Source organism: Chitinophagaceae bacterium (assembly GCA_016717285.1).
Lineage (GTDB): Bacteria > Bacteroidota > Bacteroidia > Chitinophagales > UBA10324 > JACCZZ01.
In genome coordinates this window covers 461,371-805,231 of the sequence record JADKFU010000001.1, presented here as the reverse complement: position 1 = coordinate 805,231, position 343,861 = coordinate 461,371, and the positions used below count along the sequence as shown (strand labels likewise).

Genomic DNA, 343,861 nt, shown 5'->3' with positions numbered 1-343,861 from the left:
AACATTATCTGCACCATTTAATGTAACGTGATGGCTCCCACTGCTTGCCGGTAAGTGTAGTGGACCTGTTTAATGGTTAAGGTGTATGGACCTGCAGAGCAACCATTATAATTGATGGCGTTAAGTACAACAGCATTTGTTTCCGTTACGCTTGCATCAATAATATTGGCGTTACATTCCCTGACATGCCACTGGTATTAATTGCTAAAAACAGACTACTGGCCGCACCCGATAAACTGGTATAAGTTCCGGCTGCGCCAATGGTTACGGTTCCACTCAATCCTGCCGCCACAATCGTATAACTGCTGGGTGTACCTCCAATGGAAGTAACGCCCTGCGCTTATAAATCAACAGTGGCAGGTGTTGCTCCAACAAAAGATCCGGCATTAATACCAACGTTAGGTGTTGTGGCGCTATCTGAGGCTACAACAAAGTATTGAATCACATCAGCAGCAACTACTGCAGTCTGAAGCAATGCATAGTTAGTGGTGAAACTAAATGGGGATGTAGAATTGGTTGCTTCTACAAACTTCCAACCGTTATCGGACGAAGTGTTTCTACAAAAGCATTTGCATCACCTGATTTTTAAAATACAACCTTGGCTTGCTGCCGGCAGCAATTTTAACAGTGCTGGCATCGGTTATTGTCGAACTAAGTGTTCGGTCATTTCGCAGGAAGTGTTACCCAAAGTAGTGTACGAAATCGCAGGTGCAACAAGATCCAAACCTATTCCACATAATTCCCATGCTCCAACATCAGGAGCACTGCTAGCCGGAACACATGCAACATAGCTCGATTACCGAAAACGGATCGTGCCTGAATAGTCATCCGTCAAGGTTGTAAGATTTATTGCACCACTTTCCACTTGCTTAGCAGATGGAAACTTTGTATTTCAGGAAATCGGCACTTGAACCGGTTGTGCTTTGAAATTCAGGATTCTCAGAAAAGGAAGCTGCATCCCTGGGAGCTATAGTACCTGCTGTGAAAACACCGCTCTTATAAGCTGCCATAGTTTGTGCGGTGGAAGTTCCATCCGAATAAATAAGATTGGTTGCTGAAGGAGTACCTGCGTAAAAATCATTATTATTTGAAGTACCGGCATAGTTGGCAAGATTGTTTGCAGCACCACCGCTCCGGCGGTAAGCAACTGTTAATCCTGTTCCTGCCGGAGTTGAGGTATTAACAACAATATTATTTCTTAAATTAAGGTTGAAGTTGAGGAGGTGGTACTGACTGCTGCAAAAATTCCTGTCGTACCAAAGTTAGCGCCTGTGGAAGAAGCATTCAGGTTAATTGTATTATAATATACATTATGAGTAGTTGAAGTCGTCGTAGAAGTATTTATACCTCTGATGGCATCAGTAGAAGCTGCCGCCTGCTGTTAAATTGCCGATCAAATTATTATATATATTATTGGCATTGGTTGCCCCACCGCCTGAAATACGGATTCCACTGATAAATCGTAGTTGTACCGGTAGCAGTGTGGACAAACCATGAATCCTATTTTTGAACACATTAATACCGCTACCTCCTGAAATCAGAATTCCGTCAATAACAGGGCTGGCAGAACTAGTGGCCGCACCAATGGAAATATTTGTAATGGTATTATTAAAGATATTGGCAAGCGTACCAGCGGAAAGAGCAATTCCGCTTATCATTGGTGAACTTGTTACAATGCCCGTAAAATTCATGGCAGAGAACGAATTGTTAGTAACTGAGTGCGCTCCGCTTCCAGAAAGGGTTATACCCTGCATGGCAGTTGGTGAAACTGTTGAACTGGAAAGTGAGAAAGTGTTGCCACTAACTGTAGCTACTGTTGCGCTGGAAGTAAATCCGGTAACAGTTGGAGATGCACAGCTTATCGTAATTGAATTATTCTTAAAGTTGCCAAGGTTAGTAAAACTTGAAGTAATACCTATAGAGGTACCGCTATGAGTCCCTGTTACACTTATCGTATTGTTACAAATGCTCTTAGTACTTGATGAACCTCCGCCTGATGCGATCGTTGCAATTGACGAAGTACCTGATAATCCTGTAAAAGTTATGGTATTGGCGGAAACAGTATCTGCAACTTCGGAAGGGGTACCACTTGTAGTAGTGAATGATGCGGCCCTTGAGGCAGCTGTTCTGTTGATATTGCAAATATTGGACGGTAAATTAAACAAACCGATTGTGGCTTCCTGCCTAATCCTGATCAGAGTTCCAGTACTTAAAATAGCGCTGGAGGTTGTGTTTATCGTATTACCTGTTGCAGTGGATATACCAGAAGTGGTTCCGGTTACATAAAGGTAATTGCACCTGAACCAAAAGAACCGCCACCAGAGATGGATTGCTTAATTGTAATATTTGGGCTATTTGTAACATTGATATTTGTACAAGTGCCAGAGCAATTATACCTGTAACGGCACTTGTAGTTGCCCCTGCTGAATTACTTTGATTTATAATGACCGCATTTGCATTTGCTGTATTTGATGCAGCGCTATAATTTGCCTTAATACCTATTATTGCAGCAGAAACTGAAGCAGAAGCTGTTTGATTAACTGTAACACTATTGTTGCTTCCTACAATTGTTCCTGTACTGATACCATGACCGAAATCAATACCGGTCATTAATGCAATGCCTGTGCTTGTAATATTTACAGTATTGTCACTGATCGTTGAAGTATAAGTTACACCTGTTGGCGAAGAACCACTGCTTATTTGAATTCCATTAAGACCTAGAACCAACGTATGCAGCACTGTTAGAGGTTACCGTATTGAACCTGATCGAATTACCTGCTCCATTTCTGAAAACAATACCCGCTTGATTGGTAGAAGTGGAACGATTCCAAGGACCAGATGATGCCGTGGCATTTCCGTAAGTTATTGTGTTAGCGGTTCCAATTGCAGTTCCACCGATATCATTTGCTGTTTCAAAAATAGTGGCTGTAATAGGCGGGCAAATGAAATAAATACCATAAGCTACATTTGAAATAGTATTTCCATAAATTTTATTGTTTGAGTTTGTACCGCAGTTGATGTAGCATCTAAAGCTACATTTGCAGAAGAAGATGATGATGTTGAAAATATCCCTACACTATTTGTATAACTGGCATTTAAGGAAATGATACAATTCTGAATGGTATTGTTCTGAGCTCCGTCAGTTGCAGATCCATGAACCAACAAAACACCAAATTCTGTCATTGTATTTGTTCCACCAACAGTCAATACAGTATTGCTTGCATTTTCCTGCATTGTAAATCCATCAATTGTAATGTAGTCGCCGCCAACGATTTTGAAAATTGCATCAAATGATGCAGTAGCAGTTCCAGAAGCAACTTGTAATCCGGCAGTAATGATTGAAGCAGCACCTGCAGCTTTTACAAACTTGATTGCAAGTGTAGATGTGCCAGTTGCATTTATATTATAACCTGCGGGAGGTGCGGTTTCTGTATAACCTGCTGCAACATCAAACTGAACTGTACCTGTTCCTGAAACTCCATTTGTATTGATATAACTTACTGCTGAAGCTATGGTAGCAAAACATCCGGGAATAGCATAATTACCAACAGGCAATGCACCTGATAATGATCCACAGAAATTAAAAGTCGCTTTATAATTCGCTCCGCCATTATTAGAAAAGTAGTACCCGGAATACCATCTGCATCAGAAAAAACTTCCAATGTGTAATTACCCGCTACAGTTAAACTGCTGATGATATTTGTCGTACCACCTGTACCTTCCCATGTTTGATTGCCACCACAACCACCGGCATCATTTGATACAAACGACATATTCTCGGTATTAAATGAACCACCTGCTCCGGAGCTTGTAAGCCACACTCTCCACTTGAGATGACCATTGGTGATGTCACCGCCGTCGCATTTAAAGGTCTTGTTTTGCCCGCCTTTTACCACGATTGATTGCGCGGTAGTATAACTACCAAGGGACGCACCCTGGAAATCAGGGTTGCCTGTCGTTGCATTCATATCATAGAATGCATTGGCTCCACCGTTAAGACTCAGTATCGCATAACTTTCGAAAATGCCATTGGTCTGAGCAAATGAAACGGCTGAAAACAACACCAACAGCAAGCTAAAGCATGCCGCGCGCAGCGAGTAATTTTTTATCATAATCAGGAGGGTTTTATTGGTCTGGGAGGTTGTGGAATTGCAAACAGATGATGAATGGAGGGGAGTAAAAGTTTCCTTCATGAGCTATGGTTGTATGGTTGGGTTTGCTATGAGAAGTACGGCCTTTCAGGGGTCGTTGGTGTTTCTTAAAGCATTCAAACGTAAGTATCTTTTATTTAAAGAAAATTACAATTTAGGACAGTTTCTTACCTTTTGACTAAACAGGCGTTGATTACAATGTCACGGTTCTGCAATTTATCTATGAGAAAACAGAAAAAGTTATGAACATATTTATTTGCCGCGACCTATTTCAAAATGCCCAAACGCACACATCGCATATACTTTAATAAGTATTAAATATTTTTTATACTAACCCTTTCTATAAATTAAAGATTTCAAATAACCGCATTTGTTTTGATTTCCGGAGAAGGTAAAAAAGGTTGTGTAAATGTTGGTCTGAGAAACAATAGTTTGCGGTGGTGGTTGTCATTTGCAAGATGCAGAAAGCTTTTTTTTATTCCTTGAAAACGGTCGCAATGACTATTGCCGATGAATTTATTCAACGGCGAATTGATCCTACTCATTTATTTTTCACCCGATTAAAATCGGGTGCAATTGGATACCTGTGTAATGTTTTTGATCGCCTTTGCTTGCATTTTCTTTGTTTAGGCGTGCCATTTTTCATGAAGTCATTCAGGAGGAAACTCCTCTGCTGTGCGATGGGATTTATGCAATGCCATTTTTCATTCTTATAAAATGCAAACTACTCATTGCTTTTGAATAACCTATGCAATCATTTTGAAGGAGGTTCCTCCTGAATGACGGCATGGAATGGAAAGAATCGGCTTTACTTTGCAACAAACGACGAGAGAAAACTTTATTTATACGGTATTGAAATCAGTCACAATGAAAATTAGTAGTGTGTTCGTTATCTATTGCCGTTGAATTTATTCAACGGCGAATTGATCCTACTCATTTATTTTTCACCCGATTAAAATCGGGTGCAATAGATACCTGTTAATGTTTTTGATCGCCATTGCCATGTATGTTCCTTGTTTAGGCGCGCCATTTTTCATGGAGTCATTCAGGAGGAAACTCCTCTGCTGCGCGATGGGATTTATGCAATGCCCTTTTTCATTCGTATAAAATGCAGACTACTCATTGCTTTTGAATAACCTATGCAATCATTTTGAAGGAGGTTCCTCCTGAATGGCTGCCTGGAATGGAAAGGAAGCATCCATCGGATAGCTTGCCGGGCATTTGTGCGGAGTGCTATCCGGTGGATTCTTTGTTAGGCGCGCCATTTCTCATGAAGTCATTCAGGAGGAAACTCCTCTCCTGCGCGATGGGATTTATTCATTGCCATTTTTCATTCTTATAAAATGCAGACTACTCATTGCTTTTGAATAACCTATGCAATCATTTTGAAGGAGGTTCCTCCTGAATGACGGCATGGAATGGAAAGGAGCATCCATCGGATAGCTTGCCGGGCATTTGTGCGGAGTGCTATCCGATGGATTCTTTGTTAGGCGCGCCATTTCTCATGAAGTCATTCAGGAGGAAACTCCTCTGCTGCGCGATTGTATTTATGCAATGCCATTTTTCATTCTTATAAAATGCAGACTACTCATTGCTTTTGAATAACCTATGCAATCATTTTGAAGGAGGTTCCTCCTGAATGACGGCCTGGAATGGAAAGAATCGGCTTTACTTTGCAACAAACGACGAGTGAAAACTTTATTTATAAGGTATTGAAATCAGTCACAATGAAAATTAGTAGTGTGTTCGTTATCTATTGCCGTTGAATTTATTCAACGGCGAATTGATCCTACTCATTTATTTTTCACCCAATTGAAATCGGGTGCAATTGGATACCTGTTTAATGTTTTTGATCGCTTTTGCCTGCATGTTCTTTGTTTAGGCGCGCAATTTTTCATGGAGTCATTCAGGAGGAAACTCCTCTCCTGCCCGATTGTATTTATGCAATGCCCTTTTTCATTCTTATAAAATGCAGACTACTCATTGCTTTTGAATAACCTATGCAATCATTTTGAAGGAGGTTCCTCCTGAATGACGGCCTGGAATGGAAAGGAAGCATCCATCGGATAGCTTGCCGGGCATTTGTGCGGAGTGCTATCCGGTGGATTCTTTGTTAGGCGCGCCATTTCTCATGAAGTCATTCAGGAGGAAACTCCTCTGCTGCGCGATGGGATTTATGCAATGCTATTTTTCATTCTTATAAAATACATACTACTCATTGCTTTGAATAACCTATGCAATCATTTTGAAGGAGGTTCCTCCTGAATGACGGCCTGAAATGGAAAGGAAGCATCCATCGGGTAGCTTGCCGGGTATTTGTGTGGAGTGCTATCCGGTGGATCGGCTATACTTTGCAACAAACGTCTTTGCCCTTCTTTTTTCCCCCCGACGGGCGGCGGTTGTCTCCTTTGCGTTCTTTGTTAGGCGCGCCATTTTTCATGAAGTCATTCAGGAGGAAACTCCTCTGCTGCACGATGGGATTTATGCAATGCCATTTTTCATTCTTATAAAATGCAGACTACTCATTGCTTTTGAATAACCTATGCAATCATTTTGAAGGAGGTTCCTCCTGAATGACGGCCTGGAATGGAAGGAAGCATCCATCGGATAGCTTGCCGGGCATTTGTGCGGAGTGCTATACGATGGATTCTTTGTTAGGCGCGCCATTTCTCATGGAGTCATTCAGGAGGAAACTCCTCTGCTGCGCGATGGGATTTATGCAATGCCCTTTTTCATTCGTATAAAATGCAGACTACTCATTGCTTTTGAATAACCTATGCAATCATTTTGAAGGAGGTTCCTCCTGAATGACGGCCTGGAATGGATCGGCTTTACTTTGCAATGCAAACGACGAGAGAAAACTTTATTTATAAGGTATTGAAATCAGTCACAATGAAAATTAGTAGTGTGTTCGTTATCTATTGCCGTTGAATTTATTCAACGGCGAATTGATCCTACTCATTTATTTTTCACCCGATTAAAATCGGGTGCAATAGATACCTGTTGATGTTTTTGATCGCCTTTGCCATGCATGTTCTTTGTTTAGGCGCGCCATTTCTCATGAAGTCATTCAGGAGGAAACTCCTCTGCTGCGCGATGGGATTTATACAATGTGATTTTTCATTCTTATAAAATGCAGACTACTCATTGCTTTGAATAACCTATGCAATCATTTTGAAGGAGGTTCCTCCTGAATGACGGCATGGAATGGAAAGGATCGACTTTACTTTGCAACAAACGACGAGGAAACTTTTTAAGGTATTGAAATCAGTCACAATGAAAATTAGTAGTGTTCGTTATCCATTGCCGTTGAATTTATTCAACGGCGAATTGATCCTACTCATTTTTTTTTCACCCGATTAAAATCGAGTGCAATGGATACCAGTGTAACGTTTATGATCTCCTTTGCATGCATTTTCTTTGTTAGGCGCGCCATTTTTCATGAAGTCATTCAGGAGGAAACTCCTCTGCTGCGCGATGGGATTTATGCAATGCCATTTTTCATTCTTATAAAATGCAAACTACTCATTGCTTTTGAATAACCTATGCAATCATTTTGAAGGAGTTTCCTCCTGAATGACGGCCGGAATGGAAAGAATCGGCTTTACTTTGCAACGCAAACGACAAGAGAAAACTTTATTTATACGGTATTGAAATCAGTCACACTGAAAATTAGTAGTGTGTTCGTTATCTGTCTCATTAAACCACCCTACTCCCACCTATACCCCAGTTATACCCCACCTATACCCCACCTTACTCCATGGAATACCCTAAAATACTTAACCATAACAGCTAAAATCAATAAGCTAACGAATGAGCGAGAGTCTCTCCACGAGCCACAGAATGGCACAGGAGAAAGGCGCCCCTTGAGGGGCCATGGGGTGATCGCAATTAGCTTTTTTGCTCTCCTTATTTTTTTTGTTTTGCTTAAATATGGAGTTCATATTGAACTTCATGGAAATAAGAAACCGTCACCCCGGGGCCCCTCAAGGGGCACCTCACGCGGGTGCCTTTCTGTCGCTCTGATTGGACTGTGTGGAAACAACGACTATTGACTATTGACCCAACAGACGAATAGACGAATAGACGAATAGACGAATAGACGAAAAACTAACAAGCGAAGAACCAACAGCGCGAGCCTCACTTCACTTCCCGCTTCTTTACATAAAACAAATCCGTATTTACATCAAAGTTGGCGGCATCGAAATCATGAATCGTAAGTGTTTGCCAGCTATTAGTTGGGTAGATGCGTTCATATGTTTTTGAAACCACGCCGAAATTATATTGATAGCTGTCGGTTATTTCCAACGGCATGTTAAAGGGCTTTACATCTGTTCGCCAACGGTATTCGAGGCGCGTGTCTTTGCCTTTCTGACGGGTACGATATTCCAATACCGGCGGGGAAGGATAACGCAGGTACTGATCGAAGAAAAAAGTATAATTCTTTCCTGCCAGCTCATTAATATAGGCTATCAGTTCATGGGTAGAAATGTTTTGCAGCTTAAAATGAAGCTGAATATTTTTGAGGATATAAAAAAATAACGTGTCGTTATTCAATACGTTCCTGAAAGTGTGAAGCATCCAGCTTCCTTTGTCATACATGTCGTTGTCGTTTTCAGTACCCTGAAAATTAACTCCATACGGTCCAATGATGGGGTACTTGTCAGATATGCTCCAACGGTGATCAACAAGATACTTAACTGCCGCTTCTTTCCCCTGTGTACATTCAAGATAAAGTGGTTCGGAATACGCGGCAAAAGATTCATGGATCCATAGTTCCGCCACGTCGTTGCAGGTCACATTGTTGCCCCACCATTCATGTGCGCTTTCATGAATGATGATGTAATCAAAACCCTGCTTGTTGTTCTGGTAATTGTTTCCGTAAGCGATAGCGCCCTGGTGTTCCATTCCCCAGTAATTTGTTTCCACCAATGCATAGCCGTCTTTTGGAAAAGGATACGGACCAAAATAGTATTCAAAGCAGGCGAGCATCAGCTTCACCTGTTCAAAATGTGTTTTTGCTTGTGCTACATTATCAGCAAGCACATAATAATCAAGCGGTAAAGTGTCATTATCATGAACATAGACATCCTGCCAATGTGAATAATTCGCGAGGTTGAAAGTTACATTGTAATTGTTGATCGGATAACTGACAAACCACTTCCAGGTAACGGTGCCATCTGCATTCCTTTTATCACTGCGAAGTGTTCCATTGGCAACACACATCAATCCGTCAGGCACCGTAAAAGTTAAAGACATACTATCAGGCTCATCGCTCAGGTGATCTTTACAGGGCCACCAGAGAGAGGCGCCTGTTCCTTCGCATGAAACTCCCACCCAGTCAAGACCATGCGCATCTTTTTTCCAGACAAATCCGCCATCCCACGGTGGTGATTTCGCGATCATGGGCATGCCGGAATAATAACAGGTGATCGCTCCGCTTCCACCCTTTTTTTGCTGCTCCGGAAACTTTACCATCACAGCGTTAAACTCACGCCGGAATTTCAGTTCCATATTATTATACGTGATCTTCTCAATTTTCATTTTTGCAAAGAGGTCAATCTGCAACGAGTCAAAATCTTCCACCACGTTGTAGCTGATCGTATTTTTTCCGCTGATGGAATGCCTTTTAACATCCACCTTAATATCGAGATCATAAAAGCTGACATCATAACAACTTCGTAACGCTGACAGCATGCCGCGCAAAGTATCCGCTCGGGTGAATTTTTGTAGGACTATTGTTTGTGCAGTTACAGGAACACCTGCGGTTAGTAAAATCAAAACCGCTATTCCAAAAGTGAAAAGTGTACTCCTTTCTTGCCTAACTGATGCGGCGTAATACTTCACACCGTCAGGTATATTATCTATTAAAAAGTGATGATTCATTGATTGATCATTATTAAAATTCAGAAAGCAAACAACGCAATTTTATTGAGGTTCAGCATCCTTTTCAAATTAACAATTATTGATGAATTCGCGAAAAGCTCTCCTATAACCACAGCATACAGAGGAGAAAGGCGCCTCCCGGAGGCGCCATGGGGTGATCACGAGTAATCCTGGCATATGCTCGCCCCTAAGAGAAAATAAGCCTGCAAGCGCGACCGTATGGTAGCTAAAGATCACTATTAGAAATTAGCCCTGTAAGGGCGACATTATGGTAGGACAATATTCAATAAGGACCCAATCCAGCCCTGTAGGGGCGACATTATGGTAGAATTATAAAAGGTTAATTTAAAATAAAGCCCTGTAAGCGCGACCGAAAAGTCATTATTCCAATTTTTAGTTTCACAACAATAAATTATATAATCGAATTTCCACCACGAAAAATCCATTCCACCAAAATCAGACGTCTATTAAAATACATCGCCCCTTTTTCCGTCCCCATTAAAGACATTTGTCCGCATATTGATTTAGAACACTTAATGAACTCCTTTGATAATTGTGAATGATGTCGCAGAATTATTACTTCACGAATTTTTTAAAAAGATTAATTCCCCTTTCACCGCCTGAATTATGAGCCGATTTATTCCATTGCTGATTGCTGCAACCGTTTTGTTTTTGCTTGATCTCTATGCTTTCCAGGCGATCCGTCATTCCATACCGGGGTTATCGCCTGCCGTTAGGAGGGTAATCACAGTCAGTTACTGGCTGATCACCGCTGCCACCATCGGCAGCCTTTTCCTGTTTGCTTTTTACAGTCCGTTCGAACTTCCTCAAACGATCCGTGTAATCTGGTTTGGTGCCCTGATAATTTTCTACCTCCCTAAGATACTCTTGCTGCCCTTTCTCATTATTGACGATTCAGGCCGATTGATAAGATGGGTGGGTTCTCTCCTTTCGCCACCGGCAACGCCATCTACCGGCAAAGCAATCACGAGGTCAGATTTTTTAATGCAGGCCGGACTGTTGGTCTCCGGCTTATTCCTCAGCGGATTGGTTTACGGTGTTTTCCGGGGTGGCTATAATTATACAATACGTCGGGCAAAAGTGAAATTGCCGCACCTCCCCGATGCCTTCAACGGGCTGCGCATTGTACAGATTTCTGATATTCACAGTGGTAGTTTTACGGTAACACATCCTTTGAAAAATGCTGTCGAACTGATTAATGAGCAGCAGCCTGACCTCGTTTTTTTTACCGGCGATCTTGTAAATAGTCAGACCAATGAAATGTTGCCTTACATCGACATCTTTAAAAAGATCAATGCAAAAATGGGTGTCTATTCCATTTTCGGCAACCATGATTATGGTGATTATAACAGTTGGCCGGATGAAGCTGCCAAGCAAGCCAACCTGCAGCAGCTTGTTGAGGTACATCGTGAATTAGGTTGGAAATTATTAAGGAATGAAAATGTGATGCTTGGCGAAGAAGGGAGTCAACTTGCCATCATCGGTATGGAAAACTGGGGGACGCGTTTTCAGAAGTATGGTGACATGACAAAATCGTATGCCGGTGCGGAGAAAGCCGCGGTGAAACTGTTGCTCAGCCACGATCCTTCTCATTGGGACGCAGAGGTTACGTCAAAATTTAAAGAGGTGGACGTTACTTTCAGTGGTCATACACATGGAGCACAAATGGGCATTGAGATTCCGGGATTTCTCAAATGGAGTCCTTCACAATATTTATATAAGCAATGGGCAGGTTTATACCGGGAAGGGAAACAATTTTTATATGTGAACCGGGGATTGGGATTTCTAGCGTATCCCGGAAGATTGGGAATTTCGCCGGAGATTACGGTGATGGAGTTGGTGAAGGGGTGAGTGGTTGTGTGTTGGCTGTTGTGTGTTGACAGATAACTATTGTCTGTTGGATAGCCTGTTTGCGAGTTGTCAATGACAATTAACTATTAACTGATGGCTAACAACTCACAATTGTCAACTGTCCATTGTCAATTGTTCATTACCTACTTTCAACATCCTTCCAGCAAATCAACGCCTAAGAAAATAACTCCAAGCCAGAGCAATCCTTTTATGAGGAAAAAAAGAAAAGCACCTATTCCAATTTTTTTAAACCAGGATTTCATGCAGGAGTTACCGTTGAGCGGGCAAATATAGTAAGTGTATAGCAGGTCGAAAAGTGGGCAATTGTTGAATTCATATATATAAAGGTGATGCAAGTCCTATCATCCATAAATGACTAATGAATGAAACCCTTTACCCAAAGTCAATCTGAGTGATAAAAGAACTCGTATCATCGAAGCCATAGAAAGGTACAGGCGAAAGGCGCCCCTTTGAGCGGCCACGGAGTGATCAAGATTTTATTAAACCAGTTCTTCATCAATCTGACTTCTTGATAAAACGTCTCAACAATGCCACAGAAAGGTACAGGAGAAAGGTGCCCCTTTGAGGGGCCACGGGGTGATCTTGATTTTATTAAACAAGTTCTTCAACAATCTCACTTCTTGATAAAACGTCTCAACAATGCCACAGAAAGGTACAGGAGAAAGGTGCCCCTTTGAGGGGCCACGGGGTGATCATGATTTTATTAAACAAGTTCTTCATCAATCTCACTTCTTGATAAAACGTCTCAACAATGCCACAGAAAGGTACAGGAGAAAGGTGCCCCTTTGAGGGGCCACGGGGTGATCATGATTTTATTAAACAAGTTCTTCATCAATCTCACTTCTTGATAAAACGTCTCAACAATGCCACAGAAAGGTACAGGAGAAAGGTCCCCCTTTGAGGGGCCACGGGGTGATCGTGATTTTATTAAACAAGTTCTTCATCAATCTGAATTCTTGATAAAAAGTCTCAACAATGCCACAGAAAGGTACAGGAGAAAGGTGCCCCTTTGAGGGGCCACGGGGTGACAAGCATTGCTCTCATTGCCTCTTTTGCACCTCAATTTTCGCAATCGCAATCTCAATGATTCGCACAACATTTTCAATATTATCGAACAGGACCTGATCAGGAATCCGAAGAATAGTAAACCCAAGCGATCTTAATTTACTATCTCTCCTCTCGTCTTCTTTAACTTTATAATCATGGCTGTAGCCATCTAATTCAATAATCAACAAGAGCTCTTTACAAAAGAAATCCACGATATAGTTTTCGATTGGTCTCTGTCGCAGAAAACGGTAACCTTTCATCTTTTTGTTTTGCAGAATTTCATGCCATAGTATCCTTTCACCCTTTGTGAGATGCTTCCGAAGTAATCCAGAGAAAAATTTTAATGATTTGTTGTAATGGAAATTGGAGTGCATAATTGCTACATATAAATGAGGATAATAGAATAATATCCAGGCAATTTACTAAATTATGTTTCATAATCTGTCACCCCGTGGCCCCTCAAGGGGCGCCTCACGCCGGTACCTTTCTGTCGCTCCGACTGGACTGTATTGATTAATTAGAAGTGTATTTGTTTGACATGTTTTAATTTCTCTGCAAGAATAATATCACCCTGTGGCCCCTCAAGGGGCACCTCACGCGGGTGCCTTACTGTCGCTTCGACTGAACTGTATTGATTAATTAGAAGTGTATTTGTTTGACATGTTTTAATTTCTCTGCAAGAATAATATCACCCCGTGGCCCCTCAAGGGGCGCCTTTCTCCTGAACCTTTCTGTCGCCTTGTTTGAACGGTATTGCTTAATTTGAATTAATGTGTTTTGCTCCTTCTTGTTTCACCCGATTAAAATCGAGTGCAATGGATACCAGTGTAACGTTTTTGATCGCCTTTGCATGCATTTTCTTTGTTTAGGCGCGCAATTTTTCATGGAGTCATTCAGGAGGAAACTCCTCTGCTGTGCGATGGGATTTATGCAATGCCATTTTTCATTGTTCAAAAAACTCCGGCCAATGATTGTTTGAAATAAATCCTTTATAAGAAAGGTGCTGCGGTTTATTGAAAATCACATCTCCCCATCGCCCCTCAAGGGACTAAGTAATGCTAATGTAACTAGTTGTATATAAGCCGTTAGTGAGATAATAATTATAAAGGGGTAAACATAGGGTAAACATTCTCTATTGTGCATATATATACTTCTTTTAAGCACCCTATTTCACTTAGTATGTTTATAGTTCTCCCTTTTGCCTTTGTTTTCCTCGAGTTTTCGCCGTTTTTAAGTATTGAAAAAACACTATGCAATGTCCAACTCTATATCTTCGTATCAATATCTAAAACTGTTCCTATGATTGAAAATAAAAGTAAAGAACTTGCGAATGATCAAATTCGAGAAGTACCTCATCATACAATTGATACAGCCTCAATTTTCATAAATGAGATCCGCTTTAGAAGCGACCCAGAACATTTCAAGGGTAAAAAAGCTCCGGATGAAATAACACAAAATCTTGAATACATAATTCGAGAGCTTTTGGTCAAATATGCTGAACCTACAGTTGATTTTTCAGAAGAGAGGAAAGAGTATTTAATTGCCAATTCTGAAAAATTTAATCAGCCTGATTTCGGCGTTGAACCATTCCGAACGGATTTTTTTGTAACAGCTAAGGATAGGCGTAGGGATAAGAAAGGAAGCAACCCTCTTTTACTCACAGGAGATAACAACTATTATTTTTATAGCTACAACACACCGTTTGTGGTTAATAAGAGCAAAATAAAAGAATACCAGTTTGAACTTCTCTTTGCATTTGCCTTACGCCATTGCGATTTGATGCAAATACATTCATTCCTACACTTTCAATTACAGAACAATTTCGCAGGCGAGCCAAAACAATTTCACCAATATCTTGCCCAGATCAATAGAAAATTCGGAAACACGTTATTTACAACTGAGCTATCTGATTCAATCAATGATTGGATTTCAGATAATGAAATGAGCATAGTAAAATCTGACGGAGAGAAGATCAAAACTTATTTAACTGTAAAGCAACTTGCATTCCTTTTCCGAGCTCTAAAAGAATGTAAGTTAATCGAGGGCAGTAACGCGCAATTAGTAGGCAGAGTAATTAGTAAAGCTTTTGATTCAAAGGCAAAGGAAGATATAAGTGCGGGTAATCTAAGCAAGCATTTCTATGAGCTTTCCGAAGACGCCGTTGAATTTTGGCTGTTGCTGTTTCCAAAATTAATGGCTTTTGCAAAAGAACAACAAGAAATAAATCGTAAGTAACTTATTGAATATCAAACAATATAGTTAGGTAGCGCTACCCCGTGCTACTACCTCAGTTTCTTCCATAGTATCATTTTTACTCCATGTTCATTTCAAATAAATTGAAACAATCATGGAAGTAATCACAATGGAATCCCAGGCATTCAAAGAGCTGTTAAGTCAACTACAGCAAATCAAAGCCGGCTTAGAAGCCCAGAGAAAAAGCCCATCAGACCCATTGTTGGATAACAACGAGGTCTGCAAACTGCTCAAGGTCAGCAAGCGAACCTTGCAGAACTACAGGGATAATGGCGACCTCTCCTTTAGCCAGGTAGGTGCTAAACTATTGTACCGCACCAGCGACATTGACGACTTCCTGAAACGGAATTATAAAAAAGCCTTCCATGCAAAGCCGTGAAAATATATCTGGGCGCAGGTTTCAGAACAGTTTCAAGGAAAATCATCAATAAATCAAACCACATGGCAAAAGAAAAAGTGATCAATCTATACATTGACGCAGAATGGTATTTAAACCAGCGCATCTTCCTTATCGGTTATTCCTATGACCGTAAAAACTTCGGACAGCTTTATGGCAAGAAACTTACCGCAAAGAATTTCAAAAAATTATTTACCAAAGTTACCGGCAGCGTTTTTTGTTACGGACCTGATACCGGAATGCTGGAAAAATTCTTCAAATGGAAGTTCAGAGATAAATTCCGGTGTGTAAAACCTGATGAAGGTTTTCAAAGACCATATCAAAACCGGCAGCTTCAAACTAAAGGACCTGGAACATAAATTCAGCATCCGGCGCAAAGTGATGAAATACAAAACCAGCATCTTTCAGATTTGGGGTGATTGGCGAAATCCCAAGAAAAAGAAAGCAGTGCTTCATTACAATAGGGAAGATGTGGTTAATCTGGTGCGGCTTACTTTCAAGATTTTTAAGAAATACAACGTAAAGAGCAAATATCTTGATACCATAAGGCTGAAATAATTTCATCCCTAACCTGGTAAAGTTTATCTAATTTTCATGTCGAAATAAGCAAAATTCGGTATGAATTTGAATATTGAGCATCTTTCACATCGCAATCCCAGCAACGATTACAGCCAAAAAGATTACCATCCGGGCGGGATGGTAATGCCGGGAAGGGAATTTTCAAATTTCTCCTATGATTTCGGTTTCAACGGAAAATTGAAAGACGATGAAATTAAAGAAAGTGGAAACTCTTTAGACTTCGGAGAAAGAATGTACGATCCTCGGATTTCAATTTGGTTAAGAATTGATCCAAGAGCATCTGACATGCCTGGTTATTCTTCCTATTCTTTTGCGGTTGGAAATCCTATTCTTTATATGGATCCAGATGGGGAATATCCTATCAGTATACATTTAAGAAGCTTTGCTCCATTTGATTACTTCGGTCCGGGAGCACTATGGGGTGGTGATGGTGATAATAGACCGTTTTCTACAAGTTCCCAATTCAGCTCTCGCATTAGGATGGTCACCAATTATGAAACTGAAACTCAGGTGGGGCAAAGCGCTGCATTCGGTTCGGCTTCTCATAGCAAGTATGGTGCCTATGCCTATTCTGATGCTTATTTGAACGATGGCAAGCGTCAAATTACTACGCAAGGAAGCAGTTTTGATCTTCACTTATATGGCAAAAATGAAGCGTTGTTTCCTTCTTCAGTGGGACCTTCTCCGGGTGAAAGAATGAATCCTACTTATGATATAGATCTTCATAACAGACTATCGATTGATGCAATGGATGGAATGCTTTCAATATCAGGACAGATTAACGGAGATCAATTTCCCTCAACGGAATTATTCGTATCTGATGATTACGGCACTTCAATATTCTTAGGTACGGCACCTACTTCATACGGACCTATAGAAGGTCCGACTAAACAATTAAGGGGAGATAAGGACTTACCAATGATAAATGTGAACATTCGGATCTCAGTGGGTGAGAATGGAGCTTTTCAAGGCGTTTACAACCAGGATAATGACGGCAATGAAATTATCATCTCTCCAGATGCTTGGAATAAACAATATGAAAATCAATCACCAATAAGCGGGCAGGACCAATGAAAAATTTAGTTTTACTTGGATTTTACATACTGAGTTTGATTCAATGTAAGGGACAACCTCCAGAAAAAAGTATAGTTCTTTTACAGGAAGGATTTACAGGCCCCGTAGCAATTATTTTTAATCAGAAAGATGGCCTTGAGCCAAGTATTGAAGACGGGAAAAAAGTTTATGAAATACCTAAATCTGGAATTCTAAGGACAGTAATTGAAACGAACTTGCGAACAAACGGAAATGAATACTATTATGTAAACAAAAACGGAGAAAGAACCCTTATTAAATATCTACTTCCCAGAGGACTGGAAAATGTGGGCGGTACTTTATCAGACACCAGCTTAAATGAAAATGAAAATTATGTTGCGTGTGAAGAAATGAGCGGACTTAACGATGGCAGTTCCGTTCGATTGTTTATTGTAGGAAAGATTAATGAGATGGAAAAGCTTAATCGAGAAAAAGAAAAGTTGCTTTTTAAACTCAATTGAAAAATCGTGTGCCGCGTTCGTCTTGATTGCTAAGGCGCTGGTCAGGATTTATTCTAAACCCCAGGATGGTAATTACTTAGTCTTACAATCACCTGTTCAAACCATTTCAATTCCAATTCAAGAACTACTATTAAGTTTATATTAATGAAATTATATACAATATTAAATCTATATATTTAAATGTACTAACAACCTTAGCCTTTTATCCAACTTAGTGACAATTTTTTTCTGAAATTACTTTTTTATTTGTACTACTATCTGTTTCTAAAGAAATGGTTGACCCTGTGGCATCTCCATTTGACACATTCACAATTTTATAAAAGGAATTTGGTCCCAATTTAAATTCATTGATTGCGACATTTACCTTCCCCATCATTCCAATAATTTAACATCATACTCATAAGAACGGGATTAAAAATCCCTCAGTAGACACTGATTACAAATCCGCGTCAACTGGAACTGTCATAATTTTCAGCTATGACAACGATACACACTAGGAAGGATTACGATTTGACAAAACTATTCGGCACGTTCATCACTGACTCCGCTAAAGGGAAGAGAATTCAGAAGAATGGCAAGAAAATTAAAGCAGGAACAATTAATAATTATTACTACCTCAATAAACTCCTCGTCAACTTTCAGTTTACAAAAGGGGTTACACTTAGAATCCGAGACAGCTCTCGCCTGACACAACGGGAGCAGTCCTCAGAGAGAAACTATTGGAAAAAGTTTTACAAAAAATTTACTGACTATCTTTATAATGATCTCGGACTCTATGATAATTATGTAGGGAGCAATATGAAAATGTTACGGACATTTTTCAACTATTTAAACACCGAAAAAGGAATACAGGTCGGCAATTTTCATAAAATGTTCTATATCCGGTGTGAAGAAATTCCTATAGTTGTTCTTTCTCCGGAACAACTGAATTTTCTAATTTATGATAATCAGTTTGCATCAAGGTTGACCCCGAGGCTGAAACGTACCAAGGATATTTTTGTTTTTGGGTGCACGGTATCTTTACGGGTTTCCGATTTGCTAAACCTTAATAGTTCAAATATTGAAATTATTGGCGGCTGTTATTACCTGAAAGTGACTTCCAAAAAAACGCAAATTTTCACCAGGATCAAATTACCGGATTACGCTATAGAAATCATCAATAAATACAATTGCAGAAGACATACAAAATTATTACCGGTCATCAGTAACCAAAACCTTAACAAAAATATTAAGCTACTTATTGAAACTGCAGGGTGGACAGATATTGTTGCTAAAATTCGCAGCCAACGAGGAATATCTGTATCTATTGGGAAGCACTCGAAATGCAAAAAGAGTCTTCGTTTCTGTGATCTTGTAACTTCTCATACTATGCGCAGAACAGCTATAACTACAATGCTTTCTTTAGGTATGACAGAGTTTATGGTGAGAAAGATATCTGGTCATTCAGCCAATAGTAAGGAATTTTTCAAGTATGTTTCACTTGCTCAAGTTTTTATTGATAAGGAAACTGAAATGATTTTTCAAAGCCTTTCCGAAAGGAAATTCCTGATTGAGAAGATGGTAATGAATGCTTAAATATCTTGCGGGAAAAAGCAAGTCCCGTTCGTCCGGATTGAGCTACTACGCTGGTCGGGATTTATTTTAATCCCGACCGATTGAGCTTTGGATTTTTAAAATATCATACTCATTAGAGCGGGATTAAAAATCCCTCTGCTCAGTAGACAATCACAATCAACTGTTGTTTCTTGTTTAACATTCTTGCGTTTTTAGATTTCTAAATCTAGATTTGTTCCTGTCCCCTCTTTAGTATTCCAATCCAAATTTTGTTGTGAAACTTTTGCCTTTGAAAGAAATCGGAAAGGGGCTTCGGTTCCTGGCAATAAAGGTTTAGCTAAATATTTTCATAGAGGATTCAACAGACAAATGCATTCTCCATGCAATCGAGAATCGTTTATTTTTGCAAACGGCTAATGTAATTTGAAAACTAAAGTATCTTCAAAACCTTGATTTCTAGCAGATATTTTATAAATAAATCCCGGCTCTAAAGTACAAACTTCAACACTGTTGTAGCCATCGTTTTGCTCAAACAAGCAAATATTTGGAGAACCCTTTTCATTAGGTGATTTAATAATAATTCTTTCGCAATTTAAACCCCCGAGACTGTCAATCTTACTAATTACTACCTGTCTAAGTATTCCGCCATTTTTATCCGTAATGCAATAATTTCTCATATCTAAATGAAGCTCAATTGGATTGCTACAACCAAAAAAATAAAGCAATACCAGTAATATAAGGAGATAACTACTATTTTTTTTCTTCATCCTTCTCTAAATTGGTTTTATAATCTTTGGCCAAATTTATTAGCGATCTATATGCCGCACTGTATTCTTTTTTGTTCTCATCATGCTTAGCTTGTTCTACTTGACTCAAGAGATCAACAACCCTGTTACCATAAGAACCATCTTCTTTTTTATAATATTGAGCATTAAAAAAGTTATTAAAAAGATATTCCTTTTCGTTTGCGCCCTTCTCAATTTCTATTTTATCATGAAGTATATCCGCATCAAAACTCATACTTCCTGCTACTTTTACAGCAACGTCTAAACCATAAGAAAACATCCAGCCTGCGACTGCCTCTTTGTATTCACTCTCGTTTTCATAGTCCTTACCAAATGTTTCGATAAACTGATTCACATGAACGATTTCATGTGATGTTTCTAGAAGCCAACCTACACCGCTCTCACCTTCAAAATCTTTAGTATAGTTTATATCAAAACCAAGAGTGATTGCTCCTGATCTATATCCTGTTATTCTATCGTGTAGGTTTTGATTAATTTTAATGTTTGCTTTCGCCCCTGCCAACCAGTATTGCTTCCCATATAGTTCAGCAAATAGTCCTATAACTGGAAGAGTGAGTTTTGTTTCTCCACTATTATTCTTTTTAGCAAAATAGCTTGGTTCTAATCCTTCAAGATCAATAAAAGCTATAGGGCTGTTTCCTGCGAAATGATATGGACTATAGAACGGGTATTGCTTTTCGAATGGGTCAATTGATTTGAAACGCCCTATTCTTGAATCATAATCTCTAAATTCATAGGTGTAAGAATTTCCTATACCATTTATTTCATTATCCATTTCCTGATTTTCGAATCCGAATCGATAATTTTCGTGGGAGAAATTTCTGTCTGGCATTACCATCCCGCCCGGATGGTAATCTTTTTGGCTGTAATCGTTGCTGGGATTGCGATGTGAAAGATGCTCAATATTCAAATTCATACCGAATTTTGCTTATTTCGACATGAAAATTAGATAAACTTTACCAGGTTAGGGATGAAATTATTTCAGCCTTATGGTATCAAGATATTTGCTCTTTACGTTGTATTTCTTAAAAATCTTGAAAGTAAGCCGCACCAGATTAACCACATCTTCCCTATTGTAATGAAGCACTGCTTTCTTTTTCTTGGGATTTCGCCAATCACCCCAAATCTGAAAGATGCTGGTTTTGTATTTCATCACTTTGCGCCGGATGCTGAATTTATGTTCCAGGTCCTTTAGTTTGAAGCTGCCGGTTTTGATATGGTCTTTGAAAACCTTCATCAGGTTTACACCGGAATTTATCTCTGAACTTCCATTTGAAGAATTTTTCCAGCATTCCGGTATCAGGTCCGTAACAAAAAACGCTGCCGGTAACTTTGGTAAATAATTTTTTGAAATTCTTTGCGGTAAGTTTCTTGCCATAAAGCTGTCCGAAGTTTTTACGGTCATAGGAATAACCGATAAGGAAGATGCGCTGGTTTAAATACCATTCTGCGTCAATGTATAGATTGATCACTTTTTCTTTTGCCATGTGGTTTGATTTATTGATGATTTTCCTTGAAACTGTTCTGAAACCTGCGCCCAGATATATTTTCACGGCTTTGCATGGAAGGCTTTTTTATAATTCCGTTTCAGGAAGTCGTCAATGTCGCTGGTGCGGTACAATAGTTTAGCACCTACCTGGCTAAAGGAGAGGTCGCCATTATCCCTGTAGTTCTGCAAGGTTCGCTTGCTGACCTTGAGCAGTTGCAGACCTCGTTGTTATCCAACAATGGGTCTGATGGGCTTTTCTCTGGGCTTCTAAGCCGGCTTTGATTTGCTGTAGTTGACTTAACAGCTCTTTGAATGCCTGGGATTCCATTGTGATTACTTCCATGATTGTTTCAATTTATTTGAAATGAACATGGAGTAAAAATGATACTATGGAAGAAACTGAGGTAGTAGCACGGGGTAGCGCTACCTAACTATATTGTTTGATATTCAATAAGTTACTTACGATTTATTTCTTGTTGTTCTTTTGCAAAAGCCATTAATTTTGGAAACAGCAACAGCCAAAATTCAACGGCGTCTTCGGAAAGCTCATAGAAATGCTTGCTTAGATTACCCGCACTTATATCTTCCTTTGCCTTTGAATCAAAAGCTTTACTAATTACTCTGCCTACTAATTGCGCGTTACTGCCCTCGATTAACTTACATTCTTTTAGAGCTCGGAAAAGGAATGCAAGTTGCTTTACAGTTAAATAAGTTTTGATCTTCTCTCCGTCAGATTTTACTATGCTCATTTCATTATCTGAAATCCAATCATTGATTGAATCAGATAGCTCAGTTGTAAATAACGTGTTTCCGAATTTTCTATTGATCTGGGCAAGATATTGGTGAAATTGTTTTGGCTCGCCTGCGAAATTGTTCTGTAATTGAAAGTGTAGGAATGAATGTATTTGCATCAAATCGCAATGGCGTAAGGCAAATGCAAAGAGAAGTTCAAACTGGTATTCTTTTATTTTGCTCTTATTAACCACAAACGGTGTGTTGTAGCTATAAAAATAATAGTTGTTATCTCCTGTGAGTAAAAGAGGGTTGCTTCCTTTCTTATCCCTACGCCTATCCTTAGCTGTTACAAAAAAATCCGTTCGGAATGGTTCAACGCCGAAATCAGGCTGATTAAATTTTTCAGAATTGGCAATTAAATACTCTTTCCTCTCTTCTGAAAAATCAACTGTAGGTTCAGCATATTTGACCAAAAGCTCTCGAATTATGTATTCAAGATTTTGTGTTATTTCATCCGGAGCTTTTTTACCCTTGAAATGTTCTGGGTCGCTTCTAAAGCGGATCTCATTTATGAAAATTGAGGCTGTATCAATTGTATGATGAGGTACTTCTCGAATTTGATCATTCGCAAGTTCTTTACTTTTATTTTCAATCATAGGAACAGTTTTAGATATTGATACGAAGATATAGAGTTGGACATTGCATAGTGTTTTTTCAATACTTAAAAACGGCGAAAACTCGAGGAAAACAAAGGCAAAAGGGAGAACTATAAACATACTAAGTGAAATAGGGTGCTTAAAAGAAGTATATATATGCACAATAGAGAATGTTTACCCTATGTTTACCCCTTTATAATTATTATCTCACTAACGGCTTATATACAACTAGTTACATTAGCATTACTTAGTCCCTTGAGGGGCCATGGGGTGATCGCAATTAGCTTTTTTGCTCTCCTTATTTTTTTGTTTTGCTTAAATATGGAGTTCATATTGAACTTCATGGAAATAAGAAACTGTCACCCCGGGGCCCCTCAAGGGGCACCTCACGCCGGTGCCTTTCTGTCGCTCCGACTGGACTGTATTGATTAATTAGAAGTGTATTTATTTGACATGGGCGTGATCGCGAAACCGTCATCAACAAAAACGGTTGTGCCGACTTTCATCAACACAACCGCATCTCAAAATATTTAAACGGCTAAAACTCCAACGCCAATCCGGCAGAGGCAGGATACACTACCGGGCCGGTACCGCTTTCAAAAAATTCCGACAAACTATAATTCACAAATAAGCTGGCCCAACCGTAACCGATTCTTCCGGTAATGCCATAACGGAAACGATTCAGGTTAAAGTCATCGTGCTGTTTGATTTTATCATTGCTGGTGGATTTGGTTTTGGTGTGTGAACCAATCAGGTATTCACCAAAACCGCCGGCCGCAACATGAAATGAATGATTGAGATTCGACCTATTGGATTCATACCGTAACATGAGCGGAATGCCAATATAGGTGCACGACAATTTATTCTTTTTTAAAGCAGATTCACTGGATTGAAAGGCCACTGAATCAATCCTTGGAATCATAGTTTCTTCACTGTTATATTTATAGGAATTGAATTCAAAGTAAGCACCGTAGGAAAACCAGAGGTGATGATCGATGAGGTTGATCCGCTGATTGAACAGATGCAAATTAACCACCCACGACTTGCCCGGGTTAGGTTCTAAAGGACCATAAGGTTCAGGAAAATTGGAACTCAGTCCGGATGCAAAATAATTATTGAGACCAATGTCGAACAAAAGAAATTTGGTTTGAATATTTTTAAGTTCTTTCATGTTATCTTCATCACAACAGTTTTCATCACGGTAAAACTTTACATGGTCGTTCCCGCCTTCACCTTCATCCACTGATAATTTCCACTTACCCAGTCGTACTTCCGTGCTGTCATCTCCCGCGTAAATTTCCATGGTGCTGTTTTCATCGCCCATCATTCCGGGTGGCGGTGGAATGGGTGGAACAGCGAAATTCCACATCATAGTATCCGGTTGCGACCAATCACCATCCTTCATTTGTGATTCCATCTGCGCAAGCGAGTCGCGAAGTTGACTCATCTCTTTATCCATCTGTGATTTAAAATCATCCATTTCTCTTTTAAACTGATCCTTCTGCTCCGGTGTCCAGCTATTTTGTTGCGCAAAACCTATTATCGGGGCAATTAGCAACCACAACTGAATTATAATTTTTTTCATGACGTAACTGGTATTTTAAAAAAAGTGATTTTGTTAACTTTTAAAAAACTGGTAAAAAGGAAGCATCTCTAAAATTTGTTGATGGCGCTTTTCGTGATGGCCAGGGTAACTGTATCGATCTCTCCATTCCTCTTCCATCTGCAAATGCTCCATCTGATTTTCTAATTCCTGTAAGCGGGGAGCATCTTCCGGGAACGGGACTTCAGGCGGTTCCGGACCTTCAAAACGGAAATGGAAATCTTTGAACTCATCGAGTGCCTTGCCCCATCCTTCTTCCAGTTCCGGTATAGCCGGCATTTCAAACCGGAAATCCCTTTCTCTCCATTCTTCAAGCGCGTTATCCAATGCCTCCTGCAAATCAGGAAGGGGTGGAACAGGTGGTAAATCAGGAAGTGGCGGCAGGTTCCACTCCGGCTTTGTATCATTGAAACCTTCGTGAAAGGCTCCTTTCAAATCTCGTGCAGCGGCAGACTCGCTGAAACGACGGCTCAATGCTGCAACAGAATCCTGCAACACTTTCATTTGCTGCTTTAATTGTTGTTGCATGGTTTCCATCTCCTTGCTGAATGTTTCCTTTTGCGGAGGCTGCGGCGGTTGCGGCGGTAAAGGCGCATCAGGTTGTTGCGCCATTAGCAGTTGTGGAAGCATGATGACAAATAGTCCAAAAAACAAATGTTTCATAAGCTGTTAGTTTTTAGTGGATGCATTATTTTTATTCAGGAACTTATGGTAGAAAGAAAATTTCCTGGTTTGAATGGAAAGCGTCACCGGTTCCTTTTTCTTTGGCTGCTCTGCGACGTCAGATGACGCTTTAACCAGATCACCGCGACCGCTTAACTTCAGAATTTCTGTGCCCACCACAGAAGCTATGGAAAGCCATCCTCCCACTGTATTATTGTTACTGTTCGCAGCGGTTTGTTGCGGTGCCGCTACCTCTTCATACACAGGCACCAGGTAAGGTGCTTTTGATGTTCGGCGATTTTCAGGTAAAGCACCGGGCATCCCAACCTCCATTGGCTCCATTACTGAAGCAATCGCTGCATATTTGATTTCCTGATCTGCTGAAGGAATAACAGATTTTTTAACGGTCTTTACTTTTGACTGACTACTGTTTGAAGGTGTTGAAACAGCAGGCTGCCCGGTCGAACCAGGAAGTGTTGCAAGTGCATCAGGAGAATTATTTTCCGTTAGATCTGAATCAACTGATGGAACAACAGCAGGATCCACGGTTTCATTTTGAGCCACCTGAACATCCGATGATCCCGGCATCCGTTGTATTCCTTTTACGAAGAACAACAGAAGTAACCCGGCGGCAACAGCGGCGGATAAAATGTAACGGGCATACATTGGAATTACTTTACGCGGTTGTTCTTTCTTTAATGCTTTCTTATCAGGAAAAACAATCGTAGTATCTGCCACCAGCCTGGTTGCCTTGTATGCATCCAGTTGTCTTGTGAAAGAAGGGTTTTGCTGCAGGAAAATATTTACTTCAGCAGTTTCTTCCGCAGAAAGATCCTGTTCTACATAACGCGCAAAATAGTCCTCATAATTGCCGGCATGAACAGATCGTTTCAGCATTGCCTTAGCAGGAAAAACAAAAGTATCATCGGGCTGAAGTACAGTGGAACGAAAGGCATCAAGGTCGTTATTCAACTCAGGATGCTGTTGCAGAAAGCGTTGCACTTCTTCCACTTCCGTTTTCGACAAGTCGTTGTCGATGTAACGGACAAAGTACGATTCATAATTCTGCAGATTGATCTTCATATCAGATCGCATTTTCAGGTGTAACTAAAAAATTCTTTAAAGCAGTGCGTGCACGAAAGATGTACACTTTCACCTGCGATTCATTCAATCCTGTGATTTCTCCAATCTCCTCATAACTGTACCCTTCATAATCTCTCAACAGTACAACAGACTTTTGCATTTCGGGCAACTTTGACAATCCCAATTCCAAAGCGTCTTTAGCACCTGTAAACTGGCTGCTTCTCCCCTGCACCTGCGTATGTTCATCCGTTAAATCCGCATCATTCTTCCGCTTCCTGAACTGATCGATCATGTTGTGATAAGCCACCGTGAACAGGTACGACCTGCTCTTGGCATAATCTACATGCTCGTGATTCTTCCACATAATCTCAAAAGCATTTTGCACCACATCCTGTGCATCATCGCTGTTGCGTATATTTTTTAGAATGAAACGATATACGCGATCAGCATACTGATCAACAGCTTTGTTGTATTCCTGCGGTGTCATCCGGTGGTACGGCGGTTTGGTTTCCGAAAAGTTACAGTTTATAGGGAAATTTCCGAATAATGCACCTCCTCAAATCGCCAACACCCCTTCTCACACTGGTAATCGTTTCCCCTATTCCCCTTAAAATTAATTACAGTTTACAAGTGCTGTTCTCTTTCTTCGCCTTCCGCACCGCTTTATTATTTCTACCATCCTGCAGTTTCTGATCAATCAAACGTGCAAGGGAAACCAAAGGCGCAGGTGTTATGGCCAGCATCAACTCTTCCGTTTCCTGTTGCATCTTGTCCAAAACAGCACTATGCTGCTTGCCCACCGTTGTTTGTGTAGCCCAAACATAATCCACTGTTTTAGAATTTTGTGACCCTAAACTTTGAGCACTCACTAATTGATTGCCGAGTAACACTGCAAAAGTTGTTATTAGAATAATTTTTTTCATGGTTATTGCTTTTGTTGGTTTGACAGTAGGACGGCGACATCTTCTTAAAAGTTACAAGCACTTCAAAAAATTCATTCGGACGCCGTTCTTACTCCGGATATTCATTGTCCGGCTGGTATTAACCCAAAGTGCTGACATATACTATTTGAATGATCGTTGCGTTTTTCATTCTTTTTCAAACTCCCCTTCCAGGTTTGATGCTTTGTAAACTGCCTGATTATTCAAGTAACAAATTGACGTTGCAGACGCTATAGCACTATTCTACACTCATCAAACCATGTTGCATGAAACAAACTGCTTATCAGTTCCTGATCTGGTGCGCCGGCTCCAACCCTGACGTTCTTTCAAAATGTCCACGATCCGAACACATCAAGCACGCGGGCTACGGCACGTTAATTCTTATTCCTGCTGTGCTTGCTCTGTTTACGATGACCTATGCCATTTCTACATTTACAGAACATTGGTATGAATTTATTCCGGCGGGTATTTGCTGGGCTGTTATCATTTTCTTTGCTGACCGCTTTTTGGTTTCTTCATTCCGGAAGGCTAATAACCTGCGCAAACCCGGTTCACAGCAACGCGACATTGAAGTAAAAAACCTGTTGCATGATTTTTTCTCCTTTGCTTTTCTGAGCCGCTTTGTACTTGCAGCATTTATCGGTGTTGGTATCGCACATCCGTTTACGCTGCTCTACTTTCATAAAGATATTGAACAGGTAATGGCAGCCAACAAAGTACAGGCCGAGCAAATAATCCGAAATGACCATGATGCAAAAGCAGCTGAACTCAAAGAAGTGATTGCAGCGAAGGAAGCCGATGTACAATGTCTGCGCAAATTGTTGATCTATGAACAATCGGATGTAAAAATTAACACCGACTGCGGATCCACATCAGGAATTCCAGGTTATCAGAAAAGAGCGGCTACTATTAATCAGCAACTCGCACAAACCGAGCATGAATTAAATGTGCTCTATGCTCATGACAGCACCAACAAAGCAACCGCAGCATTACTGAAACAGGAAGCGCTTACGAAATATGCAAACACTTTCAGCAATGGTTATATAGCGAGAGAAAACGCACTTGTACAACTGGAAAGCATGCCCGGCTCCAATGCAAAATCCGTGAGATATTTCCTGATTGCTTTCCTCGTATTGATTGACACCCTTGCTGTTTCCTGGAAGGCTTTTGCGAAACGTGGTCCTTATGATGATTATCAGCATGTGCAGGAAGATGCCGTTACCGTAGAAACGCAATTGCAACTGATGAAAAACCAATCGGAGCTGGAAAGCAAGGCTCAACTCCTTTGGAAGCAGCCCGTATAATTCAGCATAAAATAATCAGGAAGGTATTCCGGAACAAAACTTCAACGCGACTTTTCAATTATAAAAAGCTGTTTGGATACAACATGGAAGCAGATGCAAAAAAGTTTGTGCTACCGCTCAATTTATGAATGCTCCTTTTGCTTGTCTTCTTCCTGCTTTTTAAATACGCGGAACTCTTTGATCATTCGCAGGCCTGCAGGAATGGTAACGATAACGATAATGGCGATCACAATCCAGGTGAGATAATCTTTTAAGAATGGAAGGCTACCCAGATAGTATCCGGGAAGCACCATGGCGAGAATCCAAAGCGCAGAACCAAAAAAAGTGAGCAACAGAAACCGTCCGAAATGCACTTTGATGAGTCCAGCAATAATGGGCGCAAAAGTGCGGATGACCGGAAAAAATAGTCCGATGGTTAATGCAAGCACGCCATACTTTTTATAAAAAGCTTCCGCAATTGCGAGGTGTTGTTTTTTGAAAAACGCAGAGTCTCTTCGTTGATAAAGCAGCGGACCTGTAGTGCGTCCGAACCAATAACCCGTTATTGTTCCTGAAAACGAAGCGGCAATTAAAGCAGCACTTATTGTAAAAATATCCTGATGCAACACACCGGAAGCAGCCATCACGCCGGTTGTAAACAGCAGCGATCCGCCAGGTAAAAAGAAACAGAAGAACAATCCCGTCTGTGCAAATACTAAAAGCATGATCAGCAGCAATCCACCATTGCGAATGAGCGACTCAGGATTGAGTTGTCCGGTAATGCTCTGGGTTAGGGTTTGAATTTCAGCAAGTAATATCATGGTTGTTATCCTTTTTTTTCTAATGGAAAACATGGAAACACAAATTATGTTGCCACGTAAACCAGGATGTATACGGATTTTTTTGAAAAACGAAAATTATAATGAATTGGAATCAATTGTCTTCTAAGCTATAATAATGCCATGGAAGCGAGGTAGAGCACGGAATTTATTTTGAAAAAAGAAAATTTCATTGACCGTGATTTTTTTTGACTTATGAGCTATACTAATTTTACTACGGAAGCACGGATGAATACGCAAAATATTTTTGATGCTTGCCGGGCTTTCGTGTCAATCATTTTCAAAGCAGTTTCATTACCTGAAAATATACTATAGAATTCTGCGGCACGTTCAATATTTCATGTTTATTCAAAAGTCAAAATTCCTGCTTTTTGTTTTCCTGCTATCAGGTACTATTATGATATCGGGTTGCGCAAGCACGAAGAAAGACTGCAGGGGTCATACAAAATATAAACAGGAAAACGGAATCTGGTTTTAGAATTTTCCAACTATATCACTGATAAACTCTTTTCCTGCAAAACAATAATGATCATACAGAACGCATCACCATCTGATTATTCTATCAAAACTGTATTGGCACCGTAGGTTACTTGAAAGGAAGGCATGATTTTATTTCTTTTCCTGGTTTCCACATTTCCATTTACCATCACAAGTCCCTGCTCAATCGCTGCATTAGCTTCAGCTCCTGAACTACACCATCCCATGAGTTTCAAGAGTTGATTCAATTTAATGAAGTCGCCTTTTATTTTAAAGGAATCCACGCTATCTGTACATTGATTTTAGAAGCTGAAAAAAATATTGTTATCCTAATCCAAAACGATCCGGAACAATGGCTCCTTTCTTTACAACCACAATTCCATCTTTCACGGTAAGAATATTGGTTTCCATATCTGGAAGGTGACTGCCGCCTTTAATGTGTACATCGTTGCCGATATAACAATCTTTATCGATGATGGTATTCTGTATGTAACACCGGTCACCGATTCCAATAATGGGAATGCCTTTACGAATCGATTCTTTGATGGATTCGAGTGTCTGAAAGGAATCATTACCTATTATATAGCTGCTTACAATCACACTCCCTTCACCAATCCTTGAACGTATACCGATTATAGAACGGTCGATTTTGGCAGCTCTTACAATGCTGCCCTCCGCTACGATGGACGCATTTAACGTGGTACCCGAAATTTTTGCAGGTGGCAGCATTCGTGCATGCGTATAAATCACATTTCTGTTATCGAATAAATTGAAATCCGGAATTTCATCGGTGAGTGCAAGGTTGGCTTCAAAATAAGAACGTATATTCCCAATGTCCGTCCAATAACCTTCATGCTGATAACTGAGTATTTTATGGTTACCGATCGACTGCGGAATTATTTCTTTTCCAAAATCTGTTGCATCAATCTTTTCTTCGAGCAGATCAATAAGGGTTTTTTTGTTGAATACATAAATGCCCATCGACGCAAGATATTCTCTTCCCTGCGCCTTCATTGAATCACTTACTTCTGATGTCCATGCCGGCAACAATTCCTTCTTTGGCTTTTCAATAAATGATTCAATAAATCCTTCCGCAGTAGTTTTCATAATGCCATATTCCGGTGCGTCCCTTCCATTAACCGGAATGGTAGCAATAGAAATTTCGGCTCCCATTTTTTCATGATAATCCAACAGGTCCATAAAATTCATCTGGTACAATTGGTCACCTGAAAGGATCAATACATATTCATAATCATTGTTGTTGAGGTGATGCAATGATTGGCGTACCGCATCAGCCGTTCCCATAAACCACCTTGGATTATCGGGCGTTTGCTCCGCGGCAAGAATATCTACAAAAGCTTTGCTGAAAGCACTGAAGTGATAGGTATTCTTGATGTGCTTGTTCAAGGATGCTGAATTGAATTGAGTGAGCACAAACATTCGTTGTATACCCGAGTTGATACAGTTGGAAACAGGTATATCCACCAGCCGGTACTTTCCGGCAATCGGTACCGCGGGCTTTGAACGTGATGCGGTAAGCGGCGATAAACGCGTTCCGGCTCCACCGCCGAGAATAACTGCCAACACTTTTTCCTGTTGCATAATATTTTTATTTCCGTTTGATTAAAAAAATTTAAGCCACTCTGATCTGAACCTTCAACTTAAGCATTTGCAAATGAATGTTCATTGCATTGACCGGTATAATTCCATGTAAACTTCTGCAGCATGATCCCATGAATGATCAAACTTCATTATTTTCTCTTTAACGCCTGACATTGACTGCTTGTCGTGATACAATGTCAATGCTCTTTCCACCGCTACATCAATAGCCGCAACCGTAATCTGTTCGAACCGGATTCCAAATCCATCTTTTTCAGCAATGTCAGTTACCGTATCCTTCAAGCCTCCGGTGCTTCTTACTATTGGCACTGTTCCATACCGCATAGCGTATAACTGATTGAGTCCGCAGGGTTCTACACGCGAAGGCATGAGTAGAAAGTCTGCACCTGCATACATCAGGTGCGCGAGCTTTTCATGATAACCAATGTAACAATTGAAATTATCAGGCAAATCTGATTTTAAAGCATTGAGTGCATTTTCATATTCATTCACCCCACTGCCAAGCACCAAAAAATTCACGCCTCTGTTTTGTCGTATTACAGTTTGCCGGATGCTGTCGGCTAATAAGTCGCCGCCCTTCTCTCCCACCAATCGTCCGATAAAGGCGACCAAAGGAAGTTCATGATTCAATTTAAAAGAATAACACAGCGACTTTTTGTTCACTGATTTTCCATCGTTTACTGTTGCCACATTGTAGGTTGTTTCAATCCATGTATCCATCTCAGGATTCCATACATCAGCGTCAATTCCATTCAGAATTCCCTGCGACTTCTGCTGCTCATCCCTTATAAGTTTTTCAATACCCAGCGCATTTTGCCTGAGTTCCACAAGGTAGCCGGGCGAAACAGTTGTAAACCTCCAGCAACATTTTATAGCACATGCCATTGGATTAATGTTATTGTTCCACTCCAGCATACCGCGTTTCCATTCATCAAAAGCCGGAAGCAGGTTGATCTTATCCATTCCAATCTGACCTTGATACTGCGCGCTGTGAATAGTGAATACTGTTTTTATTTCTTTCAGGTGATGGTAACTGTTGCCATAATTCATCATAAACGGAATAAGTCCCGTTGGATGATCATGACAATGAACAACATCAGGTCTTTCCTGCCGGTTGCTCAACCAATCCACTACGCAAATCTGAAAGCCGAGGTGACGTTGCAGATCGTTTTCATAACCGTAAGGAAGTTCTTCATTCAGCAGACCTTCAATTTCCGTAATGAAAAGTTCAAAACCCAATGCATCAGTAGCTTCTTTCCTGATCTTGTATTTGTATTCCACCGCTCCTAGTTTAAACGCACCTTCAGCTACATTGTTCCAGCTATGATCGTGATAAAATTTATTATAATAATGTGGCATCACCAAGCTGGCGGTGGCACCTGCTCTGTTAAGGTATTTAGGTAGTGCACCGGCCACGTCACCCAGGCCACCTACTTTAGCGGCAGGATAACATTCAGCACTAACATGTAATATCTGCATGAGTGGAACGGCGTTTTGTTGAATTTACAATGATACTAAAAAGATTATACGCAAGCAATGATGATGACAAGTGTTAACTTATAGCTTGTTTAAAAATCATTTTATCAGTTTTTGAGGTGTTACTGTAGCTGGTGGTGAAGACTTAACCACCAGTAAAACCGCCAATGCCTGCACCTTCAAAAGGCCCGGGATAAACTCCGGCACTATTTTAATCCAACGCTAGTCGTTCAACAGTTAATTAGTTCCGGAAATCTTTCTTGTAGAAAAATCAAGGCGGCATTTTAAATCATGAATTAAGGAATTGGTATACTCACAGGATGCGATCCTTTATAGGTAAAATAGATTTTGTTGCGCATCTTTACTTCCAGTTTTTTTTGCTGAATGAACACTGCTCTTTTAAGATTACTGAATATCAAACCATCGGAAGCCTGGCTGGTACGCAACCTGTTTTTTTGCAGTTGTTCCAGAGTATAGGTATTGCGATGCTGTTAACTTTATCCAATGCGTTATTTCTTGCCGAATTCAATGTAGATGAGCTTCCTAAGGTATACATGATATCCGGCCTTATATTGCTGGTGGTAAATTATGTATATGCAAAACTTGAACACAAGCTGCCGATTCAGCGGTTGATCCTGTACATTCTCATTACATCTGCCGTTTCAATTTTGATCATCCGCATCCTGATTTATTCGGTGGAATACCGGTATGCACCGGTTGTTTTACTGATCTGGTACCAGGTAATTTATTTGTTATGCAGTAATTCTTTCTGGGGCCTTGCTTCGCAGGTTTTTGATGTGCGTGAAAGTAAACGGACGTTCAGCATTCTGAGTGCAGGTGATACACCTGCTAAACTGTTAGGTTACCTCTCCATTTCCGCGTTTGCAGGTACGTTGGGAATCAGCAATTTCCTTTTTATATCCGTGTTATGTTTTATCATTTCTTATCTTTTTATGCTATGGATTATTCGTACCAAAAAGGTGGATTTCAAAAAGATTGCGCATCATGTTGTTCACAAAGAGACGATTCATGCCGTTAAAACTCCCGGCCCCATTGAAGTCGTTAAAAGTTTTTTCGGAAACAATCTCATTCTGCTTATCTCCATTCTGTCCTTTATTGTGGTGGCTTCTCTCAACGTAATCGATTTTACCTTTTTAAGCGATGTGAAACTGCAATTTCATGATGATGTGGCATTGCTGACTTTTCTGGGTCAGTTTTTAGCTGCCGGAAGAGTGTTTGCGATTCTTGCAAAGATCACGCTTACGAGCAGGATTGAACGGCAACTGGGCATCAAAAAATCATTGCTCATTCTGCCGGTGTTGTTGATAGGGTTTACCATTTTCGTTTTAGTGAGCAAACGCCTGGAAGGAAATGTAACCTTTTACCTGTATGCTTTCGGCAGCATGGTGGTAATTACAGAAGTATTGAAATCAGTGTTGCAGGACCCACTGCTACTTGTTCTTTTTCAACCTTTGACTCCCTTGCTCCGGTTGAAGGGACACCTGATATCAAAAGGTATTCTGGCTCCACTTGGACTCCTGGCGGCCGGCGCATTTATCTTCACAAGCATTCAACTAAGTGGTTCGCTAAACATCACTACCACCTGTTATCTGCTGCTGCTGATGTGTGCAGCATGGATAGTAGTGGTGTACCTTCTCGATCGCCAGTATATTAATACGCTAATTGAATCTCTGAAGACAGGTTTCTTCCGTGGAAATTTTTTGCTGTCTAATGATTCTGCTGTCAAGCAACTGTTGTTTGAAAAAATGAAAAGCAAACGGCCGCTGGAAGTGATTTATGCAGCCGATACACTGGAAAAACTTGACAAGTCGGCCCTGAATGAAATTGTAAGTGTATTGCTGCATCATGAAGAAGAGGCCGTAAAAAAGTTTGCGCTAAAAAAAGCCTGCGAGAGCAGGATCGTTTCCGTTATACCTATTGTGCAATCTTTGTTGAATGAGGAGGTGTCTGATGACTTGCGGATCGAATGCCTGATTACATTGTCAGGGCTGCATGAAGATCAAACCGACTTCCTGCTCAACTACCTGGATCATCCAAACATTCAATTGCAACAACAAGCGATGATTGCCCTTTTCACCAGTGGTGACATTAATTCAATTATTGTAGCAGGCACCAAGCTCATGGGCTGGATGAATCATAAAGAGGAACAGTTTCGCATACTGGCCGCCGCGACTATTGGCAAGGCCGCCGACAAAAATTTTTATAATTCACTCTCCAAATTGCTCAATGATCCGTCGCCGGCTGTTCAAAAAAGAGCGATTGAAGCAGCCGGTGAAATTAAGAGCAACAGGCTGATACCTCTTATTTTTGAAAAACTGGAAGATCCTGCCACTACGAGCACAGCTATAGGAGCATTGGTTTCCTGCGGTGATGAAGTGTTCCGTTTTTTTCCTTCACCGGAACATTTGCTTCAGACGAGTTTAAAATCTGTACAGCGCTATATTAAAATTGCAGAACGCATCCCCGGAGTAAAAGCAGGGACGTTTCTGGAATCCATTTTACTTACGGACACCAGAGTGAAAACGATGGTGATTACGGCGATGAAAGAAATGAGTTATGCTGCGCCTCCGCATATGACCGGGAACATTCAAAAATTAATTTATACTGAGCTTGATGCGGCCGGTGGTATTATCAGTTACCTGAGTGTATTAGGAAAAGGTGCTGAGTTTGAACTGCTTTGCAACGCCCTTATTACGGAACTTAAAACCTGTGAGTCCAATATTTTTCACCTGCTCTCCTTTATTTTTGACAGGGCAAAATTACTGAGAGCATTTGAACACCTCCGTTCGGGAAGAAAAGAAACCTTTGCGAACGCCATTGAAATTATTGACCTCGGTGTCACTAAAAAAATCGGCAGCAAGTTCATTCCGGTCATTGAGTATTTACATCTGCAACAAGAGGCAGTTGAATCAACATCGGTTAACGCAGGTGAAATATTGTCGTTAATAAAAAAGATCATCGCTAACTCTCCCGTGCTGTTAAGTTCCTGGACGAATGCCGCGGCTATCTATGTAATGAATCAGATTAATCATGCTGAAAGTGTTTCCTACCTTTCTACCTTTGAAACCAATGGCGATTACCTTGTAGAAGAGACGAGAAATTTTGTGCTGGCTAAATAACCATGTGTTATGCTGTTAATTGAAAAAGTTCTTATACTAAAATCGCTAAGTATTTTCGAAGAAACGCCGGAGCCGTTATTGGTGGAGGTGGCATCTATACTGGAAGAGTTGCAGCCCGATCCGGAAACCACATTATTCAAAAAGGGTGAAACGGGCAATTGCCTTTACATTATTTACAAGGGCGAAGTAAGGATACACAGCAATGAACATACGCTTGCTATATTGAAGGAAGGAGAATTTTTTGGTGAGTTATCGTTGCTCGATACTGAATCACGTTCAGCTTCAGCTACTACGTTAAATAATTCTTTTTTATTAAAACTTGATCAGGAACCCTTCTATGAGTTAATGTCGAATCGTGTGGAAGTGGTAAAGGGTGTTTTGAAAATACTTTGTAAAAGGCTGAGAGAACAGAATGAGCTTAATGCCGCATTAAAAGCAAAACTCTCCACCGCCATAAATTAAGCTCCAACCGACTTCCGGATTTCTGCAAGATGCAGGGCTTTAACATCTTCCCGGAGACTATTTGAAGACTTGGTAAAGTAATGATGGGTTTCGAGAAACTGAATCTGTTTCTGGTGAAAGTCATCTTCATCCCTTACAAAACGGTAGGCCCGCCATTCGAGGTACAAACTTTTACCGGTGGTATAAAAATCATGGCGACCGAGATAATCAAGATCTGCATCACAGATAATTTCTTCCAGAATATTTTTCGGACGCTGCGGAAGTTTTGTAGCCATGATCAGGCTGCAAATTTTTTTAAGTTGCTCAGTATTCAATCCAAAAGCCGGCAGAAATTCAAGTGCTATTTTACAACTTCGTTCTTCATGATCACGGTAGATATAGAGAAATCCTGTATCATGAAATAATGCCGCGATGTGCAACAATAATAAATCTTCCGTATCCGATATTTTTTCTTCTGAAGCAATGCGCAATGCTTCATTTGTTACATCAATTGTATGATGAACGCCATGATAAGTCAGACGCGGATCGAGTCCGCGGCGCAACTTCTCAATAATGAATGTTTCTATTTTTTTCAGGTCGATCAAACAGGATAACTGATAACAAAAGTATTTAAATTCATCACTTTCAGATATTTCTTGCTGATTTTTTTATTAGCGCTGAATTTTCAGTTCACGCAGTATTTTTCGTTTGAAAAATCCCGTCCGGCATCCTTTCTGAATGATTAAGCATGGAGCGGCATTATCATTCTCGTCCATATTCCTTAAATAAAAAATCCCTTTCGGTTGAATGAAAGGGATTCTGAATGCTATTAACCTGTAACTGCGCTACTATTCGGATATCACCTCAAATGCTACCTCCACATTCACATCTTTATGAAGATTGATGTTTGCCTTGTATTCTCCGAGCGTGCTTATATCGTCAGGTAATGTGATTTTTTTACGATCAACCGGAAGATTGGATTGTTTCTTAATGGCATGTGACAATTGAATGGTAGTTACACTGCCGAATATCTTACCACTGGTACCTGTTTTGGCGCCAATCATGTACTTTGTATTCTTTAATACTTCCACCACACTGTTGATCTGTTTGAGCAACTTTTCTTCACGCCTGGTCTCCTGCTTCATACGCTCTTCCAACATTTTCTTTTGCCCTTCGTCAGCCACTACAGCCAGTCTTTGGGGAATAAGAAAATTACGTGCAAAGCCGGGGCGAACCTTTACCAGTTCATTCTCCCTGCCCAATTTATCTACGTCTTGTAATAAGATGAGTTCCATAATTCGGTTACTTTAAAAGATCAGTTACATAAGGCATCAAAGCCAATTGGCGGGCGCGCTTTACGGCTTCAGCCATCTTGCGTTGGTATTTAAGTGAATTACCACTTAATCTGCGTGGCAATAACTTACCCTGCTCGTTTACAAACTTCAATAGAAACTCCGTCTCTTTGTAGTCTATGTATTTGATTCCGTTTTTCTTGAAACGGCAATATTTCTTTTGCCGTTTAACGATTTTAGGAGCGGTGAGATATTTAATCTCCTTGTTTCCGCCACCCATCGTTCTGCGTTTAGGCTTGGGCTGAAACGCTGTTGAGTTCTTTTTCATCTTTTGGGTCCTTCTTTTTTCCAACTAAACCTTTACGACGGCGGTCATTGTAGTCCATGCCGTATTTGTCCAGTTTCACGGTGAGGAAACGGATGATATTCTCATCCCGTTTGTATTCCACTTCCAGCTTACTGATAAGCGTAGAAGGGCCGGCAAATTCCATGATATAGTAAATACCATTGGACTTACCCTGGATTGGATATGCCAGCTGACGAAGACCCCAGTTACGTTCTTCGACAATGGTTGCGCCGGCATCAGTTACCGTTTTGGTAATCTTAGCAATCTCCCTCTTCACATCTTCTTCTGAAAGAAGAGGTGAGAAAATGACTACCGTTTCATAGTTATTAGGCATTGTGTATGCTAAATGATTTTAAAATTCGGGACGGCAAAGATAGACAATGACATTGGAAAAACAAAGGGAACCACAAATTTTGCCAACAAGGCGGTTCTGATGCGCATTATAGCAGTATATCCGCTTTATTTAAAACACTGTGGAAAACATCACGATCATTATGGCATGCAGGAAGCGTTAGCCTTTGCCCGGCGCGATAACTCTCACCAGGCGCACATTACTTAATTGGGTTTCAATGGCCACTTCAGTGCATTCACCATTTATATAAGTGTAGTGATTTACATTCCCATCCGGCAGTTTTAATTCATAAGTGCCTTTGTTGCTTTTCGATAAAGGTACCTGCTGCAGGAAAGCCTCCGAAAAAGCGGTTGCCTTGTTAACCGGCTCTTCGAAATAGAGCTGAGACACACAATAATTGATCGTCCCTTTGTAAAAAGTGGTATCACGGTCCTTATTCACCATTTGATAGCGGACGTCCTGTTTTAAAATGGAGTTATTCACTTTCACTGTTCCATTTAAAACCCGTTTCGCATAAGCGTCTGTCAATACATTATTCATAAAAGTATTGCGGACTACAATATCTGCCTTAAATGAGAAAACCACACGCACATCAACATGGGTTTCAATCCGGTACATTTGTTTTGCACCATCGGCTATACTGATGGCCACAACCGTTCCTATTTTATCCTGGCCGCGGAAAATTTCAAACACAATTGCTTTTTCCTGGTATTGACCAACAGCCTGAAGCGGGAAGATCAGCAACAATACTGCTGATAAACAATTCAGGAAGAATTTTCCGCTGTTAAATAAATTCTGATTCAAAAAGGTTTTCATAAAAAAGCAAAGTACATAAAAAGTTTCCGGAATACTTCGTACAGTTAAATCAGTTCCTCGTTGGAAAGCGCTGAATATTTTTCTCTTAAAAATCAAAATACCAGTGTGGAATTACCAGACGCCATCTAAAAAAGGCAAAAGAGCAGTGTCATTCCGAACTTGTTTTCCGAAGGATCCTTTGGAAAATAAATTCAGCAGGACGCATCAATTTTGAGATGGCTTCTAATCAAAGAGTGAAGTAAATCCGAACTTACTTCCATCAAATAATCCTTTATCGCTCAACTTTAATTGCGGTATTACCAATAATGCCATGAACGATAAAGTCATAAATGGTGCCGACAGCCGGGAACCAAGTTTCTTTGCCTCGGCATCCATATTTTCATACGCTGCCGCCACTTCAAATGCATCTGCATTGGTCATAATTCCCGCAACGGGAAGCGGCAATATGAAGGTTTCCTTTTCTGAAACAACTGCTAATCCTCCTTTCGAATCAATGATCGCATTTACAGCCTTACAAATCATCTCATCCGAAACACCTGCTGCCAATATGTTATGACTGTCGTGGCCTACACAGGATGCGATGGCACCGCTTTGTAATCCTATGTTTTTTATAAATGCGACTGAAGGCTTTGCATTTGCATAACGATTGACAACAGAAAATTTAAGAATATCGTTGGCGACATCCGGCATTAGTTCATTTGCTGAATTGATAAGTTTGGAAAGTGGATGAAGGAAGGTTTGCGTGATAAGCTGGCCGTCGGATGCTTCGATTACTTTTATGGATGGTTCACGACTTGAGAGTCCTGGTACTGGTGGAAATTCTTCCCCGTAGAAAATTTTAAAATCATCCGGTTGTTTTTTATTGCAATTAAAATTATTGATGGTTGTTGTTGTTACTTTTTCAATCAGGCTTTTTCCATTTTCAGCCACTAGAATTCCTTTGATATAGGTTTGAAGCACCTTCAGTTCATTCAGGTTATTTACAACAATAAAATCCGCTGAATCGCCTTCGCGAAGCAAGCCACTTTTCAATTGGTAATGATTGACCGGATTAGAGGTTGCGGCGCGAAATACTTTCCAGAAATCAATTTTATGAGACAATGCACGAATCACGAGTTGATTGATATGCCCACGCATCAGGTCGTTGGGATGCTTATCATCAGAACAGAACATGATCATTTCCGGATAATCATTCAGCAATGGTATCAATGCATCGAAATTTTTAGCGGCGCTTCCTTCCCTGATCAGCACCTTCATGCCGTGTTGAATTTTGAACAGGCCTTCCTGGTAAGTGAAGCATTCGTGATCTGTGCTGATTCCTCTCGCAATATATTTCAACACTGCATCACCGGTTAAACCCGGAGCGTGTCCGTCAACCGGCTTACCTTTTTTTTTAGCTGCCGAAATTTTTTTGAGCACTTCCTCATCACCTGCAATAGCGCCGGGATAATTCATCATTTCAGAGAGATACCTGATCTCATTTATTTCGAGCAATTTTTCAATTTCTGTCGAATCCATTATTGCTCCTGCTGTTTCAAACATCGTAGCCGGCACACAAGACGGCGCTCCGAAATTGAAATGAAACGGCACCTTGCTTCCATTTTCAAGCATATACTCCACGCCTGCTGTTCCCATCACATTGGCAATTTCATGCGGATCGGAAACGGTAGCCACTGTGCCATGAATTACAGCCAACCGTGCAAACTCTGATGGAATCAACATGGAACTTTCTATATGAACATGTGCATCCACAAATCCAGGCAGAATATAATTGTCAAATTGCAATTCATACAGCGGATTAATTTCCTGAATGAAACCATTCAGAACAGTAACTTCTCCCGGGAAAATTTTTTCTGCATACAGATCTGCTATGTTGCCTCTGATTTTCATATTCGTACATTTCCTTTTACTGTGTTAACAAAGCGGTTTAACACCATTCCATAAATATCACCCCTGCTAAATACAAAATTCCACTTTAATCATTATAACTTATCAGGAAGTTAATTTCACGTTGACTTTTCTCTCTGTAAACTATGGAGATTATATTTGTTCAAACTTGCTAATGATGAAATGGATTACGCGTGAAAAACCGAAGATTGACCGAATAGCATGTCCGTGGCTGATCAGAAACTTCATTGATAAGAATGCTGAGTTTATCTATGTCCCGTTTAAAGAAGTAAAACTCAAAGCAAAAAAACTGAATTCCATTCCTTTTGATATTCCGGATGTGGAGTTCACGCATTATGGCGCTTATTGTACGTTTGATTATTTTGTAAAGAAATACAAGATAAAAGATCCGGCTGTACACGCAATGGCCGTTATCATTCGCGGCGCTGACACTGACCGGTTTGACCTTGCACCTCAGAGTGCGGGCTTGTGGGCGATTTCAGCAGGACTTGCCCACACTTTTAAAAATGATCATGACCTTCTTGAAAAAGGAATGCTGCTTTATGATGCTTTGTACAACTGGGCAAAATATTTACAGAAAGAAAAGCATTCATGGCAGCCTGATGAAAATCTGTTGTTGGAGGTAATAAATAAATTCATGCATCAGAAGCCAGGCTCTCAAAAAAAGATTCCTGCATGGGCGCGTGAGTTGAAAGAAATTATCCAGGATAAAATTGATACTGATTTAAGTTTAAGCTTGAAAGAGCTTTCCAGAACTTTAGATGTGCATCCGGCCTATCTCAGCAGGGAATTTTCAAAATATTTCGACAACCTGTCATTTGGCGATTATATCCGCAAATTGCGCATTGACAAAGCCATTCAATTATTGGAAACTCAACAATACAGCCTTACACAAATTGCTTACCTCACCGGATTTTCTGACCAGAGTCATTTTACAAGAATCTTTAAAAAGCATACTGGAACCAACCCTTCGGCTTTCAGAAAAAAGGTCTCAAAAAGTAAAGCAAATACAAAAAGTTAATTCCATCCTATTCTATTGATTGAGCATTTGATAGCATTGCATCATTTATTTGCAAATAATTCTCATGGAAAAAAAATCATACACTTTACAATCTATCGTCCTCTATTTTCTAAAACTCGGTTACATGGGATTTGGCGGTCCCGTTGCATTAGTGGGTTATATGCACCGCGATCTGGTAGAAGAAAAAAAGTGGATCACAGAAGAGGAGTATAAGGAAGGCATGGCACTGGCACAACTTTCACCTGGTCCACTGGCGGCACAACTTGGAATCTATCTTGGCTTTGTTGATTATGGAATATGGGGAGCCACGCTCGTTGGTATTGCATTCGTATTACCTTCCTTCCTGATGGTGCTTGCTATCGGTATCGCGTATAAAATATATGGAGGATTACCATGGATGCAGGCTGTTTTTTACGGTGTGGGAGCCTGTGTGATTGGTATTATTTGTTTGAGCGCTTACAAACTCACCATCAAATCAATCAGTAAACTTAATGCAGCAGCCATGCAAAAAAACTGGTTGCTATGGTTCTTTTATTTCTTTGCCGGAATATTTACGGTCATCTCACAATCTGAACCGGTGAGTCTGTTTATTGCAGCGGGACTGCTTTATATGCTGATCAAAGCACCTCCGGATTTCTTGAAACGTAACCTGACGTCCTGGGTATTTTTTCTTTCTGCACCCGCCTTTATTTTTTTAGATCACCGCGAACGACTTCTTGACATTGCTTTGTTTTTTACAAAAGCCGGTGCATTTGTGTTCGGCAGCGGATTGGCCATTGTTCCGTTTTTACATGGTGGCGTAGTGAATGAATTTCACTGGCTGAATGAAAAAGAATTTCTCGATGCTGTGGCTGTTGCCATGATCACGCCCGGGCCTGTAGTGATTACCGTTGGATTTATTGGATATCTCGCTTCCGGGTTTGTCGGTGCAGGTGTGGCTGCCCTGGCAACATTTCTTCCCTGCTATTTACTTACAGTTATTCCTGCACCTTATTTTAAAAAGATCTCTAAGAACACTTCTATCAAAGCATTTGTAGATGGCATTACAGCTGCGGTTATTGGCGCATTGGCTGGTGCAGTGATCATTATTGCCGTCAATACGTTTACACAGAATCATTCAGTCGTGATTGATATTCCATCTGTATTGATTGCGATTATTACTGTTTTCGCATTGCTAAAAGTTAAAAAACTCACCGAACCCATTTTAATTTTAATTGCTGCTATGCTTGGATTGGGATTGAAATTATTTCTGCTTTAATTTTTTTATCACAGCACAACCAGTAGCACAGTTTGCAAACGTGAAACGAATGAGGGATGTTTTATAGATAATTTTAAACAACTGTTTTTTTGCAGCAACAGCTAATGCTGAGTTTCCTTTGTAGTTTCATTGTTAATTTAGCATGCATTTTTAAAAACATGTTTTTTTGAATAATGATGGGCTTTTGTTTTCCACAACTGCTGTTTATTTTACTCTACCTTTTTTCCAGCCCGGCTAATTTGTCAGCTCCGGCGAGTAAAAAGGAAGCATCACTCATGACTCCGTTTGCTCCCGGCAATAAAATTAACGGAGCAAGCATTGTCGGTTCATCCAGCCCAATGGATGAATCAGAATTCAACCGGCTCGACTCTCTGCATGTTAATTATGTATGCCTGCTCCCGTTTGCTTTTGTGGAGGAAGGAAAGCCAAAAGTTTATTACAATACAGGATTTCAATGGTGGGGTGAAAGGCCCGAAGGAATTGCTTCGTGCATTCGCATGGCACATGCTCATGGCATGCGGGTGATGGTGAAGCCACAATTGTGGGTGAGCCATGGAAAATTTACCGGTGAACTTACTTTTAAAAGTGAGGCCGAATGGAAACAGTTTGAAGAGAGCTATTCGAGTTATCTTTTTCAATTGTTGGAGGTGGCAGATTCATTACATGCAGAATATTTTTGCCTGGGCACTGAACTCAATTATTTTGTGAGGGCAAGAAGCTCCTACTGGTCGTTACTGATAGATGCTGCAAGAAAACGTTACAGCGGCCAACTTACCTATGCAGAAAACTGGGATTGTTACGAGGATTTTCCATACTGGAATAAGGTAGATGCGATTGGTGTAAACGCTTATTTTCCACTTTCCGATTCTAGCACACCGCCTGTTGAGGAGTTATTGAATAAATGGGATCCACATTTTCAAAAAATGAAATCCTTAGCAACGAAAACAGGAAAACAGATTCTTTTTACGGAATATGGTTACCGAAGTATTGATTATGCTGCGCAACGACCCTGGGAATCTTATACCGACGGCATCATGAACCTGCAGGCACAACAAAACGGATATGAAGCGCTGTTTGAAAAATTCTGGCAGGAGCCGTGGATGGCAGGCGGTTTTTTCTGGAAATGGTTTGATGCACATACTGATGCTGATATACCTGTGAATCTTGATTTTACGCCTCAAGAAAAACCTGCAATAAAAGTGATTCAACAATGGTATAGCAAGCACCAATAATTTATTCAGATAATACATGTAATTGCAACTTTATTCATTGTTGCGCAAATTTCTTTCGCCCGATTCATGTCCTCTCTTTTCGCTTTCTTTGCACCTCGCGCTACGGGTTACTAGATGAAAGATATTACGATAAAGATGAGTCTGGGCATGCTTTGTTTGTGCTGCACCTTTTTTGCAGCAGCCCAACCTGTTGCTTCATTTTTAATCAACGCACCGTCTTCCACTTGTACTCCTGCAACCTTTTCATTTTCTAATCTATCATCAGGTGAAGGTGCCCTGAACTTTGACTGGCAGTTTGGAGACAACACAGCTACAGATACTTCGACAAATCCTTTCCATACTTACCAGGAATGCGGAAGTTTTGAAGTTATATTATCTGTCACAGACACTACAGGACAAATAGCCGCAGACACGCAACAAGTAATAATTAATTGTACACCGATTGCTGCGTTTAATTTTTCTCCAACTGTTATTTGTGATTCTGCAATGGTTCATTTTACTGACCTCAGCGTGCCTGCCGATTCCATAGTTGCATGGCAATGGAACTTTGGTGATCCTGTATCCGGTGCAGCTGATACTTCTTTAATAAAGAATCCGACCCACTATTATCATACGCCGGGTTTATTTAATATTTCTCTTTCTGTTACTTCTATTGCCGGTTGCTTATCAGTCGCAACAGATAGCATTCTGGTAATCCAGCCTCAAGCTTATTATGCACTAATGAATTCAGCCTGCGTAAATGATTCAACTTTTTTTATTGATCTCTCAACATCACAGGATGCGATAGTAAGTTGGTTTTGGAATTTTGATGATCCCGCCAGTGGGAATAACACTTCCAACGTACAGTATCCTGCTCATGTTTTTTCGCAAGCCGGCGATTATAATGTACGCCTTACCATTTCCACTGAAACTGGCTGCACCAATGTATGGCAAAAATATATTCATGTATATGGCTTGCCCTTAGTAAATGCAGGAAGTGATCAGTCAATGTGTGCTTTTGATTCGGTTCAGCTTGAAGCCTCCGGTGCTCTTGTTTATGAATGGCAACCTGAATCACTGTTGAGCAACGCCCTTGTTCCCAATCCATTTGCTTTCCCTTTGAACACACAGGATTTTTTTGTAACAGGCACTGATGAAAACGGATGCTCAGCACAAGACACAGTAAAGGTTACAGTACTTGCACTTCCTCAAGCGAGTGCAGGAAATGATACTGCAATTTGTGAGGGGACTTCTGTTTTGTTAAATGGATCCGGTGGAATTTCATTTCAGTGGTCTCCTGCCAATACGCTGGATAATGATACGATTGCTCAACCTCTCGCAACACCTGACAGTAACACAACCTATATTGTAACCGTCAAAGATGAATCAGGTTGTTCGGCAAGTGATTCAGTTACTGTTCAGGTTTCGCCTTTTCCTGTTGTAAGTATTTTCGGAATTAATGCTCAGTATTGTTCCAATGGAGACAGTGTTGAATTGAATGCACTTCCTTCAGGCGGACTTTTTTCAGGTGATGGCGTGATGAATAATTTCCTTCATCCTGCGATGCTATCGGCAGGAGGTCCTTACTCAATTGTTTATTCATTCACCAATGAAACAGGTTGCACAGCAGATGACACTGCATTATTTTTTATTGTTGCTCCAATGCCAATCACCATTTCAACCACTGATTCGCTATTGTGTCTGAACAGTACTGCAATCTCATTCGAACTCTTTCCTGAAGGAGGAATTTTGTCCGGCAACGGTATTAATAATAATCTTTTTGATCCATCGCTTGCCGGAGCAGGCTTGCACCAGGTTTATTATCAAGTAACAGACACAAATAATTGTAAGGCCTTTGATTCCCTGAAAATAACAGTGTTTGAATTACCTGCAGTGTCTGCAGGAAATGATACAGTGATTTGTTCGGGTGATTCAATTGAATTACAGGCAACCGGCGGATTGAATTATTCCTGGTCACCGGCAGCTTCGTTAACTGATTCGGCCATCAGCAATCCTGTAGCATTTCCTCTTGTCGCCACTCAATATGAAGTAATGGTGGTTGATAGTAATGGATGCAGTAACAAGGACTCAGTATTGATTACCGTTTTCAGCATAGCAAATGTTGATGCAGGAATGAATGACACTATTTGTAAAGGCGACACTATTCCGTTAACCGCAACCGGCGGTGCAGCTTATGCATGGTCGCCTTCCGAAGGATTGAGTGCTACCAATATTTCCAATCCATACGCTTTCCCGGAAGTTACTACTATGTACACTGTAACTGTAAACTCAGGAAGTTCATGTCCGGGATTAGATTCTGTATTAATTACCGTCAATGCATTACCTGCAGTAAATGCAGGCAACGATCAATCATTGTGCAATGGAGATTCCGTTCAGCTAGCTGCATCAGGCGCTACAAACTACACCTGGCAACCTTCCATTAATTTGAGCAATAGCGAAGTGGCAGACCCATTTGCATTTCCTGAAACTTCAACTTACTACACAGTTGCCGGAACCGACACCAATGGGTGTTCTGCTATTGATAGCGTATTGATCAATGTATTATCATTGCCAGTAATTGATGCCGGCAATGATACTTCTATTTGTGCTGGTGATACCTTACAATTGTCTGCTAATGGAGGAATCAGTTATCAATGGACGCCAGGGATTTTTTTGAGTGACGACAGCATTTATAATCCTTTGGCTTTTCCGGATACGAATACAATTTTTATCGTAACCGGAAGCAATGCCGCTGCATGTTCCAACACTGATTCTATTCATGTATTTGTGTTGACTTCAAGCCAGGTTGACGCAGGAAATGATACGGCTATTTGCAAAGGTGACAGTGTAACACTTCATGCCAGCGGCGGACTTTATTTTTCATGGTCACCTTCAGAAGGATTAAGTAATGATACTGTTGCTGACCCTGTTGCATATCCGATCAATACAACAACTTATACTGTTACTGTAAGTGCCGGGTCGGATTGCACATTTTCAGATACCGTCAAAATTTTTGTGAATGAACTGCCGGTGGTAGATGCTGGAATAGATTCTGCAGTTTGTCCGGGTGATTCATTGCAGTTGCTGGCAAGTGGTGCGCTAATTTATATTTGGAATCCTTCTGCATCATTGAGTGATCCGGATATTTCAAATCCATGGGCATCACCAACTGTTGCAACCGCTTATTTTGTAACCGGAACAGATGGCAATGGATGTAAAAATTCGGATTCAGTCACCATCAATTTGCTGAATGCACCCGTTGCAGATGCCGGAGTTGATACTGCAATATGTGCCGGCGACAGCATCCTGTTACAGGCCAGTGGCGGAATAACTTATTCATGGCAACCTGCTTTAAGTTTAAGCAATGCGTTTATTTCAAACCCTGTTGCGAAGCCAACAAATACAACCGCTTATATTGTAGCTGTAAATGATGGTGGTGCATGTTCCGGATACGATACTGTAATTATTACAGTATATCCATTGCCTGTTGCAAATGCAGGTGATGATCAGACAGTTTGCGCAGGAGATACTGTTCATCTGAATGCGACAGGTGGTGATGCCTATTTCTGGACGCCTGCAACAGGTCTTTCTTCAGATGTTATCAATAATCCTTCGGTAATTGTGAACACGAGTATTACCTATCAGGTAACAGTAACCGATCAAAACAATTGCAGTTCAAAGGATACTATTCACCTTGAAGTGGTGCCACCACTTATGACTTCCGTAAGTAACGACACATCCATTTGCGTTGGCAGTTCAGTACATTTATTTGCGGGCGGAGGCACATATTACAGTTGGTTCCCTGCTTCAGAATTAAATGATCCGATTTCCGCATCGCCAATAGCAACTCCTTCGGAAACAACTGCTTTCACGGTGGTAATCTCAGATGGAATTTGTGATATGGACACCTTGCAAGTGATGGTGTTGGTATCCACTCCAATAATTAATGCAGGGAATGATGTAACTATCACGGCGGGAACTCCCTATCAATTAAATGTGTCAGCTTCTGCAGGTGACTATTTATGGTTGCCGTCGGAAAGTCTGAATTGCAGCAATTGTATTAATCCGGTTGCAACACCATTGGTTACTACCACTTACACTGTTTCTGTAACTGACTCAATTGGCTGCATTGCAAGCGACGATATTACTTTAACGGTAGGTTGCGATGCAGCGGAGATTTTTATTCCGAATGCCTTTACACCAGATAACAATGGACACAATGATGTGTTGTTTGTACGAAGCACGGGAATTATAACTGTAAATTACTTTCGCATCTTCGACCGTTGGGGAAAAATAATTTTTGAATCGAATGACATTAATGAGGGTTGGGACGGAACGTATAAAAATCAACTGATGCCTCCGGGAGTTTACTTGTATACTTTGAAAGCAACATGTGGTAATGATGAAGTGATTGAGAAACAGGGAAATGTTACTTTGATAAATTAAGAATTGAGAATTAAGAATCAGGAATTAAAAATGATGCTAACCAAATGCCCAATGACTAATGACTAATGCCAACTAACAACTGACAACTGACAACTGACAACTGACAACTTGCTACTCACAATTTCCATAAAAACAAAAACCCTCCTCCTTGCAACAATCTTCCTGATTGCAACTACGGCAGTTTTTGCGCAGGACAGTCATTTTTCGCAGGTGTATGAAATGCCGATATTACTCAACCCCGCACGTACCGGATTTTTCAAAGACAATTACCGGCTCTCAGGCATTTATCGCAGTCAATGGAAAGATATTACACAACCCTATAAAACATTATCAGGCGCACTGGACCTGAATGTGCCCGTTGGAAAAAATAAAAACAACCTCTTCGGATTTGCCATCATGGACTTTGCGGATAAAGCGGGCGATGCGGATTACAGTACCAACTATATTGAAGCGGCACTGTCTTTCCACAAAAATTTCGGATCGGATTTCTCCCACTACCTCGGGTTTGGATTGATGGGAGGTTTTGCCAGCACCAGTTTTGACATTTCGAAATTAACCTTCGATGAAGATTTTAACGGAGGCACCAATATGGATCTACCAACTGATAACAATGCCACTTATTCAGATTTATCAATTGGCGTCGAGTATAATTACCTGAATGAAAATACCCACTTTAATATCGGCTGCTCAGTGTTTCATCTGAATCAACCCCGCATCACTTATTTCAACAACGATCTTTCTGTGATACACCGGAAGTTTGCAGTGAACGCAGGGCTTGCAAAAACGCTTTCAGACCTGCTTGAAATTGAGCCGCGCATCGCGTTTTTTCAACAGGGAAAAAATACGGAGTTACTGCTGGGTGCAGATCTCAAGATTGTACTTTCGAAGAGCAGCAATTCAAATTATGCACTTTATCTTGGCGGATACTACAGAGTGGGTGATGCCCTGATTCCCAAACTCAAGATCGATATGGGTGATCTTGCCTTTGGTTTGAGCTATGACTTCAACATGAGCGGCTTGTCTGAAATAAATCAGCTTGCAGGAGGACCGGAGCTTTCAATCTCCTTCACCGGAAGTGTTAAAGGCGTTTCTGCAGGAAGAATTTACAATCCAAGATTTTGATGCAAACAGTTCAAAGCGGAATTCGAATCAGAACCTGAACCAGATAAACTTTCTCTTTTTCTTCTCTCCTTTCAATGGTGATTTCGCATATCCCGGAATATTTTCAGGACGTAAAACCGGTGGAGAAATGAAATCACTCAAACCATAAGAACTCAACAGGTAGTTATTGGTATTATCAGCAAGAAACTGCTGTTGTTTTTCAATATCGAAATAAAATTTGCCAATGCCCTTCGCAAGATAACTTCCCTTTGTGAGCAGCTCATGCTCTATGATCATCACATACTGCTTCACTTTTTCCTTTGCACTTTCATAGTTGCAACTTTCTTCACTTGAAATATATTGTATCAGCAGTTCATCCTGCGCCGCTACATTCTTACTGAACGAAAGTGATTTGTGCGGCGGCTGAAACAAATGTTGTGTCGGATGAACTGTGGCCGGCGCATAAGCGGTCTCCAATGTACCAAAGCCGGGAATCACCACACAGTCTTGGTACAACAATAATTTACAGATGTAATCAGTAACTTCCATAAAGGCAAAAATCGGATCGTAAAAGTAATTATTTCATTGTGATGGTTTTTCTCATGTTAAGTTATGGTTAATTTCAATAAATTAGCCGCTTGCAAACCCGCTTTTCATCTTTACATTTTACCTGATATGAATCTACGCTTACTTTCTGTGTGCCTAATCCTCAGTTTTTATCGCCTTACTGCCCACAGCCAGCAGATCACCTTTTCTGAATTGAACTATAACTCAGATTCCACCATCAATTCGGGCAATTGGGTAGAACTATTTAATTATGGAAGTACCAATATTGATCTGGGTGGATGGTTTCTTAAAGATGATAACAATGTCAGTCTCTTCACTTTTCCAACAGGAACAAATCTCGCCGCGAATGCACGACTTGTTGTAGTGAATGATGTGGCAAAATTCACGGAGCAGTTTCCGCTCATCACTAATTACCTGGGTGAAATGAGTTTCAGTTTTGGAAACAGTGCTGATGAAGTGCGGCTCTTTGATAATAACGGTACATTAAAAGTCTTCATGAGTTATACCGATACACTTCCCTGGCCAAACGCGGCAGACGGCACAGGCCGCACACTCGAGTTGATTGATCCTTTAATTACACCTGACAATGCAGACAACTGGTTTGTCGGCTGCATGAAGGGTTCTCCGGGAAAAGCATTTTCAGCCTGCGATGATGCACTCGTATTTTCTGAAATCAATTATAATTCCGACACCTTATCAGATGCCGGTGACTGGATTGAGTTATACAACAAATCAACAAGTGGTGTCAATCTCACCGGCTGGAGCTTTAAAGACAGTAATGACGGTTCACCATATTTCTTTCCAACCAATACGCAGATTGCATCCGGTGCCCGTCTGGTGATTGTTCACGACCTCGTGAAGTTTCAGTCGAGACACCCTACCGTAACAAATTATGTGGGGCCCTTTACTTTCAATCTGAGTAACGATGGTGAATTAGTAAGACTCTTTAACTTTTCCGGTAAACTCGCCTTTTCTGTGGTGTATGATGATGACGGCGACTGGCCTGAAGGTGCTGATGGTGGCACTTATACACTTGAATTGCTCAGTCCCACAGGGAACATGAATAGTTTTGCAAATTGGTTTATCGGTTGTCCGGAAGGTTCACCAGGAAAAGAATATACACCCAATTGCAATGTGGGCATTCCGCCATCGATTCCTGCTTCTTTTGCAGTAACCACTTCTTTACAATATGATATAATGACTGTTCACTTTTCAGGAAATGAATCCGGAAATGAGAAGACAATCGCAATCTATAATATCTTAGGACAAGAGCTTTTCCATCAGCAATCTGCTGCGCAGCAAATTGATATCAGCACAGGGGATTTTTCAAAAGGTATTTATGTGCTTTCAGTCCGGTCAGCGGATGTTCAATGGTCACAAAAGTTCTTTATCCATTAAAATCATGGACACACGATTGAAAATTCATTACTCATTTTACTATGGTGTACTGCTTTTAGCCGGTATAACGTTCTTTTTCTATTCGTGTACAAAAGGTCCTGGCGAAGGAGGCACTTCCACCATCAAAGGAAAAATTTACATTCAGGATTACAATGGTGCCGGCCAACTGCAAGCGGAATATTATGCGCCGGAGGAAAGAGTGTACCTGATTTTCGGCGATGATGATTTTTACGGACTTGACACGAGAACCAGCTATGATGGTACCTATGAATTTAAATATCTGAAAAAAGGAAGCTACACCGTATTTGCTTATTCTGACTGTGATACCTGCGCTTCCTCCGTTACACCAGCTTCTATGCAGGTTGAAATTTCTGAAAACCATGCGACAGTAGAATTGGAAGATATTATTCTTATAAAATAACAACGACAAAATTCAGGAAAGAATTAAATCGACATGATGAAAAACTGCGGCTTCATTTTAATATTGATCAATATCGTTTCATTTCACAGCATGCAATTGTTTGCGCAGTCTAAAATGACACCAGGCAAAGTAAAATCAGTAACCGAAGTGGTGATTGAAACAAAAGGCGGTAAAGAAACAGAATCAACAAAATCTTTCCAGTCATTTGACCTGCGCGGAAATCTGCTGGAAGAAATTGAATATGATGATTACGGAAAAATTAAAACACATACCACAAGTGAATACAACGATCAGAATCAAAAGGTGAAGGAGACTTCATTACTTCCCGATGGAAAAACAGAAACAATCACCAATTACATTTATGACCATGAAGGCAACCGTATTTCAAAAATAGTGCTGGACAAAAACAACGAGGTGAAATCAAAGAAGCTATACAGATATGAATACCGTTAAGGTCAGCACATTCAGTGAGGAACTGATGTACATATTGCCGGCTTTCAGAACAATCAGTCTGAAAGAAATGGAGGCCGTTGAACTGATGAGCCGGTTCGACAGCAAATACATTTTTCATCGTTCACTGCTTCCTTCCTTTTTAAAGCAATTACAAATAAATTACAAGGTGCTGAGAGTTGATCATTCTCTGCTTTTCAGGTATGAGAACCTTTATTTCGATACCGCCGATCTTCAATCTTACGTCGAACATCACAACGGCAAATCCGGCAGGTTCAAAGTCCGGTTCAGAAAATATGTCAACAACAACCAAAGTTTTTTTGAAGTGAAACAAAAGACGAATAAAGGACTTACTCAAAAATCGCGGTTGAATGTTTCCGATTTCAGGAAAGAACTTTCTTCAAAACAACTCCAGTTTGTAAAAGAACAACTTCACGGAAAAGAGCCCCACCTGCTGCCACAACTTTCAAATGACTTTTCACGCATCACACTTGTTAATGAAGCAGACCATGAACGGGTGACCATTGACCTGCTGATTCATTTCGAAAATGGCGCATCAGAAAGATCGCTTGATGATCTCATTATCGCCGAAGTAAAACAAAACCATCCAACTTCCTTGTCAGTATTTAAGAAGCTGATGATGGCACACCGTATTTTTCCCACCAGTATCAGCAAATATTGTTTAGGTACCTTACTCACCCATCCGGGAATTAAATACAATCGCTTTAAACCAAAACTAACCATACTAAACAAAATCTGTGATGTTGCTTACTGATGTACTTTTTGCTGCTTCGAACTATGTATTTTGGGACTCCGCCGAACTGCTTGATCTATTGTTCAGGTTCGCCTTCAATTTTCTGATTGCCTACATTATCATCCGTTGGATCTATTATCCTACGCATAAGAACAAGGATTACCTGTTTACCTATTTTCTTTTCAATATCATCATTTTCATGTTGTGTTACATGATGCGCAATACACAACTGGAAATTGGGGTTGCCTTTGGGTTGTTCGCGGTTTTCTCCATTCTCCGTTACCGCACATTGAACGTAGGGGTAATGGACATGGCGTATTTATTTCTGATTATCAGTGTTGGTGTAATCAATTCGATGAGTAACGAAAATGTGAGCATAGCAGAAATTTTATTTGCCAACTTCCTGATCGTTTCTGTCATTTTTATTCTCGAAAAAATATGGTTGGTGCGCATTGCTGCCAACAAAGTGGTAGTGTATGAAAAGATCGAAAATATCCGTCCGGAAAATTACGACAAGCTAATTGCAGACCTTAAAGAGAGAACAGGACTGAATGTTCACCGGGTGGAAATTGGCCGCATAGATTTTATGCGTGATATCGCGAGAATCCGGATTTTTTATTTTGAATAAACCCTTGTGGAAAGACAGAACCGTGCCACGGTTCGTTTCAAATAAAGACGCTACTTTCAAATAACGATCAATAAATGAACTTAACCGCGGCACGGTTGCATTGTTTGTGGTACACCCTGTGAAATTCAACGTCTTCCTTCGCTTATCCCTTTATCTACTCATTGCGACATGCTTTTTCAAAAGCAAAATTGTGGTTGCGCAGGAATCAGATTTTCAAACCTGGACGAGTGCGGGCATGAAAAAGAAAATCAACAAAAAACTGGACTTCCAGCTTTCACAGGAACTACGGTTAAAGAACAATTCAACGCAGTTGAATTCTACATTCACTGATATAGGATTCAAATACAAATTATTAAAAAACCTCAGTGGAGGAATTTATTATCGTCTTATTATATCACCTGATGCCTTAGCACATCGCCCGTATGCAGATGTCAGTTACGAAATCGACATTGAAAAATGGTCGATCCAGCCGAGGCTACGCTTTCAGCACCAGGTACAACAAAATGAGCTTGCTAAAAACTACTTCCGGCCGAAAACTACAGTCAGCTACCAGGTCAAAAAAGAATGGAAACCATTTGTTGCAGCTGAAATCTTCTATCATGCATTCTATAACAAAGGCAATCAGTTTGATGAATACAGGCTAAGCACCGGTTTGGAATATGATTTTAAAAAACAACATTCAATCAAACTCTATTACCTCTTCGGCCAGCAATTCAATGTCAACAATCCGCTGCAACGGCACGTCGCGGGACTGGCGTATGAATATGATTTTTAAGATTTATTAATCAGCCCGGTAAAACCATATCAATGAATCGTGCTATATTTTTTTGGCATTAATTGCACAAAATTATTCGGACAACAGTACTCGTTTCTATTCTTTCACTGGTTTCATTTCATAACCTGACCAATAAATATTTCCATTAGGCAAAAGCTCCAGTGAGTTGCCTGCGCCCCGGTCAATGCCATCAGAAACAGCGATGTGATCATTAATAATATTGAATGAAATAATATCATCTTCTTCTTTCAATGGATCAGAACGGTGCAACAATAATTTATTTCCCGCGATCTTTATTTCATCGGGATACATTAACATATTTCCGGAACACAGGTTATCAATACTGTACTTTCCAACTTTTAACTTCCAGCTTTCAGGCATCACAATCTGATTATCCTTTACAGAAATGTATTCCGCGCTTTTCGATTTATTGTCGATCGCTTTCATATAAATTCTGTCATCAACCAGCCTGAAGCCAAATGAGGCCGCTTTCACTTTCACAGGAATAAATTTTAGCAACATGTATTTCACACTGTAAACACCTGCTTCATTTTTTTTCAAAACAAGCTTGGTTTTATCCTGTCTGAAAACCAGTTTCACATCATTCTTTCTAATCATCGTAACAAAATCTTCACCCCCACTTCCATAGGTACCTTCGATCATTGCATTGTTCAAATTATCAACCCTCAGAGCAGTGGCTGTGAAATCATTTTTCGTTCCTTTTTGTATTGCAATGCCTTTTACATCCCTGATGTATTCACGGGCAATCTGCAAAACAGCGCTTTTGGTAAATGCGCCTCCGCTTTCAGAATTCGTCAGCAATACAAAGCCAATATTCAGTGCAGGAAAAGTGACGACAATAGAATGAAACACCCGCGAATCACCGCCATGACCAATGTTCTTCCCGATCAAACTATCCTTATCCGATCCTAACTCATGAATGAAAAGACCATATCCGAATTCATCATCAGAAGCCAGCTTCACCTCCGAAATTTTATTCGTCATCATTTCCTGCAATGTAGCAGACGCTATTACCTGCTTTCCATTTACCCTACCCGCATCAAGCAGTAAACTACACAAATGCGTAAGATCGGAGGCTGAGGAATAAACTCCGCCCGCTGCAATATCGCGCAGCACCGGTTCATCAAAAAAGGTGCTGTCTGCTAAGTAGCCGGCTGCTGCATGTTGAATTATTTCGCCTGCTTTAAGAAATCCTGTGTGCGCCATTTGCATAGGACTGAAAAAATTATGTTCCAGGTAATCCGGAAATTTTTCTCCGGAAATTTTTTCAACCAAACAACCAAGCAGTGCATAACCGGTATTGGAGTAATTCATTTTTAATCCGGCAGGAATCGTGAGATATAATTTATTGGTTTCGGAAATAATAGATTCCTGATCCGGTGCATTGGCACACAAACTTCCGTTGTCGATGTTATCCGGCAAACCGGAAGTATGCGTTAATAGATCATGAATGGTGATGATTGGCAGACCCGGAGTGTACTGAAAGTGCAGCGCTTTTAGATAATTTTCAATGGGTGCATTCAAATCAATCTTTCCTTCATCCCGTAATTTCATCACCGCCATAGCAGTGAAAACTTTTGAGACAGAAGCAATTCTATAAACTGTGTTTTCAGATGCTGTAATTTTCCTTTCCAGGTTTTCATAGCCATAGTTCTTATAAATCACAGGTTCTTCAGCATCCACAACAGCCATTGAAAATCCAACCATTCCGTATTTTTTCATCATGGCAGGAATAAAAGAATCTGATTTCGCAAGAAACATTTCCATACCTGCTATCAACTCCTGCGATCTTACTTTACCCGGAACAATTGAAAAACATAGCGCGAAAAATAAAACGTAATAGTATTTAAGCATGACGCATCGATGAACACGAAGGCTGAGGTGGTGAGCACTATCGTCATTCCATAAATTCATAACCCTTCAGCAACTAATTCTGCAAGGTCTTTTAGTTTAGGTGCATCGTCGCCTGCCGCACTCTTCAATCCATCATCCAGCATGGTCATGCAGAACGGACAGGCAACAGCAATAATCTTCGCTCCTGTTGCAATAGCTTCTTCTGCACGTTCCATATTCACCCGTTTATTTCCGGCTTCTTCTTCTTTAAAAACCTGCGCTCCGCCGGCACCACAACACAATCCATTCGAACGGCAACGCTTCATTTCTTTCAGATCTGTTTTAAATGCTTCTAACACAGAACGCGGTGCTTCATAAATACCATTGCCCCGCCCGATATAACAGGAATCGTGGTAAGTGATGCTTGTATTGCGCATAGCATTGTCATCACGAATCATGATCTTTCCTTCCAGCAATAAATTTTGGAGGAAGGCAGTATGGTGCATCACTTCATACACTCCTCCCAATTCAGGATATTCATTTTTTATCGTGTTGAAACAATGCGGACAGGCTGTCACAATTTTCTTCACACCATAATTATTCATGTTTGTGATATTGGTGAAGGCCTGCATTTGAAATAAGAACTCATTACCGGTACGTTTTGCAGGATCACCGTTGCAGGTTTCTTCAATTCCCAGCACCGCAAATTTTATGTTCGCCGCTTTCAGGATTTTTGCAAAAGACCTTGTAACATTTTTATAACGGTCATCAAACGAACCTGCGCAACCCACCCAGAATAACACATCCACAGTTTCTCCACTTGCAGCAACGTCAGCCATCATTGGTATTTCCAAGCCATCGGCCCAGTTAAACCGGTCACTGGGAGAAAACTGCCACGGCGCACCGTTGTTTTCAATATTCGTATTCATCATCGCCAGTTCATTGGGCATTCTTGATTCCTCCATCACCAGGCTCTGCCTCAGATCCATAATAATTCCCATTGGAGAAATATTCACGGGGCATTCTTCAACACAAGCGTTACAGGTAGTGCAGGCCCACAATTCTTCTTCTGAAATATAATCGCCCAGTAAAGATTTGTTATCAGTGAAGCTCAAGCCATGCAAATCAATATTGTTTCCCACTTCTTCCATCCTGTCACGCGTCTTCATCATGATCAATCGCGGAGAAAGTTTTTTTCCGGTGATGCTTGCGGGACAAGCAGCAGTGCAGCGTCCGCATTCTGTGCAGGAGTAAGCTTCCATCAATTGTTTCCATGAAAGATCGGCAACATCCTTCGCTCCAAATCTCGTAACCGGTTGATCGCCCGCAGGAGGAACAGCATGCGGATCGAGCATCAGTTTAACTTCACGCGTAACAGCAGCTGAGTTTTTAATTTTTCCCTGCGGAAAAAGGTTGGAAAAATAAACGTTGGGAAAAGAAATGATGATGTGAAAATGTTTGGAGATCACGAGGTAGTTCAGAAAAATCAGGATGCCAATGATGTGCATCCACCAGGCGCCACGTTCTACCATCTCCAATGTTCCATCCGGCAGTGAAGAATAAACAGGCGCGAAAAAAAATGAGCTCACCGGAAACATTCCTGCCTGAATATAATGTCCGGCAACGCGTTGTTGCAACAAATGATCTGCACTGTTCATCGAAAGAAAAAAGAACATCAGCACCAACTCAAACAATAAGATGATAGTGGCATCTTTTCGTGGCCAACCATCAAGATCATGACTTGTAAAACGGGAAAGTTTCAACACATATCTTCTCCATAAAAAAACAATGGCAGCGATGATGGTACCCGCAGCAAGCAATTCATATACTATAATGATAAAGTTATAAAGTGGAGCAGGTAAAACAGTTGCAAAGATCCGGTGCGTTCCGAAAATGCCATCAATTATAATTTCCAGCACTTCCGTATTAATAATAATAAAGCCTGCATAAATGATTACATGAAAAAATCCGGCAATGGGCTTCTTCAGCATTTTCGATTGCCCTAAAGCAACACGTAATAATGTGAGCCACCGTTTTGCTGTGTTACCGTTTATTTTTTCGTCCCGGCCAAGGTGAATATTGCGAATGATCTTCTTTACATTTTTTGAAAAAATGAAAATGGCGATGGCCAGAGAGCATACAAAGAGTATTTGTGCAATCATCATTTATGCTTATTTTTAGAACAGATGCCACGAATGTGATTTAACTTGTCCATTCATTGTTGCATCTTGTTGCGAAAAATCAAAAGTTACCGTTTATGCTGCGAAAAATACAACTCATTTGCCTACTCTGTCTATTTCATGCAGTTGTTTTTTCTCAACCTAAAGCCAGGATGAACACCGGACTGGTTCAGGCACTGCTGAATGATCCATATGAGACAAGATCTATTTCACTGTTGGTTAAAGGGAATACAGAAACAATTACAGCAACAACAAAACAATTGGGCGGATCCTTTAAATACAAGGTGTCCGCTATTGTTGCCATTCGCCTGCCATTAAACAAAGTGGATGAACTCGCTTCCACGAAAGGAATCACCCATATAGAAGGTCTTCAGGGTAAAGGCCAATTGCTGGATGATATGACGCTGCTAAATGCAAATGTATCTCCTGTCCATTCCGGATTTCCACCGCTCACACAGGCTTATGATGGCAATGGCGTAGTGATGGCTGTGCTCGATGATGGCATCGATTTTTTACATCCCGATTTTCAACATGAAGATGGAACCACACGTATTAAGTATCTCTGGGATCAAACGAGTACCTATGGCGGTACATTTCCTGAACCCTATGAATACGGACAGGAATGGGATTCCGCTGCAATTGATGGCGGTTTTTGCACGCATGTTGAACCAGCTTATGAATTCGGTCATGGTTCAAATGTTGCAGGCATTGCAACAGGCAATGGTAAAGCGATAAATAATTTTATTGGCGTAGCGCCTGCCTGTGATATTATCTCTGTAGCTGTTAGTATGGATGAAAATTTCCTTAACAACATGGTGGACGCTACAAAATATGCCTTTGATAAAGCTTCAGCAATGAGTAAACCCTGCGTAATAAATGCAAGTCTGGGTACCTACTTCGGTTCGCATGATGGATATGACCTGGCAGCGCAACTGATAGATGAACTTATTGCGCAGCAAAATGGTCGCGCGTTTGTTTGCGCAGCCGGCAATGCCGGTAACATTCCTTTTCACCTTGGATATGAAACCGCTGCTGATTCTTCATTTACCTGGTTTAAATACAATGGAAATGTAAATGGCGTGTTTTACGAATGGTGGATTAACAAGTCTGAAGCAACCGCATTTAATTTTGCGATTGGTGCAGACAACAACTCGCCCTTTGAATGGCTGGACCAGTCAAAATATTTCAACTTGCTGAATGATTTTGATTTTTCAACGGGTTCCTTCACGATCAAAGATACTTTGTGGAATGGCACAACACGACTGGGCATTGCAACCATCACGGCTTTCGAATTCGACAGTACCTATGCTTGTGATGTTTTCATACAACCGGACTTCACAGGTTACTACTGGCGCTTTATCACCAATGGCAATGGTCGGTTTGATTTGTGGAGCGGCAACACTACTACCGGAACTTCAGACATGGTAACTGCTTTGCCATCGGCAGCAGATTTCCCAGATATTATTCGTTACAAATTGCCTAACACCGAACAAACTATTGTAAGCAGTTTTACCTGTTCCAAAAAAGTAATCACCATTGCAAACTATATCAACCGCAATCAGTACATCGATTATTATGGCGACCTGTTAGTTTATCCGCTGGACACCACGGGTGACCTTGCTGCTACTTCCAGTTTTGGACCTACCAGAGATGGACGTGTTAAACCAGACGCAGGAGCACCTGGAAACCGAACGCTTACTACCGGCCAACTCACGCAACTCACATCATTTATTCTTTCGCAAAATTATAAAGTGGCATTGGGAGGCATGCACAATGTGAATTCGGGCACTTCAATGGCATCACCCGTAGTGGCAGGCATTGCAGCGCTTTACCTTCAAAAAAATCCTTCCGCTTCTTACCAGGAATTAAAAGATGCCATCCTGCTTTCCTGCTTTAAAGATTCATTCACAGGTAACAATCTGCCTGATAATAAATGGGGCTATGGAAAGGTAGATGCGTTTGCAACGATGAACATCAACATCAGCTATGGTTGCACCAATCCCTTTTCCTTAAATTATAATCCTTCCGCAACAGTGGATGATGGAAGCTGCATTCCTGTTGTTTTTGGTTGTACGGATAACAACGCGGTCAACTACAATACATCAGCGAATATGGATAATGGTTCCTGCTTGTACAATGTTGGAATGGCTGAAACAAATTTCACCACCGCTTTCATACGTGCTTATCCGAATCCATCATACGGTTCTACAAATTTTTATTGTCAGTCTGCAAGCAATGAAAAGGGCAGTATTCTTATTTACGACCTATCGGGAAGTCTGCTCCATCAACTTTCATTTACCGGATCAAAAGAAATAGTAAACTTCTCACAGCATCTTGGAACGGGTTTGTATTTTTACCGGCTTGAAACCGGAACTATTTCCACAGCACCACAGAAGCTGGTGATTTATTAAAACGTAATTCCGTAATAAATTTAATGCAATGATCTTCGCAAATTTCCAGGTCATTCAAAAAACTAAAAATTCCCGTCTGATTAATTATGGATGAAATAAAGCGATCATTGATTCTTACTGCTGATGATATCAAAAGAAAAATTGAACGCATCAGTTATGAGATCATGGAAAATAATGATGAAGAACAGGAAATCGTGCTTGCAGGCATCAGACAAAAAGGATTTGTTTTTGCTCAGCGTCTTGAAGCCAAACTACGTCAAGCAGGCACTTTATCAGTAATCCTCACTGACATCCAATTACAGAAACACAATCCGGTTGTTTCTGAAATACTCATGGGTATTGACCCTTCATCTGTCAATAATAAAGTAGTGATTGTTTGTGATGATGTAGCTAACACCGGAAAAACATTGCTTTATGCGATGAAACCTTTTCTTGACTTTGCACCAAAGAGAATTCAGATTGCGGTTTTAATCGACAGGAAACACAAAGTGTATCCTGTAAGCCCTGATTATATTGGCTTGTCTCTTTCTACGAATATGCAGGAACACATCACTGTAGAAATCGGGAATGGGATTCAAGAGGCGGTTTATTTGAGTTGAGTGGTGAGTAGCGAGTAGTGAATGGTGAATAGTGAGTAGTAGATCGTTAAATCATCTTCATTCCTAATTCCTAATTCTTCAACGTATCAGTACCACGCTGCCTGATGTTTCATAACTCTGCTCTGCCCTTCCTTCAATTCTGTATCGCACCTCATAAACATACGTCGCTGTTTCTTCAGGCTTACCTTTAAAATTGCCATCCCAGCCATCAGTCTTACTGGAAAAAACAACCTGCCCCCAGCGATTAAATATTTTGAATGCCTCAATTATAACAAGGTCACCGTAAACAGGAAACAACACATCATTCAATCCATCATTGTTCGGAGAAAACGCACTTGGGACCAATACATAACCCGAAGGCAAAATAGTTACCGTTACATTGTCGCTTCCTTTACATCCGGTTACCGGATCTAATACCTCAACAATATAATCGGTTGTAACAAATGGAAAAGCGTAAGTTGACCACTCCAGACTATCCGACAGATTGTATGGTGGTCGCCACCGAAAATTAAAATCACCAAACCTATCCACCTGCGCATTCAGAATCGTTTTTTGTCCCAGCTCAATAGAGACATCCAAACCGGCATCTATAGCAAGATCAGGAAGTGCTTTTACATTTTCTGCAAGGTTGACATAACAACCGTTTGCATCGGTAACAAGCAATACAAAATAGGACGGTGAAAGATTATCCAACGAAGGTGTGTTCAATGCCGGATTGTTATTCCATTCATAGGTATACGGCGTGGTGCCGCCTTGCATCACTGCTACAATTCCACCATTATGTGCTGAAGGACAACTCGGAGCGGATATCACCAATTCACCAATTAGTGAATCTGGTTGTGTAACATAAAAGGTATCCAGTTCCTGGCATCCTAAAGCATCCGTTATCAATAGTGCATAAGGCCCGTCAATTAACCCGACAAGGTTTGCAGTTACCTGGTTCACATCCACCCAAAGATATTGGTAAGGTGCAACACCTTGAGTAACCACGGTGCTGATGGCGCCATCGCTAAATCCATAGCAGGTTACCGGAGTGATGGTGGGTGTGATTAATATTTGTGGCGGGCTTCCAATGGTGATTGTAGTATCACTCAAACAGCCTTTTGTATCGGTGGCGGTAACCGTGTAATTTCCGGCCATCAGATTACTAGCCGTAGCATTGTTTTGACCCGTTGGCTGCCAGTTAAAAAAATAAATGCCGCTTCCGCCTGTTGCACTTACCGTGGCCCAGCCATCATAACCACCGTAGCAGGACACGTCCTGAGACGTTGGTGTAAGATTAATTTTTGCCGGTGATGCTACTATAAATGTGTCAATTCTTGAGCAGTAGTTTGCATCTGTTATAGTTGTATAATAAGTACCGGCACAAAGCGCGCTGTCATACGCCGCTACGCCTCCCGTTTGCTGCCAGCTATAAGTGTAAGGAGCCATTCCATTGGCAGGAATCACATTGGATATTCCATCACAATATCCAAAGCAGGTTGCATCTACAATGTTTGTTGTAAATGTGACAGGATTATCGACGTCTAATTCGAATGAGTATGATGATATGCAATTTACACTATCGGTTACAGTTACCTGATAAGTACCTGACGGTAGTCCGTTAACAGAAGAAGTAGTCTGTCCACCCGGAGACCAGAGAAAAGAAACAGGACCTATATTTCCGGTAACGGTAAGTGCGATAGATCCATCATTGTTCAAACAGGAAGGTTGCGCTAAAACATTAGAAGCCGAAAGAAAACAAGCCATTGAAAAAGCATTGGAAAGATTGAATGCTGCACCAGGGCATGTGTTCGAAGTCCATGAACCTGCTGAACCATCACCTATTGCAGTGGCATCAACAGAAAGGCTTTGCCCATAAGAAGAAGTTGATACCATTATAGAAAAGCAAAAAGTCCATGTGTTGATTGCACAGTTATCGCCAAAATTATTTCCCGGATTGCCATCCAGCACATTACCAATAAATCCAAGCGGTGAGTCGTATGAAAAACAAGGACCGAATGACTGACCGGTGGAAGATGAGGTAACGCTGCTATAGAAATCCCAGTTACCCATGCCATCACAACTTACCGGCATACTGATCGGTGTAAGGGTTGTTAGATCCCAACCCGGACCAAAATTGAAATCAAGGGTATGAAACCAATTCGAATTGCATTGATTATAATTCTGAATGGTATAACAAAATGTTACAACGGTTCCTGCATTGTAAAATCCGTTGGTAGGCAACGGGTCAACGGTATATGATTGTGTACCTGCACAATCAGTAGGCAATCCATTACACTGGCTAAAGCCATTGTGTTTGAAAATGAGTGTAAGGAAAAAAGATAGAAGTAATGCTCTGTACATGTACCGTCAGCGAGGTAAATTTTCTGAAATGTACAAATTAATTGCAATTTTCTTTTAGGTAATAAGAAGTATTATGAACATGAAATCATTTTGTAAAACAGCGCGACCAGGAATGCTAAAAAAAACAGCAGCATAACTTCGGGATAAACCGGTTAATTATGCTGCTGTTAATAAATGGCAAGATTTTATTTGATCATAAAAAATGAGGTTGAATTACCTGATCACAATCATTTTTTGATTGAATGAAGCATTACCAGAGGTAGCATTTACCAGATAAGTACCTGAATTCAGCTTAGAAGTATTGATAGATATCGTATTTTCTCCCGCACTGAAATTTTTCTCCTTGAGATCTAACATTAATTCACCTTTCAGGTTATAGACTTTTATTTCTACCGTACTGCTTTTGGCAAGTGAAATTCTGATCGTTGCTGCATCCTGAACAGGATTAGGGAACAACATCATGTTGCTGATGTTTGAAGGCGCTTCATGAATGCCAACAAGGCTGCCTGATCTGTATACTCCACGGCCATATGTGCCAATATAAAGATAAGGCTTACCATAATATGGCACCTGTTTAATCACCATTACGGGAACTCTGGCCATGCCGCCATTTTCTTCCGACCAACCATCAGTATTTGATATATCGCGTCCATAAACACCTAGATCAGTTCCGATGATGATCCTGTTTGGATCTTCTTCATCTATCACGGCTGTCCAAACCGGCATCTTAGGTAGGTTATCGGTGATATCAGCAAAAGTCATTATTGAATCTAATGCATTAGTAGATCTCCATATATTCGCATCATTTCCATAACGAGCTCCTGTAACCACTACCTTGTTAGCATCAGTAGGATCCACTGCTATCCATCGAAGATACCTGCCACTGGAAATCGTTATTGATGAAACTGTGATACCACTGTCAACTGCATTCCATGAAGCTGCGGTAGAAGAAATAGAAGCATATTTAAATTTACCGGAGTCATCTACTGCAAGCAAATTAGAATATCTGTACACCACTCCATTGGAAGTGCCTGCAAATACGGTATTTCCATCTTTCGAAAAGGCAACGCAGGTTACCCAACCTGAAGTTGATGGGAAGCGGAACCAATCAGGATTTATTGCAAAATCCATGGCACCTTTAGTAAACCAAACATGTCCAAGACTACCTCCTACTCCACCCGCTCCGAGCACGTAAAACGCGCGCGCTGAATCCGGCTGCTCCCATAGTGCAAATGGAGTAAGCCAGTCTGCCCCCTCATCAACAGAACCATCACCGGTTACATCTATTCGATCATCATAAAAAAGATTGAAGCCGCCACCAGGACTTGAAGAACGGGTAACTGTTCCGGCAGGAAGTTCCGCAAAGAACGCATTGGGATTCACCCGTCCGATTTCTGTATTGCCACCGTCACCTCCTTGAATCTCATGGGAAGCCATCATTGTATTACCAAGAAAATCAATATAATTTGTACCATTATCCTGTGTTCCGAAAATCACTTCTCCGGTCGGCGCTGCCGAAACAGAATAAGCCTGCGTCACATTATAACTTCTGTTCAGATCAGAGAATGTCGGGTAAACATCAGCAGCATTCGCTGTTCGAAACAAACCACCATCACATCCCACAAGCATCTCATTCGTATTGAATGGATTAAATTCGATGGTGTGCATATCGGCATGAATATAAATATCAGGATCAAAAAAATCACCCAGCCAATTGCTCACCGTAAACCAACCCAGCGAGGGTGAATATTTCCACAGACTTAATTGTCCTCCGAAATAAATTAGCTCAGGATCAGTTGGCAACACACCAAGGCAGATATCATACGTCCCCTGTTGACCAGGAGGATTAAAATTTACACTTCCACCAGGACCAATCTGCGTCCAGTTAAGTCCACCATCCGTTGACTTGTAAACCCCTTGTAAATCTTCTGAACCACTGTTAATGCAAATCGCATAAACATACGATGCATTGGAAGGCGCAACAGCTAATTCAATTCTGCCAAGACCGGTGGCAGGAAAACCACCTTGTCCGGACCGTTGTTCAAAAGTGCTTCCGTCTGCAGTGGTGGAGCGATAATATTTGTTACCAACTACGGCATGTACAAAACCATCACTTCCCACCTGCACATCCCAGGAATAGGAAAGTATCGGCCCAACTGCATTCGACCATGAAGTACCCCCATCAGTAGAAATACGCAGTCCTTTATTAGTGGACGCATAAATTCTATTGGCATCAGAAGGACTTGTAGCTAACCGGCTTACATAGGCCCAATCTTCAGTAGTAGAATTTCCAGTAGGAGGAATAGTGGAGGTAAGATGGTTGAACGTATTGCCACCATCCGTTGATTTCCATACTCCTTTTCCCGGAAAACCAAATGCACTGAATCCTGTAGGATTATTAAGTCCAAAGCTGTAAAAAGCTTCACCTGTACCAAAATAAATATCACCATTTGAGGCTTGTGCAATAGTTGTAATAATAAGTGATTCGAATAAATCATTCACCTTTAACCACGATTGACCGCCATTGGTACTTTTCCACAATCCTCCTGAAACACCACCTGCAAACACAACTCCCTGGTGATCCTTGTCGAACAATATGCTGCGGGTCCTTCCGCCAACATTATCCGGCCCCATTTCTTCCCATTGAATTCCGAGGCTTCTTGTACCACCCATTGCTTCTGCCTGCTGCTCTGCCTCATTTATAGCAGCAAAATCCATTTCCCCTGTTTGCTCATTAGTCCGGACTGTTTTCCACCAATCCAATGCGCCTGATATACCATGTTCCTCACTTTCCTCTTCGCTTCCTTCTGACACTGCAGAATGAGAATAAGGATTCTGAAATGCAATTAATGCAAAAAAGACAACTGTGATTGATCCTGTAAGTAGCAGTAAACGTCTCATGTTTTGGTTCTTAGGTTATTGTTCCGCTAAAATAGAAAAGATTATGTCAAAGCGAAATAATATCGGAAAGCCGATAGTCATTGTTCTGTCAATTAAGCGGTTTATTTAAATGTGTTCTGACTTTATTCTGCATTATCCATTTGCAGAATCAGGAAGCGATTTCTTACAGAACTGTTTAATGGCCGCTTGCTTAAATGGTACAAATCATCTGAAAGATGAGAAGTACTCAAACAATTTAATTATTAATCCGTGCAACAATTGTTGCATCACTTCACATGTTTCTCCGCATGATAAGAAGATCTGACCAATGGAGCACTTTCAACAAACCTGAATCCTTTGGATAACCCAACTTCTTCATACTCTTTAAAAATGTCCGGATGAATCCATTCCATCACTTCCAGATGATTTCGTGTAGGTTGAAGATATTGTCCGATGGTCATTACATCACAACCTGCTTCCCGCAAATCATCCATTACCTGAAAAACTTCTTCTTTCGTTTCCCCTAATCCGGCCATGATGCCGGATTTTGTTCTGATGCCACCATCTTTCAATCTGCGAATTACAGCAAGACTGCGATCGTACTTTGCCTGCGGTCGTACCTTCTTATACAGGCGGCGAATGGTTTCCATATTATGTGATACTACTTCCGGCTTCACTTCAATCATCAGTTCAACACTTTCCATGTTTCCTTTGAAATCAGGAATCAATGTTTCCATAGTAGTTTCAGGATTCAACTCACGGACAGCTCTCACTGTTGCAGCCCAGATGCCGGCGCCGCCATCTTTCAATTCATCTCTGTTAACAGAAGTAAGCACCGCATGTTTCACACCCATTAATTTGATGGCCTCAGCCACTCTTTTAGGTTCATCCCAATCCAGTTCTGTGGGCATTCCGGTATATACTGCGCAAAATCCGCAAGAACGCGTGCAGACATTTCCTAGAATCATAAAGGTAGCAGTGCCAGCTCCCCAGCATTCTCCCATATTAGGACAATTACCACTTTCGCATATCGTATGCAATTTGTAATGATCCACTAAACCCCGGACATGACGGTAATTTTCGCCGGTTGGCAATTTTACCCTGAGCCAGTCAGGTTTTTTTAATCGCTGGGGTTTTTCAGGAAGGATATTCAGTTCAATCATATCACCACTTTTTGCCAAACTGCAAACTCAAAAATAAATTAGGATAAAATTGCTGGTTGTTTTCGATCAGCATTATCGGTATTTTTTTATAGTAGGCGTCAAAGCTTATTCCTACCTGTAACGTCTTGATAAAATCATCATAGCTTGCCCAGTCGAATGTAAGTCCCGTCTTAATATGCACACCCGGAATAAATTTAATCTGCCCGATCCCATAGCCAAAACCTGACCCTCCATAAATCGAAAACCAATCCAGAAACTTTGACGCATTTTCTTCTGAATATCGCTCTGAAAGAATGCGATAAGTGGTGGAATTATCTACAGGATACAACAAATCCAGATAGTAGGGTTTTAACAATCCAAGTGATAACCCGCCTATCACCTGCAGACCTACTTCAACTCCTTTATGTTCTGCACGCTCTGTCAACATGAACTGACGACCCATGGCGGCATTCAATAAGTAAAAATTATTTTGCTTACCATAAACAAAAGGCTTCGGCGAATTGATTCCGAAAAAAGAAAATCCAAAGTCAATGGTTTGCTTTACTTCTTTAGGATGATGAAGTTGTGTAAACTCAAACTCATAAATTGTTTTCTTCTTCAGTTCCTGCCGCTTGCCCACATCCATAAAAATGCCCCAGCCGGCGGTGTGAACAATGATCCCTCCGCTTAATTCATGGTTGTAAATAACACCTTTCAAATCGCCCGGCATCTGTGCAAAAGAGGTAGCACATAAACAAATCAATGCAGCTATGGAATAAAGGACTTTCACACTTCAATATTACTACTTTTTGCTTTTATAGAAAAGATTTGCAGCAAGCCACTGAAGTATGACAATGCCCCGATGTTTCGATGAGCCGATGTGCCCCGGACGCAATGCCCAATAATTGAAATTAAAAACCAAGACTAAGAACTTACTACTCACTACTCTTTCTCACAATTCAAATACAATACCGATGGAAGGCAAAACATTTCCCGAAACATCTTCCAAAAGATAGGTCTTGTATGATCCGGGATTAAGTGGATCAACCAATGGATTTCCGGCATTATCTCTTTTTACATCAAGGTAAGACGGCAACGTAGCTTTGAATGCATACACATTCTGCACATCCAGATACAGATTCAGGTTCCACTTTTTATAGAACCATTTTTTATCAATCCTCGCATCCAGCTGATGAAATACAGGCAATCTTTCACTATTCAGGTATTTGTAATCAGGTAGTCCCTCACCATATACATCCCAAACAGGAATTTGCGATGACAAAGGAATATTGTAAGGCGTATAAGGTGATCCACCTGACAATTTCCATTTCAGGCCTAACTCCCAGTTTTTGCCAAACTTTTTACCGGCTGTTAACGAAACAATGATCCTGCTATCCCAGGAGGAAGGAATATACATTTCATTTCTGTCTTTAAATTCACTCCTTACAAAAGTCACCGATGCCAGTCCGTAAAAACCTTTGAACAGCTTTTGTTGCAGCAGCAATTCAAGACCGTAACTTCTTCCCTGCGAGCTGGAATTTACTGCTGTATTTCCTATCACACCAAAGTCAGCACCCAGATTAGCGAGTGATATGGAATCACTAAGAATAAACGGATAGTTGTCGTAAGACTTGTAAAAAGCTTCAATGGAAATACGTCCATTACTTTGTGAATAATACTCAAAGCCTCCTACCAGGTGTTTACAGGAAATATAGGTTACTCCATTTTGTTCGTTCACCAGATTCCCCTCGCTGTCACGATAGCCCAAAACCGTATAAGGTGGTAATTGATAATAAATGCCGGTGCTGAAATTAAAATTAAAAGCGTCACTTATATTATAAGTTGCAGATACTCTTGGAGACAATTGCTTCAAAGGATTACTCATTTCTGCAGAATAATTGTTAAAGTCGGTGCGCAATCCTGCAGAGAGTATTAGGCGCCTTTCAAAAAACGGATAGCTTACCTGTCCAAACAAGGCGTACTTGCTGAATGAAATTTCAGAGCTGAAATCAACGGCATAAATATTTCCATCCGGATCTGTTTGCTTGTTGAATGTAGCATTGTTGTATTTCACAAACTCGTAGCCCGCTCCGTAATTGATCTTTAATCCATTTTTGTAATAGTTGTTTTCCAGCCTGAATTTATTTTCTATTTCCTGCGATTTATAGTTGAGTATCAGATTTTCAGGGTTGCTGTCATCGTTATCAAAATATTTCTCCGCTTCATTGTTCAGCATGTTTCTGCTGACAACTCCGGTAATAAAATTATTTTTCCCGAAATGCTTGTACACGGCTCCTATCGCGTAGTTCCACTGATCATTAGTGGGAAGATTGCCTAATAGATACTGCTGCAAAGCGCTGGTATCAGTAGTTCCAACATTCAACTTGAAATTATCCAAAGCCCCCAGTGAAATGATGCTCAATTCATTTTTTCTGTCGAATTTGAATTTATACTTCAATTGGTAATCATTATAAGTAGGAAGAAACGGTAAATCAAGCAGCTTGAAAAGAAGCTGCAGGTAAGATCTTCTGACAGAAAAAATAAATGTTGATTTCGGGCCAATCGGTCCTTCCAGTGTAAGACCAAGGTCCTGGGAACCAACCGTGCCTGAAATGCCGAGATGATCATTACGGCCATCCTTTTGCTTAAATTCAAACAAAGAACTGACGGCATTGCCTTTATTGGCAGGAAATGCACCGGAATAAAATTCGACCTCCTTAATAAAATCAACATTGATCAGTCCAACCGGTCCACCTGAACCACCTTGCGTTTGAAAGTGATTGATGTTCGGCACTTCAATTTCATCCAGGTAAAAACGATTTTCATTTGGCGCACCGCCACGTATAATAACATCATTTCTGAAAGTAACCGATTGCGCCACACCCGGAAATGATTGTATAACTTTAGAAATGTCGCGGTTTCCGCCAGGGTTTCGCTGAATTTCATTCACGCCAATAGTGCGCAAGGAAACCGGGCTTTCTTCTGACTTATTAAATGCATCAGCATTCACAGTAACTTCATCAAGTTCCTTTACAATCGATTCCAGTGGCACTTCCACCTGCGCGGGAATAGCAGTCGTAACCTGTATTTCAAAAATGGTTTTCGTTTTATAACCTACCGAGGAAACCTGGATGTTGTAAAGTCCGGGAGCAAGTCCGGTCACCTCATAGTTACCTGCACCATCTGTTCCCGCTCCCGTGTTTGCATTCTGCACAACGATGGTGGCAAATTCGATGGGTTGATTGTTAAATGCATCGAATACTTTTCCGCGAAGGATACCAGACTGCGCTGCCGAAAAGTGGCTTGATACTAATAAAAACACACTAAGGAAAAAATGCTTCATGGATCTCAAAAAAATTTCAGCGCTAAATACAAATAAGTAATGAAAATGTTCAAATGGTATCTTCGTGAACAAATCCGACATACCCTGTTATGCAAATCCCGTTTTAAAGGGCAATGTGAAATGAAATAACTTATCAGGAAAGCTCACATCAATTTACGTCATGCACAAAGGATATGTTTTATTCCATAATTGAACAATTAACTATTGACAGCCATTCCCAATTCTCCATTCTTAATTCCCAATTCTCCATATTCGCAACCGAATCCCAAAATGCAACATGAACGATTATTTTGAAGCCAACAAAAAAGTGTGGAACACGCGTACTCCTGTACATATCAACTCGGAGTTCTACAACATGGAGTGGTTTAAGAAGGGTGCAACCTCATTGAAACAAGTTGAACTGGAGGAACTCGGTGATGTAAAAAACAGGAAGTTGCTTCATCTGCAATGTCATTTTGGACAAGATACACTTTCATGGGCGCGTTTAGGCGCAAAAGCTACCGGCGTGGATTTTTCAACGGCCGCTATCGCGACAGCTAAAAATCTCTCTGATGAATTAAAGCTGGATGCCACTTTTATTTGCTCAGACATTTATGAGCTTGATAAAATCCTGCACGAATCATTTGATGTTGTTTTCACTTCGTACGGCGTAATCGGTTGGCTGCCTGATCTTGATAAATGGGCTTCCATTATTGCGCATTTTCTCCGTTGTGGCGGAACATTCTACATAGCCGAATTTCATCCTGTTGTCTGGATGTTTGACAATAACTTTGAGAAAATAATTTATCCGTATCATCAAACCGATGTGATTCAGGAAGAAGAATCAGGAACATATGCGGATCCTGATGCAACCATAAAAACAACTTCTTACACATGGAATCATGGTCTTGGAGAAGTAGTGACGGCATTAATCGCTCACGGACTTAAAATCGAATTCCTCCACGAATTTCCTTTCTCGCCATACAATTGTTTTCAAAATACCGTTGAGGGAACTGATGGAAATTTCAGAATAAGAAATTTAGAAAATTTAATTCCGATGATGTATTCCATCAAAGCCACCAAACAATAACAACTATTCAGCAAACATGATACAATTAAGAAGTATCAGAAAATCGTATGGGTCGCACACAGTTGTTGAGGTGTCCCACTATCAGCTCAACAACGGAATCTACTGGTTGAAAGGAATCAACGGTTCAGGCAAAACAACTTTAATGAAATTGATCGCCGGCCTGTTACCATTTGAAGGAGATGTGGTAATTGATGATACTATCAGCATAAAGAAAAACCGAAGCGGTTATTTACAACTCGTTAATTATGCAGAAGCGGAACCGTTGTATCCGCCTTTCCTATCGGGAAATGATTTGTTGCAACTATTCGCGAAAACAAAGCAAGCTCCCAAAGAACAGTCAGACGAACTGGTAAATGCATTGCAGGTAAGTTCGTTCATCCAAAATCCATTGGGCACTTATTCAAGTGGTATGATGAAGAAAATTTCTTTATTGCTTGCTTTCATCGGTCAGCCAAAACTGATCATGCTCGACGAACCCTTGGTAACAATAGATGATAAGACTGTGCCCATTATCAATAACCTCATTCGTGATTACCATGAAAAAAATGGCGTCACCTTTTTATTAACTTCTCACCAGGCATTTGAATCCAGCGCTTTTCCAATTACGCATCAACTCCAAATGGAAAACAACACTGTTAAAACTGTTGGATGATGCAACTCAGTCAACTATATAATCGTGTAATCGGTGTTCCGTTTTATCAACGCAATGCAGGATTGTTCCTGTTTATTTTTATCATCATGTTTGGTATTATTCCAGGGCCGTTATTGCTGAATTATCATCTAACGTTGATGTATGCCATGCTGGGATCATGGATTTTTATGCTGATTGTTTCCGGTGTATGGCTGTTGTATGCATTGAAATGTTTTCAGTTTACGATTAAAACAATCGCTGAACCGCGTCAACAGTTTTTGTACATCACTTCCGCAATACCAAAAAAAAATCAATTCAATGCTTTACTTCTCACGCAGCTTTTTATGTACCTGCCCGTGCTTGTTTATGGATGTATTGTTGCCCTTGTGGGAATTTATTCCGGTGAGTTTGCTGCTGCTGTTTATGTAATTGGTTTTCATTTGCTTGTTTGCCTTCTCAGCGTTTGGTATTATACAAGAAAAATCAATCGCCCGGATCCGGCACAGACTTTTTTCCTTGCTTCAATTTTAAGGATGCGGTTTAAACAACCATTCCCCATGTTTTTTATCTCACAACTGCTGAATGAGATGAAAGTGATTTTCGTGGTAACAAAATTTTTCTCTGCAATAATCATCATAGCTTTCCTGAATGGTTTCTTTATTGACTCGTATGATAGCCGGGTAGTCATGTTAGGTTTCATGGCCGGTCTCACCGCACATTGTGTGATGGTTTTTGAATTCAGAAAATTTGAAGAATCACTGGTTGGCTTTTATCGCAATCTTCCGGTAAAAACCGTTAACCGATGGTTGAATTTTGCGTTTGTCTATTTTCTGATCCTGTTACCTGAATGGATCATTTTTGGGTTTGCAATTCCCGACAGGTTGCATGTTGAAGATACCTGGTGGTTGCCTTTTTTCGGAACGGGCATGTTGATGGTGTATCATTGCCTGCTTTACAAACCGCCACTCGACATGGAAAAATACCTGCAATGGATATTCGGAATATTTGCGGTATTCTTTTTTCTGCTGCTATATAAATTATACCTCCTGATTATTTTGATGCTGCTTGCTTGCTCCTGCTATTATTTTTTTCGCTGGTATTACAGGTTTGAGCAAACCGAAGGTCAGTTGTAAGCGGATTTCAACTTTGTCATCAATGCTTTGCATCCGCGTCAACAACTTATTTCCGCCACTTCGGAAATGATTTTTAACTTTAGAACCTGACCTTCATCACTATGAAATTATTTTACAGGATTTCCTCTCTTTCACTTTCACTGTTACTGTTCATTCATTTGCTTTTTACCAGCAGTAATTCATTTTCCCAAATTCCTACAGAACAGGATTGTCTTGGTGCGATTCCGATCTGCGATTTTATCTGGACTACTGCCAGCTCAACTTTGGGAAGCGGTAATTATCTGAATGAAGTAAGTCCCGGAACCTGCCTTGTTTCAGGAGAATTGAACAGCACCTGGTTTACTTTTACCGTGATCAGTTCCGGCGATCTTGCTTTCGTGATAACGCCCATTGATCTCACTGCCGATTATGATTGGGCATTGTATAATCTCACGAATGCATCGTGCGAAGAAATTCCGACCAATGGTTCGTTGATGGCGAGTTGTAATTCGTCTGAATATGGTGTCACTGGTATTTCATCGGACGGTATTGGTAACTGGAATGGCCCGGGCCCGACGCTTGCATTTAATTATTTGTTGCCGGTAATTGCCGGAGAAACTTATGCATTGAACATTCACAACTGGAGCACTTCTAATGGAGGTTATTCCATCGACTTCTCTACCGCTACTGCCACCATCTTCGATACCGTGCCTCCCACTTTACAAATAGTTTCACCGATTGGATGCGATCCGACTTCACTCACCTTCACGTTTTCTGAAAACGTACTATGCAGCACCGTACAGGCTGGTGATTTTTCACTTTCAGGGCCAGGTGGACCTTTTGTAATCAGCAGTGTTTCAGGTGCGGCCTGCGCCAGTGGTGGTGTTCAGGAAAAAACTTTTACCATCAATTTCACACCTGCGTTAGAAAATGCCGCAACCTATACTTTCGGATTAACCGGCAATGCCGATTATGTAACGGATCTCTGCGGAAATGTTGCCGACACTTCTTCCATCCAGTTTACTGCACCCGGTCCTTTAATTGAGATCGACTCCATTCATCAGCCTATCTGTAGTGCCAACAGCGGAGCTATTTATGTTTCCGGAAATTCCGGAAACGAACCTTACTCCTATTCATTGAATAGCGGCACATCTCAATCAAGCGGAGCATTCGAAGGCCTTTCCACAGGCGCGTATTTAATGACCGTGAAAGACAGTACAGGATGCACAGACACAGCAACTGTGATATTAGTACCTGGTCCGGGCGGTGTAAGTGCCGGGATTCTTTCTTCCACCAATTTAAAATGTCCGAATGAATGTACAGGCAGCATTACCGCTACAGGAACAGGTGGCACATCACCCTACACATATTCCTGGTCGAATGGTGGTCCGCCGGTTTCCACCATTAATAATCTATGCGCCGGATTTTACACTGCTACGATCAGTGATGCTGCCGGTTGTTTTGATACGGCAAGTATTCAGTTGCAACAACCAGATACTTTTTCCATAACAACACAACAATTAATGCAACCTTCCTGCAATGGTTATGCAGATGGCCAGATCACGGTTTCTGTTACGGGTGGAACGCCGGGTTACACTTATCAATGGTCACCTTCCGGCGGAACCGGTTTAACAAGCACAGCCATTGCTGCAGGTTTATACACTTTCACGATAGTAGATGCCAATCAATGTGTATTCAACTATAGTATCGCACTTCCGCAACCTGCAGTAGTTTCCATTTCACCACCTGTCGATACCACGATTTGTGTGGGAACAACCGGAAATTTATTTGCACAGGTAGGCGGAGGCACAGCGCCTTACGCTGTTACCTGGGAAGATAATTTTACCGGGAATCCATTTCCAATCAATCCAACAAGCGATGCATCGTACACAGCAGTCGCAACTGACAGTCATGGTTGTTTCAGCGAACCACAATTATTTTCGGTAATCGTTGACCAGGTTCCGGTGTTTGAATTGGGAAATGACTCATTGCTTTGTATCGGTGATTCCTTGCAGTTATTTGCTGCTTTTCCAGGCGCTCAGTATAGCTGGCAGGATGGATCTACCGATGATAACTTTACCATTCATGTTCCGGGAATTTATTGGGTGAATGTTTACAACTCTTGTTTTACAACAAGTGATACGCTGAATGCTGATTACACTGATTGTTCAGCATGTGTGCATTACCCGTCAGGTTTTTCTCCTGATGGAAATCAACAGAATGATTTATTCCGGCCCGTGATTACCTGTCCGGTGAGTGATTACAACATGAAAATTTTTAACCGTTGGGGCCAGTTGATTTTTGAAACCAGCAATGTAAATGAGTCATGGAACGGCGAGTACAAAAATCAGCCTGCTGATGTTGGTGTGTATGTTTGGATGGTAGATTATACAGGACTGCGACGCGCAACTTACTTTACTGAAAAGCTGTCTGGTAACATAACTTTACTGCGTTGAGTTTGATAGTATTGAAATTTTGATTTCGCCTCATGGTAAATGATTGCTAAATTTGGGTTTCCCCGTTTTTGAATGAGCCACTTTTACAAGACATTATTGGGATTTCTCTTTGCAGCTTTCACCTGCTGCCTGATGATGCAATCCAGCCAATCCTTTTCCCAGGTTCCTACCTTTCAGGATTGCCTTGGTGCCACGCCGGTTTGTAACCAGGTGTATCAAACACCCAGTTCAACTTTCGGCACCGGTAACTATCCCAATGAACAAGGTCCGGGCAGCTGCCTGATTCCGGGTGAATACAACAGTAGCTGGTACACTTTTAATATCACCACCAGTGGAACCTTTGCATTTACCATTATACCGGGCTCTCCAAGCGCGGATTATGACTGGGCAATGTATAATCTTTCAAATGCCACCTGTGCAGAAATACAAACCAACGGATCGCTGATGGTGAGTTGTAATTCATCCCAATATGGATTTACCGGTATTTCGGCAACCGGCGTCGGAAACTGGAACGGAGCCGGTCCAACGAACGCATTCAATGCATTGCTGAACGTGACGGCCGGCGAAACATATGTACTGAATATTAATAACTGGAGTGGAACTAATGGAGGTTATACCGTTGACTTCAGTGCTTCCTCTGCTTCCATTTTCGATACTGTCAAGCCTTATATTGATACGGTTGAGCAAGTGATCTGCAACGACAATCAACTTACCTTTACTTTCTCTGAAAATATTTTGTGTGGCTCTGTGCAAGATGCAGATTTTATGCTCACAGGTCCTGGTGGTCCATACCTTCTCAGCAGTGTTACAGGAACTACCTGTGCTGCCGGCGGTAGCGCTGAAGTTACTTTTACCGCTTCAGTTTCTCCGGCTATTACAGTAGGCGGAAATTATTTTTTGCACATCACAGACTTATCAGGATCAGTTACCGATCTCTGTGGCCTGAATGCTGATACAGCGGCAACAGCATTTTTTGTAAGCGCTGTTCAGGCAGTTCTTGATTCTTTTGTTGAGCCCACTTGCGGAGGATATAATGGTGAAATATATGTGTCGGGAACAGTGGGAACGCCACCATACGAATTTTCTATGAATGGAAGTCTATATCAAAGTGCCGGTTCATTCACAGGGCTCGATAGTGGAATCTATTACATTACTGTAAAAGATGCTTTTGGATGTGTGGATACCGTTGCTGTTACTTTCCAAGGATCATCAGGTGCGGTAAACGCTACTAAAATATTTGCTAAGGATATCAACTGTTTTAATGCCTGTGATGGATCTATTTCTGTTTCGGGTTCCGGTGGAGTGCCCCCTTATGTTTATACCTGGACGAATGGTGCGCCGCCAAGTGCTAACGTCGGAGGACTTTGTCCGAATACTTATAAAGTCACGATCACAGATTCTTATAATTGTTTTGATACATTGAGTATTGAACTGAAGGAACCACCTGAAGTTCATTTTGATGTAACCAGCCTGAAAAATGCAGTTTGTTATGGTTATAAGGACGGAAGTGTTTCGTTGAATATTTCTGGCGGTAATCCACCATTCACCTATGTATGGACACCTTATGGCGGTGGAAGTAATGTTGCAAGTGGTTTAGGCGCAGGTGAATACAATCTGTTGCTTATTGACATTCATCAATGCAAATACGATACGATACTGACGATTAAGCAACCTGCACCTGTTGGCATCGTTTATCCCGGTGACACCACTATTTGTTTTGGAACGGAAGCAAGCCTTACAGCTCCTGCCGTGGGTGGTAATGCGGGTCAATATGGAGTGATCTGGGACAATGGAGCTTCAGTGGATGATCCATATATCGTTCAACCTTTTCAGGATGAAACTTATACCGCAGTTGCATTTGACGATAGCAGTTGCTTCAGTGCGCCTCAAACCTATCGTGTTTATGTGGCGCAAAAACCTTTGATTGAACTGGGCGAAGATTCTATACTGTGTTATGGTAATGTTTTCTTTAAAGATGTTTTCTTTCCCGGAGCAGAGTACTTGTGGCAGGATGGTTCCATTTATCATGATTACGCGATCCGCGAACCCGGTTTATATACTGTTGAGGCGTACAATAGCTGTTTTCACACCTACGATTCAATCTATGTCGGATTTGATGATTGCGGAAGTTGCCTGCATGTGCCAACCGCCTTCACACCAAACAACGACGGATTGAATGATGAATTCATTCCTGCTATCGGTTGTGAATTTACAGATTACGATTTCAAAGTATTCAACCGCTGGGGACAAATAGTGTTTTTTACAAGCGATCCCAATGCCGGCTGGAACGGACTAAACGGGGATCAACCTTCAGAGTTGGGAACTTATGTATGGACTATTAAATATGCAGGTACTGAACATGGTTTGAAACTCTCGGAGCAAATGAGTGGTGGAGTGGTTTTGATAAGATAGAGAGAATTAAGAATTAAGAATTATGAGTTATGAATTGTATGAGGCCTTTTATCTATAGTCATATCTTAAGTTTGCATCTTTAAAATTCTAAATCAAAACATTAATGGATTTCCCAACCATCATCGCATCGTTTGGCGTTAGCCTGCTGTTGATTGCTTTCTTTCTGAATATGTTTCATTTTTTGAATGAAAAAAGTCTCCTTTATATTTCACTGAATCTTATTGGCGCTGCCATCTCCTGCTATGCTTCTTACCTCATTCAGTTTATGCCCTTTGTAATTTTAGAAGGAACGTGGGGCGCAGTAGCACTTGGAGGATTGGTGAGGAAGATGTATGGGAAGCATGAAGTATGAGCAATGTTATGAGATTCAATGTGCCAATGAAATTGATGTGCCGATGAACTTAATGACTAATGTCCAATGACTAATTAAACCCACTAACGACTAAGGACTCACGACTAACGACTTTCTCACTACTCACTACTCAATCTCCACCACAAACGGCATTCTCGCCTGCACTCCATGCATCTGCGAAAGAAGTTGCATTTGTTCATATACTGAATAAAATGGACCTAGTTTTTCCCTGATGGCACTGTTTTCTTTTCCTTCACGAAACATGCTGATAAGTTCAAACATATCCTTGTCTACTTCGGGAAATTCAACAAGCCGGTAATTGGAAGATTTTGCAAGCCGGACTGCTACATTGATAGCATCTTCCAATCCACCCAGTGTATCCACTAATCCAAATGCAAGTGCCTGGCTGCCCGTCCATACGCGACCTTGTGCGATGGTATCTACCAATACTTCACTGATCTTTCTGCCTTTCACTACTGTTGCTTTGAAGTCATGATAAATAGAATCCACGCCTCGCTGAACAATTAATTTTTCGTCTTCCCGCATCGGACGTGAAGCATCTCCGAAATCCGAATACTTGCCGGTTTGCACACCATCGAAGTGGATACCTAATTTATCTTCAAACAGCTTTTGCATGTTCGGATAAATACCAAACACTCCAATAGATCCTGTGAGTGTATTGGGTTGTGCAACAATTTTTGTAGCATACGCTGAAATATAATAACCACCTGATGCAGCATAATCGCCCATGGAAACCACCACCGGTTTCTTAGCGGCTGCCAATTGCACTTCACGGGCGATAATGTCGGATGCCAAAGCACTTCCACCGGGAGAATTTACTCTGAAAACAATGGCTTTTACCTTATCATCTTCGCGTAATTTTCTGAGTTGCTTCACATATTTTTCAGAACCAATATTGTCATCATCACCTTTTCCATCCACAATATCTCCGTCAGCAAAAAGCAGGGCAATCTTATCGGTCTCTAAACTCACCTCTTCTTTTTTTCCGGGTACGGAAAGATATTTTACGAGGGAAACCATTTCAATCTTGTCCTTTTCATCCAGCTTCAATTGTTCTTTCAGGTAATCACGCACCTGATCATCAAACCAAACTTCATCTACGATGCCATATTTTTTTGCGTCTGATGCATTTTGCACCAGCAAGTTATTGTTGATGCTGTCTAATTGCCCAATTCCGATCTTCCTGCTCTCCGCAATATTCTTCATCACTTTGCCATGCACATCATTTAAAAGCGTTAGCGTCATCAGTTCATTCTCCTTACTCATCGAATCGAGCCGGAAAGGTTCGGTTGCCGATTTGAATTTGCCATCATAGAAAACCTGCGCCTGCACTCCTACTTTGTCAAGCAATCCTTTGAAGAACATATATTGTGCGCTCATGCCATTGAATTCAACAATACCCTTAGGATTCACAATTACTTTATCAGCAACGCTGCAGAGGTAATAAGCTTTTTCGGAGTACAGTTCTGAATAAGCCACGATAAACTTCCCTGATTTTTTGAAATCAATTAAGGCGTTTCTGATCTGATCAGTGTTCGCCATTCCCAAACCGATGTAACCGAAATTGAGGTAGATCCCTTTTATGGAAGGATCTGTTTTTGCTTTCTCAATATTCTTCATGATATCGTAAACACCGGGTGCAACAGCCGGTTTAAAATCAGAAAATGAAAAACCCTGAAAAGGGATGTACGTTGTTTGCTCAGGAATTTCGTAGCTGAGATCAAGGCTTAAAATACTGTTCGATTTAATACTGACCGTTTCAACCGAAGAAAATGATGTTGCAATTGCTGCAAAAAAAGCAATAATAATAAACAGCAGCAGGAACGTACCGATCACAAAAGCCAGTAAAGAACCAAAGAAAATTTTCCAGAAACTCATGTAGACAGTTTTTTTTAAAGTAGACGATAAGGCCGCAAATTTATGTTAAATATGTATGTTAACGCCGGAGTATTATCTTCCACACCGAAATGATGCGCTACAATTACATCACGGTTGAAGGCAATATCGGAGCAGGCAAAACCTCGCTTTCGAATATGCTGGCACGTGATTTCAACGGCAAGCTGATTCTCGAACAGTTCGCTGACAATCCGTTTCTGCCACTGTTCTATAAAAACCCAAGACAATACGCTTTTCCGCTGGAGTTATTTTTTCTTGCTGAACGATACCAGCAACTGAAAGACGTGGCAGCCACTCGGGATTTATTTTCTTCTTTTACTGTAACGGATTATCTCTTCGCGAAATCGCATCTTTTTGCCAGCATCAACCTGGTGGAAGAAGAATTCAAACTCTTCAAGCGTCTTTCTCAAATCGTTCAGGGTTCACTTCCGGATCCTGATTTATTGCTTTATCTCCACAGTCCCGTTCCTGTTATTCTTTCGAATATTGCAAGGCGCGGCAGACCTTACGAAAAAGACATTACGGGCGAATACCTTGGAAAAATCCAACAGGTTTATTTCGATTATTTTAAAACTCAACAGCAATTGCGCATTGTAATTCTTGATGTAGCTGACATCAATTTTATTGAAAATAAAAATGATTATAACAGGATTATTGATGTGCTGCAACAAGACTATCCTGCGGGCACTACAATGATTACTTTATAGTCGCGATTATGTAAAAAAAAACCTTTGTTAAATCAATACAATCCTTACTTTTGCGACGTTCGTGAAAAACGATTCATTATGGAAGAAACAAAAAAGACATCCAAAGGACTTTACTGGCTATTGTTTTTTATTTCCTTTTCTGCCCTCGTTTTATTACTCATCTTCCTTCCACAATGGTTTTGGGTAAGTCTTCCTTTTACAATTACCTTCCTTGCCGGAGCCATGGATGCATTGTAGGTGAATTGTTCCATTTAGTGGCCGTTTGATCAGTTACCTTACTGAATACGATTCATTCCGATTTCATATCTATTTCCAACTCTATAATTGAAAGTGAATGGCAATGCATGTCGCAGTAAGAAAGTGATTTACTTTCCTCTTAAAAGTTTACACAATCCTTCTACATTTGTTCGCATGGTGCGAAAGATTCTGTTTCTGATTTTTGCAGCAAGCTGTTTGCTGGTGCCTGCAACCATATTTGCGCAATCCGGTAGTATCGGAGGAAAAATAACGGACAAAAGCGACAACAGTGAACTGATCGGAGTAACCATTATGGTAACCGGAACGCGCTATGGCGCCGTAACCGATGAAAACGGAAAATATTCCATCAATCTGCCGGCTGGCATCTATACGCTCAACGTGAGTTACATTGGTTATGAGAAGACATTATACACTGGTATTGCGATTAAGCAGGACGAGCATAAAATACTGGACATTCAGCTTAATCCGACTGCAGTTACAATTGATCAGGAAATTGTGATTATTGGCGATCGACCTTTGATAGATGTGGAAGAGTCAAAAAGTTCTTCGCAGATCAGCAAAGATGTGATTGAAGCGGCACCTACACGCGCAGTGCAAGGCTTACTGAATACACAAACAGGTGTGGTGCTGAATCCGGAAGGCATTCATATTCGAGGAGGCAGAACCTATGAAACAGGATTTTATATCGATGATGTTTCTGCAACAGATCCACTGGCCGGAACCGGTTTTGGAATTGACATTGGCACCAATGCCATTGATAACATTGATGTGACAACCAGCGCTCCCGGAGTGGAATACGGAGATGCTACTTCCGGTATTGTAAATACAAAAACCAAAACCGGTGGTGATAAATTTGCACTAGCGCTTTCACTGAAACGGGATAATTTCGGATTCAACAGCGACAATAATTCCTGCTTTAATCAATCAACTTACGAAGCGGGATTTGGTGGTCCGGTAAAATTTAAAAAAGAAAAGCCCGCGAAACTTCATTATTTCAGTTCTATAAAATTTAATTTCACTGATACATATATTAAAGCGCCTGCCGGCCAGGTGGTCTCGTCCATCTATCCGGATGTTTTCTGGACCCCCTATGAAGACAATCGCTGGGCCGGCATGTTGAAATTGAATTATGATTTCAGCTCCTCAAAAAAATTATCGTTCTCTTACCTTCGCTCCATTACGGTGAACCAGGATTACAATATGTTGCGCATCACTGGAAATGATGTGGGATTTACACCAGGTTATCAGTTCAGTTTTGCATTGCAACCTGACAATGCCAATACTTATACCCATGATACTAATCTTGAAACAGTAAACTGGAACCATACGCCCAAACCAAACATTTCTTACAAGGTTTCGCTTTCACGGCTTTTTGTTCATCTGCGTGCCGACGCGAATGGTCGTGATTGGCGACCAGCCGAAGTAAGCAGTGAATTTGATCCTTCCTCCATCGTTGAATTTCCTACCACGTATTTTAATCCGGATGACTCGATTGTATTCGTAAATCCTGCACCCGGACTGTATAACAATGATGGTATTGCAACCTTGTGGCACGATCACTATGTAGAAGATTATACTACAAAAGCCACCGGCACTTTTTATTCAAAGAATACACTCAACCGGTTTTATTTCGGCACTGAATTCAAATGGGAAGAATTGCAATGGATAGATATTACACGACCATGGATTGGAGCACCTATTCAGTTACCTGACAGTCAGTACACACAATCATTCAGATTAGGAGATGTAAGTGATGTATGGAAAGTAAATCCAATCAAAGGCGCTTTTTTTGTTTCTGATAAGTATAAATTTCATGGACTGATTGCTGATGTTGGTTTGCGTCTTGAATATTGGATGCCCGGAAAATTTGTAGATGATGCAGTGTATAATCCCGAAACTTTAATAGCCGATGAAATTCGGGAGAGTTATCTTGATCACACGATCAATTTTATGGGGTTAAGAACAAAGGTTAGATTGTTGCCCAAGCTTGCTGCTTCATTTCCGATTAAGGAAAACCAGGTGATGTATTTCAATTACGGTCAAAGTACCATTTCACCGCACCCCTCTTATATCTACACCGGCCTCGATCCATATTATGCTGATCGTTCGACGTTGGGTTTCATCGGAAATCCCGACCTGAATCCTGAAGTGGATATTTCTTATGAGTTAGGATTAAAGTCGCAGATCTCACAGAATGACGCGTTGGATATTTCAGCGTACTGGAAAGACAAATACGATTTCATTACATCAAGTACTATATTATTGGAAGATGCTACCGGCCGTGAAGTGAGCCGTACGATTCGTATCAATGCAGATTACGCTCGTGTTCGCGGTGTAGAAGCCACTTATATTAAACGCATTCAAAAATGGTTTGAATCGAGTTTATCTTTTTCTTACAGCGTTGCCACCGGACAGAGTTCTTCTGCTTCGCAAGGACTTGAAGAAATTCTTGCCACGGGAAACAGTGTAAGTGCTAAAGAAACGTATCTCGCCTGGGATTCGCCGGTGGATGCCAAGGGTTATGTATTGCTGACGGCAAATAATGCCGATGGACTGTTTGGAAAAAAATGGATCAACTATTTCAGCTTTTATACGGAAGCGATATACAGAACTGGAAGAAGATACACACCGTACTTATATACAGGAACAGAACCGAGTTCCGGAAGACCCATTTATGAAGTGGATTCTGACCCTGATCATTTGTACAGCGATCTCTCCGTATCTTCCTTTTGGCTGAATGCATCTTTAAAAAAATGGTTTGTACTGAAGAAGGTACAGTTAGCGCTTACTTTTGAGCTGACCAACCTGTTAAACAATAAAAATACAGCGATTGTAAATCCGGTTACCGGAAGCGCTTATGAATATGGAGATGATGTGCCAACGGAATGGCGCGATCCACGATACATTGATCCACGCGATCCGCGTTCATCCAATATTCCACCTGATAATCCATCAAGGTATTATGAGCAGCGGCATTTTTTGTTTGGGGTTTCGATGAAGTTATGATCGTTTAAGAAAATAGATGGCCAATGATCTTTATCCAGTCATGAAAAGACCTCAACAAAGGAAAAATTGTATTGTTGAATTAAGACAGACTTGCATTTATTGAACAAACTGGCATCACTTCCGGAAAATCTGAAAAAGGAAGTGAAAGATTTCATTGAATATCTTCAAAACAAAACCAGGAAACCAATGAACAAGTCTAAGCGCGTTCCTGGATTAGCCAAAGGAATGATCAGGATGAGCGAAGATTTCGATGCACCGCTTGAAGATTTTAAAGAGTATATGTAATGGATATATTTAGCAGACCTGATCTGTTTTAGATTATTTCTCCAACCTTTCAGCGGGCCAGGACATTACCACTTGCTGATTATAGAATGTTTTATAAAAAATCACGCACGAAATTAAAAACAGCAGCCACGTAAAAACGGCTATAAGATTAAACATCACCACATACAATAACACAATAAACGAAAAGAAAACAACTGGCAGATACCTTTTCATCCTAAGTCCGCTCCAATATAAACTGCACCTGAAGAAAAGTGCAGTACCTATTCCAAAAAGAAGTGCCTGCATTCCCAACATTAAATGATACCTGCTGAACAACCATATGCATTCAGGCAGGATCAGTAACACATAAACAATGGCAAGTTGAATAAACAACACCAACCTGTTATAAGGCATGTTTCTGAAAAGACTCAATCTTGTTTCTTCAAAACGTTGCAATTGATAGAGGATATAACTGTGTGAGGTTGCAATAGCCAACATCGCAATACCGGCAACTCTTACATCCTGATAAGGAGTTTCGAATGACAACACCATGGTGGTGATGATACCATAAGACAAAACTTTCGTCAATAAATAACTGAGTTTCATGCGGTCCATCATCTGGTAAATACCGAGACTGAAATAAGGCTTGCTCCACCCCTGGACGATTCTCAATAAAAACGATTGCGTGTTTCCGTCCTGTAACCTGTTCACCGCATGCAGATACAAGAAGGCACTGGAGGTTGTAAGTATAAACACATATAAAAAAATGAGCGCAGGCAATAAATAATAATGGAATATCATTCCAAAAATTCCTGCAAACAATACATAGATGATTACTGGAAGGAGTATCATTAATTGCACAAGCATCCAGCTTTTAAACTGTCCGGCCTTTTTAAGGGAAGAAACACTGTAAAATATAAATGCATTATCACGCATCGCTAACTGCTTCACAACATAACTCCAGCTTTTTATGGTATACAACAACCAGATTACCGACATGATCATAGCAACCAGCGGACTACTAATGAAAGTCATGACGATGATAAAGTGGTAATATGTCAAAGTTTCTTCCGGCAGGAGTTTAACATCTCCTACCGTTTCCATAAAAAAACCATAGCTGATAGCGGTAACAAAAAAGAAAATCAGCATTCCTGCATTGGCGCGAAAAAATCCTTTCGCGAATATTTTCAAAAGAGGAATTGTTACGGGAGCATTCATTCAGCGATGAACTTTAATGTCTTGTCTTCGACGATGATTTCATTCGCATCAGCTAAAACTGTAAGATCTAAATCCTGGTGTGATGAGAGGAAAAAACCTGTTCCATTTTTCCTTTGAGCATTCTCAATCCATTCATAAATAATTTTCAGCGCAGCAGCATCCAGTGTAATGAGCGGCTCATCCAGTAAAATCAGTTTGGGTTGCCCAAGAAAAGCCAGCACCAACGATAATTTTTTTAACATGCCACTTGAATAGGTACCAAGTGGCCTGTCAATAAATGCCTGCATTTTTATTGATTCGATAAAATAATCTTCCTGTCCAGGCAGTGCATCCTTTGCCTTTGCAAATAAATTAATCATTTCTCTTCCCGTCAGAAATTCAGGAAACAGGGGTTCAGCTTCTGCAAAATTCACCAACCTCCTATAAACAACAGGATTCTTTTTAATAGTCATTTTTCCATTGAGCTGAATATCGCCTTCAAAAGACAAGATGCCTGCTATGGATTTCAGCAAGGTGGTTTTACCAGAACCATTAACACCTCTTATCCAATAAATGCCATTGCTTACCCCGAGATCGCCGATCTCCAGTGCTGCATAATTTCCATAAGACTTCTTAAAATTTATAAAACGAAGCATAATGATTTTACAACCGTGGATTATGTTTTACGTAATAAACGCAAGCTTACTTCATCAACTTATTCCATACATCCCACAACACAATTCCAACAGCAACACTGATATTGAATGAATGCTTTGTTCCAAATTGAGGAATTTCCACCACCTGATTGGCCAAATGAAGTAATTCACTTTGAATGCCTTCCACTTCATTGCCAAATACAAGTGTGTATTTTTTTTCCTTTCCCGGATTGAAATCCTGCAGCGAAATACTTTCCGTGGTATGTTCCGCTAAAACGATTTCGAAATCCTGCTGCTTCAATTCTTCCAATATTGTTTTCGTATCCGGAAAATGAAACCATGCAACCGATTCCGTGCTGCCCAGCGCCGTTTTCAATACCTCACGATTTGGCGGACAAGGTGTAATTCCACAGAGGTAAATGGTTGGAATACCAAAAGCATCGCAAGTTCTGAAAACGGAACCAACATTGTGTCCACTTCGCACATTGTCAAGCACCACTACCAACGGCATTCTTCCCGAAGCTTTATAAGCTTCAACGGTGAGCCGGTTCAATTCCTCCATTTTTAATTTTCGCATCAATGTAAAATCAGCAGCAAGTTAATGTAGTATTTTTCTGAACAGATGCAGAAGTAATAAAAATCATGACAGAATGCTTTTCTTTGTGGTGGCATTTGTCGTTAACTTGTTTATTTCTTTCTAAAATATTATAAGCAAAAGCCACACAAACGACACCGGTTATTTATAATTGTACAATTATTCGTCAAGCACCTGTTCTATCTTTCCATGGTAATATTACCTTGCAACCCTTATTTTTAGTTACCTCATTTTGAAAAAAAATTCTGAAATAAAAGAAACCCCGTTGATGGGGCAATACAAACAAATCAAGGCGAAATACCCTGATGCCATCCTGCTTTTCAGGGTGGGAGATTTTTATGAAACCTTCGATACAGATGCGGTAACAACCTCTCAGGTTCTTGGAATAGTATTAACCAAACGGGCTAACGGGGCTGCGACTTATACTGATCTTGCGGGATTTCCTTATCACGCGCTGGACACTTATTTACCCAAGCTCGTTCGTGCAGGTTATCGTGTCGCTATCTGTGACCAACTCGAAGACCCGAAGCTCACAAAAACCATTGTGAAAAGGGGCGTGACTGAACTGATAACACCCGGTGTTACAGACAATGATAAAATTCTGGATCACAAGAGCAATAACTTTCTCTGTTCACTGCATTTTGAAGGAGATTCACTTGGCATCGCTTTCCTTGATATATCTACCGGTGAATTTTATGCAGCACAAGGCAATGCTGATTACATCGATAAATTATTGCAGGGTTTCAAACCTACAGAAATTATTTTTTCCAAAACCAGACAAAAAGATTTCCGGCAATTATTCGGCACCAAGTATTACACCTATGCTATTGACGATTGGATATTTCAGTTTGATTTTACCAATGGATTGCTCACCAAACATTTTGAAACACAATCGCTAAAAGGTTTTGGGATCAGCGAATTAAAGCAAGCCATTGTTGCATGCGGTACAGCCTTACATTACCTGCAGGTTTCTGAACATCCCAATCTCGATCACTTAACAGGCATTTCACGCATTGAAGAAGAAAGATATGTGTGGCTCGACCGTTTTACCGTTCGCAATCTTGAAATACTTCATAGCAATAACGAAGGTGGAAAATCGCTGCTGCAGGTGCTGGATCAGACACTTTCTCCAATGGGCGCACGTATGCTTCGTAAATGGCTTGTGCTGCCACTTAAGGAAATCATACCCATTGAAGAAAGACTTCACTTTGTTGAACTGCTTATCAAAGATCCTGAATTGACGAAGCAACTGGCAGTGCTTATCCGTCAGATTGGAGACCTCGAACGGTTAATTGCAAAAGTTGCATTGGGAAAAATCAGTCCGCGTGAAATTATCCAGATCAGAAGAGCATTAATTGCCATCGGTCAGATCAAACAATTATTGGGTGAACGGAATGAAGCACCCTTCCTTAATTGCGCCGATCAACTCCATCCATGTGAATTAATCAAAGAACGCATTGGAAAAGAAATCAGGGAAGATGCACCACCGGTTGCTGCAAAAGGCGGCATCATCAGGGAAGAGGTTTCAGAAGCTTTAGACGAGCTGCGAAAGATTTCGCATTCGGGAAAAGATTACCTGCTGAGTATTCAGAAAACTGAACAGGAACGAACCGGAATTACTTCGCTGAAGATTTCTTTTAATAATGTTTTCGGATATTATCTTGAAGTTACGCATGCTCATAAAAGCAAGGTGCCGGAAGATTGGATCAGGAAGCAAACGTTGGTAAATGCCGAACGTTATATCACTCCGGAATTGAAAGAGTATGAAGAAAAAATTTTAGGTGCGGAAGAAAAAATTCTTCACCTCGAATTGAAATTGTTTAATGCACTGGTTACTTCACTAAAAGATTATGTGCCTCAGATTCAGTTAAATGCCCAAACGATCGGAAGGCTCGATTGCCTTTTTTCATTTTCACAAATTGCAATAAAAAACAATTATTGCAGACCGAAATTTCATGAAGGTTATGCGATGGAAATAAACAATGGTCGTCATCCTGTAATTGAACAGCAACTGGCACACGATCAAAATTATGTTCCGAATGATGTATTGCTGGATGATAAAACACAACAGATTATCATTATTACCGGTCCTAACATGGCGGGCAAATCTGCATTTATCAGACAAAATGCATTGATCGTTTTAATGGCGCAAATCGGAAGTTTCGTGCCGGCTTCCTCTGCTTCTATCGGAATAGTGGATAAAATATTTACACGTGTCGGAGCATCTGACAATCTCTCGTCCGGTGAATCTACGTTTATGGTGGAAATGACGGAGACAGCAAGTATCCTGAATAATCTTTCAGACCGGTCGTTGGTGATTCTTGATGAGATTGGTCGTGGTACGAGCACTTATGATGGCATTTCAATAGCCTGGGCGATCGCGGAATTTTTGCATGATTATCCGAAAGGAAAAGCAAAAACATTATTTGCAACACACTATCATGAATTGAATGAACTGGAGAATAAATTTGAGCGGATAAAAAATTTCAATGTATCCGTGAAAGAAGCCGGCAACAAAGTGATCTTCCTCCGCAAGTTGCAGCCTGGTGGCAGCCAACATAGTTTTGGCATTCATGTTGCAAAAATGGCCGGTATCCCATCACATGTGGTGAACCGCGCCAATGAAATACTGGAAGAGCTGGAAGAAAAAACAATTGCAAAAAACCTGCAGAACAAAGTGAAGAAAATGCCCGTGCGCGAAATGCAGTTAAGCATCTTCCAGCAGGAAGATCCTGAAATCGTGAAGCTGAAAGAATGGATGGAAAAAATAGATCCTAACGCGCTTACACCGATTGAAGCCCTGATGAAAATACATGAAATGAAAGATAAGCTTAAAAGAAAATGATCCGGATTTATCCCGGAAATATTTGTTGCCATATTTGCATGATGCGTCTTCCTGCTCTATCATTTTATATATAAAGCGAAATCTTTTCATAACAACGCTTACAGATTTCTGTAATCAATCAAGATCTCTTTCATTCGAAAATTTCAGAGATAATATCAGGCCTATCTAAAAAATAAAAGGGCTCCGAAGAGCCCTTTCATTTTCCTTTCGACTGGTATAGAATTATTCTTTAATGACTTTGATCATCTTTTCAGTAGTACCCTGACTAACTCTTACGAAATACACACCTGCTGAGAGAGATTCATTGATCTCGAACGGAGCTGATGTATCAACGCCTGTGTACTCATGAAGTGTTCTTCCGCTTAAGTCAACCAGACGAACATTGGCAAGTTCATTTGAACCTGATGCCATGTTGATCACAAATGATTGGTTGAATGGATTAGGATAAGCTTCAGCTGTGAAAATTTCAGTCAGACCTTCTTTACAGTCGTTCGTAACTTGTTTTTCTTTCACATCAATGCAATTGGTTTCAGTAACAGTAACTCTCACTTTATATTTAGCCGTTGTGGTTGAATTGTAAGTAGAGTTGGTCTGTCCGGCGATTTTCACACCATCCTTGTACCAATTGAAAGTAACACCAGTGTTAGGAGTACCTGTATAGGTCAGCAATTTCTTTCCAGAAACGCATGGGCCAATAGAGAAGTTAGCAACTGGTTTAGGTTTTACTGTTAAAGTAACAGTCTTGGAGCACTCACCGCCATCACCTGTAACGGTGTAAGTAGTGGTAACGCTACCGGTAGCAACAACAACAGCACCGGTTGTTACATTAAGACCGTCTGCAGGTGCCCAGGTGTAAGTAGAAGCGCCTGAAGCTGTAATAGTCTTGGTTTTGTTTTGGCAAACTGAAGGATTGCCGGGAGTAATATCCATGGTACAAAGTTCATGGCAGACAATAGGAAGAATCATCTGACTTACATATAGACCCCAGTCGCCAGGATACTCAGAGAATACGTGCCATGAATTATCAGAAAACTGATCTACAGAAGTTACAAGACCTTCGCAGCTTAGTCCGGTTCTGTCAAGAGTTGAAACCAAAGCTACAGTGTCATTCTTTTTGTAACCGAAGTTAATACCGATGTAGAAAAGACTGTCAGCAGGTATTGCAACCGGTGAATTGAATTGAACGTAAGTAAGGTCCGCATCGATGTTTACATCATCTGATATTGTCTGGTATGACACCAGTTTCTCAGAAAGGATAGTACCTGGAGCACCTGGATTACCATCTGCGAATGTTCCGTCATTGTCCCAAACGCGTACTTTTACTTTATCTACAGTATTTGCAGCTTTTGCAAATCCGAAATAGAGCAATACACCTTTGATGGTAGTTCCCGGAAGATAGAAAATATCAGCCTTGGAAACGTCGCCGTATTCATTTTGGCCACAAACATATCCGCCCGTTGTTGAATACAATACCAATTCGTCATCCACACAAAGATTAACGAAAGTGTCGCAATCTTCAATCCGTTGAGACGAACCCATCATTGATGGTTTTGCCTTGCCTAAATTTGTTTTGATTTGTGCTGTTCGCGCGGTTTGTGCGAAGGCATTGATTCCCATCAATGTTACGAGCACGAGTAGAATGGAAAGTCTTTTCATGTTTAGTTTTTTGTTTTTTGGTGAATAATTGAATTTGTGAAAGGAGCATCAAATATACCTTTTTATTGAAATTATACAACACAGAAAAAAGAAATTTTTCAGTTAAATAAAAAGTTATGATTGGTGATTTCATATTAAAAAAGATTGAGCGTGGTAGCATTTGATCGTGAATCCATAGAAAGCGACTTCGTTTTATTCGTTTTCCTCATTGTAATATTTTACGCTAAATTTGCAGTTCTAAAATCAAAAAAATCATGAACCACCTTAGATCACATTTTTCAACAACATTTGGATTTGCTTTAGCACTTGCTTTTTTCCTTTCAACTCAGGTAACATTTGCGCAAGAACCTACCAAGGAACAAAAGCAGCGAAACGAACAAAAAGCTGCCCAATCAACAACGGAGCAAAAACAGGAAAGAAGCAAACAGGAAGCTACTGATGCTAAAGAACCTACTGCTGAACAGCAACAGAAAAGAGCAGAGCAGCAAAAAGCGACTTCCGCTTCAACCATGTCTGATGCTGATATGAAAAAAACTTACGATGATCGCATCAAAAGGTATAATGAAAATTATGAAAATCTCAGTAAGAGAGCGGCCGCTACCAATAATCCTGAAATGAAAAAAGACATTACTGCTTTGCAAGCTCAAATGAATGAAGCTAAAACAGGGATGGATAATTTTATGAAGAATAAAGATACAATGACTCCGGAACAAAAAGATCGTGCGCAGGCTTCCCTCAGACAACAAGAAGAAGAGTTGAAGAAGAAATATGAAGAGCTGAAATCAAAATATGCTTCCTCCGGTTCAGGTAAATCAGCAGCTGACAAAGAGAGAACCACTCAGAAAAGAGCTGAGGCAGCTCCTGCAGAAACACCAAAACAATAATAGCGACCAGCATTTTTTTATAAAAATCCCCCGGAAATTTCCGGGGGATTTTTTTTTGCGGCCAAAGTAAAATCACTCCAGCCCTGAGAGTGGAAAATATTAATTGTTCCGTGTTAATTGCCTGATCAGGGCGTTAACATCTCTACGTTGTCTTCCTGTTCTTTATAGCGCATGATCATTTCAAGTACATCCGGTACTACATCAGAACAGATGGTAATGAAGGCGCCCCGTTGGCCGTTTTTTATTACATAATCAATCGCTTCAGGTTCACTTGGAATAATGGTGGTTTTTTTATTGCCACCAACGTCCTTAATTCCACGCATCATCAGGTCAATGATTTCATCTGAAGAACGACCACGTAAATTTTTATCCTGACGAATCACGATTTCATCAAATGAACGGGCTGCAACACGTCCCAGCTCAATAATGTCTTCATCGCGCCGGTCACCAACACCAGCGATAACGCCTACTTTTGGGGTACCGTCAACTTTATCTACAAATTTTGCAAGCTGTTCAAGGCCCGCATAGTTATGCGCATAATCTACCAACACCTGGAAATTCTTAAACTGGAAGAGATTCATACGTCCGGGCGTAGTGGCAGGTGACGGAATAAAAGTGTGCAATGCCGCACGAATGTCTTCAATCTTAAATCCCCGAAGGTGCACAGCTAATACAGCAGGCAATACGTTCTGGATATTGAAAATTGCTTTCCCTCCAAAAGTTAACGGAATGCTGTTGATTTTTTCCACTCTGATCTTCCAGCTCCCTTTACAAATGGTGACATATCCGTTTTCAGCCACTGCGGCGAGACCACCATTAGCGAGGTGTTCTCTGATACGCGGATTATTCTCATCCATGCTGAAGAAAGCAATCTTGCATTCGAGTGCCTCCCGCATTTTATAAACCAGATCATCATCTGCATTCAGAATCGCGTAACCATGAGGCCAAACACTTTCAGGAACGACTCCTTTCACCCGTGACAATTGTTCTATTGTTTCGATGCCCATCAATCCGAGATGATCAGGTTGCACGTTGGTAACAATTCCGATGTCGCAGTGGTCGAAGCCTAAGCCTGCGCGAAGAATTCCTCCCCGTGCAGTTTCTAACACTGCTAATTCGACAGTTGGATCTTTCAATACAAATTGTGCAGATACAGGACCTGTGCAATCACCCCGCATCATCATCTGGTTTTGAATATAGATACCATCAGTTGTAGTAAATCCAACTTTATAACCCACCTGTTTTACAATGTGGGCAATCAATCTTGTAGTGGTGGTTTTTCCATTGGTACCCGTAACAGCAATAATCGGAATGCGCGCAGAGCTTCCGGGTGGATACAGCATGTTGATAACAGGTTCAGCCACATTGCGCGGCAACCCGTCAGTTGGTGAAAGATGCATTCGAAAACCAGGCGCTGCATTAACTTCAAGGATAGCGCCACCTGCTTCATTGATAGGCTGACTTAAATCCGGTGTCATGATATCAATACCGCAGATATCAAGTCCGATAATACGCGCAATCCGCTCACACATAAATATATTATCGGGATGAACGAGATCTGTAATGTCTGTAGCAGTACCGCCTGTTGAAAGATTCGCAGTGGGTTTGAGCCACAATTCTTCTCCAACGGGCAATACTGAATCAAGTGTTAATTTCCGTTCGTCCAGAATATTCATCGTGAAGTCATCAATTTTGATGGCTGTCAATACATTTTCATGGCCATATCCTCTGCGGGAATCAGTATTTACAATATCAATCAGTTCGCGAATCGTTGAACTTCCGTTTCCAAGCACAGAGGCCGGCGTGCGCTTTGCCGCAGCCACAAATTTGTAATTGATCACCAGTATACGATGGTCATAACCCACAATATATTTTTCAATGATTACGGCTCGGCCATACTGTTTAGCCGCCACCAGGCCTTTTACAGCATCCTCCCAGTTTCGGAGATTTGTGGTAGCACCCTTTCCATGATTGCCATTTACTGGTTTCGTAACGATAGGATAACCTATTTTTTTGATTGCATCGCGAAGATCATCTTCATCGTAACCTATCACTCCTTTCGGAACAGGAATTTCAGCCTGTTCCAATAAGTTTTTTGTTTCTTCCTTATCACAAGCAATTTCTACAGCAATGCTGCTGGTGGTACTGGCTACCGTTGCCTGCACTCTTTTTTGGTTCACTCCATAACCTAACTGTACAAGTGAACGACGATTAAGACGAATGTATGGAATGCCGCGGCTAATCGCTTCTTCCACAATAGAGCCGGTGCTAGGTCCCAGCCGGTATTCTTCTCTTATTTCACGCAGATTTTGAATGTCTTCTGCCAGGTTATACTCCTTGCCATCCACGAGCGCCTGGGCTATCCTGACAGTTGCTTTTGCAGCATAGATGCCTGCTTCCGCTTCCATATAATTGAACACCACATTATATACACCCCGCTGACCTGTTTCCCGCGTACGACCGAATCCGACATCCATCCCTGCAAGTGTCTGAAGCTCCAGCGCCATGTGTTCTATTACGTGTCCCATCCACGTGCCTTCTTCAACACGTTGAAGAAAGCCACCTGGTTTTCCTTCAGAACAATGATGATCATATAACGATGGAAATAATTTCGCGAGCCTGTCTTTGAATCCCGGGATTTTGTTGGTAGGAAAATCTTCCAGTTCCTGAAGATCAAGTTTCATCACGATCAGTTTATGTCTTCGGATGGACCAGTAATTAGGACCGTTCATTGGACGGATGTTGAGTATTTCCATTGCTAACGATGAGTTTTGTTTGTTTTTGGTTTCAGGTGCAATGCTGCATAATCGTACAAATTATTGAAAAAATATTCAAAAAAATCAGGAAGGTTTATTAGCCTTTCATTATCAGTAATAAAAATTACAGATTCACGGAAAGATAATTCTTCAATAATTGATATATTCAAATAGAAAATAAGGAAGAATACAAATATTACCATTCAAAAATAAAAATGGTCATTGGAGATGCTGATGCAACCTATTGATGCATTAACAACTGATGTTGAAATCATTTTACGGTCAACTAATCTTATTTATGAAGATCAGTTAATTTTACGGCAATCATCCAAAGCCATTTATGAATCATCCTAAAGGAAAACTAATTGCCATTGGTGGAGCAGAAGACAAGGGAACCGACCTCGAATTAGGTGTTATCCATCGTAATAACCTTAATTTTTTTGAACTCGGAATTTTAAGAAGGATTGCCGTTGAAGCCGGTAACCCTGACGCAAGGATTGAAGTAATTACCACTGCTTCATCTTCCCCAAAAGAAGTGGGAGGAAACTATAAAAATGCATTTGAGAAAATCGGATATTTGAATGTTGGCCACATTTCCATCCGTAACCGTGATGATGCTGTTGATAAGGAATTTATTCAACGCGTGAAAAAAGCAAATGTGGTAATGTTTTCCGGAGGTAATCAATACCGGCTTACCTCTACATTTGGCGGCACAGAAATTCTTCAAATATTACATGATCGATATCAAAAAGAAGATTTTGTAGTTGCAGGTACCAGTGCGGGAGCAATGGGAATGTCAAATACTATGATCTACGAAGGCAATAGCGGACGTTCACATTTGAAAGGTGAAGTGAAAATCACCACCGGCCTTGGTTTTAATAAAGATGTAATCTTTGATTCTCACTTTGACAAACGTGGTCGCTTTGCACGACTTGTGCAGGCCATTGGTGCAAACCCTTCTTGCCTGGGTGTGGGTCTTGGAGAAGATACAGGCGCTATTATCACCGAAGGCAACCACCTTGAAATAATTGGTTCGGGTATGGTTACTATTATTGACGGTCACCAGATCCGGCATTCCAACATTGCTGATATTCCGGAGGGAACTCCTATTTCTATAGAAAACCTGATTGTTCATTTTTTAACTTCAGGTGATCGGTTTAATATTCTACATCGCAAGATGGAAGCGAAACCGGTGGAGGAAAATGTGGAAGATTGAGAATTGAGAATTGAGAATTAGGAATTGGGAATTGGGAATTCTTAGCAGATGAGAGCTAATGACTAATCAACCACTGATTAATAAGGATTCAAGATTGTATCCTGCCAAACCAGTTCAATACACAATTAATTTCTGAACAGGAAGATCGCTGTCCGGCACAGTTACCAGGTAAGTGCCGCTGTGTAATTTCTGAATATCGATAACAGTAATTTGCTTCGCACCATCAGCCCTCGTAACCGGCTTTTCCAATACTACTTTTCCTGTAATATCTGATATGCGGATGAAAGTATTTTCAGCAATCGTTAAAGTAACATTTATTTCATTGCTTGCGGGATTGGGATAAATGAAAATATCCCGGATAACTTTCTCATTTTCATCAACAGATTTTGTCAATGCAAATATTTTTTTGATGGAAAGATGATAGCAGATGTTAGAAAAGATATTTGCCTGAACAAATACTGCTACGTATACCTTACCCTTCATTGCTTTCTTAAGCGTAACCTCTTCATCGCCTGTACCTGCATGGTGCGAAATTTTAATAGGGTGAAAAAGTGAGTCATACAAAATGATGTCACAATTTTGAGCGAGGTTACTGAGATAAACCTTAACGGGCCAATCTGATGTCTTGGTAAAACTGTAAAAATCTCTATCCCCTGCATAATTTATGAGCGCATCAATGGAGGCAGGCTGCGTAATTACACCTAAAGGATACGATTTTTCAATCTGGTTGTTCGGTTCGTATTTATCAAGGCATCCCAAATCTATATTCACGAACAGCCCATCCAGTGTAGGTGTGGCAGTATTGGAGGGTGTATACGTATTAAGTGTTCCCAATCCGGGGCTGAAGGTACTAATTGCAAATGTGAGGAAACGGTTGTCATAAATATCCAATGAAGGTCCATATCCATCATCAAAAATTTCATCCTCTGTTCCACCGTAGTAAGTAGACCAAACCAATTGGCCCTTATCGGAGAACATCGCCAAAAATGCATCGCGTTTTCCGCTAATGACCGGCTGAATAGCATCAGGTGTACTGATAAGACTATCGCTGTCTGTAGTTCCTCCGATCATGATCAAACCGCCCGGCAACAATTTTATCGCCGAACCAATTTCATCTCCCGCTCCTCCGTAATAGGTTCCCCATTTCAAATGGCCTGCGGTGTCGAACTTCGCCAGATAAGCATCCTCATAAACGGTGGAGGAGGCTGGTCCACTCCCATTCAACTGTGTTTGGTAAACACCTGGTGTAGTCATACTTAGTCCGCTTGCGGTGGGTCCGGTGATATAACTGTTGCCATCACCGTCAGTCACAATCTCGCGACCACGTTCTGTTTTTAATCCACCATAATAGGTACACCATTTTTTAACACCGCTCTTTTTGTATTTCGCAACAAATACATCATTGTTGCCTCCTAATTCCGACTGATGCACATTGCCCAATGCGATTCCATCTTCACTTGGAGTGGTACCTGAAACCAACAGGTTTCCAAAATGATCGAGCACCACATCATGCGCGCGGTCCTGATCCGATCCTCCGAGATAAGTGGAAAAGAGGATGGCCCCGGAAGGTGAAAATGCCGAAATGAAAGCATCACCGGCGCCACCATATACAGTTTGCTGAGCACCGGCAGTAACAATATTGGTAGCACTTTCTGTATAACCCCCAACATACACTCCGGTCTGATCCGCAATGCAGGAGTAACACTGATCTTTTCCGGCACCTCCTAAAAAAGTGCTCCATATTAATACTCCTGAAGTATCAAATTTTGAAATATATGCATCAATCAATCCATTGTTGGTCACCTGATAAGCGCCTGTTGTTGACATAACAAGCAGACTCCTTGTTTGACCACATAAATACAGGTTGCCAAATCCATCGAGGCACATACCAAATGCAACTTCTTCTGCTTCTCCTCCAAAATATGTGCTCCATAGAATGGTGCCCGATTGATTCATTTTTGTGATGAAGTTGTCAGACACTCCTTGCTTTACCGTTTGATAAGCTCCTGTGGTAACCACTCCTGATGGAGAAAGCGTTTGGCCGCAGCTATAAATATTTCCAAAACCATCCGCTTCAACCCCTTCTATTAATTCGTCTTTTACGCCGCCAAAGTAACGGCTCCAGGTAATTTCAGGGTCAATCGTAAGTACTTCATGCTGATTGCCTTTTATGGCTTTAAATGTAACAGCAGATCCAAGCGTCTGGTAAGGGATATAAAAAGAATCTCTGGATGCTTCGTAATATGATAACGGTTTTGATTCCTTTATAAACCCCTTTCCAGGAAGTAACGTTAGCAACTCACCATTTTCGTTTACAACAGGAAGCGATGCTCCTGCATAATTCAACCTGATAGCCCGCATATCCGCTCCGGGCTGAATGACGAAATCATATTTTAAACGTGTTAGATTTGATTTTTTTTCATTTGATATGTAAAAAACCAGGTCGATGCCCTCGTATATATTCTGATACGTAATTTTTTGGTAATGATGAATATCATAGTAAGTACCGGAAGGCCGGATATAATTCCTGGTATCCTTTGATATTCCGGAGGCAACCAGTTTAACGTTTTTATTCGCGCCGGTTAATTTCACATCCGTTCTCTCATATTTTAACAAGATGGGTTTTATTAAAACCGGCTCATCGCTATCAACAAGCGCTTTGGTTTCATTTGTTGTTTCTTCAGATTTAAGTGCTGCACCATTGGTGGTTAATTGATAGGAAAAAAAATCTTTTCCCAAAGCGATGGTAAATCCATCCTGTTCAAACACATACAAAATATCTGATCTCTTTATTCCATCCTGATCTGTAACCTGCCCTTTATTTTCCCAAAATCCGGCAGCCTGAGAGTTACTTACAATGCCAACTGATACCGCCGGAAAACCCATAAGTAACGCGTTCATTAACAGGAATAAAAATGTGCAAAAGGTTTTCACAATAATCTGATCTGGTTAAATTGTCACATTTCTTTGCTGCCACCTTAAAAAAACCGAAGCAAAGAATCGCAAATTTGCTCTCAAATTCTGACATTACAAAAAGTGAATCTTACATTCAATTACATAGAGACATGATTTCCTGATAGCAGATGCGTGTTGATGTGGAATCATCAGAGGTTTTTCGTGCTTTTAAATTTCATTGCATGATGGTTGCAATTATTATTACAATAAATCCTCTACTTGTAAATTGCGATGAACGGTGCATCTCCGTTTCTGCGACATGCGCGGTACATTCCGTCGGAATTAAACGGCATTTCAATGTTGCCAAAACGATCGATGCTGATGAGGCCGCCTTCCGCTCCTAATTCTACCAGCTTCTTGTTTACCACATAGTCACAGGCTTCTTTAAGGAGCATGTCCTTATACTCCATGAGCGCGGAAATATCATATGCCACCACCGAACGAATAAAAAATTCACCATGACCTGTGCAGGAAACAGCGCACGTTTTGTTATTGGCATACGTACCGGCACCAATCATCGGACTATCTCCCACCCTGCCAAATCTTTTATTTGTTAATCCGCCAGTGGAAGTTGCAGCAGCAAGATTACTGTTCATGTCCAATGCCACTGCTCCTACTGTGCCGAATTTTTTTTCACTTCCATGATCAAGCTTTATTACGTTGTCAGCTATTGCACGCTGCAATTGCTCATACCTTTCCTGATTATAGAAATAGGATGCTTCCTCAAAAGGTATTTTCCTTTCCGCTGCAAATTCTTCGGCGCCCGTTCCACATAAAAAAACATGCTCGGAAAAGAGCATGATCTCTTTCGCCAATGATACCGGATTCTTAATCCTGCTCACTGCACATACAGCACCTGCTTTAAGATCCAACCCGTTCATAATAGAAGCATCCATCTCATGCGATCCTTCATGATTGAACACTGCACCTTTACCGGCATTGAAATAGGGGAAATCTTCCAGGTAATTCACGGCAGCTTCTACAGCATCGAGTGCCGACCCTTCGCTTTCAAGAACGCGGTAGCCTGCCTCCAGTGCATCCTTCAAACCATTTCTATAAATTGCTTCTTTCTCATGGGTCATTTCCTTTTCAAGAATGGTACCTGCGCCACCATGTATTGCTATTCCGAATTTTTTTGACATACTTTTTTTGTGGGTGACAAAAATAAACAAAGATGGACATAGGTCATTGGTTATTAATCAGTGGTTATTGGTGAAATTTTATCAGGAATTCTGACGAAAGGAATGCTTTGAAAGGGTGCATAGCATTCGATAAAATTAAAAGCTCCGCGCTTTATTTGAGGATCATACTCAAAGCTTTCAAACCATTAGCGGCATCTTGATGATTGGGATTTATTTGCAGGGTTTTTTGCCAGCATTCTTTCGCTTTGCCGAATTGACCTAAGGTGAAACAGGCACCACCTAAATTGTACCACGCGTCCGCATTTTTGGGGTCATATAGAACTGCTTTGTCAAGGTAACTGATGCAATTGGATAAATTTTTATTTCTTGCTTCTTCCATGCCGCGCTGATAATAGCTTTCTGCAAGATATTTATCATACAGTAAAAAATTGCTGTTACCCGGGTCTACATTACGGGCGCGACTCCAGACTTCTTCAGCAGCATCCACACTGTCGAGCCTGCTGTAAACAACACCCATGTTAAGCAACGTAGTGATGTAATCCTTTTTTATGGAATCAGCTATTTTAAAGTAAGCCAATGCTTGTTCAGCATACGATCTTTTCAAGGTATCATTTTTTGCCCCATCACTGAGTTTTATCATTGCCACTCCTGCATAAGTATTGGCACGCGCGCTTCCGGAAGCAACTTTCACATCGTGAAGAAATAATGTTTCATTGGATTGCCAGTCGGTGTTGCGATTGATTGTTGCATAGGAACTTACGATCGTGACAGGAATCAGCAGCAAAGCAACGGAGAGCATTTTGACTGTCTCAGCGGTTTTCCATCGGAGCCACAATCGTCTGCCAATTTCTGTCAGGAGAATGCTGAAAGGCACAGTGGCCTGAAATAAAAACCGTTCAGCCATTGGCGCTCCGATATTGATGAGCAGGTTCGAGATGATGAACATTCCTGATAAGTAAAAAAGCAGGCACCAACTCAGGAGGTCTTTCTTTCTCAGTCCGTAAATAATTATTACAATCATCAACAGATGCAACAGAACGGCAAACCAAACACCTATCGATGAAAAATCCTGATAAGGAATCTGCTTATAGGAATAATCATACGAGAGTGGATGCGGCCAGAATAACAATTGAACATAACGCAACAAAACGTACAACATGGTTGCATACTTATCAGCAAGAGATGCAAGCACGTAAGGGTTGTCCATTACTTCCGTTATTTCTTTATGATTAACTACCAGCACTGAACTCCGAAGCAGAAAGTAGAGAGCGGCAACTCCCCAATATGGAATACTTTGCAATGTGATTTCACTTACCCTTTTTAGTGAGAAAAAATAAAGTGTAACCGGAATAATTCCAATGAAAATGATTCCATTTTCTTTCGACAATAAGGCCAGCGCGAAAAAAACTACGGAAAGAAAAATATGAATTTGCTTTTTTGAAACCGTTATAAATTCCAGAAGATAATACAACGTAAGCAAGAGAAAAAACAGCGACATCACTTCATCCCTGCTTTTTATGTTGGCAACGGCTTCAGTATGAATGGGATGAACCGTGAACAAAAGTGCTGCAATGAATGCTGCAGCAGGATATTGCTTAAAAATAAATTTACGTAAGAACAATAACAGTACAATGCAGGTGCATACATAAAAAAGCAGGTTAAAAAAATGATGCACAAATGCATTGTTGCCAAAGAGCGTATTTTCAATAGCAAAGGCAATTAAGGAAAGCGGCCGGTATCTGCCGCCACTCAGATTTTTACTGTTGCCGATGGCTCCGTAAAAACTATCGTGTGTTATGATATCCGGAATACCGCTGATGCCCTGCGTTACGAATTTATTTTCAAGAATCACCATGCCATCATCCAAAGCATACTGGTTATATAAAGTGTTGCCATACAGCAACAACGCTATCAGCGAAATGATGATTAACTGAAAGTAACGATTCTCAAAAAAAAGCAGTTTTTTATCCACTTATGAATGGCAGTAATTTATTTTAACCCAAAACGATTTTAAACGTTTCAAACTTTTAAACTTTTCAAACATTTCAAATTTTTCAATCCCTTCAATCAATCTCAGGATAATCTTCCGGAAATGCTTCCCGCATCACACCATATACAATCTCAAAAACATCTTCAGTGTTGGGTTTACAGAAGTAGTCACCGTCGGTAGCATAAGCAGGACGATTGGGCGTTGCGGTAATAGTTACCGGTTTTGAATCAAGAAACCTGTAGCCATTCTGAATTTCCAGCACTTGCTGCATCATGTAAGCAGTTGCTCCGCCCGGAACATCCTCATCCAGAAATACAACACGGTTTGTCTTCTTTACGGATTCAACTATTGCATGATGAATATCAAATGGAAGCAACGTCTGTACATCAATCAATTCAACCGAAATACCAACGTCGTTTAATTTTTCAACAGCTTCCATTGCAATGCGACAAGAAGATCCATACGTGACTAAAGTAACATCGGTTCCGGCATGTAGTACTTCAGGAACACCTAACGGTAATGTCATTTCTCCAATATTGGACGGAAGTTTTTCTTTCAACCGGTAACCATTCAGACATTCGATGATCAATGCAGGATCATCAGACAACAACATGGTATTGTAGAAGCAGGCCGCCTGTACCATATTGCGCGGCACGAGCAGGTAAATACCACGGATGGAATTCAGGATCATTCCCATCGGTGAGCCGGAATGCCAGACTCCTTCAAGCCGGTGGCCCCTGGTGCGGATAATAACAGGCGCTTTTTGTCCACCTGCTGTTCTCCATTGCAAGGTCGCAAGGTCATCACTCATCAGTTGTAAAGCATAGAGGAGATAATCGAGGTATTGAATTTCTGCAATCGGACGAAGTCCGCGCATAGCCATTCCAATACCTTGACCAATGATCGTGGCTTCACGTATTCCAACATCAAAAACTCTTTCTATTCCATATTTTGCTTCCAGACCGGAAAAACCCTGGTTCACATCTCCAATCTTCCCAAGGTCTTCACCAAACGCAAAGAGTCGGGGTTCCCTTGCAAGGGCCGCATCGAAACAGTGGTTCATAATTTCGAAACCATTAATAGCTGCAGCATCCGTCGAATAAACCGGTTTTATTTCTTTCACCAGTAAGGCAGCCTGTGATGACTGGCTATGCAAATGGGAAGAATACAATTTACGTTGTGCCTTTTCATATTCATTTTTCCACTGCGACAATTGATCGCGCATCGGATGCTGCTCTTTACTTAAAATGCGCAACACGCTTTTTGCTGCAACCAAAACATCTTTTTTAATCGGGTCAATTGCTGATTGCAGCGCTTTACTGACTGCTAATATTTCTGCCGCATATTGAGAAGTACCGGCGATATTTTCCAGCATTGCACAAAGTGTTTCAATAGAATTCTTAATTGGATTGTTGAATTCATTCCAGGCTGCCTTGCGCTCATTACTTACAAATTCTTTTGCTTCCGCTTCAATAGCATCACATTCTTCTGCAGTAAGGATTGCATATTTAATGATCCACTCCCTCATTTTTTTATTGCAATCGAATTCACGTTCCCACTCCAGCCGTTCTTTGTCTTTATAACGTTCATGGGAACCCGAAGTGGAATGTCCCTGCGGCTGTGTAAGGTTTTTTATATGAAAAAGGGCGGGAATATGAGTTTCACGAACTTTAGCAATTCCCTTTTCATAAGTTTCAATCAACGAAACATAGTCCCAGCCATTTACCACATAAATATCGAGACCGTTTCCATTCTCATCCGCAGCAAAACCTGAAATCGCATCGGAAATACTTTGCTTCGTAGTTTGAAAGCTAATGGGAACTGAAATTCCATACCCATCGTCCCACACCGAAATTGCAAGCGGTACTTTTAAAACTCCTGCCGCATTCAAGGTTTCCCAGAAATGACCTTCTGACGTGCTGGCATCACCAATAGTAGCAAACACAACTTCATTACCCTTGTCTGAAAATTGCGTGAAGTCTTTCAGTGTATCCATCTCACGAAATTTTTTTGAAGCAAGCGCTAATCCAAGCGCTCGTGGCATTTGAGAAGCTGTAGGCGACGCATCCGCGGCAGAAATTTTCATAGCCGACAGATTTTTAAATTCACCATTTTCATCCAGCATACGGGTAATGTAATGGCCATTCATCTGGCGTCCGCCTGACATCGGTTCATTTTCAAGGTTTGTATCGGCATATAGTTGCGCAAAGAACTGTCGAACGGTGCACATGCCTGTTCCAAATGCAAGTGTCTGATCGCGATAGTATCCTGACCTGATATCTCCTTCTTTAAAAACTCTTGAAAGGGCAATTTGGGCTAGTTCCTTTCCATCGCCAAAGATGCCAAACTTGGCTTTGCCGCGTAACACTTCTTTGCGGCCCAGCAAACTTGCTTCCCTGCTAATCATCGCTAACCGATAATCATTAATTACCTGCTGCTTAAATTCCTCAAAAGTCAGTTGACCTTCGCCAGGTGATGAGCCGGCTAACAATTTGATTCCCGACATATTTTGATTTTTTTCAAAAATAGTAAAAAGCGCCTCTAATATATTGTAATGAAAACTTATCGTGCAAAGGTTATTTAAAAGCTATCAGCCATCTGACATTTTTACATCATTGCAGTCTGAAACCCTTATTAGTTTTTTCAATGCGATTCAATAACGGTTACCATTCTATTCACCGATTGAATTTATTCTTAAAAATTTGTTAAAAATCTTACCGCGCTCTTAATTAATTTGGAAGGTAACTCAACAAATGAATAGCTTTGGCCACATAAAAAAAAAACATGAAAAAATTCCTTTGGCTTTTCTGCTTTTTGCCGGTGGTTACCCTGGCACAATCCTCGAAGATTACTCCGATGAAAGCGCACCCTACCGTGAAAGCAACGCAAACTTCGGCGGTAGATTCTGCTATAGCAGCAAATCCCAATGCCCCTGTATTTAAATTCAAAGAAGAATCATGGGATTTCGGTCAGATTCCGCAAGGCACACCGGTAACACATGTTTTTACATTTGATAACAGTGGTAAAGAACCATTGATAGTTAGCCAGTCCACAGCATCCTGCGGTTGCACCACTCCTGAATGGACCAAGGAACCTGTGCTTTCCGGAAAGTCGGGAACGGTAAAAGTGACTTTCAACGCCGCTAAAGAAGGAGCTTTCAACAAAACAATAACTGTGTTGTCTAACACTGCAAGTCCGAAATACTTAACAATAAAAGGAACGGTTTTACCAAAACCACCTGCACCGGCTACAACACCTTCAAACGAACAAAAATAAACCTGAACCATACTATTAAAAACAGGCATCATCTACAAGAATTTTCATTTAACGTCACCTTTTAATTTTTAACCTTTTAAATTAAACAATCATGAAAAAAGTAATTTTCTCTTTCGCTTTGTTTTCTGTTTTTGCGTTGCACGGTTTTGCACAAAATGCAGCTCCTAATGCAACACCGGTTGCTAATCCGAATGCAGGTGATTTTACATTCACTGAAGAAACGCACGATTTCGGAAAGATTCCTAAAGGAACTCCGGTAAACTATGAATTTGCGTTTTCAAACAATGGAAAAGAGCCAATCGTAATCAGTAATGTGCAGGCTTCCTGCGGTTGTACGACTCCGAAATGGCCTAAAGAACCCATTCTTCCAGGTAAAACTTCTGTGATCAATGTTCAGTACAATGCAGCTAATCCGGGTGGATTTAACAAGTCTATCACGATCACTTCCAATGCAAAGACACCCACCAAAGTGCTTTACATTAAAGGAACTGTTGAGACACAAACTGAGCAAACAACTCCTGAAAAACAGCCGAATATGCTGACCACACCGAATAATTAATTTTTGAATTTTAAATAAAAAAACTCCGTGAATGATCTTCACGGAGTTTTTTTATTTAGCAGGATGAAAAGAACTTATTCAAAACGAGAGTTCTCAATAATGCGAAATACGAAATCTTTAATGCCGCGTTAAGTTTTAAGATAACTCCAACTTTTATTCGAAAAAAGCAATGATGCCACTCTAAATGAATCCTGCTGCTATTTCCTTAACAGCATGTTGAATTATATTCCCGTTGCAACTTCTTCAGAATACGCTTCGATCGGCGGGCATGTACAAACCAAATTACGGTCACCATAAGTATTGTTGATCCTGGCCACAGTTGCCCAAAATTTGTGCTGAACCAGGTAAGCAAGCGGATAAGCTGCTTTGGTTCTTGAATAAGCATGATTCCAATCATCAGCCGTTACTTCCCGAATGGTATGAGGCGCATTCTTTAAAACGTTGTCAACTTTATCAACCTCGCCATCAATTATTTCCTGAATCTCTTCCCGAATGGAAAGCAATGCATTACAGAACCTGTCAAGTTCTGCCCTGTCTTCACTTTCAGTTGGTTCAATCATCATGGTTCCCGGCACCGGAAATGAAACGGTTGGCGCATGAAATCCATAATCTATCAAGCGCTTTGCAATGTCTTCTACTTCAATACCATGTTTCTTAAATTCGCGCATATCAACAATCATCTCATGTGCGCATCTTCCCTTACTACCTTTATAAAGTATCGCATATTGTTTTTCAAGCCGCGACTTAATGTAGTTTGCATTGAAGATTGCAATTTTAGTAGCAAGTGTACAACCTTCGCTTCCCAACATTTTGATGTAACCATATGAAATAAGCAAAATGCTCGCGCTTCCCCAGGGAGCGGCTGAAACTGCAGTGATGCCCTTTTCACCACCCACCCGCACCACCGGATGTGACGGTAAGTATGGAGCAAGATGTTTGGCCACGCAAATAGGTCCCATGCCTGGTCCGCCTCCACCATGTGGAATACTGAAAGTTTTGTGCAGGTTTATATGATTCACATCTGCACCAATTGCAGCCGGACTTGTTAAACCAACCTGTGCATTCATATTGGCTCCGTCCATGTAAACCAGACCACCATTCTTATGAATAATATTGCAGATTTCCTTAATCCGTTCTTCAAAAACTCCATGTGTTGATGGATAGGTAATCAGCAAAGCTGCAAGCTCATTTTTGTGCTCGATCGCTTTGGCTTTTAAATCATTCACCTCCACATTGCCTTCTTCATCACACTTCACCACCACTACTTTCATACCTGCCATTACAGCGCTTGCAGGATTGGTTCCATGAGCAGAAGAGGGAATCAATGCTACATTTCGATGGCGGTCTCCTCTGTGATGATGATAGGCCATGATTACCATTAAACCTGCATACTCTCCCTGAGCACCGGAATTGGGTTGGAGTGAACAGGCGGGAAAACCTGTTATCCTGCAAAGATCCTTTTCAAGTTCTTTAATGATCTGTTGATAGCCGCTGGCCTGGTTGAGTGGAACGAACGGGTGCAACTGAGAAAATTCAGGAAAGCTAACCGGAATCATCTCGCTGGCAGCATTCAGCTTCATTGTACATGAACCCAATGAAATCATTGAGGTATTTAAAGATAAGTCTTTGTTTTCCAATGACTTCATGTACCTCATCAACTGACTTTCTGAATGATGCCTGTTGAAAACAGGATGCGTCAGATAGGTAGATTCGCGCACCAAATCAGGGTTGGTTCTCAGATTTAATTCCTCAGTAATTTCCATAGGCTGCTCCTTTCCTGCTGCCTTTGAAAAAACGCTTACAATAGCATCCACCTCTTTTGTACCAACGGTTTCATCGAGTGAAATTCCTATTTCACCTGCGTCAAAATACCTGAAATTGATACCTGCTTTTTCAGCTAGTCTCTTTATTTCATTTACCGGTATTGTATCAGTATCAAGTTTCAGCGTATCGAAATAAAAACTGTTTTCCTGGATGACTCCTAATTGTCCAAGTCGCTGCGCAAGCGATACAGTATGATTATGTATCGTCAATGCAATTTCCTTTAATCCTTCAGGGCCATGATATACAGCATACATAGCAGCCATGTTAGCCAGCAGCGCCTGAGCAGTGCAAATATTGGAAGTTGCCTTTTCCCGTTTGATATGTTGCTCACGCGTTTGAAGCGCCATTCTGAAAGCCTGATTGCCATCAGCATCAATCGAAACTCCGATGATGCGACCAGGCATTTGACGTTTATAGGCATCCCTGGTAGCAAAATATGCAGCATGCGGGCCGCCATAACCAAGTGGCACACCAAAGCGCTGTGCAGAACCAACTGCTACATCAGCACCTAATTCGCCGGGCGATTTCATCAAAGTCAAAGCCAGCAAGTCGGCCGCCATCACCACTCTTACACCGGACTGATGCGCTTCATGAATGAATGCTGAATAATCTGTTGCCTCACCATCTCCATCAGGATACTGAACGATTGCGCCGTAGAAGGGCTGATCCCATGAAATGGTTTCATGATCACCCACCAGCAATTTTATTCCAAGTGGAGCTGAGCGCGTTTTTAATAGGTCGATTGTTTGTGGAAATACTTTTTCAGATACAAAAAAAATGTTTTTATGCTCCTCATTTTTCTCCCGGTCATGAAAGAGCATGATCATGGCCTCTGCTGCTGCAGTACTCTCATCCAGCAAAGATGCATTGGCAACTTCCATTCCCGTAAGATCAATTACCATTGTTTGAAAGTTAAGCAATGATTCTAACCGGCCCTGGGCAATTTCCGCCTGGTAAGGTGTATACTGGGTGTACCAACCCGGATTTTCAAAAAGATTACGAAGTATGGCCGGAGGCGTGAACGTATTGTAGTAACCCATACCAATATAAGTCCGGAACAGTTTATTTTTTTTCGCGATTGCGCGGATTGACTCAAGATATTCCTGTTCAGAAACCGCGGATCCGATATTCAGGGCCTTTTTATTATTTATATTCTCTGGAACAACTTCAGCAATCAGCTCATCGAGTGAATCCGCGCCGATTACCTCTAGCATTTCTTTAATATCCGTGTCGTTTACTCCAATGTGGCGTGAAGCAAATCCTTTTGGAATGATGTAACCCATGTTACTTTTTGTTTTTGAGTGGGCAAAGTTAAGTGATAAGATTTGAAGATTTTAGATCAGATCAGATAGCAACTGATCGTGTGAATAACTTAAGTTTTAATCAAACATGTGAAAGTAGCGCTCAAAATATTTTTACTGATCATTTGAAATTCTATAATTATTGCCTAATTTTTCAGGCAAATTAGTGCTTATGCTTCCTGATTATTTTGCAATTCTGGGGATTCCAAAAGATGCCAGTGAGATGGAGATCAAGCGGGCATATCGTCAAAAAGCAAATGAATATCATCCGGCTATTAACCGTTCATCAAATTCACTTGATAATTTTATTCTGGTGAATGAGGCTTATGAAATACTGATACACAAGAATACACACGAGATCTACCTGGAAGATTATCAGACCACAAAAGATCCGCTTCAATATGAGGTATACTATTATTGGGTGAATGCAGCAAGAACAAGGGCTGCGCAGCATGCAGCATTATCTGCCAAAGAATTTTTCAACACAAAATTTTACAGGAATACTTATTTATACAGCTACCCTACTTTGATTGTGTTCATGATCATTGGTGCCATAATGCTCATCACTCCGTTTGTAACCATGGTGATGGCTAAACAAGGAGTAGGCATTTTTTTTATTCTCGCTGTCATTTTTATTGCCTGGCCTGTAGGATTGTATTTCTTTGTGCAGTCTGCTATTGGTTTCCAATCGATGAAGAAATACATGCATTGAATATAGGCCAATTTGCCGGACAACCGCCAACTTCTCCCTCATTGAGCACTCATTTTTGTAACCGCAAAAGAATTAAACGGCTGGATATTGTCCATCATAGATGAACGTTGTAGTCTTCAGCTCGACCTAATTTTTTATTATTGCCACGAAATCCCTTAGGTTTGAATCCTGAATGAAAAAACTTTTTTGCATTATCATCTCATTGCTGTCGATTATTGAATGTAAGCCGGTAATGGCACAAAGTCCCCGTCTGATTCAATACAGCGGTGTTGTGCTTTCCACCGATTCTGCCACCACACCGGTACCTTTTGCCAGTGTGTATAACCGAAGCATCCGGCTTGGTTCCATCGCCAACTTCCAGGGTTTTTTCACTTTTGCTTCCCGTGTGGGCGATACCATTGAAATTAGCTCGGTGGGTTATAAAAAGGGATTGGTGGTGGTACCTGATATTCCTGATAAGGAAAGTTATACTGCGCTGATTTTCCTCGAACCGGACGTAAGCATGCTTCCTGAAGCAAGAGTCTATCCCTGGTTTTCAAAAGATCAGTTCCGGGATGCCTTTGTGCATCTCAATATTCCTGATGATGACCTCGAACGCGCAAGAAAAAATCTGGATGCCAATAAACTCCAGGAGTTGGGGGAAACTTTGAAGGATGGAACACTCAGTGCAACACAATCTCTGCAAAATTATTCCAGCACTTATTACTATGCAGGACAGTATCGTCCGCAGGCCATTCTGAGCCCGAGCGCCTGGATGCAATTTTTTAATGCCTTGCAGAATGGCGCGTTTAAGAAAAAGTAATCGTACGGTATCTGTAATTATTTCTTTTGCGGAAATTTCATTTTGTAATCTACTTCCACCAGTCCTTTGGAAATATTTTCCATTTTCTTTTTCAGCATCCGCTTTTTGAGTGGCTTTAAGTGGTCGGTGAAAAGGATACCTTCAATGTGATCGTACTCATGTTGAATCACTCTTCCGGCCAGTCCGCTGAAAACCTTACGGTGGTGCTTGAAATTTTCATCCTGATATTCCAGTGTAATTTCATCCGGGCGTTCAACATCCTCCCTGATTTTCGGGATACTCAGACAACCTTCATTGTAACGCCATTCCTCACCATCTTTCTCAATCGCTTTGGCATTGATAAATACCTGCAGCAATCCTTTTTCACCTTTAAAATCATGCTCCGGATCTTCTTTATCCAGATTCTTAAGTACAGGAACTGTATCCACAATAAATAAACGGATAGAGTGACCAACCTGTGGAGCTGCAAGTCCAATACCGCTCGCAGCGTACATTGTTTCAAACATGTTTTCAATCAGCGAGGTTAATTGCGGATAATCGTTGTGGATGCCGGAAGCTTTTTTCCGCAACAATGGATCACCATAAGCTATTATCGGTAGTATCATTTTTGAATGGACGCTAAGTATGATTGTAAAATTATTACAGCGCTGACTTTATCAACTAAAGATTTGTCTCTTCGCGCCTTTTTGTTCTTTCCTGCAGCTAAAATTGTCTGACTCGCAATTTTCGAAGTAAATCGCTCATCTATTCTTTTTACAGGAACAGCCGGAAATTTTTGCTGAAAGGAAGCAATGAAATTATTGATGTCACCACTTATTTCTGAAGGTGTATTATTCATGTTTTTTGGTTCACCTACCACAATACATTCCACTGCTTCCCGAAGAAAATAGGAGTGCAGAAAGCTGAAAATCTGAGGAGTTTCAATGGTTTCTAAAGCAGTCGCAATAATCTGCAGTGGATCTGAAACAGCGATTCCGGTTCGCTTTTTTCCATAATCCAATGCAAGAATCCGGGCCAAGTGAGTGGGTTAAAAAATGTCGATCAAAACAAAGATGGCAAAAATAACACTTGCCACACCGTTCGTAGTGAAGAATGCGACATTCACTCTTGCGAGATCGTTGGGTTTCACAATGGAATGCTGATAAAAGAGCAATGCCGTGAAGATGATCCAGCCGGCCCAATACCAGCCACCGAAATGACCGAGCATTCCAACTGCAGTTAAAGCGACAATGCTTAAAAGATGAACAAGCGAGGATATCATTAATGCTTTTTTCTGCCCCATCCAAACAGGCACAGAATGCAGCGATTGCTCTTTGTCGAAGGAGACATCCTGTAATGCATAAATTATGTCGAAACCGCTCACCCAGCACAATACAGCAATACCCAGTAGAACAGGCAAGATGCTGAAGAAACCTGTAACCGCGAGATAAGCGCCAACGGGAGCAAGTGCCAATCCAAGACCTAAAACAAAATGTGAAAAATCTGTAAAACGCTTTGTATAACTGTATCCGAGAATTATGATCAGTGCTATTGGAGAAAGATAAAAGCAAAGTGGGTTAATAAAATAAGTGCAGCTTATAAATGCGATGATGCAAGCCACCGTAAAGATTGCTGCAGCAGACCGGGAAATGATGCCTGCCGGAATTTCACGTTGCGCTGTACGTGGATTTTTACGATCATATTGTTCATCAATCAGCCTGTTAAACGCCATGGCGGCACTTCTTGCAAATACCATACAGCCAAGCACCAACAGCAATTTCTGCCAACTGAATGGAAATCCCTCCAACCAAACCGCCAGAAAAAAACCAATCATCGCGAATGGAAGCGCAAAGACCGTATGACTGAATTTTATAAGAGATAAATAATTTTTCATTCTTTCTTATTCACGTTAGCTGTAATGGAGAGCACCGTTTGCCGTGGTTCCGTATTGGCTGTAACCGAAATACTTTTATTCTGTAAGCCTTCTTTTCCAGCACTGTTAAATTGAACTTCAATATTAGCTTCTGCACCAGGTGCGATGGGTTCTTTCGGATACGATGGAATAGTGCAACCGCAAGAACCATGGGCATTGGAAATAAGTAAAGGACTTGAACCCGTATTCTTAAACCTGAAAGAATAATTAACAACATCACCCTTCATCATATCGCCAAAATCGTGGCTCATTTCTTCAAAATGAATGGAAGTAATTGGCTGATCACCTAGTGGAGGAATAATGGAAGTTGATGATTCGGGTGGTGCCGGAGGAAATGAATTTGGGTCGGCAGCCGATGACGTATTCAAGGAGGTGTGCGCATCAAACTGCTCTGCGCGATCCTGCATCATATCCAATATGTCAATTACAGTCATTATGAATACACAAATGGTAATCACAACAAGTGAGAAAGTTTTTATGTTTTCGTTCATATAAAACTCATTTAATTTGCCAGGCGCAAAAATAAGTTCTTTTCCTTCGATTATAAGATTGTTCATTGCCATAATAATCCCGGAGATGGAGCCGCATCAAGTGGTACAAAGTCTTTAGCAAGAAATTTATACCAGGCAGCCATCGCAATCATGGCAGCATTATCAGTGCAATATTCTAATGAAGGAATGAAAATATTCCATCCGTTTTTTGCTGCAACTGCAGTAAGCTCAAGGCGAAGTCCGGAGTTTGCAGCTACACCACCGGCAATTGCCACTTCGTGAATGTTGTATTGATCAGCAGCCCGCGCCAGTTTATTAAGCAGAATGGTAACAATGCGGTACTGTACCGATGCACAGATATCAGTTAAATTTTTTTCAACAAAGAGCGGATCTTTATTCAATTGGTCACGAAGAAAATAAAGAATAGAAGTTTTTAATCCACTGAAGCTAAAATCAAGACCCGGAATATTCGGCTCCGGAAACTTGTAAGCAAGCTGATCACCTTGTGCTGCATATTTATCTATCAGCGGTCCGCCCGGATATGGGAGCTGCAACAACTTCGCTGTTTTATCAAAGGCCTCTCCTGCTGCATCATCAATCGTTTCACCAATAACATTCATTTGGGAATAACTCTTCACCAAAACAATCTGTGTATGACCACCTGAAACGGTCAGGCATAAAAACGGGAAGGTTGGTTTTGGGTCTTCAATAAAATGTGCCAAAACATGTGCATGCATGTGATGTACTGAAATAAGCGGGACATCAAGGGCAAGTGCAAGTGCCTTCGCAAAAGAGCTTCCAACCAACAAGGAACCCATCAGTCCGGGACCTGCAGTAAAGGCCACTGCAGACAACTGTTCTTTTTTTATTCCTGCACTTTGCAACGCTTCATGCACCACAGGAACGATGTTTACGATATGCGCACGGCTGGCAAGTTCAGGGACCACACCGCCATATTGTCCATGCACCGGCTGTGATGCAATGATATTCGACAATATTTTTCCATCGCATAATATGGCGGCCGATGTTTCATCGCAGGAAGATTCTATAGCAAGCAGGTAAACAGGCATCAGGCAGGCAGGATGTTTGCAAAAATAAGCCGTAATTTTGTCTATCAATGAGAGTGTGTTTAAAATTCATTTTGCAGATAATATCTGTTAAAAAAAGTAATTGCAAGCACGCTGCCAACGCTTAAGTTTTCATTTCATGTTCCGTACTCATCCCTGTTTCCATGACAAATTATTTTTTACAACGGAAACATGGATGAACACAGAAGCGTTTTTTAACAACGTCTGAAACACTTATCCCTCGCAGGTTTGAGCATTTTGCGCCAGTTTGGAAATATAGTAATGTTGGTGCTGGGTGTGTTCCTGGTGCTTACCGGAATACTGTCCGCAAAAATTGACAATCCGAAATTTCAAAGTTATGTCGGGGATAAGATCGTAAGCTATTTCTCCAATAAACTGCATACTGAAATCAGGATTGGCAGCGTCAACTTTCGAATGTTTGATCACCTGGTGCTGCATGATGTGCTGGTGAGAGACCTGAATAAAGACACATTGTTTGCTGCTCAAACCATTGATGTTACACTCGGATTAATTGATCTGCTGCAGAGAAAATATGTTATCAAAAAAATTGTGCTGGACAACGCAAATGTATTCCTCCACAATCCGAAAGACGGCGAAGCATTTAATTACCAGTTTATTGTTGATGCCTTCAGCACGAAAACTCCTTCGCCTATTGAAACGACTCCTCCTCAACTGGATCTTGGCGCGGTAATTCTTAGCCGGTTACACTTCCTGATGCTGGATGAATACAACGACATTCGACTGGATTTCAGACTGCCTGATTTAAAGATTGACGTTAAACAACTTGACTTAGCAACTTCTATAATTGCGGTGCATGACATCACCTTTAAAAATGCCGATTTAAAAATTGCCAAATTAGAACGGTTCATTGATCCAAACGATACGCTGTCCATTGATGATACAGCAATCGTTCACTTAAATACCAAGCCCCTTCAGTTTTTTGTATCAAGTTTCCGGTTTGTCGATTCTCAGTTTCAGTTTGACGATATGACTGAGCCGGTGATTAATGAACGGTTCGATGGTTTTCACCAGTTGTATAAACACCTGAACGTTGAATTCCAAAACGGATCGTTTGTGCTCGATACGATCAAGGCGAAAATCAATGACATCAGTTTTATTGAAAGATCAGGCTTCGTTGTTAAACACCTCGAAGGCCTTGCAACGGTAACGCCTTCAGCAGCCGTTGCTGATCAACTTAAAATTGAAACACCCAACAGCGCTATCAATAATTTCTTTTCGATGAGCTACACAAATTTTCATGCTTTCTTCGATTATAATTCAAGGGTAACAATGAAAGCGGTATTGAAGGAAGCAACCGTTTCCTTAAAAGACATTGCCTTCTTTATGCCGCAGGTAAATGCACTTTCAGGAACAGTTATTACAACCGGTAGTTTTCATGGACCACTTGACAATCTGAAAGGTAAAGACGTGAAACTGCAAACCGCTTCACTTTCGAGGTTTAACGGAAATATTGACATTAAGGGATTACCAGAGACAGACGCTACATTCATTGACCTGAAAGTAGATCAATTGGTCACCAGTGCCGGTGATGTGACTTCATTCGTTAAAGGACTGAATCTCCCGAAGGAATTCAACAAGTTAGGCACAGTTGATTTTACCGGTTCCTTCACCGGTTTCTTAAACGACTTTGTGGCCTATGGCGTGATGAATTCAAAGATCGGCCAGCTCAGCTCCGATCTGAATATGAAATTTAATGAGCACTATTCCAGTGCATCCTATTCAGGAAATATAGCTGCAACACAATTTGATATCGGCAATTATGCGAACGCGGATAGTTTGCTTGGCACTATCAGTTTCAACACAAAAGTGCAAGGAACCGGCTTGCGGATCGACCATCTTGATGCGGTGATGAATGGTGAAGTGCAGCAACTGCAATTCAACGGTTATAATTATCAGCACCTGATGGTTGATGGAACTTTCACCAAAAAACTTTTCACCGGGAAAGTGAAATTAAATGATGAGAACCTGAATCTTGATTTCACAGGCCTGGTTGACTTTAACGAAATAATGCCTGTTTATGATTTCCATGCCGCCATCAACAATGCCAGGCTGAATAATCTGCATATTACTGACAGCGCTTATGTTGTAAGCTCCCAGCTTGATATGAACATGAGAGGTGATAACATCGATAATTTTATCGGTTATGCGATAGCCATTAATACCACTTTTTCAAAACCCGGACAAACCTTAAACTTAGACTCTGTTTTTTTGAATATTAATGAAGCTGGTGGTAACAGGCACTTTCTGCTTAACGCAGATGCCGGCAGGGCAACCTTCGATGGAAAATTTGCGCTCACCAAATTACCGAATGCCTTTTTATCGATGATGGATCACTACTTTCCTTCTTTGCCACTTGATAGGGAATCACAACCGGTACTGCAGGATTTTGATTTTGATATCCAACTCAATGATGTTTCCGGCGAGCTCCGTTTCTTTTTTCCGCGTTGGAGTGGCTTAAGTGAAAGCATAGTTCACGGTCACTTTAATTCATTCAGCAATTCAATTGCTTTTGCAGGCACGATTCCATCTTTACATTTTCAAAGTCTTTTCATCGATACGTTAGCTATTGAAGCCAACACAGTGAACCAACAATTTCAGTTCAACGTAATTTCCAGCGACCTGCAAATTGGCGACAGCATGTCCATAATACATCCTGCATTTGAAGCAAAAGTTTCAGGTGATTCAGCGAATTTAAAACTTTCAGGTGCCAACCTTACCGGGAATACTTACATGGATCTGCATGCTTTAATTACGGGTGATACGGCTGGCTTTACCATGAAAGTGTTGCCATCAGACCTCGTATTAAATGCACAACAATGGAACGTTTCCCGTGACAATATCATCAGTTATTCCGACGAACGGTTACGGTTCAATCAGTTCACATTAAGTCACGACAGTCAATCAATCACCATCTCTAACGTCAACCTGAGACCGCGGGCAACCAATCTTCATTTTGACTTTTACAATTTACCGGTTGCAGATCTGTATCACTTTGTCAAGATACCTGACTTTGATATTGATGGAAAACTCTCCGGCAATCTCGAAGTGCTGAATGTATTTCACTCACCGCGTTTGCAAGCCAACACAGTGTTGCAGAAGTTTACGGTGAACGGAAGAAACATTGCTGAAGCCGCAATTAACATGGGGTATATTCCTGAAGATGACCAGGTAACCGCGCAACTTTTGATTACTGATGCTAACTATGATGTACGGGTGGATGGTTCTTACTTTCCACGCAAGCCGCTTGATAAAATGAACTTCAATCTTGACATCAGAAGGTTTGACCTGAGCTTCTTTGAAACACTTTTACCCGGTTTTTTTTCTAATACAAACGGTTCAACAGAAGGTGTGCTGCACTTATCAGGAACACCGGAAAATCCAGAGCTGACAGGCAAACTCGATATTCCATTTTTAACGCTCAAGGTGGATTATTTGCAAACGACTTATAAAACCTATAATGAAACGCTAACCTTTAATGCCAACAATATCGACATCGGGAAAATGAAATTGATGGACGCTAATGATGATGTAGCAAGTGCGCATGGTCAAATCATGCATGATCATCTGAGGGATTTTACGTTTGATCTCACCGTAAACACTGCCCGCATACAGGCATTAAAAACAACGGAGAAAGACAACAAGCTTTTTTATGGCACGGCCGAGGCCTCGGGCATCATTCAGTTTTTAGGTCCGGTTGAAAATATGGAAATCCGCGCAAGCGTAACGTCGATGCAGGGCACCGACATTTCTGTGCCGATTAATTCCGGGGCCACTATTGGCGATCGTTCATTCATCAGGTACATGAAACGCGGCAATGATACTATAAGCTATTCCGCTGCTGCTGGCGATCTGCTGCAGGGATTAACATTGAACTTTGATATGGACATTACACCTGCTGCCAAAATCAAAATCATCTTCGATCAAAAAGCAGGTGATATTATTTCAGGCACAGGCAATGGTAATATCAGAATGGAAATTGACCCAAAAGGTGATTTCAATATGTATGGCACTTATACCATTGAACAAGGTGATTACCTGTTTACGCTGCAGAATTTCTTCAATAAATTTTTTACGATTGATGAAGGTGGCACCATTTCCTGGACAGGCGATCCGTATGAAGCGCAAATTGATATCGATGCTATCTATTCTACAAAAGCTTCAGTGTATGATTTGGCTGTTGGTTCAGGTATTGCATTTTCCGACCAGGAAATAAAAGACCTTCAACGTCATGTGCCCGTGCGGGTTGCCCTGAAGCTGAGCGGATCGTTGCTGCTGCCTGATGTTACTTTTGACATCATGCTGCCGGATGAAACAGCGCTCAGCAGCGCCGCATATCAGCAGGTTCAAAAAGTAAAACAGGATGAAAGCGAGTTGAACAAACAAGTCTTCGGACTCCTTATTCTAAACCGCTTTTTGCCAACTACGGCAGGCTCAGGCAATCAAAGCATCGGCTCAGATGTAAATAACAGTGTGAGTGAATTTTTATTGAATCAGCTCAGCTACTGGACTTCTCAAATCCGTAACGACATTGATTTCAATTTCAATTATCAATCGTATGAAGCAAAGCTGAACTCCACAAATCCCAATGATCTTACAAAAAGAAATGAACTGGAAGTTGCGTTGACCAAGCGTTTTTTAAATGACCGTTTAGCACTCGAGGCCGGAGGCAATTTTGATTTTGCAGGCGCGAACAGCACAGCACCCACCAATGCAGGATCCACCAATGTGGCCGGAGATTTTTCCGTGGACTATAAGATTACGCCTGATGGAAGACTGAGTGGAAAAGCATTCAGCAAAAGCCAGTATGATGTGGTTGATGAGAAGTATAAGACCAAAAACGGTGTTGCACTTTCCTATAAGCGTGAATTCAATAAATTTAAAGACTTGTTTCAGAAAGATGAAGAGAGAGCAAAGCTGAAAGAGGAACGGCGCCGGATAAAAGAGCAACAGGAAATGGAAAAAAAAGAAGGTGCCGTATTATCGGTTCCGCCGGGGTAATATTTTTCCGTTGATTCGCAACTGGCGCAAGTCTTAGCAGCGTTTTGAGGCAAGGAAGACTTGTGCAGAAATCTAAGTTGTTCTATATTTAATGCGAATGTATAAGTGTATTGAATTATGAGCAGGAAATATAAATTCCGTAATCCTGAAGGATTGTACTTTGTATCCTTTGCCGTTGTAAACTGGATTGATGTATTTACCCGCCGGATTTACAAAGATATCCTGCTGGATGGTTTGCAATATTGCATTGATAATAAGGGCTTGAAGGTACATGCCTATGTGTTGATGACGAATCATGCTCACTTAATTATAAGTAAAACTGATCCGGGAAAAGCACTTCCATTTTTATTAGGAGATTTGAAAAAATTTACTGCGTTGAAATTGATTCATGTAATTAAAGACAATGCGGAAGAAAGCAGAAAGGAATGGTTGATACGTGGCTTTCGTAAGGCAGGCAGTGCAAATCCTAATAATAAAGAATTCCAATTCTGGCAGCAGGACAATCATCCTATTGAATTAACTTCAAGCGCAATGACCGAACAAAAAGTAGTCTATATTCATCAAAATCCTGTTGAAGCAGGCATTGTTTTCCGGGCCGAAGATTATCTATACAGCAGCGCGGCAGACTATGTTGGAGAAAAAGGGTTACTAAAAATTGATATGCTTTGGTAGTAATATTTGGCAGGCACAAGTCTTCCTTGCCTCAAGGCTTTACTAAGACTTGCGCCAGTCGGGGTTTAAGATTTTAGAATTAGACTCGAAAACATGAAATCTTCTTTACCACTGGTTTTTAAAAAATATATTCCTGAAGGATAATTAGTAAAGTTTATTATCACTGATCGTTGCTTATCAATGACCATTGAAAAAACCTGTTCCCCCAATGCATTATAAAGCATGATCACTCCTTCATGATCGTACTTAAATTCGATCGTTAGTAAGTCAAAAACAGGATTGGGAAAAATTCGAAGATCAGTCTCAAAAGCTACTTGCTGCACATCGCTTGCAAAATCACAAGGCAATGAATCTATTCCTCCGTTGGCAAACGTAGAATCTGTAGTAACACAAATATCATCAACGTAGTAGTAGCTAAGGTAATTCAGGCAAGAATCACAATTGTAATGCATTGTATCGGTATGTACATCATCATTAAAATTTCCTATAATTACATAGTCGTACGCTGAATCTGCAATAATGCTTCCTGAAATTCGATTCCAATTAACAGTATCATTAATAATGGGAGAAGCATGCAGATGAGCAAAATTATCTACGGGACAAGGGCTGGTTGGATTATAAGCAATTGTAGACAGCCTAATACCAATGCCATTTGATGGCATACCAAACTGATTGGATCCTAATATTTCTTCTCCCATAACTGTATGGAAAGAGATAAAATATTTCTCACCAATTGTGAGGGGTTGAGTTAGCTGAATCCCTGCATATTCTCGGTCATTGCTAGTTGGAGTAGCGAACGTTACGATCCCAATGTATGCATCACAGTTGCGATGTGCTTGTTGATACCCATTCCCGCTATAAGGAACATTAAAGAAACCTACAGGTGCACATGAATTATAATAGTCAGGAGTTGAAAGCAGATCACTAAATTTTGTCCATCCATTTGCCTTTTGAATTTCGTCCGGCTCGTCTGGGCATGTATCTAATTCTTCAAAGGAAAAATTGGGTACGAGATTTTGAGAATTAACTTTACCGGTTAGTGTAAAGTAGAAAAGAAGCGGTAAAAAAGATTTCATGGTAAGATGTTAAAGTTTGTAACTCATTGTAGCAAGTTACAAAATCCGCATGCCCCTTGCGTAAGGAAAAAATTCCTTTCTTATCTTCCTTTGGTTAAAGGTAGAGATGCGGGCAACATCGCTTATAGCGGCTGTTTCTCTTACTCCCTCTATGTGTCTCCCGGAGGGGACACAGAGGCATTCAGCTTCCGTCCATTATTTCGCGCATAAAAAAACCCGCCGCAAAATTGCCGGCGGGTTTTAATTTTTATTCGGGCTGTGAATTATTTCCCACGAAATTCTCCCCTGGTCCCGGACACAGAGGTTTCAGCCGCAAATCCTGAACAAACCATTTGCTCCTACTAATTTTCTTATTCTCTTTTATGCCTTTGAAATCCTTTCATTACTTATCAAGAACTTTACTTCTATTATAGCTTCCATCCATTATTTCGCGCATAAAAAAACCCGCCACAAAATTGCCGGCGGGTTTTAATTTTTATTCGGGCTGTGAATTATTTCCTCACAGAAAATTTACCTGAAACCAATGATTTATCATTTGCATCTTTCAACTGGTAAAAATATAATCCATCTACCAAAGATGACGTTGAAAACACAATGCTATTCGAAGTCACTTTTGATTGCTTCACTTTATTGCCTAATACATCAAACAATTCAACTGAAACGGCATCATGATTGTCCTTCAATTCAATCGTGAACCTGTCACGTGCAGGATTAGGATACGCGGCAATTACCTGGTCAACATTCTTTACTTCGTTTACGCCTGTATTGAATGTAAAATTCAGATCATCTATATACAAAACACTTCCTACCTGCGCAGTGAGAAAAGCTGAGGAAGTAAGTGTAAGCACAAACGCTGTATCCGGATTTTCAGCAGAAAGGTAAAGCACGTTGGTATAAAATTCCTGATAAGCACCGGCAGTGCCTTTTCCAAAATAAGGAGCAATACCAATGGTATCACGTTTTGTTCCATTCCATTTGGTAAACAGTGCAAGCATAATGCAGGAGTCATTGTTAACCGGAGCGTATTTGAACCATCCCGTAAATGCAACCGGACGTTGGGAATAAGGATAACCACCACTCAAAGTGAAAGTGGTAAGATTCACTTTTGCATTCGTACCGATGCCGCCGGGCACAGGAAAAACTCCGAGCCACGTGGTGCCTACCATTTTTGCGGCAAATGATCCGCCATGAGCATCTGTATCTTTCGTAACATTTACTGTTGGAAAGAAAAATGAATTGGTGGAGGTAAATGAAACAAGTGAATCATATCCTGCCACCGGAATCCATGTTTCCATGTCGCCATTCGGTATGTTTTGACCATAAGAATAAAATAAGGCTGTTGACACAAGTGTGAGTAAGAGTGTGATTTTTTTCATAGTGATTTTTTTATGAATTATGAGATCGTAAATAGATTTTTAGTTAAGTGCAAATTTATACGTATTAATTTAAAGCAGAAACAACCTCTTTCAGTTTTTGCATATCAGGATAATCGCCGGGCGATTTCAGAATTTCAATGTAGGCTACCTTACCAGCCGCATCAATCACAAAGGTGGAACGCTTCGTAACACCACGGTATTCAAAAGCAAAGGTATCAGCAAGTGAATCGTACAATGGAGCTACCTCTTTATTGAAATCAGATAGCAGGGGGAAGGTTAGTTTGTGCTCTTCCTTGAATTGCTTATTCGTAAAAAGAGAATCCACACTGATGCCAATTACTTCTGCATTCAGGTTTTCATAAAAAGAGTAATTCTCACCCATCTCGCACATTTCCCTGGTGCATACGCTGGAAAAAGCAAAGGGGAAAAACATCAGCACAACTTTCTTTCCGCGAAAATTACTAAGCGTTATTTTCCTTTTGTGCGTATCATACAATGCAAATTCAGGAGCATCTTGTCCTACAGTGATGGGCATTTTAAAAGATTAACAGGTGATTGAATTTTGGCCGAAATTAATCTTTTACAGCTAAACCCATAGCTGCTTTGAATTGAAAAATGCGGGATAGAAGGGTTTCGATTAAAAAAACATATTTTGTGACTACACAAAAAATCCAACCCATGAAAAAATTAGTTACAGAATTTATCGGAACGTTCTTTTTAGTATTTACCATTGGAGGTGCTGTCGCTTCAGGAAGCGCATTCGCACCAGTAGCAATAGGTGCTGCATTGATGGTAATGATATATGCCGGTGGTCATATCAGTGGTGCTCATTATAATCCTGCAGTCTCACTAGCTGTTTGGATACGTGGCAGAATTCAACCACTGGAAATGGTGCAATACTGGGCAGCACAATTAATCGGCGGTATACTGGGAGCCATTACCAGTCATATTGTAACCGACAATAACGCCGCTACAGAAATGGCACCTTCTATTGCAGGAACTACTACTATACCACTATTGGCTGAGTTGCTTGGCACTTTCGCCTTAGCTTATGTGGTATTGAATGTGGCCACTTCTAAAGCAACAGCCGGCAATTCATTTTATGGTTTAGCGATTGGATTTACTGTTATGTCAATGGCCATTGCAATAGGTGGAATTTCCGGTGGAGCATTTAATCCTGCAGTAGGTGTTGGAAGAGCACTCGGCAATTCCATTGTCGGAACAGGCCTAACACTCGGCAGCGCGTGGATTTATATCATCGGGCCTTTAGTCGGTGGTGGATTGGCAGGCTTGACGTTTAATTATTTAAACCCGGATGATAAGTAAGTCTGCAAATGATGCACATCATTTTGTTGTTGTTAGAAATTTAAATTCTTCACCGTTATACAAAAAAAAAGTCCCGACTCAAGGGACTTTTTTTATGCTTACCAGGAAAAAAATTCAACTACTTATATTATTCAATGAAAAAAACAATAAGTTTAAGAATCTGTTTTGAAATCAATTAATTTTTTTACAATGCTCTTTGGTTCGGCTTTGCCAGAAGCGCACCCTGAGCGCAGCCGAAGGGTAAGCGATGTAACAATTATATTGATTGATTTCAAAACTTCTAAGTTTGTAAGGTCCTTAAATTTCAAATAAGGTTTTCATCATTTATTTTTTTGCAGAACCAAATGCTGCTATTACATAGTCATTTGATGGAAGGAAGTAGTTTTGAAAAGCAGCTCACTTCTTAATCTTTACAAACTTCCCTACCCCTTCTTCCGCAATACCTGTCAGTTTAAAATAGTAGACGCCTTCCACTAAATCACCAACCGGAATATTTAAACGGCTGTGAGGCGCACAGTTACTTTTTGTGAAAACAACTTTTCCATTCACATCAAAAATGGTAAATGCTGCTTCCTTCGTATTCTTTATATCAAGAAATAACACATCCGAAACAGGATTGGGATAAACCTCCACCTGATTTACATGTTTAACCTGTAAAGCAATACCTGTGATGTTGCTGATATCAATGGTCCAGATGCTCCTCGCAAAAGTTCCTGCAATAAGTTTGTTAGTGACAGGATTAATTTCAATGTCGTAAACAGCAAGCATCGGCATGTTGTTTCCAAGTCGGTTCCAGTTGGTTCCACCGTTTTCTGTATAGTAAATACCGCCATCGGTAGCAACAAATATTTTTCCTTCATCACCCGGAACAATCAATACATCATTGATCGCCCATTGCGGCAGATCTCCGGAAATGTCACTCCAGTTTTGTCCATTGTTGATGCTCTTATGGATATGCGGAATAAAATCGTTGTACTTATAGCCGCTGTGCGTTACGTAAACTGTTGCTGCCTCATTAGGTGAAGCATGGATAGAAGTTACATAACGGTCGGGCAATGCGGAAGTGACATTATTCCAACTGCTGCCATTCAAAGAGTTCCAGACATTGCCGTCACTTGTTCCGGCATACAAATAATTTGCATTATCAGGTGATTGTGAAACAGCAGTAATTACATGAAAACGATCACCATATATTACACCATCAGTCAGATCAGCACTGATGGCAGACCAGGTTCCATTAGGTGCGTTTGTCATTTTATACATCCTGTAAGTTCCGCAAAAAAAAGTGGTGTGATTCGATGGTGACATTATGTAAGGCATGTCCCAGCTTCTGCGATCATTAAAATCAATTCCGTTGGTGAAATCATTATAACTCAAGCCACCGCTATTGGTATAAGCTAATCCGCCATTCTGCGTTTCAACATAAAACAAGTCACCGTTAACCGGATCAAAAATGGGCTGAAAACCATCTCCGCCATAGATGCGTGGCCAGGAATCAAGTATCGATACATCTCCGCCTGTAGTTCCATTATCCTGCGCTCCGCCGTATGATTGATTTGGGCTGAAGGGATTGAATGCCACACGATAAAACTGCGTGTTGGGAATATTCTCTGCATCATTCCAGGTTGAGCAGTTATCTGTGGTCTTATACATGCCACCATCCGTGGAATAAAAGAATGTATTTCCATCTACAAAATCAAGATAATGTCCGTCAGCATGCACTTCATAAGTCCACCACGGCGGTGTTGCGGATGACCAGTTATTTCCACCATCCAAAGATTGCTGCATATCGACACCAGGCACATAGACCTGATTATCGTTTACGGGATTCACATACACTTTGCCGAAATACCAGCCTTGTGTTCCAAATAAACCATTGTCAAAATTACCTGTTGCATTGGTCCAGGATGATCCGGCATTTACTGTTTTGTAAATCCCTTGCACAACAAATGTGGTATCAACAATTATGGCGTATAATTTTGACGCATTTTGCTGTGAGATAGCCAATCCAATTCTCGAAGTATAAAAAGATGGCAGGCCAGCAGTGAGCATCGTCCAGTTCTCACCGCTGTTGGTAGATTTATAAATATGCGCATCAGGGCCGTAAACAACTGACGATTGATTATTTCTGATCCGGTTCCAGCTTGCAGCGTATAACACCTGCGGATCGGAAGGGCTCATGACCATATCAATAATACCGGCATCTTCATCCACAAAAAGTTTCTGACTCCAGTTCAATCCTCCATCCGTTGATTTATACAAACCGCGATCTGCACTTTCAAAAAACGGAATGCCCATCGTGGCTGCATAAATGATATTGGAATTTACAGGATCTACAATAATTTTTGAAACAATACTTTGAGCAGTCAGTCCCATGTGAGTCCAGTTAATTCCGCCATCCGTGCTTTTATAAATGCCATCACCGATAAAAGGATAACCGCTGATATTTAAGTCTCCTGTTCCTACCCAAATAGTCTGATGATTGGATGGATCAATCGTGATAGCGCCAATGGCGAGATAAGGTTGTTCATCAAAAATGGGATTCCAGTTGATACCTCCATCAGTAGTTTTAAAAACTCCTCCGGAAGCATTTCCAACATACATTGTATTGGGATTTCCGGGCTCTATCGCTGTGCAATTAATTCTTCCGCCTATATTTCCAGGTCCTTCCACCAGCCAGCTTTTTTCTTCTCTTGTTGAGTTTTTTCTTGCAACAGCATCTTTCAGCACAGCTTCATAAGCGATGGGATCAACATAGGCATCAGGATATGAACGGAGGAGAAAGAAATCTTCGTTGGCTTCTTTTTCAGTTTCGTTCCCCTCTTTCTTCCACTCAGACGACACCTGTGCAGAAGATACTGATCCGGCCTGATTAAACAGGATATAAATTGCCGATACTGTTGAAACCGCCGTTAACAAAAGAATCAATTGTTTTTTCATACTCCCTTCAGCATTGAATTTCTAAAAATACAATTTTGATACAAAGAAAAATTGTTTCAATGTTCTATAATATTTTCCTGGTATGATTTGGCAGAACTTCTACTTTGCTTAATCTTACTTTTATGAGATTGATACGAATTGTTTTTAAGAATCAATTTTACTTGCTATGACTACAGATGAATTCAGAAGCAATGCACATCAATTAGTGGACTGGATGGCGGATTATTTAGGTAACCTGCAAGAATATCCCGTCAAGCCAGCCATTCGTCCGGGTGAAATAAAAAATAAACTTCCAAATGATGCACCTGAGTTTCCTGAATCATTCGAAAACATTTTCAATGATTTTAAAAACATCATCGTACCCGGAATAACGCATTGGCAGCATCCGCAGTTTTTTGCATACTTCCCGACAGGCGCAAGTGAACCTTCTATTCTTGCAGAAATGCTGACCGCAACAATGGGTGCTCAATGCATGGTCTGGCTTACCTCACCTGCCGCCGAAGAATTAGAAGAACGCATGATGGAATGGCTACGGGATATGAAAGGTTTGCCAAAGAATTTTACCGGTGTGATTCAGGACAGCAGTTCATCCGCAACATTGGTTGCATTGCTTACTGCCCGTGAAAGCAAAACAAACTATGCAGTGAACAAAAGCGGATTCAAGCAGGGTCAAACATTCAGAATTTATTCTTCTTCACAAGCGCATTCATCTGTAGATAAGGGAGTAAAAATTGCCTGCTTTGGAATTGATAATTTGGTAAAGATTGAGGTGGATGAAAACTTTGCAATGATTCCGGAAAAACTTGAAGCCGCTATTAAGGAGGATATTGTAAATGGACTAATTCCATTGTGCGTGGTTTCAACAATCGGCACTACAAGTTCCACTGCTATTGATCCAATAGAACAGATCGGTATGATTTGCAAAAAATACCAATGCTGGCACCACATTGATGCATCTTATGCAGGCACTGCACTGCTGCTTCCTGAAATGCGATGGATGAGTAAAGGAATTGAAATGGCAGACAGTTATGTTTTCAATCCACACAAATGGATGTTCACCAATTTTGATTGCTCCGCTTATTTTGTTCAGGACACGCAGGCGCTCATCAACACCTTCAGCATATTACCGGAATATCTGAAAACAGCAGAAGATAAATTGGTTAATAACTACCGTGACTGGGGCATTCCACTCGGCAGAAGATTTCGTGCATTAAAACTTTGGTTTGTGATCAGGAGTTATGGCTTATCAGGAATGCAGGAAATAATCCGCCAACACATCGAATACGGGCAATGGTTAAAGCATGAAATTGCTTCCACTCCTTTTTTTGAAGTGATGGCGCCTGTTCCGTTGAATCTTATATGTTTCAGAATAAAACCAAAAGGAATTGAAGACGAACCCACTCTGGAAAGCATCAATAAAGCACTGATAGAAAAACTCAATGCCAGTGGTAAGATACTTCTCACACAGACTAAATTAAATGATCGCTTTGTGCTCAGGTTTGTCGCAGGACAATCACATACGACGTTAAAAAATGTAGCCGATGGATGGGAAATGATAAAGAAGTTTGCAGCGGAATTTCTTGTATAACTGAATGAATATTATAACCCTTTTATCGCGCAAAGCATTAAGCTCGCAAAGAAAATAAATCCTTTGATAGCTTAACGCCTTCGCGAGAGCCGCATTTTATAACGCATCTATTTGCTTTCCGGCGCCCGCTTCCCACTCAACTCCGTAAAGTATTGGTAGAAATAAGGAATGGTTTCTATGCCTTTGTAAAAATTAAACAAACCATAATGCTCATTGGGTGAATGCAAAGCATCTGTATCCAATCCAAAACCCAACAGGATAGATTTCAGTCCGAGGATCGTTTCAAATGAAGCAACAACAGGAATGCTTCCACCTTCAAATGTTGGAATGGCTTTCTTTCCGAAAGTTTTCTCCATGGCTTTATTAGCCGCGGCAAATGCAACAGAATCCGTTGGTGTAACTACAGCTTCACCGCCATGAAAGGGAGTAACTTTTACTGAAACACCGGAAGGCGCGATGGAAAGAATATGCTTGCTGAATAATTCAGTAATTTTTTCTGAAGATTGGTTGGGAACAAGTCGCATCGATATTTTTGCAGTTGCTTTTGAAGGCAGCACAGTCTTTGCGCCTGCACCTGTGTAACCACCCCAAATACCATTGCAATCAAGACAAGGACGAATGGTTGCACGTTCAATAGTGGTGTATCCTTTTTCACCTTCAATATCTGAAATACCCAATTCATTTTTGTATTCATCAAGATTGAACGGACGCTTTGCCATCTCCGAACGTTCCGCCGCACTATAATCAATTACATCATCATAAAATCCCGGAATGGTAATCTTAAAATTTTCATCCTTCAGCGAAGTGATCATTCTTGCTAAAACATTAATAGGATTTGCAACGGCACCACCATAAACACCGGAATGCAAATCACGATTCGGACCGGTAACTTCCACTTCATTGTAACTCAATCCGCGCAAGCCAATCGTAATCGAAGGGCAATCATTCGCAATCATGGAAGTATCAGAAACCAGGACTACATCAGCTTTCAGCCGTTCCTTGTTTTTTTTCAGGAAGTCATTGAGGTGCGATGAACCTACCTCTTCTTCTCCTTCGATCATGAATTTGATATTGCAGGGAAGAGAATTTGTTTTCATCATAATTTCAAAAGCCTTCACGTGCATATACACCTGGCCTTTATCATCGCAGGAACCACGTGCATAAATGTTTTCGTCTCTGATCTCCGGTTCAAACGGTGGTGAATTCCACAATTCATATGGATCGGCCGGTTGCACGTCGTAATGACCGTATACTAAAACGGTTGGTAATTTCGCGTCAATGATCATATCACCATACACAACAGGAAAACCATCAGTTGGAATCAATTCCACATGGTCGGCACCGGCTTCTGTCAGCTTTTTCTTCATAAACTCAGCCGCTTTAAATACATCGTCGCTGAATTTTGGATCTGCACTTACAGAAGGAATGCGGAGTACTTCAAACAATTCATCCAGAAACCGTTGCTTGTTTTGATTCAGATAGGGTAATACGTCCATGAGGTTGATTTTTTTAGGAACAGCAAATATAGAATTTAGGAATGGAGAATTTGAGAATTAGGAATCAGGAATCAGGAATTAAAAATTGCAAAGGGATTGTACAACATAAACAATTCAAACGTTTCAAACCCTTTAAACTCTTCAATAAACCTTGTCCCCTTTTTTCAGCCAAATTCCCCACGTAACATCGTATGCGTGAACTTTCTCTGTAGGTTTACCTGAAAGGTCATAAACAGGATGGTCTTCATTAATCCATTCAAAAATTCCACCGTAAAGATTGGTAACATGGGAATAACCGGCGTTGACTAATTGTTCGGCCACCTTTTCACTTCTGTAACCAACAGAACAATAAACCACGATCCGCTGGTCCTTAGCAATGTTTTTAACCGTGGCAAGATTGAAATGATCATACCCGACAGCAACTGCATTATTTAAATGGCTGACATCGTATTCCTCTTTTTCACGCGCGTCAAGGAAAATCACATTCGATTGCTTGGCAGCAACTTCCTTCACTGAAATTTCCCTGACTGAATGTGCCAGCATTTTTTGCAATAGCAAATCATAGGCGGGATCCTGCACCTGTGCAATACCTCTCGTGGCACAAAACATCCATAAAAAAGTGAAACAAAAAATTCGTGATTTCATAATTAAAGCAAAAATACAATACACAAAATTCAACATTCTTGAAAGTTGCAACTGATCATCTATATTTGCGACCTCAATGGGGAATTAGCTCAGTTGGCTAGAGCGTTTGCATGGCATGCAAGAGGTCACCGGTTCGAGCCCGGTATTCTCCACTATCTAAAATGAAAATCAGGAGTTTGTTTGAACTGAAAAAAGTTTACACTTTCAGTTTGCTCGCCTGGAGTATCAGTTCTGCAGTATTTACAGAAGCACCCGATCGACCTAATTTTTCTTTCAATAACTCATAGCCCTTCAAAACAGAATCCCTCCTATTTTGATCGTAGAGCAACTCAGATAATTCTGTTATTAAATTAGAAGCAGTAAATTCCTGTTGAATTAATTCTTTTACCAGTGGCTGATTAAGAATAAGGTTTACGAGTGAAATATATTTCACGTCCACTAACTGTTTTCCAATCCAGAAAGAAACTGCACCGCCTTTATAACAAACTACTTCCGGTACATTGAACAATGCTGCTTCTAAAGTTGCTGTTCCTGAAGTAACCAGCGCTGCTTTCGATTGTGATAACAAAGCATAAGTCTGATTGAAAAGCAACTGCACATCAGCGTTGCCAATAATTTCACGATAGAAATTTTCATCAATTGAATTCACTCCGGCCAACACAAATTGAACATCCGGGAAGTGTGGAATGATGTCAAGCATTACCGGCAGGATGGTACCAATCTCCTGCTTCCTGGAACCGGGCAATAAAGCCACCACCGGTTTTTCCAATTGAAGATTGATGGGCTGATGAATGAATTTTTCTGTTGCGTCTAATAGCGGATGACCAACAAAGGTTACTTCATAATTCCACTTTTTATAAAACTCTTTTTCAAAAGGAAGTATCACAAAAAGATGATCTACATCGCGCTTTATCTTTCTCACCCGCGATGCCTTCCAGGCCCAAACCTGGGGCGAGATATAATAGAAGACTTTGAGATGCTTTTCTTTCGCAAATGATGCGATCCGGAGATTGAAACCAGGATAATCTACCAATATAACAGCATCAGGCTTCCAGGCTAATATGTCCTTCTTAGCAATTTCTATAAACCCGAGAATTTTTCGGAGGTTCTTAAAAACTTCCCAAAAACCCATGAAAGCAGTTTCCTTAAAATGCTTCACCAATTCCACTCCTTCCTGCTTCATCAGATCGCCGCCAATGCCACGAAAAAGTGATTCAGGCTGCAATTTGCTCATTGCTTTCACGAGGTTGGCGGCATGCAGATCTCCTGAGGCTTCGCCTGCTATGATATAAAACCTCATCAGAAGAATTTAAACAGTATGATAAACACGCCGTAAAAAATAGTGGCTCCAACGATTCCCTGCACAATCAGGAAACGTTTTGCTGACAGAAAATAAAAGAACACCGGCAGGTTGGTTACTATGGCAAGGCTAAGCGCTGCAGACATTTTTGAAGAGTTAAACAATTGGCTCCAATAGGCTTCCAGGCTCATCTGATCGGAAAAAGCAAAAACATAAAATAACAGGAAGCCAACGATCGGGAATGCCAATCCGAAGAAAGCCCCTAAATAAATATTATCACGGGGCCTTTGCGGTTTAATCCTTTTCTCCATTCAATTTCCAATTGCTGATGATGTAGGGTATAGCATGATAGGCAGTGAGATCAAACTGAACAGGCACAACTGATGCATAGCCATTTTCCAACGCATATTCATCCGTATCTTCACCAGGATCTTTATTTACAAAATTACCGGTCAGCCAATAATATTTTTTTTCCGCGGGGGTCAATTCGTTCCGTAAATTCTTCCTGCCATTTTGCAACTGCCTGCCTGCAAACTTTTATTCCTTTATAATGCGATTCAGAAACATCAGGGATATTCACATTTAGCAAAACATTTTTCGGTAATCCGTTCTTAATCACTTGAGGCGCCAATTCCCTGATTACTCTTCGGGGCAAACGCATATCCGCCTCAAATGAATAATTCAGGAATGAAAATCCGATGGCATCAATGCCTTCAATCGCGGCTTCCATTGCGGCTGACATGGTACCGGAATAAATGACATTAATGGAAGAGTTGGAACCATGGTTTATTCCGGATACACACAAATCAGGCTTGCCTTTAATTATCTTATCGACTGCCAGTTTCACACAGTCAACCGGTGTTCCTGTGCATTGATATGACTCAACATCTTCAAACATCTGAACATGTTCCATTCTCAATGGCTGATCGATGGTGATGGCGTGTCCCATGCCGGATTGAGGGCTGTCAGGTGCAACTACCACCACTTTCCCCAAGTGCCGCATTTCTTCTACCAATACCCGAATTCCCGGAGATGTGATACCGTCATCATTGGTCACCAGTATCGTGGGTTTTGAATTCTTTGTTGTCATAGCTTTAAAAACCTGCAAAATAGTTAATTAATACGGGGCAAGTCACGGGCGATTCTCAAAAAATAACAGAATAACAGAATGTTAATACCTTCCATAACACTGATGAGAAAGCCAAAATTACGAGTATCTTTGCAGCAACCATTTTTTATTCCTTCAATGGAAATTAAAATTAAAAATAAAGGTCAGGCAACTATGTTTCAGTCTAAATGGCTGGAAGGCATGACCAAGACCAGTCCACAGGTGATATTCAGTATTTACATTCCGATCATTGTGGCAATGTTGGCTTACGGCTATTTTTCCCTGCATATCAGTTGGTATTGGGTGATAGCCTATTATTTTGGCGGGATGTTTTTCTGGACGCTTTTTGAATACCTGATGCACCGGTTTGTATTTCACCACCATTCCGACAATCCGAAAGTGCAGAAATTCATGTATACAGCTCACGGTGTACACCATGAATTTCCCAGGGATAAAGAGCGATTGTTTATGCCTCCTGTTCCTTCTTTAATTCTCGCATCTATCATATTTTCTTCCTTTTACTTCTTCATGAGTCAGCAAGCTTTTGTTTTCTTCCCCGGATTTTTGACCGGATATCTTGCTTATGGATCCATGCACTATGCCATTCATGCCATGGCGCCACCGTTTAAGTTTATGAAAGCCTGGTGGAGATATCATCACTTGCATCATTACAAAGCGCCTGATAAAGGTTTTGGTGTTTCTTCACCAATGTGGGACCACGTTTTTAAATCCGTTCCGCACCATGAAGGGAAGTTCAACAATCCCGAAGAAAATTAAATTTTGAAACTGTTTCATAATCAGGAATCAGCATGCTCTTGCTGATAACTTCATCCAAAAGCAAGCCCCAATTATAAAGCATTAAAGTTCTTCAACCAAACTCATGACTAACGACTAGGGACTAGGGACTAACGACTTACGACTTTTACACGCTACTCTCTACTCACCTAAAAAAGTAACTATCGGAAGATCCCATGCACATTTAAAATGTTTCTCGGGACAGCTTTTATATCCATGCAATCCGCAAGGCCGGCAGTAGAGATGTTGCTTTTCTTCCAGCACATGACTTTCAGATGAAAGAGGTCCAAATCCGAATTGGGGAATTGTGGAACAAAATACTGCTGTCACTTTTGCATTCATAGCTGATGCAAAATGAAGTGGCGCTGAATCGTTCGTATAATTCATTGCAGCGTCATTCATGAGTGCCGCAGTTTGAAGAAAACTTAATTCGCCTGCAAGGTTGATCATATTCTTACCAGGAAATAAGTTTTTCATTTCCTCACAAAGCATAGAATCTCCCAAACCGCCAAGCAGGTAAACATTGTAAGATTCCGGAATCATGCTGCTTAACTCCATCCATCTTGCCGCGGGAAACTGTTTTGTATACCAGACAGAAGCCGGACAAATCGTGATGTACTTATTTGCCTTGAACTTCTTTACCGATTCGTAATCAACTATTGATGGATATAACTTAGGATTCACAGCAATGCTATCAGTGAGACGCGCAATCAATTGCTGGTTTCTTTCAATCTCATGAAGATAGGAAGCATCATTTTTCTTACCTATTACATGAGCGTATCTTTCTGAGAAGAACAATGAAAATGGATTTTTACTGTATCCAATTTTGCTTTTTGCTTTTGAAAAGACAGTGAGCAATCCAGAAGCTGTGAAGCGCTGACAATTTATCACCACATCAAATTCTTCAGCACGGATAGCAAATATTAATCTGAACAGATTCCGGTATTTGCTTTCCTTTTTATCCCACACCCAAATCTTTTTCAGATGAGGGTGCCCGGATAAAAGTCCCTCATTTCCTTTCCGCAATAAAAAATGAATGACTGCATCCGGATGATGTGAAGTCAACTTTTCTATCAATGACGTTGCCAACACCACATCCCCGATAAAAGCAGTTTGTATGATAAGTATTTTCAAATGCAGCAGGCTATTTCAACCGGTAAAGGTATTATTTTGAATGGCGGAAATTTTCAAAGGACTTTGTCTGGAACAAACGGAAGCTTCACAAAAAACGTAGTGCCTACATTTTTACCGGAAATAAAGTCGATAGTTCCTCCAAAGCTATCAACGTAATCTTTGCTGATAGCCAGTCCAAGTCCTGTACCCGAAGATTTGGTAGTGAAACTTGGAATGAAAACATGTTTTGCTTCTTCTTCGGAAATTCCAACTCCATTATCAGACACGGAGACCACCACTTCTCCGTTCAAATTTTCTGTAATAACCGTCACATTACCGGCACGATCTTCAGGAATAGATTGCGCTGCATTCAACAGCAGGTTATTAAAAACACTCAGCAACTGATTCTTATCGGCAAAAACGATACTGTTTTCAGCATGGTCATGCAAATGAATGGCAGCGCCTTCTCCTTCTTTGAGTAAATTACAGGCAGTCTGAACGACATCATTTACATCAATCAATTCAAATACAGGCCGTGGCATTTTTGCATAATTAGAGAATTCGTTTGCAATATTGCTCAGGTTATCAATTTGTTCAATTAACGTCCGCGAAACCTTGGTTACTAATTCAGGAAGATTGGGTGCATTCTGCTCGTAAGCACGTTGGAGATGCTGGATTCCAAGCTTCATGGGCGTAAGCGGATTTTTTATTTCATGCGCCACCTGCTTTGCCATCTCACGCCAGGCTAAATCTCTTTCAGATTTCGCGAGCTTTTCAGCGCTTTGTTCCAAATGACCAATCATTCTATTGTATTCATTAACAAGGTTTCCGATTTCATCACTGGCATGCCATTCAATCAATTCATTGCGTGATCCAATTTTCACCTGCTTAAACTTCTCTCCAATCAACGACAACTTTCTGGTGATTTGTCTGGAGATCAACGGTGCCAGCAAACCAGCAGAAATAATTGCAAGCACCAGGATATTAACCAGTGCCACAAAGAAAAATCCCACCTGTTCATTCAGATTTGTTTTGGAATTAAAGTAGGGTACGTGAACAAAAAGCACGGCCTCTCCTTCCGGATTCCTGATAAGGCGATAACCTGAATAAAATTTCAAAGTGCCAACCTGTTCTTCTTTTACCAGCACAGCCGGTCCTTCATTGGAAAGTTCCTTAAAAGCAAGCGGATTCATTTTTTTTGAAACGAGTCCCTTTTCAAAAAAGCTTCGTTGACTTGTTGCGATCAGGTTGCCTTGCAGGTCGAAATAATTAATGTCAATATCCTGAACTTCGGCAAACTGATTTATATTTTTTTTAAGCATTGACTGAAATGACTCCGTGTTTTTAACTCCTGCATTCTGATTATAGATTATCTGTACTGATTTAGTAACTCTACTCATCTTATCCACTACGGTCTGAATGGAAAGCTCTTTGAACTGGCTGATGAAAAACGAACCCGCTATGTATGCAATTACAAAGAGCATGGCAAGAATGAAAACCATAAAAAATCCATGTATCAGCATACGCAGTGATGCAATCCTGAAAAACTGCCTGATGGAGCGTAAATTTGGATTGATGCTGATCAGGTTAAATAACAAAACCAATAAGGTGATGTTGAAAAATACCACGAACAGGAATGAAAAATAAGAAGTGAAATAAGGAACCCAATTTGATTTTGAAGAAACAACAATCACCACGCCGTTTCCCCGGTTGTAAACCAGGTGGTGATATCCATGATAAGTTACATACCGGTATTCCCGGCTTTCATCCGGCGTCCATTTCAGATGATAGTCATAAGAATAGGATCCTTTCTGCTCTACGAGATGTTGATGGCTGTAAATCGCGAGTGAATAATTCATGAATTCATAAGGCAATTTATCTTTGTCTTCCAGCAATAATTCAGGATAAATCCCCGCATTTTTATAGGCATCAGCGGTAAGCTCCACAAATAATTTACCGAGCAATGAATCCCCGTCCTGAATTACATATTCAGCAAGATAACTGAAACTGCCTGATGGCGTTGACGAGTGATACAACTCATCTTTGATGATTTCTGACCTCAACGACTTCAGTCCCTTTTCTGTCACAAAACCAAAATATTCATCCTTGCCTGACAACAAATACCCCTTCGTATCTACAGGAAAATAACGGATACGGTATCTGCTGAATCCCTCCTGGAAATAGCGTTGCTGCAACTTTCCGGTAAGTTCAGTTCCCGAATCATCTTCAGATTTAAAAAACTGTATCAAAAAGGCATCTCTGGTAATCTTTCCCTGCAAGTCAGACAATAGAAACTCGGTAACTTTATCTTCCGTGTTAATTAATTTTCGTGCGAAATTGATTCTTGTATCCTGCTCCTTTTTCTCTCCATAAACAAGCAACAACATTGCGCCGGAAGCAGAAATAAAAACCAGTAGCAGGAACAACTGCGTGAAATTTACTCCATCCTGCCTGCGCTTGCTGAAGTAGGGAAGTATCAGGATAAGTGCATTGATCCATATCATTACCCACAGGCCGGATATTCCGGTATCATAAGCCAGGTAATACAAAAAAGCCAACGTTGTGCAGATAAGAAGCACAATTACGTTATCTACAATCTTTAATGGATTGCGTTGAAGCGTGGAAATAATTTTAAGTGACAATAAAAAAAGGCAGATGAAAATCAGCGCAATACAAACCACGCCAAGAATGCTGTAATAATCAGGCTGGAGCGGATTAAAAAAAACAAAGGCAATTTTAGAGTCCCGCACCAATGCACGTATCACATCCACCATATAAATACCAAGAAAAAAGATCGCAAAGTATCCAATCAGGTGCACGATGTAGTTGAGCATCGAAGCCTGTTCCATCTTTAATCGCAAGTGCACTTTATTGGTAACATAAATGCAGGCCCAAAAAAGAAACAGCAATTGAATAGCGAGACTTCCTAACGATGAAGCAACACCTTCAGATGCAAAAAGATCAGCATTAAATATCTTCCAGTTCTTTACACCGTCCGGAAGTATGGACTTATCACTTAGCAAAAAGTAGATCGTAAAGAACAGTATTCCTAAAATCAAAGGCCTTATCCAAACCATTCTGTTGGATGGCAACAGGTTCAACATCTGATTCAGGAACATCACAAACAAAACCAGTGATGCCATGAAAAGCAACAGCGCCAGTGCACTGGCCTTTCCTGAATAATCAGCAGCATCAATGCCGGCATAAAAGATGGTTTTACCTGACGCATCAGTTATCGGCAAATAAGAGTCTTTGGCAATTGCGGAGACCTGGAAATAATTGGCCACTTTAAAATTTTCACTGAAATGTGGTTTCAGGTAACTGTTGGATGTTTCGTATTCATATTTAACAGGAATCAATGCCAACGCGGAATAATGAGTGCTGTCGTCAAATACAGTTATATATTCTTTATGCGCGAGATAGTATCCATTGCTCAGTTTTAAAAAGCTGGTACCTTTTGAGAAGGTTGAAATGGACTGTGATGGAATCACTTGATTCTGGGTCCATAATAACAGAGAGTCGCTGCGATATAGGAGCAATTCGTATGGATACGTATTATATGTTGCAACCTTATTCCAGGCAGATCCCTCACGTATCATGCGTGCCAGATCAGCATCCGTGAACTGATTTTTAAATTCCAATTCAATTTTAGACAGCCCAGTGGTCAATTGCCGGGCTGCATATTTTAATTCTGATTGTTCAGAACTGATACTACCGGACTGGTAGGAAAGCGCCATCAGCGTTATAGAAAGCGCTAAAAAATGAAGTCCATATTTATTAATCAGCAACAAGGTCGTATCGTTGTTAGGCAGCGCAAATTACATTTTCGATTGGAGAACGAATGCAAGGAAATACGATGAGAATATTATCATTTGCACTGTAAGGCGGAGCCTTCAATGAAGTATAATCTCTGTGGCACCAAACGCGTACTTTGGATGATAATCGTTGTTAAATGATTTTACTTCCTTATAGGATTTCAGCAGATGATGTATCTCCTTTTTCAGTTTACCCTTTCCATTTCCATGTATAATATACAGCCGATCGACGCCGCCGGCAATAGCGCGGTCGAGCGTTTGCTGAAACTTTGCCAATTGAAGGTGAAGCATTTCAGCGTTGCTCATTTTTCCGGAATCAATGACAAGCTTTTCGATGTGAAGGTCAACTTCCCTATCAGCAACAACTACATCAGTATCTTTATTTACCGGGCTATCCATCATCATTTCTTTCAGCAGTGAGAGATCAAAAGCCACTCGTGGTTTTATTTCCTGTCGGGGAACGATCTTCTTTAAAGAAACAGTATTGATGTTGTAGATGTAAGCTTCATTACCTTTCAAAGGCATTGCGCCCGTCTTATTAAAAAAATTCTGCGGTTTAATTTTTTGTTGAAGATCGCCTTTCATCACCTCATTCATCTCATCCCGTACATGCAAATCAACTTCAGGCATTTCATTCAAAGCATCATAAGCAATTTCATGCAACAGGAAAACCTGGTAAGGCAGTGCAGTTTTATCCAGTTTAAAATGAATATTTCCTGATAAGAAAAAACGGTAACGAAACATGACAGAATAAACTGTATCATTTATAAGACTTACTTTAAATTGTCTGATATCTCCGGCCTGGTCCTTTTCAGGTTCAAATGAGAGAAATAGTCCACTGTCTTTTTTTTGCAATGGCAGCACTTGGTTATTAGTGACACTGGGATTCTGTGTTTTAACTGTTTCATGCTGCATTTTTTTTTGAGGTATATCCTTTGTGATATCAGTACAATAAACAGGAATCTCCATGTCACTCAATTGAACATACACCATTCCGGCACCATTCAACCGTGTAACAATACCTTCTTCCTGCAAATGGATGAGGAACACTTTATCGCCCGCTGAAAATTTTTCTTCCACAAATAACTATTGATCACAAAATTACGTTTCTCGTTCCAATGCCGGCAATTTATGAATACGCCCTATAGGATTTTACATAAAGACAGGTGCAGTTGAAAAACAAAATCTTTACATTTAATTAATGTTTCAAATGAAAAAATCCATCATTTCTGTATGCTTTCTGTTCTTAGCAGGAAACGCTTTTTGTCAAACCGTTATCAAAACTCCTTTGTTTAAAAATTCATTCGGCGTGGAGTTTATTAATGTTCCGGATTATATTCAAACATCTTTAAACACTGATTTTTATAAGCCTTACCCAAATTTTGCTTTAACAGGTGAATTTTTGATCAGTAAAAAAATATACCTTGATCTTGGTTTTCTACCTTTCGGTGATGGTGGCGGAACAATCCGGCAGTATGATAATCCTGACAACCCTTCCATCAATGTACATTATGCCGCTTACGCAGGAGCAGAGACAAAGCTCAAAATTGTAAAGGGACTTTACTTTACACCTTCTGCTTATTTTACTTTTTATCACTATAAGAACGTTTATGAAAAGCCTTCTTTCAGTTCTTACAACAATTTGTATTACGGTTTAGGAGGAACACTCGGATTCGAATACTTTATATCCGACCGAATCTCTCTAAACACCGATTTGCTCTCCATGGGATATGGATTTATTTATCGTGGTATTCAGAATCCGTTTTCTAATTATTATCCTAAAAATTATTTCTCTGAACATGTTCAGGCTCACGTCTATAAGACTTTAAGTCTTGGTATCCATTATAATTTTGGGAGGAAAAAATAGTAGTGCAGCAAAACGATAATGCATGTTGTTGTTCTCTGTTACTCATAACGCAACGCTTCAATCGGATCAAGTCGTGAAGCTTTTACTGCCGGATATAAACCGGAAACCAAGCCAACAATAAAACAAAAAATTATACCTGCAACAATCCACAGCCATGGAATAATGAAACTGGCTCCAAGCACGAGGGAGACAAGGTTACCTACCAATATCCCAAGTATAATTCCCAGTATGCCACCAAGCTGACAAATCACAATGGCTTCCGTAAGAAACTGTGCACGGATTTCTTTTCGCGTGGCACCTAACGCTTTGCTCACTCCTATTTCGCGTGTTCGTTCAGTTACGGAAACCAGCATGATATTCATTAATCCAATCGCCGCACCGAATAAGGTGATGATTCCGATTAACGTAGCAGCATACGTTACATATTGAATATTTCCAATTAACTCATTGGCCAGCTCATCGCTCTTCGATATTTTGAAGTCATCTTCCTCTCCTAACCTTAATCCCCGAATGTTGCGGAATAAACTGGTGGCTTCATCAATAGCAGGTTGCAACTGGTCAATAGAGCTCACATTCACATCCATATTTACGGAATTATTGTGACCCATAAAATTGCGGATCGCATTCAGAATGGGAATCAAAACCACATTATCGCCACGAGATACCATACTGGAACCTTTTGCACCCAGCACGCCAATCACCCTGTAACGCATTGCATACATAGAAACAAACTTGTTGACAGGATCTTCTTTGGTACCAAAAATTTTATCAACCACATCCTTCCCCAAAACGATCACCGGAGATCCTTCTTTCACTTCATCAAGTGTAAAGAAACGTCCCAATGCAACCTGGTTTCCGGTGGTCAACAAAAAGTTTTCATCCACTCCGGTAACCAACACATTAGGGTTGGTTTTTTTTGATTCATACTTAATTGTTGAAATGCCGGTAATGTTTTCAGAAACTGAAACCTGTGCAGGATAATTATACCGGTCTTTAAATAATACAGACTCGCGGTATAAAATAGGCGGGCCTGGTTTTTCATCTTCCCCTCCGCCACCTCCCCTCATATCATTCCACTTTCGCTCAATAGAAAATGAGTTGGAGCCCATGCTTGAGAAATTGCTTTTAATCGAACTCTCCAGGCTGTCGATAGCAGTCAAAATACCTACAAGTGCCATGATGCCAAAAGCAATGATGAGACAGGTAAGTACAGTGCGCATCAGGTTGCCGAAAATGGCGCGTAAAGCAAGTCGTATGTTTTCAATTAAGCTCATATCGTTTTACAGGCCGAATCAATTTAATTTTTTTAAAGAATATCCGAAGGACGCTCCAAGCCCGCCACCGGTAGCTGCTATCACAAAGCTAATCACATACAGTAACCAGGATGCAGGCAATGTAAAAAGCAATGCGATGCGGTCTGTCATCAGACTTCCTTCGGTGGAAGTGATCATCATTGCATACACCAGCCATACTAATCCACAGGCAACGAAACCCGATAGAAAAAGCTTGCTTGAAATTTTTCCCCATTAAAAAAGAAAGCACTGCGGCAGCAATCACCATGCTCCACCACGGAAACCAGATTTGTAAAGCCGCACTTGCTAAAGCAATTAAAAGAAATAGAAGCATTTGCTAATTTGAAAGGGTGATAGTTGAAACAATCCTCGAATCTTTTTCCTGCTCATCATGCAGGATCAACAATTCATTTTGCAAACCTTTGCTCCATGGATCAATCATGTTTTCGTAAAATGGTGATCCGGGATTTCCGGATTGTCCGCCCGGATAAATTCCGAATGCTTTGACTTTATTACCCAATTCAATAATCATTCTCCACGATGGGCCGTGATCGTAACCTGTGGCATTCACTATTCCTGAATTGCCCGGCGCGATTACAGGAATTCTGCTCAATGCCGGAATATGAAGCAGGTGATTCACATGCGTATTTTTTACCTGTGCCCACTGCCAGTCCTTTGTATCTGCTCCGTATTTTTTTTGAAGTGAATCAATTGCACTAAGATAAGATTGATTGATTAATTGCTGAAGCGTTTCGATTTCAGGTGTATTTACATTATCAATCCATCGCTTGTTGATATTGTATTTAACAGTTTGCAATGAAATATCCGTACTTGGATATTCCAATCCTTCTTTGCCTAATTCATCATCCCATATCACTGTCTTTAAATTAATCCACCATGCATTAAACACTGTTTGTTCAGTACTGTTGGTGTTTGCCATTAAATCCCAATTCTTCAATAATTGGAACTGTTGCTTTTGCAAATCATTCAATTTCGTTTCATCAACACCTGCTATCATTTCCGTTATCACAAAATCAGCCACCATATTTTTATTATCATACTGAAGAATACGCATTTCTTCCGAAGTAATTCCACTCATGCCGGAAAGTTGTTGGTTGATTCGATGAGCGCGCATTGGTGCATCCATTTGCCAATTGATATAATATGGATAAGTGGAATCGGTTGATAGCTGATTGGCAGAACTTACAAATCCTCTTTCTGGATTTTTAACATGAGGGTCCTGGTCATGAGGCACCCAACCCTGCCAGTCGTTCTCCGGCTTTGATCCATCGAGAAGAAACTTTCCCTGGTTTTTCCATTTCAGCGGAAATTTTCCATTCACCCAGATGGCAATGTTATTGGCAGCATCAGCATAAATAAAATTTTGTGCAGGGCATTCAAAGAAACTCATCGCATGTACATAATCATCATAATTTTTTGCACGATCCAGTAAAAGAAAGGTATTCAATTCAGCAGAATGGTCATGGCCCAGCCAACGCATCGCATATCCTACCGGGAAATTGGTTCGCATTAGTTTTTTATCCCCCATAGTTACAACCGGTCCGTGTTGTGTATAAAAAACTGTATCAACCACATCTTTCTCTCCGCGAACCTTAATCACTTCAATTCTTGCTGTAGTCTGCTTCCATTCGTTATTATAGAAATATTCTTTGTGTGTGTCATCTTTAAACTGCACACTGTACCAATCCAGAATATCAGCATCCACATTTGTCTCGCTCCATGCAATGCTGTCATTAAAACCTATGATAACTGTAGGCACTCCCGGAAGTGAAACTCCGGTAGCATTACAATCCGGACTCACCAACTGCATCTGATACCAGATGGAAGGGAGATTCAATCCAAGGTGCGGATCACCACAAAGTATCGGAGAACCACTCGCTGTTTTGCTTCCACTCACTGCCCAGTTATTACTCCCGTTATCCGGATTGGGTGTATGATCGGGTTTAACAGCAGGCACCTCACTTATCACCTGAAAGGGTGCAGCAGGAATGGGTAATGGCACAAAGTCCCATGTTGTGCCTGCAGGAATTATTGGTTCACTCAGATAGGCATGGCCGTTGAACAATGAATCAATGGCGGTTTGTCCGTATTGTTTCAATATATTACTTGTTGCAAGGTCACTGCTGGCACCTGCCAGATCGTAAGTCATATATTTCAGCAGCAAAGCGCATTTCAGCGTTGTCCATGGTTCAGGTTTATAATCCAATAGCTTGTATTCAACCGGAAGATCTTTTGAGCATAAATTTTTTATATACGCATTTACTCCTTCGGTATAAGCTGATCCTGCCTCCTTCATCATTGGGTCGGCCATCATATTTGATTCGGCATTTTCCGCCGCGTATACCATTCCGAAATTTCGTTGCTGACGGTCGTAAGGCAATGCCTTTGCGCCAATAATTTCTGAGATTCTGCCGGCTGCCGCATGGGTTTGAAATTCCATCTGCCACAAACGATATTTCGCATGTATATAACCTTGGGCAAGGTAGAGATCGTGGTTGTTTCTGGCGAAAATATGCGGCACCATGTTGTTGTCCATCACCACTTTTACCGGAGCTATCAATCCTGTTATTGTTAATTCTGTTTCAGCAATTTTTCCAGATTCATTATTCTGCCAAAACCCGTTGAATGGTGATAACAATTTACCTAACGGTGGAATATCTCCCATTTTGGTGTTCAATACATAGCAATAACAGATACACAGTAATGCGAGAAGGATGGATCTGAACCATTTCATAGTTAAGGGCGAAGCTAATAAGAAACCATGATGATGGAAATATCTTTCTGTAGAAACGCCAAGCATGGCGTCTCCACGGATATTCGATCCGTTAGACGCAAACATTGCGTCTCTACAACATTAAATATATGATTCCGTGTCGAGACGCAAGCATTGCGTCTCTACCATTTCATTTTCCTGCTATCGATTTTTTGATTTTTGCGTGAACCACTTTCCTTTCTTTTTAACTTTGCACCACATTTAATACTTTCTTCTTTCATAAATCTGTTTGAAAATGGCATTTGACCTTGAAATGATCCGGTCGGTTTACGACGCATTACCAGCTAAGATTTCTGCTGCACGCCAACTCCTCAACCGTCCGCTTACTTTGGCGGAGAAAATATTGTATTCACATTTATTCGGAACATTTCCGGTTACTGCTTTGAGCCGGAGCAAAGATTACGTTGATTTTGCCCCTGATCGCGTAGCTATGCAGGATGCCACGGCACAAATGGCTTTGTTGCAGTTTATGACAGCAGGTAAAGACAAAACCGCTGTTCCTTCCACTGTACACTGCGATCATTTGATTCAGGCGAAAGTTGGAGCAGCCGCGGATTTAAAAAGCGCACTTGATACCAATAAAGAAGTGTACGATTTCCTCGCTTCTGTTTCTAACCGGTATGGCATTGGATTCTGGAAGCCGGGTGCAGGAATTATTCACCAGGTAGTTTTAGAGAATTATGCTTTTCCGGGTGGCATGATGATCGGTACAGATTCCCATACGCCAAATGCAGGTGGATTGGGCATGATTGCTATTGGAGTGGGAGGCGCTGATGCTGTGGATGTGATGAGTGGCATGGCCTGGGAATTGAAATTCCCGAAGCTCATTGGTGTGCGCCTAACGGGAAAAATGAACGGTTGGACTTCAGCGAAAGATGTGATTTTGAAAGTGGCGGGAATCCTTACTGTGAAAGGCGGAACAGGTGCCATCCTCGAATATTTTGGTCCAGGTGCGGAGAATATTTCCTGCACAGGTAAAGGCACCATTTGTAATATGGGTGCGGAAATTGGTGCCACCACTTCTGTATTCGGCTACGATGCCAGGATGGAAGCTTATCTGAAAGCAACAGAACGCGGAGCAATTGCTGAACTCGCTAATTCGGTTGCCTCGCATTTAAGACCGGATGCTGAAGTATTAATCAACCCTGAAAAATATTATGATGAAGTGATTGAGATTGACCTTGATACACTTGAACCACACATCAATGGACCTTATACACCGGATCTTGCCTGGCCACTTTCAAAATTTAAAGCTGCTGTTGCTGAGAATGGCTGGCCTGATAAACTGGAAGTCGCACTTATCGGCTCCTGCACCAATTCTTCATATGAAGATATGTCACGTTCGGCTTCTATTGCGCAACAGGCAATTGATAAAAGACTGAAAGCAGTTTCAGAGTTTACGATTACGCCGGGTTCAGAGCAAATCCGTTATACCATTGAACGGGATGGAATGCTTTCAACTTTTGAATCCATAGGCGGAATGGTGCTCGCCAATGCCTGTGGTCCCTGTATCGGTCAATGGTCTCGTCACATCACCGACCCGACTAAAAAGAATTCCATATTGACATCTTATAACAGAAACTTCGCAAAACGCAACGATGGCAATGCAAGCACGCATGCCTTTGTAGCTTCTCCGGAAATTGTTACCGCTTTTGCACTTGCAGGTTCTCTATCTTTCAATCCGCTGACTGATGAGTTGATTAATGAAAAAGGTGAGCGTGTAAGACTTGATGAACCTCAAGGCATTGAACTTCCGGTTAAGGGATTTGCTGTGGAAGATGCAGGCTATCTGGCACCTGCTGCAGATGGAAAAAATGTGGTGATTGCCGTTGATCCGGCTTCAAACAGATTACAATTGCTTGATCCTTTTCCTGCATGGGAAGGTACTGATTTGAAAGGATTGCGCCTGCTGATTAAGGCCAAAGGAAAATGCACCACCGATCATATTTCGATGGCGGGTCCCTGGTTGAAATACCGTGGGCATCTTGATAATATTTCGAATAATATGTTGATTGGGGCCATGAACTTCTTTAATGAAAAGACGGATACGGTTAAGAATGGACTTACGGGAAAATATGATTCAGTTCCCAACGTGCAACGAGCTTACAAAGCTGCTGGAATAGGAACAGTTGTAATAGGTGATGAAAATTATGGCGAAGGGTCATCACGTGAACATGCCGCGATGGAACCACGACATCTGGGTGTTAGAGCCGTGATTGTAAAATCATTTGCCCGTATACATGAAACCAATTTAAAGAAACAAGGCATGTTGGGATTGACCTTTGCTGATAAAGCTGACTATGATAAAATTCAGGAAGATGATGTGATTGATATTCTTGGCCTCACCACTTTTGCACCTGATGTGCCATTAACTGTGCTGTTACACCATGCTGATGGAACTACCGATCAGTTTGCTGTAAACCAGACATTTAATGCTTCGCAAATTGAATGGTTTAAAGCCGGCAGCGCACTCAATCTGATTAAAGCAGCAAGCGAAAAAACAAAAATGAAATAAGATGATGAATCCTGAGCAGGTTTGATATTTCCGGAAATAATTTCAGAAAAGAAAAAAGAGATGCAGCATGTGCATCTCTTTTTTTTGTCTGGACTATCAATCGATATCCACCGTAACTATTGGAGAAATGCTTAACAAGTGTGAAAATCGTGAAGATTGATTTTCTATACGTCGTCCATTAATCACTTAATAAATAATTGAAGATGAAAAAGTATTTATTGTTTTTTGTTTGTCTTGAAATATTGTTTTTTTCCTGCAAAAAAGAAGAGGGTTTGGTGAATGCAAAAATAATTTTTGCAGGCGTTGTTGCTGCGGATGGCTGCGGATGGTTGCTGGAAACCGATAACGGACACTATAGTCCTGAGAATCTGGACAGCCTGTATATGATGAACGGGAAGGAAGTTCTGACTTCATTTGTATTAACCGGTGATACGTTTACCTGTGGTCTTTTTGCAAACCTGCATTATCCTTTTGTCACCATCACAGAAATGAAAACTCATTAAAAGAAATTGCAGTTAAAATCAGTAGGTTTAATATTATTCATTTTTAAAATACGGCTAACCATTTAGCTGCATTTAGAAAGAATTCAACTCATTTTACGTTTTTCAAAAGGATCCGGATGTTGCAAATTGTATAGATTTGTGAAACACTAAAAAGCTGATGCTTAAACCCAGTTTTGTAAAACTGCTGCTTATACTGATGCTTTGTCTTCAGACTTCCATGTTACGTTCTCAGGCTCTTGACATGGGCGTTGATGCAGGAGTTACCGGCTTTTTGGGCGACCTCGGTGGTGCAAATGCAATCGGACGACCATTCTTTTTCGACCTGGAAACGTCGCTTACAAAACCGGCTGCTTCCGTTCATTTCAGATATTATGTGGGCGGACTTTTTTCGATCAAGGGTTCCCTCAGTTATAGCAATGTTGCCGGAAATGATTCGCTCATTCAACCATCAGAAGACTTTTCACCTGAATGGTATAGATGGTATCGCAATCTCAGCTTTCAATCGCAACTTATAGAAGGCGCAATTACAGGAGAATTAAATCTGAAGCATTTTGAACCCGGCTCCATGCGATATAGATTTGCGCCGTATGTTTTAGCGGGAATCGGGATGATATATTTTAATCCTAAAGCATCCTACAATGGCGCATTGGTAGCACTGCAGCCCCTTCATACAGAAGGTCAGGGGTTTGACAGTGTAGATATTAAACCCTACTCACTCATTCAACCTGTTTTCCCGGTAGGCGTTGGCTTGAGATACAACATTTCGAAAAGCTTTGTTTTTGGTTTCGAATTCCGCAACTATTTCACGCTTACCGATTACATAGATGACGTCAGCACTTCCTATGTTTCACAAAATCAGTTCAGCAAGCACTTTTCTGATCAGGAAGTTGCTTCTTTAGCGTATGAGTTATCAATGAGGGCAGATGAAAAGGATCCGGAAGGCTTCTATCAGGATGTAACTGCACCTGGTCAACAACGCGGCGACGCTAATAAAGATCAGTATTTCACGACACAGTTTTCAATTTCATATATCCTCTTCAATAACAGATTTGGTTCTCAAGCCGGAAATAAATCCCATATATTTCCACACAAAGTGCATTCAACAAGTCAGATGTTTAAGCATAAAAAGCATAAGAAAGCCAAGCACCACTAACAAGCACTACGGCTTTTAAATCCTGAAATACTATTACGTACAAGTTACCCTGCAGATGCTCTAACACTTTCATTTTGTTCTTGCACCAGCTTATCTCCTAATGCATTGTGTAATAACATCAATTGTTTTTTTATGACTTGTCTTTAGATATTGCTTCATTTAGAATGCTCGTCATTATCTTACTGTTCCAAATTTTATACATTTGGCAAACACTTTCAATTGAAGATGAAAATTCCTGGTTTTGCCGGACTTATGGTAATTGTAATGCTCTGTCTGCATTCCACTTATACCAATGCGCAGGCGTTGGAAATCGGTATCGATGGCGGCGTCACCGGATTTTTGGGTGACCTTGGAGGTGCAAATTACATCGGAAGACCTTTTGTTTTCGACCTTGAAACTTCGCTGTTAAAGCCTGCTGCATCAATCCACTTCAGGTATTATGTTGGGGGTTTACTTACCATTAAAACTTCATTTACCTATACCGGTATAGCGGGAAATGATTCTCTCATTCAACCCACAGCGCAATTTTCACCGGAATGGTACCGGTGGTACAGAAACCTCAGCTTTCAGTCAACATTGATGGAAGGCGCAGTCACAGCAGAATTAAACTTCAAACATTTTGAGCCTGGATCAAAACGTTACCGGTTTGCCCCATATATTTTGGCCGGCGTTGGAGTGATGCATTTCAATCCTAAAACCATTTACAATGGCAACCTCATTGAATTACAACCGTTGCATACAGAAGGTCAGGGTTTTGATAGTCTTAATGTAAAACCCTATTCACTTATTCAGGCTGTTTTCCCGGTAGGATTTGGTTTTAGGTATAACCTGACACAAAGCGCAATCCTTGGTTTTGAATTTCGCAATTGTTTTACAATGACTGATTATATGGATGATGTGAGCACCTCATATGCTTCCCAGGATCAGTTCAATAATTATTTTTCAGACCCTGCAACTGCTTCATTGGCTTATGAAATTTCAAGAAGGTCGGATGAAAAAGATCCTGAAGAATTTTATGGATATATCACGGCTCCCGGTCAACAACGTGGCGATGCGAATAAGGATCAGTATTTTATGATGCAGTTTTCAATCTCGTATCTTCTTTTCAACAACAGCATGTCTTCATCCGGTTTTAGTGGTAAGCATGGTATTTACGCGCATAGAATAAAGGCAACTCATGAGATGTTTAATCATAGTAGGGGAAAGCAATATTATAAAAGGAAGAGTCACCGGTAACTCTCTTGCCAGATTTCATGTTGAATTGGCCTTACATTTTTTCGGGACTTGATTGGTTACACACCTGTTAAACCCTGTTTTTTCAAGCCTCCGGAAATCATTCACAATAAAAAGCTGGTTTTTAGGATTCTGGATGGCTGCAACAGCAACATTCATTTTGATAGTTCTTCCATGAAAGTGTCCTTAAAAAAAAATTGCTGTGCCTGACCAAGATGATGTATAGAAAAGAAAAAGGTGATTCCTGCTTTCGCAAGAACCACCTTTAAAATTGAAATAAGAGCATTTGCAATTACTAACTAATTAGCACTAACTACTCATGACTCTTAATAATCCATTCCACCCATTCCGCCAGGAGGCATTGCTGGAGCTTTATCTTCCTTAGGTTTATCAACGATTACACACTCCGTTGTAAGCAACATGGAAGCGATTGAAACCGCATTTTCCAATGCAACACGTGTAACCTTGGTAGGATCAATAACACCGGCAGCAAGCATTTTTTCATAGACTTCCGTGCGAGCGTTAAATCCAAAATCACCTTTGCCTTCTTTCACTTTTTGAACCACGATGCTTCCTTCCAATCCTGCGTTAGCGGCAATCTGGCGAAGAGGTTCTTCAAGCGAACGGCGAACAATCTGGATTCCGGTTTCTTCATCTTCATTGGCTGATTTTAACTTATCCAATGATTCGATAGCGCGGATATAGGCCACTCCACCACCCGGAACAATTCCTTCTTCCACAGCAGCGCGTGTAGCATGCAATGCATCGTCAACACGTGCCTTCTTCTCTTTCATTTCCATTTCAGAAGCAGCACCGATATACATTACAGCAACACCACCGCTAAGCTTTGCAAGACGTTCCTGCAATTTTTCTTTGTCATAATCGCTGGTAGTAGTTTCAATCTGCGCTTTGATCTGGTTAACACGTGCAAGTATGTCGGCTTTTTTACCGGCACCATTTACGATTGTCGTATTGTCTTTATCCACTACAATTTTTTCAGCTTTACCAAGATAAGCTACTGTAGCGCTTTCCAGTTTATATCCCTGTTCTTCGCTGATCACGATACCGCCGGTAAGTTTGGCAATGTCTTCCAGCATTTCTTTTCTGCGATCACCAAAGCCCGGAGCTTTCACAGCCGTTACTTTCAAGGTGCCGCGAATCTTATTGACAACGAGTGTTGCAAGAGCTTCGCCTTCGAGGTCTTCCGCTATAATCAATAAGGGCGCACCAGTCTGAGCTACCTTCTCCAAAATCGGAAGCAGGTCTTTCATGGAACTTATTTTCTTATCGTAAATAAGGATATATGGACGCTCTAAATCGGCTTCCATCTTATCAGGATTAGTTACGAAATACGGTGACAGGTAACCACGATCGAATTGCATTCCTTCCACAATCTCAACTGTTGTTTCTGTTCCTTTCGCTTCTTCAACGGTTATTACTCCTTCCTTCTTCACTTTGGCCATTGCTTCAGCAATCAGCTTTCCGATTTCACTGTCGTTATTGGCAGAAATGGTTGCAACCTGCTCAATCTTTTTATTGTCGTTGCCAACATTCTGAGATTGAGATTTCAGGTTATCAATCACTTTGCTTACAGCATTGTCCATACCGCGTTTCAGGTCCATAGGATTGGCACCTGCAGCAACATTCTTCAATCCTGCAGTAATCATTGCCTGAGCAAGCACCGTAGCAGTAGTAGTTCCATCACCTGCAATATCAGCAGTTTTTGAAGCTACTTCTTTCAGCATTTGTGCGCCCATGTTTTCGATGGGATCTTCGAGTTCAATTTCTTTGGCTACCGTAACACCATCTTTGGTGATCAGCGGTGCACCGTACTTCTTTTCAATAACTACATTACGTCCTTTAGGACCAAGGGTAACTTTCACAGCATCAGCCAGCGAGTCAACCCCTTTCTTAAGGCGGTCACGGGCATCCGTGGTATAGGTGATTATTTTTGACATAACTTTTAAAATTATTGGTTATTGGTTAATTATTAATTGTCGAAAACTCAAGTTAACCGATGCTCGTTTTCAATTAACGAATGACGATTAACTCCTAACTTTTTAAACGATAGCGAAGATGTCTGATTCACGCATGATCAGGTATTCATTGCTGTCAATGGTAATTTCTGTTCCGGCATACTTGCCATAAAGAACCGTATCGCCGGCTTTCACCGTCATGGGTTCGTCCTTTTTACCATTTCCGACAGCGATTACTTTCCCCTTCATGGGTTTTTCTTTCGCAGTATCAGGGATGATGATCCCACCTTTTGTTTTTTCTTCGGCATCCGCTGGTTTTACCAACACGCGGTCAGCCAAGGGCCTGAGGCTTACTTTTGACATAGTTATTGATTGATTTTAAGTTTAAAGTGATTTTTTTTGGACGGCGAAGGTACTAACATTTAGTATGCCATGGGAAAATTTTGGCACGAAATGGCAGATGGTGGAAAAATCTGCAAAAATGGAGCAGCTTGTTATGACAGGATTTCCGAAGCCTTATGGCTTAATGAATAGATGCCTGGATGGCTCAATGGCCTTACTACTGCTATCTTAATTTTTCAGGGAAGTAGTTAAAAAAAAATTCCAAAGAAGCTATAAAGAAACTTCTTTGGAATTTTGAAATTGTTTAATATCTCAATTACTATTTAGCTATCACCAATTTGGTAGCATAGCTGAAGCCATCTCCCTTTATATGAAGGAAATAAATGCCATTCAGTAGCGTGTTGGCTGCAATGTTTACCTGATTGAATCCTGACTTGTAATTACTATTTAATTGCTTTATCAGTTTACCCGAAACATCAACCAATTCAATAGTCAGGTTTTCAGCCTGTTTCAGATCGAATGCTACATCGAATTGATCAGTAGCCGGATTAGGATATAATTTCACTCCATTCAATTGATGGTGGGGATCATTTCCAATACCTGTTAATGTTTGATAGCCTTCGATGTCATTTTTGTTTCTTGGTAAAATTTTCCAATTGCTGAAACTGTAATACATGATGCCGTAGATATAGCCAAGATTTTGATTGAGCGACAATGAGTCCAAACCAAAATCAAAACCAATATCATTTGAATAATCATCACAACGCATTCCCAGGTTATCGGTGGTATTTGCATCAACTGACCATTCGCCAAATGTGCTGGGATTATCCGGATTTTGATTCACAACGTAAACAACATCAAAACCAACCAGCGATCCTTCATAAGGCTCGGTCTCATCAAAAACTCCCAAACGAACAGATTCTGTGCTGAGTCCTCCATAGGCATTATAAAGTGTATTGCCTGTTGAAACAACTGTATAAGTAGTGCTGTCGAGATAAGTGACATTAAAATTCTCATAGATTTTCGCTTTAGTCACCTTGATTTTGTCGCCACGCTGAAGCGTACTCAGATTTTGTCCACGCATAAATATTCCATGCCAGGGACCTTCTCCATCCTGGATCGTTACCAGGCCAAGATCAAGAAATCCTGTGGTTGACATGACAATTCCTTCCACATCAATATCACTTAAAGTTTTATTGGCATACACCGGAGTCCCATTTCCGGTGGGATTCCATTGTACATCTTTTATGGAATTGATACCACTGTTATTTACCCAGTAAAATGAACCTGTTGCCAATGAATCAGGATAGTTCGCATGATTGCCGCCATTGTCAAGAGCCTTGATCCAATAGTTGACATAAACACTGTCAGTAGTGATGGCAGGGATCGTACCGCTCCAGATTGAACCACTGCCTGACATTGCCACAGAAGAAAAAGTCGCGTTACCTAATCCAACGGAATAATATAAAGTAGCGCTTGTAACAGAACCATCTACATCAGTAATGTTTGCCGAAACTGTTTGTGTTTCCGAGGTTGATGGAACAGGATTACTCAGGTTCACATTGGTGATGATCGGTGGAGCTGCTGTAATTACACCAATGTCATTAAAATCCCTTGGTGAAACAGCATAATTACAACCACTCGTAGTAGAACAATACTCTACTATCTGGCCCTTGACAAATGAGATGGTTGCATTGGCATATGGAGCAACATCCCACGCTGTTGGCGTATTCGATCCTGATGAAGTACAGAAATTATCACTGGTATCATTTCTCATCCAACCTGACACGTCACGTATTTGTATCTTATTTCCGCTTTGATCCTGAATGCTCCAGAATACTCTTCCTGTACTGCTTCCTGTACCGTAAGAAATATCAACCACCTGCACATTGTTAAACTGTACATACGTTCCTTCCCACTGTTCACCGGTGGTGCGTTGGATAATTTGTCCGCCCGTTCCATCATTTTGGCTGAATTGATTGATGGTAAGTAATGGAGGTGTTGGCACAGCCTGCCCAATTCCGGTAATTGAAGAAGCTACCGGCAGAAGCAGAATCTGACTATTGCCTGGAACAGGAGCGCCTGTTAAGCCGAAGTTGCTAACAATTCCGGTGCACTTCACTTTGTTACCTACCTGAAAATTATCAATGAACTGCACATCATTATTTAATGTGTTTAAACCCGGTGTGTAACCGATAGCAGCGGCATCAATCAACACATGTACCCCATTGAACGCTCCGCCGGCGCCATCCTGCAACCACGTTCCAACACGGCCACCGGTAGTACTCAGTCCATAGTCACATGGATCAAAAGTTACTATTCCTTCCACTTGAACCGTGTCGAGATAGTAAATAGAGGTATCAACTCCTATAGCAAGACTTGGAGCATCAATGTATTGCAGGTCGTGGATGCTGACCAAAGGATATTGCGCAAAAGAGGAGGAAATGCACAATAATGAAAAAGCGCAACTGAGTAAAAAATTCTTCATGGTAGTTTAATTTTTGAAATGGAGGTTTAATGTTTTGTTGAAAAATATTATTGTTGAAATTACGATATTAACGATTCACTATTCACTTTTTACTATTCACAATCACTTTATCACCACAAACTGTCCTTCCTGAATAATGTTGCTGCTTAAATCCTTCACTGAAAACAAATAGATGCCCTGCGAAATGCTTTGCTTGCTTTCTGATAGAATATCCCAGGCATGTTCTCCGCCGGGTAGAATTCTTTGGTCTGTGCTTCCCGCATAGTTTGCATACCATTGAATGTCAGAACCATTATAATCTGCAGCATCATGATTGAGTGTCGCCACTATATCGCCGGCCAAAGTGTAAATCCTGATTTCGCATTGTTGCGGAAGGTTATAAAAATAAATCTTTTTTGTTTCTGAAGACGGGCCATCCCACGACGCAGAGACTTTATACGGATTCGGGTACACTCCTACTTTCGTTGACTGATTTTTCTCTTCAAAATTGTTTACAGCGGTACCTGACCAAACACGAAATGTATTCTCCACAAAAGACGATTCCAGTGAGGTAAGTGCCAGTGCCGGATCGCCCTGATCAAAAGCAGTAATGATAAAAACATATTGCCATCCGTTCAATAAATTATTCAATTCAAACTTGTATTGGTAGGCAGTCGTATCCCCTTCAAAATACATGGGAGATGGTAATCGAATGGCTTCAAATCCATTATTGTAGCCGATAGAATTACCAGGATTATCCCACTGGGCAATCTGATTCTGTGTGCTTATTTGTTGAACATCATCACCTGCATTCGAACGGTAAATCCGGTAGCCTTCAAAATCCATTTCTCTCGAAATCGGATCTATGGAATATTCTGCCCGGTTATCCCAATAAATCTTAACACTATTTGATGCAGGAATTATCTTCACCTTGGGCGTAGCGGGAGGTTCAGGTAATATATACCGGTCAAGTATTCCATTCGCAATCAGATCTTCTCCAGCATCCAGTTTACCGTTTTCGTTTGCATCTTCACCCAGATAAGTTCGTTTTGCCCAATCGAGATGATTAAACAATTCACTCTTTGCATATTCAGTATCCTTATCAGGACCTGAGGTGCCACCGGTTTCAAGTTGTTTTGCACACACCATAGCTATCACATACGTAAAAGACTCTCCGGGTAAAACTTGAACAATCGGTCCGGCGGAAATCAACTGTACGCGGTTGGAAGGATTCTGCAGAAAAGTTACGGTGCCGGGATCGGTAAAGTCAATACTTGTTTTCAACTTATCAAACCGCTGAATATCATCAATGGGCGCTCCATATTGTGATCCATCGAAAGTTTTGAAATTCCAGAAATTGCCATTCACCCGCGGCGCCGGGAATCCGGCAGCAGCCACATTCGCGGCGTTGTTTGGGTGAATGAATTGATCGCGCCATTCAATACCAAGGAATTGACTTGCGCCATAGGAGTTGGTATAACCAGGATCACCATTCACATCAAATGCATAAATGGCGGACAACGAATCAATAAATCCACCACCGCCTTTATTAAAAAAAGCAGAGCCATTATCTGTCGCAACATTCACATTTCTTATCACAAGATCCGTCCATGTGCCCATCCAAACCGAATCCCATGCATTGGTTGAATTATTAGTGATGGTATAATTAAGAATGACAAAGTAATCAGCATAAGAGTAGTTGTAAGCATAACATTCAAGATGTACATCTGCCGCTAAAGGAAAAGTATGATCAGCGATTGGAATGGTGGTGCCGGGAACAATCGTGTTTGCATCTGTGAAATCAATAATCATATCCTGGTGTGAGACAGCATCCACAGAAAAATAATCGCTGTAAGAAAGTGTAGACTTTTGTTGAATGAGGTTGCCGATGGCGGAAGTAAACTCAAATCCGGAAGCACCTGTGGTATAACCGCTTGGTGCATCAATGGCCGCAGTTGAAACTGCAGTTTGTCCGTTTACCAATGCGCCAATCCACAATCCACCTTCAAACAAATGCTCAATGCCGGAATTGATGGGATATTCCATGGAAGGTTCACCCTGGGGGTCATTCACCACATCGGGCCTTCCGATAGTTCCGGCATTGGTGACAGAAAAACCTATGTTACCGACATTGATCGTTTCGCGGTCAAAAGATGCCTGCGCCGTAGCAGACATATTGAAAAGAACCCTCAAAATAATGCAGGTAAGTATCCACTTCATGAGTTGGCGAAGGTAGAAAAATCTATTCGCGGCAGCACTGTTAGAAAATTGTATTTCTATGATAAAAAGAACGGATTCCTTACTGTTGATTTCCGAAATAGCTTTTTGCATCAGGTCCCTTGTTAAAAATCAAATCAATAATGCTTAATCCGGCAACGAAACCATGCTTATGTTGAAAAACCTGATAGTACGGAAGTAATTTTTCAGACGCATTGATTTTGATCGTCTTCTCAGAAAGGGTCTTTATGTGATTGGAGTCAGATACTAATTCAATTTCAACACCAAGGGCTAATATCCTGAAGCATGTTTGCATTAAATGCACATTTAAATCAATCAGGAACTCTGTTTTCCTTTCATAAAAGTGGCGGAACTGATCCTCATAAAACTGGAAGTACGAACTCTTGTTATAAGCTGAGCAGATACTGTTCCAGTGAATTTGTTGCCATCTTTCTTCATAACTGATTTTAACATCCCTGATATTTTTTTTCACCCCCCTGCCTCCTTGTAGTGGCACAGTTAGCAATTGAGTTCCGTTCGCACCCAGAATTTTACACCTGTTCTGATGCGTTGATTTTTTGAAGGGTTGTTGAATGTCAATCGAAACCATGGAACTTGAATGCAGCTCAACAAACCATGCAACGGGAGGCAAATAATTCGCCTCTATCAAAAAAGTAGTGGGTTGCCTGCCGGAATTCATCTTTGCACGTGATAAGAATGTCGAAGAAAGCAAATCTTTAACTGATAAAAATGTATTTTTAGTAACTCAACCATTTAAACCATGAAGCGGATTACTCTTTCATTCATCTCTTGCCTGTTGGTTATATGTGTATTTACGCAGCCTTCAATAGCTCAGCACCTTCGCGCTTCCATGCAAAACAGCGGATTCCTATCGCTGCAGACAGATACTCCTTATGCAGAAACTTATCTTTCCATTCCCGGTAAATCATTGCAGTATAAAAAAAATAACCACGGTAAATATGAAGGTGCTGTAGAAGTTACACTTCTCTACCTGCGCGATAGCAATCAGGTTGCAGCTTATGATAAGTATCTGTTGCGCAGTCCGGAAATTAATGATACCGTGAACATCACTTTCAACATGCTGGATTTGAGAAGGGTAACACTGCCTGACGGTGTATATGACGTGCAAATGGAAGTAAAGGATGCCAACCTGAAAGAAGAATCACTTCATCTTGCTCAGGCGCTGAATCTGAATTTCAGGCGGGATTCAATCGACTTCTCCAACATAGAACTTGTTGACAGCTATTCACCAACTGTTACCCAAAATGTATTTTCGAAAAATGGCTATGACATCAAGCCATATGTATTTAATTATTATCCCACCTCCATCAATAAAATTTCATTTTACAATGAAATTTACAACCTCGACAAGGTGGTGGGTAACGAAGATGTCATAATTACCTATGCCGTAAAACACTCCCAAAAAGACCAGGTAGCGAATGATTTGTTTCGTTTTTCAAAACAGAAAGCAGCGGCCATTAATGTGGTATTCTCTGAATTTGATATTACTGACCTGCCTTCGGGAAACTATGTTGTGCAGTTGCAGGTAAAAAACAAAAAGAACGAATTGCTTGGACAACAAAGCGTTTTTTTCCAGCGCTCCAATAAAAATTCTACTGGCGAATTAACCAACATCGGCTTGCTCGATGTAAGCAAAACATTTGTAATTCATATTGCTCCCGATTCGCTGGTGTATTATATGAAATCACTTTCTCCGACAGCGGAAATGTATGAACGCGATTATATTGCCAGCATCATTCAAAAGAATGACCTCACACTGATGCAGCAGTTTTTTTATAATTTCTGGAAGAAAAGAAACGCAGATGATCCCGAAAAAGAATGGGGCGTCTACCGCAACCTGGTTGCTGTAGTGGAGTACAATTATAAAACTGCCATTTACCACGGTTTTGAAACAGACAGAGGAAGGGTGTTTTTACAATATGGTGCTCCCAATCATATGGAAGGATCGGATAGAGAGCCAGGAGCTTATCCGTACGAGATCTGGCAGTATTATAAGTTGTTGAGCAACCAGTCTAATATTCACTTTGTATTTTGCAATGCTGACCTTGTGTCGAATGATTATAAACTTATTCATTCGGAGGCATTGGGTGAATTGTATGATCCGCGATGGAGATTTAAAGTCTACAATACCTTTAAAGATGGCAACGGCTACAGGGATTTTGACATCGAAGGCTTCCGGGATACCTGGGGTAGTCAGGTGGATTATAATTATAACCGGTAAAAGCGATAGCGTCCTGGTCATTAATGGTTAGTTATTAGCTGCTCGTCATCAGTCATAGGCACCTTTGGCACATCAAATCACCGGCACATCTTTTTAGTCATTAGGTCATTTGCTACAGCTACAACTTTCTTCAACAACCAATACCTTTGCGCCAACTTATTTTGAATGCGTGATAATTGGTCGAGGACCGCGGTAGTGATCTTGTGTTGGAATGGAAGAAAATTCCTGGAGGAATTTATTCCTTCACTACTCCAATTTCAAAGTGCTGATTCAGATATTGTGGTAGCGGACAATGCTTCCACCGATGACTCTGTTTCCTTTCTCCTTAAAAATTATCCATCGGTTAAAATTATACGCCTGGAAAAAAATTATGGCTTTGCAGAAGGATACAACCAGGCCATCCGGAAAATTGATTCGGAATTTATTGTAATGGTGAATCAGGATGTTGCTGTAACTGAAAACTGGTTGCCTCCGCTAATTTCCATAATGGACAGCGATCATCATATTGGAGCTGTGCATCCACGCATTCATGCCCGGCTTCAACCTGAGCATTTTGAATATGCCGGAGCCGCGGGCGGATGGATTGACAAATACGGATACACCTTTTGCCGCGGAAGAGTTTTTGATGCAACTGAAAAAGATCACAATCAGTATGCGCACACCGCTGAAGTATTCTGGGCTTCAGGCGCATGCATGTTGGTGAGGAAAAAAGTATTTGAACAGTTGAACGGTCTCGATGGTGATTTCTTCGCGCACATGGAAGAGATTGATTTTTGCTGGAGGTTGAAGAATGCCGGCTATAAAATAATGTATTGTCCGGACAGTGTTATTTATCATCTTGGAGGCGGCAGTTTGCCACATGGCAATCCGTTTAAAACTTACCTGAACTTCCGCAATAATTTAGTGATGATTGCGAAGAATCTTCCGGAAAAAAGAAAACGAATACTACTTGCAAGAATATTAATGGATCAGCTTGCAGCCATTCGTTTTTTACTTTCGTTTCATTTCAGCGATTTTCTGGCTGTGCAGAAAGCTCACTTATATTTCATAACACACTTGCAGCAGATTAAAAAAAAGAGTACCGCTTCCATCCTGCAATTCTCAAAAATGAAAGGTGTTTACAACGGTTCGATTGTTTGGGATTATTTTGTGAGAAGGAAAAAACTATTCTCTGAAATTGTTCTGGAAACTAACGCAGAATAATTTATTCAACAATACTTTTTATAGCCATTTCATAGCCCTTTAATCCGAATCCCGCAATAACTCCTTTACACTTACCGGCGATCAACGACTTTTGACGAAACTCCTCTCTTGCATATGGATTGGAAATGTGCACTTCGATTACAGGTGAATGAATGGCCGCAATTGCATCAGCGATTGCAACAGAAGTGTGTGTATAGCCACCGGCATTCAGAATGATTCCGTCTGTTGAAAATCCAGCTTCCTGCAATTTATTGATAATCTCGCCCTCGATATTGCTTTGATAGTAAGCCAACGTATGTTCCGGAAATTTCTTCTTTAAGTCAGAAAAATAACTTTCAAATGTCTGACTTCCATAAATTTCAGGTTCACGTGTACCCAGCAAATTCAGATTCGGTCCGTTAATGATCAGCATCTTCATTGTGGAAAAGGTTATAGGTTTGTTTGGTGTGGATGTTGGAATTTTGTAAAGATAACAGGAGAATCAGGAAATAGGAATGACTAATGTCTAATGTCTAAATGACAAATGAGCGTTGAAGTAACTGACAAGTAACTAGTAACAACTAATACTAATGGACTGGCAAAGTACAATAAAAGGCTTCAAAGCATATTTGCAACTGGAACGGTCGTTGTCAGCCAATTCAGTGGCAGCTTATATACATGACGTAGGATTATTGCGTCGTTTCTTTGAGCTGAAACAGTTATCTGTTCCACCTGAAGAAGTAGTACTTGAACAGTTGCATGAATTTATTTTCTTCATCAATGAACTTGGAATGGGTGACCAATCACAGGCACGTATACTTTCCGGTATCAGGGCTTTTTACAAATACATGATGATGGAAGACCTGATAAAAAATGATCCAACGCTATTACTTGAAGGCCCAAAATTAAAACGTAAGCTCCCTGATGTTTTACACCTTGAAGAAATAAATCAACTGCTTGCAGCTATTGATCACAGCAGAGCAGATGGCATCCGCAACAGAGCTATCCTCGAAGCATTGTATGGATGTGGCTTACGCGTAACAGAGTTGGTAGACCTTAAAATTTCCAACCTTTATTTTGATGTCGGCTTTATAAAAGTAATTGGCAAAGGAAATAAAGAACGTTTGATTCCGATTGGAGAAGAAGCCATCAAACACATCAACTTTTACCGTGATGGAGTTCGCAGTCACCTCGCTATTAAACAGGGTTTCGAAGATTTTCTGTTTTTAAACCGCAACGGTAAAAAACTGACACGTGTGTATGTTTTTGTGATGATAAAAGCACTGGCTGAAAAAATCGGTCTGAAAAAATCTATCAGCCCGCATACCTTCAGACATTCTTTTGCCACACACCTTGTTGAAGGTGGTGCTGACCTTCGTGCTGTACAGGAAATGCTTGGTCATGAATCAATCACTACTACAGAAATTTATACGCACCTCGACCGTGATTATCTCAGGGAGACCTTGTTACAATTTCATCCGAGATACAAATAGCTTTTCAGTTATAGGTGGAAGTCAACTATGTAAGCGTTTATAAAAAGCAACCATAATCAGTCGCGCATCAATAAATTTTCCGGCAGCTGCTTTCTTACACAGTGAATATGCCCCGGCAAACCATTACTTTTTATAATACTTCATCGCTTCCGGCAAAAACTTCTTAATGGCATCAATACGAGTTTGATCGCTTGGATGCGTGCTCATGAATTCAGGAACTGCTGATCCTGCTGACAATGCTTTCATTCGTTCCCACAACCCCACGGCTTCGTTAGGATCATAACCGGCGATAGCCATCAATACCAACCCAATCTTGTCTGCCTCAGATTCTTGCATTCTGGAGAAAGGAAGCACTGCTCCGTATTGCGTACCATATCCATAAGCTGCCTGGTAGATTTGTTGCGTCTCTGCAGGTTTCTGGGAGATAAAGGCGCCAAGTCCGATGCCACCTGCCTGTATGGCTAACTGTTCGGTCATTCGCTCATTTCCATGTTGTGCAATGGCATGACCTACTTCATGTCCCATGACTACAGCCAGTCCGGCTTCTGTTTTGGATACAGGAAGCAGACCGGAATAAACTGCAATTTTTCCACCAGGCAAACACCAGGCATTCACTTCTTTACTGTCCAGTAAATGGTATTCCCATGCATAACCCTTCAGCCGGTCCGACTGATTGTTTTGCTTCATCAACTCAACAGCAGCATCAGCTATTTTTTTGCCAACTGCATTCACCATGTTAGCATCGGAAGTTCCGTTGATGACCTTACTTTGCTGCAAAGCTTCCCCATACTGGGTGATGGACATCGAAATCAATTCTGATTCAGGAATTACGTGCACTTGCTTCCTGCCCGTTACCGGCACTTTCTGACAGGAAAAAATCAGTACTGACATCACCAACCATGCGATGTTTAATTTATGTTTCATGATTAATAGTTTAGTTCTTTTCAAAAATAATTTTACTCTCCTCTCCCTTCAGCAGCCGTTGAATATTTTTTCTGTGGGTGTAGATTATTATACATGGAATAAAGACTGAAAATAAAATTATCGGCCATTGTGTGATTTGATTATAAAAAATAATAACAATTGGAAAAACAACAGACGCAATTATAGACCCAAGTGAAACATACCGCGTTGTTAAAAACACCACCAGAAATACTGCAACACAAACCAAAGCGGCTACGGGAAAAACAGAAAGGCCAGCTCCAAATAAAGTCGCCACTCCTTTTCCGCCTTTAAAATTCAGGTAGACAGGAAAAATATGTCCTATCGCGGCAGTAATTCCCAATCCCAATTCGTAATAAATAAAGTTATCAGATTCAAAATGCAGGTTTCCCAGATAATAAGCAAGCGAAACAGCAATCGATCCTTTTACGATATCAAGAAACAAAACGATGATGCCAGCCTGTGTGCCCAATACCCGAAATGTATTGGTAGCCCCTGCGTTCCCACTTCCATACTTTCTTACGTCCTTATGATAAAACAACATTCCCGTCCATACTGAAAAAGGAATGGCTCCTATCAGATAAGCCAGTATAAATGCAACAATTATTTCGTAGTTCAATTATTGATTTTTTGATTTTCAACACTAACCAAATTGGGAGCGGATTTTCTAACCTGAATTGACGCATCACTTATGGAACGTTCTTACTGTTCTCCTGCTAAAAATTTCATCCGGTTTACAAATGTATTTTTTTTGTTCTCTGAGCCCGGATTGTATTGATAACTCTTACCATCTTTTGTCTCACTCCTGCGTTTATCAGGATTAATTTTTACCAACTCTTCATTAAACGATTGCTCGCCGGCTACAATCTGCATATTGCCGGCTGCGTAATAAAAATAATACCAAAAGTCTTCATCCCCGGCAGGTATGTATAGATTCATATAGTCACCGCTGCGTTTGAAACCAAGCTCAATGTAACCTGATACTACGCGGGCCATAGATTTATCGTCGATAAATGCAATGCTGAATGGTTTCACATTGTAGAAAGCCTTGCTCGTTTTATCCCATTTCAATTCTACATTCGAAAGGAATATGGTAAATGGTAAAGCATCACTGCGAACTATATTTCCGGAAGCATTAAAAGCATCATTAAATGCTTTTTCCTTTTTAGGATCTATAAATTCCGGCAACGCCTTCTGAAAAGACTCGGTTCCGTAATCTGCATCGGGCTCATCGTAATTGCCTTGCAGAATTGATTTGGTCATTAGCGCCAGCAGTTCCTTATCAATATCGAAATGAATTCCGAGTGCCACATTAAAAACGGGATTATTTTTATTTACATCTGTAGTAATCTCCCCGGCACTCATTACATCCACCATTCCGAAGTTAAACCCCAGGTTCATTTTGCCTTCTGCTTTCACCTTTCCTGTTGCATCATTATACCGCAGCACATTTCCACGGGTTGCTTCATTCAGAATTTTATCGGGATCTCCGGCGACGAATTCTTTTGCTTTCTCATCATAAAAAACAATGCCGTTGGCCACAAACAAATTTTTATCCCTGGAACTTTTCTTCGCATTAAAAAAGGAAGTATACAGATCTGAGGAATCCGCATCGAATACCATTCCCGCCGTCATCGGCTTATGCGATTCATTTTCAGGGTCTGTATATTTTACATATGCAGAATCCTTATTCATATAATCATCAATGGAAAACCATTCAGCTTTTACTTTTGGATTGCTGATATCCAGCTTTGCAAACCCATCAAACTGCACGCGTTCATCGTTAGATTTGATGTTTACTTTTCCTTTGTAAAACACTTTGGGTATTAAAGTAAAACGCTGAGCTGTATCCACGACTCCTTTTGCATACACATGATAATTTACTTTTGTTGAATCTGTGAATACGCCGATATCATCCATTTTAACTTTCTGACCTTTACCTGTTTTATTCACATATGAATAAATTCCGGAGGCCTTCAGGCTATTCCTCCCGTAAATATTTGCTGATACACTGTCGAACTTATGGTATTCATCCACTGAGTCCATCACAATCTTCGCGCGGTTGAGTGTCCGCATTCTTGCTTCAGCTTCAATCACCACTTTACCGCTATCGGGAAATATATGCGCATCTGCTACAGCGATATAGGGTACCTTATTGATCTTCAGAATATAATTCTGCATGTCGTAGGTGGCCGTTCCTCCGCTAAAAGTCAGCGAGTCCTGGTCAGGTTGAATGGAAGTAAACTCAGCTACCGTGCCGGCAGGCGCAGCAAAAGTCATTTTCTTCTTATCCATTTCCCATTTAAACTCATTGATGGAAGTGCGGTATTGATTGTACGGAAATAATGTAGAAATATCATCAGTGTTCGATTTGAATACACCCATCCGTTTGTCAAAATCTATAGTAGCGCTCACATCGCTTGTTTTCAGCGCGAATTTTTTAGGGTCAAGCGATTTGATGGTAAAATCTGCTGAGTCTGCTTTCATCTTGTTCTTCCCGAAATCAATATCCCGCGCTGAAAGTGTTGCGTCGTTCCAATCCACATTTCCGCTTCCCGAAAGGCCTGACGATTGCAAAACCAATGCGCCGCGAAGTGTAGTTTTTCCATCAAAAATTCTAAAAGGCACGGTATCCATTTTTACCACCATCGAATCGTTGTATGGAATCCAATGAATGAAATCCTTCCTTCCATCAACATTCGGATATTCAATACCATTCAATACAGTTGAGCTGATCGTGAATGAATCCGATTTTGCATTCAGAGAATCCGGATAAAAAATAATATCCCTGGAAGTGCTAATCGAGGCAAGAAATTTTATAGTTCCTTTTCCACGTAACCCTGTATTATCAAGCGATATCTGATTGGTATAACCGCCTTTGCCGCCGTATAAAGCAATATCTGTCTTCTTTGTTTTGAATCCAAGTGAAAGATCCTGTTGAATGCCAATACGATCATTCATGTCAGGAAAGATGCCGCCTGAAACCAATTTGCCATCAAACCCAACGGACAGCGTTTTAAATTTATTGAGTGAATCAAATACAAATGGATTCAGTTGGAAATAAAATTTGTCACGATCGTAAACGCCTCCAAGGGTTCTCGGATGATCATAGTATACGAATGAAGGTGCAGTGGTAGTGAGAATCGGATATTGCTTGTTTCGTGCACGCCCTGACCGGTTATTTTTTGCATCTATCTGAAGGTTACCGGTTACAGCTTCAATAATACTTTTGATAGGGCCCAATGTAGGTTGTCCGTGCTCGTCGGTCTTTCCGGTCGGAATATTGATCAGGACTGAATCAACAGTGGAAAGCTCGATCTTAAAATCATCGTAATCAAAACCAAAACCATCGCCTGACATATCTAACCTTCCGGCAAACATGGTTCCGCTGAAATCCATATCGCGGTTTTGCTTTACGGTTACATTCTTTTCTCTTGGAAAAACCACTACAAAATTTGAATCACTTAAAGCGATATCCCGAACGCCACGTAAATCCATGTCCATGCTGCGCATATCAATTTCAGCATTTACACTATCGGTTTTAGAATCAATTCTGATATTGTCGTAATCAGTTTTATTCTTTTTTGCGTCTACGTAGTGAAATGTTTTATACTTAATAGTTACCAATTCTTTTTGATCATCGTAATCAACAAAACCATCTTCCACTAATTTGTAAAGAATACCTTTTATGGTTTGCGCAGCATATTTAGGTCCTAATTTCTTCGCCAGGTCTTCTGTTGTAAATTCCTTTTGCCCGGTAGTTTCAACAATTGTTCTGAGCTTTTCAATAATATTATAATCCGCGATATTCTGGAATTTCTCCATTTTGCCCAATGAGTAATAATCGAACGATTCCAGCACGACCTCGCTTTCACCTGATTGTGAAATGTTGCGCAGATAAAGCGTTGGTTCATTCATGTCCCAAAAGATCACGTCCGGTGAAATTTCAAGACTGTGGTAATAATCGTAGAAAGCAGATTTTTCGATGCCGTTTTTTCCGCGAAACAAATACAACTCCCGTTTCTCACTATTGTATCTCAGGGTAACACCACCATGAAGAATCGAATCTTTTCCCAGCAATAATTTGACTTCTGCCTGCGAAGCATTGATTTCCTTTTCTTTGTTTATTTCAAAATTCACCGACTTCGCCACCACACCTAATAACTTGTCGTACCTGAATATTTTAATCATGGCCTTTTGATCAGCAGTTCCATTCGCATTCAGCTTTGCGCCCTGAAGTGTAATCCCGCCATAAAGTTTTACATGCGGGGCTATATTGTCGAACAACAAATCTTTACGGTATGATTCAAACCTCGGATAAGTGGTGGTTTCAGGATCAGTAAAAGACAACAGTCTGTCAGAAAACTTGCCGGTTATATTTTTTTTGTCGTATGCCTCATAAAACAAACGGGCAGAGTCGGCACTGTAATCCGATTGACGGCAATCGATGGTATAATTTTTAAAGGTTGCATAAACCTCATCGGCTCCAAAACCCACACGCGTCCAGTCAGCCCTTCCTTTATTTCCCTGCCATTTGCTTTCCATCGGAAAATAACTTCCACCTGTTCCTTCAATACGTAAAGAATCTTTCGAAGTGATTCCAATAATCGTACAATCATCCACTTTCAGCACAGGGTTATCATTCTCCATCACCAGCTCAAATGCATCTGTGTCGAGTTTCCAGGTTCGGCCCTCCGAAATGTACAATGCATGCCTGGAAAAAAGTGCGTAAGAAAAATCAAGGTATTGCTCATACTTTTTAAAACTTCCCTGGCGCTGACCGTTTATCACCGCAATGGTGACTTCTTTCCAGGAATCAAAAAAATCGTCACTCTGACTGCTTTGTCTGAAAGAAACAACCGCATTAAAGAACTTTTGGAAATATGGAGTCACCAGCATTTTTTTCTCCTTCATAATATTGGCCAACTCAATAATATCAGACTGTTGAGATCTTGAAAACTTCGGCCAGGTGTCTTGTAATTCCCTGGCGGTTTGCTGGCAATCGTCACGCTTTGTATCTGTGAGCAATTGTGTTGCTTCCTTCAGGAATACGGTGGGATCATTTGAAAAACTGTTGGATGTTTGCGCAAAAACATTCGTAATCAGCAATAAAAAAAATGATATAAGAAAGACAATCCGCTGCATTGTAGGGGTTACATTTTAGGAAAGCAACGAAATTAGGTAATAATAATTTTCATCGGAATGTACCATGGAACATAGTATCCACACACATGCAACGAGTGCACTAAATAAAATTCAAAGCAAGAGCGATCCAGTCGTCCTGTGTAAGTTGGTCCACCACTTTAAAACCGGCATTATGTGCTTCGGCAATCACTTGCAGTTCATCATTCTTCAAAAATCCACTAATCAGTAATCTACCATGCTTGTTGAGCGTGGCGGCAAACTGACTCATAGTATTTACAATAATTGAACGGTTGATATTTGCCAGAATAAGATCGAATTCCTGGTGCTTAAAGCAGGAAGCATCACCCAATAGCGCCGTTGCAGTAACAACATGGTTCAACTGAAAATTTTCTATTGCATTGCGATACGCCCACTCTTCATGATCAATGGAAAGTATGGTGTTTGCATTCAGCTTTGCGGCAAGAATAGAAAGAATGCCGGTACCACTTCCGAAGTCAAGAACCCTTTTCTGAGAAATATTTTCTTTCAGCATTAACCGCATCATCATTTCTGTAGTAGCGTGATGACCGGTGCCGAAAGACATTTTCGGATCAATAACAAGGTCATATTTAACTTCCGGAAACGAAGGATGAAAAGAAGCACGAACAGCTATTTCTGATCCAATAACGATAGGATTAAAACTCTTTTCCCATAATTCATTCCAGTTCTTATTCTCTACTATTGATTTGGAAAATGAAAAACCGTAGGCTTCCTGATAAGGCGTTATTGCCTGAATAAATGCTGATTCACTAAAACTACTTGTGGAAATATAAGCGTCCATCGCGTTTTCTCTTTCTTCATATCCTTCAAAACCAATGTCGTCAAGCGCCGCGATTATTAGCTCTTGCTGCCAGGATTCTTTTATCTGAAAGGTGAAGGAATAATAATCCACTTAGGAAGTAAGGACTCTGTTTAGAATAACTGTTGCTATCGGATGAACGAAGCTAAACACTCTTAATAATTCCCACGAAGTCAGCCGCAATTAACGACGCACCACCAATAAGTCCTCCATCCACATCAGGTTGTGTCATCAATCCTTTGGCATTGGACGGTTTCATGCTGCCGCCATATTGAATGGTAAGATTGTTTGCAGTTTCCTCATCGTACTGTTTACGGATCAGGCCGCGGATAAAAGCGTGCATTTCCTGCGCCTGCTCGTCACTCGCTACTTTTCCTGTTCCAATGGCCCAGACAGGTTCATAGGCAATCACTACACTTGCAAAATTTTCTTTGGTGAGATGAAAAAGCCCTTCCCTGATTTGTTGTTCAACCAATGTAAAATGCGCATTGGCTTCGCGAATCTCAAGCGGTTCTCCACAGCAATAAATTACCTGCATGCCTTCTCCGATTATTGCCGTTGCTTTCTTTGCAAGCTGTTCGTTTGTTTCCTTGAAATAGAGGCGTCTTTCAGAATGCCCAATGATAACGTAGGTAGCTCCTGTGGCTTTGATCATTGCCGGCGACACTTCGCCGGTAAATGCGCCTGATTTTTCCCAATGGCAATTCTGCGCTGCAACAAACACATTTTTATTTTCCTTAACCAGGGACGCTACACGTTCGAGAGACACAAAAGGTGGACAAAATATAACTACTGTTTCACCAATTGTTTCACCGGAGAGCAAGTGCAGTGTTTCTTCCACCAGTTGAGTGCTTTCTACAGGCGACTTGTTCATCTTCCAGTTTCCGGCAATTATATTTTTTCGCATCGATTCAGTTTTTATTTTTTTATACGGGCAAAAATCAATCAGCATTTTTTGCTGATTAATTCGGATCATCTTTTTGGCAGCTTGTAAATATGTTGCAGTATTTCCACATCTATATCGGTAAGTTGCTGATCTCTTCGCTTCATCACCAATTCAGCCACTTTAAGTGCTTTCTCCAATTTATAATCGGTAATGCCAGCGTGACCTCCCCAACTGAATGATGGTATGAAATTTCTAGGAAATCCGTCTCCAAAAAGATTGGCAAATACCCCTACAACAGTACCGGTATTAAACATAGTGTTGATACCACATTTTGAATGATCACCCATCATCACACCACAAAACTGCAACCCTGTATCTGCAAATTTCTGCTGCGGATAATTCCAGAGCTTAACATTACTGTAATCATTTTTCAGGTTTGAATTATTGGTATCAGCGCCCAGGTTGCACCACTCACCAATAACAGCGTTTCCAAGATAACCGTCGTGTGCCTTGTTAGAATTGCCAAACATTACTACATTATTTATTTCACCGCCCACTTTGCAAAAAGGTCCGATAGTGGTGGGGTAATAGATCTTACTGCCCATCTTAACCACACTTCCCTCACCCAAAGAAAATGGGCCGCGGATCATCGCACCTTCCATCACTTCAGCATTTTTACCGATGTAAATTGGTCCATTGGATGCATTCAAATAAGCATATTCAACATTGGCACCTTCTTCAATAAATATAGCATCACGGTGGCTGATATTATTTGATTCAGAAACAGTAACTGAACGACGTTGCCGTGTAATTAATTTAAAATCATCCCGCAATGCCTCTCCGTTCATCGAAAAGATATCTGTAAGTTTTCGAACGGAACGGATGGAGGAAGCCGGTGAAATTACTCTGCATTGCTGAATAATTGTATTGGAGTTGAGTATGCCATTCTCTATAGAAAAATCAGCTACGCAACAGGCAACGACTATCTCATTTTCAACTATTGCTTCATTCAATTGAAGTGAAACTACCTGCGCTACCAATCGTGGATCAGGCAAAACTGATCCATTGATAAGCCAATTAACTTCCTGCTTCTTCAGTGGATACTTCTTACTGAGATATTCCTGTGTAAGATAGCTTGGCTTCAGGTTCAGTGAGTACTCCCACTTCCCGGTTATGGTGAGTATACCCATCCGGATTTCACACACAGGCCTTGTAAAAGTGAAAGGCAGCAGTTGATCTCTGCATTCATCATCGAAAAGAATGAAATTTTTTTCTTGCATCTGCCGAAATTAAAAAGCCCTACTACTGCAGGGCTTTTATCTTGAAAGCAAATCGGATTAACTCTTCTTCGCGTATTTCTTTTTAAACTTATCGATACGACCGGCAGTGTCAATAAACTTCATCTTACCAGTGTAGTAAGGGTGTGACGTGTTGGAAATTTCAAGCTTAATCAACGGATATTCCTTTCCATCGTCCATGGTTATCACCTCCTTGGTAGATGCAGATGACCTTGAAATGAATGAAGTGTTGTTCGACATGTCTTTGAAAACTACGAATCGGTAATTTTCCGGGTGAATACCTTTTTTCATTGAATGAATGGAGCTTTTTGGGAGCACAAAGATATAGAAAAACTATTGAGATTGCCAAATGGGGCTGAAATGAAGTTGTGAATAGATAAATTGTTGATTTACAGGTGTAAAAACCTATTTTTGAAAAAACACCCACCCATGCTCTGGAGAAAATTCAACGGTGAAAAAATCAATATGCCGATAAAAAAAGCAGTTGAACAAGCAATTCGCTACGAGTCGAATCAAGGTAATAAGCTTAAAGTATGCATCGGTACCGATTCGCAGGTGCGTGGTAAGGTGACTGAATTTGCCACAGTCATTGTGTTTTTACGCGAAAAAAAAGGCGGTTTCATGTTCATCAACAATGAAAAGACCACTCACAAACTTACTATCAAGGAACGTATGCTTGATGAGGTTTCAAGATCGGTTCAAACCGCTTATGGACTTTGTGATTTGCTTGATGCCTATGATGTAGATCTTGAAGTGCATGCAGACATCAATACCAATCCGAACTTTCAATCAAATACTGCATTGAAAGAAGCCATGGGCTATATTCTGGGGATGGGATTCGCTTTTAAGGCGAAGCCGGAAGCATTTGCGAGTTCGAGTTGCGCGAATAAAGTAGTGTGAAAGCCGGAAGTCCTTAGTCGTTAGTTGATAGATTCTTCCTTCTTAAGAATGACAATTGTACTGCTCATTATTCACCACTCACGAATAGCGGTTAGTTAAAAAAGAAGCAGGCGACGGAGAAGTTTCTCTGGTCGCCTGTTTCATTTGGGGTTTTACAACGTTGAACAAAACCCTGGGTGTGTGAAAGCACCCATCTCTTTTATTATGTTTTGAATAAAATTGTTTCGGATGCTGTTATTTTTTTTGATGATTTAAATATACAACATCAGAAAAGCGATGTCAAGTTTTTGAGCATTTATTTTTCAAAATTATTCCAATCATCTATACAGCTTTTTGAGTGGCCGCTGCTGCAATAAATGACAGCACTTCTTCTTTGCCGGCTTTTGTAACAATAGAAGAAATAAAGGTCGGAGGAAGTGTAGACCAAAAAGGCTTGATGGCTTCATGAAACTTACTTACATGCTGACTCACCATTGATTTTCCCACCTTATCAGACTTGGTGAAAATAATAGCAAAGGGAATACGCCACTGCCCAAGTTGATTTACAAAGTCTACATCAGACTGTTGCGGATTAAGGCGCGCATCTACTAAAATAAAAACGCATTGTAAAGTCTTGCGCTGTTGCAAATACCTGCTGATCATATCGCTCCATTGATAACGCATGCTTCGTGAAACCTTTGCATAACCGTAACCGGGAAGATCTACAAAATAAAATTTTTGATTGATAAGAAAAAAATTCAGCGTTTGTGTTTTCCCCGGCGCCCGCGATACTTTCACGAGGTCCTTCCTGTTCACCAGCATATTGATGAGTGACGATTTTCCTACATTGGATCTGCCGATAAAAGCAAACTCCGTCAAAGATGTCTTCGGACAATCTTTTTCTGAAACAAAACTCCCCACAAAAGTTGCCGACTGTAACAACATCATCCAATCAATACTTTTTAAAATGCATTATTTGCAAAGAAACAGAAAGAAAACGTGCAATGTTACTGTTTACTTAACTTTGGTGCCGTTATGAAACAACAAGTGGTACCCTATGAAGAACTGAATCTGTCGAAAAAAGAACAGGTGACCATGATGTTTGACAGAATTGCCTTCCGGTACGATCTGATGAACAGACTGCTTTCATTTGGTATTGATGTGGGCTGGAGAAAACGAATGTTAAAAATTCTAAAACCGGTACAACCAAAAATGATCCTGGATGTAGCAACCGGGACAGCAGATGTTGCTATACAATTGGCGTCCCTTCATCCTGAACACATCACAGGAATTGATATCTCAGTGGAAATGCTCAGTAAAGGGCAAGTGAAGCTGAAGGAGAAAAGCCTGGAATCTCTTATCACCTTGCAACAAGCCGATGCTGAGAATCTTCCCTTCGCAGATAATAAATTTGATGCAATCACCGTTGCATTCGGCGTCAGAAATTTTGAGCACCTTGAAAAGGGATTACAGGAATTGAACAGGGTTTTGAAAAGTAACGGAACATTGATTGTGTTAGAGTTTTCAAAACCAAAACTATTTCCATTCAAGCAATTGTTTCATCTTTATTTCACATACATCTGCCCGATTCTTGGTCAATGGATCACCAATGATAAAATGGCCTATACTTACCTTCACCGGTCAGTGGCCGCATTTCCAGACGGAAAAGATTTTACCCAATTACTGAATAAAAACGGATTCGTATCAACTCAATGCACACCGCTCACTTTCGGAATCAGTTCCATCTATACCGCAAAGAAGCAATAGTTCTGCTGCTGATGGTATTGTTGTGCCGGCATTCATTTGCACAGGTCAATATTTACACTGACGACCAGGTGTATGACAGGAGGTTATTTCATTTTGGTATCTCCCTGGGTTTGAACAGGTCTAATTACAAGATTATCCTGGACTCCAACTACATTCATCAAAATGAAATTCTGGATGTACATGGCACGAGTAATCCTGGCTTTGCTTTAGGTATTCTTTCCGATCTTCACCTTTCAAGATCATTTGAACTACGATTCATCCCTGACCTGGCTTTTGCCGACAGAAGTATTCAATATTCCATGAGTACGACCGATACAATTCCCATTAAAAAAATCGAATCCGTTTACCTGGAGTTTCCTGTGCATCTGAAATACAGGTCGAGACCTTATAAAGATTTCCGGATGTATGTGTTAGGCGGATTCAAATACAGTATGGATATGCAGTCGAATGCTTCTGCACGGCTGGCAGAAAATTTAATAAAAGTATACAGGAATGATATCGCTCTTGAATATGGAATGGGTATGGAGTTTCATCTTCCATTGGTGATTATTTCTCCGGAGGTAAAAATATCCTATGGTCTTTTTAATATCCTGAAGCCGGATGACAACCTGATTTTTTCAAGCGTATTAGAAAAGCTAAGGGCACGTACGATTATGTTTACGCTGCATTTTGAGGGGTAAATTCGTGACTTGAAAGTCGCGGTACATCAACCTCCTATTTCCCCAATCTTATTTTTTTCGTATCCAGAGATTCGCGCACATCGAAAGGAAATGTTTTGTGAAAAATAAATTTTTTCACTGTTATGCTTCCATTCAGGTGAACGGGAATAGTAGCACCGGAAGTGAACAGGCTGATTCCGGCAGGGAGAAATTGAGATAGTTGCACGATAGATGTATTGATCTTCATAGGAACAGTGAATTCAGATTGTGCGCCCGCATGAGACACATCTGCCAATTGCGCGTCAGCCAACTTAACTCCATTCATTTCAAATCCTACACTGAAGTCCTTCAGTTTTGCGCCAACAGTATTTGGATTATAAAGTGAAAGATCAAATGTTAATTGAGGTGCGCTGCCAAGATTTGAAACATTGAAATTATCCAGGGAACGATACTCCAGTGGCTTGAGGGTTGAACACGAAGTGAGCGCAATAATCAGCAGCGAAAGAAGATAATAGTATTTCATCATAGTTTAAAAGGTGAATGAAATTTTCTAACGAAATCTTCTCACCATTTATTCTTCCACATCATAGACTCCAGCGGTTTCAATGTGCGCTTGCTGTATTTGGCGTTGCCTTTTTTGTTATAGGTGTTTTTAACAGTGCCTTCCACCACAAAATAAATTAATTGGCCAATGGGCATTCCCGGATAAATACGCACAGGTTGCTTCACCGAAATCTCCAGTGTCCAGGTGTTACAATAACCGACATCGCCTTTTCCGGCAGTGGCATGAATATCAATACCAAGACGTCCGACACTGGATTTACCTTCAAGAAAAGGTACGTGCGCATGCGTTTCAGTATACTCTTCTGTAACTCCGAGATAAAGCATGTCGGGGTAAAGAATAAATCCATCTTCAGGAAGTGTGATGGTATCGATCTGGTTATGTTTCCGTGCATCCAGAATGCGATCCTTATACGTTGCAATGTACTTACCGAGATGCACATCATAACTGTTAGAACCTAATCCTTCCGGCTTAAAAGGTTCAATCAGGATGGTTCCCTTTTCAATTTCTGCGAGTATCTGACGGTCTGATAAAATCATGTTAGTGAAATGTGGAGTGCGAAAATATCATTTGTAGGTGAATGTTGTGTACGCTAATTCATCTTGCACTCATGTTAACCGTTAAAATCATTTAAACGCAAATCAGATCAGGAAGAAAGGCAATAATTATTTTGTCAGGCGTGCTTCTAAACATTTGCTTTTGTGGGCGCAAAGTTCGCAAAGAAGCGTGGGCTGAAAAGGTGATGAAATTGAAAGGATCTCTCCTTGATCTCCTCTTCCAGAAACCAATTTCATTTAATCAATGAATTCTCCAGGCAATAACTGTTCTGTCGTCGCTCGCGGAAAGCAATACATTTTGTTCCGGCAGCCAAAGCAAACGGTTCACTGATTTGGTATGGCCTCCGCACTTAAGATGATCAAGTGATTTTAGCAATTCAAGTGAATGGCTGTTCCAGATACGAATGGTTTTATCACGAGATGCTGTTGCTATAAATTGGTCATTTGAAATAAGCTGCAGATGATTGATGGTATATAGATGTGCTTTGATTTGTTTTTCCAGTTGCAGATTATTCAAATCGTATTCATAAAGCTGTGCATCACGGGAACCTGCAAGCAATTTATTCAATGCAGGAATGAAGGAGACTGAGAATACTGAATTGGACGGACCTTGCAAGATTGCTTTTACTTTCCATTGAGACAGGTCAACTATATACACTTTATTGTCACTGGAAGCAATGGCCATTTCATTTTTCAATGGATTCAGGTCTATCATACGCAGGCTCAGATTGCTGATGGTCAATATACGTTGTAATGAAAAATCTACAGCGGACCAGACAGTCAATGTTCCATCTTTTGAAGCAACGAGCACTTGATCATTATATAGTTTTATGTCGAATATCGATTGCTGATGATAGGTGATGTAATGAATTTCACTTTTCAGAACCAGGTCAATCACATGAATTCCACCGGCCATGGTTCCAATTACCAGCAGTTTTTTTTCAGGGATATTTAAAAGCGCAAATACCTGGCTATTTACCCTGGCAAGCGCAACAGCATTGGAAGCATCGTTGATGTTCCATTCTACAACCAATCCTTCACTCCCGGCAGAGAGAAAAGAAGAAGCATCACTTCCTTGCGAAAGTGCATAGACTGAACCTTTGTGTAATGTGAACCTGGCAACCTGATCAACTTGCAAGAAAATGGAAATTAGTTGGCAAATATAAGTTCGTGTCCATTAATTACCAGATAACTTTCGAAACACAGATTAGAAACGGTGCATACCAAATCTTAGCAATGCTTATAGTCAATAGCAGTTAGACTATCTTGGTACATAGCAAAAATGAAAACTTTCATAAAATTTATTTTCGCGCTGAGGCGCAAAGTTCGCAAAGAAAAACTGACCAATATCAATTTTGGATTTTTTATTACAACATTTAAACTGTGCGGGTTGAAGCACTCAAGATCCGCTCGTTTCTATGAAGTTGAATTTACTGCATAAGTACTTCATCAATGACTTTCAAAAGTTATATTTACAGTAATGGCGCTGATCTATAAAAGAGAAATTGCAGCAGAAACACTTATTGGACTTTGGCACATTAGGGAAAGTGCTGAGTGGTTCCGGTCGCAATTGATGCTGGATGAAAAGGAAAACGCATTGATAGATTCCATCAAACATCCACAACGGAAATTACATTGGCTGTCGAGCCGGGTGTTACTGAGAAGCATGATGCAAACTGATCAGTTTATCCATCTTGAAAATGATTTAAACGGTAAACCCATCGTGAGAAATTTCCCGGTAGAAATCTCGCTCTCCCACTCTTCCGATCTTTCAGCACTGCTGTTAAGCAAAAAATATAAAGTGGGAATTGACATTGAAAAGATGGATCCCAAAGTGTTACGCATTCAGCATAAGTTTGTGAATGAAGCAGAGATGAAATGGGTTGCTGATGAAAACAGGATCGAACAATTATACGCCATCTGGTGTGCAAAAGAAGCGATGTATAAATTGTATGGGGAAAAGAAACTTGATTTCCGTCAGCATCTTTTGGTAGCACCATTTGAATTTTCCTTTAGTGGAAAAATCCAAGGTCAAATTTCAAAAGCCGACTATCAGTTGGAATTAAATATTCAATATGAGCAGTTCGAAAATTATATGACAGCTTATGTGTTGCAATAAAAGCTATTTGAAATAGGATACTGTGACCGTTCCAAGCGACTTTCCCAATTGCCGGATCCATTCATCCAATTTGATATTCACAATCATATAGTGATTCTCGTCTTCTTCATTGCCTTTCACCGTTTTCAACTGTTGTTGATTCTCGAGTTTCATGTTCATCAGCTTGTGCAGTTTAAAATGGTGCAGTGTGCTGACTACATGTTTTTTAAAATTCTTCTGCGGCGTATTGATAAATATCTCATGCCGTTTCTCCCAGTTTTCACTCAGGTTATAGGGAAATGAAATGATCTCAATGGCCAGATCGCGGAATTTTTTCTCCTCATGATTGATAAAAATGTGATGGTCAACTTTACCTCCTTTCTTCACCATCTCTTCCATCTCATGGATCATCAGTTGAAAGTCGTGATTGTATAATGGTGCTTCCTTTAATTCATCGAGCACCACATCCACTACTTTTTGTCCATCATCCAATAATTCTTCGCCATATTCAAGCAACAATCGCAAAATGCCCATTTCCTGGTAGAAATCTTTAGCTTGCTGATCCTGTTGCTGCTGTTGTGAATGATCTTCAGGAGCATTTTGATCGTTGTACAAAGCATCTGCTTCATAACCAGGTGCGCCTGTTTCCTTTTTGAACTGACGGCGTTTCACCTTGTTTACTTCGGTAATCAACACCTGTTCACCAACATCGAGTTGCCTGCTGCACTCTTTAATAAGTACCGATCTTTTTATTGGATCAGGAATCTTTGAAAGTGTTTCAACAATGTCTTTGATAACATCTGCCTTTTTTAATGGATCTGTTCCCGCTTCCGCAAGCAGCAACTCCATTTTAAACTGCAGAAAATGTTTCTTGCTCTTCGCTACAAATTCACGAAAGGCAGAGCTGCCGTTTTTGTGCAGGTAAGAATCAGGATCATCACCATCAGGCAATAAAACCACGCGAACGTTCACATCTTCTTCCGCCATCATTTCCAACCCACGCAATGCCGCCTTTATACCTGCTGCATCGCCATCATAAAGAATGGTGATATTATTAGTAAACCGTTTTATGAGTTTGATTTGCTCCGGAGTAAGTGAAGTTCCTGATGAAGCCACGACATTTTCAATGCCTGCCTGGTGCATGGAAATTACATCTGTGTACCCTTCCGTAAGAAAACATTCATCATCCTTACGAATGGCATTTCGTGCATGGTAAATGCCGTATACCAATTGGCTCTTGTGATAAATCTCCGTTTCAGGTGAGTTGATGTATTTCGGTGCGCGTTCATCTTTCACCATGATACGCCCGGCAAATGCAACCACTTTTCCTGATAAGTTAAGAATTGGAAAAATGACACGGTGGTGAAAAAAGTCAACATTTTTCTCTCCCTTTTCTTTGATCAATCCTGCCTGGCGAAGCAGGTCAGCCTGGTATCCGTTTTTCAATGCTGTTTTTGTGAAAGCCTCTGCATCGGACAAGGAATAGCCCAGCATAAATTTCTTCAGCATTTCATCCGTGAATCCTCTTTCTTTAAAATAAGACAGGCCAATATTTTTTCCTTCTGTTGTCTTTAATAAATTATCATGAAAGTACTGCTGCGCGAATTGGTTGATGATGAACAATGAATCTTTCACCATCTTATCTCCCTGCTCTTTGGCTACATCACCGGTTTCCTCCACTGCAAGATTATATTTCTGCGCCAGGTAACGCAGCGCTTCCGGATAGTTGAACTTTTCATGCTCCATTATAAAACTCACAGAGTCGCCACCTTTACCACAACCAAAGCATTTGTAAATACCTTTCGTTGGTGATACATGAAATGAAGGTGTTTTCTCCGTATGAAATGGACACAATCCGACGAAATTAGTGCCTCTCTTTTTCAGGTTCACGAAATCCCCAACCACATCCTCAATTCGGGCAGCGGCTAAAATATCGTCTTTGCTTCGGGCGGAGATCATGGCTGGATTCTAAGGGGCATCGAAGGTAAGGAAATTAGGGTGACGAAAGGTTGGATGGTTATATGGCTGAATGACTGAATGGTCAAATTGCTAAATTGTTTAATTGTTGTGGTTGCTTTGATTTTTACGTGGAAGGTTGATTGAAGAAATGGTCGAAGGGTTAAATGGTTAAATTGCTAAATCGTTGATGATTCGCAGCAATACCGACAAATAACAATCCCAACATTTAACCATGCAACATTCAAAAATAAACCGATACACTTCCTTTAAACGCAACCGGTGTTCCCGGCGTGAAGTTCAATTCAGAAACAGGTTTGGGTTCATCAAACAATCGTGATTCGGTATCAAACTGTGCCTCATTCCATTCTGTATTTGTGAGGTTTTCAATATTTAATCCTACCCGAAAATGCTCCCAGCGATAACCTACTGCTGCATCAAGCAACAAATATCCTTTCGCGGTTACTGTATTGGATTCATTCGCCGGCCTGTCGCCCATCAGACGGTAACGCAAAGCACCTTCCCATCCACGTGGTTTTATAATCGTTAATCCACCTGTTGATGTAAATTGGGGAGCGAGTGGAATGATATTGTCTTCACGAAGTTTCTCTCCGAAAAAATCTTCCAGCAAAAATCCTTTTGCATAATTCACATCCACATCGGCATACAACCATTTGAGAACCTGGTAGCGCGCGGAGAAATCAATTCCTTTACGACTGCTTGGACCATTGTTTTCCGTAGTTCCTTCATCTCCAATGTAAACAAGTTCATTTTCAAGCTGAATGGTCCATAATGCAACAGAGAATATCAGTGACCCCACGCGAATTTGTGTACCTATTTCGCCGCCGGCAGCCAATGGTAAGCGATGCGTTGCCGGATCCTGCACAACGGAACGTGCATCATTGGAATGATAGCCTATCCCTGAATTCAGGAACAAATGAATATTATCAGCTGGCGAATAGACAAGGTTTAATTTGGGTTGCGCCAGTGTTTGATAATTATATCCTGAAAGATCATCGTGGAATGAATCAATTGGAATCAAGTCATTTACATCGAATGTGAAATAATCAATACGCATTCCTAATTCCGCTTTAAACTGTGACGTAAAATTTATTTCTTCTTTGATCCATCCATTCATGCTGCGTTCAAAAATGATAGCGTTTGCAGTTACGGAAAGCCTTTCACGATCGGGCGAATGCAATAGCATAACGTTGGTTCGATCGGTACGAAATCCAAGTCCAAATGTGGTTTTCACGGAAAGTCCGCCCAGGTTTCCAGGTATGCTATAAGAACCATTGTATCCTCCGATGGTGCGATCATCCGTTTGTTCAATCATGTCGCCGTTGACAGGATCATTCAAGAAGAAAGTAAAATTTGAAAATAATTTGAATCGGTAATTGCAAAAATAAATCTGCGAATGAAAAATATTGTTACCGATTTTCGAATCCAGTTCCATGTTTAGATTATTCCTGGAAGTAGTTCCACCTTCTAATGTATCAATAGCGCCAAAGCGATCTATCAATCCACTTTCTACGGCTCGTGATGGAACTTGTCCTGAAGCATTCCAGGAAGAACCAAATCCATTGAACGAAACGATTGCTGTTGTTTTATTGCTGAGGCGGAAAGTATTTTTATTAAATAAAGTGAAGCGATGAAATTGCTGGCTTGCATCAAAATAAGATGGGTTGTATGTAAAATCTCCTGCTATGTAGGAGTTCACGTTTGCTGATTGAAAAGGCAATTGCATCATCAGCAAAGCGCGGCTGCCGCTGAAACCACGTTGGGTAGGAGCAGATGTGAAATCTGTTGTGAATGAGTTTTCATCCAACTGATCGAGTGTATTAAACCTGACTGTTGCACCGGTGGAGAAATTTCCATTCTGAGTGAAGTATGGACCTTTGGTGATGTCCATATTTTGCACCACTTCAGGAACCAGAAAATGAAGATCAGCATATCCCTGACCGTGACCATGTGAAGGCATGTTGACCGGAATGCCATCAACATAAGTTGCTACATCTGTTCCATGATCACAATCGAAACCACGCACAAAAATCTGTTCTGCTTTTCCACCTCCTGCATGTTGCGCAATAAATAAACCCGGCACCAGCCGCAGCATATCCTGCGCTGAATTTTTAGGACGCAATTGAAAGTCGATGATACTGAATACCTGTGAAGAAGCAGCAGAAACAGGAACATCACCGTTTACAACAAGATCCGGAAGACTAATAATACCTGGAGTAAGCGCGATGTCGAGTACAGTGCTTTTATTTTCAGAGATGCTGATTTTCATTTCCCTGGTTAAATAATCTTCCTTCCTGAAAGTAATGGTATAAAGCTTCACCGGAATATTATCAAATTGATAATAACCATTTGAATCTGTAACGGTACTCAAATGCTCTTCTTCCATTGAAACAATAAGACCTGTGATAGGAAAATTGCTAATGTTATCGGTGATTGTTCCTTGCAATGAGCCGTCATGCGCTTGCGCTGAAGTAAATACGGTGAGAAAAATTATGGTGAAATAAAAGGGTAGAAATTTCATGGTTGAAAGTTGATGGTGAACAGGATAAGTGCTTTCGAGCACCCATTGAATTTGGAAGCAATAGATATCGCCGTAACTACAAGTTGCTATTGGATTTAAATTATCCGAAACCGGGATAGCCTGTGCACGAATTAAAAATTGGCGGTTAAACAGGTTGAAAGAGATAAAGCAGCGCGATGATTTCCATCAGCATTACTATTGCTTACTTTATGAGGTTACAAATATTTGGGAGGTGGCAGGAGAATACCAGGAAAAAATTGTGTGTTCATGTTCTTTTCACCCCTGAAGAAACAAAAACAAATGAAACATATCGTTAAACCAAATACCATGAGCCATAAGATGGCAGGTGTAAATTGCGGGAGTGTAATAGGGAAAGAAGTTGCTGCGTCCATTACGTGAGCCGGTGCAACTTTGAAATTTAAATTGAGTGTGAATGGAGATTCGTTAATATGATGCTCCATAGAGGCATGATCCACGAATTCTGCAATTAACTTTAACGACGGCGAACTAGCAGGAGGATAATCTGTGATGAATATAAATGCATTGAAGGTTACCACCAGGACAAACCCAAAAATCCTTGATACAAGGAAGATTTTGCGCTTTACTTCATCGTATTTTACTTTGGCTTCCATTACCTTGATTCAATGATAACGGCATATACGAAGGTGAATTCGGGATGGATTTATCAAGTCTGAATGAAGAGGATAATTTGATATTTGATCATTAATTTACCAAACGGTTGCATGGCTAAATTGCTAAATGGTTGCGGCGAAGCCGAAGAGAAAGCTGATCAATCATGGCCGTCATTGTAAACATAAGATGACGAACTTGATTGATTCGTCACAATGCCCTCTGTCACCGAACAATTTAGCCATTCAAAAATTTAGCAATTCAACGATCTAACTCTATCGGGCAATCACCCGCAATCTTTCTTCCATCAACCGGATTTTTTCCTGTGCATCTTCGGCTTTTTTCTTCTCCTTGTCAATGATATCTGATGAAGCTTTTGCGACAAAATTCTGATTGTCAAGTTTCTTCATTACAGAAGTTAAAAAGCCACGTTGGTATTCGATGTCCTTTTCGAGCCTGGATTGTTCTTCTCCGGAGTCAAGTCCTTGAGGTGATTCAAGGAAAAATTTATCGGCGCCAATCAGAAAAGAAAATGATTGCTCCACGTCCTTTGCAGTTTCTTCAATCGCGCTAAGCATGGCCAGTCTCGAAATATTTTTTTTCATTCCGTCACCAAGTTCCATTCCCGTAGAAACATACAGTGTCAATTTATCCTTTTGCTTCAGCCCGTTGCGGTTGCGGATGTCACGAATTGTCGTGATGATCTGTTTCACTTTTTCACCATCAGCCATTATGAATGAATCAGGTTCAGGAACTTCAGGGAATTGTGAGATCATTACAAATTCGCTTTCTCCCCTTTCACGAATTTGCTGAAAGACTTCTTCAGTAATAAATGGCATGAAAGGATGAAGCAGTTGCATCAACCGTTCTAAAAATTCGATGGTCTTATTGAAGGAATAATCATCAATCGGCTGACCAAATTCAGGTTTGATCATTTCAAGGTACCACGAACAGAAATCATCCCATATCAACGAATAAATTTCCTTTAATGCCTGAGAAATATCAAACTGTTTGAATAATTTTTCAATCTGGTGTGCGGCACCGTTCAACCTGTTTTCAAACCACTCAGTCGCAAACAAATTAGCGGCACTCTCCGATTGATTTTTTGAAAGATCTTCTGCAACCTCCCACCCTTTCACCAGTCTTAATACGTTCCATATTTTATTGTTGAAATTTCTTCCCTGCTCTACCAGCTTTTCATCATACAAAATATCATTACCTGCAGGAGAAGAAATGAGCACTCCGAATCGCACTGCATCAGCACCATATTGATCAATCAAGCCCAGTAAGTCCGGCGAATTACCCAATGACTTCGACATTTTTCTTCCCTGTTTATCACGAACAATACCGGTAAAGTAAACCTGGTCGAAGGGCTTTTCCTTCATGTATTCAAAGCCACTCATGATCATTCGCGCCACCCAGAAAAAAATGATTTCAGGCGCTGTAACCAATGTTTGCGTTGGATAATAATATTTCATCTCTTCATTTCCGGGATTGCTCAATCCTTTGAACACTTCAAAAGGCCAGAGCCAACTGGAAAACCAGGTGTCGAGAACATCTTCGTCCTGTTTGAGATCGTGAATGGTGAGTGGTGAATGGTCAATTGTGAGAAGGGAATTGGTTGCTTTGGTTGTTGATTCCTGGTTCAAAATGTTTAATGCTTCTGCTACAGTTTCAGCTACCGCGAATCTTCCATCAGGTGCATACCAAACCGGAATTCTATGTCCCCACCAAAGTTGACGGCTGATGCACCAGTCGCGGATGCTTTCCATCCATAAACGATAGGTGTTTTTGAATTTTGAAGGATAGAATTTAATTTCTTCCTGCATCACCGCTTCCAAAGCAGGCTTTGCCATTTCCTTCATGTTACACCACCATTGCATAGAAATGCGTGGCTCCACCACGACATCTGTTCGCTCGGAAAATCCAATCTGGTTGGTGTACTCTTCTACTTTTACTAAATGTCCTTGCGCCTCTAAGTCCTTCACAATATTTTTTCTACACTCGAATCGATCCTGACCAATGTAAAGCTGTGCAGCTTTACTCATCGTTCCATCTTCGTTGAGGGTATCAATTACTTCCAAATGATGTTTCAGACCAAGGTTGTAATCATTCATGTCGTGCGCCGGTGTCACCTTTAATGCACCGGTTCCAAATTCGCGCTCCACATATTCATCTGCGATGATGGGAATACGTCGATTGATGAGCGGAACCAAAGCAAAACGACCTATGAGATTTTTGTACCGGTCATCCTCAGGATGCACACAAATTGCAGTGTCACCTAAAATAGTTTCGGGACGAACTGTGGCAATCGTGATCCATTCATCGCCATCACCTTCCAATTTATATCGGAGAAAATAAAGTTTTGACTTCACTTCTCTCTTAATCACTTCTTCATCGCTCAATGATGTTTTGGCTTTCGGATCCCAGTTGATCATTTTGTTACCACGATAAATGTGGCCTTTTTTATAGAGATCAATGAACACTTGAATTACCGCACGATAATAATCATCGTCCATCGTGAAAGTGGTCCGGTTCCAGTCGCAACTGCAACCCAGTTTGCGGATTTGTTTCAGGATGATGCCACCATATTTATCGCGCCATTCCCAGGCATATTTCAGAAACTCATCGCGCGAAAGTTCACGCTTCTCAATACCTTTTTCACGCAGCATCGCTACCACTTTTGCTTCTGTGGAAATAGAAGCATGATCTGTTCCCGGAACCCAGCATGCATTTTTTCCCTGCATGCGTGCGCGACGAATGCAGATATCCTGGATGGTATTGTTGAGTGCATGACCCATGTGCAATACACCTGTGACGTTGGGTGGAGGAATTACAATAGTATAAGGTTCCCTTTCGTCGGGTTTTGATTCGAACAGGCGTTGATCCATCCATCGCTGATACCAGCGATCGTCTAATCCGGTTGGGTCAAATGTTTTGGGCAATTCCATCTTCACAAAATTTGTGTCGCAAAAATAAACGGTATTTGGTGGAATTGCAGGATTAGTATGGGATGCCTGACTAATTTAATGCACGTACTTTAAAGTAAGTGCATAGTCTGAAACTAAGTCATAGTGTTTTTGCTGTTAATACTTGAGGATTGCTGCTCCCGCCGCAAAAAGCAGTGGGTTATAAAGTGCGTGGGCTTTACAAACATAGGATGACGGCCTTGAATGATCGGTCATCCTACGTTCCGGCTTTGCCGCTACCATTTAGCCATTTAACAATTTAACCACCTAATTCTTCAACGTCTCATCCAACCACCTGAAGAATTCCCTTTGCCACAGCAAGCTGTTTTGTGGTTTCAGTATCCAATGTCCTTCATCAGGAAAAACAAGCAACCGGCTTTTTATGCCTTTGAGTTGTGCATATTGGTAAGCTGCCAATCCTTGCGTGTAAGGAATGCGGTAATCGCGTTCTCCTTCAATCACCATAATCGGTGTTCGCCACCTGTCAATAAAATTGACAGGATTAGAAAGCATATAACTTTTCGGTTGGGGCTTCAACCAGAATGGTCCGCCGACATCCCAGTTTGCAAACCAGATTTCTTCTGTAGTTGCGTACCAACTGTTAAGATCAAATACACCGCAATGAGAAATCATCGATTTGAAACGCCCATTGCTCGCACCTTCCAGCATATACACTGAATATCCTCCATAGCTCGCACCAACCGCGCCTAATCTTGATTTATCAACGAAGCTCCAGGTGGCCGCAGAGTCGATAGCAGTGAGATAATCCTTAATGGCTTGTCCGCCCCAATCCTGGCTGATGTCTTCATTCCATTTTGTTCCGAAGCCAGGCAAACCACGTCGATTGGGTGCCACCACGATGTAACCATTTGCAGCCATCAACTGAAAATTCCATCGAAAAGAATAAAATTGGGAAACAGCAGATTGTGGTCCGCCCTGGCAATAAAGCAATGTCGGATACTTTTTAGTTGCATCGAAATCAGGTGGATAGATCACCCATGTCAGCATTTTTTGTCCGTCAGTTGTTTTCATCCACACTTTATCTACCCGGCTTAAGCTGATGCCTTCATAAGCAACTTTATTCACGGATGTAAGCACAGTTACTTCACCGGTTTTTAAATTCACGCGCACCAATTCATTTGCATGATTCATATCGCTCTTCGACGCAATGATCCAATCGCCAGACTGACCTACGATTGCATTCAAATCGAATGGTCCGTTGGTAACCTGCCGGATATTTGTTGCTGTATTTTTTTCAATGTCCTTTTGCAGGGAAATTTCAAACAGTTGCTCTGTTCCTTCTTTCACCGCAAGGAAATAAATTTTCGAACCGTCATTACTCCATCGAAAAGATTCAACTGTTTCGTCCCAGTCTTTAGTGAGGTTGTATTTTTTACTGGTTGCAATATTTAAAACAACCAGGTCATTTTTATCCGCTTCATATCCATCGCGCGCCATGCTTGTGAAAGCAAGCATGTTGGACTTGGGAGCCATCTGAGGTTGTGTATCATATCCCTTTCCATCCACTGTAATATTCACGGTAGTGCCGTTGGCAATGGAATAATACCAGATATCTGAGTTGGTGCTGACAGCCGCTTCTTTTCCACTTTTCTTTTTACAAACATAGAAAATGCCGGTTGCTGCAGCATCGAAGGTAAAATCTTCAGCACCGCCAAAAGGAGTTTGCGGACTGTCGTATGCTTCACCCTGCATAATATCTTTCGGATTCGTGATGCCAACAGCAGTGTAAGCTGCATAAAAAACGTGGTTGTAAGCGCCATCATCCCAACCATCCCAATGGCGGTACATGAGATCGTCAGCGCCATGCGCATTGGCTTTTTGCAAATCAGGATAGCGTTCGGTAACTGTATTTTGAATTTTTACTTCCTGTGAAAACAAAACATATTTTCCATCCGTTGAAAATTTTACATTGTCAATTCCTCCTTCAATAGTGGTTACTTGTTTTGCATCTGTTCCATCCCAATTTCCTTCCCACCATTGTCCATTGGAGAGGTAACCCATTTTTCCTGAAGGTGTTACCTGCACATTGTATTCTGTTCCGGCTGTTGTTGTAATCTGCTTTGCTCCGCCACCATTTACAGGAATAGAATAAAGATTTCGTTCACCTTTGTTCGCTTCCATGTCATAATTGGTAACACCATAAATCACATTCTTGCCATCAGGAGAAATATTCTCACCGGCCACTCTTCCGAGCTTCCACAAGAGATCAGGAGTCATTACATTTTGTGAGTGCGCAATGTTGTGGAAGGTAATTAAGAGGGAAAATGCGATGAAAAATCTGGTTGGCATGTGTTCGAAGATTAAGTTAAATTTTGTGGTTTTCAAGAAATGACTGAAGACTAAAGTCTAAAGACTAAAGACCAAGGACTCACTACTTTCCATCGGCTATAAACAATCAACCTAATAAAGCCTTCTTTGCTGTCTGTAACAATTCCGTCACCTCAGCTTTTGTAGGCGCTTCACCATAAACCCGCAGCAAAGGTTCTGTGCCTGATGCGCGTATCATGATCCATTCGTTATCACTGAAATGATATTTGAAACCGTCAATATCTTCGACGCGTTGCACCGTATATTTTCCAAAAGAAGTGTATTTATTTTCTTTGCAATTCTGGACGATCTGTTGTTTCAAAGCTTCATCAAGGTGCAGATCAAGACGGTCAAAGCTGAAAGACCCAACCACATCATACACTTCCTGGATAATCTGTTTCATCGTCTTGCCGGTTTTCGCCATAAACTCCAGTAAGATCAATCCATCCCAAATACCATCGCGCTCCGGAATATGTCCTTTCACTGCAATGCCACCGGATTCTTCTCCACCTACCAGCACATCTTCTTTCACCATTTTCTCGCTGATGTATTTGAAACCGATCTGGGTGACTTCAATAGGTAATCCATATTTCAGGCACATCTTCTTTACTTTATCAGAGACTGAGAATGCCACCACCACTTTGCCATTCATATTTTTATACTTGTGCAAATAGTGAATAAGCAGCAAGATGATGTGGTGTGCATCTACAAAATTTCCATCTTCATCGTACATCCCAATCCGGTCTGCATCACCATCAGTCGCCCATCCGCAGACATTTTGAGGAGAATTTTTAATGAGCGATGCAAGCTCTTGTAAATTGCGATCGAGCGGTTCAGGTGCCTGACCTTTGAAAGAAGGATTGTAATCGCAATGCAACAGGATCGGACTTTTCAAAACCTGCGGAATCACGTTTTGTCCTGCGCCATACATGGCATCATACGCAACTATTACATTGCTGTTGTTGATTCCATCCAGGTCAAAATTTTTACGCACTAAATCGACGTACAAAGTTTCAAGGTCAACGTATTCCAGTAATCCACCCGATTCATACGCTGTTAACGAAACAGTGGCCACTTCGATGGTATCAGGAATCATACGCTCTACTTCCGCAATAATAGCTGGTGAACTTGGTCCGCCTGCTTCACTCTTCAATTTAAATCCATTGTAAGAAGGGGGATTGTGGCTGGCGGTAATTACCACTCCCATGCCTGCTCCGAAATGTTTTGTACCCATAGAAACCATTGGCGTAGAAACAAACCCTTCGGCCAGAAATACTTTAACACCATTGGCGCACATCACTTTTGCTGTTGTTTCGGCAAACAACTGTCCGCCAAACCGGCAATCATAGCCGATAAGCACTTTGGGCTCCGGATAATTTTTTTTGATCCACAAAGCGGTTGCGTAAGCAACCCTGGTAACATTGTCAACCGTATAATCCTGTGCAATGATGGCGCGCCATCCGTCTGTTCCAAATTTTATGGGAGTCATGATAGAGTTGTATTGTGATTGAAGTACGGGTGAAGGTGACAAATATAAATACTACTTCGGTAAGATACATTATCATCGATCATGAACTTTATCGCAATGGAGCAAAAGTCCGCAAAGAATAGGTAGTTGGTTTTAAGAATTTTGAACATTGCTTCCTCTTTTAGTTATCGTTCCAATTGCTTTAATAGTTATTCGGATAATTTGTCGCATCCAAATTTCAGGTGCAAGCAATTCCATCGTGTTCCGATTATCTTTGCAAACAAATCAAGTCGAATAATATATTTCAGATGAACGAAGCAGATACTTTCCGTCATAAAGGCATGCGCAAAAAATTAGTGGAGGTTGTGAGAGCCAAAGGCATTCATGATGTGGAGGTTTTGCGTGCCATGGAAACGGTGCCACGTCATTTGTTTGCTTTTGAAAGCGCCTTTATAGAACGTGCTTATGAAGACACCGCTTTCCCGATAGGTGAAGGCCAAACTATTTCGCAACCTTACACAGTTGCTTATCAAACTCAATTGCTCGAACTGAAAAAGAGCGACAAATTATTGGAAGTAGGAACAGGTTCAGGTTACCAGGCCTGCATTCTCGCTGAAATGAAAGCGCGTATATTTACGATTGAGCGGATGAAAAAATTGTATGAAAAAACAAAAGCACTGCTACCAACACTTGGCTATTCGCAGGTAAAATGTTTCTATGGCGACGGTTATGAAGGACTTACTTCGTTTGCACCGTTTGATAAAATACTGGTGACTGCAGCAGCACCTTTTCTCCCTGAAAAATTATTGACACAATTAAAAACAGGTGGCATACTTGTGATTCCGGTTGGAAGCGGCGAAATGCAACTTATGAAACGATACACTAAAATTTCTGAAGCAGAAATTAAAGAAGAGGTGTTTGATACGTTTAAGTTTGTACCATTGCTGCCGGGAAAGAAGAGCTGATGAGATGGAAGGGTTTGAACGGTTTAGAAATTTCAGGAACAAATGTTAATTAAATGTTTGAATTGGTAACGCTTAAAAAATCTTAGTGATATGAAATTAAATTTTTCGAATACTTCTATCGGAAGGTTAAGGCTTGCAGGAATTACGGAAGGCATTTCTTTTTTAGTGCTGTTATTTATAGCAATGCCATTAAAATACATGGCAGATATTCCTGAAGCTGTGAAATATACCGGCTGGGTGCACGGACTGTTATTCATTTTCTATCTGTTTGCTCTGACGGTTGTGAAGATTACACAATCATGGTCGCTGAAAAAAACGGCCATCTCCTTTCTTGCTTCCTTAATTCCATTCGGCACATTTGTGATGGATCGTGAATGGAAGAAAGAAGAACAGGTGGTTTTAGCTTTGGCAAAGAAGAGCTAAATAGATTGAAAGGTCTATCAGGCTTCTATTACTTAAATGCATTCAACCCTGTAACATCCATTCCCGTAATCAACAGATGAATATCATGTGTTCCTTCATAAGTTACAACTGATTCAAGATTCATCATGTGTCGCATGATCGGATATTCGCCGGTAATGCCCATGCCGCCGTGTATCTGTCTTGCTTCCCGCGCAATGTTTAATGCGATTTCCACAGAATTTCTTTTCGCCATGGAAATTTGTCCGGGTGTTGCACGGTTTTCATTCATCAATACGCCCAATCGCCAAACCAATAGTTGTGCTTTGGTGATTTCTGTAATCATCTCAGCAAGTTTCTTTTGCGTGAGCTGAAACCCTCCTATCGGCCTGCCGAACTGAATGCGTTCCTGTGAATAACGCAACGCAGAATCATAACAATCCATCGCAGCACCTAATGCGCCCCATGCAATTCCGTAACGTGCTTTGCTCAAGCAACCCAATGGACCTTTCAGTCCTTTTACATTCGGAAGAATATTTTCCTTTGGAACCTGAACGTTATCGAAAACCAATTCTCCCGTAGCGGATGCCCGCAACGACCATTTACCATGTGTTTCAGGCGTGGTGAATCCTTTCATGCCGCGCTCTACAATCAATCCACGGATGACGCCTGCTTCGTCTTTTGCCCACACTACCGCAATATCTGCAAAAGGTGAATTGGAGATCCACATTTTTGCGCCATTTAAAATCACATGGTCGCCGGCATCTTTAATATTGGTGATCATGTCGGAAGGGTTGGAACCATAATCAGGCTCCGTCAATCCGAAACAACCCATCCATTCTCCGCTTGCCAGCTTCGGTAAATATTTTTTACGTTGCTCTTCACTTCCATACGCATAAATCGGATACATCACCAAAGAACCCTGTACAGAAGCCGTTGAACGAACACCTGAATCACCACGCTCAATTTCCTGCATCATCAGTCCATAAGAAATATGATCCAGGCCACCTCCGCCATATTCAACCGGAATGGTTGGACCAAAACAACCTTGCTCTGCCAACCCTTTGATCAACTGTTTGGGAAACTCAGCACGTTGTGCATAGTCCTCAATAATGGGAGAAACTTCCTTTTTTACCCATGCACGAACTGTATCTCGAATCAGTTTCTGCTCATCGGTTAATAATTCATCTACCTGGTAATAATCCGGTTGCTGGTAACGATCTATGGGCATAGGTTGCTTTTTTGTGGTGCAAATGTAGGGATTGAAGTTGGGGAAATAAAGAAGGAAAGGTTTAATGGGTTCAGGGGTTGAAAGATTTAGATGGTTCAGGTAGTGAAGGGCTTGAAGAGTTTGAAGGGTTTATAATGTTTAGAGGGTTTAGAGCGGTGTGGCACAATTCAGGCAGGTTCATCAGTTGATGGTGTTAAATAGCCATAATGCTTCATAGCAAAATCCCAACGCTTCAAGATCCTGTCAAGTTGCATCTTGTCAAATTCATGTTTATTTTTTTCAAACCGCTTTTGTGTATCCAGATAAGTAATGAAGTGAGGAAGCGCCATTTCAAAACCATTCAATTGCAAGGTTGAATAAATCAGCTTCAGATGTTCGACAGGGCTTTTCAGAAATTCTTCATATCGTATTTCAATAAGGTGGTGTGCTGGTATCAATGATTTTTGCAATTCATAATCTTTAATCAGTTTTTCATACAATTCAAAAATCATTTCTTCCATTTCTTCGTTTGTAAATTCCTGCAGTTGCAATGTTTCCATTACTGCGGAAAAAAAATTTAGGGTGGATTGAAAAACCATCAAGGGATTCCGGTAGATGTAAATGAATTTTGCGTTCGGAAACATTTCAAGAACCTGTTTAATGCTGCCTGTGTTCGCTGGATTCTTGGAAATAAATCCATCCCGTTTGTGTTCGATTAATGATTGCGCGATCAGCTTTTTGTATTGCCTGTTGCAGATTTGTTTCTTCTTTTCAGACATACCATTTCGCGAAACATATTCATCATAAAATATTTTCCATTGATGCGGGAAATACCAGTAATTGTAAAAGGAATAGGAATTTATGTTGCACAAAGCAAAACCTTCTTCCTGTGGGAAGTCAGGCGACAACAGCACATTATCCGAAGGTCGCTTTTCCGGCATCAGCCATTTCATTAACGATCTGAATAACCATCTGCTTGCAAAAAACTGGTTTACAAATACGCTTTGATAGGTTGTGACAAATGCAAATTGTTCGTCTTTGCAAAGTACGTTGTGCAGCAGCGTTGTTCCGCTGCGCCAGTGTCCTAAAATAAAAACAGGTGACTCCGGCATTGGAGTACGCGACAATTTGCGGGAATATAAAAGTTGCTCTATCCATCTAAATGGTTCCGACAATAAGCTCACCGCTCCTGCCAATAAGCCCCTTCCCAGGTATTTTTTGTCGACTGGATATTTTACAACCAGCTTAAAAAATATTCCGAATGATGCAGCCGCAATGGTACTGAATGCAACACGAAATTTCCTTTTGGCCATGATTCAAACTCTTACCTGTAATAGGATTAAAAAAATAGCGGAACTGAACAATTCTGAAACATCTCTTTCAATGTGGGTGTAAAATAGTGAAGTGCAAATAAGACAATGCATGACTTTTGAAAAATCCCGAAATAAATAGGGACGGACTTATTGCTGACCTGCTCATGACCACATTCATTCTCAATTATTGTTGTCATTCGTTTCTTTTTTAACAAACTGTTTCAATTGATTCTGCATGCCGTTAATATTTGCTGATATTTGACACTTCAACACATCTAATTATTTTTGAGAATGGCAGTGATTGCATTCGAAGGCATGAAGTTTCATGCGCACGTTGGTTATTATGAAGCAGAACAATTGCTTGGTAATGAAATAGAAGTTTCCATCAAAATGGCGGTCAACTTTACCGGGGGTTCAACCGGTGATGAATTAACCCGGACTGTTGACTACGAGGAAGTATATGAAACAGTTCGCAAAGTAATGCTCGAACCCATGCATCTGCTGGAAACTGCAGTTCAAAAAATTATCAGCGGTATATCAAATATCTATCCTTCGGTTTACAGTTTGAAGGTGAGAGTAGCCAAGCTGAATCCACCATTGCATGGCCGCGTTAAAAAAGTTTGGGTAGAAGACAATTGGGTAAGAAATATTCATAAATAGATATTGAAGGTCGCTTTATTCCATTTATTTTTGCGCTCTTTACGCTACTATGAAATTCAGCCAAATTACCTACGTGCGTCCTGATCTCGAAAATATCGGGACAAAGTTTAACACTTTACTTGAGCAGCTTAAAGAGTCAAAAGAACGCGACGTTCAGATTTCCATTATTGATCAGATTTATAAGTTACGTGCTCATTTTGAAACCATGAGCAACGTTGCCAGCATCAGGCATACTATTGATACGAGTGATGTTTTTTTTGAAGCAGAACAGGAATACTTCGACAACTCTTACCCTAACTATCTTGATCTTGTTTCCGAATTTTATAAAGTGTTGCTGTCTTCTTCCTGCAGACCTGAACTGGAAAAGCATTATGGACAACAGTTGTTTGATATTGCAAAAGTTACCCTTCAGACATTTTCTCCATCAATTATTGCAGACCTTCAGCGGGAGAATGAACTGACTACAGAATATACCAAACTGATTGCTACGGCACAGATTGAGTTTGATGGAAAAAAGCTGAACCTCAGCGGCATGGTTCCCTATAAACTTTCAACAGATCGTAACATCCGCCAAGCCGCTCATGAAAAGACTGATGAATTCTTTAAAGCAAATGCCGCAGCGCTCGACCGGATTTATGATGACCTGGTAAAAGTTCGTCATGACATAGCTTTAAAACTTGGCTTCGAAAATTTTGTGCAGGTCGGCTACCTCAGAATGTGCCGTACAGATTATGATGCTGCGATGGTAAAAGATTTTCGGAAAATGGTGGAAGTGAAAATTGTACCGCTCGTTTCTGAACTTAAAGAACGTCAACGCAAACGGCTCGGGCTTGATCAGCTAATTTACTTTGATGAACCGCTGGACTTTACCTCAGGAAATGCAACGCCGCATGGATCACCTGACTGGATTGTAGAGCATGCAAGACAGATGTATAATGAACTTTCACCGGAAACAGGAGAGTTTTTCAGTTATATGATTGACAACGAATTGATGGATCTTGTAAATAAGCCCAACAAGGCAAGCGGTGGATACTGCACCTTTCTCAGTGAAACAAGAAGCCCGTTTATTTTTTCAAATTTCAATGGTACTTCCGGTGACATTGATGTGCTGACCCATGAGGCCGGACATGCTTTTCAAACCTATTGCAGCAGGCATCTTGGAATGGAAGAATATTATTTTCCGACGAGCGAAGCAGCCGAAATACATTCTATGAGCATGGAATTTTTAACCTGGCCATGGATGCATTTATTTTTTAACGGTCAGACAGACAAATACAAGTTTGCACACCTGAGTCACTCACTTATTTTTCTTCCTTATGGTGTAGCGGTGGATGAATTCCAACATCACATGTATGAACATCCTGAACTCACGCCTGCAGAAAGAAACATTTACTGGCGCTCATTGGAAAAGAAATACCTGCCACACCGTTTGTATGAAAACAATGACTTCTTAGAGTCAGGAGGTTTCTGGCAACGTCAGGCTCATATTTACAAACACCCTTTTTATTACATTGATTATACACTGGCGCAATTATGTGCTTTTCAGTTTTGGGTAAAATCAAATGAGAACCCAAAAGCCGCTATCGAAGATTATATCAGATTATGCAGGGAAGGCGGCAGCAAATCATTTTTGAAACTCGTAGCAGTAGCGGGATTAAAATCTCCTTTTGATACGAAATCATCTTCCCAAACAATTACTGCTATTGAAAATTGGCTTAAGACTGTTGATGACAACGCGTTGAATTAATTAATAATATAAGTTCAAATTATTATTTATATTTATGCGTAAGCTTGATTTCTCCGTTCAGGTTTGGTTATAAACCGTTTAACTTTCCAATTCACCGTTTGAGTATTGTTGTTTGTGGGTTGTCGCAAGTACCACCGATTTTTGGTTGTAATCAATTCATCTTTTAACTAACCCAAAAATGAAAAACAAATTACTTTCCATTATGATTGCCTGTGTAGTTGCCACCGGAATCATAAGCGCCACGTTTATTACCGCAACAAGCTATCCCGACGGCGCTCCGTCAACAGTTACAGGTTCGCCCGGCGATGCAAACAAAACCTGCACGAAGAGCGGGTGTCATTCGGGAACTGCTACCACCATGCTGAATGCCATGACCTCAACGATTCCTGCTTCAGGTTATGTGCCGGGTACAACTTATACTGTTACGGCAAGTATAACAGATCCATCCATTGTACGGTTTGGATTTGAAATTTCACCGCAGAGCATCACCGGTACTCTTTTAGGTACAATGGCATTGACAAATACTGTGAAGACCAAGTTTACAAGCAGTAATAACAAATACATTACACACACTACTTCAGGAAACAGTTGGACCGGTCATACGGCTACGTGGTCATTTGACTGGACTGCACCAGCAGCAGGAACCGGTGCGGTAACATTTTATGGCGCATTTATGTATGCAAATAACAATGGAGGTACGAGCGGAGACATCGTAAAAACATCAACCTACACAGTGCAGGAAGCCGTTTCTGCGTGTAATGTTTCAGTTAGTCCGGCATCAGGAACCATTTGCAAAGGGAAAAAGCAAACACTTACTGCAAGCGGCGCCACTACTTATACCTGGGCTCCGGCTACCGGATTGGATGTAACCACTGGTGCTGTTGTTTCAGCGAAGCCTACCACCACTACTACCTACACTGTTACCGGTGATGGTGGCGCATGTAGCAAAACCGTTACGATAACCGTAAATGCTGCACCCACTGCCACTATATCAGCAGGTGCCTGTTCAGCAGGTAGTGTACTGTTGACAAGAGGAGGAACTCCAACTACAGGCGTTACTTACAAATGGTTGAAGGACGGCGTTAATATAAGCGGAGCAACCAATAGCACTTATCTCGCTACGTTGGCTGGTTCTTATACTGTAAAAGTTACGATCACTGCTACAGGTTGCAACAAAACTTCCAAAGCAACTGCCGTAACTATTAATTGCAAGCTTGGAGAAGAGGCCACGCTCGCTGCAGCCGCTTATCCAAATCCATTCACGCATTCAGTTATTATAAACATAGGGTCAGTTTCCAATGAAAAAACTACCGTGAAACTCATGGATCTCAGCGGAAGAACACTGCATGAATATAACGGCATTGATCCTTCTGTTCCATTAGCAATTAATGAAGATTTGTCTCCCGGAATATACTTTGTTAGAGTTGAACAAGGTGCACTTCAGCAGACAATTAAAATTGTAAAATCAGAATAATTTTTCACCGAATCTAAAAAGCAAAAGGGGTTTATCGCCCCTTTTGCTTTTTTTGGTCCTTTTACAGTCCTTCAATTAATAGTTTGAAGGAAATTTCAGTTCCACTATTTTTACTATTACGCGAACATTCCCGTTTTTACCAATATCAATTTTATTTAAATGAACTCTCAAGCAAACTATAATTGCAGGAAATATTTTATTTGGAATCTGCCAACAACTAACGGCTCATGAGCACTGCCCTTTAAACATCCAGCAAACTTCATAGAATTCACAATGACAAATGACCAATGACTATTGACTATAGACCAATTCAACCCTTATTCCTCAAGTCCGTCATTTCTCCCAATCGAAGTACAAAAACTCCTGTTCAGCTCACTACTTTTTTCAATCAGATTAACTGCTCTTAGATTTGACTCAAATTAAATTTGTTATGAAAAAGAAACTACTTTTTTTTGCAATTACCTGTTTGATCGGATCCGGCATTGTAAGCGTTTCGCTAAATTCTGCTAAAAGCTATCCGGACGGTGCTCCATCATCAGTTGCAGGTGCTCCCAATGATAATAATAAGACCTGCGCAAAAAGCGGTTGCCATCCCGGAACCGCGACAGCAATATTTGACGTGATCACTTCTGACGTTCCGGTAACCGGCTATGTTCCCGGCGATACCTATACGATAACTGCCACTGTTACAGATCCTGCGCTTGTGAAATTTGGTTTTGAGATTACACCGCAAAGTGCTACCGGAAGTTTGCTGGGAACAATGGCACTTTCAGATGCTGTAAAAACCAAGTTTACGAGCAGCTCAAATAAATACATTACGCATACCACCAATGGAACAAGTTTTCCGGATCATACAGGAACGTGGTCATTTAACTGGACAGCACCGGCTGCAGGCACCGGCGACGTAACTTTTTATGGCGCATTTGATTTTTCAAACAATAATGGCGGCACAAGCGGAGATGTAACTTATTCATCAACACTAACGATACCGGAAGCTTTTGGTGTAGGCATAAATGAGGTGGTTGAAATTAACTCATTAACTGTATTTCCCAATCCTGCTACTGACCATGTCATCATAACTTATTATTTAAAGCAACAACAACCCGTAACTATTTCATTATATGACATAGCAGGAAAACGGATAAGTCAACTTACAAATGAAACACAACAGGCCGGAACTTATAACATTTCATATCCACTTGATAAAATTGAATCAGGTCTATATGTAGTGCGACTTGAAACAGGCAAGCAATCCTTTTCACGAAAAGTTGTAAAACTTTAATATCAGATTCTAAATTCCCTCTCAATTCAGTGAATACAAGCCCCTTCATAACCGGAAGGGGTTTGTTTTTTGTTGATGATGTGCCGATGAACTGACGTTTCAAAGATGGAGTTACTTGGAATACAGCTAAACCCTATTATTTTCTAAGAAGCTATTTAAAAATAGTTTCGATGTTTATCGTAATTGTTTGTGAAGCAACATACGACAGCAACTTCGCGGGAGTTGGTTTATTCACAGCCAGCGTATGTAACTACTTTCAACTGATAAAATAATTTTAAAATTCTATTCCCTTATTTCCATTGCCGCCTTTGCGACTTTCCGAACGACTCACTTTTAAACATTTTGCTAATGCATTACTGTCCTGCAAGCTGAAACCAAATCCTGACCAACTGCTGGTATTTTGCTAATCGTTAAGATATCATAACCTGTTATTATTATAGCTGGTCATACACCCGTTAACAATGAATATATTTTGAATATCACTGCGGTAGATTAGCTTTGCGCGAAAATAGCTATCTGAATGACCCAAAAAATACTTCTCAGTCTACTTGCATTTACCATCACTGCAGGAATCATCGGCAGTTCATTAAACACTGCAACGAGCAACGGTTCGGGGGCACCATCCGGGAATACCGGTTCACCAAGCGATAATAAGACATGCGCTCAAAACAATTGCCATCCGGGAACCGCTACAGCTATATTTGATGTAATTACTTCAAATGTGCCATTAGAAGGTTATGAGCCCGGAAGTACTTATACAATCACAGCCACCGTTACAGATCCTTCTTTGGTTAAGTTCGGATTTGAAATTTCTCCTCAAAGCAGCACAGGAACCATTTTAGGCACGATGGCTTTGATCGATGCCAACAAAACAAAGTTTACCACTACCTCCAATAAATACATTACTCATAAAAGTGGCGGAACAAGTTTCCCCGGGCATACTGCTACCTGGAGTTTTTCATGGACAGCACCGATTGCCGGAACCGGTGCCGTAACTTTTTATGGCGCATTTAATTTTTCCAACAACAATAACAACACCAGTGGAGATGTAATTCATACTTCCACACTCACGATACCGGAATCATTTGGCGTTGGAATTGACGAAACAGGCGATCTTGCGGCATTTAATATTTATCCCAATCCGGCTGCGAATGAGGTTCATCTTACCTATTCGCTCGATCAACCACAGCAGGTTGTTGTTTCATTGTTCAGCTTATCAGGAAAAATGATCGGTGTACTACAGAATGAATCACAAGCTTCAGGCATTTACCATCCGTCTTTTCCTATGGAAGGATATGCAAAAGGTGTTTACATCCTGGAATTACAAGCCGGAGAAAAATCGGTTTCCAGAAAAATCATAAAACTTTAAGGACAGGTATTTACTATTAACAATAGTCATAAAAGAAAAAAAAACCTTCGGATGTCGAAGGTTTTTTTATTGTTATGTCTGCTACTTCCTGTGAAAAATCTTCCTCCGGCATTATTAATACAACATGCTGAGCGGATTTTCCAGGTATGCTTTTAACGTTTGCAGAAATCTTGCACCTGTTGCTCCATCCACTACCCGGTGATCACAGGAGAGTGTTACTGTAAGCATGCTGCTAATCTTAACCTGATCATTTAACACTACAGGAATTTTTTTAATTTTTCCGATCGCCATAATGCATGCATCCGGCGGATTGATGATGGCTGTGAACTGATCAATATCCATCATTCCCAGGTTGGAAATTGTGAATGTGTTGCCCTGCATTTCTTCAGGTTGTAATTTCTTTTCTTTTGCTTTTCCGGCGAAGGCGCGGGCTTCCTCACTAATCTGCGATAATGATTTCTGATCGGCAAATTTAATTACAGGCACGAGCAAACCTTCTTCCACTGCTACGGCCATACCGACGTGCACATGGTGATTGTACCGGATCTTATCCGTCAGCCAGCTTGCATTCACCTTAGGATTTTTCTTCAGTGCCAGCGCAGCGGCTTTGATAATGATATCGTTGAAAGAAATTTTCTTATCAGGAAAATTTTCATTGAGTGCAGAACGCGCTTCTACACTCCGATCCATATTGATTTCCATGGTAAGATAAAAATGCGGCGCGCTGAACTTGCTTTCCGCCAAACGACGCGCGATTGTTTTACGCATCTGTGAAACCGGCACTTCTTCGAATGACTCTGATCCAATTGCAACAAATGGAACAGACTTGCTTCCTCCATCAGTACCTGCAGTGATAAACTTTTCTACATCACGTTTTACAATGCGGCCTTCGTCTCCTGAACCTTTTATTTGAGAAATAGAAACGCCCGATTCACTGGCAATTTTTTTGGCAAGTGGTGACGCTTTGATACGTCCTGATTCTTTATCACCATCAACTTTATTATCAGCAGAAACCGGTGCTTGCTTTTCTGTTACAATAGCTTCTTCCTTTTTCGCAACGTCTTCTTTCTTCGCAGCAACTTCTTTTTCTCCGCCTTCAGGTTTTGATTCAACAACACCATTTCCCGCAGATTCAAGCAACGATTTATAGTCCTCGCCGTCCTTTCCGATTACAGCTATTACTTCATCAACCTTTATTGATGCACCTTTTCCCGGGCCGATGTATAGCAATGTTCCTTCCTGGAAACTTTCAAACTCCATCACCGCTTTATCGGTTTCAATTTCCGCAAGCAGATCACCAGACTTCACTTTATCACCCACCTTCTTGTGCCACGCCACGATCACTCCTTCTGTCATCGTATCGCTCATCTTGGGCATGCGTACTACATCAGCCATGTTACGATTAAATTTTAGTGAGCCAAAAATAGGAAAAAGCGTATCTAATTCACAATTGATACTATGCAGTCCATCATTATGGTTGCGTTTCTGCTTTACTTATTTTTCGATTGCAAAGCAAAAATTCCTTTATAATAATGTTGTATTGAAATGGCATTTGCAAAACGTGGTGAATAATCACATTCTAAACCTGTCCATTCTAAACTTTATGAAAATGGTTAAGATTGTTGAAGATCAATTTCACTTGAATGATTATGCGAAGTTTGCTGAATTAATAATCAAGCTCCAGTTTCAGCCGGTCCTTTAAATCCTGCAACTTCGGATTCTTCTTCAGCATGTGGTTGAATTTTTCACCGGTGGTATATGGCTTCCGCGAAGACTCAGCCCTTGACTTTTGCTTATCAACCTGTATCACCAGGTCAATCGCCTTTTTATCCAATTCCTTTTTCAGGAAATAATACATTTCTTCTCTTTCCCCATTTAAAGTATTGAGATATGATTCTGTACCAACCCTGATGAGCACCGTCTTATTACCGACTATTTCAGGAGGAAAAGCTTCCAGTATTTTCAGGATCACCTGCTTTTTTTCACCTTCAATAATCTTCAGATAACTTTTCCAGACCTGTTGAAAAGCATAATTATCAATCTCATCAAATACCGCTTCCTCCATTGGTTTCAACGGCTGTTGCTCTTCTTCTTTTGGTCGTTCAAGAAGTTCCTTCTTGATACTATCGAGCGAGGTAAGCCGGACTGATGAACCGGTTTTTACAGGTTTTTTAGCTTCCGCTTTTTTTTCAGCAGTAACAATAACAGGATCTTCCTTACTTGCTATAGGAAATGCGGTAATAGTTTCGCCCGAAGCAGTTATTATTTCTTCATCTGCCTTCAGGGATTTTTTTTTTACTCCGGCAACCGGTTCATTAATCAGGTCAATCACCTGTTGTAAATGACAAAGCCGAATGAGTGCGAGCTCAACGCACAGCCTTTTATTTTTGCTGGCCTTATATTGCAAATCCGCATCATTAAGAATTGCAAGAGCTGAAATAAGAAATGCTGCAGGAGTATAAGCTGCCTGCTGAACATATCTTTTACGGATATTTTCTGAAAAGTCCATCAACACCTGTGTGGCCGCGTCTTTGGCAACCAGCAAATCCCGGAAATGATCAGATAATCCTGCGAGAAAATTTTCTCCGTCAAATCCCTTTTGAAGCACCTGGTTATAGGTAAGCAGCGTAGATGATGTATCAGTTGCAAGAAAATAATCTGTTAGCTTGAAAAAATAATCGTAATCGAGAATGTTCAGATTTTCAACTGTTGCAGCATATTGAATTTTCCGATTGGCAAAAATACTGATCCTGTCAAACATCGACAATGCGTCGCGCAAAGCACCATCCGCTTTCTGCGCGATAATGTGCAAAGCATCTTCTTCTGCAGCAATGTCTTCTTTTTTAGCTATTGCTGCGAGATGCTTAACCATGTCTTCCGTTTTGATACGGTTGAAATCGAAAATCTGACAACGCGACAAAATAGTTGGAATGATCTTGTGCTTCTCGGTAGTAGCAAGAATGAAAATAGCATATGGCGGGGGCTCTTCCAGTGTTTTCAAAAAGGCATTGAAAGCCTGTTGTGAAAGCATGTGCACCTCATCAATGATGTATATTTTTTTCTTTCCGGTTTGCGGGGCAAAACGAACCTGTTCAATTAATGCTCTTATATCTTCTACTGAATTATTTGAAGCAGCATCGAGTTCATGAATATTGAAGGAAGCATTGTGGTTAAATGCTTCACAGGCCGGGCATTCATTGCATGGTTCAAAATCAGCAGTGATGTTTTCGCAGTTCACTGCCTTTGCAAGAATTCTTGCGCAGGTGGTTTTACCAACGCCACGAGGACCACAGAATAGAAAAGCCTGCGCCAGTTGATTGGTACGAATAGCATTCTTTAACGTGTTGGTAACCTGTGGCTGACCAATCACATCTTCAAATCGTGCGGGGCGATACTTTCGGGCTGATACAATGAAATTTTCCATCGCGGGTTACAAATATATTCCATCCAAACAAAAATGAACGATAAAAATAATACCGTACTGATGATGAACTTGTAATCAATCTCTATTTGTTATTCTTTGCCATTCCTTCAAAAACTGAACTGATGATGGAAAGAATAATAGAGAACAAAAGCGCCCACCAAAATCCATCTACCTTAAAACCCGGAACAATTTTGCTGGCAAGCAGGATGACAAAAGCATTAATTACGAGCAAAAATAATCCGAGTGTAACGATGGTTACAGGCAGCGTAAGAATGATCATCAGCGGTTTGATAATTGCATCGAGCACAGCCAGCACTGCAGCTACTATCACAGCTCCGAGCATTCCGTCTACATCCACCCCTGGAAGCAAATAGGCCGTAATAAGAACTGCCAAACCACTGATTAATATTTTAACAAGGAAATTCATAGTGCCTAATCGTCAGAATCTTTAAAATACAATTTTGGGAATTCAAAAAACAGAAGCTGGCCTTCTTTAGCGCTCACCTCTTTCCAGTTATTGACGGAAAAACGTAGACTGCAGATGCCACAGGTTGGCATATTTTCGATAACTGTTACGGAGAAAAAATTAACAAGCCATGTAATTCCCGGATTGTGACCGAAGATTGCCACAGTACTTTTCTCATCAGGCAACAATGTTACAAATTCCATCAGTGCATCCAGGTCAGCAAGATATAAGTGCTTGCTCTGTTCTATAAGTTGCTTTTTATATTCCAGTTCCGCGGCAAATATTTTTGCAGTTGAAAGCGCTCTTGTTGCAGTGCTGGTTACTATCAGATCAGGTGTAACCTTTCTTTTCTTTAAAACCTTAGCCATAAACGGCGCATCCCGTTCGCCACGCTTATTTAATGTGCGATCATGGTCGTTAAGAAGCGTATCCTTCCAGCTTGATTTCGCATGTCGCACCAATATTAAATTCTTCATGATGACTTAAACTTATGCTACCAATTGAAGAAATTCAGAAAAACATAGCTGTAGACGGCTACATAGGTTATTACTGTAATAATAATTCCCCACATGAATAATGCATAAGCAGTTCTCAACAGGGAATTTTTTGCACTTAAAATTTTTCCCAGACAATAAAGTTCGCGAATCATGCTTCCATATAGAAATTCGCTGTCCTTCATCATCTCCTTAAAACCCCAGTTAAATTCTTCCGGCTTCATTTTCTGAAAGTTGCCAAAAAACATCAGGTTAGCGCTTTTCTTCTCAATATCTTCTACCGTTGTATTTCCAGAATAATGCTTTGGCTGCATGGAAAGAATCGTAAAAATAATTGAAAGCAAACAAAACAGTAACAGTATGCCTACAGGCACAAGCATCAAAAAGCTGATAGTTAATTCCGGTACAACTATTACGTTAACCAATGCAAAGACCAGCATAATACTATTGATCGCCAGTAAGAAATTAGCCTTATCATCCGCGGTTTTCCAGAGATTCATGTGATTATTTAACGTTAACCGGAAAACAGTTTCAATGCCTCTTTCAGGTCGATTTTCTTTGGCCGCTTTTTCTTCTTCTCTCTTGCTCGTTTTGGTTTTCTGCTTCGCTTCAGTGTCCTCCAACTCCTCCATCATCTTTTTTAACTCGAGGATATGATTGATTTTCCTTTTTTCAAATGATAGATAACAATAGGGCGTGTGGAATTGATGATGTGTAAGAAATTCTATCTCCAGCTTAATCCATTCCAGATCCGTGTATTTTTTATTCAACACCAGTTCCTGTTCCTGCCGGAGAAAATTTGCGCTCTCAAAATATTTTTTACTTGCTATTCCCGAAAGGTCCGCATCACACAAAACATACTCCAACAGGTTAGTCGGTTTTTGCGGGTACCTGGTGGCATCAATACAGCCTTTAATTTTTTCAATTTTTTCAGCAGCATATAAATTCTCCGTGAGAAATCGCACCGCTATTTCTTTGCTCTTCTCTTCATGACCTGCATATATTTCCGTGAAGCCGGTATCGTGAAACCAGGCCGCCAATAATATTATTTCAGCTTCTTCTTTTGGAATTTCAATCCCTTCTGCAATCTCAGTAGCGGCTTCCACTACTTCCGATGTATGAATGAAATTGTGATAGATATGATTAGCCGGCAACTTCTCGCGCAATAGATTGAAAACATATTCCGAAGCCTTTTGCACTATTGGTGTTGTCTTTTTCATATCGGTTTTCTGCAGTGCAAAAGTAACTTTTGTTCACAAAGGAACGGAAGGGTTTGAAGGGTTTATGTTGTTTATATTGTTGAGCGGGTTTAGATGGTACCGGCATTTACGCGCTAAAGTTGATTGGCATACCATCTAAACTCTCTAAACCCTTCTAACATTTCAAATCCTTCCTTGCCTCACTCTACGGTAATTTTGCTCACTTTCTTTTCATCTCCAATCGTAGCTTCAACAAAGTAAATTCCACGTGGCCATTCGCTGACATCCATCACAAGGCTATTATTACCTGCTGTGGTTTCCCATTGCCGGGTAAGTTCTTGTTGTCCCATCATATTAAAAACATTGATTAGCAATGTTCCACTCTGCTGAAGCTCCAATTCAATATTCACATAATCACTGGAAGGATTAGGAAACACTTCAATTTTCATATCAACATTTTCATCGGATAACTTTTGAGGCAGCGTGGTAAACTTTTTCTTTACTGAATAAACGGATGAAAGTGGATTAGGTGCTGCACAAACAGACCGCACCTGCCAGTCATATGTTGTGTTGGGAGTTAAGCCCGAGATGGTTACGGATTTATTGTTGCAGGGCTTGGTAATCCATGTTCCTGTGGAAGCAGGTTTATATTGCACTACATAAGAAAGCGCATTGGTTGCATTTAGCCATTTCAATTTTGCAGAAACAGTGGTGACATTTAATGACTTCATGCCGGAAGCTGAGGGTCGCGCGCAGGGAGTCCACTCAAAACGATGGGAGCGATAAATGCCATCATTAAATTCCGGATCCAATCGCATCTCCCAGACAATGTTACCTTCCGGAGTAACCTCGGTTACACTTGGAAACACAGTGCTGTACACCAAACCCCAGCAAATGAAAGTATTACCATTTGGCAATCGCTGAACGCTTCCCATAGCCGAGCTGCTGCCGGTAACATTACGTTCATACTTCCAGGTAAGTTTTGCTGTTTTATCCACTTCATTCAAAATATATTCCTTCGCTGCACTTTTTGCCGGGAAGTGGTAATTGCCATTGTCAAAAAGTGTCAGGTGCCCATTGGCAATCCTTCGCACATCATGCTGATAAGAAAATTGCTGCGCATCTCCGATAAAAGCAAACTGGTTGTGCAACCCTCCCAGGCGCCAGATAATATCACCGGTAGTGAAACTGATCTTTGTCACCTCATCCATATGCCGCGAGGAGAGCAGGAAACTTACTCCGTCCGCTTCAAGATGAATGGAATTTGCGTGCACATAATCAATTTCACTGGTTGACAATGGCGTATGCGTAGCATCTGTGATTTCAAAATGATCCCAGCTTCTCCACTGAAAGACTACATTTTTTTCCGCATCCAACTCCTGAATAATTGCGCCGACCACAATAGCATTCGGATTATAATTCGGATTATAAATTGTCATGTCAACAACTTGCGGGTCATACGCTAAAAGATAAGAATGTCCATTCGGCAGCACAATGAATTCATGCACATCAGTTACATATCCGTTGCCAGAATAAAATTTGTCAATTACCTTATAATTTGAATCCAGCATTTCGAACCGGTTGAAATTGTCGTTGAACAACGTCAGGTATCCATTCTGGTTAATGGTGAATCCTGTTCCTTTGGTTTGATCAAATTTTCCATACACTGAGTCCGCATTATTGCCCATGATGCAATAGTGCGCTGTTGCCTGATAACTGAAATCAAAATTGTGAAAAAACACTTTTCCGGGAGCCGGATTATTATTGGTCCAAATAGTAAGCGGAGGCAGGCCACCTGACCAATCAGAAAGGTCGCGCGTATCGCTGCTCTCCGGATCTGCAGCCGTGCCAAATTCCTCTTCAAAAATATGACGGCGGGCATCGTTCATTCGTTGCGATGTTTTCTCTGAAGGCAAAGGCATCGTTTGAAAAGTAAAAACAGTTCCGTTTATTTTTTTTCCATCAGCAGTATGAAGACCATCCGTTACCGCGATGGTAATTTCTTCATTATAACTGAAGGCTGTAGTTGGTTGAAGAAGTATTGTTTTTCCATCATCTGATAGTTTAATGGAAACATCATGCTTTCCGCTTTCTGAACCTGTTACAGCAAACAGGTTCTGCTTCAGTGTTGATACATCAATAAGATTTCCATTGCGGAGAATAATATTGGTTTCGGTATGATGCAATTTTGTGCCTGGCATTGGTGAGATATATTGAAATTGCCCGAAAGCCGGTTGGAGACAAAGCACACCGATTGCGGCAAAAAAAAGCTGTTGTAGCATTCTGATAGTCATGGGAATTTTTTTTGGGGAAGCGCAAATATAATTGATATTGGGAAGGACAATAAATTCCTTTCAAATTGATTTCAACAGTGAAGAATCAAATGATTTGATGGGTATTTCTAATCACTTTAACATACTTAGTAAACTGAATATTAAAAATTGCATTCAGGGAAAACTAAATGTTCTTTGATTGCGATGAGAGTTACTACTTAATAAAAACGACAGGGCTTTGGCCGGATACGCCCACTTCATTAAATACTTCGATAGCAAAATAATAAGACTGACCAACGTTGAGCGCGCGTAGTTCAAGACTGTTTCCATCATCTTGAAATACCTGGTAGGTCTGATACAGTTTATCTTTCGCTATTCCCCACAAAATATTATAGCCGACTGCTCCTTTTACACCATTCCATTTTATCATGGCATTTCGCGCATCCGAATCACGGACAACTTCAGGTTTAGCCGGTATAGCAGGAAGATTTCCTTTTCCTTTTCCAAAAACCCTTATGTCGCTGATGGCAAGATTGGGAGCAGCAACATAAACATGATCATACTTTATATAGCGTGCCTGTTCAGGCTTCGTCAATTCAATGTAGGCATTTGGGCGATCACGTTTTTCATTGGTGAGGTCAGCAATTTTATTCCATTGCTTTCCGTCCATTGATGCATACAATCTGAATTGCGTATATACTGTGGAATCACTGTAAAAAATATCCGATTTATAATCTACAAAATTTACCTGTACTGCCCTTACTTCACAGGGTTGCAGCAAATCAATTGTAATCCACTCACCTGCGCTATTATTGTCCGCAACCCAAAAAGTGCGTGGATCTTCATCGGTTGTTTTATTTGCAACGAATGTATCCATCACTGAAGATGCCCTACATGGTTTTTGATACGATAACAACATCCAACCTGTAAACAAGTCGTTACGGTCATTCCATTTCCCGGTAGGTAAATACTGTGGAAAATCACCGAACCGCGTGTTGGAATACATTTGATCATCTTCATCAAAGCCTGCCGGAAACATAGAGATTCGACGTTCAAAATTCCAGTTGATGGCAATCCACGGCGTTCCGGTATTCCAGTAATTTCCATACGTATCCTGAAAAGTATTGCCATGGCCTGCACCGGTCATAAACCCGCCGGGCTTATAAGAAACAGGATTGTAAGGAGCATACTCAAATGGGCCCAACGGATTATCAGACACGTATGTACCGTTTGCATACACATTAAACTCAGTGCCGGGCGCTCCATACTGAAGAAAATATTTATCGTGGTATTTTGTCATCCATGCACCTTCAATATATGGCTTGATCGTATCGCGGTGATTCCTTCCGAAACGTTCCCAACCATGCTGATCAGGATGTAAGCTGATCAGACCTTTGTAATCCGACTTGTAAGTAAGTTGTTTGTTTTTATCCAGTTCTGCACCGTAAATGGGATAAACATTGGATGAACCCCAATACATATACCACTTGTCCTTTGCTTCATCGTAAAATATTGCAGGATCCCATGGACCAACTTCTTTCGGCAACTGTGGCAGCCACCTGTTGTAGAAATATAATCTTCCGTTTTCAGGAGTGGTGGTAAAAAATATGGGACGCTGTTCAAATGTTGATTGAAATAGATAAAGGGTATCACGAACTGAAAGAGCTGCAGGAGCACAAATATCTTCCATCGGCCATTTGGTGGGTGTAATATAATTCCAATGCAAGAGATCGTTGGAATGCCAGTAGCCACCCGAAATAGTAACAAATAAATAATACCCGCCATTGTGATTCACGATCACCGGATCAGCTCCTGAACGATATGATATTTTGCTGTTGAGTTGTTCGAAGTTGTATTGATAATTGATGTCCATTGGATTACAGTATGTAATAATGCCGGAAGTCTGAGCCAAAACATTATCAATGATTATCAAAAGAATAATAACAACAGCAAAAAATTGCCTGAACGATTTCTTGTTATTACCATGAAAAAAAAATGCGTGTTTCATCCTTTTCATTTGTAAAGATTGAAGTGTTTTGAAAAACAAGTTCAAGTCAATTAGCGCAAATCATATATTTATTCGAAACAAAAATAACTTAATCGACCAATGTCAGCTTGCGTCAGATCAGGGCGAAATTATTTTCCAACTTACATTTTGTTATCGTTCAAGAATGTTAAGTTTTAATTATTCCAGTTTACGTCTTTTGCAAAACAAAGATTCAATTTTTACAACCCCTTTTTATTTCTTGAAGTCAATTTAAAAATTTTATTGAGCGTTATATTTTCAATGGTTAATTTTTAAGTGAAAGCAGATCCTCAGTAATGTCTGACGCTAAATCCATCTACATTTCAAGTCACAAAATCTGCTATTTTTACCCCTTCCATTCTGCCCCTGCATGATTCGTTTTTCCTTTCTATTCATTTTTCAATTATTGACAACGGTGGCAGTTGTTGCACAAACTTATTCACCGGTTACCATTACAGGTTTCAATAGTGATTTAATTGCCGAAACTGCTCCCAACTCGCTTTCTACCACTTCCATGTCAACCGATCTCACCGCTCATGTAATGTACTCGCAGGGATTTGCAGCAGCAGCCGGTTTACCAGCCGGAATTGTAAACAGCGGAACGATAGTCAGCGGAACGAGAACTTACCAGATGGCATCTTTCAGTTCGCAGAATGCACTTTATGTAGATGTTGGATTGACTCAAAGCATTACTCTTTTTACAACAAGTTCTTATTCAAAAATAAGTCTGATGGGCTTTTCCGCTGAAGGAAACAGCACCCTCAACATCAAGCTGACCTTTACCGATGGCACTACCACCAATTACGGCAACTTCACTTTGTCGGATTGGTTTAATGGATTGAATGCAGTGTATTGTTGCTTCAGTCGTTGTGTCCGCACAGCAACCGGTCCCTACAATGTTGATGGCTTGCCTTCGAACCCACGATTTTATCCAATTGATATTTCCTTATCGTGCGATGATCAGCAAAAAAACCTTCAGACCATCACCATAAAGAATCTGAATGGCACTACTGCATTTACAAATGCTTTTTGCTTGCACTATCGGGAGTTCCGTTTTCTCAGAATATCTTTTCCTTTGTGAACAATGAAACCTGTCCCGGCGCAAACAATGGAAGCATCAATTTATTTACAGGCGGAACTTCTGCGCCTTATACTTATTCCTGGAACACTACGCCCGTTCAAACGACAGCCAATGCCACCAATCTTGATTCAGGTATTTACGTTTGTAAAATCACCGACATCAATGGATGCATAACTTATGATACTGTTTCTGTTTTGTTGATGCCTGTAATTCCACTTAACACGCTGGCAAATCCACCTGTGATTTGTGAAGGTGCCTCCACACAATTGACAGTCGCGGGGCTTTCCGCTTTTTCGTGGTCTCCGGGCGGACAGACTACTTCACCTGCTATTGTAAGTCCTGTGGTTACTACAGATTATATTGTTTCAGGAAATGATGCTAACGGATGCACGCGACAAGATACGGTTACCGTTACCGTAAATCCATTACCGGTTATCATTGTAAATCCAAATCCGGCAAGCATCTGTACGGGAGGAAACATTGTATTGCAAGCTTCAGGAGCTTCTGCTTATTCATGGTCACCGTCAACAGGATTAAGCAATACAGCCATCTTCAATCCTGTTGCCAATCCTGCGGATACAACTGTTTATACGGTTACAGGTATTGATGCAAATGGTTGCAGCAATTCTGCTACCGTTGAAGTTGCAGTCAAGCCAAGTCCTTTGGTTGTAGCTGCGGCAAACCCATCCACCATTTGCCAGGGAGCATCCAGTGACCTATCTGTTTCAGGATTGAACTCATTTACCTGGTATCCGGGTGGTCAAACTATTTCGCCTATTATTGTTTCACCACTTGTAACAACAATTTACACTGTTACCGGTAGTGGTTCCAATGGTTGTAACGGACAAGGAACCGTTACAGTTACTGTTAATACTTTACCAATTATTAACTGCGCTCCGGCTTCCACTGCTATTTGCAAAAGTGATTCTGTTTTGCTCACTGCAAACGGAGGAGTGAGTTACAGTTGGTCGCCTGCTACAGATTTAAATGATCCTGCTGTTTCCAATCCATTTGCCAGTCCAACCACAACTACTATTTATACTGTTACAGGTTTCGATGCCAATGGTTGCAGTTCCACAGCTACTTCAGTTGTTACGGTTTATAATGCTCCATCTGTAATCGCAGTGGCTGATCCGTCAAGTATCTGCGAAGGAAGCAGCACGCAACTTTCTGTTTCCGGCCTGAGTCTTTTTAACTGGAATCCGGGTGGACAAACAATTTCACCCATTACCGTGAGCCCTAATGGAAGCACTACTTATACTATTTCAGGAACGGATGTGAATGGTTGCAGCGGTGAAGGAACTGTTACAGTAACTGTTGCACCGAATCCGGTTGTAGCAGTCACTTCCACAGATACGATTATTTGTAATGGTACTCAGGCGACATTAATTGCATCGGGAACTGCAACGCAATATATCTGGACGCCAGGTGCAATTACAGGCAGTATGGTGAGTGTTTCGCCATCTGATACCACCGAATATATGCTGACCGGCGTTCTTGGAAATTGCACAGCCATCGATTCTATTACAATCAACGTTGTTCCTTCTCCGGACGTAGCATTCTTTCCTTCTTTATTGGAAGGTTGCGATCCACTATTGGTAAGTTTTACGGATCAGAGTCTAAACGGAACAGAATGGAGTTGGTTATTTGGTGATGGTGGAAGCGCGGCCGTTCAAAATCCAGAACATGTTTTTCATCCCGGAACCTGGAGCATTACTGAAACGGTGAGTAACGAAGCCGGTTGCACATCAACGTTAGTGCTGCCTGAGTTAATACAGGTGTATGCTGATCCCGTTGCCGATTTTACGGTGAATCCTGCATTCTACCAACCTGTTGAATTGATAAATGCGGAGTTTCAGTTTTTGAATCAAAGCATTGGTGCAACAGATTTCTTTTGGGATTTTGCTGATGAAGTTTTTAGTGATGAAGAAGATCCCTTGCATCGTTACATAGCTCCCGGTGATTATGCTGTTACGCTTATTGTAACCGGACCCGGAAATTGCAGTGATACGATTTCCAAATCATTCCTCACAGTCATTCCATCAACAATAGGTTTTATACCAACGGCCTTTACGCCAAATGGTGACGGTTTAAATGATTTGTTTCTTCCAACCAATACCAACCTGGTTGGAATGGACATGAAAATTTTCAATCGATGGGGAAATTTAATTTTTCACGGTACATCTCCTGCTGATGGATGGAACGGTACATATCAGGACCTTCCTGCAGAAATCGGTGTGTATGTTTATTCGATCAGTCTGCAATTTGAAAACGGGAAACAGGAAGTGAGGAAAGGGAATTTAACGTTGGTGAGATGATGGTTTGATGTGCCGATGAATTTGATGTGCTGATGTGCCGATTGAGTTAAATGACTAATGTTGGGTTGTGTGTTGTCTGTTGTGTGTTGTCTGTTGTCTGTTGTCAACTCAATACTAACATTGACCAATGACTAATGACTAATGACTATTCACAATTCACTATTCACTATTCACCAATCACAATTCCCGTCACCTTCACCGCACTTGCTAAAGCAGCTTCAACTGTTCCCATAGCAGGTCCGGAATAGATTGCTTCTCCGGCAAAGAATAAGGTATCCTCTACTGGTTGTTCAAGAATGGTAACTGATTGCACGCTATCTAATGTGGCATAGGCATAAGCGCCATGTGTGAATGGATCATTTGTCCAGTTGGCAACATGCCAGGCGCTTATGTTTTCCTTCAAGTCCGTTACATCCCATTTAAAAATGGAAGCAAGAGAAGTGAGTGCATCTTCCAGGATCAATTGATCATTTTTATTTTTCCATTTTTCTGCTGAAGGTCCGGCCAGCCAGCCGGTAAGCAATGCATTTTCTTCCGGATATTGTGTCCACCAGGTTGGAATGGATGCATCGGAAATAAGGAAGCTCAAATCTGATGCTTCGGAAAATTGTTTTTTAATACCTGCACTTTTCCAGAATGGTGATTTAAATTCTATCAACACTTTTATTACTGAACCAAATCCCATTTTTTCAATTGCAGCGGCTTTTTCCGGAATGGCAGGAATAAAAGCAATAGCGTTTTCAGACGCAGCCGTTTGCTGTAAAATTCCTAACGGAACAGTAATAATTATTTTATTCCCGGTGAATTGCTTTTCGTTGCTGCAGTTTATCGTTACAGCATTGCGTTCCCATTTCACTTTCGTTACAATGGTATTCAATTCTATTACAGCTCCTCCGTTAACACATTCGCGTTCCAGGAAATCAATCATTTTACCGTAACCACTCTTAACACGAAAATTGGTTCCCTCCTCTTCACTCAACCATTCATCACGTAAGGCAAAGGTGCTTGCTTTCAATGTATCGGCAGCATCGTATCCTTCGGCAAAACCTTTGATAGAAGCTCGAAGCGCCGCATGTTTTTCATCACTGAAAAAAGTGGCCATAAAATCCGCAATCGTCAGGTCTTCTTTCAATTCACGCAGACTTTTCTCCAGCAATTCCCAATCTGCAAAAAAGGATGTTTCGGGTTGCAGTGCTCCATCTCTTACCTGCCATGTGGAGCCTTTCATGGGTTCAAACCTGATGTCTGCTTCCTTTAATAAATTTATGGTTACAGGCAATGAGCCATGAATAAATTCAGCTCCTGATTCCACAGGCATAGTAAAGAAATCGTTAGTAAATGTATGAATGCGGCCTCCTGTTCGGTCACGTGCTTCCAATACCAGCACCTCTTTTCCCGCTTTAGAAAGAATACGCGCACACATTAAACCTGCTGCGCCTGCACCGATGATAATTATTTTTTCAGGTTGCATACAGCCGGAAAATAAAGTTGGGATGGTATGTTTTCTAAAAAGATCCGGTTACAAACCGTCGATGAAAATAAATGAATGCTTGTGCGGGCTCTGACAAATTAAACAACTACGTTTAATCAGTTTCTATTACTTGTCAATCACCATTCTTTTTGTTATTGAATTTTTTTCGTCGCTGATCGAATAAAAATATACTCCGGCTTTATATTTTGAAACATCGAGTGAAACAGTATTAACTCCTGCATGACCGGTGATAGAAGTTTTATACACTTCGTTTCCGATCACGTTAGACACCTTTATATCGATAGGTCCACCATGCATCATGTTAACAAAAATCTGTGTTTTAGAAGTCGCAGGATTAGGTTGATTCTGACCAACATCAAAACGGCTTGTTTGCAAACCGGGAATTCCGATGGTATTGCTGATTGTTATCTGATATCCGGTAAAATCTACGGGTATTGACGCTACCGGGGTGAAATACACCAATGCATTAATGGTTAAAGGGTAAACTCCTTCTGTGGTTGGTGTCCCCTGAATTCGGACACAGCCTACAGAGTCTCCCTTGAAAGCACAAGTTGAAGGATTACAATTATAATGAAAGGCAACAGAGGAAGGGATATTTTCTAATCCCGTTATGCCGGTCAATTTAACCTGGTACACATCAATGCCTGTAGTGATGATCGATGAATCTTTCAACGGCACTTTAAATTGTACCGTAAAATCATACGGCACATTGGCCGGACCAGCAGGCATATTCACAATCGTATCCGGATAAATTCCTGATCCCGGCTGTGTCCAGCCCGGTATGCAGGGCTGCGAAAATGCTGCTGAAAAGGAAAGCAGGAATATGAAGAGGTAAAGTATTTCTTTTTTCATGTGGCACTGTTTCGTGTAAATATAATTTCAAAAAACTGTTTTTAGAAACATTAAATAATTTTCATTGTTGCCAGCAAAATTATTTGGTCGGAAAATAATGTGGCGTTGATAGGTATTGTTGGCACCCAATCCATAGCCATCTCATTCAATCAAAACTCACCGATCGCTTTGCGTAAACTGACTTAATCATTAGCTTTGGATTCTGATGAAAATTCATTCTGCACAAAACTCGCTTCGTTATTTCCTAAGTCTCACGCCCGGCGCTTTTGTTATCGCCGGCAATCTTCTTGGCGGATGGTGGTCGATCTCGAATATCATCTATACCATGTTGCTATTGATTGGTATTGAATACCTGACGAAAGAAAACAAAAAAGTGAATGACGTTGATGATGGAACTGTTCCTAACGTTGTACTCTCGCTCCATGTTCTCTTTCACACCCTCACCATTTTCACATTGCTTTATGGTATTTACGCTGGAATACTGGTTGGCAAGTTCATCTGGATCGCTTCCGTTTCCACCGGCATCAGTGGCGGCATTGAAGGAATCAACAGCGCACACGAACTCATCCACCGCAAACAATGGTATGCCCGAATCGGCGGCATCTGGAATTTATTGCTGGTGAACTACAGTCACTTTTACATCGAACACATCAGAGGACATCATCGCTTTATCGGCACGCCACGTGATTCTGCAACAGCACTCTATGGTGAATCATTTTATCATTTCTTTGCACGTACAGTGCCTGCACAATTCCGGAGCGCGTTTCAATTGGAAGCAGACCGGCTGCGAAAAATAAATCAACACGGTGGTGGAATAAGAAATCTTGTAGTTCAATTGGTGGTGATACAAATCATGCTTTGCATAATCATTTTCTACCTCGCAGGCAACATTGCATTGCTTGCTTACCTGCATCAAAGTGTAATTGCTTTTTTCCTGTTGGAATATGTCAACTATATTGAACATTACGGGCTACAGCGTTCAGAAAGAGAAAAAGTAAATGCGACGCATAGCTGGCAGTGCGATTTACCTATCAGCAGGTTTGCATTGATCGAACTGTCCCGTCATTCAGATCACCACATCACCGCTTCAAAACCTTACTACAAACTAATTAATTACGATGATAGCCCGGTGTTACCTGCGGGTTATTTTGGTTCGTTCTATTGGGCCATGTTTCCTCCGCTGTGGTTCAAAAAAGTAAATCCTGTACTGGATGCATACCTGGAAAAGAAAAACGGAGTTTCTAGGTGATTTTTTTATCTGATGAAAACATTTTTTTAACATTAATGTTTGCCAGATTTTTTTGCAGGTAACATCAAATCCTTACCATGCACATCTTTGAATATAATGTCGCCCCTCCGGGGCTTCATGCATTTTTATTCCGACATTATGGTAGAATTTCCAGCCATTCCGTTTTAGAAATATTTTGCCATGATCAAAACATTACTCCTTTACCTGAATCTGTTTCCGATGTGTGTAGTGTTGTAGTATCTTGCACCATTCCATGAGAACTATTACTTCCTTTTTGTGCCTTTTGCTGCTAACTTGCTGTTTCAAATCAGCATGTGCACAAGGGAATTCGCTGTTATGGAAGATCACCGGAAATGGACTTTCAACAACCTCCTATGTGTATGGCACCATGCACAGTAAAGATGCCCGTGTATTCAAGCTGGCAGATTCCGTATTTACTGCTTTCGAATCCTGCGATGCATTTGCAATGGAAATAATTATTGATGATGCTTCGCGACTGAATATTATGAAGGGATTATTTATGGATACCAGTTATACCCTTAAAAAACTGCTGACCACAGAACAATATGATTCGGCAGATCAGTATTGCCGTCAGCATACCGGTGAAAGCATTAAAAACTTTGAAAATCTAAAGCCTGTTTATACGGCTGCCATTCTCTCGCAGTTCATGTACAGTCATTCGGACTCCATAGATGATGACCAGCAATATTTCCTGGATGAATACTTTCAGCATCTTGCAATGAATCAGCAAAAAAAAATCAAAGGATTGGAATCCATTGCTGAACAAATGCATGTTTTTGATGTGCTCAGCTATCAGGATCAGGCAGCATTACTGATGCAAACCGTGCGCAAGTCGGCTGATGAAGCGAATAGTTATGATCAGATGGTGCGCTATTACCTCGACAATGACCTTGTAAAAATGATGTCGTTTGAAAATGATTTTTCATTACCGGATTCATTGTATGATGGTTTGATTACCATACGCAATCACCGCATGGCGGAACGGATTGATACCATGATAAAGAAACAGTCAACCTTTATTGCAGTCGGTGCAGGACATTTAGGTGAAACGGAAGGCCTTGTGAACCTGCTTCGCGACAAAGGATATTCCGTATTGCCGGTACTGCCTGCATACACAAACTATTTACCGAATGGGTGGTATCGCAAAGCATCCATAAAAAATAAATTTGTAGCCGATTTTCCAACCGTACCTCAGATGAGCAAAGAAGAAATTGCTGCCAGCCAGTTATGTCACTACTCGAGTACAGCTTCCACTTACACCACAGAAGTTCACCAGTATGATTTATATGTTGGATATGGTCGGCAGGACAGCGTGCTGAAATCGGTATTGCAACATCATTATGAAATGAAAATCGTGCTCGATGAAATCAAGCCTGATACCTTGAACAGCAATAAATTTCAGCTCCTGCTTGAAACAACCGATGGCAGAAATTGCACTGTACAATGTTTTGAGAAAAACAATCGTGTCTATGTGTTGCTCTATACTTATAAGCGAAAAGTGAATAAGGAATTCCGCAACAGGTTTTTCTCATCGTTTCAACTATTATCATAAATGTTGATCAGCGTTGACAAAGCAGTTGAATTATTACAGCATGCAGAAGCTGTTGCCGTGCCAACAGAAACCGTGTATGGTTTAGCAGCCGTTGCTACAAATGCAAAAGCCATCTCCAGGATATTTGAAATAAAAAACAGGCCTGCGGACAATCCTTTGATCTGTCATTTTTGCGATATTGAACAGATCAAAACTTTCGCGACTTCCATTCCTGAAAACACACTAAGATTGCTGCAACACTTCGCACCCGGACCGTTAAGTGTTATGCTCGATCTCCCGCAAGATTCCTCACTCTTGTTTGCAACCTGTGGTAATCCGCAAATGATTGCACGTATTCCGGATCATCCGCTTTTTCTTTCCATCATAAAAAAATTAAATGTTCCGGTAGCAGCCCCGAGTGCCAATACTTCAGGGAGAATATCCGCGACCACTGCAGAGATGGTGGAGAAAGATTTGGGTGATAAGGTTTCCGGAATTGTAGATGGCGGAGCTACGACAGTCGGATTAGAATCAACCATTGTTGATGCGAGGTCAATGGAAAAAGTATTTGTGCTGCGACCGGGTTTAATTGGGGAAAAAGAAATAAAATCTGTTTTACGGGATGTAAAAGTTATTTTCGATCAGGATGATTCAGGCAAAAATATTCCAGGCGCGAAGTATCCGCATTATGCTCCGAAAACGCCTGTTAAAATTTTAACATCAGTGGTTGACATTATCGATCATCCCGACAGCGCTGTCTTTCTCACGTTAGAATCTATGCAAACAATTCCACGAAGCATTTTTCCTATACTCACATCTAAGAATATTCACCTCTTAGAAATCGGAACCCTTCAGGATTTAAATTCCATAGCTCGAAACTTTTACCAGGTGGTGTCTTCTGTTGATCAACTGGAATTATCTCAGGCTTATTTTCTTATGACGGATTTCGGGGATTCTTCGTTGGGAAAAACACTTCAAAACAGGTTGCAAAAAATAGTGACGGGCTGAATCATTGAAAAAATTTACACTGGCGGAAGTTTTATAAAGTTTCAAAAAATATATTCCATCATTGCTTCACAATCTTTCCCGATCCAATAAATCTTCCCTCCTTCATCACCTTTACAAAGTAAATTCCATTCTTTAACCAGGACAAATCAAGCGTGGTTTCCAAATCTTCCGATTGAGCATCAAATAGCAATTTGCCGACTACATCATATACTATCACCGTCACAGGCATTTCCTGATTTTTGAGTTGAATGTTTACCTGGTTGGAAAACGGGTTTGGGTAAATTGCCACTACGGCATTGTCTATTGTATTATCAATTTTTGAAATGGTCGGTCCATCCGTGGAGAATGTGCCTGGATGCCGGAGTCCATAATGAGATATTCCCGGAATGAAATTCAAGAGATTTGGAACTACTGTATATTCCAGCGTTCCACCTGAATGAATATTGGAACCTTTATTATTAAATACATCATGATACCTGGCTACAAATAAATTAGGATCAAGGCAACAGGGCATATATTGCCAGGTATCCCACAATGAAGAGCTTTGCGCCGCGCCGGTAAGCAAGAAGGTGCTGTCGTTCGCTAATGCGAGACCTAAACCAACATCATCGGAACCTCCTCCCATTACTCTTGCGTATTTCACAAGGCCATTTGCATCATATCGTGCAAGAAAACAATGCTTGCTCTGTGTGAAAAGTTGTACCTGGATACCATCGAAATCTGCAAACAAAGCGTTGCCGCCGAGGAATCCGGTAATAACCGTATTGCCCGATTTATCTGCGATGATGTCCCAGGCCTCATCATTCTTAGAGCTTCCACCATGACGCAACCACTGAGATGTTCCGGCAGCATTAAACTTTACGGTAATCACTTCATGATCAGTCGGGGTGTATCCGTTAAAGGATTGTAAACCGAAATTTATAGTGGTACCACTCGCTTGTCCGCAGAGATAACTATTCTCATTACCATCAATGGCCAGACCATTAATAAAGGTACCATTGGTTCCTCCACCATAACTCAGCCACTGACAATTGAGCGCAGCATTCAGTTTCAATTCAAAAACGCGAAAGGATGAAGACGTTGCGGTAAAACCATTCAGCGCTATGGTGCCGAAGAACGCGCCACCTACATAAATGTTTCCGGAACCGGATGCCACTTCCACCTCTCTGGCTTCCTGGTGTTCAGCACTGTTAGTGTTGAGCTGAATCAGATCTGTGAGTGTGCCATCAGGTAAGTAGCGAAGCAGAATTCCGCCATTGTAAGTCAGCGTTTGCGTTTCAAAAACATTGGTTCCGTCCACTGTTCCTACAACAACAATTCGACCCTGATCGTCAATGTCCATATCATTAAAGCCGGCACCAAGTCCTGCGCCGCCACCGTGCTTCATCCATTGAATGTTTCCACTCAAATCATACTTGGCTAAAAACCCATGACGGCTGTTGCCTGCATACGTATAGGAAATGGTATCGAAGGTGATGGTACTGTTTGCGATTTGTGTGATGAATGATCCGCAGACATACACTGCATTGCCAGCAACAGAAACCTTCACTGCTGCTTCCTGGATGTCTGAGAAACCGGAGCCGCCAAAAGTATGCACCCATTGTACGATTCCTGCTGCGTTATATTTTGCAAGGCAACCGTCCTGGTAAGCTGGAACGATAAGACCTGAGAAGGTGCTTTGTATGGCAAGATGGCCCAGTACATAAGCGTTCCCATCTTTATCTGCATCTACGGCATAACCATTTTCGTTGGCATCAAAAGGGGTCGATCCTGCATCGCGCATCCACTCAATGGATTGGGCATTCATAGCAAAAGAGGAAGTAATTAAAAGGATAATTACGGTAATTGAAATGGTAAATGGTTTATTCATTGTAATAGGTTTTAATAAGTTTTATTAATTAAGAATTTTCATTTGGTTTTATATGGAAGAAATATATTCCGTTATCTCTTAAACCTTCGAAGATATCGACCAACTGTTTCCGGAGAAAATAAACTTAACCGATCAGGGAAATAAGGGTGATGAGGAAGATTTGGAAAGACTTCCATATAAAAGCATGGGCAGTTCAGCTCGCATCTATGATAGTGATCAAAGCTTACCAAATACAACTTGCTGTTTCGTGGAATTTATATTTTCGGCTCATACAATTGAGAAGCATAAGTTATATATTAATAAATGCTTTTAAATAACTTTAGTGTTGATGAAACTTTTTATTTGATATGGTTGAGTTTAAAAAAGCGGACGCTTTTGCAATTTAGGCACAATCGGACGCTTGCGCTAAACGGCATGTAAAAGAGAATTGTAATAACCAACCAACAAAGACTTTGTAACCTTTTTAAACAGACCCAAATAATATTTAATGCACAATCAATATTTTTTTATTGATCACCTTACTTTCAAAACGAACTAAGATGTTGTACAATCCATCCGGCAAATTGAAAGTTGGGATAGCATGCGAAACACCCGGAGAGAAAACAACATCAGTAAGCCTGAGTACCTCCATGCTTTCCATATTGTAAATCATCACCTCCGCAGGCTTGGCAAAATCGCCTGAATACAATTGAAGTTCAAAGGCATTGCTGGCAGGATTTGGATAAATGAAAATTTCGGTAGCTGATCGTATTTCATCCTCATCGTTATTGAGTCCGACTGGTATCGAATTAGCAAGATAACAATCGCTGATGTCTTCGATAATATCGTCTCCCAATGCTGCCTTGAAACTATCAAGCTGGATGCGGTATTGCTCAATGAGCGATTGATGGGCAGCATCATTGATGAGATTTGTATTTTCTGCGGGATCGTTAACCAGGTCGAAAAATTCTTCCGTTATTTCATCACAATAGTAGTAGTTGTATTTGTACTCCAGACTTCTTACCGAGCGGCAATTAACTGCTGCTTCATTTACGGTAGTGGCCTGGTAATAAAAAGCGGTTCTGCTCTTTGATCCATCAAACAGCTTATGCATAGAAAGACCATCCGAAGCAACCGTATCCGGAATTCCAGCAAGGTCGAAGAGTGTAGGTGCGATGTCTATATTCAGTGCCATATCATCAGTAACAATGGAGCCAGCAGGAAACCAGGCAGGGTAACGCATAAATATGGGTATGCGCATGGATGGCTCATGAGGCAGGCGTTTTCCCTGCAGGTAATGCTCACCCATCAGGAACCCGTTATCACTCATAAAGATGACCAGTGTGCTGTCGAGAATTTGTTTTGCCTCAAGTGCTGCTAAAATTTTTGAAACACCCACATCCACTCCGGCCATCATTTCAAAATAACCGCGCCAATCATCAGCAAGGCCTGCAGAATCATGTGAAAAGAAAGGTTCGGTACCGAGAAAACTCGGATAGTTGATCTGATAGGGTTCGAAATTATCCGGAATGGGCATTACATCATCATCAAATATTCCATCTTCTTCATCGCGGGGTTTCGTTGGAGAATGAGTTGCTGAATAACATACGTAAATTAAAAATGGCTCCGTAACCTTGTTGATGAGGGCAATGGTAGAATCTGTGAGCACATCAGTTACATGACCCTCGAGTTCTTTAACAACACCATTGTAATTGAAATCAGCATCACTATGTCCGTGGCCAACCCTGGCCATCCACCAATCCCATCCGGGCTGAGGTACCGGATCCTGATCATTTGCATTCATGTATTTACCCATAAATGCAGTGTAGTATCCGGCGCTGTTGAGCACGGTGGAAATGGTAGGCAGGTAGTCATAGAACATCTCGACATTATTCACCGCCCCGTGGTGATTGGCATAGAGGCCGGTGAAAAGGCTTGCCCTGCTGGGGTTACAAAGTGAAAAAACGACGAAGGAGTTTTTAAAGTTTACCCCTTCATTGGCAATACGGTCAATATTGGGAGTTTGAAAAAAAGAAGGTGCTCCATTGCAGCTATAGGTATCTGAACGGGAGTCGTCCAGCAATATCACGATAACGTTTGGCTTAGTAGTGTTCTGGGCCCCACATATCTTGACACCGGCAATAAGCAGCAATGTAATGGATGAAACGAGTTGTTGCAAGTATTTCAACATAGATTATTTTTTTCAGAGAAACCTTTAAATCCCCTCATGGTATACTTTATGGCAGGGAAGAAATGGGAAGTTTTGACTGCCTCAAATATACCACATCCCTTTGATGTAGGCACTGATTACAAATCCGCGGTAACGGGACTAACATGAAAGGCGGACTGCCATTGCAGAAAAATCATTTCTTTTTTTCTACCTTAATAATTTCGGAACTATTGCTGAAGATAATCCGAATGAAATAAAAGCCATCCGGAAAATCTGATAAATCGAAGGTAATCGTTTTTGCATTTGTGGTTTCCTCTCTGAGTATTTTTCCGGTAATGGTGATTAGTTGAATATTGCTCCCTTCATCCGGTAACTCAATGGTTAATTTTCCATCAGTAGGAATTGGGTAGGCCCGGATATTTTTACCAGGTGAAATTGCGGTAACTGAGGTAGAGGATACATAAAACGGCAATCCATACCCAAAGCATCCATTTGGCACAAATACCCGGCAACCATAATACCCTGTCGAACCAGGAATATAGTAAGCATGTATTGCCCCGCTGATAGCATTAGCAGCACTATACAATCCGACTGAAGAATTGTTTTGGTACCATTGATAAGAAATAGCACCCCACTCATATGCCCACAGGGTATCATCCGGGTACGTGATATCCGGAAGCGGATACATCGGGTATGAAAGAATTGAAGAGGTGTCACTTCCCAATATATTAGTTGTGATACACTGAAAATATTCGATGGAATCAAAATCAGTTAATGTAAAATAAAATTTATTCGTGGAAGATGGATCAATTAATTGTCCATTATGATACCAATAAAATTCAACATTGGTAGAAGAGCATCCCGCAGTGAGTGACATATTTCCTGAAAAGCAAACTCCGCTGGCAAAAAGACAATTAATAACAGGCAATGAAGTCTCTGATATTCCGGTTTCCGGATATCGCTTGGCGAAGACACCATCATCAGAAGTGTCATAACTACAATCAGGGTACTTTGTAAAACTGATAAGACATCCATTACTTCCGTCAGAAATAATCTTGGGGAAACCTGTGATGTATCCAAGATTGCTATAAGTAATCGTATCACTATAGGTTATTGAATCAGTGTTCTTAAAGTGATAAATCCTGTTCCCAAGAGCTGAATAAATTCCTCCGGACCCATCCGCGCACTGGGTGTAAAATGAATTAAGAGGAGTAATTTGAAAATCAGTTCCTGCTTCGTTAAACCTGATAGTTTTAAAATTGCCATAACAGCTAAAGCGGTAGGCGAGATATAAATTATTGGTATCACTTTCCACTAATCCAAAAAATTCTGTGAAACCCGAAGTGCTGTAACCACAGGCATTGGTATTATCCTGACCAATTAAAGAAACTGAGATGGAAGCATCTAAATTAATTCGGTAAATTTTCAGGTTGGGAAATAATGAATAGTCACTTGTTACGAAGATAGCGCAATGATTAACTCCCCTTTGAAGATAGTTCACAAAGTCAGATTGGAAAGTTGTAGAAGATGAAATTATATTACCGCTGGTATCAACCGTGCATATTAATTCATCTGAATTCTCGGTAGAGGTTACAATGATGAGTGTGGAAGAATCAAACATCATAATTTTTCCTGCTTCACCATATTGAGGCACATCCGCAATTACTTTTTTACCACCAGGGGTTACATTAATTCCATTCGAATTGAAATGTGTAAAATAGGCTTTACCGTAGAAGTCGTTATTGAATAAAACATATATCCCTCCGTATCCGTCTACAGCGTAATTGACTGATGAAACATCCAACAGCACATCTAAATTACATTTCCAAAGGACGTTCCCATTGCTGTCTATCCGTTCTATATAATTAGTCCAGCCATATTCGGTATATATAAGAAACAGGCCGCCGGCAGAATCATTTCGCAGTTCAAATTGATTATTACCCGGATTAGAAACGGGCGTGATATTTATGCCATTCGTAGTCCAACGGGGAATTCCATTCTTATCAATCCATTGGGAATAAATTTCAGGTTTCAGAATTGAACGCCAATCGTGCCAGGCAATAAAAGCACCGCCATGAAGATCAGAAATCATTTGAAGATCAAATTGGCCTCCAGATACCAAACATACAGAATCATCCTTTTCAGCACTGACTGACCACTGAGCGCATGCATGATTCAGCCAGGTTAATCCGGCAAGGCAAAGGATAATTATTTTATTAAAGTTGCACTTCATAATACTCCGGAAATGAAAAAATGGAGAAATAGAACTTTAAGAATGTGTGTTTAAATTACACTGTAATATATGAATTGCGATTTAATTGATACGTTTTATTTTTTACGCAACCGTGATTAAAAATTCCATCAGCAGTGTTTCAAATACGGACTAACATAGTTTTGAGTAATGGAAATTATGAATGGATTGAAAATCCTAAAGCTCAATCAGCCGGGATTAACTAACGGGAGCTTCCGCTTAAATCACAACCAACCTGGCTTGCTATGCAATTTCCTTCATCCCCTTTTTCAAATCACGAGGTATCGACTCCAGCAACTTTTTCCTTTTTCCATTATCACGCTCATTTTTAAACTCCTTAAAAAGTCGCCATGAAAGCGCAACACGGTTGTTGGCTGTATCCCACATACCTTCCTGTTTTGCTTCATCAAGTGATGGAGCATAAACTACTGTCAGCCTGATCAATTCACCGCCATGGAAAAATAAAATTGTGAGCGTCATTTTAGTCGACAGGATTATAGGTGCCTGGTTTTGCTGCAGTAGAACTCAATAATAAAAGTGATCTCGGTTGGAATCGAACCAACGACCCACAGCTTAGAAGGCTGTTGCTCTATCCCCTGAGCTACGAGACCATTTGAATGGGGAACTGATCAATCAATAGCAACTGAATTATGCTGTTAAAAAGAGCGCGTATTGTTGTCAATCAGGCGCCAAAGATAAATAAAAAGAAAAGTGAACCTTACTTTTGTACAGATACCTTTTATAAATGAGTCGCATTGACGTACAAATAGAAGAAAGCTGGAAGCAAGTGCTGAACGATGAATTTCAGCAACCTTATTTTGCAGCACTTCGCCAATTTTTGAAGGAAGAAAAAGCTGCCGGACAAGTGGTGTATCCTCCCGGCCCGCAGATATTCAATGCTTTCAACCTCACTCCTTTTGCAAACGTAAAAGTGGTCATTATCGGACAGGATCCATATCATGGTCCGGGCCAGGCACACGGACTCTGTTTTTCAGTGGCGGATGGTGTTCCACCTCCACCTTCTCTCGTTAATATTTATAAAGAATTAAAAAGTGATCTGGAAATTCCCATTTCACCATCCGGTAACCTGACGAAATGGGCACAACAAGGCGTCCTGTTATTGAATGCCTTGTTGACTGTAAGAGCCAATGTTCCGGCTTCTCACCACGGTAAGGGTTGGGAAACATTTACCGATGCAGTGATCCGGACAGTTTCTGAAAAAAGCTCCGGCATTGTATTTCTATTGTGGGGGAAATTTGCGCAGGAAAAGCAGGCCTTGATTGATCCCACCAAGCATCATATTCTGAAAGCTGCACATCCTTCTCCATTTTCAGTGACTAAATTTTTCGGCTGCAAACATTTTTCGAAGACGAATGAATTGCTGCGGAGTGAAGGAAGGGTACCTATTGATTGGAAAGTATGAGTGAATTAGGAATTGAGAATTAGGAATTAGGAATTAGTGTAATGATGACCTATTGACTACCTAAATACCTAATCCATCGGCACATTACTTAAAAACCTCCTTCGCCCTATTCCACAACGTATCCATCTCTTCCAACGTCATTTCTTTCAAGGTTCGTTTTTGTTCGAGGGCAGTATCTTCCATCATCCGGAAGCGGGAAATAAATTTTTTATTGGTTTTTTCGAGAGCCGCTTCAGGGTCAATTTCGAGAAAGCGGGAAAAATTGATGAGTGAAAATAAAACATCACCGAACTCCTGCTCCATGCTTTCTTTTTCTGCTGAAGAAAGATTTTCGCGTGTTGAATAATGCCTAAACTCATCAAGCTCTTCTTCAACTTTTTTCCATACATCCACTTTATTTTCCCATTCAAAACCAACCTGCTTTGCTTTATCCTGAATCCGGAAAGCCTTTACTACAGCAGGCAAAGATGCAGGCACACCTTCCAACACAGATTTTTTTCGTTCTTTCATTTTAATCTGTTCCCAGTTGTGCTTCACATCAGCTTCCGAAGTTACTTTCACGAGCTTGCCTTCATTATCCGGATCACCGTAAATATGCGGATGGCGACGGATGAGTTTATCACAAAGTGTATTGATTACATCGGTGATATCAAAAGCCTGCTGCTCCGATGCAATTTTTGAATAAAAAACCATGTGCAGCAAAACATCCCCAATTTCTTCCTTCAATAATTTCATATCCTTTTCATCTATAGCATCCGCTAACTCATAGGTTTCTTCTATCGTAAGCAGTCGAAGCGATTCAATGGTTTGCTTTTTATCCCATGGACATTGTTCGCGCAATTCATTCATGATAGTTAACAACCGTTCAAAGGCAATCTGGGCAGTGGTCATGTTATTGCTTTTCGTGCGGCGATATTACGAAATAGTTATTTCGACAGAAAAGTTTCGATTCCTCCGCTGGTGACATTTTCCATTTGTACATTTTCCTTTCTTCAACCTGTTTCATTTCTGAATAGAATTAGTTAGTTTTCCAGCTCATTCATTCACCTGTTAAATCCTTCTTCATGAAAAAAATTGTTACGCTATGCCTTTTACTATCCGTAGTAAGTCTTCAACAATCGCTTGCACAATTCCAATACTTGTCTCCAAAGCCAGGCTCCATCATGATCAACCCGGAACACAACATTATTATTCGTGAAGGCAATGTTATTGAACCCGCTGAATTAAATGCAAACTTATTTTCTATTGAAGGCGCAGTAAGCGGCACTCATGTTTTCAAACTGATACTTGCTGATGATGGCAAAACGATATTGTTACAACCCGAAATACCTTTTGCTTTTAATGAAGTGGTGACAGTAACTATTAAAGATGGTCTGAAAACAAAGCAAGGCCAGGCAATAGAAAACCTATCATTTAACTTTCGTACACACAGAGCATATACTGCTGAAGAGCACCAGCATTTCAAAGATTTAAAGAAAATCGTTCAGGAAGAAGAAAATAAATTATGGGTGACTGAAGCAGTTGAAGAAGAGGATGACACGCGGCAGATAGATGGCATGTTCGACATCACGGTCAATACCAATCCGTCTCCCGGCGACATTTTTTTTGATGCATTCAGCGGTAATTTCCAATCAAATAACTTTACCGGCTATCATGCAGTTACCGTTAACGGTGATTCCATTTTCTCGCGTGAGATTATTTCTCCCTTTGATTTCCTTCAGAATAAAAAAGGATACTTCGGTGTGTTTAATGGAGGTGAAGGCGGTTACGACCTCATGGATTCCAATTTCAATGTGATTGACACTTATTATCCTGCTAATGGCTACGATGCTGATGAACATGAATTCCAGGTGTTGCCTGATGGCCACGTATTTATTGTTGCAGATGAATACCAGATACTGGATCTTTCTGTTTACAATCCAACCTATTCACATAACTGCAATGTAAACGGTGCCGTGATTCAGGAATTTGATGCAAGTCACAACCTCATTTTCGAATGGCGCAGTTTTGATCACGTTGAAGTTCCTGAGGCATTGCATTCCAACCTTGCATTCAGTTTTATTGACTATGTGCACACTAATGCAATAGAAATCGACAACGACGGAAACATACTTGCATCACATCGTCACCTTGATCAGATTACCAAAATCGACCGCAATACCGGTGAGTTCATCTGGCGTCTTGGAGGTATTGAAAATGAATTTACTTTCACCAACGATCCGCAACACTTTACTTATCAGCATGACGTTCGACGCATTGCCAACGGACACATCACGCTTTTCGACAATGGCAATTATCATTCACCTACTGTTAGTGCTGCTAAAGAATATGAACTGGATGAAATAAATAAGACTGCTACATTGGTCTGGAGCTATAAGCATCCCGGTTCATCACCCGGATCTTTCAATTATTATTTTGCCATGGGAAGTGTACAGCGACTGGAAAATGGAAATACATTCATTAACTGGGGCTGGAGAGGTAATACTTCAAACCCAAGCATGACGGAAGTTACTTCCGCAGGCACCATTGTCTGGGAACTGAAACTCGCTTCTTCAAAAAACATCATTGCTTACCGCAGTCATAAATATGTCTGGAACCCTTGTCCGCGCGCTACACAAAAAACCTTAAAAGCAAAAGATGTAACCGCTACTGCTGCCACCGTTAAATGGGCCGGTGTTGTTAATGTAGATTCCTACCTGCTTCAGTATAAAAAACACAGTGAATCAGCCTGGCTTCAAAAAACAGTGCTCGGTACCAAAACTTCTAAAAAGCTAACAGGCCTGGATGCAAGTACCAAATATGACTGGCGGTTGCAGACCTGGTGCGATGCAGATGGAATAAAAAAATCAGGATTCACCGAAATAAAAAAGTTCACTACACTGCCGCAAAAAACAATTCTGACTGAACCAACTGATGCAACTTCATTTTTAATATATCCGAATCCGGTTCGTGACCTCATCAACATTTCAATTGGGACGCATGAAGTTTCACAAATCAGGTTGTTGAATATGTTGGGGCAAGTTTTGATTATTCGTGAAATAAATGATGAGGATGCTTCCATGATACAGTTGCCCGTGCATTCAATTTCGCCTGGAACCTATTTAGTTGAAATCAGCAATGATTTAGAAAAACAGGTGCAAAAAGTGGTGATTGAATAAGAATCGAAATTGAATTTTCTATTATAGTTGATAAGAGCAAACTGAAATACCTGAGCCATTGCGCTTCCAGGCAGGAGCAACAATCATTTTTTAAGCTTCCTTTTTTTGTGTACGCTCCGACTTGATTACCCTTTCGATAATTATTCCTATCATTCAAGCGAATGCTAAATCCATTTTCATGAAAATAATTGCTACCTGCCTCCTGCTGCAGCTCACCTTTGGCCTTCAACAATCAATTGCACAATTTCAATACGTATCACCAATGCCGGGTTCAGTTATGATCAATCCGGAACACAACATAATAATCCGCGAAGGCCATCTTATTGATCCTGCAACAGTAAAGACAGAACAATTTTCCATTGAAGGTGCATCGAGCGGTTCACACGTTTTCAAACTGATTCTTGCAAATGATGGTAAAACGATTCTATTGCAACCTGAAATGCCTTTCAATTTCAATGAAGTGGTTACCGTAACGATTACGAAAGGGTTAAAAACCAAACAAGGACAAATTTTAAACGGCTTTACCTTTAAATTCCAAACGCACAGAGCATATGTGGCTGAAGAACAGCAACGTTTTAAAGAAATGAAAGAACAGATTCAGGATGAAGAAACCCTGCTTTCTGCAGATGAAACAAACGAAGAAATAAGTAATCGCGAGATAGACGGCATGTTTGAAATTACCACCAATATCAATCCTTCACCAGGAGATATCTTCTTTGATTCATTCAGCGGAAACTTTCAACCTAACAGTTATACAGGCTATCAGGCCATTACGACTTCCGGCGATTCTGTCTTTTTCCGGGAAGTCACTGCGCTAAATAAACCGTCGAATTTCAATCAAAATGAAAAAGGATATTTCGGGATTTTCAACGGCAGCAAAAACGGCTTTGATCTGCTGGATTCCAATTTCAATGTGATTGATACCTATTACCCGGCTAATGGTTATGAGGCGGATGAACACGAATTTCTGGTGCTGACTGATGGTCATGTTTTGTTTGTTGCCGATGAATACCAGGTCCTGGATCTTTCGGTTTATGATCCCTCCTATTCTCAAAGCTGCACGGTGACCGGCGCCGTGATTCAGGAATTTGATGCAGCTCACCATCTCGTTTTTGAATGGCGCAGCTTTGATCATATCGAAGTTCCGGAGGCCTTGCATAAAAATCTTACTTTTTCCACCGTTGATTATGTACATACGAACTCCATAGAAATTGACAACGACGGCAACATCATTGCTTCACATCGCACACTCGATCAGGTAACTAAAATTGATCGCAACACCGGTGAGTTTATATGGCGGATGGGTGGTGTGATGAATGAATTTACCTTTATCAATGAACCCCAGCCTTTTACTTATCAGCATGATGCCCGGCGCATTGACAACGGGCATATTACGCTGTTCGACAATGGTGTTTATCATGTGCCACAAGAAAGTGCAGCGAAAGAATATGCAGTAGATGAAGTGAATAAGACAGCCACGTTGGTTTGGAGCTACAAACATCCGGACACCAATCCGAATACGTTTTTATACTATTCTGCGATGGGAAGCGTGCAGCGATTAACAAATGGAAATACATTCATCAACTGGGGCTGGAGATTAAATACCGCTAACCCAAGCATGACAGAAATAACGCCGGAAGGCACCATTGTCTGGGAATTGAAACTTAATGCTCCAAAAAATATTATTACCTATCGCAGTCATAAATATGTTTGGAATCCTTGCGCGCGTCCTACACAAAAAACCTTAAAATCTAAAGAGGTAACATCCACTGCTGCCACCATCAAATGGGCCGGAGTTGCCAATGTGGAATCGTATCTGCTTCAGTATAAAAAACACAGTGAATCAGCATGGCTTGAAAAAACTGTGCTGGGCACCAAGGACTCTAAAAAATTAACAGGCTTAACTGCAAATACCAAATATGATTGGCGGTTGCAAACGTGGTGCGATGCAGATGGAATAAAAAAATCAGGATTCACCGAAATAAAAAAATTCACTACGCTGCCGCAAAAAATATTTCTGAATGAACCAACTGATGAGATTTCATTTTTAATTTATCCGAATCCTGCTCATGATATTCTTACTGTTTCAATGAATCATGCCGGTGCCTCTCAAATCAGGTTGCTGAATATGTTTGGAATAGTAATGATTGTTCGTGAATTGAATGAAACAGATGATGTTTCATTGGTTCAAATACCGCTGCATTCCATTTCAGCCGGAAATTACTTGCTTGAAATCAGTAACAGTTTTGAAACGCAGGTACAAAAAGTCGTGATTGAATAACATGGTAATGTATCAACCCCAATAATAATTCGCTGGCCTTTCGAAATCAAACCGCATTCACTATTTTGCGATGATGAAAAAAGAAAAGCAACGCTCGCCTGCTGCTGCTAAACCAGTGACTGTTATTTCTGAAAAAGATCAGAAATCTATAAGAAGATGGCTGCTGATCATTTGTGGGCTATTCGCATTTCTGCTTTATGCAAATACACTGATGCACGATTTTGTGCTGGATGATGAAACAGCGATCGGAAAAAACAGTTTTACCAAAGAAGGGATTTCAGCACTTCCTGAAATTTTCTCCACTCCTTATCGCGCCGGATTTTGGGACAGGAATGAAGGTCTTTATCGTCCGTTGTCTATCGCTTTGTTTGCTATTGAATGGCAGCTCGCTCCGGCCAATCCGCACTTTTTCCATTGGGTGAATGTATTGCTATACGCGATTACAGCAATCATGCTATTCATCACACTTTCACTTTTCTTCGAAAAGAAAAACATATTGCTTCCTTTCATAGCTACCATGTTATTTGTAGCGCATCCGATACATACTGAAGTGGTAGCAAACATTAAGAGTGCAGATGAACTGTTGTGTTTTCTTTTTTCACTTATATCGTTATGGGCCCTCATGAAATACGCAAAGGAAGGCCGCATGCTGTTGCTGATAGCTGCAGGAATCGCTGTCTTTTTTGCAATGCTTTCGAAAGAAACAGCCATTACAATGGTAGTGGTTGCACCTATGACTATTTATTTTTTCACTCAAGCCAATGCACGTAAAATTGCGATCAGCACCCTTCCATTTCTCGTAGCTTTCTTTATTTATCTCACCATTCGCATTTCAGTATTAAAAGGTCTTACCAACTTTAATGAAATTCAACTTATCAATAACAGTCTGGCGGGCGCCGGTAATGATTTAGTTACGCGATATGCGACAGCAATTTCAATTATCGGCAAATATCTCCTGCTGCTTGTTATTCCTCAACCATTGTGTTTTGATTATTCTTACAACACGATTCCGCTGGTTTCAATCAGTGCGCCGCAAGCCTTATTATCGCTGGCAATAATCATCGGACTTGCGGTAGTAGCTATTCGCGGGTTAAAAACTAAAAGTCCGCTTGCCTGGTCCATTTTGTTTTTCGGAGCAACGCTCTCACTCACTTCCAATTTATTTTTCCTGATTGAAGCCACATTGGGTGAACGGTTTCTGTTCATGCCTTCACTTGCATTTTGCGTAGGTATAACATTCATTTCTTTCCAACTTTTCAAGGCGGACTTACATTCATCAACTTCTAAGAACATAAGAACACTTATAAATCAACACAAGGCAATTATTGCGGTTTCTGTATTGGTACTGCTGTTGTTCTCCGCAAAAACCATTGCGCGAAATACAGACTGGAAAGATAATCTCACACTGACCAAAATTGATTCACAAACACATCCAAACAGTGCACGCATCCGATACGCGTATGGTAGCATATTGGTGATGGAAAAAGGCCTGATAGAAAAAGATGAAAACCAAAAGAAGAATTTCCTTTCGGAAGGTGTTCGTCAACTCACGGAGGCTGTAAAGATTTTACCGGATTACGGCGAAGCCTGGTTTAATCTTGGAATGGGATACAAAGAACTGGAAGATTATAAAAGCGCTGTGACCTGTTTTGAAAACGCAGGCGAAAACATGACGGAAAAAAACTTCAGCTATTACGTTGCTGCTGGAGTTGCATACGGAGAGACAGGTGAATATGAGAAATCATTTGCAATGCTGAACAAGGCTATTCAGCTCGACTCCACTTCGTCGGATCCATATAACAACATGGGTTTATTTTATTCCAGGTTGCAAAATTATCCGCAATCGATAGCACTACTCAGCAAAGCCATGCAGCTTAATCCAAAGGATGAGTATCCTCCTTATAATTTGGGGAACACTTATGCAAACATGGGAGATTTCAGTACCGCCATTGAATATTACAAAAAAGCGCTGGCCATCAATCCAAATTCAGAAATGACATTGGTTAACCTTGGCAATAGTTATGGCGCGCTGAAAGACTATCCGAATGCCTTGATCACATTTAAAAAAGTGTTGGAAATAAATCCTGCCAATAAAAATGCAATCAACAACATGGGAGCAACCTATTACCTCATGGGAGATACAGCAAATGCGAATAAATATTTGCCAACAAGGTGATTGCTGCCGGGAAATAATAAATGAGCCTTTCAAAAATTCTAACTTTATAAAATTATTAAATCCATTTAATGATCAACAATTTCAAACTCTTGCTATATCCTGCCTTTACTATCATTATTTTCTTTTCAGGTATTTCGTTATTGGGAGCGCAAACTTTCGAAGGTGACACGGGCATGATTTCAGACGATGGCCAGATTAATTATTACAACTTGCAGGTAACTGGTCTATTTCCTGCATCCATTAATCAGGCTTTCGGAATAGTTGCTGTTTGTATCAATGCAAGTCATACGTGGGATGATGATTTAGTCATTTGGTTGAAAGCGCCTGACAACACATTAGTCGAACTCACGTCGCACAATGGTTGGGATGGTGATGGCTATCTCGGAACTTGCTTTCAGATGAATGCATCGATTAGTATTTCAGCAGGAAGTCCTCCCTTCACAGGCATTTATATTCCTGAGGGAAACCTTGGAGAGTTCAACAATGGACAAGATCCGAATGGCACCTGGCAATTAATGATTGTAGATGAGTATGCGTACGCCGATTTCGGTGACCTGCACAACTGGTCCATCAGTTTTGAATCAGACGCCGCAAGTCCTTCCACAGCGCTTACATCTTCCAATCTGCCGTTGATCATCATCAACACCAATGGACAGTTGATCTCTGATCTTTCGCGTATTGATGCCGACATGGGAATTATTGACAATGGACCAGGCCTTTCCAATCATCCATCCGATACACCCAATAATTATTCAGGAAATATTTCCATTGAAAAACGAGGCAGCAGCTCCATCACCTTTCCGCAGGCGTCCTATTCTTTTGAAACAGAAGATGACACCGGTTCAAATTTAAATGTATCGTTACTTGGTATGCCGGAAGAAAATGATTGGGTATTGTACGCACCGTACAATGATAAATCCATGGTACGCAATGCACTGATTTATCGCTTGTCAAATGAACTCGGGCGCTATGCTTCACGTACAAGATTCTGTGAAGTAATTCTTAACAATGCTTACCAGGGCGTATATGTGCTGGAAGAAAAAATAAAACAGGATTCAGCTCGTGTGAATATCGCGGAGCTGAAAGAAATTGATATTGCAGGCGATGAATTGACCGGTGGATATATATTGAAAATTGATAAATATGACGGAGAGCAGGTAGATGGTTTCACCTCTCAATATCCTCCATGCTTTGATCCTGATGTATGGCAAACCATCTTCATCCAATATCATGATCCGCAACCTGCAAAGATCAAAGAACAGCAGAAAGACTATATTCATTCTTATATGGATTCCTTTGAAAATGCTTTGATTGCACCAACATTTAATAATCCGGTTACAGGTTTCAGAAAATTTGCCGATGAATCTTCCTTCATTGATTTTGCATTGCTGAATGAGATCAGCAAAAATGTAGACGGATATCGTTGGAGCAGTTTCTTTTACAAAGACAAAGCAAGCAAGAATGGAAAATTGACAATGGGTCCTATCTGGGATTTCAATCTTGCTTTCGGCAATGCTGATTATTATAATGGTGCCTACACCGTAAACTGGCAATGGGATTTTCCTTGTCCGTTTGAATATGACGGCGGATTGAATCCATTCTGGTGGCAACGCCTGCTTGATGATTCTGCCTATTACCAACACTTACAATGCAGATGGCAGGAACTTCGAACATCTGTTTTCGATTTGAATCACATGCACCAACTGGTAGATTCATTTGCCTTAGTATTGGACAGTGCGAAAGAACGTCAGTTTGAAAAGTATCCGATTCTCGGAATATATGTCTGGCCCAATGCATATTATCCTGAAACGTACGCAGAAGAAATTGACACTTTAAAAAACTGGATTACTGCGCGCGTTGCATGGATGGACGGACAGTTGAATGGCAGTTGCCTTACAAATATTCTTTCTGAAGAAGAAACAGGCATGTCACAAATAAGTATCTATCCCAATCCTGCGCCGCTGTTCTCCGATGTTTCTCTTAATATCAACTTAAAAATCACCGGCTACACTAAAATTGAAATTCACGACTTAACAGGAAGAACTATTGCGACTTTGCAGGATGGTTTGTTAAAACCAGGATCACATCAGTTTGAATGGAAAACCGGCGCTGATCAATTAACCGCCGGTTGCTACCTGGTAACCATTGAAAATGATGTAAAGAAAATTTCGAAGAAAGTATTTCTGTATTGATTCCGGCGGTGTAAATATTCATTAATCAGAATTTTGCTACACTGCTTACTCCTGGTCTTCGTTAAGGAAGCGCTTCTTTGAGATGAAACTATGAATTAACCTGTCCCAACGCTGTTGATGTTATTAAAGATTATATCACATAATTATCAGCGGAATATTATTTGTAAAATAAAACTCCGGCACCATTCCATATCGTTATTCAGGTACCATCATTTACAAATTCTGAAATCAAGTCTTTATCTCATTTGAGGGAAAAAGTCTCGGGCACGTAGAAAATTATTCCCTGTTTAAAAAGCGATTACACATTCTTTCTTCACTATTGCATCATCACAGAACATTCCTTAATTCAAATGATGCCATATAATAATGGTTCCATCTTTGCTAATTCCTGCATTATCATAATTACTCAATTCCCATTGAGCATTTCATTTATTGGGTTGAACATCCTTATTTCCTCATCCAAATAGTTTCGCTTTGCAGATAATTTTTGCAGAAACAATATTGCATCCCTAAAACACAAAACGCTGTTCCATGAAAAACAAATTATACACTACTTGTCAGTTCCGGATTTTTAAATTTTACGCGCTGTTCGCGATTTATTTCCTTCCGGCTTTCTTTTTATTTCTATCAGCAAATGCACAAACCGCACAATGGGTAAAGCAGGGTGGCACCGGTGGAATCACCAATGGCGTAAGCAGCGATGCAAATGGGAATTGTTATGCTACAGGCATGGTGAGTAACCCTGCTGTATTCGATAACATCTCTATTCCCTGCAATGCAGCGGATATCTTTCTTGCAAAGTACGATCAGGGTGGCACCATCACTACTCTGAAACTGGCAGGCGGTGAGCTGCTCGACCAGGGAAATGAAATTGCCACTGATGCGGAGGGTAACTCTTATATCGCAGGTTATATCCAAACAAATTCATTACATCCAAGTGTTTCGTTCGGTAACCTTTCATTTAACGGACATGGTGATTATGACTGGTTCATTGCAAAATATGACGTGAATGGAAATGTAATATGGGCAAAAGTGGAAGGCAGCACTGCCGGTGATCAGGCCAACAGTGTGGCACTCGATGGGAACGGCAATGTATATGTAACCGGATTTTTTAGTGGCACCATGACCGTAAATGGAATCACCATAACAAGCTCAGGTTTATTTGATGTGTTCATTGCGAAGTATGATAGTAACGGCACTCTTGCCTGGTTAAAACGTGCAGGTGGTAGTGGTTCAGATAATGCTTACGGAATTACCTGTGATTCAAACGGAGATATTGCCATCACAGGAGAATTTCAAAACACTGCTTCTTTTGGTTCCAACCAGGTAACTGCATTGGGGCTCGGTGACGCATTCATTGCTAAATATGCTGCTTCCGGAACCAACTCTTGGGTGAGACGGGGTGGCGGCAACGTTTCTTTTGTCACTGATCACGGACAATCTGTAGCAACCGATGCCTTAAATAACTTTTATATAACAGGTGACTTCACCGGTACTGCAACATTTGATAATCTGACTGCAACAAGCAATAACGTGAGTTATGCCGACATGTATGTAGCAAAATATAATTCGAATGGCATCATTCAATGGCTGCAGCACGGTGGTGGTGTTCATGCAGACAGAGGATATACGGTTGCTGTTGATCTTGCAGGCAACAGTTTTGTAAGTGGTTTTGCAGACAGCGGTCCTGGCGTTGTGTTTGACACTATTACATTGCCACCTTTGGGAAATGAATACATCTACCTTGCAAAGTACAATCCCGCAGGATCTGTGTTATCGGTAAAACAATATGCAGCCGGTTCAGGTCAGGATATTCATGTATTAAATAATGGTTGTATGTTTTTTGGTGGTGGCGTATCTCTAAACAACAACGGAAATGAATTCGATAATATCAACCTGGAATTTGTTGATCGTCCTGCTTTTACAGGAAAATTTTGCGAAGCTTCTCCTGTATGCGCAACACCAAGTGGTTTCTCTGTCACAAAAATCACCTCTTCTTCAGCAAAGATAAATTGGAGCAATGCAACAGGCGCTGTAAGCTATCTTGTTCAATACCGTAAAACCGGTGTTACAAAATGGAAAACTAAAGCGGCTGCCGGAACATCAAAAAAACTGATCAACCTCACTCCTTCCACTTCTTATGATTACCATGTTGCTTCAGTGTGTACAGGTGACACCAGCGCGTATTCTGCGATTCAAAATTTCACAACTGCCCCACTTCGTACCGGAGAGATAATTGAGATTCCTGCAGAGATGGCTATTTTTCCAAATCCAAGCCATGGATCTTTTACCATTCATGCAACAGGACTTCAGGATCATGTAACCATTGAAGTAATTGACGTGATAGGAAAAATCATTTACAGGAATGAACTGTTCCATACTGATGGAGAAATAGAACAACAAGTTCAACTTACCGGAGAGATAACTGGGATGGCATTCGTGAGAATAATCAACGGACAAAAACTGGTAACGAAGGCGATACTTCTTCAGTAATTATCCTCAAGGAATCTAAATATCCAAAAAACTACCGCTATTCAGCAGAATATAAATTTTATTTCATTTGATATAGCTACTAATCCCCTTACAGATCACTCAAATACCATAGCGCTTTTTCCATCCATATTTTGTCAGAGAAATGTCAGAGAGGATTATTAATGTTATTTATTTCATATGTGTTGCCAATAATTACTTCCTTTTACGCAAGGTTAAAATTATTGGCATTTTTTTTATTAATGGTTCATCAAAATTCTTCAAACTTTTAAATCCAAAAAAAATGAAAAGAGCAATCATAATTCCTATCCTGTGCTTTACTATGCATTTTGCTAGTGCACAACAGCCACAACCCGGACATCCCATTGATCCGGTAACCAATCAAAAGCAGAATAATACCACATTGACGTGGGATAATAATGACATGCTTACATTACCTCCGTCAGAATTACCATCATCTATTAATTCCGCTTTCAAAAGTTCTTATCCCAATCAATCCGATGTTACCTGGTATAAGTATAATAACGGATACATCGCAAGCTACAATGATAATTCCAGCATGAACCAACGGGTTATTTATGACATGAAGGGAAATCCAGTGTACATGGGGAAACAGATTAAATCTTCTTCTCTCCCTGCAGGTACTAATAAATACCTCCAGAGTAAATATCCGGATGCAACTTTCGACAATGTGTACGAGGTAAAAACTCCATCAGGCGAAACTAATTACCAGGTTTGGGTAGATGGAAAATGGATGAAGTTCGATAAGAGCGGAAATCTGGTTCCAATGAAGTAAACAGCATCTGCAAATGATGGTGTTGGTTTAACAACTTTCGCGGAGTTTAAAGAATATAGGTTAATCCCTTAATTTCTTTAGGCTCCGCGATTTTTTTGAGCTTTAAAAATCAGCTTTGCAATCCGGTTTTCAATTTCAAGATAATAACCAGGTGAATTGAATATTCCCTCGAAGTGATGCGTTCTCCAAAGTTGGAAGGTATGAGGAAGTGCTTATAAATTTAAAGCGTAATCGTACTTCCGGCTTTTTTTATCGGATGGCAAAATTTTGGATTTGAAATCTATTGCGACAACATAAATTTCGTTCTTCGGAATCGGAAAAATTTGATAAAGAAAATATCAGCCCTATAAATTATGCGATCCCAAATTCCTGATCCATAAAATTTAAAAAAAAGCAGGCTTAAGATTGCCGATGAATACCCTGGAATTGTTCAAAGCCTGAATGAAAAAAATATTTATCTGTTTTTACATTCCTATTGACTTCAACAATATCCTTAAAATCTTTGTAGAGGAGATCGCTAACAGCGTTTAATTCTAACGTATAGGCTTTTTCTTCATCCAAAGTTTGTTGTAAGAGATCAGCCACTTCATTTTGCCCCAATAAATTGGCAAAAGTTCGTAAGGTTCCATAAGAGGTAATAACGTAAAATTCGATTTTCTGCATGACAGAAATGATCCATGAATCTCTTACAATGCCCAAATCAGTAACGGTTGTAACATGTTCAAGTTCCTTAATGAGCACCGAGAACGCTTTACAATGAATTTGTTCAGGGTAAAAATCGTTGGCATTAAATATTTCTTCCAACCTTCTTAACTGTTCTTCTTTTACGTTTATATGATCTTCCATAGACGTAAAAAGTTCATCAGAAATGGAATTTTCGCCCATCCTGGCCAGCATTTTCATAATTGCTGTATCAACCCAATAAATACTTTTTAATTCCTCCTCAAAAAAAGATTTCAACTCAAAAGAATTCTCAAATATCACTTTCAATCGATGTGAAATTATCGTTTCCTTATCTTTCTCAGTCGCTTTTTTCATTATAAGATATTGGTTAGTGTAATTAGAAAACGATAATTATAGTGCCAAGCCTAAGTGTATGGCCAATAACCGAAATTTACCAATATAACATGCGATAAACTCTCTTTGGTGGCCCGTTAGAATTTAAAATCATTTGGGGAAAATGAATATAAACATGTGCAAAAACTTCCCCGACGAGGTAGTCAGTAAAACATCAATAAGATTTCTTATTCCATCCACGGATTGAGCACAACCTTTACGCAGTTATCTTGTTTATTTTTAAACATGGCATAACCATCCGCAATTCGTGATAGAGGCAATCTATGCGTGATAAAATCATTCAATTGAATTTTTCCTTCAGCCACATAACCAAGCAATTCATCAATGTATTTATGTGCAGGAGCCTGACCGCCTTTAAGGATTATACCTTTATCAAAAAATTGTCCTACCGGGAAATTATCATATAATGCCGGGTACACTCCAAGCACTGAAATGATGCCTCCGCGTCTCACTGCACTCATGCAGGCTTCTAATACCTTTGCGGAACCCTTTTCAAAATTGACCACAGCTTTAGCACGATCTAATATATTGCGATCAGGTTCAAAGCCCACCGCATCAATACAAACATCTGCTCCTCTTCCCTGCGTAAAGGATCTGATTTGTTCGATTACTTCCTTTCCATTTCCTTCCCATAAAATCGTTTCACAGGGAGCAGTTTGTTTAGCTTTATCCAAACGATATTGTAAAGTATCAACAATTAATACCAACCCTGCATCACGAAGTGCGGCGCTTTTAGCAGCCATAATACCAATAGGACCTGCACCAAAAATCGCCACCGATTCTCCTCCATGAACTTCACCCCAATCGACACCTGCATATCCGGTAGGAAAAATGTCGGTTAGAAAAAGCACTTGCTCATCACTTAATTGATCAGGTACTTTCCGTGGGCCATAATCAGCATAGGGAACTCTCACGTATTGCGCTTGTCCACCATCATATCCACCATATAAATCTGTATAACCGAAAAGTGCACCTCCTTTTTCTGTTATACCACCCTCGGGTCCATAACCCAGGTTTATGATTTGTCCTTTTTCTTATCCTTTTCCTTTTTTTCGTGCTTCTCTTTTTCTGTTTGACTCTTATCATCTTCAACCTTATCCTTTTCAAACATCTTTTTAAGAAGCGATTTTTCTTCCTGTGGGGTGTTACCAACAGAACCGATGCTGATTTGCTGATCAATTGCAGGAAACAAAGCCTGAACGAATGCATTTCGCAGCACTTCAACTATGGCAGTAAAAACATGAATGTTAGGATCTGACATCTCTCCCTCAATAGGTATCTTGGTTGCTACCTGGTCCTTTTTGGGATTTTCCAATATTTGCCCTGCTAATCCTACAAGACCTTCCCATAATTTTCGAAGAAAAGAATCATTTTTATCCTCCGCTCCAAGCACATCCAGGTCTTTGATGATCGGTTTTACATAGCCGGTGAATTTACCATTCTTAGCAGCTACCTCCGTGTAAAGTCCAAATCTTCCTTTATTGACATCTATTTTAGCATACGCTTTAAAAAAGTCATTGAGTAAAACCAGGTTGGTGTTTTCGAGTCGTGCATTCAAGTCAAATGTTGCCTGATCAGCCAGTGGGTTCAATTTCATTCCCAAGTTGAACGTTCCTTCATAAACATGAGCATCCGCTGTTACACCAGAGGGAAGCACTTCTGCAGAGTCGTACGAATTTTGAAGATTGGTTGCAACAATGTGTGCATCAGTTAATGCCACATCCACCTTTGGTGATGATCCTTCATCGATATAATGTATGGATCCATTATTGATTTCGAAACGGTTGATCTTGATGGGCATGAATTTCTTCAACAGTATCCTGAAATCAGTGGTGTCTTCAGCTAATTGTTTCGCAGAAACCTTTTCTTTAATAAAATTGAGGGTGGGAGTTTCAACCACGAGCTCTCCCACTATTGAACCATGCAGAAGAGCTTTCCATTCAATAGAAAGGTCAATCTCCTTTGCATCAGCAAAAGGTGATTGTTTACCGGTTGCAGAATCCACTTTGCTGAGATAAACGTCGCAGATGGTATACGCTCCACGGTAGATGGAAAGATCAACGTCTTCCATGTGACCATAATAACCTTTCACATCATTTGCAAGCGTTTTATTGCCATAGTGCAGAATTACATACGGCAAAATGAGCCTGACGATAATTAATAAAATAAGAATGCCGATAAGGATCTTTAAACCCAGTCGTCTTCTGTGCGGTTTGTTTTTTTCAGCATTTTTATCCTTTCTTCTCATTATGCTTAATTGTCTAAAGTATTTTTAATCTGGTTGCTTTTCTAAATTCAGCTTGTCTTCAATCTTATCCTGCACCTTCTCAATTCCTTCCTCCGCTTTAAGAGATGTTCCCAAAATGGATTGGAGGGTGGCATTAAGCAATGGCTGATAAATAAGTTTGTCTCTCATCAGGTAAATGCATATTCCCAATATCGCATACAATCCACCGAGAATAATAAAGCCCGCCCACGACCGATCGAGCAAAATAGAGAGGAGTAACGCCAAACCAATATTCAATAAATTAAAAGTGAATAGGAAAATGATAATCAGTATTACAATCATGAGAAAATTTGAGGAGATTCTTGCACTCTTATCAGCACTTTTAAATGCAATGAGCTTGATGGAACTCTCTGCATAATCTGCAACTGCTTCGAGCAGTCTGCTTCCTTTTTGTTTTAATCCTTCCATAATTTATTTTTAATTGTGTTCAAGAAATGTTGTTTGTCTAGCTTTTTTAATGTGATCGCCTGAATAACAGTTTTGATAGCAGAACCTGAATCAGTCCTTTCTTTCCACGGCTAAGGAAACCTTGCACCATCATTGAACCAGTAGATTTTAAAATATTTACGGGCTTTAGCATTTCTTCCAGTCCATGCCACTCAGCTCCAATGTTTAATCTTGCATCATTTTTTTCCTTCTCAAGTATTTCAATCCTTTTTTGAATCTGTTCACTTGCAATTGCCCTGTTTGACATGAAATGATTAATTTTTATTTATATACGGATGCATTTTAATTACAGGTTTATTATTCTTTTCGCTTTGCATCAATTCGTTATTCCAGATTCCTGTAATTTTTTTATTTCTTTAATACCGTCCAGATGAGATTGGATCACTGGTAGAAATTTTTTCGCAAAACCCGCAATATCCTCATCAGTAGATTTTTCAGCACGCCTGAACATGCGCAGATCCCGCTTATGATCGATAGTGATCATTCGTATAAATCTTTTATCAAAATGTTTTCCCTCTTCTTCTGCCAGCTTCTTTCTAAAATGCTCCTTCTTCTCGCTGATTGAATTAGGTATCTCCACTCCTTTTTTCATGGCAAGTTTATTTATCTCGGCAAGCAAAAGGCCCTGATCAGTTAGCATGCGCTGTCCATAATCTCTGATCTCTTTCGTCGTTCCTTTTTCAGTCGCAAGTTTTCCTTCCGCTGCATCCATCATCCTGGCATCGGCAGACTTTATTAAAAACTTTCGGTCTCTATCAGCCACAGCATCATTATCTCTTTTAATTGCTATTTCCATTTCCGTTTCTGGTATTTGCGATAGATGATTATTTAAAGTTGATTCGGTGATAAGGTTTTTCATAGCTAAAGATTCCACAGAAAAAAGAGTTATAAAAATGAATGCAAAACCAATCCGGGTGCTTATTTCCCTTGCCATCAGTTGTGGTATTATCAATTGAAAAAATTTGATTATGCAATTGACACAGATAGTGCCAAAAATATCAAGGGGATTTTAGCCTCATAGGTTCATACCATTACCGGCAGGAATACATCCTTAGAAGCACTGGATAATGGAGTTCTAAGATGAATAGCGAGCACATGCTTTACCTAATTTTTCTGAATTCAAATTGTTCTTTGATGTAGTTATTCAGGAATTTTCCTTTTGAAAAAAAAACTTTCATATCCTGGTAAATTCGTTCAGGCACTTCCAGATATTCATAAATAGCTCCGGATCTAAATCTCACTTGGAGTATCCGGCTCTCTGCATTGTAATGAAACGATCTGATTACAGTGGAAGGCAATGCGCTATATTTTCACTTTATTATTATCAATTGCAGGGTAGATCATTGTTGGCAATGACATTCAACTGGGATTCTGATATTATTTTGAAAATTTTTATATACTATTTTCTGTACTCAATTCTTTTTACTTGACTTTTTATGCGCCGTGGACTTTTTTGGAGCACCTTTTTCTTCGGTACCCTGGCTCCTTCTTTACGTGCTTCACTGAGACCGATTGCAATCGCTTGTTTACGGCTTTTTACTTTTCCTCCTTTACCGTCCTTTCCGGATTTGAGTTCCCCATTCTTGTATTCGTGCATTACCTTCTCAACCTTGTCCTGCGACTTTTCTGAATATTTTGCCATGAGATCTGGTTTTAGTTAAACAATTCATGCTAGTTAAAAAAAATGTGTCAACAAATAGTGATCATCTTTGCTCTATCATTCTGTATCATTTGTGAGTTTGTTAATAGTACTGGTTTAAAAAAGCTCATTGAAACATGGGCTTTTATAAAACACTTTCCCTCCTTAGTTTTTTTTAAATAACATTTTTTTCCAATCATCATCATCAAGATTTTCCAAAGCATTATTACCTGCTATGTTAATTGTCATTGCGAAAACCTTAGGAAATTTTTTACAAATCATGCATAAAAAGAATCCCCAGTGGCTGGGGATCCTTTTATACAAAAAAAAGTTTAACGATTTCTCCCGGAGCGACTATTGCGATTTTGTCTGGAACCGCCCCTGTCATCATCACCATAATAATCGTTTCTTCTGTTATCGTTATCATCCTGGTAATAACGATCATAATTATTCGAACGGGACGAATAGCGATCCTCGTCATCACGTGAGTTCCTGTAGCGATCATCCTGTTGATCGTAAGATGAATTAGAACGGTAACGGTTATCATCATCACCACGCCTTCTGTCATCATTTCGGCTATCATTTTCATTGCTATAGCCGCCGCTGTAATAATCGTTCTCCCTTTGTTGCGAATAACCACTCCGGTTATAGCCTGAATTATTTCCCTGCATGCCACCATACCGGCCCTGGTTAGAATAACGGTCTTGATTTCTTCCATACTGATCACCATATCCGTCGCGGTTTTCCTGGTCCCAGTTTCTGCCGTACTGTTGATTATAAGGAGAATTGTAATTGTCCCTTCTTTGTTCATCTTCCCGGAAACCACTCATAGGATATGGACGCGGATCTTCTTCATAACCGAATCCCTGACCTTGATAATTATTTTGCTGCCTTTGATTGTACCGGTTTTGTTCATCATATTGCTGAGAACCTCCTTGCCGGTTATAGGAACGTTGATTACCACCTCGCTCATTATACTGTTGGTTGTTGCCATAGCTGCCTGAAAATCCGCTGTTATAATTTTGCTGATCATAACCACCTTGCATATTAGAATTGCCCTGGTTAGCATATGGATTTGTTTGGTTTCTATCATTTCCACCTTGGTAATCATTTTCCTGGTTTTGCCGGTTCCTCCTTTGATCACCTTGCTGAGAAGATTCATTCTGTTGAGAACCATAGCGCTGGCTGCCCGTTTCATACTGTTGCTCACCAGAATTTTGTTCCCTTTCCATTTGAGGGCTCAAACGGTTTTTTTCCATATCATCCTGCCGGTTAGATTTGCCTTTGCTTGAATCGCCGGACTCATTTTCGTTGCGATTTTCAGTTTTCATTTCAGAATCATTTTCCTGCGAGGTTGACGTTTCATTTTTAGCCATTTTGCTGATGTCTTCCTGGTTACTTTTGGAAGAAGTATTTTCATCACCTTCTTCCTGCTTTTTGTTTTTGTGATTACTCATAGATAGTTGTTTTTGGAGGTTAACAATGATTATTTTTCATCATAGCTAACAATGAAATAGTATGCCATTATTACTCTTACCCTAAAGAAACCATTGCAAGTAATTTCATGTGTAGAAAAAGCACCACAAATTCCTACTTGCTTTCTACAATGTAGATTTCAAACATTAAAACAATTGTTGTATGGAATTACCTGGAAGGGGATTTCACTCCGGTTTCGAGATTACCATTCAACCATTTAATCATATAACCACTATTACTCCTGACTTCACTGCAACAATTAAACAATGGCAAAAATATAAACCTGGTTATTAATTAAGTTGGCTGATCCACTCCAATTTTTCCTTTACTTCTCGATTCTTACTTGTAAATTTAACCGTTAAACAATACCGGTCATGTCGGACGAAGTTGAGTCAGATAAATATTATTACTCGATAGGTGAAGTAGCAAAGCAGTTCAATCTTTCTATTTCCAATATCCGTTTCTGGGAACAGGAATTCGAAATTCTGCGCCCGAAAAAAAACAGGAAGGGTGACCGTTTCTTCACCAAGCAAGACATTGAGCATCTCAAGATCATCTATCACCTCCTCAAGGAAAAAGGATATACTATTGAAGGTGCCCGCAAAAAACTGTTGCAGAATCCTGACCAGGTTACAGAACGCGTCGCGATGATTGAATCGCTCAAGAAGATCCGTTCGTTCCTCGTAAGTCTTAAAGAGAACCTCGATAAAAAAGAAGTAGAAGGTATTCCTTGATTACCTGGTGATGCCTGAGCATAGTCGAGGCTCCTCACAATTAAACTTTTAATCGATTGAAAATTCCCGCGCTTCGGCTCCGCTCAGCGACAGCTTCGGCTCCGCTCAGCGACCGATTTTTTACTCCCTGAGTGAATTCAGAACTGCGCTGTGAGATTAGCAGAGGTTTTCACAAGCCTAATCGAATGTGCTCTCTGAGTACTTCTAATTGCTCAGGACAAGCGTATAAGAAGGCCCGCCGCAGCTAAATAATAATCAATAGAAAAATTGAGGCGTTTCGGATTCGAACAGCAAATGGTTTCATACGTGTTTGAAATGTCTAGAACTGAAATTTTCTCTTCGCTACATTCATCCGCACACCAAACTGAAAAATATGTGTGGAAGATGAAAAAGCTGCAAGCGTGGATTTTGAATTTCTATATATATATGTCGCATCTATGAAAAGGTTGTGGCGGATCATGTAACAAACTGATAATTCACTCAACAATAAATCACTGCTTACTCCCTGCCCCACTTCATTTCCATATACTGATGGTATGGTGGAATCAGTAGTGGGAATAAATATATCAGCACCCCAGTTACTTCCGGATGTATCTCTTCCTGATCGGGCTGCCGTTATGCTCCACTGAAGAGTAAGCGGAAAAATGGGTTGATAACGGACCAGCCCAATCCATTCATTCAGGTTAGCTCCCAACGGATGTGCCAGTGGCTGATTGTAATTTGTGTAATTGGCTACCGTATCATTGTGGGTATAAACATAAGGCCTGATGTGGTTCCATTCGAATTGAAGATCAAGATTATCCAATCCGAATGCATCAATATATTTTGCACCCAGTTGAAATCCGGTCTTATTACCCCAATATCCCTTTTCACCTTTAGATGTTTGTATATTGAAATCGTCAATCATGAATTGACCGTAACCGGAAAAATGATGCAGGAAATTCACACGGGCATCAATGCCGAGCATGGTATTATCCGGACTGCCGAGCAACTGTTCAACTGAGCGATAAAAAATAATCGGATTCAGGTATTGCAACTCATATCCATCATTTCGGTGAAACACTACGCTTTCCCAAATACCCACATTTAAGAATCGGGTTGCATTCAAACTCAGATGATGCATAGCGCCGTATTTTTTCGGGAGCAGCTGATCGCCGCCGCGCATAAAATCAGCGGTCATGTCTACAAATAAATTCTGGTAGCTGATCTTCCAAACTTGTGTTTGCAATTTCAAAAACAAATAGTCTTCGCTGAAATCTGACAGCGCGAGTGAGCGGATTCCATTTCCCAAAAAGTTTTTATCGTTGCCGAATTGAATCGTGATAAACTTCGCGGCGGTAAAATCAAAATATCCCTTCGCGGAAAAAAAATCAACACCTTCTTCTTTGAATTCTTTAAAATATCCTTCTCCCGGAATTGCTCCGAAGGAATCAATTCTTTCCCGCACATAAAGCGGAAAACGCGCCTGGTTTTCATTCAGTAAAAAATAATATCCTACTTTTTTCGCTATCCAACCGCGCAATTCAATGCCACGTGTATTCGTAAAAATGGATGCTCCGGATCCTGATTCTGTTCCATACTGAAAATCAAAAACAGGGTTCACCTTCACCATGAAATCATGATCACGGTGCTGATACAAACTTCCCTTGTCCCGGTATATATATTTCAGAAACGGTTTTCTGCTATTGGCTCCTGCATATGCTGACCATTCATCATTGTCCGTCAGTAAATAATCAATGGACTTCAAATCAACAGATGAAGTATTTGTAGGATTCTTTTGAAAGGTATCCAGAAACTGAATTGCGTTCTCCCGTTGCAATGGCAATGCGGAAAAATGCAACTGATCAGAAATGTTTCCCGATTTTATTTCAAGGCGTTGCAGGAAATGATACGATGCATCATTGAGCGGAATGAATGTGCTTTGTGAAAAAACACTACTTCCTTGCAAGGATATCAGCAAAAGCAGCAGGAAAAGCTTTATCATCAGCAGAAAATTCAAATCACCAAAGCTTCAGTCCATGAAAATTTTTGTGCGCGTAATGAATGAACGCAATAACAGCCAGCTTCCCAATGCAATGCCGGCATAAATTGCAGCATCGATCCATTCCTGGAAAATCAATGATCCTGTTAAAAACAAAATGGAATAAGTCATTATAACAGCACTCAGCCAGCACACTACCAGTTTACCCATTTGCTGCGTAGATTTTTCCATTCCCGTTAGCGCCCGAACAGGTTCCCACCATCCTCCGGGGTGAATGCGCCTGTAAAATTCTTTGAGCTTTTCTTCTTCTACAGGCGCTGTGATAAAAGTTGCAACCAACCAACACACCGTTGTAAATCCTACCGTCACAAAAAAACTATCAGGAAATTCCCATTTCAAAACATACCTTGAAAAGGCATAGCCGGCAAAAGGAGCAATGGTTGCCGTAATCTCACTCCAGGCGTTGATTCGCCACCAATACCAGCGGAGGATGAGAACAAGACCCAAACCCGCTCCACATTCAATAAGAAAAGACCACACGCCGGAAATAGTCTGCATTTGTGTAGTAACGGCCAGTGAAACAATCATGAGCAGGATCGTAATGATGCGACTTACTGCCACATAATGACGCTCACCTGCTTTTTCTTCGTTAAAAACAGATGGCTTCCTGATAAACCGCTTGTAGACATCGTTCAAGAGATAACTTGCACCCCAATTTAACTGGGTGGCAAGCGTGCTCATATAAGCAGCAAAAAAAGCAACCAGCAAAAATCCTTTCATGCCGGTTGGTAAAAAGTCCTTCATCGCCATCACGAATCCTTCCTTCTTATCGTTCATCGACAATTCAGGGTACAATACCATCGAACAAAGTCCAACAATAATCCAGGGCCAGGGACGAAGGCAATAATGTGCAATCTGGAAAAACAACGTCGCGTAAATAGAATGTTTTTCATTTTTTGTGCTCATCATCCGCTGTGCGATATAACCTCCACCACCCGGTTCTGCGCCGGGATACCAGCTTGCCCACCATTGCACCCCAACATATGCGAGAAAGGCACCGATACTGATCGTGAGTGTTGTTGCAACATTTCCGGTATACGAATGTCCTTTTACTTCCGGAAAAAAATCAAGTGACCAGCCAGGCAGTTTTTCCTTCAGCCCTGTTATGCCACCGATACGATCGCTATGCAATACTAATATGGCGAGCACGATACAACCTGTCATGGCCACTACAAATTGAAAAGCATCTGTTACCGCAACGCCAAGCAATCCACTGATAGAAGAATAGATTGCAGTAAGTATCATCATTAATGCAGCATACATCAAGGCTTCCTGTGAACTGATGCCAAAGAATACTTTAAGAATAGAAATCATCGCAAGATTCACCCAGCCGATGACAAGCGTATTCATGAAAAGTCCAAGATACAGGCCTTTGAATCCGCGAAGAAACGCTGCCGGCCGGCCACTGTAACGTAATTCAATCAATTCTACTTCAGTCATAATATTGGCCCTTCGCCACAGTCGCGAAAAGAAAAACACTGTCAGCATACCGCCAAAAAGAAAACTCCACCACAACCAATTACCCGCAATACCATTTTTTGAAACCAGCTCCGTAACAGCGAGCGGTGTATCCGCGGCAAAAGTGGTGGCCACCATGGAAGTTCCAGCCAGATACCATGGAAGATTTCTTCCTCCGAGAAAAAAGCCAGCAGTGTCTTTGCCCGCCTGTTTCGAAAACCTAAGACCTATGTAAGTGGTGATGATAAAATATACCGCAATAATTATCCAATCAATAAGATCAAGAGTCATCCGCTAAAAAATTTGTGCGAACCAAAGTAGGAATTATTTGCAGAAGCAGAATTTGGAAATATCAACAGTATCAATGCTGTACTTGGAGGTTTGGCAATATTTTTTTGCCGGGTACCGCTATCACGAAAAATATTTATCTACTTTGCCAACAGAATGCTCTTGCTCGACGTCATAAATTTCTTCAGAGAAATACTGAAAGATCCCGGATCTATCTTCAATCCTGAGATGCTGATCCGATATGGTGGACTGCTATTACTGTTTGTAATGGTGTTTGCTGAAACCGGCATTTTCTTCTGCTTTTTTTTCCCGGGTGATTCACTCGTATTTACAGCCGGCGTGCTTACTGCAACAGGCGACTTACAACGAAATGTGTACGTGGTTTGCACCACCTTGATTGTCGCAGCTACACTTGGCAACCTCGTTGGTTATTGGTTTGGAAGACAGGCAGGCCCGCTTTTATTTAAGAGAAAAGAATCTATCTTTTTCAAACATGAATATTTAATCATGGCTGATAAATTTTATGCAAAGTATGGCGCTACAGCTTTGATATTGGGCCGTTTCCTTCCTGTCATTCGTACATTTGCTCCAATTTTATCAGGTGTCATAAGAGTAGATCTTGGAAAATACCTGCTCTATACTATAATCGGTGCAATAATCTGGGTGATACCATTGGTGATTGCAGGCTATCTTTTAGGAACACAACCAATCGTGCGTGACAATCTTGAATACATCATTATCGGAATGGTAGTAGTATTCACTGGTCCGGTTATTATCAGGTTTATCAGGGAGTCAAAAAAATTAAAGAAGGAAGCCGGGGAATAGTATATATGGTCATGAGTCATTGGTCATTGGTCATTGGTCACTAAGCTGCATAATCCTCAATTCCTAATTCCTAATTCTTAATTCCTAATTCCTAATTTTCAATTCCCAATGTTCCCAAAAAATAAAATCCTCTTCATCTCAGTAACGGCATTCCTGCTTGCTCATTTCAGCATTGCTTCTTTTGCCCAGGTCAACAGAGACTTACTCGCAAAAAAATGGATCTATTCAGGAACAGAAGAATTTGGCGTAGTGCGTGCGCCGGATTCAACTGCTAAAGCTGATTTCCTCGAACTTAAAACCGATGGAAATTTTATAATGGCGAAAGAAGGAAAACAATGGAATGGAAGCTGGTTGTTAAATGAAAAAACATCGGTCATCACACTCACTGACACCAAATCAAAAAAGAAATTCAATTACACAATTAAAGACGTCGGTAATAAACAATTGGTGCTCGAATATCAAAGTCCCGACCTCGTAAGAACAAAATACCATTACCAATCGAAAGAATGACAAAATATACATAAACGGGTTTCTCTTTCCTTAGATCACGAAAGTGATCTACAGCAATTTAACAATTAAACAATTTAACTATTTAGTATTATACCATTCTTCACCTTCTGAGCTATTTCCTATTTTCGCACCGCAAATAATTTTGTAATGAAAACAAATATTAAAAACATAGCAGTTTTTACTTCAGGTGGTGATGCTCCGGGTATGAATGCTGCCATCCGGGCTGTGGTTCGTACAAGTCTTTACAACGAACTAAAGGTTTTTGGCATCATGCGCGGTTATGAAGGACTTATTGACGGAGAAATTATTGAAATGGACTCCCGGTCGGTGAGCAATATCATTCACCGCGGCGGTACCATTTTGAAAACGGCACGCAGCAAGCGGTTTATGACAATGGAAGGAATGACTGCCGCTAACGAAAACATTAAAAAATATAAGATAGATGCCATTGTTGCTCTTGGTGGCGATGGAACATTTCGTGGCGCACTCGAATTCAATAATCATTTTGATATTCCCTTTATTGGCCTGCCTTGCACAATTGATAATGACCTGTACGGCACCGATGACACAATAGGTTATGATTCAGCCATCAACACAGCAATGGAAGCTATTGATAAGATCCGCGATACCGCTGATTCCCACAACCGCTTGTTTTTTGTAGAAGTAATGGGTCGCGATGCAGGATTTATTGCTATGAGAAGCGGTATTGCAACCGGGGCTGAGGCGATCCTGATTCCTGAAAGTCCGCTCTCTATTGATCAGTTAATATCGAAACTGGAAAGAGGATGGAAACGCAAAAAATCATCTGGCATCGTAGTGGTAGCAGAAGGAGAAGAAGAAGGTGGCGCATTTGAAGTAGCAAGAAAGGTGAAAGAAAAATTCAATCATTATGATACACGGGTTTCGGTGATTGGACATATGCAGCGAGGCGGTAATCCTACCTGCCAGGATCGCGTACTTGCAAGTCGTCTCGGACTCGCTGCGGTGGAAGCATTATTGGAAGGAAAAAAAGATGTAATGGTTGGCGTGATGCATCACAGTGTTGTGCATACACCTTTCGCGAAAGCTACCAAGCACAACCAGGAGATCAGTCCTTTCCTGATGAAACTTGCTACCGTTTTGTCAATTTAACGACACTTATCCAATCACCTTTCGTGAAATCTCCATCACTTTAAAAATTCAAACGCACTGCTTCCTGCAACTGCTGTGATACGCTAACTCAATCGCTTCAATATCCTTTCATCATTATGTTGTTAAAAAATAAAGGCCATGGAAATACTCAACACCCGGATCGAAGATGCATGGAACAACCGCGCGCTCTTACAGGATGAAAAAATAAAAGAATTAGTCAACACGGTGATTGAACTGCTTGACCAGGGAAAGATTCGTGTAGCTGAAAAAAAAGGAAATGAATGGGTCACTCATGAATGGGTAAAAAAAGCAATTCTCTTATACTTTGCGATACAACCGATGGAGGAAATGCAGGCAGGTCCACTGCACTTCTACGACCGGATTCCGTTAAAAAAAAATTATAAAGAATTGGGTGTTCGCGTCGTGCCTCATGGTGTGGCGAGATACGGTGCTTACCTCGCAAAAAATGTGATCCTGCTTCCTTCCTATGTAAATATCGGGGCGTATGTTGATGAGGGCACTTTGGTTGATACGTGGGCAACGGTAGGTTCCTGTGCGCAAATTGGAAAAAATGTTCACCTCAGCGGTGGTGTTGGAATTGGTGGAGTGCTCGAACCTGTGCAATCAAATCCTGTAATTATTGAAGACAATTGTTTTATCGGATCCAGATGTATAGTGGTGGAAGGTGTGATTGTAGAGCAGGAAGCTGTATTGGGAGCCAATGTTGTATTAACTGCGAGCACGAAAATTATTGATGTTACTGGCAGTGAACCGGTTGAATACAAAGGAATAATTCCCGCACGAAGTGTGGTAATTCCGGGAAGCTATTCTAAAAAATTTCCTGCGGGTGAATACAATGTAAGCGCAGCGCTTATCATTGGCCAACGCAAAGCCAGTACGGATTTAAAAACTTCTTTGAACCAGGCATTGAGAGATTTCAATGTGTCCGTTTAAAAAATCATTTAATAATTAGACCGGATATTTACAATTGTTTAAATCACTCTTTGACACACTCAGAGAACGGGAGCAGATGGCGCGTTCCCTGAACCTGTCGAAGGGCTAATGATAAGTTCACTAAGCTATTCCTTGAAACTATCGAAGGGATCGAAGATGCAGGAGCAGTTCACCTTCAACATTCCATTTTCATTTTTGCAAATTCCCGTTAACTTTGCAGCCCTTCATTTGCCGAAGTGGTGGAATTGGTAGACACACTGTGTTCAGGGCGCAGCGCTCGCAAGGGCATGAGAGTTCGAATCTCTCCTCCGGCACTTTATTTTTTATTTCAGCAGTATTGTATCACATGGATAATATAAAAATCATCCCAAATCATTTCTTCGCATGCAGCAATTCAAATGCTTTGTAAACACTGTTGTGCAGTATCGTCAGATGGTCTTCTTCCGGTAAGGGAACATACATGATCTTTATGTTTTTCATTTTCATTTCCCCGATAAGATCTGCCAGTTTCTTTGCATCGTCTTCCATTTGTTTGCCTTCAGCACCTACTGAAATATAAATCTGCATTTCAGTAACTGCTTTGCTTTTCAAAACTCCGGGTGATAATGCTAAAAGCGATTCATTGTCCCACCACAAACTCGGACTCACAATAATATAATTGTCAAAAAGATCCGGATTTTTAAATAACACTTCGGTTGCAAATAAACCGCCCAATGATTGCCCAATGATTGTTGTCGTATCATTACACCTGTAGTTTTTTTGAATAAAAGGCTGCAATTCCTTTTCAATAAATGTCATGAATTGCATCGAACCTCCGGTTGTAGGATAGTCCTTTTTATCCTTTTCAATAGTTGTAGGAAAAGTAAAATCCCTTCTCCTGTCCACATTGGCGATACCAACTACAATGGCTTCCGGCATTGCTTCAATCATGGTGAGAAACTGCACAATGCCAACTACATGAATAAAATCTTCATTCGCTGATCCGTCAAGCAAATAAATAACCGGGTAACTTTTAATAGCGTCCTGAGTGTATGACTGAGGCAGATAAATATTTAATGTTCTTGTTTCTGCAAGCACAGAAGAGTGTATTCTGTTGACTACGCCAAGTGCAAAAACTTCACTGTTACCGGAGGGACTTGCACTGTTTGTCTGACCGGAAATATTGCCCGTAAAAAAAAGAAACCAGGAAATGAGTATGTAAAATCGTAGCATAAAAAAGAGCGTCGGAGTTTTCGTGCAAGTTAGAAATGTTCGACTGCTCAAAATTAATGCATGTTATTTGCGCTATTGTTACTTTCTTCATTTCAGCATTCTAATGTAATCTTGTATTACCATGAAATCAAAAAATGCACTTTACGTGGTCATCTGTTTGTCATTGCTGATCATCGTAGCCTTATTAATGGTTATTTATTCCAACGAAAAAAATAAGGATGCTCAATTGAAGGAAGCGCTCAGCATTCAGCGGATAGAATATGAAAAGCAACTGATTGCAGAAAAAGAGCAGTTTGAAGAAACTCTCCAACAACAGCGGGATGCAATGGAAAATCAATCAGACCGCGAAGCAGAATGGATTGCAAAAGACATTAAGGTAGATGAAGCGGTAAAAAATATTACCACGTTTCTGAAAGTGAATGTAACCTACAAGGACAAAATAATCGGTGGAGTTGAGAATGTAAATGTAACAGTCTCCAACAGCAGTGACTTTAAGATGGAACAGGTAGCTGTAAAGCTTTCTTATTTGAAAAAGGGAACCGTTTATGCCACACAAACGGTAACCATTTACGAACTTCAACCACATGCGAGCGCAACTGTTACCGCACCTGATGGAAGTTTGGGCAACAGCGTTACCGGTGCCATTTATAAAGTGAAGAGCGCGGCACTGGGACATCCTTAGTACTCACTGAATTGTAATAACTCAAATTTACACTTCAATTTTATTTTGGTTGCTTTCTTAAATTATGGATAATCAGTATGCAGTTCCAGCAAAAGTTTTTTTGTAATCACTGCTGTTCCTCCAATCACAGTGTGATACCGGTCATTCATTTTACTTACCATAACTTTCACTTCGCCTTCCTGGTTAAATTGCTGTCCCTGGTAAACAGACAGTGCCAAATGCTCATTTCCATTCATCCGAAGTAAGTATTCGCCCAAACAGCCGCTGCTGTTTCCATTGATAATATCTTCATTCACGCCAATTGAAGGTGCAAACATTCTGGCTGTTGCAGCAAATTTTTCATCGGTCTCATCAAGACAATATATAAAACAACCTATCGGGTTTTGCTCCTTGCAAACTTGTGTCAATTGTTCAAAGTCCGGTTCAATCTTCCGGAGGACTTTATTTGATTTCACGCCAACGAGAAACCTGTTGGATCCGGGTGAAGCAAGTATAACCGGCATTTCTATTGCTAAATCATCCGCTTGAATTTTCAGTGCTTTCAAAATCTTCGTGATGCACTCTTCTGTTACAGTTGTAAAACGAATTTCATTTTGTTGCAAATAAATCACGAATTCATTTCCTTCCTTTATAATTTGAATGGGTTGAATACCTTCCTTTATATTCTGATTCAAACTGAGGTTTCCATCAAGTTGAAGATGCTTCGCTCTTGCGTAATGCATCGCGATTGTTCCATGACCACAATTTAAAATCTCATTATTGCGGGTGAAAAACCTGACTGAAACACCGGTCTTATCTGTAACTTCTTCAAAAGCAAAAGCTGTATGAGATGTGTCAAGTTGTTTGGCGATCGATTGCATTTGCAAATCATTGAGACCTGTAGCATTCAACACTACGCCAGTCGGACTGCCACCTGCATTGTTTTTAGGAAACGCGTTTACGATGAGTGCTTCGATATACTTCATCTTTTATACTGCTATTGAATTAATATAATCAGCAGACAGTTCGGTTTTATGCTGTAGTCATTAGTTATTGGTCATTAGTCATTCGTCTTGTTGCAAAATCCTATCCTGTAAGCCCCCAATTAATTCCTAATTCCTAATTAAAACAACTCTCCCTGCTTCCGCTTCCTTTCAAAATCCAACAACCATTTCTTCCTCCACAATCCGCCACCATAACCTGTTAGTGATCCATCACTTCCAATCACCCGATGGCAAGGAATAATAATAGCCAGTGGATTTTTTCCATTCGCAGTTCCAGCCGCACGAATGGATTTTAAATCACCCAACTGAACAGCCAGTTGTGCATACGATATTGTTTTTGCAAAAGGAATCGTCAACAGTTGCGCCCAAACTTTTTCCTGAAAGCCGGTGCCCATCGCTTTTAAAGGAACGGAAAATACTTCCCGCATACCTGAAAAATATTCATCCAACTCCACTATACATTGCTTTAAAATGGGGAATTCAGGCGAAGCCGTTTCGTGCGACTCGTCCATAAAATGAACTTTCGTCACAGCACTTTCATCAGCTTCCAACAGCAAACAACCTACAGGTGAATTATAAAATGCTGAGTAAACCATTGGTTAATTATCAAGAAACTATTTTAGATCCATCCAGAAATCACGACTATCGACTAAAGACTCACGACTAATGACCAGTTGATAGATCAGATTCTTCCTTCGTCAGAATGACAAAAGACTAATGACTCACGACTCACTACTCACTACTTATACCCAAGAATCTTCAACATACTCGCCGATGTCTGCTGCTTCGCAAACAAACGATCCGTAATATTTCCCTTCTTGTCTTTTGAAATCAATACAACTTTGGGAGAAGGTATTAGGCAATGCTTGATACCGCCGTATCCTGAAAGCTGATCCTGGTAAGCGCCTGTATGAAAGAAACCGATATACAATGGTTCACCATTGCTGTTCTTCGGAAGAAAAACCTGGTTGATATGCACTTCAGAATTATAATAATCCTGGCTGTCGCAGGTGAGTCCGCCGAGATTCACTTTCTGATAATCCTTTTCCCATTTATTGATCGGCAACATCAGGAACCGTTGCCCGATTCCCCAGGTATCCGGTAAGGTAGTTATGAAAGAACTATCAACCATGTACCACAACTCAGCATCGTTCTGTTGCTTCTGCGCAATCACTTTATATAAATTCGCGCCACTCTCTCCTACCGTGAAACTCCCAAACTCAGTGAAAATATTCGGAACCGGAATCTTGTTCTTCTTGCAGGCAGTTTTGATTTGCAATACCACTTCACGGATCATGTATTCATAATCATAATCAAAACCAAGTGAATTTTTAATCGGAAAGCCACCACCAATATTGATGGAGTCTAGTGTCGGACAAATCTTCCGCAACTGGCAATAAACATTTAATGCCTTATTCAACTCACTCCAGTAATATGCATTGTCGCGGATGCCTGTATTGATGAAGAAATGCAGCATCTTCAGGTTGAACTTTTTGTTATTATGAATCTTCTGCACATAAAATTCAAGAATGTCGCGCCATCGGATTCCTAATCGTGAAGTATAAAATTCAAATGTCGGCTCTTCCTCTGCCGCAATCCTGATCCCGATATTACAAGTGCCTTTTACTGTACGCTGGTAAGCTTCGATCTCTGATTTATTATCAAGAATAGGAATCACATTGGTGAAACCATCATTGATGAGCGCTGCGATTTTTGTTGTATAAGTGCGCGTCTTAAATCCGTTACAGATGATGTATTTGTTTTTATCAAACAATTTCTTCTCGTACAACTTGCGGATGATGTTGATGTCGTAAGCATAAGAGGTTTCAATATGCACATCATTTTTCAGTACTTCTTCCAGAATGTGTTTGAAGTGCGAACTCTTCGTGCAATAACAATAAAAATACTTGCCTCCGTATTTGTGTTCCTTAAAAGCTTTCTTAAAATAAGTTTTAGCCTTGTTGATCTGCGAGCTGATTTTAGGCAGATAAATAAGCTTCAAGGGCGTTCCGTATTTTTGGATGATTTCCATCATCGATACGCCATTAAAATAAAGTTCATTGTCTATTACTTCAAAACCGTCCTGCGGGAAATCAAATGTCTGACGTACGAGATCTTTATAGGTGTTGGTCATTTCCTGATGGCGAGAAAAGAGGGTGTTACTTTTTTTTATGACGTGCGAAACTACATGATTTTTAGGTTTTTGAAATTTATTTTTTTGCAGAAACAGTAAGTTTTTATCCTGGTATTCTGTTGACGCTGAGCTGAACATGCTGAAGGAAAAGACAGGTATGCAAAAGAATGTCGCGCAATATCAGGTTGCAAAAATCCTTACTTATTAATGCCAAAACGTGAGGATCCGCACACACAAATCCGGCTCAAGGTTTCCCTAACCAAAAAAGAAATGCTCTTAGGCCAGGAATGACTTTTCCAATTTCTACTCCCGATTTTGTGATTACTTTTGCGCCATGAAAAATATTAAGCTCATAGCAGTGAAATCGGAGATTGGCGCAGGCACGCGCGGCGCCAGTCTGGGTTTTGACGCGATTAAAATAGCTGCGCTTGATTTTGGAAGCACCTTTTTCAAACAGTTTCCCGAAGAAGTAATTCAGGATGAGAACGCGATGCTGCTGGAACCTGCCCGTTCGCCTCATGCACGTCGTGGCAAAGGCGTGCTCACAGTTTGTGAACGCGTGAGTGCGGCAGTGGAGAAAACATTAAGGGAAGGAAATTTTCCGATCGTAATTGCAGGAGATCATTCATCTGCTGCCGGAACGATAGCAGGACTCAAAGCTGCGTATCCGGAAGCACGCATTGGTGTTATCTGGATTGATGCACATGCTGATTTGCATTCTCCCTATACAACACCTTCAGGAAATATGCATGGCATGCCACTCGCAATGTCACTGGCCGAAGATAACATGACACAGGGTTCTAATACTCCGGATGAAAACACCAGAGAGTTCTGGGAGCAATGTAAAAACATGAACAGCATTTCACCCAAGGTTCGTTACGAAAATCTTGTATTTGTCTCGGTCCGGGATACAGAGCCGCAGGAAGATTACCTGATCCGCCAGAATAAAGTGAAAATGTTTTCGACTGATGAAATCAACAACTTTGGCATCGATAAAATCGCGAGAGAAATACTTACTGCCGTTGAACCTTGTGATTACATCTATGTAAGTTTTGATGTTGACAGCATGGACCCGACTATTTCACGTGGCACCGGAACACCTGCTCCAAATGGCATTACTGAAAAACAAGCTGCTTCTTTATTGCAGCGACTCATGCAAAGTCCTAAAGTGTGCTGTTTCGAAATCACAGAAATCAACCCAACCCTCGACAAAGAAAACCTGATGGCAGAAAATGCATTCGAAATCCTGTTGAAAGTTACTAATCAGTTGCTTTATGATTAATTTCTATTGACTTAAGACTTCAAGACTTCAAGACTAAAGACTAAAGACTAAAGACTAAGGACTAAAGACTCTTTACTCACTACTCACTACTCACTACTCACTTCTCCAATGCAATCCCTGCTCAAAGAAAAAACCGCACAAATAGTTTCGCAACTTTACGGGCAGGAAGTGCTTCCTGATCAGGTTCAGGTAAATATTCCTCCAAAAGATTTTCCATTCGATTTCACCATCGTTGCTTTTGCTTTTTCAAAGCTTGCAAAAAAAACGCCTGACCAGACTGCGAGTGAAATTGGCACCCACTTGATCAATGAGATTCCAGAATTGGATCGATATGAAGTGGTAAAAGGATTCTTGAATTTGCGTTTGAAAGATTCTTACTGGATCAATGTTTTTAGTGATCAGGTAAATACTCCAGTGTTTGGATCACTTCCTTCGACCGGAAAAAAAGTGATGGTGGAATACTGTGGCCCTAATACCAACAAACCACTTCACCTTGGTCACCTCAGAAATATTTTCATCGGACATTCAATGGCGGCCATTTTAAAAGCTGAGGGTAATGACGTAATCAAAGTAAATATCTACAACGACCGTGGCGTGCACATTTGTAAATCGATGCTGGCCTATCAAAAATATGGTCATCATGAAACGCCGGAAAGCACAGGTGAGAAAGGCGATCACCTCGTTGGAGAATATTATGTTCGTTTTGAGCAGGAATTGCGCAAGCAGATTAAAGGACTTGTTGAAAGCGGACTTACCGAGGAAGCAGCAAAAAAAGCAGCACCGCTCAATATTGAAATATCAGAAATGCTGCTGAAGTGGGAACAAGGTGATGTTGAAGTAAGAAACTTATGGCAGACACTGAATCAATGGGTGTACCAGGGCTTTGAAGAAACCTATCGGAAAATCGGTAACGATTTCGATAAAGCCTACATGGAATCTGCAACGTACCTTCTTGGTAAAAGCATTGTTGCCGAAGGACTTGAAAAAAATATCTTTTTCAAAAAACCTGACGGCTCCGTTTGGATTGATCTTACAGCAGAAGGTCTCGATCAAAAAGTTTTGTTACGTGCAGATGGTACTTCCGTTTACATCACGCAGGATTTAGGCACTGCCGATTTACGTTACAAAGATTACGCACCCGATGTAATGATGTACACTGTTGCGAATGAACAGGATTATCATTTCAAGGTATTAAAACTTGTTTGTCAGAAACTGGGACGGCCGTATGCGAATGGAATTTATCACCTTAACTATGGTCTCGTAGACTTGCCAACCGGAAGAATGAAAACCCGCGAAGGCACGGTGGTGGACGCAGATGATTTGCTGGATGAAATGGATGCGACAGCAGCGCAAAAGACAAAAGAAGTCGGGAAGATTGAACACTTTTCAATAGAAGCGCAACATCAGCTATTTCACCAGCTTGGATTGGGAGCATTGAAATTTTTTATTCTTAAAGTAGATCCAAGGAAGAAAATGATTTTTAATCCGGAAGAGTCTATTGATTTTCATGGATTCACTGGTCCGTTTATTCAATACACACATGCACGAATCTGTTCTGTATTGCGCAAAGCAAAAGAGAGAAATATTTTGATTGAAGGCAAAGCAAACATTGCCTCAATTGATCCTATTGAACGGCAACTCATCATGTTGTTGAATGAATATCCTGCGATCATTCAGGAAGCAGCAACTAAATTTGAACCTTCCACATTAGCCAATTATTTATATCAGTTAGCGAAAGAATACAACCATTTCTATGCAGCGCTGCAAATATTGAATGCAGATGATGAACAACAACGTATGTTTCGCCTGCAGCTTTCTACAAATATTGCTGCAATAATTAAAAAAGGCATGAAGTTGTTGGGAATTGATGTGCCGGAGCAGATGTAGATACGGTGTTATCTTATATCAGTGCTGGATGAATTGATGAATGGTTAAATTGCTAAATGGTTAAATGGTTGCGCAAAGCCGGAGAAAAGCCACACTTAACAATCAACGCATCATCCTAAAATCCTTCCATACTAAAAATCATCATCAAGCCAGGCATATTGAAAGATCAAAAAAATGAAAGCGAATGTTTGTTCAAATCTGAAGAATATAGTTTTAAAGCAATCAGCACATAATCCTAAAATCCTTCCATCCTAAAAATCATCATCAAGCCAGGCATATTGAAAGATCAAAAAAATGAAAGCGAATGTTTGTTCAAATCTGAAGAATATAGTTTTACAGCAATCAACACATAATCCTAAAATCTTTCCATCCTAAAAATCATCATCAAGCCAGGCATATTGAAAGATCAAAAAAATGAAAGCGAATGATTGTTCAAATCTGAAGAATATAGTTTTAAAGCAATCAGCACATAATCCTAAAATCATTCCATCCTAAAAATCATCATCAAGCCAGGCATATTGAAAGATCAAAAAAATGAAAGCGAATGATTGTTCAAATCTGAAGAATATAGTTTTACAGCAATCAACACATAATCCTAAAATCTTTCCATCCTAAAAATCATCATCAAGCCAGGCATATTGAAAGATCAAAAAAATGAAAGCGAATGTTTGTTCAAATCTGAAGAATATAGTTTTACAGCAATCAGCACATAATCCTAAAATCCTTCCATCCTTAAAATCTTAATCAAGACAAATTACGCCTCCAACATAAACGGATACCTATAATCCGTAGGCGGAGAAAAAGTTTCTTTAATAGATCGCGGAGAAACCCAACGCAGCAGGTTAATCATCGAACCTGCTTTGTCATTTGTTCCCGAAGCGCGCGCACCGCCAAAAGGTTGCTGCCCAACTACCGCACCGGTTGGTTTATCATTGATATAAAAATTACCTGCCGCATTCACCAGTCGTTTAGAAACATGATTGATGATATTCCTGTCCTGGGAAAAAACACACCCGGTCAACGCATACGCCGAAGTGCTGTCAACAATATCAAGTGTCTCTTCAAATTTATTTTCATCATACACATACAATGAAAGCACAGGGCCAAACAATTCTGTGCACATCGTAGTGTACATCGGATCACTGGCTTTGATCACCGTAGGATGAATAAAGTAGCCCTCACTTTTATCATAACTTCCGCCTGCTATAATTTCTACTCCCGCATCTTTCTTTGCCTGGTCAATATATTTTGCAAGCTGGTCGAACGATTTTTCATCGATCACTGCATTAATGAAATTCCTGAAATCTTCCGTGGTTCCCATTTTAAAAGAATTGATGTCCGATACCAATCCTTCCTTCACTTGCTTCCAGATATTCGATGGAATATAAGCACGGGAAGCCGCGGAACATTTTTGTCCCTGGTACTCAAAGGCTCCTCTCGACAAAGCGGTGATCACTGCTTTTGGATCCGCAGAAGCATGCGCAAGCACAAAATCCTTTCCGCCGGTTTCACCAACAATACGAGGATAGGTTTTATAGGTAGCAATATTATTTCCAATCGTTTTCCAGAATTCATGAAACACTCCTGTTGATCCGGTAAAATGAATGCCTGCGAATTCAGGATGCGCGAAAACAATTTTTCCTGTTTCAGCTCCGGGTGTATAAATCAGGTTGATTACACCATCAGGTAACCCTGCTTCTCTTAAAACATCCATAATCACCCAAGCCGAAAATATCTGTGTATTAGAAGGTTTCCATACAACAGTGTTACCCATCATCGCGGCACTGGTTGGCAGATTTCCGGCAATAGCAGTAAAGTTGAACGGTGTGATGGCAAACACAAAACCTTCCAATGCTCTTTGCTCCATCCTGTTCCACATTCCTTTAGATGAAATGGGTTGATGACTATAAATTTCCGTGGCGAACTGAACATTGAACCTTAAAAAATCAATCAGCTCACATGCAGCATCAATCTCTGCCTGGAATGCATTCTTCGACTGGCACAACATGGTGGCTGCATTTATTCTTGCCCGATAAGGTCCGGCTAGCAAGTCAGCAGCTTTAAGAAAAATGGCTGAACGGTGTTCCCATGGCATATGCTCCCAATCCTTTTTTGCTTTCAATGCAGCGTCAATGGCTTGTTTCACATGCTCACCGCTTCCTGCATGATAATGTCCAAGCACGTGATGATGCTCATGCGGAGGATGCATTTCAATCTTCTTCCCTGTTCTTATTTCCTTGCCTCCGATAAACATTGGAAGGTCGGCAGATGCTGATTTGAATTTCGTAATGGCTGCTTTTAACGCAGCACGCTCCGCCGTTCCTGGTGCATAGGTGAGGTTGGTTTCATTTACAGGTGCTGGAACATTGAAAAATCCGGTGCTCATTTGATAGAAGTTTAATGTGGTTGGAGTTGTGTTACTGCATTCTGCCTGATTCATTCTTTGTGGAATTTCTCCTTTTGCAAAATACGCCCGCAAAGATAGACGTTTAACCATTTTCGTGTTGAAAACTTTTCAGCAGTAACCCAAGTCACGCCTATGTAACCACTAACTTTACCCAACCATTTTTACAGGGAATCGTATGGCTGAGACCACAAATAAATTAAAGGCAGAAAAAGAGAAGTTGAAAGAAATAAAAGAAGAGCAGGTTGCTGAACCAAAGGCAACCCCTGAGAAAACGCGCGAAAAGAAAAAAAAGAAGCCGTCAGAAACATGGTTCACCTCGCTGCGCAATGATGAAAGATTGCCGAAGCTTGCAGGCCTTGCAATGCTGCTTGCTTCACTCTACCTGTTCGTTGCATTGGTGTCGTATCTGTTTACCTGGAGAACAGACCAGGATAAAATATTTCAATTTTCCTGGCGCAGTTTTTTTACCGGCACTTTTGAAGTGGAAAATTATCTCGGACGTCTCGGTGCTTATGTTTCCCATTTCTTCATGTACAATGCGTTTGGATTAACATCCTTCCTTTTTGTTGCCATGCTTTTTGTCGGCGGCATCAACTTGTTATTTCGCATAAAGGTTTTCGCCGTTTCAAAATTGCTGAAGGTTTCCTTGTTCGCTTTGCTGTTGCTGCCAACAGCTTTCAGTTTCTTTTTTGCTCAAAGCGGTTTTCCTTTCGGCGGAGCAGTTGGCAATATGTTGAGCACATGGCTGGTGGCTTTTATGGGAACGATAGGAACAGGCGCATTGCTGGTGTTCGTGGTATTGTCTTATATCGTAATTGTTTTCAATTATAGTTTTCACCACTTCAACTTTTTCAAGAAATCGTCTGATCAAAGACCTGGTGATCTTGCTAAAACCCCAATTGCTGAATCTCCTCTTGTTTCTAACGTCACTCCTGAACTAACTATCGTAAACTCCACAAAAGAAACTGAAAGCGATGTGTATGAAATGGAATTGAAAGAAGCGGATACGGAGAATAAATTTACGGTTGGTTCGCTGGTAGTTGAAACCCTCGATGAAAATGAAGAAGAACCGATTGAAGAATTGGATTTCACTGGACCGGAAATAATCGCACCCGTCAGCAGCTTGCCGCCAAAAGATGAATCTGACATCGCACTTGATATTGTAGCTACAAAAGAAGAAGAATTGGTAGATGCAGAAACCGCTGTGCGGGAAAATTATGATCCTACGATTGATTTACCGAAATATCAATATCCGACTTTGGATTTGCTCGAAAATTATGGTTCAGAGAAAATCCGTATCGACTCCGATGAGCTGATGCGTAACAAAGATCAGATCGTAAAAACATTGCAGAACTATGGAATAGAAATTCAAAGTATCAAAGCTACTGTCGGGCCTACTGTTACACTTTATGAAATAGTACCTGCTCCGGGAGTCCGTATTTCCAAGATAAAAAACCTGGAAGACGATATCGCTCTTTCACTTTCCGCACTTGGAATCCGCATCATTGCCCCTATTCCCGGAAAAGGAACTATTGGTATTGAAGTGCCGAACATGCACAAAGAAACTGTCTCCATGCGTTCGATGCTGGCTTCTGAAAAATTTCAGAATGCTGCTATGGATCTTCCGATAGCGCTTGGAAAAACAATTTCCAATGAGATTTATATTGCTGATCTTGCACGTATGCCGCACCTGTTGATGGCGGGCGCAACCGGTCAGGGGAAATCTGTTGGTGTAAATTCTATACTTGTTTCGCTGCTCTACAAGAAACATCCTTCTCAAATAAAGTTTGTGCTGATTGATCCGAAAAAAGTGGAGCTTTCGCTCTATTCCAATATTGAAAAACATTTCCTGGCAAAGCTACCCGGTGAAGCAGATCCGATTATTGTAGACACCAAAAAAGTGGTGAATACACTGAAAGCACTGACTATAGAAATGGATCTGCGCTACGATTTGCTTAAAAATGCGCAATGCAGAAACATCAAAGAATACAATGAAAAATTTCTTCACCGTAAACTACTTCCTACCAAAGGACACCGCTTTCTCCCCTATATTATTTTGGTGATTGATGAGTTTGCCGATCTTATTATGACAGCCGGAAAGGAAATTGAAACACCTATTGCACGGCTTGCACAGCTTGCACGTGCCATTGGTATTCATTTAATCATTGCAACACAACGCCCCTCTGTCAATATCATTACCGGCACTATCAAGGCAAACTTCCCAGCGCGAATTGCCTTCAAAGTAGCTTCAAAAGTAGATTCACGCACCATCCTCGATCATGGTGGTGCCGATCAGCTCATTGGTCGTGGTGACCTGTTGTTATCGATCGGTGGCGAAACCATCAGGTTGCAGTGCGGCTTTGTTGATACGCCTGAAGTTGAAAAAGTGTGTGATTTCATTGCTGAACAAAAAGGATATCCGGAAGCACATCTGCTGCCTGAAGTAAAGGATGAAGAAGCTGAAGGAGGTGACTTCCTCGATCCTAATGAGCGGGATGAATTGTATGAAGAAGCGGCGAGCCTGATTGTTCAATACCAGCAAGGCTCTACTTCTCTTCTACAGCGTCGACTTAAATTAGGCTATAACCGTGCAGGCCGTTTAATGGATCAGTTGGAATCTACCGGCATCGTTGGTCCCAATCAGGGAAGCAAAGCGCGCGATGTTTTGGTAAAGGACGAAATCGAATTGGAACGGTTTTTAGTACATCTCAAAGAAAAGAGTGGGATTTTTTAGACTTTCCCCTTTTTATTTCACTTTCCTGATTATCTGCAAGAGGTTGAACTCCAAAATAAATTTCCCGTTATGAAAAAGTTTTTTGTCTTTATAATTTTCAGCCTTTCCATTGCATCCTCTGTAAAAGCTCAGCAAAAAGATCAGAAAGCCGAGCAGATTCTCAATGGCGTTAGTTCTAAATATAAAGGATACAAATCAGTACAGGCAGATTTCATTATTAAGGTGGAAGGCGGAAATAGCAAAACAACTGATCAACAAGCAGGCACCTTGTATTTAAAAGGCAACAAATACAAACTGAAGATCAACAATCAGGAAATTATTTCAGATAGTAAAACGGTCTGGACCTATTTGAAAGATGCCAATGAAGTGCAGATCAACTCCTTTGAAACGGATGATAATACCATTTCACCTACCGATATTTTCACCATCTACGAGAAAGATTTCCTGTATGCTTTCACGGAAGAGCAATTGATCGGAGGTAAAACAATACAAATTATCGACCTGACCCCTAACGATAAAAACAAATCCTACTTTAAAGTACGGCTCGAAATTGATAAAGTGGAAAAGGCTATTCAAAGCGCGGTAGTGTTTGATAAAAACGGCAACCGCTATACCTATGAGATCAGGAAGTTTATTCCCAATCCGGAAATTGCGGACACATTTTTTTCTTTCGATACAAATAAATATCCCGGCATTGAAGTGGTTGACCTGAGATAGTTATTGAAACGACCTGATTATTCAACTGCCCTGTCAAGTTTGATGGGGCTTTTTATTTCAGGAGAGACAGGAGTACCGAATTTAATCATGATCCTTATAAAATAAGGAGAAGCTTTATTCTTAGGACAATAATCCTTATGTATAACTTCTTTTAAAAAGCTGAAATTTCATTTGTTGAAATGAGTTATTTGCTTTAAAACACAGGACGCGCCATGTTGGGATACTAGGGGGAATAGGTCACCTGATAACATTCTTCCCTTACCACTCAGAGCCGTTTCCAAAAAACCTCTCCCACTTTTCTTATCTTGCGCCCGATTTTTTCACCAACATAAATCAATTACATACATGAATTACGATTTGATTGTCGTGGGAAGTGGTCCGGGTGGTTATGTTGCAGCCATTCGCGCCTCCCAACTTGGGCTTAAAACAGCCATTGTGGAAAAGGAGTCATTAGGAGGAATTTGTTTGAACTGGGGATGTATTCCTACCAAGGCACTCATAAAAAGCGCCAATGTTTTTGAATATATAAAGCATGCAAAAGATTACGGGATCACAGTCGGAGAAAGCTCACCCGATTTTTCCACTATCGTGAAAAGAAGTCGTGATGTGGCAAATGGCATGAGCCGCGGTGTTCAATTTTTGATGAAGAAAAATAAGATTGAGGTGATCATGGGAACTGCCACTGTGAAACCGGGAAATAAAATTGCTGTGTTAGCTTCTGATGGAAAATCAACTGAAGTTACAGCTAAAAACATCATTATAGCTACAGGAAGCAGGTCGAAGGAATTGCCAACTATGAAACAGGACGGCAAGAAAATTATTGGCTACCGCGAAGCGATGGTGCTTCCACAACTTCCGAAAAGCATGGTAATAGTTGGTGCCGGCGCCATTGGTTGTGAGTTTACCTATTTCTACAATGCAATGGGTACCAAGGTGACACTCGTGGAATTTATGCCGGTTCTTGTTCCTGTTGAAGACGAAGAAATTTCGAAGGAGCTGGAGAAAAGCTATAAGAAGCAAGGCATCACAGTAATGACCAATTCAGCGGTAGAAAAAGTTGACACTTCCGGTGAAGGATGCAAGGTGTCAATCAAAACTCCACAAGGCATGCAGCATATTGAGTGCGATATCGTCTTGTCGGCAGCAGGAGTTGCCACCAACATTGAAAACATCGGTTTAGAAGCAACAGGAATTAAAACAGAAAAAGGAAGAGTGTTGGTAGATGAATTCTATAAAACCAATGTATCCGGCTATTATGCCATCGGCGATATCGTGAAAGGTCCTGCATTAGCCCATGTTGCAAGTGCCGAAGGAATAATCTGTGTTGAAAAAATAGCAGGCAAAAATCCGGAACCACTTGATTATAATAATCTGCCCGGCTGCACTTATTGTTCTCCCGAAATAGCCTCTGTGGGATTAACAGAAAAAGCTGCCAAAGAAGCCGGCTACGACCTGAAGATTGGCAAATTCCCTTTCTCCGCTTCAGGCAAGGCAAGCGCTGCCGGCGCAAAAGAAGGTTTTGTAAAAGTAATTTTCGATGCAAAATATGGTGAGTTCCTGGGCGCGCACATGATTGGCGCCAATGTAACAGAGCTTATCGCCGAATGTGTGGTAGCGCGCAAGTTGGAAACAACGGGCCATGAAATCATCAAGAGTGTTCATCCTCACCCAACCATGAGTGAGGCTTTGATGGAAGCAACAGCAGCAGCTTATGGAGAAGTAATTCATTTATGATTTTTTTATTGCTTCACACTATACCTGCTTTAACATTGGCGCGTATTGAATTTTGTAGTTGACTAAATAGAAATAAACATTTTGATTTGGACCAACCTATTTACTGATCAAATCATCTTTCAAATAGAAAAATAAATTATCTTGTAGCATGTTATCACATAAGGCAAAATACGGATTAAAAGCAGCGTTTTACCTCGCAAGACATTATGAGGTGGGACCTGTTCTGATCTCTGATCTCGCGGCTGCTGAATATATTCCAAAAAAATTTCTTGAACATATCTTATTAGAACTTAAGAAGCAAGGCATCCTTTACAGCCGGATGGGAAAAGGCGGAGGCTATTCGCTGGCCAAATCACCGGATAAAATATATCTCGGTCAAATTATAAGAATCCTCGATGGCCCGCTGGCTGCCGTGCAATGCGTCAGCAAGTCAGCTTACGTCAGATGTGTGGAATGCAAAGATGAACGCACTTGTGAGATCAGGAAAGTAATGAAACATGTTCGTGATGCTACGGCTCATATTCTCGACCGCACTTCTTTGGCTGATGCTATGCACGCCAAACTTTCGCTGAATAAATTATAGTAATGCTGAAAGAAGTGGAGCCGGCTTCACAAAGCTTTGCATATTCCAATAGTTCAGTTATTCCACTTAATTAATACAGCCAATAATAATAGCTGGTTGCTTAATAAATGGTTGCTTCGTGCTTAAAAAATTTTCTCCTTCGAAATATTCTCAATGATGTAAACAGTTTATTAAACTGTTTACAATTATCCCTTACATAGAGAATATCCAATGTTCCTGATGCTCCATTTATTTTTTTAAATTTTTTTTTAACAATTCTACTATTTCTATAGAATATGTATACATTTGTCCATTCTAAACCAAAAAAAACATTCTTATGAATCAAAAAATTACCCTTGCGTTCGTTACATTTTGTTTCCTTATCCTACTGCAGGAACACAGTCTTTTTGCTGCATCATGGAACAAATTTTCTGAAGGCGAGATGCCGGCTAACAAAGTAATGCCCACAGATTCTCCAAAGAAGGAACAGGCTCCACCTCCGCAATTGGTAACGTTTCCAATATCGTCCATTACAGCCAAGATGACATTGAATGGCTACAGCCAGGTTCGGTACCAGTACAACTTCACCGATCCTGATCTTGGTAAACCTGCAAATGGTTTTGATATCAGAAATGCGCGGCTGTTTTTAAGGGGCACCGTTTTGAAAAATTTCTCTTATAATTTTCAAGCTGACTTTGCTCCGCCAACGGTCCGGCTGATGGATGCAACCGCAGCATATACATTTAACAAGTTTGCCAAAATCACAGTCGGTCAGCAAAAAGCTCCGCTTTCATATGAGAGCTTAAGAACTGATTATGATATACACAGCATGAGTCGTTCGCAGGCCGTTGAAGCGCTTACTGCACGATCACGCGATGTGCTTGCCACAGCTAATTCCACGACAGCAGTGAATAACAATGGCCGTGACATCGGAATTCTTTTTAGTGGTGGCGTTCCAAATGCAGCCACCAATTCTAATTGGGTGGATTATTCTATTGGTGTATTTAATGGTAGTGGTATTAATGTCTCCGATGCCGATGCGCATAAGGACATCGCAGGAAGAGTGGTTGTTCGTCCTATTAAGAATCTTGGAATAGGAGGATCATTCTACAGTGGTAAAGCAACTTATGGTGGTGATAAAAAAACACCCAAGGATAGAAACCGTTTTGGATTTGATGTGGCTTATGAAGATGGCAAACGCATTTATGCAGTCGTTGAATATTTACAAGGTGAAGACAGCACGATCAATAAGGGTGGATATTATGGGTTGCTTGAAGGTTACATCATTCCAAAAAAGTTCTCAGCACTTGTAAAATATGACTCTTATGATCCAAACATGGATAAAGACAAAGATGCTACCAGCGTGTTCAGCTTCGGGCTCAACTATTACTTCGCGACATTCACAAAGTTCCAGATTCAATATGACGTAAGGCATGAAGATGGGGCTGATACACAAAAGAAAAATGACCTGCTCTCCCTTCAGGCACAGATTTTCTTTTAGTAAAATTTAAAGCAGGAAAGGCGCTGAAAGAAGCGCCTTTTTTCAAAACCTAATTCACTACATATTCGATGCTTCTAATTAATTCTATCGATTTAGTAGACTTTTAAAAAAACATTTTTACATTTGACGCTTCAAGCAATTCAAACTTCATTTTTTAACGTCAATAAAAATCCATCATGAATCAGAAAAAAATACTCTTATCACTCGCGCTGCTTCCGCTTGTAACACTTTTAAATTTTACAACGCCTGAAAAAGCTGGAGTAGACACAACAGAAAACTCATCAAAAGCGCTTTCAGGAAAAATCACGATGTCCGGTGCCTACGCGCTGTATCCGATGGCTGTTAAATGGGGAGAAGAATTCAAGAAATTAAACCCGGGAGTTACATTCGACATCCAGGGAGGAGGTGCCGGTAAAGGCATGACGGATGTTTTATCTGGTACTGTGAATTTCGGAATGGTGTCCCGCGATATTTCACCGGAAGAAGTGAAAAAAGGTGCTTATGGAATCGCAGTGTGCAAAGACGCAGTGATACCGGTAATCAATCCTAACAACCCATACCTCGATTTAATCAAACAAAAAGGTATTACCCGTAATCAGTTTTATAAAATTTTTATTACTGGAGAAATCACTACGTGGGGAGAAGTGCTTGGAAATAAAAGCATGAAGCCCATCAAAATATTTACACGATCGGATGCTGCAGGAGCGGCAGAATCATGGGCAAAGTTTTTAGGCAATGCTTACAAGCAGGAAGACCTCATGGGAACAGGAGTGTTCGGCGATCCGGGTTTAGCGCAAGCAGTTGCCAAGGATCCACTTGGCATGGGTTTCAACAATATCAATTTTGTGTATGATAACAAGAGTCGGAAACCACAGCCAGGCTTGTTCCCTTGTCCTATCGACTTAAACAATAACCGCGTATTTGATGCTGCAGAAAATGTATATGGATCACTTGATATAATTGATGATGCCATTTTAAGCGGTGCCTATCCATCACCTCCGGCAAGAGCGCTGTACCTGGTTACCAAAGGAAAACCTACCAATCCCTTAATGGTAGCTTTTCTTCAATGGGTACTTGCTGATGGTCAACGATACCTTGATGAAGCCGGATTTGTTAAGCTGCCTGCTGACCTGTTGAAAAAAGAAGCCTCTTCATTAACAACTACCAATTAAAGATCAATCAATGAATTTAACATTCAGAATTCTTAAGGACAAGATAGCCGGCAAAACCGTTTTGTGCCTTAGCGTGCTAACCGGACTGTTATTGTTCTTGATAGTGGGAGGGCTTTACATAAAGTCCCTCCCCATTTTAGAATCTCATTCATTAATGGATTTGCTTACTAAGTCCATCTGGAAGCCGGGAAAGAATCAGTTTGGATTTTTACCGTACATCCTGAGCACTGTTTACATCACGCTCATTTCTATCATCATTGCAGTGCCGTTGTGTATCCTCTGTTCAGTGTACTTATCCGAATATGCCAATAAAAAAGTAAAGAGCTTCGTAACATCACTCGTTGATATTCTTGCAGGACTTCCTTCCGTGATTTTTGGTATCTGGGGAATCATCATGATCGTGCCTTTCATTTCAAATACACTTGCGCCAGCATTTGGACAGGAAGACACTACCGGTTACAGTATTCTTGCCGGCGGACTGGTACTGGCCATCATGGTGTTTCCCATTGTTATTCACATCATGCTGGAAGTGTTGAGAACGGTACCCGTGGAATTAAGAGAAGCTTCTCTCTCTTTAGGTGCCAACAAATGGGAAACCATAAAAAAAGTGGTATTGAAAAAAGCGTCGCCTGGTATAATTGCAGCAATCGTTCTTGGGTTTTCACGTGCCTTTGGTGAAACACTGGCAGTGTTGATGGTGGTAGGAAACACTGCATTGATTCCGCATTCCGTGTTCGATTCAGGATATCCGCTACCGGCACTCATCGCTAATAATTATGGCGAAATGATGTCAATACCAATGTATGACTCTGCACTGATGTTTGCATCACTGCTGTTGCTTACTGTTATCCTGCTTTTCAATGTTGCAGCACGTTTCATCATGATGCGTGTGGAGCGGAAAATGGCCTAACAAACTTTCACTTGTTCAAATTATTCAGATAAACCATTTTATACCATGTTTTGGAGAAAATTAGAAGAAAGAATTTTTAACATTCTTATCAGGATTGCCACCATTATAATTATCGGAAGTCTGTTTTTTATTGTGTTAACCATCCTTGTGAAAGGCTTGCCTGCGATGAGCTGGGATATGGTATCAAAATCTCCGAGCGGTGGATTTTACCTTGGTAAAGAAGGTGGCGTACTCAATGCAATAGTAGGATCTCTTTACCTTGGATTCGGTGCAAGCATTTTCGCTTTGTTTCTGAGCATTCCTGTAGTGCTTTACATGAATATTTATGCTCCTGCACATTCCAGGTTTGCACAATTTATCCGCACCTCACTTGATATCCTATATGGAATTCCTTCCATCGTTTATGGAGCATTCGGTTTCATCATCATGATTTATTTCGGATTGAAAGTTTCTTTACTTGCCGGTATCATCACCGTGGGATTACTGGTTTTGCCGATCATGGCCCGCACAATGGATGAAGTAATCCGCACCATTCCAAAGGAATTGGGTGATGCTTCATTGTCTTTAGGTGCAACAAAATGGGAAACTGCCACAAAGGTAATTCTGCGGCAGGCATTTCCCGGCATTCTGACCGCCATGCTCCTGGGTTTCGGCCGGGCGATAGGTGATGCGGCATCCGTAATTTTTACTACAGGTTTTACTGACAACGTTCCTACCACTATTCTTCAGCCCGCCGCAACGCTCCCGCTGGCCATCTTTTTTCAATTAGGTTCACCCATTGCTGAAGTTGTTAACAGAGCTTATGCATCTGCATTAATTCTAACCATCATGATACTCCTGATCAGTATCAGCAGCCGTTTACTTTCGAGAAGATTCAATAAAAATGTCATCAAATAAAATAGGGAAACCATGCAAACTTCAACCAGTACTTTAATAGAGCCTTCAGTGATTGCTCCGTTACAAAAAAGTTCGAATGGATCAGAAAGAATTGTGTCCATTCACAATGCGAAACCTCATATCAGTGTCCGCAATCTGAATATCAGTTATGGCACCGCACAAATTCTGAAGAATGTATCGATAGATATTCCTGATAAGAAAATCACGGCAATTATTGGCCCTTCAGGCTGTGGAAAAACAACGTTGCTTAAAACTTTTAACCGGTTAATAGAATCCTCTGACGGAATTAAAATTGAAGGTGAGGTATTATTGGATGGAGAAAATATCTACGGAAAAAATGTGGAGGTAACCAGCATGCGCAAAAAAATGGGATTGTTATCCCAAAGACCAATGCCACTGCCCATGTCTATCTTTGATAATATTGCCTATGGCATGCGCATCCATGGTCTCCGCAAAAAAAGTCTGCTTGCCGAAAAAGTTGAATACTATCTGAAGCAAGCCAGCTTATGGAACGAAGTTAAAGACCGCCTTCATCAGCCAGCAACCAAACTTTCAATAGGTCAGCAACAACGTTTATGTCTTGCGCGCGGACTGGCTGTGGAACCGGAAATTATTCTTGGTGATGAACCAACTTCTGCATTAGACCCGATCAGCAGCCAGCGCATAGAAGAAAAATTTGTTGAACTGAAAGATCAGTACACGATCGTAATGGTGACGCACATTCTGCGTCAGGCAAGGAGAATAGCTGACTATATCGTGTTTATGTACCTCGGCGAAATTGTTGAACATGGCCCTGCGCAGGAACTGCTGGAAAATCCACGGGAAGAAATGACCCGTGAATATGTGAAAGGCGTCATCAGCTGATTTTTCAAAAACCAGAACCATGAAACAGTTAAATAGTACACCACAACAACGGAGGCAACTGAAGCACGTTAACATGTCTGGATTTAGCCAGGATGTTTCGTTTGAGTTTTTTATTTATTCATTATCGGGGATAAATAAAAAATTAACAAGCAAATCTTTTCTTAGAAATTCAGTAAAGAAATCAATGCTGGCTCAATAAATTATTCAATCAATCAATTCAACAAACTTATGTAACATGCTTTCCAAAAAAGCTAAATACGGCTTAAAAGCAGTAATCTACCTCGCAAAACATTATGGTGATGCAGATGCATCTGTAATTGTAGCTGAGCTTTCAAAGCAGGAATATATTCCGCGCAAATTCCTTGAAAAGATCCTGCTTGAACTGAAGAAAAGTAATATCCTCCAGAGCCGTATGGGCAGATATGGAGGCTATTCACTTTCAAGGCATCCGGACAAAATTTTTATGGGAGAAATTGTTCGCATACTGGATGGCCCTATGGGTCCCTTACCCTGCGTAAGTGAACAGGCTTATATGCCTTGTTATGACTGTAAGGACGAACGTACCTGCGAAATACGAAAAGTTATGAAACTAGTGAGAGAGGCTACGGTATCCATCCTTGATCAGACTTCACTTGAAGATGCGCTGCAACACAACTTCAGAGTTTTACAGTACATAGCTTAACGGGTAGTAGAGCGCTTGGCAAATAAGGTTTTCATAATCAATGTATATCTGAGCATCTCCTCTTAATTTTTGAGCGGTCATTATCTGATCGGATCTCTATCTCCGATCAATTGCCTTTAAGCATGACAACTTGCCAAAGCCTGCTTTTTCCAGCAATCACTTTATCCTTTTGCATATTTATTCGAATTTCAGAAAATCTTTTTACCTTTCGCAAAGTTCTACCAAATTGGTAGACATAATAGAAACAATTACCGGAGAAGACTTTAATAAAATCATCAGGTAAAACAGTGAAATAAAGTAAGACCAAATTAGTAGAACTAATAATATCAGAACCTTCCTTTCACATACAACTATAAAATCGGACCATCATGGGTAAATTAGCTACAAACGAAGTGCTTGAGTTTCTCATAATCCTGGTATTGTTATTAGCTACAGCCCGTATAATGGGTGAGCTGTTTAAGAAACTGGGACTTCCTGCCATCATCGGAGAATTATTGGGAGGCATTCTTTTAGGCCCATCATTTATTGGTGCCATATTTCCCGGTTTCTTTCAGTCAGTTTTTGTTGATCCAAAACAATCCTCTGTTGCCTTTGATGGTTTATCAAGACTAAGTGTGATGCTGCTTTTATTTATTGCCGGCATGGAAGTAAAACTCGAAAATATACGAACCCGGGGAAAAGCCGCTGCTAAGATCAGCTTGTCAGGTATTATTTTTCCATTAGCACTGGGCTTTGGCGTTACCTGGTTATTTTATGGCTTGTTCTTCAGCGAACCGACTCAAAACAAACTTGCCCCTGCCCTCTTTATGGGAACCGCTCTTTCTATAACAGCATTAGGAGTGATGGCTAAAATCCTGATAGATATTGATATGATTAAATCGCGTTTTGGCAACCTGATGATGACCGCTGCCATGATTGATGATATTATTGGATGGATGTTGTTTTCCGTGGTAATCACAATTGCTGACCTGAAGTCAGAAAGTAAATTCAGCGCTATAACTGTGCTATTGGTTATTGCAGGATACACAGCATTCCTTATTACCATTGGCAGAACATTGGTAGTAGATCCATTGCTTCGTTTTGCAAATAACAAATTATCAAAACCCGGCGCTGAATTATCACTCGCCATGATTCTCTGTCTGCTCAGCGGCATCTTTACGGAATGGCTCGGTATCAAGGCCATCTTTGGTGCTTTTCTTATGGGAGTATCTGTAGGTAATTCTCCTTACTTCAGTGAGAAAGCAAAAGAAACTTTTCATGATATTGTTACCTATGTATTTTCACCGCTCTTCTTTGTTTCTATTGGTTTGAAAGTAAATTTTGTCACCAACTTCGACTTCACCATTGTAGCATTGGTGCTGGCTATTTCAGTGGCAGGTAAAATCCTTGGTGGTTATATCGGTGCCCGCCTCAGTGGGTTCAAATCCAATAAAGCAATTGCGGTAGGATTCGGCATGAATGCGCGCGGCTCCCAGGAAATAGTGCTCGGTTTGGTTGCATTACAGGCGAAAATTATTGATGAGAAACTTTTCGTTGGACTGGTGATCATGACGTTTGTAACTATAGTAATGGCAGGGCCGGGAATGAAATATTTCCTTGGTAAGCAAGACGCGAAACCCAGAGACAATGCGATCAACAATCCGGAAGAAGTTGTAGCAGGTGTGCAGGTGTAAGCATGTTCTTCGGGGAATTGCTATCTGTTTCTGCAAAGTGTAGCATAAATATTAATTATCCAGAACTTGTTAATTCGCAACAGTTCCCCGTATACCACAACCTGAATATCGCTTGCCATTAATTACAATGTTAGCGTTGTATTCATAAGCATTTTCAGACATCCCATCACTGCATGGCATCCGTTTGAAAATTGCACTGATAGCAGTTTGATTAGCATAGTTGTTTGAATAGTAGGTAAACACTTCATCGTTTACCACTTTAGGTGCAAAATACTCGAAGAGATATACTTGGTTATTACTGTAATCCTTAAGTGCCAGAATTCCTTCTTTTGCGGAGACCTGCAGCGACCAGTTGGGTTCATTGCCTAATGCCCAGAAATCATACGGAATACAGGTATTGCGATAATTTTTCTGTTCAAAAGTGAGGATATCAGATACAACAATCGAACTGTCAAAGCCACGTAAAGCAATTGCTTCGGTAGCTTCCTCTACCTTGCCCATGAACTCCACATAAACATATTCGTAAGGAAACGCTGGTGAATTCAGGAAAATGGTTTTGTACAAATTGCTCATCTGGTGCGTGGAGTCAATCACATAATAATTATCTTCAGCACTGCCGCAACTGCGAAAGCTTTTAATGTTCTTACCAACAACAAACAGCCCCCTGAATTTTTTCTGATCATTCTTTTGAGCAGGCGAAGCAGGCTGTTCTTCCTTCAAAAGTTTACTGATATCCGGCAAATGTTTCTTTTCCTGCTTACAGGAGAAGAGCATCCATATGCAAATGACTATCGAAAATTTCTTCATTTATCAAATTCTTGGATGAATGAAGATACCACTAAAAGACGAGCAAAAATTAGCCGGCGGTTTAAATTTTCGCTGTCGTTCACTTCTTAAGAAATCAATCGGTATTTTAACGCTCTTAAAAAATTCTTATGTCCACATTGTCCATACAACATACAGTTACAAGCAGGTTTCTTAAATATGTAACCATCGATACACAATCAGATCCTGATTCTATCGCTGCACCCACTACAGAAAAGCAAAAAAATCTGTCGCGCTTACTGGTAGAAGAATTGCATGCCATGGGTATTAAAGATGCAGCACTGGATGAATTCGGGATAGTGTACGCAACGATTCCTTCAAATTCAGAAAAAGCGGTTCCTGTTATTTGTTTCTGCTCACACGTTGACACTTCGCCGGATTGCAGTGGTGAAAATGTCCGCCCGATTGTGCACAAAAACTACCAGGGGCAGGATATTATACTTCCCAACGATAAATCGATTGTAATTCGCGCCAGCGATCATCCCGATTTGACGGACCAAAAAGGAAATGACATTGTTACTGCGGATGGAACCACCTTACTTGGTGCCGACAATAAATCAGGCGTAGCTGCCATCATGGATGCTGCTAATTTCCTGGTAAACCATCCTGAAATAAAACACGGTGCAATCCGTATTTTATTTACACCTGATGAAGAAGTTGGACGTGGCGTAAACCATGTTGACATCAACAAACTGGGTGCACAGTTTGGTTACACCATTGATGGTGAAACCGCAGGCACTTTAGAAGATGAAACATTTTCCGCTGATATGGTAATCATTGTTATTCATGGCGTGAGCGCTCATCCGGGATTTGGAAAAGGTAAAATGGAGAGTGCCATTAAAATCGCGGCTGCTATTATTGATGCGTTACCCAAAAAAACCTTGACACCGGAAACAACAGAAAACATGGAAGGATTTATTCACCCTACCAGTATTACCGGATCATTGGAACAAACCACCATTAAGCTGATCATTCGTGATTTCAACGATAATGGTTTGCATGAAAAAGAAAAGTTGTTACAGGAAATTGCGACTAATGTGCTAATCAATTATCCGAATTCTACTTTTGATTTTACGGTAGTTGAACAATACAGAAATATGAAAATGATAATTGACCAGCATCCACAGGTCGCAACGTATGCGCTCGAGGCTATATCGCGCGCAGGATTGAAGCCGGAACGAAGAAGTATCCGTGGCGGAACAGACGGCAGCAGGTTGTCATTTATGGGATTGCCATGTCCTAATTTATTTGCCGGTGAACATGCGTTTCACTCCAAGCAGGAATGGGTTTCCGTTCAGGACATGGAAAAGGCAGTGGAAACTATTGTTCACCTCTGCATGATCTGGGAAGAAGAAAGTTGACATGCTATTTTTCGCTTCCAATAATTTCAACATAAATTGCATGCTGCCTATCTATCAAATAAATTTTGACGGGTTATATTTACATTAACCACCTGTTGGTTCTTTCTTTCATACAATGTAATCCAATGGCAAATTAAACCCAACGAAATTCTAAGTTTGCTTTCCTGATTTTTATCAGATTGAATTAAACTGAGTTAGATTAACTTTACAGCATCCGAAAAATAAGACCATGAACCACCATTCAAAATTTTTACTTGCACTGCTCATAGGAGCAGCAGCAGGTGCCGCAGCAGGTTTCTATCTTGCTTCTGACAATAAGGAAGAAATAGTGGAAGATTTGAAAAACGCTGCCGGAAAAGTGAAAGATGAATTAGAAAATGAACTTGAAAAAGGAAAACAGATTGTAGAAGATCTAAAGCTTAAATTAAACGAGCTGCTGAACAAGGCTTAATTATGGAGGAGGAAGAAAAATCATTCATCTGGCAACTTAAAGATGCAGGCGCCGAGTATCTTCAGGCAAAGCTCCAGTTGACACGTGCACAGGCATTTGGAAAAATATCCAAAGTAACGGCCATCATAATGTCCTTTTTGATTATTGCACTGTTGGCGTGTTTCACTATTTTGTTTGTTGGCTTGATGCTAGGTTTCCTCATCTCTGATTTCGTGGGTTCCAATGCCATTGGATTTTCAATAATCGGCGTGTTGTTTATTGCCATGCTTATTTTAATGGTAGTGAAACGCGAAAGCATGCTGGAGAAACCTCTGAATATAAGAATCATCAAAGAATTATTTGAAGATGATGATAACGACAGCATGACGGAAACAGAAATCGAAAAGTTTAAAGTTCAATACAAAAACGACGAGCCTGGTAATGAGTCTGCATAAAAAGATAAAAGTAGTCGATCTTGTTACGCTTGAACTTGAAAAGCAAAGGCTGAAAGCCATATGCGAAATAAAACAAGTAAAGCTCGAAAAGGAATTATTATATCTCAAAGAAAACTATCCTGAGGTAGCGATGAAAACTTTGCTGCCCTTTAATGACAACACCAACGACCTGCTATTTAAAAGTGCCAAATGGATAAATGCATCTGTAACTGATTTGGTCGGTGACAGCAATTCAAAATTCGGAAATTTTCTTGGTGGAAAAGGTGGCAATATGCTGCAGGCTGCTTTATTGTATACGTTTATCAGGATTGGCCGCAATATTCTAAAGAAGAAAAAATAAGCTGAAGCACATTGCAAAGTACGATGCGTTACTTTCTTTTCAACTCCGTATAGCTGACATGTTTTAACCGAAAATAATGCTGATTGAGCCAGTCATCGGCAAAAACTTCATTTAACCTGAGATGAAATGATTTTTCGTTCAGCAAAGAATTTATTCCGGTCGCATCAAGGTCACTTTTCAATGATATGGTAACAGTGTGATGATTCGATGGAAGGGAAGAAAAAATCAATGCTTCCATCGGGAAACTCCATTCATCCAAAGCAGGGTCATCCGGATAGTCCTCACCTTTTACAAAAAACTTTGACCCGTCTTGCCGCTGTGCAGATTCAACAAACTGTTCCACCCTTACAATCCGATCACTATACGATGCTGAATGCTGCACGATTTGTACGCCTCGATAAATGATGATTAATAAAAAAGCCATTTCCAGCCCCAGCTTTTGTTTAGAAGTATTATAGACTTCGCGAAGAAATGGCAGCATGCACAATGGAATCAGCAACAGGTACATTCTTTCAAAATAATTGGAGTGATTCCAAGGGAAGCTATGCGTAATATTAATCATCAAAATAAATCCAATAGTAAAACCCAATATAAGCGCTGTCTTTAGATAATTCCTTCTGTACAAAAGCAACGATACAGTTAAGAGGAGCATGATCATCGCTTCACCATAAACAGTAAACAAAAATAAAATGAGCGACTTAATGTTGCTTAGTGGAGTAAAGTTTTCACGCAGGGTAGTTCCGATTCTTGAAAACGGATAACTAACCTTTCCATTTTCATAATCCGAAATAAAAAGGCTTTTCCAGGTGAGCCAACATATCACCATCAGTATAAACAAGACAGCTACCTTCCATGGCAATCTCCTTTGCGCTAAAAAATGATAGCATGTAAAAAATACAAATCCTATAATCATAAGCGGATAGGAAAATAACAATGAAAGCACGACCACGCAGAGAATTGCAATCTGAAGTGGCGTCCGGTAAAATTGTCGTTGCAGGAGGGAAGAAAAAAATACCAGCAGCACTGCACCATACCAAACTTCATACATCGGAACGAAGTACAGAAAGTAAACTCCGCAAGCACCTAAAAAAAGCAACGTCCAGCCTGCCGCTTCATCTTTCAGAATTATAACACAAATAAAAAAAAAGAAGAAGAGGTACAAGACCGGATTAACCGAATTCAGCAACAGTAGGGTTTGCAGCGTGAGATGCAGCTTTACTCCTGTTAATAAAAGCAATTGTGAAGCTATGAGTATAAACCGCTGATGCTCGACCCAAAAATTTTCTGATTGCACTACATGAAAGAAATAATAAGCTCCATCGAGAAAAATACGATCCTTGTAAAAAATAACTGCTCCTGCCAGATAGATCAAAAAATAAACTGCTCCGAAAATTAACAGTCGTTTGTGATGCGCGGTACTCATTGTGTGGATTGAAACAAGCAAGATACTATTTCAACGATAAATTAGCTGTAAGTGTAAGTATACCCTTTACACTATGTATATTACTGTTAATGTCGAATACTTCCTACTCGCTACTCGCTACTCGCTACTCTCAACCATACGCTGCTTCATCACTTCATACAAAATCATTCCCGCGGCAACCGATACATTCAGTGACTCAAATTTTCCCGTCATTGGAATTTTTACTATTTCATCTGCAATACGCAACAATTCAGGTGCAATGCCTTCTCCTTCAGAACCCATAATAATAGCTGTAGGAACTTTCAGGTCAGCTTCAAAAATAAATTTCGCTCCACTCATTTCCGAAGCGACTATCTGGATGCCATTCAATTTTAATTGCTTCAGCAATTGCAATAAATTTTTCTCACGACAAACAGGAATTTTATTAAGTGCGCCGGCAGACGCTTTTACTGCATCTGAATTGAGCGCCGCAGTTTCTGTTTGCGGAATAATCAATGCGTGTACTCCGCTGCACAATGCTGTGCGGGCAATGGCGCCGAAGTTGCGCACATCCGTAATTCTGTCTGCAATAATCAGCAAAGGCAATTCACCTTTACTGTAGGCCTGCGCAAGTATATCATCAATTTTGAAAAACTGAACCGGCGAAACTACTGCAGCCACACCCTGGTGATTGCGGTGCATTCTGTTCAACTTTTCTATCGGAACAAATAGAACAGGAACTTCCTGCTGCTGCGCGGTGCGGAGGATCTGTGTAACTCCTTCTTTGCTTATTCCCTTTTGAATAAAAATTCTCTCAATTGTAGTACCGGCTAATAATGCTTCTTCCACCGGGTGAAGTCCGTAGATAAATTGGCTGCGCGGACCCTGGTTCCCGGAAGGTTTATTCATGGAGGAATTGAGAATTGAGAATTAGGAATTAGGAATTAGGAATGCCGAATACTAACAGACAACACTACTAACGACTAAAGACTCACGACTAAAGACTTTTTCTAACTACTCATTACTCACTACTCGCTACTTATTAGGCGGCGTGTAAAGATTCATGTAGCGTTGAAAAGATTCCGTAGCTTTTTTGTTGAGCTCTGTTTGATTATTCTTTTCTGAAAGGTCGTTGATTTCATTGAGCACATAGACACCTTCATTGATGTCAGAAGAAAAGTACCTGCGCTTCTCAACAGGTAATGATGCAAAGTACTTTAGCTTGTCAGAATACATAGTTAGCAAACGGTCAAGCATAGCAGTTCCTTTGTCAGGTGCGCCGGCTTCAAAATAAGCTTTTGACAAAGCAAGATTGAGAAAAGAAATCGGAACATTGCTTTCAGGCAAAACTTCAGCACATTTGTCAAGCACCTTAAGAGCAGAATCCCTTTTGCCTTCTGCAATCAGGCCACTTGCAAGTCGTGCGAAATTACTGCGCAGGTTAGTTACCATGCGGAGAATGTTTTCATCCAGATAAACAGGATATTTATCTACACCGCCCCAGGCAAATTTATTCATCATGTTATCGTACATTAGGTCGGCTTGAACGCCACCGGGCAATCCGTCATTGCTTTTGACATTATATGGCACCACCCGATAAGTCAGACCTTCCTGCTGCAGATAATTATTCAATCCAAGATAAGATTCAGGTGAAACGGAAATAGCAAAATAGATGGGACGCTTCCACAAATTATTCCTAAGAATATCCATGGTAAGAATATCATTCTTCAACAATGTGCTTTTATTAAGCTTCCATTCCAGCCTCGGAAGAATTTTGGAAGTGTCAGAAAGCTGTACCACTTTATCAGCGATAATCTGATTTTTATCCACAGGAATAAAAATATTTTTCGCAGGAAGGTAATTCATTGGAGCACCTGCTCCATAGTCCAGTTTATTTTTTGGATCATCACTGTACATAAAATCAAGCACTGAACCGAGTGAATAGGCCTGTCCCTGTGCAATAGATTTATTTTCATAATAGCGTACGTAATCACGGTTAGAACCACGGTATTTCAGACTGTCAACCCCGATGATCACCGCCTCTGATTTATTCACTTTTCTCCGGAGGTTATCGATATACCAATCCACCCCCAGCAAACTCAGATTTACAATCCTTACATCTTCACGAATACCTTCCACTTCCTGAGCATACCAGAGCGGATACGTGTCATTGTCACCCTGAGTAAACAGGATGGCATTGGGTGCGCAGGATTCCAGATAATCTCTTCCGAAATCACGGGCCGTAGTGCGGTGCGAACGATCATGATCATCCCACCCTTTTGCGCCCATCAGCACAGGCACCAGCACACAAGTAGCGCCTGCAATGATGGCTGCATTGCGCGGATTCATGCGTGTTCTGATGTATTCAAACAATGCCATTACTCCGATACCCATCCAAATGGTAAATGCATAAAATGATCCGGCGTATGCATAATCCCGTTCACGTGGCTGCAACGGCGTTTGGTTAAGGTAGATTACAATCGCAAGTCCGGTGAAAAAGAATAACAACATCACTACCCACGCATCAGATTTACTCTTTCTGAAATGATATACAGCACCTGCCAATCCCAATATAAATGGCAACAGATAAAATTTATTTTTCCCTTTATTTTCATTCATGGGAGCAGGTAGTGTTGTCTGATCACCCAGCATCGCATTATCTATGAATGGAAATCCGGTAATCCAGTTTCCATGCTGAATATCACCATCACCCTGCACATCATCTTGTCTTCCTGAAAAATTCCAGAGAAAGTATCGCATGTACATAAATCCAACCTGATAGGTAAAAAAGAAATTCAGGTTATCACCCATCGTTAGTTTTTGACCATCACGCAGGTTGAGCCAGTTCTTATAAAATTTTACGTGCGACGGATCATCATTGTCCCATACACGCGGAAAAGGAATTTCATCGGAAGGTGAATATTTGAGAATAGGCTTTCTATCGAGAAATTCATACTTGTCCTTTCCACGATAGTATCTTTTTTCACCACTTTCACGATCAATTGCAATAGGTTCCGCAGTAAAAGTATGACCATATCCAAGGGGTCTTTCACCATACTGCTCACGATTGAGATAACTCAGCAATGCAATCGGATCATTTGGTGCACTCATATTAATGGAAGGATTCGCATTGGCGCGGATAACTACCATGAGGTAAGATGAATAACCAATTATCATATACAGTGCTGTAAGGACGGCAGTATGAAGAATGTGGTTATTTTTCTTCACCGCATACCACAGGCCGAATACAATAAGCGCTACCAATAAAACAAATAGAAACAACACACCACTGTTAAAAGGCAAACCAAAATCATTTACAAAGAGGATGTCAAATTTTGCAGCAAGCGTTGGAATACCGGGAATAATTCCATACTGAATAAATCCAAGAATGGCAACAGCAATACCACCTGTTTTGAGCATGTTCCACCTGTTGGGCTTGAATTTTTTGAAAGCATACACAAATACCATTGCGGGAACAGCCAGCAATCCAAGCAAGTGAACACCAATAGACAGTCCGATCAGGTATCCGCCGAAAATGATCCACCTATCAGCATTCGGTTCATCAGCAACATTTTCCCATTTCATGATTGACCAGAATACGATGGCGGTAAAAAAGGAAGACATGGCGTATACTTCGCCTTCTACAGCAGAAAACCAGAATGAATCAGCAAATGTATAGGAGAGCGCTCCTACTACACCGGCACCTATAATCGCAATTAAGTCAGCTCCAAAAATTTCATTTTCCTTTTTGTTAATAATCTTTTTAGCGAAAGCGGTAACTGTCCAAAATAAAAACAGGATGGTTAATCCACTGAAGATGCCGGACATATAATTTACCATGAGCGCAACATGCGCCTGATCACTTGCCAGCAAGGTAAACATGTGAGCCACCATAATAAACAATGGCGCACCCGGAGAATGCGCCACCTGCAATTTGTAAGCACAACCTATAAACTCACCGCAATCCCAAAAACTGCCGGAAGGTTCTGCTGTCATCCAATACACTCCTGTGGCAATAATAAATATGATCCAACCGGCAATGTTATTCACTTTATTATACAACGTCATGAAATGGTTTTTTTAAGATGGGCAAAAATAGTTTATTTGTTAATAGGCGCAAGGGTTTTCATTTAGTGTTGTGCACTGTCTGAAAACATGTATTGAAGTAACGCGGTGGAGGGAAAGGTTACATTTTGGATCGTTGGTTGGTTGGATAGTTGAATGGCAGAATGGTTAATTGGTTTAATTGCTAAATTGTTAATGTACGTCTATACATTAATGAATCGGCACATCGAATCATCAGCACATTGGCACATCGGAACATCAGCACATCAAACAATTGGCACATCATCTATTTGCAAATTCCAACCCATCCCTTACCTTTGCCGTCCTTCTACTGACCGATGGTGTAACTGGCAACACGTCTGATTTTGGTTCAGAAGAGTCTAGGTTCGAGCCCTAGTCGGTCAACAGGTTAAGCCGCTTCAAAGGATTGAAGCGGCTTTTTTTATTGCAATTCACAGTATGTACCTGCTGTCTTTTTTCATTCGTTCGTGTGATTTGCCGCCTAATAATTTGACAGCTATTTAGTTCAACTGACGTACTGATAAAACCCGCACTTCGCGAAATGGAAGTTCTACTTACAGCCGAAAAAGAAGGGAGATCGAGGCGTCAAAAATATTATCTATTCAAGCACATTCAATCCAAGCAAACATTAGCTAACGCCAATAATTTTACCATTCACTACGTCAATGTGATTTGCCTGAGGGATTTTGGGTAATCCGGGCATACGCATCATTTCCCCGCAAACGGCTACAATAAAGCCGGCACCTTTGCTGATCACCAGATCTTCTACATCAATTTTGAAATTTCCATCCAATCCATTTTGCGTTGCATCATCAGTGAATGAATATTGCGTTTTCGCCATGCAAACCGGAAGGTTTTCGAGTCCCAGCTTTTTTATCTTCTTAATCATGTCCTGTGCCTTCTTATACAAAACCACGCCCTGACCGCCATAAATTGTAGTTACAATCTTGTTCATTTTTGTTTCAATGTCATCTGTCAATTCATAAGTATGTTGCAACTGCTGTGAAGGTTTTTGGCAGATATCCACTACTGCCTGAGCCATTTCAAGGGCACCTTCTCCGCCCAAAGCAAAACCATTATTAACAGCAAACCCATCCGATCTTGTGCTGCACCATTCACGCATGAAATTGATCTCTTCCTTTGTATCAAAATGATAACGGTTTAAAACTACCAGCACTTTCTGGCCAAATGATTTCAGGATACCAATGTGTCTTTCCAGGTTACGCAATCCTTCAGTAAGAGCTGCAAGATCGGGCAACATCATATTTGCTTCTGAAATCCCTCCACTCAGCTTTAATGCTTGCGAAGTAACCACCAATACACTCATGGCAGGTTGTATTCCTGCTTTCCTGCATTTGATATTAAAAAACTTTTCCGCACCGAGATCACTTCCAAATCCTGCCTCAGTAACAACATAGTCGCCATACTGCATGGCTGTTTTTGTAGCCATTATTGAATTGCAGCCATGAGCAATATTTGCAAACGGACCACCATGCACCATTGCCGGAGTACCTTCCAGCGTTTGCACAAGGTTGGGTAATATGGCATCTTTCAACAAAGCAGTAATTGCTCCGGTAACACCAAGATCGCCTGTCGTGAAAGGTTCATTGGCAAAAGTAAATCCGAGCAGCATTTCATCTATTCTTTTGCGCAGCTCATCCAGACCTTCAGACAAGCAAAGCACCGCCATCAGTTCACTTGCCGGAGTAATTACAAATCCTGTTTCAGAAGGAATACCATTATGCGGAACATCTAACGCAGTCACAATCTTACGAAGCACGCGGTCATTTACATCGAGACAGCGATTCAGCAACACCGTCTTAATGCCTTCCGGCTTACCACGGTTGAAAAAACGAAAGTTGTCCATTAAAGCAGCGAGCGTATTATTCGCTGCAGTGATCGCGTGAAAATCGCCGGTAAAATGAAGATTGATCTCTTCCATCGGAACCACCTGGGAATATCCTCCTCCTGCCGCTCCGCCTTTCATCCCAAAACAAGGACCCAACGAAGGCTCGCGCAAAGCAAGCACTACTTTTTTATTCAGCCTTTTTAATCCGTCTGATAACCCGACTGATGTGGTTGTTTTACCGATACCTGCCTTGGTAGGAGTCATGGCAGTTACCAATATCAATTTGGACGTTGCAATTTTTTTTTCATCAAACTGATTGATATTCAGCTTGGCTTTGTAATATCCATATGGAATAACCATTCCGGCAGGCACGCCCATTTCCGCAGCGATCTCTGAAATAAATCGCATTGGTTTTTCCTGTGCAATTTCATAATCTGATTTCATCTAAAGTGGCTTTAAGATTAAATTGAATGCGTATTTATTGGTTGTTAAATTGAAATGTATCACTCTCAGACCGCATGACTTTCCTCAGTGGAAAACATGATCATTATCATTGAACTATTTGCGGTTTTATCACGGAATTCTGATTCCGGATTTTATAAGAGCAAGCACAGTTTCAACGGTCAAGGTAAAATAAAAATTTCTGTAATGAAATGATTCGAGATGCACGTGGAAAAGGCATGGAGTGCCTCCGTTCCGGAAGTTTGATCCACTCACCTTTCAATTGACGAAAGTGGTCGTACTGCTTTCATTATTTTGTCAGACAAACTGAACTGAAGCATGTAAGAATATTCCCAATTTAGAATTGTATTCCATAAATATTTATTGCGCCATCTTGAGTACATTCATCTGATAATCATCTGAAAAACAATATTAATGCGAAACCGTTTCTTTGCCTCCGGTTACCTTACACAAAAAAATACTGTAATGAAAATACTGAACCTTATTCCTGTTCTGATGATTTTATTTTCCTGCAAAGTGCATGCACAAAGCGGCAACGATTCATCAAACATGAAAAACAATCGCCTTGACCTTTTTATAGATGGTTCGGAATATATAGCCTACATCAAACAGCAACTCACTTTTGTAGATTATGTACGCGACAGACATCTTGCTGATGTTCACTTGCTCATTACTACACAAAACACTGGCAGTGGCGGCACAGAATATTCCCTGGTTTATTGGGGGCAAAAAAAATTTGAGGGAAAAAATGATACGCTGAAATATGTTGCAAACACCAATAATACGGAAGAAGAAACACGCAAAGGACTAGTTCAGATTTTGAAAATGGGATTGATGTCATATGTTGCACAACTTCCGGGAGCTGATGCATTTGAAATCAGTTTTAATTCACCAACTGACAGTTCTCTGCTACTGATGGATACAACGGATAAATGGAACAGTTGGATTTTTACTGTGTATGCCAATTCCTATTTTAACGGCGAACAATCCTATCAAAACTTCTACTTAAACGGCGGATTAACTGCCAATAAGACAACCGAAGACTGGAAGATCAACTTTACAGTAAACGGATCTTACAATTATACAAAATATGCTTATGACGACTTTGTGTATAGTAGCGAAACACAGTCCAGAAGTGCTGATCTGCTGATCGTAAAAAGCCTGACAGACCATTGGTCAGCCGGCGGAGCGGCATCAGTTTATTCTTCTACCTACAGTAATTATGACTTAAAAGCAAGCATATCACCTGCCATTGAGTGGAACCTTTATCCTTATAGCAAATCCACATCGCACTTATTTACTATGCTGTACACACTCACGCCCTCCTATTCTAACTATACTGATAGTACATTATACAACAAAACAGAAGAATTGCTCCTTTCCCAATCATTTACCGCTTCACTGGATTTGATTGAAAAATGGGGATCCATCAATATGTCTGTTTATGGTTCCAACTATTTTCACGACTTCAGCAAGAATTCTCTTTACGTATCAAGCTCCCTTAACTTACGTATTGTAAAAGGGCTGGAACTCAGCCTGTATGGCAATCTTGGACTGGTTCATGATCAATTAAACCTGTCAAAAGAAGGTGCCACTCCGGAAGAAGTGCTGACGCGACAACATGAATTATCCACTAACTTTAGCTACTATGGATCAATCGGAATCAGTTATAATTTCGGCTCCACTTACAACAATGTGGTGAATGCGCGGTTTAATTTTCTTAATTGAGTCCTGAACTTTTGGCTGAAGAGTAACACCAGAGGAAATTTATTTACTACTTTTTCTTCCTGTTCTATTGTTTGTGTGCAAGAAGAAGATGGCAGCGTCTTTCTTTCCGTGCATTTCTGTGATTCAGTGGAAAATCTTGCCTGAATTTATTGCATGGCCAGCTCGAAAAACACGGAAACTTGTCCAACTCTTTTTTGATCCTCCTTGGGCTAATCTTAATTCTTTTTCTATCTTTGCCGTCCTCTAAAAAAACCGATGGAATCCCAAGTACGAATTTTCTCCGGAACGAACACCAAATACCTGGCTTCCGCTATTGCCGAATCCTATGGCGTGGATCTTGGAAAGGTAGAAGTACGTCGCTTCAGCGATGGTGAAATCTGTCCGGTAATCCTTGAATCCATCCGCGGCGATTATGTTTTTCTGATACAATCAACCATCGCACCTACCGATAACCTTTTTGAACTGTTGCTATTGATTGATTCCGCCCGTAGAGCTTCTGCAGAATACATTACTGCCGTGATTCCTTACTTTGGATTTGCGCGCCAGGACAGAAAAGACAAACCGCGTGTTCCGATTGCAGCTAAATTGATCGCCAATCTCCTGACAGCCGCCGGTGCCAACCGTATCATGACGATGGATCTGCATGCACCGCAGATTCAGGGATTTTTTGATATTCCGGTAGATCACCTTGAAAGTTCTACCATCTTTATTCCTTATATCAAATCGCTCGATTTGCACGATGTCACCTTTGCAGCACCTGATGTTGGTGGTGTGAACAGGGCACGTTCTTACGCAATTCACTTTAATAAAGAAATGGTGATTTGCGATAAGTACCGAAAACGTCCAAATGAAATTTCTGCCATGACCGTTATCGGTGATGTAACCGGCCGGAATGTGATTATCTGCGACGACATCATTGATACTGGTAACACACTTGCCAATGCTGCTGATCTTATGTTGGAAAAAGGCGCAAAAAGTGTCCGCGCCCTAATCACGCATCCTGTTCTTTCCGGGAAAGCTTATGAGAATATTGAAAAATCATCGCTCACAGAAGTAGTAGTGTGTGATACCATTCCATTGAAACAAACATCCCCAAAAATAAAAGTGTTGAGTGTGGCCGAGCTGTTTGCAACATCCATCCGCAACATGTATGAGCATAAGTCCATTACCTCCTTGTTCCTTAACAATTAAATTTCATTTCAATCATGCAATCCATTTCCATTGAAGGCCAAATCAGAAAGTCAGTAGGCAAAAGAGAAACCCGCGAATTGAGAAAGAATGCACAGATTCCCTGCAGTCTATATGGCGGACAAGAAACCCTTAATTTTTACGCGCCTGCTACTTCCTTCAAAAATTTAGTATATACTCCTGAATTTCTGACTGCAAAAATTTTGCTGGATGGCAAAGAGCATGTTGCCATTATGCAGGACCTGCAGTTTGATCCGGTAACCGATCAGCTCAACCACATTGATTTTCTCGAGCTAAAAGATGATACGAAAGTGACTGTTGATTTGCCCATCAGACTGGAAGGTGTTCCGGCTGGCGTTAGAGCGGGTGGCAAGATTAACCAACGCATGAAGAAACTCAAAGTGCGACTTTTTCCAAAGGATCTGATTTCACACATCACCATTAAAATTGACCATATTGAATTAGGTAAATCAGTGAAGGTTAGTGACCTCAAAGCAGAAGGAATCGAATTCCTTAATCCGGCCAACTTTCCGATACTTTCTGTATTGATTCCTCGTGTGGTGAAAGAAGAAACACCTGTTGCCGCTGCTGCTACACCTGCTGCCGGTGCTACGCCTGCTGCCGGTGCAACACCTGCCGCGGGTGCTGCTCCTGCTGCTGATAAAGGCGCTGCCAAGAAAGACGATAAGAAGAAGAAATAATTAACATTATTTCTTTCCTATCTGGAATATCTAAATCTGACACGCCCAACAGTACCGTTAGAAAAACAGAAAAAAACAGACGTGAAGTTTCTTATAGCAGGGCTCGGAAATATAGGTGATGAGTATATGGAAACACGTCATAACATAGGATTTAAGATTGTGGAAGCACTGGCCGAAGAAGCCGGTGCTTCTTTTATTTCAGAACGGTTTGCCGCCCATGCCTCTTACCGGTTTAAGGGAAAATCGATACACCTGATCAAACCTTCCACCTACATGAACCTTAGTGGAAAAGCTGTAAAGTACTGGATGGATAAACTGGAAATTGAAAAACAGCAGCTAATCGTAATTGTGGATGACCTGGCCATTCCCTTTGGTGAACTACGCATCCGTAGTAAAGGAAGTGACGGTGGACACAATGGATTGACATCCGTGCAGGAATTATTGCAAAGCATTGAATATCCAAGAATGCGTTTTGGTATTGAGGGAAATTTTCCAAAAGGAAAACAAGTCAACTACGTGCTTGGAAAATGGACACCGGAAGAACAAAAATTATTGCCCGAAAAAATCCGGATCGCAACAGATGCCGTAAAGAGTTTTGCAACGATTGGATTGGAGCGAACGATGAATTTCTATAATAAAGCTGGAAAGCAAGGAGATAAGAGTGGTTAAATTGTTGCATTGTTTAATTGCTGCTGATGTCGACCAACAATTAAGCAATTTAACCATGCAGCCATAAAAACATAAAAGAATCAAAACTAACAATCAACAACAACCAATAAAATGAAGATAGCAATCACAGGCCCCTACTCCGCGCCTACCGGGAAAGAGCGCCAACAAAATTTAGATAAGATGAATGAAGCTGCCGCAGCTATTTACGAAATGGGACACATTCCGATTATAGGTGTGAACGCAGCGCTACCTGTACTGGAGAAATCAGAAGTGGATGATGAGTACAAACTGATCATGGATATTTCGATCGCAATCGCTGAAGATTGTGATGCATTGTTGCTGATTGCAGCATCTCCTGATGCAGCCCGCGAACTTGAATTATTGCAGTCAAAAGGCAAACCTGTTTACAAATCACTCAGTGAAATTCCAGCGTTTTCATAAATCATGTTTTGCAGAAATTTGAATTACGCTGACAGTTCAGAATCAATAGCTCATCGGCACATCATTCATCAACTTTATTTTCATAGCCCTTATTTCCTGCAAACATGAAAATCATCTGCATCGCACGTAACTATGCTGAACATGCAAAGGAATTGAAAAATGAAATTCCCGATGCGCCGGTAATTTTTATAAAACCTGACACTGCTTTCAAGCGCAAGAAACTCCCTTTCTTTTTGCCTGATTTTTCAAAGGACATGCACTATGAAACCGAAATCGTGTTGCGCATTTGCAAAAACGGCAAAAACATTTCTGAAAAATTCGCGGACCGCTATTTTGATGCTGTAACAGCAGGCATCGATTTTACGGCACGTGACCTTCAAACTGAACTCAAGAAAAAAGGCTGGCCGTGGGAAATTGCAAAAGGGTTTGATGGTTCGGCTTGTGTGGGGGATTTTTTCCCGAAATCACATTTTGAGAATTTGAAGGATCTAAATTTTTGCATGTATAAAAATAAAGAGCTTACACAAAAAGGAAATACAAAAGACATGATTTTTCCTTTTGAAAAAATCATCAGTTACGCTTCCCGGTTTTTCACCTTGCTCAAAGGAGATTTAATTTTCACGGGTACTCCTGTTGGAGTTGGGGCAGTAACTTTCAATGATCACATTGAATGTTTTGTGGAAGATGAAAGTGTGCTGGAGTTTGATGTGAAGTGACTTTTTCTCTCAACATTATGATCTGTGGTGCATCAACTTCTTGTATCAGCGAAATGGTTACATGGTTACATGGCTGCATGGTCAAATTGCTAAATGGTTGCGGCGAAGCCGGAGTATAATCGGCTTAGCCGCAACCATTTAACCGTTTAGCCATGTAACAATTGTCCAATCGTTGCACTGAGATTGGCAACACGAATAAATGAATACAAGCAGCTAAGGCTTCAGATGCAGCCCCTGATAAAATTCACTCTTCGGCATTTCCACAATATCTCCGGGAACCATCTTATCAATATTGATACGCTCAATTCCGTAACGGATCAGCCGCAACGTGGGATGCCCCACTTTAGCAGTCATCTTTCTTATCTGCCTGTTTTTGCCTTCTGCAATGGTAAGTTCAAGCCATGATGTTTCAGGATGCTTGAGGTGATTTACCGGTGGAATTCGCTCCGGAATTCTAGGTGCCGACATGCCTCTTACACCGGCAGGCTGCGTTTGATGTAAGGTGCCTTTCAGATTAATCGTAACTCCTTTCCGTAATTGATTGAGCGCAGCATCCCCCGGAAGTCCTTCCACCTGCACCCAATACATCCGGCCATGTTTTCTTTCCGGACTCAGCAATCGTGCGTTAATTGATTTATCATTGGTCAACAACAACAGGCCTTCTGTATCATGATCAAGTCTTCCAACAGGATAAACATCTTTTTGAAAATCAAACAAAGAAGCAAGTGTATCATGTTCGCCTTCCTTCGTAAACTGGGAAAGCATTCCAAACGGCTTAAAAATCTTGTAGTAGAGAAATTGCATGATGCCGATAAAGGTAGAGAATTGGGAATTAGGAATGGAGCATTAGGAATTAGGAATTGGATGTGCCGATGATTTGATGTGCCGATGTGCTGATGCCGAAGTAATGGCAAATGACACAATGATCCTACCAACTAACGACTTTTTCACTTCTCTCTACTCACTACTCCAAGCTAACTACCGATAGTTTCTTGCGCAATCCACTTACCTTCTTATTTTTGCGCCCTACAAAATAAAAACCCTTGGATCTTACTCTATATCTGCGTGCTTTTGAAAAGATGTGTTATGTGAAGCATATGGCAAAGACATACGATGAAAATCGGCAGATCTGCAAATATGTGCATTCAACTTCACGCGGACATGAAGCCATTCAGTTAGCAGTGGGTCTTCAGCTACAACCACATGATTACCTCGCTGTTTACTACCGTGACGAAAGTATTTTGCTTGGACTTGGCTTCGAACCTTATGAATTAATGTTGCAATTGATCGCAAAACGCGATGATCCGTTCTCGGGAGGTCGTGAATATTATTCTCACCCCTCTTACAAAGGTACCGACAAAGCAACCATCCTGCATCATTCCAGTGCAACGGGGATGCAGGCCATTCCTACCACAGGGCTTGCGCAAGGTGTTCAATACCTTGAGAAAAAAAATATGCTCGATTCACCTGAACCACCGGTGGTGATTTGTTCGATGGGTGATGGAAGTGTTACGGAAGGTGAAGTAGCAGAAGCATGGCAGTTTGCCGTTTTAAAACAATTGCCGATCATTTACCTGGTGCAGGACAATGACTGGAGCATCTCCGCTTCTTCCGATGAAATGCGCACGATGGATGCCTATGAATATGCGGCAGGTTTCAAGGGCATGAAAAGAGTGAGAGTGAATGGAAGTGAATTTCATGAAGCATATGAATGTGTTCGCGAAGCGATTCAATTTGTAAGGGAAGAACGTAAGCCGATTCTTATTCACGCAAAAGTTCCATTGCTCAACCATCATACTTCGGGTGTGCGCAAAGAAATGTACCGTGGAGCAGAAAACATCGAGCTGCATACAGCAGATGATCCATTTCCCAAGCTCAGAAATTATTTATTGGAGAATGGAATTGTAGAAGAGATTCTGGATGAGATAGAAAAACGTGCAGAAGAAAAAATTGCGCGCGACTTTCAACGTGCAGTGGATGCACCGGAACCGGATCCTGCAACCGTGATGGAACATGAATATGCGCCAACACCTGTTACAGAAGAGAAAGGAAACCGTGCTCCTTTTGGTGGACAAAAAGTAGTGATGGTAGATGCAGCATTACATGCTGTTGATGAAATTCTCCGCAAACATCCCGAAGCCATATTTTTTGGTCAGGATGTTGGAAAAAGATTGGGTGGTGTTTTTCGTGAAGCCGCTACACTTGCAGATAAATATGGCGATGACCGTGTTTTCAATACGGCGATTCAGGAAGCTTACATCGTTGGATCTACGGCAGGTCTCAGCGCAGCAGGTGTTCGGCCGATTGTAGAAATTCAGTTTTGTGATTACCAGTTTCCTGCCATCAATCAACTGATCACAGAGATCTCCAAATCATGTTACCTCACGATGGGAAAATTTCCTGTGAGTACTGTTATCAGAATTCCTATTGGAGCTTACGGTGGCGGTGGCCCTTATCACAGCGGCTCTCATGAATCAGTCGTGCTGGCACAACGCGGAATCAAAATAGTATATCCATCTAATGCAGCAGATCTTAAAGGACTATTGAAAGCTGCCTACTATGATCCGAATCCTGTGATTGTATATGAACACAAAGGTTTGTACTGGAGTAAAAATCCGGGTACGGAAGAAGCAAAGTCTATAGAACCTGACGAAGATTATATAATTCCATTGGGCAAAGCGAATGTAGTGCAGGAAGCATCACAGGAACAAATGGACAATGGAAATTCACTTTGCGTGATCACGTATGGCATGGGAGTTTATTGGGCGAAAAATGCATCGAAGCAGTTTCCGGGATCAGTAGAAATTGTAGATCTGAGAACATTGAATCCCTGCGACAATGAAATGGTATACGAATCAGTGAAGCGTCATGGCAAATGCATTGTATTAACAGAGGAACAATCTGAAAATACATTTGGCCAGGCCTTATCAGGAAGAATTTCATATAACTGCTTCCGCTATCTGGATGCTCCTGTAAAACAAATCGGTGCTAAACCATTGCCTGCAGTAGCCATGAACATGGGCGTTGAAAAAGCAATGTTGCCGGGTGTAGAAAACGTAGCTGCTGAAATTGGAATTTTGCTTGAAAGCTAAATAGCATACTGATAAGTAAGTGATGTCATTACGGCCATTTAAATAACTGTCGTTTATTCATTAGCACTAAAAAGGAAGGTCGTTGTAGATACTACAGCGACCTTCCTTTTTAGAATCTCATTCACTACTATTCCTTCACCCATTTGGCGAAAGCAATATTTCCGGATGCATCCGCAGCATTTACCAAATACATTCCGTTTACAAATTTTTCGACATCAATTTGCAGCGCCGCTTTCGCATTTTCACTGGAAGAAAAAACGAGCTTGCCAGTGAGATCGAAAATCCTGAGCTTAATTTTTCCTTGAAGACCAACGAGGTTAATGTTTAATTTATCTCTTGCAGGATTTGGATATGCGGTGAGTGTTGAATGGGATACTGGTTCACCTATTCCGGTTGCAATGTTTCCAAATTTAACCGTGAGCATATTCGCACTTGTCGTGCTGGTAAATGTCTGACCGGTGGCAATAAGGTCATTATTCATATCAAGGGTAAGCGCGTTGAATTTATCATCAAGATTTATTCCTCCGTCATACGAAATATTCCAAAGCACGTTTCCATTCATATCATAGCTAACGATGCATCCGTTTTTAGTTCCGTCACTTAAACTTTCATATCCACAGATGTAGATATTACCCGCGTCATCTGTAACCATTTGAGTTGGCAGTGCTCCTAACCCATCCGTCCCGTAAAATTTATTCGTCCAAACTATAGTGCCATTGTCTATTACCATCGTAACAATTGCATTGACAGTAACACTGTTGTTAATCTCCTTGCATTTTCCGGTTACCACCACAAAATCATTTGACAACCATGCTACAGAAACTGCCGTATCGTTTCCATTTGCAGTTCCGTTGTAAATAACATCCCAAAGGGTGGTACCATATTGATTTTGTTTCATAGCAACCATGTCATTGTCAGGGCCGCCATCCACAGTACCACACACATACTGATTGCTTGCATCATCCACTTTTATGAAAGTTCCATAATCAACTCCATTTCCTTCGCCACTGTATTTCGATTCCCAGTTGTGATTCCAATTGCTGAGATAATTGATCGTAAAAATATCATACGTGGCAGAGCCAAAAAAATCAAAGGAGCTGGTAAGTGCGAAAAAATTTCCACCCGCTGTTACTGCAACTCCTGCGGGATAATCATCTCCGCTGGCGCTACTGAAATTCTCTTCATAAATTTTCACGCCGGCGGTATCACATTTCATTGTGTACATATCCCATAAATTCCCGGAAAGTGAAGTCACCTGCCCACAAGCATATAAGTAGCCCGAAGAATCAACGGCAATGTCTACTCCAAAATCAGCATCGGAACCAAACCAGTAAGGCTCATAATTATGCGACCATGACTTGCCATTTTGATTGTATTTAACAATGGCAATATCGCCTGCATGAAGCGCGACAGTACCCAATGCATACACATTTTGCCATTTGTCTAATACAATCTTTTTACCACGGTTGGTTACACCGGAAGCGGTTCCATTGTAATAATCAGCCCATTGCTGCACGCCGTCAGCATCATATTTCACGGTAGTGAAGTTTCCATTGCTGACAGTCTGATAACTGGTGCCTGTTACGAAAATATTTCCCACAGCATCCGAAACCACAGAATTGGCAACATCTTTTCCGGTTAAATTCCCGTCTAAAAATGTTTCCCAGAGTTTTTGTGGTGCCTGCGCAACAACAATAGTTGTAATAAAAAAAAGTGCGGCTGTTAATTTTGTTTTCATGAATAGCTTATTGAATCACCAGTTTGATCCTGTTAGATGAAGAAGAAGTTAAAACCTTACAGAAATAAATTCCTTGAGATAAACCCCTGGAATCAATTTCCATTTTCTGATTTCCTTTTGAAAGATGACCAGTAAAAACCAATTTTACTTTTTTTCCGGTTGCATCATAAATGCTGACGGATGTCTGACCGGCTTTCTCTACATAAAAAGTTATTGTTGACGAAAATATAAATGGGTTGGGAAAAACCGATAATGAATTCATTGCCTGAACCGGATGCTCAACGGTGGTTGCAATACAAGACTGTAAACTTTTGTCGATACATTCATAACCGGTTACACCATTGGGGTTGAATATCGCTGCGCCTTTACCTTCAGACATTACCCAGACATTACCAAGCGTATCAAGCGCCATTCGTTTCACCAGTTTTTCCTGAAGACCGGAATTATCTGTAGTGTATTGAGTCCAGGTTGTTCCATCAAAAGAACAAATGCCCGATGGATATGGCGGAAATACCGCTTCACCGCAAGAGACCCAAAGCAGTCCGTTGTCATCCGTCAATAATGTATACACATAATCGCCAATCATTCCACTGTTAGAAGTGTTAAACAGCGTCCAAGTAACTCCATCAAATTTGAACAATCCATTTTCAGTTGCAACCCAAACATTACCCAACATATCAAATGCGACGTCGGCAATATCGCCTTGCGGCAAAGGTGTATTCAGATAAGAATAAAATGTCCAATTGGCTTGGTCATATTTTGCCAGTCCGGAGCGGCCACATATCCATACGTTATTAAAATTATCTACGCGAATGGAATTTATTCCTGAACCTGAGCCGCAACTGATTTGACCAAGGCTGAATAAATTATATGTTGTCCATGCATTTGTCGCATGACTGTACTTTGCAACGGAACAGAATCCATCATAACCAACCCAAACATTTCCGGATTGATCTGCTGCTATGCCTTTCAAAAATTGAAGAGAAACTCCGCTGTTGTTGTTGTCCCAAATATGCCATGCAGCAGGATTGTTTACATCGCCACCTGTCACCTGTGCAACACCACCGGCAAGTCCGTAATACGACATCCAAATATCACCATAGCTGTCTTCTGTAGTTCCAGCTCCGATACCAGTGTAGGTGAATGGAATATTCCAAAGTCCTTCATTGTACGGACCATAGTCCTGCCATTCAGGGCAATCAAACATATTGATACCACCATTACCACCACTTGCAAACCATGCGCGGTTCTTGCTATCAACAAAAACATCATTGTTAAACATGGATGTAAGACCAGTATTCATGCTCGTATAAGTTACCCAACTGATGCCGTCATACTTTTCGACAAATCCATTTCCACACACCCAAAAATTGCCGGCATTATCAATGCGCACATCTTTAACATGACTTGGTGAAACATGTGATATCCAATTCGCGCCGTCATAAATCCATGCACCTGATTCTCCACCAAGCGACCCAATAATAACCGTGTCGCCTCTTGCATCAATTTCAGTTAAATTGATATTAGGAAAAGGACTATTGCCGGTGTTGATATGCGTCCAATTTGATCCATCATAAATATCAACAGAAATAGTAGTGGCTGCATAAATTTTATTGGTACTCTCATCTACTTCCACATCACTTATCCCGTTAAAACTGATTCCGGAATTTGCAGTGGTAAACGTTATCCAGTTTAATCCGTCAAATTTTATCAACCCAAGATTACTTCCAATCCAGATGTTGTTTTGCGCATCCACATCAATGTCTGTGCACTCCGTTGAAGGAATACCTGAATTTGATGGCGTATAAATGGTCCACGTTGTTCCATCATATTTTGCTACACCTCCTTGCGACCCACCGAAATCTGAGAATGTTGCCCATACATTGTTATTGTGATCAATGGCAATTGCATTCATATAATCCGTTGCCAATGGTGAATTAGTGTGATCCCATTTTGTCCACGTTGCTCCGTTATAATATGCAACTCCGCCATGCTCATTAAAATTTGTATTTGCATTGCAGGCAACCCAAACACCATTATTGTTGTCGAATGCAATTCCATATACTTGTGCATTGGGTATATAACCTTCGAAATTACTCCAGTCAGTGAAAACGGAATTATTATAACGCACCACACTTCCTTCACTGAAAAAAGGATCATAACCTCCTGTCCATAAATTTCCGCATTGATCAAACTCAAGATTCCGGAAATAAGAGCCACCCAAACCTGTATTGGTGGAACGAATGTATTTCCAGTTTGGATCAATGATTTGACCTTGCACAGGCACCGAAACTATTTTTATAATCAATAAAATCAGTAACAATTTTTTCATGCTTATAATTTTTGAAAAGTAAGATGTTCTGTACCACCATTGCCATTACTCACATCTTCCAATTCAACAAGTGATGCGCTTTGATTAAGAATGTGCCAGTCATTACTGAGTTCATCAAAAGGACTGACGGTAAACGCGAGCAAGAGTTTCTCCTGGCTATCATCTGTTGTGGTTGACCAGGTTCCGCTCACGGTGTTACCAGTTTTTGAAGCAGTCACTGTTCCATTCGAAGCAAATTGAAACTGATAGTCGGTGTAATGATTGGTTTCATCATTGCCATTGCTTTCATACAAAGTAATTTTCCATACACCATCCTGTATGTTGTTTTTGATGGGTGCAGTGTTGTCGTCCTTCTTGCAGGATGTAGTTGCAATTACAATCAGAAGAAATGAAATGCCAATGATTTTTTTCATTTTATTTAATTTTTAACGAGTTTAATAGTTTGAATTTTTTCACCTGCTTTTATTATACAGATATATATTCCGCTTTCCAGTTCAGATAAATCTGCAACTGCTTTATTGTTTCCAGCAGGAAGATTTTGCGTTACTATTTTCTTCACCTCTCTGCCCGTTATATCAGCAATGCTGATGGAAACATTTCCTGTCTTTGCTAAATTGAATTCAAAAGTAGTAGTAGAAAGAAATGGATTCGGATAACACTTTGCTATCGTACTCAATTCATTTCCTACAGAAACTCCACCGGTTGCAATACCTGTTTCCAATGAAGTATCAATGCATTCCCAACCTTGTACACCATTTGAATTAAAGATGATAACACCTTCAGATGCGCTGTTGATCCAGAGATTCCCAAGTTTATCTAATGCAACTTGCCCTAATTGATAATGAGGAAGCGGTGAACTTCCATAGGCATAAGATTGCCAGTTGTTCATTCCGTCAAAAGTATTGATGCCACCGTAATAGGGGAAGGTGGTAACATTGCTCGTTGAAAGGTAAAGCAGATTGTCTGCATCAATCGTAAGCGAATTAATATGATTGGCAATTAACGGTGAGTTGGATTCATTGTAAATGGTCCATGTTGCACCCGTGAGTTTTATCAAGCCATCATCACTTGCCACCCATGCATTGTTTTGTGAATCGAATGCCACATCGTAATACTCTCCCTGAAAGGGCAACCCGCCGTTTGACTGCGATTTAATGGTCCATGTACCGGCATCATAAATTGCAATTCCAGCTTGCGTACAAAACCAGACTTCATTGTTATTTGGATTCGGCTTAATAGAATACATATAGTTATTACTTCCGCAAGGCAATCCCATATCATACAAATTATATTGAATCCACTCACCGGTAAGATGATCATAACGAATTGCCAAACCACAACCACCTTCCGCCCATACATCGCCTGAATTGTCGGCAGCAATCAACTTACAGGTAGCATTAGGCACAGCACCTGCCTGCCAGGTAACCCATGCCGGATAATTGTGCACATCGCCTTCCGGAATTTTTACAATTCCGCCTGCATAATAACTCATCCAGACATTTCCAAAAGTATCTTCTGTTGCTGAAGTTCCTGATGTAGCCATTGTAATGGGTGCCGGCCACAAACCTGAGTTCCATGCGCCATAATCTTCCCAAACAGGACAATCAAACATGGAGATGCCACCATTATCAGAAACACCAAACCATTTGCGGTCTTTCGAATCCACAAAAACACTGTTCATGAAATAGGAAGTCAGCCCGGTGTTGTATCTCGTATAGGTAGTCCATGAATTGCCGTCATATTTTTCAATAAAACCAATTCCGCAGATCCAGAAATTTCCCTGAAGATCAATTCGCGAATCGTAGGTGTGATCCATTTCAGGATGTGTGATCCAGTTAGCGCCGTCAAAAATATAAGTGAGATAACTTCCACCTATCGTCGTTACAATCATGCTATCATTTCTTGCATCAACCGACCAAATTCCTGAACTGGATAGTGGTGAATTGCTGCTGTTGAAATGCGTCCAATCCGTACCATCATAAATATCTACAGCAGCACCTGTAGCTGTGTAAATTTTACCCGTGCTTGCATCATATTCCACATCAGTAACATTGTTATTACTGATTCCGGAATTTGAAGTGGTGAATAATATCCAGTTTAAGCCGTCAAATTTTATGAGACCTAAGTTGCATCCGATGTAAATGTTGTTTTGTGCATCTACATCTATCTTGTCAACATCATAAGAAGGCAGATTTGAATTTGCAGGCGTATAAATTGTCCATGTTGAACCGTCGAATTTAGAAACACCACCTTGCCCATTCGTCACATCATGAAATGTTGCCCATACATTATTGTTGTTGTCAACGCAAATTCCCCGCATATCGTCAGCAGGTAACGGAGAATTTGATGTGGTATAAGTTGCCCAGGTTGTGCCATCATAATGGGAAATGCCACCATGATCAATTCCATAACCGACGCCATTAGTGGCCACCCACAAACCATCGTAATTATCGAATGCAACATCATACACACGATCTGCGGGAAGGTATCCCTCAATATTGCTCCAGTTAGTCCAAACGGTATCATTAAACCGCGCAACGCTTCCTTCACTCCAGAAAGGCATATAACCGCCCGTCCATTTATTTCCGAAGCGATCTACTTCAATGGTCTGCACAAAATCGCCGCCCATGCCGGTATTTGCACTACGGAGGAATTTCCAGTCTACATTTTGCGCAAATGAGCAGGTGCTTATCAAAATCAAAAAAATCAAATTGATTGTTATAGGTATCCTCATTGCCAGCGAATTTTAAATAATTAATTGTAAGACTATATAACCGAACAGTCTCCTGAAATTAAATGTCACTGAACAGGGAAAAAGGGGCGATGTAACAGATGAATGTTTCAACTGTCCATCACCTTTAATCGTTCAAATGAAATCTTTCTAAAGAACCTCCGTCAATGACTTTTAAAAGCACCAAAAAAGATTCCGCCTTTCCTGCCTGTATTTCAGATACCGCGCATGCGTGAAGCAAGTAAATACCTGAAGTAAATGACTAAACCAATAAATACGGATGCTCCCTTTACAGTCACCTGATCAATTGTATCTTATCTATAATCACGCCGTAATCCAAATCAAGTCGAACAATATATAACCCCGCCGAAATCTGATCCGGTAGTGTTATTCTCCTGTTTAACATACCAGGATCCATTGCCCCAAAATCACAGGTGAACACGATTCTTCCATTGAGATCATAAACGGTGAGCATTACATTTGAAGTCCCGGACAAATGGTAGCTTACATTGAATGAATTTCCTGACACAGGATTAGGAAATAAAAGCAGGTTTTGTTTTTCATTACTTACTGTAAATTCTTTTGCAGCACCAGGAGAGTTGGCATAGCGAGCGGTAAGAAAGGAACCTTTGCCGCCGTTAACATTCCAGTATCCGGCAATCACAATCTTGCCATCCGATTGAAGTGCAACATCATTGGCTGTATGATAATCGATGGAAGACAGAGAAGTATCAATTCCGCCGTCACCAAAAGCGTTGTCTAATACCCCCAGTGAATTTATCTTCGACAATGCAATTGAATATTTGGTCCCTGATGATGTAGTGTTGTAGGCAACTCCTGCAATCACAATGTCATCGTCAGCTTCGGTTGCCATTGCTTCGCAAAATGTTGTGCCACCATAGAAGCTAATAAATTTCCAACCATCGGTACCAAACTGCGTATCAATAGATCCATCAGGTGTCAGGCACAAAGCGGCGAACTGCGTAATTCCGTAGTAATTTGAAATGCCTCCCAATACTATACGGCCATCGGAAAGCTGTACAGTTGCGTACACCACATCGGTTGTACCTTTATCTGCCCTCACAATTCCTCCTGCACCAAATGTATTGTCGAGTGTTCCATTTGCATTTAACCTGATGGCAGCATAATCATATCGGTAAAAAGCTGTCATCACCAGCGTATCAATATATCCGCCTGCAACAATTTTTCCATCCGGTTGAATGAGCAACTGGTGGCATTCAGAATGTTTTTTAGTCAGATACAAAGTGTACATACCGCCTGTTCCAAATGTATTATCCAGTGTACCATTGCTCTTCAATCTTACCACCAACATATTTCCATAACCACCTGAACCACCCTGGTATCCACCTAAAACAATTTTTCCATCTGACTGAACAGCTACATCATAACAGATCATTCCGCTATTAGGAATATTGATTGCTACAGAACCATTTATACCAAATGTGGTGTCGGGCGTTCCATTTTTTTTCAGCCGGTACACGATGTAATTATTAACATTTGTTGGACCAACACCACTTCCCGCTACTACTATTTTTCCATTGGATGTTAATGCCATATCGCAAAAAAATCCTCCGGTAATAGTGGTAATACCTGCTGTTCCAAATGTATTATCATAAGCTCCGTTTGGTTTGAGTCTTGTGATGGCGATATTTGAATAACCAATTGAATTAAAACTATTACCACCTGTCAGGATACGGCCATTCTCTTGTACCAACACTGTGCGCGCAATATCATCTCTCGCTGGTGCTACCTTTGTAAGTTTATATCCTGTTCCTGAAAACGTAGGGTCTAATGTAGGCTGAGCCGTTGTTGTAACTGCCAATGAAAACAGCAATGCTGTTGCAATTACCAATGTTGTAATCTTTTTCATGTTACAGAGTTTAGATGTGTTAATGTGAGAAAATACTTATGGACTTTCCACAGGTTAAAATCCAGCGTTTGGAATCATATTCAATGATTCAGCGATCACTCACAGAACAATGTTTCCATGAGAACACTAACTTATAATCCTGAGAAATCACAACACAAAATTGGCGTAAGAAATAGAAACAAAAAATGATAATGGTCATCAAATTAAATCCCTGGTTTCAGCGTCGTGATATATATGTACAACTGTGGCAGGTTGTAAATACAATGAATAGCAGATATTTTAACATATATTCTTGTTTAACTATACAATTCAATTAAAAGTAAGCCTACCGTTGTACAACTACCCTGTCTGAAAAAACATGATCCCCTGTAATCACTCTTACTGTATATATTCCTGCGCTGAATGGCTCGTGTTCTCCCATTACTGTATTCAGTTTTTCTCCGCTATGCACAACTTCTGCAACATAAACTATTTGATTGAACACATTAATTATCTCCACAGTAGCAGTAGCAGCCTGAATGTCGATCAAATCCAAACTTATGGTGAATCGACCATTGGAAGGATTCGGAAAACAAACTATGGAAGCAATACCGGCATTGGCATGAACACCACTTTCCTTGCATGACTTCACCACTTTTACAGCTAAAGATGTTTTGCTGCATCCTGCACTATTGGTCACCATTACTTTATAATTTCCTTTTGTTGTAGCTGTATAGTTTTGATCAGTAGCTCCTGTCAGTACAGCATTTCCCTTCTGCCATTGATACGTGAACGCTATTCCTGCATTTGCCTGCAAATCAACATATCCTGCAAAGCAGATATCAAGATTTCCAAGAGGTGTGATGGAGGCGGTTGGTGCTGCGATGATCGAAACTTTAACTTTAGCAGATGAAGATGAACAACTGTAGCTGTTCGTTTCACTCACATAATAGTTTCCTTTCTTAGTAACAGTATAGGTTGCATTGGTTGCTCCCGAAATGCTGATGCCATTTTTAAACCACTGAAAAGTGATGCCCTCAAAAATACTTGCTGAAAGAGTAACTGACGACCCTTCACACAATTCAATATTTCCTGAAGGATTCACATTTGCGACAATTGAATTTTCATCCGCTGCACCATTACAATTATCATCAATTCCGTTACAAAAGTCGGTTGCTCCCGGATGAATCAAATTATTATTGTCATTACAATCGGTGCTGTCAACCACGTATCCGGGCGGTGGAATGGTGGCAGCAATAAATTCAAGTGCATTCCCATACCCATCATTATCGATATCACGAAAAAATAACTGAGCAGCGTTACTCCACACAAGAGTAATGATACTACTGTCTTTGAAAATTTTTATTCCAGGAATCACGATCAAACCGCCATCGTAAACCTGACTACCGGATTGGATAACAGTATTCTTATGTGTCACGGTCCAATTGAACGTTGATCCCGGAGCAATCTCAAATTGCTGCAACCTGCGCGGCGCGATATCCACTGTACAGGAATCCGGATACTTAACCGGCAAGCCGGTGTTTGTCAGTAAATCGCGAACAAATATCTTCACTTGCCATAAATACAGACTATCAACAATAGTGCTTTCATCCCAATTCAGAGAACCGTTAACTGTTCCATAGTCCGCACCGGTAACATCATTCCCAATTCCATAATCCTCATCGTTGGAACAATTCGCAAAAGCCGGAAAGGAACGGTTGCTTGCATAGCGAAACAAATCATATGATTCATCATTCCAGGTGGAATTGTTACCACCGTGATTTCTCCCATCCCAGAAGAAGTACCCGCCGGTATGATTTGCCTTCACGGAATCATAAAAGACAGGCTTCTCTGTCCATCCCACCATTTCATCATGCTTGCCATTCAATGCAAAAATCATCGGGAAATTTTTTTGTTGGTAAGTATGAATCATCCAGCCCCCATTCACAGCATCATAAAAACGAATGCCTGCATTTGAAAAAAGATTGGTACTGACTTTTCCAAATTTAATGTCACCATCCATTCTTGCCTGATTACCAGTGTTAAGTGCACAAATAGGATTGTAATCATTTTGAAAACTGTAATTGAAACAGGGAACTGTTAAAAGCAAAGCAGCAATTCTCTCCGGATGCGCAATTGCATACATAAATGCGCTTCCGGCACCCATGGACGTTCCCTTTAGGTATACTCTGTTGCTGTCAACAGGCAAATGATTAATCACCCAATCTATTGCCTGGAATATAATTGCCTGTTGAAAATCATAATTGATGCCGCTTGTTGGAACCTCATTGTCGGTGTTGTCCTTATAAAAATCATAATTTTCATTGCTTCCATATCCCAAATCGCTTGCATCATTCGGCAACAATTCTTCCATGCCTAAAACAATCATATTGCCTGGCGGTTTTTGCATGCCCCAAAAGAAATCATCACCGCCGCCATGAAAGAGCACCTTAAGACCAGGAACACCCTCGCCTGAAAAATGTGGATTGAGCGCGAAATCCATCGCAATAAATCCTGCTCTGTTTTGCAAGGGCTCACCAATCGCCTTTTTCGTTGAATAAAAAATTGTATAAATATCTATAGATTCATTTCCCGCCTGATCATGTATCTGAAATACAGGGAGTGTGATGGCAACAGTTTCTGCAATAGCTTGTGTAATAGAATTGCTTCCCGCAACAACCGATAGATTTTCAACACCATTTAAGATGGAAGTAACAGCATAAAAATAATTTCCATCTTCGAGCGTAGTTGCCACAAACAATCCTACGCCAGGTTTCAGCGGAATGTCATTAGAGTCAAGATGATAATAAGAAACAATTCCATTGTGCGCGGATAGGTTGTTATCCTGCGCGGAATTTTTATCTGTCCATCCCAGGTATTCGCAGCCAGCAAGTTGAGTACTACCCGTAATCGACACCTTTGAACGGTACACTTTGTAATAGGCTTCACCCGGTATATTCTTCCAGGTAAGAAATACCTGGCCATTGCTATAGGTTCCCTGCAACTTTGTTATAATGCCGCCTGAACTCACACTGCTAAGTGTTAGAAGAATCAAAAAAGTGATCAATCTGTACATTGAAAATAATTTTAAAAAGTGTTGATGATGCAAATTCATCCTGCTGTATTTAACCTGATTTACTATTTGGCCTATCCCATATCACCGCGATGGATTTCGGCCGCATCTCACCATTCAGCACATTGAAACAGTTACGCAATTTTGTACATGCGCTTTACTTTACAAAAGAAATCAGGGAGCATTTCTCTTCAAATATCCTCATTTAATGAGTGCGATGTTGCCAGTTTTAGGAAACGTTTCAGTCAAACAATTCTTCCGAAATAAGGAATGAATTTTTTCCTGCCACAAACCGGTAAAACAGTCTATCGCACTACTACAACCCTTCCTGAAAATACATGATTTCCTGCAATTACTTTCACTAAATAAATACCTGCACTGAAATGATGGTCCGTTCCGATTACACAATTTAATGTTCCATCAGACATTGCAACCTCTTCGACAAAAACTTTTTCATTCAATGTATTACTGATTTCGATGGTTGCCGTTGCCTGTTTTACATCAATTAGTTTCAAATCAATCGTAAATTGCCCGTTGGATGGATTTGGATAACAAGTGAATGTCGTATGCAGGTTTTCATTTTCCCCATCACCTTGCTTGCATGCTTTCACCACTTTTACAGCTAATGAAGTTTTGCTGCATCCCACTGGGTTCGTCACTTTCACCTTATAATTTCCTTTGGCAGTAGCAGTAAATATTTGATTGGTTGCGCCAACCAGGATACTGCTTCCTTTAATCCATTGATAGGTGAATCCTGTTCCGGAAGTTGCCTGTAAATCAACGAAACCGGCGATGCAGATGTTAAGATTACCCAAAGGTGTTATGACCGCTGCCGGCAAAGCGCTAACGGAAACATTAACCGTACCGGAAACAGAAGAACAACTATAACTGTTTGTTTCACTTACATAATAATTACCCTTCTTACTTACAATAAAACTTGAATTGGTAGCTCCTGAAATTGCGACACTATTCTTATACCATTGGTAAATAATACCACTACCAATATTTGCATCCAATGAAATGGTTGATCCATTGCACAGTGTAACATTACCTGATGGATTTACAATAGCAGTAATTGCATTTTCATCAGCCACGCCATCACAGTTATCGTCAATTCCATTGCACACATCATCTGCATAAGGGTGAATAGCTGCATTTTCATCATTGCAATCCATGTTATTTGCAACAAATCCTGCCGGCTTAGCGCAGGATAATTGGGTAACAGCAGTATTTCCATAATTATCGGCATCCAAATCCTGATACCATGATGTTGGGTCGCAGGAAGAACAGATGGTAGTAACCGATGTTCCGGATAAAACTGATGTAGCAACAGTGTTAACCGATTGAATGGAAGTGGAATGCGCAACAGGAACTCCAACCAAAATAGAAGGAGTTGATGAAGTCGAAATGACACTTGTATTGCAACCACTGTTTCCGTTTGCATCTGTTTTAACGAGGTATAAATTTCCGCTGGCTCCATACACTTCATTCTTCGCTCCTGCCAGTATCAGTCCGCCATCAGTCGCTTCCTGAATAGCGAAAAAACCTGTCCAGCCGCTATTGCCCATTGTTTTGCTCCAGAGTACACTTCCTGCGGAATTCAGCTTCACCATATAACCGGCGTGAGTAGTTCCAAAACTTGATGTTGTTCCACAGAAAACAAAACCTCCATCGCTTGTTGAAGTTACTGCATATGCATCATCTTCCGCATTTCCTCCAATATTCCTGGTCCACTCAAGATTTCCGGCTGCATCCGTCTTCACTACATTCACTTCGAAAATGAAGGCACTGAAAGTAATTCCTGCAATAATAAATCCACCATCGTTAGCCAGGCGCACCGAATAATTCTGATCGTGCCCGACATCACCATATGATTTATACCATTGTAAAGTACCAGTGCTGTCTGTCTTGATCAGGCACATGTCATCGTTGATACCGAGATTTAAATTTTCCCAGCCACCAATCACAAAGCCATGATCAGCAGTTTGTAAAAGAGTGTAAGCAAAATTCTTTCTGGTACTGTTACCAAAAGTTTTCGACCACAATACATTTCCTGTGGCATCCACTTTTACAAGATGTGCGTATCCATTAAGTCCGGATTGTTTTTCAGTTCCGGAAAAAACATAACCACCATCAACCGTTTGCACAATTCCATAAGCTTCATCATTGCTGGAGGTTCCATATGTTTTGCTCCAGGTTACATTTCCCGTTGCATCTGTTTTTACCAGATAAGCATCTGACGCACCAGCTCCGAAACTCACGGTTGAACCTGCAATGATATAACCACCATCCGCAGTTTCCTTTACAGAGTTTCCATGGTCAACACTTGAACCACCAATAAAACGTGTCCACAAAGTATCGCCCAACGAATTTGTTTTAAGAAGGAAAATATCACCGTTATTACCGGAAAATTTTCCCGTACCTACTATAATATAACCACCATCGCTGGTGAGTTGCACATCATTCGCAAAATTATCTCCTGTTGTTCCGTATGTCTTTTCGAAAGTATTTTGTGCTGATACTCCATTTAAGAAAATAAGCATTAAAAGGAAAAACATGTTTGATATTGTTTTCATGTGGCTTAAGTTTTATTGTTTTGAATCATTTATTATCCAGATGTCATTAGGTAAATGATCCTTAACTCCTATGACAAATCAATGCTGCGCACGTCCGCCTGCTCATTTATGCTCTTCACACAATGAAGCGTTGCATTAAAGAACAAAATTGCATAGGCAAAGTGTAGTAAAAAATGATAATGGTCATCTTCAAGGTTGAAAGAAGTCATCGCATCGGATACCTGTTCCAATTTTTTTACGTGAATGCACCCATTCGCTCATTTTAAACCGGCGATAAATCACAAAGGATTACTAGTTTTTAAAGCAGCGGATTGTTGCCGGATTATGTTCTCCATTTAATACTGTGAACATCATGTTGTTTCAACTATTGCGGAAAAAAACCAATTTCCCCGAAATCATTTTCTTTTTAAATACACTTAAGTGCACACAGGAATTAAATCATGAAAAATTTATTAATCTGCGAGACTGTTTAAAAATCATTTTATCAATGGAGAGTGGTTAATGAAGTTGGCTGTGAATACACAAACAATGGAGAAGCCGCCGCCGCTTGAATCTTCACAAACGGCTTTTATAATTCCGGAAACTATTTTTAAACAGCTTCGTAGCGTACAGACAGGTATCAGTGAAATTACATTTGGAAGTATTATCATTGCAGATTATTTATACCCATAAAATCCACTTACCATGAAAAAACTGTTTTCTTCAGTATTGATGATTTGCCTGTTCAGCGTTTTAAGCCATGCCCAAGACATCAGGCTAAATCTTTACAGCGCTTATGTATTTCCTGATAGATTCGACTCCTATTATGATGCCTATAATTATTATAACGGACAGATTCAGGACGGCTTTCAATGGGGCGGTGGACTGGAATACCTGGTAAACCCAGCCTATGGTGTTGAGTTACTTTATTATCGTGAAGACACGCATGCACCTAACACGGAATATTATTACAATAACAACATACAACGCAGCGACCTTGATATGGCAATCAACTACGTGTTACTTGGCGGTGTTCGACATGTACAAAAACCCGGAGGAAAAGTAGATGGATTCGGCGGTTTGATGGCAGGAATGGTTATTGCCAATATTACTAATCCAGATACTAATAATTCCTCGACGCCTACAAAATTCGCCTGGGGCATTCGCGGTGGTGCCAATATTTGGGCGTCTGAAAAAGTTGCCATTAAACTTCAAATACAATTACTATCGGCCGTACAGGCAATGGGCGGTGGATTGTACTTTGGTACGGGAGGCGTTAGTGCCGGTGCAAGCACTTATTCAACTATCTATCAGTTTGGATTAGGCGGCGGACTGGCGTTTGCAATTGGGAAATAAGGGGAGTAATTATTCGAGTTCTCTTTTAACACAGTCTTATTGAAGCACCCATCCTAATGGTCCCTGAGGATTAATAAGTGATTTCACCTGATCCCATTTAAGGAAAATAGTAACCGGGCCAAAAATATTGGGAGCAATTTCAGATGGATTATAGGTGAAACCAATTCCACTGTGGCTGATAAAGAACTCATCTTTTAGTTCGAGTCTTTTAACAAAAAAACCGCTTTCAGTTAAGAAACCATTCTCATCTATTTTTCTATTCGCTCTTAATTGCTTTTCTGCAATAGCAGTAAGTTCCTTATTCGCTGATTTGTTAAAGAGCTCCTCCAGGCTTATCAATTCACCTGTTTGCAGGTTAAACACCTGATAGTGGAGCGTGTTGTTTCCCTGCACTCCGCCTTCATAAGAAAGTCCTGATATTTTAACACAAAGCAGAGCATGCTCATTGTTGGTTACTTCATAGGTCCGCTCATAATTCCATTGATAAATGTAAGGTGACTTATCAATGTACATCTTGTTTTCTGCTGCAATGGAATCAGGAAATGTTTCCTGATAAGATTCAATATATGAATCAAATTCATCGGCCATCGATCCTTCAGCAAGAGATTTCAGTTTCAGTGGATTCTCATCACCTTCCAGATCGATATCCAGCAAAGCCTCATTGATTGTTTTGACAGCAGGATGCTGAAGCATCTCGGGAAGATAGCAGTAAGTATATGCCGCCGTACAACCGACAGGATCTCCGCCTGTGGTTTCCTGCCAAATATAAGTCAGTGTTTCTTTTATTGAATTTACTTTTACGCTTCCTTCAGTAATTAACATATCCAATTTGAATGGAAGTTTTTTTGATTTCGAAACATCACTCCAGGTTCCTTCCACCGTGGAAAAATCCGCCGCTACTTTTCCTGAGAAAAAACCGGTAACAGTTGTATCATCAAGCTCTTTTAAAGTGAGTTGTAAATTCTTCATCGAGCCATGGATTAAGAACTCTGTGCTGCTCCCATTATAATAATAATGACCCTTGACCATGGTGTCTGCAAAAAAAAGATCTACCGTTATGGCATTTTTTTTACCGATGGTTCCCTCATATCGCATATAATAACCATCCACATTCTGAGCCTGTAACAGGCTACATTTGCAGATGAAAAACAAAATAAACAACTGCTTCATTTAGTAATTCATTAATCATCAAAATTAATATTCCAATCCATTCCTTTTTTCTTTCATGCTATATCCTGTTTTTTCTGAAAATACATTGGTGATTCCGGATTTAACTTCTAAATTCAACTCCCCAAAAAAATTAAGATACCTAAGTAAACTTTTAATATGCCGAAATCACCCGCAGAAATGCAGGAAGCAATCGTTCGCAACCTGTATAAAAATACCGGAAAGACGCTCGATCAATGGATTGAATTAGTAAAGAAGTCGGGGCCAAAGGACAGGAAAGAAAAAACTAACTGGCTGAAGACAAAACATCTTTTAGGCAGCGGGCAGGCCTCTACCATCACAAAGATGATGTATGAAGGCATGTCGGATTATGATGCTGATTATTTAATGCAACTGCATTTCAACGGCGACAAAGATTACCAGAAACCCATCTATGATAAAATTACAGACTCATTAAAAAAATGGGGCGATCACAAAATCGCCATTAATAAAACTTATCTGTCTCTTATTCACCGGCTGCAATTTGCCATTATTAAAACAACAAAGGATGGCATGGTGATCGGTGTGCCGGCAGTTGCGGTGAAAGATGCGAAGAATAAAGAATTCAAGCTTACAAAAAATTTAGGCAGCGACCGCATCACCCATAAGCTTTTACTCAACGACATCAGCGATCTTTCTGATGGGGTGATGAGGGTTTTGAAGGCATCTTACGACAGGTGTTGAGAATTGAGAATTAGAAATTAGAAATGACAATGACTAATGACCAATGACCAACGACTAACAAACAGACAACTAACAACTAACAACTCACAACTCACAACTCACAACTCACAACTACTCTTATGCGTATCAACCGACCAGAAAAAAACGATTACCCTGAATATTATGAAAAATATATTGCCAAAGTTTCCGGCGATCCGTTAACAGAATTAAAGACAAACTATAAAACACTTCGCAGGATGGTGTTGAAGCTTGGCCGGAAAGATTTGAATTTTCGCTATGCACCGGGCAAATGGACCATCAAGGAAATCCTGGTGCACCTGATGGATGGTGAAAGGGTTTTTTGCTACCGTGCATTGCGGTTTGCCAGAAAAGATACCACTGAACTTCCGGGATTTGAAGAAAATGAATGGGTACCAAACAGCAATGCCAACAATCGCAAGCTGCGTTCAATTCTTGGAGAGTATCTTGCCGTTAGAAACAGCACGATCGAATTATTTTCGAATATGAATAAAGACATGCTGAACAGTTCCGGCATTGCGAATGGAAAACCCATTTCAGTCCGTTCAATTTTGTATGTGATAACAGGCCATGAAATTCACCACACACGTATCATGCTTGAACGATATATTGAAAAGTCGTACGTGCCACCCAGATAAAATGATGGCTGCTTTCTTACTTGTCAGTTTTTATTGCGAATGCTTTTTAACTGCAGAATTGTTTTTAACGCCACAATTTATAGAGCTGCCATACCTTGTGTTTCAATTCACTACAATGCATATCGCATTGCAGTTATCCTCCTGATTTCTTCAATGTGAATTAAAATATAAGTCTTTACAAATGATTCCTGACTGGCTTCTTTCGCTTATCCAACCTACTGATCAGCCCGGAATCGCCGGATCACTGTTGTTGATTTTCCTCGTAATGTCAGCAGGAATTGCGCTGGGTAAAATCACGATAAAAAAAGTATCACTCGGCTTAGCAGGTGTTTTGTTTGCCGGAATCATCATGGGACATTTCGGGTACAGGATGGAAGCAAAAACGCTCGACTTTTTACGCGATGCTGGTTTAATCCTTTTTGTATATGCAGTCGGCATGCAGGTGGGCCCCTCCTTTTTTTCCTCATTTAAAAAGGATGGATTGCTCTTCAATGCTTTGGCTATCGGAACAATACTAGGCGGAGCATTTGTCACGATATTACTTTTCAAAATCACCAATGCAGGAATGGATAACCTTGTCGGTATCATGTCGGGAGCTGTTACTAACACTCCTGGACTTGGCGCGGCAAAGGCAGCATTAAACGATGTCGCATCCAGGAATCCGGGGTTGATTTTCAATGATCCTGCAAACGCTTATGCCATAACCTATCCATTCGGTGTTTTGGGAGTAATACTGGTTATGCTTGCAGGTAAAAGCATTTTTCGCATTGATATTGATGCTGAGATTTCCCAATTTGAAAATACAATCAGACAAAAATATCCCTCGCCGTCCGTTGCAAAATGCCGTGTGACCAGCCCTCAGTTTATTGGAAATACCATTGATCATTTCCTGCTTGAAAGTAAACTTGAAGTAATTGTATCCCGGCTGAAACACAGTGGTTCCACCATAGTGGAAACTCCTGCCGGCAGCGATGTATTAACGGAGCGTGATGTGCTGATGCTTGTTGGCTTACCACAAGATGTTACAAAAGCGATTGAATTGCTTGGGTATACTTCAACCGATCATTTTATTGAGTCGCAGGATAAAACGGTCACAAAAAGTCTACTGGTCACGCGCAATAGTTCGGTTCAAAAATCAATTGAACAACTGAACCTTGAAGATCAATTTGGCGCACGGATCACCCGCGTTTATCGAGCCGGTCTTGAAATGCTTGCATCGCCCAGTCTTGTATTACATTATGGCGATAAGATAAGAGTGGTTGCTGACCAAAAGGCGCTGGAGAAAATTGCAAAGCTGGTCGGTAATTCAGAGAAACGATTGCTGGAACCTCAATTGCTTTCGATCTTTCTTGGAATTGTTTTGGGAATAGGAATCGGTTCCATTCCAATACTATTACCCGGACTTGCCTCGCCTGTAAAACTTGGGATGGCTGCCGGTCCTTTGTTGGTTGCACTGGTGATCAGCAGGTTTGGAGGTATCTCTACTATCCATTCTTTTTTAAACCAGAGTGCAATGTTGTTTATGAAAGATTTTGGTATCAGTTTATTTTTTGCCGCTGTCGGACTTCATGCCGGAGAAACATTTTATGACACCTTCGTCAATTACCATGGCTGGATCTGGGTGCTGTATGGAAGTTGCATTACTATTCTTCCTTTGTTGTGTATGGTGATAGTTGCCAAACTTTTTTTCAGGATAAATTATCTTCCGTTACTTGGACTTATTTCCGGAACCTACACCGATCCTGCAGCACTCGCTTTCAGTAATTCATACTTCAGATCTGACCTTCCGATTCAGGCTTATGCTACGGTATATCCCATTGCAACCATTATGCGTATCCTGGTAGCACAACTGTTGGTCTTGTATTTTACAACATGATAAAAGAAGCACCAATTATTCAAAGTATAGTTGCCAGGTTAGTCAATCATGCATACAGACATAAGATGTTATATGGCTCATAATTAAGTACTTAGGTAATACCACCTATCCATTCGAACGAGATTGTAATCAGATGGGAAAAAAGTGTAGAGACTATGAGGATTCTTAAAAAGAGGACTGTTAAAAAGAGTAAATTATTTAATTCCCCATACAATTCCGGTATTTCCAAAGTGAGTGTACCAGCTAAACCAATATGAAAAATAAGCAGGAACGACTTCTCCATTTAAGGTGGCTGAAGGAATATTTTTTTTCACGGTAACGGAAACGATGCCGTCAGGCGACTTCACTGTTGCCGCACCTTTCTTTAATAAACTGATCCAGTCAAAAGCAACTGTTCCATTTCCGGTGGACACGATATACATCATTTGCTTTGCCGGAAACTGATTGCTCCTGTTGCTGACAGGGAAATACAATTCTTCCGTTGACATATAATCTGCGTAAGGATTCTGCGTGTAATTGCGGTCGAAGCCTGTCTTCGGACTTAAAACCCTGGCATTGGGAAAATCGGAGATAACATCTTCATACGATACGAGCACTGAATTTACCAGCTTCAATTTCTTTCCGGTGAATTTACCAACCACTGCTTCGCCCATTGACTGCGACCAAAGACTTTCATTCACATCATCAAACATTAATAAATTCGACTCGTATAATTTTCCACTCACACCAAACTCCAGGGTATCTTCCTCCACTACTCTTTCATATACTATTCCTGATCCGCATAACGGACAGAATGTTACAGCTACAGGAACACCTTCCATCACATCATTCACCACTTCATGCCAATCAAGAATGTTCAACGGATAAAATTTAGTTTCTGATTTTCCCTGCAACAAGATTCCATAATCCGGTTCAGTCAGAAAACCTTTAGCTTCGGCAACAGAGATAAATTCCGGAAAATCGATAGCGGGAATCCCATTCTTTGAAACGCCACCATCACGTATTGAATCTATCGGAATAGCATGTTTTGAAAAATCGGTTTTTAGTTCCCTGAAATTATATTCATGTTCCAGGGAAGAATCAGCAATTGCTGAAACATTCGCAGAATCTGCGGCCACTTTATCACCTCCGGTCTGTGGAGATGAACAAGAAGAAATAAATACAGGAATTAAAAAGGAAATCAGGAAGCAGGCAAAACGTGACTTATACAATGCAGCGCAAATGAAGTTAACTGAAACTAAATACGATGAATGACTATTGACCGATGACCAATGGCTAACTCTGCTCCCCACCAGCCCTTGCTATATATTTATCCATGTCCCTTCCTTCAGCAGTATTCGGGTATTTGGATTTGATCTCTTCATATAACTTTTTTGCTTCGGAAACCTTCTTTTGATTTTCAAGCAGCATGCCTGCTTTCTTCAAAAACATCGGAGTAGTAAGTTCATTTTCAAAATTGTAAGCTGCCTTTTTATAGTAATCCACAGCTTCGTCCATTTTATTCAATTCAGAATATGCATCACCCATAGCACCCAACGACATGCTGGTTACCATTTTGTCTTTACCACTATAATCTTTCAGATGATCGATAGCATCTTCAAACTTCCCTTGCTTCAGATAAATAATACCAGCATAATAATGAGCCAGGTTAGCTGCCGGTGTCCATTTATAATCTTCCATAATCTGGTTGAATCCGAGATAATTACCATCTCCGTTCAATGCACGTTCCAGCGAATCCTGTCCGAAATATTTTTCAGCCATAAACATCTGATTGGTGGCTTCTGTGCTTTTGGGTTCAAGGTATAATTTTGTAAAACCAAGGTACGCAGCCACCAAAGCGAACAATCCGCCGGCCACGTAACTAAGCAATGTCTTATTCTGGTTCACCCAATGCTCAAAATTATTCAGCCTGTCTTCCAGTCTCAGATTTTGGTCCTTTATTTCTTCTGCCATTTCAAATTGTTATTCGTGATTTATGATTGTTGATGATTAATCGGTAGTAAGTGCCTTATCTAACTTTTTCGTGTCAGTCGGCAAGAAACGGATAATCTGCTTCCATATAATTATCGCTGTAAATTTCGGATGGATCAGGATACGGAGATTCCTCAGCAAACTTTACGCTCTCATTTACCTCTTCAGTAATTCTTTCATTGATGGCCGCGATGTCACTTTCAGTCGCGTATTTATTTTTATAAATGGTGGCAAGCGTTGTTTCTAACGGATCCTTTTGTTTGTATTCTTCCACTTCATCCTTAGACCGATATTTAGCAGGATCACTCATTGAATGACCTTTGTACCTGTAAGTCTTGATTTCGAGCAGTGTTGGACCATCGCCTCTTCTCCCCCTTTCAGCCGCCTCTGCAATTGCTTCATGCACAGATTCGCAACGCATTCCATCAACCTGAAAAGAAGGCATGTCATACGCCAATCCCATTTTGCTGATGTCAACTACGTTGCTCGAACGTTCCACCGAAGTGCCCATAGCATACTCATTGTTCTCACAGATAAAGATGACCGGTATTTTCCAAAGCATGGCCATGTTAAAAGTTTCATGCAGTGCTCCCTGACGTGCCGCGCCATCTCCAAAAAAACAGGCACAAACATTCTTCGTTCCAAGGTATTTTTCTGAAAAGGCGATGCCTGCGCCGAGTGGGATCTGGGCTCCAACAATGCCATGTCCGCCAAAGAACTTTTTCTCTTTTGAAAAGAAATGCATGGAACCACCTTTACCCTTAGTGCAGCCTGTTGCTTTTCCAAACAATTCAGCCATACATTCATTAGCAGTAATGCCTTTGGCAAGAGCCAGGCCATGATCACGATAGGCAGTAATAATAGAATCTTCAGCCTGAAGAGCCGAAATAGTACCGGCTGCAATGGCTTCCTGTCCGATGTATAAATGACAAAACCCCCGGATCTTTTGCATCCCATATAACTGACCGGAACGCTCTTCAAAACGACGAATGCGCAGCATAAGCTCATACCAGGAGAGATAAGTTACTTTGGAAAATTTTGCGTTTACTGCATCCATAGTGAGCTTTCTTTCCGGCAACAAATCAGCTACTTCTGTAGCCATGCCATTGGTTTCTTTTGCTATTTTTGTTTTCGCCAATTCTATCGAATTAGGGTGCGAAAATAATTAAAAAAGTCAATTAGAACGAAGCGATTTTCACGACCTGTGTATCTTAAAGCATTATCACTCACCCAATTCAAGAATTATAGCTCAGTCCGGCTTGAATTCAGCCCCACATTGAATTTTTTTACAGGCCAAAATGGGGCCGGCAAAACCAACCTTCTTGACAGTATTCACTACCTGTGTCTCGGCAGGAGTTATTTTCATAACGGTGATCATCAGGCAATTCAACTTGAGCATGCCTTTTTCCGATTAGAGGGTTGTTTCATCCATGAAAAGGAGCAATTGTTCGTTAACTGCCATTTTGGTGGAGGCAGCAAAAAGGACTTTTCAAAAAACGGCGTCACTTACCAGCGCCTGGTGGACCATGTGGGGACTATTCCTGTAGTGATGATTGCTCCTGACGACCATTCGCTGATTGATGAAGGAAGTGACGAGCGCCGTCGTTTTATTGACAATACCATTTCACAGATCGATCATTTTTATCTTGAAGATCTTTTATCGTATAATAAAGTATTACAGCAGCGAAACGCGGCGTTAAAAAGTTTTGCCATGCGTCGCACTTTTGATGCAGCACTTATTGATGTGTTGAATACGCAACTGGTTGATTTTGGAGAAAAAATATTTCATAGCCGTACACGCTACTTGCAAAAAATGATTCCGTTGGTAAAGAATTACTACAATTTGATTTGTGATGAAAAAGAATTGATTCATGCAGCATATCATTCGGTAATTGAAAAAACGGATTTTCTAAAAGCACTTCAGGATTCACTGCAAAAAGACCGGCAGTTGGAAAGGACAACAGAAGGCATTCACCGTGATGAGTTTGAATTTTACCTGAACAATCAACCCATAAAAAAATTCGGTTCACAGGGTCAGAAGAAAACCTTTCTGATGTCGCTGAAATTTGCACAATGGGCACTCATCAAATCTGAACTCGATAAAACACCCATCCTGCTACTCGACGATTTATTTGATAAGATTGATGCACAAAGAGCCGGAAAAATCCTGGACATGATTGCAAATGATTCTTTCGGGCAGGTGTTTATTACCGATACACGAGCCGAAGGCTTCCTGCTTCCGCCGCCGGAAAAAATAAAAGGGTACCGCAGTTTTAAAATTGTATCCGGAAAAGTAGTGAGTAGTGAGTAGCATGTTATTATTCATGAGTCGTTAGTGAATCGGTCATTAGGCATTGAGTCATTAGATATTTAGTCATTTGTCATTAAGTCTTTAAACTTTAAATCTTTAGTCATCTGTCATTTGCAGATTGTTCATTTGTACATTAGGCATTTTTGATTCGTCATTGGTACATTAGTCAAAGTAATGGGCAGCAAAATTATCTGCACACCGGCGCATTAATACATGGGCACATTAATTCCTGATTCTTAATTCTTAATTCCCACTATATTTGCCCGCATCAACCCTATGGATAAAGAAACAGCAAGAACAAGAACAAAGATCATTGCCACCATTGGCCCTGCCTCCAGAAATTATGAAACTATTTGTGCCATGATAGATGTCGGTTTGGATGTGGTACGGATGAATTTTTCTCACAGCACACATGAGGACCATCAGCAGACCGTTGACTCTGTTCGACGTTACAATACCGAATTCAACAGTAATATTTGTCTGCTGGGAGATCTGCAGGGTCCTAAACTCCGGGTTGGGATGGTAGAAAACAATGAAGTCTTTTTAGAAAATGGTAAAAAGATTTTTCTCACCTCGAAAGAAACCCTAAGCACTGTCAACCTGCTTTATATCAAGTACGAAAATCTTGCACAGGATGTGAAACCTGGCGAACGTATTCTTTTGGATGACGGCAAACTTACTTTAGAGATTCTGAGCAGCGATAATATAGATACCCTTGAAGCATTGATTATTCATGGTGGCAAACTGAGTTCCAAAAAGGGCGTGAACTTTCCGAATAGCAAGCTCTCGGTTCCTGCACTTTCGGAAAAGGACAAAGCAGATCTGGATTTTTCTCTTAAGAACAAAGTAGAATGGATCGCGCTATCATTTGTAAGATCGGCAGACGATGTGCAGCAGGTGAAAGATTTGCTTCACCTTGCTCATTCACGGGCAAAAGTGATTGCTAAAATCGAGAAGCCGGAAGCCATAAAAAACATCAATGAGATCATTGCAATTTCAGATGGCATTATGGTGGCTCGCGGCGATCTGGGGGTGGAAGTGGAATTGGAACAAGTACCGATTCTTCAAAAACAAATCGTTAAAGCCTGCATACAATCCGCGAAACCGGTAATCATTGCCACGCAAATGATGGAAAGTATGATCTCAAATCCTACACCAACAAGGGCAGAAACAAATGACGTTACCAATGCTGTGCTTGATGGTGCAGATGCTGTGATGCTGAGCGCAGAAACTTCTACAGGTGCTTTTCCGGTGCAGGTGGTAAAGATTATGGACAAGATCGTTCGGTTTGCTGAAAAAGAAGCGGACGTTTATAACAAGCGTAAACTGGTAAACAAGCATTCAAAAACTTTTTTGTCCGACGAAATTTGTCATCAGGCCTGCCTCATCTGCGAGGTACTGAATGCGAAAGCGATTGTGAGCATGACGCATTCGGGCTATACTGCTTTTCAATTAACGAGCTTCCGACCTAAAGCGCCTGTATTTATTTTTACGGATAACAAACAACTCCTCAACACACTCAATTTGTTGTGGGGTGTAAAATGTTTTTACTACAATAAATTCGCGACTACCGATGAAACCATCCATGATGTAAACAGCATTTTACACAATTTGGGATTTGTTGAAAAAGGTGATTTGGTAATCAATACGGCAAGCATGCCGCTGCATACAAGAAGCAGAACGAATACGATTAAGGTGAGCAGGATCGATTAAGACGACAAGAGTTTGAAATGTTTAAATGTTTTGAATTGTTTGAAGGGTTTTGTGGCAGTTACTGATGTTCCGTTTAATTATAACTTTTGCCGGTTTCATAATTGTTTTATCCTGCTCTTCAAAACAGGTAAAGCAACCGGTTGAAATAAAAGACAGTGTTGCTGCGAGTGCTGTTTTTCCAAAAGAAATTTTTCCGGTTGATTCTGTTATTCGTTCTCTCACCTGTGCTAACGATCCTACTCAATCGCTTGCACTTTATCTTCCGCCGTCCTATTCATCTGAAGTTAAATTGCCTGTGATTGTTTTTTTCGATCCGCATGGTGATGGATCATTGCCGGTTTCAAAATACCATTCCCTGGCAAAACAATTCAATTACATTTTGATTGGATCCAATAATGCTAAAAACGGACTTACACTTTCACAAACCAATACAATCATTGCTACATTGTTAAACGATAGTAAACATCGAATTTCAATTGATGAACAGAGAATCTCCCTTGCGGGATTTTCAGGTGGTGCGAAGGTTGCGCTCTCTTATGCATCAGATCAGAATGAAATCAGCAACGTAATTTATGCAGGAGCTGCTGTTGCTTTGCAACACCCCAATCCAGGTCTTGTTCTTTTGGGTTTTGCAGGGGTAAATGATATGAATTATACCGACCTGTTAACTTTTGATCAGTCGCTGGCTGCGCACAACCTGACTCATTATTTAATCGAATGGAATGGAAAACATGAATGGCCGGATGCAGCCACTTTTCAGCATGCGTTTTATTGGATCACATTTAACTCGATGCGCTCCCACTTACAAGAACCTGATAAAGAAATCATAAAAGAGTATAAGCACCAGCATGAAAAAGCGATGCAGATCAGTACTGCGCCGATTGCGAAGGCGATGTTATTAAATGAAGCACTTAACTTTCTTCATGGCATTTCTTCCACTGAACTATATTCCCAACAACTTACAACCATTGGAAAGAACAAAACTTACCAGGAAGAAATAATCGGAAAGCAACAAGCAGTTCAAAAAGAACAAGCCTTGAAACAGGAATATTACAGCGCATTCTCTCAAAAAGATCTGAAATGGTGGAATCAGGAAATTGCGCGTATGAACAGCATTTCTGATCCTGTTTCAAAACCAATGTATCAGCGTTTGCTGGGATTTATTTCTCTTGCATGTTATTCCATTTCCGGAAACGCAATTCATCAAAATCAATGGGAGACAGCAAAAAAAATACTCGCAGTCTATCGGTTGGCTGACCCTGAAAATGCTGATCAGGCATTTTTAGAAGCCTGCTATTTTGCAAAAACTGAAAATCCTGCACAAGCAATTACTTCATTAAAAAGAGCTGTCGTCCTGGGATTAAAAGATCCTGCTAAATTGAAAAATGAGCCCGCATTATCTTCTTTGCAATCAGAACCGGAATTTATTGCTATTGTAGAGGGTATTCAATAAAGGTTGAAGCTCTCCTCAGCTAAACTCATATTGAAGATTAAATGAGGTGCAATTCAGATGTCTCGAAATTCCGGTGAATTTTTATCACTTTTATTATCGCTTTTTGTTTGCAACCTTTGCACTATCTAAATCGAAAAAAAATGAACTTCAGGAATCTTCTTTTCTCCACCACAGTATGCTTGTTGATAGCAGCTTCTTGTTTTGGTCAGGATACCAACACCCGTAAAAATTGCTTCGACGATTATAATTATATGTTTACCACCAGAGGTACCATTCCTGTAACGGACGGCATGCAAAAAGTGACTGTTTCCGTGGTGGATGCCAGGGGAAAAGCAAATTGCAGGGTTGGTCAGATCATGGTGAAGGATAACACTGTTGTTCCACCACTTTATATTGCCCGGGAAGATGGTTCAATGACAGAAACAAAAGGCACCTTTGACCGGAATTTTTATCGCGAAACTGATGGCAAAATATCATTTACAATTATTGACGCCATGTCACCTGTTTATATGCTGGAAGGCAATCGCAAAGTGAGAGTGTATTTCATTGATTTCCTGAAACCGGAACCCGGACAGACCGTTAAAGCGCCCGTTATGAATTCACATATTACCATCGATACTATAATAAAAAAAGAAGATCTAAATTCGATAAACTCCAGCGCCAAAAGCATTGACTTTCAATCAGGAAAAGATAAACTTACAGCAGAATCATATCCACAGCTTGATGCCATTGTGACTATCATGAAACAATATCCGGACAGAAAATGGATTATTAATGGTCATACCGATAATACCGGGAATGCAGCCAGCAACCTTGAACTTTCCATCAAGAGGGCAACCACTGTACAACGTTATTTTATCAGTAAAGGAATTAAAGCTGATCTTTTATTTGCGGATGGTCATGGTGATAATGATCCGATCGCCGATAACAATACACCTGAAGGCCGCAAAATGAACCGGCGGGTAGAAATCATAATGGTGCAGTAGCCGGTTTTTTTACCGACACTTCACCTGGTTCACTTCATCACTTACTCTTTCTGTAAATAAATTTCCCGGTTGCTGACCTGCGATCAGGGAATTTTATTTTTGTTGCTGCACTTGCATTTTTTTTCTTATTCAAATATGAATTATTATAATAATTATCTGAAGAATCTGGTGCGCTTCAGAAAATCATTTTTCTTTTGATGGATATAGGTAAGCTTTTAGTCTTATCTTTAATCATACTGAAAATTACCTCGTATGAAGAAGTTAATGCTGCTGATTTTATTCATCTGCATATTAGTTTTTCTTCTTCCGAAAAAATTAATTGCACAAAACAATCAGCTACCGAATATTCTGTTCATAGTTGTTGATGACGGACGATACCAGGATTATGCTTCCACCGGAGGGCCATCATGGTTTCATACTCCCACCATCAACCGTATTGCCGATGAAGGTGCCGACTTCAAAAAAGATTATGTGGTGCTTTCATTATGTGAGCCCAGCCGCGTGAGTATTTTCACTGGTCAGTATCCACATCACAATGGATTTACATCCAACCTGCAGGTGTATGATACCAGCACACTGACTATCGCACGGATCCTGCGCAATCATGGCTATTATACCGGATTGGTTGGCAAATTTCTCAACGAATACATTGCTTTTCCCGACGCGGACTATAATTACTACTGTGCTTATAACGGTCAGGGAAACTATGGACCAAAAGTGTTTGATTTAAATGGAACTGATACACTCCTTGATGAAAACGTTCAGGTTGCCATTAACGATTATGCACTTCACTTTTTGCAATCTGTGCCTGACAGCACGCCGTTTTTTCTCCTCTACTCCTGCAAGGCGCCACATCCTGCTTACGTCGCCTATCCGGGTTATGAGAATGCGTTTCATTCAGCGCCTGTTCCGTTTCCGGAAAACTTTCATGGTTACACCAAGAATTATCCTAATTATATCTATCTCGAAAACAATTATGCAAATGATTCAGCTACCTGTGTGAGCGATATTCAAACCTATTACGAAACACTGATGGGTGTGGAAGCAGGCTTGGATTCTGTGTTCAGTGTGCTCGAAAGCAAAGGCATCCTGGACAGTACACTGATTGTTTATACAAGTGACAATGGAGTATTCATTGGAGATCATTACCTGCAACGCAAGCGATTGGCATATGAAGAGTCCATACATGTTCCACTGTTTGTTCGCTACCCAAAATGGTTTCCCGCGCATACGGTGGTTGATGATCAGTTTGCGCTGAACATAGATTTTTTTAAAACATTTTTAGACGTAGCAGGAATCGCTGATACTTTTGATGATGATGGTATTTCATTGCGTGAACTTGCAAATAACACGCAGCATCGAGGTCTCTTCCTCTATGAATATTTTCATGAAACATCGCAACCCGAAATTCCTGATTTCAGAAGTGTTCGTAGCATGCGATATAAGTACATCAGATCGTCGTGCGATCAATTGACTGAAGAGTTTTACGATTTGCAAAACGACACGCATGAAGACACTAATCAGATCTTTAATCCTGCTTACTCATCGCTGATCAGTGAATATCAATTCAAACTTGATAGTCTGAGAATAGAAGTGGGAGATACAACGGAAGCCATCAACATTTCCTGTAGCCTGCTGAATATTGACACGATTTTTTCAACAGCTTCTTCGCTCACTGAAAGCAAATTCTCCTTTCAGATTTTTCCGGATCCGGTAACTGATTTTTTATCGCTTCAATTTGATCTGTATTTAACTGAACAAGCAGATATACTGATTACTGATGCAGCAGGAAAAACTTATTTGAAAAAGAAATTTCCGCAGGCTGGCCTTTCACTTGTGAATACCATCAGCATCGATGTGAGCAATCTGCCTCCGGGAATTTATGTGCTTAAATTTTCCCAGGGAAAAGAAATGCAGGTAAAATTGTTTGTGAAGAAATAAGGAAACAAACTTTCAAATCTTTATCTTCCACTTTATTCCTCAACAGAAGCATTTGTGAGTAACACCTACTTCCAATTCAAACAATTCCGAATTGATCAGGATCAAAGCGCCATGAAAGTGGCGACTGACGCCTGCATATTAGGAGCTGTTACTCCTGCTTTTGCTGATGGTGCTATTCTCGATATTGGAACAGGAACAGGTTTGCTATCCTTGATGATGGCACAAAAATGCAGCAGCAGGATTGATGCCGTGGAGTTGGATGAAGCGAGCTTTCTTCAAGCCACTGCCAATGTGCAAAACAGTTTATGGAAGGATCGTATCAACGTGATAAATACTGATGTACGAACATTTCATCACCGCGGGAAATATAACCTCATCATTTGCAATCCACCTTTTTACGAAAAACATTTCAAGTCACCTTACCTGAAAAAAAATAAAGCCAAACATGCAGAACAACTTTCTTATCAGGAATTGATAGATGTGATAAAAAGAAGTTTAAACGCTCATGGCATGTTCTCGGTTTTACTTCCCGCAAACAGTTCTGAAAGATTTATTAAACAGGCATCACTTTCAGAGTTGTACGTCAACGAACGAATTTTAATCAGGGAAAATGAGCAACAAGAGGTAATTCGCCATATTATTTTTTTTTCAAACAATGCTACTGATCAACAGACGGAAAAAATACTGGTAATTAAAAACGGCGATGGAACCTATTCAAAATCATTTATTGAGCTGATGCAACCATATTATTTGCAGTTGTGAGAGTTTCAGAATGGGAACATTCATTTCTATTGGTTTAAGAATATTCTAAAGTAACCGGCAAGTATAAGATCCGTTGAAAATCTATGCGGCAGATTCCATTCCGGTGCAGCTATTATTCCTATCTGAAAAAGGCTTTTGTCCGATTGAATAGTTGACTGAGAAAAACACATGCAAACATTCAATGTTACAAGGCACAGCGGAAGAGCTATCCAGAGATTTTTCACGTTTTCATTTTCAGAAACTTATTGATTTTCAATTAGAAAACAATAGAGTAGACATTCGCTGAATTGCCTGTTTATAAGATTGAGTCAGAATTAGCAGCAGTTTTTTTCCTATCCGGTATATTTGTCATTCTCAAAAAATAAAAGACTCCCGACTGCGTTCTTAAGCCGATTTTTCACTATGACTCTATTGCTTCAGATTACCCAAACCGCCATTGACACTGTGGCGAATAATGCATTAACTCAACCTGCTGTCACAGCTCCACCTGAGCCGCTGAGCCTGCTCTCGCTCATCATGAAAGGAGGATGGATCATGTATCCGTTGGTGATTCTTTCAGTGCTTGCTGTGTATTTTGCTGTGGAACGATTCCTGGTGATCAGGCGTGCATCACGTATCGATCAGAATTTCATGTCTAACATCCGCGATTATTTGCTAACCGGAAAAATGGAACCGGCCATCATGCTTTGCAGAAATACCAATACGCCTATTGCACGGCTGCTTGGTAAAGGAATCAAGCGAATCGGTAAACCTATCAAGGAAGTGGAATCTGCTGTGGAGAGTGAAGGAAGGCTGGAGATTTATAAGCTCGATCACAACATGAATTACCTCGCCATCATTGCTGCCATTGCACCGATGATGGGATTTATTGGAACTATTTCAGGAGTAATAAAAATTTTTTACACCATTTCTGTTGAAAAAGTAATCAGCATTGATGGCATTGCAGGTGGTTTGTATGAAAAAATGATTACATCTGCTGCTGGACTGCTTGTTGGCATTTTTGCTTATGTATGCTTTAATCTGTTGAATAATATGATCGATCGTGTGTCGTACATGCTCGAAGCAAATGCAGTTGACTTTATTGACCTCATACAAGAGCCAACCGCATGAGATTCAGGAGAAATACGAGAATGAAAGCAGAGGTGTCTACCTCTTCGCTGAACGACATCATGTTTATGTTGCTGTTGTTCTTTCTGATCATTTCTACAATGATGAATCCATCTGTGATCAAACTCACCTTGCCAAAATCTACGAACAGTGAGCAAACTGTTGCAAAGAAAATGGTAACGTTGTCGATTGATCACAATATGAATTATGCAGTGGATGATCGTCCCGTCGCGTATCCGGATCTGGAAGCAGCATTGGCAGCTAAACTATCAACCATGAATGAACCAACCATCGTACTTCGGGTAGATAATTTACTCACGGTGCAGGATGTGGTAGATGTAATTGATATTGGCACGAAACTGAAAGCGAAAATGGTACTGGCAACGGATAAAAAGAAATAGTCAATAGTCATTAGTCATTGTCATTAGTAGTTTAACTTTTTTATAGCAAGCTACAGTTCAATAGAAAAAAGTCAAGATTTAATAAAATGCACGCCATAGATTCTTCCAATTTTCTGAAACATGAAGTGGATATTAATCCATCTTTCGATGCGGAAAATGTGCGGATGGATAGAAGAAGCAAGTTGAACAGCTTGCTTACCACTATTACTGTTCATGCTGCATTGATATTGATCCTCCTGTTTTTTTTCACGCTCACTCCTCCTGATCCTCCTTTATCTGATCAGGGTGTTTTTCTGAATATTGGTTTGGTGGAAGAAGGTTCAGGAGATATACAACCGATGGGAACCGCTGAGGAATTGGTTGCACCAACTCCTGTTGCTACGAGTGCGGCGGCGCAACAACAGAAAACAAATGACGTAGTTACACAAGAAACAGAAGAGGCACCTGTAATTCAGAAAAAGGAAACGCCGAAGAAAACAAGTCCAACCACTACACCTGCTACAACAACAAAAAACAATACTGCTGCTCCAACACCCACTCCACCCAAACCGCAACCGAAAGCACTGTACCCGGGAAGCACTGCCAACAACAGCACGAGTGAAGGAACCGGCAATAAAACCGGTGACCAGGGCAAACCGAATGGAAGCCCGTTTGGTGATTCGTATGAAGGCAATCCGGGAATGGGAGGCCCGGGATTAGGTGGTGATGGAGGAAAAGCACAGTTGGGCATGAGTGGAAGAAAAATAATTTATTTTCCTTCCATAATTGATAACACTCAGCGCACGGGCAAAGTGGTTGTGAATATTAAAGTGGATAAAACCGGCAATGTTACTTTTGCGAAAGCAACACAGAAAGGTTCTACTACTACAGACACTTATCTCTTCCAACTCGCCGAAGCTGCTGCCATGAAAACCCGGGTGAATGCTGATCCTGATGCTGCGGAAGAACAGTTTGGGACCATTACATATACCTTCAGAGTAAAATAATTCCTGCCTTACGGTTGATTATAATTCCTAATCCGGATAAACCAGCATCAAAATAAACATCGAACATAGATCAACGATTTTTGAATGATGAAGTGAACGAAGCGAAGCAGGTTTGCGGAACAGTTCCGAAAAAAAATTCTTAAATCATCCATTGTTAATCAATATTCGACCTGTCCCGATTTTTTTGCCCGGATATTCAAAATTTTCTGCCGAAAAATGTCAGACTTCGATAGCTTAGATATTAAAGAATCTATAACGAAATGCAATGGTTAGTATAGAAGCCTTCCGGAAAATTGCGTTGTCATTTCCTGAAACAATGGAAGCACCTCACTTTGAAAACACCGCTTTCAAGGTGAATAAAAAGATCTTTGCAACACTGAACATAAAAGAAAACAGGGCAACCGTGAAGCTTTCAGAAAAGGAGCAGGATTTGTTTTGTCTTTATGATAAGCAGGTAATGTATCCTGTTCCGAATAAATGGGGTGATCAGGGATGGACACATATCAACTTAAAGACCATTAAGCGAGAAATGTGCGCAGATGCACTGGCCGCAGCCTTCCATGAAGTTGCGTCTATAAAATTATCATCAGCGATTAAAAAAAAATAAGGCCGGCATATCGATTCGCCATCAGGCATTCGCAAATATAACTGCCACTACATTAGGCAGAAGCATATACTCTTTTGATGACTACTTTGCAACAGTTAGCATACTGTCATCATTGTACTCCCACAATTACATATTCCCGTTAGATTTGTGTACCTCTAATTCCATACTCATTTCAAATTACATAAAATGAAAGCTAGTTTGACTTTTCTATTACTGCTCACCTTCGCTGTTAAAACAAATTGTTATGCTCAAAATAAAAGTGTGATTGATTCAGCGGCAATTGTTTATGGAAATAACAGCTCCGCAGGACATTATGCATCCATCAATGGCATTCAGCTTTATTATGAAAGTTATGGTAAAGGTCAGCCGCTTATCATGCTACACGGGAATGGTGGCGCTATTGATGCTTTCAAATTTCAGATTCCTTTTTTTGAAAAACACTTTCATGTAATTGCTATTGACAGTCGCTTGCAGGGCAAATCAGGAGGTTCGGCGGATTCGCTTTCATATGATTTGATGGCCGACGATTTCTGTAAGCTGCTTGACTATTTAAAAATAGACTCAGCATTTGTTTTGGGCTGGAGTGATGGTGGAATCAATGCGATTATCATGGCAATGCATTGCCCGGAACATATAAAAGGAATCGCATTTACAGGAGCTAATATAGTTCCTGATACTTCTGCATTTAACCCAGCAATGATTCAGGAAATGAAAGACTTTGTGAAACGAAAAGATATATCACCGGTGGAAAGAACACTGAATGTGATGATGATCAATGAACCGAATATTCCCTATAAGGAACTTGGTAAAATAAAATGTCCTGCACTTGTGATGGCAGGTGATCATGATCTTATAAGACCCGAACACACGATTAAAATTTATCAATCGCTGCAAAATGCCGAGCTCTGCATTTTCCCCGACTCAGAACACGGAGTTTGTCTGCAGCATCCTGAAATGTTTAATGAGACGGTGATGCGGTTTTTTAGGAAGTATAGTAGTGAGTAGTGAGTAGTGAGTAAAAGTCGTTAGTCCTTGGTCGTTAGCTGAGTCATTGGGCATTAGTCATTGTTAGCTATGTTGCAGCTACTCTCCCGCTTCGCCGCAACAATTAAGCAATTTAGCCATGTAACCATTTAGCCCCCCCGCCCCCCCCCCCGGCTTTAAAAAAAAATTTTTTTTTAATTTTAAACCCCCCCTCCACCCCCCCTCCATGATGAAACAAACTAACTAGTCCTACACTTGTTGGTTGTGCTACAGGCTGACTCAACTTACAGCTACTTCACCAGCTCAAAACTTCCTTCTAAGCTACCTGCAGAACTTCCCCCCGCATACACTTTAAACTCACCCGGCTCTGCCTGCCGAATCATTTTTACATTATAAAATGCAAGATCATCAGCATGCAGGGTGAAGCTAACTGTTTTGCTTTCTCCCGCTTTAAGTGAAATCTTATTAAACCCTTTCAATTCTTTCACAGGCCTGGTAAGACTTCCCACTAAATCCTGAATATATAATTGCACTACCTCTTCACCATCACGCTTTCCTGAATTAGTTACCGTTACAGAAACTTTCAATGAATCATTCATTGCAAATTTTACTTTATTCAATTTTAAATCTGAATACTTGAACAGCGTATAGCTCAATCCATAACCGAAGGGATACAAAGGAGTATTTGGAATGTCAAGGTATTTGGAAGTGTATTTATTATTAGCGTCGAACGGTCGACCGGTGTTCTTCATGTTGTAGTAAATCGGAATTTGGCCAACGTTTCTAGGAAAAGTGATCACTAATTTCCCGGAAGGATTATAATCACCATACAAAACATCAGCAATGGCATGTCCTGCCATTGTTCCTGAAAACCAGGTTTCCAATATCGCATTGGCATTTGCATCTAATTCGGGAATAGCAAGTGGCCTTCCATTCATCAATACCACCACAATTGGTTTTCCTGTTTTCTTCAATGCATCAAACAATTGTTGCTGAACGCCGGGAAGCCGTATATCAGAACGACTGGATGCTTCACCGGACATTGAAGCACTTTCTCCGATTGCCAGCAAAATCACTTCCGCCTGGTTAGCTATCGCAACAGCCGCTGCAAAATTATTTGTAGAGTCATCATTGATGTTACAGCCTTTAGCGTACAGAATATTTCCTGTGATTGTTGTTCGCGCCCTGAGTCCTTCCAACAGCGAGATTGCTTTCTTACCATCTCCTGCTGCTGACCACGCTCCTATCATATTTACATTGTCCTTGGCTAATGGACCAATAACAGCAATCGTTGCTTCATTGCGTAAAGGCAAAATATTATTTTCATTCTTCAGTAACACCATCGACTTGCGTGCTACATCTCTTGCCGCATCCAGATTTTCTTTGGTCATTATTTCAGATGCTTCCCGCTTTTCATCAAGATACCTGTAAGGATCTTCAAAAAGTCCGAGGTCATATTTGATTCCTAAAATGCGTTTTACAGCATCATCAATTTCAACGAGCGTTACTTTCTTTTCTGCCAATGATTGTGTTGTGTATTTATAATAGACAGCGCCTTGCATATCCATATCAACACCTGCATTCAATGCTTCTTCACCGGCTTCCTTCTCATCCTTTGCAAAACCATGTGGTACCATTTCATTGATAGAAGTATAATCTGTTACTACGAATCCTTTCCACTTCCAGTCTCTCTTCAAAATATCTTTTAAAATAAATGGATTGCCGGAAGAAGGCACGCCATTGATTTCGTTAAAAGACGTCATGAATGTTGCAACACCAGCATCAGCACAAGCTTTGAATGGCGGCAGGTACACATCCCGCAAAGTATTTTCAGAAATGTCAACCGTGCTGTAATCACGACCGGCCTGCGCTGCACCATATGCTGCATAATGTTTTGCACAAGCTGCAATGGTATTGGAACTGCTGAGCTGATCACCCTGGAATCCTTTTACACGCGCCTTTGCAATCTGCGTTCCGAGGTAAGTATCTTCGCCCGCACCTTCCATCACTCTCCCCCAGCGAGGATCACGTGCAATATCCACCATCGGTGCGAACGTCCAGTTGATGCCTTCTGCAGCAGCTTCTGTTGCAGCAATTCTTGCTGACTTTTCCATGGCTGCCAAATCCCAACTGCATGCTTCGCCCAATGGAATAGGAAAAATGGTACGATGTCCATGAATCACATCATATCCAAAAAGTAAAGGAATGTGAAGGCGTGTTTGCTCCACAGCAGCGCGTTGCAGTTCTGTATTGTATTTTACTGAATAAGCATTGAAAATTGAACCCATCTTACCTGACTTAATATCCTGCAGATAGTTACTCCTCACGGTAGGTCCTGTTACATCCCAATCGGAAGTGAACAATGTCATTTGCCCGATTTTTTCTTCCAGTGTCATTTTTGCCAACAATGAATCAATGAATTGCTGTTTTTTATTTTGCGCAATTAAAGACGCAGGTATCAGTGCATTGATTATAAAAATTGCAAGGAGGAAGTAATATCTCTTCATGGAATGAATTTGCTGTTAGTGTTGATGAAATAACGTGTGCAGAAACAATATAGCTATTGTTTTCAAATGTAAAAATTGGCATTGACTAATTGGTGAATCCCAATTTATTCATAGCAACATCCACCTCAGGACTTGACATGAATAAATCCCACAACAATCCTGTCCTGTAATTCTCCATCATCACGATGATCGGCCCTTCATCAATTGCTAAAGCTGAAGTGCCGTACCACCCTTCTGTTACGTTGAACGCGTCATAAAATCCATAAGGTCCCCACAACTTATCTCCTAAAGTGTAGTAGAAAAATTTAAGTGCTTCCATCGACGATTCAGGTGTATAAGGAAAAGAAGACAGTGCCGCCGTTGGGCTTATTACGCCCAGATCATTCGTTGGCGAATGCGCGCTGTATCCACTTTGATTATCACTTGCGGTAAGTCCCCAGCAGTTGCTTCCATAACCCACATACTCTTTCGGATTATCGATGCAATAGGCACGGTTGATCTGCGTATGATTTACATTTTGCTCCCAGTAATTCGCGTAATCGTCCTGGAGGTTGTGCGGATTAAATCCGAGGAAAGAATAATGTGCAAAGAAAAGCGGACCACCAAATGCTCCACCTAATGGCAATGGAAAACCGTAATAACTGTTTCCATTTATTATACCGCCATTGCTGGCCCATCCATTGTGATACACCGCAGCATCAATAGTATGTGTTGGTGAACCTGCTGCTAACAGATAGGTGATCAGTGCTTCGTCATATCCTTTGATTTGCATGTTCATGATCCATCCTTTATCCGGTGACCAATGCCAGTACAATACATTCTGTCCGCCTTTGGTAAACCAATCCCATTCAACCGTATTCCAGAGGTTATTAATTTTTGCAATCAACGCGTTCTCCTGTGAATTTCCCGCATTCAGAAATTGCCGGACTGTTAAAAGACCTTGCATCATAAAAGAGGTTTCCACCAGGTCTGCACCATTGTCATTGCTGCTGAAAGGAATCACATCTCCTGTGCTTCCATTCATCCAGTGTGGCCAGGCTCCATGAAAGCGATCTGCATCGGTGAGGAAGTTTACAATTTTCTCCAGCCGGTCCACTCCTTCCTGCCGGGAAATAAAATTTCTGTTGATACCAACAAGAATAGCCATCACGCCAAATCCTGAACCTCCTGTTGTTACAAGGTAACCCGACGATTCCCGCTCAAGCGCCAGACCACTTGTTGGGTTCGCGTAATCCCAGAAATATTTAAAAGTCTGTTCTTCCACCAGTGTCAGCAAAGCATCATCCGATATCACCGGAAATTTTGGTGTAGTATCAAGCGCTGAATAAAATGCTTTTGTATAACCGCCGAAAAGAAAACCGTTGGCTCCCTTAATTTGTGACGAGAGTGTCACAAAATATTTTTCGTAGTGTATAAGCGGCTCATTTGCCACAACAGAAATTTTCTTATTGCTGTCTGAAAGTGTATAACTGATGTTTGCGTATTCCCCACCATTATAAACCCGCACAGTATATTGATCCAGTGATGCGGGATCTAAAGGATGATCAAATGTTACGATGGCCGGAAAATTACGGTCAACATCAGTAACACGATCCGCGGTCAACAAATCTTTTCCGGAAACTGTAAAAGAAATAATTTTTAAAGATCCCTGTATGGTCGTAAAGTTGACCGTGACACCTGAGAAGGTTTCGTTTTGAACACCTTCCAGGTTAGTGGTAATCTGAAACTCATACGTCGTATTATTTTCAAGAACAGTCAGTGGCTTTGCTGACAAAGTTTTACCATCGGGAAAAGAAAACTTAAGGGGAATTCCTATTCCTGCAGCAGTAAGGTTTACTGCATTTTTTACGGATGCAGTATCAATAACTGTTGAAAAAGTAGCGACAATAGGTTGGTCAACAGGCACCTGGTCATTGGTAGCACCGGAAGAAACATTCAACAGAGATGTGCCTATGCTGATGGTAGACAATTGAAGGGTGCCTGTTACTGCAGGTCCACCGTCATTCTTCTTGCATGAGAAGCTGATTAACAGGAGGAGTATAACAACATAACCGGAACTCTTCTTAAAAGTCATTTGTGAAGGAAGGTCTAAACAAACCAAAGGTTCCCAACATTATTTGCGGGGAACCTTTGGAGTTAAATTAGAAGACTGTCTCGTGAGCTATTCAACACCTGCAACCAGGTGCTTTGAACAACTCGCGAAATGCTATTTACTTGAATTGTACATCAGGGTGATTTCATCCTGCGTGAGCACTCTGTGGTAAACTCTCACATCATCAAGCCAGCCCTGGAAGTGATTACTGTCAGGTGAATTCACATTGCCCCATGGTTCGCCCGAGAACAATGCACTTGATTTATCTTCAGCAAAACCGAATACAAATCCTTGTCCAACGTCCGTTGCAAGTGGGTCAAATTTCAATCCTACGCAATTCAGTTTGTTAGAAGGTACAGGCCATAAATCGAAATCCTGAGCTTTCATCAATTCACCGTTGATATACATGGAACCAACTTTTCCTGCTGCATCATACATCACAACAACGTTAGCCCAGGTGTCTTTAAGCAAAGCAGCTACACCACCACTTCCGGTGAGATCTTTGTTGAAAATACAACCTTGCCAGCCACCATTGTCTTTAGTCAAGCCATCGCCAGGGAAGAAAATGTCATCTCCTTCAGTTAGGGTACCGCAATCATACTGAGCAGCCATTTTGCACCATGCATAATCACCTGGAATTTCAAACTGGAATCCTTTGAAGAATCCTGTTCCTAATACAAAATTTCCTTTTGGATTTCCGCTGGCATCTACGTGACCTGCGCTTTCTGCTCTTACCCAGAAACTAAGTGTGAAATTGTCAGTATTCATCAAAGTAGGTCCGCCCGGATATTCGATGTAAGTAGTTTTTCCATTGAAGTAAGCAGCCTGACCCAATACTGTGCTCTTCGAAGCAGCGAATGTTACATCCGTGTTTTCTGTAGCAGCATAAGCACCGGTAAGATCGTTTACAGAACCATCTTCAAAATTCCAGTAAGCAACTGCACCGGATGGAGCAAAAGTTCCTACAGTAGTATAGGTTCTGTTAATTGCAGAACTCAATACTTCTCCTTCAGTTGATTTCAGATTGTTTATGGACAATGCGTACAATGCACCTGATGCAAGATCATCATTCGGGGTGATTGTAACGGTGCTGCCACTTGTTGTAATGGTAAGATCAACCGATACATTGTCATAATCACGGGTAAGTGTGATATTCGTAGTATTGGCAGTAGATGCATCAACAGCAGTTGAAAAGCTTGCCGTGATGGCAGCATCTGTAGGTACGCCTGTAGCGCTTGACGCACCGTTAAGGTCAACACCACCGGCAGTGAGTGATGAAAGCGTAAGGGCTACCGGTTCATCTTTTTTACAACTTTGTACCAGAATGGCGAAAAGAGCAATAGCCACCATGGAACTCATAATCCATTTCATGTTTTTCATTGTGATTTTTAAGTTTAGATTAAAAAATTGGTTTGTGCAAAGTTCAACTAAATTATCGTGATTACCATCCCGGATTTTGAGAAAGTGTGCCTTGTGAGATATCGATTTCAGTTTGCGGAATGGGTAAGAATTCATTTTTGTTGGTTTGAAAGCCTAACGGGCCAAGCACTTCAGCAGCTTTGCCAGTTCTCACCAAATCCCAGAAACGAACACCTTCCATTGCCAATTCTGACCTGCGTTCTTTTAAGATAAGGTCATTCAACGCATCTTTATTCATTTCTGTTATGTCTGGCAAAATGGTGTTGCTGCCTTCACGCGCACGTGCGCGCACCTGATTCAGATAGATTAATGCATCAGAAGGTTGCCCGGATTGATTTAATGCTTCGGCAGCAATCAATAAAACTTCTGCATACCTGATTAACCTTCTGTTGTGTCCCCATTGTTCACTGGTGGAAGTTCCGGGAATCCACACTTTCTGATTGTAGCATTCTATTTCTTTAACAACTGTATTGGTCGCATCCGTATAAGTTATATCAGGTGTACTTCCATCACCAAGAATGGTAACGCCATCAATCACTTCACCAAGGAAAATAATTGTTCCTTCCATACGAGGATCGCCGGGTTCAAAGGAATCACGCAGGTTTATGGATGGCCTGTTAAATCCCCAGCCACGATTGGGTGTTCCGCGAACGCCTTGCGTATTGGCATATTGGTTTCCGCCATTTTCCTGTCCTTCAAATTCTATGGCGCCAATTTCAAAAACAGATTCTGAATTGTATTGACCGTCGAGAGAAAATGTATGTTCAAAATCCGGATCCAATGAATACAAATTTGAATTGATGACTTGTAATGCATAATCCTTTGCATTTTGAAAATCGCCATCGAACAGGTACGCCTTTGCCAGCAAGGCCGTTGCAGCGCCTTTTGTTGCCCGACCATAATCAGCAGGATTCAGACTTGTTTTTTCAGGTAAATTGTCAATGGCATTTAACAGGTCATTTATTATCAAATCATAAATTTCTTCTTTTGAAGCACGTGGTAATTTCAGTTCTGGAACGGTGGAGGTAACAATGGGTACACCTCCCCATGCACGCACGAGGTCGAAATAAAACAGTGCTCTTAAAAATTTTGCCTCCCCGATGTACCTGTTCCGTAAAGTTTCATCCATACTAATGTCCGGTACTTTTTCAATTACTACGTTCGCACGCTTGATGCCTTCATACAAACTGTTCCACCAGGCACCCAAAGGTTCCTGGCTGGTCGACATGGTGAAATCATCATACGGACCGATATTATTCGCCTGGTCAGAAGGATTGCTTCCTTTATGCGCGTCATCAGACATTATGTCAAGAATCGGATAGCCTCCTGAGTGATAAGACCAATTACGAAGCGTGTTGTAAACAGCATTGGTTGCCAGCAATGCATCATCAGCAGTTTGAGGGAAATTTTCCTGTGTCAGATTTCCCTGCGGTACTTTATCGAGGAAATCACTGCAGCTTCCAACAGTAAATACTAGCACGATGAAGAATGATCTGACGAATATTTTTTTCATGTCTGTAATTTTAGAAAGTTAGGTTAAGCCCGATAGAATAAATGGTAGTGATCGGATAAATTCCATTGTCGATACCGCTTGAAAGCACATCAGTAGATGGTGAAAGATCAAGATCACCTGCACTACCTGTTCCATTAGTAACGGCCCGTGCTTCACTGGTACCAATCTCAGGAGTGTAACCGGTATATTTTGTTACCGTAAAAAGATTGGTGCCACGCACATAAAATCTTGCTTCGCTCATTTTAATCTTCTCACTAAATGATTTCGGCAATGTATAACCAATAGATACATTCCTGAGTCTGAGGAAAGAACCGTCCTGAACAAACCTGTCAGATGGTGCATAGTTGACACCACCTGCTGATGCTCTCGGTTCCGTAGTACTGGTGCCTTCACCTGTCCAATGATCGATAACATGTGTTTCGAAATTATACAAATCAGGTCTGACTGCTTCTTTACCATTATAAATTTTATTACCTACCTGACCCTGAAAGTCTATAGACATATCAAATCCCTTGAAAGATCCTTCAAGATTAAAACCATAAATAAAATCAG

The 343,861-nt window shown here is 40.7% G+C and carries 266 protein-coding genes, 4 tRNA genes and 2 pseudogenes (1 of these 272 cut by a window edge); 126 read left to right on the top strand and 146 right to left on the bottom strand.

Annotation, left to right across the window (positions count from 1 at the left end):
* Positions 1-145: 145 nt before the first annotated feature.
* From IPO83_03345 to IPO83_03305, 9 genes are all read right to left on the bottom strand, one after another.
* Complete coding sequence (locus IPO83_03345; GenBank protein MBK9730317.1) at positions 146-292, bottom strand: hypothetical protein; 147 nt, start codon at positions 290-292, stop codon at positions 146-148.
* 577 nt (positions 293-869) lie between these two features.
* A complete protein-coding gene (locus IPO83_03340; GenBank protein MBK9730316.1) occupies positions 870-1,010 on the bottom strand; it encodes a hypothetical protein in 141 nt (46 codons plus the stop codon).
* A gap of 348 nt (positions 1,011-1,358) precedes the next feature.
* Positions 1,359-2,165: a hypothetical protein gene (locus tag IPO83_03335; GenBank protein ID MBK9730315.1), complete on the bottom strand. Its 807-nt coding sequence runs from the start codon at positions 2,163-2,165 to the stop codon at positions 1,359-1,361.
* 76 nt (positions 2,166-2,241) lie between these two features.
* A complete protein-coding gene (locus tag IPO83_03330) occupies positions 2,242-2,739 on the bottom strand; it encodes a hypothetical protein (protein ID MBK9730314.1) in 498 nt (165 codons plus the stop codon).
* 222 nt (positions 2,740-2,961) lie between these two features.
* Positions 2,962-3,555 (bottom strand): hypothetical protein, encoded by a 594-nt coding sequence (locus IPO83_03325; GenBank protein ID MBK9730313.1) that lies wholly within the window; start codon positions 3,553-3,555, stop codon positions 2,962-2,964.
* Positions 3,510-4,112, bottom strand: coding sequence for a hypothetical protein (locus tag IPO83_03320; protein ID MBK9730312.1), 603 nt, complete (start codon positions 4,110-4,112; stop codon positions 3,510-3,512). The genes IPO83_03325 and IPO83_03320 overlap by 46 nt, the downstream gene beginning before the upstream one ends.
* 1,352 nt (positions 4,113-5,464) lie before the next feature.
* Positions 5,465-5,650, bottom strand: a complete 186-nt coding sequence (locus IPO83_03315; protein MBK9730311.1) for a hypothetical protein — start codon at positions 5,648-5,650, stop codon at positions 5,465-5,467.
* Between the two features lie 982 nt (positions 5,651-6,632).
* Positions 6,633-6,818, bottom strand: a complete 186-nt coding sequence (locus tag IPO83_03310) for a hypothetical protein (protein MBK9730310.1) — start codon at positions 6,816-6,818, stop codon at positions 6,633-6,635.
* 1,473 nt (positions 6,819-8,291) lie between these two features.
* Positions 8,292-9,932, bottom strand: a complete 1,641-nt coding sequence (locus IPO83_03305) for a M1 family metallopeptidase (protein ID MBK9730309.1) — start codon at positions 9,930-9,932, stop codon at positions 8,292-8,294.
* 732 nt (positions 9,933-10,664) lie between these two features.
* On the opposite strand from IPO83_03305, the gene IPO83_03300 reads away from it, so the two are divergent.
* Entirely contained in the window at positions 10,665-11,909 is a 1,245-nt protein-coding gene (locus tag IPO83_03300; GenBank protein ID MBK9730308.1) for a metallophosphoesterase, read from the top strand.
* 1,061 nt (positions 11,910-12,970) lie between these two features.
* Here the strand turns inward: IPO83_03300 and IPO83_03295 are convergent.
* Entirely contained in the window at positions 12,971-13,351 is a 381-nt protein-coding gene (locus tag IPO83_03295) for a DUF559 domain-containing protein (protein MBK9730307.1), read from the bottom strand.
* A gap of 925 nt (positions 13,352-14,276) precedes the next feature.
* On the opposite strand from IPO83_03295, the gene IPO83_03290 reads away from it, so the two are divergent.
* From IPO83_03290 to IPO83_03260, 7 genes are all read left to right on the top strand, one after another.
* The gene (locus tag IPO83_03290) at positions 14,277-15,212 is read left to right on the top strand and encodes a hypothetical protein (protein ID MBK9730306.1); all 936 of its coding nucleotides are present in this window, start codon (positions 14,277-14,279) and stop codon (positions 15,210-15,212) included.
* 112 nt (positions 15,213-15,324) lie between these two features.
* Positions 15,325-15,609, top strand: a complete 285-nt coding sequence (locus IPO83_03285) for a helix-turn-helix domain-containing protein (protein MBK9730305.1) — start codon at positions 15,325-15,327, stop codon at positions 15,607-15,609.
* Positions 15,610-15,671: 62 nt separating this feature from the next.
* A complete protein-coding gene (locus IPO83_03280) occupies positions 15,672-15,986 on the top strand; it encodes a hypothetical protein (protein MBK9730304.1) in 315 nt (104 codons plus the stop codon).
* Entirely contained in the window at positions 15,925-16,185 is a 261-nt protein-coding gene (locus tag IPO83_03275; GenBank protein ID MBK9730303.1) for a ribonuclease H-like domain-containing protein, read from the top strand. The genes IPO83_03280 and IPO83_03275 overlap by 62 nt, the downstream gene beginning before the upstream one ends.
* Positions 16,186-16,245: 60 nt before the next feature.
* Entirely contained in the window at positions 16,246-17,280 is a 1,035-nt protein-coding gene (locus IPO83_03270; protein MBK9730302.1) for a hypothetical protein, read from the top strand.
* Positions 17,277-17,759: a hypothetical protein gene (locus IPO83_03265; protein MBK9730301.1), complete on the top strand. Its 483-nt coding sequence runs from the start codon at positions 17,277-17,279 to the stop codon at positions 17,757-17,759. The genes IPO83_03270 and IPO83_03265 overlap by 4 nt, the downstream gene beginning before the upstream one ends.
* Positions 17,760-18,236: 477 nt before the next feature.
* Positions 18,237-19,334: a hypothetical protein gene (locus IPO83_03260; protein MBK9730300.1), complete on the top strand. Its 1,098-nt coding sequence runs from the start codon at positions 18,237-18,239 to the stop codon at positions 19,332-19,334.
* A 392-nt stretch (positions 19,335-19,726) separates the two neighbouring features.
* On the opposite strand, the gene IPO83_03255 is transcribed toward IPO83_03260, so the two are convergent.
* From IPO83_03255 to IPO83_03210, 10 genes are all read right to left on the bottom strand, one after another.
* Positions 19,727-20,080, bottom strand: a complete 354-nt coding sequence (locus IPO83_03255) for a hypothetical protein (protein MBK9730299.1) — start codon at positions 20,078-20,080, stop codon at positions 19,727-19,729.
* Complete coding sequence (locus tag IPO83_03250) at positions 20,064-21,035, bottom strand: hypothetical protein (GenBank protein MBK9730298.1); 972 nt, start codon at positions 21,033-21,035, stop codon at positions 20,064-20,066. Before IPO83_03250 ends, IPO83_03255 begins: the two co-directional genes overlap by 17 nt.
* Before the next feature lie 60 nt (positions 21,036-21,095).
* Positions 21,096-21,497, bottom strand: a complete 402-nt coding sequence (locus tag IPO83_03245) for a ribonuclease H-like domain-containing protein (protein ID MBK9730297.1) — start codon at positions 21,495-21,497, stop codon at positions 21,096-21,098.
* A 171-nt stretch (positions 21,498-21,668) separates the two neighbouring features.
* Positions 21,669-21,821, bottom strand: coding sequence for a helix-turn-helix domain-containing protein (locus tag IPO83_03240; GenBank protein ID MBK9730296.1), 153 nt, complete (start codon positions 21,819-21,821; stop codon positions 21,669-21,671).
* A 242-nt stretch (positions 21,822-22,063) separates the two neighbouring features.
* Positions 22,064-22,999 (bottom strand): hypothetical protein, encoded by a 936-nt coding sequence (locus IPO83_03235; GenBank protein ID MBK9730295.1) that lies wholly within the window; start codon positions 22,997-22,999, stop codon positions 22,064-22,066.
* 538 nt (positions 23,000-23,537) lie between these two features.
* Positions 23,538-24,584: an outer membrane beta-barrel protein gene (locus IPO83_03230; GenBank protein MBK9730294.1), complete on the bottom strand. Its 1,047-nt coding sequence runs from the start codon at positions 24,582-24,584 to the stop codon at positions 23,538-23,540.
* A gap of 33 nt (positions 24,585-24,617) precedes the next feature.
* A complete protein-coding gene (locus IPO83_03225) occupies positions 24,618-25,265 on the bottom strand; it encodes a hypothetical protein (GenBank protein MBK9730293.1) in 648 nt (215 codons plus the stop codon).
* Positions 25,266-25,271: 6 nt separating this feature from the next.
* The gene (locus IPO83_03220) at positions 25,272-26,348 is read right to left on the bottom strand and encodes a hypothetical protein (GenBank protein ID MBK9730292.1); all 1,077 of its coding nucleotides are present in this window, start codon (positions 26,346-26,348) and stop codon (positions 25,272-25,274) included.
* A 1-nt stretch (position 26,349) separates the two neighbouring features.
* Positions 26,350-26,835: an RNA polymerase sigma factor gene (locus IPO83_03215; protein MBK9730291.1), complete on the bottom strand. Its 486-nt coding sequence runs from the start codon at positions 26,833-26,835 to the stop codon at positions 26,350-26,352.
* 130 nt (positions 26,836-26,965) lie between these two features.
* Positions 26,966-27,271 carry a hypothetical protein gene (locus tag IPO83_03210; GenBank protein MBK9730290.1) on the bottom strand — a complete coding sequence of 102 codons (306 nt, stop codon included), beginning with the start codon at positions 27,269-27,271 and terminating at the stop codon, positions 26,966-26,968.
* Positions 27,272-27,555: 284 nt separating this feature from the next.
* On the opposite strand from IPO83_03210, the gene IPO83_03205 reads away from it, so the two are divergent.
* The gene (locus tag IPO83_03205) at positions 27,556-28,593 is read left to right on the top strand and encodes a DUF4407 domain-containing protein (GenBank protein ID MBK9730289.1); all 1,038 of its coding nucleotides are present in this window, start codon (positions 27,556-27,558) and stop codon (positions 28,591-28,593) included.
* A 122-nt stretch (positions 28,594-28,715) separates the two neighbouring features.
* On the opposite strand, the gene IPO83_03200 is transcribed toward IPO83_03205, so the two are convergent.
* The 4 genes from IPO83_03200 to IPO83_03185 all read right to left on the bottom strand — a co-directional run bounded on the left by IPO83_03200 (position 28,716) and on the right by IPO83_03185 (position 32,987).
* A complete protein-coding gene (locus IPO83_03200) occupies positions 28,716-29,393 on the bottom strand; it encodes a DedA family protein (GenBank protein ID MBK9730288.1) in 678 nt (225 codons plus the stop codon).
* A gap of 572 nt (positions 29,394-29,965) precedes the next feature.
* Complete coding sequence (locus IPO83_03195; protein MBK9730287.1) at positions 29,966-30,172, bottom strand: RNA-binding S4 domain-containing protein; 207 nt, start codon at positions 30,170-30,172, stop codon at positions 29,966-29,968.
* Positions 30,173-30,212: 40 nt separating this feature from the next.
* On the bottom strand, positions 30,213-31,490 hold the full coding sequence (locus tag IPO83_03190) for a glucose-1-phosphate adenylyltransferase (GenBank protein MBK9730286.1): 1,278 nt from the start codon (positions 31,488-31,490) through the stop codon (positions 30,213-30,215).
* An 81-nt stretch (positions 31,491-31,571) separates the two neighbouring features.
* Positions 31,572-32,987, bottom strand: coding sequence for a glycogen synthase (locus tag IPO83_03185; GenBank protein MBK9730285.1), 1,416 nt, complete (start codon positions 32,985-32,987; stop codon positions 31,572-31,574).
* A gap of 317 nt (positions 32,988-33,304) precedes the next feature.
* On the opposite strand from IPO83_03185, the gene IPO83_03180 reads away from it, so the two are divergent.
* Together IPO83_03180 and IPO83_03175 are read left to right on the top strand one after the other, a co-directional pair.
* The gene (locus IPO83_03180; protein ID MBK9730284.1) at positions 33,305-36,124 is read left to right on the top strand and encodes a HEAT repeat domain-containing protein; all 2,820 of its coding nucleotides are present in this window, start codon (positions 33,305-33,307) and stop codon (positions 36,122-36,124) included.
* A 9-nt stretch (positions 36,125-36,133) separates the two neighbouring features.
* A complete protein-coding gene (locus IPO83_03175; GenBank protein MBK9730283.1) occupies positions 36,134-36,586 on the top strand; it encodes a cyclic nucleotide-binding domain-containing protein in 453 nt (150 codons plus the stop codon).
* Here the strand turns inward: IPO83_03175 and IPO83_03170 are convergent.
* The 6 genes from IPO83_03170 to ade form a co-directional block, all read right to left on the bottom strand.
* Positions 36,583-37,170: an HD domain-containing protein gene (locus IPO83_03170; GenBank protein MBK9730282.1), complete on the bottom strand. Its 588-nt coding sequence runs from the start codon at positions 37,168-37,170 to the stop codon at positions 36,583-36,585. The two genes, IPO83_03175 and IPO83_03170, sit on opposite strands and share 4 nt — an antisense overlap.
* A 243-nt stretch (positions 37,171-37,413) precedes the next feature.
* On the bottom strand, positions 37,414-37,860 hold the full coding sequence (gene rplI, locus IPO83_03165) for a 50S ribosomal protein L9 (protein ID MBK9730281.1): 447 nt from the start codon (positions 37,858-37,860) through the stop codon (positions 37,414-37,416).
* Positions 37,861-37,867: 7 nt separating this feature from the next.
* A complete protein-coding gene (locus tag IPO83_03160; protein ID MBK9730280.1) occupies positions 37,868-38,137 on the bottom strand; it encodes a 30S ribosomal protein S18 in 270 nt (89 codons plus the stop codon).
* A 10-nt stretch (positions 38,138-38,147) separates the two neighbouring features.
* Positions 38,148-38,537: a 30S ribosomal protein S6 gene (gene rpsF / locus IPO83_03155; protein MBK9730279.1), complete on the bottom strand. Its 390-nt coding sequence runs from the start codon at positions 38,535-38,537 to the stop codon at positions 38,148-38,150.
* 177 nt (positions 38,538-38,714) lie between these two features.
* Positions 38,715-39,371, bottom strand: coding sequence for a hypothetical protein (locus tag IPO83_03150; protein ID MBK9730278.1), 657 nt, complete (start codon positions 39,369-39,371; stop codon positions 38,715-38,717).
* 222 nt (positions 39,372-39,593) lie between these two features.
* The gene (gene ade / locus IPO83_03145; protein MBK9730277.1) at positions 39,594-41,261 is read right to left on the bottom strand and encodes an adenine deaminase; all 1,668 of its coding nucleotides are present in this window, start codon (positions 41,259-41,261) and stop codon (positions 39,594-39,596) included.
* 175 nt (positions 41,262-41,436) lie between these two features.
* Between ade and IPO83_03140 the strand changes: the two genes are divergently transcribed.
* From IPO83_03140 to IPO83_03120, 5 genes are all read left to right on the top strand, one after another.
* Entirely contained in the window at positions 41,437-42,300 is an 864-nt protein-coding gene (locus IPO83_03140; protein MBK9730276.1) for a chromate resistance protein, read from the top strand.
* 64 nt (positions 42,301-42,364) lie between these two features.
* Positions 42,365-43,558: a chromate transporter gene (locus tag IPO83_03135; protein MBK9730275.1), complete on the top strand. Its 1,194-nt coding sequence runs from the start codon at positions 42,365-42,367 to the stop codon at positions 43,556-43,558.
* A 173-nt stretch (positions 43,559-43,731) separates the two neighbouring features.
* On the top strand, positions 43,732-44,790 hold the full coding sequence (locus IPO83_03130) for a glycoside hydrolase (GenBank protein MBK9730274.1): 1,059 nt from the start codon (positions 43,732-43,734) through the stop codon (positions 44,788-44,790).
* Between the two features lie 114 nt (positions 44,791-44,904).
* Positions 44,905-49,215, top strand: coding sequence for a PKD domain-containing protein (locus tag IPO83_03125; protein MBK9730273.1), 4,311 nt, complete (start codon positions 44,905-44,907; stop codon positions 49,213-49,215).
* A 108-nt stretch (positions 49,216-49,323) separates the two neighbouring features.
* The gene (locus tag IPO83_03120; protein ID MBK9730272.1) at positions 49,324-50,337 is read left to right on the top strand and encodes a PorP/SprF family type IX secretion system membrane protein; all 1,014 of its coding nucleotides are present in this window, start codon (positions 49,324-49,326) and stop codon (positions 50,335-50,337) included.
* Between the two features lie 27 nt (positions 50,338-50,364).
* On the opposite strand, the gene IPO83_03115 is transcribed toward IPO83_03120, so the two are convergent.
* Positions 50,365-50,865, bottom strand: coding sequence for a hypothetical protein (locus IPO83_03115; GenBank protein ID MBK9730271.1), 501 nt, complete (start codon positions 50,863-50,865; stop codon positions 50,365-50,367).
* 126 nt (positions 50,866-50,991) lie between these two features.
* On the opposite strand from IPO83_03115, the gene IPO83_03110 reads away from it, so the two are divergent.
* The 6 genes from IPO83_03110 to IPO83_03085 all read left to right on the top strand — a co-directional run bounded on the left by IPO83_03110 (position 50,992) and on the right by IPO83_03085 (position 55,309).
* Complete coding sequence (locus IPO83_03110; GenBank protein ID MBK9730270.1) at positions 50,992-52,281, top strand: lamin tail domain-containing protein; 1,290 nt, start codon at positions 50,992-50,994, stop codon at positions 52,279-52,281.
* Between the two features lie 4 nt (positions 52,282-52,285).
* Positions 52,286-52,702: a hypothetical protein gene (locus IPO83_03105; GenBank protein MBK9730269.1), complete on the top strand. Its 417-nt coding sequence runs from the start codon at positions 52,286-52,288 to the stop codon at positions 52,700-52,702.
* Between the two features lie 33 nt (positions 52,703-52,735).
* A complete protein-coding gene (locus IPO83_03100; GenBank protein ID MBK9730268.1) occupies positions 52,736-53,155 on the top strand; it encodes a hypothetical protein in 420 nt (139 codons plus the stop codon).
* Positions 53,142-53,927 (top strand): polyphosphate polymerase domain-containing protein, encoded by a 786-nt coding sequence (locus IPO83_03095; GenBank protein ID MBK9730267.1) that lies wholly within the window; start codon positions 53,142-53,144, stop codon positions 53,925-53,927. The genes IPO83_03100 and IPO83_03095 overlap by 14 nt, the downstream gene beginning before the upstream one ends.
* Entirely contained in the window at positions 53,911-54,534 is a 624-nt protein-coding gene (locus tag IPO83_03090) for a DUF4956 domain-containing protein (protein MBK9730266.1), read from the top strand. Before IPO83_03095 ends, IPO83_03090 begins: the two co-directional genes overlap by 17 nt.
* 235 nt (positions 54,535-54,769) lie before the next feature.
* A complete protein-coding gene (locus tag IPO83_03085) occupies positions 54,770-55,309 on the top strand; it encodes a DUF2490 domain-containing protein (protein ID MBK9730265.1) in 540 nt (179 codons plus the stop codon).
* A 96-nt stretch (positions 55,310-55,405) separates the two neighbouring features.
* Here IPO83_03085 and IPO83_03080 read toward each other — a convergent pair whose 3' ends face one another.
* Both IPO83_03080 and IPO83_03075 read right to left on the bottom strand, forming a co-directional pair.
* Positions 55,406-57,184: a beta-lactamase family protein gene (locus IPO83_03080; GenBank protein ID MBK9730264.1), complete on the bottom strand. Its 1,779-nt coding sequence runs from the start codon at positions 57,182-57,184 to the stop codon at positions 55,406-55,408.
* A gap of 56 nt (positions 57,185-57,240) precedes the next feature.
* Positions 57,241-59,328 carry a (Fe-S)-binding protein gene (locus IPO83_03075; GenBank protein MBK9730263.1) on the bottom strand — a complete coding sequence of 696 codons (2,088 nt, stop codon included), beginning with the start codon at positions 59,326-59,328 and terminating at the stop codon, positions 57,241-57,243.
* Positions 59,329-59,495: 167 nt separating this feature from the next.
* On the opposite strand from IPO83_03075, the gene IPO83_03070 reads away from it, so the two are divergent.
* Complete coding sequence (locus IPO83_03070; GenBank protein MBK9730262.1) at positions 59,496-61,754, top strand: S8 family peptidase; 2,259 nt, start codon at positions 59,496-59,498, stop codon at positions 61,752-61,754.
* Positions 61,755-61,840: 86 nt separating this feature from the next.
* Positions 61,841-62,353 (top strand): phosphoribosyltransferase, encoded by a 513-nt coding sequence (locus IPO83_03065; GenBank protein ID MBK9730261.1) that lies wholly within the window; start codon positions 61,841-61,843, stop codon positions 62,351-62,353.
* A gap of 78 nt (positions 62,354-62,431) precedes the next feature.
* Here the strand turns inward: IPO83_03065 and IPO83_03060 are convergent, their stop codons facing one another.
* The 5 genes from IPO83_03060 to IPO83_03040 form a co-directional block, all read right to left on the bottom strand.
* Entirely contained in the window at positions 62,432-64,699 is a 2,268-nt protein-coding gene (locus tag IPO83_03060; protein MBK9730260.1) for a gliding motility-associated C-terminal domain-containing protein, read from the bottom strand.
* Between the two features lie 213 nt (positions 64,700-64,912).
* Entirely contained in the window at positions 64,913-67,600 is a 2,688-nt protein-coding gene (locus IPO83_03055; GenBank protein MBK9730259.1) for a T9SS type A sorting domain-containing protein, read from the bottom strand.
* Between the two features lie 266 nt (positions 67,601-67,866).
* Complete coding sequence (gene lipA, locus IPO83_03050; protein MBK9730258.1) at positions 67,867-68,742, bottom strand: lipoyl synthase; 876 nt, start codon at positions 68,740-68,742, stop codon at positions 67,867-67,869.
* 1 nt (position 68,743) lies between these two features.
* A complete protein-coding gene (locus tag IPO83_03045; protein ID MBK9730257.1) occupies positions 68,744-69,511 on the bottom strand; it encodes a hypothetical protein in 768 nt (255 codons plus the stop codon).
* A gap of 162 nt (positions 69,512-69,673) precedes the next feature.
* Complete coding sequence (locus IPO83_03040) at positions 69,674-72,064, bottom strand: TonB-dependent receptor (GenBank protein MBK9730256.1); 2,391 nt, start codon at positions 72,062-72,064, stop codon at positions 69,674-69,676.
* A gap of 277 nt (positions 72,065-72,341) precedes the next feature.
* Here IPO83_03040 and IPO83_03035 point away from each other — a divergent pair, with 277 nt between their 5' ends.
* The 6 genes from IPO83_03035 (at position 72,342) to IPO83_03010 (ending at position 80,096) form a co-directional block, all read left to right on the top strand.
* Entirely contained in the window at positions 72,342-73,133 is a 792-nt protein-coding gene (locus tag IPO83_03035; protein ID MBK9730255.1) for a class I SAM-dependent methyltransferase, read from the top strand.
* Between the two features lie 16 nt (positions 73,134-73,149).
* Positions 73,150-73,785, top strand: a complete 636-nt coding sequence (locus IPO83_03030; protein ID MBK9730254.1) for an ABC transporter ATP-binding protein — start codon at positions 73,150-73,152, stop codon at positions 73,783-73,785.
* Positions 73,782-74,897, top strand: coding sequence for a hypothetical protein (locus IPO83_03025; protein ID MBK9730253.1), 1,116 nt, complete (start codon positions 73,782-73,784; stop codon positions 74,895-74,897). Before IPO83_03030 ends, IPO83_03025 begins: the two co-directional genes overlap by 4 nt.
* Positions 74,898-74,998: 101 nt before the next feature.
* Positions 74,999-77,332: a gliding motility-associated C-terminal domain-containing protein gene (locus IPO83_03020; protein ID MBK9730252.1), complete on the top strand. Its 2,334-nt coding sequence runs from the start codon at positions 74,999-75,001 to the stop codon at positions 77,330-77,332.
* A gap of 72 nt (positions 77,333-77,404) precedes the next feature.
* The gene (locus IPO83_03015; GenBank protein MBK9730251.1) at positions 77,405-79,744 is read left to right on the top strand and encodes a gliding motility-associated C-terminal domain-containing protein; all 2,340 of its coding nucleotides are present in this window, start codon (positions 77,405-77,407) and stop codon (positions 79,742-79,744) included.
* Between the two features lie 169 nt (positions 79,745-79,913).
* Positions 79,914-80,096: a hypothetical protein gene (locus IPO83_03010; GenBank protein ID MBK9730250.1), complete on the top strand. Its 183-nt coding sequence runs from the start codon at positions 79,914-79,916 to the stop codon at positions 80,094-80,096.
* A 126-nt stretch (positions 80,097-80,222) separates the two neighbouring features.
* Here IPO83_03010 and sppA read toward each other — a convergent pair whose 3' ends face one another.
* On the bottom strand, positions 80,223-81,995 hold the full coding sequence (gene sppA / locus IPO83_03005; protein ID MBK9730249.1) for a signal peptide peptidase SppA: 1,773 nt from the start codon (positions 81,993-81,995) through the stop codon (positions 80,223-80,225).
* 92 nt (positions 81,996-82,087) lie between these two features.
* Here sppA and IPO83_03000 point away from each other — a divergent pair, with 92 nt between their 5' ends.
* The 4 genes from IPO83_03000 to IPO83_02985 all read left to right on the top strand — a co-directional run bounded on the left by IPO83_03000 (position 82,088) and on the right by IPO83_02985 (position 86,269).
* Entirely contained in the window at positions 82,088-82,720 is a 633-nt protein-coding gene (locus IPO83_03000) for a deoxynucleoside kinase (GenBank protein ID MBK9730248.1), read from the top strand.
* A 78-nt stretch (positions 82,721-82,798) separates the two neighbouring features.
* On the top strand, positions 82,799-82,957 hold the full coding sequence (locus IPO83_02995; protein MBK9730247.1) for a hypothetical protein: 159 nt from the start codon (positions 82,799-82,801) through the stop codon (positions 82,955-82,957).
* A gap of 174 nt (positions 82,958-83,131) precedes the next feature.
* A complete protein-coding gene (locus IPO83_02990) occupies positions 83,132-85,984 on the top strand; it encodes a TonB-dependent receptor (GenBank protein ID MBK9730246.1) in 2,853 nt (950 codons plus the stop codon).
* Between the two features lie 78 nt (positions 85,985-86,062).
* Positions 86,063-86,269 (top strand): DUF2281 domain-containing protein, encoded by a 207-nt coding sequence (locus IPO83_02985; protein MBK9730245.1) that lies wholly within the window; start codon positions 86,063-86,065, stop codon positions 86,267-86,269.
* Positions 86,270-86,302: 33 nt separating this feature from the next.
* Here IPO83_02985 and IPO83_02980 read toward each other — a convergent pair whose 3' ends face one another.
* The 3 genes from IPO83_02980 to IPO83_02970 are packed head-to-tail and all read right to left on the bottom strand — an operon-like array spanning position 86,303 to position 88,678.
* Entirely contained in the window at positions 86,303-87,466 is a 1,164-nt protein-coding gene (locus IPO83_02980; GenBank protein MBK9730244.1) for a hypothetical protein, read from the bottom strand.
* Complete coding sequence (locus IPO83_02975) at positions 87,463-88,101, bottom strand: ATP-binding cassette domain-containing protein (GenBank protein ID MBK9730243.1); 639 nt, start codon at positions 88,099-88,101, stop codon at positions 87,463-87,465. The genes IPO83_02980 and IPO83_02975 overlap by 4 nt, the downstream gene beginning before the upstream one ends.
* Before the next feature lie 46 nt (positions 88,102-88,147).
* The gene (locus tag IPO83_02970; protein MBK9730242.1) at positions 88,148-88,678 is read right to left on the bottom strand and encodes an RNA methyltransferase; all 531 of its coding nucleotides are present in this window, start codon (positions 88,676-88,678) and stop codon (positions 88,148-88,150) included.
* A gap of 286 nt (positions 88,679-88,964) precedes the next feature.
* Here IPO83_02970 and mutS point away from each other — a divergent pair, with 286 nt between their 5' ends.
* The gene (mutS, locus tag IPO83_02965) at positions 88,965-91,541 is read left to right on the top strand and encodes a DNA mismatch repair protein MutS (GenBank protein ID MBK9730241.1); all 2,577 of its coding nucleotides are present in this window, start codon (positions 88,965-88,967) and stop codon (positions 91,539-91,541) included.
* A 222-nt stretch (positions 91,542-91,763) separates the two neighbouring features.
* Here the strand turns inward: mutS and IPO83_02960 are convergent, their stop codons facing one another.
* Positions 91,764-93,197 carry a T9SS type A sorting domain-containing protein gene (locus tag IPO83_02960; GenBank protein ID MBK9730240.1) on the bottom strand — a complete coding sequence of 478 codons (1,434 nt, stop codon included), beginning with the start codon at positions 93,195-93,197 and terminating at the stop codon, positions 91,764-91,766.
* Between the two features lie 254 nt (positions 93,198-93,451).
* On the opposite strand from IPO83_02960, the gene IPO83_02955 reads away from it, so the two are divergent.
* A complete protein-coding gene (locus IPO83_02955; protein MBK9730239.1) occupies positions 93,452-94,081 on the top strand; it encodes a hypothetical protein in 630 nt (209 codons plus the stop codon).
* A 125-nt stretch (positions 94,082-94,206) separates the two neighbouring features.
* Here IPO83_02955 and cphA read toward each other — a convergent pair whose 3' ends face one another.
* Entirely contained in the window at positions 94,207-96,837 is a 2,631-nt protein-coding gene (gene cphA / locus IPO83_02950) for a cyanophycin synthetase (GenBank protein MBK9730238.1), read from the bottom strand.
* 340 nt (positions 96,838-97,177) lie between these two features.
* Here cphA and IPO83_02945 point away from each other — a divergent pair, with 340 nt between their 5' ends.
* Positions 97,178-98,053 (top strand): cyanophycinase, encoded by an 876-nt coding sequence (locus IPO83_02945; GenBank protein MBK9730237.1) that lies wholly within the window; start codon positions 97,178-97,180, stop codon positions 98,051-98,053.
* Positions 98,054-98,167: 114 nt separating this feature from the next.
* On the opposite strand, the gene IPO83_02940 is transcribed toward IPO83_02945, so the two are convergent.
* The 4 genes from IPO83_02940 to IPO83_02925 form a co-directional block, all read right to left on the bottom strand.
* Positions 98,168-100,954, bottom strand: coding sequence for a T9SS type A sorting domain-containing protein (locus IPO83_02940; GenBank protein ID MBK9730236.1), 2,787 nt, complete (start codon positions 100,952-100,954; stop codon positions 98,168-98,170).
* Between the two features lie 269 nt (positions 100,955-101,223).
* Positions 101,224-102,150, bottom strand: coding sequence for an isoaspartyl peptidase/L-asparaginase (locus tag IPO83_02935; GenBank protein ID MBK9730235.1), 927 nt, complete (start codon positions 102,148-102,150; stop codon positions 101,224-101,226).
* Between the two features lie 151 nt (positions 102,151-102,301).
* Positions 102,302-104,122, bottom strand: a complete 1,821-nt coding sequence (locus IPO83_02930; GenBank protein ID MBK9730234.1) for a tetratricopeptide repeat protein — start codon at positions 104,120-104,122, stop codon at positions 102,302-102,304.
* 91 nt (positions 104,123-104,213) lie between these two features.
* Positions 104,214-106,646, bottom strand: a complete 2,433-nt coding sequence (locus IPO83_02925) for a transketolase (protein ID MBK9730233.1) — start codon at positions 106,644-106,646, stop codon at positions 104,214-104,216.
* A gap of 350 nt (positions 106,647-106,996) precedes the next feature.
* On the opposite strand from IPO83_02925, the gene IPO83_02920 reads away from it, so the two are divergent.
* Positions 106,997-107,416: a DUF1573 domain-containing protein gene (locus IPO83_02920; GenBank protein MBK9730232.1), complete on the top strand. Its 420-nt coding sequence runs from the start codon at positions 106,997-106,999 to the stop codon at positions 107,414-107,416.
* A 91-nt stretch (positions 107,417-107,507) separates the two neighbouring features.
* Complete coding sequence (locus tag IPO83_02915) at positions 107,508-107,975, top strand: DUF1573 domain-containing protein (GenBank protein MBK9730231.1); 468 nt, start codon at positions 107,508-107,510, stop codon at positions 107,973-107,975.
* A gap of 221 nt (positions 107,976-108,196) precedes the next feature.
* On the opposite strand, the gene gcvP is transcribed toward IPO83_02915, so the two are convergent.
* Complete coding sequence (gene gcvP / locus IPO83_02910; protein MBK9730230.1) at positions 108,197-111,082, bottom strand: aminomethyl-transferring glycine dehydrogenase; 2,886 nt, start codon at positions 111,080-111,082, stop codon at positions 108,197-108,199.
* 190 nt (positions 111,083-111,272) lie between these two features.
* Between gcvP and IPO83_02905 the strand changes: the two genes are divergently transcribed.
* Together IPO83_02905 and IPO83_02900 are read left to right on the top strand one after the other, a co-directional pair.
* Positions 111,273-111,812, top strand: coding sequence for a DnaJ domain-containing protein (locus tag IPO83_02905; GenBank protein MBK9730229.1), 540 nt, complete (start codon positions 111,273-111,275; stop codon positions 111,810-111,812).
* Between the two features lie 172 nt (positions 111,813-111,984).
* Positions 111,985-112,614 (top strand): hypothetical protein, encoded by a 630-nt coding sequence (locus tag IPO83_02900; protein MBK9730228.1) that lies wholly within the window; start codon positions 111,985-111,987, stop codon positions 112,612-112,614.
* A gap of 17 nt (positions 112,615-112,631) precedes the next feature.
* Here IPO83_02900 and IPO83_02895 read toward each other — a convergent pair whose 3' ends face one another.
* From IPO83_02895 to tsaD, 5 genes are all read right to left on the bottom strand, one after another.
* Entirely contained in the window at positions 112,632-113,219 is a 588-nt protein-coding gene (locus IPO83_02895) for a peptide deformylase (GenBank protein ID MBK9730227.1), read from the bottom strand.
* A complete protein-coding gene (gene ruvX / locus IPO83_02890; GenBank protein MBK9730226.1) occupies positions 113,216-113,632 on the bottom strand; it encodes a Holliday junction resolvase RuvX in 417 nt (138 codons plus the stop codon). Before ruvX ends, IPO83_02895 begins: the two co-directional genes overlap by 4 nt.
* 9 nt (positions 113,633-113,641) lie before the next feature.
* Positions 113,642-114,487, bottom strand: a complete 846-nt coding sequence (locus tag IPO83_02885; GenBank protein ID MBK9730225.1) for a UbiA family prenyltransferase — start codon at positions 114,485-114,487, stop codon at positions 113,642-113,644.
* On the bottom strand, positions 114,484-115,017 hold the full coding sequence (locus IPO83_02880; GenBank protein MBK9730224.1) for a DUF1573 domain-containing protein: 534 nt from the start codon (positions 115,015-115,017) through the stop codon (positions 114,484-114,486). The genes IPO83_02885 and IPO83_02880 overlap by 4 nt, the downstream gene beginning before the upstream one ends.
* Positions 115,018-115,079: 62 nt before the next feature.
* On the bottom strand, positions 115,080-116,087 hold the full coding sequence (tsaD, locus tag IPO83_02875) for a tRNA (adenosine(37)-N6)-threonylcarbamoyltransferase complex transferase subunit TsaD (GenBank protein MBK9730223.1): 1,008 nt from the start codon (positions 116,085-116,087) through the stop codon (positions 115,080-115,082).
* Positions 116,088-116,333: 246 nt separating this feature from the next.
* On the opposite strand from tsaD, the gene IPO83_02870 reads away from it, so the two are divergent.
* Together IPO83_02870 and IPO83_02865 are read left to right on the top strand one after the other, a co-directional pair.
* The gene (locus tag IPO83_02870; protein MBK9730222.1) at positions 116,334-121,124 is read left to right on the top strand and encodes a translocation/assembly module TamB domain-containing protein; all 4,791 of its coding nucleotides are present in this window, start codon (positions 116,334-116,336) and stop codon (positions 121,122-121,124) included.
* Positions 121,125-121,241: 117 nt separating this feature from the next.
* Complete coding sequence (locus tag IPO83_02865) at positions 121,242-121,796, top strand: transposase (GenBank protein ID MBK9730221.1); 555 nt, start codon at positions 121,242-121,244, stop codon at positions 121,794-121,796.
* A gap of 65 nt (positions 121,797-121,861) precedes the next feature.
* Here the strand turns inward: IPO83_02865 and IPO83_02860 are convergent, their stop codons facing one another.
* The 3 genes from IPO83_02860 to IPO83_02850 form a co-directional block, all read right to left on the bottom strand.
* Entirely contained in the window at positions 121,862-122,872 is a 1,011-nt protein-coding gene (locus IPO83_02860) for a T9SS type A sorting domain-containing protein (GenBank protein ID MBK9730220.1), read from the bottom strand.
* Between the two features lie 491 nt (positions 122,873-123,363).
* A complete protein-coding gene (locus tag IPO83_02855) occupies positions 123,364-124,248 on the bottom strand; it encodes a T9SS type A sorting domain-containing protein (protein ID MBK9730219.1) in 885 nt (294 codons plus the stop codon).
* A 64-nt stretch (positions 124,249-124,312) separates the two neighbouring features.
* Entirely contained in the window at positions 124,313-124,783 is a 471-nt protein-coding gene (locus IPO83_02850; protein ID MBK9730218.1) for a peroxiredoxin, read from the bottom strand.
* A 143-nt stretch (positions 124,784-124,926) separates the two neighbouring features.
* On the opposite strand from IPO83_02850, the gene IPO83_02845 reads away from it, so the two are divergent.
* Positions 124,927-125,574 carry an aquaporin family protein gene (locus tag IPO83_02845; protein ID MBK9730217.1) on the top strand — a complete coding sequence of 216 codons (648 nt, stop codon included), beginning with the start codon at positions 124,927-124,929 and terminating at the stop codon, positions 125,572-125,574.
* Positions 125,575-125,970: 396 nt separating this feature from the next.
* Here IPO83_02845 and IPO83_02840 read toward each other — a convergent pair whose 3' ends face one another.
* Positions 125,971-128,514: a T9SS type A sorting domain-containing protein gene (locus IPO83_02840; GenBank protein ID MBK9730216.1), complete on the bottom strand. Its 2,544-nt coding sequence runs from the start codon at positions 128,512-128,514 to the stop codon at positions 125,971-125,973.
* A gap of 166 nt (positions 128,515-128,680) precedes the next feature.
* On the opposite strand from IPO83_02840, the gene IPO83_02835 reads away from it, so the two are divergent.
* Entirely contained in the window at positions 128,681-130,102 is a 1,422-nt protein-coding gene (locus tag IPO83_02835) for an aspartate aminotransferase family protein (GenBank protein MBK9730215.1), read from the top strand.
* 107 nt (positions 130,103-130,209) lie between these two features.
* Here IPO83_02835 and IPO83_02830 read toward each other — a convergent pair whose 3' ends face one another.
* Positions 130,210-131,598, bottom strand: a complete 1,389-nt coding sequence (locus tag IPO83_02830; protein ID MBK9730214.1) for a dipeptidase — start codon at positions 131,596-131,598, stop codon at positions 130,210-130,212.
* A 141-nt stretch (positions 131,599-131,739) separates the two neighbouring features.
* Positions 131,740-132,207: a rhodanese-like domain-containing protein gene (locus tag IPO83_02825; protein ID MBK9730213.1), complete on the bottom strand. Its 468-nt coding sequence runs from the start codon at positions 132,205-132,207 to the stop codon at positions 131,740-131,742.
* 114 nt (positions 132,208-132,321) lie between these two features.
* Between IPO83_02825 and IPO83_02820 the strand changes: the two genes are divergently transcribed.
* Positions 132,322-132,395, top strand: a tRNA-Ala gene (locus IPO83_02820).
* 44 nt (positions 132,396-132,439) lie between these two features.
* Here IPO83_02820 and lpxB read toward each other — a convergent pair.
* The 3 genes and pseudogenes from lpxB to surE all read right to left on the bottom strand — a co-directional run bounded on the left by lpxB (position 132,440) and on the right by surE (position 134,633).
* On the bottom strand, positions 132,440-133,543 hold the full coding sequence (gene lpxB / locus IPO83_02815) for a lipid-A-disaccharide synthase (protein ID MBK9730212.1): 1,104 nt from the start codon (positions 133,541-133,543) through the stop codon (positions 132,440-132,442).
* A complete protein-coding gene (locus IPO83_02810) occupies positions 133,543-133,854 on the bottom strand; it encodes a hypothetical protein (GenBank protein ID MBK9730211.1) in 312 nt (103 codons plus the stop codon). Before IPO83_02810 ends, lpxB begins: the two co-directional genes overlap by 1 nt.
* Positions 133,838-134,633, bottom strand: a pseudogene (surE, locus tag IPO83_02805) (5'/3'-nucleotidase SurE). Before surE ends, IPO83_02810 begins: the two are co-directional and overlap by 17 nt.
* 156 nt (positions 134,634-134,789) lie before the next feature.
* On the opposite strand from surE, the gene IPO83_02800 reads away from it, so the two are divergent.
* Complete coding sequence (locus IPO83_02800; GenBank protein ID MBK9730210.1) at positions 134,790-135,428, top strand: sterol desaturase family protein; 639 nt, start codon at positions 134,790-134,792, stop codon at positions 135,426-135,428.
* Between the two features lie 159 nt (positions 135,429-135,587).
* Here IPO83_02800 and IPO83_02795 read toward each other — a convergent pair whose 3' ends face one another.
* From IPO83_02795 to IPO83_02785, 3 genes are all read right to left on the bottom strand, one after another.
* Entirely contained in the window at positions 135,588-136,580 is a 993-nt protein-coding gene (locus IPO83_02795; protein ID MBK9730209.1) for a glycosyltransferase family 9 protein, read from the bottom strand.
* A gap of 53 nt (positions 136,581-136,633) precedes the next feature.
* The gene (locus IPO83_02790) at positions 136,634-140,350 is read right to left on the bottom strand and encodes a hypothetical protein (protein MBK9730208.1); all 3,717 of its coding nucleotides are present in this window, start codon (positions 140,348-140,350) and stop codon (positions 136,634-136,636) included.
* 102 nt (positions 140,351-140,452) lie between these two features.
* A complete protein-coding gene (locus IPO83_02785; GenBank protein ID MBK9730207.1) occupies positions 140,453-141,454 on the bottom strand; it encodes a Smr/MutS family protein in 1,002 nt (333 codons plus the stop codon).
* Between the two features lie 130 nt (positions 141,455-141,584).
* Between IPO83_02785 and IPO83_02780 the strand changes: the two genes are divergently transcribed.
* The gene (locus IPO83_02780) at positions 141,585-142,241 is read left to right on the top strand and encodes a hypothetical protein (protein ID MBK9730206.1); all 657 of its coding nucleotides are present in this window, start codon (positions 141,585-141,587) and stop codon (positions 142,239-142,241) included.
* A gap of 38 nt (positions 142,242-142,279) precedes the next feature.
* Here the strand turns inward: IPO83_02780 and IPO83_02775 are convergent, their stop codons facing one another.
* The gene (locus IPO83_02775; protein MBK9730205.1) at positions 142,280-143,515 is read right to left on the bottom strand and encodes an ABC transporter permease; all 1,236 of its coding nucleotides are present in this window, start codon (positions 143,513-143,515) and stop codon (positions 142,280-142,282) included.
* Here IPO83_02775 and IPO83_02770 point away from each other — a divergent pair.
* The gene (locus tag IPO83_02770; GenBank protein ID MBK9730204.1) at positions 143,496-143,771 is read left to right on the top strand and encodes a hypothetical protein; all 276 of its coding nucleotides are present in this window, start codon (positions 143,496-143,498) and stop codon (positions 143,769-143,771) included. The two genes, IPO83_02775 and IPO83_02770, sit on opposite strands and share 20 nt — an antisense overlap.
* Before the next feature lie 99 nt (positions 143,772-143,870).
* Here IPO83_02770 and IPO83_02765 read toward each other — a convergent pair whose 3' ends face one another.
* Positions 143,871-146,288 carry a penicillin acylase family protein gene (locus IPO83_02765; GenBank protein MBK9730203.1) on the bottom strand — a complete coding sequence of 806 codons (2,418 nt, stop codon included), beginning with the start codon at positions 146,286-146,288 and terminating at the stop codon, positions 143,871-143,873.
* 274 nt (positions 146,289-146,562) lie between these two features.
* Here IPO83_02765 and IPO83_02760 point away from each other — a divergent pair, with 274 nt between their 5' ends.
* The 4 genes from IPO83_02760 to IPO83_02745 all read left to right on the top strand — a co-directional run bounded on the left by IPO83_02760 (position 146,563) and on the right by IPO83_02745 (position 151,734).
* Positions 146,563-148,842 carry an aconitate hydratase gene (locus tag IPO83_02760; GenBank protein ID MBK9730202.1) on the top strand — a complete coding sequence of 760 codons (2,280 nt, stop codon included), beginning with the start codon at positions 146,563-146,565 and terminating at the stop codon, positions 148,840-148,842.
* Between the two features lie 203 nt (positions 148,843-149,045).
* A complete protein-coding gene (locus IPO83_02755) occupies positions 149,046-149,345 on the top strand; it encodes a hypothetical protein (protein MBK9730201.1) in 300 nt (99 codons plus the stop codon).
* Between the two features lie 157 nt (positions 149,346-149,502).
* The gene (locus IPO83_02750; GenBank protein MBK9730200.1) at positions 149,503-150,498 is read left to right on the top strand and encodes a hypothetical protein; all 996 of its coding nucleotides are present in this window, start codon (positions 149,503-149,505) and stop codon (positions 150,496-150,498) included.
* Between the two features lie 225 nt (positions 150,499-150,723).
* Positions 150,724-151,734, top strand: coding sequence for a hypothetical protein (locus IPO83_02745; GenBank protein ID MBK9730199.1), 1,011 nt, complete (start codon positions 150,724-150,726; stop codon positions 151,732-151,734).
* A gap of 323 nt (positions 151,735-152,057) precedes the next feature.
* Here the strand turns inward: IPO83_02745 and groL are convergent, their stop codons facing one another.
* From groL to IPO83_02720, 5 genes are all read right to left on the bottom strand, one after another.
* Positions 152,058-153,689: a chaperonin GroEL gene (gene groL / locus IPO83_02740; GenBank protein ID MBK9730198.1), complete on the bottom strand. Its 1,632-nt coding sequence runs from the start codon at positions 153,687-153,689 to the stop codon at positions 152,058-152,060.
* A 102-nt stretch (positions 153,690-153,791) separates the two neighbouring features.
* Complete coding sequence (locus tag IPO83_02735) at positions 153,792-154,070, bottom strand: co-chaperone GroES (GenBank protein MBK9730197.1); 279 nt, start codon at positions 154,068-154,070, stop codon at positions 153,792-153,794.
* Positions 154,071-154,368: 298 nt separating this feature from the next.
* Positions 154,369-156,537: a T9SS type A sorting domain-containing protein gene (locus tag IPO83_02730; protein ID MBK9730196.1), complete on the bottom strand. Its 2,169-nt coding sequence runs from the start codon at positions 156,535-156,537 to the stop codon at positions 154,369-154,371.
* A gap of 102 nt (positions 156,538-156,639) precedes the next feature.
* Positions 156,640-158,847 (bottom strand): hypothetical protein, encoded by a 2,208-nt coding sequence (locus tag IPO83_02725; protein MBK9730195.1) that lies wholly within the window; start codon positions 158,845-158,847, stop codon positions 156,640-156,642.
* A complete protein-coding gene (locus IPO83_02720) occupies positions 158,816-159,433 on the bottom strand; it encodes a WbqC family protein (GenBank protein MBK9730194.1) in 618 nt (205 codons plus the stop codon). Before IPO83_02720 ends, IPO83_02725 begins: the two co-directional genes overlap by 32 nt.
* 81 nt (positions 159,434-159,514) lie before the next feature.
* Between IPO83_02720 and IPO83_02715 the strand changes: the two genes are divergently transcribed.
* Together IPO83_02715 and IPO83_02710 are read left to right on the top strand one after the other, a co-directional pair.
* On the top strand, positions 159,515-160,996 hold the full coding sequence (locus tag IPO83_02715; protein MBK9730193.1) for a GWxTD domain-containing protein: 1,482 nt from the start codon (positions 159,515-159,517) through the stop codon (positions 160,994-160,996).
* Positions 160,997-161,161: 165 nt separating this feature from the next.
* Positions 161,162-162,199, top strand: coding sequence for a glycosyltransferase family 2 protein (locus IPO83_02710; GenBank protein ID MBK9730192.1), 1,038 nt, complete (start codon positions 161,162-161,164; stop codon positions 162,197-162,199).
* Between the two features lies 1 nt (position 162,200).
* Here IPO83_02710 and aroQ read toward each other — a convergent pair whose 3' ends face one another.
* Entirely contained in the window at positions 162,201-162,617 is a 417-nt protein-coding gene (aroQ, locus tag IPO83_02705; protein ID MBK9730191.1) for a type II 3-dehydroquinate dehydratase, read from the bottom strand.
* 151 nt (positions 162,618-162,768) lie between these two features.
* Between aroQ and IPO83_02700 the strand changes: the two genes are divergently transcribed.
* Complete coding sequence (locus IPO83_02700; protein ID MBK9730190.1) at positions 162,769-163,671, top strand: tyrosine recombinase XerD; 903 nt, start codon at positions 162,769-162,771, stop codon at positions 163,669-163,671.
* 123 nt (positions 163,672-163,794) lie between these two features.
* Here IPO83_02700 and IPO83_02695 read toward each other — a convergent pair whose 3' ends face one another.
* The 7 genes from IPO83_02695 to IPO83_02665 all read right to left on the bottom strand — a co-directional run bounded on the left by IPO83_02695 (position 163,795) and on the right by IPO83_02665 (position 173,071).
* Complete coding sequence (locus IPO83_02695) at positions 163,795-164,595, bottom strand: M48 family metallopeptidase (protein ID MBK9730189.1); 801 nt, start codon at positions 164,593-164,595, stop codon at positions 163,795-163,797.
* Between the two features lie 10 nt (positions 164,596-164,605).
* Positions 164,606-165,232: a glycerol-3-phosphate 1-O-acyltransferase PlsY gene (plsY, locus tag IPO83_02690; protein MBK9730188.1), complete on the bottom strand. Its 627-nt coding sequence runs from the start codon at positions 165,230-165,232 to the stop codon at positions 164,606-164,608.
* An 83-nt stretch (positions 165,233-165,315) separates the two neighbouring features.
* Complete coding sequence (locus IPO83_02685) at positions 165,316-169,758, bottom strand: hypothetical protein (protein MBK9730187.1); 4,443 nt, start codon at positions 169,756-169,758, stop codon at positions 165,316-165,318.
* Positions 169,759-169,858: 100 nt separating this feature from the next.
* Complete coding sequence (prmA, locus tag IPO83_02680) at positions 169,859-170,689, bottom strand: 50S ribosomal protein L11 methyltransferase (GenBank protein ID MBK9730186.1); 831 nt, start codon at positions 170,687-170,689, stop codon at positions 169,859-169,861.
* Positions 170,690-170,741: 52 nt separating this feature from the next.
* The gene (locus IPO83_02675) at positions 170,742-171,503 is read right to left on the bottom strand and encodes a triose-phosphate isomerase (GenBank protein ID MBK9730185.1); all 762 of its coding nucleotides are present in this window, start codon (positions 171,501-171,503) and stop codon (positions 170,742-170,744) included.
* A 65-nt stretch (positions 171,504-171,568) separates the two neighbouring features.
* Positions 171,569-172,762 carry a GlmU family protein gene (locus IPO83_02670; GenBank protein MBK9730184.1) on the bottom strand — a complete coding sequence of 398 codons (1,194 nt, stop codon included), beginning with the start codon at positions 172,760-172,762 and terminating at the stop codon, positions 171,569-171,571.
* Between the two features lie 57 nt (positions 172,763-172,819).
* Positions 172,820-173,071 carry a type B 50S ribosomal protein L31 gene (locus IPO83_02665; protein ID MBK9730183.1) on the bottom strand — a complete coding sequence of 84 codons (252 nt, stop codon included), beginning with the start codon at positions 173,069-173,071 and terminating at the stop codon, positions 172,820-172,822.
* Positions 173,072-173,209: 138 nt separating this feature from the next.
* Between IPO83_02665 and IPO83_02660 the strand changes: the two genes are divergently transcribed.
* A complete protein-coding gene (locus tag IPO83_02660; GenBank protein ID MBK9730182.1) occupies positions 173,210-173,680 on the top strand; it encodes a hypothetical protein in 471 nt (156 codons plus the stop codon).
* 321 nt (positions 173,681-174,001) lie between these two features.
* Here the strand turns inward: IPO83_02660 and IPO83_02655 are convergent, their stop codons facing one another.
* A complete protein-coding gene (locus IPO83_02655) occupies positions 174,002-174,604 on the bottom strand; it encodes a YihA family ribosome biogenesis GTP-binding protein (protein ID MBK9730181.1) in 603 nt (200 codons plus the stop codon).
* A 90-nt stretch (positions 174,605-174,694) separates the two neighbouring features.
* Between IPO83_02655 and ubiE the strand changes: the two genes are divergently transcribed.
* Positions 174,695-175,426, top strand: coding sequence for a bifunctional demethylmenaquinone methyltransferase/2-methoxy-6-polyprenyl-1,4-benzoquinol methylase UbiE (gene ubiE, locus IPO83_02650; GenBank protein ID MBK9730180.1), 732 nt, complete (start codon positions 174,695-174,697; stop codon positions 175,424-175,426).
* 11 nt (positions 175,427-175,437) lie between these two features.
* A complete protein-coding gene (locus tag IPO83_02645; GenBank protein ID MBK9730179.1) occupies positions 175,438-176,106 on the top strand; it encodes a PorT family protein in 669 nt (222 codons plus the stop codon).
* Between the two features lie 34 nt (positions 176,107-176,140).
* Here IPO83_02645 and IPO83_02640 read toward each other — a convergent pair whose 3' ends face one another.
* The 3 genes from IPO83_02640 to IPO83_02630 form a co-directional block, all read right to left on the bottom strand.
* A complete protein-coding gene (locus IPO83_02640; GenBank protein ID MBK9730178.1) occupies positions 176,141-176,611 on the bottom strand; it encodes an LEA type 2 family protein in 471 nt (156 codons plus the stop codon).
* 38 nt (positions 176,612-176,649) lie between these two features.
* Complete coding sequence (locus IPO83_02635) at positions 176,650-177,186, bottom strand: dCTP deaminase (protein MBK9730177.1); 537 nt, start codon at positions 177,184-177,186, stop codon at positions 176,650-176,652.
* 259 nt (positions 177,187-177,445) lie between these two features.
* Complete coding sequence (locus IPO83_02630; GenBank protein MBK9730176.1) at positions 177,446-178,342, bottom strand: WD40 repeat domain-containing protein; 897 nt, start codon at positions 178,340-178,342, stop codon at positions 177,446-177,448.
* 342 nt (positions 178,343-178,684) lie between these two features.
* Here IPO83_02630 and IPO83_02625 point away from each other — a divergent pair, with 342 nt between their 5' ends.
* Positions 178,685-179,323, top strand: coding sequence for a 4'-phosphopantetheinyl transferase superfamily protein (locus tag IPO83_02625; protein ID MBK9730175.1), 639 nt, complete (start codon positions 178,685-178,687; stop codon positions 179,321-179,323).
* 3 nt (positions 179,324-179,326) lie between these two features.
* Here the strand turns inward: IPO83_02625 and IPO83_02620 are convergent, their stop codons facing one another.
* From IPO83_02620 to IPO83_02600, 5 genes are all read right to left on the bottom strand, one after another.
* Entirely contained in the window at positions 179,327-181,261 is a 1,935-nt protein-coding gene (locus IPO83_02620) for a DNA primase (GenBank protein ID MBK9730174.1), read from the bottom strand.
* Positions 181,262-181,502: 241 nt separating this feature from the next.
* Complete coding sequence (locus IPO83_02615; protein ID MBK9730173.1) at positions 181,503-183,800, bottom strand: TonB-dependent receptor; 2,298 nt, start codon at positions 183,798-183,800, stop codon at positions 181,503-181,505.
* A 905-nt stretch (positions 183,801-184,705) separates the two neighbouring features.
* Entirely contained in the window at positions 184,706-187,381 is a 2,676-nt protein-coding gene (locus tag IPO83_02610) for a valine--tRNA ligase (GenBank protein MBK9730172.1), read from the bottom strand.
* 285 nt (positions 187,382-187,666) lie between these two features.
* Positions 187,667-189,709 carry a S9 family peptidase gene (locus IPO83_02605; GenBank protein MBK9730171.1) on the bottom strand — a complete coding sequence of 681 codons (2,043 nt, stop codon included), beginning with the start codon at positions 189,707-189,709 and terminating at the stop codon, positions 187,667-187,669.
* A gap of 106 nt (positions 189,710-189,815) precedes the next feature.
* On the bottom strand, positions 189,816-191,216 hold the full coding sequence (locus IPO83_02600; GenBank protein MBK9730170.1) for a phosphoglucomutase/phosphomannomutase family protein: 1,401 nt from the start codon (positions 191,214-191,216) through the stop codon (positions 189,816-189,818).
* 287 nt (positions 191,217-191,503) lie between these two features.
* Between IPO83_02600 and IPO83_02595 the strand changes: the two genes are divergently transcribed.
* Together IPO83_02595 and IPO83_02590 are read left to right on the top strand one after the other, a co-directional pair.
* The gene (locus IPO83_02595; GenBank protein MBK9730169.1) at positions 191,504-192,160 is read left to right on the top strand and encodes a protein-L-isoaspartate(D-aspartate) O-methyltransferase; all 657 of its coding nucleotides are present in this window, start codon (positions 191,504-191,506) and stop codon (positions 192,158-192,160) included.
* A 90-nt stretch (positions 192,161-192,250) separates the two neighbouring features.
* Positions 192,251-192,583, top strand: coding sequence for a DUF3817 domain-containing protein (locus IPO83_02590; GenBank protein MBK9730168.1), 333 nt, complete (start codon positions 192,251-192,253; stop codon positions 192,581-192,583).
* A gap of 28 nt (positions 192,584-192,611) precedes the next feature.
* Here the strand turns inward: IPO83_02590 and IPO83_02585 are convergent, their stop codons facing one another.
* On the bottom strand, positions 192,612-193,790 hold the full coding sequence (locus IPO83_02585) for an acyl-CoA dehydrogenase family protein (protein MBK9730167.1): 1,179 nt from the start codon (positions 193,788-193,790) through the stop codon (positions 192,612-192,614).
* 167 nt (positions 193,791-193,957) lie between these two features.
* Complete coding sequence (locus tag IPO83_02580; protein MBK9730166.1) at positions 193,958-195,082, bottom strand: sulfotransferase; 1,125 nt, start codon at positions 195,080-195,082, stop codon at positions 193,958-193,960.
* A gap of 291 nt (positions 195,083-195,373) precedes the next feature.
* Between IPO83_02580 and folB the strand changes: the two genes are divergently transcribed.
* The 5 genes from folB to IPO83_02555 all read left to right on the top strand — a co-directional run bounded on the left by folB (position 195,374) and on the right by IPO83_02555 (position 201,614).
* Positions 195,374-195,742 carry a dihydroneopterin aldolase gene (gene folB / locus IPO83_02575; GenBank protein MBK9730165.1) on the top strand — a complete coding sequence of 123 codons (369 nt, stop codon included), beginning with the start codon at positions 195,374-195,376 and terminating at the stop codon, positions 195,740-195,742.
* A 49-nt stretch (positions 195,743-195,791) separates the two neighbouring features.
* The gene (locus IPO83_02570; protein ID MBK9730164.1) at positions 195,792-197,489 is read left to right on the top strand and encodes a M3 family oligoendopeptidase; all 1,698 of its coding nucleotides are present in this window, start codon (positions 195,792-195,794) and stop codon (positions 197,487-197,489) included.
* Between the two features lie 178 nt (positions 197,490-197,667).
* Positions 197,668-198,963 carry a T9SS type A sorting domain-containing protein gene (locus tag IPO83_02565; GenBank protein MBK9730163.1) on the top strand — a complete coding sequence of 432 codons (1,296 nt, stop codon included), beginning with the start codon at positions 197,668-197,670 and terminating at the stop codon, positions 198,961-198,963.
* Between the two features lie 430 nt (positions 198,964-199,393).
* Positions 199,394-200,245, top strand: coding sequence for a T9SS type A sorting domain-containing protein (locus tag IPO83_02560; GenBank protein ID MBK9730162.1), 852 nt, complete (start codon positions 199,394-199,396; stop codon positions 200,243-200,245).
* A 520-nt stretch (positions 200,246-200,765) separates the two neighbouring features.
* Positions 200,766-201,614 (top strand): T9SS type A sorting domain-containing protein, encoded by an 849-nt coding sequence (locus tag IPO83_02555; protein MBK9730161.1) that lies wholly within the window; start codon positions 200,766-200,768, stop codon positions 201,612-201,614.
* Between the two features lie 114 nt (positions 201,615-201,728).
* On the opposite strand, the gene IPO83_02550 is transcribed toward IPO83_02555, so the two are convergent.
* From IPO83_02550 to IPO83_02520, 7 genes are all read right to left on the bottom strand, one after another.
* Positions 201,729-203,009, bottom strand: coding sequence for a pyruvate dehydrogenase complex dihydrolipoamide acetyltransferase (locus IPO83_02550; GenBank protein ID MBK9730160.1), 1,281 nt, complete (start codon positions 203,007-203,009; stop codon positions 201,729-201,731).
* Positions 203,010-203,280: 271 nt separating this feature from the next.
* Positions 203,281-205,038, bottom strand: a complete 1,758-nt coding sequence (locus IPO83_02545; protein MBK9730159.1) for a DNA polymerase III subunit gamma/tau — start codon at positions 205,036-205,038, stop codon at positions 203,281-203,283.
* Between the two features lie 82 nt (positions 205,039-205,120).
* Entirely contained in the window at positions 205,121-205,465 is a 345-nt protein-coding gene (locus IPO83_02540) for a phage holin family protein (GenBank protein MBK9730158.1), read from the bottom strand.
* A gap of 5 nt (positions 205,466-205,470) precedes the next feature.
* Positions 205,471-205,980, bottom strand: a complete 510-nt coding sequence (locus IPO83_02535) for a histidine phosphatase family protein (protein ID MBK9730157.1) — start codon at positions 205,978-205,980, stop codon at positions 205,471-205,473.
* Positions 205,981-205,997: 17 nt separating this feature from the next.
* A complete protein-coding gene (locus IPO83_02530) occupies positions 205,998-207,218 on the bottom strand; it encodes a phosphohydrolase (protein MBK9730156.1) in 1,221 nt (406 codons plus the stop codon).
* Between the two features lie 179 nt (positions 207,219-207,397).
* Positions 207,398-209,491, bottom strand: a complete 2,094-nt coding sequence (locus IPO83_02525) for an aryl-sulfate sulfotransferase (protein MBK9730155.1) — start codon at positions 209,489-209,491, stop codon at positions 207,398-207,400.
* Between the two features lie 193 nt (positions 209,492-209,684).
* Entirely contained in the window at positions 209,685-211,478 is a 1,794-nt protein-coding gene (locus tag IPO83_02520; protein ID MBK9730154.1) for a discoidin domain-containing protein, read from the bottom strand.
* Positions 211,479-211,866: 388 nt separating this feature from the next.
* Between IPO83_02520 and IPO83_02515 the strand changes: the two genes are divergently transcribed.
* Together IPO83_02515 and IPO83_02510 are read left to right on the top strand one after the other, a co-directional pair.
* Entirely contained in the window at positions 211,867-212,577 is a 711-nt protein-coding gene (locus IPO83_02515; protein ID MBK9730153.1) for a hypothetical protein, read from the top strand.
* Positions 212,526-214,895 carry a gliding motility-associated C-terminal domain-containing protein gene (locus IPO83_02510; GenBank protein ID MBK9730152.1) on the top strand — a complete coding sequence of 790 codons (2,370 nt, stop codon included), beginning with the start codon at positions 212,526-212,528 and terminating at the stop codon, positions 214,893-214,895. The genes IPO83_02515 and IPO83_02510 overlap by 52 nt, the downstream gene beginning before the upstream one ends.
* Before the next feature lie 166 nt (positions 214,896-215,061).
* On the opposite strand, the gene IPO83_02505 is transcribed toward IPO83_02510, so the two are convergent.
* Together IPO83_02505 and IPO83_02500 are read right to left on the bottom strand one after the other, a co-directional pair.
* Positions 215,062-216,366, bottom strand: coding sequence for an FAD-dependent oxidoreductase (locus IPO83_02505; GenBank protein MBK9730151.1), 1,305 nt, complete (start codon positions 216,364-216,366; stop codon positions 215,062-215,064).
* A gap of 126 nt (positions 216,367-216,492) precedes the next feature.
* Positions 216,493-217,239: a T9SS type A sorting domain-containing protein gene (locus IPO83_02500; protein MBK9730150.1), complete on the bottom strand. Its 747-nt coding sequence runs from the start codon at positions 217,237-217,239 to the stop codon at positions 216,493-216,495.
* 205 nt (positions 217,240-217,444) lie between these two features.
* Between IPO83_02500 and IPO83_02495 the strand changes: the two genes are divergently transcribed.
* The 3 genes from IPO83_02495 to IPO83_02485 all read left to right on the top strand — a co-directional run bounded on the left by IPO83_02495 (position 217,445) and on the right by IPO83_02485 (position 221,048).
* Positions 217,445-218,488 (top strand): alkane 1-monooxygenase, encoded by a 1,044-nt coding sequence (locus tag IPO83_02495; GenBank protein MBK9730149.1) that lies wholly within the window; start codon positions 217,445-217,447, stop codon positions 218,486-218,488.
* 253 nt (positions 218,489-218,741) lie between these two features.
* On the top strand, positions 218,742-220,061 hold the full coding sequence (locus IPO83_02490; protein MBK9730148.1) for a TraB/GumN family protein: 1,320 nt from the start codon (positions 218,742-218,744) through the stop codon (positions 220,059-220,061).
* Complete coding sequence (locus tag IPO83_02485) at positions 220,062-221,048, top strand: threonylcarbamoyl-AMP synthase (protein ID MBK9730147.1); 987 nt, start codon at positions 220,062-220,064, stop codon at positions 221,046-221,048.
* Between the two features lie 58 nt (positions 221,049-221,106).
* Here the strand turns inward: IPO83_02485 and IPO83_02480 are convergent, their stop codons facing one another.
* The 5 genes from IPO83_02480 to IPO83_02460 all read right to left on the bottom strand — a co-directional run bounded on the left by IPO83_02480 (position 221,107) and on the right by IPO83_02460 (position 227,929).
* Entirely contained in the window at positions 221,107-222,918 is a 1,812-nt protein-coding gene (locus tag IPO83_02480) for a T9SS type A sorting domain-containing protein (GenBank protein ID MBK9730146.1), read from the bottom strand.
* Positions 222,919-223,402: 484 nt separating this feature from the next.
* Positions 223,403-225,088 carry a sulfatase-like hydrolase/transferase gene (locus IPO83_02475; GenBank protein MBK9730145.1) on the bottom strand — a complete coding sequence of 562 codons (1,686 nt, stop codon included), beginning with the start codon at positions 225,086-225,088 and terminating at the stop codon, positions 223,403-223,405.
* Between the two features lie 172 nt (positions 225,089-225,260).
* A complete protein-coding gene (locus tag IPO83_02470; protein MBK9730144.1) occupies positions 225,261-227,300 on the bottom strand; it encodes a T9SS type A sorting domain-containing protein in 2,040 nt (679 codons plus the stop codon).
* 261 nt (positions 227,301-227,561) lie between these two features.
* Complete coding sequence (locus IPO83_02465) at positions 227,562-227,798, bottom strand: hypothetical protein (GenBank protein ID MBK9730143.1); 237 nt, start codon at positions 227,796-227,798, stop codon at positions 227,562-227,564.
* Positions 227,799-227,856: 58 nt separating this feature from the next.
* Positions 227,857-227,929 (bottom strand) — tRNA-Arg (locus tag IPO83_02460).
* A 134-nt stretch (positions 227,930-228,063) separates the two neighbouring features.
* Between IPO83_02460 and ung the strand changes: the two genes are divergently transcribed.
* Positions 228,064-228,741, top strand: a complete 678-nt coding sequence (gene ung / locus IPO83_02455; protein ID MBK9730142.1) for a uracil-DNA glycosylase — start codon at positions 228,064-228,066, stop codon at positions 228,739-228,741.
* A gap of 84 nt (positions 228,742-228,825) precedes the next feature.
* On the opposite strand, the gene mazG is transcribed toward ung, so the two are convergent.
* Positions 228,826-229,632 (bottom strand): nucleoside triphosphate pyrophosphohydrolase, encoded by an 807-nt coding sequence (gene mazG, locus IPO83_02450; protein MBK9730141.1) that lies wholly within the window; start codon positions 229,630-229,632, stop codon positions 228,826-228,828.
* Positions 229,633-229,805: 173 nt separating this feature from the next.
* Between mazG and IPO83_02445 the strand changes: the two genes are divergently transcribed.
* The 6 genes from IPO83_02445 (at position 229,806) to IPO83_02420 (ending at position 241,834) form a co-directional block, all read left to right on the top strand.
* The gene (locus IPO83_02445) at positions 229,806-231,899 is read left to right on the top strand and encodes an aryl-sulfate sulfotransferase (protein ID MBK9730140.1); all 2,094 of its coding nucleotides are present in this window, start codon (positions 229,806-229,808) and stop codon (positions 231,897-231,899) included.
* Positions 231,900-232,077: 178 nt separating this feature from the next.
* Positions 232,078-234,180 carry an aryl-sulfate sulfotransferase gene (locus tag IPO83_02440; protein MBK9730139.1) on the top strand — a complete coding sequence of 701 codons (2,103 nt, stop codon included), beginning with the start codon at positions 232,078-232,080 and terminating at the stop codon, positions 234,178-234,180.
* 70 nt (positions 234,181-234,250) lie between these two features.
* Positions 234,251-236,356, top strand: a complete 2,106-nt coding sequence (locus tag IPO83_02435) for a tetratricopeptide repeat protein (protein MBK9730138.1) — start codon at positions 234,251-234,253, stop codon at positions 236,354-236,356.
* A gap of 68 nt (positions 236,357-236,424) precedes the next feature.
* Positions 236,425-238,548 carry a CotH kinase family protein gene (locus tag IPO83_02430; protein MBK9730137.1) on the top strand — a complete coding sequence of 708 codons (2,124 nt, stop codon included), beginning with the start codon at positions 236,425-236,427 and terminating at the stop codon, positions 238,546-238,548.
* A 531-nt stretch (positions 238,549-239,079) separates the two neighbouring features.
* Positions 239,080-241,041 (top strand): SBBP repeat-containing protein, encoded by a 1,962-nt coding sequence (locus IPO83_02425; protein MBK9730136.1) that lies wholly within the window; start codon positions 239,080-239,082, stop codon positions 241,039-241,041.
* 280 nt (positions 241,042-241,321) lie between these two features.
* Positions 241,322-241,834, top strand: a complete 513-nt coding sequence (locus tag IPO83_02420; GenBank protein ID MBK9730135.1) for a PepSY-like domain-containing protein — start codon at positions 241,322-241,324, stop codon at positions 241,832-241,834.
* 399 nt (positions 241,835-242,233) lie between these two features.
* Here IPO83_02420 and IPO83_02415 read toward each other — a convergent pair whose 3' ends face one another.
* From IPO83_02415 to IPO83_02375, 9 genes and pseudogenes are all read right to left on the bottom strand, one after another.
* Positions 242,234-242,794, bottom strand: coding sequence for a DUF892 family protein (locus IPO83_02415; GenBank protein ID MBK9730134.1), 561 nt, complete (start codon positions 242,792-242,794; stop codon positions 242,234-242,236).
* 284 nt (positions 242,795-243,078) lie between these two features.
* Positions 243,079-243,918 (bottom strand): annotated as a pseudogene (locus IPO83_02410) (glutathione-dependent formaldehyde dehydrogenase).
* Between the two features lie 8 nt (positions 243,919-243,926).
* The gene (locus tag IPO83_02405) at positions 243,927-245,159 is read right to left on the bottom strand and encodes a DUF748 domain-containing protein (protein MBK9730133.1); all 1,233 of its coding nucleotides are present in this window, start codon (positions 245,157-245,159) and stop codon (positions 243,927-243,929) included.
* A gap of 24 nt (positions 245,160-245,183) precedes the next feature.
* Complete coding sequence (locus IPO83_02400; GenBank protein ID MBK9730132.1) at positions 245,184-245,606, bottom strand: phage holin family protein; 423 nt, start codon at positions 245,604-245,606, stop codon at positions 245,184-245,186.
* A 46-nt stretch (positions 245,607-245,652) separates the two neighbouring features.
* A complete protein-coding gene (locus tag IPO83_02395) occupies positions 245,653-245,892 on the bottom strand; it encodes a hypothetical protein (protein ID MBK9730131.1) in 240 nt (79 codons plus the stop codon).
* 69 nt (positions 245,893-245,961) lie between these two features.
* On the bottom strand, positions 245,962-246,579 hold the full coding sequence (locus IPO83_02390) for a DUF4142 domain-containing protein (GenBank protein MBK9730130.1): 618 nt from the start codon (positions 246,577-246,579) through the stop codon (positions 245,962-245,964).
* Between the two features lie 166 nt (positions 246,580-246,745).
* A complete protein-coding gene (locus IPO83_02385) occupies positions 246,746-246,943 on the bottom strand; it encodes a KTSC domain-containing protein (protein ID MBK9730129.1) in 198 nt (65 codons plus the stop codon).
* A gap of 101 nt (positions 246,944-247,044) precedes the next feature.
* Positions 247,045-247,287 (bottom strand): hypothetical protein, encoded by a 243-nt coding sequence (locus IPO83_02380; protein ID MBK9730128.1) that lies wholly within the window; start codon positions 247,285-247,287, stop codon positions 247,045-247,047.
* Positions 247,288-247,616: 329 nt separating this feature from the next.
* Positions 247,617-248,741 carry a hypothetical protein gene (locus IPO83_02375; protein ID MBK9730127.1) on the bottom strand — a complete coding sequence of 375 codons (1,125 nt, stop codon included), beginning with the start codon at positions 248,739-248,741 and terminating at the stop codon, positions 247,617-247,619.
* A 393-nt stretch (positions 248,742-249,134) separates the two neighbouring features.
* On the opposite strand from IPO83_02375, the gene IPO83_02370 reads away from it, so the two are divergent.
* Complete coding sequence (locus IPO83_02370; protein ID MBK9730126.1) at positions 249,135-249,494, top strand: MerR family transcriptional regulator; 360 nt, start codon at positions 249,135-249,137, stop codon at positions 249,492-249,494.
* Positions 249,495-249,813: 319 nt separating this feature from the next.
* Here the strand turns inward: IPO83_02370 and IPO83_02365 are convergent, their stop codons facing one another.
* Together IPO83_02365 and IPO83_02360 are read right to left on the bottom strand one after the other, a co-directional pair.
* Complete coding sequence (locus IPO83_02365) at positions 249,814-251,478, bottom strand: hypothetical protein (GenBank protein ID MBK9730125.1); 1,665 nt, start codon at positions 251,476-251,478, stop codon at positions 249,814-249,816.
* A 27-nt stretch (positions 251,479-251,505) separates the two neighbouring features.
* The gene (locus IPO83_02360) at positions 251,506-253,284 is read right to left on the bottom strand and encodes a Na+:solute symporter (protein MBK9730124.1); all 1,779 of its coding nucleotides are present in this window, start codon (positions 253,282-253,284) and stop codon (positions 251,506-251,508) included.
* Positions 253,285-253,437: 153 nt separating this feature from the next.
* On the opposite strand from IPO83_02360, the gene IPO83_02355 reads away from it, so the two are divergent.
* The 5 genes from IPO83_02355 (at position 253,438) to IPO83_02335 (ending at position 257,015) form a co-directional block, all read left to right on the top strand.
* A complete protein-coding gene (locus tag IPO83_02355) occupies positions 253,438-254,106 on the top strand; it encodes a VTT domain-containing protein (GenBank protein MBK9730123.1) in 669 nt (222 codons plus the stop codon).
* Between the two features lie 108 nt (positions 254,107-254,214).
* Entirely contained in the window at positions 254,215-254,616 is a 402-nt protein-coding gene (locus tag IPO83_02350; GenBank protein ID MBK9730122.1) for a hypothetical protein, read from the top strand.
* Positions 254,617-254,763: 147 nt separating this feature from the next.
* On the top strand, positions 254,764-255,747 hold the full coding sequence (pfkA, locus tag IPO83_02345; GenBank protein MBK9730121.1) for a 6-phosphofructokinase: 984 nt from the start codon (positions 254,764-254,766) through the stop codon (positions 255,745-255,747).
* 138 nt (positions 255,748-255,885) lie between these two features.
* Complete coding sequence (locus IPO83_02340) at positions 255,886-256,701, top strand: 2,3,4,5-tetrahydropyridine-2,6-dicarboxylate N-succinyltransferase (protein ID MBK9730120.1); 816 nt, start codon at positions 255,886-255,888, stop codon at positions 256,699-256,701.
* A 230-nt stretch (positions 256,702-256,931) separates the two neighbouring features.
* Positions 256,932-257,015, top strand: a tRNA-Leu gene (locus IPO83_02335).
* A gap of 58 nt (positions 257,016-257,073) precedes the next feature.
* Here the strand turns inward: IPO83_02335 and IPO83_02330 are convergent.
* Complete coding sequence (locus IPO83_02330) at positions 257,074-257,913, bottom strand: alpha/beta hydrolase (GenBank protein ID MBK9730119.1); 840 nt, start codon at positions 257,911-257,913, stop codon at positions 257,074-257,076.
* Positions 257,914-258,034: 121 nt separating this feature from the next.
* Here IPO83_02330 and IPO83_02325 point away from each other — a divergent pair, with 121 nt between their 5' ends.
* Positions 258,035-258,595: a hypothetical protein gene (locus IPO83_02325; protein ID MBK9730118.1), complete on the top strand. Its 561-nt coding sequence runs from the start codon at positions 258,035-258,037 to the stop codon at positions 258,593-258,595.
* A 62-nt stretch (positions 258,596-258,657) separates the two neighbouring features.
* On the opposite strand, the gene IPO83_02320 is transcribed toward IPO83_02325, so the two are convergent.
* The 3 genes from IPO83_02320 to IPO83_02310 form a co-directional block, all read right to left on the bottom strand.
* Complete coding sequence (locus IPO83_02320; protein ID MBK9730117.1) at positions 258,658-259,560, bottom strand: PhzF family phenazine biosynthesis isomerase; 903 nt, start codon at positions 259,558-259,560, stop codon at positions 258,658-258,660.
* Positions 259,561-259,697: 137 nt separating this feature from the next.
* A complete protein-coding gene (locus IPO83_02315; GenBank protein ID MBK9730116.1) occupies positions 259,698-260,174 on the bottom strand; it encodes a methylated-DNA--[protein]-cysteine S-methyltransferase in 477 nt (158 codons plus the stop codon).
* A gap of 143 nt (positions 260,175-260,317) precedes the next feature.
* Positions 260,318-261,712: an arginine decarboxylase gene (locus tag IPO83_02310; protein MBK9730115.1), complete on the bottom strand. Its 1,395-nt coding sequence runs from the start codon at positions 261,710-261,712 to the stop codon at positions 260,318-260,320.
* Positions 261,713-262,046: 334 nt separating this feature from the next.
* On the opposite strand from IPO83_02310, the gene IPO83_02305 reads away from it, so the two are divergent.
* Both IPO83_02305 and IPO83_02300 read left to right on the top strand, forming a co-directional pair.
* Entirely contained in the window at positions 262,047-262,994 is a 948-nt protein-coding gene (locus IPO83_02305; GenBank protein MBK9730114.1) for an arginase, read from the top strand.
* 108 nt (positions 262,995-263,102) lie between these two features.
* Entirely contained in the window at positions 263,103-264,881 is a 1,779-nt protein-coding gene (locus IPO83_02300) for an arginine--tRNA ligase (protein MBK9730113.1), read from the top strand.
* A 754-nt stretch (positions 264,882-265,635) separates the two neighbouring features.
* Here the strand turns inward: IPO83_02300 and pruA are convergent.
* Positions 265,636-267,267 (bottom strand): L-glutamate gamma-semialdehyde dehydrogenase, encoded by a 1,632-nt coding sequence (gene pruA / locus IPO83_02295; GenBank protein MBK9730112.1) that lies wholly within the window; start codon positions 267,265-267,267, stop codon positions 265,636-265,638.
* Positions 267,268-267,463: 196 nt separating this feature from the next.
* Here pruA and IPO83_02290 point away from each other — a divergent pair, with 196 nt between their 5' ends.
* The 11 genes from IPO83_02290 to IPO83_02240 all read left to right on the top strand — a co-directional run bounded on the left by IPO83_02290 (position 267,464) and on the right by IPO83_02240 (position 280,734).
* Positions 267,464-270,022: a DNA translocase FtsK gene (locus IPO83_02290; GenBank protein ID MBK9730111.1), complete on the top strand. Its 2,559-nt coding sequence runs from the start codon at positions 267,464-267,466 to the stop codon at positions 270,020-270,022.
* 69 nt (positions 270,023-270,091) lie between these two features.
* The gene (locus IPO83_02285; protein ID MBK9730110.1) at positions 270,092-270,739 is read left to right on the top strand and encodes an outer membrane lipoprotein carrier protein LolA; all 648 of its coding nucleotides are present in this window, start codon (positions 270,092-270,094) and stop codon (positions 270,737-270,739) included.
* Positions 270,740-271,084: 345 nt separating this feature from the next.
* Positions 271,085-272,473, top strand: a complete 1,389-nt coding sequence (gene lpdA, locus IPO83_02280) for a dihydrolipoyl dehydrogenase (protein ID MBK9730109.1) — start codon at positions 271,085-271,087, stop codon at positions 272,471-272,473.
* 148 nt (positions 272,474-272,621) lie between these two features.
* The gene (locus tag IPO83_02275; protein ID MBK9730108.1) at positions 272,622-273,056 is read left to right on the top strand and encodes an Rrf2 family transcriptional regulator; all 435 of its coding nucleotides are present in this window, start codon (positions 272,622-272,624) and stop codon (positions 273,054-273,056) included.
* A gap of 316 nt (positions 273,057-273,372) precedes the next feature.
* Complete coding sequence (locus tag IPO83_02270; protein MBK9730107.1) at positions 273,373-274,536, top strand: hypothetical protein; 1,164 nt, start codon at positions 273,373-273,375, stop codon at positions 274,534-274,536.
* Between the two features lie 176 nt (positions 274,537-274,712).
* Entirely contained in the window at positions 274,713-275,708 is a 996-nt protein-coding gene (locus tag IPO83_02265; protein MBK9730106.1) for a substrate-binding domain-containing protein, read from the top strand.
* A gap of 10 nt (positions 275,709-275,718) precedes the next feature.
* Positions 275,719-276,618: a phosphate ABC transporter permease subunit PstC gene (pstC, locus tag IPO83_02260; protein ID MBK9730105.1), complete on the top strand. Its 900-nt coding sequence runs from the start codon at positions 275,719-275,721 to the stop codon at positions 276,616-276,618.
* 45 nt (positions 276,619-276,663) lie between these two features.
* Positions 276,664-277,515 carry a phosphate ABC transporter permease PstA gene (gene pstA / locus IPO83_02255; GenBank protein ID MBK9730104.1) on the top strand — a complete coding sequence of 284 codons (852 nt, stop codon included), beginning with the start codon at positions 276,664-276,666 and terminating at the stop codon, positions 277,513-277,515.
* A gap of 12 nt (positions 277,516-277,527) precedes the next feature.
* Entirely contained in the window at positions 277,528-278,379 is an 852-nt protein-coding gene (gene pstB, locus IPO83_02250; GenBank protein MBK9730103.1) for a phosphate ABC transporter ATP-binding protein, read from the top strand.
* Positions 278,380-278,614: 235 nt separating this feature from the next.
* A complete protein-coding gene (locus tag IPO83_02245; protein MBK9730102.1) occupies positions 278,615-279,061 on the top strand; it encodes an Rrf2 family transcriptional regulator in 447 nt (148 codons plus the stop codon).
* Between the two features lie 368 nt (positions 279,062-279,429).
* Positions 279,430-280,734: a cation:proton antiporter gene (locus IPO83_02240; GenBank protein MBK9730101.1), complete on the top strand. Its 1,305-nt coding sequence runs from the start codon at positions 279,430-279,432 to the stop codon at positions 280,732-280,734.
* A 69-nt stretch (positions 280,735-280,803) separates the two neighbouring features.
* On the opposite strand, the gene IPO83_02235 is transcribed toward IPO83_02240, so the two are convergent.
* Positions 280,804-281,541, bottom strand: coding sequence for a hypothetical protein (locus tag IPO83_02235; GenBank protein MBK9730100.1), 738 nt, complete (start codon positions 281,539-281,541; stop codon positions 280,804-280,806).
* Between the two features lie 128 nt (positions 281,542-281,669).
* Between IPO83_02235 and pepT the strand changes: the two genes are divergently transcribed.
* The 4 genes from pepT to IPO83_02215 all read left to right on the top strand — a co-directional run bounded on the left by pepT (position 281,670) and on the right by IPO83_02215 (position 284,145).
* Positions 281,670-282,920 carry a peptidase T gene (gene pepT / locus IPO83_02230; protein MBK9730099.1) on the top strand — a complete coding sequence of 417 codons (1,251 nt, stop codon included), beginning with the start codon at positions 281,670-281,672 and terminating at the stop codon, positions 282,918-282,920.
* 229 nt (positions 282,921-283,149) lie between these two features.
* Positions 283,150-283,371, top strand: coding sequence for a YtxH domain-containing protein (locus tag IPO83_02225; protein MBK9730098.1), 222 nt, complete (start codon positions 283,150-283,152; stop codon positions 283,369-283,371).
* 2 nt (positions 283,372-283,373) lie between these two features.
* The gene (locus IPO83_02220) at positions 283,374-283,805 is read left to right on the top strand and encodes a hypothetical protein (GenBank protein ID MBK9730097.1); all 432 of its coding nucleotides are present in this window, start codon (positions 283,374-283,376) and stop codon (positions 283,803-283,805) included.
* Positions 283,792-284,145: a hypothetical protein gene (locus IPO83_02215; GenBank protein ID MBK9730096.1), complete on the top strand. Its 354-nt coding sequence runs from the start codon at positions 283,792-283,794 to the stop codon at positions 284,143-284,145. Before IPO83_02220 ends, IPO83_02215 begins: the two co-directional genes overlap by 14 nt.
* A gap of 28 nt (positions 284,146-284,173) precedes the next feature.
* On the opposite strand, the gene IPO83_02210 is transcribed toward IPO83_02215, so the two are convergent.
* The 3 genes from IPO83_02210 to IPO83_02200 form a co-directional block, all read right to left on the bottom strand.
* Complete coding sequence (locus tag IPO83_02210) at positions 284,174-285,568, bottom strand: hypothetical protein (protein MBK9730095.1); 1,395 nt, start codon at positions 285,566-285,568, stop codon at positions 284,174-284,176.
* Between the two features lie 117 nt (positions 285,569-285,685).
* Positions 285,686-286,456, bottom strand: a complete 771-nt coding sequence (rlmB, locus tag IPO83_02205; protein MBK9730094.1) for a 23S rRNA (guanosine(2251)-2'-O)-methyltransferase RlmB — start codon at positions 286,454-286,456, stop codon at positions 285,686-285,688.
* Between the two features lie 126 nt (positions 286,457-286,582).
* A complete protein-coding gene (locus IPO83_02200; GenBank protein ID MBK9730093.1) occupies positions 286,583-289,615 on the bottom strand; it encodes a DUF2723 domain-containing protein in 3,033 nt (1,010 codons plus the stop codon).
* Positions 289,616-289,944: 329 nt separating this feature from the next.
* Between IPO83_02200 and IPO83_02195 the strand changes: the two genes are divergently transcribed.
* A tRNA-Gln gene (locus tag IPO83_02195) sits at positions 289,945-290,017 on the top strand.
* A 244-nt stretch (positions 290,018-290,261) separates the two neighbouring features.
* On the opposite strand, the gene IPO83_02190 is transcribed toward IPO83_02195, so the two are convergent.
* The gene (locus IPO83_02190) at positions 290,262-291,926 is read right to left on the bottom strand and encodes a formate--tetrahydrofolate ligase (GenBank protein ID MBK9730092.1); all 1,665 of its coding nucleotides are present in this window, start codon (positions 291,924-291,926) and stop codon (positions 290,262-290,264) included.
* A 432-nt stretch (positions 291,927-292,358) separates the two neighbouring features.
* Here IPO83_02190 and IPO83_02185 point away from each other — a divergent pair, with 432 nt between their 5' ends.
* From IPO83_02185 to IPO83_02160, 6 genes are all read left to right on the top strand, one after another.
* On the top strand, positions 292,359-293,672 hold the full coding sequence (locus IPO83_02185; protein ID MBK9730091.1) for a hypothetical protein: 1,314 nt from the start codon (positions 292,359-292,361) through the stop codon (positions 293,670-293,672).
* Between the two features lie 255 nt (positions 293,673-293,927).
* Positions 293,928-294,863, top strand: a complete 936-nt coding sequence (locus tag IPO83_02180; protein ID MBK9730090.1) for a ribose-phosphate pyrophosphokinase — start codon at positions 293,928-293,930, stop codon at positions 294,861-294,863.
* Positions 294,864-294,877: 14 nt separating this feature from the next.
* Positions 294,878-295,561, top strand: coding sequence for a 50S ribosomal protein L25 (locus IPO83_02175; protein MBK9730089.1), 684 nt, complete (start codon positions 294,878-294,880; stop codon positions 295,559-295,561).
* An 81-nt stretch (positions 295,562-295,642) separates the two neighbouring features.
* Positions 295,643-296,230 (top strand): aminoacyl-tRNA hydrolase, encoded by a 588-nt coding sequence (locus tag IPO83_02170; GenBank protein MBK9730088.1) that lies wholly within the window; start codon positions 295,643-295,645, stop codon positions 296,228-296,230.
* A 111-nt stretch (positions 296,231-296,341) separates the two neighbouring features.
* Positions 296,342-296,671 carry a hypothetical protein gene (locus IPO83_02165; GenBank protein MBK9730087.1) on the top strand — a complete coding sequence of 110 codons (330 nt, stop codon included), beginning with the start codon at positions 296,342-296,344 and terminating at the stop codon, positions 296,669-296,671.
* Positions 296,672-296,775: 104 nt separating this feature from the next.
* Positions 296,776-297,387 (top strand): fumarylacetoacetate hydrolase family protein, encoded by a 612-nt coding sequence (locus IPO83_02160; protein MBK9730086.1) that lies wholly within the window; start codon positions 296,776-296,778, stop codon positions 297,385-297,387.
* Positions 297,388-297,600: 213 nt separating this feature from the next.
* Here IPO83_02160 and IPO83_02155 read toward each other — a convergent pair whose 3' ends face one another.
* Complete coding sequence (locus IPO83_02155) at positions 297,601-298,191, bottom strand: pseudouridine synthase (GenBank protein ID MBK9730085.1); 591 nt, start codon at positions 298,189-298,191, stop codon at positions 297,601-297,603.
* A gap of 275 nt (positions 298,192-298,466) precedes the next feature.
* Between IPO83_02155 and IPO83_02150 the strand changes: the two genes are divergently transcribed.
* A complete protein-coding gene (locus tag IPO83_02150) occupies positions 298,467-300,479 on the top strand; it encodes a tungsten formylmethanofuran dehydrogenase (GenBank protein MBK9730084.1) in 2,013 nt (670 codons plus the stop codon).
* Between the two features lie 127 nt (positions 300,480-300,606).
* Here the strand turns inward: IPO83_02150 and IPO83_02145 are convergent, their stop codons facing one another.
* The 8 genes from IPO83_02145 to IPO83_02110 form a co-directional block, all read right to left on the bottom strand.
* On the bottom strand, positions 300,607-302,217 hold the full coding sequence (locus IPO83_02145) for a T9SS type A sorting domain-containing protein (GenBank protein MBK9730083.1): 1,611 nt from the start codon (positions 302,215-302,217) through the stop codon (positions 300,607-300,609).
* Positions 302,218-302,224: 7 nt separating this feature from the next.
* Positions 302,225-304,549, bottom strand: coding sequence for a T9SS type A sorting domain-containing protein (locus IPO83_02140; GenBank protein ID MBK9730082.1), 2,325 nt, complete (start codon positions 304,547-304,549; stop codon positions 302,225-302,227).
* A 2-nt stretch (positions 304,550-304,551) separates the two neighbouring features.
* Positions 304,552-304,962, bottom strand: coding sequence for a hypothetical protein (locus IPO83_02135; protein ID MBK9730081.1), 411 nt, complete (start codon positions 304,960-304,962; stop codon positions 304,552-304,554).
* A 5-nt stretch (positions 304,963-304,967) separates the two neighbouring features.
* Complete coding sequence (locus tag IPO83_02130; GenBank protein MBK9730080.1) at positions 304,968-307,250, bottom strand: T9SS type A sorting domain-containing protein; 2,283 nt, start codon at positions 307,248-307,250, stop codon at positions 304,968-304,970.
* A gap of 325 nt (positions 307,251-307,575) precedes the next feature.
* Positions 307,576-309,171: a T9SS type A sorting domain-containing protein gene (locus IPO83_02125; protein MBK9730079.1), complete on the bottom strand. Its 1,596-nt coding sequence runs from the start codon at positions 309,169-309,171 to the stop codon at positions 307,576-307,578.
* Between the two features lie 325 nt (positions 309,172-309,496).
* A complete protein-coding gene (locus IPO83_02120) occupies positions 309,497-312,226 on the bottom strand; it encodes a T9SS type A sorting domain-containing protein (protein ID MBK9730078.1) in 2,730 nt (909 codons plus the stop codon).
* Positions 312,227-312,528: 302 nt separating this feature from the next.
* Positions 312,529-314,799 carry a T9SS type A sorting domain-containing protein gene (locus tag IPO83_02115; GenBank protein ID MBK9730077.1) on the bottom strand — a complete coding sequence of 757 codons (2,271 nt, stop codon included), beginning with the start codon at positions 314,797-314,799 and terminating at the stop codon, positions 312,529-312,531.
* Positions 314,800-314,867: 68 nt separating this feature from the next.
* Positions 314,868-315,029 (bottom strand): hypothetical protein, encoded by a 162-nt coding sequence (locus IPO83_02110; GenBank protein ID MBK9730076.1) that lies wholly within the window; start codon positions 315,027-315,029, stop codon positions 314,868-314,870.
* 454 nt (positions 315,030-315,483) lie between these two features.
* Between IPO83_02110 and IPO83_02105 the strand changes: the two genes are divergently transcribed.
* Positions 315,484-316,134, top strand: a complete 651-nt coding sequence (locus IPO83_02105; protein ID MBK9730075.1) for a hypothetical protein — start codon at positions 315,484-315,486, stop codon at positions 316,132-316,134.
* A 36-nt stretch (positions 316,135-316,170) separates the two neighbouring features.
* On the opposite strand, the gene IPO83_02100 is transcribed toward IPO83_02105, so the two are convergent.
* Positions 316,171-317,304, bottom strand: coding sequence for a DUF3298 domain-containing protein (locus tag IPO83_02100; protein ID MBK9730074.1), 1,134 nt, complete (start codon positions 317,302-317,304; stop codon positions 316,171-316,173).
* Positions 317,305-317,460: 156 nt separating this feature from the next.
* Between IPO83_02100 and IPO83_02095 the strand changes: the two genes are divergently transcribed.
* From IPO83_02095 to IPO83_02085, 3 genes are all read left to right on the top strand, one after another.
* Positions 317,461-318,024: a DUF4287 domain-containing protein gene (locus IPO83_02095; protein MBK9730073.1), complete on the top strand. Its 564-nt coding sequence runs from the start codon at positions 317,461-317,463 to the stop codon at positions 318,022-318,024.
* Positions 318,025-318,143: 119 nt separating this feature from the next.
* Entirely contained in the window at positions 318,144-318,680 is a 537-nt protein-coding gene (locus IPO83_02090) for a DinB family protein (GenBank protein MBK9730072.1), read from the top strand.
* Between the two features lie 181 nt (positions 318,681-318,861).
* Positions 318,862-320,556 carry a putative transporter gene (locus IPO83_02085; GenBank protein MBK9730071.1) on the top strand — a complete coding sequence of 565 codons (1,695 nt, stop codon included), beginning with the start codon at positions 318,862-318,864 and terminating at the stop codon, positions 320,554-320,556.
* A gap of 194 nt (positions 320,557-320,750) precedes the next feature.
* Here IPO83_02085 and IPO83_02080 read toward each other — a convergent pair whose 3' ends face one another.
* The 3 genes from IPO83_02080 to pdhA all read right to left on the bottom strand — a co-directional run bounded on the left by IPO83_02080 (position 320,751) and on the right by pdhA (position 323,584).
* Complete coding sequence (locus IPO83_02080; protein ID MBK9730070.1) at positions 320,751-321,767, bottom strand: DUF3179 domain-containing protein; 1,017 nt, start codon at positions 321,765-321,767, stop codon at positions 320,751-320,753.
* Positions 321,768-321,831: 64 nt separating this feature from the next.
* The gene (locus IPO83_02075) at positions 321,832-322,509 is read right to left on the bottom strand and encodes a tetratricopeptide repeat protein (protein MBK9730069.1); all 678 of its coding nucleotides are present in this window, start codon (positions 322,507-322,509) and stop codon (positions 321,832-321,834) included.
* Between the two features lie 73 nt (positions 322,510-322,582).
* Positions 322,583-323,584 carry a pyruvate dehydrogenase (acetyl-transferring) E1 component subunit alpha gene (pdhA, locus tag IPO83_02070; protein ID MBK9730068.1) on the bottom strand — a complete coding sequence of 334 codons (1,002 nt, stop codon included), beginning with the start codon at positions 323,582-323,584 and terminating at the stop codon, positions 322,583-322,585.
* A gap of 147 nt (positions 323,585-323,731) precedes the next feature.
* Here pdhA and IPO83_02065 point away from each other — a divergent pair, with 147 nt between their 5' ends.
* From IPO83_02065 to IPO83_02015, 11 genes are all read left to right on the top strand, one after another.
* Positions 323,732-324,838 carry a DNA replication/repair protein RecF gene (locus IPO83_02065; protein MBK9730067.1) on the top strand — a complete coding sequence of 369 codons (1,107 nt, stop codon included), beginning with the start codon at positions 323,732-323,734 and terminating at the stop codon, positions 324,836-324,838.
* 276 nt (positions 324,839-325,114) lie between these two features.
* Positions 325,115-326,551: a pyruvate kinase gene (gene pyk / locus IPO83_02060; GenBank protein MBK9730066.1), complete on the top strand. Its 1,437-nt coding sequence runs from the start codon at positions 325,115-325,117 to the stop codon at positions 326,549-326,551.
* Positions 326,552-326,615: 64 nt separating this feature from the next.
* Positions 326,616-328,004 carry a hypothetical protein gene (locus IPO83_02055; protein MBK9730065.1) on the top strand — a complete coding sequence of 463 codons (1,389 nt, stop codon included), beginning with the start codon at positions 326,616-326,618 and terminating at the stop codon, positions 328,002-328,004.
* A 140-nt stretch (positions 328,005-328,144) separates the two neighbouring features.
* The gene (locus tag IPO83_02050; protein MBK9730064.1) at positions 328,145-328,990 is read left to right on the top strand and encodes an OmpA family protein; all 846 of its coding nucleotides are present in this window, start codon (positions 328,145-328,147) and stop codon (positions 328,988-328,990) included.
* A gap of 252 nt (positions 328,991-329,242) precedes the next feature.
* Positions 329,243-330,931: a sulfatase-like hydrolase/transferase gene (locus IPO83_02045; protein MBK9730063.1), complete on the top strand. Its 1,689-nt coding sequence runs from the start codon at positions 329,243-329,245 to the stop codon at positions 330,929-330,931.
* 54 nt (positions 330,932-330,985) lie between these two features.
* Entirely contained in the window at positions 330,986-331,693 is a 708-nt protein-coding gene (locus IPO83_02040) for a methyltransferase (protein ID MBK9730062.1), read from the top strand.
* 402 nt (positions 331,694-332,095) lie between these two features.
* Positions 332,096-332,803: a MotA/TolQ/ExbB proton channel family protein gene (locus tag IPO83_02035; protein ID MBK9730061.1), complete on the top strand. Its 708-nt coding sequence runs from the start codon at positions 332,096-332,098 to the stop codon at positions 332,801-332,803.
* Positions 332,800-333,201: a biopolymer transporter ExbD gene (locus IPO83_02030; GenBank protein MBK9730060.1), complete on the top strand. Its 402-nt coding sequence runs from the start codon at positions 332,800-332,802 to the stop codon at positions 333,199-333,201. The genes IPO83_02035 and IPO83_02030 overlap by 4 nt, the downstream gene beginning before the upstream one ends.
* An 86-nt stretch (positions 333,202-333,287) precedes the next feature.
* Positions 333,288-334,187, top strand: a complete 900-nt coding sequence (locus IPO83_02025; GenBank protein ID MBK9730059.1) for a hypothetical protein — start codon at positions 333,288-333,290, stop codon at positions 334,185-334,187.
* Positions 334,188-334,452: 265 nt separating this feature from the next.
* Positions 334,453-334,794 (top strand): MmcQ/YjbR family DNA-binding protein, encoded by a 342-nt coding sequence (locus IPO83_02020; GenBank protein ID MBK9730058.1) that lies wholly within the window; start codon positions 334,453-334,455, stop codon positions 334,792-334,794.
* A gap of 186 nt (positions 334,795-334,980) precedes the next feature.
* Positions 334,981-335,799, top strand: coding sequence for an alpha/beta hydrolase (locus IPO83_02015; protein MBK9730057.1), 819 nt, complete (start codon positions 334,981-334,983; stop codon positions 335,797-335,799).
* A gap of 269 nt (positions 335,800-336,068) precedes the next feature.
* On the opposite strand, the gene bglX is transcribed toward IPO83_02015, so the two are convergent.
* The 5 genes from bglX to IPO83_01990 form a co-directional block, all read right to left on the bottom strand.
* Positions 336,069-338,285 carry a beta-glucosidase BglX gene (gene bglX, locus IPO83_02010; GenBank protein ID MBK9730056.1) on the bottom strand — a complete coding sequence of 739 codons (2,217 nt, stop codon included), beginning with the start codon at positions 338,283-338,285 and terminating at the stop codon, positions 336,069-336,071.
* Positions 338,286-338,370: 85 nt separating this feature from the next.
* The gene (locus IPO83_02005; GenBank protein ID MBK9730055.1) at positions 338,371-340,359 is read right to left on the bottom strand and encodes an Ig-like domain-containing protein; all 1,989 of its coding nucleotides are present in this window, start codon (positions 340,357-340,359) and stop codon (positions 338,371-338,373) included.
* 132 nt (positions 340,360-340,491) lie between these two features.
* Positions 340,492-341,748, bottom strand: a complete 1,257-nt coding sequence (locus IPO83_02000; GenBank protein ID MBK9730054.1) for an Ig-like domain-containing protein — start codon at positions 341,746-341,748, stop codon at positions 340,492-340,494.
* A gap of 70 nt (positions 341,749-341,818) precedes the next feature.
* A complete protein-coding gene (locus tag IPO83_01995; protein ID MBK9730053.1) occupies positions 341,819-343,309 on the bottom strand; it encodes a RagB/SusD family nutrient uptake outer membrane protein in 1,491 nt (496 codons plus the stop codon).
* A 10-nt stretch (positions 343,310-343,319) separates the two neighbouring features.
* A protein-coding gene (locus IPO83_01990; GenBank protein ID MBK9730052.1) for a TonB-dependent receptor crosses the window boundary here: on the bottom strand, positions 343,320-343,861 show its end. The gene runs 2,500 nt beyond the window's last position; the window shows 542 of its 3,042 coding nt (coding positions 2,501-3,042); its start codon lies off the right edge, out of view; it ends in the stop codon at positions 343,320-343,322.

Excerpts from the sequence above, each read along its gene's own strand:
- IPO83_03340 (MBK9730316.1), bottom strand. The coding sequence starts at position 1,010 with ATGGCAGCTTATAAGAGCGGTGTTTTCACAGCAGGTACTATAGCTCCC.
- IPO83_03320 (MBK9730312.1), bottom strand. The coding sequence starts at position 4,112 with ATGATAAAAAATTACTCGCTGCGCGCGGCATGCTTTAGCTTGCTGTTG.
- IPO83_03315 (MBK9730311.1), bottom strand. The coding sequence starts at position 5,650 with ATGGCGCGCCTAACAAAGAATCCATCGGATAGCACTCCGCACAAATGC.
- IPO83_03310 (MBK9730310.1), bottom strand. The coding sequence starts at position 6,818 with ATGGCGCGCCTAACAAAGAATCCATCGTATAGCACTCCGCACAAATGC.
- IPO83_03300 (MBK9730308.1), top strand. The coding sequence starts at position 10,665 with ATGAGCCGATTTATTCCATTGCTGATTGCTGCAACCGTTTTGTTTTTG.
- IPO83_03295 (MBK9730307.1), bottom strand. The coding sequence starts at position 13,351 with ATGCACTCCAATTTCCATTACAACAAATCATTAAAATTTTTCTCTGGA.
- IPO83_03290 (MBK9730306.1), top strand. The coding sequence starts at position 14,277 with ATGATTGAAAATAAAAGTAAAGAACTTGCGAATGATCAAATTCGAGAA.
- IPO83_03285 (MBK9730305.1), top strand. The coding sequence starts at position 15,325 with ATGGAAGTAATCACAATGGAATCCCAGGCATTCAAAGAGCTGTTAAGT.
- IPO83_03280 (MBK9730304.1), top strand. The coding sequence starts at position 15,672 with ATGGCAAAAGAAAAAGTGATCAATCTATACATTGACGCAGAATGGTAT.
- IPO83_03275 (MBK9730303.1), top strand. The coding sequence starts at position 15,925 with ATGAAGGTTTTCAAAGACCATATCAAAACCGGCAGCTTCAAACTAAAG.
- IPO83_03270 (MBK9730302.1), top strand. The coding sequence starts at position 16,246 with ATGAATTTGAATATTGAGCATCTTTCACATCGCAATCCCAGCAACGAT.
- IPO83_03265 (MBK9730301.1), top strand. The coding sequence starts at position 17,277 with ATGAAAAATTTAGTTTTACTTGGATTTTACATACTGAGTTTGATTCAA.
- IPO83_03260 (MBK9730300.1), top strand. The coding sequence starts at position 18,237 with ATGACAACGATACACACTAGGAAGGATTACGATTTGACAAAACTATTC.
- IPO83_03255 (MBK9730299.1), bottom strand. The coding sequence starts at position 20,080 with ATGAAGAAAAAAAATAGTAGTTATCTCCTTATATTACTGGTATTGCTT.
- IPO83_03250 (MBK9730298.1), bottom strand. The coding sequence starts at position 21,035 with ATGAATTTGAATATTGAGCATCTTTCACATCGCAATCCCAGCAACGAT.
- IPO83_03245 (MBK9730297.1), bottom strand. The coding sequence starts at position 21,497 with ATGGCAAGAAACTTACCGCAAAGAATTTCAAAAAATTATTTACCAAAG.
- IPO83_03235 (MBK9730295.1), bottom strand. The coding sequence starts at position 22,999 with ATGATTGAAAATAAAAGTAAAGAACTTGCGAATGATCAAATTCGAGAA.
- IPO83_03230 (MBK9730294.1), bottom strand. The coding sequence starts at position 24,584 with ATGAAAAAAATTATAATTCAGTTGTGGTTGCTAATTGCCCCGATAATA.
- IPO83_03225 (MBK9730293.1), bottom strand. The coding sequence starts at position 25,265 with ATGAAACATTTGTTTTTTGGACTATTTGTCATCATGCTTCCACAACTG.
- IPO83_03220 (MBK9730292.1), bottom strand. The coding sequence starts at position 26,348 with ATGAAGATCAATCTGCAGAATTATGAATCGTACTTTGTCCGTTACATC.
- IPO83_03215 (MBK9730291.1), bottom strand. The coding sequence starts at position 26,835 with ATGACACCGCAGGAATACAACAAAGCTGTTGATCAGTATGCTGATCGC.
- IPO83_03210 (MBK9730290.1), bottom strand. The coding sequence starts at position 27,271 with ATGAAAAAAATTATTCTAATAACAACTTTTGCAGTGTTACTCGGCAAT.
- IPO83_03205 (MBK9730289.1), top strand. The coding sequence starts at position 27,556 with ATGAAACAAACTGCTTATCAGTTCCTGATCTGGTGCGCCGGCTCCAAC.
- IPO83_03200 (MBK9730288.1), bottom strand. The coding sequence starts at position 29,393 with ATGATATTACTTGCTGAAATTCAAACCCTAACCCAGAGCATTACCGGA.
- IPO83_03190 (MBK9730286.1), bottom strand. The coding sequence starts at position 31,490 with ATGCAACAGGAAAAAGTGTTGGCAGTTATTCTCGGCGGTGGAGCCGGA.
- IPO83_03185 (MBK9730285.1), bottom strand. The coding sequence starts at position 32,987 with ATGCAGATATTACATGTTAGTGCTGAATGTTATCCTGCCGCTAAAGTA.
- IPO83_03180 (MBK9730284.1), top strand. The coding sequence starts at position 33,305 with ATGCGATCCTTTATAGGTAAAATAGATTTTGTTGCGCATCTTTACTTC.
- IPO83_03175 (MBK9730283.1), top strand. The coding sequence starts at position 36,134 with ATGCTGTTAATTGAAAAAGTTCTTATACTAAAATCGCTAAGTATTTTC.
- rplI (MBK9730281.1), bottom strand. The coding sequence starts at position 37,860 with ATGGAACTCATCTTATTACAAGACGTAGATAAATTGGGCAGGGAGAAT.
- IPO83_03160 (MBK9730280.1), bottom strand. The coding sequence starts at position 38,137 with ATGGGTGGCGGAAACAAGGAGATTAAATATCTCACCGCTCCTAAAATC.
- rpsF (MBK9730279.1), bottom strand. The coding sequence starts at position 38,537 with ATGCCTAATAACTATGAAACGGTAGTCATTTTCTCACCTCTTCTTTCA.
- IPO83_03150 (MBK9730278.1), bottom strand. The coding sequence starts at position 39,371 with ATGAAAACCTTTTTGAATCAGAATTTATTTAACAGCGGAAAATTCTTC.
- ade (MBK9730277.1), bottom strand. The coding sequence starts at position 41,261 with ATGAAAATCAGAGGCAACATAGCAGATCTGTATGCAGAAAAAATTTTC.
- IPO83_03140 (MBK9730276.1), top strand. The coding sequence starts at position 41,437 with ATGAAATGGATTACGCGTGAAAAACCGAAGATTGACCGAATAGCATGT.
- IPO83_03135 (MBK9730275.1), top strand. The coding sequence starts at position 42,365 with ATGGAAAAAAAATCATACACTTTACAATCTATCGTCCTCTATTTTCTA.
- IPO83_03130 (MBK9730274.1), top strand. The coding sequence starts at position 43,732 with ATGATGGGCTTTTGTTTTCCACAACTGCTGTTTATTTTACTCTACCTT.
- IPO83_03125 (MBK9730273.1), top strand. The coding sequence starts at position 44,905 with ATGAAAGATATTACGATAAAGATGAGTCTGGGCATGCTTTGTTTGTGC.
- IPO83_03115 (MBK9730271.1), bottom strand. The coding sequence starts at position 50,865 with ATGGAAGTTACTGATTACATCTGTAAATTATTGTTGTACCAAGACTGT.
- IPO83_03110 (MBK9730270.1), top strand. The coding sequence starts at position 50,992 with ATGAATCTACGCTTACTTTCTGTGTGCCTAATCCTCAGTTTTTATCGC.
- IPO83_03105 (MBK9730269.1), top strand. The coding sequence starts at position 52,286 with ATGGACACACGATTGAAAATTCATTACTCATTTTACTATGGTGTACTG.
- IPO83_03100 (MBK9730268.1), top strand. The coding sequence starts at position 52,736 with ATGATGAAAAACTGCGGCTTCATTTTAATATTGATCAATATCGTTTCA.
- IPO83_03095 (MBK9730267.1), top strand. The coding sequence starts at position 53,142 with ATGAATACCGTTAAGGTCAGCACATTCAGTGAGGAACTGATGTACATA.
- IPO83_03085 (MBK9730265.1), top strand. The coding sequence starts at position 54,770 with ATGAAAAAGAAAATCAACAAAAAACTGGACTTCCAGCTTTCACAGGAA.
- IPO83_03080 (MBK9730264.1), bottom strand. The coding sequence starts at position 57,184 with ATGCTTAAATACTATTACGTTTTATTTTTCGCGCTATGTTTTTCAATT.
- IPO83_03075 (MBK9730263.1), bottom strand. The coding sequence starts at position 59,328 with ATGATGATTGCACAAATACTCTTTGTATGCTCTCTGGCCATCGCCATT.
- IPO83_03070 (MBK9730262.1), top strand. The coding sequence starts at position 59,496 with ATGAACACCGGACTGGTTCAGGCACTGCTGAATGATCCATATGAGACA.
- IPO83_03065 (MBK9730261.1), top strand. The coding sequence starts at position 61,841 with ATGGATGAAATAAAGCGATCATTGATTCTTACTGCTGATGATATCAAA.
- IPO83_03060 (MBK9730260.1), bottom strand. The coding sequence starts at position 64,699 with ATGTACAGAGCATTACTTCTATCTTTTTTCCTTACACTCATTTTCAAA.
- IPO83_03055 (MBK9730259.1), bottom strand. The coding sequence starts at position 67,600 with ATGAGACGTTTACTGCTACTTACAGGATCAATCACAGTTGTCTTTTTT.
- lipA (MBK9730258.1), bottom strand. The coding sequence starts at position 68,742 with ATGATTGAACTGAATATCCTTCCTGAAAAACCCCAGCGATTAAAAAAA.
- IPO83_03040 (MBK9730256.1), bottom strand. The coding sequence starts at position 72,064 with ATGAAGCATTTTTTCCTTAGTGTGTTTTTATTAGTATCAAGCCACTTT.
- IPO83_03035 (MBK9730255.1), top strand. The coding sequence starts at position 72,342 with ATGAACGATTATTTTGAAGCCAACAAAAAAGTGTGGAACACGCGTACT.
- IPO83_03030 (MBK9730254.1), top strand. The coding sequence starts at position 73,150 with ATGATACAATTAAGAAGTATCAGAAAATCGTATGGGTCGCACACAGTT.
- IPO83_03025 (MBK9730253.1), top strand. The coding sequence starts at position 73,782 with ATGATGCAACTCAGTCAACTATATAATCGTGTAATCGGTGTTCCGTTT.
- IPO83_03020 (MBK9730252.1), top strand. The coding sequence starts at position 74,999 with ATGAAATTATTTTACAGGATTTCCTCTCTTTCACTTTCACTGTTACTG.
- IPO83_03015 (MBK9730251.1), top strand. The coding sequence starts at position 77,405 with ATGAGCCACTTTTACAAGACATTATTGGGATTTCTCTTTGCAGCTTTC.
- IPO83_03010 (MBK9730250.1), top strand. The coding sequence starts at position 79,914 with ATGTTTCATTTTTTGAATGAAAAAAGTCTCCTTTATATTTCACTGAAT.
- sppA (MBK9730249.1), bottom strand. The coding sequence starts at position 81,995 with ATGAGTTTCTGGAAAATTTTCTTTGGTTCTTTACTGGCTTTTGTGATC.
- IPO83_03000 (MBK9730248.1), top strand. The coding sequence starts at position 82,088 with ATGCGCTACAATTACATCACGGTTGAAGGCAATATCGGAGCAGGCAAA.
- IPO83_02995 (MBK9730247.1), top strand. The coding sequence starts at position 82,799 with ATGGAAGAAACAAAAAAGACATCCAAAGGACTTTACTGGCTATTGTTT.
- IPO83_02990 (MBK9730246.1), top strand. The coding sequence starts at position 83,132 with ATGGTGCGAAAGATTCTGTTTCTGATTTTTGCAGCAAGCTGTTTGCTG.
- IPO83_02980 (MBK9730244.1), bottom strand. The coding sequence starts at position 87,466 with ATGAATGCTCCCGTAACAATTCCTCTTTTGAAAATATTCGCGAAAGGA.
- IPO83_02975 (MBK9730243.1), bottom strand. The coding sequence starts at position 88,101 with ATGCTTCGTTTTATAAATTTTAAGAAGTCTTATGGAAATTATGCAGCA.
- IPO83_02970 (MBK9730242.1), bottom strand. The coding sequence starts at position 88,678 with ATGCGAAAATTAAAAATGGAGGAATTGAACCGGCTCACCGTTGAAGCT.
- mutS (MBK9730241.1), top strand. The coding sequence starts at position 88,965 with ATGGGGCAATACAAACAAATCAAGGCGAAATACCCTGATGCCATCCTG.
- IPO83_02960 (MBK9730240.1), bottom strand. The coding sequence starts at position 93,197 with ATGAAAAGACTTTCCATTCTACTCGTGCTCGTAACATTGATGGGAATC.
- IPO83_02955 (MBK9730239.1), top strand. The coding sequence starts at position 93,452 with ATGAACCACCTTAGATCACATTTTTCAACAACATTTGGATTTGCTTTA.
- cphA (MBK9730238.1), bottom strand. The coding sequence starts at position 96,837 with ATGGAAATACTCAACATCCGTCCAATGAACGGTCCTAATTACTGGTCC.
- IPO83_02945 (MBK9730237.1), top strand. The coding sequence starts at position 97,178 with ATGAATCATCCTAAAGGAAAACTAATTGCCATTGGTGGAGCAGAAGAC.
- IPO83_02940 (MBK9730236.1), bottom strand. The coding sequence starts at position 100,954 with ATGAACGCGTTACTTATGGGTTTTCCGGCGGTATCAGTTGGCATTGTA.
- IPO83_02935 (MBK9730235.1), bottom strand. The coding sequence starts at position 102,150 with ATGTCAAAAAAATTCGGAATAGCAATACATGGTGGCGCAGGTACCATT.
- IPO83_02925 (MBK9730233.1), bottom strand. The coding sequence starts at position 106,646 with ATGTCGGGAATCAAATTGTTAGCCGGCTCATCACCTGGCGAAGGTCAA.
- IPO83_02920 (MBK9730232.1), top strand. The coding sequence starts at position 106,997 with ATGAAAGCGCACCCTACCGTGAAAGCAACGCAAACTTCGGCGGTAGAT.
- IPO83_02915 (MBK9730231.1), top strand. The coding sequence starts at position 107,508 with ATGAAAAAAGTAATTTTCTCTTTCGCTTTGTTTTCTGTTTTTGCGTTG.
- gcvP (MBK9730230.1), bottom strand. The coding sequence starts at position 111,082 with ATGGGTTACATCATTCCAAAAGGATTTGCTTCACGCCACATTGGAGTA.
- IPO83_02905 (MBK9730229.1), top strand. The coding sequence starts at position 111,273 with ATGCTTCCTGATTATTTTGCAATTCTGGGGATTCCAAAAGATGCCAGT.
- IPO83_02900 (MBK9730228.1), top strand. The coding sequence starts at position 111,985 with ATGAAAAAACTTTTTTGCATTATCATCTCATTGCTGTCGATTATTGAA.
- IPO83_02895 (MBK9730227.1), bottom strand. The coding sequence starts at position 113,219 with ATGATACTACCGATAATAGCTTATGGTGATCCATTGTTGCGGAAAAAA.
- IPO83_02885 (MBK9730225.1), bottom strand. The coding sequence starts at position 114,487 with ATGAAAAATTATTTATCTCTTATAAAATTCAGTCATACGGTCTTTGCG.
- IPO83_02880 (MBK9730224.1), bottom strand. The coding sequence starts at position 115,017 with ATGAACGAAAACATAAAAACTTTCTCACTTGTTGTGATTACCATTTGT.
- tsaD (MBK9730223.1), bottom strand. The coding sequence starts at position 116,087 with ATGCCTGTTTACCTGCTTGCTATAGAATCTTCCTGCGATGAAACATCG.
- IPO83_02865 (MBK9730221.1), top strand. The coding sequence starts at position 121,242 with ATGAGCAGGAAATATAAATTCCGTAATCCTGAAGGATTGTACTTTGTA.
- IPO83_02860 (MBK9730220.1), bottom strand. The coding sequence starts at position 122,872 with ATGAAATCTTTTTTACCGCTTCTTTTCTACTTTACACTAACCGGTAAA.
- IPO83_02855 (MBK9730219.1), bottom strand. The coding sequence starts at position 124,248 with ATGAAAAAAATCACACTCTTACTCACACTTGTGTCAACAGCCTTATTT.
- IPO83_02850 (MBK9730218.1), bottom strand. The coding sequence starts at position 124,783 with ATGCCCATCACTGTAGGACAAGATGCTCCTGAATTTGCATTGTATGAT.
- IPO83_02845 (MBK9730217.1), top strand. The coding sequence starts at position 124,927 with ATGAAAAAATTAGTTACAGAATTTATCGGAACGTTCTTTTTAGTATTT.
- IPO83_02840 (MBK9730216.1), bottom strand. The coding sequence starts at position 128,514 with ATGAAAAAACAATTGATTCTTTTGTTAACGGCGGTTTCAACAGTATCG.
- IPO83_02835 (MBK9730215.1), top strand. The coding sequence starts at position 128,681 with ATGACTACAGATGAATTCAGAAGCAATGCACATCAATTAGTGGACTGG.
- IPO83_02830 (MBK9730214.1), bottom strand. The coding sequence starts at position 131,598 with ATGGACGTATTACCCTATCTGAATCAAAACAAGCAACGGTTTCTGGAT.
- IPO83_02825 (MBK9730213.1), bottom strand. The coding sequence starts at position 132,207 with ATGTTTTGTGCCACGAGAGGTATTGCACAGGTGCAGGATCCCGCCTAT.
- lpxB (MBK9730212.1), bottom strand. The coding sequence starts at position 133,543 with ATGAGGTTTTATATCATAGCAGGCGAAGCCTCAGGAGATCTGCATGCC.
- IPO83_02810 (MBK9730211.1), bottom strand. The coding sequence starts at position 133,854 with ATGGAGAAAAGGATTAAACCGCAAAGGCCCCGTGATAATATTTATTTA.
- IPO83_02800 (MBK9730210.1), top strand. The coding sequence starts at position 134,790 with ATGGAAATTAAAATTAAAAATAAAGGTCAGGCAACTATGTTTCAGTCT.
- IPO83_02780 (MBK9730206.1), top strand. The coding sequence starts at position 141,585 with ATGAAAAAATCCATCATTTCTGTATGCTTTCTGTTCTTAGCAGGAAAC.
- IPO83_02770 (MBK9730204.1), top strand. The coding sequence starts at position 143,496 with ATGTTTTCAATTAAGCTCATATCGTTTTACAGGCCGAATCAATTTAAT.
- IPO83_02775 (MBK9730205.1), bottom strand. The coding sequence starts at position 143,515 with ATGAGCTTAATTGAAAACATACGACTTGCTTTACGCGCCATTTTCGGC.
- IPO83_02765 (MBK9730203.1), bottom strand. The coding sequence starts at position 146,288 with ATGAAATGGTTCAGATCCATCCTTCTCGCATTACTGTGTATCTGTTAT.
- IPO83_02760 (MBK9730202.1), top strand. The coding sequence starts at position 146,563 with ATGGCATTTGACCTTGAAATGATCCGGTCGGTTTACGACGCATTACCA.
- IPO83_02755 (MBK9730201.1), top strand. The coding sequence starts at position 149,046 with ATGAAAAAGTATTTATTGTTTTTTGTTTGTCTTGAAATATTGTTTTTT.
- IPO83_02750 (MBK9730200.1), top strand. The coding sequence starts at position 149,503 with ATGCTTAAACCCAGTTTTGTAAAACTGCTGCTTATACTGATGCTTTGT.
- IPO83_02745 (MBK9730199.1), top strand. The coding sequence starts at position 150,724 with ATGAAAATTCCTGGTTTTGCCGGACTTATGGTAATTGTAATGCTCTGT.
- groL (MBK9730198.1), bottom strand. The coding sequence starts at position 153,689 with ATGTCAAAAATAATCACCTATACCACGGATGCCCGTGACCGCCTTAAG.
- IPO83_02735 (MBK9730197.1), bottom strand. The coding sequence starts at position 154,070 with ATGTCAAAAGTAAGCCTCAGGCCCTTGGCTGACCGCGTGTTGGTAAAA.
- IPO83_02730 (MBK9730196.1), bottom strand. The coding sequence starts at position 156,537 with ATGAAGAATTTTTTACTCAGTTGCGCTTTTTCATTATTGTGCATTTCC.
- IPO83_02725 (MBK9730195.1), bottom strand. The coding sequence starts at position 158,847 with ATGCAAAAAGCTATTTCGGAAATCAACAGTAAGGAATCCGTTCTTTTT.
- IPO83_02720 (MBK9730194.1), bottom strand. The coding sequence starts at position 159,433 with ATGAATTCCGGCAGGCAACCCACTACTTTTTTGATAGAGGCGAATTAT.
- IPO83_02715 (MBK9730193.1), top strand. The coding sequence starts at position 159,515 with ATGAAGCGGATTACTCTTTCATTCATCTCTTGCCTGTTGGTTATATGT.
- IPO83_02710 (MBK9730192.1), top strand. The coding sequence starts at position 161,162 with ATGCGTGATAATTGGTCGAGGACCGCGGTAGTGATCTTGTGTTGGAAT.
- aroQ (MBK9730191.1), bottom strand. The coding sequence starts at position 162,617 with ATGAAGATGCTGATCATTAACGGACCGAATCTGAATTTGCTGGGTACA.
- IPO83_02700 (MBK9730190.1), top strand. The coding sequence starts at position 162,769 with ATGGACTGGCAAAGTACAATAAAAGGCTTCAAAGCATATTTGCAACTG.
- IPO83_02695 (MBK9730189.1), bottom strand. The coding sequence starts at position 164,595 with ATGAAACATAAATTAAACATCGCATGGTTGGTGATGTCAGTACTGATT.
- IPO83_02685 (MBK9730187.1), bottom strand. The coding sequence starts at position 169,758 with ATGCAGCGGATTGTCTTTCTTATATCATTTTTTTTATTGCTGATTACG.
- IPO83_02675 (MBK9730185.1), bottom strand. The coding sequence starts at position 171,503 with ATGCGAAAAAATATAATTGCCGGAAACTGGAAGATGAACAAGTCGCCT.
- IPO83_02670 (MBK9730184.1), bottom strand. The coding sequence starts at position 172,762 with ATGCAAGAAAAAAATTTCATTCTTTTCGATGATGAATGCAGAGATCAA.
- IPO83_02665 (MBK9730183.1), bottom strand. The coding sequence starts at position 173,071 with ATGAAAAAAGGTATTCACCCGGAAAATTACCGATTCGTAGTTTTCAAA.
- IPO83_02660 (MBK9730182.1), top strand. The coding sequence starts at position 173,210 with ATGCTCTGGAGAAAATTCAACGGTGAAAAAATCAATATGCCGATAAAA.
- IPO83_02655 (MBK9730181.1), bottom strand. The coding sequence starts at position 174,604 with ATGTTGTTACAGTCGGCAACTTTTGTGGGGAGTTTTGTTTCAGAAAAA.
- ubiE (MBK9730180.1), top strand. The coding sequence starts at position 174,695 with ATGAAACAACAAGTGGTACCCTATGAAGAACTGAATCTGTCGAAAAAA.
- IPO83_02645 (MBK9730179.1), top strand. The coding sequence starts at position 175,438 with ATGGTATTGTTGTGCCGGCATTCATTTGCACAGGTCAATATTTACACT.
- IPO83_02640 (MBK9730178.1), bottom strand. The coding sequence starts at position 176,611 with ATGATGAAATACTATTATCTTCTTTCGCTGCTGATTATTGCGCTCACT.
- IPO83_02635 (MBK9730177.1), bottom strand. The coding sequence starts at position 177,186 with ATGATTTTATCAGACCGTCAGATACTCGCAGAAATTGAAAAGGGAACC.
- IPO83_02625 (MBK9730175.1), top strand. The coding sequence starts at position 178,685 with ATGGCGCTGATCTATAAAAGAGAAATTGCAGCAGAAACACTTATTGGA.
- IPO83_02620 (MBK9730174.1), bottom strand. The coding sequence starts at position 181,261 with ATGATCTCCGCCCGAAGCAAAGACGATATTTTAGCCGCTGCCCGAATT.
- IPO83_02615 (MBK9730173.1), bottom strand. The coding sequence starts at position 183,800 with ATGAAATTTCTACCCTTTTATTTCACCATAATTTTTCTCACCGTATTT.
- IPO83_02610 (MBK9730172.1), bottom strand. The coding sequence starts at position 187,381 with ATGGAATTGCCCAAAACATTTGACCCAACCGGATTAGACGATCGCTGG.
- IPO83_02605 (MBK9730171.1), bottom strand. The coding sequence starts at position 189,709 with ATGCCAACCAGATTTTTCATCGCATTTTCCCTCTTAATTACCTTCCAC.
- IPO83_02600 (MBK9730170.1), bottom strand. The coding sequence starts at position 191,216 with ATGACTCCCATAAAATTTGGAACAGACGGATGGCGCGCCATCATTGCA.
- IPO83_02595 (MBK9730169.1), top strand. The coding sequence starts at position 191,504 with ATGAACGAAGCAGATACTTTCCGTCATAAAGGCATGCGCAAAAAATTA.
- IPO83_02590 (MBK9730168.1), top strand. The coding sequence starts at position 192,251 with ATGAAATTAAATTTTTCGAATACTTCTATCGGAAGGTTAAGGCTTGCA.
- IPO83_02585 (MBK9730167.1), bottom strand. The coding sequence starts at position 193,790 with ATGCCCATAGATCGTTACCAGCAACCGGATTATTACCAGGTAGATGAA.
- IPO83_02580 (MBK9730166.1), bottom strand. The coding sequence starts at position 195,082 with ATGGCCAAAAGGAAATTTCGTGTTGCATTCAGTACCATTGCGGCTGCA.
- folB (MBK9730165.1), top strand. The coding sequence starts at position 195,374 with ATGGCAGTGATTGCATTCGAAGGCATGAAGTTTCATGCGCACGTTGGT.
- IPO83_02570 (MBK9730164.1), top strand. The coding sequence starts at position 195,792 with ATGAAATTCAGCCAAATTACCTACGTGCGTCCTGATCTCGAAAATATC.
- IPO83_02565 (MBK9730163.1), top strand. The coding sequence starts at position 197,668 with ATGAAAAACAAATTACTTTCCATTATGATTGCCTGTGTAGTTGCCACC.
- IPO83_02560 (MBK9730162.1), top strand. The coding sequence starts at position 199,394 with ATGAAAAAGAAACTACTTTTTTTTGCAATTACCTGTTTGATCGGATCC.
- IPO83_02555 (MBK9730161.1), top strand. The coding sequence starts at position 200,766 with ATGACCCAAAAAATACTTCTCAGTCTACTTGCATTTACCATCACTGCA.
- IPO83_02550 (MBK9730160.1), bottom strand. The coding sequence starts at position 203,009 with ATGGCTGATGTAGTACGCATGCCCAAGATGAGCGATACGATGACAGAA.
- IPO83_02545 (MBK9730159.1), bottom strand. The coding sequence starts at position 205,038 with ATGGAAAATTTCATTGTATCAGCCCGAAAGTATCGCCCCGCACGATTT.
- IPO83_02540 (MBK9730158.1), bottom strand. The coding sequence starts at position 205,465 with ATGAATTTCCTTGTTAAAATATTAATCAGTGGTTTGGCAGTTCTTATT.
- IPO83_02535 (MBK9730157.1), bottom strand. The coding sequence starts at position 205,980 with ATGAAGAATTTAATATTGGTGCGACATGCGAAATCAAGCTGGAAGGAT.
- IPO83_02530 (MBK9730156.1), bottom strand. The coding sequence starts at position 207,218 with ATGAAAAAGACAACACCAATAGTGCAAAAGGCTTCGGAATATGTTTTC.
- IPO83_02525 (MBK9730155.1), bottom strand. The coding sequence starts at position 209,491 with ATGACTATCAGAATGCTACAACAGCTTTTTTTTGCCGCAATCGGTGTG.
- IPO83_02520 (MBK9730154.1), bottom strand. The coding sequence starts at position 211,478 with ATGAAACACGCATTTTTTTTTCATGGTAATAACAAGAAATCGTTCAGG.
- IPO83_02515 (MBK9730153.1), top strand. The coding sequence starts at position 211,867 with ATGATTCGTTTTTCCTTTCTATTCATTTTTCAATTATTGACAACGGTG.
- IPO83_02505 (MBK9730151.1), bottom strand. The coding sequence starts at position 216,366 with ATGCAACCTGAAAAAATAATTATCATCGGTGCAGGCGCAGCAGGTTTA.
- IPO83_02500 (MBK9730150.1), bottom strand. The coding sequence starts at position 217,239 with ATGAAAAAAGAAATACTTTACCTCTTCATATTCCTGCTTTCCTTTTCA.
- IPO83_02495 (MBK9730149.1), top strand. The coding sequence starts at position 217,445 with ATGAAAATTCATTCTGCACAAAACTCGCTTCGTTATTTCCTAAGTCTC.
- IPO83_02490 (MBK9730148.1), top strand. The coding sequence starts at position 218,742 with ATGAGAACTATTACTTCCTTTTTGTGCCTTTTGCTGCTAACTTGCTGT.
- IPO83_02485 (MBK9730147.1), top strand. The coding sequence starts at position 220,062 with ATGTTGATCAGCGTTGACAAAGCAGTTGAATTATTACAGCATGCAGAA.
- IPO83_02480 (MBK9730146.1), bottom strand. The coding sequence starts at position 222,918 with ATGAATAAACCATTTACCATTTCAATTACCGTAATTATCCTTTTAATT.
- IPO83_02475 (MBK9730145.1), bottom strand. The coding sequence starts at position 225,088 with ATGTTGAAATACTTGCAACAACTCGTTTCATCCATTACATTGCTGCTT.
- IPO83_02470 (MBK9730144.1), bottom strand. The coding sequence starts at position 227,300 with ATGAAGTGCAACTTTAATAAAATAATTATCCTTTGCCTTGCCGGATTA.
- IPO83_02465 (MBK9730143.1), bottom strand. The coding sequence starts at position 227,798 with ATGACGCTCACAATTTTATTTTTCCATGGCGGTGAATTGATCAGGCTG.
- ung (MBK9730142.1), top strand. The coding sequence starts at position 228,064 with ATGAGTCGCATTGACGTACAAATAGAAGAAAGCTGGAAGCAAGTGCTG.
- mazG (MBK9730141.1), bottom strand. The coding sequence starts at position 229,632 with ATGACCACTGCCCAGATTGCCTTTGAACGGTTGTTAACTATCATGAAT.
- IPO83_02445 (MBK9730140.1), top strand. The coding sequence starts at position 229,806 with ATGAAAAAAATTGTTACGCTATGCCTTTTACTATCCGTAGTAAGTCTT.
- IPO83_02440 (MBK9730139.1), top strand. The coding sequence starts at position 232,078 with ATGAAAATAATTGCTACCTGCCTCCTGCTGCAGCTCACCTTTGGCCTT.
- IPO83_02435 (MBK9730138.1), top strand. The coding sequence starts at position 234,251 with ATGATGAAAAAAGAAAAGCAACGCTCGCCTGCTGCTGCTAAACCAGTG.
- IPO83_02430 (MBK9730137.1), top strand. The coding sequence starts at position 236,425 with ATGATCAACAATTTCAAACTCTTGCTATATCCTGCCTTTACTATCATT.
- IPO83_02425 (MBK9730136.1), top strand. The coding sequence starts at position 239,080 with ATGAAAAACAAATTATACACTACTTGTCAGTTCCGGATTTTTAAATTT.
- IPO83_02420 (MBK9730135.1), top strand. The coding sequence starts at position 241,322 with ATGAAAAGAGCAATCATAATTCCTATCCTGTGCTTTACTATGCATTTT.
- IPO83_02405 (MBK9730133.1), bottom strand. The coding sequence starts at position 245,159 with ATGAGAAGAAAGGATAAAAATGCTGAAAAAAACAAACCGCACAGAAGA.
- IPO83_02400 (MBK9730132.1), bottom strand. The coding sequence starts at position 245,606 with ATGGAAGGATTAAAACAAAAAGGAAGCAGACTGCTCGAAGCAGTTGCA.
- IPO83_02395 (MBK9730131.1), bottom strand. The coding sequence starts at position 245,892 with ATGTCAAACAGGGCAATTGCAAGTGAACAGATTCAAAAAAGGATTGAA.
- IPO83_02390 (MBK9730130.1), bottom strand. The coding sequence starts at position 246,579 with ATGGCAAGGGAAATAAGCACCCGGATTGGTTTTGCATTCATTTTTATA.
- IPO83_02380 (MBK9730128.1), bottom strand. The coding sequence starts at position 247,287 with ATGGCAAAATATTCAGAAAAGTCGCAGGACAAGGTTGAGAAGGTAATG.
- IPO83_02375 (MBK9730127.1), bottom strand. The coding sequence starts at position 248,741 with ATGAGTAATCACAAAAACAAAAAGCAGGAAGAAGGTGATGAAAATACT.
- IPO83_02370 (MBK9730126.1), top strand. The coding sequence starts at position 249,135 with ATGTCGGACGAAGTTGAGTCAGATAAATATTATTACTCGATAGGTGAA.
- IPO83_02365 (MBK9730125.1), bottom strand. The coding sequence starts at position 251,478 with ATGATAAAGCTTTTCCTGCTGCTTTTGCTGATATCCTTGCAAGGAAGT.
- IPO83_02360 (MBK9730124.1), bottom strand. The coding sequence starts at position 253,284 with ATGACTCTTGATCTTATTGATTGGATAATTATTGCGGTATATTTTATC.
- IPO83_02355 (MBK9730123.1), top strand. The coding sequence starts at position 253,438 with ATGCTCTTGCTCGACGTCATAAATTTCTTCAGAGAAATACTGAAAGAT.
- IPO83_02350 (MBK9730122.1), top strand. The coding sequence starts at position 254,215 with ATGTTCCCAAAAAATAAAATCCTCTTCATCTCAGTAACGGCATTCCTG.
- pfkA (MBK9730121.1), top strand. The coding sequence starts at position 254,764 with ATGAAAACAAATATTAAAAACATAGCAGTTTTTACTTCAGGTGGTGAT.
- IPO83_02340 (MBK9730120.1), top strand. The coding sequence starts at position 255,886 with ATGGAAATACTCAACACCCGGATCGAAGATGCATGGAACAACCGCGCG.
- IPO83_02330 (MBK9730119.1), bottom strand. The coding sequence starts at position 257,913 with ATGCTACGATTTTACATACTCATTTCCTGGTTTCTTTTTTTTACGGGC.
- IPO83_02325 (MBK9730118.1), top strand. The coding sequence starts at position 258,035 with ATGAAATCAAAAAATGCACTTTACGTGGTCATCTGTTTGTCATTGCTG.
- IPO83_02320 (MBK9730117.1), bottom strand. The coding sequence starts at position 259,560 with ATGAAGTATATCGAAGCACTCATCGTAAACGCGTTTCCTAAAAACAAT.
- IPO83_02315 (MBK9730116.1), bottom strand. The coding sequence starts at position 260,174 with ATGGTTTACTCAGCATTTTATAATTCACCTGTAGGTTGTTTGCTGTTG.
- IPO83_02310 (MBK9730115.1), bottom strand. The coding sequence starts at position 261,712 with ATGACCAACACCTATAAAGATCTCGTACGTCAGACATTTGATTTCCCG.
- IPO83_02305 (MBK9730114.1), top strand. The coding sequence starts at position 262,047 with ATGAAAAATATTAAGCTCATAGCAGTGAAATCGGAGATTGGCGCAGGC.
- IPO83_02300 (MBK9730113.1), top strand. The coding sequence starts at position 263,103 with ATGCAATCCCTGCTCAAAGAAAAAACCGCACAAATAGTTTCGCAACTT.
- pruA (MBK9730112.1), bottom strand. The coding sequence starts at position 267,267 with ATGAGCACCGGATTTTTCAATGTTCCAGCACCTGTAAATGAAACCAAC.
- IPO83_02290 (MBK9730111.1), top strand. The coding sequence starts at position 267,464 with ATGGCTGAGACCACAAATAAATTAAAGGCAGAAAAAGAGAAGTTGAAA.
- IPO83_02285 (MBK9730110.1), top strand. The coding sequence starts at position 270,092 with ATGAAAAAGTTTTTTGTCTTTATAATTTTCAGCCTTTCCATTGCATCC.
- lpdA (MBK9730109.1), top strand. The coding sequence starts at position 271,085 with ATGAATTACGATTTGATTGTCGTGGGAAGTGGTCCGGGTGGTTATGTT.
- IPO83_02275 (MBK9730108.1), top strand. The coding sequence starts at position 272,622 with ATGTTATCACATAAGGCAAAATACGGATTAAAAGCAGCGTTTTACCTC.
- IPO83_02270 (MBK9730107.1), top strand. The coding sequence starts at position 273,373 with ATGAATCAAAAAATTACCCTTGCGTTCGTTACATTTTGTTTCCTTATC.
- IPO83_02265 (MBK9730106.1), top strand. The coding sequence starts at position 274,713 with ATGAATCAGAAAAAAATACTCTTATCACTCGCGCTGCTTCCGCTTGTA.
- pstC (MBK9730105.1), top strand. The coding sequence starts at position 275,719 with ATGAATTTAACATTCAGAATTCTTAAGGACAAGATAGCCGGCAAAACC.
- pstA (MBK9730104.1), top strand. The coding sequence starts at position 276,664 with ATGTTTTGGAGAAAATTAGAAGAAAGAATTTTTAACATTCTTATCAGG.
- pstB (MBK9730103.1), top strand. The coding sequence starts at position 277,528 with ATGCAAACTTCAACCAGTACTTTAATAGAGCCTTCAGTGATTGCTCCG.
- IPO83_02245 (MBK9730102.1), top strand. The coding sequence starts at position 278,615 with ATGCTTTCCAAAAAAGCTAAATACGGCTTAAAAGCAGTAATCTACCTC.
- IPO83_02240 (MBK9730101.1), top strand. The coding sequence starts at position 279,430 with ATGGGTAAATTAGCTACAAACGAAGTGCTTGAGTTTCTCATAATCCTG.
- IPO83_02235 (MBK9730100.1), bottom strand. The coding sequence starts at position 281,541 with ATGAAGAAATTTTCGATAGTCATTTGCATATGGATGCTCTTCTCCTGT.
- pepT (MBK9730099.1), top strand. The coding sequence starts at position 281,670 with ATGTCCACATTGTCCATACAACATACAGTTACAAGCAGGTTTCTTAAA.
- IPO83_02225 (MBK9730098.1), top strand. The coding sequence starts at position 283,150 with ATGAACCACCATTCAAAATTTTTACTTGCACTGCTCATAGGAGCAGCA.
- IPO83_02220 (MBK9730097.1), top strand. The coding sequence starts at position 283,374 with ATGGAGGAGGAAGAAAAATCATTCATCTGGCAACTTAAAGATGCAGGC.
- IPO83_02215 (MBK9730096.1), top strand. The coding sequence starts at position 283,792 with ATGAGTCTGCATAAAAAGATAAAAGTAGTCGATCTTGTTACGCTTGAA.
- IPO83_02210 (MBK9730095.1), bottom strand. The coding sequence starts at position 285,568 with ATGAGTACCGCGCATCACAAACGACTGTTAATTTTCGGAGCAGTTTAT.
- rlmB (MBK9730094.1), bottom strand. The coding sequence starts at position 286,456 with ATGAATAAACCTTCCGGGAACCAGGGTCCGCGCAGCCAATTTATCTAC.
- IPO83_02200 (MBK9730093.1), bottom strand. The coding sequence starts at position 289,615 with ATGACGTTGTATAATAAAGTGAATAACATTGCCGGTTGGATCATATTT.
- IPO83_02190 (MBK9730092.1), bottom strand. The coding sequence starts at position 291,926 with ATGAAATCAGATTATGAAATTGCACAGGAAAAACCAATGCGATTTATT.
- IPO83_02185 (MBK9730091.1), top strand. The coding sequence starts at position 292,359 with ATGCGAAACCGTTTCTTTGCCTCCGGTTACCTTACACAAAAAAATACT.
- IPO83_02180 (MBK9730090.1), top strand. The coding sequence starts at position 293,928 with ATGGAATCCCAAGTACGAATTTTCTCCGGAACGAACACCAAATACCTG.
- IPO83_02175 (MBK9730089.1), top strand. The coding sequence starts at position 294,878 with ATGCAATCCATTTCCATTGAAGGCCAAATCAGAAAGTCAGTAGGCAAA.
- IPO83_02165 (MBK9730087.1), top strand. The coding sequence starts at position 296,342 with ATGAAGATAGCAATCACAGGCCCCTACTCCGCGCCTACCGGGAAAGAG.
- IPO83_02160 (MBK9730086.1), top strand. The coding sequence starts at position 296,776 with ATGAAAATCATCTGCATCGCACGTAACTATGCTGAACATGCAAAGGAA.
- IPO83_02155 (MBK9730085.1), bottom strand. The coding sequence starts at position 298,191 with ATGCAATTTCTCTACTACAAGATTTTTAAGCCGTTTGGAATGCTTTCC.
- IPO83_02150 (MBK9730084.1), top strand. The coding sequence starts at position 298,467 with ATGTGTTATGTGAAGCATATGGCAAAGACATACGATGAAAATCGGCAG.
- IPO83_02145 (MBK9730083.1), bottom strand. The coding sequence starts at position 302,217 with ATGAAAACAAAATTAACAGCCGCACTTTTTTTTATTACAACTATTGTT.
- IPO83_02140 (MBK9730082.1), bottom strand. The coding sequence starts at position 304,549 with ATGAAAAAATTGTTACTGATTTTATTGATTATAAAAATAGTTTCGGTG.
- IPO83_02135 (MBK9730081.1), bottom strand. The coding sequence starts at position 304,962 with ATGAAAAAAATCATTGGCATTTCATTTCTTCTGATTGTAATTGCAACT.
- IPO83_02125 (MBK9730079.1), bottom strand. The coding sequence starts at position 309,171 with ATGAAAAAGATTACAACATTGGTAATTGCAACAGCATTGCTGTTTTCA.
- IPO83_02120 (MBK9730078.1), bottom strand. The coding sequence starts at position 312,226 with ATGTACAGATTGATCACTTTTTTGATTCTTCTAACACTTAGCAGTGTG.
- IPO83_02115 (MBK9730077.1), bottom strand. The coding sequence starts at position 314,799 with ATGAAAACAATATCAAACATGTTTTTCCTTTTAATGCTTATTTTCTTA.
- IPO83_02105 (MBK9730075.1), top strand. The coding sequence starts at position 315,484 with ATGAAAAAACTGTTTTCTTCAGTATTGATGATTTGCCTGTTCAGCGTT.
- IPO83_02100 (MBK9730074.1), bottom strand. The coding sequence starts at position 317,304 with ATGAAGCAGTTGTTTATTTTGTTTTTCATCTGCAAATGTAGCCTGTTA.
- IPO83_02095 (MBK9730073.1), top strand. The coding sequence starts at position 317,461 with ATGCCGAAATCACCCGCAGAAATGCAGGAAGCAATCGTTCGCAACCTG.
- IPO83_02090 (MBK9730072.1), top strand. The coding sequence starts at position 318,144 with ATGCGTATCAACCGACCAGAAAAAAACGATTACCCTGAATATTATGAA.
- IPO83_02085 (MBK9730071.1), top strand. The coding sequence starts at position 318,862 with ATGATTCCTGACTGGCTTCTTTCGCTTATCCAACCTACTGATCAGCCC.
- IPO83_02075 (MBK9730069.1), bottom strand. The coding sequence starts at position 322,509 with ATGGCAGAAGAAATAAAGGACCAAAATCTGAGACTGGAAGACAGGCTG.
- pdhA (MBK9730068.1), bottom strand. The coding sequence starts at position 323,584 with ATGGATGCAGTAAACGCAAAATTTTCCAAAGTAACTTATCTCTCCTGG.
- pyk (MBK9730066.1), top strand. The coding sequence starts at position 325,115 with ATGGATAAAGAAACAGCAAGAACAAGAACAAAGATCATTGCCACCATT.
- IPO83_02055 (MBK9730065.1), top strand. The coding sequence starts at position 326,616 with ATGTTCCGTTTAATTATAACTTTTGCCGGTTTCATAATTGTTTTATCC.
- IPO83_02050 (MBK9730064.1), top strand. The coding sequence starts at position 328,145 with ATGAACTTCAGGAATCTTCTTTTCTCCACCACAGTATGCTTGTTGATA.
- IPO83_02045 (MBK9730063.1), top strand. The coding sequence starts at position 329,243 with ATGAAGAAGTTAATGCTGCTGATTTTATTCATCTGCATATTAGTTTTT.
- IPO83_02035 (MBK9730061.1), top strand. The coding sequence starts at position 332,096 with ATGACTCTATTGCTTCAGATTACCCAAACCGCCATTGACACTGTGGCG.
- IPO83_02030 (MBK9730060.1), top strand. The coding sequence starts at position 332,800 with ATGAGATTCAGGAGAAATACGAGAATGAAAGCAGAGGTGTCTACCTCT.
- IPO83_02025 (MBK9730059.1), top strand. The coding sequence starts at position 333,288 with ATGCACGCCATAGATTCTTCCAATTTTCTGAAACATGAAGTGGATATT.
- IPO83_02020 (MBK9730058.1), top strand. The coding sequence starts at position 334,453 with ATGGTTAGTATAGAAGCCTTCCGGAAAATTGCGTTGTCATTTCCTGAA.
- IPO83_02015 (MBK9730057.1), top strand. The coding sequence starts at position 334,981 with ATGAAAGCTAGTTTGACTTTTCTATTACTGCTCACCTTCGCTGTTAAA.
- bglX (MBK9730056.1), bottom strand. The coding sequence starts at position 338,285 with ATGAAGAGATATTACTTCCTCCTTGCAATTTTTATAATCAATGCACTG.
- IPO83_02005 (MBK9730055.1), bottom strand. The coding sequence starts at position 340,359 with ATGACTTTTAAGAAGAGTTCCGGTTATGTTGTTATACTCCTCCTGTTA.
- IPO83_02000 (MBK9730054.1), bottom strand. The coding sequence starts at position 341,748 with ATGAAATGGATTATGAGTTCCATGGTGGCTATTGCTCTTTTCGCCATT.
- IPO83_01995 (MBK9730053.1), bottom strand. The coding sequence starts at position 343,309 with ATGAAAAAAATATTCGTCAGATCATTCTTCATCGTGCTAGTATTTACT.